Source organism: Sphingomonas sp. SP6, assembly GCF_058313435.1.
The window spans coordinates 276,576-653,988 of record NZ_JBZFLG010000003.1; the positions used below are offsets into that span (position 1 = coordinate 276,576).

The window sequence follows — 377,413 nt, forward strand, 5'->3', positions numbered from 1 at the left end:
GCCGCCGGGACCGCGGCGGCACATGCCCATGCGAAGCTTGCCGACCTGTACCGCGAGCGTGCCGAGGCGGAGGCGCGCGACCAGCAGACCGCCTGACTTTTCCACCCGCGCGCCCCACATCGGCGCGCGATGGGACGAGTCAGTCGGTTGCGCGGGCTCGCGGCGGCGGAGGCGCTGGCCGCGCGCGCGGTGGAAGCGCCGCGATGCGCGCTGTGCGGCAGACCGCTCGGCGCCAAGGTCGAGGCGCACCATGTCGTGCCGAAGAGCGAGGGCGGGCGCGAGACGCTGCCGGTCCATCCGATCTGCCACCGCGCGATCCACGCGGCGCTGCCCAATGCGGAGCTGGCGGGCCTCGCGACCTTGGACGCCGCGCGCGCCGAGCCGGCGGTCGCCCGCTTCCTCGCCTGGGTCGCGGACAAGCCGCCCGACTTCCACGCGCCCACCCGTCGGCGGCGTTAGCGCAGCCGCCACGCTCCGGCGACCGCGCGGTCGCAGCCGCCGGGTCGCCGGTAAAGGCAGATCGCGCGCGCCTGCCGATCGGCGCGCGAGGTGAAGGGCGCGGCCGGAGTGCGGCACCCGACCCGCGCATAGCCCGGCGGCATCGCGCTCGCCCCCGCCGGCGTGGTCAGGATCGCGTCGAACCCGGGCGCGATCCGCGCCAGCGTCGCCGGATCCATCGGCGGGACGCCCAGTTCGTCGCGGGCGGTGACCGGGTAGATCGGCACGTCGCGGTGGAGGAAGGTCCACCCGCCCGACTGCCAGTAGCGCATGTCGTAGGTGGCGATCCCGCACAGCTTCGGGTCGCGTCCGGCGAGCGTCGCCGCCTCGAGCGCGGGCGCGCCGTCCGACCAGCGCCAGCGCCTCTCGCCGGTGAGGGCGAGCGCGAGGCTGACCGCGGCCCACCCCGCGAACGCCGCCGCGATCCATGCGCCCCGATGCGTCCACGCCATCTCGACCAGCGTCGCCGTCCCGAGTGCGGCCAGGATCACCAGCAACGTCATCGCGAACAGGATGAAGCGCAGTTCCTTGTGCCCGATCGCCATGTGGAGCACGATCGTCAGCACCGCGGCCGCGAGGAGCTGGGGATAGCGCCGCGCCCCGAAGATCGCGAGGAACACGATCGGCATCAGCGCGATGCTCCACCAGCGGCGCAGCTCGACGAGGTAGAAGAGCGGCCCCGACACCCCGTAGGTCGCCGACGCATTGTCGACGACGTTGCGGCGGTAATTCGCCGCGATCCACGCGAAGGGCGTCGCGCCGCTCGCCAGATCGACCGCGGCGGAGATCGCCAGCACCGGCAGCGCGCCCGCGATCGCCGCGGTCCAGGCGCGGGGATCGAGACGGCAGCGCCAGGCGACCAGTAGGGCCAGCGCGGGGGCGTAGTGGAAGCGGACCAGCGCGGCGAAAGCGAGCAGCGCGCCGGCGAACATCAACGCCGTCCGTCCCGAGCGAAGTCGAGGACCGATGGCCTCGGCCTCCACGGTGCCTCGACCGCGCTCGGCACGGACGGAGGACGCGCCTACTCCTTCAAAGAGCAGCGCCACTCCCGGCACGGCCGCCGCGGTCGCGATCGTCTCGGTCAGCGTGTGGCTCGCGAAGAAGACCTGATCGAACCAGGTCGCCGTCACGAACGCCGCCAACAGCGCGTGGCGGCGCGACACCCGGTCTCCCAGCGACCATGCGCCCCACACCGTGCCCAGGGTCGCCAGCGCCACCGCCAGGCGCGGCAGCAGCACGTGAGCGCCGAGACCTTCGCCCGCCCACATCGGCGCGGCGAGCAGACCCGGCACCAGCCAGCTGCGCATCCCGTCGCGATATTCCCAGGGGACGTAGCCGTAACCGAACACCAGCCGGTGCGCCTGCTCCAGATATTGGAACACCTCGTCCGGATGGTGGACGCTCGCGCCCCAGGTCACCGCCAGCCGCAGGACGGCGGCGAGCAGCAGCAGCGCCGCGAGCGGCGATCGAGAGGCGGAGCGCATCGCCCGCTCGTGCCCGCCCCTCGTCCACGCGGCAAGCGGCGTTCGCCCGCGTCATTTGTCCCGGCGCGGCCGTCGACACCGCGGCCCGCCTCGTCCAGAACGGGCCCGACAGCCGAGGACGACGCATGCCCGCCACCGCCGCCGCCAACGACCTCTCCTCGCCCCCCGCGCCCGCGGACGAACGTCCGCCGCTCGCCGACGCGATCCTCGACACCTTGGTCCACCGGATCGGCAAGGACGCGAAGGCGGCGCGCCCGCACGACTGGCTCGCCGCGACGATCTTCACGGTGCGCGACGAGATCATCGAAACGTGGATGGACTCCACCCGCGCCGCGCACGCCGCCGGGGCGAAGCGGGTCTATTATCTCAGCCTGGAGTTCCTGATCGGACGGCTGCTGCGCGACGCGCTCGCCAACCTGGGGCGGTCCGACGAGATGAAGGCGGCGCTGGCCGCGCTTGGGGTCGACCTGGCGACGATCGAGGAGATCGAGCCCGACGCCGCGCTCGGCAACGGCGGGCTCGGGCGGCTGGCGGCGTGCTTCATGGAGAGCCTGGCGACGCTCGACCTGCCCGCCTACGGCTACGGCATCCGCTACGTGAACGGGATGTTCCGGCAGCGGATCAAGGACGGCTGGCAGATCGAGCTGCCCGAGACCTGGCTCCAGCACGGCAATCCCTGGGAGTTCGAGCGCCGCGAGAGCGCCTATTTCGTCGGCTTCGGCGGCGCGGTCGAAGGCGACGAGGCGGGCCGGGTCCACTGGGCCCCGGCCGAGGCCGTGGAGGCGATCGCGGTCGACACGCCGGTGGTCGGGCACCGGGGCAAGCGGGTCAACACGCTGAGACTCTGGACCGCGCGCGCGTTCGATCCGATCCGGCTCGATGCGTTCAACGCCGGCGACCATGCGGGTGCGCTCGCCGGCCAGGTGCGGGCCGAGACTTTGGTGCGCGTGCTCTACCCCGCGGACTCGACTCCGGCGGGGCAGGAGCTGCGGTTGCGGCAGGAGTATTTCTTCTCCTCCGCCTCGATCCAGGACATCGTCCGCCGCCACGTCCAGTATTTCGGCGATATCCGCACGCTCCCCGACAAGGCCGCGATCCAGCTCAACGACACCCATCCCGCGGTGTCGGTCGCCGAGCTGATGCGGCTGCTGGTCGACCATCACGACCTGTCGTTCGACGAGGCGTGGGACATCACCCGGGCGACCTTCGGCTACACCAACCACACGCTGTTGCCCGAGGCGCTGGAGAGTTGGCCGCTGCCCTTGTTCGAGCGGCTGCTGCCGCGGCACATGCAGCTGGTCTATGCGATCAATGCGACGCTGCTGCGCGAGGCGCGGGCGAAGGGAACCGACGACCGCGCGATCGGCGCGATCTCGCTGATCGACGAGGGCGGCGAGCGGCGGGTGCGCATGGCGAATCTCGCCTTCGCGGGTTCGCACAGCGTCAACGGCGTCGCCGCGCTCCACACCGAGCTGATGAAGCAGACGGTGTTCGCGGACCTCCACCGGCTCTACCCCGAGCGGATCAACAACAAGACCAACGGCATCACGCCGCGCCGATGGCTCCACGAGTGCAATCCGGGACTGACCGCGCTGATCCGCGACGCGATCGGCCCGGAGTTCGGCGACGATGCGGCGAAGCTCGCCGCGCTTGCCCCCTTCGCGGCGGACGCCTCGTTCCGGGAGCGATTCGCCGAGGTGAAGCGTTCGAACAAGGTGGCGCTCAGCACATACATCAAGGAGAGCATGGGGCTTCGCATCGACCCCGACGCGCTGTTCGACGTCCAGATCAAGCGCATTCACGAATACAAGCGCCAACTCCTGAACATCGTCGAGACCGTCGCACTCTACGACCAGATCAGGAGCCATCCCGAACGTGACTGGACGCCGCGGGTCAAGATCTTCGCGGGCAAGGCGGCATCGAGTTATCACAATGCCAAGCTGATCATCAAACTGGCGAACGACGTCGCCCGGCGGGTCAACGGCGATCCTGCGGTGGGCGGGCTGCTCAAGGTCGTGTTCGTCCCCAATTACAACGTCAGCCTGGCGGAGAAGATCATCCCCGCCGCCGACCTCTCCGAACAGATCAGCACGGCCGGGATGGAGGCGTCGGGCACCGGCAACATGAAGTTCGCGCTCAACGGCGCGCTGACGATCGGGACGCTCGACGGCGCGAACATCGAGATCCGCGACCGTGTGGGTGACGAGAACATCGTGATCTTCGGCATGACGACCGAGGAGGTCGCCCAGCGCCGCGCCGCGGGCTACGATCCGCGCGCGGTCATCGACGGGTCGCCGGAACTGCGTCAGGCGCTCGATGCGATCAGCAGCGGCGTCTTCTCGCCGGACGATCCCGGTCGCTACGCGGAGCTGGTCGGCGGGCTTCACGACCACGACTGGTTCATGGTCGCCGCCGATTTCGACGCTTATGCCGCCGCCCAGCGCCGCGTCGACGCCTGGTGGAACGACAAGGCGGCCTGGGGCGCGGCGGCGGTCCGCAACGTCGCCGGAGTCGGCTGGTTCTCGTCCGACCGCACCATCTCCGAATACGCCCGCGACATCTGGGGCGTGATGTGACGCCGCCGCGTGGCGCGATCGAGGCCCTGGTCGAGGGGCGCCACGACGATCCCTTCTCGCTGCTCGGCGCATTCGCCGGCCCCGGCGGCACGTTCGTCCGGACCTGGCTGCCGGGGGCGGAGGCGGCGACCGCCTATGCGCTAACCGGCGCGGCGGTGGGATCGCTCGAGCGGGTCCACGACGCCGGCGTCTTCGAAGGTTGGATCACCGGCGATCCCCAGCCCCTCGCCTACCGCGTGCAGGGCGGCCGCGCGGAGTGGTGGGTGACCGATCCCTACACCTTCGGTCCCGTGCTCGGTCCCACCGACGACCTCCTGATGGCGGAAGGGACCCACATCCGCCTCCACGACAAGCTCGGCGCGCACCGGATCGAGCATGAGGGCGCAACCGGAATCCATTTCGCGGTCTGGGCCCCCAATGCCCGGCGGGTGTCGGTGATCGGCGACTTCAACGACTGGGACGGCCGCCGCCACGTGATGAGGAAGCGCGGCGACGTCGGCGTGTGGGAGATCTTCCTGCCCGACCTCACGGAAGGGCAGGCGTACAAGTTCGAGATCGTCGGACCGGACGGTACGCTCCAGCCCGCCAAGGCCGATCCCTTCGCCTTCGCCGCCGAACTCCGCCCCGCCACCGCCTCGCTCACCACCGCCCCTGCCGCGCACGTCTGGGGAGACCGGGACCACCGCGCCTATTGGGCCGCGGTCGATCCGCGGCGCATGCCGATCAGCATCTACGAGGTCCACGCCGGATCGTGGCAGAAGGACGAGAACGGCTGGTTCCTGACGTGGGACGCGCTCGCCGACCGGCTGATCCCCTACGTCGTCGGCATGGGCTTCACCCATATCGAGTTCCTGCCGGTCAGCGAACATCCCTACGATCCGTCCTGGGGGTATCAGACGACCGGGCTCTACGCCCCCTCGGCACGGTTCGGCGACGCGGACGGGTTCGCGCGCTTCGTCGACGGCGCGCACCGCGCCGGTCTCGGCGTGCTGATCGACTGGGTGCCCGCGCATTTCCCGACCGACGCGCACGGCCTTGCACGGTTCGACGGCACCGCGCTCTACGAGCACGAGGACCCACGGCTTGGCTTCCATCCCGACTGGAACACCGCGATCTACAATTTCGGGCGGCGCGAGGTCGAGGCGTTCCTCGTCAACAACGCGCTGTTCTGGGCCGAACGCTACCATGTGGACGGCCTGCGCGTCGATGCGGTCGCATCGATGCTCTACCGAGACTACAGCCGCAAGGCGGGCGAGTGGATCGCCAACGAGCAGGGCGGGCGCGAGAATTGGGAAGCGGTCGACTTCCTCCGCCGCGTCAATCGCGAGGTCTATGCCCAGCATGGCCCGGGCAAAGCGGGCGTGTTCACGATCGCCGAGGAATCGACCGCCTGGCCCGGCGTCACCGCACCGGCGTTCGAGGGCGCGGCGCAGGAGAACCTCGGGTTCGGCTTCAAATGGAACATGGGCTGGATGCACGACACGCTCCGGTACATGGCCAAGGAGCCGGTCCACCGCGCGCACCACCACACCGACATCACCTTCGGGCTGACCTACGCCTTCACCGAGAATTTCGTCCTCCCGCTGAGCCACGACGAGGTGGTCCACGGCAAGGGGTCGCTGCTCACGAAGATGAGCGGCGACGACTGGCAGCAGTTCGCCAATCTTCGCGCCTATCTGGCGATGATGTGGGGCTATCCGGGGAAGAAGCTCCTGTTCATGGGGCAGGAGTTCGCGCAGCGCCGCGAGTGGAGCGAGGAGCGCGCCCTCGACTGGGACCTGCTCGCCAGCCACGCGCACGACGGGGTGAGGAAGCTCGTCCGCGACCTGAATCGCCTTTACCGCGAAAAGCCCGCGCTCCACGCGCGCGACTGCGAGCCCGAGGGTTTCGCATGGCTGGTGGTCGACGATGCCACCAATTCGGTCTTCGCCTGGCTGCGGACGGCTCCCGACGCGCGGCCGATGGCAGTGATCTGCAACATGACCCCGGTCGCCCGCGCGCCCTACCGGATCCCGGTGCCGCACGACGGCCGCTGGCGCGAGGTGCTGAACTCCGACGCGCACGATTATTGGGGATCGGGGCTCGGCAATCTTGGCGGCGTGGTCGCGAAAGACGGCGCGGTGCTGGTGACGCTGCCGCCGCTCGCGACGGTCATGCTCGAATGGGCGGGGTAAGAGCGTTCCGATCATCCTCAGGATGAGCGGGCTTGGAAAGGAGATGGGGATGGACCAGTTTCGACACCCGCTCGCGCGCGATGCGATGGCCTATGTGCTCGCCGGCGGCCGCGGCAGCCGGCTGTTCGAGATGACCGACGCCCGCGCCAAGCCCGCGGTCTATTTCGGCGGCAAGTCGCGGATCATCGACTTCGCGCTGTCGAACGCGGTCAACTCCGGCATCCGCCGCATCGGCGTCGCGACCCAGTACAAGGCGCACAGCCTCATCCGCCACCTCCAGCGCGGCTGGAACTTCCTGCGCCCCGAGCGCAACGAGAGCTTCGACATCCTGCCCGCCTCGCAGCGCGTCAGCGAGTTCCAATGGTATGAAGGCACCGCGGACGCCGTCTTCCAGAACATCGACATCATCGAGAGCTACGCACCGGAATATATGGTCATCCTGGCGGGCGACCACATCTACAAGATGGATTACGAACTGATCCTCCAGCAGCACGTCGACACCGGCGCCGACGTGACGGTCGCCTGCCTGGAGGTGCCGCGCGCGGAGGCGAGCGGCTTCGGGGTGATGCACGTCGACGCCGACGACCGCATCATCGCCTTCGTCGAGAAGCCTGCCGATCCTCCGGCGATGCCGGGGAAGCCCGACATGGCGCTCGCCTCGATGGGGATCTACGTCTTCCAGACGAAATTCCTGCTGGAACAGCTGCGCCGCGACGCCGAGACGCCCGGCTCGGCGCGCGACTTCGGCAAGGATTTAATTCCCCATATCGTCGAGCACGGCAAGGCGGTGGCGCACCAGTTCTCCAGGAGCTGCGTCCGCTCCACCCATGAGGCGGGGAGCTACTGGCGGGACGTCGGCACGATCGACGCTTATTGGGCGGCGAACATCGACCTGACCGACGTTATCCCCGAGCTCGACCTCTACGATCGCACCTGGCCGATCTCGACCTATTCGGAACTGACGCCACCCGCCAAGTTCGTCCACGACGTCGACGGCCGGCGCGGCTCGGCGGTGGCGTCGCTCGTCTCCGGCGACTGCATCGTCTCGGGCTCGTCGATTCACCGCTCGCTGTTGTTCACCGGCGTGCGCAGTCATTCGTTCGCAATGCTCGACGAGGCGGTGGTGCTTCCCCACGTCCACGTCGGCCGCGGCGCGCGCCTGCGCAAGGTGGTGATCGACCGCGGCGTCGTGATCCCCGACGGCCTGGTGGTGGGAGACGCACCCGAGCTCGACGCCAAGCGCTTCCGGCGGACGGAGAGCGGGGTCGTGCTCATCACCCAGCCGATGGTGGACCGGTTGTGAGGGGAGCGAACCGATGCCTCCCCTGCAAGGGGAGGTGGCAGCCCGAAGGGCTGACGGAGGGGTGTCGCCAGGTGTTGCGGAGTACGCCCTCACAGCCGGGGACTCCCCTCCGTCGCGCTGCGCGCGCCACCTCCCCTTGCAGGGGAGATAAAAGGTGAAAATCCTCTCCGTCGCCTCAGAGGCATTCCCCCTCGTCAAGACCGGCGGGCTCGCCGATGTCGTCGGCGCGCTTCCCGCCGCGCTCTCCGAACACGGCATCCAGGTGACGACGCTGATCCCCGGCTACCCCCAGGTCGCGGGCGCGGTGAAGGGGAAGGCGCTGCATCGGTGGCGCGACCTGCTCGGCGTCGAGGCGCGGCTGCTCGGCGGCGAGATTGCGGGGCACCCGCTGCTCGTCCTCGACGCGCCCGAGCTGTTCGCGCGGCGCGTCGAGGGTGGAGGGGGCGGGCTCTACGCCGATCGCGGCGGCAAGGACTGGCCCGACAATTGGCGGCGCTTCGCCGCGCTCGCCCGCGCCGCCGCCGACCTCGCCTCGGGCGTCGTCAAGGGGCAGGCCTATTGCGTCCTCCACGCGCACGACTGGCAGGCGGCGATGGCCCCCGCCTACCTCCGCTACGCCCCCGGCCCCGGCGCGCCCGCCAAGAGCGTCGTCACGATCCACAACATGGCCTTCCAGGGCCGCTTCGACGCGAGCATCTTCGACGAGATGGGGCTCCCGGCGGGCGCGTTCGCGATCGAGGGCGTCGAATATTACGGCGGGGTCGGCTTTCTCAAGGCGGGGCTGGAGGCGGCGGACGCGATCACCACCGTCAGCCCACGCTACGCCGTCGAGATCCGCGAGCCCGAGTTCGGCATGGGCCTCGAAGGCCTGATCGCCGCCCGCGCCGAGCGCGTCAGCGGCATCGTCAACGGCATCGACCCCGCCGTGTGGAGCCCCGCCGCCGACCCCGCCCTCCCCGCCCGCTACACCGCGAAGACGCTGGCGAAACGCGCCGCCAACACCCGCGCGGTGGAGAAGATGTTCGGGCTCGAAGCCGCGGACGGCCCGGTCTTCACCGTGATCAGCCGACTGACCTGGCAGAAGGGGATGGACATCCTCGCCGAATGCCTCGACGATCTCGTCGCGACGGGCGGACGCCTCGCGCTGCTCGGCTCGGGCGAGCCGGCGCTGGAGGCGGCGTTCCTCGCGGCGGCGGCGCGGCATCCCGGGCGGATCGGCGTGCGGATCGGCTATGACGAACCGCTCAGCCACCTGCTCCAGGGCGGCGCCGACGCAATCCTGATCCCCTCGCGGTTCGAGCCGTGCGGGCTGACCCAGCTCTACGCCCTCGCTTACGGCTGCGTGCCGGTGGTGGCGCGAACCGGCGGGCTCGCCGATACGGTGATCGACGCCAACGCCGCCGCGCTCGCCGCCGGGGTGGCAACGGGGATACAGTTCGCCCCCGTCACCGCCGACGGCCTGCGCCACGCGCTTCGTCGAACGATGGCGCTGTGGGCGGACCGCGAGGCGTGGGGCGCGGTGCAGAGGAACGGGATGCGCGCCGACTTCTCTTGGCGCGAGAGCGGGCGGCGCTATGCGGAATTGTATCGGAGCTTGAGAGGGGACCGATGATCCGATCCGTCGAGACCACACCGTATCCGGACCAGAAACCGGGCACTTCGGGCCTGCGCAAGAAGGTCCGTGTCTTCCAGCAGCCCAACTATGCCGAGAATTTCATCCAGTCGGTGTTCGACGTGGTGGAGGACAAGGCGGGCGCGACCCTCGTCATCGGCGGCGACGGGCGCTTCCTCAACCGCGAGGTGATCGCGATCGCGATCCGGATGGCGGCGGCGAACGGTTTCGGGCGCGTCGTCGTCGGCCAGGGCGGGATTTTCTCGACCCCCGCCGCCTCGAACCTGATCCGCATCCGCGGCGCGATCGGCGGGCTGGTGCTGTCTGCGAGCCACAATCCCGGCGGGCCGGACGAGGATTTCGGGATCAAGTACAATGTCGCGAACGGCGGCCCCGCCCCCGAGCGCGTGACCGAGGCGATCTTCGCGCGGACCAAGACGATCGACCAATATCGCATCGCCGACTTCGCGCCCGAGATCGACCATCTCGGCGAGACGGTGATCGAGGGGCTGGCGATCGAGGTGGTCGATCCCGTCGCCGACTACGCCGCGCTGATGGAGCGGCTGTTCGACTTCGACGCGATCCGCCGCGCCGGGCTGACGATGGCGTTCGACGCGATGCACGCGGTCACCGGGCCGTATGCGACCGAGATTCTCGAGCGCCGCCTCGGCTTCGCCCCGGGCACCGTCCGCAACGGCACGCCACTCGAGGATTTCGGCGGGCATCACCCGGACCCCAACCTCGTCCACGCCCGCGCGCTCCACGACACGATGATGGGTGCGAACGCCCCCGATTTCGGCGCGGCGTCGGACGGCGACGGCGACCGCAATTTGATCATCGGCCGCGGGCGCTTCGTCACGCCGTCGGACAGCCTCGCGATGCTCGCCGCCAACGCGCATCTCGCGCCGGGCTATGCCGGCGGGCTCACGGGCATCGCCCGGTCGATGCCGACCAGCGCCGCGGCGGACCGCGTAGCGGAAAGGCTCGGCATCCCCGCCTTCGAAACCCCGACCGGGTGGAAGTTCTTCGGCAATCTCCTCGACGCCGGCATGGCGACGATCTGCGGCGAGGAAAGCGCCGGCACCGGCAGCGATCACGTCCGCGAGAAGGACGGGCTGTGGGCGGTGCTGCTCTGGCTGACGATCCTGGCGAAGACCGGCAAGTCGGTCGACCGGCTCGCCCGCGATCACTGGGCGACGTACGGGCGCAACTATTATGCGCGCCACGATTACGAGGGCGTCGAGAGCGCGAAGGCCGATGCGCTGATGGCGTCGCTGCGAGCGTCGCTGGAGACGCTGCCCGGCAAGGCGTTCGGCGAACTGACGGTCGAGACCGCGGACGATTTCGCCTATACCGATCCGACCGACGGCTCGGTCAGCGCGCAGCAGGGCGTCCGCGTGCTGTTCGCGGGCGGCTCGCGCGTCGTGTTCCGGCTCTCGGGTACGGGAACGAGTGGCGCGACCTTGCGGGTGTATCTCGAACGCTACGAGCCGGTTGGCGGCGACCTCGACGCGGAGACGGGCACAATGCTGGCGGAGATCGTCGCCGCGGCGGAAGCGATCGCCGGGATCGCGCGGCATACGGGACGGACCGAGCCGGATGTCGTCACCTGAAATCCTTCCCGTTCACGGGGAGGTGGCGCGCAGCGCCGGAGGAGGGTCTCCTCCTCTAGCGGATCGAGGAGGAGACCCCCCTCCACCGCTTCGCGGTCCCCCTCCCCGTCGCGAGGAGGACTTGGGCGCGACACTCGCGCCGGACGCCACCACCTTCCGCGTCCGCGCCCCCCGCGCCACCTTGGTCTGGCTCTGCCTCTTCGACGAGGCTGACCGCGAGACCCGCCACGCGATGGCGCGCGAGGGCGACACCTGGTCCGTCACCCTCGACGGCGTCGGCGAGGGCGCCCGCTACGGCTACCGCGCCGATGGTCCCGCACCGCACGACGCAGCGAAACTGCTCGTCGACCCCTACGCCACCGAACTCGATCACGCCTTCGCCTACGATCCAAGCCTGTCGCAACCCGGCACCGACACCGCCGCGCTCGTCCCGAAGGCGGTGGTCCGCGCGCCGCTCCCTCCGATCCACCCGCCCCGCCTTTTCCGCGACGGCGGGCTGATCTACGAGCTGAACGTCCGCGGCTTCACCATGCGCAATCCCGACGTGCCGGAAGCGATCCGAGGCACCGTCGCCGCGCTCGCGCACCCGGCCATCATCGCGCACCTCCGCAAGCTCCATGTCTCGGCCATCGAACTCATGCCGATCGTCGCCTGGATCGACGAGCGCCACCTGCCCCCGCTCGGCCTCGTCAATGCCTGGGGCTACAACCCGGTCGTGCCGATGGCGCTCGAGCCGCGGCTCTGCCCCGGCGGGATGCGCGAGCTGCGCGAGACCGTCGCCGCCCTGCGCGACGCCGGGATCGGCACCATCCTCGATCTCGTCTTCAACCACACCGGCGAGAGCGACCTCGACGGCCCCACCCTCGCCTTCCGCGGCCTCGACGATGCCACCTACGCGCGCGACGCCGCGGGCAACCTCATCAACGACACCGGCACCGGCAACACGCTCGATTTCGGCCATCCCGCCGTGCGCGACCTGACGCTGGCGACGCTGCGCCACTTCGTCGCGCAGGCGGGGGTCGACGGCGTCCGCTTCGATCTCGCCCCGGTGCTCGCGCGCGCACCCGGCTTCGATCCCCAGGCGCCGATCTTTGCCGCGATCGGCGACGATCCGGTGCTCGCCGACCGCATCATGATCGCCGAGCCGTGGGACATCGGCCCCGGCGGGTACAACCTCGGCCGGTTCCCGGCGACCTGGCTCGAATGGAACGACCGCTTCCGCGACGACGTCCGCCGCTTCTGGCGGGGCGACCTGCGGGCGGGCGACCTGGCGATGCGGCTGTCGGGCTCGCCCGACATCTTCGGCGAGACGCGCACCCGCACCGTCAACTTCGTCGCCGCGCACGACGGCTTCACGCTCGCCGATACGGTCGCCTATGCGCACCGCCACAACGAGGCGAACGGCGAAGGCGGACGCGACGGCCATGCCGACGAGGTCAGCTGGAATAGCGGCATCGAAGGCGAGACGGACGATCCGGTGGTCACCGCCGGTCGCGCCCGCGATCGCCGCGCGCTGCTCGCAACGCTGTTCGCCTCGCGCGGGACGATCATGCTCACCGCCGGCGACGAGTTCGGACGGACGCACGCCGGCAACAACAACGCCTATGCGCAGGACGAACTCGGCTGGCTCGACTGGGAAGGCCGCGACCGCGAGCTTGAGGAGGATGTCGCCGACCTCGCCGCCGTCCGTGCCGCCTATCCCGCCCTCGGCGATCCCGCGATCCGCCACGATGCGGCGTGGACGCGGCTCGACGGCGCGCCGATGACCGCCGCCGACTGGAACGGCGCCGACGGCTTCGAACTGCGGCTGGCGCTCGGCGACGAAACGCTGGTCGTCCGCGTCGATCGCGCGAACGGGATCGGCGTCGCTATTCCAGGTCGTTCTCGCTGACGATCACCGGGTTGGCGTCTGGATTGCGCGCAAGCGCGGTCAGCGCCGCCTCGACGATCGTGTCGCTGAAGCGGTTGAACGTATCCTGCGCGTCGCCCTCGGGCGGATCGCCGGACAACGCCTCGAGCACGTCGTACTGGACGACGAACTCGCGTTCGTCGCCGTCGACTTCGCCGCTGAACTCCACCTGCTCGGCGTCGATGTTGTCGAACACGCTGGCGTCGTCGATTTCGAGCTGGCTGGCGGGCATGGGAATCCTCTTCGGTCTGTCGCGGCTGCTAGAAGCGCGGGAGGCGCGTCCGGTTCCCGAGAGCGGCCACTGCGCGACCGCATCGTAGCGCGCGCCCTCGCCGCCGAGCGTGCTCTCGAACAGGATCAGCCGGTCGAGCGCGAACGGCGGCGACGCGAGCGCGGCATGGTCCGCCAGCCAGCGCGCGACCCCCTCGCCGCCGGCGGACCGCGCGAAGCGGGCCAGCGTGACGTGGGGCAGATAGGCCCGGCGTTCGGGCTCCAGCCCGCAGCGGACCAGCGCGTGATCGACCTTGCGGTGGAGCGCGGCCAGCGCGTCGTGCGGCGTCACCCCGGCCCACAGCGCCTCGGTCCGCCCCCGCCGCTCGAACCGGCCGACCCCGGCGATCGCCACCTCGGGCGCGGGTGCGGCGATCCCCGACAGGGCCGCAGCGATCTCCTCCGCCATCCGGCCATCGACCGCGCCGACGAAGCGCACCGTCAGGTGGAGCTGCGCATCGTCCTGCCAGCGCGCGCCGGGCGCCCCCGCCATCGTCGCGGCGAGGCGATCGCGGACATGGGGCGGCGGGCGCAGGGCGACGAACAGGCGGTGCATGGTGTGACGAACTGTTTCCGGCGCGATCCGGCTCCTCCGACCCCGCTTGAAATACGTCGTGCCGGGGGCGATATTCGGACGCAACCGGCCTCTTCGTGGCCGGGCAGAGGAGCTTGATTTTCGATGGCCAACTGGTCTGATCCCCGGCCGAGCGCGATGCCTTTCGGCGCCGCCCGCACGCGCGACGTCGCGTACGACGCGGGGCTGCGGTCGTACATGCTCTCGGTCTACAATTACATGGCGTCGGGCGTGCTGCTGACGGGCATCGTCGCGCTGCTCTTCGCGAGCGGCGGGCGCGACAGCCTGGCGGCGCAGGTGTTCCTGGCGCCCGGCATCCTGAAGTACATCGTGATGTTCTCGCCGCTCGCGTTCGTCATGGTGCTGAGCTTCGGCATCACCCGGCTGTCGACCGGCGCGGCGCAGGCGATCTTCTGGGCGTTCGCCGCCGTCATGGGCGTCTCGATGTCGACGATCTTCCTCCGCTACACCGGGTCGTCGATCGCGATCACCTTCTTCGCCACCTCGGTCGCGTTCCTGTCGCTCAGCCTCTACGGCTATACGACGAAGCGCAATCTGCAGGCGTTCGGCACTTTCCTGATCATGGGCGTGGTCGGCATCCTCGTCGCCTCGCTGCTGAACCTGTGGTTCCAGTCGTCGGGGTTCGCGATGGTCATCAGCGCGATCGGCGTGCTGCTGTTCGCGGGCCTCACCGCCTACGACACGCAGGCGATCAAGCTGACTTACGACCGGGTCGCGGGCAGCGACATGCAGGGCAAGGCCGTGATCATGGGTGCGCTCCAGCTGTATCTGGATTTCGTCAACATGTTCCAGTTCCTGCTCTCGTTCATGGGCCAGCGCGAGTGAGCTCCAGCGAACCAACGTAATCGGGAGGCCCGGCGGGGAGACTCGCCGGGCTTTTCCTATATGGTCGATCCATGCGCCTGCGGATCGACGCCTTCCTCGACTATGCCTTTCCCGAGCCCGCCGACGTGCTCCTCCAGATCGAGGCGGCGGCGGGCGCGGACCAGCGGCTCCTCCATCAGTCGCTCGTTCTCGGCTCGGACCATGCGATCCGCGCCATCCCGGGCCACGACGGCGTCGGCCAGATCACCCTCGCGCGCGGCGACCGGCGGCTGACCGCGAGCTACGCCGCGCTGGTCGAGGTGTCGCGACAGCCGATCGCGCTGGAGGCCTTGCCCGCCACGCCGGCGCGCGCGCTTCCCGCCGAGGCGATCGGCTACCTTCTGCCTAGCCGTTACTGCGAGGTCGATCCGTTCGAGCATTTCGTCCGCCGCGAGTTTCCCGGCCTCGCCGGCGGCGCGCTCGCCGCGGCGCTGGCGGAGTGGGTTCGGACCTCGGTGGATTACGGACCGCCGGTGACGGGCCCCGGCGGCGGCGCCCTCCTCACCTTCGCCGAGCGCCGGGGCGTATGCCGCGACTTCGCCCATCTTCTCGTCTCGCTGGCGCGCGCCGCCGAGATCCCGGCGCGCTGCGTCTCCGCTTATGCGCCCGGTGTCGATCCGCCCGACTTCCACGCCGTGGCCGAACTCTGGCTGGACGGCGCCTGGCGGCTGGTCGACCCGACCGGAATGGCACGTGCCGACGAGATCGCGCGGGTGGCGGTCGGTCGCGACGCGACCGACATCGCCTTCATGACCATCTTCGGCGAGGCGCGGATGGTCGCGCAGCGGGTCTCGGTCCGCCGCGACGGATAGGAACGCGCGCCGCGACGGGTCGTTGTGGACCGGCAACACAGGAGAGCCGCTCGTGACCGCAGACACCGGAATGGACCCCGCCGCCATCGACAGCCTGGCGGTCGCCCCCGCCGAGCCGGTGGACGACAAGCTCGCCGCCGACGGCCGCCAGGAGGCAGGGCAGGACAAGTCGATCGCGCGCCGGCTCGAGAAGAATCCGGCGAGCGAGGACGCGCGGCTCGACAACGCGCTCGACGAGTCGATGGACGCCTCCGACCCGCCCGCCCAGACGCAGCCCGGCGCCGGCGCCGAGCCCCCGGCCTCCTCCGGGTATTCGGAAGAAGCCGAGCGGCAGCAGGATGCTTGATCATCGGCAGGATTGTTGCGCGAAAGTGACACCGGCCATGTCGAGCGTTGCGGCTGGACTCGGTTCGTCGCAACCGATGTTGCGCCGCGGCAAGCTTTCATGGTCCCTTGCTGAACCGGAGACGACACGCGGTTAAGGGGTGCGTTAACCATCCTGGCCGATAGTCGGCTCCGTTCAACGGCGTGGGGCGGGGTGGTCGAGATGGGTGCCAAGTCGAAGCCGGCCGAAGGCGCGATGACGCTGGCCGAAATGAAGGAGTTCGCGGGGTTTGCATCGTCGACCCAGCGCTACATCCGCCGCAGCCTGGATATCGGGCTCGACCGGGACGATGCGCTGGGCCGCTGGTCGCGCGACGTGGTGGAGGCGGCGAGCATCCGCGCGCAGGCGCGGCTCTACGATCGCCTGCCCGAGGTCCGCGCGCTCGTTCCCGACGACAGCGGGCTCGATGCGATCGAGCCGTTCATGGCGCCGCTGATCACGGTGACCGCCTTCGATCTGGGCCAGGGCCGGCTGACCACCTTTTCCGCCTATCGCTTCCTTTACGAGCGGCTGGTCGGCGCGACGGTGCGGCCGTGGCTGCCCGGTGCCTTCTGCGCGGCGGCGGCGCTGCCGCACCTTCATCCGGAACTGCGGCGCAAATTGCTCCAGTCGATCAGCGAGGCGGCGGCGACCGCCTCCGGCTGGTCGTCGCGGCAGCCGGCCTTCTTCCCTTACTGGGTGGAAAAAGTGGAAACGGGCGCGGGGGCGCATTGAGCCTTCTTGTCCTCTCCCCCCCACGCGCGAGGGGGAGTTGAAGCGATCGCTTTAGATCGCTAGCCCTGTCCTCAACCGATCAGGAGAGGGCTGCCATGAACGACCGCGTCCGCATCACCGTCGAGGGCGGCGTCGCCGACGTCCGCCTGACCCGAGCCGACAAGATGAACGCGCTCGATCCGGCAATGTTCGAAGGCATCGTCGCCGCGATCGACGAACTCGCCGGAATGAAGGATGTCCGCGTCGCGGTCCTTTCGGGCGAGGGGCGCGCGTTCTGCGCCGGGCTCGACATGGCGTCGATGGCGGGCGGCGGCTCGGGGATGGGACTGGCCGAGCGCACCCACGGTCCCGCCAACCGCGCGCAGCAGGTCGCCTGGGGCTGGCGGCAGCTTCCCATGCCGGTGATCGCCGCGATCCACGGCGTCGCGATGGGGGGCGGCTTTCAGGTCCTCTCGGGCGCGGACATCCGCATCGCCCATCCCGCGACCCGCATGTCGATCCGCGAGACCTATTGGGGGCTGGTCCCCGACATGGGCGGCTATGCTTTGTGGGGACGGCTGGCGCGTGAGGACGTCCTGCGCGAGCTGACCTACACCGCGCGCGAGTTCTCCGGCGAGGAAGCGTTCGGCTACGGACTGGTGACGCGCCTTTCGGACGATCCGCATGCGGCGGCGATGGCGCTCGCCGCCGAGATCGCCGGGCGCAACCCCGATGCGGTCAAGGCGGCCAAGCGTCTCTTCAACTTCATCGCCGACGAGGGCGCCCCCGCCGCGCTTCAGGCCGAAAGCGAAGAGCAGCTGAAGCTGATGCGCTCACCCAACCAGATCGAGGCCGTGCGCGCCAATATGGAGAAGCGCGCGGCGGTGTTCGTAGACTAAGCCCTATCCCGTGTGCGGGAGAGGGCGATGTCACCCCTTTACGGTCAGCCACTCCTCCTCCGGCGCGCGCGCACTCCGCGTCTGGTTCGCCGGATCGGTCTCGTCCTCGTAGCCGATGGCGACCCCGCAGAAGAGCATCCGCTCCGGCGGCGTTCCCAGGAAACGCTCGACCGTTTCGGGGAACACCGCCCAGCATTCCTGCGGGCAGGTCGCGAGCCCGGCTTCGACCGCGAGCAGCATCAGCGTCTGAAGGTACATCCCCAGGTCGCCCCATTGCGGTGGCCCCATGCGCCGGTCGACCGTGACGAAGTACGCCGCCGGCGCGCCGAAGAACTGGAAGTTGCGGGCGAACCAGATCGCCCGCGCCTTCTTGTCCTCGCGTGGGATGCCGAGGCGCCCGTACATCTCCTCGCCGATCGCGAAGGTGCGGGCGCGGTAATGGTCGGCCATCTCCTTGGGATAGATGTCGTAGCCGGGCGTTTCCTTCTCGCGGCGCTCGATCTTGCCCGCCATGATCGTCTTCAGCTCGCGCATCGATCCGCCGTGGACGATGTCGACGTGCCAAGGCTGGATGTTCCCACCCGTCGCCGCGCGCGCCGAGCGCACCGCCAGATCCTTGAGCAGCTCCGGCGCGACCTCCCGATCGAGGAACCCGCGCACCGACCGTCGCGCCGCCACGGCATCCTTCACGTCCATGCATCACCCTCTTGAAGCGCGCGTCGAACTGCGCAAATGAGGGCGGGATAACATCTGTTATGGAGAGTCGGAAGTGGCAGACGCCTATATCGTCGACGCGGTCCGCACCGCGGGGGGCCGCCGCGGCGGCCGGCTTGCCGGCGTGCATCCGGTCGATCTCGCCGCCAAGGTGCTCGACGCCCTCGTCGAGCGCACCGGGATCCCCGGTGAAGCGATCGAGGACGTGGTGATGGGCTGCGTCAGCCAGGGCGGCGAGCAGGCCGGGCAGGTCGGGCGCAACGCCGTGCTCGCGGCCAAGAACCTGCCGCAGTCGACCCCCGCCGTCACGATCGACCGCCAGTGCGGCTCATCGCAGCAGGCGATCCAGTTCGCCGCGCAGGCGGTGATGTCGGGCACCCAGGACGTGGTGATCGCCGCCGGTGTCGAGAGCATGACCCGCGTGCCGATGGGCTCGACCTACAAGCTGTTCTACGACGCCGGGCTCGGCAAGAACAAGTCGCCCAGGCTCGAGGAGAAGTTCCCTGGAATCAACTTCAGCCAGTTCGCGGGCGCGGAGATGATCGCCAAGAAGCACGGCTTCAACCGCGAACAGCTCGACGACTATTCGCTGGGCAGCCACCGCAAGGCCGTCGCCGCGACGCAAGGTGGCAAGTTCAAGGACGAGGTCGTCCCGGTCGAGATCGAGACCGCCGATGGCGCGGAACAGCACACCGCCGACGAGGGCATCCGCTACGACGCGAGCCCCGAGGGGATGGCGAACGTCAAGAAGCTGTCCGAGGAGGGCGTGCTCACCGCTGCCTCCTCGTCGCAGATCTGTGACGGCGCGAGTGCGGTGCTGATCGTCAGCGAGAAGGCGCTCAAGGAGTACGACCTCAAGCCGCTGGCGAAGATCGTCTCGCTCACCGTCACGGCGGGCGACCCGGTGATCATGCTCGAAGAACCGCTGTTCGCGACCGACAAGGCGCTGAAGAAGGCCGGGCTGTCGATCGACGACATCGACCTGTACGAGGTCAACGAGGCGTTCGCGAGCGTGCCGATGGCGTGGCTCAAGCACACCGGCGCGAACCCGGACAAGCTCAACGTCAACGGCGGCGCGATCGCGCTCGGCCACCCGCTCGGCGCGAGCGGCACCAAGCTCATGGCGACTTTGGTCCACGAACTGCGTCGCCGCGGCGGTCGCTACGGGCTCCAGACAATGTGCGAGGGCGGCGGCGTCGCCAACGTCACGATCATCGAGAATTGCGACTGGCAGGGCGAAGACGCCAAGGCCGCTGCGTAACGTTCCCCGCCATCCCGGCGAAAGCCGGGATGGCGGACCTTAGAGAGGGGATTTCATGAAACTCGATAATACCGTCGCCGCCGTCGTCACCGGCGGCGCCTCCGGGCTTGGTGCCGCCACCGCCAAGCTGCTCGCGTCCAAGGGCGTCAAGGTCGCCATCTTCGATCTCCAGGAGGAGAAGGGCGAGGCGATGGCCGCCGAACTCGGCGGCGTGTTCTGCAAGGTGAACGTCACCGACGAGGCCTCGGTCGACGCCGGCTTCGCCAAGGCGCGCGAGGCGCATGGGCAGGAGCGGATCCTGATCAACTGCGCCGGCACCGGCAACGCGATCAAGACCGCCAGCCGTTCGAAGGAAGACGGCTCGATCAAGCACTTTCCGCTCGATGCGTTCAACTGGATCATCCAGATCAACCTCGTCGGCACCTTCCGCTGCATCGCCAAGTCGGCGGCCGGGATGCTGACGCTCGAGCCGCAGGAAGACGGCGAGCGCGGCGCGATCGTCAACACCGCCAGCGTAGCGGCCGAGGACGGGCAGATGGGCCAGGCGGCCTATTCGGCGTCGAAGGGCGGCGTCGTCGGCATGACCCTGCCGATCGCGCGCGATCTGATGGGCGAGGGCATCCGGGTCAACACGATCCTGCCCGGCATCTTCAACACGCCCCTGCTCCAGGGCGCGCCGCAGAACGTGAAGGACGCGCTCGCCGCCTCGGTCCCCTTCCCCAAGCGGCTGGGCAACCCGGAGGAATATGCGTCGCTCGCGGTGCTGATGGTCGAGAACGGCTATTTCAATGGCGAGGACGTCCGCCTCGACGGCGCAATCCGGATGGCGCCGCGCTGAAGCACGGAGAGCGCGCACGCTGCGCGCCTCACGTGCGGAGCCGGCCGGCGCGGCGGTTCGCCGCCGCGTCCGACGACATGGGGCTTTGCCCCATGTCGGTTTCCGCTAGTCGGTGAAGCCAATGCCCCGCCCCGCTCCATGGCGCCTCGTGCGCGACGCCTATCCCGAGATCGAGACCGTCCAGACGCGGTTCCAGGACCTCGACACGATGGGCCACCTGAACAACGTCGCGTTCGCGGCGCTGTTCGAGACGGCACGGGTCCGGTTCAATTACCGGCTCGGCCGGGCGCTGCGCGGCGACGACCGGATGCGCGCGGTCGTCGCGCGCAACGAGATCAACTATCTCGCCGAGGGCAGCTTCCCGGACGATGTCGAGATCGGCCTGGGGGTCGGCGCGATCGGGCGGCGCAGCTGGGACCTGCTGGCGGTCATGATCCAGTCGGGCCGCGCGATCGCGACCTGCGACACGACGATCGTAATGAACGCGACAAGCGGCGACACGCTGCCGGAGGAGTTCCGGCAGCGCGTCGAGGCGTTACGGGTGCGGGAGGGCTGACCTCCCGCGTTCGTCAGGCCCGGCCCTTGCCGCGCAGGGTGTTCAGGATCGCAAGGCCGATGACGCCGGCGGCGGCCGCCGCCGCCCACGGGCGGTCCTTGGCGAACTGACGCGCCTTGTCGACGGTGCCGCCGACGCCGGGCGTGTTGTCGCCCGCGACCCCGCCGATGGTCTTCTGGATCGCGCCCTTGACCTGATCGACGATCCCGTTCGCCTGGAGCGACCGATCGCCGGTCACCGAGCCGGCGGTCTCCTTGACCTTGCCCGTGATGTCGTTCGCGGCGCCGGTGGCGGTGTCTTCGTTCATGGTCGGTCTCCGATGGTGACGTTTCGGCGGCCCAACGACCCACGATGCGTTTAGTGCCGTTCGTCGGCCCATTCGGCCAACAGCGTATGCGCGATGGCGTAAGGCGGGGGCGCGATGAACGGCGCGTCGCCGCCGGCGAGCGCCGCGCGGACCTCGTCGCGCCCCACCCAGATCGCATCCTCGAGCTCGTTCGTGTCGAGGGTGATCGCATCGTCCTCGGCCCGGGCGACGCAGGCGATCATCAGCTGCGACGGAAACGGCCAGGGCTGGCTGGCGACGTAGCGGACGTCCGTCACCCGAACCCCTGCCTCCTCGCCGATCTCGCGTGCGACCGCCTCCTCGATCGACTCGCCCGGCTCCAGGAAGCCGGCGAGCGCGGAGTAGCGCCCGGCCGGCCATGCCGGCTGGCGTCCGAGCAGCGCGCGGCCCTCATGCTCGGCGATCATGATCACCACCGGGTCGACCCGCGGGAAGTGCTCGGTCGCGCAGGCCGGGCATCTGCGGCCCCAGCCGGCGCGGAACGTCGCGGTCCCTGCGCCGCAATTGGCGCAGAAGCGGTGGCGGGCGTGCCAGTCGAGTACGCTGCGTGCCGCGGCATAGATCGCCGCCTCGCCCGGCTGCATCCCGCCCAGCGCCGCCATCAGCTGCGGGCTGCGGAACCCGGCCATCGGTCCGGCGTCGGGGAGCAGCGCGGCGAACCGGGGGCGGCCGTTGTCGAGCCCCAATAGCACGAACTCGGCCTCGTCCGGCGCCTCGGTCAGCATCGTCCAGGTCAGCCGACCGTCGTCGGCGATCTCGGGCTGCCCCTCATGCAGTCGGAGCAGCCGCGCCTGCCAGTTGCCCATCGCCGCGGCGACCCCGGCGGGATCGTGGCGGAGGTGATCGGCGCGGTCGAGCGTGCCGCCGGTGAAGCCGGGCGCTGTCTTCATTGCGGGCGATACCGCGCGGCGTCCTTCAGCAGCGCCGCCGGCACCGTGGCGCGCAGGTTCCACATCTTGTCGGGCACGAACTGGACCATCACCGTCCCCCTGAAATGCTTCTTCGGATCGACCCAGGCGATCGTTCCCGCCGCTCCGCCCCAGCCGTAGGTGCCCTTGGAACGCCCGTTCGGCTGATCGTCGATCGCGACCGACCCGCCCGCGCCGAAGCCCATCTTGGTCCCCGTCGTCCCGCTCGTCCCGTCGACATTGGTGAAGAAGACGCCCGGCGGCAGCAGGTTCGAAGTCGCGAGGGCAACGGTCTCGGGCTTGAGGATGCGCACCCCGTCCAGCGTGCCGCCATCCTGGATCATGTGGAGGAACCGATCGTAGTCGCGCGCCGACGACACCAGCCCGGCGCCGCCGTAGGGGAAGCTGGGCGGCTGCAGGAACACCGACGTCGCCGCCGGATCGAGCGGGGTCCGCTGCTCGCCGACGAAGACATAATTGGTCGACAGCCGCTTCACCTCGGATGCCGGCACGGTGAAGAAGGTCGAGGTCATCTTCAGCGGCGTGAAGATGCGTATCTGGAGAAAGCGGTCGAACGGCATCCCGCTCGCCTTCTCGATCACCGCGCCCATCACGTCGAGGCCGATCGAGTAGTTCCACGCCGTCCCCGGCTGCGCGATCAGCGGCGCCTGCGCGACGCGGTTCGCGAACTCCTGGAGCGACTTGGGGCGGACGAGCCGCGCCTTCGCCTCCGATCTCGCCTCAATGGCGCCGGGCAGGAGGCCGAGCCGCTCGTATTCCGCCAGCAGCGGCCCCTTGGCGAGGATGTTGTAGCTGAGGCCGGACGTGTGGGTCAGCAGCTCGCGGATCGTGATCGGCGACGTCGCGGGCACGCTGGCGAGCGAGGTGTCGGGGCTGGTCAGCACCCGCATCGTCTTGAAGGCGGGAAAGTATTTCGAGAGCGGGTCGTCGAGCCCGATCTTCCCCTCCTCGATCAGGATCATCGCCGCGAAGGCGGTGATCGGCTTGGTCATCGAATAGACACGGTAGAGCGAGTCCGGCCCCGCGGGCGCGGCACCCGGCTCGTCGCCGATCCGACCGGCGGCGGGAAAGATCGTCGGCAGGTCGCCCACCCCGAACGCGCCGACGATGCCGGGCATCTTGTTCTCGGCGACGAGAGACGTGAACAACGCCTGCGTGTTCGGCAGGAGCGCCGCCGCCTGTGCGGGCGCGACCTGCGCGGGAGCGGCCGGCGGCGGGGCCGCGGTCTGCGCACGGAGCGCCGCCCCGCCTGCGAGCAGCGCGATCAGCGCCGTGGAACCGACCAGAACCTTCATCGCGCTCTCCGTATCGCATCGGCCGCCTTGGCGAAGACGCCGGGCAGCCCGGCCTCGCTCAGGCGGTCGATCGGCCACCATTCTCCCGTCGCCGCCGTCTGCGCGTCTCGCTCCGCCACCGCAAGCGCGAGTTCTAGGCGGAAGTGGGTGAAGACGTGAGCGACGGTCGTGGGCAGGATCCGCCAGCCGCGGCCGTCCGGCCCGCCGCCCAGCCCGGGCGGCGCATCGGTCCATGGTCCGGTCGGCAACGCCCGCATCCCGCCGAGGAGCCCGCGCGGCGGACGGCGGACCAGCATCACCGCGCCCGCGCGCTCGATCCAGAACACCGTCCCATATCGCTGCGGTCGTTCGGCCTTCGCCTTCCGGGCCGGGTATGCCTCCGGGGTGCCGCCGGCGAACCCGGCGCACTCCTCACGCAGCGGGCACAGCAGGCATTTGGGCGCGCGCGGCGTACAGACGCCCGAGCCCAGATCCATCATCGCCTGCGCGAAGTCGCCCGCGCGCGCCTCCGGAGTGATCGCACCGGCAGCCTCGCGGATCGCCGGCCCCTTGGCCTCGATCGCGAACAGCCGGGCGACCACGCGCTCGACGTTGGCGTCGACCACCACCGCGCGCTCGCCGAACGCGATCGCCGCCACCGCCGCCGCGGTATAGGCGCCCAGCCCCGGCAGCATCCGCAGCCCGTTCTCGGTCCGCGGGAAGGCGCCGGCGGCCGCCACCGCCGTCGCGGTGCGCACCAGATTGCGCGCGCGGGCGTAATAGCCCAGCCCCGCCCAGGCGGCCATCACCTCCGCCTCATCCGCGGCGGCGAGCGCCGCGACGCTCGGCCAGCGCGCCACCCAGGCCGCGAACCGCGGCTTGACCGCCGCGACCGTCGTCTGCTGGAGCATGACCTCGCTCAGCCACACCCGGTACGGATCCGAGGTCTCGCCGGGCCGCGCCCGCCACGGCAGCACGCGCGCATGCACGTCGTACCAGGCGAGGAGCTTCTCGGACACATCTCGGCGCTTGGCGGGCACGGCCGGGCTATGGCATGGGCGCAGCCGTGAGCAAGCGCGGTCGCGTCCCAGAGCCCGACAAGGCCCCCCCCGTCCGCCGGAACGGCCCGCGCCAGGTGGCGGAGCTGCTGCCCGACGTCGGCCGCGCCGCGTTCAAGAAGTTCGGCTTCGTCCAATCCTCGGTCGTCAGCCGCTGGGGAGAGATCGTCGGCGGGCGCTGGGCCGCGGTCAGCGCCCCCGAATCGCTGCGCTTTCCGATCGGCAAGAAGGACGGCGGGACGCTGACGATCACCGTCCGCGGCGCGCATGCGGTGACGATCCAGCATATCCTGCCCGAGATCATCGAGCGGGTGAACCGCTTCTTCGGCTACGAAGCGGTCGCCAAGGTGACGATCCGCCACGGCGAACTCCCGGTCCGCGCCGAACGACGCGCCCCCTCGTCGCTGAAGCCCGTGCCGGTCGAACTCGGCGACAGCCTGAAGACGATCGGCGATCCCGAACTGAAGGCGGTGCTCGAAGCGCTCGCCGCGGGGGTCGCCGCGACCTCCGGCCTTCCGCAGGTGAAATGATGCGCCGCCGCCTCGCCGTCCTCGTCTCGCTGTTCCTCGCGACCGTCGCCTTCGCCGCCCCGGCGCGCGACTGGACCACCGTCGCCCGCGCGACTCCGGGCGGCTATGTGATCGGCAACCCCGCCGCCAAGGTGAAGCTGGTCGAATACGTCAGCTACACCTGCCCGCACTGCCGGCACTTCGTCGAGCAGAGTCACGACGTGCTGATGGGTCGGATGGTGCGGTCGGGCTCGACCAGCGTCGAGATCCGCAACCAGCTCCACGACAAGATCGACCTCGTCGCCGCGATCCTTGCGCACTGCATCGGGCCGCGGGACTTTCCCAGATATCACCGGGCGGTCTATGCCGCACAGGACGACTGGTACAAGCGTGCCGCCGACTACGACCAGTCGGGCGCGGTCGCCGGGCTGCCGAGCAACCAGGCCCGCGCCCGCGCCTTCGCCGACAGGTCCGGCCTGTCCGACATCGCCCGCAAGGCGGGCATGACCGCGCCTCGGCTCGACGCCTGCTTCAAGGACGACGCGAACATCCAGGCGGTCGCCAAGATGGCGTCGCAGGTGCGAGGCGACGTCGACAGCACCCCGGCGTTCGAGATCAACGGTCGCCTCGTCCTTCACGTCACCTGGGCCGAACTCGAGCCTCAGCTGCGCGCCGCCGGCGCCAAGTAACGGAGTCCCTTCCATGCGTCATCTCGCCCTCACCGCCACGCTCGCGCTGGCGCTCGCCGCCTGCGGCGGGTCCGACACGGCCGGCAACATCAGCGCCCCGGCCAATTCGGTCACCGCGGTCACCGCTCCCGCCGGGCAGGACTGGACCCAGGTCGTCTCGAAGACCGCCGAGAACGGCTATGTCATGGGCAATCCCGACGCCAAGCTGAAGCTCGTCGAATACGGCTCGCGCACCTGCCCGACCTGCGGCGCGTTCGGCCAGACCGGGATGCAGCCGCTCGAGCAGACCTACGTCAAGTCAGGCAAGGTCTCCTACGAGTTCCGCGACTTCATGGTTCACGCGCCGGACCTGGGCGTCGCCACCCTCGGTCACTGCGCCGGCGCCGCGCCGTTCTTCCCGATCCTCGAGCAGATGTACCTCGAACAGCCCGCCTTTCTCGACAAGCTCGAGAATGCGGCGCCGTTCCAGCAGAGCATCCAGGGCCGGCCTCCGCAGCAGCAGGCGGTCGCCTGGGTCGAGCACCTCGGCTACATCGACTTCCTCAAGCAGCGCGGCGTCCCCGAACAGCAGGCGCGCGCCTGCCTCGCCGATCCCAAGCTGATCAAGGAGATCACCGATCTGTCGCAAAAGGCGATGGACGAGCAGGGCGTGACGGGGACGCCCACCTTCTTCCTGAACGGCCAGCGGCTCGAGAACATCGTCAGCTGGCCGCAGGTTGAACAGGCGCTGAAGGCCGCGGGCGCGTAACCCTCGACACGGGCCACCGGCGCGATAGGCTCGCGCCGGACCCGATGCAGATCAAGCGCCTCCGCCTTGCCGGCTTCAAGAGCTTCGTCGATCCGGCCGATCTCCGGATCGAGCCGGGGCTGACCGGGGTCGTCGGACCCAACGGCTGCGGCAAGTCCAACCTGCTCGAGGCGCTGCGCTGGACGATGGGCGAGGCCAGCCCGAAGTCGCTGCGCGGCGCCGGGATGGAGGACGTGATCTTCGCCGGCACGGCAACCCGCCCGCCGCGCGACTTCGCCGAGGTCTCGATCCTCGCCGAGGTCGACGGGGACGATCGCGAGATCGTCCGCCGGATCGAGCGCGGGGCGGGCTCCGCCTACCGGATCGACGGTCGGGACGTCCGCGCGAAGGACGTCGCGCTGCTGTTCGCCGACGCGGCGACCGGTGCGCACTCGCCCGCTTTGGTCAGCCAGAATCGGATCGGCGCGGTGATCGCCGCCAGGCCCGCGGACCGGCGCGCGATGCTGGAGGAGGCGGCGGGGATCTCGGGACTTCACGTCCGCCGGCGTGACGCCGAGGCGAAGCTGCGTGCCACCGAAGCCAACCTCGAACGCATCGACGCGCTTGTCGCCGATCAGGGCGCGCGCGCCGCCGCGTTGCGACGTCAGGCACGCCAGGCCGAGCGCTACCGCATGCTCTCGGACGAGATCCGCGTGGCCGAGGCGCGGATGATCTTCGCGCGCTGGCGCGAGGCGGCGACCGCCGCCGACGTCGCCAAGGCCGAGGCGATGGAGGCCGAACGGCAGGTCGCCGCCGCCGCCGAGGCGCACCAGGCCGCCGCCGCCGAGCAGGAGGCGGCGGCTATCCGGTCCATCGACGCCCGTGCCGCCGCGCTTGCCGCGCGCGACCGGGCCGGCGAGGTCGCCCGTGCGCTCGCCGGCCTGCGAAGCGAGAAGGCCGCCGCCGAGCGCCGCCTCGCCGAACTCGCCGACACCGCGGCGCGGCTCGCCGCCGATCGCGGGCGCGAGGGCGTGCTCGCCGAAGACGCCGCTGCCGCGCTCGCCCGGCTCACCGACGAAGCGAAGGCGCTCGAATCACGGATCGCGGTCGCCTCGGCCGCGCTGCCCGCGCGCGACGCCGAGGTCGCCGCCGCCGAGCGGATCGCGCGCGATGCCGAGGTGGCGCTGGCCCAGGGTCTCGCGCGCCAGGCTGAGGAGGCGGCGGAACGACGGGTGGCGGACGCGGCGGTGGCGGCGGCGCGTACCCGGCTGGATCGCACCACCCGCGCGCTCGCCGACGCTCGCGCCGCGCTCGCCGCCCTGCCTGCCCCCGATCCGCTCGCCGCCGACCGCGACCGCGCGCTCGTTGAAGCCCGCGCAGCCGCGATCAGCGCCGAAGCCGCTCGCACCGAGATCGCGGAGGCCGAGACGACCGAGCGGGCGGCCACGGCACGGCGCGACGCCGCCCAGTCCGGCCGCGCCGCCGCTCGCGCCGACCTCGCCGCACTCGAAAGCGAGGCCGCAGCGCTCGAGCGGGCGACGAGGCGCGGCGGCCGCGACCGGCTGCTCGACCATGTCCGCGCGGCTCCGGGCTACGAACGCGCGCTCGCCGCCGCGCTCGGGGACGATCTCGACGCGCCGCTCGCGGCATGGCGCGGGGCCGAGGGCGATGAAGCGTGCGCGAAGGACGCGCTCGCCCCCAGCGTCACCGCGCCGCCTGCTCTCGCCCGGCGGCTCGCGCAGGTGATCGCGGTCGAGGCGGACGACGCCCGCACGCTCGCCCCCGGCCAACGTCTGGTCACGCGATCGGGCACCCTCCGCCGCTGGGACGGGTTCGTCGCCGAAGGCTCGGGCGCGGCCGCCGCCGAGCGGCTGGAACGGCTCAACCGCCTTTCCGCCATCGAGGCGGCGCTTCCACCGGCTCGCGCCGCCGTTGCGACCGCTGAGACGAACCTCGCTTCTGCCGAGCGCGACATCGCCGACGTCCGCGAAGCGGGGCGACTCGCCCGCACTGCGCTCGCCACCGCAGAGACCAAGGCGCGCGAGGCCGCCGCACGGGCCGACCGTGCCGCCGCAGCGCTCGATCGCCTGACCGGCCAAAGCGCCGACCTCGAGACCCGCGCCGGCCGCGCCGAGGCCGAGGCCGGCGAGGCGCAGGTCGAGCATGACGCGGCCGCCGCCGCGCGCGCGGCGCTTCCCGATGGCGGTGATGTCGCGAGCGAGGTCCAGCGACTCCATCACGGAGCGCAGGCCGCGCGCGATGCCGTTGCCCGCGCCCGCGCCGCACAGGCGGCGGCGGCGCGCGCGCTCGCCGCCGACCGCGAGCGCCGAGCCGGCGCCGACGCCGAAGCGAAAAGCTGGCGCGCCCGCGCCGGCGACGCCGCCCGCCGGATCGCCGAGATGGCCAAGCGCGCCGCCGCGCTCGCCGCCGAGCGGGAGACCATCGCGGAAAGCCCGGCGGCGCTACACGCGCAGATCGCCCATGAGAGCGACGCGCACGAGGCGGCGCGCGCCGCCGCCGAGGCCCTCGCCGTCGGCGAGCGCGCCGCCGATGTCGCCGTCCGTGCCGCCGAAGCCGCCGTCCGCGACGCGACCGAGGCGCTCGCTGCCGCCCGAGAGGCGCGCGCCGGCGCCGTCGCGCGGGTCGAGAACCACGAACTCCGCCGCCTCGAGATGGGTCGCGTCGCGGGCGAGCGGTTCGAATGCCCCGCACCGGTGCTGCCCGTGAGAGCGGGGTTCGACAGCGCGGACGTCCGTGCGCCCGCGGACGAGTCGGCATGTCACGACCGTCTGATGCGCGAGCGCGAACGGATCGGCCCGGTCAACCTCGTCGCCGAACGGGAGTTGGCCGAGCTTGAGGGTGCGGCGGCGCAGATCGCGGCCGACCGCGCCGAGTTGGGCGAAGCCGTTGCCGAACTGCGCGGCTCGATCGCACTTCTCAACCGCGAGGGCCGCCAGCGGCTCCGCGCGGCGTTCGAGGCGGTCGACGCGCATTTCCGACGCCTCTTCACCACGCTGTTCGATGGCGGGCAGGCGCATCTCGCGATGGTCGACTCGGACGATCCGCTCGACGCCGGGCTGGAGATCATGGCCCAGCCGCCGGGCAAGCGGCTCGGCTCGCTGACGCTGCTTTCGGGCGGTGAGCAGGCGCTGACCGCGACGGCGCTGATCTTCGCGGTGTTTTTGACGAACCCCGCCCCGATCTGCGTCCTCGACGAAGTCGACGCGCCCCTCGACGACGCCAACGTCGAACGCTTCTGCGACCTGCTCGACCGCATGACGGACGAGACGGCGACTCGCTACCTGATCGTCACCCACAATGCGGTGACGATGAGCCGGATGCACCGGCTGTTCGGGGTGACGATGATCGAGAAGGGCGTCAGCCGACTCGTCTCGGTCGATCTGGGCGGCGCGACCCACTTGCTCGCCGCCGAGTGAAGGCGCAGGTTCGGTCCGCGATGTTCGTCGACGACCGCTCCACCTGGCCCCGCCCCGACCCTGCGCCGAAGCCGCGCTCGGCGCGGGAGCGGGTCGTGTCGCGACTGGCCCTGGCCTATGCGCTGGTGCTGCTGCTCGCGCCGATCAGCCTCGGCTCGGCCGTGGACCTGATCCGTTACCTCGCCGGGCTGCTGACCGGCTGACCTGCCCGGCGGGCGCGCCGCTTCTCCGCCGCGATCATCGCCAGCGCGCGGGCGGTGTAGAGGAGGCAGAGCTCCTGGTGGATGCCGGCGACCTTCGGCTCGGCGGACTGGATGGCGCGGACGGCCTCGCACGAGGATCGTTCGAGAAGATAGTCGGTCTCATGGGTCACGGGGCGCTCCTTGGCGATTGCGGGTTCCCGTGTGCGGCCACCGTCTTGCACCAGTGCGTCGCGCGTGTTGCGACACGGTCGCATTCGTCCTCGCTCGATCGTCCCAGCGGCAGAACGCAGATCCCTAAGCCTTTTTTTTTGCGCGCCGGTGAACCGATCCCGTGACAATCGCCACCAAGATCACGTCCGGCCGCGAAGGCCGGGCGTGTGGGACGGGAGACATTCACATGGCGACTTCGATGCTCAGCGGCGCGCGCGCGCATGACGTGGACGATACGGTGATCTGGCTGCCGCGCGAGTTCATCACCCGCGACGGCACCGACGGCAAGGACCGACTGATCGGCGGCGACGGCGCGGATACTCTGCGCGGGCTGGGCGGCAACGACGTGATCGACGGCGACGACGGCGACGATCTGCTCGTGGGCGGCGCGGGCGACGACAAGATCATCGGCGACAACGGTGCCGACCGGATCTCGGGCGGCGCCGGCAACGACCGGATCGACGGCGGCGAGGACGACGACGTGATGTCGGGCGGCGGCGGCACCGACACCTTCATCTTCGACGATCAGTTCGCGCAGCACGACACGATCACGGACTTCTCGCGCGCCGACCGCATCGTCTTCGACGCCGATCGCGGTCAGGAGCCGCAGAACTTCGGGGACCTGACGCTGACTGACACCGCCGACGGACTGCTGATCGGCTACGGCGACTCGACGCTGATGCTGAGCGGGCTGACCAGCGTCGACATCAGCCCGTCACAGTTCCGTTTCGACTGAACGGCGCGGGGCGCGCGTCGTTCAGGCGCGCGCCTCGGCGGCAATGTGGCGGAGCGCGCGTTCGAACTTCTCCGGCGGCTGGCCGCCATTGATCACGTAACGGTCGTCGACGACGATATAGGGAACGCCGCGCACCCCCTCGGCGAGCCAGCGGCGCTCTTCGGCGCGGACCTCGTCGGCGAAACGCCCGACGTCCAGCACCTCCGACGCCGCCGCGCGATCGAGCCCCGCCTCTGCCGCCACGTCGGCGAGCACACTGCGATCGGCAAGGCTCGCCCCGCGCTCGAGATGCGCGCGGAACAGCGCATCGGCGAGGGCAAGCTGACGCTCCTTCCCCGCCCAGAACAGCAGGCGATGCGCGTCGAAGGTGTTCCAGATGCGCGCGCCCTCGCCGCCCGCAAGTTCGAGCCCGACCGCGCGCGCTTGCTCGCGCAGCGCCGTCCGACTCGCGCGCGCCGCATCGGACGACACGCCATATTTGCGCGCGACATGCTGGCGCGCGTCCTCGCCCTCCACCGGTAGGTCAGGATTGAGTTCGAACGGCCGGACACGGACCTCGGCGTCCACCATGCCGCCGACCCGTTCGAGCGCGATCTCGAGCGAGCGTAGCCCGATCGCGCACCACGGGCAGACGAGGTCGAGGACGACATCGATCTCGGGGCGGGCGGGTGTCATCCGCGCGTCGGATCGATCAGATATTTCTCTCCCGTCGCCTTGCGCTCGTACGCCCGCAGGATGTCGGGATCGAGCGCCTCGGCCAGCCCGATCGTGCGGGTGTAACGGCTGGCGAAGGTGGTGGTCAGCTCATCGACCACGCGCTGCCGCAGGCGCCCGGCGACCTCCTGACCGGCCTTCTGAAGGAACGGCGTCAGCAGCCAGCCGGACACGCTCCACTGGAATCCGAACGAAAGCCGGTTGAGGACCGTCGGTGACAGATCGAGTGCGCCGTAGATGTAGAGTTGCTTGAACGTGTTCGATCCGTAGCGGCTATATTCGGTCATCGTCCGCACCGCCGCCTGCTCCATCGCCTGGACGAGGTCGCCGCCCAACGACCCGCCGCCAATCGCGTCGAACGCGACGGTGGCCCCGGTCTCCGCGATCGCGTCGACCAGCTTCGCCCGGAACCCGGCCTCGCGGCTGTCGAGGACGTGCGTCGCCCCGATCCCGCGCAGCAACTCCGCCTGCTCGGCGGACCGGACGATGTTAACCAGCGGCACGCCGTCGGCGAGGCAAATCCGCTGGAGCATCTGCCCCAGGTTCGACGCGGCGGCGGTGTGGATGATGGCCCGGTGTCCCTCGGCGCGGGCGGTCTCGACGAACCCCAGGGCGGTGAGCGGATTGACGAACATCGACGCGCCGTCCGCCGCGGTCGCGCCGTCCGGAAGCGCGACGACGTCGCGCGCGCGCAGCTTGCGATAATCGGCGAACATCGCCCCGCCGAGCATTCCGACCCGTTTGCCGAGCAGCGCCTCCGCACCCTCGCCCGCGGCGATCACGGTGCCCGCACCCTCGTTGCCGACCGGGAGCGACTGGCCGATCCGCGCCGCGATCGATCCCAGCCGACGCTCCGGAATGGTGAAGCGCAGCGTCGGGCTCCCTGCCTCGCCGCCCGGCGTCAGCGACGCCACGTCGGCGGGGCCGAGCAGCAGACCGAGATCGCTCGGATTGATCGGCGCCGCCTCGACCCGGACGATCACCTCTCCGGCCGCCGGATCCTCGTACGCGACCGTCTCGAGGCTCAGCGTCAACGCGCCGTCCGGGCTTGCCGTCGACCTGAGTTCGCGTCCCGAAACCGCCATCACTCTCTCCCGTCGCTGGTTCGCCCGTTCGCATCGGCCTGGCCGCGCGCGCGGTCAACCGGCTGCTCCCGCGATCGCGGGAAGTTCGGCTTTGACAGACCACCATCGGGCCCGCACGTCGACGCGGCACCAGGAGGACGCGCCGCGCCATGACCGAACCCCGCGAACAAGATCTCAACGCCGCGCTCGGTCTCGCCCGCGTCGTCACCATGGATCCCGCGGGCCGGGCGTCGCTCGAATATCGGGCCGGACCGCACATGTGCCATTCGGGCGGCGTGGTTCAGGGCGGCTTCGTCACAGGCTGGCTCGACGCCGCGATGGCGCACGCGATCATCGCCGCCGCCGGCCCCGATGTGGTCCCGATGTCGCTGGAGCTGAAGGTCAGCTTCTATGCGCCCGCCCGTCCCGGACCGGTGACCGCGGAGGCCTGGATCGAGCGCCGGGGCCGCACCACCTGCTTCGCCGAGGCGCGGCTACTCGACTCGGCCGGCAAGGTCCTCGCCAAGGCGAGCTCGACGTTGATGCTGGCCGAACGGAGCCGGGTGGAGCAGGCCGCGGCGGCGGCCGCAGCGACGCGGTAGCCGCCGTTGAGGAAGCGTCGTCGGAACGGCGGCTGGGCGGCCGCGGCGCGTGCCTCGGCGTTCGAGATGCGGCTGCTGGTGGCGGGCGTCGTCGTCCTGGTGCTGGCCGTGGCGGCGCTGGCTGCCTGGCGCTTCCTCGGGGACGAGCGAACCGGCCCCGAGCCGCTGACGATGGCGCAGGCCCGCGCCTCCAACGCCGCCGTCCCGATCGAAGCCCGCTGGCGAGTGCGGGCGAAGCCGTACCGCTTCCGCGGTGGCTCGGCCGAGCGCGCGCAGGCGGTCGACTGTCTCGCGACCGCGGCGCTGTACGAGGTCGGCGAAGACCGGCGCGGGCAGAGGGCGGTCATCCAGGTGATCCTCAACCGCGCGCGGACGGCAGGGTTTCCGCGGACGATCTGCGGCGTCGTTTACGACGGCTATGCGCGGGCGACCGGGTGCCAGTTCTCGTTCACCTGCGACGGCTCGATCCAGCGGCGCCCGCGGCATGACGGCTGGGCGCAGGCGCGCGCGGCGGCACGACGCGCGCTCGCCGGCGCGGTGTTCGCCGATGTCGGCGGCGCTACTCATTACCATGCGGACTGGGTCGTCCCGTACTGGCGCGACTCGCTGACCAAGGTCGCGCGGGTCGGGACCCACTTGTTCTATGTCAGGACCCGTCGCGACCGTATGATGACGGTGGAGCGGGTGAAGGGAATCGAACCCTCGTCGTAAGCTTGGGAAGCTTCTGCTCTGCCATTGAGCTACACCCGCATGTCGAAATCGGCCGCTCACATCTCATGGCGCAGCCGCTCGCGCTGACGACGGGCGCTCGCACAAAGGCCCGCGGTCGTCAACTGCGGAGCGGTCGCGGGTCGGGCGAGCGCGCCCGCTCGCGTCAGGCGCGTTGCGGCGACATCGCGGTCGCCGTATCCGCCCACGGACGTGACCGTCAGCCAGCCCTTCAACGCCGATCCGCCGAACGGGGGCGCCTCGCCCCGCTCGCGCCGCACGCAGCGGGCACGCTGGATCGGCGTCCTCTCGCTCTGCGGCGTGACGGCGATCGCGGCCGTCTGGAGCGCGCGCACGACGCTGGGAAGCGCGGTGATCGATCGCAAGCTCGCGGCGGCGCACGTGCGCGCGCGCTATCGCATCGCCGATCTCGGCCTGGGTCGCCAACGGCTGGTCGATGTCGTCGTCGGCGATCCCGCGCGCCCCGATCTCACCGCCGACTGGATCGAGATCCGTACCCGTCTCGGCTTTGACGGCGTCGTCGTCACCACGGTGCGGGCCGCCGGATTGCGGGTGCGCGCGTCGATCGCTGGCGGCCGCCTCTCATTGGGCGAGATCGACCGCCTCCTGCCGGACTCGACGGGCGCGGGCGGTTTCCGCCTCCCCGCCGTCGACCTCCAGGTGACGGGCGCACGGGCGCAGGTCGCTTCCCCGATCGGGGTGATCGACCTCGTGCTCAGCGGACGCGGACGGCTGGACCAGGGTTTCCGCGGCCGCGGGGTGGCGACGAGCCGGCGCCTCACCGTAGCCGGCTGCACGGCGTCTCGACCCGGCCTCACGACGACGATCGCGACGCACGCCGGTGGCCTGACCCTGACCGGCCCGGTCCGTGCGGACCGCGTCGCCTGCCCGGGCGGGGCCGTCGCAGGGCCGATCGCCGAGGTGACGGCGACGCTCTCGGCGGGATTGCGCGAGTGGCGCGGCGCGGCGGCGCTGCGCATAAGCGGGATCGCAGCCTCGTCCTTCGCGGCGCGGAGCGCAGGAGGCCGCATCGTCTTCGCCGGCTCGCCGCAGGGCACCTCCGGCACCCTGGCGCTGACCGGAGGCCCCGCCCGGCTTGGAGGCCTCACCAGCCGGGCGATCGCGGTGACGGGCCGATACCGGATCGACAGCGACGCGGCCTTCCTGGGCAAGGTCAGCGCGACGGGCGTGTCCGCGCCTTCTCGGCTCGTCGCGCGGCTCCAGCGGCAGCGGGCCGCCGCGATCGGCACCCCGCTCGGTCCCCTGGTCGCCAAGGGAACGGCCGCACTTGCGCGCGCCGCCCGCGACTTCGACGCGGTCGCCGGAATTGTGCTGAGAGGCGGCGGGGCGTCGCTCGGTCGCCTGACCGTCGTCGCCCGTTCGGGCGCACGCGCCGCATTCCTGCCGTCCGCCCCGATCGCCATCGCGGGCGGCGCATCCGCGCCGATGGGCGGCGAAGCGCGGCTGAGGGGCGGCGGATTGCCGGCGGCGACGATCCGCTTCGTTCGTGCGCAGACGGCGGAGCGGATCCGCGGCGTCGCGTCTTTCGCCCCCTATGCGACGGTGGGCGCGCAACTCGTGCTCGATCCGGTCCGATTCACCTGGGGCGCGAGCGGCGCGCGGATCGCCACGACCGCGACCATGTCCGGACCGTTGCCGAACGGGCGCGTTGACCGGTTGCGACTGCCGCTCATCATCGACTGGAACGGGGCCACCGGCGTCACGGTCGACCCCGGATGCGCCGCGCTGTCCTTCGACCGGCTCGTCGCCTCCACCCTAACGCTGCGCAGCACGCACATCCCCTTCTGCGCCAGCGGGGCGGCGCTGGTCGCGATGGATGGCGGCGTGGTCACCGGCGGCGCGCGCATCGCCGGCCTTCGCCTTCAGGGATCGCTCGGCGCTTCGCCGATCACGCTGGCGGCCGCCGACGCGCGCGTCAGCATCGCGAGCCGTCAGGTCGAGGCCCGCGGGGTGGCGGTCCGCCTCGGTCCTCCGGACGCGGCAACCAGCCTCGATCTCGGCCGTCTGCGCGGCGCGCTGTCCGGGGCTGGCGCCGCCGGAGCCTTCGACGATCTCTCCGGGCACATCGGCAAGGTGCCGCTGCGGGTTTCGAACGGCACCGGCGTATTGGCAGCCGGCGGCGGCGCGGTGACGCTCGCCGCGACCGCCACCATCGCCGACGCGAATCCTGGTGCGCGTTTCAAGCCGCTCGGCGCGGATGCGATTCGCGTGCGCCTCGCGGATGGCGCGATCGCCGCGACGGCGGCGCTCGTCACGCCCGATCGCAGAACCCGCGTCGCCGACGTGACGATCGCGCACGACCTCGGACGAGGCACGGGCGAGGCGATCTTGGCGGTCCCCGGCCTCGCGTTCACCAAGGCGCTCCAACCCGAGGCGCTGACGCCGCTCACCTTCGGCGTGATCGCCGATGTCCGCGGAACCGTCACCGGCGATGCGCGAATCGCCTGGAGCCCGGCAGGGGTGACCAGCGGCGGGACGTTCCGCAGCGAAGGCCTGGATCTCGCCGCCGCGTTCGGCCCGGTACGCGGCCTCGCCGGCGCGATCCGCTTCACCGATCTGCTGAACCTGGAGAGCGCGCCAGGCCAGGTCGCGACGATCGCATCGGTCAACCCCGGCGTCCCGGTCGAAGACGGCCGCGTGGTCTATCGCCTCGTCCGCGGAGGCGGCGTGGCGGTGGCGAGCGGGCATTGGCCGTTCGCGGGCGGCGCGCTCGATCTGCGCCCCACCCTCTTGAGTTTCGGCGGTGCGAGCGAGCGTCGGCTCACCTTCGCGCTCGACGGTGTCGACGCGGGACGCTTCCTGCAGCAGTTCAACTTCGGCAATCTGAGCGCCACCGGCACCTTCGACGGAACGTTGCCGATGATCTTCGACGCGGGCGGCGGCCGGATCGAGAGCGGCGCGTTGCGGGTGCGTCGGGGCGGCGGCAACATCGCTTACCTCGGCGAACTGACGAAGGAGGACCTCGGCACCTGGGGGAACCTCGCCTTCCAGGCGCTGCGCTCGATCGACTACCGTGACCTCGCCATCGCGATGAACGGCCCCTTGGCGGGGGAGATGATCACCGAGGTGCGCTTCGCAGGCATCAGCCAGGGCAAGGGCGCACGGTCGAACATCCTGATCCGGAGACTGCAGAAGCTGCCGCTGGTGTTCAACATCCGCATCCGCGCGCCTTTCCGCGGGCTGATCGACTCCGCTCAATCCTTCTACGATCCGGCCCGGCTGATCGCGCGCAACCTGCCGGCCTTGCTGCGGCGGCAGAACGAAGCGGACCCGCCCGCGCCCGCGATTCAGGCTGGCGCAAGCGAGCCGCGGCCATGATAGGACGGTGGACGATGACGAAGCCTCTCAGGATGTGGTCCGCAGCGACGCGAGCGGGGCTGTCGGGCATCGTCCTCGCAACCGGCGGGTGCGTCAGCGTGACCGCGCCGGACAAGCCTATCGTGATCAACCTCAACATCAACGTCACCCAGCAGGTGGTGTACCGGCTGGACAATCAGGCCAAGTCGCTGATCCAGCAGAATCCGGGGATCTTCTGAAGATGACCAGCAAAGCCGTCCTCCTTGCCGTCGCCGCCGCGATCGGCCTGTCCTGCGTGCCCGCCTGGGCGCAGCGCGATCCCGCTTATGCCGCGGCGCGCGCCGCCGGACAGGTGGGCGAGCAGCCCGACGGCTATCTCGGCATTGTCGGCGCGGGTTCCGCCGAGCTTCGCGCGCTGGTGAGCAGCATCAACATCCAACGCAAGGCCAAATACACCGACAGCGCCCAGACGAGCGGCGCGACGGTCGAGGAGATGGCCTTCACCAGCGGGTGCAACCTCATTCAGCAGACCCGGCCGGGCGAGAAGTATCGCGGTCCCGACGGCGTTTGGAAGACCCGCACCGCCGCGGCACCGATCCGTGATCCGCGCTGCGGCTGACGTCTCGGCCGCGCCATGAGCGCCTGCACGCCCATGGCCGACGCCGATCCTGCCGCTCAGGGGCGAGGCGAGGCCGCAGCGGCGGCGGGCGCTTGCCCGGTCGGCGATGCCGGCGCGACTCCCGCGGGCCCGGGCGACGGTGGCGGTACCGCGCCCGGTCCGCCCGACGCGGGCGCACAACCCGGCGGCGGAGGCGGCGGACCGTCGCGGTCGGGGCCGCCGCGCGGGTCGGGGCGGCCGGGATGCGGCCCACGCGAGGCCACCGCGGCGATGCTGCCGTTCTGATCGACGAGGTAGCTCGCGCGCAACTGCCCGTCATCGAACCGGCCCTGCACCGTCAGCGGCTGGCCGACGCTGACCGCAGTCCCCGCCTCGCGGCCGGCGGCGATCATCGCCCGCCCGGTCGCGTCCTGCACCACGAAACGATCGCCATAGACCTCCGCCACGCGGCCCTTCACCGTCACCACACCGTGGGCAGCCCCGAGCCTGGCGATAGGCGTGCGCACCATCGGCGCCATCTCGATCGTGGGCCGGGTCGCCTGCACCGCGCCGGCGCCGCCCGCCGCCCCCAGCGCCACCAGCACCGCGGCGCCCGCCGCCAGCGCGCCGCGGCTCGTCTTCACCTTGCTGAACTCGATCATCGATTGGCTCCTTGCTTGTCGATGCCCGGTCCCTAGACCCGCCCTGCCCGCACCCCGCTGAACCCGGCGGTTCAGCTTCGGTTTAGGCTGGGGAGGTAGCCGGCTCCATGCGCATCCTGTTGATCGAGGACGATCCCGACCTGGGGCCCGCGATCGCGCGTGCGCTCCGCGCCGAACACTTTGCGGTCGACCTGTTCGCCGATGGCGTCGACGGCGGGCACGCGGGCGCGACCGAGGCCTATGACGCCGCCGTTCTCGATCTTGGACTTCCCGCCAAGGACGGGGTCGGCGTGCTGCGCGCGTGGCGCGCCGAGAAGCGCGCGCTCCCGGTGCTCATCCTCACCGCACGCGAGGCGTGGTCGGACAAGGTCGCCGGGTTCAAGGCCGGCGCGGACGACTATCTGGTGAAACCGTTCCGGATCGAGGAGCTGGTCATGCGGCTGCGGGCGCTGGTCCGCCGCGCCGCCGGGCACGCCGCCACGCGACTGGACTGCGGGCCGCTCGCGTTCGAGACCCAGACCGGCCAGTTCGAGCTCGACGGGCTGCCGCTCCGGCTGACCGCGCTCGAGTGGCGCGTTCTGTCCGCTCTGATGTTGCGCCGGGAGATCGTGATCGACCGGCTCGATCTGATGGAGCGCGTTTACGAGGGCGACGCCAACGTCGAGTCGAACAGTCTCGAAGTGATCGTCGGCCGATTGCGCAAGAAGATCGGAGCGGCGCTGATCGAGACGGTGCGCGGCCGCGGCTATCGCCTGACCGCGGGCACGACGGAGTGAGGCTGCTCCCCACCTCGCTGTTCGGGCGCATGTTCGCGCTGTCGCTGCTCGTCACGCTCGCCGCGCTGGTGCTGGCGGGGGTGGCGATCGGCGGCGTGCTGGAACGCTTCGTGATCGGCGGCATCGACGCCCGATTGGGCGACCGGCTGGTGGCGTTGGAGAGTGCGGTGCGGCCGGACGGGTCGCTCGACCCCGCGCAGCTCGCGCGGGTGGCGGCGCGGATCCCGCCCGACGAGCCCTGGCGAGTCCAGGGGGCGAACGCCTCGGCCGGGAGTCTGCCGTTCGCCGAGGCGCGGCGCAGGCCCGGGCCGCCGCGCCGGCCGTTGCCGGAGCCGGGACGGGTCGGAACCCCGTTCGAGGGATGGACGCGCGGCGGCAGCGCGGTCCATGGGCTCGCCGTCACGGTCCCGACCGAAGCGGGAGAGGCGCGCATCAGCGTCGCCGTACCGCGCGCACAGATCGACCGGCCGGTCCGCGCCGCGCTCGCTCCGCTCGCCGCGTCGCTCGCGATCCTTGGCCTTGCGCTCGGAGCGGCGGCGCTGCTTCAGCTCCGGCTCGGGCTGCGACCGTTGGCGACGCTGTGGGCGGCGGTTGAGGCGATGCGGCGCGGCGAGGCGGCCCGGATCCCGGCGACCGTGCCAGACGAACTGGTGCCGCTCGCGCGTGAGCTGAACGCGCTCGCCGCCGATACCGCAGCGGCGCTGGCGGGCGCGCGCGCCGCCGCCGCCAACCTCGCCCATGCATTGAAGACGCCGGTCGCCACGCTGAGCCTGCATCTCGCCGACGATGCGGCTGCCCAGGCGCAGCTCGCCCGCATCGATGCGACGCTGCGCCATCATCTGGGCCGCGCGCGCGCCGCTGCGACCAACCGCCGGGCCGTGACGGCGCTGTCGCCCGCGCTAGCCGATCTCGCGACCGCGATCGCCGCGCTTCACCGCGGCCGGGTCAGGATCCGCCTCGACGTTCCCGGTGGACTGGCGGTCGGCGTGGACGCGCAGGATTTCGACGAACTCGCCGGCAACCTCGTCGACAATGCGGCGCGCCATGCGGCGACCGCGGTCCTCGTCACGGCGACGGCGGTCGACCGCCGCGTCCTCCTGAGCGTCGCCGACGATGGTCCGGGCATCCCCGCCGCCGATCGCACCCGCGCGACCACGCCCGGCGCGAGGCTCGACGAGCGCGGGGATGGGCATGGCTTCGGCCTCGCCATCGCGCGCGATCTTGCCGAACTCTACGGCGGGGCGCTGACCCTCGACGACGCACCCGGCGGAGGGCTGCTCGCCCGCGTATCGCTGCCTCATGCCGGGTAGATCGCCGCTACGCCCTCACCGTCCCAGCCGCACCTTCGCACCGGCATAGACGAACCGGCCCAGCGGGCTGATCGGGACGTTGGTCTCGAACCCGATGTCGGGACGCTGGTCGCCCAGGTTGTTGGCCCCGGCGTAGAAGGCATAGGCCTCGCCGACGGCGATCTCCGCCTGCAGATCGTGCTGCCACAATTCCTTGAAGCGGAAGTAGCGCGGGTCGACGTAGGTCGGGTTGTCGTCGGTCGCCGCCCGGTCGAACCGCCGCACGCCGTCCTGCCAGCGCAGGTTGTACGACAGCGTCAGCGGCCCGGTCGTCCAGGTCGGCGAGAAGGTGACGGTATAGCGCGGGCGGAACGGGCGGTCGCTGTTGTCGACCACCGCCGCGCCGGGCGTCGCGATCTGGTCGAGCGTGTGGAGATAGCCGAAGACGAGCCGCAGATCGAACCGCCCTGCGCTCCCCGCATCGAAGGCGTAGGTGGCGTTGACCTCCAGACCCGAGGTGCGGAAGGCGGCGACGTTCTCGGGCTGGACGATGAAGCTGCTGATGTAGCCGGTGCCCGCCTGCCGCGTCTGCGAGGCGCAGAAGACGTTGTCGGTGGTCGGCTGGTCGACGCAGAGATTGGCGATGTCGGATGCGCTGGCGAGGCTGATCGCATTGCGGATCCGGATGTCGTACCAGTCGGCGGCGATCTGAAGTCCGCGGACGAAGCGCGGCCGCAGGACGAGGCCGGCGGTCCAGGTCAGCGCCGTCTCCTCCTTCAGGTCCGGATTGCCGCGCTGGATGCCGGGGCGATAGATGCTGGCGAACGGATCGTCCGTCGCGGTGAAGGTCGCCGGATTCCCTCCGGCCGCCGAGATCAGCGCCGCGCAATTGGCGGCACGATATTGCGAGCCGCTGTCGCGGTTCGAGAGGTAACAGGGATCGTCGATGAAATCGCCCGAGCCCGTCGCCGCCTGGAACAGCTCGCCGATGTTCGGCGCACGGACCGACTGGCCGTAGGAGCCGCGGAAGCTCAGGTCCTCGACCGGGCTCCAGATGCCGTTGAACTGATAGGCGCTGGTGCTGCCGACGGTCGAGTAGCGCGACAGGCGTCCCGCCGCGCCGATCGAGAGCAGGTGCGCGAACGGTCGGTCGGCGAGCAAGGGCGCGTTGAGCTCGCCGAACGCCTCCCAGACGTCGAACGAGCCCTGCGTCGGCGTCGGGATGATGTATTCGTCATATTCGTAGAAGATGTTGTCGAGGAGTTGCTGCGCGGGGCGGAAGCGGCTGCTCTCACGCCGATACTCGCCGCCGACCGCGAATTGAAGCGCGCCGCCCGGGAGCGAGAAGAACTGGCCGAAGTCGCCGCTCAGCGAGGCGTCGACGACGTGCTGTTCGATCCGTGCCTTGCTGACCGGATCGAACAGGAAATAGCCGAAGGCGGCAGGATCGGCGGCGTTCGCGCCGAACGGGTTGATCGGCAGGCACCCCGCGGCCCGCGCCGCCTCCGACCGGCACACCACCGTCCCGTTCGGCCCCTGGACGGCGTCGAGCGCCGCGGCGAATGGCGCGCCCAGCCGATCGTTGAGCTTGGTCGCGGTCAGGTCGGTGCGGCCGTAGGTGTAATAGATGTCGTAGCTGGCGTGGTCGGTGATCCGACCGCTGGCGTCGATCACCCCGCGCCACGTCTGCCGGCGATCGTCCTCGCCGCGGCGGGGCAGGTCGAAGTTGTTCCGGTTGAGGTCGATCGACGTCAGCCCGGCGGCGACCGCGGCGTCGCGGATCGAGGCGGGGATGAACGGATTGTCGAGGCTGAACGGCTGGTAGAACTGGCCCGACGAATAGGTGCCGCTGTACGAGCCGAAGGTGCGGGTGTCGATGTCGACGAACTTGGCCTCCAGGCTCAGCTTGAAGGCGTCGGATGCGTCGAAATGGCTGAGCAGGTTGACTGCGTGGCGGCGCGTGCGCGGCAGGATGTCGCCGATATAGCCCGCGACCGGCGTGTCGTCCCCGCCCACCGTGAAATAGGTGTTCTGGAACGGCGCCCCGCGTGTGTAGAGCGCGCCGTCGCCCCGGTACCGCACCCCGGCGATATCCACATAGCCGTACGTCGAGCTGTCGCCGTAGCGAATGTCGCGGACCGGCCCGAGCTTGTAGCTGCCCGGCCGCGTGGGATCGTAGTTGTCGAGGTCGATGAAGTTGTAGCGGTTCTCGCTGCGCAGATAATCGCGGTCGTCGTTGGCGAGGGGATCCTCGGCATTGTATTCGTAGGCGAGGGTGACGTTGGCGCGACCATCCGCGAAGTTGCGACCGGCGATGATCGAAGCGAAGCGGTTGCCGGCGTCGCCGCGGTCGCTGATGCCGGCCTGCGCCCGCGCGGCGAGCCCGTCGAAGTCGCGCTTGAGGATGAAGTTGACGACGCCCGAAACGCCGTCCGCGCCGTAGACCGCGCTCGCCGCGCCGGTCAGCACGTCGACCCGCTCGATCAGGTCGGTCGGGATCGCATTGATGTCGACCGCGGCGGTGTTGATCTGGCCCGACACGTGCCGGCGGCCGTTGACCAGCACTAGCGTCCGCTCCGGCCCCAGCCCGCGCAGGTCGAGCCGGTTGAGGCCCGCGTCGCCGATGTCGCCGTCCGCTTGCGCGTTCCCCGCGGTCCGGGTGCCGTCGAGCGAGTTGGTGAGCGCGGGGATGCGCCGCAGGAAATTGGTGACGTTGGTGTCGCCCGATCGCTGGAGCGTCGCGGCATCGACGCTGACGATCGGATTGGGCGCGGCATAATCCGGCCGCCGAATGCGCGAGCCGGTGACGACGACGTCCGCGCCGGCATCGCCCTGCGCGGTCGGAGCCGCCGCGTCCGGAGCGGGAGCGGGCGGCGCTTCCTGAGCGGCGAGCGGGGTCGCGAACGCGACTCCCGACAGAAGCAGCGCGCGAACCGCGATCGTCCCCATGTGAACCCCTTTTCCGGGCCCAGTCGCTATCTCCGCGCGACCTCTCGCCCGGAACCATTAGTGAACGCCCGCCTCGCGATGGCAAGTGCAATCTCCTGGCCGTACGGAACCGCACTCAGCGCCTGGCGCGACTTGGTGGCGGAATCGCTGCTGGCGCCTGCCCGGCGGGGCTGTCACCATGCCGGCATGGAGGGGAGCAACCTGTCCCGCCGCGCGCTGCTGGCGGGGGCGCCGGTGGCGTTGGCGACTGCTTGCGCAACACGAGCGGCACGCCCGCCGCTCCGTTTCTGGGCGATGAGCTACGAAGGCGATTATTCGCCCTATCTGATGACCGCCTTCACCGCCGCGACCGGAGTCACGGTGGAGACCCAGTCGCTGCCGTGGACTGCCGCGCACGAGAAGCTGCTGACCGCGCATGCCGGCGGCGCCTTCCCCGACGTGCTGATGCTCCCCAACGGCTGGGTCGGCGAATTCGCCATGATCGGCGCGATCGCCCCCGTCGCCGACGACACGCTGCTGGCGGATCTGGTTCCCGGCGCGCGCGCCAGCGTCCGCTATGCGGGGCGGCCCTATGCGGTGCCGTGGCTGGCTGCGCCGCATATGCAATTCTACCGCCGCGATCTCCTGTCCGCGGTCGGCTACGACGCCCCGCCGGAGAGTTGGGCGGACTGGCGAGAGATGGGTCGGCGCCTGAAAGCGCGCCGTCCGGGCGACTACCCTTTCCTCATGCTGCTCAACTGGTGGGATGCGCTGTTCACCTTCATCGGTCAGACCGGGGAGCGGCCGCTGCGCGAGCGCGACACGCGCGGCGCCTTCCGGCAACCGGCGATCCGCGCCGCGCTCGCCTTTTACGTCTCGCTGTTCCGCGAGGGGCTCGCGCCGACGGCGCTGTCGACCGAGGTGCAGGATCCGCTCGCCGCGTTCGCGCAAGGCTATTTCGCGGTCTATCCCAACGGCCCTCCGCTCCTGCTCGACCTCCACCGCCGGGCCGAGCTGATCGCGCCCGATCTCTGGGCGGTCGCGCGAATGCCGGGGCCGCGCGGACCGGGGGCGACGACCAGCCTCAGCTCGTGCCTGGCGGTGTCGCGCCGGACCCGCGATCCGGCGGCGGCGTGGGCACTGGCGCGGCACATGACCTCCGCGGCGAGCGAGCTGCAATTCCAGCGGCTGATCGGTCCGTTCCCGGCGCGGGCGAGCGCGTGGCGCGATCCGCAGCTCGCCGATGCGCGGCTCGCGCCGTTCGCGGCGCAGATCCGCGATCCGGGGACGCCGATCGGCATCGTCGAGTACGAGCGCATCCGGATCGACGTGCAGCTGATCGCCGAGCGGATCGTGCGCGGTCGGCTGGCGATCGACGAGGGCCTCGCCGAGATGGACCGGCAGGTGGATCGAATCCTCGAGAAGCGCCGGGCGCTGGTCGCGGCAGGGCGGATCGCATGACGCCGCAGGAACGCACCGCCTGGCTCTTCACCGCTCCGGTGCTCGCCGTCATCGCGTTCGTCTTCCTGCTGCCGACCCTGCTCGCGCTCGGGCTCAGCGTCACCGATTATTCGGTCTATGCGCTGGCGGACTGGCGCAACCTCGACTTCGTCGGAGGGGGCAATTTCGTCGACCTGGCGCGGACGCCGCTGTTCTGGCGAGCGCTGGGCAATACGGCGCTGTTCGCGGCGATCGGCGTACCGATGGCGATCGGCGCGTCGCTGTCTGCCGCGCTGCTGCTGAACGACGCGACGGTGCGCTGGAAGCCCGCGTGGCGCGTGCTGCTGTTCGCGCCCTATGTCACCAACGTCGTCGCGACCGCGATCGTCTGGCGCTATCTCCTCAACACGCGCTTCGGGTTGGTCAATTGGGCGCTGGGCGGCGTCGGCCTCGGCCCGGTCGACTGGCTCGGCGATCCGCGCGCGTCGATTCCCGCGATCCTGCTGTTCGTCACCTGGAAGATCTTCGGCTACAACATGATCGTCTTCACCGCCGCGCTGTCGGCGGTGTCGCACGAGCTGATGGAGGCCGCGCGGCTCGACGGCGCGTCACGCTGGGGCCGCTTCCGCCACGTCACGCTGCCGGCGATCGGGCCGACATTGCTGCTGGCGGCGGTGATGAGCGTCTCCGGCTTTCTCCAGCTGTTCGCCGAACCCTATGTGATGACGCTCGGCGGCCCGGCGCAAAGCACCGTCACGGTCCTCTACTTCATGTTCGACGAAGGCTTCAAATGGTGGAACCTGGGCGAGGCGAGTGCGGTCGCCTTCGTCCTGTTCGTGCTGATCCTGGGCCTGACGATCGTGCAGACGCGGATCGGCCGCCGGTACGAGTGGCTGTGACGCGGCGCGCGATCCTCGCCAACGCCGCCGTCGCGCTGCTGACCGGCGTCACCCTCGCGCCGATCGCCTGGATGGTGACGGTGTCGTTCATGCCGCGCGGCGATTCGAGTCGCTTCCCGCCCCCGCTGTGGCCGCGGCGCTGGAGCTGGGAGAATTACTACGAACTGCTCGTCCGGCGCGAGTTCGGGGGTGCCTGGTTCGACTATCACATCGTGCCCGCGCTGCTGAACAGCCTGTGGGTCGCCGCCGTCGCGACCTTGCTCGGGCTGCTGCTGACGGTCCCCGCCGGTTACGCCTTCGCCAAGCTCGCCTTCCGCGGCCGCGCGCGCCTGCTCCAGCTGCTGATCGCCAGCCTGGTGGTGCCGGGACAGGTCGCGATGCTGCCGCTCTTCCTGATCTTCAAGGAGCTGGGGCTGGTCAACAGCTACGCCGGGGTGATCCTGCCGAGCCTCGCCGGGATCTTCGCGGTGCTGTTCGTGCGTCAGGCGTGCCTGGCGATCCCCGACGAGCTGCTCGACGCCGCCCGGCTCGACGGCGCGGGCGAGGTGCGGATCTTCACCCGGATCGTCCTGCCGCTGCTCGCCCCGGTTACGGTGACGCTGGCGCTGTTCCTGTTCCTGGGCAGCTGGAACGATTTCCTCTGGCCGCTCATCATCCTGGTGGACCAGTATAAGTACACGCTGCCCGTGGCGGTGGCCGCGATCTCGCGCGAGCACGCCGCGGACGGCGAGCTGATGATGGCGGCGGCGGTGGTGACGACGCTGCCGATCCTGCTGCTCTTCCTGTCGCTGCAGCGTTATTATCTGAGCGGTCTGCTCGGCGGCAGCATCAAGGGCTGAGCGCGCGCCCGGCGGCGTCGAAGACGTGGCAGTCCGCAGGCGACACGGCGAACCGCAGCGTCTCCCCCAGCGTCGTCCGCCGCTCCGCCGGGAGTTGGGCAACGATCACCCCGCCCTCGCCCGCCAGATGCGCGAAGGACAGCGGGCCGAGCTGCTCGAACAGTTCGACCCGGCCGCCGAACGCACCTTCGCCGTCCGCCCGCAGATGCTCGGGCCGGATGCCGAGCGTGACCGCCGCGGTCCCATTCGGCAGCGCGGCGGCGACGGCGACCTCCTCACCCGTCGCGAGACGCGCAGCGTGCCGCCCGGTCGCGGTCGCCGCGAACAGGTTCATCCCCGGCGAGCCGATCGCGCGCGCGACCGCAAGGTTGGCCGGGGTTCGATAGAGGTCCAGCGGCGCGCCCACCTGCTCGACCCTTCCCTCACTCATCACCACGATCCGGTTCGCAAGCGTCATCGCCTCGAGCTGGTCGTGCGTCACGTAGATCATCGTCGCGCCCAGCCGCTGGTGGAGCCGGGCGAACTCGTGCCGCATCCGCACCCGCAGCTCGGCGTCGAGATTGGAGAGCGGCTCGTCGAGGAGCAGCACTCCCGGCTCGCGCACGATCGCCCGGGCGATCGACACCCGCTGCCGCTGCCCGCCCGAGAGCGCGCGCGGCCGGCGGTCGAGCAGCGCCGTCAGCTCCAGCGTCTCGGCCACCTGCGCGACGCGCTCGGCGATCTCGGTCTTGGGGCGCTTGGCGGTCGTCAGCGGAAAGGCGATGTTCTGTGCGACGGTCAGGTGCGGGTAGAGCGCGTAGGACTGGAACACCATCGCCAGCCCGCGGTCCGCGGGCGCGGCTTCGGTCACGTCGCGGCCGCCGATCTCGACGCGGCCGGTCGTGGGCGTCTCGAGCCCCGCGACCAGCCGAAGCAAGGTCGACTTGCCGCAGCCGGACGGGCCGACGATCACCACGAACTCGCCATCGGCGATCGTCAGGTCGGTCGGGTGCAGCACGGTCGTCCGGTCGAACGCCTTGCTCAACCCCGTCAGGGTCACGCCTGCCAAGGGGTTCGACCTCTCGCATCCACCACCCTCACCGGCCTCGCATGAGGCCGCCGAGCACGCCGCGCAGCACGCCGCCGAGCAGCCCGCCGCTCGATCCGCCGCGACGCCCGCGCCCGGTCCCCAGCACCTCGCGCCCGATCTCGTTGGCGACCTGCCGGCCCAGCGACGACGACACCGCCCGGCCCGCCGAAGTCGCCATCTTCGACCAGGGGGAGTCCGCCGCCGCCTTCGACGCCTCGCGCTCCTGCTGCGCCTGGAGCTTGGCCTGCGCGGCTTGGGCCTGTGCCTGGGCCTTGGCAGCGGCGGCAGCCTGTTTGGCCTGGAGTGCGGCGGCCTTCGCGGCGTCGTCCGACGCGCGCTTGGCGGCCTCGCCCGCGGCGGCTTCCTGCGTTTTGGCGGACAGGATCTCCTCGGCGGACTGGCGATCGACGAGCGTGTCGTACTTGGCCCCGATCGCGTCGGTGGAGACCAGCACCCCGCGCTCCTCGACCGTCACCGGCCCGACGCGCGACGACGGCGCCTTGATGAGCGTTCGCGCGACTGGCGAGGGCGCGCCGTCGGGCTGGAGCAGCGACACCAGAGCCTCGCCGATCTTCAATTCGGTGATCGCGGTCGCGACGTCGACCCCGGGGCTCGCGCGGAAGGTCTGCGCCGCGGCCGACACCGCTTGGCTGTCGCGCGGGGTGAAGGCGTTCAATTTGTGCTGGACGCGGTTGTTCAGCTGCGCGGCGACCGTATCGGGGATGTCGATCGGGTTCTGGGTGATGAAATAGACGCCCACCCCCTTCGAGCGGATCAGCCGCACGACCTGCTCGACCTTCTCGAGCAGCGCCTTGGGAGCCTCGTCGAACAGCAGGTGTGCCTCGTCGAAGAAGAAGCACAGCTTTGGCTTGTCGGGGTCGCCGATCTCGGGGAGGTGCTCGAACAATTCGGAGAGCAGCCACAGCAGGAATGTGGAGTAGAGCTTGGGGCTCGCCATCAATTTGTCGGCGGTGAGGATGTTGACGATGCCCTTGCCGGTGTCGTCGGTGGTGAGCAGATCGGCGATGTCGAGCGCGGGCTCGCCGAAGAAATGCTCCGCCCCCTGCGAGCGCAGCTGGAGCAGCGAGCGCTGGATCGTCCCCACGCTCTGCTTCGAGACGTTGCCGTATTTGACGGTCAGCTCGGCGGCGCGCTCGGCGACGTTCGCCAGCATCGCCTGGAGATCGTCGAGGTCGAGCAGCAGCAGCCCCTCCTCGTCGGCGACGTGGAAGGCGATCGCGAGCACCCCCTCCTGCACCTCGTTCAGATCCATCAGCCGCGCGAGGAGGAGCGGCCCCATCTCGCTGACGGTGGTGCGGATCGGATGGCCCTGTTCGCCGAACAGGTCCCAGAACTGGACCGGGCAGGCGGCGTAGCGCCAATCGGTCTGGCCGATCTCGGCGGCGCGCGCGGCGAAGATCGCATGGGTCTTGGCCTGCGCCGAGCCGGGCATGGCGAGGCCCGACAGGTCGCCCTTCACGTCGGCGACGAAGGTGGCGACGCCCGCGGCCGACATGCCTTCGACGGTGCCCTGGAGCGTCACCGTCTTGCCGGTGCCGGTCGCCCCCGCGATCAACCCGTGGCGGTTGGCGCGGTGCAGGTCGAGCGTCTGCGGGTTCCCGCCGCCCGCGCCTGCGCCGATGAAGATGCCGTCGCTCATGTCACGCCTCCTCCGCCCCGGAAGGGGTTCTTTGCGCCCGGCGGGAGGCGGAGGGCAAGAGGTCGGCGGGCGAAGTCCCGATACGGGCGGGACGTCCGCCAAGCCGGCGTCCGGGTCGTGTGCGTGTCCTCCCGCAAGGAACCTTTGCCGCGTCAGCGCCGGGTCCGGGGAGAAATCAACCTCGACCGGTGCTTATTGATGCTCGTTAACAAAATCGGCTGGTGGGTTGTTAAAGTCCGATCGTTGGTGGGTCTGAAACGTGACAGCCAGCGAGTTCATCGTGCGTGGTCGCAGAAGGGGAGGTTTCGGTGGACCAGTTCAACCATTATGAATATTATCTACTTCGCGCCAAGGCTTCCCGCGACATGGCGGCGCGAGCGCTGGACCCGAACATCGCCGCCATTCATGCCGATCTCGCGGTGCGCTACGACAGCCTGATCGTCCGGTTCGAAGAAAAGAACGGGACCGAACAGCGCTCAGCTCGGGCGACGCATGCGGCGGTGTAAGTAGTTCTCGTCGAAACCCGCGATCTGGACGAGTTTCGCCGGGCTGAGGATTGTAACGCTTCCCCGCTTCAGAGCCATCGCCCCGGTCAGTCGCAATTCCTTCAACACGCGATTGATGTGAACCGCGGTCATTCCCAGCGCGTCGGCGAGAACGAGTTGCGAAAGCGGGAGAATGAAGTCGTCGTCCTGCGTCAGGCCGATGTTGCGGGCGCGCAGGTACAGTTCGCAGATGAGATGCGCGACGCGCTCGATCGAGCTGCGCCGTCCCATCCTGACGATCCACGCCCGCATCACTCCCTCATCGACGAGCTGGGCCGTGTACATCGCGCGGGCGATATTGGGGTGCTCGTCCATCATCGACTGCATTTGCGACGGCGCGACCGTCGCGACATGCGCGGGGGTGACCGCCTGGATGCTGTGGTCCATCTCGGCGAGCAGCTTGATGTGGAGGTCGCAGGCGTCGCCCGGCATCAGGAACGCCATGATCTGGCGCGTGCCGCTGGGCAGGATCTTGTAGCGGCACAACCATCCTTCCAGCACCACGAACATCGGTCCGGGCTCGTCGCCTTCACGGATCAGGTCCTTGCGCGCGCCATAGCGGCGGGGATGCGCCGTGACCGCCTCGAGCGCTGCGACATCCCCCGGCGTCAGCTCTGCCAAACCGCTCATTTTCTGGGTGAAACGGTTTGCCATGCCCTACGGTCTACCGGTGAATGGACACAATAACATTGCCGGTCGATATTGCTCAATGTTGGTCTGGGTTGTGGAAACCGGCCTTGGAGACGTGTACCGCCAAGGCATCGTCGACAGGTTTCTCAGGCGCCGACGGCTGAGAGTTCCAACTCTCGCCTGCATCCACGAGGCGCGACCATGCCGACCAACGACAATGACTCAGAAGCGCCGATCGCGATCGTTACGCCGGACCCGCACGGCCACGCCGCCCTGCTCCTCGTCGAAAGCCTGATCCACGGTCTGATCGAACGATCGGTCATCACCGTCGCCGACGCGGTCGACATTGTCGACACCGCCGAAAGTGTGCAGGTCGAAGTCGCCGAGGCCGCAGATGGAGCGGGCGCGCCGATGTGGCGATCCCACGCACTGCTTTCCCGTATTGCGGAGTCGCTGAACCATTACGATGCCGGCGGCTCGGGCCCGCGGCGCCCGGGGCCGTGAGGCGTCGGCTGCGGCAGGTCGAGAGGACACCGTCCCGCCGATCGTGCAATGGTTCGGGCAGCTCGCGCGCACGACACCCTGGCGCGACGGACGGAGAGAACCGGCGTCTCGCCGCGCCGCTCTCGCCTGTCACAGCCGTCGCGGGGCAAATCCCGTGACGTCGGACGCAGGCCGCGCCGGCGCCGGCCGGCCTTGCCGGAGATACGGGCCGGTCTGCCCCATATCTCCAGCTACGCTTACTTGATCTTCACCGGCACATAGCCCCCGCCCTGCCGCCCGCGGGTGATGTTGAGCAGCACCTGTGGCCGGCCCGCGGCCTTCGCCGCCGCCACCGCGCGCGCCACGTCGGCGCCGGTGCGCACGGGGGTGGCGTTGACCGAAGTGATGACGTCGCCGCGCTTGACCTTCTGCGCCGCGTCGCTCGACGGGTCGACGGTCGCGATCACCACTCCCTGGACGGTCGAGTCGACCCCCACAGAACGCGCGATGCCGGGGGTGAGCGGCACGACCTGCACACCGATCGCGTTGGCGCCCTGCGCGGTCGCGGCGCCGCCGTTCTCGTCGGGAAGGCCGTCCGAATCGTCGTCGTCCCCACCGGCGAGCGACGCCAGCTGATCGTCAGAGGGGCGCGTACCCACCGCGGCGGAGAGCTGGATCGGGCGGCCGTCGCGGATCACGTCGAAGCGAGCCGTCGCCCCCGGCGCAGTGTCGGCGACGAGGCGCGACAGCGTCTGATCGGGGTTCACGTCCTTGCCGTTGACGCGCATGACGACATCGCCGGGGCGGAAGCCCGCGCGCGCGCCCGGCCCGCCCGGCTCGACCCGGCCGATGACCTCGCCGCGATCCTTGGGCAGACCCAACGCCGCGGCGATATCCTCGGTCATCGGCTGGATGCCGACGCCCAGATAGCCGCGCTTGATCGCGCCGCCCTTCATCAAGGTCTCGACGATCGGGCGCGCCTCGGTTGCGGGGATGGCGAAGCCGATGCCGATGTTGCCGCCCGACTGCGAGTAGATCTGGCTGTTGATCCCGATCACGTCGCCGTTGAGGTTGAACATCGGGCCACCCGAATTGCCCTGGTTGATCGCGGCGTCGGTCTGGATGAAGCTGTCGAACGGGCCGCCTCCGGTCGAGCGGTGGACCGCCGAGACGATGCCGGCGGTGACGGTGCCGCCTAGCCCGAACGGCTGGCCGATCGCGACCACCCAGTCGCCGACGCGCGCGCGGCCCGAATCGCCGAACTTCACGAACGGCAGCGGCGTCGGCGAGGTGATCTTGAGCACCGCGAGATCGCTGGTCGGATCGCGCCCGACGAGCTTCGCGACATATTCCTTCTTGTCCTGGAGCGTCACGGTGATCGATTCGACGCTTGCACCCTTGGTCCCGGCCGAGATCACGTGGTTGTTGGTGACGATATAGCCGTCGGGAGAGATGATGAAGCCCGAGCCGAGCGAGGCGCCCTCTCGCTTGACCGGGGCGCCGCCCTCCGCGCCGCCGCCGTTCATCTGGCCGAACAGGTCGCCGAACGGGGTGCCGGCGAACGGGTTCGCGCTCTGGCGGACGGTGATCGTCTGCTTGGTCGAGATGTTCACGACCGCCGGCTGAAGCTTCGCGACCATGTCGGCAAAGCTCATCGGCGCGCCCGCGCGCGGCGCGGCGGCGTTGATCGCGCCCGGCTCGTTCTGCGCGGTCTGCGCGGCGGCGGGGTTGTTCTGGAGCGTCAGGCTGGCGGCGGTCCCGCCGAGGAGCAGGGCGCCGGTGAGAGCATAAGCGTAGCGCACGATAGGTCCTCTCGAATGCGAAACGTGGAAGGGTCCCGGATCGGTTACAACTGTGGTCGGACTCGCCTGAACGGACGTTGAATGTTCATGCCCACGCAAGCCTCATCGCCCGCCGTTCTCGAACGCCCGAAGATAGGAGTTGTTCGGTCCCAGCACCAGGTTCGTCGATCCCTCCGGCGTGGTGCCGTCGACCCCGAAGGTATGACGATAGGACTGCATCGCGCGGTAGAAATCGTAGAAGTCGGCGTCTTTGCTGAACGCCTCGGCATAGATCCGCGCGGCGTTCGCGTCGGCCTCGGCGCGGACGATCTGCGCGTCGCGCAGGCCCTTGGCCTGGATCGTGTTCGCCTCCTGGCGCCGCGCGGTGCGCATCCGCTGGAGCGCGCTTTCGAGCGGGCTGCCGTCGGGCAGCTCGGTCTTCTTGATCCGCACGTCGGTGATCTCGGCGCCATACCGCTGCGCCTGGGCGTTGAGCGAGGTCTGGATCGCATCCATGATCCGTCCGCGCTCGGGGCTGAGCAGTTCGGCGAACTGGACCTTGCCGAGCTCGTTCCTGAGCGCGGTGCCGAGCAGCAGGCGGAGCTGGTTCCCGACCATCTCCTCGGTGTTCGACGTCGACCCGGTCGAGGTCACCGCCCGCAGCGGATCGACGATCCGGAACCGTGCGAAGGCGTCGACCTGGAGGCGGAGCTGATCGGTCGAGAGCACCGGCGTATCGTCGAGATCGACCGACAGCACCCGCTTGTCGACCCAGACAAGCTTGTCGACGAACGGCACCCGCGCGATCAGTCCCGCGCCGGAGCGGCCGAAGGTCTCCCCCGCGTGCCAGCGGTTGACGGTACCGACCGGATTCTCGAAGCGCAGGATCACCGCCTGCTGGGTCTCGGGGACGATCGCGAAGGTGGCCGCGGCGACGATCGCGGCGAAAAGCGCGGCGAAGCCGAGCGCGATCGGGTGACGCCAGAGATTGGTCATCGCGGCGCTCCCTGCGCCGGCGCCTGCGGGGTCGTCGTCACCTCGGGCTCGGCGACGCGCTTGCCGCCGGGCGGCAGCGCGAGATAGGGTGCGACCCCGTTCGGCTCGACGATCGTCTTGTCGGCCTTGGCCATCACCGCTTCCATCGTCTCGTAATACATGCGCCGGCGGGTGACCTCGGGCGAGAGCTTATACTGTTCGTACTGCTTGTCGAACGCGGTCGCTTCCCCTTGCGCCTTGGCGATCACCTGCTGGGCGTAGCTGCGCGCGTTGTTGAGGTTGCCCTGCGCCTCCTGCTGCGCGGCGGTGACGGCATTGAAGTCGTCGATCAGCGCCGCAGGCGCGGTCGCCTGCTTGATCGAGACGCCCTGGACGCGCACGCCCGACTGATAATCGTCGAGCATCTGCTGCATCACCTGCTGGACGCGCGCCTCGATGGTGGTACGCCCGGCGCCGATCGCCTGCCGGAGCGTCGTCGTCGCCAGCACCGCGCGCATCGCGCTCTCGGCGGCGTCGCGGACGGTCTGCGCCGGCTCGCGGAGCTGGAAGGCGAAGTCGCGCGGGTTCTGGATGTTCCAGCGCACCGAATAAGCGAGCGCGATGATGTTCTGGTCGCCGGTCAGCGCCAGGTTTTCGGTCCCGTCGCGCGGAAAGTCGTCGGTGCGGACCTGCTCGACGTCGACCTTTTGGACGGTGACGATCGGCGCGGGCAGCGTCATCCGGATGCCGGGCGAGAGCGTTTCCGAATAACGGCCGAAATAGCTGACGATTCCACGCTGCTGAGGACCGATCTGGTGGAAGGAGGTGAACAGCACCCAGACGAGGACCAGCACCGCGACCCCGATCGCCCACAAGGTCCGCGCATTGCCGCCGGGAAGCTGGGGCAGCCCGCCGCCGCCGCCGCCCACCTGCTTGGCGCGCGTCAGGAACTCGTCGAGCGCCGTGGGCTTGGTCGCGCCCTTGCGGGTCGAAGGCGGGACCGACCACGGATTGCGCGGACCGGGCTCGGGATCGCTCCCGCCGCCCCCCCACGGCCCTTGGGGTCCCTTCGGAGCGTCGGCGGCGAGGATCGGGGGGCGGGCGAGCCAGCCCGGCAGGCGTATCATGCGATCTTTATAGGGCGTGGTCCCGCGAAAAACAGTGGCAAGCCCTGCCCCATCTCGTAACGGCTCGTCGCCATGATCGACTTCGAGATGCTGAAGGCGGCGATGACCGCCGTCGCCCCCGGCCGCGCCACCGCCCGGATCGAGGGCGCACGGGTCGGCGTGGTGCTCGACGCGACGGGGCTCGACAACGTCGAACGCGACGCGCTGGAGGCCGAGGTCCACGCCGCCGCCGCCGCGGTCGCAGGCGTCGCCGAGGTGCGCATCGCCGTCACCGCAGAGCGCGTCCGCCGCAGGATCGTCGCGGTCGCCAGCGGCAAGGGCGGGGTCGGCAAGTCGACCGTCGCCGCCAATCTCGCGGTCGCGCTCGCCCGCGCCGGGCACCGGACGGGCCTGGTCGACGCGGACATCTACGGCCCGTCGCAACCGCGGCTGATGGCGACCGCCGAGCGTCCGCAGGCGCGTGAGAAAGTGTTGCTGCCGGTCCAAACGCCCTACGGCGTACCGATGCTGTCGATGGGGATGCTGGTCGAGGGCGGGCGGGCGCTAGCCTGGCGCGGGCCGATGGCGGCGGGCGCGCTCGGGCAATTGATCGAGGCCGACTGGGGGGCGACCGAGTTGCTGGTGGTCGACCTCCCGCCCGGCACCGGCGACGTCCAGCTGACGATGATCCAGAAGTACAAGCCCGCGGGCGCCGTGATCGTCTCGACCCCGCAGGACCTGGCGCTGATCGACGCCGCGCGCGCGGTCGACCTGTTCGACAAGGCGGGCGTGCCGATCCTGGGGCTGATCGAGAACATGGCGGGCTATGTCTGTCCGCATTGCGGCGAGATCTCCGACCCGTTCGGTCGCGGCGGCGCGGAGGCGGAGGCGGCGCGGATCGGCGCGCCGTTCCTCGGCCGCATCCCGCTCGACATCGCGATCCGCACCGCGAGCGACGCGGGCGAGCCGCCCGCCGCGCGCGAGGACGACAAGGTGTGGGCGCCGATCGCGGAGGCGGTCGCGCGGGGGCTGGCGGAGGTGTAGCCACCCTCCCCGTTCGTCCCGAGCGCAGTCGCGGGACCTTCCCCGCACGTACCTCGACTGCGCTCGGCACGAACGGAACTGTTTGGTCCCAACCGGCTTGAACCGGAGCCGACAGGAGACCCACCATGCCCCTCACCACCGACGCCGACATCAAGGCGCTGCTCGAATCCGTCCGCACGATCGCGCTTGTCGGCGCGTCCGACCGCCCCGACCGGCCGAGCTACCGCGTGATGGCGAGCCTCCAAGCACACGGCTACCGCGTGATCCCGGTCAACCCGCAGATCACCGGCGAGCACCTCCACGGCGAGTTCGTCTTCCGTGAGCTGTCGCAGATCGGCGAGCCGATCGACATGGTCGACATCTTCCGACGCTCCGCCCTGGCGGGCGAGGCGGTGGACGAAGCGATCGCGGCGGGCGCAAAGGCGGTGTGGATGCAGCTGGGCGTGGTCGATCAGCTTGCCGCCGCGCGCGCCGAGGCGGCGGGACTGGCGGTGGTGATGGATCGCTGCCCCGCGATCGACATTCCGCGGCTGGGCGTGGCTCCCGTCGCGTGACGCGACCGCGGCCGCGGTTTGCGCCTTGGATTGGCCGCGAAGCCGTGTGAGGCTGCGCGCCGTCCCGTAGCCGGAGTCGCGCCATGCTCGTCCTGCTCCTCGCCGCCGCCGAGGTCGCCGCTGCGCCCGGGGCCGTCGATCCCCTCGGACGCTACCGCGAACTGACCTCGGCCGAATCGCGCTGCCCCCGCGCGTCGAACGCGACCGACGTCACGGTCTGCGGACTGCGCGACGCGGACCGCTTCCGGGTTCCCTTCGTTGTTCCCGAGAAGGGTGATCCGCGCCACGAGGCGGTGATGGACGAGCGCAAGCGCTATCTGGCGCGCACCGACAATTGCCAGGAGAAGAACCTGTTCCTGGTCGGTTGCGGCGCCTTCGGCCTGAGCGTCACCACCGGCGGCGGGCGCGAGGGCGTCCAGGTCCGCCCGCTGGCGAAATAGCCCGCGCGGGCCTAGACTCGGGGTAAAGGAGTCTCCGGATGAACGCCCCCACCACCGATTGGACCGCCGCCGGCCTCGCCGAACTGGATGAGGTGATCGCGCTACGCCGCGCCATCCATGCCGAGCCCGAACTGGGCCTGCGCTGCGACCGTACTACCACCAAGATCAAGGCCGCGCTCGCCGGCCTGCCGCTGGAGTATCGCGAGGGCCCGTCGACCTCCGGTCTCGTCGCGATCCTGCGCGGCCAACGCGGCGATAACGGCCGCACCGTGCTGCTGCGCGGCGACATGGACGCGCTGCCGATGCAGGAGGAGACCGGCCTGCCCTTTGCGTCGACCATCCCCGGCGCGATGCACGCTTGCGGGCACGACGGGCACACCGCGATGCTGGTCGGCGCGGCCAAGGCGCTGGCGGCCCGGCGTGAGAGCCTGCCCGGCACGGTCGTCTTCATGTTCCAGCCCGGCGAGGAAGGACATCACGGCGCGCGCGAGATGCTGAAGGACGGTCTGCTCGCCGATCCCGCGCCCGACGCCGCCTTCGCGCTCCACGTCCTGCCGACCGCGCCCGCCGGGGTCGTGCTCGGCCGCGCCGGGCCGCTGCTCGCCTCGACCGACACGGTCTACGCGACGATCGTCGGCAAGGGCGGCCACGCGGCGATGCCCCACGATTGCCGCGATCCGATCCCGGTCGCCTGCGAGATCGTCGGGGCGCTCCAGACGATGATCGCGCGGCAGGTGCCGGTCACCGACCCGGCGGTGCTGACGATCACCCAAATCCACGCCGGCTCCTCGCACAACATCATCCCCGGCGAGGTCAAGCTGACCGGCACGCTGCGCACGCTGTCGGAGGCGACGCGCACTCTCACCCGCGCCGCCTTCCGCCGCACCGTCGAGGGCATCTGCGCCGCCCACGGGCTGACGGCGGAGATCGAGATCGAGGAGGGCTATCCGGTCACCTGGTGCGACCCGCGCGCCGCCGCGCTGATGGAGCGGGTCGCGGGCGAGGTCACGCCGAAGTGGGTGACGATGGACGCGCCGATCATGGGCGGCGAGGACTTCAGCTACGTCCTGCGCGAGATTCCCGGCGCGATGGCGTTCCTGGGCGCGGCGCCCGACGGTTCGGACGCGGCGACCAACCCGCCGCTCCACAACACGCGCATGACGATCGAGGAGCGGGTGTTCGCAACCGGGGTGGCGCTGCATTGCCGGGTGGCGGAGCGGTATCTGGCGAGCGGGTTCGGCGACTAACCCGCCATCGACGCCATGTGCGCGAGATAGTCGAACTTGCCGAGCGGCGCGCCCTGCGACCGCAGGATCGCGTAGGTCGTCGTCGCGTGGAAATAGAAGTTCGGAAGCGCGAACTTCGTCAGGAAGGTCTCGCCGGTCATCGGAAAGGCCATGCCGTTGGGAAACGTGAGCGCGATCGCGCGCTCGGCGCTGTCGGCGAGCGCGGCGGGGCCGAACCCGGCGAGATAGGCGATCGTCCGGTCGCAGCGATCCTTGAGCTGGGCAATCGTGGTCTCCTCGTCGGCCATCGCCGGGGCCTCCGTCCCGGTCAGCCGGGCGAGCGCGCCCTTGGCGGTGTCGCTGGCGATCTGTACCTGGCGTGGCAGCGGGTGCATGTCGGGGGCGAGCCGCGCCGCCATCAGCTCCGCCTCCGGCCTCACCGCGGCGGCCTTGTCGAGCCAGCCCTTCATGTCGGTCAGCATGTCGGTGAACGCCGCCACCGAGGCGGCGTGAACGTCGATCGCCATCGTCTCTCTCCTAAGTCTTGAGCCCGATCTCGCGCAGCCGCTCTTCGAGATAGCCATGGGCGGTGATCGGCTCCGGATAGCGGTCCGGGTTCCCAGCCGAAACGCACCCCGGCAGCGTCTCGATCAGGAAGTCGGGCGCGGGGTGGAGGAAGAAGGGCATCGAATAGCGTGAGCTTCCGCGCCGCTCGGCGGGCGGGTTGACGACGCGGTGGGTGGTCGAGGGCAGGACGTGGTTGGTCAGCCGCTGAAGCATGTCGCCGACGTTCACCACCATCGCGCCGGCGGGCGGATCGAGCGCGAGCCAGCGCCCGGTCGCGCGGTCGAGCAGTTCGAGTCCCGCTTCCTCTGCCCCGAGGAGCAGGGTGATGAGGTTGATGTCCTCGTGCGCCTCGGCGCGCACGCCTTCGGCGTCGGCGGCGATCGGAGGATAGTGCAGCAGGCGCAGCACCGAATTGCCCTCCTTGACCGCCGGATCGAACCAGTCGGGCGCAAGGCCGAGGTGGCGGGCGATCGCCGACAGGAGCCGGTCGCCGGCGCGGTCGAAGGCCGCGAAGAGCTCGACGAAGGTATCGTGGAACCCCTCCGGCCGCTCGGGCCAGACGTTGGCGGGCATCCGGTCCGCGTAGGGATGGCCGGCGGGCAGCTCGCGGCCGACATGCCAGAATTCCTTCAGGTCGACGACGCTCGCGCCCTTGGCGATCTCGGTCTTGAACGGCGTGTAGCCGCGCGCGCCGCCCTGGCCGGGGATGTGATACCGGCGCTTCTCCTCGTCCGGCAGCGCGAACAGCGCGCGCGTCTCGGCCCAGGCGCGGTCGATCAGCTCGGCGGGAACCCCGTGATCGGCGACGATCGCGAAGCCGAATCGCTCGAAGGAGTCGCCAAAGCGCTGCGCGAACGCCGCAGGGTCGCGGTCCTGATCGGTGAGGCTGAGGACGGGAACGGTGTCGGTCGGGGAGTCGAGCATGACGGCGTCCTAGTGACCCACCGCCAAAGCTCAACCGATCGTGATCGTTCCCTTGGCATGACCCGCGTCGCCCTCGCCGAGCTTCAGGACGAACGGCTTCTTGTCGTCTGTGGTGCCGAGCAGCCCGGCGCCGTCGGCGTGGACGGCATAGCCCGCCTTGGGCAGCCGGTCGGCGAACCAGCTGCGCACCCCGGCGGCGTCGGTCGGCGCGACGAACGCGACCGTCACCTTACCGTCGTCCTTGTCGCCCTTGCCGGCATCGACGTTGAAGCCCTCGATCTTCGAGCCCGGCGGCAAATGGACGCCGTTCAGATCGAAGGTGTCCGCCGTCATCTGGATCTTGGGGAGCTTGAATGATCCCTGGAAGCCGGGAACGTCGATCTTCACCTGGCCGGTCGCGCCGTTCATCGTTGCCGCACCGGCATTGCCGTCGTCGCTGTTGCCGGTGAAGCTGATCGAGGTGCCCGTCCCGCTGCTATCGCACCCGGCGAGTGCAAGCGTGGGGACGAGAAGGAGGAGAGCGGCACGCATAGGTTCGGCTCCGGTGTGTTGACCTACCAACACAGCTAGAGCGCGCTTACCGCAGCGTCAAGCCGCGCTTTCGGGGTGTTGCGGCGCAGCAATCGTCCCTAGCTGAGGCGGATGGCCCGTTCCGATCCGCACTCTGTCCAGGAGAATCTGGCTCCGATCGGCTTCGTCGAGTTCGTCGCGCTCACCGCCGCGCTGATGTCGCTGACCGCGCTCGGGATCGATTCGATGCTGCCGGCGCTCCCCGCGATCGGGAACTCGCTGGGCGTCGGGTCGGAGAATGCACGCCAGTTCGTCATCACCGCCTTCGTCGCGGGGTTCGGGGTGGCGCAGCTGGTCCACGGCCCGCTCGCCGACCGCTTCGGGCGCAATCGGCTGCTGGTGGTGATGCTGACGCTCTACGCCGTCGCCAACATCCTGTGCGCGGTCTCCGGAAGCTTCGCGCTGCTGCTCGCCGCTCGCGCGTTCGGCGGCGCGGCGGTGGCCGCGTGCCGCACCGCCGTGGTCGCGATCGTGCGCGACTGCTATTCGGGGCGCGCTATGGCGCGGGTCATGTCGATCGCGTTCATGGTGTTCATGATCGTCCCCGTGCTGGCGCCGACGTTCGGCACTCTGGTGCTTCAGTTCGGCGATTGGCGCGCGATCTTCTGGACGATCGCCGCGGTGACGCTGGCGGTGCTCGCCTGGTTCGCGATCCGTCTGCCCGAGACGCTCCGCGCTGAGGACCGCCATGCATTGTCGGTGAGAACCATCGTTGCCGGGTGGCGGCTGACCGTCGCCGACCGCGCGTCGCTTGGCTACACGCTCGCCTCGGGCGTGCTGCTCGGCGCGCTGTACGGCTACCTCAATTCGATCCAGCAGATCATGGCGGACGTGTTCCACCGACCCGCCCTGCTCGCGCTGATCTTCGCCACCACCTCGATCCTGATGGCGGCGGCGAACCTCGCCAACGCGCGGGCGGTGATGCGGTTGGGCACGCGCCTCATCAGCCACGGCGCGGTGATCGGGCTGATCGTCGCGAGCGCGCTTCACCTGAGCTTTGCGCTGGCGGGGGCGGAGACGCTGCCGCTGTTCGCGGTGCTCCAGGCGATCACGATGGCGTGCTTCGGGCTGTCGAGCTCGAACTTCTCGGCGATGGCGATGGAGAATATGGGGCATATCGCCGGGACGGCGTCGAGCGTGCAGGGCTTCCTGTCGGTCGCGATCGGCGCGGCGATCGGAGTGGTGATCGGCCAGGCGTTCGACGGCAGCGTCGCGCCGCTCCAGGCTGGGTTCGTGGGTTGCGGGCTGGTCGCGCTCGGCATCGTGCTGGTCGCCGAACGCGGGCGGCTGTTCGGCCGCTGAGGCGAACCGGGGAACCGCCGCTCCCGGCCCGCCGTTTGGCGATACGGTACCTCAGCGGGAGACGTGACATGGGCGGGAACAGGATCGATCCGTACAGCTCGGACGACAACAGCTTCGACGAGGACGGCTATGACGAGAGCCAGCGCGCCGAGATCCTCGAGGCGACCGGCGACGGCCCGACCGACGGCACGCTGATGACGGACATCCCGCTCGATCTCGGCGTCGACGAGGAAGACGAGGACGACGAGGACGATCTGCGCATGGAGGACGGCGAGGTCGGGCAGGAGTCGGTCGTCGACGCCGATGAGGAGGACCTCGACGAGGACGACCTCCAGGACGATTTCGACGAGGAGACCGACGGCGATCTCGGGCTCGACGACGACGGCGACCTCGACGACAAGGACGACGCGGCGCTGCGGCCGTGAGGATGCGCGTCGTTGCGGCGGGGGGCGTGGCGCTGCTTGCCGCCTGCTCGCCGACGGCGCGGTCGGGCAGCAATGGCTCGACGATCGTCGAGCCGGTCGGAGCGGCGTCCCCCGCGGGGGCCGAAGCCGTGCCCGCGCCGACGCCGGTCTCCAGCGCCGCGCCGAGCCCCGCGCCGACGCTCGTCCGCGACGTCGGCGAGCCGGCGGTGCCCGCACCGGGCGCGTCGCCACCGGGGACCAGCCTGTCCGAAGGTCCGTTCACTCCCGAGAGCGGACAGGCGGGCGCGGACGTGGTGCAGACCTATGTCGCGCTGCTCGAACAGGGGCGGGTCCGCGAGGCGCTCAAGCTATGGGGTGACAACCCCGATGCGCCGAGTCCCGCATCTTTCGACCGCTACCGCGAATTCCACGCCAACGTCGGCGGGCCGGGCCGCATCGAGGGTGCGGCGGGGTCGCGCTACGTCACCGTGCCGGTCCGCTTCACCGGCACGCTGAGGAGCGGTGCGCCGTTCGCCCAAGACGGAACGGTGACGCTGCGCCGCATCGGCGAGGTCGACGGCGCGACCGCCGAGCAGAAGCGCTGGCACATTTACTCGGTCGACGTGAAGCCCGCAGCCCGCCGGTAGCCAGGTAACGCCAGCCGCCACCGGATCGCCGCCGCCCGCAGCGCGAAGCCGGCGGCGGCGGCGATCAGCCCGGCGGTGAGGGACGGTAGGCCGATCGTCACCAGCGCGACGTACAGTGCCGCGGCCAGTGCGGCGGCGGTGACGTAGAGCTCGGGGCGCAGCAGAATCGACGGCTCGCCCGCCAGCACGTCGCGGACGATCCCGCCGACACTGGCGGTGACGACGCCCATCAGCACCGCCGGGACCGGCGGCACGCCGTATCTGAGCGCCTTGGCCGCGCCGAACACCGCATAAGCGGCGAGCCCGACCGCATCGAACCAGTCGAGCGCCGCGCCGCGCCACCAGCGTTCGGGCGTGACCCAGATCACGGCGGCCATGCCCAGGCACACCGCCGCCGCGCGGCTGTCGTGGACCCAGAAGACGGGGGCGTCGATCAGCAGGTCACGCGCGGTCCCGCCGCCGACGCCGGTCACGACCGCGAAGAAGGCGAAGGTCACGAAGGTCATGCCCCGCCTCGCCGCCGCCAACGCGCCCGAAGCGGCGAAGACCGCGAGCCCGGCGAGATCGAACCAGGGAGCGAAGACGGGGATGATGTGTGGCGTCACGCCGTGCGCCTAGCCTCGCCTTGCGGCGAGCGGAACCGCTCGTTGTTTCGCGTTCATGCAACCGCGTCCGGCAGGACACGTTCCGCTTCCGTTACCTTTTCGGGAGAATGTTGATGCGTAAACTGATGCTGGCCTTCGGCTGTGCGGCGATGGTGGCCCCCGCCCTCGTCGCCCCGGCGACCGCCGACGCGCAGCGCCGTTACAAATACCGCGAGTGGCGCGGCAATGACGGGCGCTACCGCTGCCGACGTCCGGACGGGACAACCGGGCTGGTCGTCGGCGGCATCGCGGGCGCGCTGGTCGGTCGTTCGATCGATACCCGCGGCGACCGCACGCTCGGCACGCTGGGCGGCGCCGCGGTGGGCGCGCTCGCCGGACGTGAGATCGATCGCGGCGGCAGCCGGCGGCAGTGCCGCTGAAGCCTGCGCTTTACCTTTGCGTACCGGGGCTCGGCGGGCGACCGCCGGGCCCCCCGTTCGTTCGGCCCTCGGCTAAAGGATGCCGCCGCCCAGCGACAGGCGGACGATCGCGACCAGGATCAGGAACAGGTTGAAGTTGCGTCCCGAATCATGGCTCGACAGCACGCCGAGACCGGCGCCCAGCACCGCGATCGGCAGCGCCAGCCAGTTGAGCGCGCCCAGGATCGGCAGCACCCCGGGAATCACGAAGATGAGGGCGACGAGGCCGATCAGGATCGAGAGGATGTTGAGCATCGTCCAGACATGGCCCGGCCCTGCCGTCTTCGCAAGAATGACGCTTCCTTAAGCGCCTTGGGGCATGGAGCGAGGATGACGGGAGCAGCGCGCGTGCAGAGCAAAGCGATGATCGGACTGGCGCTGGCGACCGCCCTCGCCGCCTGCGGCGGCGCGAAGCAGCCCGACGCCGATCTCGACCGGCTCGATCACGAGCTTGCCGAGGTCAACACCGCCAGCCCGGCGGCAGACCCGGCGCTGCGGTCGGCGCTCCAGGACCAGATCATGGTCGATCCCGCGCTGACCCGGATGGCCAATGCCGACGCGGTCCGGCCGCCGCCCCAGCCTTTGTCGGGCGCGGTCCCGCCCGACGCGCCGGCGAGCGGCAAGCCGGCCGAGACCGAAACGCTCCGCAGCGCGCCGCCAGCGGGCGAATGCCGCCAGTGCGCCACCGCGCGCCAGGCGATGACGCTCGGCGCGATGGCGGCATCGCAGAACGGTCGGGCGGGCGGCTGCGCCGGCGCGATCGCATATTCGGCCGCCTGGGCGAACAGGCTGCCGCGAAACGTCCCGCTCTATCCCGATGCTGCGGTGAGCGAGGCGGCGGGGGCGGACGGGGCGGGGTGCGCGCTGCGGGTGGTGAGCTTCAAGAGCGGCGCGCCGGTGCAGCGGCTGCTCGACTGGTATTGGACGAAGGCGACCACCGCGGGGTTCACCGCACAGCACGGCGTTGCCGGAGCGGAGCATATGCTCGCCGGGACCAAGCCGGGGGGCGCGTTCCTCGTGACCGTGACGCCGATGCCCGGCGGCGGGAGCGCGGTGGACCTGATGGCCGACGGGGGCTGACTCCGGAGACGATCAGGCGACCGCCGGCACTCTGCCTTCTCGGCGCCTCGAACCTCTTTCTGGCGCGTTCGCCCGCGCCGGCTACATCTTGCGCCGGTCCGCCGTGCGCCGCTCGCCCGCGCGGCGACGCTTCGCCGCGTACAGCGCGAGGTCGGCACGGTGGACCAGATCGCGGGCGGTGTCCGCGCCGCCCGCGAAGACCGCGGCGCCCGCGGTGCCGAGACAGGTGATCGGCCGGCCCCCGCTCGCGACCGGCCTGGCCAGTTCGCCTTCCAGCCTGTCGGTGAACGTCGCGAGATCGGCCGCCACCTCAGGGTCGGTCACCAGCAGCGCGAACTCGTCGCCGCCCAGCCGCGCCGCGAAGCTGCCGTCCACCCAGGAATGCTCCAGGCGCTTGCCGACAGCCTTCAGCACATCGTCGCCGGCGAGATGGCCCAGCGTGTCGTTGATCGCCTTGAACGAATCCAGATCAACCAGCGCCAGCACCAGCGGGAGGGCGCCGTCGTCACGCGCCGCCTCACATGCGGCGTCGAGGGCGCGGTCGAACGCCGCGCGATTGGCGATGCCGGTGAGCGGGTCGCGGTCGGCCGAGCGTCGAAGCTGCTGCTCCAGCGTCCACCGCTCCGTCACGTCCTGGAAGATGCCGACCACCGCGACCGGCAGCCCGCCCTGACATTCGAGCTCGCCGATCGCGCGGACCTTGCGCGGAAGCTGCTGGGCCGTGACGAAATCGACCGAGACATCCATCGGCGCGCCGGTCTCGATCGTGGTCGCGAGCGCCTGCGCCACCTGCGCGCGCGCCTGCGGCGGGTAGAAGTCGAGGGCGGTCTCCACCTTCGGCGGCGGGCCGATCGGCAGCCCGTGGATGCGATAGGTGTTGTCCGACCATTCGACGCTGTTGTCGGCAAGGGTAAGCCGCCACGAGCCGATCATCGCCAGTCGCTCGGCCTGGAGCATCACGCGCTCCTGACGCTGGAGGTGCGCGGCCTGACGCGCGCTTTCCGCGGCGAGCTGAATGGCCTCGCGGGTCGTGGCGCGCGCGGCGATCAGCGCGTCGACCAGCAGCGCCAGGTCGCGTAGCGTCTGCTCCGCCGCACCGTCGAAGGCGCGCGGCGTCTGGTCGGCCACGCACAGCGCGCCGATCCGCTCGCCGGTAGGGGCGTGGATCGGGACTCCGGCGTAAAAGCGGATGTCGTGCACGCCACCCAGCGCCTCGCGACGCGCAGCGAAGCGATCGTCGAGATCGGCGTCGGCGACGATGAGCGGCTCCTCGGACTCGATCGTGCGAGTGCAAAAGGTGATGCCGCGCGAGCAGTCGGGTTCACGCAGGCCGAGCGACGATTTCGCCCACTGCCGGTCGCGATCGATCAGGGTCACCGCGGCCATCGGCGCATCGAACAACGATGCCGCCAGCCCGACGATCACGTCGAACTCGCGCTCGGGCGCGCTGCCGACGAGCTCGAGCGCGGCGAGCGCGGCGACACGCGCGGCGTCTGAGTCGCCGCCGAAGGCGTGCGGGGAAGCCTGAAGGGCCATGCCCACGGACGTAGCCGCCGGAGGTTAACAATGGCTCGCCGAACCATCCCGATCCAGGCTAGACGCAGCGGATGTCGCTCGCCGACGATTACGCCGCCCACCTCGCGCGCGACCGGCGCCGCTCGCCGCACACCGTGCGTGCGTACCAGGCGACGGCGGCGCGGCTGGTCGCGTTCCTCGCCGATCATCGCGGCGGCCCCGGCCCGATCGGCCCGGTCGACACCGCCGAGCTCCGCGCCTTCCTGGCCTATCGGCGCGGCGAGGGACTCGGCAACGCCGCGGCCGCGCGCGAGCTGTCGGCGGTTCGCGGCTTCCTGGCATGGGCAGGGTGCGCCGCGCCCAGGCTCCGGGGCCCGCGGGTCCCGAAGGGCGTGCCTCGACCGATCGCCCCCGACGAGGCGGTGGCGCTGGCGGAAAGCGTGGCCGACGCCGCCCGCCTGCCCTGGACGGGTGCGCGCGACTGGGCGGTGCTGCTGCTGCTGTACGGGGCAGGCCTCCGCATCGGCGAAGCGCTGGCGCTCACCGGCGCGGCGCTGCCGCTCGGCGCGACGCTGACGGTGACGGGGAAGCGCGCGAAGACCCGGATCGTGCCGCTACTGCCGCAGGTGAGGGAGGCGATCGAGGCCTATGTGAGGCTTTGCCCTCACCCGCCGGAGCGCGACGTCCCACTGTTCCGGGGGAGCCGCGGGGGTGCGCTATCGCCGTCGATCATCCGGGCCGGGGTGCGCGCGGCGCGCGGACAGCTGGGGCTCGGCGAGCGGACGACGCCGCACGCGCTCCGCCATTCCTTCGCCACGCATCTGCTCGGGCGCGGCGCGGACCTGAGATCGCTCCAGGAGCTGCTGGGTCATGCCAGCCTGTCATCGACCCAGATCTATACCGCGGTGGACGCCGCGCACCTGCTCGACGTGTATCGCGCCGCGCACCCGCGCGCCCAGACCGGTCGCTAGCGCGGAGCGTCCCGATCGGTCGCCAGCTCCCACTTGCCGGAGATGGTGCGGATCATCGGCCTGCCGCAGCCGGCGCACGGCCCGCGGAAGTCGACGCCGTCGTGAAGCACCTGCCGGCCATCGCGATGATGCCGACCCAGCAGGCAGTTGAACCACTGCAACACTCTCACGCGGTCGGCTCCTTCTGCGAACCTTCCCGGGCACCCTCGCCGAGTCGGCTAGCATAATCCGAAGCGTTACGGGAGCGATTCGATCGCCAATTAGCGCCGTTTCCGCCGTTTCCACGTGACGACGCGGTAGAGATACGCACCCATGATCAACACCGTGATCGCGATCGCGATCGGCCCGACGTAGCGGTCCAGCGTGTCGAAGCGCGAGCCGAGGTAGAAGCCGGCGCAGGCGAGGATCGTGTTCCAGATCGCGCTGCCGGCGAAGGTGAACAGCACGAACTTCCAATGCTTCATCCGCGCCATCCCTGCCGGCAGCGAGATGAGGGTGCGGAACGTGGGCGTGAAGCGGACGACGAACACGACCCACTCGCCGCGCGTGCGGAAGAAGCGCTCGATCGCCTCCACGTCCTGCCAGTCGAGCGTCAACCAACGCCCGTGCCGCTCGACGAACGGCCGGAATCGCGCGATTCCGATCCGCCGCCCGAGCCAGTACCAGAAGTAATTGCCGGCGACCGTGCCCGCGGTGCCCACCAGCACCAGCGGCGCCATCGCCATGTCGCCGCGCGCCGCCGCCATCCCGCCGAGGCCCATGATCACCTCCGACGGGATCGGCGGAACCACGTTCTCGAGCGCCATCAGCAGGAAGATGCCGAGGTATCCGCCCCAGGCGATCCAATCGAGGATGAATCGGGTCATAGCGCAACGGGACGAACGGGCGTCAGCCGCGTTCCGCCACCCGCCGCTCGATCGCGTTCCAGATCAGCCCGGCGACGTCGGTTCCGTCGAACCGCTCGATCGCGACGATCCCGGTCGGGCTGGTCACGTTGATCTCGGTCAGCCACTCGCCGCCGATCACGTCGATGCCGACGAACAGCAGCCCGCGGCGCTTGAGCTCCGGGCCGAGCTCGGCGCAAATCTCGCGCTCGCGTGTGGTCAGCTCGGTCTTCTGCGCCGAGCCGCCGACGGCGAGGTTGCTGCGGATCTCGCCCGCGCCCGGCACGCGGTTGATCGCGCCCGCGACCTCGCCGTCGACCAGCACGATCCGCTTGTCGCCCTGCGCCACGCCGGGGAGGAACGCCTGGACCATGTGCGGCTCGCGGTAGGCGACGTTGAATACCTCGATCAGCGAGGAAAGGTTCTGCCCGTCCTCGCCGATCAGGAAGATCGCCTTGCCACCGTTGCCGTGGAGCGGCTTGACGACAACCGCGCCGTGTTCGGCCAGGAAGGCGCGTGCCTCGTCTAGGCTGCGGGTGACGAGGGTCGGCGGCATGAAATGGGCATAGTCGAGAACGAACACCTTCTCGGGCGCGTTACGGACGCTCGCGGGATCGTTGACCACCAGCGTGCGGTCGGCGACCCGTTCGAGCAGGTGGGTCGCGGTGATATAGCCGAGGTCGAACGGCGGGTCCTGGCGCATCAGCACCACGTCCGCCTCATCGCCAAGATCGAGCCGGACCGGGTCGGCGAAGGCGAAGTGATCGCCGACGACGCGCTGGACGGTGACGGGGTGCGCTTTGGTCCAGAGACGGCCGTTCGACCAGTTCAGGTCGCCGGCGAGGTAATGGTGGAGCTTGTGCCCCCGCTTCTGCCCGGCAAGCATCAGGGCGAAGGTCGAGTCGCCGGCGATGTTGATCGATTCGAGCGGATCCATCTGGACGGCGACGGTGAGGGGCTGGGTCATGGGGGGCCCTTATACAATCCTCTCCCGGTCGGGGAGGATTTCAAGGCACCCACGCATTTTCGATCACGCGCGGCAGGCAGCCTGGGGCGAGGAGCATCACGTCGACACGGATGTCCTCCCCCGCGGTCGCATAGTTCGGCATCAGCAGTTCCGCCGCCGCGGCGACGCGCGCCAGGCGATGCTCGTCGATCGCGTGGTCGAGCTCGCCCTGCGTCTTGCGCACCTTGACCTCGACGAAGACGACCAGCCCCGGGCGGCGGACGATCAGGTCGACCTCGCCGGCCTTGGTCTTCACCCGCTTCGCCAGCACCTCCCAGCCCCGGCGTTCGAGCCACTGCGCGGCATACGATTCGCCGCGGCGTCCGGCGGCGTCGGCGGCCTGACGCCTGAGTGTGGTCACCCCTTCAGCTCCAGCGCCCGCGCGTACAGTTCGCGGCGGTCGAGCCCCAGCCGCTTCGCCACCTCGCCCGCGGCCTTCGACGCAGGGAGCCGGGTCAGCGCGTCGGCGAGCGCGGCGTCGGCATCCTCCTCGCTGGCGGGAGCGGGCGCGCCAGGGGGCGCGACGACGACGACGATCTCGCCTCTGGGAGCGGCGTCGGCATAGCGGGCGGCGAGCGAGGACAGCGTGCCCGTCACCGTCTCCTCGAACTTCTTGCTGATCTCGCGCGCGACCGCAGCCTCGCGGTCGCCGAGTCCCTCTGCCAGCGCGGCGAGGCAGGTGGCGAGGCGGGGACCGCTCTCGTAGAACACCAGCGTCGCGCGCACCCGCGCCAGCTCGGCGATCTCGGTCGCGCGCGCGCCCGCCTTCGCCGGCAGGAAGCCGGCGAACAGGAAGCGGTCGGTCGGCAGCCCGGCGAGCGTCAGCGCCGCCACCGCCGCGCAGGGCCCCGGGATCGTCGTCACCGCATGGCCTGCCGCGCGCGCGTCGCGGACCAGCTTGAAGCCGGGATCGGAGATCAAGGGCGTCCCCGCGTCCGAGACCAGCGCCACCGACTCGGTCGCCATCCGCGCGATCAGATCGGGGCGGACGCGGTCGGCATTGTGATCGTGATAGGGCAGCATCGTGCGCTTGACGCCGATGTGACGCATCAGCGTCGCGGTGACGCGGGTGTCCTCCGCCGCGACGACGTCGGCGCGCGCGAGCACGTCCGCGGCGCGCGGCGACAGATCGCCGAGATTGCCGATCGGCGTCGCGACGATGTAGAGACCGGGCGATAAGCTTTCCAAGGGGATGTCATGGCAGAGGGTGAGGCGCGCGCGCAACGGGGTGGGTGGCTGCGGCTGGCGGCGATCGCCGCCGCCGGGCTGCTCGCCGCCTGCCAGACGGTTGTGCCGCGCGGGCCGGTCGCGCCGCCGCCGCCCCGCTACACGCCGCCCCCGCCCCGCCCCAACACCGATGTCGAGGCCGGGATCCCGCGCGACACCGCCCGCAACCGTGTCGCGCTGCTGGTGCCCATGTCGGGGCCGAACGCGGGCGTCGGGCGGAGCATCGCCAACGCCACCCAGCTGGCGCTGCTCGACACCAAGAACGAACAGGTCCGCATCACCACCTACGACACCGCGCCGGGCGCGGGCGCCGCGGCCAGCCGGGCGATCGCCGACGGCGCGCAGTTGATCCTCGGCCCCCTGCTCGCCGACGACGTTCGCCAGGTGTCGCCGGTCGCGCGGGGGGCCGGCGTGCCGGTGATCGCCTTTTCGAACGACACGGGCGTGGCGGGGAACGGCACCTATGTGATGGGCTATTCGCCCCAGCAATCGATCGAGCGTGTGGTCGATTACGCCAAGGGGCGCGGGCTCAGCAATTTCGGCGGGCTGGTCCCCAACGCGCTGTACGGCACGCGCGCGTCGACCGCATTCCTGCGGGCGGTGGAGAGCGCGGGCGGGCGGGTGATCTCGCTCCAGACCTATGAGCGGTCGAACGGCGGGGTCGCGGCGGCGGTCGGCCGCATGGCGAAGGACGCGCCGTTCGACGGGGTGCTGATCGCCGACGGCGCGACCACCGCCGCAGGGGCGGTGCCGCTGCTCCGCCGCGCGAGCCCCGGCGCGCATATCCTGGGAACGGAATTGTGGAACTCGGACGCGAGCGCCGCGGCCAAGCCGTCGCTGAACGGCGCCTGGTTCGCGAGCGTCTCCGACGCGCTCTACCGCCAATATGCGGCGAAATATCGGGCGCGCTTCGGCGCGGCGCCGTACCGCCTCTCGAGCCTCGGCTATGACGCGGTGCTGCTGACGGTGCGGATCGCGCGCGACTGGCCGGTCGGGACCAGGTTTCCCGAAGGGCGGCTTCGTTCGGCGGAAGGGTTCGGCGGGGTCGACGGCGCGTTCCGCTTCGGCCGCGACGGCGTGGCCGAGCGGAGCCTGGAGGTCCAGGAGCTTCGGGGCGGAACCGCGGTGACCGTATCGCCCGCCCCTTCGGGGTTCGGGCGGCGCTAGGGTCTGCGTTCGGCGAAGCGGGGAGCGCAGAACGTCGTTCTCCGCTCCCCGCCGTCTCTGAACCGCCTTCTTCCGCCACCGCGCCCAACCCGGCATAGCGCCGACGATGGCCAGCTTCTTCGACGCCCTCCCCAATCGCCGCGCGATCATCGACTGGCGGGTCGTGGCCGAGCGAGTGGCCGACCTCGACGAGCGCGGCGCGCCGCTGCGGCTGGCCGCCTGCGCGATCCTCAAGCAGGCGCTGGCCGACGGCCGCGCCGAGATCGCCCGGCGGCTGGTCGAACATCCGTCGCGCGGGCTCGAGGCGGCGGGCGCGCAGGCCTATCTGACCGACAAGCTGGTCACGATGCTGTTCGATCTCGCGACGAGCCGGCTCCAACCCAATCCCAATCCGACCGCGGGCGAGCGGATCGCGGTGCTGGCCGTCGGTGGTTACGGTCGCGCCGAGATGGCCGCCTTCTCCGACGTGGACATCGCCTTCGTCACTCCGTGGAAGCAATCCGCCTGGGCCGAGCAGGTGATCGAGCAGGTCCTGTATGCGTTATGGGACCTAGGGCTGAAGGTCGGGCATTCAAGCCGCTCGGTCGACGAGATGGTGCGACAGGCGAAGGGCGACGTGACGGTCCGCACCGCGCTTCTGGAAAGCCGCTTCGTCTGCGGCGACGACGCGCTGCACGCCGAGGCGGCGCGGCGCTTCCACGACGAGGTCCAGCGCGGCACCGAGCGCCAGTTCGTCGCCGACAAGCTGGCCGAGCGCGACGTGCGCCACGTCCGCATGGGCGACACCCGCTACGTCGTCGAGCCTAACGTCAAGGAGGGCAAGGGGGGCTTGCGCGATCTCCACGCCTTGTTCTGGATCGGCAAGTACGTCCACGACGTGACCCGCGCCGCGCAACTGGTCGACGCAGGCTTCTTCACCCGCGACGAATACCGCCTGTTCCACCGCGCCGACAATTTCCTCTGGGCGGTCCGCTGCCACCTGCACACGATCAGCGGCCGCGCCGAGGACCGGCTGACCTTCGACTATCAGCGGGAGATCGCCGTTCGGATGCGCTTCGCCGACCGGCCGGGCAAGCCGGCGGTCGAGCGGTTCATGCACTATTACTTCCTTCAGGTGCGCACCGTGGGCGTCCTGACCGGCGTGTTCCTCTCGCATCTGGAAGAGCAGTTCGCGGCGCGCGGCGCGCGGTTCGGGCTGCCGCGCATCCTCAGGCGCCCGCGTCGCCTGAAAGGTTTCATGCTCGATCGCGGGCGGCTTGCACTCCCGTCCGACGATTACTTCCAGCAGGATCCGGTACGATTGCTCGAGCTGTTCCAGCTCGCCGACCTGCACGGGCTGGAGATCCACCCCCTCGCGATGCGCGCGGCGGCGCGCGACGCCCGGCTGGTCGACAAGGTCCGCGCCGATCCCCGCGCCAACGCCCTGTTCCTCGACGTGCTGACCAGCCCGCGCGATCCGGAACTGGTGCTGCGCTGGATGAACGAGGCGGGGGTGATGGGGCGCTTCCTCCCCGACTGGGGCCGCATCGTCGCGCAGATGCAGTTCGACATGTACCATCACTACACCGTCGACGAGCATACGATCCGCGCGATCGGGCTGCTCGCGCGGATCGAATCGGGCGCGCTCAAGGACGACCATCCGCTTGCGACCGTGGTGATGACCCAAACCGTCTCGCGCCGCGCGTTGCGGGTCGCGGTGCTGCTCCATGACATCGCCAAGGGACGCGGCGGCGACCATTCGATACTGGGCGCGGAGGTCGCGACGCGGCTCTGCCCGCGATTGGGGCTGACCGCGGCCGAGACCGAGACGGTCGCCTGGCTGGTCCGCTGGCACCTGCTGATGTCCGCGACCGCGTTCAAGCGCGACCTGTCCGATTTCAAGACGATCCTCGACTTCACCACGGCCGTGCAGAGCGCCGAGCGGTTGCGGCTGCTGCTGGCGCTGACGGTCGTCGACATCCGCGCCGTCGGACCCGGCACGTGGAACGGCTGGAAGCGCCAGCTCCTGTCCGACCTGTTCGAGGCGGCCGAGGAGGTGCTGCGCCTGGGGCACAAGCAGCGCGGTCGCGGCGAACGGGTGGCGGCCAAGCAGGAGCGGCTCGTCGCGACCCTCGGCTGGACCCAGTCGGATGCAGCAGCGTATCTGCGGCGCTTGCCGGAGTCCTATTGGGTGGCGGAACCCGACGACGTCCTCGCCGCGAATGCCAGGCTGGTCGCCGCCGCGGGGGATGAGCGGCTGTGGATCGGGGCGGAGGTCTATGCCGAGCGCGGCGCGACGCTGGTCACGGTCTATGCCGCCGACCATCCCGGCATCTTCTACCGGATCGCGGGCGCGATCCACGTGGCTGGAGGGAACATCATCGACGCCCGCATCCACACCACCCGCGACGGCATGGCGCTCGACAATTTCCTGGTTCAGGATCCGTTCGGACGGCCCTTTGCGGAGTCGACCCAGCTCCAACGATTGCGCACCGCGATCGGCGATGCGCTGGCGAACCGCGGCAAGCTCGCCGACCGGCTGAGCGCCAAGCCGCTGCCCCGCGCGCGCGCCGAGGCGTTCGCGATCGAGCCGAACGTGCTGGTGGAGAACGCCGCCTCCAACCGGTTCACCGTCGTCGAGGTCAATGCGCGCGACCGGCCCGCTCTGCTCAGCCGGCTCGCTTATGCGCTGTTCCAGTCGAAGGTCACGATCCATTCGGCGCATGTCGCGACCTATGGCGAGCGGGCGGTCGATACCTTCTATCTGACCGACCTCACCGGCGATAAGATTGGCGGTGGGGCGCGGCTGAAGGCGCTCGAGAAGCGGCTGCTCGACGCGGCCGCCGGCCGCCAGCTCGATCTGGCCGCCTGAGGGAGGAACCGAAGATGCCGGTGTTGGGAATGGGCGGACTGTTTTTTCGCGCGCGGGATCCGGGGGCACTGTCGACATGGTACAAGGAGCATCTCGGAGTGGGAGGCGGCTGCGCGGCACCGGGGGCCGACGAGGTCAACGAGTGGGTCTGGTCGACGCTGGGCGGCCCGATGGTGTTCTCGCCGTTCAAGGCGGACACCGATTACTTCGCCGCCGACAAGCAGTTCATGATCAACCTGCGGGTGAGCGACCTGGCCGGGCTGCTCGAGTCGCTGCGCGGCGCGGGGATCGCGGTGGAGACTCGCGAGGACTGGAACGCGACGCCCGAGCTCGGCCGGTTCGCGCGGATCCACGATCCGGAGGGGAATGCGATCGAATTATGGGAGCCGCGGGCATGATCGCGGCCCTGCCGTTCGGCCGCTAGGTGCCGGCCCGCCTCGCAGGTCCGGATGACGAGTGACGACTGCGACGGAGAATGCGGCGGCGACCGAGCGCCGCCGCCCGCGTCATTTCGGCGCCAGCACCATCAGCATCTGCCGGCCTTCCATCCGCGGATAGGCCTCGACCTTGGCGGTCTCCGCCACCTGCTCTGCGACTCGCTGGAGCACCGCCATGCCGAGCTGGCCGTGGCTCAGCTCGCGCCCGCGGAAGCGCATGGTGACCTTTACCTTGTCGCCCTCGCCGATGAATTCCTCGACCTTCTTCATCTTAGTGTCATAGTCGTGGTCGTCGATGTTCGGACGCATCTTGATCTCCTTGATCTCCTGCGTCTTCTGCGACTTGCGCGCGAGGTTCGCCTTCTTCTGCGCCTCGTACTTGAACTTGCCGACATCGAGGAACTTGGCGACCGGCGGATCCGCGTTGGGCGAGACCTCGACCAGGTCGAGTCCCAGCTCCTGCGCCTGCGCCATCGCCTCGCGCGTGTACATCACGCCGAGATTCTCGCCCTCGTGATCGATCACGCGGACCTTCTGGCTCTGGATCCACTCGTTGAAGCGGGGGCCGTTCATCGGCGGCGCCTGGTTGGGCCGGCGCATGTTGGGAGGTGGTATCGGTACTGCTCCTGTAGTGGTTTGCCGCCTGATATAGCGATCTACCGGCCTAAGCGAAAGGTGGCGCCATCATCGTTCGTCCGGCGCCTTCGCTTCCGCGGTCAACCGATTGACCAGGTCATCAAGCGAGAGCACGATCTGCGATTGATCGGCTCCTAGCACGCGCAACGCGACCGATCTCTGTTCGGCTTCCCGTTTGCCCACGACCACAAGGTTCGCGACCTTGGCGAGAGAATGTTCGCGGACCTTGTAGTTGATCTTCTCGTTCCGGAGATCCGTCTCCACCCGCAGCCCCGCCGCGCGCAGCTCGGCCGCGACCTGCCCGGCATAGTCGTCGGCGTCCGACACGATCGTCGCCACCACCGCCTGCACCGGCGCGAGCCAGAGCGGGAAGCGGCCGGCGTGATGCTCGATCAGGATGCCGATGAACCGCTCGAACGTCCCCAGGATCGCGCGGTGAAGCATGATCGGGCGGTGGCGTTCCCCGTCGTCGCCGACGTAGCTGGCGTCGAGCCGCTCGGGGAGGACGCGGTCGGACTGGATCGTGCCCACCTGCCACGTCCGCCCGATCGCGTCGGTCAGGTGGAACTCGAGCTTGGGGGCGTAGAACGCGCCCTCGCCCGGCAGCTCCTCGAACTTCGCCTTGATCGCCTCGGGCAGGTTGCACGCCGCCACCGCGTCGCGCAGCTCCTGCTCCGACTGGTCCCACATCGCGTCCGAGCCGAACCGCTTCTCGGGGCGCAGCGCCAGCTTCACCGCATAATCGGTGAAGCCGAGATCGCGGTAGACCGTATCGAGCAGGTCGATGAACGCCGCGACTTCGGCCACCAGTTGGTCCTCGCGCACGAAGATGTGCGCGTCGTCCTGGGTGAATTGCCGGACGCGCATGATCCCGTGGAGCGCGCCGTGCGGCTCGTTCCGGTGGCAGCAGCCGAATTCGGCCATGCGGATCGGCAGGTCGCGGTACGACTTGATCCCCTGGCGGAAGATCAGGACGTGCGCGGGGCAGTTCATCGGCTTGAGCGCCATCAGGTCCGCGTCGCTCGACACGATCGCGCCCTCGTCCTCGGTGTTCGGGATCTCGTCGGGGACGACGAACATGTTCTCGCGGTACTTGCCCCAGTGCCCGGATTGCTCCCACTGCCGCGCATCCATCAGCTGCGGGGTCTTCACCTCCTGATAGCCCGCTGCGTCGAGCCGGCGGCGCATGTACGCCTCCAGCTGACGCCACAGCACGAAGCCGTTGGGGTGCCAGAAGACCGAGCCCTGCGCCTCCGACTGGAGGTGGAACAGGTCCATCTCCTGCCCGATCCGGCGATGGTCGCGCTTGGCGGCCTCCTCCAGCATCGTCAGGTGCTGGTCGAGCTGCTTCTTCGAAAGCCAGCCGGTGCCGTAGATGCGGCTGAGCATCGCATTGGCCTGGTCGCCGCGCCAATACGCCCCGGACACGCGGGTCAGCTTGAACGCCTGCGGATCGAGCCGCCCGGTCGAAGGCATGTGCGGGCCGCGGCACATGTCGAGCCATTGGCCCTGGCGATAGATCGTCAGCTCCTCGCCCTCGGGGAGTTCGGCGGCCCATTCGGCCTTGAACGTCTCCCCCTGCCGCTTCCACGTTTCGATCAACTGTTCGCGCGACCACACCTCGCGGACGAACGGCTCGTTCCGGGCGATGATGCGGCGCATCTCCGCCTCGATCGCGGGAAGGTCGTCCTCGGTGAAAGGGCGGTCCTTGGGCGCGAAATCATAGTAAAAGCCGTCGTCGGTCGCGGGACCGAAGGTGATCTGGGTGCCGGGGAACAGGTGCTGGACCGCCTCCGCCATCACATGCGCGAAATCGTGGCGGGCGAGTTCGAGCGCGTCCTTCTCGTCCTTGGCCGTCACCAGGGCGAGGCTGCTATCGCCGGTGAAGGGGCGCGAGAGATCGCGCAATTCGCCGTCGACCCGCGCGGCGATCGCGGCCTTGGCGAGGCCGGGGCCGATCGCCGCGGCGATATCCGCCGGGGTCGACCCCTCGGGCACCTCGCGCACGGAATCGTCGGGAAGTCGGATCGCGAACATCTGCGTCATCGAAAGGTCCTGCTGAACGTCGGGGCGCTTAGGCGAGCACGCGCCTGGCGGAAAGAGCGTCCGGGCCAGCGAAGCGGATGGAGGACGCCCGCCCACCCGTCGCCGGGCGGCGGCGCCTGTGGCTAGGCGCGCCGCCCGCAGCTGGTAGTCAGAGGAGCGCGCGGCGTCATCGCGGGTCGATATAGCGAAGTCGGGGGCGCGACACCACCTCTCTCCGGTCAGCGTGCCGACAGCTTGGCGGCGCTAGGATCCCACCGTGCCGCACTACACATCACATCAGATCACGCTTTTGGCCGCAATGGTCGCGGTGTTCGCCGTGCTGGGACTGGTCCGGCGGGTGCCGGTGCTGCGGACGGCGGTGACGCTCGTCACCTGGATCGCGATGGCGGGGCTGATCGTCGTGTTGGTCGGTGAGCGCGAGCGGTTCGACCCCTATGTCGCGCGGATCGCCGCCTTGCTGAACCTCGACGATGGCCAGAAGGTCGAAGGCGATGTGACCCGGCTGCGGATGGCCCGCGACGGGCATTTCTGGGTTCGCGCGAGGCTTGGCGGCGTCGAACGCCGCATGCTGGTCGATTCAGGCGCGACGGTGACCGCCCTGTCGCAGCGGACCGCCGCCGCAGCGGGCGTCCGCGTCCGGCCCGCCGCCTTCCCGATGCTGATCCGCACCGCCAACGGCACGATCCAGGCGGAGACGGGCACGGTCGCCGAGCTCCGGATGGGCAATATCGTCGCGCGCGACCTGGCGGTGGTGGTGTCGCCCGCGTTCGGCGACGCCGACGTGCTGGGCATGAACTTCCTGTCGCGGCTGAAGGGCTGGCGGGTCGAGGACGGCACGATGATCCTGGTGCCGCATCATCCGCAGCCCGGCGCATAAGGCGGGGTCGGGCAAGGACTTGATCACGCGGGGCTTCGCGCCGACAAGCCGGCGATGACCGACCCCCAGACCCGCCCTGCCCCGACCGTTCCCGAACGGCTCCGCACCGACGCGGAGATCGACGCCGCCTTCGCCGAGGCCACTCATCCGGACACGCCGGCGCGGCGCGCCGTCCCGCTGCTCTGCGCGGTGCTAGGCGTTCGCCCCGGCCGCGCCGATGCGTTCCGGCTGCTGCGCGGGCACCTTGAGGCGCTGGGCGATCCGCAGGCGGCCGCTCGCGCCGCGGAGTTCGCCGCGAAGGCCGAGACCGATCATCCCGCGCTCCGCCGGGCGCTGGCCGCGCTCGAGGCGGGACAACCCGCGATGGCGGCGGCGGCGCTCAACCCCTTCCTGGCCGAGCGGCCGGAAGACCCGGTCGCGCTCCGGCTGCTCGCCCTGTGCGCGAAGGCGGGCGGGCAGTCTGGCGAGGCGGCGGCGCTGCTGCGCCGCGCGCTCGACGCCGACCCCGACTATGCCGACGCCCGGCGCGCGCGGGTCGACGCGCTCGTCGCGGTGTCGCGCCACGCCGAGGCGCTCGAGGAGCTCGACCGGCTGATCGGGAGCGAGACCGACACCGTCGAGCTGCGCGCGGTCCGGGCCTCGGTGCTCAAGCGGCTGCGGCGCAGCGACGAGGCGCTGGCGGCGTACGAAGCGCTGCTCGCGGAACGCGCCGACGACCCCGAGCTGCTGATCGACCGAGGCAACGCGCGCCGCGACGCGGGCGACGCCGCGGGTGCGGTCGCGGACTACCGCGCGGCCGCCGCGCTCCGTCCGACCTCCGGCCGGGCCTGGCTGTCGCTCGCCGACATGAAGACCGCGCCACTGACGGATGCGGACATCGACGCGATGGAAGAGGCGCTGCTCGCCGACGAGATCGGGCCGGAGCCGCGGTCGGCGCTGCACTTCGCCGCCGGGCGAGCGCTGGAGACCGCGGGTCGGCACCGCGAGGCCTTCGCCCATTATGCGTCGGCGAACGCGCTCCACCGCCTCGCCGAACCCTATGACGGCCGCGCGCTGGAGGGACATGTCCGACGCACGATCGCGCTGGTGGAGGCGTCCGCCAACGCCCCGACGATGCAGCCGCCGCGGCGGGGCGGAACGCCGATTTTCATCGTCGGGCTGCCGCGTTCGGGCTCGACCCTGATCGAGCGGATCCTATCGGCGCATCCGGAGATCGAGGCGACCGAGGAGCTGCCGCACATCCGCGCGATCGCGAACGATCTGTCACGGGGCGGCGATTATCCGCTGGGCGTCGCTTCGCTTCCGCCGGAGGAGCTCGACCGATTGCGCGGGCGCTACCTGGATCGCGCCGCCGCGCAGCGACGCGAGGGCGCGGCGTTCTTCGTCGACAAGGCGCCGGCCAATTGGCAGCATCTGCCGCTGATCGCGGCGATGTTCCCCGATGCGCGGATCGTCGACGCGCGGCGCGATCCGCTCGACTGCGGCTTCTCCAATTATGCGCAGCGCTTCGGACGCGGCCATGACTTCGCTTATTCGCTCGCCGCGATCGGTCATTACACGCGCGAGTATCGCGCGGCGATGGCCGCGGTCGACCGCGCCTGGCCCGGACGGGTCCACCGGGTCGAGCACGAGACGTTGCTCGACACCCCCGAAACGGAGATTCGGCGCCTGCTGGCGTATATCGGCGTTGCCTGGGACCCGCGCTGCCTCGCCTTCCACGAGCAGGGCGACCGTGCCTTCAGCGCCAGCAGCGAGCAGGTCCGCCGACCGCTCAACCGCGAGGGGGTGGGCCGCGCGGCGCCGTTCCGGCCGTGGCTGGGGATCTTGGAGCGGGTGCTGGAGGCCTGACCCGTTCGCCTCCGCACGCGGGAAGGCGAAGTCAGCGCGATTTCACCTTGGTATAGGGGGTGAAGTCGGTGAACAGGCACGCCCCCGAGGGGATCGTGCTTCCCGGCTCGATCATCCGGAAGCGGTCGCCTGAGCAGATCTCGCCCCCGAACACCTCGACGACCAGCGTGTTGAACGGACGGAGCGCCGGGCAGGCTCCGCGGGGGCCGGTTCGGTAGAGGCGGGCGCCGTCGCGGTAGAGGATCGTCGTCGCATCGACGATCGTGGGGCCGTCGCTCGCCGTGCCGAGCGAAATGCAGCGCTGCGGCGTCCCGGCGATCCGCCCCTCGAGCGGGTCGTGGTCCGCCGCCACCAGCAGGAGGCCGGCAAGCGAAGCGGTGGCGACGGCGCGCCTCACCGCGGCGTGTACGGGACGAACTTGCCCAGGGCGCAGGCACCCCCTGCCGCGCCGGTAAGCGGATCGACCACCTGGACGATATCGCCTTCGCAATATTGCGACGAAGGCGAGCGGAAGACGAGGGCCTGGCGCGGCCCGCCGGCCTCGCAGCCCGGCGTCATCTGATTGACGTAGGTCAGCCGCGAACTCGGCCGGAAGATCAAGCGGCTGCCGGCCACCCGGAAATCCTCGGTGCGGCCGCGGATCAGGCACGAGATCGGCTTCCCTGCGATGCGTCCGTCGGTGGCGCGGGCGAGCGCTTCGGCGTCCTTCGTCCGATCCGCGGACGCGGCGGGAGCGGCGGCGAGGGCCGCGAGCGACAGGACAATCGGCATCCGCATCGTCACACCTTTCGAACCTCACCGACGCGAACGCTTTAGAAGGCGTCTTTCTCCGTGCGCAGCCGACCGAGTTCGGCTGCGGACCCCGCGCGCAGGAAGGGGTTGGTCGCGCGCTCCTCGCCGATCGTGGTCGGCACCGTCGCCTCGCCCGCCGCCCGCATCGCCTCAACCGCGGCCAGCCGCGCGGCGATCGCGGCGTTGCCGGGTTCGGCGTGGCGGGCGAACCGCGCATTCGAGAGCGTGTATTCGTGCCCGCAATAGACCAAGGTGCTGTCCGGGAGCGCGGCGTAACGCTCCATATTGCCCCACATGTCGTCGGCAGAGCCCTCGAACAGCCGGCCGCAGCCCATCGCGAACAGGGTGTCGCCGGTGAAGATCGCCGCGTCGTCGGCGAAGTGGAAGGCGATATGTCCCTGGGTATGGCCGGGCACCGCCATCACGGTCGCGATCGACTCGCCCAGGTGCACCGTGTCGCCCTCGCCCACGCCGTGGTCGAGCCGCCCGATCTTCGCGCGTTCGGCCTCCGGCCCCAGAACCGGGGCGCCGATCTCGGCGTTGCCGCCGACGTGATCGGGATGCCAATGGGTGTTCCAGACCGCCGTGATCGTCCAACCGCGATCCTGCGCGGCGTCGAGCAGCGGCTGCGCCTCGCCCGGGTCGAGCGCCGCGGTCTTCCCCGTCGCGGCGTCATGGAGCAGCCAGGCGTAATTGTCGCTCAGGACGGGCACGCGGACGACCTCGAGCGCCATCACCAGCTCCCGGTATTGGGCATCGACGCCCAGGGCTCCTGCGGCGGCAGCACGCCGTCCTGCAACAGCTCGATCGAGATGCCGTCGGGCGTCTTCACGAACGCCATGTGCCCGTCGCGCGGCGGGCGGTGGACGATGTGGCCGGCGTCCATGATCCGCTGGCACGTCTCGTAGATGTTCTCGACGCGGTAGGCGAGATGGCCGAAGTTGCGCCCGCCGGTGTAGGCTTCGGGCGGCTCGCCCTCCGCGGGCCAGTTATAGGTCAGCTCGACCTCGGCGTTGGCGCGCTCGCCGGGTGCGTTCATGTCCTCGGGCGTGGCGAGGAAGATCAGCGTGAAGCGCCCCGCTTCGCTCTCCATCCGCCGGACTTCCTTCAGACCGAGCAGTTCGAAGAAGGCGATGGTCGCGTCGGGATCGGCGACCCGGATCATCGTGTGAAGATACTTCATGCGCGCCTCATGCCTCGGGAGCGGGGATGGTTCCGACCACGTCCGCGACCGCACGGATCAGCAGCGCGATGTCGGCGTCGCGCGACAGGCGGTGGTCGCCGTCCTTGACCAGCCAGGTCTGGACATCGGCGGACGTGAGCAGCCCGGCGAGATGGGGCGAATGATGCCACGGCACGTCGCCGTCGCGCTGGCCGTGAAGCAGCCGGACCGGGCCGTCGAACGCGATCGGTCCGCCGAGCACCCGGTTCGCCTCGCCCGACGACCAGAAAGCGCGCGTGTAGAGCGTCGGCTCCGGGCCGTAAGGATTGGGGCGGCGGACTGCGCCTTCGCGCAGCAGATCGAGCTTCTCGTCCTGAGTGAAGCCCCAGTCGGTGAAGTCGGGCGCGGCGGCGACGCCGACCAGCCCGACCACGCGATCGGGCCGCGCCTTGGCGGCGAGCAGCATCAGCCAGCCGCCCATCGACGAGCCGACGAGCACGACGGGGCCTTCGACCAGCTCATCGAGTGCGGCGATCACATCGCCCAGCCAGTCGGCAAGCGTCTGCTGCGCGAACTCCCCCTCGCTCTCGCCGCAACCCGCGTAATCCATCCGCAGGAAGGCTTGGCCGGAATCCCGCGCCCACGCTTCGAGCGCGAGCGCCTTCGTCCCCGTCATGTCGGAGGCGTAGCCGGGCAGGAACACCACCGTCGGCGTCGCGCCGGGCGTGTGGCGGTAGGCGAGGCGGGGGCGTTCGGTCATCGCCGGTGCGATATGGCCGCCGACGGCGCCCCGGCAAGTCCCTTGCGGCGGAGCTGTCAGCACGCGCCATCGCCGCGTCGACCCGAGCGGACCTGGCGTTGACGCAACTTGGGCAATTCCCCCATGACTTCCGATGAAGCAGACTCCGGCGCACGGCCATCCGGAGGACAGCAATCGCGCCGGCCTTGCACTTCTCAGAGGATCGAGACGCCATGACCCGACTCGTGAATGACGCGGACGCGAACATCGAGCTTGCCACGAGGATCGGCAAGCTGAAGTTCGAGGATGTCGATACCGCGGACGACGGCTACGCCGAACTCGATTATATCGACTACAAGGGTTTTACTTGGTCCAACGGCGGCGTGCTCGACGCGCCACGGATCTATCAGGACGCTCTCAACTCGGGCTTCATTCTCGGCGCGATCTCGGGCGATCAGGTCCTGTTCAACCGCTTCGGCGCGTCGATGACGATGGCGTACAACGGGACGTTTGACGTGAAGTCTTTCTACGCCACTGCGGCGTGGAACATCGAGATGACGTTCGAGCTGAAGGGGTATCGCGACGGCGTCGTCGTCTATGACAAGACGTTCGCCATCGACGACCGGGAACCGTCGCTGATCAAGCCCAAGTTCGACGACGTCGACAAGATCGAGCTGATCCCGCTCACCTCGGTCCACGACGACGACCAGCGTTACTACGGCAATCAGGTCGTGATCGACAATCTGGTGATCAAGGACGTGAATGGGAGGGAAGTCGCGCCCGAGCATGCTGCCGCCTTCTCGCAAGCGGGTCATGCCTTCGCGAACGAGGATGCGGCGGGGCCACTCGATCTCGCCGCCATGTCCGCGGGTCACCACGCGATGCAGCCGATAATCGCGCTCGCCTGACGCCCCGCCGCGTTAGCCGAGCAGGTCGGCGGCGAGGAGGAGCAGCAGCTTGACGTCCATCGCCAGCCCCTCGGCGCGCTTTGCCTCGACGAAGGACGCGATCTCGGCGAGGGGGACGCGGTGGACGACGATATCCTCGCCGTCGTGACCGCCGCCCTCGCCGACCTTGGTCAGCCCCTCGGCACGGAGCAGCGTGAAACCTTCGGTCACCATCCCGGGCGAAGCGTGGAAGTGGCCGAGCGGGACCATGCGCGCGGCATGGTAGCCCGTTTCTTCCTCGAGCTCGCGCGCGGCGGCGGTCTCGACGCCCTCGCCTTCGCTCTCGTCGCCGACGAGGCCGGCGGGCAGTTCGAGGCAGCGGCGGCCGAGCGGCACGCGATATTGGTCGACGAGGATCACGTGATCCTCGTCGTCGATCGCGAGGATCACCGCCGCCTCGATGCCGCGGGTCCGGCTCGCGAACTCCCAGCGGCCGCGCCGCTGCGCCTTGACGAACTTGCCTTCCCACATCGTCTCGAGCGGGACGTCGTGGTCGGTCATAGTTCGATCAGTCGGTCGGGAAGTTCGTTGCGGTCGTCGTCGGCGCGAGGGAAATGTTCGGCGAGCACGACCCCGATCTGGCGGACCGCCTCGGCCATCCCGTCGCCGGGCCGCCCCTGCTTCACCGCCGCGACGAGCGCCGCCATCGCCTCGCCCCAGACGTCCGCGGAAACTTTGGAGTGGATCGCCGAATCGGCGATCAGCTCGGCACGACGTTCGTCGAGGCTGAGATACAGGAGTACCCCGGTCGCCCCCGTCGTGCGCTTCTCGGCCGCGGTGCGGAACAGGTCGAGGGCGCGGGCGCGGACCCGCCGCGCCTTGGTCGCGGCCGGTGTCAGCGCCAGCCGCACACCCATCGGCTGAAGCGCATAACGGCCGGCGAGGAAGGCGGCGGCGGCGAGCACCAGCGCGATCGTCAGCAGCGAGCGGGGCGAGGCGGGTTCGCCCCAGGGATCGTGGATCAGGGCGTCGATCCGCTCCGCGATCGCAGGAGCGGCGGAGAGCAGCGCCAGCACCGTCAGCATCGCCAGCACGCCCGCATGCGCCGCCACGTCGTTATATTTGTCCGATCGCCGCGCGACGACGGTCACGATCTCGCCTGCGGTGGCGAGTTCCGCCTCCGCCACCGCGGTGGTGACCGCGGCGTGATCGTCGGGCGAGAGCCGCATCACCAGCTCCCCGAGGCGCCGCCGCCCCCGAAGTCGCCGCCGCCCCCGCCGGAGAAGCCGCCGCCCCATGACCCGTCGCTGCCACCGCCGCCCCAACCGCCGCCCGAGCCACCACCCCAGCCGCTCGATCGGCCGCCACCGCGAAAGGCGCCGTTCGCCACCTCGTTGGCGATTCCCCACAGGATGACGTTGCCGAGCCCGCCGCCGCCGCCGCGGTAGCGCTGCCCGCCACCCCCACGCTTTCGCGCCATCGAGAGCACGACGAACCCGATCACGAACAGCCAGAAGATCAGCCCGAGCGGGAACCCGCCGCCACTGCGCGACGAGGTGCGACGCTGGTGCTGAGCGTTGAAGTCCTTGACCGCGGCGTCGAGCCGCGCCTGCGCTTCCTCGGGCGAGGCGCGCAGCTGCTTGACGATCGCGTCCGCGCCCGCGGTCATCGCGCCGGGCACGTCGCCGCTTTTGAGGAGCGGCATCATGTCCCGGTTGATGATCACGCTCGACAGCGCGTCGGTCAGCACCGGCTCCAGGCCGCGCCCGACCTCGATCCGCGGGCCACGCTGGCCGGGCGGGTTGTTGGGCGCGATGAACAGGATCGCGCCATTATCGACGTCCTTCAGCCCGACGCCCCAGGCGCGGCCCAGCTTGTAGCCGTATTCCTCGATCGGATAACCTTGAAGGTCGCCGATCGTCGCCACCACCAGCTGACGCTTGGTATCCTTCTGCAACGCTTCGAGCTTGGCGGTGAGATCGGCCTTCGTCGCTTCCGGGAGGACGTTCGCGTCGTCGACGACGAGCCCGCCGAACTTGGGAAAGGTCTGCGCGGCGACGGGGAAGGCGAGGAGCAGCGCCGCGAACAGCGCCACGATCCACGCCCAGCCGCCATGCCGACGCGACGTTGGGGCGTGCGCCACGCGGACCTCAGGCGCCGAAGTTCACCTTGGGCGCGGTGTCGGCCCCCGGCGTCGTCGCCTGGAACGGGACCATCGGCTTGGCGCCGTAGAAGATCTTCGCGCCGACCGCAGCCGGGAAGGTGCGGATCGTGGTGTTATACTGCTGGACCGCGGTGTTGTAGTCGTTGCGCGCGATCGTGATGCGGTTCTCGGTGCCTTCGAGCTGGCTCATCAGCGTGGTGTAGTTTCCCTGGCTCTTGAGCTCGGGATAGGCTTCCTGGAGCCGCTGGAGCGACAGCGTCACCGCATTCTGCGCGCGTTCGAAGTTCGCGACCGCGGCCGGATCGGTCAGCTGCTCGCCCGACAGCTTCACCTGGCTGGCGGCGCCCCGCGCCTGCGTCACCTGGACCAGGATGTCCTTCTCCTGCGCGCCCGCGGCCTTCACCGTCGCGACGAGATTGGGGATCAGGTCGGCGCGGCGCTGATACTGGTTCTGGACGTCGGCCCAGCGCGCCTTGGCGTTCTCCTCGGCAGTCGGAATGCTGTTGATCCCGCAGCCCGCGAGGCTGACGGCGAGCATGGAGACGGCAACGGGTCGGAACATGGGTTTCGATCCTTGATAAGGTCCTGTGTCGCTCATGTAGGACACCCACCCGGCTTGGCGAAAGAGGGCAAACGTGATTAATCTTTGCTCGCCACGAACGGAGGACATGCATGCTCAAGGAATTCAAGGCCTTCATCATGCGCGGCAACGTGCTGGATCTCGCCGTCGCGGTGATCATCGGCGCCGCATTCGGCAAGATCGTCACCTCGCTGACCGAGGACGTGCTGATGCCGCTGATCGGCAAGATCTTCGGCGGGCTCGATTTCTCCAGCTATTTTCTCGTCCTCTCCCCCGAGAAGGTGCCCGCCGCGCTCCAGGGATCGAGCGACTATGCCGCGCTCAAGAAGGCCGGCGTGCCGCTGCTCGGCTACGGCGAGTTCATCACCCAGGCGGTGAATTTCGTGATCGTCGCGTTCATCATCTTCCTGCTGGTGCGCAGCATCAACAGACTGATGGCGCTCGCGGCGCGCCAGCAGGCCGAGGCCGACGCCGTGCCCGCCGCCGATCCCGCGGACATCGTGTTGCTGCGCGAGATCCGCGACGAGCTGAAGGCGCGGCGGGCGGCCTAGCGCCACGTCGTCCGGCACGAGGAGCGCGGCGGCTACGCCGCCGCCAGCTCGCTCGCATTCGCGTCGGCGAGACTTGTCCCGTCGAGGATGCGCGCCGTTTCGTCGCGGACGCGCAGCATCGCCAGCCGGATCGCGCAGGTCGCCTCGTCCGCGCAATCCTTGCACGGGCGATAGGCGGTCCGGCTGACGCAGGGGACGAGCGCGAGCGGGCCTTCGATCACGCGAATGATCTCGCCGAGCGAGATCAGGTGTTCGGGGCGCGACAGGATATAGCCGCCCATCTTGCCGCGGTGGCTGTGGAGCAGGTTCGCGTCGCGCAGATCGGCGAGGATCAGCTCCAGGAACTTGCGCGGCACATTCGCCCCGGCGGCGATCCGATTCATCGGCGTGGGCGGGCCTCCGGCGGGCTGATCGGCGAGGAACAGCATGGCCCGGAGCGCGTAGCGGGAGCGCTGGGTCAACATTTGTCATCCCCTATGCCGAAAAAATGGGGCGAACGAAAGGCGTTTGCACCCCCGGTCCGCACATCCTATATCCGGCCCGTCGGTTTCGGCCGGCTATGGCGATAAATCGTCGCGTGAAATAGATGCATCGGACCCGGGGGCAGTACCCGGCGGCTCCACCATCTCCGGCCTTCAAGCTCCTTCCAGGGCTGTGGCGACCGGGCATGACGGGGCCGAACCAGGATCGACGTGTATTGAAAGGCGCGGCCTTCGCTCGGAATGGGACCACCGCAACGGCCCATTACACAAGTGCCAACGATAACGAAGCACTCGCGATTGCGGCGTAACTGAGGGCCTCACGGCCTAAGGTTACTCCAAGATAGCGCGGTTCGGACCCCACCGGGCAACAGAAGGGGAAACCAGCGGTTCGGGAGGCACCGGGCAACAGAAGCCTCCCACTCTCCCCCCTTTTCGCACCATGCCTTCGCCGGTTCCGGCCGCGTGTTCGTCGCTCCGTCGCGCTCGTGTGTGCGCTTCGTCGCCGCTCCGACCTTCCCGTCTCGCGACCCGCGCCGGCGCCGCCCGCCGCGGATATCCGGTCCTCACGCCGCCAATCCCGGCGAGACCCCAACGATATCGGAAGGACCGATCCCATGAACAAGCTCGCGTTCGCGCTCGCCGCCGCCGCCGTGACCACCGTCACCGTCACCGCGATCACCGCCACTCCCGCCGCCGCGCAGGACCGCGCGCCCTTCACGGGGCCGCGCGTCGAGGCGAACGTCGGCTACGACGATCTCCACTCGAAAAGCGTTCCGGCCGAGCTCGCCACGGTCGACGGCCTGCGCCTCGGCGCAGCCGCCGGCTACGACCTGGCGCTCGCCCCGCGGGTCGTCGCCGGCGTCGAGGCGGGGCTCGGCTTCACCGTCGCCGGCACGACTCGCGCGACGATCGTGGGGACGACCGCGACCGACCGCTTCCGCCTCGCCAACGGCCGCGACATCGACGTCTCGCTGCGCCTCGGCTACGTGGTCGCGCCGCGCACGCTGCTCTACGTCAAGGCCGGCTGGGCGAACAGCGAGGCGCGCGTCCGCCTCGACCACACGGTCGGGACCACCGTCACCACCACTCGTGCCAACGGCATCGACAACGGCGTCCGCCTCGGCGCGGGCGTGGAGCAGATGCTCGGCGATCACGCCTATGCCAAGGCCGAATATCGCTACACCACCTACGGTGAGGGCGTGGACCGCCATCAGGCGCTGGTCGGCGTCGGCTATCGCTTCTGATCAGCCCGGGGGCCGCGCGGCGGCCTCGCAGGCGAGCAAAGGAGCTGCTCGGGTGCAAGCGAGTGTCGCCGAAAAGCCGGCCGGGCGCTTCCCACCGGGCGCGAGAGCGCGTAAACTCCGTCGCAAACAGCAACGGAGAGCATCATGGCGACTGCGGCCCTCGATCGCATGGACACCGGCTACGCACCCGGTGAGTGGGAGGCGCGGGTCGATCTCGCCGCGGCGTACCGGCTGGTCTCGCTTTACGGGTGGGACGATCTGATCTTCACCCATCTCTCCGCCCGGGTGCCCGGGCCCGAGCACCATTTCCTGATCAATCCTTATGACATGATGTTCGAGGAGATCACCGCCTCGTCGCTGGTCAAGATCGACGTCGCGGGCAATCCGGTCGGCCCGACCACCCACCCGGTCAACCCGGCCGGATTCACGATCCACTCCGCGATCCACATGGCGCGCGAGGACGCCGCGGCGGTGATGCACCTCCACACGCCGCACGGGCAGGCGGTGTCGGCGATGGAATGGGGGCTGTTGCCGCATACCCAGACCGCGATGATCGCCGGGCACGACATCGCCTATCACGACTATGAAGGGATCGCGACCGATCTGGAGGAGCGCGAGCGCCTGGTCGCCGACATGGGCGACAAGAGCGTGATGATCCTGCGCAACCACGGCACGCTCGCGGTGGGCGATTCGGTCGGCGCGTGCTTCGTGCGGCTCTATTTCCTGGAGCGCGCGTGCGAGGCGCAGGTGCTGATGCTGTCCGCGGGGCGCGAGAACCTCAACACGCCGCCACAGGGCGTCGAGGAGAAGGTCGCCGGGCAGAGCAATCCCAAGGGGATGGGCAAGCTCGCCGAGAAGCTCGCCTGGCCTGCGCTGCTCCGCAAGCTCGACCGGATCGATCCGGGCTACCGCGACTGAGGCGTCGTCGGGCACCTGCCGTGACGGGCGCGCGATCGGGGTAGCCCTGCGCGGCGATGGTCAGGCGTCCGTGCGCCGCCAGAGCGGGGCGAGGCTCAGCAGATAGCCCACCACCGCGCTGCCCCCATAGCCGATCACGGGCGTCGGGTTGTTGGCGACGGTCGCCGCGGTCAGCGCGGCGAGCCAGAAGGCACCGAAGACCGCGACGGGCGCGCGCCCCCGCTCGGCCCGCAGCCCGACCACGGCCGGGATCAACAGCACTCCCGCACCAGCCAGCGCCGCCGCTCCGGCGAGGGTCCCGTCGAGTGCGGTGCGCAGGACATGCTCGACGAAGGGCTGCGGCGGCAGCGGATCCGCACGCGCGAGCGTCATCATCAGGCCGACAAGGCTCGCAGCAAGCGCGCCGAGCGTCAGTCGATCTCGCCGGAAGCCGGCGAGCGTAGCCAGGCTCGCGACGAGGACCGCCGCCATCCCGCGATCGGGCTGGACCGCCAGCCCGCCTGCCGCAAGCGCGAGGCCCGCCGCCCTTCCAGCGCTCGGCGCTCGTGCGAAGGCGACGACGGCGATGGGGAGCAGCACGAAGGCGGGCTCCACCAGCAGTCCGGGCAGACTGATCCAGCGTGCGACGCCGTCCAGCCTGACCCCGAACAGCCCGGTCGCCAGGAGGATCGGTCCCGCAAGGAGAGCGACCGCATCGAACCCGCGCCCTGCGCGACCCCCGAGGACCGTGACGAGCGCGATCAGCGCGAAGCCGATCGCCAGCGCGCCTGCGTTGATCGCCACGAACCGCTGGGGCGCGCCCGCAAGCGTCAAGGAGAGCAGCCCCAAGCCCGTCGCCAAGACCGCGCCGGCGATCCCGAGCAAGGGGGAGGAGGGGGCGAATCGGCGCTGCACGGCGACCTCGATGACGGTGCGGCCATCATCGCAGCCGGGGTATCGCCGGAGAAGCCGTCGATGACGAAAAAGCCGCCGCCCGATTGCGCGGACAGCGGCTCCTCGTCCGTCGCTGGCGCGTCGGATCAGTCGTTCAGATACTCGCCCGCATCGGCGTCGGTCCCGGTGCCCGACGGCACGACCTCGGCCAGCGGATCGTCGCCCGTGCCGACCTCCTCGCGCGCCGAGCGCGCGCGCTCGATCTCGCGTTCGGCGGCCGCGCTGTTGGCGGTCGCGGCCGACACCATGGCGTCCGACAGCTTCTTCTGCTGCGCACGGAGCGCGACGTCGCGGCTGGTCGCCGCCACGCGCAGGCGGTTCATCCCCGCCCCGGTGCCCGCCGGGATCAGACGCCCGACGATCACATTCTCCTTTAGCCCGTTCAGATTGTCCTGCTTGCCCTGGACCGCCGCCTCGGTGAGGACGCGGGTGGTCTCCTGGAACGACGCCGCCGAGATGAAGCTGCGGGTCTGCAGCGACGCCTTGGTGATGCCGAGCAGGACAGGCTTGCCGACCGCCGGATTCTCGTTCTTGCCGAGCTTGGCGTTGACCTCGTCCATTTCCGACCGGTCGAGCTGCTCGCCCGCCAGCAGGGTGGTGTCGCCGCCGTCGGTGATCTCGACCTTTTGCAGCATCTGGCGGACGATCACCTCGATGTGCTTGTCGTTGATCTTCACGCCCTGGAGGCGATAGACCTCCTGGATCTCCGACACGAGATATTCGGCCAACGGCTCGATCCCCATCACTTCGAGGATGTCGTGCGGGTCGGGCGAACCGCCGATCAGATTATCGCCGCGCTTGACGTAATCGCCCTCGTTGACGTCGATCACCTTGGACTTGGGGATGAGGTACTCGACCACATCGCCGCCGTCCTCGGGCTGGATGCCGATCTTGCGCTTCGCCTTATAGTCCTTGCCGAACACGACCCGGCCGGAGACCTTGGCGATGATCGCATTCTCCTTCGGCTTGCGTGCCTCGAACAGCTCCGCGACGCGCGGCAGACCGCCGGTGATGTCGCGGGTCTTGGCCGACTCGCGCGCCACGCGGGCGACGACATCGCCCGCCTGGACTACCGCATTGTCCTCGACCGAGAGCACCGCGCCCGACCCGAGCATGTAGCGCGCGGACTCGCCCGACCCTTCGTCGAGCAGGGTGATCCGCGGGCGCAGGTCCTCCTTCGACTTGGTGCCGGCGCGGAACTCGGTGACGACGCGCTGGGCGATGCCGGTGGCCTCGTCGGTGACCTCGGTCATCGTCTTGCCCTCGACGAGGTCCTGATACTTCACCGTGCCGCCGGTCTCGGTGATCACCGGCGCGGTGAACGGGTCCCATTCGGCCATTCGGTCGCCCTTGGACACGATATGGCCGTCGTCGAACATCACGTACGCGCCGTAGGGGATGCGGTCGACCGCCAGCTCGCGGCCATCCATGTCGCGGATGACCAGTTCGCCCGAGCGGCTGAGCACCACGCGCCGGCCGCGCTGATCGACGATCACGCGCAGGTCGCGGTATTCGACCGTGCCGTCGGCATGCGCCTCCAGGTTGGACTGCTCGTTGAGCTGCGCCGCGCCGCCGATGTGGAACGTCCGCATCGTCAGCTGGGTGCCCGGCTCGCCGATCGACTGCGCGGCGATGACACCCACCGCCTCGCCGATGTTGACCGGAGTGCCGCGGGCGAGATCGCGCCCGTAGCACTTGCCGCAGACGCCGATCTTGCTCTCGCAGACCAAAGGCGAGCGGATCTTCATCCCCTGGATGCCGATCTTCTCGATCTGCGCGACCATCGGCTCGTCGAGGAGCGTGCCCGAGGGGATGACGACCTCGCCGGTCTTGGCGTCGACCACGTCCTCGGCCGTGGTGCGGCCCAGGATGCGCTCGCCGAGCGAAGCGATGGTCGAACCGCCCTGGACGATCGCCTTCATCTCCAGCGCGCGCTCGGTGCCGCAATCCAGCTCGACGATCGTGCAGTCCTGCGACACGTCGACCAGACGCCGGGTGAGATAGCCGGAGTTGGCGGTCTTCAGCGCGGTGTCCGCCAGGCCCTTGCGGGCGCCGTGCGTCGAGTTGAAGTATTCGAGGACGGTCAGACCTTCCTTGAAGTTCGAGATGATCGGGGTCTCGATGATCTCGCCCGACGGCTTGGCCATGAGGCCGCGCATGCCGGCGAGCTGCTTGATCTGCGCCTGCGAGCCGCGGGCGCCCGAGTGCGCCATCATGTAGATCGAATTGATGTCCTTCTCGCGCCCGTTGTCGAGCTTCCGGACCATCTTGATCTCGTTCATCATCGAGTTGGCGACCTGGTCGCCGCACCGGCTCCAGGCGTCGATCACCTTGTTGTACTTCTCCTGCTGGGTGATCAGCCCGTCCTGATACTGCTGCTCGAAGTCCTTCACCTGATCGCGGGTCTCGTCGACCAGCTTGTCCTTGTCCGGCGCGACCAGCATGTCGTCCTTGCCGAACGAGATGCCCGCCTTGAACGCATGGCGGAAACCGAGTGCCATGATCGCGTCGGCGAACAGCACGGTCTCCTTCTGGCCGGTGTGACGATAGACCTCGTCGATCACGTCGCCCACGTCCTTCTTGGTGAGGAGGCGGTTGACGATCTCGAACGGCACCTTGTGGCTCTTCGGCAGCGTCTCGCCGAGCAGCATGCGGCCCGGCGTGGTCTCGTAGCGCTTGAGGTACTGCTTGCCGGCCTCGTCGGTCTGCGGAACGCGGCTGATGATCTTGGTGTGGAGCGTCACCGCCTCGGCGTTGAGCGCCTGGTGGACCTCGCTCATGTCGCCGAGCAGCATGCCCTCGCCGGGCTCACCCTCCTTCATCATCGAGAGGTAGTAGAGCCCCAGCACCATGTCCTGCGACGGCACGATGATCGGCTTGCCGTTGGCGGGCGAGAGGATGTTGTTGGTCGACATCATCAGCACGCGCGCTTCCAGCTGCGCCTCGAGGCTCAGCGGAACGTGGACCGCCATCTGGTCGCCGTCGAAGTCGGCGTTGAAAGCCGAGCAGACAAGCGGGTGGAGCTGGATCGCCTTGCCCTCGATCAGGACCGGCTCGAACGCCTGGATGCCCAGGCGGTGGAGCGTCGGCGCGCGGTTGAGCATGACAGGGTGCTCGCGGATCACCTCGTCCAGGATGTCCCAGACCTCCTTGCGCTCCTTCTCGACCCACTTCTTCGCCTGCTTCAGCGTCATGCTCAGGCCCTTGGCATCAAGGCGCGCGTAGATGAACGGCTTGAACAGCTCGAGCGCCATCTTCTTGGGCAGCCCGCACTGGTGCAGCTTGAGCTCCGGCCCGGTCACGATGACCGAACGGCCCGAATAGTCGACGCGCTTGCCGAGCAAGTTCTGGCGGAAGCGGCCCTGCTTGCCCTTGAGCATGTCGGACAGCGACTTGAGCGGACGCTTGTTGGCGCCGGTGATCGTGCGACCGCGGCGGCCGTTGTCGAACAGCGCGTCGACCGCCTCCTGGAGCATGCGCTTCTCGTTGCGGACGATGATGTCCGGCGCACGCAGCTCCATCAGGCGCTTCAACCGGTTGTTGCGGTTGATGACGCGGCGGTAAAGGTCGTTGAGGTCGGAGGTCGCGAAGCGGCCGCCGTCGAGCGGCACCAGCGGGCGCAGCTCGGGCGGGATCACCGGGATGACCTCGAGGATCATCCATTCGGGCCGGTTGCCGGACTCGAGGAAGCTCTCGACTACCTTCAGCCGCTTGATGATCTTCTTGGGCTTGAGCTCGGACTTGGTGACCGCGAGCTCTTCGAGCAGCGCGGTCTTCTCGCCCTCGAGGTCGAGCGATTCGAGCATGATGCGCACGGCTTCCGCGCCGATGCCGGCCGAGAAGGTGTCCTCGCCGTACTCGTCCTGCGCCTCGAGCAGTTCGTCCTCGGTGAGGAGCTGATACTTCTCGAGCGGGGTCAGGCCCGGCTCGATCACGATATACGCCTCGAAGTAGAGGACGCGCTCAAGCTGCTTGAGCTGCATGTCGAGCAGCAGGCCGATCCGGCTCGGCAGCGACTTCAGGAACCAGATGTGCGCGACCGGAGCGGCGAGCTCGATATGGCCCATCCGCTCGCGGCGGACCTTCGAGACGGTGACCTCGACGCCGCACTTCTCGCAGACGATGCCCTTGTACTTCATGCGCTTGTACTTGCCGCACAGGCACTCGTAATCCTTGATCGGACCGAAGATGCGCGCGCAGAACAGCCCGTCACGCTCGGGCTTGAACGTGCGATAGTTGATCGTCTCGGGCTTCTTGATCTCACCGAACGACCACGACCGGATCTTGTCCGGCGACGCGATCCCGATCTGGATCTGGTCGAAGGTCTCCGGCTTGGCGATCGCCGGGGCGAAGGGGGTCATCTCGTTCATGTCAGTTCCTCGTGTGCGAGGGAAAACCTAAACCCGTTCGCCCTGAGTAGGGAGTGAGCGAAGCGAAGGCCCGTATCGAAGGGCTCGCTCCGCCACTGTCCTTCGATACGCCGCTTCGCTTCGCTCAGCAGCTACTCAGGACGAACGGTGTGGAATACTATTCAGCCGCCACCGCGAGCGTTTCGTCCTCTTCCATCGTCTTCAGTTCGACGTTGAGGCCGAGCGAGCGCATTTCCTTGACGAGCACGTTGAAGCTCTCGGGGATGCCGGCCTCGAACGTATCGTCGCCCTTGACAATCGCCTCGTAGACCTTGGTGCGCCCGACGACGTCGTCGGACTTCACCGTCAGCATCTCCTGGAGCGTGTACGCCGCGCCGTAAGCCTGGAGCGCCCACACCTCCATCTCGCCGAAGCGCTGCCCGCCGAACTGCGCCTTGCCGCCCAGCGGCTGCTGGGTGACGAGGCTGTACGGCCCGATCGAACGCGCGTGGATCTTGTCGTCGACGAGGTGGTGGAGCTTGAGCATGTAGATGATGCCCACGGTCACCTTGCGGTCGAACTTGTCGCCCGTCCGCCCGTCATAGAGATCCGACTGGCCCGACGGGTCGAGACCCGCCAGCACCAGCATGTCGTACACGTCCTTCTCGACCGCGCCGTCGAACACCGGAGTGCCCATGGGCACGCCGGGCTTCAGGTTCTGCGCCAGCTCGACGATCTCGTCCGCCGAGCGCGCCTCGATGTCCGCGGCGTAATGCTCGCCGTACACCTCGAGCAGCCGCGCCTTGACCGCATCGGGCATCGCCCCGCCACGCGCGTCCGGGTTGGCCTCGCGCCACTCCTCAAGGCCCTGCGCGATCTGCTGGCCCAGCCCGCGTGCGGCCCAGCCCAGGTGCGTCTCGAAGATCTGCCCGACGTTCATGCGGCTCGGCACGCCCAGCGGGTTGAGCACGAGATCGACCGGGGTCCCGTCGGCGAGGAAGGGCATGTCCTCCTGCGGCAGGATCCGCGAGATGACGCCCTTGTTGCCGTGACGGCCGGCCATCTTGTCGCCCGGCTGGAGCTTGCGCTTCACCGCGACGAACACCTTGACCATCTTGAGCACGCCCGGGGGCAGCTCGTCGCCGCGCTCCAGCTTCTCGCGGCGGTCCTCGAACTTCGCCTTGATGACCTTGGCGGCCTCGTCATACTGGCCCTTGACGGCTTCCAGGTTCGCCTGGACCGCGTCATCCTGCACCGCGAACTTCCACCATTCGTGGCGGTCGACGCTGTCGAGCAGCTCCTGGTCGATCGCGGAGCCCTTCTTCAGGCCCTTCGGCACCGCGGTCGCGACCTGGCCGATCAGCATCTCGCGCAGGCGGCTCCAGGTCGCGCGGTTGAGGATCAGGCGCTCGTCGTCCGAGTCCTTCTTCAGCCGCTCGATCTCCTCGCGCTCGATCGCCATCGCGCGCTCGTCCTTGTCGATGCCGTGGCGGTTGAACACGCGCACGTCGACGATCGTCCCGCTGACGCCCGGCGGCAGGCGGAGCGAGGTATCGCGCACGTCGCTGGCCTTTTCGCCGAAGATCGCCCGGAGCAATTTCTCCTCCGGCGTCATCGGCGATTCGCCCTTGGGCGTGATCTTGCCGACCAGGATGTCGCCGGGCTCCACCTCGGCACCGATGTAGACGATGCCCGCCTCGTCGAGGTTGCGCAGCGCCTCCTCGCCGACGTTCGGGATGTCGCGGGTGATGTCCTCCGGCCCCAGCTTGGTGTCGCGGGCCATCACCTCGAACTCGTCGATGTGGATCGACGTGAACACGTCGTCCTTCACGATCCGCTCGCTGATGAGGATCGAATCCTCGTAGTTATACCCGTTCCACGGCATGAACGCGACGAGCGCGTTGCGGCCGAGCGCGAGCTCGCCGAACTCGGTCGACGGACCGTCGGCGATGACGTCGCCGGGCTTCACCACATCGCCCACCTTCACCAGCGGGCGCTGGTTGATGCAGGTCGACTGGTTGGAGCGCTGGAACTTCATCAGCGTGTAGATGTCGACGCCGCTCGCGGTCGCTTCGACCTCGCCGGTCGCGCGGATGACGATGCGGCTGGCGTCGACCTGGTCGACGATGCCCGCGCGCTTGGCGGAGATCGCCGCGCCCGAATCGCGCGCGACGGTCTCCTCCATGCCCGTCCCGACGAACGGCGCCTCGGCCTTGACCAGCGGCACCGCCTGGCGCTGCATGTTCGAGCCCATCAGCGCGCGGTTGGCGTCGTCGTTCTCGAGGAACGGGATCAGCGACGCCGCGACCGAAACCAGCTGCTTCGGCGACACGTCCATCAGCGTCACCGTCTCGGGCAGCGCCATCAGGAACTCGCCCGCCTGCCGCGCCGACACCAGCTCCTCGGCGAAGCTGTTGTCCGCGTTGAGCGTGGCCGACGCCTGCGCGACGGTGTGCTTCTGCTCCTCCATCGCGGAGAGATAGACGACGTCGCCGGTCACCTTGCCGTCGATGATCTTGCGGTACGGGGTCTCGATGAACCCGTACTTGTTCACGCGCGCGAAGGTCGACAGCGAGTTGATCAGGCCGATGTTCGGACCTTCGGGCGTCTCGATCGGGCAGATCCGACCGTAGTGGGTCGGGTGGACGTCGCGGACCTCGAAGCCCGCGCGCTCGCGCGTCAGACCGCCCGGCCCGAGCGCCGAGACGCGACGCTTGTGCGTCACTTCGGAGAGCGGGTTGGTCTGGTCCATGAACTGGCTGAGCTGCGACGAGCCGAAGAACTCGCGCACCGCGGCGACCGCGGGCTTGGCGTTGATCAGGTCGTTCGGCATGACGGTGGTGAGGTCGACCGAGGACATCCGCTCCTTCACCGCGCGCTCCATGCGCAGCAGCCCGACGCGGTACTGGTTCTCCAGCAGCTCGCCGACCGACCGCACGCGGCGGTTGCCGAGATTGTCGATATCGTCGATCTCGCCCTTGCCGTCCTTCAGCCCGACCAGCGTCTTGATCACCGCGAGGATGTCCTCGGTGCGCAGCGTCGTCGTCGTGTCCGGCGCGTCGAGATCGAGGCGCATGTTGAGCTTGACGCGGCCGACCGCCGACAGGTCGTAGCGGTCGGGATCGAAGAACAGCCCGGCGAACAGCGCCTCCGCGGTCTCCAGCGTCGGCGGCTCGCCGGGGCGCATGACGCGGTAGATGTCGCTCAAAGCCTGTTCGCGCTCCTCGGCCTTGTCGGCCTTGAGCGTGTTGCGGATCCACGGGCCGGTCGAGACATGGTCGATGTCGAGCAGCTCGATCCGGTCGATGCCCGCCTTGTCGAGCTTTTCCAGATTGTCGGGGCCGATCTCGTCCCCCGCCTCGACGTAGATCTCGCCGGTCGACTCGTTGATCAGGTCATAGGCCGAATAGCGGCCGTAGATCTCCTCGGTCGGGATCAGCAGATCGGTCAGGCCGTCCTTGGCCGCCTTGTTCGCGGCGCGCGGGCTGATCTTCTGGCCGGCGGGGAACACGACCTCGCCCGAATTGGCGTCGACGATGTCGAACAGAGGCTTGACGCCGCGCCAGTTCTCGGCGGCGAACGGGATGCGCCAGCCGCCCTCGCCGCGGACGTAGGTGACGCGGTTGTAGAAATAGTTGAGGATGTCCTCGCCGTTCATCCCGAGCGCGTAGAGCAGCGCGGTGACCGGCAGCTTGCGCTTACGGTCGATGCGGACGTTGACGATGTCCTTGGCGTCGAACTCGAAGTCGAGCCAGCTGCCGCGGTACGGGATCACCCGCGCGGCGAACAGGAACTTGCCCGAGGCGTGGGTCTTGCCGCGGTCGTGATCGAACAGCACGCCCGGCGAGCGGTGCATCTGGCTGACGATGACGCGCTCGGTGCCGTTGATGAAGAACGTCCCGTTCTCGGTCATGAGCGGGATGTCGCCCATGTAGACGTCCTGCTCCTTGATATCGATCAGCGAGCGGGTCTCGGTGTCGGGATCGACCTCGAACGTGGCGAGGGTCAGCGTCACCTTCATCGGCGCGGCATAGGTGATGCCGCGCTGACGGCATTCCTCGACGTCGAACTTCGGCGGCTCGAGGACGTAGCCGTCATCCTTCTTGATGTTGAGCTCGGCGGTGCCGGCGAAATCGCGGATCGGGAAGACCGACCGCAGGGTCTTCTCGAGACCCGAGACGTAGCCGGTCTTGGGATCGGAGCGCAGGAACTGTTCGTAGCTCTCGCGCTGGACCTCGATCAGGTTCGGCATCTGCACCACTTCGTGGATGTTGCCGAACACCTTGCGGATGCGCCGCTTCGCGGTGCCCGTCTCGGTCCGGGCGCTGCCCGTGTCGATCGCCTTGGTCGCCATGAAAATAAGTGCCTCGTCAGCCGGAAATCCGAGCGCAGGCCCGACGCAAAAAGGCCGCTCGTCGAACCCCTTGCGGGATGACGGCAGCCTTCGAGCGTCCGGTGCTCCACCCTCCTATCCGTACGAGGCGCTGCGCGACGGCGCCCCATGTCCCGGAGGTGCGGAGGCAGCGATATAGGCGTGGGGGTCGGGGGCGTCAACGGTCGGGGGTGAAGAAGAAGGAAGGGCGTTTCGCGCGAAGGACGCCAAGGAAAGAAGGGCGCGAAGGGGTCAGCCTCACGCGACTCCGCGAAGCGGAACAAATCTGCCAGTCGAATGCCGCTGCGCGGCGGTCCGCCGGAACACCCGTCGTTCCTTCTTCTCCTCGCGTCCTTCTTTCCTCGCGTCCTTCGCGCGAAACGCCCTTCCTTTACCGAGCCTTGAACAACGCGCTGTCCGGCGTGGCGTAGACCGCCACATGCCCCGGCCACAAGTTTCCGCGTCCGCCGGTGTTGAGCACCCACACATAGTCCCAGCGGGACACGTCCAGCTTCGCCAATCGATCATGCAGCCGCGCCAGTGAGAACCGTCCGTCGCAGTCGGTCGTCTGTACCTGCTGCGACGGGTCGTAGCCCCAGGCCGGGTCGATCGGATATTTCACCCGCAGCATCGCCGCCCCGGGCAGATACCACTGCGTGTTCACCAGCGCGTCGCGCCGCGCGATGGCGAGGCTCGGCAGGTGGAACCATGCCTGCGAGCGCCACGCCGGGCGACAGGTCGCGAGCGCCAGCGCGTGGATCCGTGCGCCCTGCGGCACCTCGCCCAGCCCGGCGAGCGCGGCGTCGTACTTCGCGTCCGCCGCCCGCCAGTCGTGCGCGATCATCGCCGTCCGCACCCCGAACAGGGCCAGCGCCAGCGCCACGACCCGCGTCGCCGCGCCCGCGCTCCCCGTCCAGGTCAGCGACAGGCACAGGAGGATCACGGCCGCGGGCACGAGCCGCTCGTCCGCGCCCCAGCTGCCCATCAAAGTCATCGGCATCACCATCGTCGCGAGCGCCAGCAGCGCCCCGCCCGCGAACACGCGCGCGTCGATCCGCTGCGCGCGCGTCAGCAGCGTCGCCAATACCGTCGCGCCCGCGAGTGCCGGGGTCAGGATGTCGATCACCTTGGATTCGCCGCGCAGCACGACGACCCAGTTCATGATCTTGCGCTTCCAGACTGCCGTCCCGTAGGCGAACAGCACCCCCTCGCTGCCGCTGCGCCACGCGACCGTCAGCACGACCGGCGGCACGAACGCCAGCATCCGCACGACGGCATCGACCAGCGCCACCCGGCCGTGCCGCTCCCGCAACCGCACCAGCTCGAACCCCGCGACCATCAGCCCCAGCGCGCCCCACGCCATCGCATGCGCGAGCCAGGTGAGGAACACGAGCGGCGTCAGCACCGCGAGGTGGACCCCCGCGCTTCGCTCCCGCAGCGCGATCCAGGCGGCGAACGCATATAGGCCGATCGCGAATCCGAGCACGTAATTGACGAAGCCGAACATTAGCGGATTGGACAGCACGAACAGTCCTGCCACCGCTGCCCCCGGCGTCACCCGCCCGTGCGCGGCACGGCTGACCGCGGCGATCCCGCCCAAGGTTAGCGGGGCGAGGCTCGCCGCCATCACCCACGCCGCGCGCTCGACCCCCATCCACGGCGCCAGCGCGCGCACCACCAGATCGCCGCCGAGATTGCCGACCAGCCGCCAGTCGAACGCATAATAGGTCGCCAGCCAGGGCGAGCGCCCCCCGTCCATCATCACGTGATAGCGCCCGATATGTCCGGGCAGATCGGTCATCGACGGCAGCCGCGCCAATGCGAACGGGAGAAGTGCGAATGCGGCCATCACCGCCAGCGCCATGCCGGCGATCGGCGGCGCGGCGATGCGCGGGCGGGGACGCGAGGCGATCGGGGCGAGCGTGGCCATGGTTCCTCGTCTGCCACGAAAATCTTCAGCGAAGGTGAAGCGGCGGCGTCATCGGCCGCACGCTTGAGCGCCGGATTGAGTTTGGACGACGGCTCGGCTAGCCCGCCGGCGTGAACAGGGAACTCTTGGTGTTGCGGCTGGTGCTGGCCGCTCTGCCGCTCGGGGCGGCCGCGCCGGCACGGGCGCAGATCGCCAACCAGACCGACGCCACCGTGCCGACGCCGCTCCCCATTCCCGCCGCTCCGGTGATCAGTCTTCCCGCGGCGCCCGCCCCCGCCGCCTCGCCGACGCCGCGCCCGACGCCGACCCGCGCCGCGGTCGTCGCCCGTCCGGCGCCCCGCGTCGCCGCGACGCCCCGCGCCACATCGACGCCGCGCGTCACGCCTCGGCCGACGCCGACGCCGACCGGGGTGCCCTCCTCTGCCCCGTCGCCGACGCCGGCCCCGACCCCCTCGGCGCTGCCGTCGCCGCTCGTCCCACCGCTCCCGACGCCGATCGCCACCAGATCGGCGATGAACGATCTCGCCCGCACCCCTGCGGAGACCCCGCGAGTCGAGCGGCAGGGCTGGTGGGCCGGGCTCGCCTTCGCAGCCTTCGCGCTCGCCGGCGCGGGGTATCTCGGTTGGCGCTGGCGTGTGGCGCAGCGATACCGCCGCCGCGAACAGGAGATCGCCCGCCGCCCGCACATCACCGTCGGGGGCGCGGTCGCGCCTTCGGTCCCGCCCGAGGGACCCGCCGCGGCCGAGTCGACGGCGGAGATCTCGACGTTCTGGACCCCCTCGCGTCCCGTGGCGTCTGCCGGCGACGGTCCAGCCGAACTCCCGGCCGAACCCGCGGCGCCGCCGTCGCGTCCGCGCGTCACGATGACGCTCCGCCCCCGGCGCGCCGGGGTCAATTTGGTGAGCGCCACCGCCGACCTCGAGGTGACGGTCCGCAACGAGGGCGACGCCGACGCCGAGCAGGTGAGCGTCGTGCTCCGCCTTCTCGCGGGACGCGCCCGGCAGGACGAGGAACTGGGCGAGTTGTTCGGGGCCGAGCCGGGCCGCCCGGTCGTCCCCCCGTTCACGCTGGCCCCCGGCGAGGAGCGGGTGTGCCGCACCACCGCCGTCCTGCCGCGCAGCGAGATCGAGCCGATACCGGTCAAGAACCGGCCGATGTTCGTCCCCCTCGTCGCCGCCGACGTCCGCTATCAGCGCCCCGACGGCGGGCGCAGCCAGACCGCCGCGGCCTTCGTCATCGGCGCGCCGCGGGCCGACAGCGAGAAGCTCTCTCCCTTCTGGCTCGATATCGGCTCGAAGATGCGCGACTCGGTCGAGGCGCGTCCGTACGGCCTCGAGATCGAGAGCTGAGGTCGGCTCACGCGCCTGCCCGCCAGCGGACGATCGCCGGAAGGACGGCCCCATGCGTCTCCTTCCGCCCCATGCTTGACGCCTCCCGTCCCCCCGCGCCACTAGCGCCCATGGCCAGCCCCGATCCCCTCGACCCGCACGGTTTCAAGCGCCGGGGGGTGCTGTTCGTTCTGTCCTCACCGTCCGGCGCGGGCAAGTCGACGATCGCGAAGCTGCTGCTCGCCGCCGAGCCCGATCTCGCGATGTCGGTGTCCGCCACCACCCGCCCGCCGCGGCCGGGCGAGGTCGACGGCCGTGACTATCACTTCGTCGATCTCGAGCGCTTCCGCGAGATGGTGGCGGACGGCGCATTCCTCGAATGGGCGCATGTCTTCGATCATCGCTACGGCACCCTGCGGGCTGCGGTCGACGAGATGCTCGCGAGCGGGCGCGACGTGCTGTTCGACATCGACTGGCAGGGCGCGCAGCAGCTTCACCAGATCGCGGGCGGCGATGTCGTCCGCGTCTTCGTCCTGCCGCCGTCGATGGAGGAACTGCGCCGCCGGCTCGAGGGCCGCGCGACCGACAGCACGGCGGTCATCGACGCCCGCATGGCCCGCGCGGCGAACGAGGTCAGCCACTGGGACGGTTACGACTATGTCCTGGTCAACGACGACGTGGAGCGTTGCTTCGAGTGCGTCCGCACCATCCTCGCCGCCGAACGCCTCAAGCGCTCGCGCCAGACCGGACTGATCGGCTTCATCCGCAAGCTGCGGCGTTGATCACCGTGCCCGGAGCGCCGCCAGGAAGCGCGCGCCCGCGTCGAAGTCCCGTCGCCGCGCCTCGCGCGCCGCGACGCCGAGCGGATCGTCGCCCCACATCTCGCGCTGCCACGCCTCGTCCAGGTCGGCGGCCGCCCAGACCGCGTCGGGCGTCATCGCGCCTTCGTCGAGCGCGAGCGCGAGCACCAGCGAGCCGGTGACCGTCACCACCGGCGACAGCCCGGCGAGCGCCCAGGCGTCGCGGCTCGCCAGCGCCTCGCCGAGCCGGGCGAGCGTCGCCGGCGGCTGCGCGACGTGGATCACCCCGGTCGCGACCGCGAAGTGGAGGTCGTAGCGTCCCTGCGCCCAGGCGAGCGGCGGGTTCCAGACGGCGCGCTGGCGCTCGACCAGCGGCTCGGGCGCCGCCGCTCGGTAGCAGAGCAGATCGCTCTCGCCATAGCGCGCGAGGGTTCCCGCGAAGGTCGCGGGATCGGGCGCGATGCGGTCGATCGCGGCGTTGGCGAGCCCGGTCAACGGCATCGCGCGCGGATCGATCGTCTCGCCGACCGCCCGCCATTCGTCGGCCACCGCCTCGCCGAGCGCCGCCGTCGGCAGCGCCAGCGGCGTGCGACCGGGCGTCCGCACCGGCCGTTCGTCCAGCCGCACGATCCCTGCGGGATCGACCCGCACCTCGGTCCAGAACCGCTTCACCGCGAGCGCCACCTCCGCGCCAGCGCCAGCGGCACGGTCGCGGTCATCCACAAGGCGGCGAGGACGATCGCGATTCCCAACGTCCGTGGAGCCCAGGCGTGGGCGCGGGCAAGCAGCACGACCCCCAGCACCGCCCCCAGTGCGCCGGCGAGTCGGACAGCCGCGAGCAGCAGCCAGCGGGAAAAGGCGGGATCGCGCATGCCGCCGCCCCTAAAGCGACGAGCCGTGCGGCGCAAACCGCCGAGCCGCCGGCTTAACCTCTTGGTCAGCGCCTGCCGCTATGGTTAAACGAATGCGCGGTCGTCGGGGGGCGGCCGGACTCTTCGAGAGCGGGTGGGACATGTTCGACGCGGTGGCGCTGACCTATGGCATGTTGATGAGCTTCGTGTTGTCGGCGGCGTCGCTGAACGTTAAGTTCCGGCGACCGCACCCGCCGACGATGATCTACCTCGGCTACCTGCTCTGCGGCGTCACCGCCGGCCTCGCGATCCTCGCCGGGATGCAGGCGGCGGAGCTGATCGACATCTTCTGAGGCGCGACGTCCGCTAGCGGGCGGCGTCGCCGCCGCGCGATCGTCGCTCGCCTTTCCTTGCCTTGCGCACCGTCTTGGCGTGCGCCTTCGCCCGCGCCTTCTCCACCTCGCGCTTCGGGGGCGGAGGCGGGTCCTCGCTCATCCGGTCGCCCAGCGGCTCCTCGAACCCCAGGCTCTTGAGGCTCTCGGCGAAATGCGTCGGCAAATCGGCCCGGACGTCGATCGCGCCGCCGTCGGGATGGTCGACCCGCAGCCGGCGCGCGTGGAGATGCATCTTGCGGCTGATCCCGCCGGTCAGGAACGCCGCCGCGCCGCCGTATTTTCCGTCGCCGACGATCGGGTGACCGATCGCCGCCATGTGGACGCGCAATTGATGGGTGCGCCCGGTGAACGGCTGGAGCTCGACCCAGCACGTCCGGTTCCCCGCCCGCTCGATCACGCGGTAGCGCGTCCGCGACGCCTGCCCGCCCTCCTCGTCGACGTGCATCTTCTCGCCGCCCGTCGCCGGCTGCTTGGCGATCGGCAGGTCGACGATCCCGTCGTCGATCGAGGGCACGCCGACCACCAGCGCCCAATAGGTCTTGCGTGCGGTCCGCGACGAGAAGGCCTTGGCGAAGAACCCCGCCGCGCGCGTCGTCCGCGCCACCAGCAGCGCACCCGACGTGTCCTTGTCCAGCCGGTGGACCAGCTTGGGCCGGCTCTCGCCGTCGAAGCGCAGCGCGTCGAGCAGCGCGTCGACATGCTCGGTGGTCTTGGTCCCCCCTTGCGTCGCCAGCCCCGGAGGCTTGTTGAGGACCAGCGCCTGCGCATCGCGGTGGATGACCAGCTCTCGCGCGAACGCCTCCTGATCGGCGGTGAGCGGCACGCGCTCCTTGTCGCGGCGCGGCGCGGTCGCCGCCGGCGGGGGCTCGTCCGGCGGTACGCGCAGCACCTGCCCCGCCGCGACGCGGTCGCCCGGCCCCACCCGCGCGCCATCGAGCCGCAGCTGCCCGGTCCGCGCCCATTTCGCGACCACCGAGAAGCTGACGTCGGGCAGGTGCCGCTTGACCCAGCGGTCGACGCGGATGCCGTCGTCGTCCGCGGCGACGGTGAACTGGCGGACCTGGGCGGGATCGGCGCTCATGCCGACGCCGCCCGCATCGCCGCCAGCCCCGCGACGAGCGCGAGGATCGATCCCGCGACCGAGAGCGCGAGATAGGCCGCAGCCCCCGCCCATGCGCCGCGCTGCGCCATGTCGACCGTCTCGAGCGTGAACGAGGAGAAGGTGGTGTAGCCGCCGAGCACCCCGACCCCGAGCAGCAGCCGCCACGGCTCGCCGGCGCTGGACCGCGCGAGCGCACCGGCCAGCAGCCCCATCAACAGCCCGCCCGCGACGTTGCACGCCAGCGTTCCCCACGGCCACCCCGGTCCGAACGCCTGGAGCGCCGCCCGGCCCGTCAGGTACCGCGCGCCCGCCCCGACGCCGCCGCCGACCATCACGAGAAGAAGGTTCATCGACGAGCCGTTAGCGCGCCGGGGACGCGGGGGATAGGGCACGAGATCTCACCGTCACGAGCCGCGCGGTCGGGCGCAAGGTGAGCTCGGCGGTGCCCCTGCCGGTCACCGACAGGTAGAGCCCCTGCCCCGTCGCCTGCAACGGATCGGTCCGGACATCGTCGACGCGCGCGCGGAGCAGGAACGGCCCGAGCGGCTTCTCCGCGAGCGCGGCGCCGATCTTCACCATCAGCTTGTCATAGTCCTTCGCGAAGTTCTGGGTCAGCGCGTCGGCGATCGTGTCGGCGAGGACGGGCGCGTTGGCGAGGCGAAGGAGCAGACTCGACCGGGTCGAATCGGTGACGCCGGCGACCGACAATCCGGTGAACCGCACGACCCGGCTGTTGGCGGCGTTGACCGGCCGCGCGGTCAGCCACACCGTGCCGTGCGACGGGGCGGCACCCGCCCGGGCGGCGCTGAACGTCACGCCCACCGCGATCCGGCCGCCCGTCGTGCCGTACATCGTCGCCGATCCGAACCGCGCCACCACCGCGCCGATCCCCGGCACCTCGAACGGACGCACTGAGCGCCTGGTCAGCGCGCGCATCAGCACCGGCTCCAGCTCGCGGTAGTCCGCCACCACGGGGATCGTGAAGCGGATCAGCCCGCCGGGCGCGGCGACGCGCCGAACGGGCGGCAGCGGCGTGGGCGGTGGGTCGGCCGGCCGCGGGCCGACGAAGGTCTCGGTCATCGCGGTCATGCCCAGATGGAGCGTCAACTGCTGGCCCGAGACGGTATAGCCGCCGTAGCGCAGCTCGCGCGGGGTGACCCGCATCCACACCGGCGGATTCGCACGGTTCAGGTCGAGCGCGGTGAACCCGGCCCGCCACGCCTCCGCGACGTGATCGCGCACGGAGAGCTTGGCCAGTTCGCGCGGCAGCGTCCGTTCGAGCTTGGCGATGACGCCAGCCAGCTTGGCATCGGCCTTGCCGGTGAACTCCACGCGCTGACCAAGGATCGTCAGATGCGGCGCGTCGGTCCAGTCGTAGCGGATCGACACCGTCCCACGCGGCGACCAATCCGGCGCGACGTCGAGACGGACGATCGCCCGGACCCGCGCGTCGGCGGTCGCGGTCTCGCGCTTGACGACGCCGCCGATGTCCTGCGCGCTGACCACCGCGTGAAGCGGCATCGCCACCTGGATGGTCCGGCCCGAACCCGACAACGCCAACGCGCCGCGCGTCACCTGCCCGACGATCGTGCAGCGGATCGTCGGCGTCTTCACCTTCGCGAACAGGATCTTGACCTTCTTGGAGGCGATGCAGGTCTGGCCGGGTCGGTCGATCGTCCACAAGGTCCGCGGCACCGCCTGATCGAGGGCGCGCGCCAGGGCGCCGAGCGGCGCGCTGATCGGGACCGCGATCTCGGACGTCTGCGGCGCGACGACCAGGCGCTCGTTCGACCGCGGGGGGGCTGTGCGCGGGACACGCGCCGCGAGCCACATCAGCCACGCCGCGATGCCGGCCGCGAGCGCGGCGAGCAGCACGGCGACGAGGAGGAAGATCCGACGGACCGACATGAGCGCCCCCCAAACGCGCGAGCGGCGCGTGCGATGCGTGCGAGACATACCGTCGCCCGCGCTCACGCTCCATCCGCACTCCACGCGGTTCGCCCGCCCCGCGGATTCCCTCCGCCGCCGCCACGCCCCATATAGCGCTTCGCATGTCCCGCGCCCGCGTCCTCGTCCTCAATGCCGCGCTCGGCCCGCTCGACTACCGCGTGCCCCACGGCATGGCGGTCGAGCCCGGCGCGATCGTCGTCGTCCCGCTCGGGCCGCGCCAGCTGCTCGGCGTCGTCTGGGAGGCGGAGCGGATGCCGTCGGATGCGGAGGTCGGCGACAACCGGCTGCGCAATCTCTTGGGCGTCGCCGACGCGCCGCCGCTGCGCGCGCCGCTGCGTCGCCTCGTCGAGTGGACCGCGGACTATTACCTCGCCCCGCCCGCGTCGGTGCTGCGGATGGCGCTCTCCTCCACCTCCGCGCTGGAGGGCGCGCGGCTGGTGGTGGAATATCGCGCCTCCGGTCGGGTGCCCGACCGGCTCACCCCGCAGCGCGCGCAGGCGCTGGCGCGGATCGGCGACCGCCAGGGGCTGATCCGCGAGCTGGCGACGATCGCCGACGTCTCCGACGCGGTGATTCGCGGGCTGGTGAAGGCGGGCGCGATCGAGGCGGTCGAGGTCGACATCGACAGCCCGTATCCGGTCCCCGGCCCCGATCACGCGCCGCCCGCGCTGTCGGCGGACCAGAAGGAGGCAGCGGACCGCCTGGTGGCCGACGTCGCGCGCGCCGAGTTCGCGCCGACCTTGCTCAACGGCGTCACCGGCTCCGGCAAGACGGAGGTCTATTTCGAGGCGGTCGCCGGGGCGATCCGCGCTGGCCGGCAGGTGCTCGTCCTCCTGCCCGAGATCGCGCTGACCGAACCCTTCCTCCGACGCTTCCACGATCGCTTCGGCTGCGAGCCCGTCGCCTGGCATTCGGGCCTGCGCTCGACCCAGCGCCGCCGCGCCTGGCGGGCGATCGCGAGCGGCGAGGCGCGGGTGACGGTCGGCGCACGGTCGGCGCTGTTCCTGCCCTACGCCGACCTTGGGCTGATCGTCGTCGACGAGGCGCACGAGACGAGCTTCAAGCAGGAGGAGGGCGTCCACTATCACGCCCGCGACGTCGCGGTGATGCGCGGCAAGTTCGAGGGCTGCCCGGTGATCCTGGCGAGCGCCACGCCGGCGATCGAGACCCGCCACCAGGTCGCGCTCGGCACCTATGCCGAGGTCAAGCTGCCCAGCCGCTTCGGCGCCGCCGAGATGCCGGCGATCGAAGCGTTGGACCTGCTGGCCCACAAGCCCGACCGCGGCCGCTGGCTGTCGCCCCCACTCGTCGCGGCGCTGGACGAGACGCTCGAACGCGGCGAGCAGTCGCTCCTGTTCCTCAACCGTCGCGGCTACGCCCCACTTACCCTCTGCCGCACCTGCGGGCACCGCTTCCAATGCCCGAACTGCACCGCCTGGATGGTCGAGCACCGCCTCACCCGCCGCCTGGCGTGCCATCACTGCGGCCACATCGAGCCGGTCCCGCGCGTCTGCCCCGAATGCCAGGAAGAGGAGACGCTCGTCGCTTGCGGTCCCGGCGTCGAGCGGATCGCCGACGAGGTCGCGGCGCTCTGGCCCGAGGCGCGCGTGGCGGTGGTCACCTCGGACACGATCTGGAGCCCCGCCAAAGCCGCCGAGTTCGTCGCGCGGATGGAGGCGGGCGAGATCGACATCGTGGTCGGCACCCAGCTCGTCACCAAGGGCTATCACTTCCCCAATCTGACGCTGGTCGGGGTGGTCGATGCCGACCTCGGGCTGGAGGGGGGCGATCTCCGCGCCGCCGAGCGGACCTTCCAGCAGATTCGCCAGGTGTCCGGCAGAGCCGGTCGCGGCGAGAAGCCCGGCCGCGTGCTGATCCAGACCCACTCGCCGAGCGCCCAGGTGATGCAGGCACTGATCACCGGCGACGCCGACGCCTTCTACGACGCCGAGACCGAGGCGCGGCGCGAGGCGGGGGCGCCGCCGTTCGGCCGCTACGCCGCGCTCATCGTGTCGAGCGAGGACCAGCCCGCCGCGCTCGAGACCGCCCGCGCGGTCGCGCGCGCCGCGCCCGAAGTGGAGGGGATGCACGTCTACGGCCCCGCCCCCGCCCCGCTGGCGATGCTGCGAGGGCGCCACCGCTACCGCCTGCTGGTTCACGCCCGCCGCGCGCTCGACGTCCAGGACGTGATCCGCGGCTGGCTGGGCGGAGTGGACTGGTCGGCGAAGGTGCGGGTGACGGTCGACGTCGATCCGTACAGCTTCCTCTAACGTCCCTCCACCGTCGCGCGCGCCGCATCCAGGCGTGCGGCATAGTCGCGCAGCACCTTCGCCGTGCGTTTTGCGTACTCCGTGGCGTCGGCGAACCGTCGCTCCTCGATCGCCTCGCGCACGCCCGGAAGCGTCTTCGCGCCGTAGCCGGTGAAGCGACCGGGGGCGTAGACGAGGTTCTGGTACCAGGGCCGGTCGGGCAGCCCCTTCGGGTCGATCAGCAGCTGGTCGATATCGCGCAGCTGCATCATCACCTTGGCCCGCCGGGTCGCATCCAGCCCCGCGCCGCGATCGGTCAGCGCCGTGTCGAAGCGGTCGGCGGCCTGCTTCAGGTCGTCGACCGCATCCTCCAGCACCGCCAGCTCGGCGTGCGGAGTCCGCGGCTCGGCCACGGGGGCTCCGACCGGCTTGCGCGGATCGCTGGCCAGGCGGAACGCGCCGTCCTCGATCAGCTTTTCGCGCTTGCGATCCTCGGTACGGCGATCGTCGGCGAGCTTGGCCACCTCCTTCAGATACTTGGCCACCGTGTCGGCGAAGTCGCCGTAGCGGGTCACCGGCAGCTCGGCGTCCGCCATGCGCATCACCACCCGCCCGACCAGCTTCGACAAGGCCGCGCCATAGTTCAGGTCCGGGTCGTCGAAGGTCGTGAAATGGTGAAAGCTGTCGTAGATCGAATGGTACACCCCATCGCTCTCGTCCTCGCCGCCGAACCCCAGGTTCAGCGCCGGCACGCCCAGGTGCTGGAGCATCGCCGAATAGTCCGATCCCGAGCCGAGCGGGCCGATCGGCAGATCGCCGTTCTTCTCCGCTGCGGCGAGCGCATCGTCGTCGACCTTGTCGGTCTTGTCATAAGCGTCGACCCGCAGCGCCGCGGCGAGCCGGGCGTGCGCGGTCGCGCCGGTCTCGGGGTCCGCCACCCCCCGTGCCGCCTCGTTGACGAGATGCTGGAACGGATGCGAGCCCTGCGCGAACAGGACACCGCGGCCGTTGCCGTCGGTGTTGACGTAGAGCACCGCCTTGGCCTTCAGCTCGGCGGCGTGCTGTTCGGTCCATTCGGTCGAGCCGAGCAGCATCGGCTCCTCGGCGTCCCAGCTCGCATAGACGATCGTCCGCTTGGGCCGCCAGCCGTTCTTGTACAGCGCGCCGAGCGCCTTCGCCTCGGATAGCATCGCGACATTGCCGGACAGCGGATCGGACGCGCCGAACACCCAGCCGTCATGGTGGTTGCCGCGTACCACCCACTGATCGGGATAGACGGCGCCCTTGAGCGTGGCGATCACGTCATAGACCGGCGTCAGCTTCCAGTCGGACTTGACCGCGAGGTGGAGCGACGCCGCGCCGGTACCGCCCATGTGATAGGTGATCGGCAGCGCCCCGCGCCACGCCGGCGGGCCGACCGGGCCTTTCAGCTTCGACAACACCTTGACCGCGTCGCCATAGGACATCGGCAGGACCGGGATCTTGAGGATCGTCCTGGCGTCCTCGCGCTTGAGCCGCTTGGCATTGGCGGTCGCGCCGATCCCTGGGGTGAGCGGGTCGCCGGGATAGACCGGCATGTCCGCGACCGAGCCGCGCTGGACCCCCGCGGACGGGCGCGCGCCGCCGAGCGGATAGGGGTCGTTCTGCGCATAACCGTCGTCCGCGGGATCGGAATAGATGATGCACCCGATCGCGCCGTGATCCTGCGCCAGCTTGGGCTTGAGCCCGCGCCAGCCGACGCCGTAGCGCGCGATGACGATCTTGCCGCGCACGTCGATCCCGCGGCGGGCGAGCGCCTTGTAATCGTCGGGCATGCCGTAGTTGACGTAGACCACGTCGCCGGTAACGTCGCCGTCGCCCTGGAAGGCGACATAGGGCGGCAGCGCGGTCGCGGTGTTGCCGGAGGTGTCGTCCTCGGCGACCTGCGGCTCCTGCCCGCCAAGCCGGATGCGTTCGGGCGTGATCAGCTCGACCGTCGTCGAGATCGGCGTCGGGTAGAGCACCTGGAAGGTCTCGAGATGCGCGTCCCAGCCGAAGCTCTTGAAGCGGGCGAGGTTCGCCTCGGCGTTCGCCTTGTCGTGGGGCGAGCCGACGTTGTTCGGCGCGGAGGACATCTCGCGCAGCCATGCGAGCTGGTCCGCCGAGCTGACCGCGGCGTCGAACGCGGCGTCGGTCGCGGTGGGCGGCGTCACCCGTCCGGGTACGGCGGTCTGGGCGGCGCCCGCGGCGGCGAGCGACAGCGCCGCGACGCCGGCAAGCAGGTGGACGGCTCTGATCATGCGTGGACCCCCTTCTTATGTCCTGCCGATCATGCGCACCGCCGCTCCGACAGTGCAAGCGGGCGCGTTGCATCCTCCGCGGCGCACGCTAACCCCACGACATGGTCCGGCTGCTCCGCATCCTCCTGAAGGCCGCTTTGTGGTTCGTTTTGGTTTCGGTCGTCTGGGTCGCGATCCTGCGCTTCGTGCCGCCGCCGTTCACGCTGACGATGGCGGGAGACCTCCTGTCGGGCCACACGGTCATCAAGGACTGGACGCCGCTCGACCGCATCGACCCCGACATGCCCCGCGCCGCGATCGCCGGCGAGGATGCGCGCTTCTGCCTTCACCACGGCTTCGATTTCCGCGCCATCGCCGGGGCGGCGGTGCGCAATGCCGAAGGGGGACGCATCCGCGGCGGATCGACCATCAGCCAGCAGACCGCCAAGAACGTCTTCCTGATCCAGGGCGGCGGTTATGTCCGCAAGGCCTTCGAGGCGTGGTTCACCGTCCTGATCGAGGCGATCTGGGGCAAGCGGCGGATCATGGAGGTCTATCTGAACGTGGCCGAGACGGGGATCGGCACGTACGGCGTCGAGGCGGCGGCGATCCGCTACTTCAATCACTCCGCGGACCATCTGACGCCGATGGAGGCGGGCCGGATCGCCGCGGTGCTGCCGCTTCCCAAGAAGCGCGCGGCGATCGCCCCCCGCGGATTCACGCGGCGGCACGGGAATACACTCGCCCGCCGGGTTGGGACGGTGGCGCAGGCCCGGCTGGACGGGTGCCTGCGTTAGTTAGTGCGTCGCCTTGTCGATCGCGTCGCCGGCCTTGTCGGCGGTGTCGCCGACACTCTTCGCCGCACTCGACACCGCATCGGTCTTGATCGCCTCGTTCTTCTGCTGGGAGATCATGTACCACGCGCCGACGGCGACCAGGATGAGCACCGCCAGCCCGATCAGCAACCCACCGCCGCCGCCGCGCCGCTCGATGATCGTCGTCGTCGGCTGCGCAGCGGGCGGGACGGTCGAGCGGGTGGTGGTCGTTTCGACGTACTCGGGATCGGCCATGACACGTTACTCCTGCCAGTGATGGGGGGTGCAACGTCCGTCCGCGCGAAGTCGTTCCTTAACCGTAACGCTTGATCAGAACGGCAGCTTGAACCCGGGCGGCAGCGGCATCGCTGCGGACATCTTCGCCATCTCGGCGTTCGACACCGCATCCGCCTTCGCCCGCGCGTCGTTGAGCGCGGCGGCGACCAGGTCCTCGACCATCTGCTTCTCGCTCGGCTGGAGCAGCGATTCGTCGATCGAGACCGCGATGATCCGCCCCTTGGCGGAGGCCTTGATCTTGACCAGCCCGCCGCCGGCCGCGCCCTCGACCTCGATCGTGTCGAGATTGGCCTGCGCCTCGGTCAGCTGGTTCTGGACGTTCTGCGCCATCGCCAGGATATCGTTCAGGTCGTTCATTTGGTGCTCCTCTTACCGGGCCAGTCGATCAGTTCGGCGTCGGGGAACGCCTCGCGCGCCGCGCGGACCGCGGGCGAGTCCCACGCCGCCAGCCGCTTCGCGTCCTCCTCCGCATCGGCGCGCTCGCGAAGCGTCGGCGCGCCGGGGGCATCGAGCATCGAGAGCTTCCACGTCGTCCCGAAGCGCGTCTTGAGCGCCGCGCCCAGATCCGAAAGCGTATCGGCGGAAAGCGGGCGTTCGCCGCTGAACACGATCTCGCTTTCGCCATAGCGGACGACGCGCGCGCCATGGTGGAGCTTGGCGGCGAGCGCGGGCTGTGTCTCGTCGAGCAGCGCGACGAGCCCGGCGAAGTCCGCGGGCGCGGCAGGCCTTGCCGGCGCCGTCGGCGGCGCGGCCGCGATCGGCGCAGCGGACTTCGCAGGCGCCGGCGCTTCCCCGTTCGTCAGCCGCCGCGCGAGCTCGCCCGGATCGGGCAGCGCGGAGGCATGGATCACGCGCAGGAGCGCCATTTCGGCCGCCTCGATCGGCAACGCGGCGCGCGCGACCTCGTCATGGCCCTTGAGCATCAATTGCCAGAGCCGGTGGAGCGCGGGAAACGACAACCGCGCGGACCAGTCCAGGTAAGCGTCGCGCTCCTCGGCGGAGTGGGCGAGGTCCGCGCTCGCGCCGACCTTGACCAAGGTCACCGCATGGACCGCCTCGAGCAAGGCGCGAAGCACGCCCTGGGGATCGACCCCGAGGTCGTATTGGCGGCGCAGCGCGCCGAGAGCGCCCGGCCCGTCCGCGGCGAGGAGCAATGCCAGCAGGTCGCGCACCGCGCCGCGATCCGACAGCCCCAGCATCTCGCGCACCGTCGCGGCGGCGACGCCGCGCCCGTCGAGATCGCCGTGCGCGATCGCCTGATCGAGGATCGACAGCCCGTCGCGCGCCGACCCTTCGGCCGCGCGCGCGATCAGCGCCAGCGCCTCGGGCTCGGCCGTCACGCCTTCCGCCTCGCAGACCTTGGCGAAATGGGCGGCGAGCAGTTCGGCCGGGATACGGCGCAGGTCGAACCGCTGGCAGCGCGAGAGGACCGTGACCGGGACCTTGTTCACCTCGGTCGTGGCGAACAGGAACTTGACGTGCGCAGGCGGCTCCTCGAGCGTCTTCAGAAAGCCGTTGAACGCCTGGTTCGACAGCATGTGGACTTCGTCGATGATGAAAATCTTGAAGCGCGCGCTGACCGCGGCGTAGCGCACCGCCTCGGTGATCTCGCGGACGTCGCCGATGCCGGTGTGGCTGGCGGCATCCATCTCGATCACGTCGATGTGGCGCCCTTCGGCGATCGCCCGGCACGGCTCGCACACCCCGCACGGGTCGATCGTCGGCCCCCCCGTCCCATCGGGGCCGATGCAGTTCAGCGCCTTCGCGATCAGTCGCGCGGTCGAGGTCTTGCCGACGCCGCGGACCCCGGTGAGCAGGAAGGCGTGCGCCAGCCGATCGCGCTTGATCGCGTTGCCCAGCGTGGTGACCATCGCGTCCTGCCCGATCAGCTGGGCGAAGGTCTGGGGGCGGTACTTGCGCGCAAGCACGCGGTACGCCTCCGCGCGTGCGGGCTGCGGGGGTTCGTCGAGGCCGAGCGAGTCGGTCATCGGGGGAGACGGATTGAGGCGGTTGAGGCGCACGCCCGGACGGAGGCGAGAGACGGATTGAGGCGGTTGAGGCGTGCGCGCGCCCTCGCGGGAGACGGGTTGAGGCGGTTTAGGACTGGGCTCACGCCGCCGACATAAGGGCTGGCACGCGGTTCGTCAGCGGGGATGTGGGCGGGCGAGGGCATGAACGCGGTATGCCACAGGTCTGGAGTGTAGGACATCGAGTGGAAAGAACGCGACGCGGCGAAGCCGCGTCGTCGGCCGAGGCTTCGCCTCGCCGGCCGCGCTTGCGGGCGTGGAGCGCGGCATGCGCTCTCTCGCCCGCTGCGCGGTGGGAGCCGGAACGACCCGTGGCGGAATCGTTGTGGCTGCTTCCTTCCGGACCTGACCAGGTTGGCGACGACCACGCCCGCCCGACTCCCACGCGCGCCTATGGCGAAGCCCAGCCCTCCGATCAAGTCAGGCGGCCCTCCTGCAGCATCCGCTGGTGCAGGACGCGAACGATGAGCAGGGTGTCTCCATCGACGCGGTAATAGACGAAGTGTCGGCGGAATGGCGCGCGCCGCGTGTCGAGTGTGGCCTCGGGGTAGATGCGGCCGATCCGCGGATCGGTCGCGATCGCATCGAAGCGCGCCCGCAAGCCTTCCAGATACCGACCGGCTTGCGCCTGGCCATACACCGTCAGCGTATAGGCGCGGATCGAGCGCAAATCCGCATTCGCGGCCGCGCTGAGTTCAATCGGCAATCGGCGAGCCCAACAGTTCGTCCATCAATTCGTCGAGCGACTGCTCGCTCCGGCCGCTCTCCTCCCCTTGCCGAAGCGCCGCCAGCACCAGTTCGTGCTCCCGCTCGTCGCGTCGGATCAGGTCGCGCACGTAATCGCTGACGTTCGCGAACTCGCCTGTTCCCACCTGAATTTCGACGAAGCGCTTCATCGCGTCGGGTAGGGAGATGTTCATCGTGGCCATTCCGGCACGCTGCGGCCGATGGCAAGGTTTGTCAATCAGCCCATCGCTGTGACGGTCAGGCCGTCCAGTCTCTCCTCCAGCACGATCTGGCACGCCAACCGGCTCGTCCGCGTTGCCGCCGGCACCAGATCGAGCAGATCCTCCTCGTCGGCGCTCGCGGGCGACAGGCGGGCGAAGTCCTCCGCCGCGACGATGACGTGACATGTCGCGCAGGCCATGTCGCCGCCGCAGGCACCTTCGAGCGGCTGGCCGGCGCGCTGGGCGACGTCGAGCAGGCGTTCGCCCGGGCTGGCCTCCACCTCCACGGCCGTTTCCTTGTCGCGGAAGCGGACCCTCACGCGGCGATCCGCTGCGCGTCGGCTGCGGCCGAGATGGTGTCGAGCGCTTCGTGCAGGTCCGCTTCGGTCGTGTACCGGCCCCAGCCGAGGCGGATCGACGTGCGCGCCTCGGCGTCGGTAAGCCCGATCGCCTTGAGCACGTGGCTGGGCCGCCCCGAGCCGCTAGCGCAGGCGGAGCCGGCGGAGAAGGCGAGGTCGCGACAGTCGCTCATGAGCCGGTTCACGTCGAGCCGCTCGCGGCGGACGTTGAGGTTGCCGCGGTAGCGATGCTCGGTCGAGCCGTTGATCGTCCAGCCGGCGAGGCGATCGACGGCGATGTCCCAGAGCCGCGCGATGTGGGCGGCGTCCTCCGCGGCGCGCTCACGCATCAGGCGGGCGGCGACGCCGAAGCCGACGCAGAGCGCGGGGGAAAGCGTCCCCGAACGCCCGCCCTCCTGGTCGCCGCCGTGCAGGAGCGGGTCTAGGGTCACGCCATCGCGGATCCAGAGCGCGCCGACGCCTTTCGGGCCGTGAATCTTGTGGGCGGAGATGGCGACGAGATCGCAGCCGTCGGGGATCGGAACGCGGCCGTAGCCCTGGACCGCGTCGCACAGCAGCAGCGCACGCACATCGTGGGCGCGGGCGGCGACGTCGGGGACAGGCTGGATCACCCCGATCTCGTTGTTGACGAGCATGGCGGCGACCAGCCCGCCCGTGAGCATGGCCGGCGTGACCAGGCCATCGCGCCCGGTCGACAGCAGCGTCGTCGCTCGTCCGCGCGCCGCCTCCGACGCGACCGTATCGAGCACGGCCGCATGCTCGGTCGCAAACGTGGTGATCGGGCCCGCCGTCCCCTTGATCGCCCAGTTGAGCGCCTCGGTCGCGCCGCTGGTGAAGACCACGCGGCCTCCGGGCGGGAGCAGCTTCGCCACCTCGGCGCGCGCGACCTCGACCGCGGCCTTGGCGGCGCGGCCGGGGCGGTGGGCGGAATGCGGGTTGGCGTGCTGGTCGCGCAGCCACGGCAGCATGGCCTCGAACGCTTGCGGCGCGAGCGGCGTCGTCGCCTGATAGTCGAGGTAGATCATGCCGCGCGCCGTCGGGCCGAGCGGGCGATCTCGACCCAGCGCGCCAGGAACGCGACCACGTCGCCCTGCGTGGTCGTCCAGCCGAGGCTGACGCGGATCGTCTCCGCCGCCGTCTCGTCGGACAGCCCGATCGCCTTGAGCGTGCGGCTCGGCTTCAGGCTGCCGCTGGCGCAGGCGCTGCCCGCCGAGACGGCGATGCCCTGGAGATCGAAGCGGATCAGCTGCGCGGCGGAGGCGACGCCGGGCATGCGATAGGAGGCGATCGTGGCGAGGCGCGGCGAGTCGCCGGCGATCGCCTCCCCACCCTCGGCAACGATCGCGGCGTCGATCATCGCCCGCCAGCGCCCGGCATCGGCGAGCCAGTCGCGCGGGGCTTCCAGCGCGGCGGCGAAGCCGAGCGCGCCGGGCAGGTTCTCGGTCCCGGGCCGGTAGCCGTATTCCTGGCCGCCGGTCGGGGTCAGCATCGCCAGGTCGCGCACCAGCAGCGCGCCGACGCCCGGCGGCCCGCCGAGCTTGTGCGCGGAGACGACCAGCAGGTCGGCGGGCGGCAACGGCAGCTTGCCCGCGGTCTGCGCGCAATCGGCGAGGAGCAGCGCATCGGCCTCCCGGACGGCGGGGGCGAGGTCGGCGAGCGGCTGGAGGACGCCGGTCTCCGAGTTCGCATGCTGGATCGCGACGACCTCGGCCCCGGCCGGAACCGAGCGCACGATCGGATCGGCGTCGATGACCTCCGCGCCCGGCGCAGCACGCCACACCGCATCATGCTCCACCGCCGACGCCAGCACGACCCGGCCGCGCAACGCGATCGCCAGCGCCTCGCTCGCGCCGCTGGTCAGGATCACGTGCCCGTCCCAGCCCAGCGCCGCCGCGATCCGCGCGCGGGCGTCCTCCAGCGCGGCGCGGGCCGCGCGACCCGCAGCATGGGGGGAGGACGGGTTCGCCCACCTCCGCATCCCTTCGACCACCGCCGCCGCCGCCTCCGGGCGGATCGGGGTGGTCGCGGCGTGATCGAAGTCGATGGGGGCCAAGAAAAGTTCCAAAATCGGGGACCGTCCCTATATAGCGCCGCATCCCGGCGGATCGACCCGCCTCACCAACTTACCAGGGTGCAGCCTTGCCCGAAGTCATCTTTCCCGGCCCCGACGGCCGTCTCGAAGGGCGGTTCGCGCCCGCCCCCCGCCCGCGCGCGCCGGTCGCGATGATCCTCCACCCGCATCCCAATGCGGGCGGGACGATGAACAACGCAATCGTCCAGGCCCTGTACAAGACCTTCCAGCGCCGCGGCTTCGCGACGCTGCGCTTCAACTTCCGCGGCGTCGGCAAGAGCCAGGGGACCTTCGACAACGGCGTCGGCGAGCTCTCGGACGCCGCCGCCGCGCTCGACTGGGTGCAGAGCTTCCACCCCGAGGCGCAGTCGACCTGGATTGCCGGGTTCAGCTTCGGCGCGTGGATCGGGATGCAGCTGCTGATGCGCCGTCCGGAAATCCGCGGCTTCATCTCGGTCGCGCCGCCGGCCAACCTCTACGACTTCACCTTCCTCGCGCCCTGCCCCTCGTCGGGGATCATCATCCAGGGCGCGGAGGACGAGGTGGCGACCCCGGGCGCGACCCAGAAGCTGGTCGACAAGCTCCGGACGCAGAAGCACATCACCATCCACCACGACACCATCAAGGGCGCGAACCATTTCTTCGAGCACGAGATGACCGAGCTAATGGGATCGGTGGACAAATATCTCGACATGCGGCTGGACCCGAACTCGCCGATCAGGTGACTCTCCTCCGCCCGTTCGCCCTGAGCGAAGTCGAAGGGCATGGTCCGCCCTCACCGAGGTGCTTCGACATCGCTCAGCATGAACGGCAAGAAATCAGTTGGTTGGCATCCGGACTGCGCGAACGTATATGGAACGTGTGGCCCAGCTCGACGTCCGCCAGAAGCTTGCGATCCTCGCCGACGCGGCCAAGTACGATGCCTCGTGCGCGTCGTCGGGAACGGCCAAGCGCAACAGCCGTGACGGCAAGGGAATCGGCTCGACCGAGGGCATGGGCATCTGCCACGCCTATGCGCCCGACGGCCGCTGCATCAGCCTGCTCAAGATCCTGCTGACCAACAGCTGCATCTTCGACTGCCATTACTGCATCAACCGCAAGAGCTCGAACGTCCGCCGCGCGCGCTTCACCGCCGAGGAGGTGGTGAACCTCACGCTGGCCTTCTACCGGCGCAATTACATCGAGGGGCTGTTCCTCTCCTCGGGCATCATCTCGTCATCCAACTACACGATGGAGCAGATCGTCGAGGTCGCGCGGAGCTTGCGCGAGGACCATCGCTTCCGCGGCTACATCCACCTGAAGACGATCCCCGACGCCGATCCCGAGCTGGTCCACCAGGCCGGGCTCTACGCCGATCGCGTCTCGATCAACGTCGAACTGCCCACCGTCTCGGGGCTCCAGCGGCTCGCGCCCGAGAAGGATGCCGGACAGATCGAGGGAGCGATGGCGGGGATGAAGTCGGCGATGACCGACCTCGCCGACGCGCGGAAGAAGTACAAGTCCGCGCCCAAGTTCGCTCCCGCCGGGCAATCGACACAGATGATCGTCGGCGCGGACGCGGCGACCGATGGCGACATCGTCACCAAGGCGTCGACGCTCTACGACCGCTTCGGCCTGCGCCGGGTCTATTATTCGGCGTTCAGCCCGATCCCCGACGCGAGCGCCGTCCTCCCGCTCCAGCGCCCGCCGCTGATGCGCGAGCATCGGCTGTACCAGTCGGACTGGCTGATGCGCTTCTACGGCTTCGCGCCCAAGGAGGTGGTCGCGGCGGCGGACGAGACGACGGGGATGCTCCCGCTCGACATCGACCCCAAGCTCGCCTGGGCGCTCAAGTTCCGCGCGACCTTCCCGGTCGACGTCAACCGCGCGCCCAAGGAGCTGCTGCTCCGCGTGCCGGGGCTGGGGACGAAGGCGGTCGCGAGCATCCTCGCCAGTCGCAAATGGCGGCGGCTGCGGCTCGACGACGTCGCGCGGCTGACGGTTTCGGTGGCGAAGGTGCGGCCGTTCATCGTCGCCGAGGACTGGCGGCCGGTGGTGCTGAGCGACCAGGCCGAGCTCAAGCCGCTGGTCGCGCCCAAAGCGAAGCAGATGGAGCTGTTTCTCTAAATCCTCCCCGGGACGGGGAGGGGGACCATCCGCTTCTTCAGCGGATGGTGGAGGGGGCTCGCCTCGTCGAGCCGCTCGGAAGGAGGAGAGCCCCCTCCGTCTCGCTTCGCTCGCCACCTCCCCGTGCCGGGGAGGATTTATCGGGCCAGCACCTCGTCCACCCACGCCGGGACCAGCGCGCTCGCCGGCCCGATCCGGCTCTCGTCGAAGTGGACGCTGCCGAGCGACGGCTCCAGGTTCAGCTCCAACGTCGCCGCGCCGTGATGGCGCGCGGTCTGGACGTAGCCCGCCGCGGGATAGACCGCCCCCGAAGTGCCGATCGAGACGAACAGGTCCGCCCGCGCCAGCGCCGCCTCGATCCGGTCCATGCCGTAGGGCATCTCTCCGAAGAAGACGATGTCGGGACGCAGCGCCGGCTCGCCGCAGTTCGGACATTCGGTTCCCGGCGGCAGCGTGTCGGGGCTCTCCGTCCGCGTGCCGCAGAGTGCGCACAAGGCGGATCGCAGCTCGCCGTGCATGTGGAGCAGCCGCGTCGCCCCGGCGCGCTCGTGCAGGTCGTCGACGTTTTGCGTGACGATCAGCAGCTCGCCCGGCCACTGCGCGTCCAGCCGCGCCAGCGCGCGGTGAGCGGCATTAGGCTCGACGCTCGCGAGCGCGGCGCGACGCAGATCGTAGAAGCGGTGGACCAGCCCCGCGTCGCGCGCGAGCGCCTCGGGCGTGCAGACGTCCTCGACGCGGTGGCCCTCCCAGAGGCCGCCGGGCCCCCGGAAGGTGGCGAGCCCGGACTCGGCAGACACGCCCGCGCCGGTCAGGACGACGATGGAATGGAGCTCGTGGGTCATGCCCGGCCGAGAACGCGCGCCAGTACCGGATCGCTCCGGGCAGCGATCGATGGGGCGGTACGCGGGACCAGCACGTCGGGGACGATCCCGGCGTCGGGCTGCGGCGTCCTCGGGAAGGTCCCGATCAGCGGCAGGTCCGCCTCCAGCCCGGTCTCGGGCAGGCGGAAGAAATAGAAGCAGCCGCCGTTGATCCCCCGCCGGTTGCCGCCGGTCGGCTCGCCGACGAGCGTCCCCAGCCGTTCGCGCCGCACGGCTTGCGCGAAGGCGAAGGTGGCGGAGCTGTTCTGCGGGCCGATCAGGACGACGAGCCGGCCGGTGAAGCGCGGTCCCTTGGGCGCGATCACCGCGCCGTCGCGCTCGGTGCCGGCGAGCGCGAAGAAACGGTCGTCGATCCGCCGCGCGCCGGCGCCGAGATGGTCGAAGCTGCGGTCCCAGGTGTCGGCATAAGGCGCGAACCGCTTCGGCAGCTCCTGATAGCGGACCAGCCGCCGCGCGGGGTCGAGCGGGATCGGCCGGTGCGCGATGCGGGCGAGGATGGCGTTGCCGCAATCCTCGCCGCCCTCGTTGCCGCGCAGGTCGACGACGAGCGACGCGGCCCGGTCGGCGACGAGACGGTCGATCTCATGGTCCAGCCAGGCCCGCCAGTCCCATTTGGAATCGTAGAGCGCCCAGCTCGGCATCGTCAGGACGGCGGCGTCGCCGCGCCGTTCGATCGTCCAGATCGGCTGGTCGCCGCGCTCGTCACCGACGATCCGCAGGCGGCGGCGCTCGGCGAGCGAGATGGCGGGGACGGTGCGCGTCGACCGCTGTCCGTCAGGCGCGCGGACCCGGAGCCGATAGCTGTCCCGCGCCCCGAACAGGAGCTGATCGAAGACGTCGAACGTCTCATAGCCGTCCTCGCCCTGGACCGAGAGCAGCCGGCGGCGCTTCGCGTCATTGTGCCCGTCGGCGCGCGCGAGCGGCAGCAGCGCAGCGAGGATCGCGCACGTGGGGCGGCCGTCGATCGTCTCGATCACACTGCCCGGTGCGATCCCGGTCGCGTACGGATCGGCGGTGACGACCATCTGGTCGCCGAGCCACAGGAACTGGAGCGGCAGCCGTCCGCCGCCGTCGAACAGCGCCTGCCGGACCGCCGTCTTCTGATTGTAGAAATTGGCGTAGCTGTGCCCGCAGCGAACCGTCGCGAGCAACCGCGACAGGTCGAGGTAGAAGTCGCCGACCGCACGGGGGGCCGCGCACCGATCCGACAGCGCCTCGAAGCGGCGCGCGACCTCGCCCGGCGTGGCATAGCGGTGGAGCCCCGGATGGAGCGTGTCATAGGCATCGCGCAGCAGGCTCAGGTCGCCGCGCATCGCGCCGGGCGAGAGCGTGGACGGCAGGGGCGTCCGCGCCGGTTCGATCGCGAGCGCGGGAGAGGCCAGCGTCGCCCCGAGCCCGGCCAGCACCTGCCGTCGTACCCACGCCATCGCCGCTCCCCCGCTTCGCTCGAACGGGGATGCCACGCGCGGCGGCCGGCGGCAATGTCAGGCGCTTCGAGGCATCGCGCTGCGGACGAGGACGGCAGTGGACAGCAGGATCGCGGACACCAGGCCGGCGACCGCGAACAGCCCCGCGGTCGTGATCTGCGCCTCGGCCTTCACCCCGACGAAGCCGCCGATCGCGATCGAGGCGCTCGCCCGGTGGAACGCAGGCTGCTCGACCGGCTGCGGGTCGCGGCGGTCGGCGCGGCGGAGCGCCTTATCCCCCATCCGCGCTCACGCTTTCTCCAGCGTGCATTGCAGCGGATGCTGATTCTGGCGGGCGAAGTCGATCACCTGCCCGACCTTGGTCTCCGCCACCTCGTAGCTGAACACCCCGCACACGCCGACGCCCTTCTGGTGGACGTGGAGCATGACGCGCGTCGCCTCCTCCATGTTCATCCGGAAGAAGCGCTGGAGGCAGAGGACGACGAACTCCATCGGCGTGTAATCGTCGTTGAGCATCAACACCCGGTAGGGCGTGGGCTGCTTAGTCTTGGCGCGGGTCCGGGTAGCGACGCCGACGCCGAGGCCGCCGTCGTCCCCGGGCCGTTCCGCCATGGTGAAAGGTTCGCGGTGCATGGTCGCCTGAAAATATGGCAGTCGGCGGGATGGAAGCAAGGGGCGGCGCTCGATCGCCGCGCATGAAAAAGGGGCGGTCGCGTCGCCGCGACCGCCCCTCCTCAAGCATCGCCGATACGCTTACGCGGCGAGCTTAACCTTCTCGGCCGCGAGGCTGACGCGGTTCGAAATCGGTTGGACGGCCTCGCCGACTAGCTTGACCATCTTCTCGGTCGACTTCGAGGTCTCGGAGACCATCGCGTCGAACGCCGAGCGGGTGAAGTCGCTGTGGAGCTTGAACAGCTCGGTCGGCGACTTGGCGGCGGTCATCGCCTTCATCGCCGCGGTCGCGTCCTCATAGGACTTCTTGACGAACGCCGCCGCGTCGTGGCCGAACGACTCGAGGCCGCGGGCGTAGATGCCGGTCGACTCGACCATCGCCTCGACATTGCCCTTGGCGAACTCGGTCATGTCACCGACCAGCGCGGTGCTCTTCTCCATCGCGCCCTTCGCACGGTCCGCGAAATCGGTCGCGGCGGCGGTGGTCTCGGTCTTCATGGTATCAGCGGTCTGCTCGAAAGTGGTCGCCATCGTCTGGTCCTTCGTTTCGGAATCCGCCGGAACCGCGGCGGTCGGGTGAACAGGATCGATCATCGGCAGGTGATCCGCACGGACCGGAGCGGCTTCCGCCGCGGACACGGCGAACGGCGGCTTCACCGCGGGACGGCGCCGTGCGGGCTTGGTCGGGAACTCGGCCATGAACACATCCGCGATCGTTTATGCTGCGATGCACAATAGTCCCGTTTGCGACTAAGTTCAAGGGCCTTGCTGCCGCGCAGCATGCGGCCGGTCGGGTCGTCAGCGCGCCTTCACGTAGCTCCCCGGCGCGGGTTCGATGGCCGGAAGCGACCCTCCGCCGGGGATGCGGGCGCCGACCGCCCCGACGCGCGCGCCGTCGTGCGCGGTCAGCCAGGCGAGCCAGTCCGGCCACCAGCTGCCCTTGGTCTCGGTCGCTTCGGCGACAAACTCGTCGAGCGAGGCGGCGCGCGAATCCCCCGTCCAATATTGGTATTTGCCCGCGGCCGGCGGATTGACCACCCCCGCGATGTGGCCGGAGCCGGCGAGCACGAACTTGAGCGGTCCGGCGAAATGGTGGGTGATCCGCCACACGCTCTCGGCCGGCGCGATATGATCCTCCCGCCCCGCCTGGACGTAGGTGGAGGTCGTCACCTTGGACAGGTCGATCGGCGTGCCGCGGATCGACAGCGCGCCCGGCTCGACCAGCTTGTTGTCGCGGTAGAGGTCCTTGAGGTAGCTCAGATGCCAGGCGGCGGGCAGGTTGGTCGTGTCGCCGTTCCAATGGAGCAGATCGAACGGCGGATAATCGTCGCCGAGCAGATAGTTGCTGGTCACGTAGTTCCAGATCAGATCGCGGCCGCGCAGCAGGTTGAACGTCGCGGCCATGTAGCGGCCGTCAAGGAAGCCGTCGGGCGAGAGCGTCTTCAGCGCGGCGATCTGCTGATCGTCGATGAAGTTGAGCAGGTCCCCGCCGCGGGCGAAATCGACCTGCGCGGTGAAGAAGGTGGCGCTGGCGACCTTCGCCGCCTCGCCTCGCGCCGCCAACAGCGCGAGCGTCGCGGCGAGCGTGGTGCCCGCGACGCAATAGCCGATCGCGTGGACCGCCTCGACCGAGAGCAGCCCGCGGATGGTGTCGACCACCTCGATCTGAGCATCGACGTAATCGTCCCAGACCACGTCCTTCATGGTGGCGTCGGCGGACTTCCACGACACCATGAAGACCGTGATCCCCTGGTCGACGCACCAGCGGATGAAGCTCTTCTCGGGCGTCAGATCGAGGATGTAGAAACGGTTGATCCAGGGCGGGAAGATGACGAGGGGGACGCCCAGCACCGTTTCGGTGGTCGGCGCATATTGGATCAGTTCGTAGAGGTCGGTGCGCTTGACCACCGCCCCCGGCGTCGTCGCCAGATTGCGCCCGACTTCGAACGCATCGGGGGCGACGTGGGTGAGCTGACCCTTCCGGAGGTCCGCCAGCATGTGCTGGAGACCCTTCAGCAGGTTCTCGCCGCGGGTCTCGACCGTGCGCTCGAGGACTTCGGGATTGGTGAGCGCGAAGTTCGACGGGCTCATCGCGTCGACGAACGCCTTGGTGGCGAAGCGAAGCTGCTCCTTCTGCCGGGCGTCCATGCCTTCGAGCGCGTCGACGCCGCCGAGCAGATGGTCGGAGATCGTCAGATAGCTGCGGCGCATCCAGTCGAACAGCGGCTGCTCGCGCCAGGCCTCCGCCTTGAAGCGCTTGTCGCGGGCGTGCGCGGCGGGCTCCTCCGGCGGCGCGCCGATCGGATCGAGCAGGCGGCCCCAGAGCTGGAGGCTGTCCTCCCAGAACGAGGTCGCCCGCTCGATCGTCGCGGGATCGGTCCAGCCAGGGATGGCGGGCCACGCGGTCTCGCCCGGCTGGGCGACGGCAAGGCCGTGTTCGAGCATCATCTGCTGCGCGCGCCCCATCACCCAGGTCCAATGCTGGAGGTCGGCGAGGGTCTGCGGCTGCGCGCCGGGCGGCGGCGCCTGTGTCCCGGACGGGTTCGGCATCGGCATCCTCTCTCCTGTCGCGACATCATGGCGAACTCCGCCCGACGCCGAAAGCGGGCATCTGGACCCGGCCGTTATTCCCCCGCTTTCGCTGGGGGAAAGCCCGGCCTATGATGCCGCGGTCCAGGGAACGCGCATGTCCGACGATTTCTACCGCATCAAACGTCTGCCGCCCTACGTCATCGCGGAGGTGAACGCGATGCGTGCGCAGGCGCGGGCGGCGGGCGAGGACATCATCGACCTGGGCATGGGCAATCCCGATCTGCCCCCGCCCGACCACGTCATCGACAAATTGGTCGAGGTCGCGAGGAAGCCCGACGCGCACGGCTATTCGCAGTCGAAGGGCATCCCCGGCCTTCGCCGCGCGCAGGCGAACTATTACGGCCGCCGCTTCGGCGTCGAGCTCGATCCCGAGCGCGAGGTGGTCGTGACGATGGGATCGAAGGAGGGGCTGGCCAGCCTCGCCACCGCGATCACCGCGCCCGGCGACGTCGTGCTCGCGCCCAACCCGTCCTATCCGATCCACACCTTCGGCTTCATCATCGCCGGCGCGACGATCCGCGCGGTGCCGACGACGCCCGACGACGCTTATTTCGAGAGCCTCGAGCGCGCGATGGAGTTCACCATCCCGCGCCCGAGCGTGCTGGTGGTCAACTATCCGTCGAACCCGACCGCGGAGACCGTCGACCTCGCGTTCTACGAGCGGCTCGTCGCCTGGGCGCGCGAGAACAAGGTCTGGATCGTCAGCGACCTCGCTTATTCCGAGCTCTACTTCGACGGCAAGCCGACGGTCTCGATCCTCCAAGCCCAGGGCGCCAAGGACGTCGCCGTCGAGTTCACGTCGCTCAGCAAGACCTATTCGATGGCCGGCTGGCGGATGGGATTCGCGGTCGGCAATCAAAAGCTGATCGCCGCAATGACGCGGGTGAAGAGCTACCTCGACTACGGCGCCTTCACCCCGATCCAGGCGGCGGCGTGCGCTGCGCTCAACGGCCCGCAGGACATCGTCGAGAAGAACCGCCTGCTCTACCACAAGCGCCGCGACGTGCTGGTCGAGAGCTTCGGCCGCGCCGGCTGGGATATCCCGCCGCCGCCCGCGTCCATGTTCGCCTGGGCACCGCTCCCTCCCGCGTTGAAGCATCTGGGCAGTCTCGAATTCTCGAAGCAGCTGCTGACCCATGCGCAGGTCGCGGTCGCGCCAGGCGTCGGCTACGGCGAGAACGGCGAGGGTTTCGTGCGGATCGCGATGGTCGAGAACGAGCAACGGCTCCGCCAGGCGGCGCGCAACGTCCGCCGCTACCTCGCCAGCATGGGGGTCAACACCCCGGCGCGGACCAGCGGCTGACCGTCGCCGCCAAGCGACAAAGACCGAAGACACGACCGGCCCCGCGCCGGCGAAGGGGGTGAGCGATGGACTTCAACTGGCATTATTCGATCGCAGGCATCCTCGTCGGCATGCTGGTCGGGCTGACCGGGGTCGGCGGCGGCTCGCTGATGACGCCGCTGCTGGTGATCGTCTTCAACTTCCACCCGGCGACCGCGGTCGGCACCGACCTGCTCTACGCCTCGGCGACCAAGACGGTCGGCACCGCGGTCCACGGCTGGCGCGGCACGGTCGACTGGAAGGTGGTGCGTCGGCTGATGCTCGGCTCGCTGCCGGCGACCATCGCGACCTTGTGGGCGCTCAACACCGCCGCGAAGAGCGCGAAGGACACCGCGCCGACCATCTCGATCGTGCTCGGCATCGTCCTGATCCTGACCGCGATCGCGATGTTCTTCCGCACGAAGATCGTGAACCATTTCGCGCCGACGATGGCGGAGGTGATCGACGAGCGGCGCGTGGCGGTGCTGACGACGGTGCTGGGCGTCGTGCTGGGCGTGATGGTGTCGCTGACCTCGGTCGGCGCGGGCGCGCTGGGGATGACCGCGCTGCTGATCCTCTACCCCCGCGCACCGATCAACCGGCTGGTCGGATCGGACATCGCCCATGCGGTGCCGCTGACGCTCATCGCGGGGCTGGGGCATTGGTGGCTAGGCTCGGTCGACTTCTCGCTCCTCGTCTCGCTGCTCGCGGGATCGATCCCGGGCATCGTCATCGGCAGCCTGATCGCGACGCGGGTGTCGGACAAGGTGCTGGTGCCGATCCTCGCCGCGGTGCTGGTGCTGGTCGGCGCGAAGCTGCTGTTCCCCGATCCCAAGGCGAACAAGGACAAGCCGCCGGTGCATCCCACGCTCGAGAACGTCGTGGCCGCGCAATGAGGCCGGGGTTCGCGTTCGCGACCCCGATCAAGGTCCGCTACGCCGAGATCGACGGGCAGAAGGTCGTCTTCAACTCGCGCTACCTCGAATATGTCGACGTGGCGGTCACCGAATGGTGGGAGTGGACCGGGATCGAGGACGCGCTGGGCGAGGCGTGGCGCGATATGGAATTCCACGTCCGCCACGTCGACCTCGACTACCTCAAGCCCTTCGTGCTGGGCGACACGATCGAGGCGAACGTGCGACTGGAGCGGATCGGCGGATCGAGCCTGACCAAGCGGTTTGAGCTGGCGCATGCCGGCACGGGCGAGCTCCACAATGTCGTGACGGTGACGAGCGTCAACGTCCACCTGCCGACCGGCCGTCCGGTGCCGATCGAGGGCGAAGTGCGGGCGTTCCTGGAGGCGGTGCTGGCGGGGCAGCCGGAGCGGGTGGCGTAACGGCGGATCGGCCGCATCCGAGTCGTTCGTAACTGGCGAACGCGGGTTGCGCGGCAGCGCGCATCGGTACAAGCAATGAGCGGTATCGGGGACGTCCAACCCCTTGGAGACGGATCATGCTTCGCAAACCGCACGGATCGTTCGACTCTCAGCCGTCCTCCTGGCATCTCCTGCACGATTTCGGCTCCGACGCGATCGCCTTTTCCGCCTTCCAAGGCACGTCGGGCGACGACATGATCAAGGGGACGGAGGGCGACGACACGATCGACGGCTTCGGCGGCGACGACATGCTGAAGGGCCAGGGCGGCGACGACGTCATCCATGGCGGCGACGGCAATGACATCGTGTTCGGGGGCGACGGCAACGACACCCTGTACGGGGACGCCGGCATCAACGAGATCCGCGGCGGCGACGGCGACGATCACATCATCGGCGGCAACTCTTACGACACGATCTATGGCGGGGTCGGTCAAAATATCATCGACTCGACCAACAAGAACTCCGTGTACACGATCGCCGGCGGGATCGATCACATCAACAGCGCCCGGAACTGGTTTGTCGATTACAGCCTTACCACCGAGGGGCTGGACATCGACAACAATGGCCTGCGTTTCTCCAATGGAACTTCGGCCAACAGCGTTAAGTATTTCAGCTTCATGCTGGGATCCGGTGATGACAGCTTCAAGACCGACGTAGAGATACCATTGGGCTCGAATGTCAATGCGGGTGGCGGGTTCGATTCGTTTGAGATGATCGAGAGCTCAAGGAGTTATGCGCCAATCACTCTGGGCAGGGGTACGGATGGACTCGTCACCCTCACCTTTTACAAGTACAATGGTCACAAGATCGACAGTCAATTCAAATCCTTTGAAAACTTTCATATTGTCAGTCAGTCCTATAACTCCAGTTTTCGGCTTGACGGCGCGCTTCTGTACCAGGGCATTCATGTGGACCTGGATATTTCGGCCCGCTTCTACATCGATTTCAAAGCATATACCGGCCAGGTCACGGCCGTGTACGATGGCGCCACGATGACGATCAACGGATCGACGATCGAGACTCCATTCGACTTCAATATCGCGCTCAACGATCAAGATGGACATGTCACCGCCGCGGGCACGATCACGGGCGGATCGGGTGACGACACGCTGACCGGGCTGACGGGGACCGATTCGATCAACGGCGGCGGGGGCACCGACATCATCGACGGCGGCGACGGAGACGACTACCTCGATGGCGGAATCGGCGACGACACGATCCACGGGTCGGGCGGCCTCGATCGGATCTATGGCCAAGCTGGCCTCGACACGATCAATGGCGGCGACGGTAACGACTACATCGATGGCGGCGATGGCAATGACACGATCGACGGCGGCGCCGGCAACGACACGATCATCGCCGGGGCAGGCGGCAACTTCGTCAACGGTGGCGACGGCGACGACACGATCACGGGCGGTGGCGACGGCGAGACGCTGAACGGCTCAGGCGGGGTCGACCAGATCAATGCGGGATTGGGCCACAACACCATGAACGGCGGCGACGGCGACGACATCCTCGTCTCGGCGGTGGGCGCGATCGACGTGGTGGATGGCGGCGCCGGGGACGACCGCTGGAGCGGGTCCGACTATGCCGCGGTCCAAAGCCTGTCGGTGAGCTGGAACGGCGGCCTTCACGTGAGCGACGGTTTCGATGTGATCAACACCGAGACAGTCGGCTTCGGCCTCGGTCAGGGCGACGATCTGGTGCGCATCTCCGCGACGGTAGTCGGCGCGTTGGCGCTCTACGACAACGGTGGCAACGACACGGTCGACTATTCGGCCCTCAAGGGCGGCGGCATCACCCTGTCGCTCGCGCTCGCGGAATCGCAGGAGACCGGTGCGGGCGGACGCGAGACGATCTCCGGCTTCGAGAACGTGATCGGCACCGCCAAGGCCGACACCCTGACGGGCACGGACGGCGCCAACCTGCTGACCGGCGGCCGAGGCGCGGACACGCTGACCGGTGGTGCCGGGGCGGATCAGTTCATCGTCACCGGGCTCGCCGACTTCGGTAAGAGCGCCAACATCGACAAGATCGACCGCATCACCGACTTCTCCCATACGGAGGGCGACAAGATCGACCTTCGCGCGATCGACGCCGATCCGATCACCGGTGACGACCAGGCGTTCAAGTTCGTGGGCACCGACGCCTTCGACGTCGGCGGGACCGGCCCCGGCGAGATCCGCTACAGTCAGTCGATCGACGGCTATCTGCTGGTCCAAGGCGACCTCGACCACGACGGCAAGGCCGACTTCTCGTTCCTGGTCCACAACACGGCGCTGGTCGCGAGCGATCTGATCCTGTGACGATCGGCCGCCGGTGCGCGACATCGCGCCGGCGGCATATGCCCCTATTCCGCCGCTTCCGCCCGCTCGCCCGCGACCTCGTCCGGGTGCGCCCAGTGCATGTCGCCCTTGCCCAGCACGCGGCCGTCGTGGCTGAGCACCGCCACCGGCTGGATCGGCAGCCCGTCGCGCGCGTCGACCAGGATCGGGAAGGCAGGGACGCCGGTCTCCCACCGCTCGCCCCATTGCCTCAGCGCCACCATCGTCGGCAGCAGCGCATGGCCCTTGTCGGTCAGCACATAGGCGATCTTGCGCCGGTCGCCGGGGAGCGGCTGACGCTCCATCAGCCCGTGGTCGACGAACCGCGCGAGCCGGTTGGCCAGGATGTTGCGGGCGATGCCGAGCTCGGACTGGAATTCCTCGAAATGCTGGAGGCCGTTGAACGCGGCGCGCAGGATCAGGAACGACCAGCGCTCCCCCATGGATTCGAGCGCGGCCGGCAGACTGCACTCCTTCAGCGGCTCGCGCAGCTTCTCCATCGGCGTGTCCCGCTCCTCTCCGGTCAAGGCCTTACGCCTAACAGACGCAGGACGCGAAAAAAAGATAAGTTTCCTGTTGCAACTCGCAAGTGCAATATCTAGGTAGCGTTCAGCAACCTACAGGGGACCTGCCATGCTTCGCTCGATCGCTTCCGCCGTCATCGCCTCCGCCGCGCTGCTCGCCGCCTCGGGCGCTCCGGCGCAGACCGTCCGCGGCTATTATGTCGCCACTCCCGTCGCCGCCTCCGCGAAGACCCAGCTGATGACCCGTGCGACGCCGTGGCGCGTCCAGGGCGGGTCGTTCGTCGCGGCGCAGGCGCCGGAGCGCGACCTGGTGCTGTGCCAGCTCGTCGCCAAGGACGTCGGCCAGCTCTCGTCCTTCTCGGCCGGCGGCAAGGCGTTCGACGCCGCCACGCTCGACAAGTGCAACGCCAAGGCGGGCGTCGCCAAGGTCAGCATGGCGAAGGCCGACGCCGCCCCTGCCGCGGCGAACAACTGATCCCTTCCAAGGGTCGCAGGATGGTCCGGGCGCGGTTTCGACCGCTCCCGGACCATTTTTGTTGCAACGCACGAGCGAAGCGCCCCATCTTGGCCCCGTGCTGAGGCAATATGAACTGGTCGACCGGGTCCTCGACTACGATCCGGACGCCGACGAGGCGCTGCTCAACCGCGCCTATGTCTTCTCGGTCAACGCGCACGGGACGCAGAAGCGCGCGAGCGGCGATCCCTATTTCTCGCACCCGATCGAGGTCGCGGGCATCCTGACCGAACTCCACCTCGACGCCGAGACGATCGCCACCGCGATCCTCCACGACACGGTCGAGGACACGGTCGCGACCTCCGAGGAGATCGAGCGGATCTTCGGCGTCAATGTCGCGCGGCTGGTCGACGGCGTGACCAAGCTCTCCAAGATCGAGGCGCAGACCGAAAGCGAGCGGGCGGCGGAGAACCTGCGCAAGTTCCTGCTGGCGATGTCGGACGACATCCGCGTGCTGCTCGTCAAGCTCGCCGACCGACTGCACAACATGCGCACGCTCCACTTCATCAAGAACCCGGACAAGCGCAAGCGCATCGCCCGCGAGACGATGGAGATCTACGCCCCGCTGGCCGAGCGGATCGGCATGTACGAGTTCATGAAGGAGATGCAGACGCTCGCCTTCGCGCAGCTCGAGCCCGAGGCGTACGAGTCGATCAACCGCCGGCTCGCGCAGCTGAAGGAGGGCGGCGGCGACCGGATCGTCAAGATCGCCTCGGGGCTGAAGCTGCTGCTGTCGCGCGGCGGCGTCCAGGCGGACGTCTCGGGGCGCGAAAAGCATCCGTACAGCATCTGGAAGAAGATGCAGGAGCGCCACATCAGCTTCGAGCAGCTCTCCGACATCATGGCGTTCCGGGTGATCGTGCCGAGCGAGGAGGATTGCTACCGCGCGCTGGGGATCGTCCACCGGCGCTGGCCGATGGTGCCGGGGCGGTTCAAGGACTATGTCTCGACGCCCAAGCGCAACGGCTATCGCTCGCTCCACACCAGCGTGATGCACGGCGACCACACGCGCGTGGAGATCCAGATCCGCACCGAGGCGATGCACGCCGAGGCCGAGTTCGGGCTGGCCGCGCATTGGGCGTACAAGCAGGCGCAAGGCCCCGCCGCCGCCGAGCAGCACAGCTGGATCAAGGATCTGGTCGAGATCCTCGACACCGCCGCCAGCCCCGAGGAGCTGCTCGAGCACACCCGGATGGCGATGTACCAGGACCGGATCTTCGCCTTCACCCCCAAGGGCGAGCTGATCCAGCTGCCCAAGGGCGCGACGCCGATCGATTTCGCCTATGCGGTCCACACCGACCTGGGCGACCAGGCGGTGGGGGCGAAGATCAACGGGCGCGTGGTGCAGCTGCGCTCGGCGATCGAGAACGGCGACCAGGTGCAGATCCTCCGGTCGAAGGCGCAGACCCCGCAACCCGCGTGGCTGACCTTCGCGATCACCGGCAAGGCGCTCGCCGCGATCCGCCGCCACCTGCGCCATGTCGAGCGCGACCAGCAGGTGAAGCTGGGGCGCAAGATCTACGACGATCTCGTCTCGCGCCTGCCCGCGCAGCTCGCCCCCGACGCGCTGGCGCAGGCGCTCAAGCGGCTCCGGCTCGCGGACGAGGCGGCGCTGATGGGGGCGATCGCGCGCCGGACGCTGTCCGACGCGCAGGTGATGGAGGCGCTGATGCCCGGATCGGCCGGCGCCGACTCGGATCACGCGCTCGCCCCGCAATCGTCGGCGATCTCGATCAAGGGCCTCGTCCCCGGGGTCGCGTACGAGCTGGGCGAGTGCTGCCATCCGGTGCCCGGCGACCGGATCGTCGGGCTGCGCCGCCCCGACGCCGGCATCGAGGTCCATGCCATCGATTGCGCGACGCTCGCCGAGCTGGCGGAACGTTCGGAATCGGAGACCGACTGGATCGACGTGCAATGGGGCGACAAGAACGAGGGCGCGACCGCGCGCATCCAGGTCGAGGTCAAGAACGAGCCCGGCGCCTTGGGGACGCTGGCGACGATCATCGGCCAGCATCATGCGAACATCATCAACCTGCGACTCGATACCCGCGACATGCAGTTCCACACCAACACGATCGACGTCGAGGTGCGCGACGCGGCGCAGCTGATGAAGCTGCTCGCGGGGCTGCGCGCGGCGGACGTGGTGAACGCCGCCGAGCGGGTATGACCGGCCAGGTGTTCTAGCCGGTTGCATCACCTCGACATCACGCTAGGGTCCGCATCGCCCGAGCCATGGAGAGAGAATGATGGACCGCCGCAGCTTTCTCGCCGGAGGGACCGCGACCGCTGCGCTGACGCTGACCGCGCTGGGCGTGCCGACCCGGCTCTCTGCGCAACTGCCGCCGCCGCCCGCCAACTCCCCGCCCGCGGACGCGCCGCTCAACGCCGCGTTCGACGCGATCCTGACCGAGACGATCGAGACCTCGCCGACCTTTGCGACCTCGCTCGGCTTCGACAAGGGGCCTTGGGCGACGCTGCGCCACCAGCTCGACGACAACAGCTATGCCGCGATCGGCGCGAATCTCGCGCGGGCGAAGTCGGCGAAGGCGCGGCTCGACCGGCTCGATGCGGCGAAGCTGTCCGCGCAGGGGCGGGTCGATCGCCGCGTCGTCCTCTACAACATCCAGCAGCAGATCGACGCACCGGAGCGGTTCGGGCTCGGCAGCCCGCAGTCGCCCTATGTGATCACCCAGCAGGACGGCGCCTATTTCGGCATCCCCGATTTCCTCGCGTCGACGCATCCCGTGAAGACGGCCGACGACGCCGAGGCCTATCTCGACCGACTCGCGCAGTTCGACCGACAGCTCGACAACGACAGCGAGCATCAGCGGATCGAGGCGGGCAAAGGCCGCGTCGCGCCCGACTTCTCGCTCGATCTCGCGCTCGGGCAATTGCGCAAGCTGCGCGCGCCGACGCCCGCCGAGAGCGGGTTGACCACGTCGCTGGCCGAGCGCGCAGGCGAGGCGAAATTGCCCGGCGACTGGACGGCCCGCGCGGCGAGGATCGTCGAGCAGAAAGTCTATCCCGCGGTCGATCGCCAGATCGCGCTGGTCGAGTCCCTCCGCAAGACAGCGCGCAAGGACGCGGGGCTGTGGGCGGTCCCCGGCGGGGATGCGATCTACGCCGCCGCGCTCGCCGAAGCGACGACGACGACGCTGACGCCGGACGAGGTCCACAGGATCGGGCTCGACCAGGTCGCCGAGCTGAGCGCACGGATCGACACCATCCTCAAGTCGCAGGGCCTCACGAGCGGCACCGTCGGCGCGCGGCTGACCGCGCTTAACCATCGGCCCGAGCAGCTCTATCCGGACACCGACGCCGGCCGGGCGGCGCTGATCGCCGGGCTCAACGCCAACGTCCGCGCGATGCAGGCGCGGCTGCCGCAGGCGTTCAACAACCCGCCCAACGCGCCGCTCGAGATCAAGCGCGTCGATCCCTCGATCCAGGACGGCGCGAGCAACGGCTATTACTATCTTGCCCCGCTCGACGGCTCGCGTCCGGCGATCTACTGGATCAACCTCAAGAGCGTCGGCGACTGGCCCAAGTACACGCTGCCGAGCCTGACCTATCACGAGGGCGTGCCGGGCCATCACCTCCAGATCAGCATCGCGCAGCGCGCGCCGGTGCATACGCTGCGCAAGTTCGCCTTCTTCAACGCCTATCTCGAAGGCTGGGCGCTCTACGCCGAGCAGCTCGCCGACGAACTCGGCGGCTATGCGACGCCGATCGAGCGCGCCGGCTATCTCCAGAGCTTCCTGTTCCGCGCGGCGCGGCTGGTCGTCGACACGGGCATCCACACCAAGCGCTGGACCCGCGAACAGGCGACCGACTATTTCGTCGAGACCGTCGGCTTCGCGCGCGGCCGGGCGCAACGCGAGATCGAGCGCTATTGCGTGCTGCCCGGGCAGGCGTGCAGCTACAAGATCGGCCACGCCGCCTGGCTGCGGGCGCGTGCCAAGGCGCAGTCGATCGCGGGCGCGAAGTTCGACCTGAAGCAGTTCCACGACATCCTCGCCTTCGGCGCGATGCCGCTGACGATGCTCGAACAGATCGTCGAGGAGCGCGCGCGGGCGATCGCGTGACAGCGCGCATCTGCCGTCTCACCAGAGACGGCGAACGCCGAAGGCGTCGAACAGCTCCTCGTTGGAGACCAGCCAAGCGTCCTCGATCTGCGCCTGCGCGATCAGGAGGCGGTCGAACGGGTCGCGATGGGGAATGGGCAGGCCGCCGCCGAGTTCTGCGTGTGCCAGCGAAAGTGGAAGGACGGAAAAACCATACTGTGCAAGCAAGGCGGAAAGGCCGTCGATCAGCTCGTCAAGGCCGTGCAGCTTCCCGATTCGACGCTTCGTCCGCATCTCGAACGCGGATACGACACTGACGAATACCTCGGCATCATCACCATTGATCCGACCCCGCACTTCGCGACCGAGCCGCGCATCGCCATCGAACCACCAGATCAGCGCGTGCGTGTCGAGAAGGAGCCTCACTGCCCCTCCCAGGCGCGAAGCTCCTCTTCCGGAAGCGGATCGAAGAAGCTGTCATCGAGCTTGATCTTGCCCTTGAGCGCTCCGAAGCCGCGTCGACGCCTTTCCGCTGGCGTTTCGGCATCGGCGACGATCCTGAAACGCCCCGCGCCGCGGGTGATCGCCACGTCCTCGCCCGCCTCGACTTGATCAAGCAGCTTCGCCAGGTTCGTCTCGGCCTCGTCCAGCTGGTACACCGTCGCCACCTTCGCCTCCTTCCGCGCGTGCGCTTAGTGCCCCTTATCAACAAATTGGTGATTCGCTCACCCCTCTCCTGTATCGCCGTCCGCCATGCATCGCCCCGCCCTGTCGATCGTCATCCCCTGCTACAACGAGGCCGCCTGCCTCGATCAGCTCCACGCGCGCGTCTCCGCGGCGGCGCGGGCGGTGGCGGGGGACGATCATGAGATCGTGCTCATCAACGATGGCTCGAAGGACGAGAGCTGGCCGGCGATGCGGCGGCTCGCGGCGCAGGACCCGCATCTCGTCTGCATCAACCTCAGCCGCAACCATGGTCACCAGCTCGCGCTCACCGCCGGGCTCGACCTATGCGCGGGCGAACAGATCCTGATCATCGACGCGGACCTCCAGGACCCGCCCGAACTGCTCGGCGAGATGCGGGCGATGATGGAGCGTGAGGGCGCCGATGTCGTCTACGCCGTCCGCCGCAAGCGCCAGGGCGAGACCTATTTCAAGAAGGTCACCGCCAAGGCCTTCTACCGGGTGCTCGACAGCGTCACCGACACGCCGATCCCGCTCGACACCGGCGACTTCCGGCTGATGACCAGGCGGGCGCTCGATGCGCTCCAGTCGATGCCCGAGCAGGCGCGCTTCATCCGCGGGATGGTCGCCTGGGTCGGGTTCCGTCAGGTCCCCTTCCCCTACGACCGCGCCGAGCGGTTCGCGGGGGAGACGCACTATCCGCTCGCCAAGATGATCCGGCTGGCGGTGGACGCGGTGACCGGCTTCTCGACCGCGCCGCTGCGCTGGGCGAGCCATCTCGGGATCGCGCTGACCTTCGTGTCGCTGCTGCTGATCGTCTATATCGCGATCGGCTTCTTCACCGGTTCGGCGGTGCAGGGCTGGACCTCGACGATGCTGGTGACGGTGGTGCTGGGGGCGGCGCAGATGTTCGTGCTCGGCATGATCGGCGAATATCTGGGGCGGCTCTATATCGAGTCGAAGAAGCGGCCCTTGTACCTGGTGGCCGACGTGGCGGGGCCCGTGCAGGGTCGCGCGCGGCTCGGCTACGCCGCGCCGGGAACGACCCCGCAGGGGTCCGTCTCGCTCGCGGAGGCTGCGGAGTGAGCGTCCCGCCCAAGACCTTCGCCGTCAAGTCGTTCGGCTGCCAGATGAACGTCTATGACGGCGAGCGGATGGCCGAGCTGATGGCCGCGCAGGGGCTGACCGCCGCCGAGGCGGCCGAGGCCGATCTCGTCGTGCTCAACACCTGCCACATCCGCGAGAAGGCGACCGAGAAGGTCTATTCGGACATCGGCCGGCTGCGCAAAGGCGCGGCCGCGCAGGGGCGCATTCCGATGATCGCGGTCGCGGGCTGCGTCGCGCAGGCAGAGGGCGAGGAGATCGTGCGCCGGGCCAAGGTGGACGTGGTGGTCGGTCCGCAGGCCTACCACAACCTTCCCGGGCTGGTCGCGGCGGCGGCGGCGGGCCGCCCCGCGCTCGATCTCGACATGCCCGCGCTCTCCAAGTTCGGCGCGCTCCCCGCGCGGCGGAAGGTCGGGCCGGCGGCGTTCCTGACGGTGCAGGAAGGGTGCGACAAGTTCTGCACCTATTGCGTCGTGCCCTATACGCGGGGCGCGGAGACGAGCAGACCCTTCGCAGCCCTGGTCGACGAGGCGAAGGCATTGGTCGACGCGGGCGCGCGCGAGATCACGCTGCTGGGGCAGAACGTCAACGCCTGGACCGACGGGGACCGAGGATTGCACGACCTGATCCGCGCGCTGGACCGAATCCCCGGGCTGGCGCGGATCCGCTACACGACGAGCCACCCCAACGACATGGCGCAGGGGCTGATCGACGCGCACCGGGACAGCCCCAAGCTGATGCCGTTCCTCCATCTGCCGGTACAGGCGGGCAGCGACCGGGTGCTCAAGGCGATGAACCGCTCGCACAGTCGTGACTCGTACCTGCGGCTGATCGAGCGGATCCGCGCGGCGCGTCCAGACATCGCGCTGTCGGGCGACTTCATCGTCGGCTTCCCCGGCGAGACCGAGGCCGAGTTCACCGAGACGCTGAGCCTGGTCGCGGAGGTCGGCTACGCGCAGGCATTCAGCTTCAAGTACAGCCCCCGCCCGGGCACGCCCGCGGCGGCGATGGCCGACCCGATCGCCGCGCCGGTGATGGAGGAGCGGCTCGCCCGGCTGCAGGCGGCGCTGAACGCCGACCAGCTCGCCTTCAATCGCGCGAGCGTGGGCAGGCGCTGCGAGATCCTGATCGAACGCGCCGGACGACGGCCCGGGCAGATGCTGGGCAAATCGCCGTGGCTCCAATCGGTCCACGTCGACTCGCCGGCTGGCGTTGGCGACCTGATCGAGGTCGAGATCACGGACGCGGGTCCCAATTCGGTCGCGGGAGCCGCGCTTGCGCGCAGCAGCATTGCCGCCTGACCATAAAGGACGTAATTTCTTACCAATCTTCGGTTGACGCCTTGCCCGCGCAAGTGGAAGGTCGGGACATGACTGGAGCGGGACGTCCGATCCCGCCCATGTCGTCCACAGGGATGAAAGACCGGGATATTCTCGACCTGCGCCACGACACCGCATGGCCCGTTCCGCCTCTCTCGAGCGGCGCTCGAACGGGGTGCGGCGCGTCCGCCGGCGGTCGCGAGGCCGGCCGACCCATCTCTCTCCCGTACGCCTGATCTTCAAACTCGGAAGGGATTCTCATGTCCACCACACCCGACGCCGGCTCGCTCGACCCGAAGGCCGGCGGCACCTACCGCGACAAGCCGATCTGGGATCTTTCGCAGATCGAAGCGAACCTGAATCGCACCGGCTACGACTGGACCCATAACAACTACGGCGTCTATGACGATGGCGTCCTGAACTATGGTTTCTGGAAGAACATCCAGGAGTTGCAGAACAGCTATTACGTCAACGAGACCGGCACGGACTCGTTCAGCGAGGCGGATGCGACCACCTTCTCGGCGTTCAATGACGACCAGATCATGATGGCCCGCAAGACCATCGGCCTGTGGGGCGAACTGACCGACATTCAGTTCAAGGAAACCAAGTCGGGCGACGCCGACATCACGTACGGCAACACCTCGACCGGTGGCGCTCAGGCCTATGCCTATCTGCCGTTCGGCGACACCGAGGATCAGTATTACAAGGACAACTTCGACTTCAACCAGGTCGGCCGACTGGGCGGCGACGTGTGGATCGACGGCTTCGTCGCGTCCAACTTCTTCCCGGTGACGAACAGCTATTACGCCACCACGACGATGATCCACGAGACCGGCCACGCGCTCGGCCTCAGCCATCCGGGCGATTACAACGCGCTCGATCCGGACGGCAATCCGGTGCCGGTCACCTACGTCGATCAGGCCGAATATGCGCAGGACTCGCTGCAATATTCGATCATGAGCTATTTCGACGGCTACGAGACCGGCGCGCAGTTCATCGATTTCCAGCTGCTCAACTTCGCCTATCCGTCCACCCCGATGATCCACGACATCGCGACGATCCAGGCGATGTACGGCGCGAACTACGAAACCCGCGCGGGCGACACCGTCTACGGCTTCAACTCGACCGAGGTCGGGACCGCCTACGACTTCACCGCCAACAACCGCCCGGTGCTCTCGATCTGGGACGGTGCGGGCAACGACACGATCGACGGCTCGGGCTTCAAGACCGATTCTGTGATCGACCTCAACGCCGGCGCGTTCAGCTCGATGGGCGGCGCGAGCAAGTTCTACACGCTCAACCAGATCAACAAGGCGCGCGCCGAGCTCGGCTTCGCGCCGCGCACCGAGGCGACCTACCAATATTACCAGGACCTCATCAAGGAACTGGGCGTCAAGGACCCGGGCTTCAAGGACAACATCTCGATCGCGTACGGCGTGACGATCGAGAACGCGGTCGGCGGCAAGGGCGACGACAAGCTGATCGCCAACGACGTCGCCAACATCCTCGACGGCGGCAAGGGCAACGACACCGTCAGCTATGAGACGGCGACCACCGGCGTCCAGTTCACCGTCGGCACCACCGTCGCACCCGATGTCCGCTTCGACGGCGGCGTCAACGGCGCGGCGGGCGATCACCTGATCAGCATCGAGAACGGGATCGGCTCGAAGTTCAACGATCGGATCGCGGGCAACAACGCCGCCAACGTCCTCGCCGGCGCCGCGGGCGACGACATCCTCACCGGGCGTGGCGGGGCCGATACCTTCGTCTTCCGTCAGGACACCCCGTTCCACGGCGGCCACGACACGATCGTAGACTTCTCGAACGAGGATTTCCTGACCACCACGACCGCGCTGCCCACCGACGGCTCGGGCAACATCGCGATCACCGGCGGCGTGCTGGTGCTCGACGCGGCGAACGACGACACAGTGACCTTTGCGAACGGCGGTCCGGCGTCGCTCCACTTCGTCGGCAAGGTCGGCGGCCGCTATTATTACGCGGCCGAGGGCAGTGACGCGAACCAGGCGACCATCGAGAAGCTGCACGCTCCGGCGGACATGCTCGACGAGGCCGCCGCCAAGAGCCAGGCGATGGCCGACGCCGCGCACAAGGCGAACCTCCAGACCGATCTCGCCAACCGCGCGGAAGGTTGGACCGGCGACTCCAACGTCGGCACGACCAACGGGATGTTCGGCGAGCACCCGAGCTCGAGCACGAACCACATCAGCGCCGCGGACGGCATGATCGGCCGGATCGGCGGCTTCGCCGGCGAGGTCGGCTCGCACTTCAACCCGGCACTGGCGCACACCGACTACGTGAACTTCTGCCTCGTCTGAACCGGCGTGGACTGATGTTCTCGTGAAGGGCGGGGCCGTGGCGACACGGTCCCGCCCTTTTCGTACCTGCGGGCGCGGCTCCCCTTCCCTTCGCTCGCCGCACGCACCACACTGACGCCTGTCGCTTTTCGGAAAGGACCGGATGTCCCGCAAACCCGTGCCCGCGCAGGCGGGCGATCGCAGCAGGGCCGAGATCACCTTCGATCGCCCGCAACTGCTGGCGCAGCTGTTCGGCCAGTACGACCGCAACCTGGTCGCGCTCGAGAATCGGCTGGGCGTCTACATCACCGCCCGGGGCAACCGCGTCGGGCTGGAGGGGACCGCCGAGCAGGTCGCGACGGCGCGCGACGTCCTTCAGGACCTCTATCACCGCGTCGCCCGCGGCGAGGAGGTGGACGCCGGGCTGGTCGACGCCTCGATCGCGATGGCGGCCGAGCCGCTGCTCGACGGGATCATCCGCACCGACCAGGGCGGCGGCGCGCCGCCCGTCATGATCCGCACGCGCAAGAAGACGATCGTCCCGCGCACCCCCGCGCAGGCCCATTACATGATGGAGCTGACGCGCAACGACATGATCTTCGCGCTCGGCCCGGCGGGCACGGGCAAGACTTATATCGCGGTCGCGCAGGCCGTTTCGCAGCTTATCTCCGGCAGCGTCCAGCGGCTGATCCTGTCGCGCCCCGCCGTCGAGGCGGGCGAGAAGCTGGGTTTCCTGCCGGGCGACATGAAGGAGAAGGTCGACCCCTATCTCCGGCCGCTCTACGATGCACTGAACGACTGTCTGCCGGCCGAGCAGGTCGAGCGGCGAATCCTGTCGGGCGAGATCGAGATCGCGCCGATCGCGTTCATGCGCGGCCGCACGCTCGCCGACGCCTTCGTCATCCTCGACGAGGCGCAGAACACGACGCCCGCGCAGATGAAGATGTTCCTCACCCGCTTCGGCCAGAACAGCCGCATGGTGATCTGCGGCGACCCCAACCAGACCGATCTGCCCGGCGGCGTCGGGGCCTCCGGGCTCGCCGACGGGACCATGCGGCTGGAAGGGATCGAGGGGATCGCGATGTGCCGCTTCGGCGCGGGCGACGTGGTGCGCCACCCGATCGTCGGTCGGATCGTCGAGGCGTACGAGGGCACGGGCTGAGCGCGGTTCGTCCCGTTTAACCGGATCGTCTTCCAGCGGACGCCGCGCCGTCATCAAATGCGGCTAGCCGCGGCGGCTCAATCCGGGAGCCGTCCATGATCAGCACCTTCTCGCGTCGCGGCAGCGACGAGTCCGTCCTCTCCTGGCGCCAGGCCGGGCTGTTCGCCGCCGCCGACAGCTGGGGCTTCGGCGCTCACGCCGACGTCGGGGTGCAGGCGACGTTCGCGCCGGGCGACATCGCGCTGATCGGCTACCAGGCCGACACGATCAACAACGCCAAGAGCTTCGCCTTCGTGCTGCTGTCGGAGGAGCTGCGGGGCCAGACGATCAGCTTCACCGACAACGGCTGGTTCGCCGCCGGCGGCTTCCGCACGGGCGAGGGTACGGTCAGTATCACGATCGCCGCCGACGCCACGGTCGGCACCGTCTTCACGCTGGCGGGCGTCAGCGGCAATTTCAACCTGTCGACCAGCGGCGACCAGATCGCCGCCTATGTCGGCAGCGCCTCCAGCCCGACGTTCCTGTTCGGACTCGACTTCGCCGACGGCAATGCGAGCTATGCGGGCGACGCGACCAGCTCGAACACCAGCGCGGTCCCGACCGGGCTGACCTTCGGCGACACCGCGCTCGCGTTCGGCGCCGACAACGCGGCCTATACCGGCCCGCTCAGCGGCTCGAAGGCCGACATCCTCGCCGCGATCGCTGACGAAACGAACTGGACTCAGGACGACGCCGCCGCGGTCGGCTACGCGCCGGGCTTCACCGTCACGAGCGACGGCGCGACCACCGTCTCCATCGGCGACGTCTCGATCGCCGAGGGCGACGCCGGCGACACGGTGCTGACCTTCACCGTCACCCGCTCGGACAACGAAGGCGCCTTCACGATCGACTATGCGACGGGCGACATCACCGCGACCGACGGGAGCGACTATGACGCGACCTCGGGTCAGTTGGTCTTCGGCGTCGGTGGCAATCTCAGCCAGACGATCTCGGTGACGATCCACGGCGACACGCTGACCGAGACCAACGAGACCTTCGCAGTCGACCTGAAGAACCTGAACCAATTGTCCGGCACGACGGTGGTCGGCGACGCGCAGGGGGTCGGCACGATCCTCAACGACGACATCTCGATCAGTTACATCCACGACATTCAGGGGTCGGCGTTCTTCTCGCCAATCCTGGCCGCGGAAGGCATCCACGCCTTCAACGTCGCCTCGTCCGCGCAGGTGACCGTGCGCGGCATCGTCACCGCGATCGACAGCTTCGCCGGTTCGGGGACGCAGGGCTTCTACATCACCGAGGAGACCAGCGACTGGGACGGCAACGTCCTGACCAGCGAGGGCATCTACGTCCGCACGAGCGGCGCGACCGCCGGGCTGACCGTCGGCGAGACGGTGACGGTCACCGCCAACGTCATGGAGTCGCAGTCATTCTCGAACCTCAACCGCACGATCCTGGTCAACCCTTCGGCGATCGTCCAGGGCAACGACGTCAACGCCCTGCCGACCTTCGTGATCGACGGGACGCCGGGCCACAAGATCCCGACGTCGATCATCAGCGACGACAGTCCCAATTTCTTCGACTCCGACGGCTCCAGCGGCACGTTCGACCCCCAGAACGACGCGCTCGATTACTACGAGACGATCGAGGGCATGCGGGTCACGATGACCAACATGATCGTCGGCGACGGCTTCGTCGGCGGCTCGAACGACAATTTCGTCTATTTCAACGCCTATAGCTACGACAACGCCGACAAGAACTTCATCAACTCGCGCGGCGGCTACACCGCCTACGGCGACGCGCAATTCTACCCCGACGAGAATACCGCCGACCCCAACGACGACGTGAAGTTCGGGGGCGAGACCTCGACGGACGGCGCGCTCCACGGCGACATCATCGAGCTCGATTTCGGCGACGTCGGTCGCGGCGGCACGTCGGGGTTCGATCAGGACCTGACCATGGGCGACCAGCTCGGCGACGTCACGGGCATCGTCGACTTCGACTTCGGCGTCGCCAAGTTCTACGTCACCGACGCGCTCGACGCGGACAAGGTCGCGGCGCTCGCCTCGACCACGCCGATCCAGGAAGTCACAGCGCTCGGCGGCGACGACCGCGCGCTGACGGTCGCGACCTTCAACGTCGAGAATCTGTCCCCCGTCGGCACCACCTTCTCGACCAACAACGGCGTCGAGATCACCACGCAGGCGAAGTACGACCAGCTGGCGCACAACGTCGCGATCAACCTTAATTCGCCCGACATCATCGTCGTCGAGGAGATTCAGGACAACAACGGCGTCGATCCCTCGGGCGGCACCGATGCGACCCAGACCTGGGAGCAGCTGGTCGCGGCGGTGAACGCCGCCACCGGCAAGACCTACCAGTGGGTCGACGAGGCGCCCGAGACCGCGAACGACGTCGGCGGCGCGCCGGGCGGCAACATCCGCGTCGGCTTCCTCTACGACACCGCGCGCGTCCAGCTCGGCGATCTCGCCGCCGACGCGACGATCGAGGAGCGCCGCCAGTACACCGACCGGATCGGCGACGGCGTCCGCGACGCGGGCGATCTGCTTGCGGTCGACGACACCGGAGCGGGGATCAATCCCGACGACTGGAGCGGCACGCGCCGCTCGATCGTCGGCGAGTTCACCTTCCACGGTCAGACCGTCAACGTCTTCGGCAACCACCTGCCGTCGAAGGGCGGCTCCGACGATCCCTATACGATCGACCAGAACAACGGGGACGGCAACCCGACCAACGGCGACTGGGACTTGCGCAACACGCTGGCCGAGCAGATCAACAACGTCTTCGAAAAGGCGTCGGCGACCGGCGGCCTGCTCGTCTCGGGCGGCGATTACAACGAGTTCTGGTACAACCGCCCGCTCGAGGTGCTGACCGGCTACGCCAATCCGGACGGGACGGCGAACACCACCGGAACCAAGTACGTCAACCTGATGGTCCAGGAGCTCGCCCCGCAGGAGCGGTTCAGCTACGACTTCGACGGGCGCAGCCAGGCGCTCGACTCGCTGCTGACCGACCAGATTCTGGCGGGAGTCGCGAGCTACGACGCGGTCCACATCAACACCGGCTACAACGACCGCGCCGGCGCGGTGAACCCCGCCTCGTCGGACCATGACCCGAGCCTCGCCAGCTTCGACTTCCGCGATCTCGCCGAGACGCTGGTTGGCACCGGCGCGGCGGACGTCATCGACGGCCGCGGCGGCGACGACGTGCTGAACGGCGGCGAGGGCGACGACACGCTGATGGGCGGGCTCGGCGACGACACGCTCGACGGCGGCGCCGGGCAGGACGCGGCGGACTACCGCGATGCGACGGCCGGCGTCAGCGTCTCGCTCGCGAACACGGGCGCGCAGGACACGCATTGGGGCGTCGACACGCTGACCGGGATCGAGCGGCTCTACGGCAGCGCCTTCGGGGACGACCTCACGGGCGACGATCGCGCCAACCGGATCAACTCGAACGGGGGCGCCGACATGATCTCCGCCGGCGGCGGCAACGACACGATCGTCGTCGCGTCGAACCCCGGTTCGATCGACGGCGGCGACGGCGTCGATCGCGTGATCGTTTCGAGCGCGCTGTTCGGCGTGACGGACGCGACCTTCACCGGAGTCGAGAAGCTGACCGTGCGGGACGGCGGGGTGGTCGACCTGTCCGGGCTGAGCCAGCTCCCCGCCTCGGTTGCGATCGAGTCGGTGGCGGGCGGCGGCGTGCTGTTCACGGGCAGCCAGGGCGCGGACACGATCGTCGGCGGTGCGGGCGGCGACATCCTCGCCGGCGGCGGCGCGGCGGATCGGGTCAGCGGCGGCGCGGGGGCGGACACCTTCGTGTTCCGCGATCTCGACGAGATCAACGTCGGCGGCAAACGCGACCTGATCGCCGATCTCAGCCATGCCGATGGTGACCGGATCGACCTCTCGGCGCTCGATGCGGACGATGATCTGGCCGGAGTCCAGCACCTGACCTTCATCGGCAGCGGGCGCTTCACCGGGTCGGCCGATTACGAACTGCGGGTGGTCGCTCCTGCGGAGGGGGCCAAAGCCTGGCGCGTGCTGCTCGACGTCAATCACGACAAGGCGGTCGACCGCGTCTTCTTCGTCGTCACCGATGCGCCGTTGACCGCCGACGATTTCCTCCTGGCGCCGGCACAGGCAAGGCCAGCGCCGGTCGACCATGCGATGGTCGCGCCGTCGCACGAGCCGACCGCCTTTCACATGGAAACGCTCGGCCTGATCCACCTCGTCTGACCGGCTTGTCGCGCCCTGGTCGTAGCGACGAACACGATCGATCCGCATCGTTCCGCCCGCGGTGGATTCCGGTCACCCATCCCGGGCCGGACAGCCGCCATGGTCGCCGCCCTCGACGCCTACGTTCGCTAGAGACCGATTGCGCGCAACGCCTCTACAAGCGCGACGATTTCTCGCATACGGACCTCGCATGATCGTCGTCGAACTCTCCGTCGAAGCGCCCTGGCCCGACGGCGATTGGGAGGCCCTCGCCAAGCGCGCGGTCGAGGCGGCGATCGCGCGGACGCCGTTCGCGGAGCTGGCGACCACCGCCGCGACGGTCGAGGTCAGCCTGCGCCTGACCTCCGACAACGAGGTTCATACGCTCAACCGTCAGTATCGCGGCAAGGACGCGCCGACCAACGTGCTGTCCTTCCCGATGGTGCAGCCGGATCTGCTGGCAACCGTGACGCAGAACAGCGACGACGGCGAGGTGTTGCTGGGGGACATCGTCCTCGCGCATGGGGTCTGCGGCCGTGAGGCGGAGGACCGCGGCGTCGCGGCGGCCGACCATGCGACGCATTTGATCGTGCATGGAACGCTTCATCTGCTAGGCTATGACCACCAATCCGATCAGGAGGGGGACGCGATGGAGGAGATCGAGGCTCAGGCGCTCGGCGCGCTCGGCCTCGCCGACCCCTATGCGATTCGTGAGGACTGAACGCTAGCATCATGGACGAGGACCGAAGTCGCGCCGGAAACGGCGACCACGAGCATTCGATCTGGCGCGGCCTGCGCAACCTGATCTTCGGCGGGTCCGAGGAGGACACGCTCCGCGACCAGCTGGAAGAGGCGATCGACCGCCACGAGGACGATCCGGCGCCCGACGCCAAGGGCGACCTGTCGCCACTCGAGCGGCAGATGGTCCGCAACCTCCTCCACTTCGGCGAGCGCGACGCGGGGGACGTCGGCGTCCCGCGCGCGGACATCGTCGCGGTCGAGGAACAGACGCCGTTCGAGCATTTGGTGCAGATCTTCGCCGAGGCGGGTCACAGCCGGCTGCCGGTCTATCGCGAGAAGCTCGACACCGTCATCGGCATGATCCACGTCAAGGACGTGTTCGCGATCCTGGCGACCGGAGCGGAGCATCCGACCACGCTCGCCGGCCTGATCCGCGAGCCGCTGTGGACGCCGATGTCGCGCGGCGCGCTCGACCTGCTCGCCGACATGCGCGCCAGGCGGGTCCACCTCGCGATCGTCGTCGACGAATATGGCGGGACCGAGGGGCTGGTCACGATCGAGGACCTGATCGAGGAGATTGTCGGCGAGATCGAGGACGAGCATGACGACGCCCCCGCGCCGATGCTGGTGCCGCTGGACGGCGGCGCCTGGGAAGCGGACGCCCGGGTCGAACTCGAAGACGTCGCGGCCGCGATCGATCCCCGCCTCGGCGAGAACGAAGCGGATGTCGACACGCTCGGGGGACTGACGGCGGTGCTGGCGGGGCATGTCCCGACCATCGGCGAATGCGTCGACCATCCGAGCGGCTGGCGAATCGAGACGATCGAGTCGGACGAGCGTCGAGTCCACCGCATCCGCCTCCACCCGCCGCGGCCCGAACCGGAAGAGTAATCGCTTCACTCGATCAGTTCGATCGCATTATCTCACCAGCTCGATCATTTGCACCGGTGCCTCGGCCGCGCGGCTCGGCTATACCGCGTCGGTATTCAGCCACGGGCGACTCACGCCGCGCCCGTGCCAGCAAGGAGACTCAGATGGACGCGATCACCGAGGGCAGCCCGCTCAGCGACCCCAAGAAGGAGCCGGTGGCGCTGCGCACCCTGCTCGGCCAGACCCATAAGCATTGGTGGCCCGAGTCGCTGTCGATCGACATCCTGACGCAGGGCGGCGTCTCGACCGACCCGCATCCGAAGGGCTTCAACTACCGCGAAGCGTTCAAGGCGCTCGACTATCGCGCGGTCAAGGCCGACCTGACCGCACTGATGACGGACAGTCAGCCGTGGTGGCCGGCGGACTACGGGCATTACGGCCCGTTCTTCATCCGCATGGCGTGGCATTCGGCCGGCACGTATCGCACCGGCGACGGCCGCGGCGGCTCGACCTCGGGCTCGCAGCGCTTCGCCCCGCTCAACTCCTGGCCGGACAACGGCAACCTCGACAAGGCCCGCCGCCTGCTGTGGCCGGTCAAGCTCAAGTACGGCCGCGCGCTCAGCTGGGCGGACCTGTTCATTCTCGCCGGCAACGTCGCGATCGAATCGATGGGCGGGCCGGTGTTCGGCTTCTCGGGTGGACGCGAGGACATCTTCGAGCCCGAGCGCGACATCTACTGGGGCACCGAGCAGGAGTGGCTGGGCCAGACCCGCATCGACGAGGAGGCGGGCCTCGCGCTCGAGGAGCCGCTCGCCGCGATCCAGCACGGGCTGATCTACGTCAATCCCGAAGGCCCCGGCGGCAAGCCCGACACCAAGGGCTCGGCGCGCGACCTGCGCGAGACGTTCAAGCGCATGGGCATGAACGACGAAGAGACCGCGGCGCTCACCGCCGGCGGCCACACCTTCGGCAAGGCGCACGGCGCCGGCGACGCCTCGAAGGTCGGGCGCGAGCCGGAGGGCTCGGACATCGCCCATATGGGCCTGGGCTGGACCAGCGAGCACGGCAGCGGGATGGGCGACGACACCATCACCTCGGGCATTGAGGGCGCCTGGACGCCGACCCCGATCAAGTGGGACATGACCTATTTCTCCAACCTGCTCGATCACGAATACGAGCTGGTTAAGAGCCCCGCGGGCGCGAACCAGTGGCAGCCGGTCGGCAATCCCGAGGAGACCCAGGCCCCGGCGGCGCATACGCCGGGCAAGAAGGTCGCCACGATGATGACCACCGCCGACAAGGCGTTCAAGGACAACGCGGCCTACCGGGCCATCCTCGAGAAGTTCCGCGCCGATCCGGCTTACTTCGCCGACGCCTTCAGCCGCGCCTGGTTCAAGCTGTGCCACCGCGACATGGGTCCGCGCACCCGCTACATCGGCCCGGAGGCCCCGACCGAGGACCTGATCTGGCAGGATCCGATCCCCGCCGGGACGCCGCTGTCCGACGCCGACGTTGCCGCGCTCAAGGCCAAGATCGCCGACAGCGGACTCACCATCACCCAGCTGGTCAAGACCGCCTGGTATTCGGCCTCGACCTATCGGCAGTCGGATCGTCGCGGCGGCGCCAACGGCGCGCGCATCCGCCTCGCCCCGCAGAAGGACTGGGAGGCGAACGAGCCCGCCGAGACCGCGACGGTGCTGGCCGTCTATGAGCGGATCAAGGCGGAGCACGGGCAGGTCAGCATCGCCGACCTGATCGTGCTGGGCGGCAACCTGGGCGTCGAGCAGGCGGCGAAGGCCGCGGGCCACGACGTGAGCGTGCCGTTCACTACCGGCCGCGGCGACGCGACGCAGGAGTGGACCGACGTCGAGAGCTTCGCGGTGCTCGAGCCCAAGGCCGACGGCTTCCGCAACTATCTGTCGACCAAATTCTCGGTCCCGACCGAGGAGCTGCTCGTCGACCGTGCGCAGCTGCTGGGCCTTTCCGCGCCCGAGATGACGGTGCTCGTCGGCGGCCTGCGGGTGCTCGGCGTCGTTCACGCCAAGGGCGGGAAGCACGGGATCCTCACCGACCGTCCCGAGACGCTGACCAACGACTGGTTCATCAACCTCCTGCAGATGGCCACCGCCTGGAAGCAGATCGACGACAGCGGCGACGAGGAGTTCCTGGGCACCGATCGCCACACCGGCGAGCAGATGTGGACGGCGACGCGCACCGACCTGGTGTTCGGCTCGAACTCGCAGCTGCGCGCGATCGCGGAATATTATGCGTGCGACGACGCCCGCGAGCAGTTCGTGGCGGATTTCGTCGCGGCCTGGGCGAAGGTGATGAACGCCGATCGGTTCGACCTGCTCGACTGATCGTCACCGACGCGGCGGATCGGGGCGGGGGCGCGACGGCGCGCCCGCCCCTTTTCGTTGGCCCGGCGGCGGCCTATTCCGGACGGCATGAAGCACGTCCTGCGCATCCTCGCCGTCGCCCTCGTCGCCGGCATCGCGATCCTCGTTTGGCTCGGCTGGCCCGACAAGGCCCGGCTGCCGATCGCCGCGGTTCAAGGCCGCCGCCCCACCATTTCCGATCCGCGCGAGCAGGTGATCCCGACGGTCGGGGTCGCCAAGGTCGTCGGCTGGCGGGGCGGCGCCGCGCCGACCCCAGCCGTCGGGCTCAGCGTCAAGCCCTTCGCCACCGGGCTCGATCACCCGCGCTGGCTCTATCGCCTCCCCAACGGCGACGTGCTGGTCGCCGAGAGCAACTCGCCGCCGCGCAAGGGCGGCGGGGTGACCGGCCTGGTGATGGGCGTCCTGATGGGCCGCGCCGGCGCGGGCGTCCGCTCGGCGAACCGGATCACGCTGCTGCGCGACAAGGACGGGGACGGGGTGGCGGAGACGAAGACGCCGTTCATGACCGGGCTCAACTCGCCCTTCGGCATGGTGCTGTTCCAGGGGCAGCTCTACGTTGCCAACACCGATGCTTTGATCCGCGTGCCCTATACCGACGGAATGACCAAGGTGACGGCCAAGCCCGAGCTCGTCGTCAAATATCCCGGCGGGGGCAACCACTGGACGCGCAACGTCATCGATGCGGGCGACGGCCGGACGCTCTACCTGTCGGTCGGCTCGTCGTCGAACATCGCCGAGAACGGGCTCGACGCCGAGAAGTACCGCGCCAACATCCTCCAGGTCTGGCCCAAGGAGAAGACCTACCGCGTCTATGCCGCGGGCACGCGCAACCCGATCGGCATGGCGCTGGAGCCGCAGTCGAAGGCTTTGTGGGCGGTGGTGCAGGAGCGCGACATGCTCGGCTCCGATCTGGTCCCCGATTATCTGACCGCGATCGAGCTGGGCGATCACTTCGGCTGGCCGTGGTATTACTGGGGCGGCTATCCCGATCCGCGGGTCGAGCCCAAGAACCCCGCGCTCCAGCAATATTCGAAGCGGCCCGACTTCGCGATGGGCCCCCACGTCGCGGTGCTCGGCCTGACCTTCGCCGACGGCGCGAAACTGGGGCCGAAGTTCGCGAACGGCGCGTTCGTCGCGGAACACGGCTCGTGGAACCGCAAGCCCTACGCTGGCTACAAGGTCGTCTACGTCCCGTTTGCAGCCAACGGTTTCCCGGTGCCGGGGACGAAGCCGGTGGATGTGCTCAGCGGGTTCCTCAGCGCCAAGGAGGAGGCGCAGGGCCGGCCGGTGGGGCTGACGATCGATCGGACCGGCGGGCTGCTGGTGGCGGACGATGTCGGCAACCGCGTGTGGCGGGTGACCGCGAAGTAGGGCGCCGCGGCAAGGCCGCGCCGTGACCTCAGACGGGGCGACCTCCAAAGAAGGCCGCCCCGCTGGCCGGGCTTGCGCGTCTCGCCGACAGCTCCGCTGCCGGCGTGCGCGCTAAGCCGCGAACTGATTCATCGTGTTGTGTGCGCCGCCGGCCTTCAGCGCCGCCTCGCCCGCGAAATACTCCTTGTGGTCGTCGCCGACGTCGGAGCCGGACATGTTCTGGTGCTTCACGCAGGCGATCCCCTGGCGGATCTCCTGGCGCTGGACGCCCTTGACGTACCCCAGCATCCCCGCCTCGCCGAAATACTCGCGGGCGAGATTGTCGGTCGAGAGCGCCGCGGTGTGATAGGTCGGCAAGGTGATGAGGTGGTGGAAGATCCCCGCCCGCGCCGAGGCGTCGCGCTGGAAGGTCCGGATCCGCGTGTCGGCTTCCGCGGCCAGCTCGGTCGCGTCATAGTCGACGCTCATCAGCCGGGCGCGGTCGTAGGCCGAGAGGTCCCTGCCCGCCTCGGCCCAGGCGTCGAACACCTGCTGGCGGAAGTTGAGTGTCCAGTTGAAGCTGGGCGAATTGTTGTAGACCAGCTTGGCGTCCGGCACCTGCTCGCGGATGCGGTCGACCATGCTCGCGATCTGCTCGATGTGCGGCTTCTCGGTCTCGATCCACAGCAGGTCTGCGCCGTTCTGGAGCGAGGTGACGCAGTCGAGGACGCAGCGGTCCGCGCCGGTGCCCTCGCGGAACTGGAACAGGTTGGACGGAAGCCGCTTGGGCCGCATCAGCTTGCCGTCGCGCTCGATCACCACGTCGCCGCGCAGCGTCGTGAGGTCGGTCACCTCCTCGCAGTCGAGGAAGGCGTTGTAGCGGTCGCCAAGGTCGCCCGGCTCCTTCGAAAAGGCGATCTGCTTCGTGAGGCCAGCACCGAGCGAATCGGTGCGCGCGACGATCACCCCGTCGTCGACGCCGAGCTCCAGGAAGGCGTAGCGACAGGCGCGGATCTTGGCGAGGAAGTCCTCGTGCGGGACGGTGACCTTGCCGTCCTGGTGGCCGCACTGCTTCTCGTCGGAAACCTGGTTCTCGATCTGGAGCGCACAGGCGCCCGCCTCGATCATCTTCTTGGCGAGCAGATACGTCGCCTCGGCGTTGCCGAAGCCCGCGTCGATGTCGGCGATGATCGGGACGACGTGGCTCTCGTAATTGTCGATCGCGTTCGTCAGCCGCTGCGCCTCGAGCTCGTTGCCCGCCTCGCGCGCCTTGTCGAGATCGCGGAACATCAGGCTCAGCTCGCGCGCGTCGGCCTGCTTGAGGAACGTGTAGATCTCCTCAATCAGCGCCGGCACGGACGTCTTCTCGTGCATCGACTGATCGGGCAGCGGGCCGAACTCGGAGCGGAGCGCCGCGACCATCCAGCCGGAGAGATAGAGGTAGCGCCCCTTGGTCGAGCCGAAATGCTTGCGGATGCTGATCACCTGCTGCTGCGCGATGAAGCCGTGCCACGCGCCGAGCGACTGGGTGTAGGCGGCCGGATCGGCGTCGTACGCGGCCATGTCGCGGCGGAGCGTCGCGGCGGTGTGGCGGGCGATGTCGAGCCCGGTGCGGAAGCGATTCTGCACGCGCATCCGCGCGACCGCTTCGGGGTCGATCCCGCTCCACGGCGCGCCGTAGCGGTCCTTGAGGCGGGCGGCGTCGGTGATCTGGTCCTGGTACATGATTGCCCTTCGCGGCATGCGGGGAGGAATGCCCGCCGGACCCGCCCCGGGGGGCGGGCCGGCGGACACCTTTCCTCCCCAGGAAAGGAGTTCAGCCGAGGCGGCCGAGCCGGTGGTAGAGATTGGAGAACTTGGCCGAGCGAGGATCGTCGGCGATCTTGCGGACGTAATCGGCGACGGCTTCCTTCATCAGCCCGAAATCTTCGGTCGAGAAGACGGCCCGGCTACGCTGGGGTTCGGTCGGCATTTGAGGTCTCCTGGGGAAGTGGGATATCAGCATATCCACACAATTCCGCGTTGTATCACTAGGAACGATGCCGTTTCGCGTGTTGCGCAGTCGGATGCGCTGGCGCAAAGACGTGTGGCGCTGTAAAGAGTTTACACGATCATGGCTCAGGAGAAGCTGCTCGCCGGGCATGCGGTCCGTCGGCTCAGGCGTGCGCAGGGGCTCACCCAGGCGGCGATGGCGGAGGCACTCGGCATCTCGCCGAGCTACCTCAACCTGATCGAGCGCAACCAGCGGCCGGTTCCCGCGACGCTGCTGGTCCGGATGGCCGACGCCTACGACTTCGACCCGCGCACGCTGGCGGCGGGCGAGCCCGGGGGCGGGACGGCGGCGGTGCGGCGCCGATTGGCCGATCCGCTGTTCGGCGATCTCGAGATCGACCGGGCCGAGTTGCAGGAATGGTTCGCCGCCGCGCCGGGCGGGGTCGAGGCGTTCGCGCGCGCGTTCGATCGTGCGGGCGGCGGCGGAAGCCAACCGGTGGCGGCGAACGATCCGGTCGCGCAGGTCGGCCGCGAGATCGCGCGCTGGGGCAACCATTTCGCCGATCTCGACGCCGCCGCCGAGGCGCTCGCCGACGAGCTCCGGCTCGCGGCCGCCGATCTGTACGGCGCACTGGTCGAGCGGCTGCGGGTCAAGCACGGGCTCTCGATCCGGGTGCTGCCGGTCGACGTCATGCCGGGGTTGCTGCGGCGGCTCGATCTGCACGCGCGCCAGCTCCAGCTGTCCGAGCTGCTGCCGCCGGCGTCGCGGACCTTCGCGCTGGCCGCGCAGGTCGCGACGATCGAGGCGCGGGCCGAGATCGACGCGCTCGCCCGCGGCGCCGGCTTTGCCGACCGCGTCGCCGAACGCCTGTTCCGTCGGCACCTGACGAACTATCACGCCGCGGCGACGGTGATGCCCTACGCCCGCTTCCTGCGCGCCTGCGAGGCGACCGGATACGATTGGGCGCTCCTCGCCCACCGCTTCGGCGCGAGCGCGGAGACGGTCGCGCACCGGCTGACGACGCTGGCGCGGGTCGGCGCGCGCGGCCTTCCCTTCTTCATGCTCCGCATCGACCGCGCCGGGCAGGTATCGAAGCGCTACGCGAACGGCGCGGCGCTCGCCGAAGCGGACGGGCGGTGCCCGCTGTGGCGCGTCCATCATGCGTTCGACCGACCGGGCGCGGTGCAGGTCCAGCTGGTCGAGATGGAGGATACCAGCCGCTGGCTGACCCAGTCGCGCGCCGAGGCCGCGGTGGGAAGCGCGGGACTGCCGGGCGGCGTCGCGGCCGAGTTCGCGATCGGGATCGGAGTCCCCGCCGCACAGGCGACGACGCTCGCGGCGGCGAGGGGGATCGACCTCGCCGGCCCCTCCACCCCGATCGGGCTCGGCTGCCGCGCCTGCACGCGCCCCGACTGCGCGCAACGCTCCGCTCCGCCGACGCACCGCGCGCTGCTGGTCAGCGATCGCGAGCGAGCGGCGTCGGCGTTCCAGTTCGCGGGGGATTGAGCATCGCCCGTTCTTCGCGACGTTGTCCTTCAGCCGTTCGTATCGAGCGACGTCGAGACACCTTGAGCGGATGCCCTACAGGTCCCTCGACTTCGCGCGGGACCGACGGGAAAGATGGGTCGCCACGGACCCTCGACAAACCTGACCCCGCCCGCCACACGCCCGCGGCGTGACCGATGCCGCCGCCTTCGCCCTTCCCGCCGCTGCCGGGCTGATCGGCGGGGCGATGAACGCGCTCGCGGGCGGAGGGACGTTCGCCACGCTGCCGTCGCTGATCGCGATCGGGCTGCCCGCCAACGCCGCCAACGCGACCTCGAACGTCGCGCTGCTGCCCGGCGCCGCGACGAGCGCCTGGGCGTTCCGCGACGAGCTCGGCCCCGTCGGCGGCGTGCCGTGGCGGACGCTGGCGGCGATCACCTTCCTCGGCGGACTGGTCGGCAGCGTCCTGCTGGTGCTGACGCCGACCCATGCGTTCGACCTGATCATCCCCTGGCTGCTACTGTTCGCGTTGGTGGTGATGCTGTTCGGCAAGACTGCCGCCGACTGGCTCCACGCGCGCGTGACGATCGGTCGGCGGACGCTGGTGGCCACCCAATCGCTGCTGGGCGTGTATGGCGGCTATTTCGGCGGCGGTGTCGGGCTGATGACGACCGCGCTCTACGGGTTGCTTGCGAACGTCGCGCCGCGCGCGCTGTTCGCGCCGCGCACGTTGATGTTGGCGGTGGCGAACGCCGCGGCGGCGATCGTCTTCGTCGCCGCCGGACTGGTGCGCTGGCAAGCGGCGCTGCCGATGCTGGTCGGCGCGGTTGTGGGTGGCTGGCTGGGCGCCGGAGTTGGCAAGCGGCTGCCCGCGGTGGCGGTGCGGGCGTGGACGATCCTGGTCACGGCGGCGACGACGGCGGTCTTCTTCTGGCGGGCCTATGGTTAACGGTAATTTCGCACTTCGGCGGGAAAGAAGAGCCGTCCCGCACCCAGCGGGCGGGGGGCGGTCGGCGTGATGAAGGCAGTGATCCTGGCCGGCGGGCTCGGCACCCGGCTCGGCGAAGAGACCGGGGTGCGGCCCAAGCCGATGGTCGAGATCGGCGGCATGCCGATCCTGTGGCACATCATGAAGATCTATTCGGCCGCCGGGATCAACGACTTCGTCGTGTGCCTCGGTTACAAGGGCTATATGATCAAGGAGTATTTCGCGAACTACTTCCTCCATTCCGCCGACGTCACTATCGATCTCGCCGCCAATGCGATGGAGTGGCACGACAAGCGCAGCGAGCCGTGGCGGATCACGCTGGTCGATACCGGTGCGGCGACCCAGACCGGCGGACGGCTGAAGGCGATCCGCAGGTATCTGCCCGATGACGAGCCGTTCTGCTTCACCTATGGCGACGGCGTCGCGGCGATCGACATCGCCCGGCTGGTCGCCTTCCACGAGGCGCACGGCAAGCTCGCCACGGTGACTGCGGTGTCGCCGCCGGGCCGGTTCGGCGCGCTGGAATTCTCCGACGAGATCGGGGGCGATCTGGTGCGATCGTTCCGCGAGAAGCCGGCTGGCGACGGCGGGCTGATCAACGGCGGCTTCTTCGTCGCCTCGCCTTCCGTGCTCGACCGCGTCGCCGGGCCGGAGACGTTGTGGGAGCAGGAGCCGCTCGAATCGCTCGCGCGCGACGGCGAGCTGGTCGCGTACCGCCACGACGGCTTCTGGCAGCCGATGGATACGCTGCGCGACCGGACCTATCTGGAGCAGCTCTGGTTGGACGGGCCGCCGTGGAAGGTCTGGTAAGCCGGACGTCCTGGGCCGGCCGCCGCGTCTTCCTGACGGGGCACACCGGTTTCAAGGGGAGCTGGCTGGCGCTGTGGCTGACGCGACTGGGAGCGGAGGTGACCGGCTTCGCGCTGCCCCCGCCGACCGTGCCGAGCCTGTTCGAACAGGCGCGCGTCGCCGAGCGGCTCACCCATGTGATCGGTGACGTTCGCGACGCCGAGGCGGTCGAGCGCGCGATTCAGGCGGCGAAGCCGGAGCTGGTGCTCCACCTCGCCGCGCAGCCGCTGGTGCGTTACTCCTACGATCATCCGATCGAGACCTACGCCACCAACGTGATGGGGACCGCGCATGTCCTCGAGGCGTGCCGCCGGGCCGACAGCGTGCGCGCCGCGGTCTGCATCACGACCGACAAATGCTACGAGAATCGCGAATGGCCCTGGCCGTACCGCGAGCAGGACCCGATGGGCGGGCACGATCCCTATTCGAGCAGCAAGGGCGCGGCCGAGCTGGTGATCGCCGCTTATCGCCGCTCGTTCTTCGACGGGCGAAAGGTTGCTTCGGTGCGCGCGGGGAACGTGATCGGCGGAGGCGACTATGCGCGCGACCGGCTGGTCCCCGATATCGTCCGCGCAGTCGAGGCGGGCGAGCGCCCGTCGATCCGCGCGCCGGGATCGGTCAGGCCGTGGCAGCATGTGCTGGAAGCGCTGGGAGGTTACCTGATCCTCGCCGAGCGATTGCTCGCGGGCGAGGACGAGTTCGCCACCCCTTGGAATTTCGGCCCATCCGAGCACGATGCCCGCCCCGTCGGCTGGGTGGTCGACCGGCTGCTCGCCGAGTTCGGCAAGGAGGGCTGGGACCGCCCCGAAGGCGCGCAGCCGCATGAGGCGACGCTGCTCCGGCTCGACTGCTCGCTGGCGCGCGCCAAGCTGGGCTGGCGGCCGGTGTTCGACCTCGCCGAGGCGCTGGAGCGCGTGGCCGAATGGCATGTCGCCGTCCGCGGCGGCGTCGCGGCGGACGAGGTATCGCTTAACCAGATCGCCGATTATGAGGCCCGGTTGCGGGCGACCCTTTCCGCACGGGAGTTCGCGTGACCCAGGACCTTCTCGCCGCCGCCGATGGGATGGACGAGCCGCAGCTGCGCGCATTGATCGGCGAGCTGACCGGCAAATACGCCCGCGCCTTCCATGCGCCCAAGCCGTTCGTGCCCGGCGCGAGCCCGGTGCCGGTCTCGGGCAAGGTCTATGGCGAGGCGGACATGCGTTCGCTGGTGGATTCGGCGCTCGACTTCTGGCTCACGACCGGGCGCTTCAACGATGCGTTCGAGGCGAAGCTCGCGGCGTTCCTGGGGGTGCCGCACGCGCTGACCACCAATTCGGGATCGTCGGCGAACCTGCTGGCGCTGTCGTCGCTGACCTCGCACTATCTGCGCGGCGACGCGCTCAAGCCGGGCGACGAGGTCATCACCGTCGCGACCGGCTTTCCGACCACGGTCAATCCGGCGCTGCAATACGGGCTCGTCCCGGTCTTCGTCGACGTCGACATCCCGACCTACAACATCAAGCCCGACATGATCGAGGCGGCGGTGACCGACCGCACCCGCGCGATCATGATCGCGCACACGCTCGGCAATCCGTTCGATCTCGGCGAGGTGATGCGGGTCGCCGAGAAGTACGACCTGTGGGTGGTCGAGGATTGCTGCGACGCGCTGGGCGCGACCTATGACGGCAGGGGTGTCGGCACGTTCGGCGATATCGGGACGCTCAGTTTCTACCCCGCGCACCACATCACGATGGGCGAGGGCGGCGCGGTGTTCACGCAGAAGCCCAGGCTGAAGCGCGTGATCGAATCGATGCGCGACTGGGGCCGCGACTGCTGGTGCGCGCCGGGGCAGGACAACACCTGCGGCAAGCGCTTCAACCGCAAGCTCGGCGACCTGCCGATGGGCTACGACCACAAATACACCTACAGCCACTGCGGCTACAATCTGAAGATCACCGACATGCAGGCGGCGGTCGGGCTGACCCAGCTCGACCGGGTCGACGAGTTCATCGCCGCGCGCCGGCGCAACTTCGATATCCTGACGGGGATGTTCCGCGAGATGGAGGACGTGTTCATCCTCCCCGAGGCGACGCCCAACAGCGATCCCTCCTGGTTCGGCTTTCCCGTGACGATCCGGCCAGGCGCGCATTTCACTCGCGACGCTTTGGTGCGCCACCTCGATGCGGCGCGGATCGGCACCCGGCTGCTGTTCGGGGGCAATCTGATCCGCCAGCCCTACATGCGCCAGCGCCAGTTCCGGGTGGTCGGCGAGCTGACCAATGCCGACCTCGTCACCGAGAACACCTTCTGGATCGGGCTCTATCCGGGGCTCGGTGAAGATCACCTCGGCTACGTTAACCAAGTGATAAGGGCGTTTGTTCATCAGTAAGCCGCGCGGGTCGCGCTATTCGCGACCGGGGACAGGGGATGGCTTGCGATGAACACGCTTGAACGCCGGATGCTCGATCTGCTGGTCGAAGGTCGCGAGCGCTACGGGATCCTGGCGGTCAAGGCCGAGTTCGAGGCGGAGGGGACGCGCACCGACGAGCTGCTGCGCCTGCTCGAGATCGCGCGGCGCGCGGGGGTGAAGGTCGGGGTCAAGATCGGCGGGTGCGAGGCGATCCGCGATCTGCTCGAATGCCGGCAGTTCGGGGTCGACTACGTGATCGCGCCGATGGTCGAGACGCCCTATGCGCTCGGCAAGTTCGTCGCCGCGCGCGACAAGGTGTTCGCCGAGGACGAGCGCGCCGACATCGGCTTCCTCTTCAACGTCGAGACGGTGACGACCTACGGCAACCTCGTCGCGATGGCGGACGTCGCCGGGCCGGCGGGCGTCGGCATGGTGTTCGGGCGGGTCGATTTCGCCGGCTCGCTCGGGTTCGAGCGCAGCTTCATCAATTCGTCCGAGATGACCAATTACGTCAGCGCGGTGGCGATGATGGCGGCGGCGCACCGCGTCGACATGGTGGTCGGCGGTGGCGTCAGCGCCGAGGCGATCCCGGCGCTCCGCGACATCCGCCGCACCAAGCTCGACCGGTTCGAGACGCGCAAGGTGATCTTCGACGGCGCGACGGTCGAGGATGGGCGGGTCGACAAGGGGCTGGCGCTGGCGATCGAGTTCGAGCTGGCGTGGCTCAAGAACAAGCGCGATTACTATCGCGCGGCGAGTGCCGAGGACGAGGTGCGGATCGCGATGATCGAGCAGCGTCGCCCCGCCCCCGCGATCCGCGCCGCGGCCTGAGCCGACCCGCGCCGTGGCCACGATGATTCGGGTCGCCGACCTGATCGCGCAGCTGCTCGTCGAGGGCGGGGTGCGCCACGTCTTCATGCTGACGGGCGGCGGCGCGATGCACCTCAACGATGCGCTCGGGCGCGAGCCGCGGCTGGGAAAGGTGTTCACCCACCACGAGCAGGCGGCGGCGATCGCGGCGGAGGCCTATGCGCGCCTCTCGAACGTCCCCGCCTGCGTCAACGTCACGACTGGGCCGGGGGGCGTCAACGCGCTCAACGGGGTGTACGGCGCCTACGTCGATTCGATCCCGATGGTGGTCGTCTCGGGGCAGGTGAAGCGGGAGACGATGATGTCGTCCTATCCGCTCCCCCTGCGGCAGCTCGGCGATCAGGAGATCGACATCGTCGCGATGGTCCGCGGCATCACCAAATACGCGGTGGTGCTGCGCGATCCGGCGGATGCGCGGCGCGTCGTCGAGAAGGCGCTGTGGCTGGCGCGGCGCGGGCGTCCGGGTCCGGTGTGGATCGACGTGCCGATCGATGTGCAGGGGGCGCTGGTCGATCCGGCGACGCTCGCAGCCTTCGATCCGCGCGACGCGGACCGCGCAGGCGAGGCGGCGAATACTGCCGGTGAGCTGGGGCTGCTCGAAGGCGCGGCGCTGGAGGCGGAGGTCTCGGCGATGCTGGGCGAGCTGCTCGCCGCCGAACGGCCGTTGGTGCTCGCGGGCTCGGGGGTGCGGCTGTCGGATACGCAAGGACAGTTCCTGGCGTTCGTCGAGCGGTTCGGCATTCCCGTCGTCACCGGCTGGAACGCGCATGACGCGATTCCTAACGATCATCCGATGTACGTCGGGCGACCGGGGACGGTCGGCGACCGCGGCGGCAATTTCGCGGTGCAGACCGCCGACTATCTGCTGGTACTCGGGTCGCGGCTGAACGTCCGGCAGGTCAGCTATAATTGGGCGTCTTTCGCGAAGGCCGCGCGCATCGCGATGGTCGATGTCGACGCCGCCGAGCTGGCCAAACCGACGCTCCATATCGACCGCCCGATCCACGCCGATCTGCGCGCCGTCTTCGCGGTCGCCGAGCGGCTGTCACCTGCGCCGGGCAACGCCTCCGCGCGCGCCGACTTCCTCGCGTTCAGCCGCGATCGTGCGGCGCGCTATCCGGTCGTCCTGCCCGAGTATCGCGACACCGACGGCGCGGTGAACCCCTACGTCTTCACCGAGGCGCTGTTCGATGCGCTCGACGAGGACGAGGTGATCGTCACCGGCGACGGTACCGCCTGCGTCACCGTCTTCCAGGCGGCGAACCTCAAGCGCGGGCAAAGGCTGTTCACCAATTCGGGCTGCGCCTCGATGGGCTACGACCTCCCCGCGGCGATCGGGGCGGCGCATGCGTCGGGCGCGAAGCGGGTGATCTGCCTCGCGGGCGACGGCAGCATCATGATGAACCTGCAGGAGCTGCAAACCATCGTCGGTACCAAGCTGCCGGTGAAGGTCTTCGTCCTCAACAACGACGGCTATCACTCGATCCGCCAGACCCAGCAGAATTACTTCGCCGACAACATCGTCGGCTGCGGTCCGGACAGCGGGCTCAGCTTCCCAGATTTCGCGCGGCTGGCGAACGGCTTCTCGCTCGCTTCGTCGCGGATCGCCGATCATGCGTCGCTCGCCGAGGGCATCCGTAACGCGCTGGCAAGCAATGGCCCGCATCTCTGCGAGGTGATGATCGACAAGGCTCAGCAATTCGCTCCCAAGCTCGCCAGTCGCCGGTTGGAGGATGGGACGATGGTGTCGCCGTCGCTCGAGGACATGGCCCCCTTTCTTCCGCGCGAGGAACTGGCCGCGGCGATGCGTCAGCCGGAGACCGTTCGATGACCGCCTGCGTCATCTTCGACCTGGACGGCACCTTGGTCGACAGCGCGGCGGTCTGCGTCGGCATCCTCAACGACATGCTGGCCGATCGCGGCAGCGTCCGGACGATCCATCCGGCGCTCGCCAAGCCGTGGCTCAGCCTGGGCGGCGCGCGGATGGTCGCGGCGCTGCTCGCCGAGGAGTGCGGCGATCCCGAACTCGAGATCGTCGAGTTCCGCCGCCGCTACGCCGAGCGCCCCACCCCCGCCGCGAGCCTGTTTCCGGGCGTCCGCGACGGGCTGCACACGCTCGCCGCCGCGGGCAAGCGCCTCGCGATCTGCTCGAACAAGCCGCAGCATCTGTGCGACAAGGTGCTCGCCGATCTGGCGCTCGCGCCGCTGTTCGAGATCGTCGTCGGCGCGCGCGCGGGATATCGCCCCAAGCCCGCCACCGACCTGATCGATCTGACCCTGCTCCAGCTGCGCCGTCCCGCCGAGGACTGCCTCTATGTCGGCGACAGCGAGGTCGATCATGCGGCGGCGGCGGCGGCGGAGATGCCGTTCCGCTTCATGACCTATGGCTATGCCGAGCCGGGCTGGCGCCCCGAGGCGCTGATCCGCCACGACGCCTTTGCCGAGCTGGTCGCCGGCATCCTGGGCGACCTGCCCGACGCGCGGCGCACCGCCGCCGCGGCGTGAGCATGTCCAGAGCTGGGCTTGATCCCGCGGCGCTTCGGGCGCTCGCGGCGACCGACGCGCGCATCGTCGTCACCGGCGCGGGCGGCTGGCTGGGGCTGGCGACGCTGGAGCTGCTGCGGGACGCGCTGGGCGAGGCGTTCGACGCGCGCGTCGTCGCGTTCGGATCGAGCGCGCGGACCTTGCGGCTGCGCGACGGTGCGGTCGAGCAGCGCCCGCTTACCGAGCTGGGGGCGCTGCCCCCTGCCCCGACCTGGGTGTTTCACTACGCCTTCCTGACCAAGGACCGCGCCGCGACGATGGACGATGAGTCCTATGTCGCCGCCTGCGTTTCGATCCGCGAGACGGTGCTGGCGGCGCTCGCTCCGATCGGCGCGGAGGCGGTGTTCGTCGCCTCTTCGGGGGCGGCCGAACGCGCCGACGATCCGACGGCGGCGCGCGAGATGCGGCTCTATGGCCGGCTCAAGCGCGACGACGAAGCGGCTTTCGCGGCTTGGGCCGAGACGACTGGCAAGCGCGCGGTGATCACGCGGATCTTCAACCTGACCGGGCCGTACATCAACAAGCATGCCGCCTATGCGGTCGCGAGCTTCATCCTCGACGCGCAGGCCGGGCGCGTGATCGCCGTCCGCGCGCCGCGCGAGGTGATCCGCGGCTATGTCGCGATCCGCGAACTGGTGTCGCTCGCGCTGGCGCTGCTCGGCGAACGCGGGGCGACGCGCTTCGCGACCGGGGGCGCGCCGCTGGAGCTGGGTGAGGCCGCCCGCGCGGTGGCGGAGGCGCTCGGCGGCGAGGTCGACCGGGCGCCCGTCACCGACGCGAATGCTGACCGCTATGTCGGCGATGCGGCGGGTTATGCAGCGCTTCTGTGCCATTACGGGATTGCGCCGGTCGCGCTGGACCGGCAGATCGCCGAGACCGCGGATTATCTGCGCGAGGTAAGGGCATGATCGACGCGCAGCGCCCCGACCTGTCGGTCGTGATCCCATGCTACAACGAGGAGGAGAATGCCGAGGCGATCGCGCATGCGGTGATCGACGAGCTGACGCCGCTCGGGCTCAGCCTCGAGCTGATCTTCATCGACAATGATTCGACCGATCGCACGGTCGCGCTGATCAAGGCGATGTGCGCGCGCGATCCCCGCATCCGGCTGATCGTCAATACCCGCAACTACGGACAGATGCGCTCGCCGACCTATGGCATCTACCAGGCCCGGGGACGGGCGATCGTCGGCATGTGCGCCGATTTCCAGGACCCGCCCGCCTTGCTCCCCGAGTTCGTCCGCCGCTGGCGCGCGGGCGCGGACATCGTGCTGGGCGTGCGCGAGGCGGAGCGGACCGGACCCGTCAAAGGGGCGATCCGGCGGGCGTCCTATTGGCTCGCGCGCAATTTCGGCGACTATCCGATCCTGCCCAACGCCACCGGCTTCGGCCTCTACACGTCGCGTGTGGTCGCCGCGACGCGGGCGCTGAAGGAGCCCGAGCCGTTCTTCCGCGGGATGCTGGTCGAGACCGGCTATCCGTTGGAGACGGTCCCCTATCCGCGCCCGCCGCGCGCCGCGGGGCGATCGAAGAACACCGTGTTCGCGTTGTTCGACTTTGCGATGTCGGCACTCGCTGGGTCGTCGAAGAGGCTGCTTAGGGTTCCGATCTACCTCGGCGCGTTCGGCGTGCTGATGACGTTGGTGATGCTCGCGGGCGGCGTGACGGCGTTCTTCTCTGGCCGTCCGATCGCCGGCTGGTTCATCGCCGCGGTGGTGCAGGCGGAACTCGCCTTGCTGTTCGGCTTCCTCGGCCTGCTCGGCGACAACGTCCGCATCATCTCCGAACGGACCCGCGGCACCCCGCTCGTGCTCGAGCGCGAACGGGTGAATTTCGCGGACGAATGATGATTCCCCGCGCGCGCCTCCTCGAGCTGTGGCGCTATTATCAGGCGGGCGCGGTCAACACCGCGTTCGGACTGGGAGTCTATGCGCTGCTCGTCTGGCTGGGCGTCAACATCTACGTGGCGCAGACGATCGCCCACGCGACGGGCGCGGCCTTCAACTATCTCACCTACTCGCGTCACGTGTTCCGCGAGGCGGGCCCGGCCAAACTGCGCTTCTCCATCTCCTATGCCGCCAACTACCTGCTGGGTCTCGGCCTGCTGGCCGCCGTGGCGAGCGTCGTGCGCTCGCCCTATCTCGCGGGGCTGATCGCCGCCATCCTCCTGTCGATCGCCAACTATTTCGTCTTGAAATACTGGATCTTCCTGCGGACTGCGGTGTGATCTTCACGGGTCGCCCCGCCTCTCGGGAATATTGGCTCTGCCTGCCGACCATGGCGGCCTTCGGCTATGCGATCTGGTTCCTTGTGACCCACCGCTACCTGCCGCAGCCGTTCTCGCCCGATCCTGCCGGGACGGCGACCGACTGGTACTCGCTGACCCGCTGGTCCCGCCAGGCCGGTGCCTTCGAGATCGAGCGGACGATCTACCCGCCGCTCTCGTTCGTGCTGATGCGGGTGTTCACCGAGCCGACGTGCTACGCTCCCGGCCTGCCGTCGGATCCGCGCGGCTGCGACGGGCTGGGCTTCGTCGCGCTGGTCGCGGTCTGGGCGATCGGTGGCGCGCTCACCTGGCTGACGTTCCGCAAGCTCGACCGGAGCACCGCCACTCCGCGCGCCGCCGCGATGACGTTCGGGTTGCCGATGCTCTATGCGCTCGAGCGCGGCAACGTCGTGATCTTCGCCTATCCCTGCCTGCTGCTGGGGTTCGGTCCGCTGCTGGCATCCGCGCGGCTCCGCTGGGTGTTCGCGGCGATCGCGGTCAACTTCAAGGTCTATCTGGTCGGCGCCGTCTTCGCACCGCTGCTCCGGCGCCGATGGGCAGCCGTCGCGGGCATGATCACCGCGACCATGCTGATCTATCTCGCGACCTGGGCGATGCTGGGGGAAGGCAGCCCAGCGCAGATCGTCCGCAACATCCTTCGATTCGCCGGCGCGTCGGGCGCGGCGGAGTCGCGCAACCTCTGGTATCCCGCAACGTATCAGCCGCTCGACAAGCTGCTGGCGATCGCATCGCCTGCGCTCGCTCCCGATCTGCCGATCCTCGCCGCGACGGTACTCACCCGGGGAGTGCAGACGATCCTCCTCGCCGCGGCGGCCGCGGCGTGGCTTCGGCCGAACGCCGTGGCGGGGCACCGCGTCGCGCTGCTCGCGGTCGCACTGGCGCTGAGCGCGTCGGAAGCCGGCGGCTACACCGAGATGTTCGTGCTGATGTTCGTGTTCATGGAGCCGATGCGCGGCCGCGCGCGGACGGCGGCGCTGCTGATCGCCTATCTGCTGTCGCTGCCGTTCGACGTCGCGCTCTGGGCGCTGCCACCGGAATCGAGGTGGAGCTGGCTTGGCGGGGTGCAGGTGACGCCGAGTTACGGCATCGGCGTGCTGACGCTGCTGCGGCCGGGGCTGACGATGGTGATGGCCGGGCTCCTCGCCGCATCGACGATTGCCGATGCCTGGCGAGCGCGGGCAGGATAGACGAACGCCCGCCGTTCCTGCTACGTTCACGCTCGCGATGACGCGCAAGATCATCCACGTCGACATGGACGCCTTCTTCGCCTCGGTCGAACAGCGCGACGATCCGACGCTGCGCGGCAGGCCGGTGGCGGTCGGTGGGTCGAGCGGGCGCGGCGTGGTGGCGGCGGCGAGCTACGAGGCACGCAAGTTCGGGGTGCGCTCGGCGATGCCGTCGGTCACCGCACTGCGGCGCTGCCCGGACCTGGTGTTCGCGCGCCCGCGGTTCGACGTCTACAAGGCGGTGTCGGCGCAGATCCGCGCGATCTTCCTCGACTATACGCCGCTCGTCGAACCGTTGTCGCTCGACGAGGCCTATCTGGACGTCACGCGGAACCTCAAAGGCCTGCCGAGCGCGGCGGCGACCGCCGAGCAGATCCGTGCGCGCATCCTCGCCGACACCGGGCTGACCGCCTCGGCGGGCGTGTCGTACAACAAGCTGCTGGCGAAGCTCGCGTCCGATCAGAACAAGCCGAACGGCCAATGCGTCATCAAACCCGGCGCAGGCGCGGCGTTCGTCGCCGCGCTGCCGATCGAGCGTTTCCACGGGATCGGGCCGCGCACCGCCGAGAAGCTGCGCGCGATGGGGATTGCGACCGGAGCCGACCTGCGCGACTTCGATCAGGCGACGCTGGAGGCCCGGTTCGGCAAAGCGGGGCGCTGGTTCGCGGCGATCGCGCGGGGCGAGGACGAGCGCGAAGTCCGCCCCAACCGCGTGCGCAAGTCTTCGGGATCCGAGACGACCTTCGCGCGCGATTCGACCGACGCCGCCGAGATCGAGGCGCGCGTCGCCGAGATGGCCGACGACGTGTGGGACTGGGCGGAGCGGACCTCGACTTCGGGCCGGACGGTGACGGTAAAGGCGAAGTACGCCGACTTTCGCATCGTCACGCGGAGCCGATCGGTCGGCGGGCTCGTGCCCGACCGCGCGACGCTCCACCGGATCGCGCGCGAGCTGATCGCGACGCTCTATCCGCTCGACAGGGGGCTGCGGCTCGTGGGCGTGACGATGTCGAACCTGGCGCCGATGACCGAGCCAGCCGAACTGCTGCTGGTGTGAGCATGTGGGCGGCGGCGACTCGGCATGCTAGGAAGACGACGTGAGCCGCACCGTCTTCCGCCACCGACTCGCCACCCGCGTCTGGCATTGGGTGAGTGCGATGTCTGTGATCATCCTGATCGGCTCGGGGCTGGGCATCTCGAACGCGCATCCGCGGCTCTATTGGGGCAAGTACGGCGCGAATTTCGACCACGCCTGGGCGCAGCTGCCGCGCTTCCCGGCGTGGCTGACGATCCCGGCGAACTACAATCTCGCGCTGTCGCGGCGCTGGCACCTCTTCTTCGCGCTGGTGCTGGCGTTCGGGCTGCTCGCGTACATGATCGCGAGCCTCGTCAACCGGCACTTCCAGCGCGACCTGCGCGTGCGCGCGGGCGAGCTGACACCGGCGCATCTGGCGGAGGACGTGGGCGACCACCTCGCCTTCCGCTTCCACGATGCGGACGATCCGGGGCGCTACAACACGCTCCAGAAGCTCTCCTACGTCGCAGTGATCTTCGTCCTGCTGCCGTTGGTGATCCTGACCGGGCTGACGCTGTCGCCGGGGGTGGACGCGGCCTGGCCGTGGCTGCTCGATCTGTTCGGGGGACGGCAGTCGGCGCGGTCGATCCATTTCATCACGATGGCGGCGCTCAGCGGGTTTACCGTCGTCCACCTGGCGCTCGTCATCCTGGCGGGGCCGATCAACGAGGTGCGCTCGATGCTGACCGGGCGCTGGCGCGTGCCCGAGGCGGAGGCGGCGGAATGATCCTCGCGCGACGGAGCGTTCTTGCGGGCGGTATTCTCGCGGGGAGCGGGCTGCTCGCTGGCTGCGACAAGATCGCCGCCGATCCGACCGCGCGCGCGATCCTGTTCAAGGGCGAGGACATCCACCGGGGCCTCCAGCGCGCGCTCCAGATGGGGGACGCGCTCGCGCCCGAGTTCCGCGCGGATCAGTGCTCGCCGATCTTCCGCTCGAACGGGACGCGCAATCCGAACACCGCGGCCTACAACACGCTCGCCGCCGGGCAGTTCGCCGACTGGCGCCTGCAGGTCGGCGGCCTGGCCCAGCGCCCCTTGTCGCTGTCGCTCTCCGACCTCGGCCAATTCCCGCAGCGCGCCCAGATCACGCGGCACGACTGCGTCGAGGGATGGAGCGCGATCGCCAAGTGGCAGGGGCCGAAGCTCGGCGACGTGCTCAAGGCGGCGGGGATGCGCGACGCGGCGCGCTACATCGTCTTCACCTGCGCCGACCTTTACGGTGGCAAGCCCTATTACGAGTCGATCGACCTCGCCGACGCCTTCCACCCGCAGACGATCCTCGCCTGGGCGCTCAACGATCGGTTCCTCCCGGTTGCCAACGGCGCGCCGTGCCGGCTGCGGGTCGAGCGCCAGCTGGGCTACAAGCAGGCGAAATACCTGATGCGCATCGACGCGGTCGACCGGCTGCCCGGGCGCGGCGGCTATTGGGAGGACAACGTCGACTACGACTGGTACGCCGGCATCTAGAAATCGCCACAAGCGCTGCGTAGCGCTCGCGCATGGCCCTCATCGACCTCTTCCTCTCGCGCGCGGTGAAGCGCGGCACGCTCACCCTGCATCGTCCGGACGTCGCGACCCGCACGTTCGGTGCGGCTGACCCCGCCTTCCCGAACGTCACGCTCCGCTTCGCCGACAAGGGGGTCGGCCGCGCGATCGTCGCCGATCCGGGGCTCGGCGCGGCCGAGGCGTTCATGGACGGGCGGCTCATCATCGAGCAGGGCGACATCCGCGCGCTGGTCGAGCTGCTCACCGCCAACGATCCGTGGGAAGCGGGGCAGTCGAAGCTCGCCGCCTCGCGCGTCCGCCGCCTGGTCGAAGGCGCCGCGCACCGCTTTGGGCGGCGCAACATGGAGCGCGCGTCGAAGCAGAACGTGGCGCACCATTACGACCTGTCCGACCGGCTGTACGACCTGTTCCTCGACGCCGACCGGCAATATTCCTGCGCCTATTTCACCGATCCGGCGAACAGCCTCGAACAGGCGCAGGCCGACAAGAAGGCGCATATCGCCGCCAAGCTGCTGCTCGAGCCGGGGATGCGCGTGCTCGACATCGGCTGCGGCTGGGGTGGGATGGCGCTGTACCTCCATGCCAAGACCGGGGCGGAGGTGCTCGGCGTCACGCTATCGGAGGAGCAGCTCAAGGTCGCGCGTCGTCGCGCCGACGAGGCGGGTGTCGCCGACAAGGTCCGGTTCGAGCTGATCGACTATCGCCATGTGACCGGCGCCTTCGACCGGATCGTCTCGGTCGGGATGTTCGAGCATGTCGGGGTGAAGCATTACGGCGAGTTCTTCGCCAAGTCCCGCGAGCTCCTGACCGACGACGGCGTGATGCTGATGCACACGATCGGCCGGATGGGCGCGCCGGGCGTCACCGACAAGTTCACGCTGAAGTACATCTTCCCCGGCGGCTATAACCCCGCGCTGTCGGAGATCGTGCGCGGCTACGAAGGGCTGCGGCTGTTCCCCGGCGACGTCGAGGTGCTGCGGCTCCACTACGGGTGGACGCTCGACCATTGGTACGACCGGACGGTCGCGGCGAAGGACGCGATCGTCGAGCTCTACGACGAGCGCTTCTTCCGGCTGTGGACCTTCTACCTCGCCGGCGCAGGCGCGGCGTTCCGCAACGGCGGGCTGTGCAACTATCAGGTGCAGCTGGCGAAAAGCCGGACCGCGATCCCCGTGACGCGCGACTATATCGGCGAGGCCGAGGCACGCTTGCGCGGATAGGCGAGCGGTGCGATCCTCCTGCCGGGGATTTGGGGAGGGCGATATGCGGAGGTGGATGCTCGCGGCGGCGCTGGCGTTCGCGGGCGCGCCGGTCGCGGCGCAGACGACGACGGCGGATGAAGCCGCGGCGGCGCGCATCCTCGAAGCGAGCGGCCACCGGCTCGGCGACGTCGAGCCAACGGCCGCCGAACTCGCGCCCATCGTCGCCAAACTCTCGGGCGCCCGCGTCATCGGTCTGGGCGAGGTCACCCACGGCACGCACGAGGATGTCACGTTCAAGGCGCTGCTCTTCCGCGAGTTGGTCAAGGCTGGCGCGATCGACACGCTCGCGATCGAGGCAAACCGCGTCGCCGGGGTCGGCTTCGATCGCTATGTGCGGCAGGGCGTCGGCGATCCGGCGGCGGCGGTGATGTCGCCCTCGGCGTTCAAGATCTACAAGAACGACGAGTTCGCCGGCGCGCTGCTGTGGCTGCGCGCATGGAACCTCGCGCATCCCGAGCGGATGGTCGGCGTCATCGCGATCGACGATCAGGACGGCGCGGTCGACGCCACCTTCGCGCTGGACGTGATCGCGCGGCACGACGCGGCGCTCGCGGCCAAGCTGCGCGCGCCGTTCGGCGACATGATCCCCCCGCCCGGCGCGCCGCGGGTGCGTCCGTCGGACTGGATCGCGCAGCATGACGCCGCGGACGCCGCGCGACTCGTCGCGGCCGCGACGGCGCTCCGCGACGCTTTCGCCGCGCACCGGGCGGTGTGGCGGACCGATCCGGACTATCTCGAGGCCGCCTATGCCGCCCGATTGGTCTGGCAGAACGTCCAGATCTTCGAACGTGACGTGAAGGGGGCGGACCTCAAGAGCCTGCCGGCCGATTACTGGTCCCGGCGCGACCGTTTCATGGCGGCCAACCTGCTCGAACGGCTGGGCTCGACCCGAAAGGCGGCGCTCTGGGCGCACGACGATCATGTCCTGCACAGCTTCCCCGACACCTGGGTTGCGGAGGGCGCGACGGCGCTTGGAGTCGAGGTGCGCAAGGCGCTGGGCGCCGGATATCGAACGATCGGCTTCACCTACACGCAGGCGACCGTCACGGCGACTCGGGGCGACGGGAGCGATCTGAAGCAGGTCACGGGCACGCAGCACGACGTGCCGCTGTCGCTCGACAATGGGCGCGCGGAGTCGACCGGGCGGGTGATGGCGCGGTTGCCCGGCGAGGCGTGGTGGTTCGACACGGCTTCGCCCGTCGCCGATCCGGCGGCGCGCCGATGGCTGTCCCAGCCCAAGTGGTCGGGAAGCACCGGATGGATCGTCGATCCCGCGAAGTTCCAGACGGGGAAGCCCGAGGAGAACGCCTCGCCGCCCTTCATGGGCTTCGACGTGCTCGTCTGGTTCCGGACGATGACGCCGCAGCATCGCTGGCCCGTTGCCGCGGAGCCGTCCAAGCCTTAACGGCCCGGCGCATGGCAGATCATGGCATCAACAAGGTCGTCCTCGCTTACTCGGGCGGGCTCGACACCAGCGTCATCCTCAAGTGGCTCCAGCAGGAATACGGCTGCGAGGTCGTCACCTTCACCGCCGACCTCGGGCAGGGCGAGGAGCTGGAGCCGGCGCGAGAGAAGGCGCTGCGAGCCGGGGTGAAGCCCGAGCACATCTTCATCGACGATCTGCGCGAGGAGTTCGTCCGCGATTACGTCTTCCCGATGATGCGCGCCAATGCGCTCTACGAGGGGCTGTACCTGCTCGGCACCTCGATCGCGCGACCGCTGATTGCCAAGCGCCAGATCGAGATCGCCAAGCAGGTGGGCGCGGACGCGGTGGCGCATGGCGCGACCGGCAAGGGCAACGACCAGGTCCGTTTCGAGCTTTCGTATTATGCGCTCGCCCCCGACATCCGCGTGATCGCGCCGTGGCGCGAGTGGGATCTGACTAGCCGGACCAAGCTGATCGAGTTCGCCGAGCAGCATCAGATCACCGTGGCCAAGGACAAGCGCGGCGAATCGCCCTTCTCGGTCGACGCGAACCTGCTCCACACCTCGAGCGAGGGGAAGGTGCTGGAGGATCCGTGGGACGAGGTGCCGGACTATGTCTATTCGCGCACCGTCAACCCGGAGGATGCGCCGGACACGCCCGAGACGATCACGATCGATTTCGAGCGCGGCGACGGCGTGGCGCTCAATGGCGAGGCGATGTCGCCCGCGACGCTGCTGGCGGCGCTCAACGAACTCGGCCGCAAGCACGGGATCGGCAGGCTCGACCTGGTCGAGAATCGCTTCGTCGGCATGAAGAGCCGCGGGATGTACGAGACTCCGGGCGGGACGATCTACCACCTCGCGCACCGCGGGATCGAGCAGCTGACGCTCGACCGGGGTGCTGCGCATCTGAAGGACGAACTCGCGCCGCGCTACGCCGAGCTGATCTACAACGGCCTGTGGTTCACGCCAGAGCGCGAGATGCTCCAGGCGGCGATCGACCACAGCCAGCAGAAGGTCGCGGGGACGGTTCGGCTCAAGCTCTACAAGGGTAACGTGTCGGTGACCGGCCGGCGTTCGCCGAACTCGCTCTATTCGGAAAAGGTCGTGACTTTCGAGGACGATCAGGGCGCCTACGACCAGCGCGACGCCGCCGGCTTCATCAAGCTCAACGCGCTGCGGCTGCGGCTGCTTGGCCGTCGCGACCGCTAGCCCCTGGTGGGAGCGCCGCGCGGTCGCGGCGCTTCTCGCGTTCGCCTTCGCGATCCCGCTCGTCTGGCCGGCGATCCCGCCGCTGGCCGACGTGCCTTCGCACCTCGCGCGCTACCATATCGCGCTCGACGGGGTGCTGCGGGGGGCGTTCGACTATCGCTGGCGGCTGATCGGGAACCTTGGGGTCGATCTGGCGGTGGTCCCGCTCGCGCCGCTGCTGGGGGTGGAGCGCGCGGGGAAGCTGGTGATCCTGCTGATCCCGGTGCTGACCGTCGGCGGGATGCTCGCGGCCGCGCGGGCGGCGCACGGGCGGGTGCCGCCGACCGCGCTGTTCGCGCTGCCGCTGGCGCTCGGCTGGCCGTTCCAGCTCGGCTTCGTCAACTTCTGCCTGGCGATGGCACTGGCCTTCTGGCTGCTGGCCGGGTGGATCGCGATGGCGGAGCGGCCAAGGCTGCGCGCGGCCTTGGCGGTCCCCGCGTCCTGGGCGATCTGGATCTCGCACAGCTTCGCCTGGGGGCTGGCGGGGCTGATGGCGTTCGGGGCGGAGGTCGCGCTCCAGCGGCGGCGCGGCGGATCGTGGCCGCGCACGCTGGCGATGGCGCCGCTCCACGCGCTGGCGCTCGCCACCCCGGTGCTGGCGATGGTCGGAACCGGCGCGACCTCGGCCGCGAGTTCGAGCGGGTTCAGCTGGGTGTCCAAGCTCGCCTCGGCGGAGACGTCGCTGCGCGACCACTGGCTGGTCCTCGACCTCGCCTCCCTGCTGTTGCTTGCGGGAGTGCTGGTGTTCGCTGGCGCCCACCGCACGCTGCGATTCGACGCGGTGCTGGGAGCCCCGGCGGTGCTGGTCGCGGCGGCGTTCCTGGCGACGCCGGGGGTGCTGTTCGGCGCCGCCTTCGCCGACACCCGGATCGCGCCGTATGCGCTGGCGCTCGCCTTGCTGGCGATCGCCCCGCCGGCGAGCACCCGGCTGGCGCAGGGGCTCGCATGGACGGGGGCGGCGTTCGTCGCGGTCCGGCTGGCCGCCGCGACCGCGAGCCTGCTGATCGCCTGGACCGCCTTCGCGCGCGAGCTCCAGGCGCTCCCCGCGATCCCGCGGGGCGCGTCGGTCTATGCCGCCGTCCGTCACGACTGTACGGGAAGCTGGGACGACCGCCGGCTGGACCATCTGCCCTCGACCGCGATCCTCCGACGCGACGCCTTCACCAACGATCAATGGGTGATGACAGGCCAGCAGCTGCTCACGCTGCGCAAGAGCGGGGCGGCGCCGTTCGACCGCGATCCGTCGCAGCTGGTGAGCGACGCCCCGTGCCCGGCAGCGGCGATTGACCTGTTCGCCGCCATCGCGCGGCTTCCGCGTGCGCGGTACGATTATGTCTGGACGATCGGCTTCCCGCCGGGCCGGGTCCGCGACCCCGGGCTGACCCAGGTCTGGGCGTCTGACGCTTCCGCGCTCTATCGGATCGAAGGCCGTTCGGCGTTAACCAAGCCTTAGCCGCGCGTCCCGCATTGCCCAGCGCGCAACAATGCGGAAGCTTCCATGCCGGGCCACAACAGCGTCGACGTCGCGATCATCGGGGCCGGTCCGGCCGGGCTGACCGCTGCCTATCTCCTGACGAAGGAAGGCTATTCGGTCGCGGTGATCGAGCGCGACCCGCGCTACGTCGGCGGGATCAGCCGCACCGTCGAGCACGAGGGGTTCCGCTTCGACATCGGCGGGCACCGATTCTTCTCGAAGTCGAAGGAGGTCGTCGACCTCTGGAACGAGATCCTGCCCGACGACTTCATCGAGCGCCCGCGGATGAGCCGCATCTATTACGAGGGCAGGTTCTACAGCTATCCGCTGCGCGCGTTCGAGGCGCTGTGGAACCTCGGCGTCTGGCGCTCGACCTTGTGCATGGCCAGCTTCGCCAAGGCGAAGCTGTTCCCCAAGCGCGACGTGAAGAGCTTCCAGGACTGGACGGTCAACGCCTTCGGGCACAAGCTGTTCTCGATCTTCTTCAAGACCTATACCGAGAAGGTGTGGGGCATGCCCTGCGACGAGATGAGCGCGGACTGGGCGGCGCAGCGCATCAAGGGGCTGTCGCTCTGGGGAGCCGTGACCGACGGGCTCAAGCGCTCGCTGGGGCTCAACAAGCGCCCCAACGACGGGATGCAGACCAAGACGCTGCTCGAGACCTTCCGCTACCCGCGGCTCGGCCCGGGCATGATGTGGGAGCGCGCGCGCGACAAGGTGATCGACCGCGGCGGACAGGTGTTCATGGGCGCCGCGCTCAAGCAGCTGCGCCACAACGATCTGACCGGGCGCTGGACCGTCGCCGCCGCGAACGGAGAGGCGACGCTGACGATCGACGCGGCGCACGTCATTTCGTCGGCGCCGATGCGCGAGCTGGCGTCGCGGCTCCATCCGGTGCCCGCGGCGCTGCCCGACGCGGCCGAGCTCAAATACCGCGACTTCCTGACGGTCGCGCTGTTCGTCCGCGCGCCGGACCTGTTCCCCGACAATTGGATCTATATCCACGATCCGCGGGTGAAGGTGGGCCGTGTGCAGAACTTCCGCAGCTGGTCGCCCGAGATGGTGCCCGACGCCGGGATCGCGTGCGTCGGCCTCGAATATTTCTGCTTCGAGGGCGACGGCCTGTGGTCGGCGGCCGACGACGAGCTGGTGGCGCTGGCGACGCGCGAGATGGCGACGCTGGGTCTGTGCGACCCGCGCCAGGTCGAGGGCGGCGTCGTCGTGCGGCAGGAGAAGGCCTATCCGGTCTATGACGAGGGGTATGCCGAGCGCGTCGCCCGTCTCGCGCAGGAGCTGGAAGCACGCTGGCCGACGCTCCACTGCGTCGGGCGCAACGGCATGCACCGGTACAACAACCAGGATCACGCGATGATGACCGCGATGCTGACGGTGAAGAACATCGTCGCGGGCAGCCGCGTCTACGACACCTGGGGCGTCAACGAGGACGCGGAGTATCACGAGAGCGGCACCGAGGGCGAGCGCGCCGCGCTGGCGAGCGTGCGCGAGGTGCCGGAGCGGCTGAAGGCGGCGTGACATCGTGAGCGTCTCGGCGGCTCACCCCCACCCTTCCCCCGACGCCGCGCGCGGTGGGCGCCATCCCCGTTCCGTTGGCAGAGGGAGGGAGGAGCGGATCGAGAGAAGGGGGCGGGTGGCGGCGCCGCTCACCCACACCATCCTCATCGGCTGGCTTCTCGCCGCCGCGGTCCTGTGCCTCGTCTCCTGGACCCGCATCGCTACCCTCGCCTTTCCCGACCCGGACGATGCCATGCGGCTGGCGCAGGTGCGCGATCTTCTCGCCGGGCAGAGCTGGTGGGACGTCGCTCAGCACCGGCTGAACGGGGGCGATTTCCAAATGCACTGGTCGCGGCTGGTCGATCTGCCGTTGGCGGCGGTGCTGATCGTCTGCGATCCCGTGTTCGGCCCTGCCGCGGCTACACGGATCGCGGTGACCTTCGTGCCGCTGCTCACCCTGCTCGCGGTGATGGCGCTCGGCGCGGTCCTCACCCGGCGGGTCGCGGGCGAGGAAGCGGCGAAACAATCGGTCCTGCTCGCCGCGCTGTCGGTGCCGCTCATCTACCAGCTCCAGCCGGTCCGGATCGATCACCACGGCTGGCAGATCGCCGCCGCGCTCGGCGCGGTGGTCGCGCTGTTCGGGAGATCCGACGCGCGATCGGGGGCGATCGCCGGCGGCTGCCTCGCCACGCTGGTGACGATCTCGCTCGAAGGGCTGCCGATCACCGCCATCGTCATCGCCGTCGCCCTGCTCGCCTGGGCCATCGATCCGACCCGGCGGGCGCAGGCGCTGGCGTTGGCGGCGGCGCTACCGACGGCCGTGACGCTGCTCCACGTCGCGACGCGAGGGCCGATGGTGTTCGCTCCCGCCTGCGACGCGATCGCGCCGGTCTGGATCGCAGGACTCGCGATCGCGTGCGGCGGCGCGGCGGCGGCGATCGCGGCCGCGCCGCGCCGCCTGGCGGTTCGCATCGGGGCGCTGGCGCTCGCGGGGGCAGCGGCGCTGGCGACCGTCAGGCTCGGCGCGCCGGTCTGCGCGAAGGGACCGTTCGCGACGCTCGATCCGCTCGTCTATCGCTTCTGGTACGTCAATGTCTCCGAAGGTTTGCCGGTGTGGGACCAGATCCCCGCCTGGGCGGCGATGACGGTCGGGCTGCCGATCTCTGGTCTGGTCGGCGCGGTACTGGCGTGGCGCGCGAGCACGGGCGAGGCGCGGACACGCTGGGCGATGCTGCTCGGCATCGCCGGCGCGGCGTTCGCGCTGTCCATCCTGGTGATGCGGACCGGCGCGACCGCCAACGCGCTGGCGCTTCCGGGCGCGGCCTGGCTGCTCCACCGTCTGCTGACCCGAGCGCGGGCGGTGGCGAGTACGGCCGGGCGCACGCTCGCGACCGCGGCCGCGTTCCTCGCGGCGACGCCCGGACTCGTCGCGGGCGCGGCGTTCGGGATGCGCGCCGCGCCGGTCGCCGCGCCGTCGGCTTGGCTCACCGGGGCCGTTCCGTGCGATCCGCCGCGCGAGATCCCGCGGCTGGCGGCGCTGCCGACCGCGACGCTGTTCGCGCCGATCGACCTCACCCCCGCGATTCTCGCGACGACGCCGCACCGCGCGATCGCGGGCGGCTACCACCGCAACGGCGCGGCGATGCACCGTGTGATCGCTGCCTATCTCGCGCCGCCGGAGGTCGCGCACGGGCTGATCGCGGCAAGCGGGGCCGATTATCTCGTCGGCTGCCCCGGCGCGAACGAGACCGAGCTGTACAAGCACGACGCGCCGAACGGGCTGTGGGCGCGGCTCGAGCGGGGGGAGCAATTCGCCTGGCTGACTCCGGTTGCGCTCCGGGGGACACACCTGCTCGTCTGGCGCATCGCCCGGCCCAAACAGCGCTTGTCCTGACGCCGCCCTGCCCTAAGAGCCTCCCGGGATGGCGCAAACGGGGCTAAGGTGGTGGCAGACGCGCCTGTTCGTCGCGGCGCTGACCCTCCTCGCCTGCGTCCCCCTGCTCTGGCCGGACATCCCCCCACTCGTCGACCTGCCCGGCCATATGGGGCGCTACCGCGTCCAGCTCGACTGGGACGCCTATCCTTGGCTGCGCCAATGGTACGAATTCCGCTGGCAGCTGATCGGCAATCTCGGGATCGACCTGCTGGTGATCCCGCTGGAGCACGTCCTTGGGCTCGAGCTCGCGGTCAAGCTGATCGTCCTGACGATCCCGGCGCTCACCGTATTCGGCCTGCTGTGGATCGCACGCGAGGTCCACGGGCGGATCCCGCCGCATGCCCTGTTCGCGCTACCCTTCGCCTACAGTTTCCCGTTCCAGTTCGGGTTCGTGAACTTCGCGCTGTCGATGGGATTGGCGCTGTGCCTGTTCGCCTGGTGGCTGCGGCTGGGACGGCAGCATCGCCTCGCTTTCCGGACGGCTGTGTTCCTGCCGCTCGCCTGCCTGCTCTGGGTCTGCCACACCTTCGGATGGGGGGTGCTGGGCGTGCTCGCCTTCTCGGCCGAGCTGATCCGGCAGCACGACAAGAAGCCCGACGGCTGGCTCGGCTGGCCGAAGGCGTGGGTGCGCGCCGGGCTCGGTTGTCTTCCGCTGGCGCTCCCGATCGCGCTGATGGTGTTCTGGCGATCGGGCGATCATGTCACCGGCGAGACCGGCGACTGGTTCAACTGGCATGCCAAGACGCAGTGGCTGACGATGGTGTTCCGCGACCGCTGGCTGGCGTTCGACATCGCCTCGACCGCGGTGATCGTGCTGGTGCTGGTCAACAGCGCGCGGGACCGGGCGACCGAATATTCGCGCAACCTGGCATTGTCGGCGGTCGCGCTGCTGGCGGTGTTCGTGCTGCTGCCCCGCGTCGTGTTCGGATCGGCCTATGCCGACATGCGCCTCGCGCCGTTCCTGGTCGCGGTGGCCGTCCTGGCGATCCGGCCCAAGGCGGCGATGAACGCCCGGCGCGCCAGCGCGATCGCCGCGATCGGCCTGGTCTTCTTCGTCGCGCGGATCGGCGCCACGACCTGGAGCTACGCGCTGTTCGACCGCAACTACGACCGCGAGCTCGCGGCGCTCGATCATGTGCCGGTCGGCGCACGGCTGGTGACCTTCTTCGGGCAGCCGTGCAGCAACCCGTGGATGATGTCGCGGATGGAGCATATGGCCGCGCTCGCGCTCGAGCGGCGCGCGGCGTATTCGAACGATCAATGGTCGATGCCGGGCGCGCAGCTGCTGACGGTGAAATACCGGGCGGCGCGCGGCTTCGCGCATGACCCGTCCGAGATCGTCACGCCTTTCCAATGCTCGCGCGAATGGTGGCGGCCGATCAACCGCGCGCTTCTCCAATTCCCCCGCGACGCCTTCGACTACGTCTGGCTGATCCGCCCGCCGTCGCACGATCCGCGGATGCTGCAAGGGCTCGTGCCGGTGTGGCGACGCGGGGCGAGCGTGCTCTACCGGGTCGATCACGCGGTCCCGCCGCCGGATTATGACCCGGCGACGATGCCCGCCCGCTTCTGGTAGCTCACCCCCGCTTGAACGGGGTCATCGTCTCCAGCACCGCCTGCTCGTGCTCGACCGCGTGGCGCTCGCGCATCAGGAAGTCCGCCACCGCTCGCCGGAACCCCGCGTCGGGAATGTAGTGCGCCGACCAGGTCGCCACCGGGGCATAGCCGCGGGCGAGCTTGTGCTCGCCCTGCGCCCCCGCCTCAACCGTGGCGAGCCCGCGCGCGATCGCGGCGTCGATCGCCTGATAATAGCACAGCTCGAAATGGAGGAACGGCACGTCCTCGGTACAGCCCCAATAGCGGCCGTAGAGCGCGTCCGCGCCGATCAGATTGAGCGCCCCCGCGATCGGCCGCCCGTCGCGCTCGGCGAGGATCAGCAGCACCCTGTCCCCCATCGTCTGCCCGAGCAACGGGAAGAACGAGCGGGTCAGATAGGGGCGGCCCCACTTCCGGCTGCCGGTGTCCTGGTAGAAGGCCCAGAAGGCATCCCACTCGCGCCGCCCGATCTGGGCGCCGGTGAGATGGCGGATCGTCAACCCCTCGACGGCAGCGGCGCGTTCCTTGCGGATCGCCTTGCGCTTGCGACTGGCGAGGGTGGCGAGGAAGTCGTCGAAGCTCGCGAAGCCGTCGTTCTTCCAGTGGAACTGCGTGCCCTCGCGGATCAGCCAACCCGCCGCCTCGAACAGCGGGACCTGCTTCGGCGCGACGAAGGTCGCGTGCGCGCTGGACAGGTTGTGCTGGTCGGTCACCGCCTCGATCGCGGCGATCAGCGCCGGCCCGGCGGTCTCGTCGCGAAGCAGGAGGCGTGGCCCCGGCACGGGCGTGAAGGGCGCGGCGACCTGGAGCTTGGGGTAGTAATTCCCTCCCGCCCGCTCCCAGGCGTCGGCCCAGGCGTGGTCGAAGACATATTCGCCCTGGCTGTGCCCCTTGGCGTAAGCGGGGGCGGCGGCGAGCGGGCGGCCGTCGTCGCCTTCGACCAGGATCGGGATCGGCTGCCAGCCGCTGCGCGCGCCGACGCTCGCGGACTCCTCCAATGCCGACAGGAAGGCGTGGCTGACGAACGGATTGGCCGCGCCCGCGCAGGCGTCCCAGTCGGCGGCGGGGATCGAAGCGACGCCGTCGGCGAGGCGGGCGGTGACGGAGGACATGCGGGGCTAACGTAGGGTCGGAGCGCCAAGGCTCAACCGTTCCCACCACCGTTCGTCCCGAGCGATGTCGAGGGACCATGTGTCTCGACTTCGCTCGGGACGAACGGAGCGGAAAGCCTCGTCACTCGACCTCGAAGATCGCGTCGACCTCCACCGCCGCGCCAAGCGGCAGGGCGGGGACGCCGACGGCCGAGCGCGCGTGCTTGCCCGCGTCGCCGAACAGCGCGACCATCAACTCGGACGCGCCGTTCGCCACCTTCGGCTGATCGGTGAAGTCGGCGGCGGAATTGACGAACACGCCGAGCTTGACGACGCGCCTGACCCGGACGAGGTCGCCGAGCGCCGCCTTGACCTGCGCGACCACCATCAGCGCGCAGCGCTGCGCGGCGTCCTGACCTTCCTCGAGCGACAGCGTTTCGCCGAGACGGCCGGTGACGACCTTGCCGTCCTTGAACGGCAGCTGCCCGGAGAGGTGGAGCAGAGTGCCGGCGAGCACGGTCGGGACGTAGGCGGCGACGGGAGCGGCGGCTTGCGGCAGCGTGAGGCCCAGCCGTTCGAGAGCGCGGTCGACGTGTTCGGTCATGCTTGAATCTCCTGTTCGTTGGTGGCGGGTTCGCCCGCGGCGAAGCGGGCGGTGATCCAGGGCAGCGCCTCGCGCCAGTCGTCGATCCGCGCGTGCGCGTCGGGCGCGGGCGGCACGCCAGGGGCGAGCGCGGGCTCGGCGACCATGTGGAGACGGTGGACCTGCGGCGCGTCCTTCGCGACCGAGCTATGGTGGTGCGGCAGGTCGTCGACGAAGACGGTGACCGGATTGCCGAACTCCTCGACGATCCGCGCGACCGGCCCGCCCTTGGGACCCTGGTTGCACTCGACCCGGTGTTCGATCCCGAACGCGGCGAGCTGCTCGATCCGCGCGGTGCGGCACTGGTCCTGGAGGTTGGTGAGGACGACGATGTCGGCCTGCTCGGCCAGCGACGCCAGCGCCTCGCGGGCATGCGGGACGAGCGTCTGGCGCCCCATCTGATCGGGGAAGAAGCCATCGAGAAAGCCGAACAGCTCGGTCGGCGCGATGGTGCGACCGTCGCGGCGGCGCATGTTCTTCATCAGCTCCCAGGACGAGGGCTGGAAATCGATCTCGTGCGCCTCGCCCAGCCAGTCGCCGAAATGGCGGACCATGTGGAGCAGCACCTCGTCGCAGTCGGTGATCAGCAGCGGCTTCACGATAACGCCTCCTGCGCCGCGACCAGCCGATCGGGCGTAGTGTCCAGCGCGTCGGCGCACGCCAGCAGATCCGGTTGATACGCCTGGAGGAAGCCCAAGACCGCGCCGAGCACCGCCGGGTCGCCCGCGCGCGTCCGCAGGTCGGCCGGGTCGAGCCCGGTCAGGTCGAGCAGCCGCCGCGCGCGGTCCGGATCGGACAGCGCCCAGGCAAGCGCCTCGAGCGCCAGCGTGTCGGCGTCTTTCGTGTCGGCGTTTGTGTCGCGGCGGAGCATCGCTTACCTTGCTGTCGGGATCGGTGGGAGTGAGTCAGCGCGTGGCGAAAAGGGTGCTCGTTGTCGAGGACAACGAACTCAACCTGAAGCTGTTCTGCGACCTGCTGCGCGCGCACGATTTCGCAGCGGAGCCCGTGCGCGACGGCCGCGAGGCGGTGGCGCGCGCCCGCGAGACGCGGCCGGACCTGATCGTCATGGACATCCAGATGCCCTACGTGACGGGCTACGAGCTGATCCTGGAGCTGAAGGCCGACGCCGAGCTGCGCGCGATCCCGGTGATGGCGGTGACCGCTTACGCCGGACGGGAGGACGAGGAGCGCATCCGTGCGGCAGGGGCGGAGGCATATGTGTCGAAGCCGATCAGCCTCGCGCGGTTCATGCAGGTGGTGAACGGGCTGGTTTAGGCCCCCAACTCCGCAAGCGCCGCCAGCAGCCGGTCGACCTCCTCGACCGTATTGTAGTGGCACAGCCCGACCCGCACCAGCCCGCCCGACTCCTCCAGCCCGAGCCGGGCGATCACCTCGACCGCGTAGAAATGGCCCGACCAGGCGAAGATGCCGCGGTCGGCGAGGTGCTGCGCCACCGCATCGGGGTGGTGCCCCGCGACGGTGAAGGCGAAGGTCGGGACGCGGGCGTTCATCGTCTCGGGTCCGTAGAGGCGGACGCTGTTGAGGCGCTTCAACCCCGCCAACAGGCGTTCGCCGAGGTCGCGCTCGTAGGCGGTGGCGGCTTCGAAGGCGGCGACGAGGCGGTCGCGGCGGGTGACGGCGCCGGGCGCGACTTCGCCGCCGAGCCAGGCGAGATAGTCGACCGTCGCGGCGAACCCCGCCTGCGCCTCGAACGAGGGGGTGCCGGTCTCGAACCGGTGCGCGCCTTCGGTCCCGGCGGGGCGGACCTTGTAGGCGCGGATGCGCTCGGCGAGGTCGGCGCGGCACCAGAGCAGGCCCAGATGCGGGCCGAACAGCTTGTAGGGCGAGCAGGCGAGCAGGTCGCAGCCGAGCGCGCGGACGTCGATCGGGAGATGCGGCGCGAGCTGGACCGCGTCGACATAGACCAAGGCGTCCGACCCGGCACGGACCGCGGCGATGATCGCGGCCAGATCGTTGACGGTGCCGAGCGCGTTGCTTGCGCCGCCGACCGCCACGAGGCGGGTGCGATCGCTCAGCAGCTCGGGCAGCCGATCGAGGCGGAGACGGCCGGTCACGGAATCGAAATCGAGCCAGCGGACCGTCATCGCGCGATCGGCGGCGACCTCCAGCCAGGGCGCGACATTGGCGTCGTGATCGAGCCGGGTCAGCACCAGCTCGTTGCCCTCGCCCCGGTCGCGGGCGAGCGCACGCGAGACGGCGAGGGTCAGCGAGGTCATGTTGGGGCCGAACGCGATCTCCTCCGCGGCCCCGCCCAGGAGGTCGGCGGCGGCGCGGTGGGCTTGGGTGGAGGCCGAGTCGGTCGCGACCGAGGTGGCGAAGGCGCCACCCGAATTGGCGGTGCCGGTGCGGAGGTGAGCGGCCATCGCGGCGATCGCGTCCTCGCACGCCTGGGTGCCGCCGGGCGCGTCGAAATAGACGCGGGGGCGGCCATCGTCGGTGACGTGGAGCGCGGGGAAGCGGGCGCGGACGGCGTCGATCGGGAAGGTCATGGGCCGGAGCCTACACCGGGTGGCGGCGCGCGGAAACGGCAAGAGCCGCGGGCGTGGGCGCCCGCGACTCCGGTTCGTTCTATGTGAGGCGGCGCGCCGCGGCGAAGCCGCCCTTCGACTGCCTGCCATGGCAGGCGCTCAGGACAGGATCGTCGGTCGTCGGCAGGCCAACGCCGGCCGCGCTTGGCGCCGCGGCGCGGATTAGCTGGCGCTAATCCGCTGCGCCAAGCTCACTTGATCTTGGCTTCCTTGAACTCGACGTGCTTGCGCACCTTGGGATCGTACTTGGTGAACGACAGCTTCTCGGTCTTGGTGCGCGGATTCTTCTTGGTGACGTAGAAGAAGCCGGTGTCGGCGGTGCTCACCAGCTTGATCTTGACGGTGGTCGGCTTGGCCATGAGCCCCAGTCCTTGCAAATCTCAAACGAAAAGAGCGGCGAACCCGTGCTCGCCGCTGTCAGACGGCGGCGCATGACGGAGGTGCCGCCCCGAGTCAAGATCGGGCGCGCGCGTTAACCGGATCGTGACCGCGATCGGCGACCATCGGCGCGACGAACGAGGGGGTGCGCGGTGATCGCAAACGGGATCGACGGCGTGAGAGCGGATCTGACGCGCCGGCTGGTCGCGCTCGACGGGCGCGGCGAAGCGCCCGGGCTCGCGGACGAGGTCGACGCGATCCGCAGCGTCGCCCGGCGGCATGGGATGATCCCCGCCGCAGTCGTGGCCGAGGCGCTGGAGGCGGCGCTGGGGCGCGGCGAGCATGGCCCGCTGATCCACGCCTGGTTGACGCTGCTTCGCGACGCGATCGCGAGCGAGCGGCAGGACCGCGCCGCCGCCGACAGCTATGCCGCTGCCTGCACGGTGCGGCTGGCGGGATAAGGCACTGAACACGAATCATATCCCGTTCGTGCCGAGCGAAGTCGAGGCGCCGCTCCAGCGGTGGAAGCCATCCCTCGCCTTCGCGCGAGACGATTGGACGTGGGAGCGGCTCGGGGGATCATGGACGCGCTGATGGCGGCGCTGGTGCTCGGCGCGCTGACCCAGATCGGTGACCGCACCCCGTGGCTCGCCGCGATCCTGGCGGACCGCTACCGTTCGCCCGGCACGCTGCTGGTCGCGGCGGCGGTGGCGCTCGCGGTCAACAACACGGTCGGCACGATCGGCGGCCTGCTCGTCGCCCGGCTGCTGACGCCGAACTCCAGCCTGCTGCTGCTGGCGCTGGCGCTGGTCCTCGCCGGGATCAGCGTCCAGGTGTCGAAGAAGAGTCCCGACCGGCTCGCCGGCTGGCGTCTCGGCGCGTTCGGGACGAGCGTGACGGGCCTCGCGATCATGGCGTTCGGCGACCGGATGCAGTTCGTCACCGCCGCGCTCGCCGCGCGGTCGACGCTCCCCTGGGCGGCCCCGATCGGGGCGACGCTGGGCGCACTGGCGGTGTGTGCGCCCGCGATCGTGCTCGGCGAGGCGAAATGGCAAGCGCTGCCGCTCAAGCCGGTACGGATCGCGAGCGGGGTGATCCTCGCCCTCGCGGGCGCGATCCTCGGCCTGTCGGCGATGCGGCTGATCGGATGAACATGGTCGGGAAAATCGCCGGATAGATTCCCGCGGGCCTTCGTTTCACACACGAAATCACCCCTCGACGGAGATCCGCCATGGCCGAAAACCCGATGCTCGACACCCCGACCGACCTGCAGCGCAACGACGTGCGTTCGGTCGCGGACGCGCTCAACGCCGCGCTCGCCAACGCCTTCGCGCTGTATCTGAAGACCAAGAACTTCCACTGGCACGTCTCGGGGCCGCACTTCCGCGACTATCATCTGCTGCTCGACGATCAGGCGGCGCAGATCCTGGGGGTGACCGACGCGATCGCGGAGCGCGTGCGCAAGATCGGCGGGACGACGCTGCGCTCGGTAGGCGACGTGTCGCGTCGGCAGACGATCGTCGACAACGACCGCGCGTTCGTCCCCGCAGACGACATGCTCGCCGAGCTGCGCGCCGACAACCAGCGGCTGGTCGAGAACTTCCGCGAGGTGAAGGCCGCCGCCGAGGAGGCGAAGGACAACGCCACCAGCGGCATCGTCGATACCTGGACCGACGAGGCCGAGCTGCGCGCCTGGTTCCTGTTCGAGGCGACGCGCAAGCAGGGCTGACGGTCGCCGGGGTCCCCGTCCGGGCGGGGACCAACGCCACCAGCGCGCCGTCAGCCGGCGGGGGGCTGCGGCCCCAAGGTCACCAGCCACAGGTCCGGTGCCGCGCCGTAGCGCAGCGGGAGCAGGCTCGTCCCCACGCCGCCGGTGACGACCAATGCCCGCGCGCCTTCGCGAATGACGCCGCAGCGATAGCGCTGACCGTAGCGCGAGGGCACGGTCGGTCCGCCGATCAGCGGCAGCACCCACTGGCCGCAGTGCGTGTGGCCGGCGAGCAGCACCGGCGTCGCGGCCCCGATCTGCGGCGCGATGTCGGGCGAGTGGGTGACGATCAGCGGCGCGCCGGCGAGCTTCAGCGTCGCGGCGACGGTCGCCGCGGTGCGGTCGTGATGGGTATAGGCGTCCGCGACCCCGCCGATCGCGAGCGGCCCGCGCACGATCGCCTCGTTTTCGAGCGGGCTGATCCCGGCGGCGGCGAGTGCGCGGACGACGGTGGCGAAGCCGGTCCAGTGATCGTGGTTGCCGAGGACCGCGACGACGCCGAGCCGCGCGCGAAGCTTCGCCAATGCGCGGGTCAGCGCCGGCGCGACGGCGGGCGCCGATCCGGGCTCGTGCCCATTCACGAAATCGCCGGCGAGCACCACCAGATCGGGATGAAGCGCGTCCGTCTGGGCGACGATCCGCGCCAGCCGGCCCTCGTCCATCGCCCAGCTGCCGAGATGGATGTCGCTGAGCAGCGCGACGGTGACCGGCGGCGCGCCCGCGGGCCAGCGCGGCAGCGAAAGCGAGACGCGGCGGACGACCGGATCGGCGCGCGCGTCGGCGAGGCCGATCGCAGCGACCGCGGCGGCGAGCAGGACCAGAGCGATGAGGCTGACGGCGATGCGGCGCATCGGCTGGTCCTAGATGCTCCCCTCGCCGAAAGGGAGAGGAGACGGAGCCGCTCTCGCGCGTTCCCGCCCCCATGCACGCCTTCGCCGCGCTCCTCGATCGGCTGATCTACACCCGCTCGCGCAACGCGAAGCTCAAGCTGATCGCCGATTACCTGCACGCGACGCCCGACCCTGACCGCGGCTGGGCGATGGCGGCGCTGACCGGGGACCTCGACCTGCCCGGGGTCAAGCCCGCGGTGATCCGCGCGATGGTCGACGAGCGGGTCGATCCGGTGCTGTTCCGGATGAGCCGCGACTTCGTCGGCGACACGGCGGAGACGGTCTCGCTGATGTGGCCTGCGCGGCCCGGTTCGCGTGTCTCGACTTCGCTCGACACGAACGGGAATCGTGCCCCCGCTTCGTCCGTCCCGAGCGAAGTCGAGGGACGTGGGACCGACGGCGCCATGTCTCTCTCCCAGGCGGTCGATCGGCTGATGCACCTGCCCAAGGCGCAGGCGGGCGAGGCGCTGGCGGCGATGCTCGACACGCTCGACGCCGACGAGCGGTTCGCGCTGATCAAGATGGCGACGGGCGAGTTGCGCGTCGGCGTGTCGGCGCGGCTCGCGAAGCAGGCGCTGGCGGACGCCTTCGGGCTCGACGTCGAGGCGGTCGAGGAGGTGTGGCACGGGATCGACCCGCCCTATCCCGCGCTGTTCGCCTGGGCGGAAGGGAACGGCGCGCAGCCGACCCCCGCCGACGTGCCGGTGTTCCGCCCCTTCATGCTCGCGCATCCGCTGGAGGACCTGCGAGTCGATCTCGCGGAGTACGCCGCCGAGTGGAAGTGGGACGGCATCCGCGTGCAATTGGTCCATGTCGCGGGGGAGACGCGGCTCTACAGCCGCACCGGCGACGACGTGACGCGCGCCTTCCCCGACGTGGCGGAGGCGTTCCAGGTCGCGGGGGCGCTCGACGGCGAGCTGCTGGTCAGAGGCGAGTTCCAGGGGGGAGAAGCCGGCAGCTTCAACGCGCTCCAGCAGCGGCTGGGGCGCAAGGTCGTCTCGGCGAAGATGCTCGCCGAGGCCCCGGCTTTCGTCCGCCTCTACGACATCCTGTTCGACGGCGCGGAGGACCTGCGGTCGCTGCCGTGGACCGAGCGGCGCGCGCGGTTGGAGGCGTTCGCCCCGCGGCTGCCGGCCGAGCGGTTCGACCTGTCCGCCGTGATCGAGGCGGCGGACTTCACCGAACTCGAAGGCATCCGCGCCGGCGCCCGCGACGCGGCGATCGAGGGGGTGATGCTGAAACGCCGCGATTCCCCCTATGTCGGCGGGCGGCGCGCGGGGCTGTGGTACAAGTGGAAGCGCGATCCGCTCACCGCCGACTGCGTGATGATGTACGCGCAGCGCGGCAGCGGGCGACGATCGTCCTACTACAGCGACTATACCTTCGGCTGCTGGACGGAAGGTGGCGAGCTGCTCCCGGTCGGCAAGGCGTATCAGGGGATCACCGACGAGGAGCTGCGCGAACTCGACCGTTTCGTGCGGCATCACACCACCGCGCGGTTCGGGCCGGTGCGCGAGGTCGAGAAGACGCTGGTGCTGGAGATCGCCTTCGATTCGATCCACGCCTCATCGCGGCACAAGTCGGGCCTCGCGATGCGCTTCCCGCGGATCGCGCGCATCCGGAGCGACAAGCCCGCGGCGGAGGCGGATACGGTGGCGCGGCTGAAGCGGCTGGTGACGTGAGCGGCTAACGCATCAGCCCCGCAGTGCGGAGCGCGTCTTCGATGATCGCGGTGACGCCGGTTCGCGCCCGCCCCGGGCTCGACGGTACGGGCTCTGCGCGGTCGGGCCGGCCGACCGGCACCGCCGGCACGGGTTCGGCGCGCGGCGACCTCTTCGTGGCGATCCCGCGCTCCAGCCCCCAGAAGCGCGCGATCTCGCGGGTCGAGGAGACGCCGGCCTCCAGCATGTACGGCCCCGCGACCCCGCCGCCGTCAGGACCGGCGGTGCTGAGCGGGGTGCCATGGCCGAGACCCGCGATCCGGTGCTCCTCGATCACCGCGCGCCCGGCCGCGTCGCGCCAGACGCGGTGGGTGTGCGTTCCGGAGACCGCGGTCGCGTCAGGCTCGGCGGCGAGGCCGTGGAGCCCGCGCCATTGTTCGACGATCAGTTCGGCGTTGGCCGGGCTGACGGTCGCGTCGGCGCCGCCGTGCCACACCGAAACGATCGGCCAGTCTCCCGCGTGATCGGACGCCGCCGTCACGATCGCGCCGAGCTCCGCCGCGCGCGGGCCGCCGTGCGCGCGCATCCGGTCGAACGCCTCGGGCATCGACGAAGCGGTGCCGAACGGCAGCCCGGCGATGATCGCGCCGCCCGCGAACACCTCGGGATAGGTGGCGAGCATCGCCGACGCCATCGCGCCGCCTGCGGACAGGCCCGTCACGAACACCCGCGCCGGATCGAGGCGGTGACGCTCGACCATCGTCGCGACCATTTGCCGGATCGACAGCGCCTCGCCCGCACCGCGCCGGATGTCGTCGCGAGCGAACCAGTTGAAGCACAGGTTCGCGTTGTTGGCGCGCTGCTGCTCGGGGAAGAGAACCGCGAAGCCGAGCTCGTCCGCGAGCGCCGACCACCCGGAGCCGCGGTCGTAGCCGGCGGCGGTCTGGGTGCAGCCGTGGAGCACGACCACCAGCGGGGCGCCGTCCGCGAGCGCGACGGGGATATGGGACAGCGCGCGGAGCGCCCCCGGATTGGTCCCGAAATCGCGCAATTCGTCCAGCCCGCCCGCGTCGCCGGACGCGGCGATCGGTCGTTGGCCGAGCGCGGTCAGGCGGGTGATCGTGTCGGTCATGCTTCGCAAGGGACGTCTCCTGGCCACGGCGCTACCGTGACCTGTTTTCAACGGCCGACCGGCCCGGTCGGTTGCTGCACCGCACCATATAGTGAGGCTCAACCGTTTCCGCTCGCTTTCGCGCCTTCCCCCGTTCGCCCGCGCTCGCTAAGGCGCTTTTCAAACTCGCAAGCTCTCGCCCGACCGGGCGCGCCCCAAGCGGTGGCCCCCTGCCCCGCCTCTCCGCCGCGCTCCACCGGGCCTTCATGGGAAGGACCCTGAATGACCGCCATCGGCCACGACACGCTGAACGCCCGCCGGACGCTGACCGTCGGCGACACCTCGTACGATTACTTCGCGCTGGCCGCCGCGGAGCAGAAGTTCGGCGACATCAGCCGCCTGCCCTTCTCGATGAAGGTCCTGCTGGAGAACATGCTCCGTTTCGAAGACGGCAAGACGGTGACCGAGGCGGACGTCCAGGCGATCGTCGACTGGCAGCAGAACCCGGTCCAGCCCAATCGCGAGATCCAGTACCGCCCCGCGCGGGTGCTGATGCAGGACTTCACCGGCGTCCCCTGCGTCGTCGATCTCGCGGCGATGCGCGACGCGATGACCGCGCTCGGCGGCGACCCGGAGAAGATCAACCCGCAGGTCCCGGTCCACCTCGTCATCGATCACAGCGTGATGGTCGACGAGTTTGGGACGCCCAAGGCGTTCGCCGACAACGTCGAGCTGGAATATCAGCGCAACGGCGAGCGCTACGAGTTCCTGAAATGGGGATCGAAGGCGCTCGACAATTTTCAGGTCGTCCCGCCGGGGACGGGCATCTGCCACCAGGTGAACCTCGAATATATCGGCCGCGCGGTGTGGTCTTCGACGGCGCCCGACGGCACCACCTTTGCCTATCCCGACACGCTGGTCGGCACCGACAGCCACACGACGATGGTCAACGGCGCGGCGATCCTGGGCTGGGGTGTCGGCGGGATCGAGGCGGAAGCGGCGATGCTCGGCCAGCCGGTCAGCATGCTGATTCCCGAGGTCGTCGGCTTCAAGCTGACCGGATCGCTGAACGAGGGCATCACCGCGACCGATCTGGTACTGACCGTCACGCAGATGCTTCGCGCCAAGGGCGTGGTGGGGCGCTTCGTCGAATTCTACGGCGACGGCCTCCAGCACATGACGCTCGCCGACCGCGCGACGATCGCCAACATGGCGCCCGAGTACGGCGCGACCTGCGGCTTCTTCCCGGTCGACGAGCGGACGATGGAGTATCTGCGGCTCACCGGCCGCCCCGACGAGACCGTCGCGCTGGTCGAGGCCTATGCCAAGGCGCAGGGGATGTGGCGCACCGCCGACGCCCCCGACCCGGTGTTCACCGACACGCTCGAGCTCGACATGTCGACGGTGGTACCGAGCCTCGCGGGGCCGAAGCGCCCGCAGGACAAGGTGTCGCTGTCCAAGGTCGACGAGGTGTTCAACGGCGACCTGTTCAAGATCTACCACAAGGAGCGTCCCGAGCGCGTCGCGGTCGAGGGTCGCGATCACGACATCGGCGACGGCGACGTCGTGATCGCGGCGATCACCAGTTGCACCAACACCTCGAACCCGTCGGTGCTGGTCGCCGCCGGGCTGGTCGCCCGCAAGGCGCGCGCCTACGGGCTCACCCCCAAGCCCTGGGTCAAGACCTCGCTCGCGCCCGGGTCGCAGGTCGTGACCGACTATCTCGACAAGGCGGGGTTGACCGAGGACCTCAACGCGATCGGGTTCAACCTCGTCGGCTACGGCTGCACCACCTGCATCGGCAATTCGGGGCCGCTCGCCGCACCCATCTCGACGGCGATCAACGAGAACGATCTCGTCGCCGCCTCGGTGCTGTCGGGCAACCGCAACTTCGAGGGGCGCGTCTCGCCCGACGTGCGCGCCAACTTCCTCGCCTCGCCCCCGCTGGTGGTCGCCTATGCGCTCAAGGGCACGGTGACCGAGGACATGGTCGAATGCCCGATCGGGCAGGGCAGCGACGGCGGCGACGTGTACCTCAAGGACATCTGGCCGAGCAACGACGAGATCGCGCAGGTCATGGCGGCGAACATCGACGACGGCATGTTCCGGGCCCGCTACGGCAACGTCTACGCGGGCGACGCCAAGTGGCGCGCGATCGAGGTCGAAGGGTCGGACACCTACACCTGGCCCGCGGGATCGACCTACATCCACAATCCGCCCTATTTCGAGGGGATGACGATGACGCCGGCGCCGGTCGCCGACATCGTCGAGGCCAAGCCGCTCGCGATCCTGGGCGATTCGATCACCACCGATCACATCTCGCCCGCCGGCTCGATCAAGGCGGATTCGCCCGCCGGCTCGTACCTTCAGGAGCGCCAGGTCGGGCGCGCCGACTTCAACAGCTATGGCGCGCGGCGCGGCAACGACGAGATCATGGTCCGCGGCACCTTCGCCAACATCCGCATCAGGAACGAGATGGTCCCGGGCGTCGAAGGCGGGATGAGCCGTTATAACGGCGAGATCATGCCGATCTACGACGCGGCGATGCGTTTCAAGGCGGACGGGGTGCCGCTGGTGGTGGTCGCGGGCAAGGAATACGGCACCGGCTCGTCGCGCGACTGGGCGGCGAAGGGGACCAACCTGCTCGGCGTCCGCGCGGTGATCGCCGAGAGCTTCGAGCGCATCCACCGCTCCAACCTGGTCGGGATGGGCGTGCTGCCGCTCCAGTTCGCGGCGGGGACCGACCGGACGACGCTGGGGCTGACGGGGGACGAGACCTTCTCGATCGCGAACGTCGCCGGGCTGCGCCCGCGCCAAGACGTCGAGGTCACGCTGAGGCGCGCCGACGGCGCGACCGAGACCTTCACCGCGCGCTGCCGGATCGATACCGTCAACGAGCTCGAATATTTCCTCAACGGCGGCATCCTCCACTACGTGCTGCGGAACCTGGCGGCATGAGGCGGCTAATGCTTGCGGCGGCGGCACTGCTGACCGTCGCCGCGGCGCCCGCGCCGATCACCGGACGCTGGATCACCTCGGACAAAGCGGCGCTGGTCGAGGTCGGGCCGTGCCACGGCAACGGCGGCGGCGTGGCGGTCTGCGGGCGGATCGCCAAGGTCTTGATCGTCGATGCGTCCAAGCCGACCCGCGACGTCGCCAACCCCGATCCGGCGCTCCGCACCCGTCCGATTCTCGGCATGGTCTTCCTCACCGGCTTCACCGCGGCGGGCGACCAGTGGAACGGGCGCATCTACGATCCGAGGAACGGTAAGACCTATCGCTCGATCGTCACCCGCGACGGCGCGACCTTGCGGGTCAAGGGCTGCATCGGCCCGTTCTGCCGGACCCAAGTCTGGACCAAGGGCGGTTGATCAGGCGATGATCGCGCGGCGACGTCCGTAGAGGAGGTACACCGCCAGCCCGATCGCGTTCCATACGACGAACGAGACCTGCGTCACGCTCTGCAAGCTGGTGAACAGGTAGCAGCAGCCCAGGATCGCCGCCGGCGCGACGATCCACGCCGCCGGCACCCGGAAGCCGCCCGCGACCGTCTCGCCGCGGCGGCGCATCACCAGCACGCAGGCGGCGACCGCGACGAAGGCGCAGAGCGTGCCGGCGTTTGCGAGGCTGGCGATCACGTCGAGCGGGGTCAGCGCGGCGATCACCGAGACGAAGGCGGCGGTCATCACCGTGATCCGGACCGGCGTCCCCCGCGCGGAAACTCGGGCGAGGCTTTGCGGCAGGAAGCCGTCGCGCGCCATCACCAGGAAAATACGGCTCTGGCCGTAGAGGAAGCCGAGGATCACCGTCGGCAGCGCGATCGCGGCGGCGGCGGCGACGATCGTCGCGACCCGCCCCTGCCCGATCTCCCGCAGGATCAGCGCCAGCGGCTCGGGCGAGTTCGAGAAGCGCGCGAAGCCAAGCGCCCCGACCGCCGCCGCCGCGACGACGAGGTAGATCGCGGTGCAGGCGATCATCGAGCCGACGATGCCGATCGCGAGATCGCGCTTCGGGTCCTTCGTCTCCTCCGCCGCTGTCGAGATCGCGTCGAAGCCGTAGAAGGCGAAGAAGATGATCGCGGCGGCGCCCATCATCCCGAACTTGACCCCGCCGTCGCCCGCGACCGAGCCGTAGCCGTAGGGTGCGAACGGGTGGAGGTTGGCGGCGTCGAAATGCGGCAGCGCGACCGCGACGAACAGCGCGAGCGTGACGATCTTGAGGATCACCAGCGCGGTGTTGATCCGCGCGCTCTCGCGGGTGCCGAGGCACAGGAGCCCGGCGACGACGGCGATGATGACGATGGCGGGCAGGTTGACGCCGGGGTGCGTCAGCGCACCGTTCGCCAGCGTGGGTCCGTGGGTCAGCGGGTCGGGCAGGACGACGCCGACGCCCTTGAGGAAGCCGGTGGCATAGCCCGACCAGCCGACCGCGACGGTCGCGACGACCAGCGAATATTCGAGGATCAGCGACCAGCCGACCACCCAGGCGATGATCTCACCGAGCACCGCATAGCTGTAGGTATAGGCGCTGCCGCTCGCGGGGATCGCGGTCGCCATCTCGGCATAGCAGAGCGCGGCGCACGCGCAGATCGCGCCGGCGACGACGAAGCTCAGCAGCACCGCCGGCCCGGCGCGGTCGGCGCCGACGCCGATCAGCGTGAGGATGCCCGTCCCGACGATCGCCCCGACGCCGAGCGCGACGAGATGCGGCCAGGAGAGGGTGCGGGCGAGCGCGTGCTCCGGGCGCTGCTCGGTGATCGTCTTTCTTCGCAGCAGCCCCGCCATCTCGCGTCCCCCGTTTCGGCAAGCCGTATCAAAGGCGGCGGGGGATAGGGAAGCGGAACCGCATTTGCCACTCGCGCGCTTTTCGGGAGCAACGGAGGTGGATCATGGCGGACGACCGCGAGAAGATCAGCGACGGGCCCAACGAGCGGCCGATCAACGAGAGCATCGCCGGTACCGCGCCCGGCTGGCCCGACGACGGCCTCGCACCTGGCGAGGACCTGCCCGAGCCGCCGAGCGACGAGGAGGTCGCGCGGATCGCAGAGAAGCTCGGCGTGCCTAGACCGTGAAACTCTCGCCGCAGCCGCAGCTGCCCTTGGCGTTGGGGTTGGCGAAGACGAATCCGGCGGTGAAATCGTCCTCGACCCAGTCCATCGTCGAGCCGATCAGATAGAGGATCGAGCCGCCATCGACGAACAATGTCCCCCCCGGCGTGTCGATCCGCTCGTCGAACGGCGTCGCCTCAGCGACGTAATCGACCGAATAGGCCAACCCAGAGCAGCCGCGGCGCGGGGTGGAGAGCTTGACCCCGATCGCGCCCGCGGGCGCCTTCGCCATCAGATCGGCGATACGGGTTTCTGCGCCCGAAGTCAGGATCAGCGCCTTGGGGCGTTCGCGGGTCATCGTCGCCATCACAGCATCCCCAGTTCGAGGCGCGCCTCGTCGGACATCTTGGCCGGATCCCAGGCGGGCTCCCACACGAGGTTGACGTCGGCATAGGCGATTCCCGGCACCGCGGCGACGCGCATCTCGACCTCGGTCGGCATCGACTCCGCGACCGGACAATGCGGGGTGGTCAGCGTCATGGTGATCGCGGCCGCGCCCGCGTCGGTGATCTCGACCCCGTAGATGAGCCCGAGCTCATAGATGTTCACCGGAATCTCGGGATCGTAGATCTCCTTGAGCGCGTCGATCACCGCCTCGTAGAGCGCGCCGCCGGGCTGGTGCGGCGCGTCACCTTGCGCCGGCTGCTGCGCCAGGAAGCCTTCGAGATAGTCGCGCTTGCGCTCGAACCCCTCTCGCGCATCCTCCACCTTCGCGCGCGGCGGGGTCGCGACGCTCTCGACTTCCCGGGTTTCGAACTCGCTCATCCGAAGATCCTCGTCACTCGTTCGATGCCGCGCACCAGCGCTTCGATATCCTGCGGGCCGTTATAGACCCCGAAACTCGCCCGCGCAGTCGCTTCCACACCCAGCACACCCATCAGCGGCTGCGCGCAGTGGTGACCCGCGCGGATCGCCACCTTCGCCTCGTCCAAGATGGTACCGACGTCGTGCGGATGCACCCCCTCGACCGCGAAGCTGACGATGCCGGCGGAGTCCTCCGGCCCGAACAGGCGGACCGAGTTGAGCGTCGAGAGCGCCTCGCGCGTCCGATAGACCAGCGCGGTCTCGTGCGCGTGGATCGCCTCCAGCCCGATCTCCTCGACGTAATCGATCGCGGCGGCGAGCCCGAGCGCGCCGACGATGTGCGGCGTGCCCGCCTCGAAGCGGGTCGGGGGGGGCGCGTAGGTGGTGCGCTCGAAGGTGACCTTGTCGATCATCGAGCCGCCGCCCTGGTACGGCGGCATCGCGTCGAGCAGGTCCGCCCAGCCCCAGAGGACGCCGATCCCGGTCGGGCCATAGAGCTTGTGGGCGGAGAAGACGTAAAAGTCGCAGCCGAGGTCGCGGACGTTCACCGGCAGGCGCGGGACCGCCTGGCAGCCGTCAATCAGGATCTTGGCACCGGCGGAGTGGGCGATCTCGCTCGCGCGGCGCACGTCGAGGACGCTGCCGAGGACGTTCGAGACATGGGCGAGCGCGACGAGCTTGTGCGCCGGCGTGATGATCCGCGCCATCGCATCGAGGTCGATGCGCTGGTCTTCGGTCAGCGGCAGCACGTCGATCGCGAGCCCGTGCGCCTGGGCGACCATCTGCCAGGGAACGATGTTCGAATGGTGCTCGAGCTGGCTGAGCAGAATGCGGTCGCCCGCCTTCAGCTGCGTCGCCGCCCAGGATTGCGCGACGAGGTTGATCGCCTCGGTCGCGCCGCGGACGAAGACGCATTCGCTCTCCGCCCCGCCGAGGAAGCGCGCGACCTTCCGCCGCGCAGCCTCGTAGGCCACGGTCATGTCGGCCGAGCGCTGATACACGCCGCGGTGGACGGTGGCGTAATCCTCGGCATAGCCGCGCGTGATCGCGTCGATCACGGGCTGCGGCTTCTGCGCGGTGGCGGCGGTGTCCAGATACGCCCAGCCGTCGGGGATGGCGGGGAAGTCCGCGACGAGATCGAGCGCGCGCGTGGCGGTGAGGACGCTCACAGCGCCGTCTCCAGCCAGGCATCCGCATCCGCCTCGAACGCCGCCTTCACCGTCTCATTGCCGATCCGCTCCAGCGCGTCGGCGACGAACGCGCGCGTCAGGATCGCGGTGGCGCGCGCGGTCGGGATGCCGCGGCTCTCCATGTAGAACAATGCCCGCGCGTCGAGTTCGCCGACGGTCGCGCCGTGCGCGCATTTCACGTCGTCGGCGAAGATCTCGAGCTCGGGCTTGAGGTTCACGGTGGCGGTGCGGTTCAGCAGCAGGCCGCGGAGCGACTGCTCGCCGTCGGTCTTCTGCGCGTGGCGCGACACCTCGACCGCGGCGGCGAGGCTGGCGGCGGACCGGTCGGCGGCGACCGCGCGCCACAGCTGGCGGCTCGATCCGTTGGGCACCGCGTGGTTCACGCGGACCGCGCATTCCTGCCGCTGCTCGCCCGCGGTGAGGAGCGCGCCGCCATATTCGACGAACGCCCCCTCGCCGCTGCCGGTCAGCTGCGCGTCGATCCGGCTGCCCTGCCCGCCCGCGCCGAGGAAGACGGCGACGAGGCTCGCCGCCTCGCCGATCTCGGCCTCCTCGCGCACGCTCACGAAGCCTGCGCGCTGGAGCAGGCGGACGCTGCGCTGAAGCCGTGCGCCCTTGCCGAGCCGGGTCCGGGTGTAGCGGTTCTGCCAGCCGGCGCCCACGAAGGTCTCGACCACGGTCGCGGCGGCACCATCGGCGAGGACGATCTCGGCCGCCAAATGATTCTCGCGGCCGGTGGCGACGTGGACGATCTGCACCGGGTCGGCGACGGCTTCGGCATCGAGGCGGAGCGACCAGCCGGCGCGGGCGCGGGCGCCGAGCGGATGGTCGCTCGCCGCGACCTCGGTCAGCGCGACGCGGCCGAGGGTGGAAGCGGCGTCATCGAGCACGCCGTCGACGAACAGCAGCCGAGCGCCGGGAAGATCGAGGAAGTCGTGGCTCTCCGCCGCGATCGGTGCGAGCGCGGCCGCGGCGGCGAGCGCACCGAGATCGGCCCAGCGCCAGCCTTCCGCGCGCGTGGAGGGGAGGGAGAGAACGGTCATGACCTACGCCGCCACCTCGGCATACCCCTGTCGCTCCAGCTCGTGCGCGAGTTCGGCACCGCCGCTGCGGGTGATCCGACCGTCGGCGAGGACGTGGACGAAGTCCGGTCGCACATAGTCGAGCAGCCGCTGATAGTGGGTGATCAGCAGCACCGCCTTGTCGGGGGCGCGCATGATGCGGTTGATGCCGTCGCCGACGATGCGCAGCGCGTCGATGTCCAACCCCGAATCGGTCTCGTCGAGGATCGCGAACTTGGGATTGACGACGCCCATCTGGACCATCTCGTTGCGCTTCTTCTCGCCGCCCGAGAAGCCGACGTTGACCGGGCGCTTGAGCATCTCGGCGTCCATGTCGAGCTTGCGCGCCTCCTCGCGGGCGAGTTTGAGGAACTCGCCCCCGGAGAGCGGCTTCTCGCCACGATGCCCGCGCTGGGCGTTGAGCGCCTCGCGCAGGAACTGAACGTTGGAGACGCCGGGGATCTCGACCGGATATTGGAAGCCGAGGAACAGGCCGGCGGCGGCGCGCTCGTGCGGCGCGAGGGCGAGGAGGTCGGTCCAATCGCCTTCGGTTGCGGGTGCACCCTCGCTCCGTTCGTCCCGAGTGAAATCGCGGGACTGATCCGAGGTGCCTCGCCCCCGCTCGGCACGAACGGGCGTAGTGGCATCCGCGCCGGCGGTACGTCGGAACATCACGCTCCCCCCGGTGACCTCATACCCCGGCCGCCCGCCCAGCACATAGCCGAGCGTCGATTTGCCCGCGCCGTTCGGTCCCATGATCGCATGGACCTCGCCCGCGTTCACGGTGAGCGAGAGGCCCTTGAGGATTTCCTTGCCGTCGATCTCGGCGTGGAGATTGTCGACCCTAAGCATCAATCGTTCTTCTTCATGTTGTCGCCGGACCACAGCGCAAGGACCATCGCCGTCGCGATGCAGATCACGAACCCCGATACGATGATCGCGCTCATCCGACCGACCCTTCCAAGCTGATCCCGAGCAGCTTCTGCGCCTCGACCGCGAACTCCATCGGGAGCTGTTGCAGCACCTCGCGCGCGAAGCCGTTGACGATCAGCGCGACCGCGGCTTCCGAGTCCAGTCCCCGCGACATCGCGTAGAACATCTGGTCCTCGGAGATCTTCGAGGTGGTCGCCTCGTGCTCGATCTGCGCGCTCGGGTTCCTCACCTCGATGTACGGGATGGTGTGCGCGCCGCACTGGTCGCCGAGCAGGAGCGAATCGCACTGGGTGAAGTTTCGCACCCCCTCCGCGGTCGGGGCGACGCGGACCAGCCCGCGGTAGGTGTTGTCCGAGCGGCCGGCACTGATCCCCTTCGACACGATCGTCGACTTCGTGTTCTTGCCGAGGTGGATCATCTTGGTGCCAGTATCGGCCTGCTGGCGGTTGTTGGTCACCGCCACCGAGTAGAACTCGCCGACCGAGCCGTCGCCCGCGAGGACGCAGCTCGGGTATTTCCAAGTGATCGCGGAGCCGGTCTCCACCTGCGTCCACGACACCTTGCTGTTCCGCCCCTGGCAGAGCGCGCGCTTGGTGACGAAATTGTAGATCCCGCCCTTGCCGTTCTCGTCGCCGGGATACCAGTTCTGGACGGTCGAATATTTGATCTCGGCGTCGTCCATCGCGACCAGCTCGACCACCGCGGCGTGGAGCTGGTTCTCGTCGCGCATCGGCGCGGTGCAGCCTTCGAGATAGCTGACATACGCGCCCTTGTCGGCGACGATCAAGGTCCGCTCGAACTGGCCGGTGTTCTCGGCGTTGATGCGGAAATAGGTCGACAGCTCCATCGGGCAGCGCACCCCTTCCGGGATGTACACGAACGTCCCGTCGCTGAAGACCGCGCTGTTGAGCGTCGCGAAGTAATTGTCGCGTTGCGGCACGACCTTGCCGAGCCACTTGCGCACCAGCTCCGGGTATTCGCGGATCGCCTCGCTGATCGAGCGGAAGATCACCCCCGCGCGCTCCAGCTCGGCGCGGAAGGTGGTCGCCACCGAAACCGAATCGAACACCGCGTCGACCGCGACGCGGCGCTTGGGCTGGCCCTCGGCGTCGAGCTCCTCGACCCCGGCGAGCATCTTCTGCTCCTGGATGGGAATGCCGAGCTTCTCGTAAACGCGCAGGATTTCGGGATCGACCTCGTCGAGCGAGCCGAGCTTGGGCTTCGCCTTGGGCTCGGCGTAGTAATAGGCATCCTGGTAATCGATCGGCGGCACGTTGAGCTTGGCCCAGTCGGGCGCCTCCATCGTCTGCCACAACGCAAACGCCTTCAGCCGCCAGTCGAGCATCCACTGGGGCTCGTTCTTCTTGGCGCTGATGTAGCGGACGGTGTCCTCGCTCAGCCCCTTGGGCGCGAAGTCCTGCTCGATGTCGGAGGAGAAGCCCCATTCGTAGGTCTTCGAGACCGCCTCATAGGCTTCGGCGTTCTTGGTGGCCATCATGCGTGAACCTTGATCGATTCGGGGATCCGCTCGGCAACGGGAGCGGCAGAATGGGACATGGCGAGATCGGCGAGGGTGACGCCCGCGAGCGCGCCGCGCACCGCACGGTTGACGACCGCCCAATGCGGCTTGACCTGGCAATGGCCGTCGAGCGCGCAGTCGGAACGGTCGTCGTCGACGCAGGTGGTGAGCGCGATCGGCCCTTCGACCGCCTCGATGATGTCGGCGAGCGTGATCGCACCGGCCGCGCGCGCCAGGCTGAAGCCGCCGCCGGTGCCCCGCGCGCTCTCGATCAGCCCGGCTCCGGCGAGACGGCTGACCAGCTTCTGCGCGGTCGGCAGCGGCACGCCGGTCTCGCCCGCGAGCCGCGTCGCGTTCAACCGCGCCACGCACGGCGAGCGCGCGGCGGCGGTCATCATGACGACCGCATAATCGGCAAGGGACGAGAGGCGCATGCTGCGAACGGTTCTCAAACCGGACCGACTTGATCCGATTGGCAGATGGTCCCCCCGACGCGCTCCGTCAACCGCTGCGATGCGGCGAATTACGTCTCGGAGATGATCGGATGAACCTGCCCCTCCAGCGCCTTGCGGGCGGCGATCGTCAGGCGCGAGAGCGGGCTTTGCTCGGTCTGGACCTGGCGGGGCGTCATGCCGGTGAACTGCTTGACCTCCCGGATCAGGTGCGACTGATCGTAGAAGCCGTCGCCCAGCAGCGCGTCCTGGGTCGTCTCGCCGCTCGCCAGCGCCACCGCCGCGCGCAGCGCCCGATATTTGCGCGCGAGCACCTTTGGGGGCGCGCCGTAGAGCGTGTTGCAGCGCCGCTCGACCTGGCGGCGCGACAGCCCGGTCGCGGCGACCAGCGCGTCGACGTCGGGGGAGAGGTGGTCGGCGTCGGCCAGCCAGGCGTCGATCGACCGGGCGAAATCGAGCGTGCGCGAGTCGCGGCCCTTCAGCGCGGCGCGGACGAAGGTCTCGGCCGCGGCGACCTTGGCGTCTGTGTCGCGTCCGACGCGGATCGCCACCAACGCCGATTCGACGTCCGCGCCGAACAGCGCACCGCCCTCGACGACCCGGTTGAGCAGCGACGATGCCTCGATCCCCAGCATCGCCGCCCAGCCCGCGGGTTGGAGCCCCATGCCGACGATCTCGAGCACCGGGCCGCTGCCGCGGCTTCGCATCGCGCCGCTGGTCGGGCCGATGACATGGATCGGGCCGCCGCTCTGCCGCGAGCCGTCGGGAAAGTCGTACGTCGAGTCGGGCCCCGCGATGCGGAACCGCAACTGGGCGTGATCGGCGCGCTCGGTGTCCTCGAACAGCGGCATCTCGGCGCGGAAATGGTAGAACAACGTCACGAACGGCTGCAGATCCGCGCTCGGCACGCGATACGCCAATGAGATGACCGACACCTTGCGCCCCCCGGGTTCAGTGCGAGGTGCGGCATAGCCGAGTTGAGGAGGCGCGAAAAGCGGCCCGGTCTCGAAAGACCGGGCCGTCGAGGATGAGAACCCCCCTGTTGAAGAGGTTCCTCGGGTCGCAAGGGGGAATTAGCTGGCGAGGCCGCCGCAAGTATTGGATGGAATCGCCATCGCCGCGCTTTTTTTTGCGATCGTCGGCCACGGCGCCATAAGGGGCGCGAGATGATGTTTTCGTTGACCCGCCCGATGCTGTTCTCGATCGAGGCGGAACGCGCGCATGACCTGACGATCCGCGCCCTGGCGGGGTGGGCGCGGGCGGGAACGCCGTTCGCCGCGCCGGTCGCCGATCCGGTGCTGCGGACGCGGGTCGCCGGGATCGATTTCGCCAACCCGTTCGGCCTCGCCGCCGGGGTCGACAAGGATGCCCGTGCGATCCCCGCCTGGCATGCGCTCGGCTTCGGCAGCGTCGAGGTGGGGACGCTGACGCCGCTGCCCCAGCCGGGCAATCCGCGCCCGCGCATCTTCCGGCTGGTCGAGGACCGGGCGGTGATCAACCGCCTCGGCTTCAACAACGGTGGGCTCGCGGCCGGGCTCGCGCGTGTGCCGAAGGCGCGAACGGGCGTGCTGGGGGTCAACGTCGGCGCGAACAAGGACACGGCCGACCGGGTGGCAGATTATGTCGCAGGCGTCCGGGCGGCCGCCCCGCTCGCCGATTACGTGACGATCAACATCAGCTCGCCCAACACGCCGGGGTTGCGCGATCTCCAGCACGGCGCGGCGCTGGCCGAACTGCTCGCCGCCTGCGCCGCGGCGCGGGGGGCGACGCCTCTGTTCCTGAAGGTGGCGCCGGACCTCGATCCGGCGACGATCGACGGGGTCGCCAAGGCGGTGATCGACGCGAAGGTCGACGCGCTGATCGTCGGCAACACCACCGTCTCGCGCCCGCCGCTCCGCTCGGCGGCGGGGGGCGAGACCGGGGGGCTGTCGGGCGCGCCGCTCGCCGCGCTGGCGATGCAGCGGCTGCGCGACGTCCGTGCGGCGACCGGCGGCACGGTGCCGCTGGTGGCGGTCGGGGGCGTCGGCTCGGCGGAGGAGGCGTATGCGCGGATCCGCGCAGGCGCGAGCCTGGTCCAGCTCTACACCGCGCTGATCTACGACGGGCCGGGCCTGCCCGCGCGGATGGCGAACGGGGTGGCGGCGCTCCTGAAGCGGGACGGCTTCGCGAGCGTGGGTGAGGCGGTGGGAAAAGTCTGACCTGCCCTCGGGCGCGATGTCGATGTCAGTCGAACGGTACGCCGTGGAGCGCGTGCTGAGGCGCGTCCTCGATCAGGACCCGGCCCTCGCGCCGCGGGTCGTAACCGCCGTCGAGCCTGCCGTCCCCGCGCAGGATCACGCCCTGCACACCCGAATCCTCCCCCTGTCCCGGTCGCAGCTCGACGCCGCGGGCGCGCAGGCCCGCGATCACGCCCGGCGCGAACTTGTCGACCTCCCCCTGGAACGCGGCCCCGCGCGCGACGAGGTTCGGCAGCGTGATCGCATCCTGCATCGGCAGCCGCCAGTCGACCGCGGCGATCAGCGACTTGGCGACGTAAGCGAGGATGGCATTGCCACCCGCCGAGCCGATCGCGCCCATGAAGCGATCCTGGCCGTCGAGCAGGATCAGCGGCGTCATGGACGAGCGCGGCCGCTTGCCGGGCGCGACCGCGTTGGCGGCGGGACGGCCCTGCGCGTCGCGCGGACTGAACGAGAAGTCGGTCATCTGGTTGTTGAGGAAGAAGCCGTCGACCATCCGGCCCGAGCCGAAGATCGATTCGACCGTGGTGGTCATCGACACGACATTGCCGTCGGCGTCGCCGAGGATGACGTGCGATGTCCCGGTCGGCTCCAGCGTCCGATCCGCGCCTGCGGCCGTCGCCCCCACGGGCACGCCGGCAACGGGCGGCGGCCCCGCGTGGTCGCCGATCGATGCGGCCCGTCTCGCCACGTAATCGGGGGCGAGCAATCCGGCGACGGGGACGTGCGCGAAGGCGGGATCGCCGACATAACGGTCGCGGTCGGCGTACATCAGCCGGCTCGCCTCGGCGAACAGGTACCAGGCCTGCGGATCTTCGGGCCCGCGCGCGGCGATGTCGGTCCGCTCGGTCAATTGGAGCAGCTCGAGCAGCCCGACCCCGCTCGCGGGCGGCGGCGGCGTGCAGACGCGGTACACGCGCCACTTCGCGCAGAGCGGCGCGCGCTCGACCGGGCGATAGGCGGCGAGGTCGGCCTCGGTCAGGCTGCCGGCGAGCGCGCCTTCGTGGACCTTGGCGACGATCCGGCGCGCGGTCTCGCCGCGGTAGAGCGCGTCCGGCCCCTGCGCCGCCAGCCGGGTCAGGAACTCGGCATAGGCCCGATTGCGCAAGCGGTCGCCGGCACGGAGCAGCCCGCCCCCCGCCCGGGCGAAATACGCCGACACGTCGGGCGCGGAGGATTCCGGGTAGGCGTCACTCGCCAGGAACCGCCCGAGCCGCGGCGAGACGGTGAAGCCGTCGCGCGCGGTCCGCTCCGCGTCGCCGAACAGCATGCGCCAGGGCAGCCGGCCGTGCGCGCGCTGGACCGTCGCCAGCATCGCCACCGCGCCCGGCACCCCGGTCGCGCGCCCGCTCAGCACCGCGGCCCCGAACGGCAGCGGCTTGCCGCCGTCGTCCAGAAACATGTCGGGAGTGGCTCCGGCGGGCGCCGTCTCGCGACCGTCGTAGACGGTGACGTCGCGGGTCCCGCCGTCGTACCAGACCAGGAACGCGCCGCCGCCCACGCCCGAGCTCTGCGGCTCGACCAGCGACAGCATCGCCTGCACCGCCACCGCCGCGTCCGCCGCCGAGCCGCCGCGCCGCAGCACCGCCATCCCCGCCTCCGCCGCGAGCGGGTTGGCCGCGATCGCGAAGATCCGGTGCGGGACGGCGACGGCGCTCGCCGGAGCGGGCGGCGGACCCGCGGGAGCGCAGGCGGCGAGCGCCCAGCCCAGGCAGGCGGCGAGCAGATGACGAAGCGACCTCATCTCCGCGGCGTTATCCGCGAGGGGAGCCCGCGTCCACGCGCGTCTGGCGCCCGCGCATCCCCCGCCCTACACGCCTGCCGCTACGGCGACGGCGATCGCCGGCCCTGGGAGAGTGGAATGAGCCGGAAGTTCGAGCGTTTCCCCAACCTCGTCACGATGTTCTTCACCCGCGCCGCCGAAAAGGGCGAGGCACCGTTCCTGTGGGCCAAGCGCGAGGGCGAATGGCGGCCGATCAGCTGGGCCGAGGCCGCGCGCCAGGTGTCGAGCCTGGCGCAGGCGCTCCGCGCGCAGGGCCTCCAGCCGGGCGACAGGGTGATGCTGGTGAGCGAGAACCGCCCCGAATGGTGCCTTGCCGATCTCGCGATCATGGCGGCGGGATGCGTCACCGTCCCGACGTACACGACCAACACCGAGCGCGATCACCAGCACGTCATCGAGAATTCGGGCGCGCGGGCGGTGATCGTCTCGTCGCAGAAGCTTGCCGACACCGTGCTGAAGGCGGTGGTGCGCACCACCCATATCGAGATCGTGATCGGCATCGACAAGCCGCGGCTCCGCCAGGCCGGGCTCAAATGCCTCGACTGGCACGATCTGCTCGCCGGCCACGCGCCCGACGTGCCCGCGACCGCCGCCGCCGCGACCTTCGCGCGCGAGGACCTCGCCTGCATCATCTACACCAGCGGCACGGGGGGCGCACCGCGCGGGGTGATGCAGCACCACGGCGCGATCCTCCACAACATTGCGGGCTGCGCCGCGGTGATCTCGGAGGATTTCGGCTGGGGCGACGAGGTGTTCCTGTCGTTCCTGCCGCTGAGCCATGCGTACGAGCACACCGGCGGGCAGTTCTTTCCGATCGGGATGGGCGGACAGATCTATTACGCGGAAGGGCTGGAGAAGCTCGCCGCGAACATGGAGGAGGTCCGCCCGACGATCATGTTCGTCGTGCCCCGCCTGTTCGAGGTGCTGCGCGCCCGGATCACCAAGGCGATCGCGAAGCAGGGCGGCCTGTCCGCGAGACTTTTGGGCTATGCGCTCGACGTCGGGGCGAAGCGCGACCGCGATGCGCTGCGGGTCGCCGACTGGCCCAAGGCGCTGCTCGTCGACTCCGTGTTCAAGCGCCGGATCGCGGCGAGGTTCGGCGGGCGGATGAAGGCGATGGTCTCCGGCGGTGCGCCGCTGACCCCCGAGATCGGGGTGTTCTTCCAGTCACTCGGCGTCACCTTCCTCCAGGGCTACGGCCAGACGGAGGCCGCGCCCGTCATCTCGTGCAACCGGCCCAAGGTGGGGGTGACCGTCGACAGCGTCGGCCCGCCGCTCGCCGATACCGAGGTCAAGATCGCCGACGACGGCGAGATCCTCGTGCGCGGCGAGCTGGTGATGCACGGCTATTGGCGCAACGAGGCGGAGACGCGGCGGACGCTCCGGGACGGCTGGCTCCACACCGGCGACATCGGCGAGATCGACGCGGCCGGCCGCATCCGGATCACCGACCGCAAGAAGGACCTGATCATCAACGACAAGGGCGACAACGTCGCGCCGCAGAAGGTCGAAGGGCTGCTCACCCTCCAGCCCGAGATCGCACAGGCGATGATCGCGGGCGACCGCAAGCCGTACATGGTCGCGGTGATCGTCCCCGATGCCGAATGGACCGCCGACTGGCGCCGCGCCCATCCGGACGCGGACGAGGCGGCCTATCGTGCCGCGCTCTCGGCGGCGGTCGATCGGACCAACAAGGACCTGTCGGTGATCGAGCGCGTCCGGCGCTTCGTCCTCGCCGACACTCCGTTCGCGATCGAGAACGAGCAGCTGACGCCGAGCCTCAAGATCCGGCGGCATGTGCTGAAGCAGGTTTACGGCGAGCGGCTCGAGGGGCTGTACAAGGGGTGACGGACTCTCCCCTCCCGCATGCGGGAGGGGACTTGGGCCTACTTCTTTCCCGCGACCGTCTTGGGCACCACCGCCATCGTCCAGTCGGTCTCGGGTTTCAGGTATTTCGCCGCCAGCGCCTGGAGGTCCGCCGGGGTCATCCGCGCGAAGTCGCTCAGCACGTTGCGCGCCGCGTCGAGCCGCTTCTCGTCATAGGCGCCGCCCGCCACCTGGATCAGCCAATATTGATTGCCCGTCGCGACGCGCAGCACCCGCTGCGCCATCGGCTGGATCGTGCGCCGCAGCTCGTCCGGCGAGAGGGGGGTCGCGACGAGTTCGGCGGCGATCTCGCGGCTGAGCCTGAAGAACAAGGGCACGTTCTCCGGCGCGACCTGGCCGACCGCGATGATCCGGCCGCCGTTCGCCAGCCCGACCGGCCACTGGCTCTGCGCATAGGGGCTGTAGCTCGCCCCCGCCGCCGAGCGCAGCCGGTCGAACAGCCGGTCGCTGAACACCGAGGCGAGGACGTCGAGCTGACGGCTCTCGGCGAGGTTGGCCGAACCGCCCCCGGTCGGCCAGGCGATCACCGCCGCCGCCTGATTGTCCGGCCCGTCGTGGGTGCGCATCACCGGGGTCGTCACGTGCGCGGGGAAGCGCACCGTCTGCGGCGGCAGCAGCGCGGTCGTGCGCGGCTTGAGCGCGCCGAAGGTCTTCGCGACCGCGGCGATCGCCTCCTCCACCTTGACGTCGCCGAACACCGACACCTCGATCGGGCCGCTCGCCAGAATGGGTTCCCAGAACTTGCGGAAGCTGGCGGGCGTCAGCGCGCGGACCTGCTTCTCGCTGGGCGTCTCCCATCGTTTGTCACCGGCGCGCAGCAGTCCTTCGAGATCGCGCCCCAGCACCCCGGTGGGTGAGGAGGCGAAGCCCGCATAGCCGGTCAGCGTCGCCGCCTTGGCACGCCCGATCGGAGTGGGGTCCCAGTTGGGAAAGGCCAGCTTCGACGCCATCAGCCGCAGCTCGTCGACGTAATCGGCCGGCGAGGTGAGCGCGGCGAACTGATAGGCGTCGTCGCCGATGTCGAAGTCGAGCCCTAGCCGGCGGCCGTTGGTCAGCGCGTCGAGATCGCCCGGCCCGAGCGAGCCGACCCCGCTCGGCACCAGCGCGACGTCGCCGGACCAGGCGGGGGTGGGCCGGTCGGCGGGAAGCGAGGCATAGCCGTTGCCGAAACGGACGCGGACATAGACCCGCCCCGATTCGCCGCTGTTGGCGTAAACCAGCAGGCGCACGCCATTGGCGTAGGTGACCTTCTCCATGTCGAGCTGCGGCAGCGGCTCGCGCGAGGCGACCGCGCCGGGCGCGCCGAGCGCCGGCAGCTTCGAGAAGTCGACGTTGGCCTGCGCCCGCCGGGTGTAGGTGAGCTTCGAGACGTCGGCCTTCAGCGCCGCATCGAGCTTGGCGACCGCGTTCGGATCGGGGGTCTTGGTGTTGACGATGGCGCGCGTCGCGTCCCCGGTGAAGATCCGCTTGGTCGAGGCGAACACCGTGTCCGGGGTGAAATACCCCTTCTCGCGCGCGGTGCGGAAGATGTCGTAGGAGGTGGTCGGCCCCGCCACCGTCTCGCGGATGTCGAGCGCGGAGACCATGTCGTCGGCCTGTTTCGACCCGGCCTCGACCCGGGCGGTGTCGACCTCGTTCTTCATCGACGCATCGAGATCGATCACCTCGCGGTCGACCTCCGCCTGCGACGGCGGGGACTTGAGCGCGTCGGCGATCACCGCGCGCACGTCCTTGAGCGCGGCGTCCCAATTGTCGCCGAGCGGCACGATGTTGACGAAGGTGCCGTTGACCGAGCGCGACACGTCGTCGAGGCTGACGCTCGCCTCGAGATACTGGCCGCCGTTGCGCGCCCGGTCGATCAGCCGCCGGGTGATGATCCGCGTCGCCAGATAGTCGGCGAGACGGCGCTGGTTGAACTCGATCGTGTCGGCGTTGAACTTCCACGGCCGCAGGATCGCGGTGCCGACCACCGCGGGCAGCGACGGCTCGGCGATGGCGCCGCTCGCGGGCTTGGCCGGATCGGGCTTGCCGAAATCGGGGTCGGCGGGGTTCGGCCCCTTGCCCGTCCACCCGCCGAAGTTCTTGACGATCAGCTTGGCCGCGGTGTCCGGATCGATATCGCCCGACAGCACCACCACCGTCCGCTCGGGCCGGTACCAGGCGTCGTGGAACGCCTGCACGCTCGCCGGCGTCGCCGCTTGAAGCGTCTTGATCGTGCCGATCGGCGAACGATTGGCGATCGGCTGACCGGCGAAGAACACGCCGCGCACCGCATCGCCGTACCGGACCTGCGGCCCCGGCGCCTCGCGCTGCTCGGCCATCACCGCGGGCCGCTCGGACGCGAGCCCGGCGTCGCTGATGACGGGATCGGTCATCATCCCGGTCAGGATCTTGAGGCTTTCGTCGAGGTTAGGCTCGGTGATCGCGGGCAGATCGAGCTTGTAGACGGTCGAGACGAACCCTGTCTGCGCGTTCGAGTCCGAGCCGAAGGTCGCGCCCAGCGCCTGCCACACCTGCTTGGTCTGATCGGCGGGGACGTATTTGGAGGCGCGGAAGGTCAGATGCTCGATCAGGTGCGCGAAGCCCTGCTGGTCGTCGGTCTCGTAGAGCGAGCCCGCGTCGATCCGCACCCGGATCGAGACCTGCCCCGGCGGCACGCCGTTGCGACGGACGGCGTAGCGCAGGCCGTTCGGGAGCTTGCCGAAATGCCACGCCGGATCGGGCGGGATGTCCGAACCCTCGAACAGCCATGGGCGGGTGTCGACCGGAACCGCGGGCGCGGCGGGCTGCGCGGCGGCGGCGGTCGGGCGCGCCGGACTCTTTCCGGCGGCGGGAACGGCGAGCGGGAGGAGAAGGGCGACGAGCGGCAGCGCCACGCGCGAGGACAGATGCATTGCGCCGCCTTAGCGGCTGGCCGTCCCCGCCGCTAGCCGCCCGCGCCGATCGGCCCGCCACGCTAACCCCACGAGATCGCCACCTTTTCGACCCGAACCGCCGCTAGCGACGCGATCGAAAGCCGTTTCGTGACCAGCCAGACCCTCGCCCGCCCGTGTCCCGCGCCTCTCGTCGCCGATCCCGCGCCGCCGGTGCCGGACGCGACGGCGCGGCGCGGACGCGGCCGATCGGCGCTGCGGTGGATCGGGCGCGCGCTCGATCCGCTGATCGCGCGCTGGTCGCTCGTCCCCGACGATGCGGTGATCGACCTTCGCCTGTTCCCCTGGACCGCCGATCTGCGGGCGCACTGGCGGACGATCCGCGACGAGGCGGTCGCGGTCGCCCCCCAGGTCGGGCGCTGGCGCGCGTTCCGGCTGTGGGACGCGGGCGAGCGGATCGACGCCAATGCGCGGCGCTGCCCGGCGACCGCGGCGCTGATCGCGCGCATCCCCGGCGTCGAGAGCGCGCAGATCTCGATCATGGCGCCGGGCGTCCACCTGCCCGATCGTCGCGGCGCGACCAAGGCACTGATCACCTGCCACCTCGGTCTCATCGTCCCACGCGACGGCGACGTCCGGATGCGCCTGGGCGCGCGCACCGTCCGCTGGGCCGAGGGCGAGACCTTGGTGTTCGACGAGACTTGCCCGCACGAGGCATGGAACGACGCCGCCGGCCTGCGCGCGATCCTGTTGGTCCGCTTCGCCCGGCCGCTGCGGCAGCCGGGTTGCTGGCTGGCGGCGCTCGTGCTCTTGGCGCTCCGGCGTTCGGCGCGCGAAAGGAAAGGTTTGCGCCCGCGCGCTTGATCGCCGGGCGCGTGCGCGCCACATCGCGCGCATGTTGATCGAGACCGAGACCACGCCCAACCCGGCGACGCTGAAGTTCCTGCCCGGCCGCGCCGTGATGGAAAGCGGCACCCGCGATTTCGCCACCCCGGAGGAGGCGGAGGCGAGTCCGCTGGCGGAGACGCTGTTCGGGCTGGGCGACGTGACCGGCGTCTTCTTCGGGCGCGACTTCGTCTCGGTGACGATCGCGCCGGGGGCCGATTGGCGCGACGTCAAGCCGGACGTGATCGCGACGTTGATGGACCATTTCACCGCGCAGATGCCGCTGTTCCGCGCCCGCGCCGACTTCGGCGTGCCGGCGGAGGAGGCGAGTTTCGCCGACGATCCGGAAGACGCCGACATCGTCGCGCAGATCAAGGACCTGATCGAGACCCGCGTCCGCCCGGCGGTCGCGAACGACGGCGGCGACATCGTCTATCGCGGGTTCGACAAGGGGAAGGTCTTCCTCAAGATGCAGGGCGCCTGTTCGGGCTGCCCGTCGTCGACGGCGACGCTCAAGAACGGCATCGAGCAGCTCCTGCGCTATTACGTCCCCGAAGTGACCGAAGTGCGCGCGATCTGATGGCCCAGCCGCTTTCCGACGCCGCGCTCGACCAGCTGTTCCGTGAAGGCCGCACCTACAACGGCTACACCGACGAGCCGGTCGGCGAGGAGGAGCTCCGCGCGATCTGGGACCTCATGAAGATGGGGCCGACCTCGGCCAACCAGCTTCCGGCGCGGCTGATCTGGTGCGTCAGCCAGGACGCGAAGCACCGGCTCGCCGAGTGTGCCACGGGCGCCAATCCGGACAAGATCCGCAAGGCTCCCGTCAGCGTGATCCTGGGCATGGACGTGAACTTCCACGAACATCTGCCCGACCTGTTCCCGCACGCGGACGCCAAGAGCTGGTTCGACGGCAATCTGGAGCTGCGCGAGGCATCGGCGTTCCGCAATTCCTCGCTCCAGGGCGGCTATTTGATTCTCGCCGCCCGAGCCTTGGGGCTCGACACCGGGCCGATGAGCGGGTTCGACGGCGGCGCCGTGGACAAGGCGTTCTTCGCCGATCAGCCGGGGGTGCGCACCAACTTCATCTCGACCCTCGGCCACGGCGACCCGGCGACGATCTTCCCGCGCTCGCCTCGACCCGAGTTCGATCGCTTCAACCGGATCGCCTGACTTTACATCCCGCTCCGCCCTGCGGAGAGGAAGCCGATGAAGACGCTCGTCATCGACGCCGCCACCGCCGCCTGCTCGGTCGCGCTGTTCGAGGACGACCGGCTGGTCGCGCGCATCCATGAGGTGGTCGGCCGCGGTCATGCCGAGCGGCTCGTGCCGATGATCGCGGAGCTGCCCGGCGGCGGGCGGAGCGACGCCATCCTGGTCGACGTCGGTCCCGGCAGCTTCACGGGCATAAGGGTCGGGCTGGCGGCGGCGCGTGCGCTGGGGCTCGGTTGGGGCGTGCCGGTGGCGGGCTATTCCGCCACCTCGGTGGTCGCCGCCGGAGCGTTCGCCAGGGGCGGATCGGACCGCCTTGCCGTCGTGCTGGAAGGTGGGCATGGCGAGGTCTTCATGCAGGGCTTCTCCGCCGATCCCTTCGCCGCCGACGATCCGCTCGCGTCATTGAAGCCGGAGGCGGCGCGCCTCGCGCTGGCGGGTCGGATGCCCGTCGGCAACGGGCTGCGCTGGCTCGACGGGGCCTCGGGACTCGACGCGCTTCCCGATGCCGCCGATGCGCTGCTCCTTCCCGCAGCCTTCCGCACGCTCGCCGCCTCGCCGCTCTACGGCCGCGCGCCCGATGCAAGGCCGGCCCCGGGCCGGGTCGAGGGGCTGCCGGGGTGAGCCAGCTGCTCCGACAGGTCGAGCTCGCGACCGGCGCCGCGGCCGATGCCGCCGCGGTCGACGCGGTGATGGCGACCGCCTTCGATCCGCGCTTCGGCGAGGCCTGGACGCGCAGCCAGGTGCTCGGCGCCATGGCGATGCCGGGGGTCGCGCTGCTGCTTGCGCGCGTCGGCGGAACGGCGGTCGGCTTCGCGCTCACCCGCCGCGTGCTGGACGAGGCCGAGCTGCTGCTGATCGCGGTCGCGCCCGAGGCTCGGCGACGCGGGATCGGCGCGGCGCTGCTGCGCAGCGTCATCGCCGAATCGCGCGGGTCCGGGATCGCCCGGCTTCATCTGGAGGTCCGCGCGGGCAACCCGGCGACCGCGCTGTACGCCGCCGCCGGATTTCGCAAGGTGGGCGAGCGCCGCGCTTATTACCGCGGCCGCGACGGTCGCGCCCACGACGCGCACAGCTACGCGCTGGCGCTGTAGCCGCATTTGCGAGTCGGTTGCGCTTTTCCGCAGGCGCGCGCGGCATTACATGGCGGATCGGCCCCGGGAGTTTCCATGCGCAAGATCGACCTCGAAGCCCTGTGCAACCAGAAGGGCCTGCGCATTACCGAGCAGCGCCGCGTGATCGCGCGGGTGCTGTCGGAGGCCGAGGACCATCCCGACGTCGAGAAGGTCTATGCCCGCGCCTCCGCGATCGACCCCGGCATCTCGATCGCGACCGTCTACCGCACGGTCCGGCTGTTCGAGGAGGCGGGCATCCTCGACCGCCACGATTTCGGCGACGGCCGCGCCCGTTACGAGCCCTCGCCCGAGGCGCACCACGACCATCTGATCGACGTCGAGACCGGCAAGGTGATCGAATTCGTCGATCCCGAGCTCGAACAGCTCCAGAAGCAGATCGCCGAGAAGCTGGGCTTCCGCCTGGTCGATCACCGGATGGAGCTTTATGGGGTCAGCCTCTCCCGCAAGGATTGACGCGGTGGCCGCAGACGGCGGGAGGCCCTGGCTCGCCGCGCGCGAGGGCCGGCCGCCGCCGGTGACGATCGTCGGCTGGTGCCGGCTGGGCCTGCGCACGCTGTGGCTGATCGGGTTGCTGCTCGTCACCGTGCCGCTCCACTTTGTGTGGCGCGCGCTTGGCATCGGCTCGCCGTGGCCGCGGCTGTTCTTGGGCTGGGGCGCACGGGCGTGCGGGGCGCGGGTGCGGCGCGTCGGCAAGCCGTTGAAGCGCGACGTCTTCTACATCGCCAATCACCTCAGCTGGATCGACATCCTCGCGATCGGCGGCGCCAGCGGCTCGGCCTTCGTCGCCAAGGCGGAGCTGCGCGACGCGCCGGTGGTCGGCTGGCTGTCGACGCTCAACAAGACGGTCTTCGTCTCGCGCGAGGACAAACTGGGCGTCGCCGAGCAGATCGCGAGCCTGCGCGAGGCGCTGGCGGAGAATTGGTCGGTCACCGTCTTCCCCGAAGGCACCACGACCGACGGCGCGTCGCTGCTGCCGTTCCGCACGTCGCTCCTCCAGGTGCTCGATCCGCCGCCGCCGGGCGTGATGGTCCAGCCGGTGCGGCTCGATTTCCATGCGGCCGGGCCGGAGATCGCCTGGCTCGGCGTCGAGGCGGGCAAGGACAATGCGGTGCGCCTGATGACGCGGCGCGGGAGCTTCCCCGTCACGATCACCTTCCTCGAACCGTTCAGCCCGGCCGACGTCACGGGGCGCAAGGGGATCGCGGCCGAAGCCAAACGCCGCATCGCGGCGGCGATGGGCTTGTGCGAGGTGCGCTCTCACGCATAACAAAGGTTATGCGACGTGTCCGGACATGCGATCCGGCGCGCGCGGGAGAGGCGAGATGATCCATCCGTTGTTCGATCTGACCGGCAAGGTCGCGCTGGTCACCGGCGGCTCGCGCGGGCTCGGCCGGGAGATGGCGCTCGCCTTCGCCGACGCCGGCGCCGACGTGATCGTCTCCAGCCGCAAGGCGGAGGCTTGCGAGGCGGTCGCGGGCGAGGTCCGCGCAAAGGGCCGCCGCGCCGCCGCGATGCCTGCCCACGCCGGGCGCTGGGGCGAGATGGACGAGCTCGCCGACCGCGCGTGGGCCGAGTTCGGCCACGTCGACGTCCTCGTCGCCAACGCGGGCATGGGGCCGCTGGTCCCGAGCCACGAGGTGACCGAGGCGCTGTTCGACAGCGTCGTGTCGCTCAACTTCAAGGGTCCGTTCCGCCTCATGGCGAACCTGGCGCATCGGATGAGCGAAGGACACGGAGGCGCGATCCTCGCCACCTCGTCGGTCGCCTCGCTCCAGCCGACGCCGCGGGTGGTGCCCTATGCCGGCGCGAAGGCGGCGCTCAACGCGACGGTCGTCAGCCTCGCGCACGAATACGGCCCGAAGGTGCGGGTCAACGCGATCGCCGCCGGCCCCTTCCTCACCGACATCGCGAAGGCGTGGACCGAAGAGGCGCGCGAGGCATCGCCCAACGCGCTCGGCCGACCTGGGCGGCCCCAGGAGATCGTCACCACCGCGCTCTGGCTCGCTTCGCCCGCGTCGGGCTTCGTGACAGGCACGGTGGTGCGGTGCGATGGCGGGATGCGGTGAGCGCCGCGCTCGAACCCGCGGCGGTCGATGCCGCCTGGCTGACGGCGCGGCTCCGCGCCGCCGGAGTGTTACGCGACGCGCGGGTGACGGAGGTGACCGAGCGCCGATCGGTCGGTGCGGGGATGCTGGGCGATTCGATCCGCTTCGCCGTCGCCTACGACCGGGACGAGGGCGCACCCGCCTCGTTCGTCGGCAAGTTCGCGAGCGCCGATCCGGTGAGCCGCGAAACGGGCAAGGCCTATGGCCTCTACGAGCGCGAGGTCGGCTTCTACCGCGAGATCGCGCACACCGTCGCGATCGCCACCCCCGCCTGCCACTTCGCCGACTACGACGCTGCCGACGGCACCTTCGCGCTGCTGATGGAGGACCTCTCGCCCGCGCGGCAGGGCAACCAGCTGACCGGCTGCGACCTCGCCGACGCGCGGCTCGCGGTCGAGCAGGCGGCGGCGCTGCACGGGCCGCGCTGGAACGACCCGACGCTGGCGGACCACGCCTCCCTGAACGTCACGGGCGCGGGCGAGGCCGTCATCGACGCCTTCCCGGCCTGTATCGCCGAGTTCCACCGCCGCTACGACGGGGTGCTCGAGCCCGAGTACATGGCGGTCTGCGATCGCTATGCCGAGCTGGTCGCCCGCCGCCTGCCGCCGCCGACGCCGCGCAACACGACGCTGACGCACGGCGACTTCCGGCTCGACAACATGCTGTTCGATGCCGGCGGCGGCGTCGTGCCGCTGGTGACGCTCGACTGGCAGTCGCCCGCGATCGGCGTCGGCGCGGTCGATGTCGCCTATTTCCTCGGCATGGCGCTGCCGATCGACCTGCGCCGTGCGCACGAGCGCGAGTTGCTGGAGCATTATCTCGAGGCGCTGCACGGCTACGGCGTGCGCGATTATTCGTACGACGAACTCTACGACGATTACCGCGCGACGCTGCTTTCGGGGGTGTCCACCGCGATCTTCGCGAGCGCCGCGACCAAGCGCACCGAGCGCGGCGACGCGATGTTCCTGGCGATGGCGCGCGGCGGCTGCGCCCAGGCGATCGACACGGACGCGCTGACGGCGGTGGGCACGTAGGACAATCCTCCCCGCGTGCGGGGAGGATCAGCTGACCCGCGGCAGCCACTCCTGCAAAATCGCGTTCACCGCTTCGGGCGCCTCCTGCTGCACCCAGTGCGACACGCCCGGCAGCCGTCGGATGGTCAGGTCCGCCACGAACCGGTCGGTCCCGTCCAGCGTCTCCAGCCCCAAGGCGGCGTCCGCCTCGCCCCAGACGATCAGCGTCGGCACGTCGACACGGCCGCCGTTCGCGAGCTTCAGGCCCTCACGGTGGCGCGCGGCGGCGCGGTACCAGTTGATCATCGCGGTCATCGCCCCGGGGCGCCGCGCGGCCCGCGCGTAGACGTCGAGCGCCTCGTCCGGGAACCGGGACTTGTCAATCGCCATGCCGCGGAACGATCGCCGGATCGCCGCGGCGTCGTTCGCCAGCATCATCCGCTCGGGCAGCCAGGGCAGCTGGAAGAACGCCATGTACCAGCTGCGCCGCTTCTGCGGCCAATGCTTGAGCGCCTCGGCGAAGCAGCGCGGGTGCGGCAGGTTCATCACCACCAGCCGTTCGATCCGCCGCAGCCGGTTGATCGCGAACAGCCAGGCGATCGCCCCGCCCCAATCGTGCGCGATCAGCGTCAGCGTCTTCGCCCCGCTCGCGTCGAACAGCGCGGCGGCGTCAGCGGCGATCTTATCGGCGGTATAATCCTCGACCGCGTCCGGCCGCGACGACGCGCCATAGCCGCGCTGATTGGGCGCCCAGACGCGGTAGCCCATGCTCGCCAGCAGCGGCATCTGATATCGCCACGAGAAATTGAGCTCGGGGAAGCCGTGGAGGCAGAGCGCGAGATGCTCCCCCTCCCCGGCTTCCGCGACCTCGAAGGTCAGCCCGTTCGCCGCCACCTCGCGCACCGCGATGCCGGGCGGCGGCGTCCAGGACGGCGTCACCCGACCTTCCGGCTGAGCTGCACGGTCGGCGTCACGCCCGCGTAATTGGGCACGTCGGCGTGGACCTCGCCGGAGCGCGGCTGCGCCATCGCCTGCTGGAACGCCTCCATCGAGGCGAAGTCGATCTGGACGATCGTCGCGAAGGCGGGATCGCCCGAAAGGCCGGCGAGCGCGTGGTGCGTCGTCATCCCGGTCACCGCGTCGCCCCAAACCTCCTTGCACAGCGGCAGATGGGTGCTGGCGAAATACTCCTCGTCGAACGGGGTTTCGGCGGAATAGGGATAGACGACCGTCATCGTGACCATGATTGTTCTCCGTTCAGGCTTGGGGAATGTAGCGGGCGACGTCGGGCTGACCGGTCCAGGCGTTCTGTCCGCCGTCGGCCACCACGATCGAACCGGTCATGTACGAGGCCGCGTCGGAGGCGAGGAAGGCGATCACCTCCGCCATCTCCTCAGGGCTCCCGGGTCGGCCCATCGGGATCGCGTCGTGCCACGTTGCTTCCAGCCCCGGCATCAGCTTGGCGGCGGCGGTCAGCGGAGTCTCGATCAGCCCAGGGCAGAGCGCGTTGACGCGGATGCCTTCGCGCGCATGATCGACCGCGAGCGCACGGGTGTAGTTGATCACCGCGCCCTTGGCCGCATTGTACGCGGTATAGCCGTAATCGCCGCCCAGCCCGGAGATCGACGCGGTGTTGACGATCGCGCCACCCGCCTTGGTCATGTGCGGGATCGCCGCGCGGCAGGCGTAGAAGACCGAGTGGAGGTCGATCGCGATCACCCGTTCCCACTCGGCCGGGTCGAGATCGGGGGTGCGTCCGAAGCAGCCGACCCCGGCGTTGTTGACCAGCACGTCCAGCCGCCCGAACCGCGCCACCGCATCGGCGACGAAGCCGTCGACCTGCTCGCGCTTCGCGACATCGGCGACGATCGCCATGCCGTCCACCTCGCGCGCGACCGCCTCCGCGGCGTCGCCGTTCATGTCGACGATCGCGACGCGCGCGCCGTCCCGCGCCATCAGCCGGGCGGTCGCCGCGCCGATGCCCGATCCGCCGCCGGTGATCAGCGCCACCCTGCCCTCGAAGCGCGCCATGCGAATCCTCCCCGCCGGCCCGGTTGATTCGCGGGTCCGACGGGTGCATCATAACTTTCGTTATGGCCGCGGCAAGCGCGGCCGGGCGGGGAGAGTGCGATGCGCGCATGCATCATCGGCGCAGGCTGTTCGGGGTTCACGACCGCCAAGCGGCTGCAGGACGAAGGCATCGCCTTCGATTGCTTCGAGATGTCCGACGAGATCGGCGGCAACTGGTATTACAAGAACCCCAACGGCAAGTCGGCCTGCTACCAGTCGCTCCACATCGACACCTCGAAATGGCGGCTCGCGTTCGAGGATTATCCGGTGCCCGAGGGCTGGCCCGACTTCCCCAGCCACGCGCAGCTGTTCCAGTATTTCAAGGATTACGTCGCCCATTTCGGCCTGCGCGAGAAGATCACCTTCGGCACCGCGGTGACCAAGGCGACGCGCCGCGCAGGCGGCGGCTGGGACGTGACGATCTCGACCGGCGAGACCCGCGCCTACGACGTGCTCTTCGTCTGCAACGGCCACCATTGGGACCCCAAGATCCCGGACTATCCGGGCACGTTCGACGGCCCGCACTTCCACGCGCACGACTACCGCGATCCCTATGATCCGGTCGATCTGCGGGGCAAGAACGTGGTCGTCGTCGGCATGGGCAACAGCGCCATGGACATCGCCAGCGAGCTGTCGCAGCGCCACCTCGCCGCCAATCTGTGGGTCGCGGCGCGGCGCGGCGTCTGGGTCCTTCCCAAGATGGCGGGCGGCAAGCCCATGGACAAATCCGCGCTGCCGACCTGGATGCCGCGCAAGCTCGGCAAGGCGCTCGCCCGCCGCATGATCAAGAAGATGGTCGGACGAATGGAGGATTACGGCCTCCCCACACCAGACCATGAGCCGCTCGACGCGCACCCGTCGGTCTCGGGCGAGTTCCTCACTCGCGCCAGCTGCGGCGACATCAAGTTCAAGCCGAACATCAAGGCGTTCGAAGGACCCAACGTCCGCTTCGAGGACGACAGCGTCGAGCACGTCGACGCGATCGTCTATGCGACGGGGTACAAGATCAGCTTCCCCTTCTTCGACGATCCCGCGCTCAAGCCCGACAAGGACAACCGCTTCCCGTTGTTCAAGCGGATGGTCATTCCCGGCATCGACGACCTGTTCTTCATGGGCCTCGCCCAGCCGCTGCCGACGCTCGTCAATTTCGCCGAGCAGCAGTCGAAACTCGCGGGCGGCTTCCTCGCCGGGCGCTACGCGCTGCCCTCGGTCGAGGACATGCGCCGGATCACCGCCGAGGACGAGGCGACCGAGCTGGGCGACTATTACCAGTCGACCCGCCACACGATCCAGGTCGACTTCAACCGTTACGTCGCCGACCTGAAGAAGGAGATCGCCAAGGGCGAGCGCCGCGCGAAGGCGGGCATCAGCCGGAAGGCGGCGTGAGGCGTCGTCGCTCCTTGGGCCTCCCCGTTCGTTACGAGCGAAGTCGAGGGACAGCGTCCACGGGCAGCCGCGGGGTGTCCCGCCTTCGCACGGCACGAACGGTGGAGAGTTGGAGGCCTGAGGCTCACGCCAATCCGTGCGGATGCGAGCCGAGCGGTGACTGACACGCTCGCACGCCCCCCGGCCACAGGCCTTGCCGCCGACGATCGCGCCGCGCTGCTCGACACGGTGCGTCGCGTGCTGGCCGATCGCTGCGCCGAGGCCGACGTCCGGCGGATCATGGCAAGCGAGTCCCGGCACGATCCCGACCTGTGGCGCGCGCTCGCCGACCTCGGGCTGACGGGCCTCGTCGCGTCCGAAGCGCACGGCGGCGCGGGCCTTTCCGCCATCGAACTGGAACTGGTGATGGAGGAAGCCGGCGCGGCGCTCCTCCCCGCCCCGCTTCTCTCCGCCACCATCGCCTCGCGGCTGCTCGAAAGCTGCGATGGACCGCTCGCGCACGACATCGCCGGCGGCGGCCGCATTGCCGCGGTCGCCTTTGCCGGATCGTACGACTGGACCGGACGCAGTACGCTCGCCGTGAGCGGCGGCCGGCTCGCCGGGACGCTCCGCTTCGTCCCCGACGCCGAAATCGCGGACACGATCCTGATCGCGCACGACGCGGGCGTGTTCGCGGTGGCGCGCGACGACATCCACATCACCACGCTCCCGACCTTCGACCGCACCCGCCGCCTGGCCGACGTCGCGATCGACCTGCCGGCACGGCAGATCGCCGACGCCGCCAACGTCGCTCCGGCGCTCGACCTCGCTTTGGTCGCGCTCGCCGGCGAGCAGGCCGGCGGCGCGCGCCGCATCTTCGACATGACGGTCGACTACGCCCGCACCCGCCATCAGTTCGGCCGCGCCATCGGCAGCTTTCAGGCGATCAAGCACATGGCCGCCGACCTGCTGCTCGAAGTCGAGAGCGCGACCAGCGCCGCGCGCGACGCCGCCCGTCAGCTCGCCCAGGACGCGCCCGGCAAGGACGCCGCGGTCGCCCTCGCCGCCTTCGCCTGCGCCGACGCTTACGTCCGAGTCGCCAAGGACGCGGTCCAGATGCACGGCGGCATCGCCTTCACCTGGGACCATCCCGCGCACCTCTACCTGCGTCGCGCGCGCTCGGCCGCGCAGCTCTACGGCGACCCGGCGCACTGGCGCGAACGCTACGTCCGGGCGCTGGAGGCAGCGGCATGACCGACGACGAGCTCCGCGCCGAAGTCGAGGCCTGGCTCGCCGCGCATTGGACCGGGCTCCCCGCACACCACGAATCGTTCGGCCGCGACCCGCGCGCCGAATGGCTCGCCAAGGTCCGCGATGCCGGCTGGGCCGTCCCGCGCTGGCCGTCCGACTGGTACGGTCGCGACCTTTCCGACGCGCAGGCGAAGATCGTCGAGCGCGCCTTCGCCGACGCCGGCGCCCCCGGCGCAGGGCAGGACCGGAGCAACCTCTGGGCCAACACCGCGCTCGCCCACGCGACCGACGGCTTCAAGCGCGAGATCGTCCTGCAGCTGCTCGCGGGCGAAGTCGGCATGTGCCTGCTCTATTCGGAGCCCGGCGCGGGTTCGGACCTCGCCGCGGTTCGCACCCGCGCCGACAAGGTGGACGGCGGCTGGCGCGTCACCGGGCAGAAGGTGTGGACCAGCGGCGCGGCGGTCGCCGATTTCGGGATGCTGATCGCGCGCACCGATTGGGATGCGCCCAAGCACCGCGGCATCAGCTTCTTCTTCCTGCCGATGGACCAGCCGGGCGTCACCGTCCGCCCGCTCCACCAGATCACCGACGAGCGGCATTTCAACGAGGTATTCCTCGACGAGGCGTTCGTGCCCGAGGCGAACCTGCTCGGCCCCCTGAACGGCGGCTGGGGCGTCCTCCAGACCGCGCTCGCCTACGAACGCTCGGTGATGGGCGACCGCGCGCGCGGCCCCCGCTCGGGCGCGGGCGGGCCGAAGGGCGACGCCTCGCTGATCGGGCTGGCGCGCGAGGCGGGGCGGCTCGGCGACCCTGTGGTGCGCCAGGACATCGCGCAGGTGATCGCGTGGCGCGCGCTCAACGCGCTCAACAACGCGCGCGCCAAGGCCGAGCTGGCGCACGGCACGTCGTCCTCGATCATGTCGCTCGGCAAATTGGCGATGAGCCGCATCCTTCACGAGGAGGCCCGCGTGCGCACGATGCTGCTCGGCCCCGAGAGCCTGCTCGAAGGTCCCGAGCATCCGCGGGGCGAGGACGCCAACTTCCTCGCGCTCAACGCCTATTTCACCTCGATCGGCGGCGGCACCGACCAGATCCAGCGCACCATCATCGGCGAGCGCGTGCTGGGATTGCCGAAGGAGCCGGAGGTGGATCGGACGATGCCGTTCCGGGAGGTCAAGGCAGGATGACGAAGCGCTGCATCTTCATCACAGGGGGCGCGTCGGGCATCGGCCTTGCCGCCGCGCGCCGCTTCGCGCGAGAGGGCTGGACCGTCGGCGTCGGCGACATCGACGCTGCCGGGATGCGCCGCGTCGCCGACGAGCTCTCGTGCTTCACCGCCCCGCTCGACGTCCGCGACCGGGTGCAGTGGCAGGCGGCACTCGCGGCCTTCGTGTCGCGGGCGGGCAAGCTGGACGTGCTCCTGAACAACGCCGGGATCGCCCGTTACGGACTGTTCGAGGAGGTCTCGCCCGAGGAAGGCGATCTCCAGATCGACATCAACATCAAGGGCGTGCTCAACGGCGTCCACGCCGCGCTCCCGCATCTGAAGGCCAATCGCGGCAGCCGGCTGATCAACATCGCCTCGGTCGCCGGCATCGTCGGCTCGCCGGGGCTGGCGGTCTATTCCGCGACCAAGTTCGCGGTGCGCGGTCTGTCCGAAGCGCTCGACGCCGAGTTCACCCGGCACGGCGTCGCCGTCGCCTGCGTCATGCCCTTCTTCGTCGAGACGCCGATCCTCGACGCCGGCTCGTCGGGCACCAACCGCACGATCCGCGACGCGATCGGCGAGTCCCCCGTCTATACCGTCGACGAGGCCGCGGAGACGATCTGGCAGGCCGCGCACGGGTCCGAGCGCGAATATATCGTCGGCAAGGCGGGCCGGCAGGCGCTGTTCGCCAAGCGCTTCCTGCCCGGGCGGCTGCGCAAGCGGCTGAAGGCGGCGTTCGCGGAGTAGCTTGCCGAACCGGGGCGGACGGAGAATGATGCGACAACGTTTCCCAGAAAGGTCGCCGATGAAGCTCGTCCTGCCGCTCCTCGCCCTCGCGCTCGCCACCCCCGCCGCATCGCAGACCCGCGCCGACGCCGAGACGATGGACATCGCCAGGCGCCTGATCGCCTTCCGCTCGGTCCAGGGCGCGGGCAACCAGACCCCGCAGGCGCAGGGGTATCTGAAGGAGGTGCTGGTCAAGGGCGGGATCACCGACGTCACCGTCACCCCGGTCGACGACACCGCCTATCTGCTCGCGCGCTGGCCGGGGAGCGACCCGAAACTGCCGCCGCTGATCTTTTCCGGCCACATCGACGTGGTCGAGGCCAAGCCCGCCGACTGGCAGCGCGATCCCTTCACCCCGGTGGTCGAGAACGGCTATCTCTACGGTCGCGGCGCGACCGACATGAAGCTCGACGCGGCGATGGTGGTGGCGACGCTCCTCGACATGAAGCGCGGCGGTTACCAGCCGAAGCGCACCATCGTCCTCGCCTTTTCCGGCGACGAGGAGACGACGATGAAGACCTCCGCCATGCTGGCGGCGCAGCTCAAGGGCGGCGAGATGGTGCTCAACATCGACGGCGGCGGCGGGCTGCTCGATGAAGGCGGCAAGCCCGCCTATTTCACCGTCGGCGCGGCGGAGAAGACCTATGCCGACTTCAAGCTGGAGGTCACGAGCCCCGGCGGCCATTCCTCCGCGCCGCGCCAGGGCGCGAACGCGATCGACACTCTCGCGGCGGCTTTGGTCAAGATCGGGCATTATCGCTTCACCCCCCAGCTCTCGCCGATCACCAAGGCCTATTTCGAGGGCGTCGCCCCGCGCCAGACGCCCGCGCTCGGCGCGGCGATGAAGGCGTTCGCGGCGAACCCCAAGGACGAGAAGGCGATTGAGACACTCGCCGCCTCGCCGGCCTATGTCGGCCAGATCGGCACGACCTGCGTCTCGACGATGATCTCGGGCGGCCACGCCCTCAACGCGCTCCCCCAACGCGCGACCGCGAACATCAACTGCCGCATCTTCCCCGGCGTGAAGCCCGCGGCGGTGATGGCCGAATTGGGGCGGGTGGCCGACAATCCGGCGGTGACGTTCACCGACGTGTCCGAGGGTTCGAACCCCACCGAAGGCTCACCGCTCCGCCCCGATCTGATGGGCGCGGTCAAGAAGGCGCTGGCCGCCGTGCGCCCCGGCGTGCCGATCTTCCCGGCGATGTCGGCGGGCGCGAGCGACTCGATGCACTTCCGCGCCGCGGGCGTGCCGAGCTACGGCGTATCGCCGACCTTCATCAAGGAATCAGACGACTTCAGCCACGGGCTCAACGAGCGCACCCCGATCGACAACGTCCCGCTGGCGGTGCGTTATTACCGCTTGCTGGTGACCGACCTGACGAAATAAGGATCAGATCATCGTCATGGCGATGGCGGCGATCAGGTGCGCGCTCATATGCGCGAGCATCGCCGCCTCGAGCCCAAAGCAAACGTAAAGCCAGCCGAAGAGCAGCCCCGGGACCATATTGCCGGCGAGCACCGCCACGACGATTCCAGGGGAAGCTCCCGGAGCAACAAGAAATAGGAGCGGCAGGTGCCCAACGGCGAAGGCCAGCGCCGCCAACACGACCGCGGCGATCAGCGCCGCCGCAGGCGGTCGCGACGGACGCCCAGCAAGCCGCCAACCGGCCCAAGCGAGCACTGACACCAGCCCCCAGCGAGCGATCAGTTCCTCTCCGAGGCCACCGTAGAGGAGCTTGGTCGCAAGCGGCAGGTCGAACGCCGCGAGCCGCCCCAGCGCCCCGGCGCTGGCCAGAAGCTGCCGCCCGATCGTACGTTCGTATCCGACAAGGATCAGCGCCACCACGAGTCCGACGACGAGAGCGACGGGCAGCTGACGACGCACGATTTCGCCGAGGCCGCCGCCACGGAGCCAGGCGTCGATCAGCGGTGCGCCGAGCCGGACCCGCCCCGCCGTCCGCTCTCCGACCAGCACCGCTGCCGCGACCAGCAGTGCCGGCTGGATGCAGGCAAGCAGGCGCAACGCCATCGGCGGGATCGGCCGGGGGATCAGCGCTTCGAACGGCACAAGCAGCAGCGACGCCACCCCGATCCCACCCGCGATGAGCAGCACTTGCCAGTGTCGCATTCGAGCCTCCGCGAAGATTCCAACGATGATATACCGCGCGGCCGGGCGCCATCAGCGCCGACCGGATCAGCAGCCCTTGTCGAAGACGCGCCCGATCTGCGCCGCCACGATCGCTTGCGCCTCCCCTGCCGTCAGCACCCCCGGCGACAGGCATAGCTCCAGCCACAGCCCGTCGACCAAAGCGGTGATGGCGATGGCGGCGCGGCGGCGCTCCGCTTGCGGCAGCCCGCAGTCGGCCAGCAGCGCCTCCAGCCGGGCGCGGAAGCGGGCGTAGCCGGCGTCGTGAAGCGCGGCGATCTCCGGCCGGGCAATGACGAGGCTCCAGAAGGCGATCCAGGTCGCGAGCAGATCGCGGCTGCCGATCGGCGGGGCGAAGCTGGCGGCGACATAGGCGGACAGCCGCGTTCGCGGATCGTCGCCGGCTTGCTCCACCGCGGCGTCGAGCGCCGCAGCGACCTCGGCGTCGACCTGGGCGTAGGTGCCGGCGATCAGCGCATCGACGCTGCCGAAGTGGTGGGTGACGAGCCCGGGGGAAACCTGCGCCTCGGCGGCGATCGCGCGGACCGAGGCGCCGCCCGCGCCGTCGCGCGCGAGGACGCGGGTGGTCGCCTCGATCAGCAGGAGGCGGCGGGTGTCGGGGTGGGTGCGGGTGAAGGCGGGCTTGTCCACGTATCCGTCACCCCGGCCTTGTGCCGGGGTCCACCGTCGTCCCAGGCCGCCGCTCAACCATTGATCCGATCACGTAGAACCGCGGTGGATGCCGGAACAAGTCCGGCATGACGGATTGTGTCGGGCGATCTCTCGTTATACATTCGTGCAACAAGCCTCTGCCGGAGCCTCCGATGGCCACCCTCGCCCAGCCGCTCGCCGACCCCGACGCCGACTGGTCGCTCCCCGGCTGGCTCTACACCGACCCGGAGTTCTACGCGGTCGAGATGGAGCGGGTGATCCGCCCGTCATGGCAGATCGTCTGCCACCAAAGCGACCTCGCCGCCCCCGGCGATTATCGCACGCTCGCGTATCTCGGCGAGAATGTCGTTGTCGTCCGCAGCGACGACGCGATCCGCGCCTTCCACAACGTCTGCCGGCACCGCGCGATGCGCATCGTCGAGGGGCCGAGCGGGTGCGCGAGAAAGCTCGTCTGCCCCTATCACGCCTGGACCTACGAGCTCGACGGCCGCCTCTCCGGCGTCCCGATGCGCCGCGACTATCCCGCGCTCCGGCTCGAGGACAACGGGCTCGTCCCCGTCGAGGTCTCGATCTGGCGCGGCTTCGTCTTCGTCCGGCTGGAGGACGACGGCGGTCCGACCCCGGCGCAGATGATGGCGCCCTACGACGCCGAGGTCGCGCCGTATCGCGTCGAGGACATGCGCTGCATCGGCGACGTCCGCCTCCGCGACCGCGCGGTCAACTGGAAGAACGTCGGCGACAATTATTCGGACAACCTCCACATCCCCGTCGCCCACGACGGGCTGACCCGGCTCTTCGGAAAAAGCTATGCGATCGAGGCGCAGCCTTACGTCGACAAGATGTCGGGCTACCTCGCCGACCGCACTTCGGCGAACCCGTGGGAGGCCTTCTACCAGCGTCACCTGCCGCGGGTCGATCACCTGCCCGACACGCACCAGCGGCTGTGGCTCTACTACAAGCTCTGGCCGAACATGGCGTTCGATCTCTACGCCGATCAGATCGACTTCATGCAGTGGCTGCCGACCGGCCCGACCAGCTGCGTGCTGCGCGAGATGGCCTTCGCGCTCCCCGACGACCGACGCGAGATGAAGCTGGTCCGCTACGCCAACTGGCGGATCAACCGCGTCGTCAACGCCGAGGACACCTGGCTGATCGAGCGCGTCCAGCAGGGCATGGCGAGCACGAGCTACACCGCCGGCCCGATCGGCGCGAGCGAGGTGTGCCTGCGTTCGTTCGCCGCCAAGATCCGCCAGCGCATCCCCGAGGCGCGACTCCACCGCGCGCCTGCGCAGGGCTGGTCGCGGCGAGTGCGGATCGTGGACTAGCATCCGTCTTCTGACTATATTGTGATCGAATTCGGTCCGGAGACTCACCATGCGCTACTCGACTCAGATCAAGCCCATCACCGACCTCAAGGCCAACGCCGCCGGGATCATCGAGGACATTGCGGAGACCCGCAACGCGGTCATCATCACCCAGAACGGCCGCGCCACCGCGGTGCTCCAAGACGTGAAGTCCTATGAGGAGCGCGAGGAGACGCTGGCGCTGTTGCAGTTGCTGGCGCTCTCCCGGCAGAGCGTCGCCACCAAGGGCACGCGGCCAGCGCGCGAGGTCTTGAACGAGCTTCGCGCGAAGATCGACAAGGCCTGACATGGCGGCCGGCTTCACCGTCGATCTGAGCCCGTTCGTCGTCGAGGATCTCCACGCGATCACGGACTATCTGATCGGCGAAGGAGCGACAGACGCCGCCCGTCGCCTTGTCGACACGTTCCAGGATCGTATCGACGCGCTCGAAACCTTCCCTCGACGCGGCAACATCCCGAAGGAGCTGGAAGGACTTCAGTTCTCCGAAGTGCGCCAACTGGCCCTGTCGCCATACCGCCTGTTCTACGAAATCGAGGGCAGCGGCGTGATCGTGCTGCTGCTGGCCGACGGTCGACGCGACATCCCGGCGCTTCTCGCGCAGCGCCTCATCGACAGCCGGAAGACCGCCGAACCATGACCCAATCCTACGACGCCATCATCATCGGCGGTGGCCACAACGGCCTCGTCTGCGCCTTCTACCTCGCCCGCGCGGGGCTGAAGGTCCGCGTGCTCGAACGCCGTCACGTCGTCGGCGGCGCGGCGGTGACGGAGGAGTTCCACCCCGGCTTCCGCAACTCGACCGCGAGCTACACCGTGTCGCTGCTGCGCCCCAAGGTGATCGCGGACATGAAGCTCCACGACCGGGGCTTCCGCATCATCGAGCGGACGATCAGCAACTTTTTCCCGTTCGAGGACACCTACCTGAAGCTCGGCGGCGGCACGGCACGCACCCAGGCGGAGTTCGCGCGCTTCTCCCAGAAGGACGCCGACGCCTACCCCGCTTATGACGCCGCACTGGAGAAGGTCGCGCAGGTCTTGCGCGACCTCGCGCTCAAAACCCCGCCCAACGTCGGCGGCGGGCTGCGCGCGATGATCGCCGCGGGGGCGCAGGGCTGGCCGATGGCGAAGCTCGGGATCGACACCCAGCGCGACCTGCTCGACGTCTTCACCAAGTCGGCGCGCGATTTCCTCGAGGCCTGGTTCGAGGACGATCACGTCCAGTCCGCCTTCGCGTTCGACGCGGTGGTCGGCAATTACGCCGGCGTCTCGACCCCGGGCAGCGCCTATGTCCTCCTCCACCACGTCTTCGGCGAGGTGAACGGGAAGTACGGCGCCTGGGGCCATTCGGTCGGCGGCATGGGGGCGATCACCCAGGCGATGGCGGCGGCGTGCCTCGACGCCGGGGTCGAGATCAGCCTCGACGCGCCGGTCGCGAAGGTGCTGGTCGACGGCGGCAAGGCCGCGGGCGTCCGCCTCGACTCGGGCGAGGAGATCGCCGCGAGGATCGTCGCCGCCAATGTCGGCCCCGCGCTCCTCTATCGCCAGATGGTCGACGCGAGCGACCTGCCCGCCGATTTCAACAAGCGGATGCAGTCGTTCAAGACCGGCTCGGGCACCTTCCGGATGAACGTGGCGCTCAGCGAGCTCCCGGACTTCACCGTGCTGCGCGGCAAGGACAAGGCCGAGCACCACACCGCCGGCATCATCATCGCGCCCGGCATGTACTATATGGACCAGGCCTTCATCGACGCGCAGCAGCACGGCTGGTCGAAGAAGCCGATTGTCGAGATGAAGCTGCCGACGACGGTCGACGATACGCTCGCCCCGCCGGGCCAGCACATCGCCAGCCTGTTCTGCCAGCAGTTCGATCCCAAGGTCGACTGGGACGCGCACCGCGACGAGGTGGCCGACCTGATCATCGACACGGTCGACGCTCACGCCCCCAACTTCAAGGCGAGCGTGATCGCGCGTCAGGTTCACTCGCCGCTCGATCTCGAACGCAAGTTCGGGCTGATCGGCGGCGACATCTTCCACGGGACGATGGGGCTCGACCAGCTCTGGGCGGCGCGCCCCGTGCTCGGTCACGGCGATTACCGCAGCCCGGTCACGGGCCTCTACATGTGCGGCTCGGGCGCGCATCCCGGCGGCGGCGTCACCGGCGCACCGGGGCACAACGCCGCGCACGAGATCCTGCGCGACCGGTCGATCGTCGGGCGGCTGTTCGGCTGACTTGCAATCCCGGGCGCGCGCGGTCAGTCGGGCACGACCACGAACCGGAGTTGACGCGATGGCGGACCCCTCGACCCTCGATCCCGATCTGGCGGCCGCGATCACTGCGCTGCTCACCGAGCAGGCGATCGCCTGGCAGAGCAACGACGCCGCCGCGTTCGCCGCGCGCGCGCTGCCGGACATCGTCTTCACCAACGTGGTCGGCATGTTCTCCGTCGGCAAGGACGAGTTCGTCGCGCAGCACGAGCGCATCTTCGCCTCGCTGTACCGCGACACGCGGCTTCGCCAGGCGATCGAACACGTCGTGACGCCGACACCCGACGTGGCGCTCGTCAACACCTACGTGAAGATCGACGGCGCCATCCAGGCGCCGCCCAGCGTCGTGCCGATCGAGGGCGTCATCCACCTGCGCCCGTCGCAGCTGATCGTGCGGCGCGACGGCGGGTGGTGGGTCGCCGCCTATACCAACGTCGCCGTGCGCCCGGGCGCGACGTTGCCGGACTAAATCCGGAGCGCGGTCAGCGCCGCCGGGCGACGAGATACACGGGTAGCCCCGCGGCGACCAGCGTCAGCCCCCACAGGTCGGCACGCGGGCCCAGGCCCCAGACCATCCATGCGACGAACGCGGCGGCGACCAGCGAGACGGCGCGGGCGATCGGCTCGCCGATCAGCAACGTCCATCCCGCCAACGCGCTTGCCAGATAGGCGATCATTCCTGCCGCGAGGCTGATCGCGGCGACGTCGGTGAAGAGCTGCGCGTTCGAGCCGGTGTAGTTGAGCGCCATCACCGCGGTCACGAGCAGCCCCGACACGATCTGCGCCCGAGCAGGCGTGCCGTGCCGCCCCTCGACCCCGAACCACGCCGGAAAGACGCCGCCGCGTGCCATCGCATAGGGCATCTCACCCTGGATCAGGATGAAGCCGTTGAGCGCGCCGAACGCGCTGACCGCCGCGAACAGCGCCACGATCTGCCCGAACCCGCCGCCGAAGGCTCGCCCCAGGAAGTCCGACAGCGGCGCCTGCGAGCTCGCGACCCGCGCCGCCGGCAGCATCGCCGCGACCGCCGCGGCGACCGCGAGGTAGATGGCGCCGGTGAGCGCCGTCCCCCCTAGCGTCGCGATCGGGATGATCCGGCGCGGATTCGTCATCCGCTCCGCCGGGACGGTCGCCGACTCGACGCCCAGGAATCCCCAGAACGTCAGTGCCGCCGCCGCCGCGATCGATCCGGGCGCGAGCGGGACCACCGGGTTGGCGACCAGCGCCCCCGCGCCGTGGCGCAGCAGCAGCCACCCCGCGAGCAGGATCACGGCGGCGAGCGGGGCCAGCTTCAACACCGTCGTCACGACCTGCACGCGCCCGGCGAGCGCGACGCCGCGGATGTTGACCCAGACCAGCAGCCAGTTGATCCCGACCGCGGCCAGGGCCGGCGCGACGCCGCGGTCGAGCCCCGGGATCACCAGGCTCAGCGCGCTCGTCACTCCCACCGCGACCGCGCCGTTCCCCGCCCAGACCAGGACCCAGTAGCTCCAGGCGACGAAGAACCCCGTCGCCGGCCCGAACGCCGCGCGCGAGAAGGCGTACGGCCCTCCCTCCCCCGGCACTCGCGCCGCGAGTCGGGCGAACACGTAGGCGAGGCACATCGCCCCGACGATCGTCACGCCCCAACCGGCAAGCGCGTTCGCCCCGAGCGGCGCGAGCGTGGCAGGCAGCAGGTAGATGCCCGAGCCGATCATGTTCCCGACGACGAGCGCAAGCGCGGACCAGAGGCCGAGGGCGCGGGCTTGGGTCGTCTTCGCCATCCGTTCCCCGGTCTTGTGCAGGGGTTCACCGTCCGGCACATCCCCCTAGCCTGAGGTTGTGCGGCACGGTGGATGCCGGGACAAGCCCGGCACGACGGGATTTCGATTGGCCAGCCGCTACCCCCCCGCCCTCCTCGACGCCGCGCTCGCGCTCCACGACAACCGCCTGCCCGAGGCAGAGCGCGGGCTGAAGGACTATCTGAAGCGCGATCCGTTCGATGCGCGCGCGATTCGGATGCTCGCGGAGCTCGCCGCCCGGATCGGCCGCATCCGCGACGCCGAGGCTTTGCTCCGCCGTGCGCTCGAGCTCGCCCCCGCCTTCACCGCGGCGCGCACCAATCTCGCGCTCGTCCTCCACCGCCAGAACCGCCCCGCCGAAGCGCTGGCCGAACTCGACATCGCGGTGGCGGAGGCGCCGGAGGAGATCGGCGCGCGCAACCTCCAGGCGGCAGCCCTGAACCGCGTCGGCGGGTTCGAGGAGGCGCTGACGATCTACCGCGACGTCCTCGCCCGCGCGCCCGAAGCGCCCAAGGTCTGGATGAGCTACGCCCACACGCTCAAGACCGTCGGCCACACGGCCGAGAGCATCGCCGCCTACCGCGCGGCGCTGGCGCGCGCGCCGGCGCTCGGCGAGGTCTGGTGGAGCCTCGCCAACCTCAAGACCTACCGCTTCGACGACGCAGACGTCGCCGCGATGGAGCGCGCGCTGACCACACCGAACCTCGCCGACGAGGATCGCTTCCATCTCGACTTCGCACTCGGCAAGGCGCGCGAGGATCGCGGCGAAGCGGCCGCGGCGTTCGCGCATTACGCCGCGGGCAATGCGCTGCGCCGCCGCTCGCTCGATTACGACGCCGACCGCACCACGCGCCAGGTCGATGCGAGCATCGCCATGTTCGGGCGGGCGTTCATGGCGGCGCGGGCGGGCTGGGGCAGCGCCGCGCCGGATCCGATCTTCGTCGTCGGGATGCCACGCGCGGGGTCGACCCTCGTCGAACAGATCCTCGCCAGCCACAGCCGGGTCGAGGGGACGTCGGAGCTCGGCGAGTGGCCGATCCTCGCCCGCCGCCACGGCCGCTACCCCGAAGCGATCGCCGATCTCTCGCCCGATCGGCTCGCCGCGCTTGGGGAGGAGTACATCCAGCGCACCCGCATCCACCGGCGGACCGACCGGCCGCGGTTCGTCGACAAGCTGCCGAACAACTGGGTGCTCGTGCCGTTGATCCTGCTGGCGCTGCCGAACGCGACGATCGTCGACGCGCGCCGCCACCCGCTCGCGTGCGGCTTCTCGAACTTCAAGCAGCATTACGCGCGCGGTCAGGGCTTCAGCTACGATCTCGGCGACATGGGGCGCTATTACCGCGACTACGTCCGGCTGATGGCGCATGTCGACCGGGTCGCCCCGGGGCGCGTCCACCGCGTGATCCACGAGGCGCTGCTCGACGACACCGAGGTGGAGGTCCGCGCGCTGCTCGCCGCCTGCGGGCTCGCGTTCGAGCCGCAATGCCTCGCCGCGCACACCACCGAGCGCGCGATCCGTACGCCGTCGAGCGAGCAGGTCCGCCAGCCGATCACCCGTGCGGGGACCCAGGCGTGGATGCCTTTTGCGGCTTGGCTGGGCCCGCTGGCGGAGGCGCTCGGCGACGTGCTCGACCGCTATCCGGAGACCCCCGTCGCTTTCGCGCACTGAGGCATGTTGTATTCGCGCCACGCTGCGCGGCTGAACTGCGGACCGCGTCGCCACGCCGCTTGACGCAGCAATGTTGCGCAAGCGAAGTCACACGAGCGAAACAATCGCGAACTCGGGGGACCTTCATGCGCCATATCGGCCGTCGCACCGCCATCGCCGTGCTTCTTGCGTCCACGGCCGCCCCGGCGTTCGCGCAGGATGTGGCGACCTCGACCGATCAGACGGCGTCGCCACAGGCGACCAGCGAGGCGAGCGGCGCGGACGCGGGCGGGATGGAGGACATCGTCGTTACCGCGCAGAAGCGCTCGGAGTCGCTCCAGAACGTTCCGATCAGCATTCAGGCGCTCGGCACCAAGCGGCTCGACGACCTCAACGTCACCAATTTCCAACAATACAGCCAGCAGCTGCCCTCGGTCGCGTTCCAGGCGCTGGGCGGAACGCCCGGCACCAACGTCGTCTACATGCGCGGCGTCGCCTCGGGCGGGGACGGCAACCATTCGGGAACGCTCCCCTCGGTCGGCGTCTATCTCGACGAACAGCCGGTCACCACGATCGGCGGCAATCTGGACGTCCACGTCTACGACATCGCCCGGATCGAAAGCCTCGCCGGGCCGCAGGGCACGCTTTACGGCGCCTCGTCGGAGGCCGGGACGATCCGCATCATCACCAACAAGCCCGACACCGCCGGCTTCTACGGCCGCGTCGACGGCGAGGTGAACACCGTTCACAAGGGCGGCGTCGGCGGCAAGCTGGAGGGGATGCTCAACATCCCCGTCTCGCCCGACGTCGCGCTGCGCCTGGTCGGCTTCTACCAGCGTGACGCGGGCTATATCGACAATGTCCCCGGCTGCCGCAGCTTCCTGCCCGAGCCGACCGCGACCGGCTGCACCGCGGTCAACGGGGGGATCGTAGTCGACAATGCGAAATACGTCGAGAAGAACTATAACGATACCGAGATCTGGGGCGGTCGCGCCGCGCTGAAGGTCGATCTCGACGCCGATTGGACGATCACGCCGAGCGTGATCTACCAGGACACGCGGAGCCATGGCGCCTACGGCTTCGATCCGAGCCTGGGCGACCTCAAGGTCCAGCACTTCTTCCCCGAATACCGCCGCGACCGCTTCATCCAGGGGGCGCTGACGATCGAGGGGAAGCTCGGCAATTGGGACGTGACCTATGCGGGCGCGTATCTCGATCGCAAGGATTTCCAATCGACCGATTACACCGATTACGCCGAAGCCTATGATCAGCTCTATTCGGGCTATGGCGGGCTCGCCGGCTATTTCTACTTCAACGACGCCGCGGGCAATCTGATCGACCCGCGCCAAAACGTGATCGGTGCCGATCACTTCAAGAAGCTGAGCCAGGAACTCCGCGTCGCCAGCCCGCAGGACGAGCGCTTCCGCGTCGTCGCCGGCGCCTTCTATCAGCGCCAGAGCAACGACATCCACCAGGACTATCAGGTCCCGAACCTCGCGGCCGATCTGTCGGTCAACGGCTTTCCCGGGACGCTCTGGCTCACCCAGCAGCACCGCGTCGACCGCGATTATGCGATGTTCGGCGAGGCGAGCTTCGATCTCACGCCGCGGCTGACCCTCACCGGCGGCGTGCGCGGCTATATCTACGACAACACCCTGATCGGTTTCTTCGGTTTCGGGCGCAACCCCGCTTATTATCAGGGCGCCGACGACAACCCCCCGCCAAACGCGGCGGGGAGCAGCCGGACCGGCGTCGCGGGCTGCTACACGACGACCGGCGAGCGACTGCGCGACGCGCAGCTCAACGGCGAGACCGACATCACCCTGCTCCCCGCGGTCGTCTCGGGGAGCCCCTGCACCAACCTCGCCAACTTCGCGAGCGGGCAGCTGAGCCCGGTGCGCGCGCAGGGCCAGGGCGTCACCAACCGCGTCAATCTGACGTGGAAGCCGGTCGACGGGCTGCTCCTCTACGGCACCTGGTCGCGCGGGTTCCGCCCCGGCGGGATCAATCGCCGCGCCGACGTGGCCCCCTATGCCGCGGACACGCTCGCGAATTACGAGCTGGGGGCGAAGGCGACGCTGATGGGTGGGCGGCTGCGCATCAACGGCGCAGTCTATCAGCAGGACTGGAAGAACTTCCAGTTCTCGTTCCTCGGCGCCAACAGCTTCACCGAGATCCACAACGGCCCCGACGCGCGGATCCGCGGCGCGGAGGCGGACGCCACCTTCGCGAGCGGCGGGCTCTCGCTCACCGCGGCGGCCGCCTATACCGATGCGGTCACGCGCAAGAACCTGTGCCTGTTCGACGACCCGACCTACACCTGCGCCGACACCGGCGACGGCAATCTGATCTCCGCGCCGAAGGGCACACGCCTGCCGATCACGCCGCGCTTCAAGATCAGCGGCACCGCGCGCTACACCGTCCCGGTCGGCGCGGCGAAGGCCTATGCGCAGTTTAACGCCGTCCACCAGAGCTCGGCCGCATCGGACATCCGCACCGCCGTCTATCAGACCGGCACTTTCGCCATCGTCAGCCCCGCGGAGATGCTCGGGCGGATCGAAGGCTATACCGCGGGCAACGTCGCGGTCGGGGCCGATCTGACCAACTATTCGCTCGAACTGTTCGTCCAGAATCTGTGGGACGAACGCGGGCAGCTGTCGCGCTTCCAGGAATGCGGAAATTGCGGGCAGCGGCCGTACATCGTGCCGATCACGCCGCGGACGATCGGCATCCGCGCGGGCGCGAAGTTCTGAGGAGACGATCCCTCCCGCGCACCCAGCGCGGGAGGGGTGCCGTCACGCGCGCACCGCCGCCTTCGACCGAGCGGCGAAGCTCTTGCGCAGCTTCTGCAACTTGGGCGGGATCACCGCGAGGCAATAGGGGTTACGCTGCCCTTCTCCGTCCCAATACTCCTGGTGGTAATCCTCGGCCGGATACCACTCGCCCATCGTCTCGATCGTGGTGACGATCGGCTTGGACGAGCCCGCCTGGGCGCGCGCGGTCGCCGCCTCGGCCGCCTCGCGCTGCGCGTCGTCGGCGGGGAAGATCGCCGACCGATACTGGGTGCCGACGTCGTTGCCCTGGCGGTTGAGCTGGGTCGGATCGTGCGTCGCGAAGAAGATGTCGAACAGGTCGGCGAGCGCCAGCGCTTCCGGATCGTAGCCGACGCGGATCGCCTCGGCATGGCCGGTGTCGCCGCCGCACACCTGGCGGTAGGTCGGGTTAGCGACATGGCCGCCGATATAGCCCGATTCGACGCTCTCGACCCCGATCACGTCCTTGAACACCGCCTCCGTGCACCAGAAGCAGCCGCCCGCAAGCGTCACATAATCGGTCATGGAAGTCTCCTTTGCCGACAAGATAGGAAGCCGCTAGGCGACGCGCAAAGGAGACGGCGATGGCGCTCGACGGCAAGGTGATGGTGACGGGCGGCGGCGGCTATATCGGCAGCCACGCGGTGCTGGCGCTGCTCGACGCGGGCTATCAGGTCGTCGTGATCGACAATCTCGTCACCGGCTTTGACTGGGCGGTCGACGGGCGCGCCGCCTTCGTCAAGATCGCGGTCGAGGACCCCGGCGTCCGCGACGTGATCCGCGAGCACGGGGTGAAGGCGATCATGCACTTCGCCGGCTCGGTCGTGGTGCCCGAGTCGGTCAGCGACCCGCTCAAATATTACCGCAACAACACCGCCGCCTCGCGCAGCCTGATCGAGAGCGCGGTGGCGGAAGGCGTCCCCCACTTCATCTTCTCCTCGACCGCCGCGACCTACGGCAACCCGGTCCGCATGCCGATCGCCGAGGGCGATCCGACCGTGCCGATCAACCCTTACGGCATGTCGAAGCTGATGACCGAGGCGATGCTGCGCGACACCGCCGCGGCGCATCCGATCAACTACGCCTGTCTGCGCTACTTCAACGTCGCCGGCGCGGACCCCGAGGGACGCTCGGGCCAGTCGACGATCGGCGCGACCCACCTCATCAAGATCGCGGTCGAGGCGGCGACCGGCAAGCGGCAGAGCGTCGCGGTGTTCGGCACCGATTTCGACACGCCCGACGGCACCGGGGTGCGCGACTACATCCACGTCAGCGACCTCGCCGACGCGCATGTCGCCGCACTCGGGCTGCTGATCGAGCGGCCGGACAAGAGCCACACGCTCAACTGCGGCTACGGCCGCGGCTTCTCGGTGCTCGAGGTCCTCGACGCGGTCGACCGCGTCACCAACATGCGCGTCGAGCGCAAGCTGGAGGGCCGCCGCGCGGGCGATCCGGCGCTGCTGGTGGCGGACAATTCGGCGATCCTCGCCGCGACCGACTGGCGTCCCGTACGCCAGGACCTCGACGGCATCGTCCGCGACGCGCTCGCCTGGGAGCGCAAACTGGCCGAGATGGGGCGGTGAGGCTTCGCTCGCTGCTGTTCGTCCCCGGCGACCGGCCGGAGCGGATGGTCAAGGCACTGGGGCTCGGCGCGGATGCGCTGATCCTCGACCTCGAGGATTCCGTCGCTCCCGAAGGCAAGCCCGAGGCACGCCGACACGTGGCGGAGTTCGCCGGCAGCCCACGTGAGGAGGACGCACCGGCGATCTTCGTCCGGATCAACCCGATCGACACCGGCGACGCCGCCGCCGATATCGCCGCACTCGCCGGCGTGGCGATCGACGGCATCGTCCTGCCCAAGGCCGAAGGGAGCGAATCGGTTGAACACCTGCTCGACCGGCTGCCCGGCGACTATCTGGTGCTGCCGATCGCCAGCGAGACGCCGCGCGCCGTCTTCGGCTTGGGCTCGTTCGCGCCGGTGTCGCCTCGGCTCGCAGGCCTGACCTGGGGCGCGGAGGACCTGCCCGCCGCGATCGGCGCCGCGACCTCGCGCGAGGCCGACGGCAGCTACACCGATCCCTACAAGGTCGTCCGCGCGCTCACCCTGTTCGGCGCCCACGCGGCGGGCGTCGCGGCGATCGAGACCGTCTATCCCGACTTCCGCGATCTCGACGGGCTCGCAGCCTATGCCGCGCGCGGGCGGCGCGACGGCTTCACCGGCATGATGGCGATCCACCCCTCGCAGATCGCCCCGATCAACGCCGCCTTCACCCCGAGCGAGGCGGAGCTGACGCACGCCCGCGCGGTGGTGGCGGCGTTCGACGCGAACCCGGGGGCAGGCGTGCTCCAGCTCAACGGCAAGATGATCGACGCGCCGCATCTGAAGGCGGCGAAGAGGATGTTGTTTGACACCGTTCGTCCTGAGTAGCCACTGAGCGACGCGAAGTGGCGTATCGAAGGACAGCACTGGTCCTTCGATACGGGCCTTCGCTCCGCTCAGTCCCTACTCAGGACGAACGGAGTAGGACTACGCAGCCTTGCGCTGCGTCCCGCCCATCTTGGCGACGCTGATGCTCGCCATCATCGTCTCATATTGATCGATCGAATAGCCGGCGCGGAGGAACGCCTGAAGTTCCGACTTGGCGACCGCATAGCCGCGGTGCCAGGCGTGGACCGCCATCCGCCGCAACGCCTCGAGCTTCCCGTCGGCGAGCCGCGGATTGTGCCGCGACCCGAACAGCCCGCCCAATGCGACCGCCATGCGGCCGGGCTGACGGAGCGATCCGAGCGAGTCGCGTCGCGCCAGCGCGACGACCGACCATTCGAGCGCGGACAGCTCGGCGACGCGCGCCGGCGCCAGGTCCGCCACGGGGATCGGGGCGCGGTCGCTGACCAGAACCGGCTCGGCGGTGAAATCCATATAGGCCATGGTGAATCTCCTTCCCTGGCAAAGCACCGATCCTCCCGCGAAGCGCCTGTCCGGCGCTCCGCGGCGGGTCCGATCCGCCATGTCTGCAATCTATACCGCTTGGTACAGAGTGGCTGCTCTCGGGTCAACCACTTTCTGTACCGCCCAGTAAATTAATTGGAGGGCCACACCATCATGCTGGTGTCGACCACGCGCTCGAGCGCCTCGACGCTCGCGCCCGAGCCCGCCTGCACCGCCAGCCCTTGGAGGAGCGCGAACAGATAGCCGGTCAGCGCCTGCGCATCGACGTGCGCCGGCAAATCGCCTTCCTCCTTGGCTCGCAGGAAGCGCTCGACCACCGCGCGCTGCGACGAGGCGCGGCGCTCGACGACGGCGGCCTTGATCGGCTCGGCCTCCGCCCCGCACGCCATCGACGAGATCACGCCCATGCAGCCGTGCGGCTCATTCGCCCCGGTCATGTTGGCGACCGCGCCGCGCAGGATCGCCTCGGCGACGCCCTTCGCGGTCGGCTTGTCGAGCGCGGTCCGCGTGTACGCGAGCTTCTCGGCCTCGTAGAGGTCGAGCGCCTTGGCGAACAACGCCTCCTTGTTGCCGAACGCGGCGTAGAGGCTGGGCTTGGTGATCCCCATCGCCTCGGTCAGGTCCGCCATCGACGCGCCCTCATAGCCCTTCGACCAGAAGACCCGCAGCGCGGCGGCGAGCGCCTTGTCCGTACAGAATTCGCGCGGACGCCCCTTGGGGGCCGAGCACATGCCGAGTTTCATAACGGCTGGTATATAAGTGAAGTCGCGGAGAAGTCGAGTCTTCTCGCTCCTCCCCGTTCACGGGGAGGTGGCGCGGAGCGCCGGAGGGGGCTCTCCTCCTCTGTGTCGCTCGAGGAGAGCCCCCTCCGTCAGCCTTCGGCTGCCACCTCCCCGCAGGCGGGGAGGATCAATCGGGCTACCGTCCGACCGCCGCTACGTCCGCCGGCGACCAGCCGCCGCCCATCGCTTGGTACAGCGCCACATACGCCGTCAGCCGGTCGCTCTCCGCGCCGATCAGCGTCAGCTCCGCGGACAGCAATCCGCGCTGGGCGTCGAGCTGCTCGAGATATGACGAATACCCCGCACGGTAGCGGTTGCGCGCATTGACGAGCGCCGCTGCGAGCGCATCGCGCTGGAGCGCAGACGCGGTCGCCTGCTCGCCCGAGCGCTGCACCCCGGCCAGCGAATCCTCGACCTCGCGAAAGGCGGTCAGCGCCGCGCGGCGATACGCGAACGCCGCCTGGTCACGGCGCGCCGTCGCCGCGTCGGTCTGCGCGCGCAGCCGGCCTGCGTCGAAGATCGGCGACAGGATGCTCGCCCCGACCGTGAACACCCCGACCGGGTTCGCCAGCGCGGTCGACAGCGCCACCCCCGCCGATCCGGTCAACGCGACGTTCGGCAGCATCGCCGCGCGCGCCGAATCGAGCGTGCGGTCGGCGGCGACCAGCGTCTGCTCGGCGACGAAGATGTCGGGCCGGCGGCGCAACAGGTCCGACGGCAGCCCGTCCGGAATCGCCGGCGCCGCGAGCCGCTCGATCGGGAGCCCCCGCGCGATCGCCTCCGGCGCGTCGCCGAGCAGCACCGAGAGCGCATTCTCCTGCCGCGTCACCGCCAGCGCGGCGGCGGCGGCGAGCGCCTCGGTGGAGCGATATTCGCCTTCGGCCTGATGCAGCTCGAGCGCCGAGGTATAGCCCGTCTCCGCCCGTCGCCGCGCGATCCGCAGCGCCTCGGCGCGCGCCGCTAGCGTCTCGCGCGCGACCTGAAGCCGCCGGTCGAGCGCTCGCAGCAGGACATAGCCGCTCGCCACCCCCGCCGCGGTCGCCAGCCGCACCGCACCCTGCGACGCCTCGCTCGCGAGCACCTGCGCCTGCGCGGCGCGCGACAGCTGGCGCAGCCGACCGAACAGGTCGAGGTCGTAGCTGATCGTCACTGCCGGCTGCGCACCGATCGCGTCGGAGGGCGTTCCGAACGGCGACAGGGTCTGCCCCGCGGTCGAACCCGCGCCGCCGCCGATCGTCGGCGACAGCTGCGCGCGCGCGAGCCGGAACTGCGCCCGCGCCTCGTCGATCCGCGCGGCGGCGACCGCGACGTCGACATTGTTCGCCAGCGCGCGCTCGACCAGAGCGGTCAGGACGGGATCGCCGAACGCGCTCCACCAGCCGGCGCGGATCGGGGCGCCGGGACCGAGCGCCGTGCGCCACGCAGGCGGTGGGGTGACGTGCGCCGCCGGGGGCGCGAGCGGGCGCGGGCCGATGCAGGCGGAAAGTGCCACCGCAACGAGGATCACGCCTAAGCTCGCCCCCTCACCCTTCCCACGCCTTCGGCGCGGGCTGACGAAGTCGGCGGAAGGGTGAGGGGAGAGTCGCCTCGCCACCCTCACCGCACCCGCGGGCCGCCGGCCGTATCCACCCGTGCCTCGACCGACATCCCCGGTCGCAGCCGCGCCGCCAGCCGCTGCCCCGGATCGACCCGGATCCTGACCGCGATCCGCTGCGGCACCTTGGTGAAATTGCCCGTCGCGTTGTCGGACTTGAGGACCGCGAACTCGCTTCCCGCGGCGGGGCTGATCCGCTCGACCCGCCCGGTCAGCCGCGCCTGCGCCAGCGCGTCGACGGTGAAGCTCGCCGGCTGGCCGACCGTCATTCGCGCGGTCTGCGCCTCCTTGAAGTTGGCGATCACCCACGTCTCCGGCGGGACCAGGAACATCAACTGCGAACCCGCGGTGACATATTGGCCGACGCGGACGCCGACTTCGCTCAGCCGCCCCGCCTCGGGCGCGCGGATCACCGTGTTGGCAAGGTCGATCTGCGCCAGCTTCAAGGCGGCCTCCGCCCCCGACACCCCGGCCTGCTGCCCGCCGCGCCCGACCTCGACGGTGCGGACGTCCTGCCGTGCGATCTCGCGCGCCGCCTCTGCCTGGCGGACCCCGGCCTGCGCCTGCCGGAGCGCGGCGAGCGTCTGATCGCGCTCGCGCAAGCTCACCGAACCGTCGGTGACGAGGTCGTTCACCCGGGCCATGTCGGCCTGCGCCCGCAGCAGCTGCGCCTGCGCGTTTTCGACCGCGGCCTCCTGCGCGCCCAGGCTGGCGGTGCGGCTGCGCGCCGCCTGAAGCGCATTGGCGAGCGTCGCGGTTTGCGCCGACACCTGCGCCTGCGCCTGATCGACCCGTTGCCGGTAGATCCGCTGGTCGATCACCGCGAGCGCCTGGCCCTGCCGGACCTGTTCGAAGTCGCGGACCAGCACCTGCGTGATATAGCCGGAGACCTGCGGCGCGATCACCGTCACGCGGCCGCGGACGTAAGCATTGTCGGTCTGCTCGTTCGCGGTCGAGAACGGCGGCAGCCGCCACGCCGCCAGCACCGCGGCGACGCCGCCGAGCACCAGGAGCGCGATCACCACCATCGCCACCGGGCCGGGCCGCTGCGGCCGCCAGCCCGAGCCGACGGGCGCGCCTTGCTCCTCGATCACGCGCTCCTCGGTCTCGGGCGTGGAGCTGACGGGGGTGCGCGTGTCGGTCATGCCGGCACCAGCCCCCGCCGCGCGCGCCAGTTCCGCCGCGCGAGCAGAAAGGCGAGGTAGCCGCTGGTCAGCGCCGCCAGCACCGCGATCAGCCGGAACACGTCGTCATAAGCGAGGACGTTCGCCTCGCGCCGCGCGGTCTGCCCCAGCAAGGCCGCGCCCTCCGCCGAACGCAGCGCCGGGTCGCCGACCACCCGGCTCACCCCCGCCGCGCCCGCCTGCAGCCGCGCCGCGACGATCGGGTCGCTCGCATCCAGACCCGCGACCACGGCGGCGCTATTCTCCTGCTCGCGCGCGACCTGATAGGTCCCGAGCAAGGCGGTCCCGGCGAGCCCGCCGATCGAATTGATGATGCCGAACAGCGCCACGAAGCTGATGATATGCCCGCTTCCCTGCTGGAGCGCACGGGTCATCCCGAACAGCAGCGACGGCCCGAGGAAGAAGGTGCCGGCGAAGGCGATCAGCATCTGGGTGCCATAGAGCTCGGGGGCGCGCGTCAGGCTGGTCGAGTGCGAATCGGCCCAGGCCGCCACTGCGACCAGCGCGATCGCCAGCATCACCGGATGTGCCAACTTCTCGACGTTCAGCACCACCGCGCTCGCCACCACGCCCGCGGCCGAGGCGAGGAACATCAGCACGAAGAAGGTGACGAGTTGATCGTTGTTCTGGCCCAGGAGCGTAAGCAGCCCGATCGCACCGTAATTCTGCTCCGACAGGACGATCCGGGCCATCACCGTCACGATCGTGAAGCGCAGGATGTCCGCGCTCGCCAGCCAGCGGGTGTTGAGCAAGGGATTGGCGCGTCCGTGCTCGATCACCAGCGCCGCCGCCAGCATCGGGATCGCCGCGATCAACGCCCAGCCGATCCACGGCGCCTCGGTCCACCACACGATCCGCCCCAGCCCCAGCACCGCCGCGATCAGCGCCATGCTGCCGCCGAACAGGGTGAAGGTGACGAAGTCGAGCGGCTCGAACGCCTTCTGCCGGACGGTCGGCGGCAGCCGCAGCCAGGCGACCGCGGCGAGGCTCAGCAGCGCCATGCCCAGCTCGAACAGGTAGAGCGTGCGCCACTGCGACATCGCCAGCAGTTCGGGCGAGAACAGCCGCGCCAGCGGCGTCGCGCATTGCGGGATGCCGATGCCCAGCACCACGCCCTTCAGCCGCCATTTCGCGGGCAGCGCCTGCATCATGTAATAGAGGCCGAGGCTCGAGACCGGCGCCGCCGCCGCCCCGCTGATCGCACGCACCGCGATCGCCGATTTGAAGTCGAGGACGAAGAGGTGGGCGAAGGTGATCGCGGCGTAGAGGCCGAGGAAGATCAGCGCGAAGGGGCGCAATCCGAACTGCTGGCGGAACTTGATCATCAGCAGGTTGATGCTGACGTTGGTCATCACATAGACGGTCGGCAGCCACGCGATCTCGGCCGGATCGAGCCCCAGCGCCCCCTGGAGCGTCGTCGTGTTCGCCGCCACCAGCGCATTGCCCAGCCCCGCGGTCAGCCCGAGCAGCACCGAGATCGCGGCATAAGCGGCACGGCGCGGCGCCGGATGCTCGGGCGATCCCGGCGATCCGGCGATGACCGGCACCTCGTGCGGGGCGAAGGCCCACTCCTCTTCGGCGAGGAACCGGCGGAACCGCGCCAGCATCGCGCCGTCAGAACACCGCTGCCACCAGCTGCCGGAACGCATCGGCCCGGTGGCTGATCTCGTTCTTCACATCGTCGCCCAGTTCGCCGAACGTCCGCGCGTGACCCTCGGGCTGGAACATCGGATCGTAGCCATGCCCGTTCTCGCCGCGCGGCGGCCACACCAGCACGCCGTCGACCCGCCCCTCGAACCATTCGACATGCCCATCGGGCCAGGCGAGCGACAGCGCGCAGACGAAATGCGCGTCGCGCGACGTCCCCTCGGGCAGCGCCGCCAGCTTCCGCTCGACCCGGTCCATCGCCAGCGCGAAGTCGCGCCCCGCAAACGCGGGCACGGGTGCGACCCCGGCGATCCCCGGATCCGCCATGCCCCAGCGCGCCGAGAAGATGCCGGGCGCTCCGCCCAGCGCATCGACGCACAGCCCGCTGTCGTCGGCGAGCGCGACCAGCCCCGACAGGTCCGCCGCCGCACGCGCCTTCAGCTCGGCATTGGCGACGAAGGTCGTCCCCGTCTCCTCGGGTTCGGGCAGGTCGAGCTCGGCCGCGGACACCACCTCCATGCCATAGGGGGCGAGCAGCGCCGCGATCTCGCGCACCTTGCCCTCGTTGTGGCTGGCGATCACCAGCCGGCCGGGCGTCAGCCGACGGATCGCCTGTGGCGTCTCGCCCTCCCCGCTCATGCGACCGCTTTCGCCTGCGCGGCGAAGATGTCGGCGCAACCGATCCGCGCCAGACGGAGCAGGCGGAGCAGCGCCTCCTCGTCGTAGGTCGCCCCTTCGGCGGTCGCCTGCACCTCGGCGATATTGCCGTTCTCGAGCAGCACGAAGTTCGCGTCGGCGTCCGCGGTCGAATCCTCGTCGTAATCGAGGTCGAGCACCGGCGTGCCCTGGTGGATGCCGCAGCTGATCGCGGCGACCTTCTGCGTCAGCGGGTCGGCGGTCAGCTTGCCGGACTGAAGCAGCCCGTCGATCGCCAGCCGCAGCGCGACCCACGCGCCCGAGATCGAGGCGGTGCGCGTGCCCCCGTCGGCCTGGATCACGTCGCAGTCGAGCACGATCTGCCGTTCGCCGAGCAGCGCCATGTCGGTCACCGCGCGCAAGCTCCGCCCGATCAGCCGCTGGATCTCCTGCGTCCGCCCCGACTGCTTGCCCTTCGCCGCCTCGCGGCTGCCGCGGGTATGCGTCGCGCGCGGCAGCATCCCGTATTCGGCGGTCACCCAGCCCTGTCCCTTGCCGCGCAGGAACGGCGGCACCTTCTCCTCGATCGAGGCGGTGACGAGCACCTTGGTGTCGCCGAACCCGATCAGCACCGATCCTTCGGCATGACGGGTGAACTTCGGCTCGATCGTGATCGCCCGCATCTGATCGGGGGCGCGGCCGCTGGGGCGCATGGCAGGTCTCCTTGGTTGGGGCGCGCGTAACCTGAAGCATCCGGGTGCGCCACCCCGTTGAGCGCCCGCGCGCCCGCGCCTACATCCCCCTCGTGTCCACCCCTCCGATCGTCGACCTTTCCGAGCGTGCGCGCGACATCTTCCGTCGCGTCGTCGACGAGTATCTGCAAAGTGGCGCGCCGGTCGGCTCGCGGACGCTGGCGCAGAGCGGCCTCAACCTCTCCCCCGCCTCGATCCGCAGCGTGCTGGCCCAGCTGGAGGACCTGGGTCTCCTCGCCGCGCCGCACACCTCGGCGGGGCGGATGCCGACCGAACTCGGGCTGCGCCTGTTCGTCGACGGGATGATGCAGGCGCTGGAACCGACACCCGAGGAACGCCGCCAGATCGCCGCCCGCGCCGAGACGCCCGGCCCGGTCGAGGAGGCGCTCGCCACCACCGCCGCCGCGCTCTCGGGCCTGTCGGCCTGCGCCGGGCTGGTGATGGTGCCTAAACGCGAGCAGCGGCTGCGCTCGATCGGATTCGTGCCCTTGAGCCACGCCCAGGCGCTCGCGGTCCTCGTCGCCGAGGACGGCGCGGTCGAGAACCGGGTGATCGACCTGCCTCCCGGGGTCGGCCCATCGGCGCTGGTCGAGGCGGGCAACTACATGTCGGCCACGCTCTCGGGCCTGACGCTGGCGGAGGCGCGGGCGCGGGTCGAGCGCGAGCTGGCGGAGGGCCGGGCCGCGGTCGACGGCGCCGCGCGCGCGTTGGTCGAGCGCGGGGTCGCGGTGTGGAGCGAGGACGCCGAGCGCCGCCCGGTGCTGATCGTCCGCGGCCAGGGCCGCCTGCTCGACGACGCCGCCGCCGATCTCGAGCGCGTCCGTTCGCTGCTCGACGATCTCGATGGCAAGGGCGAGATCGCCGCCCTGCTCGATTCGGCGCGCGCCGGCGACGCGACCCGCATCTTCATCGGCGCGGAGACCAACCTGTTCGCGCTCAGCGGCTCGTCGGTGATCGCGCGCCCGTTCCGCGGGCTCGACGGGCGCGTGGTCGGGGTGGTCGGGGTGATCGGCCCGACGCGGTTGAACTACGCGCGGGTCGTGCCCATGGTGGATTTCACGGCCGCGACGCTCGCTCGGCTGATGGGCTGAGCGTCGTTTTCAACGCGATACGGGGACCCGATGACCGACCGACCGACCGAAGACCTCCGCCCGGAAGACCTGCGCGAAGAGACCGCCGCCGACGCGCCCGAAGTCGCCGAACACGATGCGAGCGCGCAGCGGATCGCCGAACTGGAGAACCAGCTCGCCGAGGCCAAGCAGCAGACGCTCTACGCCCATGCCGACATCCAGAACGTCCGGCGCCGCGCCGAGAAGGACATCGCCGACGCGCGCGCCTATGCCGCCACGAACTTCGCGCGCGACGTGCTGAGCGTGAACGACAATCTCGAACGCGCGCTCGCCGCGATCCCGGCGGAGCTGCGCGAGGACGACAAGTTCAAGGGCCTCGTCACCGGCCTCGAGGCGACCGGCCGCGAGCTGGTCGCGGTCTTCTCGCGCAACGGAATCACCAGGACCGAGGCACTGGGCCAGCCGCTCGACCCCAACCGCCACCAGGCGATGATGGAGGTGCCCAGCGACGAGACTCCCGGCACGATCGTCACCGAGATGCAGAGCGGCTGGATGATCAAGGACCGCCTGCTCCGCCCGGCGCTCGTCGGCGTCGCGAAGAAGCCGGACTGACCCAATCCTCCCCGTTTACGGGGAGGTGGCAGCCGCAGGCTGACGGAGGGGCCTCTCCTCCCTACCGGCGTATCGAGGAGGAGAGCCCCCTCCGTCTCGCTCCGCTCGCCACCTCCCCGCAGGCGGGGAGGATCGACTTTCGCTGGAACGGTGCGCGCGGTAGGATTGGCATCCCAGCCAGGAGCCGCCCCCATGTCCCTCCGCGACCGCGCCGTCGAGCTCTACGACGCCTTCACCCACGAGCATGGCGACCGCCGCACCCTCCTGAAGCAGATGACGCTGCTCGCCGGTTCGGTCGCCGCCGCCGAGGCGCTGATCGGCACGATCGCCGCCTCCCCCGCCGCCGCCGCGCTGACCGATGCCAACGACGCGCGCGTACACGCCGCGATCGAGACGGGGACGGAAGCCGGAAAGCCGTCGCGCGCCTATGTCGTGACACCGAAGACGATCGCGAAGGCCCCTGGCGTCGTCCTCGTCATCCACGAGAACCGGGGCCTCACCCCGCACATCCAGGACGTCGCCAGGCGCGTCGCGCTCGCCGGCTTCGTCGCCGTCGCGCCCGATCTGCTCGCGCCCCAGGGCGGCACCCCCGCCGACGAGGACGCCGCGCGCAATCTGATCGGCAGCATCGACTACGACCTCGCGCTCGCCCAGGCGCGCGCCTACGCCGACCGCGCGAGGAAGCTCCCCAAGACCGACGGCCGCGTCGGCATCGTCGGCTTCTGCTGGGGCGGCGCGTTCGTCGACCGGATGGCGATCGCCGGCGGGGTCGACGCCGGCGTCGCTTATTACGGCCCCGCCCCCTCGCCCGCCGAGGCGGCGAAGGTCACCTGCCCGCTGATGCTCCATTACGCCGGCAAGGACACGCGCGTAGCCCAGACCGGCGAGCCCTGGGTCGCCGCACTCAAGGCCGCGGGCAAGCCGGTCGAGGCGTTCACCTATCCGAACGTCGACCACGCCTTCAACAACGACACCTCGGCCGAACGCTACGACAAGGCGGCGGCGGACCTCGCCTGGGGCCGCACGCTGGCCTTCCTCCACAAGCATCTTGACGCCAAGGTGTAGCGATGTTCTCTTAACGTTCTTGGTCGACTCGTCCCGCACGCCGTTCGTGCCGAGCGAAGTCGAGGCATGGACCGGCCCCCTCGACTACGCTCGGGGTGAACGGTCTTAGGATGGGAGACTTGCCGTGGCGCTGACCTTCTACACCAACCCGATGTCGCGCGGGCGGATCATCCGCTGGATGCTCGAGGAGGTCGGCGCGCCGTACGACACCGTGCTGCTCGACTATCAATCCTCGATGAAGGCGGCAGATTACCTGGCGATCAACCCGATGGGCAAGGTCCCGGCGATCGTCCATGACGGCCGCGTCGTCACCGAAGGCGCGGCGATCTGCACCTATCTCGCCGAGGCTTTCCCGCAGGCGGACCTTGCCCCCACCGCCGACGAGCGCGCGGACTATTACCGCTGGCTGTTCTTCGCCGCCGGCCCGGTCGAGGCGGCGATCACCAACCGCTCGCTCGGGGTCGAGGTCGCGCCGGACAAGCGCGCGATGGTCGGCTATGCGAACTACGACACGGCCGTCGACACGCTGGAGGCGGCGGTGTCGGCGCACCCCTATATCGCCGGCGACCGCTTCACCGCGGCCGACGTCTATGTCGGCAGCCAGGTCGGCTGGGGGCTGATGTTCGGCTCGCTGCCCAAGCGCGACGCCTTCGACGCTTATTGGGCTCGCCTCATCGAGCGGCCCGCGGCCATCCGCGCCCGTGAGATCGACGACGCGCTGATCGCAGAGGCGCAGGCGACGGAATAAGTCGCGTGACTTAGCTTCCGCCATCGCGATAACGGATCCGCGATCGCGACACGAGGAGAGAGACATGCGGACCATCCAGCTCGGGCAACCCGGCGGCCTCGACAAACTGCGCCTGACCGAAACCGCGCGGCGCGATCCCGCCGCCGGCGAGATCGAAGTTCGCATCCGCGCCTCCTCGCTCAACTTCCACGATTATGCGGTCGTCACCGGCATGATCCCTGCGCCGGAGGGACGCATCCCGATGTCGGACGGCGCGGGCGAAGTGGTCGCGACCGGCGACGGCGTCACCGAGTTCGCGGTCGGCGACCGCGTCGTCTCGACCTTCTTCCCGCTGTGGCGCGACGGCGAGCTGATGGCCGGAATGATGGGCCATGTCCCCGGCGACAGCACCGACGGCTTCGCCCGCGAATACGCGACCGCACCCACCGACGCCTTCACCCGTGCCCCCGCCGGCTATTCGGACGCCGAGGCGGCGACGCTGACCTGCGCCGGGCTCACCGCCTGGCGCGCTTTGGTCGTCAACGGCGCGATCAAAAGCGGCGACATCGTGCTGGTCCAGGGCACCGGCGGCGTCTCGATCTTCGCGCTCCAGTTCGCCAAGGCCGCAGGCGCGACCGTGATCGCCACCTCCTCCTCCGACGAGAAGCTCGAGCGGCTGAAGGCGCTCGGCGCCGACCACCTGATCAACTACAAGACGCACGAGAATTGGGGCGAGGTCGCGCGCGGGCTCACAGGCGGGCGCGGGGTCGATCACGTCGTGGAGATCGGCGGCTCCGGAACGATGCCGCAGTCGATCGCGGCGACGAAGGTCGGCGGGCATATCGCGCTGATCGGCGTCCTCGCAGGGATCTCGGGCGTCGTCCCGACCGTCTCGGTGATGCAGGGCAACCAGCGCATCGTCGGGCTCACCGTCGGCGCGCGCCGCCACCAGCAGGACATGATCCGGGCGGTCGAGGCGAACGGCCTGCGCCCGATCCTCGACCGCCACTTCGCGCTCGAGGAGATCGCCGACGCCTTCCGCCACCAGGAATCGGGCAAGCATTTCGGCAAGATCTGCCTCGACATCTGATCGCGCGCGCCGCCGATTGCCCCCGTCGGCGCGCGTCGCTACCTGCCCCGGCGTGAGCGAAGACCCCACGTCCGTCCTCCAGCGCGTCTTCGGCTTTCCCGATTTCCGCGGCGTCCAGCGCCAGGTGGTCGATCGCGTCCTCCGCGCCGAGGGGACGCTGGCGGTGATGCCGACCGGCGCGGGCAAGTCCTTGTGCTACCAGCTGCCCGCCGCGACGCTGCCGGGGACCTGCGTCGTCGTCTCGCCGCTGATCGCGCTGATGCACGACCAGCTCCGCGCCGCAGAGGCGGTGGGGCTGCGCGCCGCCACGTTGACCAGCGCCGACGACAACCGCGCGGAGACGATGCAGCGGTTCCGCGACGGCGCGCTCGACCTGCTCTACGTCGCCCCCGAGCGGGCCTCGCAGCAGTCGTTCCGCGACATGCTCGGTCAGACGACGCTCAATCTGTTCGCGATCGACGAGGCGCACTGCGTCAGCGAATGGGGCCACGATTTCCGCCCCGACTACCGCCTGCTCCGCCCGCTGCTCGACGCTTTCCCGCGCGTCCCCCGCCTGGCGCTCACCGCGACCGCGGACGCACACACCCGCGCCGACATCCTCCAGCAGCTCGGCATTCCCGAGGCGGGGATGATCGTCGCCGGGTTCGACCGGCCCAACATCCGCTACCTGATCTCCCCTCGCGACGGCACGACCAGTCAGATCGCCGACCTCGTCCGCGCCACCCCCGGCCCCGGCATCGTCTACGTCCAGAGCCGCGCCGGGACCGAGAAGCTGGCGGCCTCGCTCACCGCCGCGACCGGCCGTCCGGTCCGCGCCTATCACGCCGGGCTCGACCCCGAGGTCCGCAAGCGCAACCAGGCCGCGTTCGTCGCCAGCGAGGACATGGTGATGGTCGCGACGATCGCCTTCGGGATGGGGATCGACAAGCCCGACGTGCGCTTCGTCGCCCACGCCGGCCTGCCCAAGTCGATCGAGGCCTATTACCAGGAGACCGGCCGCGCCGGCCGCGACGGCGACCCCGCGGTCGCGCATCTGTTCTGGGGCGCGGAGGATTTCGCCAAGGCGCGTCAGCGGATTGGCGAGGTCGAGCCTACCCGCCAGCCCGGCGAGCGCCAGCGGCTCCAGTCGCTCGGCGCGCTGGTCGAGACCGCGGGCTGCCGCCGCCGCATCCTCCTGTCGCACTTCGGCGAGTCCCCGCCCGCGACCTGCGGCAATTGCGACAATTGCCTCAACCCGCCCGCGTCGGTCGACGTGACCGAGACCGCGCGCAAATACCTGTCCGCCGTGTTCCGCACCGGCCAGTCGTTCGGGTCGACCTATGTCGAGCAGGTGCTGACCGGCAAGTCGACGGAGCGCAGCCTGATGAGCGGGCACGAGACGCTGTCGGTGTGGAACATCGTCGCGGGTGAGGAGGCGGCGCTGCTCAAGCCCGTCGGTCGCACGCTGCTGCTCCGCGATGCGCTCCGCACCAACCCCCACGGCGGGCTCGAGTTCGGCCCCGGCGCGCGCGCCATCCTCAAGGGCGACGACAGTGTCGACCTCGTCGTCACCCCGAAACGCGCCAAGCGCCGTCGCGACGGGGGCGAGGCGAACCCGCAGGGCGATCCGCTGTTCGAGGCGCTGCGCGCCTGCCGCCGCGATCTTGCCAAGGACGCCAGCGTTCCGCCCTATGTGATCTTCCACGATTCGGTGCTGCGCGAGATGGCGACCGTCCGCCCGGCGACGCTCGCCGCGCTCGGCCGCATCACCGGCGTCGGTCAGCGCAAGCTCGACGCTTACGGCGCCGCCTTCCTCAAGGTGATCCGCGACAACTGATCCCGCCCAAGCTAGGGAAGCGCCATGCTCGACATCCGCCGTATCGACGCCCGCGTCGCCGTCGCCCCGCAGATCGCCCCCGAGGACGCAGCCGCGATCCGCGCGGCGGGCTTCGCGACCGTCGTCAACAACCGCCCGGACGGCGAGGAGCCGAACCAGCCGACCGCCGCGGCGGTGGCGAGGGCCTGCGCCGACGCCGGGCTCGCCTATCAGGAGATCCCGATCGGCCACGGGGGCTTTACCCACCCGCAGGTGATGGCGATGATCGACGCGCTGACCGCCACCGACGGCCCGGTGCTCGCCTTCTGCCGCTCGGGCACGCGCTCGTGCCACCTCTGGGCGCTCGCCAGCGCCGGGATGGGGGCGGACCCCGAGGAGGTCATTGCCGCCGCGGACGCCGCCGGCTACGATCTCTCGGGCGCGCGCGGGCTGCTCGAGGCGGTGTCGCCGGGCGCGTGAGCACGGCGATGTGGATCGGAGCGGGCGTGGTCGTCGCAGCCGCGCTGGCGCTCGCGGTCGTCATGGTCCTGCGAGGGCGATCGAGCGCGCCGCTGGCCGAGGACAGCGCGGCGCAGGCGGCGCAGGCCGGGATCGCGGGCTTCACCGCGCGCGCGGCGCTGATCGGCGACGATCGCCGCACCGCGCTGGTCGTGGGCGAGCATCGCCGCGTCGCGCTGGTCACGTCGCGCGCCAGCGCCGTCCGCCCGCGCGAGATCCGCTGGAGCGACATCCGCGCCACCGAGGGTGGGTTGCATGTCGCGGCGGAGCGCGGGACGGGCACGGTGTTCGTCGGCGGCATCGACGTCCTCGACGTCCGCCGTGTCGGCGAGGACGACTGGCGAAGGCGCTAGCGGGTCAGCCGGCGGTGCCCAGGCTGACACCCAGGAAGCTGGGCACCGGACCATTCCAGCCCTCGTCCGGGCCGTCCGCGGGCTCGCCGCGACGCGGCCGCTCGCGGCGGGGTTCCGGCGCGGCGCGCTCAGATCGCGGTTCGGGCGTACGCGGCGCGTCCTCCGGGCGTCGCCCAGGCTGGCGGCGGCTCGGAGCCGGCGAGGCAGGAGCCTCCTCGAGACGCGCCTCCGGTTGCCGGCGGCTCGCCGCGCGCGCGGGCGGCGGCGCGGGCTCGGCCGCGGCCTCCGCCGCCTCGGGCACTGCCTCGAGCCGCGGGATCGACATGCCCGTCAGCTTCTCGATGTTGGCGATGTTCTCGCCGTCGTCGGGGGCGGCGAAGGTATAGGCGACGCCGGTCGCCCCGGCGCGGCCGGTCCGGCCGATGCGGTGGATGTAATCGTCGGGATGCCACGGCGCGTCGAAGTTGAAGACGTGGCTGACGCCCTTGATGTCCAGCCCGCGGGCGGCGACGTCGCTGGCGACCAGGATGTTGATGTCGCCAGCCTTGAACCGGTCGAGCTCGGCGATCCGCTGCGGCTGCTCCATGTCGCCGTGGATCTCGCCCGAGCGCAGGCCGTAGCCCCTCAGGCTCTTGTTGAGCTCGCGCACCGTCGTCTTGCGGTTGCAGAAGATGATCGCGGTCGTCACGTCGTCGCGGTCGAGCAATTGACGCAGGGTCTTGCGCTTCTCGGCGGCGGTCGCCTTCACCGGCACCAGCCACTGCGTGATGTTGACGTTGGCGGTCGCGGGGCGCGCGACCTCGATCGTCTTGGGATTGGTGAGGAAACGATCCGACAGCTTTTTGATCGGCGGCGGCATCGTCGCCGAGAAGAGCAGGGTCTGCCTCTGCGCCGGCAGCTTGGTGCAGATCGTCTCGATATCGGGGATGAACCCCATGTCGAGCATCCGGTCGGCCTCGTCGATCACCAGCATCGAGCAGCCGGTCAGCAGGATCTTGCCGCGCTCGAACAGATCCATCAGCCGCCCCGGCGTCGCGATCAGCACGTCGACGCCCTTCTCCAGCGCCTTGACCTGATCGCCCATCTGCACGCCGCCGATGAGCAGCGCCATCGAGAGCTTGTGATACTTGCCGTAGATTTCGAAGTTCTCGGCGACCTGGGCGGCGAGTTCGCGCGTCGGCTCGAGGATCAGCGAGCGCGGCATGCGGGCGCGGCTGCGGCCCTGCGCCAGGATGTCGATCATCGGCAGCACGAACGACGCGGTCTTGCCGGTGCCGGTCTGGGCGATGCCGATGATGTCGCGCATCATCAGCACGCTCGGGATCGCCGACGCCTGGATCGGGGTCGGCTCGGTATAGCCGGTGTCCCCGACGGCGCGGAGGAGTTCGTCGGAAAGGCCGAGATCGGCAAAGCTCATGCAGAGGTCCGGGATAGCGCCGGCGAAGGCGCGCGGGTCGCCCGCGGCGCGCTCTCCCATAGGCGGAGGAAAGTCAAGCGCCGCAGGACCCTTGGTCCGCTCAGCGACGCAATTCGATGCGGCGGAACCTGGCGACCGGGCAGCTCGCGCCGGACCGTGCGCGCAACACGTCACGCCCACCACAGATGCGGCCGTCGACGTTGGGTTTCAAGTAGAAGCCCGCGTAGAAGTCGAGCGCGGGGCAGTCGGCCGCGAGCTTGGCGCGCAGCCGCGTGCCGTCGTTCATCATCAGATCGACGTCGCCGCCGCGCGACACCGCCGCCCCCGCCAGCTCGCGCACGGCGACGCAGCGCTGCGCCCGCCGCTCGCTCCACACCGGCTCCGGCGCGATGCGGCCCTCGCGGGTCAGCGCATAGGGGCGGCGCGGGCGGATCCGGATCATGATCCGCTCGTGGATCGTCACCTGCGCCAGCTCGACCCCGGCCAGCGGGTTGGCGAGCGGGCTGGGCTCGTCCGCGCCGACCAGCAACGGGGCGGCGGCCAGCAGCAGGGCGGGGCGAAAGCGCATGATCCGGGGCGAGCGCCTAGCCGAAAGGCTTGAACCTTCGATGAACTCCCGCCTTCGCGGCGGCGGCCGATCCGATTATGGGACGCGCATGACCCCGCCCCAGCAGCAGCTGCTCGCCGCGCTCGCCGGCCACGTCCCCGCCGATGCGATCGTCACCGACGCGGCGGCGATCGCGCCCTGGCTGGTCGACTGGCGCAAGCGGTATCGCGGCGCGGCGGCGCTGCTGCTGCAACCGCAATCGACCGAACAGGTCGCGGCGATCGTCCGCGCCGCCGCCCACGCGGGGGTGGCGTTGGTGCCGCAGGGGGGCGCGACGTCGATGGTCGGCGGCGCGACCCCGCCGGCCGACGGCAGCGCCGCGATCCTGTCGCTGCGTCGGTTGACCCGCATCCGGAGCCTCGACGCCGCCGCCGGTCTCGCGGTGGCCGAGGCCGGGGTGATCCTCGCCGATCTCCACGCCGCCGCCGCCACGGCCGGACGCCGGTTTTCGCTGACGCTCGGCGCGCGCGGTTCGGCGACGATCGGCGGGCTCGTCTCGACCAACGCCGGGGGGACGCAGGTGCTGCGCTGGGGCAACATGCGCGGGCTCGTCGCGGGCATCGAAGCGGTGCTGCCCGACGGCGAGGTGTTCGACGGTCTCGCCGCGCTCAAGAAGGACAATCGCGGTTACGACCTCACCCAGCTGCTGATCGGCGCGGAGGGGACGCTGGGTGTCGTCACCGCCGCCACGCTCCGGCTCGCTCCGGCGATCGCGGCGCGCGGGGTCGCGTGGGCCGGGGTCGCCTCCCCCGCCGACGCGCTGGCGCTGCTCCGCCGCCTCGAGCGGGCGACCAACGCCGTCGAGAGCTTCGAGCTGCTTCCCCGCGAATCGCTCGCGGCGGTGCTCGCCTACCTGCCGGATGCGCGCGCGCCAATCGCCGCCGATGCAGCCTGGCACGTGCTGATCGAAGCGGTGTCGCACGACGCCGGCGACGATCCGGCGGCGCTCCTCGCCGATCTGCTCGGCGACGCGGGTGACCTCCTTGGCGATGCGACGATCGCCGCCACCGAAACGCAGGCCGAGGCGTTCTGGCGGCTGCGGGACGCGATCTCCGACGCCGAACGCGCCACCGGCCCCGCCACCCAGCACGACCTCTCGGTTCCGGTCGCCGCGATGCCGGCGTTCATGGTCGAGGCGGCGGCGGCGTGCGAGGCGCGTTTCCCAGGCGTCCGCGCGAGCGGCTTCGGGCATCTCGGCGACGGCAACGTCCACTTCCACGTCCGCGCCCCGGCCGGGACCGACCCCGACCGGTTCTACGCCGACGACGCGCCCGTCATCACGCGCTTCGTCGACGATCTCGTCGTCGCCGCGGGCGGCTCGATCTCGGCCGAGCACGGCATCGGCCAGATGAAGATCGACGAACTCGAACGCCTCGGTCCCCCCGCCCGGCTCAGCGCCCTGCGCGCGGTCAAGCGCGGGCTCGATCCGCAGGGGCTGATGAACCCCGGCAAGCTCGTCCGGCTTGCGCCCGCGGGTGCGAACCAATAGGGCCGCGCCCATTCGCGCCCGGCCGCCGGGCGGTGTCCAGCATCCGGAGTCTTCGACGTCATGGCCAGCGCCGCGCCGCTTCCGCTGTTCTACAAGGGGCTGGAGCCCCTTTCGAGCGAGATCCACGCCGCCTACCGGCTGCGCCCGCAGGAGAAGGCTCCCTATCTCGTCGGCCAGCATGCGATCCCGCTGACCGTCGAGGAGTTCCCGCTAGTCCAGCGCTTCATGCCGATCGTCTTCACGCTCGGCGACGAGGCGATCCCGATCGGGCTGATGGGGCTGAACGAAGGCGTCAACGTCTTCGTCAGCGACGACGGCAAGCTGACCGAGGACAATTTCTACGTCCCCGCCTACGTCCGCCGCTACCCGTTCATGCTCGCCCGGCTCCGGCCCGACGCGAAGGAGCTGTCGCTCTGCTTCGACCCCACCTCCGACGTGGTCGGCGCGTTCGAGGAGGGCGAGCCGCTGTTCGCCGACGGCCAGCCGAGCGAGGCCACCCGCAACATCCTCCAGTTCAACGAGACGTTCGAGCAGGCCGGGCAGATGACCGGGCAATTCATGACCGAGCTCAAGGATCTGAACATCCTCGAGGAGGGCGAGATCTCGATCCAGCAGGAAGGCTATGAGCAGCCCTTCATCTACCGCGGGTTCCAGATGGTGAACGAGCAGAAGCTGAAGGACCTGCGCGGCGACCAGCTTCGCAAGATCTCGCAGAACGGCATGCTGCCGGTGCTCTACGCGCATCTGTTCTCGCTGACGCTGATGCGCGAGATCTTCGCGCGCCAGATCCGGCTGGGTAAGGTGCCCCCGCAGCAGCGGTTGAGCTGAGGAGGCGGCGATGGTCCGGTCGGAGAGAGGCGAGCGCTACTCGAACGTCGCGATCCTGTTCCACTGGACGATCGCGCTGCTCGTCATCGTCAATCTGGTCGTCGGGATCGGCCACGAATCGATCCCGGCCCTGCGCGCCTGGATGCCGGGCCACAAGGCGATCGGCATCACCGTCCTGGCGCTGACGCTCGCGCGGCTCGCGTGGCGGCTGGCACACCGTCCGCCGGCGCTGCCCGCCAGCGTGACCCCGGCAGAGCGCAGGATGGCACATGCCGCGCACTGGACCCTCTATGCGCTGATGCTGCTGATGCCGCTGTCGGGCTGGCTGATGGTCTCCGGCCCGGGGCCCGGCCCCAGCCGGCCGCTGACCTGGTTCGGCGTGTTCGACATCCCCTATCTGCCGGTCGGCAAGGCGGCGAGCGGGCTGGGGGCGAACGCGCACGGCGTGCTCGGCTGGGTGATGCTGGCGCTGGTGGTGCTGCACATCGCGGGCGCGCTGCGTCACCATCTGCTGCTGCGGGATGCCACGCTGACCCGGATGGCGCCCGTGCTGCGCCGGCGCTGAGCCGATCTTTTTCGGCCCTTGCGGAACGCCGACCGCCTTCCTAAGTTTGTCCTGTACGGCTCTCGTGTCCCCCCCTTTCGCGAGGCCGTATGACACGCTTTATGCGTGTCTCCTCCCTGAACCTTGGCCGCCTCGGGCATCCGCCCGGGGCGGTTTTTTTTGCGGCTATTCGGCTGCCAGCGCTGAGGGTCGCGCCAGCGCCTCGTCGGCAAGCGCCGCGATCACCCGCCGCACCAGCGCGACCACGCTCTCGCAGCGCGCCGACAGCTCTCCCCGCCGATCCAGATAGAGCGCGCGGTCGAGCTCCAGCTGGACGCCGTGGATCCCCGTCGTGGGCCGCGCATGCCGATCGAGGATATACCCCCCCGCATAGGGCGAGTTGAGCGCGACCCGCAGCCCCGCCGCCACCGTCTCGGCCTCGATCCGATGAACGAAACGCGCCGCCGCCGAACGGCCGAACCGGTCGCCCAGCACCACCTGGGGTGCCTGTGTGCCGGCGATCGAGGGCATCGAGTGGAGGTCGAGCAGCACCGCCGCGCCGAACCGCGCCCGCGCCGCCGCGAGCGCCTCGCCCAGCGCCACGTGATAGGGTCGGTGGTCGGCGACGATCCGTGCCTCGACCTCGGCCGCGCTCAGTCGCCGGGACCAGAGGTCGCCCGCATGCGTCGTCCGCCGCGGCACCAGCCCCAGCCCGCTCCTGACCTTGGCGGAGACGATCGGCTGCGCCGCGTGGGGCGCGCCCTCGTCAATGCGGGGATCGCGCTCGGTCTCGGCCCGGTTCAGGTCGATCCACGCGCGCGCGGCGCGCTGGACGACCATCGTCTCACCGCCGCGCGCCGCCGCCGCGACCGCATCGACCAGCCGGTCCTCCAGCGAAGCCAGCGCCGCCATCGACACCCGCGCCATCGCCCGGAGCGCCGGCGGGTAATCGCGCCCCGCATGAGGGACCGAGATCACGACCGGGCTGTCCGGGAATGAGGGTCCGATGATGTCGAAGCTGGCCATTCGCCTGTCACGATATGGGACGCGCAGGCGCACGACAACCGGCACATCGTCTGGAAAATGTTAAAGGGTTCGGGCATAATCGGACGTTCCGAAAAGAGGTTGTCGATGATCCGAATCCTGCTGGCCGAGGACGACCAGGTGATGCGCGAATATCTTTCGCGCGCGCTGGAGCGTTCGGGCTATGCCGTCACCGCCGTCGACCGCGGCACCGCCGCGCTGCCGCTGATCGAGGCGGAGGAGTTCGACCTCCTCCTCACCGACATCGTCATGCCCGAGATGGACGGGATCGAACTGGCGCAGAAGGCGGGCGAGCTGCGCCCGGACCTGCGCGTCATGTTCATCACCGGCTTCGCCGCCGTGACGCTCAAGGCCGGCAAGGCGGTGCCGCAGGCGCGCGTCCTGTCGAAGCCGTTCCACCTGCGCGACCTCGTGCTCGAGGTCGATCGGATGTTCGAGGTCGGCACCGCGTCGGGCCTCAACTAGCCGCTTGCACGGAGCGAACGCCGCGGCTAAGGCCCGCGCTCCCCGAGACGTGGGCGTGTAGCTCAGTGGTAGAGCACTGTGTTGACATCGCAGGGGTCGCAAGTTCAATCCTTGCCACGCCCACCATTCGAAAGCCCGCCGGCTCGCTGACGAGCAGGCGGGCTTTTCCACATCCGGAGACCCGCGATGGACGTGCGTGACAATGCCGACGCGAGCCGCTTCGAGCTGGCGCAGGACGGCGCGGTCGCCTTCGCAGCCTATGAGCGGCAGGGCGACACGATCGTCTTCACCCACACGATCGTCCCCGACGCGCTGCGCGGCGGCGGCCTCGGCTCGCGGCTGATCGCGGGCGCGCTGGCGCTCGTCCGCGCGGACGGGCTCAAGGTCGTGCCGCAATGCGCGTTCGTCGCGGCCTATCTCGCCAGGCACCCGGACGCCGCCGACATCGCCTGACCGTCGCCTGCGTACGCCCCCGAGCGCTGTTGCCCTTGCTAAATCCATCGGCTAAAGCCGATGCGTGTCTGAGGAACTCGCGCTCGCCGCGCTGGCCGCGCTCGCCCATCCCACCCGTCTGGCCGCCTTCCGGCTGCTGATCGAGCACGAGCCGGACGGTCTCGCCACCGGCCGGCTGGTCGAGATGCTCGGGCTGAGCCAGAGCACGCTCTCCACCCACCTCGCGGTCCTGGCGAAGGCGGGCCTCGTCACCGCGGAGAAGCGGGGCCGCAACCAGCTTCAGCGCGCGGGCATCGACACGCTGCGCGCGCTGATGATCTTCCTCGCGAAGGACTGCTGCCGGGGCCGCGCCGATCTGTGCGGGCCGCTGTTGGCCGACCTCGCCGGCTGCTGAAGGATCGCCTCTCGTGACCGAGATCGTGATCTACCACAATCCGGCCTGCGGCACCTCGCGCAACGTGCTGGGGCTGATCCGCAACGCGGGCATCGAACCGCACGTCGTCGAATATCTGAAGACCCCGCCCACCCGCGCTCTGCTGGTCGCGCTGATCGCTCGGGCCGGAATCACGCCGCGTGCGCTGCTTCGTGAGAAGGGGACGCCCTACGCCGAACTCGGTCTCGGCGACCCCTCGCTGACCGACGAGGCGCTGCTCGACGCGATGATCGCGCACCCGATTCTCATCGATCGACCGCTGGTCGCCTCGCCGCTCGGCGTACGGCTCTGCCGCCCGTCCGAAACCGTCCTCGATCTGCTGCCCGGACCGCAACGAGGTGCCTTCGCCAAGGAGGATGGCGAACGGGTCGTGGACGCCTCGGGCGGCCGGATCCGCTGATGCTGCTCGCGCTCGCGATCTTCGGCGTCACGATCGCGCTCGTCATCTGGCAGCCCCGCGGCCTCGGCATCGGGTGGAGCGCGCTCGGCGGCGCGGCGGTGGCGCTGCTCGCCGGGGTGGTCTCGCTCTCCGACGTGCCGCTCGTCTGGGGCATCGTCTGGAACGCGACCGCGACCTTCGTCGCCATCATCATCGTCAGCCTGTTGCTGGACGAGGCGGGCGTTTTCGAATGGGCCGCGCTCCATGTCGCCCGCTGGGGCGGCGGACGCGGGCGGCGGCTGTTCGTGCTGATCGTGCTGCTGGGCGCCGCCGTGTCGGCGCTGTTCGCCAACGACGGCGCGGCGCTGATCCTGACCCCGATCGTCGTGGCGATGCTCCGCGCGCTCGGCTTCCGCGATCGGGCGATGCTGGCGTTCGTCATGGCCGCGGGCTTCGTCGCCGACACCGCCAGCCTGCCGCTGATCGTCTCCAACCTCGTCAACATCGTCTCCGCCGACGTCTTCGGGATCGTGTTCGCCGATTACGCATCGGTGATGGTCCCGGTCGATCTGGCGTCGATCGCGGCCACGCTGGCGGTGCTGCTGTTCTTCCGCCGCGATATTCCCGGCGGCTACGACGTGGCGCGGCTCCGCGCGCCCGCCGATGCGATCCGCGATCCGGCCACGTTTACGTCGGGCTGGATCGTCCTCGCGCTGCTGCTCGCCGGCTTCTTCCTGCTCGAGCCCGTCGGCGTCCCGGTCAGCGCCGTCGCCGCGGTCGGCGCGGTGCTGCTGCTGGTCGTCGCCGCCCGGGGGCGCGTCATCGGGATCCGCAAGGTCCTCGCCGGGGCGCCGTGGCAGGTCGTGATCTTCTCGCTGGGCATGTACCTGGTCGTCTACGGCTTGCGGAACGCCGGCCTGACCGGCCAACTCGCGGCCCTGCTCGATCGCACGGCGCGAGGCGGCGTGTGGGGCGCGGCGTTCGGGACCGGGATCATCGCGGCGTTGCTGTCGTCGGTGATGAACAATATGCCGACCGTCCTCGTCGGCGCGCTGGCGATCGACGCGACCCACGCCACGGGCGCGGTCAGGCAGGCGATGATCTACGCCAACGTGATCGGGTGCGACCTCGGCCCGAAAATCACGCCGATCGGCTCGCTGGCGACCCTGCTGTGGCTGCACGTCCTCGGGCAGAAGGGCGTTCGCATCGGCTGGGGGTATTACGTCAAGGTAGGCGCGACCCTGACCGTCCCGGTGCTGCTGGCGACCCTGGCCGCGCTGGCGCTGCGGCTGACCGCCGGGTAGGGCCCTTGCGCCGACGGCGGATCACTCCGCGGCCAGCGCCTCGCCTTCCGCCGCCGCGCGCTCCTGCGCCTGGCGCGTCCACATCTCGGCATAGAGCCCGCCGCGGCGGAGCAGTTCGGTGTGGGTTCCGCTCTCGACGATCCGCCCGGCGTCGAGCACGACGATCCGGTCGGCGCCGACGACGGTGGACAGCCGGTGCGCGATCACGATGGTGGTGCGCCCGCGTCCGACCTCGTCGAGCGTCTCCATGATCTCGGCCTCCGTCCGGCTGTCGAGCGCCGAGGTCGCCTCGTCGAGGATCAGCACCGGCGGGTTCTTGAGCAGGGTCCGCGCGATCGCGACGCGCTGCTTCTCGCCTCCCGACAGCTTCAGCCCGCGCTCGCCGACCCGGGTGTCGTAGCCCAGCGGCTGGCGCGCGATGAAGCCGGCGATCGCCGCCCCTTCCGCCGCGCGCGCGATCTCGGCCTGGCTCGCACCCTCGCGACCGTAACCGATGTTGTAGCCGATCGTGTCGTTGAACAGCACCGTGTCCTGCGGGACGATCCCGATGGCGGCACGCAAGGACGCCTGCGTCACCTGCGAGATGTCCTGCCCGTCGATCGTCACCCGGCCCCCGGTCAGGTCGTAGAAGCGATAGAGCAGCCGCGCGAGCGTAGACTTTCCCGCCCCCGACGGCCCGACCACCGCCAGCGTCGTCCCGGCGGGCACGTCGAGCGTGACGCCCTTCAGGATCTCGCGACCGGGATCGTAGCCGAAATGCACGTCCTCGAACCGCAGGTGCCCCGCGCCGACCACAAGCGGCCGCGCGTCGGGGGCGTCGACTACCTCGCTCGGCGTGTCGACCAGATCGAACATCGCCGCCATGTCGATCACGCCTTGCCGGATCGTGCGATAGACCATCCCCAGCACGTCGAGCGGGCGGAACAGCTGCGCCAGCAGCGTCGACACCAGCACCACGTTGCCCGCGGTGAACCGCCCCTGGCTCCAGCCCCAGACCACCCAGGCCATGCCGCCGCCCATCATCAGGTTCGTAATCAGGCTCTGCCCGATGTTGAGCCAGGCGAGGCTGTTCTCGCTCTTCACCGCGGCCTTGGCATAGGCCGCGACCGCAGTCTCGTAGCGCCGCCCCTCGCGCTCCTCCGCGCCGAAATATTTGACCGTCTCGAAGTTCAGCAGCGAATCGACCGCATGTGCCACCGCGCCGGTGTCGAGGTCGTTCATCCGCTCGCGCAGCGACGCGCGCCAGTCGGTCACGGTCCGGGTGAACCAGATGTAGAGCGCGACCATCGCCACCGTCGCCGCGACCAGCGGCCAGCCGAACTTGGTCCAGAAGATGCCGAGCACCAGGCTGAGCTCGAGCACCGTCGGGGCGATGTTGAACAGCAGGAAATAGAGCATCGTGTCGATGCTCTTGGTCCCGCGCTCGACCACCTTGGTCACCGCGCCCGTCCGCCGCTCGAGGTGGAAGCGGAGCGACAGCTGATGAAGGTGGCGGAACACCCGCGCCGCCAACCGCCGCGTCGCTTCCTGCCCGACGCTCTCGAACACGGTGTTGCGCAGATTGTCGAACAGCGTCGAGCCGAAGCGGGCGGCGGCGTAGCCGATCACCAGCAGCACGACGAGCGTCACCGGCGTCCGCGCGCCCGCCCCCATGCCGTCGACCGCGCCCTGGAGCGCGAAGGGCGCGCCATAGACCTGGACCAGCTTGGAACACACGACCAGCGCCATCGCCCCCGCGACGCGCAGCTTCATGCCCGCTTCGTTCGCGGGCCACAGATAGGGCAGGAAGCGGCGGAGCGTCGGCCACAGGGGGCGCTCGGCGCTCCGAGGCGTCGGATCGATCGGGGGCATTGCTGTCGCATGTCGAGATGCGGAGCCGCCAGGTCAATGGCCTCGCCTTTTGCGGCCCGGCCGAAATGCGCTATGCTCGCGCTATGACCAAGTACGACCCCATCGTCTCGGAGTTCGCCTCGAGCGAGGACGAAGCCGCCTACGACGCCTGGTTCCGCGCCAAGGTCGAGCGCGCGATGGCGTCTAAGGACCCGGACAGTCCGCATGATCAGGTCATGGCGGAGGTCGACGCCATCATCGCGAAGTACGAGCCAGAATGACGCTGCCTCTCGTCTGGTCGCAGCCGGCCAGGCAGGACCTTCGCGAGCTGACCGATTACATCGCGCGTCGCGACTCCTCCGCCGCGAAGCGGATGAGAGAGCTGATCCGCCAGACGGCCGAGCAAATCCCGGCTCGTCCCTACGTGTTTCGTCCCGGGCGCGTTCCCGGCACTCGCGAGGCTGTCGTCCACCCGAACTACATCCTGATCTACGAGGTCACGGACCGTGTCAGGATCCTCGCGGTCCAGCACGCCCGGCAGCAATACCCTTAGTCGCCGCTCTTGCGATTGCCTCGCAACAGCGCTACGCCGCGGCCGGACTCGGGAAAGGGGCGGCGTGACCCAGCGGCAGATCAGGACCTGGAGCACCGTCCACACCTGGACCAGCCTCGTCTCCACGCTGTTCCTGTTGATGCTGTGCGTCACCGGGCTGCCGCTGATCTTCCACGAGGAGTTCGAGCACGCCTTCGATCCCCCCCCCGCCGCGCAGACCGGCGCGCGCGCGCCGCTCGACGCGATGGTCGCCGCCGCGAAGCGCGCCCATCCGACACGGATCGTCAGCGGGCTCTACGTCGATCCCGAGCATCCGGTCGTCACCGCCTATATGGTCCCCTCCTGGGAGGCCGCGGTCGACCACCCCTCCGATATGGTCGAGGCGGCGTTCGACGCCACCACCGGCGCCCCGCACCCCAAGGGCGCGAACCCCGCGTCGGGGTTCATGGCGTTCATGCTGGGCCTTCACGTCGACCTGTTCACCGGCCTGCCCGGCCAGCTCTTTCTGGGCGCGATGGGGCTGCTGTTCGTCGCCGCGATCGTCTCTGGCGTCGTCCTCTACGGGCCGTTCACGCGCAAGATGAAGTTCGGCGAGGTCCGGCGCGAGCGCCGCGCGAAGGTCCGCTGGCTCGATCTCCACAATCTGCTCGGCGTCGTCACCGTCGCCTGGGCCTCGGTGGTGGGCATCACCGGCGTGATGAACGAGCTGACCGCGCCACTCTACGCGCGATATTTGGCGACCGACGTCGCGAAGCTGACCGCGCCGTGGAAGGGCCAGACCCCGCCTGGCCGCGACGCCCGCCTCGCCTCGGTCGACGGCGCGGTCGCAAGCGTGGGCCGCGCCTATCCCGAATCGACCGCGACCTTCATCGCCTGGCCCGGCAATCCGTTCGGGGCCCCCCATCATTACTTCGTCTGGACCCAGGGCAAGGGGCCGATCGACAAGCATCTGTCGACCCCGGTGCTGGTCGATGCAAGGACCGGCCGCGTCACCGCCGCAGCACCGATGCCGTGGACGCTCGGGGCGATCGAACTGAGCCGCCCGTTCCACTTCGGCGATTACGGCGGGCTGCCGCTCAAGATCCTCTGGGCGCTGTTCGACCTGGTGACGATCGTCGTGCTGGCGAGCGGGGTCTATCTCTGGGCCGCCCGCCGCCGCCCGCGAGCCGGCGCGCGCCGGGCGCCCGAGCCGCAGCTGGCCGCCGCCGAATGAGCGTCTCGCGCCAGTGGCGCTGGCCGGTCCTGCTCGGCGCGCTGACCGTCGCCGGGCTCGTGGCCGCGCTGATCGGCGAGGGCGGGATCTGGTGGCCGGCGTCGTGGATTGCGCTCGGCGTCCCGCTCGCGGTCGCCGCCTGGTGCGCCTGGCGTCCGCGCTGACGGCTTGGTCGCAGCGATCGTCGGCTTCGTCGCGCCGACCTCGCCCCGCGATCCGTCCTTCCGCAGGAACCGTTCGGCGCTCTGAGTGGTTGACCGGACAAGAGAGTGGAGGCGCGTACATGACTCCGATGTTCTTCGTGCTGGCGATCATGGGCTGTGGCGACGATTCGGCGGGATGCGCCCAGGTCCGCGTCGATCCCGCGCATTACGCGACCGCCGCGCAGTGCAACGCCGCGCTCCCGGCCGCGCTCGCGCGCAACACCGACCTCGATTTTCCCGTGATCAGCGGCGCCTGCCGCGCGAACGGGCTGCAGATGGCGAGCGCCGAGGCGACCAGGCGCGGCTAACGCGGCCGGGTCCACAGCACCCGATCGCGCGGCACGTCCGCGTAGAGGTGCTGCCGTCTCCGCGCCGCCGCCCAGGACCCGGCGATGAAGCGCAGCTTGTCTGCCCCGGATGTGGTGACGCGGTGGTCCCACGCCCGCTCCCCCCGCCGCGCGACCTCGCGCCCGATCGCGCCGTAGATGTCTGCCGCCGCTAGCACCGCCCAGGCGGAGCGGAACGACAGCGCCGGCGTCCCGCCGCGCGCGCTCGCCTCGTGGAGCGCGGCGCGGTCGGTCAGTCGCTTCACCAGCACCGCCAGCCTCTGCCGGAACGGCGGTTTCATGTGCTGGCCGGGCGGGATGTCCATCTCCGCCAGCCACTCCGTCGGCAGGTAGCAGCGCCCGACCGCATCGTCCTCGCGCACGTCGCGCGCGATGTTGGCGAGCTGAAAGGCAAGTCCCAAGTCGCACGCCCGGTCGAGCGTGGCCTCGTCCGCCGGGTCGACCCCCATTACCACCGCCATCATGCACCCGACCGCGCCTGCGACATGGTAGCAATATCGGTACAGATCGTCCTCGGACCGCGGACGCCAGTCCTCGGCGTCGAGCGCGAACCCCGCCACGACGTCACGCGCGAACCGCGCCGGCATCTGCGTCTCGGCGGCGACGATCCCCAGCGCGTCGAACGCCGGATCGCCGGTGGTCCGCCCCGCGAGCGCCGCCTCGGTCCACGCTGCCAGCTCGCCGACCCGCACGCGCGCGTCGGCGACCACCGACATGCCGTGGCCGTGATCCTGCCCGTCGGCGATGTCGTCGCACCGCCGGCACCAGGCGTAGAGCAGCCACGCCCGCTCGCGCGTCGGCCGGTCGAACAGGCGGGAGGCGGCGGCGAAGCTCTTCGACCCGCGTTCGATCGATTCGCGCGCGGTGGCGACGATCGCCTCGCGGGTGGGCTCCGCCCCCGCGCTCACAGATCCGCCGCCGCCATCCGCACGATCGGCCGGGTCGGCACGTGCGCACCCATCGCATCAAGCAGCGCCGGCAAGGTGTCGGCGATCACCAGCAGATTACGGTGCTGCGGACGCACGAATCCGGTCTCGGCCATCCGCTCCCACATCGCCACCAGCGGATCGTAGAAGCCGCGCGCGTTCAAAAGCCCGACCGGATCGGCATGGTAGCCGAGCTGCGCCCAGCTCATCGCCTCCCACAATTCGTCCATCGTCCCGGTCCCGCCGGGGAGCGTCACGAAGCCGTCGGCGAGGTCGACGAAGGCGGCCTTGCGCTCGTGCATCCCGGCGACGACGTGGAGTTCGGTGAGGCCGCGATGCGCCACTTCGGCGTCGACCAGCGCCTGCGGGATCACGCCCGTAACCTCGCCGCCCGCGGCCAGCGCGGCGTCGGCGATCGCCCCCATCAGCCCGAGCCTGCCGCCGCCGTAGACGACCCCGATCCCCCGCTCGGCCAGCGTCCGCCCGACCTCGCGCGCCAGCTCGATGAAGAAGGGATCGGCCGGCGTCGCCGACCCGCAATAGACCGCCAGACGTTTCATGGCGCGGCGGTAGGGGACGTGGCCGAGGGCGGCAACCATCCCGTGACCCCGGCCTCGTCTAGCCGGCCACCACCTCCGCCAGCACCGCGTCGAGTACCGGCATCCCCGCCTCGGTCACCCGCAGCCGTGCGCCGTCCAGCGACACCAGCCCCAACGTCGCCAATCGCCCCACCGCCGCCAGATCCACCCACTCCCGCCCGATGCGCGCCAGATCGACGCCCTCGCGCAACCGCAGCCCCATCAGCAGCGCCTCGCTCGCGCGCTCCTCGGCGGTCAGCGCCACCTCCTCCTGCGCGCCGTGTCCGTTGCGCACGACCGCGCCGAGCCAGTTCTCGGGCTTCTTGTGCCGCCGCGTCGCCACGCCTTCGCGCCGCCCGTGCGCGCCGGGGCCGACCCCGACATAGTCGCCGTAGCGCCAATAGGTCAGGTTATGCCGGCTCTCCGCGCCGAGCCGCGCATGGTTCGACACCTCATATGCGGGCAATCCCGCCGCCGCCATCATCGCCCGCGTCGCGTCGAACAGGTCGGCGGCCGCGTCGCCCTCGGGCAAGACCAGCCGCCCCGCCGCCGCCTCGGTCGCGAAGCGCGTGCCGGGCTCGATCGTCAGCTGATAGAGCGACAGATGCTCGGTCCCGAACGCGAGCGCGCGGGCCAGCTCCGCTTCCCATTCCGCCAGCGACTGGCCGGGGCGCGCGGTGATGAGGTCGAAGCTCACCCGGCCGAACGTCCGCTGCGCGACATCGAGCGCCGCCAGCCCCTCGCCGACGTCATGCGCCCGCCCCAGGAACTTCAGCGCCTCGTCATCCAGCGCCTGCAAACCCAGTGACACCCGGTTGACCCCAGCCGCCGACAGATCGCCGAACCGCGCCGCCTCGACCGACGAGGGATTGGCCTCCAGCGTCACCTCGACCTCCGGCACGAATCCCCAGAGCCGCTCCGCTTCGCGCAGGATCGCCGCCACCGTTTCGGGCGGCATCAGGCTCGGCGTCCCGCCGCCGAAGAAGACCGACGACACCCGCCGCCCCGGCAGCGCCGCCGCCTCGTACGTGAGGTCGGCGATCAATGCCGCGCGCCACGCCTCCTGGTCGACGCTCGCGCGGACATGGCTGTTGAAGTCGCAATAAGGGCATTTCGAGACGCAGAACGGCCAGTGGACGTAGAGCGCCACCCCGTTCGTCGCGAGCGAAGTCGAGGGATCGATTTGGGCCAAGCCGGGCGGTGTCTCGACGTCGCTCGACACGAACGGGATTTGGGCATCGGTCACGCCCCCGCATATGGCGGTCCACATGGGCTCACGCCACGCTGTCCTACAGCCAACCAAATAGGATAGTTGGTCACCCCTCAACCGGAGGGCAGACCATGACCATCGACGATCTGATCGACACGGTGATCGACCGCGAAGGCGATTACGCGAACCATCCCGCCGACCGCGGCGGGCCGACCCGCTTCGGCATCACGCAAGCCGTCGCACGCGCCGACGGCTATACCGGCGACATGCGCGCCTTCCCGCTGGAGCACGCCCGCGCGCTCTACCGTCGCCTCTACTGGACCCGTCCCGCCTTCGACCGCGTCGCCGTGCGTGTGCCGCTGACTGCCGCCGAATTGTTCGACACCGGCGTCAACATGGGGGCGCAGGTCGCCGCGACCTTCCTCCAGCGTGCGCTCAACGCGCTCAACAGGGGCGCATCGGACTATCCCGACATCGCCGTCGACGGGGGCGTCGGCGCGGAGACGCTCGCCGCGCTCGACCGCTTCGTCGCGGTCCGTCGCGGCGGCGACGCGGTGCTCGTCAAGGCGATCGAGGCGCTCCAGGGCGAGCGCTACGTCGCGCTCGCCGAGGCGCGGCCGGCGAACGAGGCCTTCCTCTACGGCTGGCTCGCCAACCGGATCGGATGATGCGGATGCCTCAACCCCCTCAATCCGTCTCCCGGTCGCGGCGCTCGCGCGCACCTCAACCGCCTCAACCCGTCTCGGAGGACATCATGCCCGATCCGCGAACCCTGCCGAACGACGATCGCTTCACCCGCCGCGCGCGGCCGACCTTTCTCTACGTGATGTACGTCCTGCTGCTCGGCGCGCTCCCCGTGGGGGTGATCGCCGCGCTCCGCCCGGAGGCGGCGGCGGCGATCGCCCGCGGCATGGCGGCCTATCTCGCCGCCATCCCCGAGCCGCTCTACGCACTCTTCGGCACCGGCTACCTGGGCTACACCGTCGCGCGCGAATGGGGGAAGATGCGCGACCGCTAAGGCTTGTCGAAGATCGGGCCGCCACGCATATAGTCGTCGGACGGAAAGGACCACGTCATGCGAGTGAACTCCGACGAGACGCTGCGCCGCGCGGTCGCGATGCGCGAAGCCGACGGCCGGAGTTGGCTCGAGATCGTGCGCGATCCCGATCAGCAGCGCTACAGCCGTGAGTTCTTCAGCGGCGAACGCCGGCCGGAGGCGCGCGCCGCGCGCCCGTAACATCGCGCGCGGGTGCTCAGCGCCGGGATCCTCCTGCTCTTCCTGGCGCCTGGGTTCGGCGCCTATGCGGCGCTGTACGGATTGTTTCACAGCGGGAAGGCGATCGCGCCGACGCCGCCCTCGGCGAACACGGTCGAAGCGGTGGTCATCATCGTCGGCGCGTCGCTCGTCGTTCACGCGCTCACCGCGCTCGCGTTCGTCCTTGACGCCGCCGTCTGCGCCGAGATGTGCCCGATCATCGTGCCGGGCGCATGGCTCAATCCCTATGGCAGCGCCGTTCATGCGATCGAGGGCGGCGCGATCGGCGGCTCCGGCATCACCGCGGCGCTCGTCGGAACGTCCGCGCAGGGGGTGGGCGCCTACGCGTTCGCCCGTCTCATCCTCGCCCGACTGGCGCGCCGCGATCGGCTCCCGGCGTGGATTTACGGCTGGGCGGTGCCGCTCGCGAACGCGGTCGACAACGATGGCGGAGCGGTCTTCGCCTATGTGCTGACGACGGCCGAAGCGGACGGTCGGGCGGTCGGCTACGGCGGCATGGTCTACGATCTGGCGCTCAAGCCCGACGGCTGCGTGTCTCGAATCACCCTCCACAATTGCGAGCGCTATCTGGTCGATCTCGCCTCCTCGGGATCGGAAGCTTCGTTATCGGGAGCGCTCAGCCGGATGGCGTTCATGATCATCGAAGCGCCGAACATCCGCAACATCGCCTTCGAGGCGATCCGGCTGGACGACGTTGAAGCCGGCTGACCCGCGCCTACATCGCGGTTCATGAACGAGAACACGATGCCGAAATGGCACGGCACCACGATCCTCTCGGTCCGGCGGAACGGCAAGGTCGTCGTCGCCGGCGACGGGCAGGTCTCGATGGGCCAGACGGTGATGAAGCCCAATGCGAAGAAGGTCCGCCGGCTCGGCCCCGACGGCAAGGTCATCGGCGGCTTCGCCGGCGCGACGGCCGACGCCTTCACGTTGTTCGAACGGCTCGAAGCCAAGCTGGAACGACATCAAGGCCAGCTGATGCGCGCCGCGGTCGAGCTCGCCAAGGACTGGCGCACCGACAAATACCTGCGCAACCTGGAGGCGATGATGATCGTCGCCGACAAGGACGTGACGTTGATCCTCACCGGCAACGGCGACGTGCTGGAACCCGAGGCCGGGATCGCCGCGATCGGCTCGGGCGGCAATTACGCCCTCGCCGCCGCGCGCGCGCTGGTCGATTATGAGGGCGACGCCGAGACGATCGCCCGCAAGGCGATGGGCATCGCCGCCGAGGTCTGCGTCTACACCAACGACCGGCTGACCGTCGAAACGCTCGACAGCACCGCCGCCTGAAAGACCCCATGAACCAGAATTTGACTCCCAAGGCGATCGTCGCCGCATTGGACGCGCACATCATCGGCCAGGCCGACGCGAAGAAGGCCGTCGCGGTGGCGCTCCGCAACCGTTGGCGCCGCCAGCAGCTCTCGCCCGAGCTGCGCGACGAGGTGACGCCCAAGAACATCCTGATGATCGGCCCCACCGGCTGCGGCAAGACCGAGATCAGCCGACGGCTGGCCAAGCTCGCCGACGCGCCCTTCGTGAAGGTCGAGGCGACCAAGTTCACCGAGGTCGGCTACGTCGGCCGCGACGTCGAGCAGATCGCCCGCGACCTGGTCGAGGAGGCGATCCGGCTGGAGAAGGAACGCCGTCGCCTCGCGGTCAAGGACAAGGCGGAGGAGGCGGCGATGGCGCGCCTGCTCGACGCGCTCGTCGGCAAGGATTCGAGCGCCGCGACCCGCGAGAGCTTCAAGCAGCGCTTCCGCGACGGCCACCTCGACGGGACCGAGATCGAGCTGGAGCTGCAACAGGCGCCGCAGCTGCCGTTCGACATCCCCGGCGGCGGCGCGGTCGGGATGATCAACCTCGGCGACATGCTCAAGGGCATGGGCGGTGGCCAGACCAAGCGCCGCAAGCTCACCGTGCCCGCGGCCTGGGAGAAATTGGTCGAGGAGGAGGCCGACAAGCGCCTCGACCAGGACGAGGTCAGCCGCGTCGCGCTGGCGGACGCCGAGGCGAACGGGATTGTCTTTCTCGACGAGATCGACAAGATCGCGGTCTCCGACGTCCGCGGCGGTTCGGTCAGCCGCGAGGGCGTCCAGCGCGATCTGCTGCCGCTGATCGAGGGCACCACCGTCTCGACCAAGTACGGGCCGATGAAGACCGACCACATCCTCTTCATCGCGAGCGGGGCGTTCCACGTCGCGAAGCCGAGCGACCTCCTCCCCGAGCTCCAGGGCCGCCTCCCGATCCGCGTCGAGCTGAAGGGGCTGACCGAGGACGATTTCGTCGCGATCCTCTCCGACACAAAGGCGTCGCTGACCACCCAGTACAAGGCGCTGCTCGCGACCGAGGGCGTCACCGTCGAGATGACCGAGGACGGCATCCGCGCGGTCGCCAGGATCGCCGCCGAGGTCAACGGCGAGATCGAGAACATCGGCGCGCGGCGCTTGCAGACGGTGATGGAGAAGCTGCTCGAGGAGGTTAGCTTCGGCGCGGAGGATCGCAGCGGCGAGACAGTGACGGTCGACGCCGCCTATGTCGACAAGCAGCTGGCGGGTATCGCCCGGAACACGGACCTCAGTCGGTTCGTGCTCTAGGCGCGAACCGGCGAGCCGCCTCCACCAGCAGCACCGGCGACCCGTCGCGGACCGGATAGGCCAGTCCGGCTGCGTCGTTCACCAGCTCGTTCGCGTCCGGATCCAAGCGAAGCGGCGTCCGGGTCGCAGGGCAGACCAGCCGCTCCAGCAGCCAGGGGTCGATCACTGGAGGGTCACCCGCTCGTCCCCGTCGTGTCGGCCGAAGAACTGCATCAGCTGGATCAGCAACTCGGCCCGGCTCTCGATGCCGCCGGCCTCGAGCAACGCCTGCTTCGACGCGGCGTCGAACGGCGCGATCTGGGCGATGCCGTTGACCAGGCTCGCATCGTCGAGCCGCCCCACCGCCTCCCAGTCGACCGAATAGCCCTGCGCGTCGGCGAAGCGCCGCGACTCGAGTTCGAGCGACGATCGCCGGCCGAGCGACAGCGCGGGATCGTCCGCCGCCGGCAGCAACTCGGCCTCGATCTGGCGGAACGGGGTCGCGACGTCGAGTTCACGCACGACGCGGAACAGCGCCACTCCTTCCAGCACCAGATTCGCCCGGCCGTCGTCCAGCATCTCGATTTCGGCGATCCGTCCGACGCAGCCGACGTCGAACAGCGGCGGCCGGGCGCCGGACGCGGTCTTCATCGGACCCGCCGCCGCGCTCGCCGGTTCGCGCGGCTGGATCATCCCGATCCGCCGATCGCGCGCCATCGCGTCGCTGACCATCGCCCGGTAGCGTGGCTCGAAGACGTGGAGCGGCAGGTGCATGCCGGGGAACAACAGCGCGCCGGGCAAGGGGAAGATCGACAGTCGCGTCATCCGAACAGGAGCGCCGACAGCCGCCGCCGCTGCGCCGACGCCCAGGGATCCTCGAGCCCGACGACCTCCATCAGCTTGAGGAGCTGTTGGCGCGCCGCGCCCTCCCGCCACGTCTTGTCGACGCCGACGATATGAAGGAATCCGTCCGCCGCCGCGTCGCGGTCGCCCGCAGCCATCCGCGCGTTCGCGAGGTCGAACCGGGCCTGGAGGTCGTCCGGGTCGGCCGCGACCGCCGCCTCGAGCGGCGCGAGATCGTCGACCGCGGGAGCCGATTGCGCCAGCGCCAGCGCCGAGGCGGCGCGCTGGAGGTCGGGGTGCCGCGCCAACTCTTCCGGCACCGCGGCGAGCGTCGCCTCGGCCTCATCGGTCCGTCCGGCCGCGATCATTGCCCGCGTCCTGCCGGAGATCACCGCATGATGGTCCGGCGCCATCTCGGCGAGCTGGTCAAAGATCGACAGCGCGCGCTCGGCCTCGCCCCCCGCCAGCACCTCCTCGCCCATCGCGATCAGCGGCTCCAGCTCCGCATCCGCCGCGGCTTCGTCCGACTCGACCGGCAATTGGCGCAGGATCTGGTCGAGCATCGCCTTCACCTGCGACTCGGTCCGCGCGCTCGTCAGGTCGGCGATCAACTGCCCCTGGAACATCGCATAGACCGTCGGGATCGAGCGGATCTGGAATTGCTGGGCGATGAACTGGTTCTTGTCGGTATCGACCTTGGCCAGCACGACGCCCTTGTCGGCATAATCCGCGGCGACCTTCTCGAGCACGGGCGACAGCGCCTTGCACGGCCCGCACCATTCCGCCCAGAAATCGACGATCACGAGCTTGGTCATCGACGGCTCGACGACCTCCTGGCGGAACGCCTGGACGGCGTCCTTCTCCGCGGCGGTCATACCCAGGGTGGCCAAGTCGTCAGCTCCATCTCGTTCGCGTGTCGCCCTTATGTGGGCATCGCCGCGGGCGCGCCAAGCCCTCCTCTATTCGAGCAGCTTGGGCGCCTCCTCCTTCAGCTTGGCGCGGATGCGATCGTGGAACATCGCCAGGAACTGGGGCAGCTCGAAGGTGGCGTGGACGTTCGCGTCGGCGACGTCGAGCCTGACGCCCACGCGCTGGCCCATTCCCTCGACCGTGAAGTCGAGACGGTCGCCGACCCAGCGGTGCTCGGTCACCGCGCCGCCGGGGACGAACTCGGCGAGTCGGCCGAAGCTCGTTGAGATCCGCTCCTTTGCGGTCGTCCGGCCGAGCTTGTGGGGAATGTCGATCTCGATCGGCTCGGTCATGCCGCGTCCTCCGTTGCAAAGATCATCGCATCGTCCGCGAACGCCTTGAACTCCAGCGCGTTGCCGCTGGGATCGCGGAAGAACATCGTCGCCTGTTCGCCCGGCTGGCCCCGGAAGCGGATGTGCGGGGCGATGCCGAACGCGACCCCGGCGGCCTCGACCCGCGCCGCGATCGCCTGCCAGTCGGCCATCGTCAGCACCACGCCGAAGTGCGGCACCGGCACGTCGTGGCCGTCGACGGCGTTGCTCGCCGCCGCCGGACGCGCGCGCTCGTCGAGATGCGCGACGATCTGGTGCCCGCCCAGATCGAAGTCGATCCACCGCGCGCTCGACCGCCCCTCGCGGCAGCCGAGCACGCCGCCGTAGAAGGCGCGCGCGGCGGTGAGGTCGTGGACCGGGAAAGCGAGGTGGAAGGGACGCAGCGTCATGACGCGGGACTACACGCCCCTCCCGATGATGGGAAAGACCTGATAGCGCCCCGTGCGTGTCGAACCGTCCCGCCCTCGTCTGCCTGCTCCTCGGCGCGCTCGCCGCCTGCGGCTTCGCGCCGCTCGAGCTGTGGCCCCTGACCCTCGCCTGCCTCGCGGCGTGGATGCTCCTGATCCACCGTGCGCCCACGGTCCGCGCGGCGCTGTGGCGCGGCTGGGCGTTCGGGGTCGGGCATTTCACGATCAACGATAACTGGTTCCAGCACGCCTTCGACTTCCAGGATCGGATGCCGCCGGTGCTCGGCTACGCCGCGCCGCTGCTGCTCGCGCTCTATCTCGCGGTGTATCCGGCGATGGCGGCGGGCGTCGCGTGGCGCCTGCGTGGCGCGAAGCCGGACCTCGGCTACGTCCTGGCGTTCGGCGCGGCGTGGATCGCGACCGAATGGCTCCGCGCGACGATGTTCACCGGCTATGCCTGGGACCCCCTCGGGGTGATCTGGGTGCCGGTGCAGCCGATCGCGTTGCTGGCGAAACTGTTGGGCACCTACGCGCTGTCGGGGCTCAGCGTCGCGCTCGCCGGCGTGCTCCTGTTGCTGTTCCTCCGGCGCCGCTGGCTCGCCGCGCTGCCGCTCGCCGGACTGCTGGCGCTTCAGCCGCTCTCCTACCGCGCGGTCGATCCGGTCGCGCCGTCCGGGGCCCCGCGCGTCGTGGTGGTCCAACCTGGAGTCGGACTGAATGCGCAAGGGCAGCCCGACACGGGCCGGCTCTACACCGAATTGTTCGAGCGATCCGGCGTCCCCGGGTCGGTGCCGAGGCTCGTGCTCTGGCCCGAAGGGGTCGTCCGCGATCCGGTCGAGGACGGTTATCCTCCCTCGGCCTACCTCGCCGATCCGCGCCAGATCCGCGCCAGCCTCGCCAATCTGCTCGGGCCGCGCGACGTGTTGATGGCCGGCGGTGACGCGCTCTACTTCGACCCGGCCGGCAAGCTGACCGCCGCCGCCAACGCAGTCTTCGCGATCGACGCGAACGCCCGGATCAAGGGCCGCTACGACAAGGCGCACCTCGTTCCCTACGGCGAGTATCTGCCGATGCCGTGGCTGCTCCGCCCGCTCGGGCTCGACCGGCTGGTGCCGGGTGACGTGGACTTCCTGCCCGGCCCCGGGCCGCGCGCGATCACGCTGCCCGTGTTCGGCGCGGTCGGGGTGCAGGTCTGCTACGAGATCATCTTCTCGGGCGAGGTGATCGACCGCGCGCACCGCCCGCGCCTGCTGTTCAATCCCTCGACCGACGCCTGGTTCGGCACGTGGGGCCCGCCGCAGCATCTGGCGCAGGCTCGCATGCGCGCGATCGAGGAGGGGCTGCCGATCGTCCGTTCGACGCCGACCGGCATCTCGGCGGTGATCGCCGCCGATGGCCGTCTGATCGCGACCGTCCCGCACGAGGCCGCGGGCCGGATCGACGTACCGATCCCGCCGGCGGGCGGACCCACGCTGTTCTCGCGCCTGGGGAATGCGGCGGTGGCGATCGTCGCGGCCCTCCTCGCCGCCGGGGCCATTGTCTTCCGCCGACGCGCGCGATAGGGGACATATAAAGTTTCCCTTATATCCCGATTCAAACGCGGAGCTCCGATGCGTCAGTCCTTCCTGTTCACTTCCGAATCGGTTTCGGAAGGCCATCCCGACAAGGTCGCGGACCAGATTTCCGACGCGATCGTCGATCTGTTCCTCTCGAAGGATTCCCAGGCCCGCGTCGCCTGCGAGACGCTGACCACCACCAACAAGGTCGTGCTCGCCGGCGAAATCCGCGGGCGCGGCGTGTACGAGGACGGCGCCTGGGTCGAGGGAGTCCAGGCCGAGATCGAACAGGCGGTGCGCGATACGGTCAAGCGGATCGGCTACGAGCAGGACGGCTTCCACTGGAACACGTTTGACTTCTCGAACAACCTCCACGGCCAGTCCGCCGAGATCGCGATGGGCGTCGACGAGGCGGGCAACAAGGACGAGGGCGCGGGCGATCAGGGGATCATGTTCGGCTATGCGACCGACGAGACCCCGGCGCTGATGCCCGCCACGCTCTATTACAGCCACAAGATCCTCGAGCGGCTCGCCGCCGATCGTCACGCCGGGACCGCGCCCTTCCTCGAGCCCGACGCCAAGAGCCAGGTCACGCTCCAGTACGAGAACGAGCGTCCGGTCCGCGCGACCGCGCTCGTCGTCTCGACCCAGCACAAGCGCGGCTATTGCGAGAAGGGCGAGTATGCCGACGCCGCCAGATACGCCGAGCTGCGCGACTATGTGACCGGCGTGATGAAGGAGGTCCTTCCCGAGGGCTTCGTCACCGACGAGACCGCCATCTACATCAACCCGACCGGCGCGTTCGAGATCGGCGGACCGGACGGCGACGCCGGCGTGACCGGGCGCAAGATCATCGTCGACACTTATGGCGGCGCGGCCCCGCACGGCGGCGGCGCGTTCAGCGGCAAGGACCCCACCAAGGTCGATCGCTCCGCCGCCTATGTCGCGCGCTACCTCGCGAAGAACGTCGTCGCCGCGGGGCTCGCGCGCCGCGTGACGATCCAGCTCTCCTATGCGATCGGCATTGCCGAGCCGCTAAGCGTCTATGTCGACACGCACGGCACAGGCACGGTGGACGAGGCGAAGCTGGAGGCGGTGCTGCCGCAGCTCGTCCGGCTGACCCCCAAGGGTATCCGCGAGCACCTCAAGCTCAACGCGCCGATCTACTCGAAAACCGCCGCCTACGGCCACTTCGGCCGAGACGCGGACGGCACCCACTTCACCTGGGAAGCGACCGATCTGGTGGACCAGCTGAAGGCGGCGGTGGCGGACTGAGCCCGTCAGCTCGGGTGCGCTTCGGCCTCCTGCTCGGGTGATACGGTCGGAGTGCGGCGGTCCCACGCCCGCTCGGCCGCGTCGACCGCCAACCCCGCGATCCGTTCGGCGAGCCAGCCGATCGCGGCTCCCGCCGCGACGTCGCTGAGATAATGGCGGCCGCGGGGGAGCTGGATTGCCCCGACCAACCCGGCCGCGAGCCGCGCCGGAACCGCGGCGGCCGAACGCTCGTGCGCCACCGCCTGCCCGATCGCGACCGCGCCGGCGGTATGGCCCGACGGGAAGGAGTTGACGGCGGTATCCGCCCCGCCGCTGCCTTTGGCCAGCGTCGGCCCTCCGCCGGCCAGCGCGTCCGCCGGCCGGGTCCGATCGACCGAGCGCTTGATCGCGCCCTTCAATCCCGTCGCGATCGCCTCCGCCGCCAGCATCCGCGCGCCGGTCCGGACGAGATCGCGGCGTCGGGTGATCGCGCCGAGCGCGAGCGTTCCCACCGCGAGCGCGAATAAGGGAGGCTGATCGGCGAGGTCCCCGATCTTGCCGAGCGCCGCGACGGGCGCCGCGCCGCGTGTTCGAGCAACCCCGGCGGTCGCCTGATGCTCGGTCGCCGCCAATCGGCGCGCCGTCTTCTTCGCGGTCTTGTGCTTGGCCATCGCAGCTGAACCCCCCGCGCACGCCTTTGCTCCCAGGGGCGAGCGGCCTAGAGGACCCACGATGCGGACCATCGCCGACCCCGATCATGCGCTCGTCGACGGGCTTGCCGCACTCCGCGCGGAATATCAGGTCCCCGCGGGCTTCCCCGCCGATGTGCTCGCCCAGGCCGACGCGGCAGCGCGACGCCGGCCGGCGGAGCATGTCGACCGCGGCGCCATCCCCTTCGTGACGCTCGATCCGGCGGGCGCGACCGACCTCGATCAGGCGTTCGCGATCGAGACGGCGGGGAGCGAGATCCTGCTCCATTATGCCATCGCCGACGTCGCCTTCTTCGTCGACGAGAGCGGGGCGGTCGACGCCGAGGCGTGGGCGCGCGGCGAGACCCTGTACCTCCCGGACGGCAAGGCGCCCTTGTACCCGCCGGTGCTGAGCGAAGGCGCCGCGAGCCTCTTGCCCGACGGCGAACGGCCCGCGATCCTGTTCCATGTCCGGGTCGCTGCGGATGGCAAGGCGCGGCTGGACGGCGTCGAGCGCGCGCGGGTCCGCAGCCGCGCCAAGCTGGCCAATGAGACCGTCGCGTCGGGCGATCTGCCCGCCGGCCTCGACGAGCTCTCCCGCCGGATCCACGCCGCCGAGACGGCGCGCGGCGCGGCGCGGGTCGACCCGCCCGAACAAGAGGTGAAGCCTGTGGAGGGCGGGGGCTACACGCTCGGCTTCCGTCCCGTTCTCGCCGCGGAAGAGGCGAATGCGGCGTTGTCGCTGGCGACCAACCTCGCGGTCGCCGACGCCTTGCTCGCGCATCGGACGGGGCTGTTCCGGGTGATGGCGGGACCGGACGGGCGCGCGGTCGCCCGCCTGCGTCACGCCGCGCAGGCGCTGGGGCTCGTTTGGCCGGAGACGACGACGCTGGCCGACTATCAGCGCACGCTCGACGGGCGCGATCCGAAACAGGCGGCGTTCATGCTCGCGGTGCGGCGCGCGGGCGACGGCGCGTCCTATGCGCCCTATCGTTCCGGAGAGGTCCCCTGGCACGCGGCGGTGGCGGCGACCTACGCTCAGGCGACCGCGCCGCTCCGCCGGCTCGCCGACCGCTACGTCTGCCAGGCCGCGCTGGCGGTGGCGAACGGGCGGCCCGTCTCCGATGAGGTCGAGGCGGCCTTCGCTCGGCTGCCCAAGGTCATGGCGCGCGCCGACGCGCGCGCCGGACAGGTCGACCGCGCGGTGGTCGACCTCGCCGAGGCCGCGATGCTGGAGCGATGCGTCGGTCACACGTTCGCAGCGATCGTCACCGATGTCGACGATCGCGGCGCCCGGTTCCAGCTACGCGATCAGGGCGTCCTCGCCAGGCTGGCGACCGCGGGCGTGTCGCCGGGCGATGCCATCCGGGTGCGCCTCGACGCCGTCGATCTGGACCGGCGCACCATCACCTTCTCGCGGAACGACGAAGAGCATGAATGATCCCGCCACGATCCGCCGCCTGTACGGCCGCCGCCAAGGGCACAAGCTGCGCCAGGGTCAGGCAGCGCTGGTCGAGGAGCTGCTGCCGCGGCTGGAGGTTCCGGAGGGTCCGCTCGATTCGGTGCGGCTGTTCGGCGACGAGCGCCCGCTGGAGGTCGAGATCGGATTCGGCTCGGGCGAGCACCTCGCGGGTCGAGCCGTCGCGGCGCCCGGACATGGGTTCATCGGCTGTGAGCCCTTCCTCAACGGCGTCGTCGGCGCACTCGGTCACGTCCGCGAGCGGGAGCTGGACAACGTGCGGCTGCACATGGGCGACGCGCTCGACGTGCTCGAGCGGCTCCCCGACGCCAGCCTGGAGCGCGTGTACCTGCTCCACCCGGATCCCTGGCCCAAGGCGCGCCACGCGAAGCGCCGGATGGTCAACGACGGGCCGCTCGACGTGATCGCCGCGAAACTCCGGCCGGGCGGCGAGTTCCGGCTGGGGACCGACGATCCGACCTATTGCCGCTGGGCCATGATGGTGATGGACGCGCGTCGCGACTTCGTCTGGACGGCCCGCGCCCCCGCCGATTTCCTCACCCGCCCGGACGACTGGCCGGAGACCCGCTACGAGCGCAAGGCGCGCCGGCAGGGACATGAGGTCTGGTATTTCCGCTACCTGAGGGTCTGACCCACACACGAAAGTCGCGGCCCCACCGATGGGACCGCGCCTCACGTCACCCTCCCCGCGCCCTTGCGGAGAGGATCGGGTCAGCTGCCGGGAGAGAGATTGACCGCAGCGTACTTGCCGCGACGATCGACCTCGAGCTCGAACTGGAGCTTGTCGCCCTCGTTGAGGGTCGGCATGCCCGCGCGCTCGACCGCGGAGATGTGGACGAAGGCATCCGGCTGACCGTCGTCGCGCTGGATGAAGCCGAAGCCCTTCATGGCGTTGAAGAACTTGACCGTGCCGGTCGCCTTTTCGCCGGTCAGCTGGCGCTGCGGCGCGCCGCCGCGATCGCCACCGAAGCCGCCGCCGGCCGGACGCGGGCCGCGATCGCCGAAGCCACCCTCGCGCGGCTCGCGCGGAGGCGCGCGGTCGGTGACCGGCATCGGCTCGCCGTCGATCTTGAGCTCGGTCGCGGAGATGCGCCCGCCGCGGTCGACCAGGGTGAAGCCGAGCGGCTGTCCCTCGGCCAGGCCGGCCAGGCCCGCCTGCTCGACCGCGGAGATGTGGACGAACACGTCCTCCCCGCCGTCGTCGCGCACGACGAAGCCGAAGCCTTTCTGCGCGTTGAAGAACTTCACGACGCCGGTGCCCTCGCCGATGACCTGCGGGGGCATCCCGCCGCCACCGCCACGACCGCCGCCGAAGCCGCCGCCACCGCCGCCGCCGCGGAACCCGCCGCCGCCACCGCCGCCGAACCCGCCGCGATCGCCACCACCGAAGCCGCCACCGCCGCCGCTACGAAAGCCGCCGCCACCGCCGCCGAAGCCGCCGCCGCCAAAGCCGCCGCGATCACCGCCGAAGCCGCCGCCGCCGAAATCACCGCCGCCGAACTCACCGCCGCCGCCGCCGAAATCGTCTCGCTTGTCGCGCCCGCGCCCGCCACGGTTGCCGCGGCCACCCTTGTCGAAACTCATAACCTGATTCGTCTTCCCGATCCCGCCCATCCGTCTCCAAAGCCTCTCGCGCAGGACGGCGAACGAAGGGCCCCAAAGTCACCCGATCCCACGGGTGCCATAATGTCACCATAGCTCATGATCGCGCATCGTGCGAACGGATTCTGCGCAGGCGGCAAGCGTCGCCGTGCGAAGGATGCGGACGTGTCGCCGTGAAGGCACACCGCGGCCGCGGACGAGCGCCGCGATTCGAGTCGTACGGGGCGGAGCGAGCGACTAGACTCCGCGCACCACCCGTCGCCACAGCGGGTTGAAGCCGATCCGATAGACGAGCTCGGCCGGGCGTTCGACGTCCCAGATCGCAAGATCGCAGAGCCGTCCGCCCTCGAGCACGCCGACATCCGCCCGCCCCAACGCCCGCGCCGCCACCACGGTCACGGCGCGCAGGCACTCCTCCACGGTGAGTCGGAACAGCGTCGCGCCCATGTTCAGGACCAGCAGCGGCGAGGTCAGTGGCGACGTCCCCGGGTTGCAGTCGGTCGCCAGCGCGATCGGAACCCGCGCCGAACGCAGCGCCGCGACCGGCGGCAAATGGGTGTCGCGGGTGAAGTAATAGGCTCCGGGCAGCAGCGTCGCGACCGTCCCCGCCGCCGCCATCGCCGCGATTCCATCCCTGTCGAGATGTTCGAGATGATCCGCCGAGAGTGCGCCGAACCGAGCGGCCAGGGCCGCGCCGCCGAGATTCGAGAGCTGTTCGGCATGGAGCTTGACCGGCAGTCCGTGCGCCGTCGCCGCCGCGAACACGCGCGCCACCTGTTCGGGCGAGAAGGCGATGCCCTCGCAGAAAGCGTCGACCGCATCGGCGAGGCGGCCCGCGGCGACGTCGGGGATCATCGCGCGACAGACGAGGTCGATATAGCCGTCGGCGTCGCCGGCGAACTCGGGCGGGACCGCGTGCGCGCCGAGGAAGGTGGTGGTGACGCCGACGGCGCGCGCCTCGCCCAGTCGGCGGGCGGCGCGCAGCATCCGCGACTCGGTGGCGAGATCCAGCCCATAGCCCGACTTGACCTCCACGGTGGTCACCCCCTCGGCGAGGAGCGCGTCCAGCCGGGGAAGCGCGGCGGCGAGCAGCGCGTCCTCGCCCGTCGCGCGGGTCGCGCGGACGGTCGAGACGATCCCGCCGCCAGCGCGTGCGATCTCCTCGTACGACGCCCCCCCCAGCCGCCGCTCGAACTCGTCCGCGCGGTCGCCGCCGTGGATCAGATGCGTGTGGCAGTCGATCAGGCCCGGGGTGATCCAGCGTCCCTCGCAGGCGATCGTCTCGCGCGCGCTCGGCGCGTCGGCGGCCGGCCCGGCGAAGACGATCCGCCCGTCGCTCGCCGCCACTGCGCCGTCCTCGACGACACCCAGCCCCTCGCCCTTCATGGTGGCGAGTCGCGCGTCGGTCCACAGGCGGTCGGCGATCATGCGACGGAGCATTGCAGGTTCGGCCGTGAAAGGGGAGAGTCGCCGCCATGCCGACCTTCTTCTTCTCGCACGCGATGCTGCCGGGCGGCTGGGCGCGGGACGTTCGCGCCACAGCGGCGGCGGGCGTCTTCACGACGATCGGGACCGGCGCCGCGCAGCCCGGCGACGTGCGCGTCGCAGCGGCGATCCCGGGCCTCCCCAACCTACACTCCCACGCCTTCCAGCGCGGCATGGCGGGGCTGGCCGAGGTGGCGGGGCCGAGCGACGACAGCTTCTGGACCTGGCGCGAGACGATGTACCGCTTCGCCGCGGCGATCACCCCGGACGACCTCCGCGCGATTGCGGCCATGGCCTACGCCGAGATGCTCGAGACCGGCTTCACCCGCGTCGGCGAGTTCCACTATCTTCACGGGGTCGGGGCCGCCGGCCCCCTGGCGATGACCGAGGCGATCGTCGCCGCGGCGGCGCAGACGGGGATCGCGCTGACGTACCTCCCCGTCTTCTACGCGCACGGCGGGTTCGGCGGCGTCGCCGTCGCCGAGCGGCAGCAGCCGTTCGTCCTCTCGCCGGACGGCTATGCCGCGCTGGTGGACGACGCCCGGACGGCGAGCGTCGGGCTGGCCGATGCGGTGGTCGGGGTCGCCCCGCATTCGCTGCGGGCGGTGACGCCGGCGGAGCTGAGCCAGGTCGCGCGACTCGGCGACGGACCGGTCCACATCCATGTCGCCGAGCAGGTGAAGGAGGTCGCCGACTGCCTCGCCTGGAGCGGCGCGCGGCCGGTCGAATGGCTGCTTGATCACGCGCCGGTCGATGCGCGCTGGTGCCTGATCCACGCGACCCATCTCACCGACACCGAGACGCGGGCGCTGGCGGCGTCGAACGCGGTCGTCGGGCTGTGCCCGATGACGGAGGCGAACCTGGGCGACGGGCTGTTTCCCGCCGAGGCGTTCGTCACCGCGGGTGGAGCGTATGGCATCGGCTCCGATTCGAACGTCAGGATCGATGCGGCGGAGGAGCTGCGGCTGCTCGAATATGGTCAGAGGCTCGCAGCGCGGGGGCGGACGCGGCTGGTGGCGCGCGGCGGCTCGAACGGCGACGCGCTTTGGCGCGCGGCGGCCGCGGGCGGCGCGCAGGCGCTCGGGGCGCGGGCCGAGATCGCGGTTGGCGCGACGGCGGATTTCGTCGCGCTCGATCTCGACCACCCCTCGCTGGTCGGTCGGGGACAAGCGGCGTTGATCGATGCGCTCGTGTTTTCGGGCGGGCGCGAGGCGATCGCGGGCGTGTGGCGGAGGGGCGAGCGCGTCGTCGCAGCGGGCCGGCACCGCGAGCGCGAGCCCATCGTCGAGCGCTATCGCTGGACGATCAAGCGGTTGCTCGGCGCCTGACACGCGGAACGCCCCGCGGTCTCCCGCGGGGCGTCCGGTTTGCCGTTCGGCGAGCGATCAACGGTGGTGATCGGCCTCGATCACCGGCAGCGTCTCGAACTGATGGTACGGCGGCGGCGAACTGAGCGTCCACTCGAGCGTGGTCGCGCCGTCGCCCCAGGGATTGTCGCCCGCCTTCTTGCCAGCGAACAGGGAGTAGCCGATGTTGACGAAGAAGATCAGCATCCCCGCGGCCATGATCTCGTACCCGTGGGTCGCGATCTCGTTCCAGTAGCGGAACGCATCCGGATAGTCCGGATACCGGCGCGGCATCCCTTGCAGACCCAGGAAGTGCATCGGGAAGAACAGCACGTTCACGCCCGTGAAGAACACCCAGAAGTGCAGCTGCCCCAGCAGCTCGTTGTACATCCGCCCCGACATCTTCGGGAACCAGTAATAAAAGCCGGCGAACAGCGAGAACACCGCGCCGAGGCTGAGCACGTAGTGGAAGTGCGCCACCACGTAATAGGTATCCTGCATATAGTCGTCGACGCCGCCGTTGGCCAGCACCACGCCGGTCACGCCGCCGACGGTGAACATGAAGATGAAGCCGATCGCCCAGACCATCGGGGTCTTGAACGAGAGCGAGCCGCCCCACATCGTCGCGATCCAGCTGAAGATCTTGATGCCGGTCGGCACCGCGATCACCATCGTCGCGGCGGTGAAGTACATCTTCACGTTCACGCTCATGCCGGTCGTGAACATGTGGTGCGCCCACACCACGAAGCCGACGACGCCGATCGCGACCATGGCGTAGGCCATGCCGAGATAGCCGAACACCGGCTTGCGGCTGAAGGTCGAGATGATGTGGCTGATCATGCCGAAGCCCGGCAAAATCATGATGTACACCTCGGGATGGCCGAAGAACCAGAACAGGTGCTGGTACAGCACCGGATCGCCGCCGCCCGCCGGATCGAAGAAGGTCGTCCCGAAGTTCCGGTCGGTCAGCAGCATGGTGATCGCCGCCGCGAGCACCGGCAGCGCGAGCAGCAGCAGGAAGGCGGTGACGAGCACCGACCAGACGAACAGCGGCATCTTGTGCAGGGTCATGCCCGGCGCGCGCATGTTGAAGATGGTGGTGATGAAGTTGATCGCGCCGAGGATCGACGACGCGCCCGCCAAGTGGAGCGACAGGATCGCCATGTCCACCGACGGCCCCGGCTCGCCATAGGTCGACAGCGGGGCATAGACCGTCCAGCCGGTCCCCGCACCGCCGAAGAACGGCGAGGCGAGCAGCAAGGTGAAGGCGGGGACCAGCAGCCAGAAGCTGATGTTGTTCATCCGCGGGAAGGCCATGTCGGGCGCGCCGATCATCAGCGGCACGAACCAGTTGCCGAACCCGCCGATCATCGCTGGCATCACCATGAAGAACACCATGATGAGGCCGTGCGCGGTCACCATCACGTTCCACAGGTGCATCGCCTCGTCGAACGTGCCCGGACCGTGGAGCATCGCCAGCCAGGTCGGGAGATACTGGATCCCCGGCTCGCGCAGTTCGACGCGCATCAGGCCCGAGATCGCGCCGCCGATGATCCCCGCGGTGATCGCGAAGATCAGGTAAAGCGTCCCGATGTCCTTGTGGTTGGTGGACATGAACCAGCGCGCGAAGAACCCCGGCTTGTGGTCCGCGTCGTGATGGTGCGCGTGGTCGCCGTGCGCCTGGAAGGCGAGCGGGTTGAGGGCGGTGTCGGTCATCTCAGTTTCCCGCGTTGCCGGCCGCCGGATTGGCGGTGGCGCCTTGCGTCGTCGTGGGGGCTGCGGCGGCAGCGGCGTTGTCGACCGGGCCGGTCGCGGCGGCGGCGGTGTTGCCGCCCGCCTGTTCGGCCGCGGACCCGGCGGCGCCCGGCTGCGGGATCACCGCGGCGGACGGCTGGACCGAGCCCGGCATCGACCCGCCCTTGGCCTTGACCCAGGCGGCGAATACCGCCGGGGGCACCGCCTCGACCGCGATCGGCATATAGGCGTGCCGCGCGCCGCACAGCTCGGAGCATTGGCCGAAATAGAGGCCCGGCTTGTCGATCGTGAAGCTGGTCTCGTTCAGCCGGCCGGGGATCGCGTCGAGCTTGATCCAGAAGGCGGGCATCGCCCAGCTGTGGATCACGTCGTTGGCGGTGGTGATCAGCCGGATCGGCACGCCGACGGGAAGGACGACACGGTTGTCGGCGGCGAGCAGCCGCGGGCCGTCCGCATCGGTGCGCGCGCGCTCGCCCGCACCCACCTGGTTCTGCTCTTTCAGCATGTTGGCGGTGATCTCGATCCCGCCATTGTCCGGATATTGGTAGCTCCAATACCATTGGTTGCCGATCGCCTTGAGCGTCACGGCGCCGGCGGGCGCCGGCTTGAACTGCGCCGCGAGCAGCCCGATCGACGGAATCGCGATCGCCGCCAGGATCAGCACGGGCGCCGCGGTCCACACGATCTCGATCGCGGTGTTGTGGCTCGTCTTCGAGGGGACCGGGTTCTTCGCCCGGCGATAGCGATAGGCGACCCACCCGAGCAGCGCGAGCACGAACAGCGAGATCACCGTGATCAGCGGCACGAGGATCGCGTCATGGAATTGATGCGCGCGCAAGCCGTTCTTGGTGACCTGCGGCTGGATGCGGGCCAATCCGTCGTTCGGATGGCCGATCACCGGATCGACCGCCATCGCGGGCGCGCCGTCCTGCGCGAGCAGCGGCGAGGCCGGCGCGGCGGTCGCGGGTGCGGTGGTCGAGGTCGGCGCGGTCGCGGCGGCGCCGGAGGTCGAGGCGGAGCCCTGCCCGCCGGCCGCCTGCGCCGCGGTGGCGGCGGTCGCCGTCGGCTGCGCGGCCGCCGCGGTCGTGTTCTGCGCCACGCCGGCGCTGCCGAGGCCCGCGAGCGCGAGCGCCGTCACAAGCGTCAAACCTCTGAAACCCTTGGTCATCACAGCGTCGTCAACCCCTCCGCGCCATGGCGGCGGATCGGCGCAGCCACCTGCGGCCACACGCAAATCCGGTCATGTTCGCCGGCCTATAGGCGGCAGGTCCCCGCGCCTCAAGCGGTCGACTTCGTTTTTCGTGACGGCGGTTCGTTGCGCCTCCGACCCACGGCTTCTAAGCAGGCGGCGGAGGATGACGCGCATGACCGACGACGAGGTGCTGGCCGAGTTCCGCGCGGCGGATGCGCTGCTCGAGGGGCATTTCGTCCTGTCCTCGGGCTTGCGCAGCCCGCGCTACCTGCAATGCGCGCGCGTCCTCATGGACCCGCGCCGCGGTGCGCGGCTGGCCGAAGCGCTTGCGGGCCGGATCCCCGGCCATCTCCGCGGGCGGATCACCGCGGTCGTCTCCCCGGCGATGGGCGGGGTGATCGCGGGGCACGAGATGGCCCGCGCGCTCGGCGTCGAGGCCATGTTCGTCGAACGCCCGCAAGGCGCGTTCGAGTTGCGCCGCGGCTTCCGACTGGAGCCGGGACAGGAGGTGCTGATGATGGAGGACGTCGTCACCACCGGCCTTTCATCGCGCGAGGCGATCAAGGCGATCGAGGCGGCGGGCGGGCGCGTGATCGCGGGCGCGGCCCTCGTCGACCGCTCGAACGGCACGGCCGACATCGGCGTACCGTTCTTTCCCTTGATCCGCTTGGACGTACCGACCTACGCCGCCGACGCGCTGCCGCCCGAGCTAGCGGCGATCCCCGCGATCAAGCCGGGGAGCCGGGCGGCGTGAGGCGTCTCGCTGCCTGTGCCGCGGCATGGCTTGCGCTGCTTCCGGCGACCGCATCGGCCAATGCCGCGACCGATCGCGCGAAGAGGATCGACGCGGTCGTCGCCGCGAGCGGACTGAAACAGGGCGGCGAGGTGATCGTCAGCCGCTTCGACAAGGTCTATTACAAGGGCCGCTGGGGCGCGGGGATCGCCGCGGCGCGCGGCAAGTGGCGCTTCGCCTCGGTCACCAAGCAGATCGTCGCCACGCTGGTGATGCAGGAAGTCGCCGCCGGTCGGATCGACCTCGACGCCCCGGTCGCGACCTATCTGCCCGGGTTCAAAAGCCCCAATGCGGCGAAGGTGTCGGTGCGCCAACTGCTTCGTCACCAATCGGGCCTGCCCAACCCCGACGACACCGCGCAGTCGGACGCGCCCGATGCGATCCCCGCTTACGACACGCCCGGTTATACCGGCAGCCGCGATCCGCTGACCGGCTATTGCGCCGGGCCGGTCAAGCGGCCGCCGGGCGGCAATTGGGAATACAACAACTGCGACTATGTCGTCGCGGGCGCTCTGCTCGAGACGGTGACGGGGCAGAGCTGGCCGCGGCTGGTCCGCCAGCGGCTGGCCGCGCCGCTCGGGATGCTGTCGACCGGCGCGTTCCCGACGCGGCTGCCCGTCGTCGGCGGCACGATCGCGGGCCGTCCGGACAGCGACATCGACCTGACCGCCTTCGGCGCCGCCGCCGGCCTCTACGGCAGCGCGTTCGACCTGTGGCGCTTCGATCGCGCGCTGATGAAGGGCAAGCTGCTCCCCGCCGCCCGGCGCGACGAGATGTGGGACGGCCGCCCCGAACTCGGCTCGATCGCGCTTGGGCAATGGGCGTTCACCGCCAAGCTGAAGGGCTGCGAGCATCCGACCCGCGTCATCGAGCGGCGTGGCCAGATCGGCGGCGTCCAGGTCCGCAACTTCATCCTGCCCGAATGGGACGCGGTGGCGATCGTCTTCGCCAACCGTGCCGAACAGGATTTCGGCGAGGTGTGGCAGGGCAAGGGCTTGAGCTACGATCTGCTGTCCGCCGGAGTGTGCGGGTGACGCCGTTCACCGGCCGCGCGATCGGGCTGGCGTTCGCCGGGCTGTGGCTGTTCCTCGGCGCGTCGGCGCTCGGACGGCCCTGGAGCGTCGCCGTCGGCGCGGCGGGGGCGGTGACGATCGTCGCGCTGGCGTGGAACGCCTGGCGGATGGACGAGCGGCGCACCGGGCTGTTTCGCATTGGCCGATACCGGATCGCGGTGGCGGGCGAGGTCGCCGCGCTCTTCTGCGCCGGGGCGGCGCTGCACCGGCTGCGGCTCGATGGCTATCTGCTGCCGATCGTGGGAATCATCGTCGGTCTCCACTTCGTCGGGCTGTGGTGGGCCGGCGGCGGGGTCGGCTATATCGGGCTCGCGGTGGTGATGACCGTGGTCGGCGCGATCGCCCTGCTGCTTCCGCCGGGAAGCGGCGCGATGCAGGCGACGGTCGGCCTCGGCTCGGCGGCGGCGCTGGCCTGGTTCGCGGGCACGGGACCGCGGCGATGACCCTTCGTCTCGGCGTCAACATCGATCACGTCGCGACGGTCCGCAACGCGCGCGGCGGCGTGCATCCCGATCCGGTCGCGGCGGCGCTGCTCGCGGTCGAGGCAGGGGCGGACGGGATCACCGCGCATCTGCGCGAGGATCGGCGCCACATCCGCGACGATGACGTCGCGCGGCTGATGGCCGAGCTGACGGTGCCGCTCAACCTGGAGATGGCGGCGACCGAGGAGATGGTCGCGATCGCGCTGCGCCACCGACCCCGCGCCGCGTGCATCGTCCCCGAGAAGCGCGAGGAGGTGACGACCGAGGGCGGGCTCGACGCCGCCGGGCAGTTCGATCGGCTCGCCCCGCTGGTCCGTGCGCTGGGCGAGAACGGCATCCGCGTGTCGCTGTTCATCGAACCCTCCGCACAGCAGATCGACGCCGCCCGCCGCCTCGGCGCGCCGGTGGTCGAGCTGCATACCGGGCGTTACTGCGAGTTGGCTGGCGAGGCGCAGACGGAAGAATTGCGCCGCCTGTCGGACGCGGCGGCGCTGGCGGCGAAGAACGGGATCGAGGTCCACGCCGGCCACGGCCTCACCACCGCCAACGTCGCTCCCGTCGCCGCGATACCGCAGGTGGTGGAGCTCAACATCGGCCATTTCCTGATCGGCGAGGCGATCTTCGTCGGGCTGGCGGAGAGCATCCGCCGGATGCGCGACGCGATGGAGGCGGCACGTGGGTGACGGAAAGAGCGACCGGTGATCATCGGCCTCGGCTCCGACCTGTGCAACATCGAGCGGATCCAGGCGTCGCTCGACCGGTTCGGCGAGCGGTTCGAGGCGCGCGTCTTCACCGAGGTCGAGCGCGCCAAGGCGGCGCGCCGTCCGTTCACGAAAGCGGGAACGCTCGCCAAGCGCTTCGCCGCGAAGGAGGCGTTCTCCAAGGCGGTCGGAACCGGGTTCCGGCACGGCGTGTTCATGCGCGACATCGGCGTCGTCAATGCCAGATCGGGCGCCCCCACCCTCGCCCTCACCGGCGGCGCGCAGGCGAGGCTTGACGCGATGATCCCCGACGGCCACGCGGCGCGCATCCATCTGACGCTGACCGACGATCATCCCTGGGCGCAGGCCTTCGTGATCATCGAGGCGGTCCCATCCGAGTAGCGCCCCCTTGTCCGACGCCTTGTCCCAGGACCATGCCCTGACCGCCGAGCCGGGCGCGGCCGCCCCATCGGTGGACGAGGGCCGCCGCGGCGCCGACTGGTGGGCGGAGCTCAAGGGCGTGTTCTGGTTGGTCCTTGCCGTGCTCGGCTTCCACAGCTTCGTCGCCAAGCCCTTCTATATCCCGAGCGAATCGATGCTGACCGGGCTCGAGGTCGGCGACCGGCTGGTGGTGAACAAGTTCGCCTACGGCTGGTCCTACGTCTCGCCCACGCTCCCCGATCCGGTCGCGATCTTCCGCAGCCTCGTGCTGCGCCAGCCGCAGGACAGCTGGAGCGTCCAGATCCCGTTCCGGTCGGGCCGGCTGTTGGGCAAGATGCCCGAACGCGGCGATGTGGTGATCGTCACCCCGCCTGGGTCGACCAGCGATTACATCAAGCGCGTGATCGGGCTGCCCGGCGATCGACTGGAGGTGCGGGACGGCGTCGTGATCCTGAACGGCGTGCCCGTCCGCCGGGGCCCGCTCCACGACGTGTCGCTCGCCGATTACGGCGGCTCGCCGTTGCCGTCGGAGGGGAAGGAGACGTGCGACCCGTCGGAATATGGCGGCGTCGCCGCGATCGCCGATCCGGACGGCAAGCGCGGCTGTCGCCTGCCCGTGATCACGGAGACGTTACCCAACGGGCGCACCTTCGACACCGTCGAACTCGGCGCCAGCCCGACCGACGACTACGGCCCCATCACCATCGCCCCGGACCACGTTTTCCTGATGGGCGACAATCGGGATCGCTCCGCCGACAGCAGGGTCGCGCTGGTCGACCGCGGACTGGGCGGCCCCGTGCCGTGGGAGAACATCGGCGGCAGGGCGGAGTTCATCACCTTCTCGGTCGACGGCTCGGCCACCTGGAACCCGCTCACCTGGCTCGGCGCGCTCCGTTCGGGTCGGGCGGGGACGTCGCTGCATCCGGAGATCCGCAAGTGAGCGAACACCCCCCCGTCGTCGCGGGCGCGAGCCCCGGCGAGATCCGCGATCCCGCCACGCGCGAGGAGGTGAAGAAGGCGGCGGTGTGGATCGGCATGGTGGGCGCCGTGGCGCTCGTCGTGCTCCTGATCCAGCCGCTGCTGATCATCTTCGCCGGCCTCGTGTTCGCGGCGATGCTCGACGGCGGCGTCCGGCTGCTCGGCCGCGTGCTGCCGATCGGGCGCGGCTGGCGGCTGCTGATCGTCTGCCTGCTGACGATCGCCTTCCTGCTGCTGACCTTCTACTTCACCGGCGTCCAGGTGACCCAGCAGGTCACGCAGCTGCGCTCGACGCTGGAGGTCCAGGCGACCCGCGCGACCGGCTGGCTCTCGTCGCAGGGGCTGATGCCGGGCGCATCCGACATCAACGGCATCGCCAAGCAGGCGCTCGGCTCGGTCGGGCGGATCACCTCCTGGGTCGGCACCGCGATCGGCGCGCTCACCACCATGTTCATGATCCTCGTGATCGGCCTGTTCGTGGCGATGGACCCGCGGGTGTACGACCGGGGCTTGCAGTGGATGATCCCGCAGGACAGCCGGCACGAGTTCGCGATCACCGTGGAGCGCATGGGGCGGACGCTGCGGCGGCTGCTGGCCGGGCGGCTGCTCGGGATGGCGGCGGAGGGCGTGCTGACCTGGATCGCGCTGATGATCGGCGGGGTGCCGATGGCGCTGATCCTCGGTATCCTGACCGGGCTGCTGGCGTTCATCCCCAACATCGGCGCGTTCATCTCGGGCGCGCTGATGATCGCGGTCGGCTTCTCGGGCGGGATGCACACCGGCTGGGCGGCGGTGATCACCTACTTCGTCGTCCAGACCTTCGACGGCTACGTGCTGATCCCGATCGTCGCCAAGCGCACGGTCGATCTGCCCCCGGCGCTGACGCTGGGCACGCAGATCCTCGCCAGCGCGCTGTTCGGCATCCTCGGCCTCGCCCTCGCCGATCCGATGACCGCGATGATCAAGACCGCGCTCGAGCGCCGGTCGGAGAACAACGAGGAGGCGGCGTGAGGCTGGTCCTCCACGATTACTGGCGCTCCTCGGCGTCGTACCGCGTCCGCCTCTGCCTCGAGCTGAAGGGCGTCGCCTACGAGCGGGTGCCCGTGAACCTGCTGGCGGGCGAGCAGCGCGAGGAGGCGAACCGCTCGCTCAACCCGCAAGGCTTCGTGCCCACGCTGGTCGTCGACGGTCGGCCCCTTGTCCAGAGCCTCGCGATCGTCGACTTCCTCGACGCGACCTTCCCCGATCCGCCGATGGTCGACAAGGACCCGTTCGTCCGCTCCGGCCAGCTCGCCCGCGCGCTGGTGATCGCCGCCGACATCCACCCGATCGACAATCTGCGCGTGCTCAAGCGGCTCGAGACCCAGTTCGGCGCCGACCAGACCGGGCGCGACGCCTGGTACGCGCACTGGATCGCGCAAGGGCTGGCGGCGCTCGAGGCGATGGCGGCGGACGCGCCGGACGGGCCGTTCCTGGGGGGCGAGACCCCGGACATCGCCGATCTTTGCCTGGTGCCCCAGCTGGCGAATGCTCGCCGTTACTCAGTGCCGCTTGACGCCTATCCCCGGCTGGTGGCGGCCGACGCCGCGCTCTGCGCGCTCCCGGCCGCGACACGCGCGCACCCCGATGCGGTGAGGGCGTCCTAGCCCGTGTCCCCCGCCCCGTCGGGGACCCAGCAGGCGTACCGCTCTAGGCGCCGGTCCGCCCGGGGGCACGGGTGATGTCCACCAATCCATCGAACAGCGCCAGGTAGCGCGCCGCCGCATCCGCCCCGGGCGGCGTCACCGGCGCCGGCCGCACCGCCCCCGCCGCCAGCCATCGATCGAGCGCCGCGACCAGCCCCGTCGCATCCTCCCGCGCCACCACCGTCCCGATCTCCGGCCCGGTCACGATCTCGCGCACCGCCGGCGAAGAGTCGGTCGCCACCACCGGCGTCCCGACCGACAGCGCCTCGCGCAGTACGCCCGGCACCCCTTCGAAGTCGGAGGTCAGCACCACCGCTGCCGCCCGCGCCATCGCCGCCAGCGGATCGGCGGCATAGCCCGGCATGAGCAGCCGCTCCGCCACCCCCAGCGCCGCCGCCTGACCGGCCAGCTCGGCGCGGAGCGGCCCCTCGCCGAGCAGGACCAGCGGCACTTCTCCGTCCGCGAGCGCGGGCAGCGCGGCCACCGCCCGGTCCCAGCGTTTCTGCGGGGCGAGCCGCCCGACCCCGAGCAGGAACCGCGCCGGCAGGTCCGGCAGCGCCGCGCCGGGGATCGGCAGCGCGGGCGGGTTCGGGATCACCGCCACGGCATCCCGGTCCAGCCCCATCGCCCCCGCCGCCGCCGCGGCGCTCGCCGGAGTCATCGCGACCACCCGGTCGAGGAAGCGCGGATGCGCGCGCAGCCACGCGGCGTGCAGCGGCCCGGCGACCCAGCCGTGGTCGGCGCGCGCGACGGCGTTCGAGACCTTGCCGACGATCGGCGGGCAGCGCCGGCCAAGCGCCGCCCGCACCCACGCCGCCATTCCGGTATAATGCGAGCCCGCACAGAAGATCACGTCGGGCCGCCGCCGCCGCACCACCCCCGGCAGCGCCCGCGCCACCGCCGCATATCCGCCGTCGCCCAGCGCCACCACGGCCACCCCGGGCGGCACCTCGGCGACGAGCGGCCCCTCCGGCGCGCCGATCACCAACGTCACCCGCCGCCCCGCTTCGATCCAGCCGCGCGCCAGCCGCAGCAGCGCGCGCTCGACCCCGCCGCCGCGCAGCGACTGGGCGTAGCCCAGGATGTGTTCGGCGGGTCCCATCTTGCACCCCGCCTTGCCGCAGCCCAGATTTGCCGACAAGAAACCATATTCGTCCGCAAAGGGGAGCGGCCGGAGCCCGCCCAGGTTCTATCAGGACGCCGTTCTTGCGCCCAGCCGCGACCCACCCTCTGCCACCGTCCGATCCTGCGCTCGATCTCGGCGGCCTCGAGCCCGTCGAGACGATCCGCCGACGGTGGCCGACGATCCTGGGCGCGTTGCTGACGATCGCGATGGTCGTCGGGCTGGGACGCGAACTGTTCGGCTCGGGGCTCGCCGGGCTCCAGCGCGCGGTGCCGGCGAGCCCGCTGTTCTACGTCTGCTTCGCGCTGCTCTATCTCAGCGCGCCGACCGGGGATCTGCTGATCTTCCGCTATCTGTGGCGGATCCCGTGGCTGGGCGGGTTCGCGGCGCTCAACAAGAAGCGGATCGCGAACGACGTCGTGCTCGGCTATTCGGGAGAGGCCTATTTCTACGCCTGGGCCCGCGCGCGCGGGCAGATGGTGGCCGCCCCCTTCGGCGCGGTGAAGGACGTGGCGATCCTGTCGGGCATCGCCGGCAACGGCGCGACGATCCTGCTCTGCCTGATCGCGCTTCCGCTCGGCTACCAGCTGATCCCGCCGCATTATCTGCGGGCGGTGATCGGCTCGGCGACGGTCACGATCGTGATCTCGGTGACGATCCTGGCACTGTCGAAGCGGGTGTTCTCGCTGCCCCGGCACGATCTGCGGATGGTCTTCGCCATTCACTGCCTGCGGATCGGGGCGTCGACCGTGCTGCTCGCCTTGTGCTGGCATTTCGCGATGCCCAGCGTCACGGTCGGGATGTGGCTGGTCCTGTCGGCGGCGCGGCTGCTGGTGTCGCGCCTGCCGTTCCTGCCGAACAAGGACCTGCTGTTCGCGAATTTCGCGATCCTCCTGATCGGGCAGGACCGCGCGCTCTCCGAAATGATCGCGTTCACCGCAGCGCTCACTTTGCTGGTCCATGTGGTGCTGATCGGCGGGTTCGGCCTCGCCGGGCTGGTGACGAAGGCGAGGGAATGGCGAGATTGAGTCTGATGGTCGCGGCGATGCTGGTGACCGCTCCGGCCGCGGCGCAGGCGATCGGCGGCGACGCGGCCGCGTGCGCGGCGGGCGAGCCCGCGATCCGCGCCGACGTGACGGGCCTCAAGGACCGGACGGGTCGCTTGAAGCTGGAGCTCTACCCGGCGAACCCGACCGATTTCCTCCGCGACGACCGCGATCTGATCAAGGAAGGCAAGACGTTCCGCCGGATCTGGGCCAGCGTCCCCGCGAGCGGCCCGGTCGCCTTGTGCATCCGCGTGCCGCGACCGGGCGCTTATGCGCTGTTCTTCACCCACGACCGCGACGGCAAGAACAAGTTCAATTTCTGGAGCGACGGCGCGGGCACGCCGGGCAACGTCAGGATCGGCCGCGCGCGCCCGACGCTCGCCAGCGCGCTCGTCACGGTCGGCGCGCGCCCCGCGACCGTCACGATCCGGGCGCAATATCTCCACGGCTTTCCGCCGAGCTTCAGCCCCGTGAAGGACTGACGAACGTCATGCGGATCGTCGACGTCAACGAATTCTATTCGCCGACCGGTGGCGGGGTGCGGACCTACATCGACCGCAAGATGGGGCTGATGGACGAGTTGGGGCACGAGCTGATCGTGCTCGCTCCCGGCAAGGAGACGCGGATCGAGGACCGCCCAGGCGGCGGCCGCATCCATTATCTCGCCTCGCCCCCGCTCGTCTTCGACAAGAATTACGGCGTGCTGTGGGACCAGGCGGCGATGACCGAACAGCTCGACCGCTACGACCCCGACGTGGTCGAATGCTCCAGCCCGTGGCGCGCGGCGTGGATCGTCGGCGACTGGCAGGGCCGCGCGCTCAAGTCGTTCTTCATGCACAACGACAATCTGGCGGCCTATGCGCAGCGCTGGTTCGAACGGTTCGCCACCTACGACGCGATCGAGGAGGCGTTCGCCTGGTACTCGCGCTACATGGCGCGCTTCCTGGCCAAATACGATTGCGTGCTGACCAACGGCCCGGCGCTCGAGAAGCGGCTGCGCAACCGGGGCATTCACATCGACGCGGCGATGCCGCTCGGGATCGAGCGCGCGCATTTCTCGCCCGAGCTGCGCGACGAGGGGCTGCGCGCCGCGCTGCTCCAGCAATGCGGGTTGGGCCCCGACGGGTTGCTCCTCCTCGGGCTCGGGCGGCACCATCCCGAGAAGCGCTGGCCATTGATCGTCGACGCGGTGGAGCGCGCGGCGGCGCGTGCCGATGTCGGGCTGATCCTGATCGGCCAGGGGGTCGACACCGACAAGATCGAGAAGCGGATCGCCGGATCGCCGCACATCCGGCTGTTCCGCCCGGTCTACGACCGCGAGCGGCTCTCTCGGATCACCGCCAGCTGCGACGCGCTGATCCACGGATCGGAAGCCGAACCGTTCGGGCTGGTCGCGTCGGAGGCGATGGCGTCGGGGCTGCCGCTGATCGTCCCCGACACCGGCGGCTGCGCCGAGGTCGCCGATCCGCATTCGAGCGAGCTCTACGCCGCGCGCGACGCGCAGAGCTGCGCCGCCGCGATCCTGCGCCTCGCCCGCCGCGACCGCGCGCTGCTCCGCCGCGCCGCCTTGGTCGCCGCACGCGCCGTCCGCAGCGACCGCGAGCACGCCGCCGACCTCATGGCCTATTACGAAGCGGCGATCACCGCGAAGCTGGCGCGCGCGGCCTGATCCAGAGCGTCAGCGACCCCGGCAGCCGCTGCGGACGATAGCCGTTCGCCGCCGCCCAGCGGTCGAGTTCGGCGTCGAGGCCCGCGTCGCCGCTGGTCCAGCCTTCCGCACCCGTCAGCACCGCCGGCGGCGCACCGAGCGTCGTCAGCCGCGCCCGCGAGACCAGCCGCAGCTCCGTCTCCCGTGCGGGCGTGAACAGCGCCGGGCTGCGGAACGCGAACGGCCCGGCGGCGAGGCGCGGATCGGGCATGCGCGCGCCCAGCAGCTCGGGGGCGAGCGTCGCCACCCCGTCGCCGATCCCCGCTGCATCGAGCGCCACCGCGACCGCGCGCGTCGTCCGCAACGCGGTCGGCATCGCCGGCTCGCGCTGCGTCAGCGACACGATCGTCGGCGCGATCCCGGCGACCGCGAACACCCCGAAGGCGAGGCGCAGCCGCTTTCCCGGCGGACGCTCGCTCCACACCAGCGCCAGCCGCACGAACAGAACGGGCAGCAGCGGCAACAGATACTGCCGCCACGTCGGCGACGGCAGGATTGAGGCGATCACCGCGGCGACCAGCAGCCCGTCGAGCGCGCCGCACCGCCGTCCCCGCAGCGCGACGGGGATCGCGAGCAGCGCCGGCCCGAGCGCCAGGAACTTGACCGTATCGACGGCCTTCGCACCCAGCCCGAGCCGCCACGCCCGCCCCGTCGCCGAGTAATAGTCCGCCGGCCCTCGTGCCGGGAAGTCGATCACGCCGAACCAGAAGCCGGCCGGCGCCGCCCAAGCGGTCCACAGCACGCTCGCCACGATCGGCGCCGCACCGGCCGCGACCCACAAGGGGCGACACCTCCGGTCGATCAGGGCGTACACGCCGTAAGCCGCCGCCGGCACCGCATAGGACACCTTCGCCGCCGCCGCCGCCGCCAGCAGCGCCCCCGCGAGCACCGCGCCGCCGCGCCCCGCCGCGCCCGCCCTCGCGACCGGGATCAGCGCGGCGGCGAACAGCGCCGCCGGCAGCGCGTCGTTGCGCGCCGTGCCGACGCTGAACAGGAACACGTCGCAGGTCGCCATCAGCGCGCCCGCCGCCAGCGCCATCCGCGCCGACGCTCCCACGGCCCGCGCCGCCGTCGCCACCGCCGCGACGATCGCGACGCCGAGCGCGGCGTTGGCCAGCCGCAGCGCCGGCCAGGTCCACTCCCCCGCCGCCCACGCCAGCGGCGCGAAGACGAACGGCTGGAGCGGCGTCTGGAGGTACGCGAAGTCGCGGTACGGCAGCAGCCCCGCCGCGACCAGCCGCGCCGCCGCGACATATTGGCTCTCGTCGTGGTTGAGCGGCCGCGCCCAGGCGAGCGCCGAGAGGACCAGCAGCGCGAGCGGCAGGAGCAGCCACGATGGGGCTCGACGTGCGGCGGGTTCGGGTGTCATCGTCACGCCATAACCAAGGTCCAGCCTCGGCGCGAAGGGAACCGGCCATGACGCTTTCGATCGACCGTCGCTCGCTGATCCTCACCGGCACGCTGGGCCTCGGCGCGCTCGCCATCCCCGGCTTCGCGCTCGCTGCGCCGGCGACGGGCTTCACCCACCATGTCGCCTCGGGCGAGCCCGCCGCCACGTCGGTCCTCCTGTGGACCCGCTACGTCGGCGGCGACTCGGGGACGACGCTCCGGTGCGAGGTCTCGGAGACCCGCGATTTCGCCCGCGTCGCCGCCGGCGGCGAGCAGACCACCGGCCCGTGGCGCGACGGCACCGTCAAGGTGACGGTCCACGGCCTCAAGCCCGGTACCTGGTATCACTACCGCTTCATCGCCCCCGACGGCACGATCTCGCCGGTCGGCCGCACGAAGACCCTGCCGGACGCCCGCACGCGATCCTGGCGGGCGGCGATCTTCTCCTGCTCGAACCTCGGCTACGGCTGGTTCAACGCCTACGCCCACGCCGCCGCGCGGCGCGATCTCGACGCCTGGGTCCACCTCGGCGATTATTTCTACGAATACGCGCCCGATCATTATCCGCTCGCCAAGGACGCGGTGCCCGGCCGCGTCCCCGAGCCGATGGGCGAAACGATCCACCTCGCCGACTACCGCCTGCGCTACGCCAGCTACCGGAGCGATCCCGACCTCCAGCGGCTCCACGCGACACTGCCGATGATCGCGCAATGGGACGATCACGAGAGCGCCAACGATTCGTGGGAAGGCGGAGCCGAGAACCACGACCCCGCGACCGAAGGCGACTGGTCCGCCCGCCGCGACGCCGCGGTCCAGGCCTTTCGCGAATGGATGCCTGTTTCCGAGGAATCGTGGTCGACCTACCAGATCGGCGACCTCGCCACGCTGTTCCGCACCGAGACGCGCCTCCTCGCCCGTACCCGACAGAAGATCTATGGCGAGCTGCTGAAGTCCGGCGAACCCGCGAAGGTCCTCGCCGCCTTCCGCGACGGCGCGTGGCGCGATCCGGCGATGACCATGATGGGCAGCGAGCAGGAGCTCTGGCTGGACGACGCGATCCGCGCTTCGGTCGGGCGCGGGACGACATGGCAGGTCGTCGCGTTCGGCACCAACATGGGTCGCATCCGCGTGCCGCCGGCGGCGCTCGGCTGGCTTTCCCCGGACAATCCCCGCGCCCGCGGTTACGTCCAGGCGGGGATCGCCGCCGGGGCCGCGGGGCTCCCGAACAATCTCGACAATTGGGGCGGCTATCCCGCGGCGCGCGAACGCTTCCTCAAGGGGGCGATGGCGGCGGACGCGGACCTCGTCGTCATCACCGGCGACAGCCACAACGCCTGGGCGTTCGATCTCGAACAGGACGGCCGCGCCGCCGGCGTCGAGCTCGGCGGACACAGCGTCACCTCGCCCGGCTACGAGAGCGGCCTCGCCGCCGACCCGCGGGTGATCGCGCGAGCGCTCGTCGGCTTCAACCCGGAGCTGAAATGGTGCGACACCTCGCGCCGGGGCTATATGGCGATAACGGTGACTCCCGAGCGTGTCGCGAACGACTGGGTGTTCGTCGATACGATCAAGACGCGGACGCCGGCGGCAAGCGTCGGGTACACCACGATCGTCGCGAAGGGACGGCGGATGATGGGGTGAACTCCCTCTCCTTGGGAGAGGAGTATCAGGTGAACAGCGTCCCACGCTGTTCAGCATATGCCAGGGCATGTCCGACCTGATACTGGGCCCATCGCGACGCGATGGGCAGGGTGAGGATCGGAAGGAACAGCGCCGCGGCAAAGCCGCGTCGTGACGTCGGACGCCGCTTCGCGTCGCCGGCCGAGCTTGCACTTCTCGTGATGCGCACGCGCATCACGAGCGCACTGCGCTGGAGCGGGCGAAGGGATTCGAACCCTCGACCCCAACCTTGGCAAGGTTGTGCTCTACCCCTGAGCTACGCCCGCTCTGGCGCCTGTGCCCGGACGGTCCGGGCGGGTGAGGCGCGGCCCCTAGCATCGGCTCCGGAACGCCGCAAGCCGCTTTTCGGTGGAGCGCACAAGGCGGCCCGCCCGCAAGGGCTGGGGGGTGCGGACGAGCCGAAGGAGCCGGGTCAGTCGCGCCCGGTCCGCGGCGCGGCGAGCGGCGCGCGTGGGTGGCTCGCCGCGGCGGCGACATGAACGGCGTCCGCACAGCGGATCGGGGCCGGGGCGTGGACGATCTTGCCGGCGGGGACGTGGACGTTCGCGCGCACGCACCCGGCGGGAACCGGATCGCCCGCAAGGTGACCGGCGGGGGCATGCGCGAGGGCGGGGGCGGCGAGCGTCGTCACCGCGGCGGTCAGCAGCAGGCGGGAAAGCATAGGGTCGGTCCTGTCGAAGATCTCTGGAGATCGAGCATCTAGGATGTCGGTCTTGCGTCCCCGTCGCGCCGACGTGACAAAGTATTGCGCCGACCCGGGGTCTGCGTTGACCGGGTTCGGGGGTCCACCTAATTGTTTCCGCATGACCTGTTTCCGCACCGAGATCGCTTGGTGACCGCCCCGACGATCCTGCTGGTCGAGGACGATCCCGCGCTCCGCACGCTGACTGCGCGCGCGCTCCAGGAGAACGGCTTCACCGTCCGCCCCGCCTCCGCCGCGCCCGAGATGTGGCTGGCGCTCGAGAACGGGCCGGTCGATCTCGTCCTGCTCGACATCATGCTTCCCGGCACCAGCGGCATCGACCTGTGCCGCGCACTCCGCCAGAAGAGCGACGTCCCGATCATCTTCGTCTCGGCGCGGTCGAGCGAGACCGACCGCGTCGTCGGGCTCGAACTCGGCGCGGACGATTACATCGCCAAGCCGTTTGGCACGCGCGAGCTGGTTGCCCGCGTCCGCGCGGTGTTGCGCCGCCCCGCGCTCGACCGCGCCGAGGGCGACCGCGAGCAGGGCGTGATCACCTTCGACGGCTGGACCGTGAACCTGCCGCGGCGCGAGCTGCTGTCGCCGACCGGCGCGGTCGTCGACGTGACCGGGGCCGAGTTCGACCTGCTCGTCGCGCTGTGCGACCACGCTCAGCGCGTGATCGCCCGCGAGCGGCTGATCGAGCTGTCTCGCACCCGACTGGGCGACAGTTCGGACCGCTCCATCGACGTGCTCATCAGCCGGCTGCGCCGCAAGCTGTCGAGCGCAGGCGGTGATAACGCCCCGATCGTCACTGTCCGCGGCGTCGGCTACATGCTCAGCGTCCCCGTCGAGCGGCGTTGAAGCGTTTCGCCCAGCCTTCGGTCGGGCTGCTCGGCCGGGTCGTCGCGATTCTGCTGCTGACGGTGCTGGTCGAGTTCGGGGTCTCGACCCTTCTTTACGAGCGCGCGACCGAGTTCTCGGTGCGCGACGACGAGGCGCGGCGGCTGGCCGAGCATCTCGTCATCAGCCGCCGCCTGCTCGAGGAGCGTCCGGTCGGCGACCGTGCCGGGATGGCGGCCGAGCTCACCACCGACCGCTATGCGGTCCGCTGGACGCCGTCGCCCCTGCCCTCCCCGCGCGCGCCCGAGCTGACCGCGATGCGCGCGCAGATCACCGCCTGGGAGCCGTCGCTCGCCCGGACCGACCTGCGGCTGCGGCTAGTGTCGCCCGGGCGCAGCTCGGTGGTGACGGGCGAGCTGCGCCTCGACGACGGCACCCGCCTCGCCTTCCGCACGCGCGAGCCGGTGACGCGGCTCGATCTGGCGATCAATCGCGTGCTGCTCGCCCTGGTCCCCGCGCTCGGGCTGATGGCGCTGAGCGGGCTGCTGATCCGCCGGACCTTGCTGCCGCTCAGGCGGCTGTCCGAGGCGGCGGACCAGGTGGGCGCGGGCGGTCGCGCCGCCGCGCCGCCGGTTCCGGAGGACGGGCCGGGCGAGGTCCGTCGCGTGGTCGCCGCGTTCAACCGGATGCAGGCGCGGATCGCGCGGCTGATCGCCGATCGCACCCAGGCGCTCGCCGCGGTCGGCCACGACCTGCGCACCCCACTCGCCCGGCTGAAGCTGCGCACGGAGGCGATCGACGACGCCGAGGCGCGCGCCGCGGTTCAGGCCGACATTGCCGAGATGGACGCGATGGTCGCCTCGCTGCTCGCCTTCCTCGGCGGCGACAGCGACCCCGAGGCCCCGGTCCGCGTCGATCTGGCGGTCCTGTGCGCGACGATCGTCGACGACGCGGTCGATCGCGGCCACGATGTGATGTACCACGGCCCGGATCACTGCGAGAAGACGCTGCGTCCGATCGGGCTCAAGCGTGCGCTCGGCAATCTCGTCGAGAACGCCGTCCAATACGGCGAGACCGTGACCGTGACGCTGCTGGCCGACGGCCCCGGCGTCACGATCCGCGTCGAGGACGACGGTCCCGGCATCCCCGAGGCACAGCTCGAACGCGCGGTCCAGCCGTTCGTCCGGCTCGATCCGGCGCGCCACCGCGACACCAAGGGATTCGGCCTGGGCCTCGCGATCGCGGCACAGGCGACTGCGGCGGAAGGGGGCCGGCTGCTGCTCGCGAACCGCCCGGAAGGCGGGCTGCGCGCGGAGATCGTGCTGCCCGGCTGACCCGGAGCGTGTCCTGCCGGCCACACCCGGCACCGGACATGCTTCGTCACCGAGCGGCAACGTCGCGTCGTCCAGCGGCCGCTAACGCTCGATCCGTTCCGGAACGATCGCCCGCCCGCCTTGCGAGAGCGGCGACGGCCTCCGGGATGCAGGCGGGGACTCCAATCCGCAAGGGAGGTCCTCATGATCCGTTTCGCTTCGTTCGCCCTCGCCGCGACGCTCGTCGCCATGCCCGCACGCGCCCAGGACACCGATCCGCCCAAGGTGATCGCCGTGTCGGGCTCGGTCGGGCTCGTCTCCGACTATCGCTTCCGCGGCGTCAGCCAGTCGGACGAGAATGTCGCGATCCAGGGCGGTCTCACCGTCACCCACGAAAGCGGGGTCTATCTCGGCACCTGGGGATCGAACCTCGCCGGCTGGGGCACGTTCGGCGGCGCCAACATGGAGCTTGATCTGATCGCCGGCTTCAAGGTCCCGGTCGGCGGCGGCGCGCTCGACATCGGCGCGACCTGGTACATGTACCCCGGCGGCTTCGACGACACCGACTTCATCGAGCCCTACGTCAAGCTTTCGGGGACGCTCGGCCCCGCCAGCCTGCTCGCGGGCGTCGCCTATGCGCCGCCGCAGGAGGCACTCGGCGCTTGGTATCTGAACGGCGCGTCGGCGGCGGCGGGAGTGTACGACAGGCCGGGCGACAAGAACGACAATCTCTACCTCTGGGGGGACGCGGCGGTGGCGGTTCCCGGCACGCCGCTGACCGCCAAGGCGCACATCGGCTATTCGAAGGGCAACAAGGGCCTCGGCCCGTTCGCGACCAGCGTCGCGCCGACCGGCGAATATGTCGATTGGCTCCTCGGCGTCGATGTCGCCGTCGCCTCCACCCCCCTTACCATCGGCGTCGCCTACGTCGACACCGACATCTCGAACCGCAAAGCCGCATACCTCCAGCCGAGCTTCAGCGAGGGGCAGGACGGCAGCGGCTCGATCGCCAACGGCAAGGTGCTGGCGTCGCTGACCGCGACCTTCTGACGTCAGGCCTGGCACGGCCATCTTGATCACGATTGAGGCGTCCGCCTGCGCGGGGGCGTAGGCGGACGCGATGACCGAACTCCTCGATGCGGTGCCCGACGACATCGAAGCCGCCGCCCGGCGCGTCCTCGATCTCGCCTGCCGTTCCGATAAGACCATCGCCACCGCCGAAAGCTGCACCGGCGGGCTGCTCGCCTCGCTCCTGACCGACGTCGAGGGGGCGAGCCATGCGTTCGACCGCGGCTTCGTCGTCTATACCGACGACGCCAAGTGCGACCTCCTGCGCGTCCATCGCTCCACCCTCGATCGGTGCGGCGCGGTCAGCGCGGAGACCGCGCGCGCGATGGCGGAAGGAGCGCTCGATCGGTCGCGGGCGGCGGTGGCGGTGTCGATCACCGGCTTCGCGGGACCGGGCGCCGCCGGCGACGAGCCGGGGCTGGTCCATTTCGGCTGCGCGACGCGCGGCGGCGAGACGGCGCTGCGCGAGGAGCATTTCGGCGACATCGGCCGCGGCCCCGTCCGCCTCGAATGCCTGCGCGTGGCGCTGGCGATGCTGGAGCGGGCGCTGGGCCGACCCGGGGCTGATCCGCGTCAAGTCGCGAGAGAATGAGGCGGCGCGGGCAACTTGCACGGCTCTCGCCGCGTTCAGGGGCACCGGGACGCGCAAGGATCGCGCCCCGCCCCTCATTTCGACGGAGCAAGACGATGGGCCTGTTCACCAAGGATATCGCGACGCTGGACGATCTGTTCGTTCACCAGCTTCAGGACGTCTATTACGCCGAGAACCAGATTACCAAGGCGCTGCCCAAGATGATCGAGAAGGCGACCGCCCCCAAGCTCAAGGCCGGCTTCGAGAAGCACCTGCGCGAGACCGAAGGGCAGATCGTCCGGCTGGAGCGCGTGTTCGAGATGCACGGCCAGAAGCCCAAGGCCGTCACGTGCCCGGCGATCGACGGGATCATCAAGGAAGCGAACGAGGTCGCCGGCGAGATCGCCGACAAGGACGTGCTCGACGCGGCGCTGATCGCCTCCGCGCAGGCGGTCGAACATTACGAGATCACGCGCTACGGCACGCTGATCGCCTGGGCGCGTCAGCTGGGACGCGAGGATTGCGCCGCCATCCTCAAGGAGACCCTGGACGAGGAATATGCGACCGACGACTCGCTGACCGCCATGGCGGAGAGCAAGATCAACGCCAAGGCGGCGGCGGCGACCGAGGACGCCTGACGATCTTCCGGCCCGGCGTCGCGTCGCTGGGCCGGCTCTCCCGAACGAACGCGCCCGGTCGGGCGAAGGAGTCTCCGCTTGCATTACACGCTGAAGCCGCTTGCCGAGCAGGTCGTCCTCATCACCGGTGCCTCGTCGGGGATCGGCCTGGTCACCGCGAAGCTCGCCGCCGCCCAGGGCGCGAAGGTGGTGCTGGTCGCCCGCGACGCCGACGCGCTCGCGACGATCGTCCGCGAGATCGAGGAGGCGGGCGGGCAGGCGACCTTCGCCAGCGCCGACGTCTCCGATCTGCGCGACGTCCAGCGCGCCGCCGCCAAGGCGATCGAGCGGTTCGGCCGCATCGACACCTGGGTCAACGACGCGGGCGTCGCGATCTATGCCAAGCTCGTCGACACGCCGATGCTCGAGCATCAGGAGTTGTTCGGGACCAATTACTTCGGCGTGGTCAACGGCTCGCTCGTCGCGGTGGAGAACTTGCAGCTGAACGGCGGTGCGCTGATCACCGTCGCCTCGATCGCCGCCGACATCCCCAGCCCGATCATGGGCGCCTATTCCGCATCGAAGCATGCAGTGAAGGCGTTCACCGAATCGCTCCGCATCGAGCTGATCGCCGACCGGCTCCCGATCTCGGTCACGCTCATCAAGCCGTCGGGGATCGACACGCCGATCGCGCAGCATGCGGCCAATCACGTGGAGGGCGAGGCGCTGATCCCGCCCCCGGTGTACGATCCGACGCTCGTCGCCGAGGCGATCCTCGATGCCGCGGTCACACCGCGGCGCGACGTCACCGTGGGCGGGGCCGGGCGGCTCCAGGTGCTCGCGGGGCAGCATTTCCCGCGGCTCCTCGACCATCTCGGCGCGCTGATGACGCCGATCCTGTCCGACGCCGAGCGCCCGGGGACACCCGGCGACAACCTCGCCGCGCCGCGCGACAACGGTCGCGAGCGGTCCGCGAGCCAGCCGGGGCGCGACTTCAGCCTCTACGGCACGCCGCGTCGTCGCAACTGGCTGGCGCTCGTCACGCTGGGCGGCGCGGCGGTCGGACTGGTCGGGCTGTTGACCCGGATGCCTGCGGATGCGCCCAAGCCGAAGCCCAAGCGCAAGCGGTAGGACACCCGTTCCCGCCAGGGAACGGGCCGGCCGTCAGATCCGCGTCGTGCCGGTATAGGCGAACAGCAGGTCCGAATCGGCGGAGGCGTGAAGCGCCTCCGATCCCGTGACGGTGACGCACTCGCCCGCCTTCCACGCGACGCCGCCCACCACGCCCTCGCCCGCGATCGGGACGAGCCAGCCGGTCGTGCGCGCGGGCAGCGCGATGTCTCGCGCGCCGCCTGACCAGCGCTCGAGCACGAACTTCGGCCCCTCGACCAGGATCGTCCGACCGGGCTCGACCTCGCCGGGGCTGACGATCGGGACGTAGGGCGTCAGGTGCGCGACCGCGACGCCGTCGTCGAGGTGCAGTTCGCGGTCGCTGCCGTAATCGTAAAGGCGGTAGGTGGTGTCGGAGTTCTGCTGGACCTCGATGCAGGTGATCCCGCCGCCGATCGCGTGGATCGTCCCGCTCTCGCAATAGAGGAAGTCCCCCGCCTTGACCGGGCGCCAGTCGAGCTTGTCCTCCAGCGTTCCGGTCTCCGCCGCCGCGCGCAACTCCTCGCGCGTGGTCGGCGCCCTTGGGCCGACCGCGATCGTCGCGCCCGGCTCGGCGGCCAGGATCGTCCAGCATTCGTCCTTGCCGCGCGGCAACCCCCGCTTCTTCGCCTCCTCGTCGGACGGATGGTCCTGCACCGACAATTTTTCGCTGGTGAACAGATATTTGATCAGCATGTCGTCGTCGGCGGGGTGCGCCGACTGAAACCACACCTCGCCGATCTTCTCGGCGCCGGGCGCCGGGTCGGGAAAGCCGGGGAACAGATGATGCCGCCCCCAAGGCTTTTCGACGCGCTTGGTGGCGAGCAGGGTAGCGGGCATGTTCGACGGTCCTGGGTTGGCGTGGGTCGCCAGCCAACGCGCGAGCAGGCCGCCCGTTGCAGAATCCGGGCTCGCGCTGGAGTCGGAGTCACGATCGCGCTCACGGATGATCGCGCCGACCAGCAGGGCGAACAGCACGCTGACAATCGCCCACGTGACGCAGCCCGCGACCACCAGGATCGCGACTCGACCGGGCATACGCCTCTCCCCCGTGCAGTTTCTTTTTCTCGCGAAAGCCTGCGCCCGTTTCGGAACAGTGTAAACATTTGTTAACGTTGACGTGAAGCGACGACCGCCCCTGGGCTGTCTCCTTCCGTGAAGCACGGCATTGTTCGACCGGCCTTCCATACGCTAAGGCGCTCCTCGCATGCGTACCCTCCCGTCCCGCGCGCTCCTTGCCGCGATCGCCGCCGCCACCGTGCTCACCGCCTCCGGCTGTGCGCGCAACCGTGCGAAGGGCGACCTGCCCTATGTCGCACGCGATGTCGGCACCCTCTATTCGACCGCGAAGAAGCAGCTCGACAAAGGCAATTACAAGCTCGCCGCCGCGCTGTTCGACGAGGTCGAGCGCCAGCATCCCTATTCGGTGTGGGCGCGCCGGGCGCAGCTGATGGGGTCGTTCAGCTATTACCTCAACCGCGACTACACCCAGGCGATCCAGGGCGCGCAGCGCTTCCTGTCGGTCCACCCGGGCAACCGCGACGCGCCCTACGCTTATTATCTGATCGCGCTCTGCTATTACGAGCAGATCGTCGACGTGACCCGCGACCAGAAGATCACCTCGCAGGCGCAGGACGCGCTGGGCGAGCTGATCCGCCGCTACCCGAACAGCCGCTACGCCGCCGACGCGCGGCTGAAGATCGACTTGGTTCGAGATCACCTCGCGGGCAAGGAAATGGAGATCGGCCGCTTCTACGAGCGCCGTCGCCAGTGGCTCGCCGCGACGCTGCGCTTCCGCAAGGTGGTCGACGACTATCAGACGACAACCCATACGCCCGAGGCGCTGATGCGCCTGACCGAGACCTATCTGAACCTGGGTGTCCGCGGCGAGGCGGAGAAGTCGGCGGCGGTGCTCGGCGCGAACTATCCCGGCACCGACTGGTACGAACGTGCCTACAAGCTGATGGGCGAGAACCCGGTCACGCCGATCGCGCCGCTGAAGCCCGGGGAACCGGTGCTGGTCGCCGCGCCGGTCCAGTCGATCGCCGGCACCAACGGCAAGACCCCGACCGCCGACGCGCCGGGCGCGCCGACCCCCGCGAGCCCAAGCGGCGGAGCGGGGAGCACCCCCGGCGGTAACGCGCCGACCACCGACACGCCGGCCGGCGGCCAGCCGGGATCGCCCACTCCTGGGGATTAGGCGTCGCCGCCCCGGTGATCCGGAGAGGCGACGCCCGCGATCACACTAGCGGCAGGACGCTTTGAACCATCGTGTGCAGCTCCGCCGGATGCAGCGCCGCGGACGGCGCGTCATGGACGACGTCTGAGAATATCAGATCGTCGAACACCATATTGTCGCCCGACCCGATCAGGTCGTCCGGCTTGCCGTGGCTGGGATCGAACGTCACCCGGTCGACATGCTCGAAGTCGAGCTGGACGTGGGTCGCGGCCTTGTCGGTCACGTCGACGGTCTGGTGATAGACCGCCTCTCCGTCGCGATAGCCGGTGATGTCGACGGTCAGCGTCTTGTCCCAGCCCGCGGTCAGGTTGAGACTGTCCAGCGTGAAGCTGCCGTCCTTGACGAACACCGAGGCGGAGCGGTGGCCGTTGCTGACCGCCGCCAGCGTCCCCGAGGTCGTGCCGATCTCGTACCCGGAGCCGCCGAACGGGCCGTATTGCGAGTTGAAGACGTTGAAGCCCTTCCACAGAAAGCCGTCGTAGTGCTTCGGCAGACCTTGCACGGGCCGGCCGCCGGAAAGCTGGAAATCGTCGAAGCCGATCGTCGTCGAACGCGCTGTGATGTCGTGCATGATGGATGTCCCTTGCGATCCCGGTTCCCTCGCGTCCCATGCGATCCGCACGCTGTCAAACCCGGCGGAACGAAACGGGTTCGCATCCCCGGCCGCTTGGGCTAACGCTGCCGGCCGATGCTGACCGCCATCGCCATCCGCGACGTCGTGCTGATCGAGGCGCTGGACCTGCGGTTCGGCGCCGGGCTGGGCGTGCTGACCGGGGAGACGGGGGCGGGCAAGTCGATCCTGCTGGACGCGCTCGGGCTCGCGCTCGGCGCGCGCGGCGACAGCGGCCTCGTCCGCCACGGCGCGGCCCAGGCGTCGGTCACCGCGACCTTCGATCCTCCCCCAGGCGTCGCGACGCTGCTCGACGACAACGGGATCGAGGTCGATCCCGGCGAACCGCTCCTCATCCGCCGCGTCGTCAAGGCCGACGGCGGCAGCCGTGCGTTCGTCAACAACCAGCCCGCCGCCGCGAGCCTGCTCCGCGAACTCGGCGCGCGGCTGGTCGAGATCCACGGTCAGCACGACGAGCGCGGGCTGCTCGAGCCGCGCGGCCACCGCGCGCTGCTCGACCTGTTCGGGCGGACCGATCCCGCGCCGGTCGCCGCCGCCTATCGCGCCTGGGCCGAGGCGGAAACCGCGCTCGCTGCCGCCCGCGCCGAGATCGAGACCGCTGCGCGCGACCGCGACTGGCTGGACCATGCCGTTACCGAGCTGACCGCGCTCGCGCCCGAGCCCGGCGAGGAGGAGGCGCTTGCCGACCGCCGCCGGGCGATGCAGCGCGCCGAGAAGATCGCCGGCGACCTCGCCGCGGTCGAATCCTCGCTCGAGGGATCGGACGGCGCGCTGGCGAAGCTGCGCTCGGCGGCACGGGTGCTCGAACGCATCGCGCCCGATCACGCCGCACTCGCCGATGCGCTGGCCGCGGTCGATCGCGCGGTGATCGAGGGCGCGTCCGCCGAGGAGCGGCTGCGCGACGCCCATGCCGCGCTCGCCTATGACGAACGCGCGCTCGAGGACGACGAGACGCGGCTGTTCGAGCTGCGGGCGATGGCACGCAAGCACCGCGTCCAACCCGACGAGCTCGCCCCGCTGGCGGGGGAGCTGCGCGCCAGGCTCGACCGGCTCGATGCGGGCGAGGGCGGCGTCGCGCGGCTGGAGGCCGACGTCGCCGCCGCCCGCATCGCCTATGTCGCCGCCGCCGCCTCCCTGTCGGAGGCGCGCCGCGCCGCCGCCGCCCGGCTCGACGCCGCGGTGGCGGGCGAACTCGCGCCCCTGAGGCTCGACGCCGCCCGCTTCCGCACCGCGGTCGCGCCGATGCCCGAGACCGGCTGGGGCCCGGCGGGCGCGGACCGCGTCGAGTTCGAGATCGCGACCAATCCGGGCGCGCCGTTCGCGCCGCTCGCCAAGATCGCGTCCGGCGGCGAGCTGTCGCGCTTCATCCTGGCGCTGAAGGTGGCGCTGGCGGAGGAAGGCGCGGCGCCGACGATGATCTTCGACGAGATCGACCGCGGCGTCGGCGGCGCGGTCGCCTCCGCGATCGGCGAGCGCCTGGCGCGGCTGGCGGAGCGGACCCAGTTGCTCGTCGTCACGCACTCGCCCCAGGTCGCGGCGCGCGGCGCGGAGCACCTGCTGATCGCCAAGGCGTCGGACGGGACGGTCTCGCGCACCAGCGTCCGCACGCTCGATGGCGGCGAACGACGAGAGGAGATCGCCCGGATGCTGTCGGGCGCGTCGGTGACCGACGAGGCGAGGGCGCAGGCGGCGCGGCTGATCGAGACGGCGTGAGCCGGCAGCTCGCCAGGCGGCCGACGCGGTTAGTCCGCGATCCCGGCCAGCGCCTTCGTCACCTGGTACACGGTGTACGGCTTGGGCAGGAAATGCGCGCCCACGGGCAGCGCCGCTGCATCCACCTTGGTCGAGCCGGAGGTCACGACGATCTCCACCTCGGGCCGCTCCTCGTGAACGCGCCGCGCCAGTGCGAGTCCGTCGATCGCGCCCGGCATCCTGATGTCGGTGAGCAACGCACGGATGTCGCGCCGCTCGGCGAGGCGGTCGAGCGCCTCGCCGGCATCGCGCACCGGCAGCGCCTCGAAACCCGCATCCTCGAGCGCGAGGCGGGAGTGGATCAGGATCAGGGGATCGTCCTCGACGACGAGGACCAGGGGACGCGGCTCGGTCATGACGACTGAACCGGTCCAAAATGGGGGAGTTCCCCGAACCCGCCGACATTCCAGTCTGTTAACCCTGAAAATCGTGCCGCTGCCACGGCTTGGAGACAAGTGTGCGCTGGCGGACCTTACCATCCGCCGATCGCCCGGTGCCGCGGGATAGGATCACGTGAGCGCGTCGATTCCCGCCCAGCCGTGGAACCCGGCCAGGCGCCGGAACCGCCGCGCATCCATCCCGCCGAGCGCGACCAGCGGGATCCCCAGCCCCGCGCCGATCGCGCGCGCGCGCCGTGGGCCGAGCGCCGGAGCGCCCGGATGCGAGCGGGTCGGGAAGACCGGCGAGACGAACAGCGCCGCCGCTCCCGCGCGCCGTCCCGCCAACGCCTCGCCGCGGCTGTGCGCGGGCCAGGTCAGCACTCCGCTCCGTTTGCCGACGCGGCCGTGGGCCCCCATCTCCCCCGGCAGAGCGACCGCCCCCGCCCGCACCAGCACCAGCCCGCGCGCCCGCGCGATCGCGAGCAGCCGCCGCCACACTCGCCGTCGTTCGGCGGACGGCGTCGCATGATGACGGAACACCACCCCGGCGCCCGGCGGCAGCCGCCGCACGGCGGCCGCCACGTCGCCGATCCGCTCGTCGGTCATCAGCCAGATCGTCGGCAAAGGGTGGCGAGGCGGCATGGCCGTCCCTATAGGCGCTCGCGGATGCCCCCCCTAATCGACATACAGGCGCGGATCGCCAAGGCGGCCGCGCTCGCCGCGCGCGATCCGGCGGACGTGACGCTGGTCGCCGTCTCGAAGACCCACCCCGCCGAGGCGATCGTACCGCTGCTCGCCGCGGGCCAGCGCGCGTTCGGCGAGAATCGGGTGCAGGAGGCGCAGGCGAAATGGCCCGCGCTGCGCGACGCGCACCCCGACGTCGCACTCCACCTCGTCGGCCAGCTCCAGTCGAACAAGGCGGGCGACGCGGTCGCGCTGTTCGACGCGATCCACTCGGTCGACCGTCCCTCGCTCGTCGCGGCGCTGGCGAAGGCGATGGACGCGAGCGGGCGGCGGCCGGGCTGTTTCGTGCAGGTCAACATCGGCGACGAGGACCAGAAGGGCGGATGCGCGGTCGCCGACGTCCCCGCGCTGCTCGCCGCCGCGCGCGACGCCGGGCTGCCGGTCGCGGGGCTGATGTGCGTGCCGCCCGCCGGGGTCGAGGCGGCGCCGTATTTCGCGCTGCTCGCCAAGCTCGCCCGCGAGGAGGGAGTTGCCGGCCTCAGCATGGGGATGAGCGACGATTTCGAAACCGCGGTGATGCTGGGCGCGACCCATGTCCGCATCGGCTCCGCGCTGTTCGGAGTGCGCGGGTGAGATTCGCCGCGCTGCTCTTCGACTTCGACGGCGTGCTGATCGAGAGCGAGGCGTCGGGCAACCGCCAGATCGCCGAGTATCTGACCGGCATCGGCCACCCGACCACGCCCGCGGATGCGATGGCGAACTTCATGGGTCACGCCGGTGCGGAGTTCGAGGCGCGGGTGGCGGCTTGGATCGGTCGCCCACTGCCCGACGAGTATCAGGCCGTCCGCCGTGCGGAGAACGAACGGGTGCTGGCGGAGGGCGTCGACGCCGTCGAGGGCGCGGTGGAGTTCGTCCGCTCGCTCCCGCCCGGACTGCCCAAGGCGGTGGTGTCGTCGAGCCGCGTCCGCTGGATTCGCCGCCACCTCGAGCATATCGGGCTGGCGGAAGCGTTCGGCGACCATCTCTATTCGGGGCAGGAGCACGTCTCCCGCCCCAAGCCCGCGCCGGACCTGTACCTCTACGCCGCCGATCGACTCAGCGTTCGAATCGAGGATTGCGCGATCCTGGAGGATTCTCCCGTCGGCGCGACCGGTGCGGTGGCGAGCGGCGGACATGTCATCGGCGTGTGCGCGGGAAGTCACTGCGCGCCCGGCCACGATGCGCGGCTGCGAGCGATCGGCGTGCAGGCGATCGCGCACGATTTCGACGAAGTGCGGCGGTTGCTGGAGTGATGTCTTCTGTGCCTCCCCTGCAAAGGGGAGGTGGCGCGTGGCGCCGGAGGGGTGTCCTCGGTCGTAGTGAAATACTCCGTCACCAGCGGGGACACCCCTCCGTCAAACGACGACTGCGACCTCCCCTTGCAGGGAGGCCAAAAGTCTAATCATCCTCGTCCTCGAACCCCACCAGCGCCAGCGCCCGGGCCTTGATCTGGCGGGTCTCGCACCAGTGGATCAGCGCCTCCTCGCGACCGTGGGTGACCCACACCTCGCGCGGGTTGATCTCGCGGATCGTGTCGGTCAGCTCGTCCCAATCGGCATGATCGGACAGGATCAGCGGCAGCTCGACCAGTTTCTGCCGCGCACGCTGGCGAACCCGCATCCAGCCGCTGGCGAGCGCGGTGATCGGGTCGGGCAGCCGCCGCGACCAGCGGTCGGTCAGCTGCGAGGGCGGGCACAGCACGATATGCCCCGCCATGTCCGTCTTCGCCGCCCCGGTCGCGGGGACCAGTTCGCCCAGCCGCACGCCCTGCTCGGCGTAGAGGTCGCACAGCCGCTGGAGCGCGCCGTGGAGGAAGATCGGCGCCTCGTACCCCCGCTCGCGCAACTCGGCGATCACGCGCTGCGCCTTGCCCAGCGCATAGGCCCCGACCAGCACGCAGCGTGTCGGATTGGCGCGGACTGCGGCGATCAGCTTGTCGATCTCGTCGCCGGTCTCGGGATGACGGAACACCGGCAACCCGAAGGTCGCCTCGGTGACGAACACGTCGCATGCGACCGGCTCGAACGGCGCGCAGGTCGGATCGGCGCGGCGCTTGTAGTCCCCGGAGATCACGATCCGCTCGCCGCGATGCTCGAGCAGGATCTGCGCCGAGCCCAGGACGTGGCCGGCGGGGACGAAGGTCGCCTCGACCTCCCCAACCCGCACGCTCTCGCCATACGCGACCGGCACGCCCGATTGCGGCCCGTACCGCGCCGCCATGATCGCCAGCGTCTCGGGCGTCGCCCAGACGCAGGCGTGCCCGCCGCGCGCGTGGTCGGCATGGCCGTGGGTGACGAGCGCGCGTTCGCTCGGCTGCGACGGGTCAATCCACGCATCGGCGGGGCGGACGTAGATGCCGTGGGGGTGCGGTTCGAGCCAGTCGCCGAGTTTGGGCATCATGCCTATATGGTCGGGATGCCCGCCGGTTCCCACGAGTGACAGACCTTCCGGCCCCGCTCGCCGCCTGGTTCACGACCCGTGGCTGGTCCCCCCGTCGCCACCAGCTCGCGATGCTGGACGAGGCGCGGGCCGGTCGCCACGCGCTGCTCGTCGCCGCGACTGGCGCGGGGAAGACGCTCGCCGGCTTCCTGCCCACCCTCGCCGAGCTGATCGAGACCCCGCACGAGGGCCTCCACACCCTCTACGTCTCGCCGCTCAAGGCGCTCGCGGTCGACATCCAGCGCAACCTCGTCACCCCGGTCGAGGAAATGGGGGTCGATATCCGCGTCGAGACCCGAACCGGCGACACCCCTTCGGACCGCAAGGCGCGCCAGCGGGTCAGACCGCCGCAGATCCTGCTGACCACCCCCGAATCGCTGTCGCTGCTACTGAGCTATCCCGACGCCGCGACGATGTTCGCGAACTTGAAGACGATCGTCGTCGACGAGGTCCACGCCTTCGCCACCGGCAAGCGCGGCGATCTGCTGAGCCTTTGCATGGCGCGGCTCCAGACGCTCGCGCCCGGGATGCGCCGCGTCGCGCTGTCGGCGACGGTCGCCGATCCCGACGGCTACCGCGCCTGGCTCGCGCCCGACGGCGACATCGACGCGGTCAGCCTGGTCGCGGGCGATCCCGGCGCCGAGCCGAACATCGCGATCCTCCTTCCCCAGGGCCGCGTCCCTTGGGCGGGCCATTCGGGGCGCTACGCCGCCGAGCAGGTGATGGCGGAGATCGAGACCCACAAAACCACGATCGTCTTCTGCAACACCCGCAGCCTCGCCGAGCTGATCTTCCAGGATCTGTGGAAGGTCAACGCGATGACCTTGCCGATCGGCGTCCACCACGGCTCGCTCAGCCTGGAGGCGCGGCGCAAGGTCGAGGCGGCGATGGCGGGGGGACGGCTGCGCGCGCTGGTCGCGACCGCCAGCCTCGACCTGGGCGTCGACTGGGGTGACGTGGATTGCGTGATCCAGATGGGCGCGCCCAAAGGCTCGTCGCGGCTGCTCCAGCGGATCGGGCGCTCGAACCACCGGCTCGACGAGCCGTCGGAGGCGATCGTCGTCCCCGGCAACCGCTTCGAATATCTGGAAGCCCGCGCCGCCCTCGACGCGGTCGAGGCGGGCGCGCTCGACGAGGACGTGTTCCGGATGGGCGCCCTCGACGTCCTCGCCCAGCATCTGATGGCCTGCGCCTGCGCCGCGCCGTTCGATCAAGCCGAGATGCTGGCGGAGGTCCGCTCCGCCCTCCCCTATTCGGCGCTGTCGGACGATCTGTTCGCGCAAGTGCTCGGCTTCATCCGCGACGGCGGCTACAGCCTCAAGGCGTACGACAAGTTCAAGCGGCTGACGCAGGGGCCCGACGGATTGTGGCGCGTCACCCATCCCAAGTTCGTGACCCAGCACCGCCTGAACGCCGGGATCATCGTCGAGGCGACGATGCTCACCGTGCGGTTTCGGAACGGCCGCACGCTCGGCAAGGTCGAGGAGGCGTTCGCCGCGACGCTCGCGCACGGCGACACCTTCTTCTTCGCCGGGCTCAGCCTGGAGGTCGAAAAGATCGACACCGAGGACCTGATCGTCCGCGCGACCAGCCGTCCGGCGCGAATCCCGACTTATGGCGGCTCGCGGATGCCGCTGTCGACCAACCTCGCCGACCGGGTCCGCGCCTTCCTGGCGACTCCCGCCGAGTGGGACCGTTTCCCGAAGGATGTCCACGAGTGGCTGGAGGTCCAGTCGCGCCGCTCGATCCTCCCTCGCCCCGACCAGCTGCTGGTCGAGACCTTCCCGCGCGAGGGGCGGCATTATGTCGTCGCGTACAGCTTCGAGGGGTGGAACGCGCACCAGTCGCTCGGCATGTTGATCACTCGGCGGATGGAGACGCAGGGGCTGCGCCCGCTCGGTTTCGTCGCCAACGATTATGCGATTGCCGCTTACGGACTGGAGAAGGTGACGGACCCGGCCTCGCTGTTCTCGGCCGACATCCTGGAACACGAGTTCGTCGACTGGGTGCAATCCTCGCACCTCCTCAAGCGCGCGTTCCGCGAGGTGGCGGTGATCGGCGGGCTGGTCGAGCGCCAGCATCCGGGCAAGCGCAAGACCGGCAAGCAGGTCACCTTCTCGACCGACCTGATCTACGACGTGCTGAGAAAGTACGAGCCGACTCACATCCTGCTGCAAGCCGCATGGGACGACGCGCGCGCGCGGATGACCGACGTCGGGCGCCTCGCGCATCTGCTCGACCGCGCGGCCGAGACGATGCTCCACGTCGACCTGCCCCGCGTCTCGCCGCTCGCGGTGCCGGTGCTGACGCTGATCGGCCGCGAGCGGGTGGCCACCGGCACCGCCGACGACGCGCTGCTGATCGAAGCCGAAGCGCTCGCGGCAGAGGCGATGGCGGAGGACTAGAACGATCCTCCCCGTGACCGGGGAGGATCGACATCCGGCCCTATTTCTTGCGCGCGCGCTTCGGGGCCGCGGCGGCCTCGACGTCCTCTTCCTCGTCGGCATCGGGCTCGCCCGCTTCGACCAGCGCCTCGCCGAGCGCCTTGATCTTGTCGCCCTGCTTGTCGGCACGGTCCGCGATCTTGACCGTCGCCTCGCCCAGTCGGTGGAGCAGCGCGTGGATGCGGTCGGCGTCGGGCTCGCCCTTCTCCAGCTGCTTGCGGAGCGAGCCGAGATCGCGGAGGATGCCCTTGGCGCCCGCCACGTCGGTTTCGGCCAGCGCCGCTTCCCAATCCTCGATCATGTCGGCGCCCTTGGGCGCCTTGGTGCTCTCGAGCCCGCGATTGATCGCGTTCATCGTCGCGGCGAATTTGACGGCCATGCCTTGCTCCTCGGGCGAGCGCCGGAGTGGGCTGGCCGCGCCGTAGAACTAGGCGGCGCGCCCGGGTGCCGCGACTTGATCTGGCTCAGTGCGATAATGCGGCCGCGGGTCTCGCTTGCATCCTGCCAGCGCAGGCGTAGTCTCGGGACATGAGCATCGTGCTCGCCCTCCTCGCCGCCGCGCCGATGCCGCAGCCCCTCGACACGCCCGCCGCCGCCGAGCCGCCGATCCCGGTCGAGCGCACCGTGGTCGCCTTCGGGGACGAGGGGACGCGGATGACCGTGCCCGTGACGATCGCGGATGCGGGGCCCTATCGCTTCATCGTCGATACCGGCGCGGAACGGACCGTGGTGTCGCGCCAGCTCGCCCGCGTCCTCGGACTGCCGCCGGGCAAGCAGGTGCGCCTCACGTCGATGGCGGATGCGGCGACGGTCGACACCTTCCGCATCTCCTCGATCGCCGTCACCAAAGCCAAGGCGATCGGCGGCAAGGCGATCGAGGCGCCGGGACTTGAGGAGTTCAACCTCGGCGCGCCGGGGATGCTCGGGATCGACGCGCTCCAGAATCACGAGCTCACGATCGACTTCGACCGCAACGAGATGACGGTCACGCCCAGCACACGCCGCCGTCCCGCTGCCAGCACCCCCGACGAGATCGTGGTGCGCGCGAAGAGCGTGTTCGGGCAGCTCGTCGTCGCCGACGCCTCTTACGCCGGCACCCGCGTCAGGGTCATCATCGACACCGGATCGGCGGTGACGATGGGCAATCCGGCGCTGCGCGCGCGGGTCGAGCGGCGCAAGCAGCCGCTCCGCCCGATCTCGCTGATGAGCGTGACGGGGACCTATCTGGACGCCGATTACACCCAGGTCCGCCGGATGACCCTGGGCGCGATCGAGATGGCCGACATCCCGGTCGCCTTCGCCGACGCGCTGCCGTTCAAGCGCTTCGGGCTGGGCGGCAAGCCTGCGCTGATGCTGGGGATGGATACGCTCAGGCTGTTCCGCCGCGTCTCGATCGACTTCGCCAACCGCGAGGTCCGCTTCCAGATGCCGCGCGACGCCAGGCCGGACTTCGGCGACCGGCATTCCGCAGCCCGTTGACCCGGTTGCGCTGCGCGACGTTCGCCGCGATGCTGCATCTTTTCCGCGGGATAAGGGACGCAGCATGACGGTTCGGGCACTTCTCGGCATGGCGGCGGCGCTCGCTCCGATGGCGGCGACGGCGCAACAGCGTCCCGACGAGAAGGCCTTCCTGGCGCTCTACAAGGAACTGGTCGAGACCAACACGGTCGTCGGCGTCGGCAGCTGCACCCAGGCCGCGACCCAACTCGCGACCCGGCTCAAGGCGGCCGGCTATCCCGAGGGCGACGTCTCCGTCTTCACCGTGTCCGATCACCCGCAGGACGGCGGCGTCGTCGCGACGCTCAAGGGCAGCGATCCCGCCGCCGGGCCGATGCTCCTCCTCGGCCACCTCGACGTCGTCGCTGCCAAGCGCGAGGACTGGCGGCGCGATCCGTTCAAACTCGTCGAGGAGAACGGCTTCTACTACGCGCGCGGCACCGTCGACGACAAGGCGATGGCCGCGGTCTGGGCGGATGCGATGGTCCGCTTCCGCCAGCAGGGCTATCACCCCAAGCGCACGATCAAGCTGGCGCTCACCTGCGGCGAGGAGACAACCTTCGCCTTCAACGGCGCCGAATGGCTGGCGAAGAACCGGCCCGACGCGGTGGCCGCCGAGTTCGCGCTCAACGAGGGCGGCGGCGGGCGGCTGACCCCCGACGGCAAGCGCCAGGTGCTGGCGGTCCAGGTCGGCGAGAAGGCGTCGCAGAACTTCACCTTCCTAAGCGTCAACCCCGGTGGGCATTCCTCCGCACCGACGCCGGACAATGCGATCTACGACCTCGCCGACGCGGTGGAGGCGGTCCGCGGCTACGAGTTCCCGGTCAAGTTCACCGACACCACCCGCGCCTTCTTCGGCGCGACCGCCGCCGCGCCGTCCTCGCCCAAGCCGCTGTCGGATGCGATCAAGGCGCTGCTCGCCAATCCGGACGACAAGGCCGCCGACAGGATCGTCAGCAGCGACAAGACGCTGCACTCGACGCTCCGCACCACCTGCGTCGCGACGCTGCTGGCCGCGGGCCACGCCGAGAACGCGCTCCCCCAGCGCGCGACCGCGAACATCAACTGCCGCATCTTTCCCGGCGAAAGCGTCGATCAGACGCTGGCGACCTTGAAGCGCCTCGCCGGCCCCAAGGTGACCGTCACCGTCAACGCGCCGGTCCGCCCGGTCGCGGTGCCGCCGACGCTCGACCCGAAGATCATCGGGCCGATGCGGGCGGTGGCGGCGAGGCACTTCCCCGAAACCCCGCTCGTGCCGCTCATGTCGACCGGCGCGACCGACGGCATCTTCCTCGAAGCGATCGGCATCCCGACCTACGGCGCGCCGGGGATCTTTCTCGAGCCCGACCTGAACGGCATCCACGGCCTGGACGAGCGCATCCGGGTGAAGGCGCTGTACGAGGGGCGCGACTATCTGTTCGATCTGGTCAAGGCCTACGCCGGCTGAGCGCGAACGGACCCAAGCGCGACACGGCGGGTTGAGCCGCGATGGCCAAGTCCTCGCAGCGCGAATCCACGATCGTCATCCTCGCCGCGCTCGCCGCCAATCTGGGGATCGCGGTGGCGAAGTTCGTGGCGGCGGGGATCACCGGCTCGTCGGCGATGCTGACCGAGGGCGTCCATTCGGTGGTCGATTCCGGCAACCAGCTCCTGCTGCTCTGGGGCCAGCACAGCGCGAAGAAGCCGCCCGACGAGATCCACCCGTTCGGCTACGCGCGCGAGCTCTACTTCTGGAGTTTCGTGGTCGCGATCCTGATCTTCGCGGTCGGCGCGGTCGTCTCGGTGTACGAGGGCTGGCAGCATGTCGTCGATCCCGAGCCGCCGCTCGATCCGCTGATCAACTACGTCGTCCTCGGCGTCTCGTTCGCGTTGGAGGGCACGTCGTGGACGCTGGCGATGCGCGCCTTCGCGAAGAGCAAGGGCGATACTTCGTGGTGGCGTGCGATCCACCGATCCAAGGATCCGGGCACGTTCATCGTTCTGTTCGAGGATTCGGCGGCGCTGATCGGCCTCGCTGTCGCTGCGGTCGGCGTATGGGCCTCGCACCATTTCGCCGACCCCCGGCTCGACGGCGTCGCGTCGATCGTGATCGGCGCGGTCCTCGCGCTGGTGGCGGTCCTGCTCGCGCGCGAATCGAAGGGATTGCTGATCGGCGAGCGCGCGGACCCGGGCGTGATCGCGCGCATCCGCGCGACCGTGGAGCGCTCGCCCGCCGTCACCACGGTCAATCACGTCCGCACCATCCACACCGGCCCCGATGCGATCTTCGTCGCGGTCAGCGCCGACTTCGACGACGCGCTGACGATGGGCGAGGCGGAAACGGTGATCGAAGGCATCGAGACCGAGCTCAAGCGCGCCGAGCCCTCGCTCACTTCGATCTACATCCGCCCGGAGAAGCGCGAGGATGCGCAGCTCGTCGGCGCGCACCCCCGGCCGGTCTGACCGATCACATCGCCGTCCACCCTCCGTCGACCGACAAATTGGCCCCCGTGATCGCGCTCGCCTCGTCGCGGCACAGGAACACCGCCAGCGCCGCGACCTGCTCGGGCGTGACGAACCGCTTGGTCGGCTGCGCCGCCAACAGGACGTCGTTGATCACCTGCTCGCGCGTCAGCCCGCGCGACGTCATCGTGTCGGGGATCTGGTTCTCGACGAGCGGCGTCCAGACATAACCGGGCGAGATGCAGTTGACGGTCACCCCGGTCTGCGCGACCTCCAGCGCCGCCGCCTTCGACAGTCCGACGACGCCGTGCTTGGCGGCGACATAGGCCGACTTGTTGGGCGAGGCGACAAGGCTGTGCGCCGACGCGGTCGAGATGATCCGGCCCCAGCCCTTTGCGGTCATCAGCGGGATCGCGGCGTGCATCACATGGAACGCGCTCGACAGGTTGATCGCAAGGATCGCATCCCACTTCTCGGTCGGGAAGTCGGCCACGGGCGCGACGTGCTGGATCCCGGCGTTGTTCACGACGATGTCCGGCCCGCCCAGCTCCGCCGCGCAGCGCGCGACCATCGCCGCGATCTCCTCCGGCCTCGTCATGTCCGCCGCGTCGTGGAGCGCCCCCGCCCCGCTCGTCTCGGCCAGTTCGGCGCGGATGCGCGCGATCGCGTCCGCCTCGCCGAAGCCGTTGATCATCACCGCCGCGCCTTCGGCGGCGAAGGCGCGGGCGTAGGCGAGCCCGATCCCGCTGGTCGATCCGGTCACGATCGCCGTCTTGCCGTTGAGGAACATCGCACTCTCCGATTTTCACGTTTGCAACTGTGGAACGGGTCCGCGCATTCATGCCGCACCAGTAACGAACCGCGGGATATCCCATGCGCCTCGACGATTTCGATCCCAACATCAACGTCGAGGATCAGCGCGGCTCGGGCGGCGGCGGGTTCGGCTTCGGCGGCGGGGGCGGCGGCGGCGGGCTGCTCTTCGGCCTGTTGCCGCTGATCGGCAGCCGCTTCGGCTGCGGCGGGATCGTCGTCGTGCTGATCCTCATGGCGGTGTTCGGCGGCGGCCTGGGCGGGCTCGGGAGCATGTTCGGCGGCGGCGGCGGATCGGGCTACGCCCCGTCCCAGCAGACTTCGGCGCGAACGGCGGGCGGCGGCGCGGCGCAGGCCTGCGCGGTCGATCAGTCCAGCCGCGCCGCGTGCAACGCCTTCAGCTCCGCCGACAAGACGTGGGAGGCGCTGTTCGCCAAGAGCGGCAAGACGTTCCGACAGCCCAAGCTCGTCTTCTATTCGGGCAACGGCCAGTCGGGCTGCGGCGCGGCGCAATCGGCGATGGGGCCGTTCTATTGCCCGACCGACCAGGGCGTCTATCTCGACACCGAATTCTTCGGCGAGCTCCAGACCAAGTTCCACGCCAGCGGCGACTTCGCGCAGGACTATGTGATCGCGCACGAGTTCGGCCATCACATCCAGAACCTGCTCGGCACCTCGGACGACGTCCAGCGGGTCCAGCGCGGCGCGTCGGAAGCGGAAGGCAACCGCGCCTCGGTCAAGCTCGAGCTCCAGGCCGATTGCTACGCCGGGGTCTGGGCCGCGCAGAACCGTGCCCGGATCGAACCCGGCGACGTCGAGGAAGGCATGACCGCCGCCCGCGCGATCGGCGACGACACGCTCCAGAAGGAGATGCAGGGCCGCGTCGTCCCCGACAGCTTCACCCACGGCACGTCGGCGCAGCGCCAGTTCTGGCTCAACAAGGGCCTGACGACGGGCGACCCGAGCCAGTGCGATACGTTCAGCGGAGCGGTATGACGGTCGTCACCTCGGCCTTGAGCCGGTGTCCAACGCGCATCGAGCCCCTTCGCCCGGTGTAGCTTCCATCGTTGAATGCCGGGTCGAGCCCGGCATGACGGATCAGATCCTCACCAGCATCTTGCCCGTGTTGCTGCCCGAGAACAGCCCGAGGAACGCCTCGGGCGCGCGCTCGAGACCCTCGACCACCGTCTCCTCGCTCCTTAGCTTTCCCGCCGCGTACAGCGCCCCGGCGTCGGCGTAGAACTCGCCCGCCCGCGCCATGAAGTCGGAGACGAGGAAGCCCTCCATCCGCACCCGCCGGCCGATGACGTTGGCGAGATATTTGAGCTCGGTCGGCTGGCCGTCGTTATAGACGTCGATCATCCCGCAGATCGCGAACCGCGCGCCCATCCTGGCCGCGGCGAAGGCGGCGTCGAGATGGTCCGACCCGACATTGTCGAAATAGACGTCGATCCCCTCGGGCGCCGCGGCCGTCAGCGCCGGCAAGACCGGCCCGGACTTATAGTCGATCGCCTGATCCGCCCCGAGCGATCGCACCCACGCGCATTTCTCCGCCCCGCCCGCGGAGCCGATCACCGTCATGCCCTTCGCCTTGGCGAGCTGGACGACGGTCGACCCCACCGCTCCGGCCGCCGCCGAGACGAACACCGTCTCCCCCGCCTTGGCGGCGGCGACCGCCAGGAGCCCGAAGTAGGCGGTCATCCCCGGCATCCCGAGCTGCCCGAGGAACGCTTGCTCGGGCGCGTCGAGCGGCGGCAACGGCTGGGTCTGCGCCGCGGGCAGCACCGCCTCGTCGCGCCAGCCGAGGAAGTGCTGCACCTTCGCGCCGACCGGCAGGTCGGCGGCGTTCGACTCGATCACCTCGCCGATCGCGCCGCCCTGCATCGGCTCGCCGAGCTGGAACGGCGGCACATAGCTCTGCCCGTCGTTCATCCGTCCCCGCATGTACGGATCGACCGACATCCACCGGTTCGCGATCCGCACCTCGCCGTCGCCGAGCGCCGGTGCAGCCAGGTCGATCAGGTCGAAGTCGCCGGGCTTGGGCATTCCCTGGGGGCGGCTCTTGAGCGTCCATGCGCGCGGCATCTCGGGTCTCCTCTCGTGTTCGCGCCGGGTTGGCGCGCCGCGCGGGCAAAGACAAGGGCCCGGAGCATGCGCCCCGGGCCCCGCCCGCCCGTCGGCCCGAAGGCCGCGGGATCGCGTCGCCGACGTCAGTAGGTGCCCGAGAAGCTCCGGCCCAGCATCCGGCCCTGCGCGTCGCGGCCGCCGGTCTGGTTCGCCTGGCCGCGATCGGCGTCGCGGTCGCCGTCGCCGGACAGCATCGCCTGGTTGCGCTCCTCGTCGCGCCAATGCTTCTTCGCCTCGTCGGCGGTCTTGGTCAGCGTCACGCCCGTGTCGACCGACTTCAGCCACGAGGACGGGATCGAATGATGATGTCCGTTCGCGTCCTGATCGTTCTTGGTCAGCAGGATCCGGTCGCCGCGAACCTTGTCGACCGTCCCGACATGGGCGCCGTCGGAGCCGACCACGTCCATATGCTCGTCGACCTTGGTCAACAGGTCGCGCTGGCTCTGCCGGCCCGTGCGCCAGGTCGTGAACTCGGATTCGAACTTGGCGCGGTTCTCGCGGCGATATTCGTCATAGTCGCGGTCGAGCTGCGACATCTGGCCCTGCCGCCACGAATGATAGTCGCTGTCGCGCTCGGTGTTGTAGCGCTGCTCGTCGTAGCGCGCGTCCATGTCGCGGCGGCGCTCGGCGTCGTCGTCGCCGAACCACGAGCGGACCTCGTCGCCCGCCCGCTGCAGGAAGCCGCGCTCGTCATAGTCGTAGCCCTGCGGCTGGCGACCATAGTCGCGCTGGCCCTGGCCGTAGCGCTGACCGCCGCGTCCGCCCCGATCGTCGTCCCAGCCGCCGCGCGAGCCGTAGCCCTGGGCGCCGTAGGACCCGCGATCGTCGTCGCGCGACTGGCCGTAGCGTTGACCGGCCGGGCCCTGGGCGCCGCCGGTCTGGCCGCGGTTGCGGAACGCCTGCGCGTAACCGGAACTGCCGTAATCCTGCTGGCCCCAGCGATCCGCCTCGCCGCGATCCCAGTCGCGCCCGCCGGACTGGCCGCGGAACTGGCCGGAGCCGCCGCGCCCGCCGTCGTCGCGGTCGAACGCGCCGGCAGCCTGATACTCGCGCGCGCTCGACGGGCTATAGTCTCGTCCCGAACCATAATCGCGGCCATAGTCCTCGCCGCGATAATTGTACTGATCACCCGGCTGGGTGCCCCGCGAATTGCGATCATAGACCATTGGAAACACTCCTTCGGACAGGTCCTGCTGTTCGGGATGCGCGGCTCTCGGGGGTCGCGCCATCCTGATGCGCATCAAGGTCCGGAGCTCGGAATGGTTCCTGCCGTTACGCGGCCGTACCGGGCGCCCGACCGCGGCTGCCGCACCGCTCGTCGGCGCGCCATGCCCGGGACAGACACGTGTTGCATCCGCAAAAGCCCGGCGCTAAGGGCGTCGCTCCCCGGCGACAGCCGGGCGGGGCGGGGCCGTAGCTCAGATGGGAGAGCGCTGCAATCGCACTGCAGAGGTCAGGGGTTCGATTCCCCTCGGCTCCACCATCCCCGCCCCCGCCTGCCCGAAGCGTCAGCCGTTGACGTAATCCCACACCTTCGAGATCACGACCGAGCCCTCGCCCACGCCCGAAGCGACGCGCTTGACCGATCCCGCGCGCACGTCGCCCACCGCGAAGATGCCGGGATGCGAGGTGGCATAGGGCGAGGTCGCGCCGATCGCCTCCCCGGTCGTCACGAATCCCTTGTCGTCGAGCGCGACCAGCCCCGAGAGCCAGGCGGTGTTGGGGGCCGCGCCGACCATCACGAACATGGCGCAGCTTTCGACCGTCCGCTCGGTGCCGTCGCGCCCGCGGATCGTCACCGCGTCCAGCGCGTCGTCGCCGTGCAGCGCGGTCACCTGCGCGCCATACTCGATCGTCACCGCCGGGTCGGCCTCCAGCCGGCTCGACAGATAGCTCGACATCGAGGTCGCGAGCGTGTCGCCCCGCACCAGCAGCCGGACGTGGCGCGCCGCGCGGCTCAGGTACATCGCCGCCTGTCCGGCCGAATTGCCGCCGCCGATCACCACCGCTTCGGTGTCGCGGCAGAAGCGCGCCTCGGTCTCGGTCGCCGCATAATAGATGCCGGCGCCCTCGAAGTCGGCCAGCCGGTCGATGGGCAGCCGCCGGTACTGGACCCCGGTCGCGACCACCACCGCTCGCGCCCGCACGCGCTGACCGTTGTCGAAGGTCGCGCAGAAGTCGCCGCCGTCGAGCTCTTCCAGCAGCGTCACCCGCCTGGGCATCGCGAAGCGCGTGCCGAACTTCATCGCCTGCACCTCGCCGCGCCAGACGAGGTCCGCGCCCGAGATGCCGGTCGGAAAGCCCATGTAATTCTCGATCCGGCTCGACGTCCCTGCCTGCCCGCCGATCGCCACGTCCTCGACCACCAGCGCGCGCAGCCCCTCCGCGCCCGCATAGACGCCCGCCGCCACGCCCGCCGGCCCGCCGCCGACGATCAGCACGTCGAACGCCTCGTCGTCGACCAGATCGCGGTTGAGCCCGAACAGCCGCGCGACCTTGTCAGGCGTCGGCGCGTCGATCACCTGGTCGCGCCCGAAGATCACCACCGGCGCGTCGGCCGACACCGCGCAGCTCGTCGCCACCTCGGCCGCCTCGGTGCTGCCGATCGGGTAGGAACGGTAGGGCAGCCGGTTGCGGCTGGCGAACTCGGCGACGCGGCGGACGGCGCGGTCCTCGTCCTCCCCGATCAGCACCAGCGCGCCGTCGCGCGCCTCGATCTGCCGCCGCCGCCGTGCCGCCAGCACGGCGATGATGATGTCGGACATCTCCGGCACCCGCGCCATCAGCGCCAGCATGTCGGCGCGCGGCACCTCGATCACGCGGGTGTCGCGCGCGGCGCGCATCGCCATCGACCAGGCGCCGCCGCCAAGGAACGCGATCTCGGCCATGAACTGCGTCGGGCCCAGGGTGGAAGGCACCAGCCGCTCGCCGGTGAACGGGTTCACCACCTCGATCTCACCGTCCTCGACGTAGACGAAGGTTTCAATCGGCTCCCCCGGCCGCGCCAGCAGCGTGCCGGCCGGATGGTCGACCGCGCGCCCCGCGGCGCGGATCGCCGCGACATGCTCGGGCGCGAGCGGCACGCGCGTCATCTCGCGCAGGTCGCGGGCGATCGTCTCCATCGGCAGGTCTCCGGATCGGGTGGTCGCGACCATCTCTGCCGCGACGCGGTGACAGCGGCAACCGTCGCTAGCTCTCCTCGATCGTGCGGTCCTCGTCGCCGATCACGGCCAGCTGCTTCCAGTCCAGGTCCTCCTGAAGTTTGAGGTAATGCTCCGGCCCGATCTCGTGCGCGGCGCGCAGCCGCTCGAGCTCGCGCCGCTGTGCGAGCACCGCGGCGAGCGCGAGCCCGTGACGGCGGGCGATCGGCGTGTGATCGTCCTCGGCACGGAGCAGGTCGCGGTAGCCGACCGTGAGCGAGTCCGCCTCGGCGCCGTCCTCGGACGACAGTCGCGCCAGTGCCGCCTTCGCCAGCTCGTGCCGCGCGTCGGCGAGCTCCTTCGCCGCCTCCGCCTCGCGGCCGAGCCCGAACCACCGGATCATCGGCACCAAGGTCGCACCCTGGACCACCAACGTCGCCAGGACGACCGCGAAGGCGGTGAGCACCACCGTCTCGCGCTCCGGAAAGCCCTGCGGCAACGCGAAGGCGGTGGCCACCGTCAGCAGCCCGCGCATTCCCGTCCATCCGATCAGCAGCGTCTCCGCGGGGGACACGGGTTCGGCCCCGTCCCGATGGCGGAACCGCCAGACCCTGAACCCGCGGTAGAGGAACGCAACGACCAGCCGCACCACGATCACCGCCAGGATCACCGTGCCCGCGAACCACCCCGCGCGGATCAGCGCCGCCTGGTCCATGCTCCCGAAGATCGTCCGCGCCTGCATCCCCATCAGCAGGAAGGCGAGGACGTTGAGCAGGAACACCACCGTCGTCCACACCGCGAACGAATGGACCCGCATCCTCGGCGAATCCCGTCCCGGCGCGTGGCTCGCGATCGTCATCGCGCTCGCCACCACCGCCAGCACCGCCGACAGATGCAGGTGCTCGGCGATGATCCAGGTCGCGAAGGCGTGGACGAACTGCGCAAGCGTCCCGCCGACGGTATTGTCGACATAGGGCTGCAGCCGGATGACGACCCGGCCGTAGACGATCCCGAACAGGATCCCGCCCGGCACCGCCAGCGCGAGACCCGCGACCGTTCCGCCCGTAACCCCGCCCGCACCCATCGTGATCGCCACCCCGGCGCTGAACATCAGCAGCGCGGTCGCATCGTTGAACAGGCTCTCTCCCTTCAACACCGCATCGACGCGGCGCGAGACCGGCAGGTTGGTGAGCACCGCGGTCGCCGCCGCGGCGTCGGGCGGCGCGACGATCGCACCCAGCGTCAGCGCCGCCGCGATCGGCAGCTCCAACCACCAGTGCGCCAGGGCGCCGACCACCGCCGCGGTCAGCAGCACCGCCCCCACCGCATAGACCGTCAGCGGCGCCAGCAGCTTGCGCGCCGCCCCGACCGGGAAGTCGTAGGCGGCGTCGATCAGCGCGGGGGCGATGAACAGTGCCAGCGCGGTGTTCGGGGCGATCGGAATGTCGGGCGTCCCGGGGATCGCGGCCACCACCACCCCAGCGCCCGCCAACATGCTCGGATAGGGGATCGACGTCCGCCGCGCGACCTGCAGCAGCAGGATCGCGACCGCGAACAGCACCAGCAGGCTCTCGAAGAACGTCACCGGACGAACGTCACAGCGCCGCCCCGGCGGTCATGCGGCGCTGACCAGCAACTTGTCGATGCGCCGCCCGTCGAGGTCCACCACCTCGAACCGCCAGCCCTGCTCGACGAAGCTCTCTCCTTCCGCGGGAAAATGCTTCAGGACATCGAGCGCGAGTCCCGCGACCGTCGCATAGTCGCGGTCCTCGGGCAGCTCGATCTCCAGCCGCGCGGCGAGCGCGTCGGCGGGCATCGTGCCGTTGACCAGCAGCGAGCCGTCGTCGCGCTCGACGACGTTGGGCGAATCGGCCGGGTCGGCATCGCTCGCGAACTCGCCCGCGATCGCGGCCAGCAGGTCGGCGGGGGTCACGATTCCCTCGAAATGCCCGTATTCGTCGTGGATCAGCGCCATCGGCACGTCGGCTCCGCGCAGTTCGACAAGCGCGTCCATTGCGTCGATCCGGTCGATCACCACCGGCGCCTTCCTCACCAGGCGCCGGAGGTCGAGCGTCTCGCCGCGGAACAGCGCCGCCGCGATGTCGCGCGACTGGACCACGCCGATCACCTTGTCGATCGTTCCTTCGGCGACCGGCAGCCGGGTGTGCGGGGTCTCGAGCAATTTGGCGCGGATGGCGGCGTCCTCCAGGCTGACGTCCAGCCAGTCGACCTCGGTCCTGGGCGTCATCACCTCGCGCACCGGCCGGTCGGCGAGCCGCACCACGCCCGAGATGATCGAACGCTCGTGCTCCTCGATCACGCCGTGCCGCGACGCTTCCTCGACGACCATGTGCAGCTCCTCCGCCGTCACCTGATCCTTCGAGTCTCGGTCGAGCCGCAGCAGCCGGAAGATCAGCAGGCTGGTGCCGTCGAGCACCCAGACCAGCGGCTTCGTCGCGCGCGCCAGCCACACCATCGGCAGCGCCGCGATCACCGCGATCGGCTCGGGTTTCCTGAGCGCGATCTGCTTGGGGACGAGCTCGCCGACGATCAGCGAGACGAAGGTCGTGACCCCGATCACGATGACGAAGCCCAGCGTCTTCGCGGTCTCGGGCGCGACGCCGAGCACCGCCAGCCGCTCGCCCGTCGGCCCGCCCAGCGCCTCGCCCGAATAGGCGCCGGAGAGCACCGCGATCAGCGTGATCCCGATCTGGACCGTCGACAGGAACTTGCCCGGATCGGCGGCGAGGTCGATCGCCGCCCGCGCGCCGCGTCGACCCGCCCCGGCGCCCGACCTCGCGATCGCCTCCAGCCGCGCGCGACGCGCCGAGACGATCGCCAGCTCGCTCATCGCGAACAGGCCGTTCAGCGCGACCAGCGCCAGGATGATGACGACGTCGATCCAGGGATAAGGAGGCATGGGAGGCGCGCATTGTGGCGGCAAAGCGCGCCCGCGACAATCGCCCTTCTACCGGCGCCGGCCGAAGAAGTCGCGGAGCAGCGCCGCCGCCTCGGCTTCGCCGATCCCGGCGAACACCTGCGGGCGGTGGTGGCAGGTCGGTTGCGCGAACAGTCGCGGGCCGTGCTCGACCGCGCCGCCCTTGGCGTCGGCGGCGGCATAATAGACGCGCGCGATCCGGGCGTGCGCGATCGCGCCGGCGCACATCGCGCACGGTTCCAGCGTCACCCACAGGTCGCAGTCGTCGAGCCGGTCCCGGCCGAGCGCCGCGGCGGCGGCCCGGATCGCCAGCATCTCGGCATGGGCGGTCGGATCATGGAGCGTGCGCGGCGCATTGTGCGCGACGGCGACGATCCCGCCCTCGCGCACGACCACCGCGCCGACCGGCACCTCTCCCACCACCGCGGCGTCGCGCGCGGCGGCGAGCGCGCGCCGCATCGGCTCGGGAAGCGGGAACATCGGAGGAGGCGTCAGCGCCTCACTGCGGCTTCTGAACGTCGACCTTCGGCACCTCAACCGTCTTGTTGACGGTCCCGACGTCGACCTTGGCGACGCTTGCCTCGAACTTGGGCGCCTGCCCGCCTTCGAGCCGTGGCAGCTGCGCGGTCTGGGTCTGGTCGAGCTTGATGAAGCCGGTCATCATGCCCGCGAGCACCACCAATGCGGCGATGCCGACGAGGACGAGCAGGGTCCGCATATGTCTCACTCCCGTTACGTTGCCGCAACAACGCACATCCGTGAGGGAGGTTGCTCACCTTGACGCATCGCCGCCGCATCGCTAGGGCCACCGACTTTCCGCGCCACCTTCATAATCGGAACTGAATCATGTCGCGCATTTGCGAGCTGACCGGCAAGGGCCGGCAGGTGGGAAACAACGTCTCCCACGCCAACAACAAGACCAAGCGCACCTTCCTGCCCAATCTGCAGAACGTGACGCTGATCTCCGACACGCTTGATCGCTCGATTCGCCTCCGGGTCTCGACGCACGGGCTGCGCTCGGTCGAGCATAACGGCGGGCTCGACAATTGGCTGGTCAAGACCGGCGACGATCAGCTTTCGCTCAAGGCGCGCCGCCTCAAGCGCGACATCGTCAAGAAGCGCACCGCCGTCACCGCCGCCCCCGCGGCCTGACCCTCACGGTTTCTCCCGAACGGCCCGTCGGTCCCGGACCGGCGGGCCGTTTGGCGTGCCTGCGTCGTCCAGCACGAACTTGGCGACCGCCGAGTGCTGAAGCACCGCGGTGTCGCTGTCCGACACCATCCACAGCGTCGTCCGCCCGTTTTCGGTGAACGCGGTCACGCCTTCCCAATTCTCGGCATAGGCGCCCCCGCCCAGCGTCGCGATCTCGCGTCCGCGCACGATCGCTCGCGGACGCAGATCGCCCCGCCGCACTCGCACCAGCTTGGCGGTGAAGCGGAACGGCAGCTCGAACCGGCGCGTCAGCACCAGCAGGTCGCCGTCCGGCAATTCGGTCGCGTCCGAGACGTCATAGTCTGCGGGCGGCACGAACCCGAACCGCTCCGGCTCGGCCCCGTTCGTCGGATCGCCGGGAAAGATCAGCCCCTCTCGCGGTAGCCGCCGCTTCGCCCCACGTTCGCACAGCACGACGAATCGCCCGTCGCGGAGGCGCACCATCGCCTCCGCGCCGCGATTGACGCCCCATCTCGCCATCGCCGCGGGCGCGGCATGCGCCTCCGGCCGCGCGAACGTCGGGTCGTAGCGCCAGATCTGGTTGAACGTCTCGAACCCGACCCACGCCCGCCCGGTCGCCGGATCGATCGCGAGCGATTCGCTGTCGCGGTCCTCCTTCGCCCAGCCGAGCCCCGGCCCCGCCAGCAGGAAGCCGATCCTGGCATCGACCACGCGCTGGTCGCGGATCGCGAAGCTCAGCCAGTTTCCGCCGTCGCTCAGCAGCGTCAGCCGCCCCTGTCGGCTCGCGATCGCCGAAAAGCCGCCGAACCCCGGCAGGCCCGACTCGAGCCGCAGCATCCCGATCAGCCGCAGCGCCCCCATCCGCCGCGGCGCATCGACCGGCCGCGCGATCAGCTTGGCGTCGTGGTCGTACAGCGCCAGCCGCTCCTCCCCGGTCCAGGGGGGAACGCACAGCAGCACCAGCAGGATCGACCAGACGAGACGCATCGCCGCCCGCCTAACGTCCGCCGACCGAAAGAGAATGGCTGAACGGCGGATAACGGACGCATTCAGCATCACCTCACCGCGACTCGCGCAAAAGAGCCCTACCGCGGCGATGGCGTCGCGGTGAGTTTCACGGGGAGAAAGGCGATGCTGAAGTCGATCACCATGGCGGCGGCGATGCTGGCCGCCGGAACCGCCGCGACGGCGCCGACCGCGGCAACCGCGCAGGGCTATTACGGCGACGGCTATTCGGGGGGCCGCTACGAGCGTTCGTACGACGCCCGCGGCTACGACAATCGCTTTTATGACGAGTACCGCGCGAGCCCGCGCTATCGCCACGCCTACCGCGCGCGGTATCGCCGCTGCGACGCCGGCACCGGCGGCACGGTGATCGGCGCGATCGCGGGCGGGCTGCTCGGCAATGCCGTCGCGGGCCGCGGCGACAAGGGCCTCGGCACGATCCTCGGCGCGGTCGGCGGCGGCCTCGCCGGCCGCGCGATCGACCGCTCGGACAATCCGCGCGGCTGCCGCTGAACCGTTTCCCGCCGTCGGCGTACTCAGTCGGCGGGATTGTCTTCCCTCGGGTCGCGTATCGAGGGCGCGGGCCCGGTCTCCGAAAGGCGGCCGGGCCTGTTGTTTTTCCGGGCCGCCGGGCCGTACACTCCGCGCATGAGCTGGGAAGACGCCGTCGAGGACCTCCGCCGCCGCGAAACGCTGGCCGAGCGGATGGGCGGCGCCGAGAAGCTCGCCCGCCAGCACGCGCGCGGCAAGATGGACGCCCGCGCCCGCATCGCCGCCCTCGTCGATCCCGGCAGCTTCCGCGAGATCGGCAAGACCGCCGGCCGCGGGACGTATGACGACGACGGCACTCTCCTCGATCTCGCCCCTTCCAACTTCATCTTCGGCCGCGCCGACGTGGCGGGCCGCCCGGCCGTCGTCTCCGCCGACGATTTCACCGTGCGGGGCGGCGCCGCCGACGCCGCGATCCACCGCAAGTTCGTCCAATGCGAGAAGATGGCGCACGAATATGCGCTCCCGCTCGTCCGCATGATCGACGGCACCGGCGGCGGCGGCTCGGTCAAGACGCTCGAGGAGACCGGCTACACCTACGTCCCCGCCGTCCCCGGCTGGAGCGACATCGCGCTCAATCTCGAGCGCGTCCCCGTCGTCGCACTGGCGCTCGGCCCCACCGCCGGGCTCGGCGCGGCGCGCGTCGTCGCCAGCCATTATTCGGTCATGGTCAAGGGCCTGTCGCAGCTCTTCGCCGCCGGCCCCGCCGTCGTCGCCGCCATCGGCGAGGACATCGACCGCGACGAGCTCGGCGGCAGCGAGGTCCACACCCGCAACGGCGTCGTCGACGAGGAGGCCGAGAGCGAGGCCGACGCTTTCCGTCTCGCCCGCGCCTTCCTGTCCTATCTCCCCGGCGCGGTTGGCGAACCGGCCGCCCGCCTCGCCGGCACCGACCCGGTCGACCGCCGCGACGAGACCCTCCTGTCGGCGGTCCCGCGCGACGCCAAGCAGGTCTATGCGATGCGCCGCATCCTCGATTCGGTGTTCGACCGCGGCAGCGTGTTCGAGATGGGCAGGCGGTGGGGCCGCGCCGCGATCACCGCTTTCGGGCGATTGGACGGCTGGCCGGTCGCGGTCCTCGCCAGCGACCCCAGCTTTCTCGGCGGCTCGTGGGACGCCAAGACCAGCGAGAAGGTCGAGCGGTTCGTGAAGCTCGCCGACCTGTTCCGCCTGCCGATCGTCCACCTCGTCGACAATCCCGGCTTCATGATCGGCCGCGCGGCGGAAGCAACCGGCACCATCCGCTACGGCGTACAGGCGATGAACGCGGTCTACCGAGCGACCGTGCCCTTGTGCGCCGTCGTCGTCCGCCGCGCCTACGGCATCGCCGGCAGCGCGATGTCGAACGCGGAAGGCTTCCAATACCGCTTCGCCTGGCCGAGCGGCGACTGGGGAAGCCTGCCGATCGAAGGCGGGATCGAAGTCGCCTACCGCGCCGAACTCGAGGCCGCCGAGGACCCCGCCGCCGCCCTTGCCGCGATCCGCGCCCGGCTCAATGCGGTCCGCTCCCCCTTCCGCACGGCCGAGCGGTTCGGGGTGGAGGACATCATCGACCCGCGCGACACGCGGCCCAGGCTCTGCGAGTTCGCCGAGCTGGCGTGGCGCAAGCTGTTCTGACGGACAAGCTGTTCTGACGGATCTGTCCACCGCGCGACCGCCGCGACTTGCACGGGTCGACCCGGAACCATAGATCGATCCGGCCGCGTCCCCAGCCGGTGGTGTTCGGCCCCGACGAACGCTCCCGGTTTGCGGCATCCCGCATCGTCGATCCGGCGAGCGACCTCTCCCGTTTTGGGGAATCCGATCCTTGACCGACACCGTCCCGATCCCCGCCAATCTGACCGCCCAGGCGGTGACCGCGATCACCCATTGGGACGAGTTCCTGTTCTCGTTCCGGATGACCCGCCCTGCCAGCTTCCGCTTCAATGCCGGCGAGTTCGTCATGCTCGGACTGATGATCGGCGAGAAGCCGCTGTTGCGCGCCTATTCGATGGCCTCGCCGACCTGGGACGACGAGCTCGAGTTCCTGTCGATCAAGGTCCCCGACGGCCCGCTCACCTCCCGCCTGCAAAGGATCGTCCCCGGCGACACCGTCGTGCTCGGCAAGAAGCCGACCGGCACGCTGGTCGCCGACGCGCTGTTGCCGGGGAAGCGCCTGTTCATGCTGGCGACCGGGACCGGGCTCGCGCCGTTCATGAGCATCGCGCGCGAGCCCGACATCTACGATCGCTTCGATCAGCTGGTCCTGGTCCACTCGACCCGCAACGTCGTCGATCTTGCCTATCGCGAGGTGCTGGAAGCGCGGCTCGCCGACGACCCGATCGTCGGCGACCGCGCCGTCGACCAGTTCCGCTACGTCCCGACCGTGACCCGCGAGGACTTCCGCAACCGCGGGCGGATCGGCGACCTCATCGGATCGGGTGCGTTGTTCGAGCAGATCGACGGCGAGCGACGGTTCGACCCGGAGGTCGACCGGGTGATGATGTGCGGGTCGATGGCGATGATCAAGGATTTCGCCGGGCGCTTCCACGATCTCGGGTTCAGCGAGGGGGCGCACTCGCACCCCGGCCATTACGTGATCGAGCGCGCGTTCGTCGGCTGAGCGGAGGAGCGGAGCCGATGCTGGAGATGCGCCCCGACTGCGAACGCTGCGGCGTCGATCTGCCCGCCGACGAAGGCGGCGCGTTCATCTGCTCGTTCGAATGCACCTTCTGCGCGGATTGCGCCGAAGCGCTCGACGAGCGTTGCCCCAATTGCGGCGGCGAGCTGCTCGACCGCCCGGCGCGGACGGGCAAGGCGCTGAGGGATCACCCCGCCGCGCGCGAGCGCCGGTTCGGGGGCTGACCTGTCCTACACGGGCCGGATTGTGGCATGGCGGCAGCGATGACCCAGCCGCTTCGATCCCCCGCGCAGCGCGCCGCTCGGCAACGCTTCAATCGCCTCAATCCGTCTCGCGGCCGAACCCCGCCGTACGCCTCAATCGCCTCAATCTGTCTCCCCACGGCAACCCCGTCGCATGCTCCAATCCTCTCACCTTGCCCCGCCGCGCGAATCCCGCCGCACGCCTCAACCGCCTCAACCTGTCTCCGGGTCGCGGCGTGACGATCCCCCGCATCCTCATCGTCGCCGGCTCCGATTCGGGTGGCGGCGCGGGCATCCAGGCGGATGTGAAGACCGTGACGATGCTCGGCGGTCACGCGATGACCGCGATTACCGCCATCACCGCGCAGAACACGGTCGGGGTGCAGGCGGTGCATCCGGTGCCGGCGGAGATGGTCGTCGCGCAGATGCGCAGCTGCCTCGACGACATCGGCGTCGATGCGATCAAGATCGGGATGATCGGCTCGGCGGCGACGGCGCACGCGGTGGCGCAGGTCCTTGAGGCGTTCGATGGCCCCATCATCCTTGACCCCGTCATGGTCGCGACCTCCGGCTCGATCCTTGCCGACGCCGCCACGATCGCCGCGCTAACCCGGCTGATGCGCCTCGCCACGCTCGTCACGCCAAACCTCCCGGAACTGGAGGAACTCGGCGGAGAGGGGGCGGTCCTTGCAAGCGGCGCGACGCTGCTCGTCAAGGGCGGCCATGGCCAGGGCGAGATGGTGACCGATCGCCTGATCGGACCGCGGGGTGAGATCGCGCGCTGGTCCAATCCGCGGATCGACACGCCCCACACGCACGGCACCGGCTGCACCCTCGCCAGCGCGGTCGCGACCGGGCTCGGCGCCGGGATGCCGCTCGCCGCGGCGGTGGAACGCGGCATCGCCTTCGTCCGCGCGAGCCTTGAGCGCGCGCCCGGTCTGGGGCACGGCCACGGCCCGATGGGTCAGCAGTTCGCGGACGGGTTCCGATGCCCGGCCTGAAGCACGAGAAACTCCGCCTCGCCCCCGTCGCCGGGGTCGACGAGGCCGGTCGCGGGCCTCTCGCCGGTCCGGTCGTCGCGGCCGCGGTGATCCTGCCGGCCAAGGGGATCCCCCGCGGCATCGACGATTCGAAGGCGCTGCCGGCATCGGAACGCGAGCGGCTGTGCAAGCGGCTCAAGGGCTGCGCGGTCGTCGGCGTCGGCGTCGTCGAGGCGGACGAGATCGACACGCTCAACATCTACTGGGCGACGATGAAGGCGATGACGCTCGCGGTCGATCAGCTCGCCGCCACCCTCGGCTGCGCGCCCGGCCACGTCCTCGTCGACGGCAACCGCCTGCCGCGCTGGAGCTATGCCGCCACCGCGATCGTCGCGGGTGACGCGCTCAGCCTCTCGATCGCCGCCGCCTCGATCGTCGCCAAGCACACCCGCGACACGATCATGCTCGCCCACCACGAGGCATATCCGCACTATGGCTGGGCTTCGAACAAGGGCTACGGCTGTGCTTCGCACCGCCGCGCGCTTGCCGAACACGGCCCCTCGCCGCTCCACCGCCGCAGCTTCGCGCCGGTCCGCGCGGTTCTGCCCGAGGCGAGTCTTTCGAGTCACACCACCATTCCTTGAGGGTTCGTGCCTCGAAGGACTCAACATCTGGCGCAGGCCCGTTTTCGTTCCGCGTCGTTAACGAATTTGCAATCCCGCTCGTTAACCAATGTCCGCTTGACGAGGACTCCGCCTCGCCAGCACCTTCGCGCCCGAGAAGGGGGATATCGATGGGGGCCATGGCTACGATCGCGCGCCGCGGCGCCACGGCGGAGCCGTCCGCGCTCTCGCTCGACCAAATCCTGAAGGGGGACTGCATCGCGCAGATGCGCGCCTTGCCGGCGAAGTCGGTCGACATGATCTTCGCCGATCCGCCCTACAATCTCCAGCTCGGCGGCGAGCTGTTCCGGCCCGACGGCAGCCATGTCGATGCGGTCACCGACGATTGGGACAAGTTCGACAGCCTCAAGCACTACGACGCCTTCACCCGCGCCTGGCTGGCCGAGGCGCACCGCATCCTGAAGGACGACGGCACGATCTGGGTGATCGGATCGTACCACAACATCTTCCGCGTCGGCGCGGCAGTGCAGGATCTGGGCTTCTGGATCCTCAACGACATCGTCTGGCGCAAGGCCAATCCGATGCCCAATTTCCGCGGCACCCGCTTCACCAACGCGCACGAGACGCTGATCTGGGCGTCGAAGGGCGAAAAGGCGCGCTACACCTTCAATTACCGCTCGATGAAGACCTTGAACGACGAGCTCCAGATGCGCTCGGACTGGGAGTTCCCAATCTGCGGCGGGGGCGAGCGGCTCAAGAAGGACGGGGTCAAGGTCCACCCGACCCAGAAGCCCGAGGCCTTGCTCTACCGCGTGCTCCTCGCCTGCACCAAGCCGGGCGACATCGTGCTCGACCCCTTCTTCGGCACCGGCACCACCGGCGCGGTGGCGAAGCGGCTCGGCCGCCGCTGGCTCGGGATCGAGCGCGAGGACGGCTATATCGCCGCCGCCGAGGAGCGGATCGCCGCCGCGCTCCCGCTCGACGAATCGGCGCTGGCGACGATGCAGAGCCCGCGTCAGGCGGCGAAGGTCGCGTTCGGCGTGCTGGTCGAGAACAGCTACCTGCCCGCCGGGTCGCTGGTGACCGATGCGAAGCGCCGCTGGCGCGCCACCGTCCGCGCCGACGGCTCGCTCCTGTCGGACTGCGGCCACGTCGGCTCGATCCACAAGCTCGGCGCGACGCTCCAGGGCGCGCCCGCCTGCAACGGCTGGACCTTCTGGCATTACGAATCCGGCGATGGCCTCAAGCCGGTCGACGCGCTCCGCCAAACCTATCTGCTCGCGACCCGGCCCTAGATGTTCCTTCGTCCCGTCCAGTTCGTCGACACGCCGGTCACTCAGGCCGACGGCGCGGTGGCGCGGCTGGCGGGCGGAATGCAATGGTTCGCCGCCTATGAGGTGATCGAGCCCGGCCGGCGCGAGACGATCCCCGTCACCGCCGTCGCGGACCTGGGCGAGCGCGGGCTGGCGCTCCACGCCGCAATCGCCGCGCCCCGACCCCCGCTCGTCCTGGGCCACCGCACGTTGCGTTTCGACCAGCCGCTCGTTGCGGGCATCCTCAACGTCACCCCCGACAGCTTCTCCGACGGTGGCGCGCACGTCGACGATCCCGCGAGCGCCGCCGCGGCGGGGATGGCGATGACCGCAGCGGGGGCGGCGATGGTGGACGTCGGCGGTGAATCGACTCGCCCCAAGGCGGGGCTGGTCTGGGAGGAGGACGAGGCGCGGCGGATCGTTCCCGTTATTGAGCGCCTTGCCGCGGCGGGCGCGCTCGTCTCCGTCGACACCCGCAAGGCGCTGGTCATGGAGCGCGGGCTCGCGGCCGGGGCGGCGGTCGTCAACGACGTGTCGGCGCTGCTCTGGGATGAGCGCGCGCTCGACGTCGTCGTCGGGAGCGGCGCGCCGGTGGTGCTGATGCACTCGCCCGATCCGAAGGCCGGACCGCACGGCGGCGGCGGATACAGGGACGTGCTGTTCGAGGTGCTCGCCTGGCTCGAGGATCGCGTCGCCGCGGTCGCCGCGGCCGGGGTGGCGCGCAGCCGCATCCTGGTCGATCCGGGCATCGGCTTCGGCAAGTCGCTCACCGACAATCTGGCGCTTCTCAACGGCCTCGCCGCCTTCCACTCGCTCGGCTGCCCGGTGATGCTGGGGGCGAGCCGGAAGCGGCTGATCGGCGCGCTGTCGAACGAGGCGCCCGCCGGCGAGCGGCTCGGCGGATCGCTGGCGCTGGCGCTCGCGGGCGCGGACGCCGGGGTGCAGCTGCTCCGCGTCCATGATGTTCCCGAGACCATCCAGGCACTCAAGGTCTGGCGGGGACTGAGGGACCGGGCGCTGGTGGGATGATGGTGGGCGGTGACGGTCTCGAACCGCCGACCCTCTCGGTGTAAACGAGATGCTCTACCAACTGAGCTAACCGCCCGACGACGCTCGGATGGCCCATCCTCAGACGAACGGCAAGCCTTGCGCGCGGAGCATCGCGACGTAGCCGCGCATCGCCGCCAACGCCGAGGGCGACAGCGACATCAGCGCGCGCCGGCGATCGAAAGGGTCATGCTGGCGGACGAGCAGCCCGGCCGAGGTCATCCGCCCGATCCAGCGCAGCGCGGTGGTCGGCGCGACCGCGGCGGCGATGCACAGACTGGAGACCGAGACCTCGGCCCGCTCGAGATGGGCGGCGAACAGATCGAGGAGGATGTCCCAGGCCGGGTCCTCGAACAGCGCCGCGCCGAACGCCTTGTCGCGCAGCCGGCGCGCCCGGATCACCCGGCGGACCTCGGCGGGGTCGACCGCGGTCGCGGCGGCGTCGGGCGGCGGCACCTCGAAGCCCGAGCTGCGGTCGCCGATCGCGGCTCCGCGCGCGTCGGTGCGGGTCAGCCGGGCGAGCAGATCGACCAGCCGGGCCAGCTCGTCGTTGAGCCGGGACAGCTTCTCCGAGTCGGTCTCGCGAACCCCGCCGGGCGCGTCCGGATCGTCATCGCGAGATGCGAGCAGCAGCGCCGCGACGCGGTCCGCCATGTCGGGCTCGCACAGCAATTGCGCGTCGGTCAGGAGCAGCGCGCCCGCGACCAGGTCGAGCTGGGCGAGGTCGCAACAGACCACGTCCGCCCGTTCCGCCCAGCGCTCCGCGTCGTCGGGCAGGCCGTCCAACCCCTCGCCGCTTGCATCGAGGACAAGGATCGCGCCGGGCCTGGTGACGACGGGCTCGTCCCAGGCAAGTTCGGCGACGATCTCGCCCCCCGCCAGCGCGATCGCCTCGGCCATGGCGCGGTCGCGACCGCCGACCAGGATCGCGCGGAACTTCGCCTCACGCCCCCACATCGGTCAGCCGAGCGCCGTGACGAGATCGTGAAGGTCAGATGCCCCCGGCATCAGCCCAGACTCTTCACGATTTCCTCGACCATCTTCTTCGCGTCGGCGAGGAGCATCATGGTGTTGTCCTCGTAGAAGACGTCGTTGTCGACGCCCGCATAGCCTACGCCGCCCATCGAACGCTTGATGAACAGCACGGTCTTGGCCTTGCCCACGTCGAACACCGGCATGCCGTAGATCGGCGAAGACTTGTCGGTCTTGGCGGCCGGATTGACCACGTCGTTCGCGCCGATGATGAACGCCACGTCGGTCTGGGCGAACTCGGAGTTGATGTCCTCCAGCTCGAACACCTCGTCATAGGGGACGTTGGCCTCGGCCAGCAGCACGTTCATGTGGCCGGGCATCCGGCCCGCGACGGGGTGGATCGCATATTTGACCCGCACCCCCTCCTCCTTGAGCTTGTCGGCCATCTCGCGCAGCACGTGCTGCGCCTGCGCGACCGCCATGCCGTAACCGGGGACGATGATGACCTGCTCGGCCTGGCTCATCAGGAATGCCGCGTCCTCAGCGGAGCCGCGCTTCCACGGGCGCTGCTCCCTGGCCTCGCCGCCGGCCCCGGCGTCCGTCGCGCCAAAGCCGCCGGCGATGACGCTGAGGAAGCTGCGGTTCATCGCGCGGCACATGATGTAGCTGAGGATCGCGCCCGACGAGCCGACCAAGGCGCCGGTGATGATCATCGCGGTATTGTGGAGCGTGAACCCCATCGCCGCCGCCGCCCAGCCCGAATAGCTGTTGAGCATCGACACCACGACCGGCATGTCCGCGCCGCCAATCGGAACGATCAGCAGGAAGCCGATCGCGAAGGCGAGCGCGGTCAGCAGCCAGAAGGCCCAGGGCGCCTGCGTCATCGTGAAGTGCGCGACCAGCAGCAGGATCGCCGCCAGCACCGCGAGGTTGAGGATGTGACGGCCCGGCAGCAGGATCGGCTTGCCGCCCATGTTGCCGTTGAGCTTCAGGAACGCGATCACCGAGCCGGAGAAGGTGATCGCGCCGATCGCGACGCCGAGCGACATCTCGACGCGGCTCACCGGGTGTATCGACGCGAACGGCTCGCCGATCATCGGGACGACGAGGTCGGCGATCCCGAAGGCGGCGGGGTTAAGATAGGCGGCGACCCCGACCAGCACCGCCGCCAGGCCGACGAGGCTGTGGAAGGCGGCGACGAGTTGCGGCATCGCGGTCATCGCGATGCGGCGGGCGGTGACGGTGCCGATCGCGGCGCCGAGGGCGATGGCGGCAAGGATCTCGATGACCGCAAGCGTGTCGATCCGCGTCAGCTGCTCGGTCAGGTCGACGCCGAAATGGGGCACGACGACAACCGAGCGGACCACCGGCACATGCGTGACCAGCGTCGTCACCACCGCTACGCCCATGCCGATCATGCCGAAGCGGTTGCCGCGCTGGCTCGACACCGGCGACGAGAGGCCGCGCAGCGCGAGGATGAAGCACACGCCCGCGACGAGATAGGCGAGCGCCGCCCAGGGATTGATCGCGACCTGTTCCACTCTCTTCTGTCCCCCCGAATCTATCCACCGCTGGCCCGTATCCCCCGTTCGCCCTGAGCGAAGTCGAAGGGCAGTCCAGGTGCTTCGACTTCGCTCGGCACGAACGGAGGTTGGGTCCTCACTTCGCAGCCGGCGCCGGCCGCTCCTTCTTCTTGTACATCGCCAGCATCCGCGCGGTGACGGCGAAGCCGCCAAAGATGTTGACGCTCGCCAGCACCACCGCGCCCAGCCCCAGCCATTTCGAGGTCACGCCGCCCGCCCCCGCGCCGCTCGCCGCGGCGGCGATCAGCGCACCGACGATGATGACCGAAGAGATGGCGTTGGTCACCGCCATCAGCGGCGTGTGGAGCGCAGGGGTGACCGACCAGACGACGTAATAGCCGACGAAACAGGCCATGACGAAGATCGACAGGATCGCGATGAAGTCCACGGGTCAGCCCTCCAGAGCGGGAGACGGATTGAGGCGGTTGAGGCGTACGCGCATGTCGCGCGACGCCGGGTCCGCAGGAGACAGGTTGAGGCGATTGAGGCGCACACGCGCTGTCAGCGACCGCCGAGCGCTTTCCGGGTCAGGAGACGGGTTGAGGCGGTTGAGGCGTGAAAGCGCGACCGACATCCTCGTGACCCCCTCTCGTCCGACCTTCGCGCCACCTATGGCATCGTTCGACCGAGTAGGACAGCCCGCGCCCGCATCAATCCTTCGCGGCCTTCTTCACCGCGCGGTCGGCGTCGGCGATCACCCCCTTCGCGCAGGCGGCGAGGGCGTCCTGCCGGCACTTGCCCGCGAACGCGCCGACCCGCGACGGGGTGAAGCCCGGGTTCACCTTGAGCAGGTCGATCGAGAAGGCGAACTTCTTGCCGTCCGGCGCGACGTTGGCGATCACCAGCGCGAGGTCGTCGTCCTCGTCCGGCGTCTGCACCCGCACCCGCTCGCCGGCCGGGAGCGCGGCGCGGAGTGCGTCGGCGAACGCCTCGGTGGTCTTGTCGGGCGCACCGGTTCGCACGTCGACGGCGCGCTTCGCCGCCGGCTCGGCGGCGAACGCGGGGGCGGCCAGCAGGGCGAGGAGAGGGAGGGATTTCATCGGATTGCTCTAGGTATTGTCAGATGAACCGAGGATAGCTGCGGCGATGATGCCCTGAACCGCGGCGTCGAGATCGCGGAATACGAGTTGTGCCGGGATGCGCAGGACCCGGAGGCCGCGGCTCTCGAACCAACGGTCGCGGGCCGCGTCGCGTTCCGGGCGATCGCCGAAGTCGTGAGCCTGGCCGTCGACTTCGATGATCAGTCTCGCAGAATGGCAATAGAAGTCGGCGGTATACGGTCCGGAAGGATGCTGCGGGCGGAACTTCAGTCCCTCCGGACCGGTCCGAAGCGCGAGCCAGAGCCGAAGCTCGGCCGGCGACATGCTCTTGCGATCCTCCTTCGATCGACGAGGTGTGTCGCCGGTGCCCTGCAGCATTTCAATGCCTCCCCTGCAAGGGGAGGTGGCGCGCGTAGCGCGTCGGAGGGGTGTCCCCGCTAGCGAGGGAGCGCGCCGTCACAACCGGGGACACCCCTCCGTCAGCCCTTCGGGCTGCCACCTCCCCTTTCAGGGGAGGCATGATCACGAAGACAACCGCGCGTTCACCACCTTGCCGCCCTTGGTCAGCCGCACCGCGTCGCCGATCTCGGCGTCGAGCACGGGTTTGCCCGCCTCCTTGTCCCAAAAGGTCGACAGGAGATTCCACAGGTTGCGCGCGTAGAGCGCCGAGGCGTCCGCCGCGAGCCGCGAGGGCACGTTGCGCCAGCCGACGATCCTGACCCCGTGGCGCTCGACCACCTCGCCCGCGACCGCACCCTCGACGTTGCCGCCCTGCTCGACCGCGAGGTCGACGACGACGCTGCCGGGGCGCATCGTCGCGAGCTGCGCGTCCGAGACCAGCCGCGGAGCGGGGCGGCCGGGGATCAGCGCGGTGGTGATGACGATGTCCTGCTTGGCGATGTGCGAGGAGACCAGCTCGGCCTGCGCGGCCTGATATTCGGGGCTGGTCTCGCCGGCATAGCCGCCCGCGCCTTCGCCCTCGATTCCCTTGACGCCCTCGACGAACACCGCCTTCGCGCCGAGCGACTGGATCTGCTCCCTGGTCGCCGAGCGGACGTCGGTCGCCGAGACCTGCGCGCCCAGCCGCCGCGCGGTCGCGATCGCCTGGAGCCCGGCGACGCCGACCCCCATCACGAAGACGCGCGCGGCGGAGACGGTGCCGGCCGCGGTCATCATCATCGGGAAGGCGCGGCCGTATTCGCCCGCCGCATCGAGCACCGCCTTGTAGCCCGCCAGGTTCGACTGCGAGGAGAGGACGTCCATCGACTGCGCGCGGGTGATCCGCGGCATGAACTCCATCGCCAGCGCCTCGACCCCGGCGGCGGCGTAGGCGTCGACGCGCGACCGCTCTCCGAACGGATTGAGGATCGCGGCGACCCAGGCCCCGGGCGCGGCGCCCGCCAGTGCGGCGGGGTCCGGACCCTGGACGCCCAGCACGATGTCCGCACCCGCCAGTGTCGCGGCGCGGTCGCCCACGCTCGCGCCCGCCTCGGCGAAGGCTGCGTCGGCGATCGCCGCGCCCACGCCCGCGCCGCTTTCAACGGCGACGGTCGCGCCGAGACCGGCAAATTTCTTGACGGTTTCCGGCGTCGCGGCGACGCGCTTCTCGCCGTCCGCGGTCTCCTTGAGGACGGCGATCTTCATCGCGTTACGAGATCAACCAGACGACGAGCGCGGCGATCAGCGCGCAGGCGACCGCGCCCCATTTGAGCAGGCCGATCACCTTGACGTAGGTGCCGCTGTGCTGCCTGATGTCCATATCGCCGGCCATCGCATCCTCTTCGGTTGTGAACATCCCCGCGCGGGGTCCTATCCGCAAAACCCCCTCCCCCTCAAGCCGCTTAAGCCCGCCTTTACCGCCTGCCGGTAAGCGCCGGGATCGGGACCACGGGAAGACGGCATGTTGCGTAACGGCCAGCGGCTGCTGATGCTGATCGACGACGAGCCCGCGCAGCGGCGGCTGGTCGCGGCGCTGGCGGCGCGTGCGGGCTGGCGCTCGATCTTCGCGGGCGACGCGGAGACCGCGATCGCACAGCTCGGCACGCACGACGGGATGCAGCTCGACGCGGTCCTCCTCGATCACTGGTCGCCCGACGCCGATGCGACTCCGCTGATCGAGGAGCTCAGGCGGCGGCGGCCGGCGCTGCCGATCCTGATGCTCACCGCCAACGGCTCGGTCGCGCATGCGGTCGCGGCGATGCGCGCGGGCGCGACCGACTTCCTGGTCAAGCCGCTCGCCCCCGAGCGGCTGCTCGGCGCGCTCGACGCGGCGGTCGGCGACACCCAGGCGGGCGAGCTGCGCCCGCTGACCGAGAAGATCCCGGCGCTGCTCGGCTTCGAGGAGATCGTCGGCTCGACGCCCGATTTCCGCACGGCGCTGGCGATCGCGGCCAAGGCCGCGCGCGGGCGGACCCCGGTGCTGGTCGAAGGCGAGAGCGGAGTCGGCAAGGAGCTGGTGGCGGAGGCGATCCACGCCGCGTCGCAGCGCGCCAAGAAGCCGATGATCACGCTCAACTGCGCGGCGATCCCCGCCAACCTCGTCGCGAGCGATCTCGTCGGCCATGCGACGGGCGCGTTCACCGGCGCGTTCGAGCGCAAGGTCGGCAAGCTTATCCACGCCGACGGCGGCACCCTGTTCGTCGACGAGATCGACGCCATGCCGCTCGACGCGCAGGCGGCGCTGATCCGGTTCCTCAACACCGGCGAAGTCCATCCGATCGGCGGCCCCTATCTGCGCGAGGTCGACACCCGCATCCTCGCGGCGACCAATCGCAGCCTCGCCGACGAGGTGTCGGCGGGGCGGTTCCGCGAGGACCTGTTCCTGCGGCTGTCCGCGGCCCACGTGACGATCCCGCCGCTGCGCGAGCGCGCCGGCGACATCCCCGCGCTCGCCCGCCACCTGCTCGCCCGGATCGCGCGCCAGCCGGGGCTGCGCCAGCTCGGCATCACCGACGACGCGCTCGACCTGCTGGTCGGCTATCCCTGGCCCGGCAACGTCCGCCAGCTCCAGAACGCGCTCTTCCGCGCAGCGGTGCTGTGCGAGGGCGACGCGCTGACCGCGGACGACTTCCCGCAGATCGCGGCGCTGACCCGGATCGCCGCCCCGAAGCCCGCGGCGCTGCGCATGGCGACGTCGGGCGGGGTCACGCTGTTCCGGCCCGACGGCAATCTGCGCGCGCTCGAGGAGATCGAGGCGGACGTGATCCGGCTGGCGATCGGCCATTACCGCGGCCGGATGACCGAGGTCGCGCGGCGGCTGGGCATCGGGCGCTCGACGCTCTACCGCAAGCTCACCGAACTCGGGATCGACAACGCCGCCTGAGCGACGATCAGCGCGCCAGCAGCACCCGCGCCTGGCCCGCGATCTGCGCCAGCATCGCCGGATTGGGCGCGGCGGCATGACGGGCGCGGTCGACCACCGCCTTGAACTGCCCGATCCGCGCCGCGTTCGCCGCCAGCCATTCGGCCACCGCCGCGCCGGGATCGCGGCCTTTGGCGCGACCGAGGAAGTCGAGCCGGAGCTGCTGGAAGTCGCGCGCGAGGCCGGCGATCAGCAGCCGCTCCCACGGATCGCTCGTCGCCAGCCGCGCCGCGGAGGCCTGCGCCCAATCGAGCCCGAGCGCCTGACCCAGCCGCGTGAAGGCGCGGGTCAGCTCGGCCTCGTCGATCCGCGCGCGCTCGCCCAGATCGGCGAGACCGACCGCGCCGTCGAGCTCGAACAGCCGCACCACGCGCGCGACCAGTGCCGGCGGCGCCCCCGCCGCGGCGAGCGTGGCGGTGATGCGGGCGCTCTGGGCGCGCGCCTCCTCCAGCAGCAGCTCGGGGGTCTCGCGGTCGAGCCGGAGGACGCCCTTGCCGATGCGGTCGAGCACCGCCTGCGGCCCGGTGCCCGGCACGGTCACGCGGAGCAGGTCGGCGATCTGCGCGCGCGCGGCGACCGCGACTTCCTCGAACAGCGCCAGTCGTCCCGCCTCCGGCATCGCCGCGGCCTCGATCTCGCGCCACAGCGCCGGCAGGTCGAACAGCCGCTCGACCACGACGAACATCGCCGCGATGTCGCCCAGCGCCGCGCCTTCCTCTTCGGCGAGCTCGAAGGGATAGAGGATGCCGAGCCGGTTGACGATCCGGTTGGCGAGCTTGGTCGCGACGATCTCGCCGCGCAGCCGGTGGTGGTCGATCGCCTTGCCGAACCGGACCTGCATCGCGCGCGGGAAGGCGGCGTGGAGGTCCGGGAGCATCGCCTCGTCGGTCGCGAGCGGAGCGTGTTCGATCGCCTCCTGGAGCGCGAGCTTGGCGGTCGCGAGCAGCACCGACAGTTCGGGGCGGGTCAACCCCTTGCCCTCGGCCGCGCGGCGGAGCAGCTCCTCGTTCCCGGCGAGCCCCTCGACCCGGCGATCGAGCCTGCCCGCCGCCTCGAAGATCTCGATCGCGCGCACGAAGCTCGGCAGCGCCTGCGCGCCGCCTTCCTCCGCGATGGACAGCGCCAGCGTCTGGAGCCGGTTGTCTTCGAGCACGAGGTGCGCGACGTCGTCGGTCATGCTGCCGAGCAGCGCGTTGCGGTCGTCTTCCGAAAGCCGCCCGGCCATCACCTCGGCGTTCAGCGCGATCTTGATGTTGACCTCGTTGTCCGAGCAGTCGACCCCGGCCGAATTGTCGATGAAGTCGGTGTTGATCCGGCCGCCCGCCCCCGCGAACGCGATCCGCGCCGCCTGCGTCACGCCCAGGTTTGCGCCCTCGCCGATCGCAATGGCGCGCAGGTCCTCGGCGTCGACCCGGAGGCGATCGTTGGCGGGATCGCCGACGGTCGCGTTGTTTTCGGCGCGGGCCTTCACATAGGTGCCGATGCCGCCGAACCAGATCAGGTCGACGGGGGCCTTGAGGATCGCCGAGATCAGCGCGCCCGGCTCCATCTCCGCCGCGGCGATCCCCAGGGCCGTCCGCACCTGCGGCGACAGCGGGATCGACTTGGCCGAGCGCGGGAAGACGCCGCCCCCCGCCGAGATCAGCGAGCTGTCGTAATCCGCCCAGCTCGACCGCGGCAGCGCGAACATGCGCGCGCGCTCGGCCCAGCTTGCGGCGGGTTCGGGGTCGGGATCGAGGAAGACGTGGCGATGATCGAATCCGGCGAGCAGCCGGATCGACTGGGAGAGCAGCATCCCGTTGCCGAAGACGTCGCCCGACATGTCGCCGCAGCCGACCACGGTGACCGGATCGGTCTGGACGTCGACGCCGCGTTCCGCGAAATGCCGCTGGACGCTGAGCCACGCGCCCTTGGCGGTGATGCCCATCGCCTTGTGGTCGTAACCCTGCGATCCGCCGCTGGCGAAGGCGTCGCCCAGCCAGAAGCCCCGCTCGAGCGCCAGCGCGTTGGCGACGTCGCTGAACGTCGCGGTGCCCTTGTCGGCGGCGACGACGAAATACGGGTCCTCACCGTCGAGGACGCGCACGCCCTCCGGATGGACCACCTTTCCGGCCACGATATTGTCGGTGATCGACAGCAAGGCGCGGATGAAGATACGGTAGCTCTCGGTCCCCTCCGCCAGCCAGGCGTCGCGGTTCTGCGCCGGGGGGAGCTGCTTCGGGTAGAAGCCGCCCTTCGCCCCGGTCGGCACGATCACCGCGTTCTTGACCCGCTGCGCCTTCATCAGCCCCAGGATCTCGGTGCGGAAATCGTCGCGCCGGTCGGACCAGCGAAGCCCGCCGCGCGCGATCGGCCCGGCGCGCAGGTGGATGCCCTCGACACGGGGGGAATAGACCCACACCTCGCGCCACGGCAGCGGCTTGGGCAGGCCCGGGACACGCGCCGAATCGAGCTTGAACGCAAGCGCTTCCTGCCCGCCCGCGGCGAAGGCGTTGGTGCGCAGCGTCGCCGAGACCACCGCGTGATAGGCGCGCAGGATGCGGTCGTCGTCGATCGCCGACACCGCGTCGAGCCCGGCGGCGATCTCGGCGTCGGCCGCCTCGGCCTCGGACGCGCTCGGCCGCGGCCCGTGGACCGCCTCGAACCGGCGGACCAACGCTCCGGCGACCGCGGGGGCGCGGCGCAGCGCCTCGACGACGGTGGTCATCCCATAGGTCAACCCGGCCTGGCGCAGATAACGGAACCACGCGCGCAACAGCACGATCTCCGCCGGCTGCATCCCGGTCGCGAGGATTAGCGTGTTGAAGGCGTCGTTCTCCGCCGCGCCTTCGAGGACCGCGGCGATCGCGTCCTCCAGCACCTGCGCGTCGACCGCCGCGGCCGCGGCGTTGGCGGCGACCGTGAACTCCTGGATGAAGGGCCGATCCTCCCCGTCGAGCGCGGTCGGCTGCTCGCCGATCACGCGGAAGCCGAAGTTCTCGAGCACGGGCACCACGTCCGAAAGCGGCAGCGCGCCGCCCAGACGGTAGATCTTGAAGCGCAGGTCGCGCCCCGCCTCGATCGGGAACAGCCGGACCGAACGGCTGGCGTCGTCCTCCAGCGTCGCCAGCCGGCGGATGTCGGCGGCGGCCTCCTCGGGCGGATTGGCGTTGCGATAGCCGTTCGGGAACCGAGCGGCCCAGCCGAGCGCGAGCCGGGCCGCGCCGCGCGCGCCGACCGCATCGGCGAGCGCGCCCTCCACGCTCGGCGCCCAGCCGCGCACCATCCGCTCCAGGCGGCGATCGAGCGCGGCGACATCGGGAAGGCTGCCGTCGCCGCGCGTGTCGAGCATGTAGCGGATCAGCGCGACGCCGCTGTCCTCCAGCGCGATCGACCAGTTGAGGACCTCCCCCGGCTCGTCGGCGCCGCCGCCCGCGGCGGCCGCGAGCATCTCGCCGATCGCGACCCGGCGCGCCGTGGTCAGGTCGTCGCGCGGCAGCCAGACGAAGGCGAACAGATGCCGCCCGAGCGGCGAGGGAACGAGCGTCAGCTTCGGTCGGGGCCGATCGGCGAGCGACATCGCGGTCAGCACCAGCGTCTCGAGGCTCGCGGCATCGAAGGCCGTGACCAGGTCGTGCGGCAGCGAGGCGAGCGCGTGGGTCAGCGCCTTGCCGGTATGCCCGGCAGGGTCGAACCCGAACTTCTCCTGGAGCGCGGCCAGCCGCTCGCGGACGATCGGCACCTCGGCGGGAGGCGCCCCGAGCGCGGCGCTGGTCCACAGGCCGGCGTGGACCGACAGCCCCGCGATCCGGCCGCCCTCGACCAGCGGCACCGCGACGATGTCCAGCGGCGCGCGGCGGTGGACGCTCGACTGGAGGTTCGACTTCATCAGCAGCGGCGCGCGGCCGCCGTCCTCGAACCAGGCGATCGCGCGCGCCCGCGAGCCGTCCGCGAGCATCGGGACCGGATGGACGTTGCGCGCGATGCCGAGCGCGTTCTCGATCGTGCCGTCGCGCAGGCTGCGATAATGGCCGAGCAGGGTGAAGTGGCGGTCGAGGAACCAGCGCAGCAGTCGTCCGCCCTCCGACGCGCCCAGCGCCTCGGCGTCGGCGACCATCGCCTGCTCGAGGGCATGCCAATCGTCCACCGCGGCGCGGACGTCGGCGAGGGTCGCCTCGAGCGCCGTCGCCAACTCGCGCCGCTCGCGCGCATCGACACGCTCGGCCTCCAGATAGACCATCGACTCGCGCTGGCCCTCCTCGCCGACCGAGGTCAGCTCGCCGGTCACCGAGCGCAGGACGCGCATCACGGGGTGGATGATCCGGTCGATCGCGATGCCCTCGGCGGAGAAGGTCGCGGCGATCGAATCGACGAGGAACGGCATGTCGTCGTTGACGATCGCGACCCGCATCTTGCGGAACTGGTCGCCGCCGGCGATCGGCTCCACTCCGATCGCGACCGTGCCGGGCACGCGGCGTTCAGCCGCCTCCGCCAGGAACGCCGCGGCGGCGGTGCGTTCGGCCTCGCCGAACCCCTGCAACTCTCCCGGGAGCGCGCCCTTGGTCAGCCGGGCGGCGATCGCCTCCGGCAGCTTCGTCTGCTTCGCCATGCGCGGCGCCCTACGCCCGGCGCGGATGCACCTCAAGCATTGTTACAGATGAGACGACCTGTCGGCCCCGACGGTGCACCCGGGCGGCTCTGGGCCCCCCGGCGCTAAACGCCACGTGAATGCCACATTCTGGACCCGTTCAGATCGACTCGGGTAACCGTTTGAAACATGGCCGTCGGGTGTGCGTTGATGTGCCTGCGGACCGGGCGTGTGAGTATGAGGAGGTACAAGATGACCGGGATTGTGACGAAGATCGGAATGAGCGTCGCGTTGGCGGCGACCACCCTCGCGATGTCGGCCCCGGCCGAGGCGCAGCGGGGCGATCGTGGCGGCAACGGCGGCTACAACCGTGGCGGCGGCGGCTTCCACGGCGGGTACAACCGCGGCGGCGTCGTGTATCGCGGCGGTTACGGACACGGCGTGGTGTACCGCGGCGGCTATCGCGGCGGATACGGCGGCCGCGTCGCGGGCGCGGCGGTCGTCGGCGGCCTCGTCGGGCTGGGCGTCGGCGCGGCGATCGCGGGCGGCGGCCCCTACTACGGCGGCTACGGCTACGGATATCCGGGCTATTACCCGGCCTATTACGGCCCCGCTTATTATGGTCCGGCCTATTACGGCCCGCGCGTCGTTTATCGCGGCGGACGCTATTTCGCGCCGCGCGTCGCGTATCGCGGCCGCTTCGTCCGCGGTCGTCGCTGGTAAGCTCGGCCAAGGCTGACATGGGCGGCGCGGGGGCGAAGGCTCCCGCGCCGTTTTTCGTGGCGGGCGGCCGCGTCGGCGGCTAACCGAGCGTGATGACCGACACGCCTCCCGACCATCTCTCGATCGACCCGCAGAGCCCCTTCTTCGACCGCGACGCGCTGTCCCGCGGCATCGGCATCCGCTTCAAGGGCGCCGAGCGCCACGACGTCGAGGAATACAGCTTGTCCGAGGGCTGGATTCGCGTCGCGCTGGGCAAGAAGGTCGATCGCCGCGGTCGCCCGTTGACGGTCAAGCTCTCCGGCGAGGTCGAGGCATGGTTCGAGCGCGCCGCCGAGACGGCGTGCGAGGACGCCACCGAGGCCGAAGGGGGCTGACCTTCGTGAGCGCGCGCCAGCTCGCCGCGGCGCGCGCGATCGTCGCCGAGATCGCCCGGCATCTGCAGGCCGATTGTTCGGTCGAACTTTGGACCGGCGAGGTCGTGCCGCTCGGCGATGGCGCGCGCGACGATATCCGCATCCGCATCGCCTCGCCCGCCGCGATCGGCCGGCTGATCCGCTCGCCGCGGCTGACGACACTCGTCGAGGTCTATCTGGCAGGCGACCTCGACATCGTCGGGGGCAGTCCGCTCGAGGCGCTCGGGCGCTGGGACCACCTGCGGGCGGTCCACTTGAAGCGCCACGTCGACCGGCGATTGATGCTGCGGAACGCCTTCCCCTTCGTCACCGCGCGGAAGCCCGCCGACGCGGGCCTGGGCTTTGCCGCGCGGGTCCGCCGCATCGCCGGGCGCGGCCGCGACGACCAGGCCATGATCCAGTTCCACTATGACGTGTCGAACGCCTTCTACGCGCTCTTCCTGGGCGATCGAATGCAATATTCGCCCGCCGTCTTCGCCGCGTTCGACGAGGACCTCGACACGGCGCAAGCGCGCAAGCTCGACCTGATCTGCCGCAAGCTGCGGCTCGCGCCGGGGAGCCGCCTGCTCGACATCGGCTGCGGCTGGGGCGGCCTCGCCGAACACGCCGCCGAGCATTTCGGCGCGACCGTCCACGGCGTCACCCTGTCGGCGGCGCAGTTGGCGGTGGCGCGGACGCGCACCGCGCGGTTCGGCGATCGCGTCACACTCGAACTCCGCGACTATCGAACGCTCGATGCGGAGGGCACATACGACGCGATCGCGCAGATCGGGATGTTCGAGCATGTCGGGATCGACAACCACGACATCTTCTTCGCGCAGATGGCGCGGCTGCTGAAGCCGGGCGGGCTCTACCTCCACGACGCGATCACGCGGCGCGCCACGCGCGACCTGAGCAAGTTCCGCCGCCAGAGCGCATACATGAAGGTCGTCAACCGCTGGATCTTCCCCGGCGGGGAGCTCGACTATCTCGGGCTGACCGCGACCAACCTCGAACGCTGGGGCTTCGAGATCCGCGACGTCGAGACGATGCGCGAGCATTACTACCAATCGCTCAAGGTCTGGGCGGAGCGCCTCTACGCCCGCCGTGACGAGGCGATCGCGGAGGCGGGGCTGCCTCGGACGCGGTTGTGGCTGCTCTATTTCGCGCTGTCGTGCATGGGCTTCCAGCGCGGGGTGCTGTGCGACTTCCAGACGGTGGCGCAGAAGCGGCTGACCGGATTGTCGGGGCTACCGCTCGAACCGGTCGCGCGCTAGCCGTCTTCCCATGGACGCGCTTCCGAAGACCGACGCCGAGGCCTCCGCCGAACTCGCGAAGCTCGCCGCCGAGATCGCGCACCACGCCGCCGCCTATCACACCGACGACGCGCCCGAGATCAGCGATGCGGCGTACGATGCGCTGGTGAGGCGCAACGCCGCGATCGAGCGCGCCTTCCCCCACCTCGTCCGCGCCGATTCGCCGGCGCGGGCGGTCGGTGCCGCCCCGGCCGCGCATCTCGCCAAGGTCGCGCACGCGCGGCCGATGACGAGCCTCGACAACGCCTTCACCGACGAGGAGGTCGCCGAGTTCGTCGCGCGCATCCGCCGCTTCCTCCGCCTCGCCGACGACGAACAGGTGAAGCTCTCAGCCGAGCCCAAGATCGACGGCCTGTCCTGCTCGCTCCGCTACGAAGGAGGCCAGCTCGTCCGCGCGCTGACCCGCGGCGACGGGCAGGTGGGCGAGGACGTGACGGCGAACGTGCGGACGATCGGAGATATCCCGCAGGAGATCGCCGACGCGCCCGACATCTTCGAGGTCCGCGGCGAGGTCTATATGGCCAAGGCCGACTTCACGGCGCTCAACGCGCGCCTGCTCGCCGAGGCGGAGGGGACGGGCAAGGAGGCTCGCCAGTTCGCCAACCCGCGCAACGCCGCCGCCGGATCGCTCCGTCAGAAGGACGCCGCCGTCACCGCCAGCCGTCCCTTGCGCTTCCTCGCCTGGGGCTGGGGTGAGGCAAGCGCGGTGCCGGGCGAAACCCAATCTCAGGTCATCGACGCCATCCGTGAGTGGGGCTTTGCCGTCTCAGACTATTTCTGCACGACGGGCACGACCGAGATCGCGCTGATGGTCTACCGTCAGATCGAGCAGGAACGCGCCGACCTGCCGTTCGACATCGATGGCGTCGTCTACAAGGTGAACCGACTCGATTGGCAGGAGCGGCTCGGCTTCTCGGGCCGCAACCCGCGCTGGGCGATCGCGCACAAGTTCCCGGCCGAGCGCGCCGAGACGACGCTCGAGGCGATCGACATCCAGGTCGGGCGCACCGGCAAGCTCACCCCGGTCGCGCGACTGAAGCCGGTGACGGTCGGCGGGGTCGTCGTCCAGAATGCGACGCTCCACAATGCCGACGAGATCGCGCGGCTCGGCGTCCGCCCCGGCGACCGGGTGATCCTCCAGCGCGCCGGCGACGTGATCCCGCAGATCGTCGACAACCTCTCGCGCGACGACGCCCGCAAACCCTGGCCCTTTCCGACGCGCTGCCCCGAATGCGATTCGGAAGCGACGCGCGAGGAGGGCGAGGTCGATGTCCGCTGCACCGGCGGGCTGATCTGCCCAGCGCAACGGTTCGAGCGGCTGCGCCACTTCGTCAGTCGGGGCGCGCTCGACATCGAGGGATTGGGCGAGAAGACGCTCGCCGAGTTCCTCGAGCTCGGGTGGATCGCCGAGCCCGCCGACATCTTCCGCCTCGCCCACCACCGCGAGGAGTTGCTCGCGCGCGAGGGGTGGCAGGAGAAGTCGGTCGACGCGCTGATCGCCGCGATCGAGGCCAAGCGCGCGCCCGATCCGGTGCGGCTGCTGTTCGGACTCGGCATCCGCCACATCGGTGCCGTCACCGCGCGCGACCTGCTCAAACGCTACCCGACCTTCGCCGAGATCGAGGCGCTCGCCGATTCGCTGATCGCGCTCCGCACCGCGACCGAGGCGGTGGTCGGCGAGACCGACAAAAGGTTTTCGACCCGGCTCGACAAAGCGATGGCCGAGACGATCGGCGTCGAGAACGTCGGCGCGGCGGTCGGCCATGCGCTGGCCGACTTCTTTCACGAGGCGCACAACCGCAAGGTCTGGGCGGACCTGCTCGCCGAGGTGACGCCCCCACCCTTCGCCGAGGAGGTCCGCGCCTCCGAGGTAACCGGCAAGACCGTGGTGTTCACCGGCAGCCTCGAGACGATGAGCCGCGACGAGGCCAAGGCGCAAGCGACCGCGCTCGGCGCGCGGGTGGCCGGATCGGTCTCGGCGAAGACCGATCTGGTGGTCGCCGGGCCGGGCGCAGGATCGAAGGCGATCAAGGCGCAGGAGATGGGTGTGCAGGTGATCGACGAAGCCGCCTGGCAGAGGATCGTTTCAGCCGCGCAATAAACCAGTAAGCAAGACTGTCGCTTTTGTGCAACGCCGCGGAACCAAATCCCGCTGGTGGTCAGGTACAGTGGATCGTGTCTCAAAAGCGCAATAAAGTTTCGCCAGTGCCGCGGCAACGCCGATCGAACGGCGGGTGCGACAGCGCCTGACAACGGGTCACAAGAGGACAATCATGCGTAACTCCCTGTTTTGGGGCGTGGCTGCGGCTGCGCTCATCGCCCCGGCCGCCGCCTCCGCGCAGGAGACGACCTCGACGATCCGAGGAACGGTGACGGCCGCCGGCGCGGCGGTCGCCGGCGCCAGCATCGCCGTGATCGACACCTCGACCAACGCGCGCCAGACCGCGACGACCGGGGCGGACGGCGCGTTCAGCCTGGGCGGCCTGCGTCCCGGTGGCCCCTACACCCTGGAGGTGACCAGCGCTCAGGGCTCGCGCACGATCACGGACGTGTTCCTGGTGGTCGGCCAGCCGTTCGAAGTCCCGGTCGATCTGATGGCCGCCGCCGGCGAAGGCGCCGAGGCCTCGCAGGACGTCGTCGTCACCGCCTCGCGGGTCGCGGGCGCCGGCACCACCGGCGACGGCCCGCAGACCGTGCTGACCGCGCGTCAGATCGCCCGCGTCGCCTCGATCAATCGCGATATCCGCGACCTCGCCCGCCGCGATCCGTTTGCGAAGTTCGAGGACACGTCGGGATCGGGCGGTGGCCGCACGATCTCCTTCGCCGGCATCAACCCGCGCTACAACCGCTTCTCGGTCGACGGCGTCGTCGTCTCCGACAATTTCGGGCTCAATTCCGACGCGAACCCCACGCGCCGCGGCCCGGTGCCGCTCGACGCGATCGCGCAGTTCTCGACCTCGGTCGCGCCCTACGACATCCGCCAGGGCAACTTCCTGGGCGGCGCGATCGACGCGGTGCTCGCGACGGGAACGAACGAGTTCCACGGCAACGGCTTCTACAGCCAGAACACCGACGGGTTGACCGGCGATCGCAACAAGGACGACGTCAAGACCAACCTCAACTTCAAGAGCGAGACTTACGGCGCGACGCTGTCCGGTCCGATTATCAAGGACAAGCTGTTCTTCATGGTCTCGGGCGAGCGCAATACCGAGGGCAATCCGCTGTCGCCGGTGCTGGGCCAGATTCCGAACGTCTCGGCCGATCAGGTCGCCAACATCCAGGATATCGCGCAGTCGAAGTACGGCTTCGATCCGCTCGATCCGGTGACGATCTCGAACGACAAGGACGAGAAGATCGTCGGCAAGATCACCTGGAACGTCACCGACAACCAGCGCCTGTCGATCAGCTACATCAACGCCTACGACGAGACGACCTTCCTCCAGAACACCAGCGCCTCGAACACCGGCCCCTCGATCGGCCTCGGCTCGAACGCCTACCGTGCGACCGAGCTGCTGCGCGCGGGCATCGCCCAGCTCAATTCGCAGTGGACCGACGAGTTCTCGACCGAGGCGCGGTTCCTCTACAAGAGCTACGAGCGCGGCTCGTTCTCGCTGGGCGGAACCGACTTCGCGCAGTTCGGCGTCTGCCTCGACCCGACCAGCGTCGGCGCCGCCAACACCTGCACTGCGTCGGTGAACGGCGCCCCGGCACAGGGCCGCGTGTTCTTCGGGCCGGACATCTCGCGCCAGGCGAACGTGTTCAACACCGACACCTACAACGGCTCGTTCCTCGCCCGCCTGCAGCATGCGAACCACGATCTGCGCGTCTTCGCCGAATATAGCGAGACCAAGATCTTCAATCTCTTCCTGCAGAATGCGACGGGCAACTATTACTTCGACTCGGTGGCCGATTTCCAGGCGGGCAATGCCGGGTCGGTGACCTTCCAGGCCCCGGGGTCCGGCAACGTCAACGACGCCGCCGCCAGCTTCAAGTATCGCCAGTACACGTTCGGCATCCAGGACGATTGGCAGATCACGCCCCGTCTGACGCTGGCGTACGGAGCGCGCTACGACCTGTTCGACCAGAACACCGACATCCCGGTCAATCCGGGCTTCGTCGATCGCTACGGCTATTCGAACGGCAAGAACTTCAAGGGTCTGGGGCTGTTCCAGCCGCGCATCGGCCTGAACTGGCAGCCGATCGACGACGTCAAGCTGCGCGGCGGCTTCGGCATCTTCGGCGGGGGTACCCCGGACGTCTATCTGTCGAACAGCTATTCGAACGCCGGCGCGGGCCAGGGCGGCGTGGGCATCAACTCGGTGACGGTGATCCGCACCGGCCCGGATACCTACACGCTGAACGGTGCGCCGCTTGCCCCGACGATCGGCGCGGCAGTGCTCAACAACGTCTCGGGCAGCACCATCCCGGCGCAGCTCCAGGCGCTGATCCCGAATACGGGGCCGAACCCGCTGGCGAACATCAACGCGCTCTCGCGCAATTTCCAGATCCCGTCGGTCTACAAGGCGACGCTGTCGGCCGACTGGAGCCCGCGCAACCTGCTCGGCGGCGGCTGGACCTTCGGTGCGGACTATTACTTCAGCCGCACGAAGGACTCGCTGCGCTTCGTCGATTACCGTTCGGTTCCGATCGGGACGCTGCCAGACGGGCGCACCCGTTACGGCCCGCTGGTCGGCACCAACACCAACACCGACATCGTGCTGGAGAACGGCGACAAGGGCCGCAGCCACGTCGGCGTCGTCCGCGCGCACAAGCAGTTCGACTTCGGTCTTGGCCTCGACGTCTCCTATTCGCTCCAGGACGTGAAGGACGAGACCCCGGCGACCTCGTCGACCGCGAGCTCGAACTACACCAACGGTGCCTTCCTCGGAAATGCGGCGGCCTACGGCACGTCGAACGATCAGGTCGCCTGGTCGTTCAAGTACGGCGCGAACTTCGACCATGCCTTCTTCGGCGACTATCGCACGATCATCGGGCTGTTCGGAGAGACCTCGGCGGGCCGGCCCTACAGCTACACGATGGCCGACGCCGGCAGTGCCGTCCGCTCGTCGGTGTTCGGACTGGTGGGCAACGACGCCCGCTACCTGCTCTACGTGCCGAAGGCGGACGGCGACTCGATCGTCAGCTACGACACGGCGGCGACGCAGGCGGCGCTCGAGGACGTGATCAAGGGCACCAAGCTGGAGGATTACCGGGGCAAGGTCGCGCCGCGGAACATCGCCCGCGCCAACGCCTTCACCCGTCTCGATCTCCACCTGGAGCAGGAGATCCCGACCTTCGTCGGCAAGTCGCGCTTCTCGGTGTTCGCGGACATCCAGAACCTGCCGAACCTGCTCAACAAGGATTGGGGCGGCTTCCGCCAGGCGGCGTTCCCGTACCTGGAGGACGTGGTTCAGGTGCAGTGCCTGACGACCGCGGTCCCGACCGGCGTCGCCCCGACCGCCGGGCAGATCGCCACCTCGTCGGCGCAGCCCTGCGTCCAGTACCGCTACACCTCGGCGGTGAAGCCGAGCGACGCGATCGCCGAAATTCGCCCGTCACTCTACTTCATCCGCCTGGGCGCACGCTTCAAGTTCTGATCCTGCGCTCTGCCGCGACCCCGGAGGGCCGCCGTTCCGACCGGAGCGGCGGCCCTTCGCTTTTGCGCGGGGCGCACGGGCCGTGTAAGGGCCGGCGTCGATGGCGACGACCTTCAACGCCCCGGCACTCGCCGGCCCGGCCGCCTCGCCCCGGCCCGACGGCCTGTTCGCGCGGCCGTTCTTCGAGGACAAGGCGCGCGCCTTCTGGCTGCTCCAGGCGGCGGGTTGGTCGGGATACCTGCTGCTCCGCACGGTCTCGACGCTGTCGAACGGCTTCTCGCTCCAGACGGTGGTGCCGATCATCATCGAGTCGATCGTCGGCTATTGCATCACCCTGCTGCTCTCGACGCTCTACGGTCTGTACCGCACCTGGGGCCGATTCACCGGCATCCTGCTGACCGTGCTGACGCTCGGCGCGGCGACCTTCCTCTACTCGCTGCTCGACGCCTTCTCGTTCGGCTTCATCAAGAACTCCGCGCCGGGGGTCGACCTGGCGCTGCTGCTGGGCAGCGTGTTCCTCAACTTCACCGTGCTCGCCGGCTGGTCCGCGCTCTATTTCGGGATCAACTTCTACCTGATCGTCGAGGATCAGATCGATCAGATGCGCGACCTGGAGGTGCAGGCCTCCTCGGCGCAGCTGGCGATGCTGCGCTACCAGCTCAACCCGCATTTCCTGTTCAACACGCTCAATTCGATCTCGACGCTCGTCCTCCTCAAGCAGACCGAGCGCGCCAACGTCATGCTCAGCCGGCTTGCGTCGTTCCTGCGCTACACGCTGGCGAACGAGCCGACCGCGCACGTCACGATCGCGCAGGAGGTCGAGACGCTGAAGCTCTACCTCGACATCGAGAAGATGCGCTTCGAGGAGCGGCTGCGCCCGAAGTTCGACATCGATCCCGCCGCCGAGAAGGCGCGGTTGCCCTCGCTGCTGCTCCAGCCCCTGGTCGAGAATGCGATCAAATATGCGGTGACGCCCAAGGAGGACGGGGCCGAAATCTGCGTCGACGTGCGGCTCGCCGGGGATCGGGTGCAGATCGGCGTGTCGGACACCGGACCGGGATTGCAGGTGGCGAAGAACCGGCCAAGCCTTTCCACCGGCGTTGGCATCGCCAATATCAGGGAGAGGCTGGCGCAGGCCTACGGGCCCGACCACCGGTTCACGATGCAGGCGCTGCCGGCCGGCGGGTTCGGGGTCGAGATCGAGATCCCGTTCCAGACCGACGACCAGGTCAAGTAGTTGGACGAGTAGAGAGTAGAGAATGACCATCCGCACCATCCTCGTCGACGACGAGCCGCTCGCGATCCAGGGGCTCGAACTGCGCCTCCAGGCGCACGACGACGTCGAGATCGTCGCCAAATGCCAGAACGGGCGCGAGGCGATCTCGGCGATCAAGACGCACAAGCCCGATCTCGTCTTCCTCGACATCCAGATGCCCGGGTTCGACGGCTTCTCGGTGATCCAGGGGCTGATGGAGGTCGAGCCGCCGCTGTTCGTCTTCGTCACCGCTTATGGCGACCATATGCTCAAGGCGTTCGAGGCGCAGGCGGCGGACTATCTGATGAAGCCGGTCGAGGAATCGCGCCTCGCCGACACGCTCGACCGGATGCGCCAGCGGCTGACCGAGAAGCGCAGCGTCGGCGAGGTCGAGAAGCTTAAGGAGGTGCTGGCCGAGGTGGCGCCCGATGCCGCCGCCGACATCGCCGGGACCGAGCCCGGCGAGGTCTCGTCCAACCGCTTCGAGAAGCTCATCAACATCAAGGATCGCGGGCAGATCTTCCGCGTCGACGTCGACACGATCGAGCGGATCGACGCCGCGGGCGACTACATGTGCATCTACACCGGCGACAACACGCTGATCCTGCGCGAGACGATGAAGGATCTGGAGAAGCGCCTCGATCCGCGGCGCTTCCAGCGGGTCCACCGCTCGACGATCGTCAATTTGGACCTCGTCAAGCAAGTGAAGCCGCACACCAACGGCGAATGCTTCCTGGTCCTGAATTCGGGCGCGAGCGTGAAGGTGAGCCGCAGCTACCGCGACGTCGTCGCGCGGTTCGTCCACTAGCGCCCATGTCGGGGCTGCCCTCGCAGGCGCTGCGCTATTTCGCCCCCGCGCCGGCGCTTGGCCCCTATCTGACCAACCTGTTCGCCTGGACCGGCGAGCGGACCGCCTTCGAATCCTGGATGCCTGCGATCGAGAGCCAGGTGTTCGTCCGGCTCGACGGCTATGTCGCGGTGCGCTTCCGCGGCACCGCCGCCACCATCGTCGACCGGCCGATGCTGGTCGGCCCGATGGGCGGGACCATGCACATCCGCACCACCCACGATCTCACTGCGGTCGGCGCGGGGCTGACGGCGCGCGGCTACCGGCGGCTGATCGGCGCGCCGGCGGGGCTGCTCGCCGACAGCGCCACCGATCTCGCGGCGCTGATCGGGCCGCGCGCCATCGGCGGACTGGTCGCGCGGCTGGGGGACGAGCCGCGGCACGAGGCGCGGGCACGGCTGCTTGAGGGCTGGCTGGCGGCGCGGATCGACGCTACCGACCGAGAGGATCGGCGCGCCGCCGCGCTCGACGACTGGCTCGCCGCGCATGCGCCGCTGACGCTCGCCGGGCTGCACGAACGGCTGGGCGTGTCGGGCCGACAGGCGGAGCGGATCGCATCGGACCTGACGGGCATCGGCCCCAAGAGCCTGGCGATGCGCCAGCGCGCGCTCCGCGCGGCACAGCGGATCGCCGCGGAGAACGGGGCGGCGGCGGTGCTGGGGGCGGTCGGCTATGCCGACCAGTCACACATGATCCGCGACTTCGGCCGGTTCATCGGAGTGACCCCCGCACAGCTCGCGCGCACCGCGATCCAGCGCCACGTCTTTGAGGACCCCGAACGCGCGGGCGCGGCGCTGGCCCACGGCCCCCGCGGCGAGCGCCTTGGCGTCAGTTGAAAGGACACCCATGGACACGCTCGCTCTCGTCGACCCGGAGTTGCTGCCGCTGCTCGACGCCTGGCCGACGGTCGACCTGACGCCCGAGATGCTGCCGACGATGCGCAGCGCCGGGCGGGCGATGCCGCTGCCGCCGATCCCGGAGGGAGTGGCGACCCGCGAGATCGCGCGGACGGCCGGCCCCGACGGCGACGCCCTCGACCTTCACATCTGGCGTCCGGCGGCGCCCGCGCCCGCGCCGACGGCTGCGGTCCTCCACATCCACGGCGGCGGCTATGTCGGCGGGACCGCGGAGGTGATGGGGTTCGCGCTCGCGCCGATGGTGGCGGCGACGGGATGCCCGATCGTCTCGGTCGAATACCGGCTCGCGCCCGAGACGCCGTACCCGGGCGCGGTGGAGGATTGCTACGCCGCGCTCGCCTGGATGGTCGCCAACGCGGCGTCGCTCGGGGTCGACGCGGCGCGGATCGGGGTGATGGGCGAAAGCGCGGGCGGCGGGCTCGCCGCCGCGCTGGCGCTGCTCGCGCGCGACCGGGGCGAACACCCGCTCGCCTTCCAGCAGCTGATCTACCCGATGATCGACGACCGGACCTGCGTGCGCGAGCCGCATCCGGTGACGGGCCGGTTCGTCTGGACCGCGCACAACAACCGTTTCGGCTGGCGTGCGCTCCTCGGCCGCGAGCCGGGCGGGGACGACGTGCCCGCCTATGCCGCCGCCGCGCGTGCGGAGGACCTTGCCGGGCTGCCGCCGACCTACATCGCGACCGGCGCGCTCGATCTGTTCCTCGACGAAGACCTCGACTATGCGCGCCGGCTGCTCGCCGCCGGGGTGCCGACCGAGTTCCACGTCTATCCCGGCGCATTCCACGGTTTCGAGTTGCAGCGCGACGCGGCGGTCGCGCAGCAGGCGCTCGCCGATCGACTCGCCGCGCTGAAGCGCTTCACCGGCCGATAACGCAGGTCAGTCGGCGCTCTCGAAGGCCGCGAGGATCGGGCACGGCCCGGCCTGCCCGCGGCCGCACGCCTCGGCGAGCCGCGCGAGCGCGGTCCGCGCGCGCCGCAGCTCGGCGATCCGTGCGTCGAGTGCGGCGAGCCGCGCCTGCGCCAGGTCGCGCGCCCGCGCCCGGTCGTCCACCGCGTCGAGCTCGAGCAGCTCGCCAATGTCGCCGAGGTGGAATCCTGCCGCCTGCGCGTGGCGGACGAAGCGCAGCCGGCGCAGGTCGTCCTCACCGTAGCGACGAGCCTTGGCTCCGCGTTCGGGCACGGCGAGCAGCCCGCGCCGTTGGTAATAACGCACGGTCTCGACCCCGACCCCGGCTGCCGCGGCGAACTGCCCGATCGTCAACATGCGCGCTTGACTCCGTACCCTGGTACGGACGCTATAGCCGCTGGGTTCACCATCCGACGAGCCCCATGATCCTGTTCCGCCTTTTCCTCACGAGCGTCGCCCTTGCCGCCCCGATCGCCGCGCAGGCGCAATCCGGCCAGAGCGAGCCGATGCGCGCGACGGATCGTTCGACCGTGGATCATGCCGCGATGGACCATGCGGCGATGGCGGGCATGGATCACGCCGGGATGGACAGCCACGCCATGACCGGCGCGCTCGGCCCCTATCCCATGACCCGCGACGCCTCGGGCACCGCATGGCAGCCGGACAGCGCGCCGATGTGGGGGATCATGGGCGAGGCCGCCGGCTGGGCGACGATGGTCCACGGCTACGCCACGCTTGTCTACGACGATCAGGGCGGGCCGCGCGGCGACGACAAGACCTTCGTCGCCTCGATGCTGATGGGGATGGCGCAGCGGCCGTTGAAAGGCGGCACGCTGACGCTGCGCGCGATGGGCAGCCTCGATCCGCTGATGGGGAAGCGCGGCTATCCGCTGCTGCTCGCGACCGGGGAGACCGCGGACGGTCGTACCGAGCTGGTCGACCGGCAGCACCCGCATGACGCCGTCATGGAACTCGCCGCCGCCTACACGCGCCCGCTGGGAAAGGACGTCTCCGGTTTTCTGTATGTCGGCCTGCCGGGCGAGCCCGCGCTAGGCCCCGCGACCTACATGCATCGCTTCGCCGGGACGGCGAACCCCGAAGCCCCGATCACCCATCACTGGCTCGACAGCACCCACGTGACGTTCGGCGTCGCGACCGCCGGACTGGTCTATCGCGGGCTGAAGCTGGAGGGCTCGGTCTTCACCGGGCGCGAGCCCGACCAGAACCGCTGGGATATCGAGCGACCGCGGATGGACAGCTGGTCGGTCCGCGCGACGCTCAATCCGACGGCGAACCTGTCGGCGCAGGTCAGCCATGGCCTCGTCCGCAGCCCCGAGGCGCTGCACCCGAAGGAGGACGTTCGCCGCACCTCCGCCTCGGTGACCTGGAACCTGCCGCTGGGCGAACGGCGCAACTGGCAGTCGACCTTCGCCTGGGGCCGCAACGATCCCAGGGGCGGCGACCACGCCCACGTCACCGACGCCTTCCTGCTCGAAAGCGCGATCCAGCTCGGGCAATGGACCGCGTTCGGCCGCGCCGAGCGGGTCGATAAGGATGAATTGTTCGGCGAGGACGATCCGCTCTCGGGCGAGGTCTTCACGGTGGGCAAGCTCAGCCTGGGCGGCTATCACACGATCCCGCTCGGCAAGATCGCGCTCGATCTGGGCGGGCTCGTCAGCAAATACGATCTGCCCGCGGCGATCCAGCCGCGCTACGGCCGCGATCCGACCGGCGCGATGCTGTTCACCAGGCTGCGGATCACGGGCTGAAGGCGGCGGCCACCGCACACGCGGTAGCCTCGGCGTCGTGCCGCAGCGTCTCGCCAAGCGATGGGAGCGCCCCCGCGTCCGCCTCCTCGATCGCGCCGGCGATCATCGCCACCCGGCGCGCGCCGATCGTAAGCGACGCGCCTTTCAGCCGGTGGGCGGCGATCCGCACCGATGCCAGGTCGCCGCGCGCGATCAGCTCCAGGAGCTCGACCGGCCGGCTCGCCAGCTCGCGGCGGTACGCGAGAACCAATGCCGCCATCTGCTCGGGTGGGAGGATCTCGGCATAGCCGCCGAACTGAGCGGGATCGAGCAGCGGCTCGTCCGCCCCGCTCACGCCTCCGCCCGCCTGAGCATCAGGATCGCCTGCGTACGGTTGGGCACCGACAGCTTCTTGAGGATCGCCTTGACGTGCGCCTTCACCGTGATCTCCGACAGTCCCAGATCGAATGCGATCTGCTTGTTGAGCCGCCCGTCCTCCATCGCCCGAAGCACGCGCGACTGGCCGGGGGTCAGCGTCGCCAGCCGGTCGAAGTCGCCGTCGTCCGCCGCGCCGTCGGCATCGGGGCCGAACCAGCGTCCGCCCGCGAGCACCCTGCGCATGGCCTCGACCATCGTCGCGATCGGGGTCGCCTTGGAGAGATAGCCGTGCGCGCCGGTGGCGGCGACCTGGCGTTCGATCCCGGCATGCGTCGCGCCGCTGATCACCAGCAGCTTGAGCGCCGGAAATTCGGCCATCAGCGCCGGGACGCCCAGCACCGAGCGGTTGTCGGGAAGCGACAGATCGAGGGTCATGAGGACGGCCTCTCCCGCGGCGGCGCGCGCTTCGGCGATGGTCGCGGCCTCCACCACGCGCAAGGCGGGGTCGGCGACCCCCAGCGCCATCGCGGTCGCCTGGCGGCACATCGGGTGGTCGTCGACGACGATCACGGTTGCTGGCGTGGTGGCGGACATCCGGCCTCTGCATCGATTCCGCCGCGCCCCCCGGCGCGGCGGAATGCGAATGCCACCATTGTGGTTATTTTCGCGTTTACGGGATCGGTCAGTTGATGCTGGCGACCAGTGCGTCGAGCTGACGACGCCCGAGCTCGTCGACCGAGATGCGGCCATTCTTCGCCGCCGCGTTGCGGCCGACGCTCTGAAGCAGCCGCTCCTGATAGTCGGCGCAGACCTTGGTGCCGGTGCCCCGCAGGCAGCTGGCGCTATCGCCGGCGAGCGACTGGACGATGCTGCCCGCGATCACGGTCTGGGTCTGGGCGGCGGCAGGAACCGCGACGAGCCCGGCGAGGGCGGCGGTGATGATCAGGGCGATACGGCGCATGGCGGGTCTCCGAAAAGGCGTTCGCCAAGAAGAAGGGAACCCCCACCGGCGATGGGTCCTTGTCCCAGATGCCGGACGCCGGGGAAATCACCCCTTGGGGTCACGCGACCGCGAGCGCCCGCGCGCCCACCTGCGCCGCGCCGCCCGCCGTCCAGCGGTCGACCGCCTGTTCAAGGTCGGCGATGCGCAGCGGCTTGGCCAGATGCGCCTGCATCCCCGCCGCCAGGCACCGCGCGACGTCGTCGGCATAAGCGTTCGCGGTCAGCGCGACGATCGGCAGCCGCTCGGCGGCGATCCCCGCGGCGCGGATCGCGCGGGTCGCCTCGACGCCGTCCATCACCGGCATCTGCATGTCCATCAGGACGAGCGCGAAGGGCTGCCCCTCGGCCTCCGCCGTCGTCACCGCCGCCAGCGCGCCGGCGCCGTCGGCGGCCAGGGTCACCGTCGCGCCGAGCCGCTCCAGCATGGCGCGCGCGAGCATCTGATTGATCTCGTGATCCTCGGCCAGGAGCACGCGGAGATCGGTCCGAACCTGGGGCGTGGGCGATACGGTCGCGGGCGCGGACACCGGCGACGGTGCGGCGAGCGCGATCAGGGGTATCCGCAGCGCGAAGGTCGTCCCCTTGCCCGGTGCGCTGGTCACCGCGACGTCGCCGCCCATGAGCCGCGCGAGCTGCGCGCTGATCGCCAGCCCCAGTCCGGTGCCGCCATAGCGGTGCGCGGTGGTGAGATCAGACTGGACGAACTGATCGAAGATCGCACTCAGCCGATCGGTGGCGATGCCGATGCCGGTGTCGCTCACCGCAATCTCCAGGAACGCGCCCTCCGCGACCACATCGGCGCGCAGCCAGACTTCGCCGACCTCGGTGAACTTCACCGCATTGCCGAGCAGGTTGAGCAGGATCTGGCGCAGCCGCAGCCCGTCGCCCTCGATCCGCTCCGAAACCGCATCGTCGATGTCGACGCCCAGCAGCAGCCCCTTGCTCTCCGCGAGCGGGGCCATCAGCTTGGCGCAGCCGCGCAGCGCATGGCGCAGGTCGACCGGCTCCTTGGCCAGCCGCATATATCCGGCGTCGATCTTCGACAGATCGAGGATGTCGTTGAGGAGGCGCATCATCGCGCGCCCCGAATCGGCGATGACCTGCGCGCGGACGCGCTGTTCGGGGGCGAGTTCGCCGTCGAGCAACAGCTCGGTCGCGCCGATCACGCCGTTCATCGGCGTGCGGATCTCATGGCTCATGTCGGCCAGGAAGCGCGACTTGGCGCTCGCCGCGATCTCCGCCGCGTCGCGGGCGGCAGCGAGCGCAAGCTCCAGCCGCTTGCGCGCGGTGCTGTCGCGGATCGAGACGATGAGCTCCTGCGGCGCCCCCGCGGCGTCGCGGACCAGTCCGCAATTCGCCTCGAGCCAGACCCATTCGGGCCGGTCGAGCGGTTGCGAGCGGTAGCTGATCACGATCCGGTCGCGCGCGCCGCTCGAGAGCAGGCGATAGGCCTCGCGGACGGTGGCGTCGTCTTCGGGGTGGAAGCGATCGAGCATCTGCGCGCCGATCAGGTGGCGCGGCGCCACTCCGATCACCTCGGCGACCGATGGCGAGGCGTAGAGGCAGGTGCCGTCGAGCGCGAGGCGGAAGACCGCGTCGGTCGCATTACTGGCGAGCAGCCGCAACTGCGCCTCCGATTCGGCGAGCGCCCGAGTCGTGGCGATCCGCTCGGTCACGTCGAGGATCACTCCGATATAGCCCGTGGGACAGCCGAAGATGTCGCGCTCGACCGAGCCGACCGCCTCGACCCAGACCTCGGCACCGCCCGCGTGGACGAACCGGAACTCGCCGCGATACTGCGACGAGGTGGCGACCGCGTCGCCCCATCCGGCGCGCAGACGGGGCAGATCGTCGGGGTGGATGGCGTCGCCCCATCCCTGGGTCAGCGCCTGCTCCCGCGCGATCCCGGCATAGTCGCACCAGGCGCGATTGACGTAGGCGAGCTTCCCCGCGCCGTCGGTGCGGAAGATGCCGACCGGGGCGAGGTCGGCGAGCGTCTGGAAGCGCTGCTCGCTCTCGCGCAGCGCCGCCTCGAACGTGACGCGCTCGGTGACGTCGCGGATCATGCCGGTGGCGGCGATCGCCTCCCCGCTCTCGTTGCGGAGCAGTCGTGCGGTCACCTCGACATGGCGGATGCCGCCATCCTTGCGAATCAGGCGGAGCTTCGCAGGCCGGTCGAGGCTGCCGTGGCGGCGCAGGAGCCGCATCGCGTCGAGCGCGGGCAGATCCTCGGGATGGACGAGCCAAGGCAGTTCGCGGCCGAGGCTCTCCGCGACGGAATAGCCCGTCACGGTCTCCCAGGCGGGATTGAGATAGGCCCAATGGTTCGCGCCATCGGTACGGAAGACCACTTCCTCCATGTTGGCCAGCACCGCCTGGACCTCGTCGCGGCTGGCGCGCAGCCGGCGGCGAGTCTCCTCCAGGCCCTTGATGATGGCGGCGACCGGCAGCCCCATCACGCAATTGACCGCCAGGAACAGCTGGAGGATCAGCAGCTTCGCCTGCATGCCGTCATGGACCAGCGTGATCGGCCCCATGTCGAGGACGGTCGCGACCGACGCGATCACGCTGATCGCGATCACCGACACCGCCGCGCCGAGCTGGCCGAAGCGGAGCGCGGCGAACATCACCGCCGGACCGGCGAGGAACAGCAGCGGATAGCGCGACTGGCCGAACAGCACCGCGGTGATGGCGAGCGTGCCGAGCGCGATCACCGGCAGCTCCCAGCGGCGTTCGCGCGGGAGGCGCGGCGGCTCGCGCATCGCCGCGGCGAGCGAACAGACGAGCGGGGCGAGGATCAGATAGCCGAGCCCGTGCGCCATTGCCCAGGCGAACCCGGTCGCCGCGGCGAGCGGATCACCTGCAAGCGCGGCGTGGCCGCCGACCAGACACGCCGAGACTCCGGGCGCGACCACGCCGGCGAGCAGCGCGAACCGTCCGACCTCGGCCAGCGAGTCGAGGTCGACGCGGCCACGCCCGGCCCGCATCGCCACCAGGACCAGCACGATCTCGACAAGGTTGGCGGTCGAGCGGACCAGCACGTCGGGATAGGGCAGCCCGTTGCTCAGCCCGACGGCGGCACCTGCTAGGGCGCAGAGCGCGACCGACGGCCAGGCGAGCCTCGCGCGCTGGAACGCGACGCCGACGAGGAGCGCGTTGGGCAGCCACAGCGCCGCGACCGGTGACGCGCCCCGGGTGAAGGCGAGCCCCAGCCAGGCGAGCAACGCGAAGGCGGCGACGAGCGGAAGATCCGCGGACCGGAGGGGAAAGGAACGAACCATCCCACCTCGCTACGAAAGCGCGGTAAAGGCCCGATTAACTACGCTTGCCACCGGATCGGCGGCGGCGCGGTCTCACCGGGATCGTCCCCGCGCCGCGACCGGCCACAAGGCGATCAGCGTATCGCCTCGGAACACGTGATAGGTGTCGTAGAGGTTGACCGTCGGGTCGCAGTGCGGCGGGGTCAGCCGCACCATCGCGCCGAGCGCAGGCATCTCGCCCGGCCCCAGGATCAGGGCACCCTGCTCGTCTCCCATGAACAGGAAGCGCGAGCCCTCGGGCGCGCCCGCCGCGATCTGAGCGGGCTTGGCGTCGGTCGACATGGCCTTGAAGCCGGCGTCGACCGTCACCAGCCCGGGCGTGTTCGTGCTGACGACGCGCGTGTCGATGAACAAGGCGCTCGCGAACGTCTCCTCATCCGTCGCCGAGAGCGCGCAGGCGCGGTACTGATCGTCCATGAAGACGTAGCTGCCGACCTGGAGCTCGGTGAACAGATCCAGCGTCACGTCGATCCGGTGGGTGCCGGTGCCGCCGCCGGTGACGATCTGGGGTGTCCCGCCGCCCGCGTCCAATGCGGCGATGACGGTGCGCAGATACTCCGCCCGCTCGCGCATCGCCGCCTCGCGTTCGGCATAATCCTCGATATGCTGCTGGAGTCCGCAGTAGAACTGGACCCCCATGTAGCGCAGCGCGTCGGTCTCGCGGATCGCCGCGAGCAGCGCGACCGCCGCTTCGGGCGAGGCGACGCCGGTGCGGTGGATCCCGGGATCGACATCGATCACCACCGACAGCGGCGGGCCGCCCGTGGCCGACACCGCCGCCGCGATCGCCCGTGCATTTCCCGGGTGGTCGACCGCACAGATCAGCCCGTCGCTGCGCGCGTTGAGCGCGGCCAGGCGGGCGACCGCAGGGGCGGACACCACCGGCGAGGTGATGAGGAGCCCGGTCACCCCGGCGTCGGCCAGCACCTCGGCCTCGCCGATCTTGGCGCAGCACGCGCCGACCGCGCCCGCCTCGACCTGGAGCCGGGCGATGTCCGGGCTCTTGTGGGTCTTGGCGTGCGGACGAAGCGCGACGCCGTGCGCGGCCGCGAAATCGGCCATCGCGCGCACGTTGCGGTCCAGCGCGTCGGCGTCGATCACCAGGACGGGCGTGTTGAGGTCCTGGCGTGATCCCTGGCGCCCGATCAGATGGGCATGCAGCTCCTCGTCGGTCATGCGGCGAGCTCCCGCGCGGGGGGAATGTCGAACAGCCGGGCGAGATCGGCGTTGACGAACTTGGCGCCGGGATCGGCCTCGGCGCGGACGCGGAGGAAATCGGGCGTGCGCGGATAGAGCCGGTGGACGTCGGCGGCGTCGAGGGTGTGACGCTTCGCCCAATGCGGACGCCCGTTCGCTCCCGCGAGCACCGGCTCGACCTTCGCGAACAGCTCGCGCCACGGCATCGGCGCATATTGGTGGAACGAGATCGACGCGCCGGGGCCGCGGTTGAACGGGCTCAGCCACAGATCGTCGCCCGCCACCAGCCGGAACTCGATCGGGAACATGACGGGCAGGCGCCGCTTCCGGATGAAGGCGATCGTCTCGAGCAGCGTCGGGATCCCGTCCTCACGCGGCAGCTCGTACTCCATCTCCTCGAACGGGATCGTGCGGTCGGAGGGGAAGATGCGCCAGGCCGGGCCGGTCCGCACCTGGTTTCCGGCCGACATCCGCATCGCCAGCCGGTGGAGCCAAGGGATGGTCGCGGGCAGGCGCCGTCCGGCCTCGCAGAGCGTGCGGAACCTGCTCTCGTCGATGTCCTGCCCCGCATCGCCGTCCCCCGATCCTTCCACCGGGTGGAGCGTCTTGAAGATCACGTGATCCGAATAGGGAAAGAGGAAGAACTCGAAGTGGCGGGTCGCCGCCCCGAGCTCGCGCCAGCGCTCGACGATCTCGCCCAATGGACGCCGCTCGACCCGCTCCTCGAGATGATAAGCGGGCAGCACGTTGATCCGGATCCGCGTCGCGACGCCGATCAGCCCGAGCGACAGCCGCGCCGCCTCGAACAGCTCGGGGCGCTCGGTCGCGGAACATCGTGCGAGCGTTCCGTCGGCAAGCATCAGCTCGACCGCGATGATCTGGGTGGAGAGGCTGCCCAGATCGACCCCGGTGCCGTGGGTGCCGGTGGCGGTCGCGCCGGCGAGGGACTGCGGGTTCACGTCGCCCTGATTGATCAGCGACAGCCCTTCACGCCACAGCGCCTCGGTCAGCCGGCTGAGCCCCCAGCCGGCCGGCGCCCAGACCGAGCGGCGATCGGCCGCGATCTCGATCGTCGCCTGATAATCGGCCATGCTGACGAGCGTGCCGTCGGTCTCACACAGCGGCATGAACGAGTGGCCCGCGCCGGTCACGCGGAGCTTCGATGCGGCCAGCATCAGGCTCCGCAGTTCGCCCTCGTCGCGCGGCCGCGCCACCGTGCGCGGATGCGCGACGACACTTCCCGACCAATTGCGCCATTCCATGCCGGTACCCGCTCCTTCAGAAATTCGCGAAATAGTGTGCGAACATCAGGCACACCTCGTGATTGATCGCATCGGCGTCCCGGTCCGGCTCCTCGACGACCATCTCGATCGCAGCGTAGCTGAGTTCGACCATCATCCGCACCGCGATCTCGAGTCGTTGGCTGCCCACCCCCGGGTGCAGATCCCTCATCGCCCGGTGGAAATGCGCGGCGACCAGATCGCGTGACTGGAAGCGGACATCCTGGAGCGCAGGGACGGCGCGCAGCGCACGGCCGATCGCGACGCCGCCCGGGAAGTCGCGCTGGATCGCGACCATGCGTTCGTGGATCGCGACGCTGCTCGCCAGCCGTTCCTCGAAGGTGGCGCCGCGGAGGCCCCCGCCGTCGATCCAGGCGATCACCTGATCGTCCTGCGCGCGCATCAGCCGGGCGCCGAGCTCGTGCAGCACCGCATATTTGTTCGGAAAATAGCGGTAGAGCGCCGGCGGAGTGAGACCCGCATGCTCGCAGATGAGATTGGTGGTGAGCTGCTCGAAGCCGATGGTGCGCAGCAATTCGCCGGCGGTGACCAGGATCAGTTCGAACGTATCCTGCGCGCGCGCCTGGCGCGGCTGGACCTTGGTGCCGAGCGCGGGCCCGGTCCGCTGGCGCAGTTCCGCCTTCGCGCGGCGGCGGCGGCGCTGCGCCGGAGTGATCGCGGTATCGGTCATGCGGCCGGCGTGAGAGCGACGTGGCGGTGTGTCAAACGCACGATCGCGACCACTAGGATCGCCGCCAGCATCAACCCCGCGCCGAGCACCGCAGACCCGCGGACGTCCGCGTCGCTCACCAGCAGCGAGGCGAGGAACGGCCCGGCGCCGCACCCTAGGATCGCGACCCCGGACCCGTAGACCGCGGCGCGTCGGGTCGGATCGGCGTCGATCACCAGCGGGGTCATGAACGGGGCGGCGAACATCCACACAAAGCCGAACAGCGTCGACGCTGACAGGAACACCGCCGCCGAGGGAAGGCCGGCGAACACGCCCATCAACCCGGTCATCACGCCAAGGCAGCCGATCAGAACGGCCGACCAGGCCACCCGACCGGCGACCACGGTCGCGAGGAGCCCGCCCGCGACCTGCGCCGCCAGCGACAAGGAGACGGCCAGTTCGGCGGTGTGCTCCGGATGTCCGGCCTGGCGCGACAGCGGATCGACGTAGATCCAGACCGACAGGATCGCCGCGTTGAAGAAGAACGGCGCCGACAGCGCGAACACGCCGCGCGGACTCGGCAACCCGTTCGGCTCGTCCGCCGCGACCGGGAGCGGCGCGAAGCCCCGGGGCACCAGCGTCGCCGCCGCAGCGGCCGCGAGGCCGAGCGCGGCGAGGAGGCCGAACCCGACGTCGACGACGCTGGGGCCCTTCACCAGCGCCCCGAGCGCGGCGACGACGATCAGCTGCGCGAGGCCCTGGACGGTGAGATAGATCGCAGACCAGCGTGCCGGGCGCGGAGTCCGCACGATCGCGGCCGTCATCAGCCAGACGAGCGCGCCGCTCGGCACGCCGTTGGCGCCCCTTACGATCACGAGCATCCAGCCGTCGCAGCCGAGCGTCGCGAGGTTCAGCGCCGCGGTGAGGACGCCGCATGCGATCGTGAGCGAACGCAACCGCGACACTCCGACGACCGCGCCGGTGAGGCCGGCCGCCACCCCCATCGTCAGGAGCTCGAGCATCCCCGCCTGCCCCAGTTGCGCCGCGCTGAGCCGACCCTGCTGCTGGAGCGCGCCGAACAGCAGCGGCCCGACACCGGCGATCATGATCCCGACGACGCCCGCGAACAGGATCGCACCGAGCTCGCGCGCCGTCAGGCGAGGGCCGATCCAGCCGGCGTCGGGCGGAGGCGTCATCAGAGCCGCGCCTTCAGGTAGAGGCCGTAGGTTCGCGGTGGTCCGACGCTGAAGACGTCGAAGCCGAGACTCTCGATCGAGGTGATATCGGAGATGTTGGTCTCCTGCGCGATGTTCTTGCCCCACACGCCCAGTTCGAACCGGTCGCGATCGAAGCGCACCCCCAGGCGGGCGTCCAGATAGGCGCGGGCTGCATCGGTCAGCCGCGCCGTGTTGGCGGTGTCGAAGAAGACCTTGCTGCGGAACGACAGGTTCTCGGAGGCGACGACGGTCGCAAAGCCGACCGGATGCTCCCAGTTGAGCGACTGCTGGATCGAGATCCTGGGCGCCGAGGGCAGTCGATTGCCGGAATAGTCCGCGCCGGCAGAGACGAAGTTGCGATAGGTGGCGTTGAGGTAGGAGAAACCGAGTTCGGCGGTCAGCCCCCGCGACGGGCGCGCCTCGAGTTCGAGCTCGCCGCCGTAGACGCGCGCGGCGGATGCGTTGGTGAACACCTGGCGCGTGATGAGCCCGTCGATCTGGGTCGTGTAGACCTGGAGGTTCTGGTAATCGTAGAAGAAGGCCGAGACGTTGGCGCGCAGCGTGCGATCGAGCAGTTCGGTCTTGGCACCCACCTCGTAGGCGTTGACCGTCTCGTCCTTGAACGGTGAGACCAGCGCGGGATCGGCAGCCTGACCGGAGAAGAAACCGCCGCTCTTGGTGCCGCGGTTGTAGCTTGCGTAGAGATTGGCGTCCCGCGAGAACTTGTACTGGAGCCCGATCTTGCCGGAGACCGAGGCGAAGGTCTTGCTCTGGTCGAACGTGAAGATCGGTGCAGTGAGGAAATCGGCTTCGCTGACATAGTGAAAGCGCTTGCGGTCCGCGGAATAGCGCAGGCCGCCCGTGGCCGTCAGCGTGCCGGTGAGGTCGTAATCGACCTGGCCGAAGCCGGCATAGCTGTCCGTCTTCTGCGTCAGCGGCCAGGAGTATTTGCCGACCCCGAACGCCAGATTCTGTTCGGCGTCGTCGGACACGAAGTCCGGCAGGACATTGTAGAAGGAATTGTTGGCGATGAAATCGTGCGCGTAATAGGCGCCCAGGACATAGCGGAGCGGGGCTTTGTCGTTCGACTGTAGCCGCAACTCCTGGCTGAACGTGTTCTGCCTTGCCCGGTAACGCGCATCGATGATCGGCAGCGGGTTGGCGTCGGTCTCCTCGCGGTCGTCGCGGTCGGCGTGCTGATAGCCGGTCACCGACACGACCGACACTCCGCCCAGATCGACCGTCAGCGAGTTCGAGACGGTGAACAGGTTGACCTTGTCCTTGCCCTCGAACCGGTAGTCGCCTTCGTACAGATCGTTGCTGGTGTTCGCGTAGCCGAGGATGTTGGTGCATTGGCCGGAGGTGTAGAAAGCCGGCGCGCACAGCCCGTCCGCCCCGGTCGCGTCGGCGGTGGCGGGGAACAGGGTGCGGGCATAGGCCAGGATCGAACTGCCGCGCGATCGGCCGCCGCTGACGATCAGATTGTCGGTGACCGTGCTCGACGGCGTGAAGTGGACGATGCCGCGGCCGGCCCAGCGATCGGTGTTGTTGCCGCGATTGCCGGTCAGCCGGTTGACCGTATAGCCGTCGTCGCGTTGATAGACCCCGGCGACGCGGACCGAGAGCATGTCGCGGATGACCGGGACGCTGACGCCGCCCTGAAGATTGACCGAGTTGAAGTTCCCGTATTCGGCGGTGAGGTCCGCGGCGACGTCGTTGTCGGGCATCCGGCTGTTGATGTTGATCGCGCCGCCGGTCGTGTTGCGCCCATAGAGCGTCCCTTGCGGCCCACGCAGCACCTCGACCTGCTGGAGATCGAAGAAGGCGAGGCGCTGTGCCAGCGGCGAGGCGACGTAGACGCCATCCGAATAGATCCCGACCGCCGAGTTGGTGGCCGGATTGAAGTCGTTCACCCCGATGCCGCGGATGAAGATGCGCGGGTTCGCGCCATTGTCGTCGGTCTTGATCTGAAGCCCGGGCGTGACGTTCGACAAGTCGACCAGGTCGAGCACGCGACGCTTCTGGATCATGTCCGCAGTGAGCGCGGCGATCGCGATCGGCACGTCCTGGAGCTTCTCCGAACGACGCTGCGCCGTGACGATGATGTCTTCGGCACCTGCCGGCTCGGCCGCCTGCCCCTCGGTCCGGGCGCCGTCTTGAGCGAGGGGTCGGGCAGCGGCAGGCTGCGCAGCGGCCCGCTCACCAGCCTGCGCGCACACCGGGGTGGCCGCCGCGAGCGCCAGCGCGGACACATTCAAGCCGAGAACAGATTTCATCTCCACCCCTCCGACCGCATCGCGACTCGGATATGCTAGCGATCCCTATTCTTCTGGCAATGGGGTTGTGACGATGGTGGTGACGGTCCCGCTCACGGGCGCGCGATTGCGCGGCCCGTTCACGCACGACCGGGTTCGTCGATCAGGAACGATCCGACCCGGCCAATGCCCGTCGTCGGCTCCGTGCGCACGGTCGGCGACCTCGCTCCGCAAGCGGCGCCGATCGCGCTGCCGCGTCGATCGTGCGCCTTGTTGACCTGCGCTGCCCCGGGCACCGCCAAGGGCGAATGGGCGGTCCGATCGAACTGGGTGACCGCGGCAAGACGCCCCGCGAGCTCTGCCGGTCACGGTGACGATCGCGGCAGTACGGCCATCATCGCCGATCAGGTCGACAGCCCGGGCTTCGCGATTGCTCGGCGCTGGCAATCCTGACGCTTGGGACGGCCCATGGTGGACCAAGCCCGATCAGATGGCCGGGGACCGCGCCGCGGCGTGCTGGTGTTTGGGGATGTTGGGTGGTTGCGGGGACAGGATTTGAACCTGTGACCTTCAGGTTATGAGCCTGACGAGCTACCGGGCTGCTCCACCCCGCGTCAA

Annotated in this window: 367 protein-coding genes, 6 tRNA genes and 2 other RNA genes (1 of these 375 running past the window's edge); 213 read left to right on the top strand and 162 right to left on the bottom strand. The window is 70.0% G+C overall.

The window, feature by feature from the left end; all coding sequences use genetic code 11:
- Positions 1–96 carry the 3' portion of a hypothetical protein gene (locus AC4GYY_RS11520; protein ID WP_491120698.1) on the top strand. 60 nt of this gene lie to the left of the window's left edge, so only the last 96 of its 156 coding nucleotides appear in the window; its start codon lies beyond the left edge, outside the window; it ends in the stop codon at positions 94–96.
- 33 nt (positions 97–129) lie between these two features.
- On the top strand, positions 130–459 hold the full coding sequence (locus AC4GYY_RS11525; RefSeq protein WP_491120700.1) for an HNH endonuclease: 330 nt from the start codon (positions 130–132) through the stop codon (positions 457–459).
- Here AC4GYY_RS11525 and AC4GYY_RS11530 read toward each other — a convergent pair.
- On the bottom strand, positions 456–1,982 hold the full coding sequence (locus AC4GYY_RS11530; protein WP_491120702.1) for a glycosyltransferase family protein: 1,527 nt from the start codon (positions 1,980–1,982) through the stop codon (positions 456–458). The genes AC4GYY_RS11525 and AC4GYY_RS11530 overlap by 4 nt on opposite strands.
- Positions 1,983–2,107: 125 nt before the next feature.
- On the opposite strand from AC4GYY_RS11530, the gene AC4GYY_RS11535 reads away from it, so the two are divergent.
- The 6 genes from AC4GYY_RS11535 to glgX all read left to right on the top strand — a co-directional run bounded on the left by AC4GYY_RS11535 (position 2,108) and on the right by glgX (position 13,151).
- Entirely contained in the window at positions 2,108–4,558 is a 2,451-nt protein-coding gene (locus AC4GYY_RS11535; protein ID WP_491120704.1) for a glycogen/starch/alpha-glucan phosphorylase, read from the top strand.
- Positions 4,555–6,732 (top strand): 1,4-alpha-glucan branching protein GlgB, encoded by a 2,178-nt coding sequence (gene glgB, locus AC4GYY_RS11540; RefSeq protein ID WP_491120706.1) that lies wholly within the window; start codon positions 4,555–4,557, stop codon positions 6,730–6,732. Before AC4GYY_RS11535 ends, glgB begins: the two co-directional genes overlap by 4 nt.
- 49 nt (positions 6,733–6,781) lie before the next feature.
- On the top strand, positions 6,782–8,035 hold the full coding sequence (gene glgC / locus AC4GYY_RS11545; protein WP_491120707.1) for a glucose-1-phosphate adenylyltransferase: 1,254 nt from the start codon (positions 6,782–6,784) through the stop codon (positions 8,033–8,035).
- A gap of 154 nt (positions 8,036–8,189) precedes the next feature.
- Positions 8,190–9,647: a glycogen synthase GlgA gene (gene glgA / locus AC4GYY_RS11550; RefSeq protein ID WP_491120709.1), complete on the top strand. Its 1,458-nt coding sequence runs from the start codon at positions 8,190–8,192 to the stop codon at positions 9,645–9,647.
- Positions 9,644–11,260 (top strand): alpha-D-glucose phosphate-specific phosphoglucomutase, encoded by a 1,617-nt coding sequence (locus tag AC4GYY_RS11555; RefSeq protein WP_491120711.1) that lies wholly within the window; start codon positions 9,644–9,646, stop codon positions 11,258–11,260. Before glgA ends, AC4GYY_RS11555 begins: the two co-directional genes overlap by 4 nt.
- Before the next feature lie 121 nt (positions 11,261–11,381).
- Entirely contained in the window at positions 11,382–13,151 is a 1,770-nt protein-coding gene (gene glgX, locus AC4GYY_RS11560) for a glycogen debranching protein GlgX (RefSeq protein ID WP_491120712.1), read from the top strand.
- Here the strand turns inward: glgX and thpR are convergent.
- On the bottom strand, positions 13,129–13,995 hold the full coding sequence (gene thpR / locus AC4GYY_RS11565) for an RNA 2',3'-cyclic phosphodiesterase (RefSeq protein ID WP_491120713.1): 867 nt from the start codon (positions 13,993–13,995) through the stop codon (positions 13,129–13,131). The genes glgX and thpR overlap by 23 nt on opposite strands.
- 123 nt (positions 13,996–14,118) lie before the next feature.
- Here thpR and AC4GYY_RS11570 point away from each other — a divergent pair, with 123 nt between their 5' ends.
- From AC4GYY_RS11570 to AC4GYY_RS11590, 5 genes are all read left to right on the top strand, one after another.
- The gene (locus AC4GYY_RS11570; RefSeq protein ID WP_491120714.1) at positions 14,119–14,859 is read left to right on the top strand and encodes a Bax inhibitor-1/YccA family protein; all 741 of its coding nucleotides are present in this window, start codon (positions 14,119–14,121) and stop codon (positions 14,857–14,859) included.
- A gap of 71 nt (positions 14,860–14,930) precedes the next feature.
- Entirely contained in the window at positions 14,931–15,710 is a 780-nt protein-coding gene (locus AC4GYY_RS11575; protein WP_491120715.1) for a transglutaminase-like domain-containing protein, read from the top strand.
- Between the two features lie 52 nt (positions 15,711–15,762).
- Positions 15,763–16,056, top strand: a complete 294-nt coding sequence (locus tag AC4GYY_RS11580; protein WP_491120716.1) for a hypothetical protein — start codon at positions 15,763–15,765, stop codon at positions 16,054–16,056.
- A gap of 201 nt (positions 16,057–16,257) precedes the next feature.
- The gene (locus tag AC4GYY_RS11585; protein WP_491120717.1) at positions 16,258–16,809 is read left to right on the top strand and encodes a hypothetical protein; all 552 of its coding nucleotides are present in this window, start codon (positions 16,258–16,260) and stop codon (positions 16,807–16,809) included.
- A gap of 95 nt (positions 16,810–16,904) precedes the next feature.
- The gene (locus AC4GYY_RS11590) at positions 16,905–17,687 is read left to right on the top strand and encodes a crotonase/enoyl-CoA hydratase family protein (RefSeq protein WP_491120719.1); all 783 of its coding nucleotides are present in this window, start codon (positions 16,905–16,907) and stop codon (positions 17,685–17,687) included.
- 30 nt (positions 17,688–17,717) lie between these two features.
- Here AC4GYY_RS11590 and AC4GYY_RS11595 read toward each other — a convergent pair whose 3' ends face one another.
- Positions 17,718–18,383, bottom strand: a complete 666-nt coding sequence (locus tag AC4GYY_RS11595) for a nitroreductase (protein ID WP_491120720.1) — start codon at positions 18,381–18,383, stop codon at positions 17,718–17,720.
- Between the two features lie 73 nt (positions 18,384–18,456).
- Between AC4GYY_RS11595 and AC4GYY_RS11600 the strand changes: the two genes are divergently transcribed.
- The 3 genes from AC4GYY_RS11600 (at position 18,457) to AC4GYY_RS11610 (ending at position 21,056) form a co-directional block, all read left to right on the top strand.
- Positions 18,457–19,662, top strand: a complete 1,206-nt coding sequence (locus AC4GYY_RS11600) for an acetyl-CoA C-acetyltransferase (protein ID WP_491120721.1) — start codon at positions 18,457–18,459, stop codon at positions 19,660–19,662.
- 55 nt (positions 19,663–19,717) lie between these two features.
- The gene (locus tag AC4GYY_RS11605; protein WP_491120722.1) at positions 19,718–20,500 is read left to right on the top strand and encodes an SDR family NAD(P)-dependent oxidoreductase; all 783 of its coding nucleotides are present in this window, start codon (positions 19,718–19,720) and stop codon (positions 20,498–20,500) included.
- Positions 20,501–20,621: 121 nt separating this feature from the next.
- Positions 20,622–21,056, top strand: a complete 435-nt coding sequence (locus tag AC4GYY_RS11610; protein ID WP_491120724.1) for an acyl-CoA thioesterase — start codon at positions 20,622–20,624, stop codon at positions 21,054–21,056.
- A 13-nt stretch (positions 21,057–21,069) separates the two neighbouring features.
- Here the strand turns inward: AC4GYY_RS11610 and AC4GYY_RS11615 are convergent, their stop codons facing one another.
- Genes AC4GYY_RS11615 through AC4GYY_RS11630 form a run of 4 tightly spaced genes read right to left on the bottom strand, consistent with a single transcriptional unit; the run spans position 21,070 to position 24,624 of the window.
- Positions 21,070–21,363, bottom strand: a complete 294-nt coding sequence (locus AC4GYY_RS11615; protein ID WP_491120726.1) for a CsbD family protein — start codon at positions 21,361–21,363, stop codon at positions 21,070–21,072.
- 50 nt (positions 21,364–21,413) lie between these two features.
- Entirely contained in the window at positions 21,414–22,292 is an 879-nt protein-coding gene (gene nudC / locus AC4GYY_RS11620) for an NAD(+) diphosphatase (RefSeq protein WP_491120727.1), read from the bottom strand.
- Positions 22,289–23,626, bottom strand: a complete 1,338-nt coding sequence (locus AC4GYY_RS11625) for a serine hydrolase domain-containing protein (RefSeq protein WP_491120728.1) — start codon at positions 23,624–23,626, stop codon at positions 22,289–22,291. The genes nudC and AC4GYY_RS11625 overlap by 4 nt, the downstream gene beginning before the upstream one ends.
- On the bottom strand, positions 23,623–24,624 hold the full coding sequence (locus AC4GYY_RS11630) for an A/G-specific adenine glycosylase (protein WP_491120729.1): 1,002 nt from the start codon (positions 24,622–24,624) through the stop codon (positions 23,623–23,625). Before AC4GYY_RS11630 ends, AC4GYY_RS11625 begins: the two co-directional genes overlap by 4 nt.
- Before the next feature lie 35 nt (positions 24,625–24,659).
- Here AC4GYY_RS11630 and AC4GYY_RS11635 point away from each other — a divergent pair, with 35 nt between their 5' ends.
- The 4 genes from AC4GYY_RS11635 to AC4GYY_RS11650 are packed head-to-tail and all read left to right on the top strand — an operon-like array spanning position 24,660 to position 30,025.
- A complete protein-coding gene (locus tag AC4GYY_RS11635) occupies positions 24,660–25,193 on the top strand; it encodes a DUF721 domain-containing protein (protein ID WP_491120730.1) in 534 nt (177 codons plus the stop codon).
- Entirely contained in the window at positions 25,193–25,861 is a 669-nt protein-coding gene (locus AC4GYY_RS11640) for a thioredoxin domain-containing protein (protein ID WP_491120731.1), read from the top strand. Before AC4GYY_RS11635 ends, AC4GYY_RS11640 begins: the two co-directional genes overlap by 1 nt.
- Before the next feature lie 13 nt (positions 25,862–25,874).
- On the top strand, positions 25,875–26,609 hold the full coding sequence (locus AC4GYY_RS11645) for a DsbA family protein (protein ID WP_491120733.1): 735 nt from the start codon (positions 25,875–25,877) through the stop codon (positions 26,607–26,609).
- Between the two features lie 44 nt (positions 26,610–26,653).
- On the top strand, positions 26,654–30,025 hold the full coding sequence (locus tag AC4GYY_RS11650; RefSeq protein WP_491120734.1) for a chromosome segregation SMC family protein: 3,372 nt from the start codon (positions 26,654–26,656) through the stop codon (positions 30,023–30,025).
- Between the two features lie 175 nt (positions 30,026–30,200).
- Here the strand turns inward: AC4GYY_RS11650 and AC4GYY_RS11655 are convergent, their stop codons facing one another.
- Positions 30,201–30,398, bottom strand: coding sequence for a hypothetical protein (locus AC4GYY_RS11655; protein WP_491120736.1), 198 nt, complete (start codon positions 30,396–30,398; stop codon positions 30,201–30,203).
- 227 nt (positions 30,399–30,625) lie between these two features.
- On the opposite strand from AC4GYY_RS11655, the gene AC4GYY_RS11660 reads away from it, so the two are divergent.
- Positions 30,626–31,174 carry a calcium-binding protein gene (locus AC4GYY_RS11660; protein ID WP_491120737.1) on the top strand — a complete coding sequence of 183 codons (549 nt, stop codon included), beginning with the start codon at positions 30,626–30,628 and terminating at the stop codon, positions 31,172–31,174.
- Between the two features lie 21 nt (positions 31,175–31,195).
- On the opposite strand, the gene AC4GYY_RS11665 is transcribed toward AC4GYY_RS11660, so the two are convergent.
- Complete coding sequence (locus tag AC4GYY_RS11665) at positions 31,196–31,849, bottom strand: DsbA family oxidoreductase (protein WP_491120739.1); 654 nt, start codon at positions 31,847–31,849, stop codon at positions 31,196–31,198.
- On the bottom strand, positions 31,846–32,973 hold the full coding sequence (locus AC4GYY_RS11670) for a zinc-binding dehydrogenase (protein WP_491120740.1): 1,128 nt from the start codon (positions 32,971–32,973) through the stop codon (positions 31,846–31,848). The genes AC4GYY_RS11665 and AC4GYY_RS11670 overlap by 4 nt, the downstream gene beginning before the upstream one ends.
- Before the next feature lie 149 nt (positions 32,974–33,122).
- On the opposite strand from AC4GYY_RS11670, the gene AC4GYY_RS11675 reads away from it, so the two are divergent.
- Together AC4GYY_RS11675 and AC4GYY_RS11680 are read left to right on the top strand one after the other, a co-directional pair.
- Positions 33,123–33,554, top strand: a complete 432-nt coding sequence (locus tag AC4GYY_RS11675; RefSeq protein ID WP_491120741.1) for a PaaI family thioesterase — start codon at positions 33,123–33,125, stop codon at positions 33,552–33,554.
- Positions 33,555–33,560: 6 nt separating this feature from the next.
- Positions 33,561–34,265 (top strand): cell wall hydrolase, encoded by a 705-nt coding sequence (locus AC4GYY_RS11680; RefSeq protein ID WP_491120742.1) that lies wholly within the window; start codon positions 33,561–33,563, stop codon positions 34,263–34,265.
- Here the strand turns inward: AC4GYY_RS11680 and AC4GYY_RS11685 are convergent.
- Positions 34,231–34,304, bottom strand: a tRNA-Gly gene (locus AC4GYY_RS11685). The two genes, AC4GYY_RS11680 and AC4GYY_RS11685, sit on opposite strands and share 35 nt — an antisense overlap.
- A gap of 171 nt (positions 34,305–34,475) precedes the next feature.
- Here AC4GYY_RS11685 and AC4GYY_RS11690 point away from each other — a divergent pair.
- The 3 genes from AC4GYY_RS11690 to AC4GYY_RS11700 are packed head-to-tail and all read left to right on the top strand — an operon-like array spanning position 34,476 to position 38,220.
- Positions 34,476–37,622 (top strand): intermembrane phospholipid transport protein YdbH family protein, encoded by a 3,147-nt coding sequence (locus AC4GYY_RS11690; RefSeq protein WP_491120743.1) that lies wholly within the window; start codon positions 34,476–34,478, stop codon positions 37,620–37,622.
- 32 nt (positions 37,623–37,654) lie between these two features.
- On the top strand, positions 37,655–37,840 hold the full coding sequence (locus AC4GYY_RS11695) for a YnbE family lipoprotein (RefSeq protein WP_491121204.1): 186 nt from the start codon (positions 37,655–37,657) through the stop codon (positions 37,838–37,840).
- A gap of 2 nt (positions 37,841–37,842) precedes the next feature.
- The gene (locus tag AC4GYY_RS11700) at positions 37,843–38,220 is read left to right on the top strand and encodes a YdbL family probable chaperone protein (protein ID WP_491120744.1); all 378 of its coding nucleotides are present in this window, start codon (positions 37,843–37,845) and stop codon (positions 38,218–38,220) included.
- A 56-nt stretch (positions 38,221–38,276) separates the two neighbouring features.
- On the opposite strand, the gene AC4GYY_RS11705 is transcribed toward AC4GYY_RS11700, so the two are convergent.
- The gene (locus AC4GYY_RS11705) at positions 38,277–38,861 is read right to left on the bottom strand and encodes a hypothetical protein (RefSeq protein ID WP_491120745.1); all 585 of its coding nucleotides are present in this window, start codon (positions 38,859–38,861) and stop codon (positions 38,277–38,279) included.
- A 107-nt stretch (positions 38,862–38,968) separates the two neighbouring features.
- Here AC4GYY_RS11705 and AC4GYY_RS11710 point away from each other — a divergent pair, with 107 nt between their 5' ends.
- Together AC4GYY_RS11710 and AC4GYY_RS11715 are read left to right on the top strand one after the other, a co-directional pair.
- Complete coding sequence (locus tag AC4GYY_RS11710) at positions 38,969–39,637, top strand: response regulator transcription factor (RefSeq protein ID WP_491120746.1); 669 nt, start codon at positions 38,969–38,971, stop codon at positions 39,635–39,637.
- Entirely contained in the window at positions 39,634–40,947 is a 1,314-nt protein-coding gene (locus AC4GYY_RS11715; protein WP_491120747.1) for an ATP-binding protein, read from the top strand. Before AC4GYY_RS11710 ends, AC4GYY_RS11715 begins: the two co-directional genes overlap by 4 nt.
- Before the next feature lie 15 nt (positions 40,948–40,962).
- Here the strand turns inward: AC4GYY_RS11715 and AC4GYY_RS11720 are convergent, their stop codons facing one another.
- On the bottom strand, positions 40,963–43,875 hold the full coding sequence (locus AC4GYY_RS11720) for a TonB-dependent receptor plug domain-containing protein (RefSeq protein WP_491120748.1): 2,913 nt from the start codon (positions 43,873–43,875) through the stop codon (positions 40,963–40,965).
- A gap of 78 nt (positions 43,876–43,953) precedes the next feature.
- Here AC4GYY_RS11720 and AC4GYY_RS11725 point away from each other — a divergent pair, with 78 nt between their 5' ends.
- The 3 genes from AC4GYY_RS11725 to AC4GYY_RS11735 are packed head-to-tail and all read left to right on the top strand — an operon-like array spanning position 43,954 to position 47,032.
- Entirely contained in the window at positions 43,954–45,315 is a 1,362-nt protein-coding gene (locus AC4GYY_RS11725) for an extracellular solute-binding protein (RefSeq protein ID WP_491120750.1), read from the top strand.
- Positions 45,312–46,193 carry a carbohydrate ABC transporter permease gene (locus AC4GYY_RS11730; RefSeq protein ID WP_491120751.1) on the top strand — a complete coding sequence of 294 codons (882 nt, stop codon included), beginning with the start codon at positions 45,312–45,314 and terminating at the stop codon, positions 46,191–46,193. Before AC4GYY_RS11725 ends, AC4GYY_RS11730 begins: the two co-directional genes overlap by 4 nt.
- Entirely contained in the window at positions 46,190–47,032 is an 843-nt protein-coding gene (locus AC4GYY_RS11735) for a carbohydrate ABC transporter permease (RefSeq protein WP_491120752.1), read from the top strand. The genes AC4GYY_RS11730 and AC4GYY_RS11735 overlap by 4 nt, the downstream gene beginning before the upstream one ends.
- Here the strand turns inward: AC4GYY_RS11735 and AC4GYY_RS11740 are convergent.
- The gene (locus AC4GYY_RS11740) at positions 47,022–48,071 is read right to left on the bottom strand and encodes an ABC transporter ATP-binding protein (protein WP_491121206.1); all 1,050 of its coding nucleotides are present in this window, start codon (positions 48,069–48,071) and stop codon (positions 47,022–47,024) included. The genes AC4GYY_RS11735 and AC4GYY_RS11740 overlap by 11 nt on opposite strands.
- A gap of 37 nt (positions 48,072–48,108) precedes the next feature.
- The gene (locus AC4GYY_RS11745; protein ID WP_491120754.1) at positions 48,109–49,761 is read right to left on the bottom strand and encodes a helicase HerA-like domain-containing protein; all 1,653 of its coding nucleotides are present in this window, start codon (positions 49,759–49,761) and stop codon (positions 48,109–48,111) included.
- Positions 49,762–50,069: 308 nt separating this feature from the next.
- On the opposite strand from AC4GYY_RS11745, the gene AC4GYY_RS11750 reads away from it, so the two are divergent.
- Positions 50,070–50,267: a hypothetical protein gene (locus tag AC4GYY_RS11750; protein ID WP_491120756.1), complete on the top strand. Its 198-nt coding sequence runs from the start codon at positions 50,070–50,072 to the stop codon at positions 50,265–50,267.
- On the opposite strand, the gene AC4GYY_RS11755 is transcribed toward AC4GYY_RS11750, so the two are convergent.
- Complete coding sequence (locus AC4GYY_RS11755; protein ID WP_491120757.1) at positions 50,238–50,960, bottom strand: Crp/Fnr family transcriptional regulator; 723 nt, start codon at positions 50,958–50,960, stop codon at positions 50,238–50,240. The two genes, AC4GYY_RS11750 and AC4GYY_RS11755, sit on opposite strands and share 30 nt — an antisense overlap.
- Positions 50,961–51,137: 177 nt before the next feature.
- On the opposite strand from AC4GYY_RS11755, the gene AC4GYY_RS11760 reads away from it, so the two are divergent.
- Entirely contained in the window at positions 51,138–51,440 is a 303-nt protein-coding gene (locus AC4GYY_RS11760) for a hypothetical protein (protein WP_491120759.1), read from the top strand.
- 236 nt (positions 51,441–51,676) lie between these two features.
- On the opposite strand, the gene AC4GYY_RS11765 is transcribed toward AC4GYY_RS11760, so the two are convergent.
- The 3 genes from AC4GYY_RS11765 to hflK all read right to left on the bottom strand — a co-directional run bounded on the left by AC4GYY_RS11765 (position 51,677) and on the right by hflK (position 55,302).
- Positions 51,677–53,221 carry a Do family serine endopeptidase gene (locus tag AC4GYY_RS11765; RefSeq protein ID WP_491120760.1) on the bottom strand — a complete coding sequence of 515 codons (1,545 nt, stop codon included), beginning with the start codon at positions 53,219–53,221 and terminating at the stop codon, positions 51,677–51,679.
- 102 nt (positions 53,222–53,323) lie between these two features.
- Positions 53,324–54,196, bottom strand: coding sequence for a protease modulator HflC (gene hflC / locus AC4GYY_RS11770; RefSeq protein WP_491120761.1), 873 nt, complete (start codon positions 54,194–54,196; stop codon positions 53,324–53,326).
- Complete coding sequence (gene hflK, locus AC4GYY_RS11775; RefSeq protein WP_491120763.1) at positions 54,193–55,302, bottom strand: protease modulator HflK; 1,110 nt, start codon at positions 55,300–55,302, stop codon at positions 54,193–54,195. Before hflK ends, hflC begins: the two co-directional genes overlap by 4 nt.
- A 72-nt stretch (positions 55,303–55,374) precedes the next feature.
- Between hflK and AC4GYY_RS11780 the strand changes: the two genes are divergently transcribed.
- The 4 genes from AC4GYY_RS11780 to AC4GYY_RS11795 all read left to right on the top strand — a co-directional run bounded on the left by AC4GYY_RS11780 (position 55,375) and on the right by AC4GYY_RS11795 (position 58,566).
- Positions 55,375–56,325, top strand: a complete 951-nt coding sequence (locus AC4GYY_RS11780; RefSeq protein WP_491120764.1) for an Mrp/NBP35 family ATP-binding protein — start codon at positions 55,375–55,377, stop codon at positions 56,323–56,325.
- A 125-nt stretch (positions 56,326–56,450) separates the two neighbouring features.
- Positions 56,451–56,879 (top strand): CoA-binding protein, encoded by a 429-nt coding sequence (locus tag AC4GYY_RS11785; RefSeq protein WP_491120766.1) that lies wholly within the window; start codon positions 56,451–56,453, stop codon positions 56,877–56,879.
- An 83-nt stretch (positions 56,880–56,962) separates the two neighbouring features.
- Entirely contained in the window at positions 56,963–57,319 is a 357-nt protein-coding gene (locus AC4GYY_RS11790) for a hypothetical protein (protein WP_491120768.1), read from the top strand.
- 38 nt (positions 57,320–57,357) lie between these two features.
- Positions 57,358–58,566, top strand: coding sequence for a M20 metallopeptidase family protein (locus tag AC4GYY_RS11795; RefSeq protein ID WP_491120770.1), 1,209 nt, complete (start codon positions 57,358–57,360; stop codon positions 58,564–58,566).
- Here AC4GYY_RS11795 and AC4GYY_RS11800 read toward each other — a convergent pair.
- Genes AC4GYY_RS11800 through AC4GYY_RS11810 form a run of 3 tightly spaced genes read right to left on the bottom strand, consistent with a single transcriptional unit; the run spans position 58,563 to position 60,567 of the window.
- Positions 58,563–59,072: a DUF1993 domain-containing protein gene (locus AC4GYY_RS11800; RefSeq protein WP_491120771.1), complete on the bottom strand. Its 510-nt coding sequence runs from the start codon at positions 59,070–59,072 to the stop codon at positions 58,563–58,565. The two genes, AC4GYY_RS11795 and AC4GYY_RS11800, sit on opposite strands and share 4 nt — an antisense overlap.
- Positions 59,073–59,082: 10 nt before the next feature.
- On the bottom strand, positions 59,083–60,036 hold the full coding sequence (locus AC4GYY_RS11805; RefSeq protein WP_491120772.1) for an isopenicillin N synthase family dioxygenase: 954 nt from the start codon (positions 60,034–60,036) through the stop codon (positions 59,083–59,085).
- Positions 60,037–60,066: 30 nt separating this feature from the next.
- Complete coding sequence (locus tag AC4GYY_RS11810; protein ID WP_491120773.1) at positions 60,067–60,567, bottom strand: hypothetical protein; 501 nt, start codon at positions 60,565–60,567, stop codon at positions 60,067–60,069.
- Positions 60,568–60,678: 111 nt separating this feature from the next.
- Between AC4GYY_RS11810 and AC4GYY_RS11815 the strand changes: the two genes are divergently transcribed.
- The 3 genes from AC4GYY_RS11815 (at position 60,679) to AC4GYY_RS11825 (ending at position 62,959) form a co-directional block, all read left to right on the top strand.
- Entirely contained in the window at positions 60,679–61,908 is a 1,230-nt protein-coding gene (locus AC4GYY_RS11815) for a multidrug effflux MFS transporter (protein WP_491120774.1), read from the top strand.
- Positions 61,909–61,976: 68 nt separating this feature from the next.
- The gene (locus tag AC4GYY_RS11820) at positions 61,977–62,333 is read left to right on the top strand and encodes a DNA primase (RefSeq protein ID WP_491120775.1); all 357 of its coding nucleotides are present in this window, start codon (positions 61,977–61,979) and stop codon (positions 62,331–62,333) included.
- Positions 62,334–62,335: 2 nt separating this feature from the next.
- Positions 62,336–62,959: a hypothetical protein gene (locus AC4GYY_RS11825; protein WP_491121207.1), complete on the top strand. Its 624-nt coding sequence runs from the start codon at positions 62,336–62,338 to the stop codon at positions 62,957–62,959.
- On the opposite strand, the gene AC4GYY_RS11830 is transcribed toward AC4GYY_RS11825, so the two are convergent.
- The gene (locus AC4GYY_RS11830; RefSeq protein WP_491120776.1) at positions 62,923–63,564 is read right to left on the bottom strand and encodes a trimeric intracellular cation channel family protein; all 642 of its coding nucleotides are present in this window, start codon (positions 63,562–63,564) and stop codon (positions 62,923–62,925) included. The two genes, AC4GYY_RS11825 and AC4GYY_RS11830, sit on opposite strands and share 37 nt — an antisense overlap.
- A gap of 113 nt (positions 63,565–63,677) precedes the next feature.
- On the opposite strand from AC4GYY_RS11830, the gene AC4GYY_RS11835 reads away from it, so the two are divergent.
- A complete protein-coding gene (locus tag AC4GYY_RS11835) occupies positions 63,678–63,983 on the top strand; it encodes a glycine zipper 2TM domain-containing protein (RefSeq protein WP_491120778.1) in 306 nt (101 codons plus the stop codon).
- A gap of 72 nt (positions 63,984–64,055) precedes the next feature.
- Here AC4GYY_RS11835 and AC4GYY_RS11840 read toward each other — a convergent pair whose 3' ends face one another.
- Entirely contained in the window at positions 64,056–64,277 is a 222-nt protein-coding gene (locus tag AC4GYY_RS11840) for a hypothetical protein (protein WP_491120779.1), read from the bottom strand.
- A 93-nt stretch (positions 64,278–64,370) separates the two neighbouring features.
- On the opposite strand from AC4GYY_RS11840, the gene AC4GYY_RS11845 reads away from it, so the two are divergent.
- The gene (locus tag AC4GYY_RS11845; RefSeq protein WP_491120780.1) at positions 64,371–65,102 is read left to right on the top strand and encodes a hypothetical protein; all 732 of its coding nucleotides are present in this window, start codon (positions 64,371–64,373) and stop codon (positions 65,100–65,102) included.
- Positions 65,103–65,183: 81 nt separating this feature from the next.
- Here AC4GYY_RS11845 and AC4GYY_RS11850 read toward each other — a convergent pair whose 3' ends face one another.
- Positions 65,184–66,638 carry a diguanylate cyclase domain-containing protein gene (locus tag AC4GYY_RS11850; RefSeq protein ID WP_491120781.1) on the bottom strand — a complete coding sequence of 485 codons (1,455 nt, stop codon included), beginning with the start codon at positions 66,636–66,638 and terminating at the stop codon, positions 65,184–65,186.
- Between the two features lie 71 nt (positions 66,639–66,709).
- Between AC4GYY_RS11850 and AC4GYY_RS11855 the strand changes: the two genes are divergently transcribed.
- Positions 66,710–67,588 (top strand): tyrosine recombinase XerC, encoded by an 879-nt coding sequence (locus AC4GYY_RS11855; protein ID WP_491120782.1) that lies wholly within the window; start codon positions 66,710–66,712, stop codon positions 67,586–67,588.
- On the opposite strand, the gene AC4GYY_RS11860 is transcribed toward AC4GYY_RS11855, so the two are convergent.
- From AC4GYY_RS11860 to rsmI, 5 genes are all read right to left on the bottom strand, one after another.
- The gene (locus tag AC4GYY_RS11860) at positions 67,585–67,758 is read right to left on the bottom strand and encodes a hypothetical protein (protein ID WP_491120783.1); all 174 of its coding nucleotides are present in this window, start codon (positions 67,756–67,758) and stop codon (positions 67,585–67,587) included. The genes AC4GYY_RS11855 and AC4GYY_RS11860 overlap by 4 nt on opposite strands.
- Before the next feature lie 90 nt (positions 67,759–67,848).
- Positions 67,849–68,454 carry a DedA family protein gene (locus AC4GYY_RS11865; protein WP_491120784.1) on the bottom strand — a complete coding sequence of 202 codons (606 nt, stop codon included), beginning with the start codon at positions 68,452–68,454 and terminating at the stop codon, positions 67,849–67,851.
- Between the two features lie 22 nt (positions 68,455–68,476).
- Positions 68,477–69,439, bottom strand: coding sequence for a glutathione synthase (gene gshB, locus AC4GYY_RS11870; RefSeq protein WP_491120785.1), 963 nt, complete (start codon positions 69,437–69,439; stop codon positions 68,477–68,479).
- A 40-nt stretch (positions 69,440–69,479) separates the two neighbouring features.
- Positions 69,480–69,839: a YraN family protein gene (locus AC4GYY_RS11875; RefSeq protein ID WP_491120787.1), complete on the bottom strand. Its 360-nt coding sequence runs from the start codon at positions 69,837–69,839 to the stop codon at positions 69,480–69,482.
- Positions 69,836–70,666 carry a 16S rRNA (cytidine(1402)-2'-O)-methyltransferase gene (gene rsmI, locus AC4GYY_RS11880; RefSeq protein WP_491120788.1) on the bottom strand — a complete coding sequence of 277 codons (831 nt, stop codon included), beginning with the start codon at positions 70,664–70,666 and terminating at the stop codon, positions 69,836–69,838. Before rsmI ends, AC4GYY_RS11875 begins: the two co-directional genes overlap by 4 nt.
- A 9-nt stretch (positions 70,667–70,675) precedes the next feature.
- On the opposite strand from rsmI, the gene AC4GYY_RS11885 reads away from it, so the two are divergent.
- The 3 genes from AC4GYY_RS11885 (at position 70,676) to AC4GYY_RS11895 (ending at position 75,121) form a co-directional block, all read left to right on the top strand.
- Positions 70,676–71,872, top strand: a complete 1,197-nt coding sequence (locus tag AC4GYY_RS11885; protein WP_491120789.1) for a penicillin-binding protein activator — start codon at positions 70,676–70,678, stop codon at positions 71,870–71,872.
- 106 nt (positions 71,873–71,978) lie between these two features.
- Complete coding sequence (locus AC4GYY_RS11890; protein ID WP_491120791.1) at positions 71,979–74,723, top strand: [protein-PII] uridylyltransferase; 2,745 nt, start codon at positions 71,979–71,981, stop codon at positions 74,721–74,723.
- Positions 74,724–74,737: 14 nt separating this feature from the next.
- Positions 74,738–75,121: a VOC family protein gene (locus AC4GYY_RS11895; protein ID WP_491120792.1), complete on the top strand. Its 384-nt coding sequence runs from the start codon at positions 74,738–74,740 to the stop codon at positions 75,119–75,121.
- Positions 75,122–75,229: 108 nt separating this feature from the next.
- Here the strand turns inward: AC4GYY_RS11895 and infC are convergent, their stop codons facing one another.
- Both infC and thrS read right to left on the bottom strand, forming a co-directional pair.
- Positions 75,230–75,760, bottom strand: a complete 531-nt coding sequence (gene infC, locus AC4GYY_RS11900; protein ID WP_491120793.1) for a translation initiation factor IF-3 — start codon at positions 75,758–75,760, stop codon at positions 75,230–75,232.
- A gap of 84 nt (positions 75,761–75,844) precedes the next feature.
- Complete coding sequence (thrS, locus tag AC4GYY_RS11905; protein ID WP_491121208.1) at positions 75,845–77,833, bottom strand: threonine--tRNA ligase; 1,989 nt, start codon at positions 77,831–77,833, stop codon at positions 75,845–75,847.
- Between the two features lie 307 nt (positions 77,834–78,140).
- Between thrS and AC4GYY_RS11910 the strand changes: the two genes are divergently transcribed.
- On the top strand, positions 78,141–78,719 hold the full coding sequence (locus AC4GYY_RS11910) for a retropepsin-like aspartic protease family protein (protein WP_491121210.1): 579 nt from the start codon (positions 78,141–78,143) through the stop codon (positions 78,717–78,719).
- 54 nt (positions 78,720–78,773) lie between these two features.
- Positions 78,774–80,567, top strand: a complete 1,794-nt coding sequence (locus tag AC4GYY_RS11915) for a tetratricopeptide repeat-containing sulfotransferase family protein (RefSeq protein ID WP_491120794.1) — start codon at positions 78,774–78,776, stop codon at positions 80,565–80,567.
- Between the two features lie 31 nt (positions 80,568–80,598).
- Here AC4GYY_RS11915 and AC4GYY_RS11920 read toward each other — a convergent pair whose 3' ends face one another.
- Genes AC4GYY_RS11920 through AC4GYY_RS11940 form a run of 5 tightly spaced genes read right to left on the bottom strand, consistent with a single transcriptional unit; the run spans position 80,599 to position 83,281 of the window.
- Entirely contained in the window at positions 80,599–80,964 is a 366-nt protein-coding gene (locus tag AC4GYY_RS11920; protein WP_491120795.1) for a hypothetical protein, read from the bottom strand.
- Positions 80,961–81,344: a hypothetical protein gene (locus tag AC4GYY_RS11925; protein WP_491120796.1), complete on the bottom strand. Its 384-nt coding sequence runs from the start codon at positions 81,342–81,344 to the stop codon at positions 80,961–80,963. The genes AC4GYY_RS11920 and AC4GYY_RS11925 overlap by 4 nt, the downstream gene beginning before the upstream one ends.
- 35 nt (positions 81,345–81,379) lie before the next feature.
- Positions 81,380–82,093, bottom strand: a complete 714-nt coding sequence (gloB, locus tag AC4GYY_RS11930; RefSeq protein WP_491120797.1) for a hydroxyacylglutathione hydrolase — start codon at positions 82,091–82,093, stop codon at positions 81,380–81,382.
- Complete coding sequence (locus AC4GYY_RS11935) at positions 82,093–82,542, bottom strand: VOC family protein (protein ID WP_491120798.1); 450 nt, start codon at positions 82,540–82,542, stop codon at positions 82,093–82,095. Before AC4GYY_RS11935 ends, gloB begins: the two co-directional genes overlap by 1 nt.
- A 7-nt stretch (positions 82,543–82,549) precedes the next feature.
- The gene (locus tag AC4GYY_RS11940; RefSeq protein WP_491120799.1) at positions 82,550–83,281 is read right to left on the bottom strand and encodes an alpha/beta hydrolase; all 732 of its coding nucleotides are present in this window, start codon (positions 83,279–83,281) and stop codon (positions 82,550–82,552) included.
- Between the two features lie 212 nt (positions 83,282–83,493).
- Here AC4GYY_RS11940 and AC4GYY_RS11945 point away from each other — a divergent pair, with 212 nt between their 5' ends.
- Positions 83,494–84,168 (top strand): hypothetical protein, encoded by a 675-nt coding sequence (locus AC4GYY_RS11945; RefSeq protein WP_491120800.1) that lies wholly within the window; start codon positions 83,494–83,496, stop codon positions 84,166–84,168.
- Between the two features lie 12 nt (positions 84,169–84,180).
- Here the strand turns inward: AC4GYY_RS11945 and AC4GYY_RS11950 are convergent, their stop codons facing one another.
- Genes AC4GYY_RS11950 through AC4GYY_RS11965 form a run of 4 tightly spaced genes read right to left on the bottom strand, consistent with a single transcriptional unit; the run spans position 84,181 to position 86,873 of the window.
- Complete coding sequence (locus AC4GYY_RS11950; RefSeq protein ID WP_491120801.1) at positions 84,181–84,708, bottom strand: NUDIX hydrolase; 528 nt, start codon at positions 84,706–84,708, stop codon at positions 84,181–84,183.
- Positions 84,705–85,376, bottom strand: a complete 672-nt coding sequence (locus AC4GYY_RS11955) for a TPM domain-containing protein (protein ID WP_491120802.1) — start codon at positions 85,374–85,376, stop codon at positions 84,705–84,707. The genes AC4GYY_RS11950 and AC4GYY_RS11955 overlap by 4 nt, the downstream gene beginning before the upstream one ends.
- The gene (locus AC4GYY_RS11960; protein WP_491120803.1) at positions 85,376–86,290 is read right to left on the bottom strand and encodes a TPM domain-containing protein; all 915 of its coding nucleotides are present in this window, start codon (positions 86,288–86,290) and stop codon (positions 85,376–85,378) included. The genes AC4GYY_RS11955 and AC4GYY_RS11960 overlap by 1 nt, the downstream gene beginning before the upstream one ends.
- A 7-nt stretch (positions 86,291–86,297) precedes the next feature.
- The gene (locus AC4GYY_RS11965; RefSeq protein ID WP_491120804.1) at positions 86,298–86,873 is read right to left on the bottom strand and encodes a LemA family protein; all 576 of its coding nucleotides are present in this window, start codon (positions 86,871–86,873) and stop codon (positions 86,298–86,300) included.
- 110 nt (positions 86,874–86,983) lie between these two features.
- Here AC4GYY_RS11965 and mscL point away from each other — a divergent pair, with 110 nt between their 5' ends.
- The gene (gene mscL / locus AC4GYY_RS11970; RefSeq protein WP_491120805.1) at positions 86,984–87,442 is read left to right on the top strand and encodes a large conductance mechanosensitive channel protein MscL; all 459 of its coding nucleotides are present in this window, start codon (positions 86,984–86,986) and stop codon (positions 87,440–87,442) included.
- 32 nt (positions 87,443–87,474) lie between these two features.
- Here the strand turns inward: mscL and AC4GYY_RS11975 are convergent, their stop codons facing one another.
- Complete coding sequence (locus AC4GYY_RS11975) at positions 87,475–87,906, bottom strand: RrF2 family transcriptional regulator (protein ID WP_491120806.1); 432 nt, start codon at positions 87,904–87,906, stop codon at positions 87,475–87,477.
- A 39-nt stretch (positions 87,907–87,945) separates the two neighbouring features.
- Here AC4GYY_RS11975 and ssrA point away from each other — a divergent pair.
- The 3 genes from ssrA (at position 87,946) to AC4GYY_RS11990 (ending at position 90,086) form a co-directional block, all read left to right on the top strand.
- Positions 87,946–88,306, top strand: a transfer-messenger RNA (tmRNA) gene (gene ssrA / locus AC4GYY_RS11980).
- A gap of 232 nt (positions 88,307–88,538) precedes the next feature.
- Positions 88,539–89,168: an outer membrane protein gene (locus AC4GYY_RS11985; RefSeq protein WP_491120807.1), complete on the top strand. Its 630-nt coding sequence runs from the start codon at positions 88,539–88,541 to the stop codon at positions 89,166–89,168.
- Positions 89,169–89,312: 144 nt separating this feature from the next.
- Positions 89,313–90,086, top strand: a complete 774-nt coding sequence (locus AC4GYY_RS11990; RefSeq protein ID WP_491120808.1) for a class II aldolase/adducin family protein — start codon at positions 89,313–89,315, stop codon at positions 90,084–90,086.
- Positions 90,087–90,146: 60 nt separating this feature from the next.
- Here AC4GYY_RS11990 and AC4GYY_RS11995 read toward each other — a convergent pair whose 3' ends face one another.
- From AC4GYY_RS11995 to AC4GYY_RS12015, 5 genes are all read right to left on the bottom strand, one after another.
- Positions 90,147–90,980 carry a hypothetical protein gene (locus AC4GYY_RS11995; RefSeq protein WP_491120809.1) on the bottom strand — a complete coding sequence of 278 codons (834 nt, stop codon included), beginning with the start codon at positions 90,978–90,980 and terminating at the stop codon, positions 90,147–90,149.
- A 125-nt stretch (positions 90,981–91,105) separates the two neighbouring features.
- Positions 91,106–95,389 carry a DNA-directed RNA polymerase subunit beta' gene (gene rpoC / locus AC4GYY_RS12000; RefSeq protein WP_491120810.1) on the bottom strand — a complete coding sequence of 1,428 codons (4,284 nt, stop codon included), beginning with the start codon at positions 95,387–95,389 and terminating at the stop codon, positions 91,106–91,108.
- A 157-nt stretch (positions 95,390–95,546) separates the two neighbouring features.
- Complete coding sequence (rpoB, locus tag AC4GYY_RS12005; protein ID WP_491120811.1) at positions 95,547–99,722, bottom strand: DNA-directed RNA polymerase subunit beta; 4,176 nt, start codon at positions 99,720–99,722, stop codon at positions 95,547–95,549.
- Positions 99,723–100,131: 409 nt separating this feature from the next.
- Positions 100,132–101,670: a hypothetical protein gene (locus AC4GYY_RS12010; protein ID WP_491120812.1), complete on the bottom strand. Its 1,539-nt coding sequence runs from the start codon at positions 101,668–101,670 to the stop codon at positions 100,132–100,134.
- A 97-nt stretch (positions 101,671–101,767) separates the two neighbouring features.
- Positions 101,768–102,172, bottom strand: coding sequence for a hypothetical protein (locus AC4GYY_RS12015; RefSeq protein WP_491120813.1), 405 nt, complete (start codon positions 102,170–102,172; stop codon positions 101,768–101,770).
- Positions 102,173–102,182: 10 nt separating this feature from the next.
- Between AC4GYY_RS12015 and AC4GYY_RS12020 the strand changes: the two genes are divergently transcribed.
- Together AC4GYY_RS12020 and gmk are read left to right on the top strand one after the other, a co-directional pair.
- Positions 102,183–103,019, top strand: a complete 837-nt coding sequence (locus AC4GYY_RS12020) for a hypothetical protein (protein ID WP_491120814.1) — start codon at positions 102,183–102,185, stop codon at positions 103,017–103,019.
- A 110-nt stretch (positions 103,020–103,129) separates the two neighbouring features.
- Positions 103,130–103,780: a guanylate kinase gene (gene gmk / locus AC4GYY_RS12025; protein WP_491120815.1), complete on the top strand. Its 651-nt coding sequence runs from the start codon at positions 103,130–103,132 to the stop codon at positions 103,778–103,780.
- On the opposite strand, the gene AC4GYY_RS12030 is transcribed toward gmk, so the two are convergent.
- Positions 103,781–104,470, bottom strand: a complete 690-nt coding sequence (locus AC4GYY_RS12030; RefSeq protein WP_491120816.1) for an ATP12 family chaperone protein — start codon at positions 104,468–104,470, stop codon at positions 103,781–103,783. It lies immediately after the preceding gene.
- A complete protein-coding gene (locus tag AC4GYY_RS12035; protein ID WP_491120817.1) occupies positions 104,467–104,670 on the bottom strand; it encodes a hypothetical protein in 204 nt (67 codons plus the stop codon). Before AC4GYY_RS12035 ends, AC4GYY_RS12030 begins: the two co-directional genes overlap by 4 nt.
- Positions 104,671–104,762: 92 nt before the next feature.
- Here AC4GYY_RS12035 and AC4GYY_RS12040 point away from each other — a divergent pair, with 92 nt between their 5' ends.
- Positions 104,763–105,002, top strand: coding sequence for a hypothetical protein (locus tag AC4GYY_RS12040; RefSeq protein WP_491120818.1), 240 nt, complete (start codon positions 104,763–104,765; stop codon positions 105,000–105,002).
- 13 nt (positions 105,003–105,015) lie between these two features.
- Here AC4GYY_RS12040 and AC4GYY_RS12045 read toward each other — a convergent pair whose 3' ends face one another.
- The 3 genes from AC4GYY_RS12045 to AC4GYY_RS12055 are packed head-to-tail and all read right to left on the bottom strand — an operon-like array spanning position 105,016 to position 108,054.
- Positions 105,016–106,125, bottom strand: a complete 1,110-nt coding sequence (locus AC4GYY_RS12045) for an RluA family pseudouridine synthase (RefSeq protein WP_491120820.1) — start codon at positions 106,123–106,125, stop codon at positions 105,016–105,018.
- Complete coding sequence (gene crcB / locus AC4GYY_RS12050; protein ID WP_491120821.1) at positions 106,122–106,496, bottom strand: fluoride efflux transporter CrcB; 375 nt, start codon at positions 106,494–106,496, stop codon at positions 106,122–106,124. Before crcB ends, AC4GYY_RS12045 begins: the two co-directional genes overlap by 4 nt.
- Positions 106,497–106,506: 10 nt before the next feature.
- The gene (locus tag AC4GYY_RS12055) at positions 106,507–108,054 is read right to left on the bottom strand and encodes a DUF4403 family protein (RefSeq protein WP_491120822.1); all 1,548 of its coding nucleotides are present in this window, start codon (positions 108,052–108,054) and stop codon (positions 106,507–106,509) included.
- Positions 108,055–108,197: 143 nt separating this feature from the next.
- Between AC4GYY_RS12055 and AC4GYY_RS12060 the strand changes: the two genes are divergently transcribed.
- Entirely contained in the window at positions 108,198–110,366 is a 2,169-nt protein-coding gene (locus AC4GYY_RS12060) for a primosomal protein N' (protein WP_491120823.1), read from the top strand.
- On the opposite strand, the gene AC4GYY_RS12065 is transcribed toward AC4GYY_RS12060, so the two are convergent.
- Positions 110,363–112,624 carry a transferrin receptor-like dimerization domain-containing protein gene (locus AC4GYY_RS12065; protein ID WP_491120824.1) on the bottom strand — a complete coding sequence of 754 codons (2,262 nt, stop codon included), beginning with the start codon at positions 112,622–112,624 and terminating at the stop codon, positions 110,363–110,365. The genes AC4GYY_RS12060 and AC4GYY_RS12065 overlap by 4 nt on opposite strands.
- A 101-nt stretch (positions 112,625–112,725) precedes the next feature.
- Between AC4GYY_RS12065 and mtgA the strand changes: the two genes are divergently transcribed.
- Complete coding sequence (gene mtgA / locus AC4GYY_RS12070) at positions 112,726–113,400, top strand: monofunctional biosynthetic peptidoglycan transglycosylase (protein WP_491120825.1); 675 nt, start codon at positions 112,726–112,728, stop codon at positions 113,398–113,400.
- Here mtgA and AC4GYY_RS12075 read toward each other — a convergent pair whose 3' ends face one another.
- From AC4GYY_RS12075 to AC4GYY_RS12115, 9 genes are all read right to left on the bottom strand, one after another.
- The gene (locus AC4GYY_RS12075) at positions 113,401–113,673 is read right to left on the bottom strand and encodes a hypothetical protein (RefSeq protein WP_491120826.1); all 273 of its coding nucleotides are present in this window, start codon (positions 113,671–113,673) and stop codon (positions 113,401–113,403) included.
- A 75-nt stretch (positions 113,674–113,748) separates the two neighbouring features.
- Entirely contained in the window at positions 113,749–114,072 is a 324-nt protein-coding gene (locus tag AC4GYY_RS12080) for a YbaB/EbfC family nucleoid-associated protein (protein ID WP_491120827.1), read from the bottom strand.
- Complete coding sequence (locus AC4GYY_RS12085) at positions 114,069–115,703, bottom strand: DNA polymerase III subunit gamma/tau (RefSeq protein WP_491120828.1); 1,635 nt, start codon at positions 115,701–115,703, stop codon at positions 114,069–114,071. Before AC4GYY_RS12085 ends, AC4GYY_RS12080 begins: the two co-directional genes overlap by 4 nt.
- Positions 115,704–116,030: 327 nt before the next feature.
- Positions 116,031–116,128: signal recognition particle sRNA small type (gene ffs / locus AC4GYY_RS12090), an RNA gene on the bottom strand.
- A 29-nt stretch (positions 116,129–116,157) separates the two neighbouring features.
- Complete coding sequence (locus AC4GYY_RS12095; RefSeq protein ID WP_491120829.1) at positions 116,158–116,448, bottom strand: type II toxin-antitoxin system RelE/ParE family toxin; 291 nt, start codon at positions 116,446–116,448, stop codon at positions 116,158–116,160.
- Positions 116,438–116,671 (bottom strand): type II toxin-antitoxin system ParD family antitoxin, encoded by a 234-nt coding sequence (locus AC4GYY_RS12100; RefSeq protein WP_491120830.1) that lies wholly within the window; start codon positions 116,669–116,671, stop codon positions 116,438–116,440. Before AC4GYY_RS12100 ends, AC4GYY_RS12095 begins: the two co-directional genes overlap by 11 nt.
- A gap of 35 nt (positions 116,672–116,706) precedes the next feature.
- Positions 116,707–117,009, bottom strand: a complete 303-nt coding sequence (locus AC4GYY_RS12105) for a 2Fe-2S iron-sulfur cluster-binding protein (RefSeq protein WP_491120831.1) — start codon at positions 117,007–117,009, stop codon at positions 116,707–116,709.
- Positions 117,006–118,073 carry a cysteine desulfurase family protein gene (locus tag AC4GYY_RS12110; protein WP_491120832.1) on the bottom strand — a complete coding sequence of 356 codons (1,068 nt, stop codon included), beginning with the start codon at positions 118,071–118,073 and terminating at the stop codon, positions 117,006–117,008. Before AC4GYY_RS12110 ends, AC4GYY_RS12105 begins: the two co-directional genes overlap by 4 nt.
- Entirely contained in the window at positions 118,070–119,101 is a 1,032-nt protein-coding gene (locus AC4GYY_RS12115; protein WP_491120833.1) for a cysteine desulfurase family protein, read from the bottom strand. Before AC4GYY_RS12115 ends, AC4GYY_RS12110 begins: the two co-directional genes overlap by 4 nt.
- Before the next feature lie 86 nt (positions 119,102–119,187).
- Here AC4GYY_RS12115 and AC4GYY_RS12120 point away from each other — a divergent pair, with 86 nt between their 5' ends.
- Both AC4GYY_RS12120 and AC4GYY_RS12125 read left to right on the top strand, forming a co-directional pair.
- Complete coding sequence (locus AC4GYY_RS12120; protein ID WP_491120834.1) at positions 119,188–119,844, top strand: alpha/beta hydrolase; 657 nt, start codon at positions 119,188–119,190, stop codon at positions 119,842–119,844.
- Between the two features lie 136 nt (positions 119,845–119,980).
- Positions 119,981–121,225 carry a putative DNA modification/repair radical SAM protein gene (locus AC4GYY_RS12125; protein WP_491120835.1) on the top strand — a complete coding sequence of 415 codons (1,245 nt, stop codon included), beginning with the start codon at positions 119,981–119,983 and terminating at the stop codon, positions 121,223–121,225.
- 137 nt (positions 121,226–121,362) lie between these two features.
- Here the strand turns inward: AC4GYY_RS12125 and AC4GYY_RS12130 are convergent, their stop codons facing one another.
- The 6 genes from AC4GYY_RS12130 to AC4GYY_RS12155 all read right to left on the bottom strand — a co-directional run bounded on the left by AC4GYY_RS12130 (position 121,363) and on the right by AC4GYY_RS12155 (position 126,761).
- Positions 121,363–122,067 carry an NAD-dependent deacylase gene (locus tag AC4GYY_RS12130; protein ID WP_491120836.1) on the bottom strand — a complete coding sequence of 235 codons (705 nt, stop codon included), beginning with the start codon at positions 122,065–122,067 and terminating at the stop codon, positions 121,363–121,365.
- Positions 122,064–123,533: a S41 family peptidase gene (locus tag AC4GYY_RS12135; protein ID WP_491120837.1), complete on the bottom strand. Its 1,470-nt coding sequence runs from the start codon at positions 123,531–123,533 to the stop codon at positions 122,064–122,066. The genes AC4GYY_RS12130 and AC4GYY_RS12135 overlap by 4 nt, the downstream gene beginning before the upstream one ends.
- Positions 123,534–123,590: 57 nt before the next feature.
- The gene (locus AC4GYY_RS12140) at positions 123,591–123,815 is read right to left on the bottom strand and encodes a hypothetical protein (RefSeq protein ID WP_491120838.1); all 225 of its coding nucleotides are present in this window, start codon (positions 123,813–123,815) and stop codon (positions 123,591–123,593) included.
- A 6-nt stretch (positions 123,816–123,821) separates the two neighbouring features.
- A complete protein-coding gene (clpS, locus tag AC4GYY_RS12145; RefSeq protein WP_491120839.1) occupies positions 123,822–124,145 on the bottom strand; it encodes an ATP-dependent Clp protease adapter ClpS in 324 nt (107 codons plus the stop codon).
- A 141-nt stretch (positions 124,146–124,286) separates the two neighbouring features.
- Positions 124,287–124,904, bottom strand: a complete 618-nt coding sequence (locus AC4GYY_RS12150; RefSeq protein ID WP_491120840.1) for a phasin family protein — start codon at positions 124,902–124,904, stop codon at positions 124,287–124,289.
- Between the two features lie 99 nt (positions 124,905–125,003).
- Positions 125,004–126,761, bottom strand: coding sequence for a PHA/PHB synthase family protein (locus tag AC4GYY_RS12155; protein WP_491120841.1), 1,758 nt, complete (start codon positions 126,759–126,761; stop codon positions 125,004–125,006).
- Between the two features lie 130 nt (positions 126,762–126,891).
- Between AC4GYY_RS12155 and AC4GYY_RS12160 the strand changes: the two genes are divergently transcribed.
- The 4 genes from AC4GYY_RS12160 to AC4GYY_RS12175 all read left to right on the top strand — a co-directional run bounded on the left by AC4GYY_RS12160 (position 126,892) and on the right by AC4GYY_RS12175 (position 131,799).
- A complete protein-coding gene (locus AC4GYY_RS12160) occupies positions 126,892–128,100 on the top strand; it encodes an LL-diaminopimelate aminotransferase (RefSeq protein WP_491120842.1) in 1,209 nt (402 codons plus the stop codon).
- Between the two features lie 65 nt (positions 128,101–128,165).
- Positions 128,166–129,014: a sulfite exporter TauE/SafE family protein gene (locus AC4GYY_RS12165; protein WP_491120843.1), complete on the top strand. Its 849-nt coding sequence runs from the start codon at positions 128,166–128,168 to the stop codon at positions 129,012–129,014.
- Positions 129,011–129,454 (top strand): acyl-CoA thioesterase, encoded by a 444-nt coding sequence (locus AC4GYY_RS12170; RefSeq protein WP_491120844.1) that lies wholly within the window; start codon positions 129,011–129,013, stop codon positions 129,452–129,454. Before AC4GYY_RS12165 ends, AC4GYY_RS12170 begins: the two co-directional genes overlap by 4 nt.
- A gap of 116 nt (positions 129,455–129,570) precedes the next feature.
- Complete coding sequence (locus tag AC4GYY_RS12175) at positions 129,571–131,799, top strand: calcium-binding protein (protein WP_491120845.1); 2,229 nt, start codon at positions 129,571–129,573, stop codon at positions 131,797–131,799.
- A gap of 44 nt (positions 131,800–131,843) precedes the next feature.
- Here AC4GYY_RS12175 and AC4GYY_RS12180 read toward each other — a convergent pair whose 3' ends face one another.
- Complete coding sequence (locus AC4GYY_RS12180; RefSeq protein ID WP_491121212.1) at positions 131,844–132,317, bottom strand: winged helix-turn-helix transcriptional regulator; 474 nt, start codon at positions 132,315–132,317, stop codon at positions 131,844–131,846.
- Between the two features lie 133 nt (positions 132,318–132,450).
- Here AC4GYY_RS12180 and AC4GYY_RS12185 point away from each other — a divergent pair, with 133 nt between their 5' ends.
- The 3 genes from AC4GYY_RS12185 to AC4GYY_RS12195 all read left to right on the top strand — a co-directional run bounded on the left by AC4GYY_RS12185 (position 132,451) and on the right by AC4GYY_RS12195 (position 136,937).
- Positions 132,451–132,816 (top strand): CC_3452 family protein, encoded by a 366-nt coding sequence (locus tag AC4GYY_RS12185; RefSeq protein ID WP_491120846.1) that lies wholly within the window; start codon positions 132,451–132,453, stop codon positions 132,814–132,816.
- Between the two features lie 97 nt (positions 132,817–132,913).
- Positions 132,914–135,022, top strand: coding sequence for a RelA/SpoT family protein (locus tag AC4GYY_RS12190; protein ID WP_491120847.1), 2,109 nt, complete (start codon positions 132,914–132,916; stop codon positions 135,020–135,022).
- 79 nt (positions 135,023–135,101) lie between these two features.
- Positions 135,102–136,937 carry a DUF885 domain-containing protein gene (locus AC4GYY_RS12195; protein ID WP_491121214.1) on the top strand — a complete coding sequence of 612 codons (1,836 nt, stop codon included), beginning with the start codon at positions 135,102–135,104 and terminating at the stop codon, positions 136,935–136,937.
- Positions 136,938–136,955: 18 nt separating this feature from the next.
- Here AC4GYY_RS12195 and AC4GYY_RS12200 read toward each other — a convergent pair whose 3' ends face one another.
- Positions 136,956–137,342, bottom strand: a complete 387-nt coding sequence (locus AC4GYY_RS12200; protein WP_491120848.1) for a type II toxin-antitoxin system VapC family toxin — start codon at positions 137,340–137,342, stop codon at positions 136,956–136,958.
- On the bottom strand, positions 137,339–137,584 hold the full coding sequence (locus AC4GYY_RS12205; protein WP_491120849.1) for a type II toxin-antitoxin system Phd/YefM family antitoxin: 246 nt from the start codon (positions 137,582–137,584) through the stop codon (positions 137,339–137,341). The genes AC4GYY_RS12200 and AC4GYY_RS12205 overlap by 4 nt, the downstream gene beginning before the upstream one ends.
- Before the next feature lie 85 nt (positions 137,585–137,669).
- Between AC4GYY_RS12205 and AC4GYY_RS12210 the strand changes: the two genes are divergently transcribed.
- The 9 genes from AC4GYY_RS12210 to AC4GYY_RS12250 all read left to right on the top strand — a co-directional run bounded on the left by AC4GYY_RS12210 (position 137,670) and on the right by AC4GYY_RS12250 (position 153,122).
- Positions 137,670–138,686, top strand: coding sequence for a glycosyltransferase family 2 protein (locus tag AC4GYY_RS12210; RefSeq protein WP_491120850.1), 1,017 nt, complete (start codon positions 137,670–137,672; stop codon positions 138,684–138,686).
- Positions 138,683–140,005 carry a tRNA (N6-isopentenyl adenosine(37)-C2)-methylthiotransferase MiaB gene (gene miaB, locus AC4GYY_RS12215; protein ID WP_491120851.1) on the top strand — a complete coding sequence of 441 codons (1,323 nt, stop codon included), beginning with the start codon at positions 138,683–138,685 and terminating at the stop codon, positions 140,003–140,005. Before AC4GYY_RS12210 ends, miaB begins: the two co-directional genes overlap by 4 nt.
- 278 nt (positions 140,006–140,283) lie before the next feature.
- Positions 140,284–142,359, top strand: coding sequence for a M10 family metallopeptidase C-terminal domain-containing protein (locus tag AC4GYY_RS12220; protein ID WP_491120852.1), 2,076 nt, complete (start codon positions 140,284–140,286; stop codon positions 142,357–142,359).
- Between the two features lie 142 nt (positions 142,360–142,501).
- Positions 142,502–143,500: a PhoH family protein gene (locus AC4GYY_RS12225; protein ID WP_491120853.1), complete on the top strand. Its 999-nt coding sequence runs from the start codon at positions 142,502–142,504 to the stop codon at positions 143,498–143,500.
- 95 nt (positions 143,501–143,595) lie between these two features.
- On the top strand, positions 143,596–147,762 hold the full coding sequence (locus AC4GYY_RS12230; RefSeq protein ID WP_491120854.1) for a DUF8508 domain-containing protein: 4,167 nt from the start codon (positions 143,596–143,598) through the stop codon (positions 147,760–147,762).
- Between the two features lie 190 nt (positions 147,763–147,952).
- Positions 147,953–148,462, top strand: a complete 510-nt coding sequence (ybeY, locus tag AC4GYY_RS12235) for an rRNA maturation RNase YbeY (protein WP_491120856.1) — start codon at positions 147,953–147,955, stop codon at positions 148,460–148,462.
- Between the two features lie 11 nt (positions 148,463–148,473).
- The gene (locus AC4GYY_RS12240; RefSeq protein WP_491120857.1) at positions 148,474–149,373 is read left to right on the top strand and encodes a hemolysin family protein; all 900 of its coding nucleotides are present in this window, start codon (positions 148,474–148,476) and stop codon (positions 149,371–149,373) included.
- A gap of 143 nt (positions 149,374–149,516) precedes the next feature.
- Entirely contained in the window at positions 149,517–151,712 is a 2,196-nt protein-coding gene (gene katG / locus AC4GYY_RS12245; protein WP_491120858.1) for a catalase/peroxidase HPI, read from the top strand.
- Positions 151,713–151,799: 87 nt separating this feature from the next.
- Positions 151,800–153,122, top strand: coding sequence for a PQQ-dependent sugar dehydrogenase (locus AC4GYY_RS12250; protein WP_491120860.1), 1,323 nt, complete (start codon positions 151,800–151,802; stop codon positions 153,120–153,122).
- 111 nt (positions 153,123–153,233) lie between these two features.
- Here AC4GYY_RS12250 and AC4GYY_RS12255 read toward each other — a convergent pair whose 3' ends face one another.
- Together AC4GYY_RS12255 and AC4GYY_RS12260 are read right to left on the bottom strand one after the other, a co-directional pair.
- The gene (locus tag AC4GYY_RS12255) at positions 153,234–154,829 is read right to left on the bottom strand and encodes an isocitrate lyase (protein ID WP_491121216.1); all 1,596 of its coding nucleotides are present in this window, start codon (positions 154,827–154,829) and stop codon (positions 153,234–153,236) included.
- Positions 154,830–154,917: 88 nt separating this feature from the next.
- On the bottom strand, positions 154,918–155,073 hold the full coding sequence (locus AC4GYY_RS12260; RefSeq protein ID WP_491120861.1) for a hypothetical protein: 156 nt from the start codon (positions 155,071–155,073) through the stop codon (positions 154,918–154,920).
- A gap of 141 nt (positions 155,074–155,214) precedes the next feature.
- Between AC4GYY_RS12260 and AC4GYY_RS12265 the strand changes: the two genes are divergently transcribed.
- The 22 genes from AC4GYY_RS12265 (at position 155,215) to AC4GYY_RS12370 (ending at position 180,751) form a co-directional block, all read left to right on the top strand.
- Positions 155,215–156,600 carry a helix-turn-helix domain-containing protein gene (locus tag AC4GYY_RS12265; protein ID WP_491120862.1) on the top strand — a complete coding sequence of 462 codons (1,386 nt, stop codon included), beginning with the start codon at positions 155,215–155,217 and terminating at the stop codon, positions 156,598–156,600.
- A gap of 169 nt (positions 156,601–156,769) precedes the next feature.
- A complete protein-coding gene (locus AC4GYY_RS12270) occupies positions 156,770–157,528 on the top strand; it encodes a sulfite exporter TauE/SafE family protein (RefSeq protein WP_491120863.1) in 759 nt (252 codons plus the stop codon).
- A gap of 69 nt (positions 157,529–157,597) precedes the next feature.
- Positions 157,598–158,377 carry a glucose-1-phosphate cytidylyltransferase gene (rfbF, locus tag AC4GYY_RS12275; RefSeq protein WP_491120864.1) on the top strand — a complete coding sequence of 260 codons (780 nt, stop codon included), beginning with the start codon at positions 157,598–157,600 and terminating at the stop codon, positions 158,375–158,377.
- A complete protein-coding gene (gene rfbG, locus AC4GYY_RS12280; RefSeq protein WP_491120865.1) occupies positions 158,362–159,450 on the top strand; it encodes a CDP-glucose 4,6-dehydratase in 1,089 nt (362 codons plus the stop codon). The genes rfbF and rfbG overlap by 16 nt, the downstream gene beginning before the upstream one ends.
- Complete coding sequence (gene rfbH, locus AC4GYY_RS12285; protein ID WP_491120866.1) at positions 159,447–160,787, top strand: lipopolysaccharide biosynthesis protein RfbH; 1,341 nt, start codon at positions 159,447–159,449, stop codon at positions 160,785–160,787. The genes rfbG and rfbH overlap by 4 nt, the downstream gene beginning before the upstream one ends.
- A 48-nt stretch (positions 160,788–160,835) precedes the next feature.
- Entirely contained in the window at positions 160,836–161,639 is an 804-nt protein-coding gene (locus AC4GYY_RS12290) for an aldolase/citrate lyase family protein (protein ID WP_491120867.1), read from the top strand.
- Between the two features lie 22 nt (positions 161,640–161,661).
- Positions 161,662–163,509, top strand: a complete 1,848-nt coding sequence (locus tag AC4GYY_RS12295; RefSeq protein WP_491121218.1) for a thiamine pyrophosphate-binding protein — start codon at positions 161,662–161,664, stop codon at positions 163,507–163,509.
- A complete protein-coding gene (locus tag AC4GYY_RS12300; protein WP_491120868.1) occupies positions 163,506–164,183 on the top strand; it encodes an HAD family hydrolase in 678 nt (225 codons plus the stop codon). The genes AC4GYY_RS12295 and AC4GYY_RS12300 overlap by 4 nt, the downstream gene beginning before the upstream one ends.
- Positions 164,184–164,185: 2 nt before the next feature.
- Positions 164,186–165,130: an NAD-dependent epimerase/dehydratase family protein gene (locus AC4GYY_RS12305; RefSeq protein ID WP_491120869.1), complete on the top strand. Its 945-nt coding sequence runs from the start codon at positions 164,186–164,188 to the stop codon at positions 165,128–165,130.
- Positions 165,127–166,068, top strand: a complete 942-nt coding sequence (locus AC4GYY_RS12310; RefSeq protein ID WP_491120870.1) for a glycosyltransferase family 2 protein — start codon at positions 165,127–165,129, stop codon at positions 166,066–166,068. Before AC4GYY_RS12305 ends, AC4GYY_RS12310 begins: the two co-directional genes overlap by 4 nt.
- Positions 166,065–166,448: a GtrA family protein gene (locus AC4GYY_RS12315; protein WP_491120871.1), complete on the top strand. Its 384-nt coding sequence runs from the start codon at positions 166,065–166,067 to the stop codon at positions 166,446–166,448. Before AC4GYY_RS12310 ends, AC4GYY_RS12315 begins: the two co-directional genes overlap by 4 nt.
- Entirely contained in the window at positions 166,445–167,695 is a 1,251-nt protein-coding gene (locus AC4GYY_RS12320) for a hypothetical protein (RefSeq protein ID WP_491120872.1), read from the top strand. The genes AC4GYY_RS12315 and AC4GYY_RS12320 overlap by 4 nt, the downstream gene beginning before the upstream one ends.
- Before the next feature lie 37 nt (positions 167,696–167,732).
- Positions 167,733–168,791 carry a DNA polymerase IV gene (gene dinB / locus AC4GYY_RS12325; protein WP_491120873.1) on the top strand — a complete coding sequence of 353 codons (1,059 nt, stop codon included), beginning with the start codon at positions 167,733–167,735 and terminating at the stop codon, positions 168,789–168,791.
- 40 nt (positions 168,792–168,831) lie between these two features.
- On the top strand, positions 168,832–169,536 hold the full coding sequence (locus tag AC4GYY_RS12330) for a cytochrome b/b6 domain-containing protein (protein WP_491120875.1): 705 nt from the start codon (positions 168,832–168,834) through the stop codon (positions 169,534–169,536).
- A complete protein-coding gene (locus AC4GYY_RS12335) occupies positions 169,533–170,276 on the top strand; it encodes a molybdopterin-dependent oxidoreductase (RefSeq protein ID WP_491120876.1) in 744 nt (247 codons plus the stop codon). The genes AC4GYY_RS12330 and AC4GYY_RS12335 overlap by 4 nt, the downstream gene beginning before the upstream one ends.
- A 32-nt stretch (positions 170,277–170,308) precedes the next feature.
- Positions 170,309–171,535 carry a class I SAM-dependent methyltransferase gene (locus AC4GYY_RS12340; protein ID WP_491120877.1) on the top strand — a complete coding sequence of 409 codons (1,227 nt, stop codon included), beginning with the start codon at positions 170,309–170,311 and terminating at the stop codon, positions 171,533–171,535.
- Between the two features lie 43 nt (positions 171,536–171,578).
- Complete coding sequence (locus tag AC4GYY_RS12345; protein ID WP_491120878.1) at positions 171,579–172,982, top strand: erythromycin esterase family protein; 1,404 nt, start codon at positions 171,579–171,581, stop codon at positions 172,980–172,982.
- A gap of 11 nt (positions 172,983–172,993) precedes the next feature.
- Positions 172,994–174,214, top strand: coding sequence for an argininosuccinate synthase (locus AC4GYY_RS12350; RefSeq protein ID WP_491120879.1), 1,221 nt, complete (start codon positions 172,994–172,996; stop codon positions 174,212–174,214).
- Positions 174,195–175,706: a hypothetical protein gene (locus AC4GYY_RS12355; RefSeq protein WP_491120880.1), complete on the top strand. Its 1,512-nt coding sequence runs from the start codon at positions 174,195–174,197 to the stop codon at positions 175,704–175,706. Before AC4GYY_RS12350 ends, AC4GYY_RS12355 begins: the two co-directional genes overlap by 20 nt.
- A 45-nt stretch (positions 175,707–175,751) precedes the next feature.
- Positions 175,752–177,260, top strand: coding sequence for an NAD(P)/FAD-dependent oxidoreductase (locus AC4GYY_RS12360; protein WP_491120882.1), 1,509 nt, complete (start codon positions 175,752–175,754; stop codon positions 177,258–177,260).
- Between the two features lie 115 nt (positions 177,261–177,375).
- The gene (locus AC4GYY_RS12365) at positions 177,376–179,133 is read left to right on the top strand and encodes a hypothetical protein (RefSeq protein WP_491120883.1); all 1,758 of its coding nucleotides are present in this window, start codon (positions 177,376–177,378) and stop codon (positions 179,131–179,133) included.
- Positions 179,134–179,161: 28 nt separating this feature from the next.
- Positions 179,162–180,751 carry a hypothetical protein gene (locus tag AC4GYY_RS12370; RefSeq protein ID WP_491120884.1) on the top strand — a complete coding sequence of 530 codons (1,590 nt, stop codon included), beginning with the start codon at positions 179,162–179,164 and terminating at the stop codon, positions 180,749–180,751.
- Between the two features lies 1 nt (position 180,752).
- Here AC4GYY_RS12370 and AC4GYY_RS12375 read toward each other — a convergent pair whose 3' ends face one another.
- The 4 genes from AC4GYY_RS12375 to AC4GYY_RS12390 all read right to left on the bottom strand — a co-directional run bounded on the left by AC4GYY_RS12375 (position 180,753) and on the right by AC4GYY_RS12390 (position 183,376).
- Positions 180,753–181,883: a GNAT family N-acetyltransferase gene (locus AC4GYY_RS12375; protein ID WP_491120886.1), complete on the bottom strand. Its 1,131-nt coding sequence runs from the start codon at positions 181,881–181,883 to the stop codon at positions 180,753–180,755.
- Between the two features lie 121 nt (positions 181,884–182,004).
- On the bottom strand, positions 182,005–182,466 hold the full coding sequence (locus tag AC4GYY_RS12380; protein WP_491120887.1) for a RidA family protein: 462 nt from the start codon (positions 182,464–182,466) through the stop codon (positions 182,005–182,007).
- Positions 182,463–183,104 (bottom strand): HAD family hydrolase, encoded by a 642-nt coding sequence (locus AC4GYY_RS12385; RefSeq protein WP_491120888.1) that lies wholly within the window; start codon positions 183,102–183,104, stop codon positions 182,463–182,465. Before AC4GYY_RS12385 ends, AC4GYY_RS12380 begins: the two co-directional genes overlap by 4 nt.
- Positions 183,101–183,376 (bottom strand): DUF3572 family protein, encoded by a 276-nt coding sequence (locus AC4GYY_RS12390; protein WP_491120889.1) that lies wholly within the window; start codon positions 183,374–183,376, stop codon positions 183,101–183,103. The genes AC4GYY_RS12385 and AC4GYY_RS12390 overlap by 4 nt, the downstream gene beginning before the upstream one ends.
- 41 nt (positions 183,377–183,417) lie before the next feature.
- On the opposite strand from AC4GYY_RS12390, the gene AC4GYY_RS12395 reads away from it, so the two are divergent.
- Positions 183,418–183,780 (top strand): response regulator, encoded by a 363-nt coding sequence (locus AC4GYY_RS12395; RefSeq protein ID WP_491120890.1) that lies wholly within the window; start codon positions 183,418–183,420, stop codon positions 183,778–183,780.
- Here the strand turns inward: AC4GYY_RS12395 and AC4GYY_RS12400 are convergent.
- Both AC4GYY_RS12400 and rpmG read right to left on the bottom strand, forming a co-directional pair.
- Positions 183,777–185,015 (bottom strand): cysteine desulfurase-like protein, encoded by a 1,239-nt coding sequence (locus AC4GYY_RS12400; protein WP_491120891.1) that lies wholly within the window; start codon positions 185,013–185,015, stop codon positions 183,777–183,779. The genes AC4GYY_RS12395 and AC4GYY_RS12400 overlap by 4 nt on opposite strands.
- Before the next feature lie 230 nt (positions 185,016–185,245).
- Entirely contained in the window at positions 185,246–185,413 is a 168-nt protein-coding gene (rpmG, locus tag AC4GYY_RS12405) for a 50S ribosomal protein L33 (protein WP_491120892.1), read from the bottom strand.
- Positions 185,414–185,608: 195 nt separating this feature from the next.
- Between rpmG and AC4GYY_RS12410 the strand changes: the two genes are divergently transcribed.
- The 3 genes from AC4GYY_RS12410 to AC4GYY_RS12420 all read left to right on the top strand — a co-directional run bounded on the left by AC4GYY_RS12410 (position 185,609) and on the right by AC4GYY_RS12420 (position 187,161).
- Positions 185,609–185,893: a hypothetical protein gene (locus tag AC4GYY_RS12410; protein ID WP_491120893.1), complete on the top strand. Its 285-nt coding sequence runs from the start codon at positions 185,609–185,611 to the stop codon at positions 185,891–185,893.
- Between the two features lie 99 nt (positions 185,894–185,992).
- Positions 185,993–186,583, top strand: a complete 591-nt coding sequence (locus AC4GYY_RS12415) for a TMEM165/GDT1 family protein (RefSeq protein ID WP_491120894.1) — start codon at positions 185,993–185,995, stop codon at positions 186,581–186,583.
- Positions 186,584–186,663: 80 nt separating this feature from the next.
- Complete coding sequence (locus AC4GYY_RS12420) at positions 186,664–187,161, top strand: Dps family protein (RefSeq protein WP_491120895.1); 498 nt, start codon at positions 186,664–186,666, stop codon at positions 187,159–187,161.
- 50 nt (positions 187,162–187,211) lie between these two features.
- Here the strand turns inward: AC4GYY_RS12420 and AC4GYY_RS12425 are convergent, their stop codons facing one another.
- A complete protein-coding gene (locus AC4GYY_RS12425; protein ID WP_491120897.1) occupies positions 187,212–188,051 on the bottom strand; it encodes a metallophosphoesterase in 840 nt (279 codons plus the stop codon).
- Positions 188,052–188,122: 71 nt separating this feature from the next.
- Here AC4GYY_RS12425 and AC4GYY_RS12430 point away from each other — a divergent pair, with 71 nt between their 5' ends.
- Positions 188,123–189,772, top strand: a complete 1,650-nt coding sequence (locus AC4GYY_RS12430; RefSeq protein ID WP_491120898.1) for a cisplatin damage response ATP-dependent DNA ligase — start codon at positions 188,123–188,125, stop codon at positions 189,770–189,772.
- 4 nt (positions 189,773–189,776) lie between these two features.
- Here AC4GYY_RS12430 and AC4GYY_RS12435 read toward each other — a convergent pair whose 3' ends face one another.
- The gene (locus AC4GYY_RS12435) at positions 189,777–190,883 is read right to left on the bottom strand and encodes an extracellular catalytic domain type 1 short-chain-length polyhydroxyalkanoate depolymerase (RefSeq protein ID WP_491120899.1); all 1,107 of its coding nucleotides are present in this window, start codon (positions 190,881–190,883) and stop codon (positions 189,777–189,779) included.
- 261 nt (positions 190,884–191,144) lie between these two features.
- Here AC4GYY_RS12435 and acnA point away from each other — a divergent pair, with 261 nt between their 5' ends.
- Both acnA and AC4GYY_RS12445 read left to right on the top strand, forming a co-directional pair.
- Positions 191,145–193,820: an aconitate hydratase AcnA gene (gene acnA, locus AC4GYY_RS12440; protein WP_491120900.1), complete on the top strand. Its 2,676-nt coding sequence runs from the start codon at positions 191,145–191,147 to the stop codon at positions 193,818–193,820.
- On the top strand, positions 193,817–194,233 hold the full coding sequence (locus tag AC4GYY_RS12445; RefSeq protein WP_491120902.1) for a DUF2147 domain-containing protein: 417 nt from the start codon (positions 193,817–193,819) through the stop codon (positions 194,231–194,233). The genes acnA and AC4GYY_RS12445 overlap by 4 nt, the downstream gene beginning before the upstream one ends.
- On the opposite strand, the gene AC4GYY_RS12450 is transcribed toward AC4GYY_RS12445, so the two are convergent.
- Positions 194,234–195,646 (bottom strand): amino acid permease, encoded by a 1,413-nt coding sequence (locus AC4GYY_RS12450; RefSeq protein ID WP_491120903.1) that lies wholly within the window; start codon positions 195,644–195,646, stop codon positions 194,234–194,236.
- Between the two features lie 104 nt (positions 195,647–195,750).
- Here AC4GYY_RS12450 and AC4GYY_RS12455 point away from each other — a divergent pair, with 104 nt between their 5' ends.
- Positions 195,751–195,933 (top strand): hypothetical protein, encoded by a 183-nt coding sequence (locus AC4GYY_RS12455; RefSeq protein WP_491120904.1) that lies wholly within the window; start codon positions 195,751–195,753, stop codon positions 195,931–195,933.
- Here AC4GYY_RS12455 and AC4GYY_RS12460 read toward each other — a convergent pair.
- The 8 genes from AC4GYY_RS12460 to AC4GYY_RS12495 form a co-directional block, all read right to left on the bottom strand.
- On the bottom strand, positions 195,923–196,276 hold the full coding sequence (locus tag AC4GYY_RS12460) for a HesB/IscA family protein (protein ID WP_491120905.1): 354 nt from the start codon (positions 196,274–196,276) through the stop codon (positions 195,923–195,925). The two genes, AC4GYY_RS12455 and AC4GYY_RS12460, sit on opposite strands and share 11 nt — an antisense overlap.
- Complete coding sequence (locus AC4GYY_RS12465) at positions 196,276–196,734, bottom strand: SUF system Fe-S cluster assembly protein (RefSeq protein ID WP_491120906.1); 459 nt, start codon at positions 196,732–196,734, stop codon at positions 196,276–196,278. The genes AC4GYY_RS12460 and AC4GYY_RS12465 overlap by 1 nt, the downstream gene beginning before the upstream one ends.
- The gene (locus AC4GYY_RS12470; RefSeq protein WP_491120907.1) at positions 196,731–197,942 is read right to left on the bottom strand and encodes a cysteine desulfurase; all 1,212 of its coding nucleotides are present in this window, start codon (positions 197,940–197,942) and stop codon (positions 196,731–196,733) included. Before AC4GYY_RS12470 ends, AC4GYY_RS12465 begins: the two co-directional genes overlap by 4 nt.
- A complete protein-coding gene (locus tag AC4GYY_RS12475) occupies positions 197,939–199,006 on the bottom strand; it encodes a SufD family Fe-S cluster assembly protein (RefSeq protein WP_491120908.1) in 1,068 nt (355 codons plus the stop codon). The genes AC4GYY_RS12470 and AC4GYY_RS12475 overlap by 4 nt, the downstream gene beginning before the upstream one ends.
- 3 nt (positions 199,007–199,009) lie before the next feature.
- Positions 199,010–199,876, bottom strand: a complete 867-nt coding sequence (sufC, locus tag AC4GYY_RS12480; RefSeq protein ID WP_491120910.1) for a Fe-S cluster assembly ATPase SufC — start codon at positions 199,874–199,876, stop codon at positions 199,010–199,012.
- Positions 199,877–199,967: 91 nt separating this feature from the next.
- The gene (gene sufB, locus AC4GYY_RS12485) at positions 199,968–201,452 is read right to left on the bottom strand and encodes a Fe-S cluster assembly protein SufB (protein WP_491121219.1); all 1,485 of its coding nucleotides are present in this window, start codon (positions 201,450–201,452) and stop codon (positions 199,968–199,970) included.
- The gene (locus tag AC4GYY_RS12490; RefSeq protein WP_491120911.1) at positions 201,452–201,910 is read right to left on the bottom strand and encodes an SUF system Fe-S cluster assembly regulator; all 459 of its coding nucleotides are present in this window, start codon (positions 201,908–201,910) and stop codon (positions 201,452–201,454) included. The genes sufB and AC4GYY_RS12490 overlap by 1 nt, the downstream gene beginning before the upstream one ends.
- Before the next feature lie 89 nt (positions 201,911–201,999).
- A complete protein-coding gene (locus AC4GYY_RS12495; protein WP_491120912.1) occupies positions 202,000–202,863 on the bottom strand; it encodes a helix-turn-helix domain-containing protein in 864 nt (287 codons plus the stop codon).
- A 231-nt stretch (positions 202,864–203,094) separates the two neighbouring features.
- On the opposite strand from AC4GYY_RS12495, the gene AC4GYY_RS12500 reads away from it, so the two are divergent.
- Positions 203,095–204,126 carry a quinone-dependent dihydroorotate dehydrogenase gene (locus AC4GYY_RS12500; RefSeq protein WP_491120913.1) on the top strand — a complete coding sequence of 344 codons (1,032 nt, stop codon included), beginning with the start codon at positions 203,095–203,097 and terminating at the stop codon, positions 204,124–204,126.
- A gap of 25 nt (positions 204,127–204,151) precedes the next feature.
- Here AC4GYY_RS12500 and ggt read toward each other — a convergent pair whose 3' ends face one another.
- Positions 204,152–205,909 carry a gamma-glutamyltransferase gene (gene ggt / locus AC4GYY_RS12505; RefSeq protein ID WP_491120914.1) on the bottom strand — a complete coding sequence of 586 codons (1,758 nt, stop codon included), beginning with the start codon at positions 205,907–205,909 and terminating at the stop codon, positions 204,152–204,154.
- A 117-nt stretch (positions 205,910–206,026) separates the two neighbouring features.
- On the opposite strand from ggt, the gene AC4GYY_RS12510 reads away from it, so the two are divergent.
- Complete coding sequence (locus tag AC4GYY_RS12510; RefSeq protein ID WP_491120915.1) at positions 206,027–207,796, top strand: AMP-dependent synthetase/ligase; 1,770 nt, start codon at positions 206,027–206,029, stop codon at positions 207,794–207,796.
- A 38-nt stretch (positions 207,797–207,834) separates the two neighbouring features.
- Here the strand turns inward: AC4GYY_RS12510 and AC4GYY_RS12515 are convergent, their stop codons facing one another.
- A complete protein-coding gene (locus tag AC4GYY_RS12515) occupies positions 207,835–210,729 on the bottom strand; it encodes a M16 family metallopeptidase (RefSeq protein WP_491120916.1) in 2,895 nt (964 codons plus the stop codon).
- Positions 210,730–210,858: 129 nt separating this feature from the next.
- Here AC4GYY_RS12515 and AC4GYY_RS12520 point away from each other — a divergent pair, with 129 nt between their 5' ends.
- The 9 genes from AC4GYY_RS12520 (at position 210,859) to AC4GYY_RS12560 (ending at position 217,080) form a co-directional block, all read left to right on the top strand.
- Positions 210,859–211,572 carry an aspartyl/asparaginyl beta-hydroxylase domain-containing protein gene (locus AC4GYY_RS12520; RefSeq protein WP_491120918.1) on the top strand — a complete coding sequence of 238 codons (714 nt, stop codon included), beginning with the start codon at positions 210,859–210,861 and terminating at the stop codon, positions 211,570–211,572.
- Positions 211,573–211,603: 31 nt separating this feature from the next.
- Positions 211,604–212,173: a NifU family protein gene (locus AC4GYY_RS12525; RefSeq protein ID WP_491120919.1), complete on the top strand. Its 570-nt coding sequence runs from the start codon at positions 211,604–211,606 to the stop codon at positions 212,171–212,173.
- Positions 212,173–212,766: a malonic semialdehyde reductase gene (locus tag AC4GYY_RS12530; protein ID WP_491120920.1), complete on the top strand. Its 594-nt coding sequence runs from the start codon at positions 212,173–212,175 to the stop codon at positions 212,764–212,766. The genes AC4GYY_RS12525 and AC4GYY_RS12530 overlap by 1 nt, the downstream gene beginning before the upstream one ends.
- A 36-nt stretch (positions 212,767–212,802) precedes the next feature.
- Positions 212,803–213,429 carry a tRNA (adenosine(37)-N6)-threonylcarbamoyltransferase complex dimerization subunit type 1 TsaB gene (tsaB, locus tag AC4GYY_RS12535; RefSeq protein WP_491120921.1) on the top strand — a complete coding sequence of 209 codons (627 nt, stop codon included), beginning with the start codon at positions 212,803–212,805 and terminating at the stop codon, positions 213,427–213,429.
- Entirely contained in the window at positions 213,426–213,899 is a 474-nt protein-coding gene (rimI, locus tag AC4GYY_RS12540) for a ribosomal protein S18-alanine N-acetyltransferase (RefSeq protein WP_491120922.1), read from the top strand. The genes tsaB and rimI overlap by 4 nt, the downstream gene beginning before the upstream one ends.
- 75 nt (positions 213,900–213,974) lie before the next feature.
- Positions 213,975–214,394 (top strand): Fur family transcriptional regulator, encoded by a 420-nt coding sequence (locus AC4GYY_RS12545; RefSeq protein ID WP_491120923.1) that lies wholly within the window; start codon positions 213,975–213,977, stop codon positions 214,392–214,394.
- A gap of 4 nt (positions 214,395–214,398) precedes the next feature.
- Entirely contained in the window at positions 214,399–215,208 is an 810-nt protein-coding gene (locus tag AC4GYY_RS12550; RefSeq protein WP_491120924.1) for a lysophospholipid acyltransferase family protein, read from the top strand.
- A gap of 55 nt (positions 215,209–215,263) precedes the next feature.
- Complete coding sequence (locus AC4GYY_RS12555; RefSeq protein ID WP_491120925.1) at positions 215,264–216,007, top strand: SDR family NAD(P)-dependent oxidoreductase; 744 nt, start codon at positions 215,264–215,266, stop codon at positions 216,005–216,007.
- Entirely contained in the window at positions 216,004–217,080 is a 1,077-nt protein-coding gene (locus AC4GYY_RS12560; protein WP_491120926.1) for a phosphotransferase, read from the top strand. The genes AC4GYY_RS12555 and AC4GYY_RS12560 overlap by 4 nt, the downstream gene beginning before the upstream one ends.
- A gap of 27 nt (positions 217,081–217,107) precedes the next feature.
- Here AC4GYY_RS12560 and AC4GYY_RS12565 read toward each other — a convergent pair whose 3' ends face one another.
- Genes AC4GYY_RS12565 through budC form a run of 3 tightly spaced genes read right to left on the bottom strand, consistent with a single transcriptional unit; the run spans position 217,108 to position 219,090 of the window.
- Complete coding sequence (locus AC4GYY_RS12565; protein WP_491120927.1) at positions 217,108–217,998, bottom strand: alpha/beta fold hydrolase; 891 nt, start codon at positions 217,996–217,998, stop codon at positions 217,108–217,110.
- Entirely contained in the window at positions 217,995–218,303 is a 309-nt protein-coding gene (locus AC4GYY_RS12570; RefSeq protein WP_491120928.1) for an EthD family reductase, read from the bottom strand. Before AC4GYY_RS12570 ends, AC4GYY_RS12565 begins: the two co-directional genes overlap by 4 nt.
- A gap of 13 nt (positions 218,304–218,316) precedes the next feature.
- Positions 218,317–219,090, bottom strand: a complete 774-nt coding sequence (gene budC, locus AC4GYY_RS12575) for a meso-2,3-butanediol dehydrogenase (protein WP_491120929.1) — start codon at positions 219,088–219,090, stop codon at positions 218,317–218,319.
- Between the two features lie 99 nt (positions 219,091–219,189).
- Between budC and AC4GYY_RS12580 the strand changes: the two genes are divergently transcribed.
- The 5 genes from AC4GYY_RS12580 to AC4GYY_RS12600 all read left to right on the top strand — a co-directional run bounded on the left by AC4GYY_RS12580 (position 219,190) and on the right by AC4GYY_RS12600 (position 225,125).
- The gene (locus AC4GYY_RS12580; protein WP_491120930.1) at positions 219,190–220,515 is read left to right on the top strand and encodes a flavin-containing monooxygenase; all 1,326 of its coding nucleotides are present in this window, start codon (positions 219,190–219,192) and stop codon (positions 220,513–220,515) included.
- Between the two features lie 156 nt (positions 220,516–220,671).
- Positions 220,672–221,748, top strand: coding sequence for an acyl-CoA dehydrogenase family protein (locus AC4GYY_RS12585; RefSeq protein WP_491120931.1), 1,077 nt, complete (start codon positions 220,672–220,674; stop codon positions 221,746–221,748).
- Complete coding sequence (locus AC4GYY_RS12590; protein WP_491120932.1) at positions 221,745–222,932, top strand: acyl-CoA dehydrogenase family protein; 1,188 nt, start codon at positions 221,745–221,747, stop codon at positions 222,930–222,932. Before AC4GYY_RS12585 ends, AC4GYY_RS12590 begins: the two co-directional genes overlap by 4 nt.
- Positions 222,929–223,699: an SDR family oxidoreductase gene (locus AC4GYY_RS12595; RefSeq protein ID WP_491120934.1), complete on the top strand. Its 771-nt coding sequence runs from the start codon at positions 222,929–222,931 to the stop codon at positions 223,697–223,699. Before AC4GYY_RS12590 ends, AC4GYY_RS12595 begins: the two co-directional genes overlap by 4 nt.
- Before the next feature lie 58 nt (positions 223,700–223,757).
- A complete protein-coding gene (locus tag AC4GYY_RS12600; protein WP_491120935.1) occupies positions 223,758–225,125 on the top strand; it encodes a M20/M25/M40 family metallo-hydrolase in 1,368 nt (455 codons plus the stop codon).
- 3 nt (positions 225,126–225,128) lie between these two features.
- Here the strand turns inward: AC4GYY_RS12600 and AC4GYY_RS12605 are convergent, their stop codons facing one another.
- Both AC4GYY_RS12605 and AC4GYY_RS12610 read right to left on the bottom strand, forming a co-directional pair.
- The gene (locus AC4GYY_RS12605; RefSeq protein WP_491120937.1) at positions 225,129–225,866 is read right to left on the bottom strand and encodes a CPBP family glutamic-type intramembrane protease; all 738 of its coding nucleotides are present in this window, start codon (positions 225,864–225,866) and stop codon (positions 225,129–225,131) included.
- A gap of 66 nt (positions 225,867–225,932) precedes the next feature.
- Complete coding sequence (locus AC4GYY_RS12610; protein WP_491120938.1) at positions 225,933–226,535, bottom strand: TetR/AcrR family transcriptional regulator; 603 nt, start codon at positions 226,533–226,535, stop codon at positions 225,933–225,935.
- 173 nt (positions 226,536–226,708) lie between these two features.
- Between AC4GYY_RS12610 and AC4GYY_RS12615 the strand changes: the two genes are divergently transcribed.
- Genes AC4GYY_RS12615 through AC4GYY_RS12635 form a run of 5 tightly spaced genes read left to right on the top strand, consistent with a single transcriptional unit; the run spans position 226,709 to position 230,655 of the window.
- Positions 226,709–227,881 (top strand): aromatic ring-hydroxylating oxygenase subunit alpha, encoded by a 1,173-nt coding sequence (locus AC4GYY_RS12615; protein ID WP_491120939.1) that lies wholly within the window; start codon positions 226,709–226,711, stop codon positions 227,879–227,881.
- Between the two features lie 49 nt (positions 227,882–227,930).
- Positions 227,931–228,206, top strand: coding sequence for a type II toxin-antitoxin system Phd/YefM family antitoxin (locus tag AC4GYY_RS12620; RefSeq protein ID WP_491120941.1), 276 nt, complete (start codon positions 227,931–227,933; stop codon positions 228,204–228,206).
- Position 228,207: 1 nt separating this feature from the next.
- Positions 228,208–228,558, top strand: coding sequence for a type II toxin-antitoxin system RelE/ParE family toxin (locus AC4GYY_RS12625; protein ID WP_491120943.1), 351 nt, complete (start codon positions 228,208–228,210; stop codon positions 228,556–228,558).
- Positions 228,555–230,150, top strand: a complete 1,596-nt coding sequence (locus tag AC4GYY_RS12630; RefSeq protein WP_491120944.1) for a phytoene desaturase family protein — start codon at positions 228,555–228,557, stop codon at positions 230,148–230,150. Before AC4GYY_RS12625 ends, AC4GYY_RS12630 begins: the two co-directional genes overlap by 4 nt.
- Positions 230,151–230,208: 58 nt before the next feature.
- Complete coding sequence (locus tag AC4GYY_RS12635; RefSeq protein WP_491120945.1) at positions 230,209–230,655, top strand: SgcJ/EcaC family oxidoreductase; 447 nt, start codon at positions 230,209–230,211, stop codon at positions 230,653–230,655.
- Positions 230,656–230,668: 13 nt separating this feature from the next.
- On the opposite strand, the gene AC4GYY_RS12640 is transcribed toward AC4GYY_RS12635, so the two are convergent.
- Positions 230,669–231,949 carry an amino acid permease gene (locus tag AC4GYY_RS12640; RefSeq protein ID WP_491120947.1) on the bottom strand — a complete coding sequence of 427 codons (1,281 nt, stop codon included), beginning with the start codon at positions 231,947–231,949 and terminating at the stop codon, positions 230,669–230,671.
- Between the two features lie 106 nt (positions 231,950–232,055).
- On the opposite strand from AC4GYY_RS12640, the gene AC4GYY_RS12645 reads away from it, so the two are divergent.
- Together AC4GYY_RS12645 and AC4GYY_RS12650 are read left to right on the top strand one after the other, a co-directional pair.
- The gene (locus AC4GYY_RS12645) at positions 232,056–233,639 is read left to right on the top strand and encodes a tetratricopeptide repeat-containing sulfotransferase family protein (protein ID WP_491120949.1); all 1,584 of its coding nucleotides are present in this window, start codon (positions 232,056–232,058) and stop codon (positions 233,637–233,639) included.
- Positions 233,640–233,764: 125 nt separating this feature from the next.
- Positions 233,765–236,371: a TonB-dependent receptor gene (locus AC4GYY_RS12650; protein WP_491120951.1), complete on the top strand. Its 2,607-nt coding sequence runs from the start codon at positions 233,765–233,767 to the stop codon at positions 236,369–236,371.
- Between the two features lie 42 nt (positions 236,372–236,413).
- On the opposite strand, the gene msrA is transcribed toward AC4GYY_RS12650, so the two are convergent.
- Complete coding sequence (gene msrA, locus AC4GYY_RS12655; protein WP_491120953.1) at positions 236,414–236,956, bottom strand: peptide-methionine (S)-S-oxide reductase MsrA; 543 nt, start codon at positions 236,954–236,956, stop codon at positions 236,414–236,416.
- Positions 236,957–237,015: 59 nt separating this feature from the next.
- Here msrA and galE point away from each other — a divergent pair, with 59 nt between their 5' ends.
- The gene (gene galE / locus AC4GYY_RS12660) at positions 237,016–238,014 is read left to right on the top strand and encodes a UDP-glucose 4-epimerase GalE (RefSeq protein ID WP_491120955.1); all 999 of its coding nucleotides are present in this window, start codon (positions 237,016–237,018) and stop codon (positions 238,012–238,014) included.
- Positions 238,011–238,859 carry an HpcH/HpaI aldolase/citrate lyase family protein gene (locus tag AC4GYY_RS12665; protein WP_491120956.1) on the top strand — a complete coding sequence of 283 codons (849 nt, stop codon included), beginning with the start codon at positions 238,011–238,013 and terminating at the stop codon, positions 238,857–238,859. Before galE ends, AC4GYY_RS12665 begins: the two co-directional genes overlap by 4 nt.
- A 99-nt stretch (positions 238,860–238,958) precedes the next feature.
- Here the strand turns inward: AC4GYY_RS12665 and AC4GYY_RS12670 are convergent, their stop codons facing one another.
- The 7 genes from AC4GYY_RS12670 to rph all read right to left on the bottom strand — a co-directional run bounded on the left by AC4GYY_RS12670 (position 238,959) and on the right by rph (position 245,937).
- Entirely contained in the window at positions 238,959–239,360 is a 402-nt protein-coding gene (locus AC4GYY_RS12670) for a hypothetical protein (protein WP_491120958.1), read from the bottom strand.
- 152 nt (positions 239,361–239,512) lie between these two features.
- Positions 239,513–240,124 carry a TetR/AcrR family transcriptional regulator gene (locus AC4GYY_RS12675; protein WP_491120960.1) on the bottom strand — a complete coding sequence of 204 codons (612 nt, stop codon included), beginning with the start codon at positions 240,122–240,124 and terminating at the stop codon, positions 239,513–239,515.
- 175 nt (positions 240,125–240,299) lie between these two features.
- The gene (locus tag AC4GYY_RS12680) at positions 240,300–241,655 is read right to left on the bottom strand and encodes an efflux transporter outer membrane subunit (protein WP_491120962.1); all 1,356 of its coding nucleotides are present in this window, start codon (positions 241,653–241,655) and stop codon (positions 240,300–240,302) included.
- A 104-nt stretch (positions 241,656–241,759) separates the two neighbouring features.
- Positions 241,760–242,902: an HlyD family secretion protein gene (locus AC4GYY_RS12685; RefSeq protein WP_491120963.1), complete on the bottom strand. Its 1,143-nt coding sequence runs from the start codon at positions 242,900–242,902 to the stop codon at positions 241,760–241,762.
- A complete protein-coding gene (locus AC4GYY_RS12690) occupies positions 242,899–244,590 on the bottom strand; it encodes an MFS transporter (protein WP_491120965.1) in 1,692 nt (563 codons plus the stop codon). The genes AC4GYY_RS12685 and AC4GYY_RS12690 overlap by 4 nt, the downstream gene beginning before the upstream one ends.
- The gene (rdgB, locus tag AC4GYY_RS12695) at positions 244,556–245,227 is read right to left on the bottom strand and encodes an RdgB/HAM1 family non-canonical purine NTP pyrophosphatase (protein WP_491120967.1); all 672 of its coding nucleotides are present in this window, start codon (positions 245,225–245,227) and stop codon (positions 244,556–244,558) included. The genes AC4GYY_RS12690 and rdgB overlap by 35 nt, the downstream gene beginning before the upstream one ends.
- On the bottom strand, positions 245,224–245,937 hold the full coding sequence (gene rph / locus AC4GYY_RS12700; RefSeq protein ID WP_491120969.1) for a ribonuclease PH: 714 nt from the start codon (positions 245,935–245,937) through the stop codon (positions 245,224–245,226). The genes rdgB and rph overlap by 4 nt, the downstream gene beginning before the upstream one ends.
- A gap of 92 nt (positions 245,938–246,029) precedes the next feature.
- Between rph and hrcA the strand changes: the two genes are divergently transcribed.
- The 8 genes from hrcA to AC4GYY_RS12740 all read left to right on the top strand — a co-directional run bounded on the left by hrcA (position 246,030) and on the right by AC4GYY_RS12740 (position 253,207).
- Positions 246,030–247,067, top strand: a complete 1,038-nt coding sequence (gene hrcA, locus AC4GYY_RS12705; RefSeq protein WP_491120971.1) for a heat-inducible transcriptional repressor HrcA — start codon at positions 246,030–246,032, stop codon at positions 247,065–247,067.
- A gap of 30 nt (positions 247,068–247,097) precedes the next feature.
- The gene (grpE, locus tag AC4GYY_RS12710) at positions 247,098–247,658 is read left to right on the top strand and encodes a nucleotide exchange factor GrpE (RefSeq protein ID WP_491120972.1); all 561 of its coding nucleotides are present in this window, start codon (positions 247,098–247,100) and stop codon (positions 247,656–247,658) included.
- Positions 247,659–247,850: 192 nt separating this feature from the next.
- Complete coding sequence (locus tag AC4GYY_RS12715; RefSeq protein WP_491120973.1) at positions 247,851–248,723, top strand: dienelactone hydrolase family protein; 873 nt, start codon at positions 247,851–247,853, stop codon at positions 248,721–248,723.
- Between the two features lie 124 nt (positions 248,724–248,847).
- On the top strand, positions 248,848–249,471 hold the full coding sequence (locus tag AC4GYY_RS12720; protein ID WP_491120975.1) for a glutathione S-transferase family protein: 624 nt from the start codon (positions 248,848–248,850) through the stop codon (positions 249,469–249,471).
- 64 nt (positions 249,472–249,535) lie between these two features.
- The gene (locus AC4GYY_RS12725) at positions 249,536–250,540 is read left to right on the top strand and encodes a zinc-dependent alcohol dehydrogenase family protein (RefSeq protein WP_491120977.1); all 1,005 of its coding nucleotides are present in this window, start codon (positions 249,536–249,538) and stop codon (positions 250,538–250,540) included.
- A 52-nt stretch (positions 250,541–250,592) separates the two neighbouring features.
- Positions 250,593–252,356 (top strand): DNA helicase RecQ, encoded by a 1,764-nt coding sequence (gene recQ, locus AC4GYY_RS12730; protein ID WP_491120979.1) that lies wholly within the window; start codon positions 250,593–250,595, stop codon positions 252,354–252,356.
- A gap of 24 nt (positions 252,357–252,380) precedes the next feature.
- Positions 252,381–252,815, top strand: a complete 435-nt coding sequence (locus AC4GYY_RS12735; protein WP_491120981.1) for a TIGR01244 family sulfur transferase — start codon at positions 252,381–252,383, stop codon at positions 252,813–252,815.
- Complete coding sequence (locus AC4GYY_RS12740; protein WP_491120982.1) at positions 252,812–253,207, top strand: hypothetical protein; 396 nt, start codon at positions 252,812–252,814, stop codon at positions 253,205–253,207. Before AC4GYY_RS12735 ends, AC4GYY_RS12740 begins: the two co-directional genes overlap by 4 nt.
- Before the next feature lie 4 nt (positions 253,208–253,211).
- Here AC4GYY_RS12740 and AC4GYY_RS12745 read toward each other — a convergent pair whose 3' ends face one another.
- Positions 253,212–254,624 (bottom strand): DEAD/DEAH box helicase, encoded by a 1,413-nt coding sequence (locus AC4GYY_RS12745; protein WP_491120984.1) that lies wholly within the window; start codon positions 254,622–254,624, stop codon positions 253,212–253,214.
- A gap of 100 nt (positions 254,625–254,724) precedes the next feature.
- Positions 254,725–255,192 (bottom strand): hypothetical protein, encoded by a 468-nt coding sequence (locus AC4GYY_RS12750; protein ID WP_491120986.1) that lies wholly within the window; start codon positions 255,190–255,192, stop codon positions 254,725–254,727.
- An 88-nt stretch (positions 255,193–255,280) separates the two neighbouring features.
- On the opposite strand from AC4GYY_RS12750, the gene AC4GYY_RS12755 reads away from it, so the two are divergent.
- From AC4GYY_RS12755 to AC4GYY_RS12765, 3 genes are read left to right on the top strand one after another with little or no spacing between them, the layout of a single operon-like run.
- Complete coding sequence (locus AC4GYY_RS12755; protein WP_491120987.1) at positions 255,281–256,720, top strand: FAD-binding oxidoreductase; 1,440 nt, start codon at positions 255,281–255,283, stop codon at positions 256,718–256,720.
- Between the two features lie 60 nt (positions 256,721–256,780).
- Positions 256,781–257,548, top strand: coding sequence for a SapC family protein (locus AC4GYY_RS12760; protein ID WP_491120989.1), 768 nt, complete (start codon positions 256,781–256,783; stop codon positions 257,546–257,548).
- A 10-nt stretch (positions 257,549–257,558) separates the two neighbouring features.
- The gene (locus AC4GYY_RS12765; protein ID WP_491120991.1) at positions 257,559–258,113 is read left to right on the top strand and encodes a cytochrome b; all 555 of its coding nucleotides are present in this window, start codon (positions 257,559–257,561) and stop codon (positions 258,111–258,113) included.
- Positions 258,114–258,278: 165 nt separating this feature from the next.
- Here the strand turns inward: AC4GYY_RS12765 and AC4GYY_RS12770 are convergent, their stop codons facing one another.
- Positions 258,279–259,118: an N-formylglutamate amidohydrolase gene (locus AC4GYY_RS12770; protein WP_491120993.1), complete on the bottom strand. Its 840-nt coding sequence runs from the start codon at positions 259,116–259,118 to the stop codon at positions 258,279–258,281.
- A gap of 105 nt (positions 259,119–259,223) precedes the next feature.
- Here AC4GYY_RS12770 and cpdR point away from each other — a divergent pair, with 105 nt between their 5' ends.
- The 6 genes from cpdR to AC4GYY_RS12800 all read left to right on the top strand — a co-directional run bounded on the left by cpdR (position 259,224) and on the right by AC4GYY_RS12800 (position 262,170).
- Entirely contained in the window at positions 259,224–259,601 is a 378-nt protein-coding gene (cpdR, locus tag AC4GYY_RS12775) for a cell cycle two-component system response regulator CpdR (protein ID WP_491120994.1), read from the top strand.
- Positions 259,602–259,652: 51 nt separating this feature from the next.
- Positions 259,653–259,727, top strand: a tRNA-Val gene (locus tag AC4GYY_RS12780).
- Between the two features lie 60 nt (positions 259,728–259,787).
- Positions 259,788–260,054 (top strand): GNAT family N-acetyltransferase, encoded by a 267-nt coding sequence (locus AC4GYY_RS12785; protein ID WP_491120996.1) that lies wholly within the window; start codon positions 259,788–259,790, stop codon positions 260,052–260,054.
- Positions 260,055–260,118: 64 nt separating this feature from the next.
- Positions 260,119–260,448: an ArsR/SmtB family transcription factor gene (locus AC4GYY_RS12790; RefSeq protein ID WP_491120997.1), complete on the top strand. Its 330-nt coding sequence runs from the start codon at positions 260,119–260,121 to the stop codon at positions 260,446–260,448.
- A 13-nt stretch (positions 260,449–260,461) separates the two neighbouring features.
- Entirely contained in the window at positions 260,462–260,887 is a 426-nt protein-coding gene (arsC, locus tag AC4GYY_RS12795; RefSeq protein WP_491120999.1) for an arsenate reductase (glutaredoxin), read from the top strand.
- A complete protein-coding gene (locus AC4GYY_RS12800) occupies positions 260,887–262,170 on the top strand; it encodes an arsenic transporter (protein ID WP_491121001.1) in 1,284 nt (427 codons plus the stop codon). The genes arsC and AC4GYY_RS12800 overlap by 1 nt, the downstream gene beginning before the upstream one ends.
- 21 nt (positions 262,171–262,191) lie before the next feature.
- Here the strand turns inward: AC4GYY_RS12800 and AC4GYY_RS12805 are convergent, their stop codons facing one another.
- Positions 262,192–264,021 (bottom strand): ABCB family ABC transporter ATP-binding protein/permease, encoded by a 1,830-nt coding sequence (locus AC4GYY_RS12805; protein ID WP_491121003.1) that lies wholly within the window; start codon positions 264,019–264,021, stop codon positions 262,192–262,194.
- Between the two features lie 83 nt (positions 264,022–264,104).
- Here AC4GYY_RS12805 and relB point away from each other — a divergent pair, with 83 nt between their 5' ends.
- The 5 genes from relB (at position 264,105) to AC4GYY_RS12830 (ending at position 266,277) form a co-directional block, all read left to right on the top strand.
- Entirely contained in the window at positions 264,105–264,281 is a 177-nt protein-coding gene (gene relB, locus AC4GYY_RS12810; protein ID WP_491121004.1) for a type II toxin-antitoxin system RelB family antitoxin, read from the top strand.
- Positions 264,278–264,553: a type II toxin-antitoxin system RelE/ParE family toxin gene (locus AC4GYY_RS12815; RefSeq protein ID WP_491121006.1), complete on the top strand. Its 276-nt coding sequence runs from the start codon at positions 264,278–264,280 to the stop codon at positions 264,551–264,553. The genes relB and AC4GYY_RS12815 overlap by 4 nt, the downstream gene beginning before the upstream one ends.
- Positions 264,554–264,617: 64 nt before the next feature.
- A complete protein-coding gene (locus tag AC4GYY_RS12820; protein WP_491121008.1) occupies positions 264,618–265,766 on the top strand; it encodes a PepSY-associated TM helix domain-containing protein in 1,149 nt (382 codons plus the stop codon).
- The gene (locus tag AC4GYY_RS12825) at positions 265,763–265,930 is read left to right on the top strand and encodes a hypothetical protein (protein ID WP_491121010.1); all 168 of its coding nucleotides are present in this window, start codon (positions 265,763–265,765) and stop codon (positions 265,928–265,930) included. The genes AC4GYY_RS12820 and AC4GYY_RS12825 overlap by 4 nt, the downstream gene beginning before the upstream one ends.
- A 119-nt stretch (positions 265,931–266,049) precedes the next feature.
- Complete coding sequence (locus AC4GYY_RS12830) at positions 266,050–266,277, top strand: hypothetical protein (protein WP_491121012.1); 228 nt, start codon at positions 266,050–266,052, stop codon at positions 266,275–266,277.
- On the opposite strand, the gene AC4GYY_RS12835 is transcribed toward AC4GYY_RS12830, so the two are convergent.
- From AC4GYY_RS12835 to hemW, 3 genes are read right to left on the bottom strand one after another with little or no spacing between them, the layout of a single operon-like run.
- Complete coding sequence (locus AC4GYY_RS12835; RefSeq protein ID WP_491121013.1) at positions 266,274–267,224, bottom strand: phytoene/squalene synthase family protein; 951 nt, start codon at positions 267,222–267,224, stop codon at positions 266,274–266,276. The two genes, AC4GYY_RS12830 and AC4GYY_RS12835, sit on opposite strands and share 4 nt — an antisense overlap.
- Positions 267,221–267,802: an LOG family protein gene (locus AC4GYY_RS12840; protein WP_491121015.1), complete on the bottom strand. Its 582-nt coding sequence runs from the start codon at positions 267,800–267,802 to the stop codon at positions 267,221–267,223. The genes AC4GYY_RS12835 and AC4GYY_RS12840 overlap by 4 nt, the downstream gene beginning before the upstream one ends.
- Before the next feature lie 58 nt (positions 267,803–267,860).
- Positions 267,861–269,012 (bottom strand): radical SAM family heme chaperone HemW, encoded by a 1,152-nt coding sequence (gene hemW, locus AC4GYY_RS12845; RefSeq protein ID WP_491121220.1) that lies wholly within the window; start codon positions 269,010–269,012, stop codon positions 267,861–267,863.
- Positions 269,013–269,161: 149 nt separating this feature from the next.
- Between hemW and AC4GYY_RS12850 the strand changes: the two genes are divergently transcribed.
- From AC4GYY_RS12850 to hslU, 6 genes are all read left to right on the top strand, one after another.
- Positions 269,162–269,698, top strand: coding sequence for a glycoside hydrolase family 108 protein (locus tag AC4GYY_RS12850; RefSeq protein ID WP_491121017.1), 537 nt, complete (start codon positions 269,162–269,164; stop codon positions 269,696–269,698).
- A gap of 86 nt (positions 269,699–269,784) precedes the next feature.
- The gene (locus tag AC4GYY_RS12855; protein ID WP_491121019.1) at positions 269,785–270,048 is read left to right on the top strand and encodes a 3TM-type holin; all 264 of its coding nucleotides are present in this window, start codon (positions 269,785–269,787) and stop codon (positions 270,046–270,048) included.
- Positions 270,049–270,105: 57 nt separating this feature from the next.
- Complete coding sequence (locus AC4GYY_RS12860; RefSeq protein ID WP_491121020.1) at positions 270,106–270,267, top strand: hypothetical protein; 162 nt, start codon at positions 270,106–270,108, stop codon at positions 270,265–270,267.
- A gap of 12 nt (positions 270,268–270,279) precedes the next feature.
- Complete coding sequence (locus AC4GYY_RS12865; protein WP_491121022.1) at positions 270,280–271,014, top strand: hypothetical protein; 735 nt, start codon at positions 270,280–270,282, stop codon at positions 271,012–271,014.
- 36 nt (positions 271,015–271,050) lie between these two features.
- Positions 271,051–271,599, top strand: coding sequence for an ATP-dependent protease subunit HslV (gene hslV, locus AC4GYY_RS12870; protein WP_491121221.1), 549 nt, complete (start codon positions 271,051–271,053; stop codon positions 271,597–271,599).
- Between the two features lie 8 nt (positions 271,600–271,607).
- Positions 271,608–272,903 (top strand): ATP-dependent protease ATPase subunit HslU, encoded by a 1,296-nt coding sequence (gene hslU, locus AC4GYY_RS12875; protein ID WP_491121024.1) that lies wholly within the window; start codon positions 271,608–271,610, stop codon positions 272,901–272,903.
- On the opposite strand, the gene AC4GYY_RS12880 is transcribed toward hslU, so the two are convergent.
- The 5 genes from AC4GYY_RS12880 to AC4GYY_RS12900 all read right to left on the bottom strand — a co-directional run bounded on the left by AC4GYY_RS12880 (position 272,884) and on the right by AC4GYY_RS12900 (position 275,415).
- On the bottom strand, positions 272,884–273,069 hold the full coding sequence (locus AC4GYY_RS12880) for a Trm112 family protein (RefSeq protein WP_491121025.1): 186 nt from the start codon (positions 273,067–273,069) through the stop codon (positions 272,884–272,886). The genes hslU and AC4GYY_RS12880 overlap by 20 nt on opposite strands.
- Entirely contained in the window at positions 273,066–273,707 is a 642-nt protein-coding gene (locus AC4GYY_RS12885; RefSeq protein ID WP_491121027.1) for an LON peptidase substrate-binding domain-containing protein, read from the bottom strand. The genes AC4GYY_RS12880 and AC4GYY_RS12885 overlap by 4 nt, the downstream gene beginning before the upstream one ends.
- A complete protein-coding gene (locus AC4GYY_RS12890; protein WP_491121223.1) occupies positions 273,704–274,600 on the bottom strand; it encodes a tetratricopeptide repeat protein in 897 nt (298 codons plus the stop codon). Before AC4GYY_RS12890 ends, AC4GYY_RS12885 begins: the two co-directional genes overlap by 4 nt.
- Positions 274,601–274,684: 84 nt before the next feature.
- Positions 274,685–274,987: a polyhydroxyalkanoic acid system family protein gene (locus AC4GYY_RS12895; RefSeq protein WP_491121028.1), complete on the bottom strand. Its 303-nt coding sequence runs from the start codon at positions 274,985–274,987 to the stop codon at positions 274,685–274,687.
- Positions 274,984–275,415: a VOC family protein gene (locus AC4GYY_RS12900; protein WP_491121029.1), complete on the bottom strand. Its 432-nt coding sequence runs from the start codon at positions 275,413–275,415 to the stop codon at positions 274,984–274,986. Before AC4GYY_RS12900 ends, AC4GYY_RS12895 begins: the two co-directional genes overlap by 4 nt.
- Before the next feature lie 56 nt (positions 275,416–275,471).
- Between AC4GYY_RS12900 and lnt the strand changes: the two genes are divergently transcribed.
- A complete protein-coding gene (lnt, locus tag AC4GYY_RS12905) occupies positions 275,472–276,995 on the top strand; it encodes an apolipoprotein N-acyltransferase (RefSeq protein ID WP_491121030.1) in 1,524 nt (507 codons plus the stop codon).
- Between the two features lie 48 nt (positions 276,996–277,043).
- Positions 277,044–278,264 (top strand): methionine adenosyltransferase, encoded by a 1,221-nt coding sequence (metK, locus tag AC4GYY_RS12910; protein WP_491121032.1) that lies wholly within the window; start codon positions 277,044–277,046, stop codon positions 278,262–278,264.
- A 5-nt stretch (positions 278,265–278,269) separates the two neighbouring features.
- Here metK and AC4GYY_RS12915 read toward each other — a convergent pair whose 3' ends face one another.
- Positions 278,270–278,914, bottom strand: a complete 645-nt coding sequence (locus AC4GYY_RS12915) for a phosphatase PAP2 family protein (RefSeq protein WP_491121034.1) — start codon at positions 278,912–278,914, stop codon at positions 278,270–278,272.
- 61 nt (positions 278,915–278,975) lie between these two features.
- On the opposite strand from AC4GYY_RS12915, the gene AC4GYY_RS12920 reads away from it, so the two are divergent.
- Positions 278,976–280,373: an RNB domain-containing ribonuclease gene (locus AC4GYY_RS12920; protein ID WP_491121036.1), complete on the top strand. Its 1,398-nt coding sequence runs from the start codon at positions 278,976–278,978 to the stop codon at positions 280,371–280,373.
- Positions 280,366–281,043, top strand: coding sequence for a tRNA (guanine(46)-N(7))-methyltransferase TrmB (trmB, locus tag AC4GYY_RS12925; RefSeq protein ID WP_491121037.1), 678 nt, complete (start codon positions 280,366–280,368; stop codon positions 281,041–281,043). Before AC4GYY_RS12920 ends, trmB begins: the two co-directional genes overlap by 8 nt.
- Before the next feature lie 80 nt (positions 281,044–281,123).
- On the opposite strand, the gene AC4GYY_RS12930 is transcribed toward trmB, so the two are convergent.
- Positions 281,124–281,996, bottom strand: coding sequence for a cold-shock protein (locus AC4GYY_RS12930; protein WP_491121039.1), 873 nt, complete (start codon positions 281,994–281,996; stop codon positions 281,124–281,126).
- A 255-nt stretch (positions 281,997–282,251) separates the two neighbouring features.
- Positions 282,252–283,442, bottom strand: a complete 1,191-nt coding sequence (hutI, locus tag AC4GYY_RS12935; protein WP_491121040.1) for an imidazolonepropionase — start codon at positions 283,440–283,442, stop codon at positions 282,252–282,254.
- A gap of 47 nt (positions 283,443–283,489) precedes the next feature.
- Here hutI and AC4GYY_RS12940 point away from each other — a divergent pair, with 47 nt between their 5' ends.
- A complete protein-coding gene (locus tag AC4GYY_RS12940) occupies positions 283,490–284,827 on the top strand; it encodes a formimidoylglutamate deiminase (protein ID WP_491121042.1) in 1,338 nt (445 codons plus the stop codon).
- A gap of 57 nt (positions 284,828–284,884) precedes the next feature.
- Here AC4GYY_RS12940 and ctaD read toward each other — a convergent pair whose 3' ends face one another.
- Both ctaD and coxB read right to left on the bottom strand, forming a co-directional pair.
- Positions 284,885–286,561 carry a cytochrome c oxidase subunit I gene (gene ctaD, locus AC4GYY_RS12945; RefSeq protein ID WP_491121043.1) on the bottom strand — a complete coding sequence of 559 codons (1,677 nt, stop codon included), beginning with the start codon at positions 286,559–286,561 and terminating at the stop codon, positions 284,885–284,887.
- Position 286,562: 1 nt separating this feature from the next.
- On the bottom strand, positions 286,563–287,768 hold the full coding sequence (coxB, locus tag AC4GYY_RS12950; protein ID WP_491121045.1) for a cytochrome c oxidase subunit II: 1,206 nt from the start codon (positions 287,766–287,768) through the stop codon (positions 286,563–286,565).
- A 196-nt stretch (positions 287,769–287,964) separates the two neighbouring features.
- Between coxB and pyrE the strand changes: the two genes are divergently transcribed.
- The 8 genes from pyrE to maiA are packed head-to-tail and all read left to right on the top strand — an operon-like array spanning position 287,965 to position 293,906.
- Positions 287,965–288,546, top strand: coding sequence for an orotate phosphoribosyltransferase (gene pyrE / locus AC4GYY_RS12955; protein WP_491121047.1), 582 nt, complete (start codon positions 287,965–287,967; stop codon positions 288,544–288,546).
- Positions 288,543–289,619: a serine hydrolase domain-containing protein gene (locus AC4GYY_RS12960; RefSeq protein WP_491121049.1), complete on the top strand. Its 1,077-nt coding sequence runs from the start codon at positions 288,543–288,545 to the stop codon at positions 289,617–289,619. Before pyrE ends, AC4GYY_RS12960 begins: the two co-directional genes overlap by 4 nt.
- Positions 289,616–290,101: a hypothetical protein gene (locus tag AC4GYY_RS12965; protein ID WP_491121051.1), complete on the top strand. Its 486-nt coding sequence runs from the start codon at positions 289,616–289,618 to the stop codon at positions 290,099–290,101. The genes AC4GYY_RS12960 and AC4GYY_RS12965 overlap by 4 nt, the downstream gene beginning before the upstream one ends.
- The gene (locus AC4GYY_RS12970; RefSeq protein WP_491121053.1) at positions 290,098–290,823 is read left to right on the top strand and encodes a pyridoxine 5'-phosphate synthase; all 726 of its coding nucleotides are present in this window, start codon (positions 290,098–290,100) and stop codon (positions 290,821–290,823) included. The genes AC4GYY_RS12965 and AC4GYY_RS12970 overlap by 4 nt, the downstream gene beginning before the upstream one ends.
- A 15-nt stretch (positions 290,824–290,838) precedes the next feature.
- Positions 290,839–291,243 carry a holo-ACP synthase gene (gene acpS / locus AC4GYY_RS12975; protein WP_491121054.1) on the top strand — a complete coding sequence of 135 codons (405 nt, stop codon included), beginning with the start codon at positions 290,839–290,841 and terminating at the stop codon, positions 291,241–291,243.
- 37 nt (positions 291,244–291,280) lie between these two features.
- Positions 291,281–292,222: a signal peptidase I gene (lepB, locus tag AC4GYY_RS12980; protein ID WP_491121224.1), complete on the top strand. Its 942-nt coding sequence runs from the start codon at positions 291,281–291,283 to the stop codon at positions 292,220–292,222.
- Positions 292,219–293,271 (top strand): AI-2E family transporter, encoded by a 1,053-nt coding sequence (locus AC4GYY_RS12985; RefSeq protein ID WP_491121056.1) that lies wholly within the window; start codon positions 292,219–292,221, stop codon positions 293,269–293,271. The genes lepB and AC4GYY_RS12985 overlap by 4 nt, the downstream gene beginning before the upstream one ends.
- Entirely contained in the window at positions 293,268–293,906 is a 639-nt protein-coding gene (gene maiA / locus AC4GYY_RS12990) for a maleylacetoacetate isomerase (protein ID WP_491121058.1), read from the top strand. The genes AC4GYY_RS12985 and maiA overlap by 4 nt, the downstream gene beginning before the upstream one ends.
- 43 nt (positions 293,907–293,949) lie before the next feature.
- Here the strand turns inward: maiA and AC4GYY_RS12995 are convergent, their stop codons facing one another.
- Positions 293,950–295,047 (bottom strand): glycosyltransferase, encoded by a 1,098-nt coding sequence (locus AC4GYY_RS12995; protein ID WP_491121060.1) that lies wholly within the window; start codon positions 295,045–295,047, stop codon positions 293,950–293,952.
- Positions 295,048–295,151: 104 nt separating this feature from the next.
- Here AC4GYY_RS12995 and AC4GYY_RS13000 point away from each other — a divergent pair, with 104 nt between their 5' ends.
- From AC4GYY_RS13000 to AC4GYY_RS13010, 3 genes are read left to right on the top strand one after another with little or no spacing between them, the layout of a single operon-like run.
- Entirely contained in the window at positions 295,152–296,096 is a 945-nt protein-coding gene (locus AC4GYY_RS13000; protein WP_491121062.1) for a hypothetical protein, read from the top strand.
- The gene (locus AC4GYY_RS13005) at positions 296,084–296,596 is read left to right on the top strand and encodes a DUF2141 domain-containing protein (RefSeq protein ID WP_491121064.1); all 513 of its coding nucleotides are present in this window, start codon (positions 296,084–296,086) and stop codon (positions 296,594–296,596) included. The genes AC4GYY_RS13000 and AC4GYY_RS13005 overlap by 13 nt, the downstream gene beginning before the upstream one ends.
- Positions 296,597–296,604: 8 nt before the next feature.
- Positions 296,605–297,783 (top strand): glycosyltransferase, encoded by a 1,179-nt coding sequence (locus AC4GYY_RS13010; protein WP_491121065.1) that lies wholly within the window; start codon positions 296,605–296,607, stop codon positions 297,781–297,783.
- On the opposite strand, the gene AC4GYY_RS13015 is transcribed toward AC4GYY_RS13010, so the two are convergent.
- Positions 297,755–299,191: a glycosyltransferase 87 family protein gene (locus AC4GYY_RS13015; protein ID WP_491121067.1), complete on the bottom strand. Its 1,437-nt coding sequence runs from the start codon at positions 299,189–299,191 to the stop codon at positions 297,755–297,757. The two genes, AC4GYY_RS13010 and AC4GYY_RS13015, sit on opposite strands and share 29 nt — an antisense overlap.
- Positions 299,192–299,238: 47 nt before the next feature.
- On the opposite strand from AC4GYY_RS13015, the gene AC4GYY_RS13020 reads away from it, so the two are divergent.
- Positions 299,239–300,852, top strand: a complete 1,614-nt coding sequence (locus AC4GYY_RS13020; RefSeq protein ID WP_491121069.1) for an alkaline phosphatase D family protein — start codon at positions 299,239–299,241, stop codon at positions 300,850–300,852.
- A 230-nt stretch (positions 300,853–301,082) separates the two neighbouring features.
- On the opposite strand, the gene AC4GYY_RS13025 is transcribed toward AC4GYY_RS13020, so the two are convergent.
- Positions 301,083–301,157, bottom strand: a tRNA-Gly gene (locus tag AC4GYY_RS13025).
- Positions 301,158–301,303: 146 nt separating this feature from the next.
- Positions 301,304–301,552, bottom strand: coding sequence for a hypothetical protein (locus tag AC4GYY_RS13030; protein WP_491121071.1), 249 nt, complete (start codon positions 301,550–301,552; stop codon positions 301,304–301,306).
- A gap of 171 nt (positions 301,553–301,723) precedes the next feature.
- Here AC4GYY_RS13030 and AC4GYY_RS13035 point away from each other — a divergent pair, with 171 nt between their 5' ends.
- From AC4GYY_RS13035 to AC4GYY_RS13060, 6 genes are all read left to right on the top strand, one after another.
- Positions 301,724–302,437, top strand: a complete 714-nt coding sequence (locus AC4GYY_RS13035; protein WP_491121073.1) for a response regulator transcription factor — start codon at positions 301,724–301,726, stop codon at positions 302,435–302,437.
- Positions 302,434–303,750 carry an ATP-binding protein gene (locus AC4GYY_RS13040; RefSeq protein WP_491121074.1) on the top strand — a complete coding sequence of 439 codons (1,317 nt, stop codon included), beginning with the start codon at positions 302,434–302,436 and terminating at the stop codon, positions 303,748–303,750. The genes AC4GYY_RS13035 and AC4GYY_RS13040 overlap by 4 nt, the downstream gene beginning before the upstream one ends.
- Positions 303,751–303,933: 183 nt before the next feature.
- Positions 303,934–304,779 (top strand): TorF family putative porin, encoded by an 846-nt coding sequence (locus AC4GYY_RS13045; RefSeq protein ID WP_491121075.1) that lies wholly within the window; start codon positions 303,934–303,936, stop codon positions 304,777–304,779.
- Positions 304,780–304,849: 70 nt separating this feature from the next.
- A complete protein-coding gene (locus tag AC4GYY_RS13050; protein WP_491121077.1) occupies positions 304,850–305,389 on the top strand; it encodes a CinA family protein in 540 nt (179 codons plus the stop codon).
- 95 nt (positions 305,390–305,484) lie between these two features.
- Positions 305,485–306,006: a YciE/YciF ferroxidase family protein gene (locus AC4GYY_RS13055; RefSeq protein ID WP_491121079.1), complete on the top strand. Its 522-nt coding sequence runs from the start codon at positions 305,485–305,487 to the stop codon at positions 306,004–306,006.
- Positions 306,007–306,084: 78 nt separating this feature from the next.
- Positions 306,085–307,116 carry an SDR family oxidoreductase gene (locus AC4GYY_RS13060; protein WP_491121081.1) on the top strand — a complete coding sequence of 344 codons (1,032 nt, stop codon included), beginning with the start codon at positions 306,085–306,087 and terminating at the stop codon, positions 307,114–307,116.
- A 33-nt stretch (positions 307,117–307,149) separates the two neighbouring features.
- Here AC4GYY_RS13060 and AC4GYY_RS13065 read toward each other — a convergent pair whose 3' ends face one another.
- Positions 307,150–307,974, bottom strand: coding sequence for a class I mannose-6-phosphate isomerase (locus tag AC4GYY_RS13065; protein WP_491121226.1), 825 nt, complete (start codon positions 307,972–307,974; stop codon positions 307,150–307,152).
- 367 nt (positions 307,975–308,341) lie between these two features.
- Between AC4GYY_RS13065 and AC4GYY_RS13070 the strand changes: the two genes are divergently transcribed.
- Positions 308,342–309,334: an outer membrane protein assembly factor BamD gene (locus tag AC4GYY_RS13070; protein WP_491121082.1), complete on the top strand. Its 993-nt coding sequence runs from the start codon at positions 308,342–308,344 to the stop codon at positions 309,332–309,334.
- A gap of 40 nt (positions 309,335–309,374) precedes the next feature.
- Here the strand turns inward: AC4GYY_RS13070 and AC4GYY_RS13075 are convergent, their stop codons facing one another.
- A complete protein-coding gene (locus AC4GYY_RS13075; protein WP_491121083.1) occupies positions 309,375–309,944 on the bottom strand; it encodes a hypothetical protein in 570 nt (189 codons plus the stop codon).
- Between the two features lie 117 nt (positions 309,945–310,061).
- Here AC4GYY_RS13075 and recN point away from each other — a divergent pair, with 117 nt between their 5' ends.
- Positions 310,062–311,717 carry a DNA repair protein RecN gene (gene recN, locus AC4GYY_RS13080; RefSeq protein WP_491121085.1) on the top strand — a complete coding sequence of 552 codons (1,656 nt, stop codon included), beginning with the start codon at positions 310,062–310,064 and terminating at the stop codon, positions 311,715–311,717.
- 29 nt (positions 311,718–311,746) lie between these two features.
- Here the strand turns inward: recN and AC4GYY_RS13085 are convergent, their stop codons facing one another.
- Both AC4GYY_RS13085 and AC4GYY_RS13090 read right to left on the bottom strand, forming a co-directional pair.
- Entirely contained in the window at positions 311,747–312,112 is a 366-nt protein-coding gene (locus AC4GYY_RS13085) for a response regulator (protein ID WP_491121086.1), read from the bottom strand.
- A gap of 153 nt (positions 312,113–312,265) precedes the next feature.
- Complete coding sequence (locus AC4GYY_RS13090) at positions 312,266–312,778, bottom strand: thiamine phosphate synthase (protein ID WP_491121088.1); 513 nt, start codon at positions 312,776–312,778, stop codon at positions 312,266–312,268.
- Positions 312,779–312,802: 24 nt separating this feature from the next.
- Between AC4GYY_RS13090 and AC4GYY_RS13095 the strand changes: the two genes are divergently transcribed.
- On the top strand, positions 312,803–313,453 hold the full coding sequence (locus tag AC4GYY_RS13095) for a YggS family pyridoxal phosphate-dependent enzyme (protein WP_491121089.1): 651 nt from the start codon (positions 312,803–312,805) through the stop codon (positions 313,451–313,453).
- On the top strand, positions 313,450–314,112 hold the full coding sequence (locus AC4GYY_RS13100) for an HAD family hydrolase (RefSeq protein WP_491121091.1): 663 nt from the start codon (positions 313,450–313,452) through the stop codon (positions 314,110–314,112). Before AC4GYY_RS13095 ends, AC4GYY_RS13100 begins: the two co-directional genes overlap by 4 nt.
- 145 nt (positions 314,113–314,257) lie before the next feature.
- Here the strand turns inward: AC4GYY_RS13100 and AC4GYY_RS13105 are convergent, their stop codons facing one another.
- Positions 314,258–315,256: a ligase-associated DNA damage response exonuclease gene (locus tag AC4GYY_RS13105; RefSeq protein WP_491121093.1), complete on the bottom strand. Its 999-nt coding sequence runs from the start codon at positions 315,254–315,256 to the stop codon at positions 314,258–314,260.
- Positions 315,257–315,294: 38 nt separating this feature from the next.
- On the opposite strand from AC4GYY_RS13105, the gene AC4GYY_RS13110 reads away from it, so the two are divergent.
- A complete protein-coding gene (locus AC4GYY_RS13110; RefSeq protein WP_491121095.1) occupies positions 315,295–317,703 on the top strand; it encodes a ligase-associated DNA damage response DEXH box helicase in 2,409 nt (802 codons plus the stop codon).
- A 40-nt stretch (positions 317,704–317,743) separates the two neighbouring features.
- Here AC4GYY_RS13110 and AC4GYY_RS13115 read toward each other — a convergent pair whose 3' ends face one another.
- Positions 317,744–318,121 (bottom strand): hypothetical protein, encoded by a 378-nt coding sequence (locus AC4GYY_RS13115; protein WP_491121097.1) that lies wholly within the window; start codon positions 318,119–318,121, stop codon positions 317,744–317,746.
- Between the two features lie 149 nt (positions 318,122–318,270).
- Between AC4GYY_RS13115 and AC4GYY_RS13120 the strand changes: the two genes are divergently transcribed.
- From AC4GYY_RS13120 to AC4GYY_RS13130, 3 genes are all read left to right on the top strand, one after another.
- Positions 318,271–319,221, top strand: a complete 951-nt coding sequence (locus AC4GYY_RS13120) for an aspartyl protease family protein (RefSeq protein ID WP_491121098.1) — start codon at positions 318,271–318,273, stop codon at positions 319,219–319,221.
- A 64-nt stretch (positions 319,222–319,285) separates the two neighbouring features.
- On the top strand, positions 319,286–320,686 hold the full coding sequence (locus AC4GYY_RS13125; protein ID WP_491121099.1) for a M20/M25/M40 family metallo-hydrolase: 1,401 nt from the start codon (positions 319,286–319,288) through the stop codon (positions 320,684–320,686).
- A gap of 41 nt (positions 320,687–320,727) precedes the next feature.
- A complete protein-coding gene (locus AC4GYY_RS13130) occupies positions 320,728–321,681 on the top strand; it encodes a cation diffusion facilitator family transporter (RefSeq protein WP_491121101.1) in 954 nt (317 codons plus the stop codon).
- Positions 321,682–321,685: 4 nt separating this feature from the next.
- On the opposite strand, the gene AC4GYY_RS13135 is transcribed toward AC4GYY_RS13130, so the two are convergent.
- Positions 321,686–322,471 (bottom strand): 3-hydroxybutyrate dehydrogenase, encoded by a 786-nt coding sequence (locus AC4GYY_RS13135; RefSeq protein WP_491121103.1) that lies wholly within the window; start codon positions 322,469–322,471, stop codon positions 321,686–321,688.
- Between the two features lie 83 nt (positions 322,472–322,554).
- Between AC4GYY_RS13135 and ypfJ the strand changes: the two genes are divergently transcribed.
- On the top strand, positions 322,555–323,487 hold the full coding sequence (gene ypfJ / locus AC4GYY_RS13140) for a KPN_02809 family neutral zinc metallopeptidase (protein WP_491121104.1): 933 nt from the start codon (positions 322,555–322,557) through the stop codon (positions 323,485–323,487).
- Positions 323,488–323,589: 102 nt separating this feature from the next.
- On the opposite strand, the gene AC4GYY_RS13145 is transcribed toward ypfJ, so the two are convergent.
- Together AC4GYY_RS13145 and AC4GYY_RS13150 are read right to left on the bottom strand one after the other, a co-directional pair.
- A complete protein-coding gene (locus tag AC4GYY_RS13145; protein ID WP_491121106.1) occupies positions 323,590–324,576 on the bottom strand; it encodes an NADP-dependent oxidoreductase in 987 nt (328 codons plus the stop codon).
- Between the two features lie 125 nt (positions 324,577–324,701).
- Positions 324,702–325,784, bottom strand: coding sequence for a DUF2171 domain-containing protein (locus tag AC4GYY_RS13150; protein ID WP_491121108.1), 1,083 nt, complete (start codon positions 325,782–325,784; stop codon positions 324,702–324,704).
- Positions 325,785–326,025: 241 nt separating this feature from the next.
- Between AC4GYY_RS13150 and AC4GYY_RS13155 the strand changes: the two genes are divergently transcribed.
- Positions 326,026–326,101: transfer RNA gene (locus AC4GYY_RS13155), tRNA-Ala, on the top strand.
- 25 nt (positions 326,102–326,126) lie between these two features.
- Here AC4GYY_RS13155 and AC4GYY_RS13160 read toward each other — a convergent pair.
- The 5 genes from AC4GYY_RS13160 to AC4GYY_RS13180 all read right to left on the bottom strand — a co-directional run bounded on the left by AC4GYY_RS13160 (position 326,127) and on the right by AC4GYY_RS13180 (position 331,414).
- Positions 326,127–327,740 carry an FAD-dependent oxidoreductase gene (locus AC4GYY_RS13160; RefSeq protein WP_491121109.1) on the bottom strand — a complete coding sequence of 538 codons (1,614 nt, stop codon included), beginning with the start codon at positions 327,738–327,740 and terminating at the stop codon, positions 326,127–326,129.
- Between the two features lie 67 nt (positions 327,741–327,807).
- Positions 327,808–329,343, bottom strand: coding sequence for a cation:proton antiporter (locus tag AC4GYY_RS13165; RefSeq protein ID WP_491121111.1), 1,536 nt, complete (start codon positions 329,341–329,343; stop codon positions 327,808–327,810).
- Between the two features lie 30 nt (positions 329,344–329,373).
- A complete protein-coding gene (locus tag AC4GYY_RS13170; protein WP_491121113.1) occupies positions 329,374–330,678 on the bottom strand; it encodes a hemolysin family protein in 1,305 nt (434 codons plus the stop codon).
- 48 nt (positions 330,679–330,726) lie between these two features.
- Positions 330,727–331,155, bottom strand: coding sequence for a nucleoside deaminase (locus AC4GYY_RS13175; RefSeq protein ID WP_491121227.1), 429 nt, complete (start codon positions 331,153–331,155; stop codon positions 330,727–330,729).
- A 40-nt stretch (positions 331,156–331,195) separates the two neighbouring features.
- Positions 331,196–331,414, bottom strand: coding sequence for a hypothetical protein (locus AC4GYY_RS13180; RefSeq protein WP_491121115.1), 219 nt, complete (start codon positions 331,412–331,414; stop codon positions 331,196–331,198).
- Between the two features lie 128 nt (positions 331,415–331,542).
- Between AC4GYY_RS13180 and rpmB the strand changes: the two genes are divergently transcribed.
- The gene (gene rpmB / locus AC4GYY_RS13185; RefSeq protein WP_491121117.1) at positions 331,543–331,848 is read left to right on the top strand and encodes a 50S ribosomal protein L28; all 306 of its coding nucleotides are present in this window, start codon (positions 331,543–331,545) and stop codon (positions 331,846–331,848) included.
- Positions 331,849–331,851: 3 nt separating this feature from the next.
- Here the strand turns inward: rpmB and AC4GYY_RS13190 are convergent, their stop codons facing one another.
- Positions 331,852–332,856, bottom strand: a complete 1,005-nt coding sequence (locus tag AC4GYY_RS13190; protein WP_491121119.1) for an esterase-like activity of phytase family protein — start codon at positions 332,854–332,856, stop codon at positions 331,852–331,854.
- 144 nt (positions 332,857–333,000) lie between these two features.
- Between AC4GYY_RS13190 and AC4GYY_RS13195 the strand changes: the two genes are divergently transcribed.
- The 8 genes from AC4GYY_RS13195 (at position 333,001) to folP (ending at position 340,230) form a co-directional block, all read left to right on the top strand.
- On the top strand, positions 333,001–333,387 hold the full coding sequence (locus tag AC4GYY_RS13195; protein ID WP_491121121.1) for a glycine zipper 2TM domain-containing protein: 387 nt from the start codon (positions 333,001–333,003) through the stop codon (positions 333,385–333,387).
- Between the two features lie 135 nt (positions 333,388–333,522).
- Positions 333,523–335,040 carry an acyl-CoA carboxylase subunit beta gene (locus AC4GYY_RS13200; protein WP_491121123.1) on the top strand — a complete coding sequence of 506 codons (1,518 nt, stop codon included), beginning with the start codon at positions 333,523–333,525 and terminating at the stop codon, positions 335,038–335,040.
- Positions 335,041–335,230: 190 nt separating this feature from the next.
- Entirely contained in the window at positions 335,231–336,025 is a 795-nt protein-coding gene (locus tag AC4GYY_RS13205; RefSeq protein ID WP_491121124.1) for a ferredoxin--NADP reductase, read from the top strand.
- Between the two features lie 17 nt (positions 336,026–336,042).
- A complete protein-coding gene (locus AC4GYY_RS13210; protein ID WP_491121126.1) occupies positions 336,043–336,267 on the top strand; it encodes a DUF1272 domain-containing protein in 225 nt (74 codons plus the stop codon).
- A 254-nt stretch (positions 336,268–336,521) separates the two neighbouring features.
- Positions 336,522–337,286: a bifunctional hydroxymethylpyrimidine kinase/phosphomethylpyrimidine kinase gene (gene thiD / locus AC4GYY_RS13215; RefSeq protein ID WP_491121228.1), complete on the top strand. Its 765-nt coding sequence runs from the start codon at positions 336,522–336,524 to the stop codon at positions 337,284–337,286.
- Positions 337,274–337,909, top strand: coding sequence for a ribonuclease HII (rnhB, locus tag AC4GYY_RS13220; RefSeq protein WP_491121127.1), 636 nt, complete (start codon positions 337,274–337,276; stop codon positions 337,907–337,909). Before thiD ends, rnhB begins: the two co-directional genes overlap by 13 nt.
- A 149-nt stretch (positions 337,910–338,058) precedes the next feature.
- Positions 338,059–339,183: a site-specific DNA-methyltransferase gene (locus AC4GYY_RS13225; RefSeq protein ID WP_491121129.1), complete on the top strand. Its 1,125-nt coding sequence runs from the start codon at positions 338,059–338,061 to the stop codon at positions 339,181–339,183.
- A complete protein-coding gene (gene folP / locus AC4GYY_RS13230; protein ID WP_491121130.1) occupies positions 339,184–340,230 on the top strand; it encodes a dihydropteroate synthase in 1,047 nt (348 codons plus the stop codon).
- Here folP and AC4GYY_RS13235 read toward each other — a convergent pair.
- The 8 genes from AC4GYY_RS13235 to AC4GYY_RS13270 all read right to left on the bottom strand — a co-directional run bounded on the left by AC4GYY_RS13235 (position 340,231) and on the right by AC4GYY_RS13270 (position 345,638).
- Positions 340,231–340,306: transfer RNA gene (locus tag AC4GYY_RS13235), tRNA-Val, on the bottom strand.
- A 23-nt stretch (positions 340,307–340,329) separates the two neighbouring features.
- Entirely contained in the window at positions 340,330–341,205 is an 876-nt protein-coding gene (locus tag AC4GYY_RS13240; protein WP_491121132.1) for a hypothetical protein, read from the bottom strand.
- A gap of 50 nt (positions 341,206–341,255) precedes the next feature.
- Positions 341,256–342,761 carry an NAD(P)(+) transhydrogenase (Re/Si-specific) subunit beta gene (locus AC4GYY_RS13245; protein WP_491121133.1) on the bottom strand — a complete coding sequence of 502 codons (1,506 nt, stop codon included), beginning with the start codon at positions 342,759–342,761 and terminating at the stop codon, positions 341,256–341,258.
- Between the two features lie 118 nt (positions 342,762–342,879).
- Complete coding sequence (locus AC4GYY_RS13250; protein ID WP_491121135.1) at positions 342,880–343,191, bottom strand: NAD(P) transhydrogenase subunit alpha part 2; 312 nt, start codon at positions 343,189–343,191, stop codon at positions 342,880–342,882.
- 262 nt (positions 343,192–343,453) lie between these two features.
- Positions 343,454–343,843 carry a hypothetical protein gene (locus tag AC4GYY_RS13255; RefSeq protein WP_491121136.1) on the bottom strand — a complete coding sequence of 130 codons (390 nt, stop codon included), beginning with the start codon at positions 343,841–343,843 and terminating at the stop codon, positions 343,454–343,456.
- Positions 343,844–343,852: 9 nt separating this feature from the next.
- On the bottom strand, positions 343,853–344,221 hold the full coding sequence (locus tag AC4GYY_RS13260; protein WP_491121137.1) for an endonuclease domain-containing protein: 369 nt from the start codon (positions 344,219–344,221) through the stop codon (positions 343,853–343,855).
- 144 nt (positions 344,222–344,365) lie between these two features.
- Positions 344,366–345,487: an NAD(P) transhydrogenase subunit alpha gene (locus AC4GYY_RS13265; protein ID WP_491121138.1), complete on the bottom strand. Its 1,122-nt coding sequence runs from the start codon at positions 345,485–345,487 to the stop codon at positions 344,366–344,368.
- A gap of 4 nt (positions 345,488–345,491) precedes the next feature.
- The gene (locus AC4GYY_RS13270) at positions 345,492–345,638 is read right to left on the bottom strand and encodes an aa3-type cytochrome c oxidase subunit IV (RefSeq protein ID WP_491121140.1); all 147 of its coding nucleotides are present in this window, start codon (positions 345,636–345,638) and stop codon (positions 345,492–345,494) included.
- 105 nt (positions 345,639–345,743) lie between these two features.
- On the opposite strand from AC4GYY_RS13270, the gene AC4GYY_RS13275 reads away from it, so the two are divergent.
- Positions 345,744–347,165, top strand: coding sequence for a sigma-54-dependent transcriptional regulator (locus AC4GYY_RS13275; RefSeq protein WP_491121141.1), 1,422 nt, complete (start codon positions 345,744–345,746; stop codon positions 347,163–347,165).
- Positions 347,166–347,172: 7 nt separating this feature from the next.
- Here the strand turns inward: AC4GYY_RS13275 and AC4GYY_RS13280 are convergent, their stop codons facing one another.
- Positions 347,173–351,792 (bottom strand): NAD-glutamate dehydrogenase, encoded by a 4,620-nt coding sequence (locus AC4GYY_RS13280; protein WP_491121142.1) that lies wholly within the window; start codon positions 351,790–351,792, stop codon positions 347,173–347,175.
- Positions 351,793–352,023: 231 nt separating this feature from the next.
- On the opposite strand from AC4GYY_RS13280, the gene AC4GYY_RS13285 reads away from it, so the two are divergent.
- The 9 genes from AC4GYY_RS13285 to AC4GYY_RS13325 all read left to right on the top strand — a co-directional run bounded on the left by AC4GYY_RS13285 (position 352,024) and on the right by AC4GYY_RS13325 (position 363,692).
- Positions 352,024–352,494 (top strand): hypothetical protein, encoded by a 471-nt coding sequence (locus AC4GYY_RS13285; RefSeq protein WP_491121144.1) that lies wholly within the window; start codon positions 352,024–352,026, stop codon positions 352,492–352,494.
- Between the two features lie 92 nt (positions 352,495–352,586).
- Positions 352,587–352,868: a DUF3297 family protein gene (locus AC4GYY_RS13290; RefSeq protein ID WP_491121146.1), complete on the top strand. Its 282-nt coding sequence runs from the start codon at positions 352,587–352,589 to the stop codon at positions 352,866–352,868.
- 5 nt (positions 352,869–352,873) lie between these two features.
- Complete coding sequence (locus AC4GYY_RS13295; protein ID WP_491121148.1) at positions 352,874–354,163, top strand: class I SAM-dependent methyltransferase; 1,290 nt, start codon at positions 352,874–352,876, stop codon at positions 354,161–354,163.
- Between the two features lie 10 nt (positions 354,164–354,173).
- Positions 354,174–356,303, top strand: coding sequence for an NAD-dependent DNA ligase LigA (gene ligA, locus AC4GYY_RS13300; protein ID WP_491121150.1), 2,130 nt, complete (start codon positions 354,174–354,176; stop codon positions 356,301–356,303).
- A gap of 172 nt (positions 356,304–356,475) precedes the next feature.
- A complete protein-coding gene (locus AC4GYY_RS13305; RefSeq protein WP_491121152.1) occupies positions 356,476–359,799 on the top strand; it encodes a TonB-dependent receptor in 3,324 nt (1,107 codons plus the stop codon).
- Between the two features lie 100 nt (positions 359,800–359,899).
- Positions 359,900–361,036, top strand: coding sequence for a sensor histidine kinase (locus tag AC4GYY_RS13310; protein WP_491121153.1), 1,137 nt, complete (start codon positions 359,900–359,902; stop codon positions 361,034–361,036).
- A 22-nt stretch (positions 361,037–361,058) separates the two neighbouring features.
- Positions 361,059–361,862: a LytR/AlgR family response regulator transcription factor gene (locus AC4GYY_RS13315; RefSeq protein WP_491121155.1), complete on the top strand. Its 804-nt coding sequence runs from the start codon at positions 361,059–361,061 to the stop codon at positions 361,860–361,862.
- A gap of 5 nt (positions 361,863–361,867) precedes the next feature.
- On the top strand, positions 361,868–362,737 hold the full coding sequence (locus tag AC4GYY_RS13320; protein WP_491121157.1) for a helix-turn-helix transcriptional regulator: 870 nt from the start codon (positions 361,868–361,870) through the stop codon (positions 362,735–362,737).
- Positions 362,738–362,747: 10 nt separating this feature from the next.
- Positions 362,748–363,692 (top strand): alpha/beta hydrolase, encoded by a 945-nt coding sequence (locus AC4GYY_RS13325; protein WP_491121159.1) that lies wholly within the window; start codon positions 362,748–362,750, stop codon positions 363,690–363,692.
- A gap of 6 nt (positions 363,693–363,698) precedes the next feature.
- On the opposite strand, the gene AC4GYY_RS13330 is transcribed toward AC4GYY_RS13325, so the two are convergent.
- Entirely contained in the window at positions 363,699–364,085 is a 387-nt protein-coding gene (locus AC4GYY_RS13330) for a MerR family transcriptional regulator (RefSeq protein WP_491121161.1), read from the bottom strand.
- Between the two features lie 65 nt (positions 364,086–364,150).
- On the opposite strand from AC4GYY_RS13330, the gene AC4GYY_RS13335 reads away from it, so the two are divergent.
- Positions 364,151–365,497, top strand: coding sequence for a hypothetical protein (locus AC4GYY_RS13335; protein WP_491121163.1), 1,347 nt, complete (start codon positions 364,151–364,153; stop codon positions 365,495–365,497).
- On the opposite strand, the gene AC4GYY_RS13340 is transcribed toward AC4GYY_RS13335, so the two are convergent.
- From AC4GYY_RS13340 to AC4GYY_RS13380, 9 genes are all read right to left on the bottom strand, one after another.
- Positions 365,487–365,831, bottom strand: a complete 345-nt coding sequence (locus tag AC4GYY_RS13340) for an Hpt domain-containing protein (protein WP_491121165.1) — start codon at positions 365,829–365,831, stop codon at positions 365,487–365,489. The two genes, AC4GYY_RS13335 and AC4GYY_RS13340, sit on opposite strands and share 11 nt — an antisense overlap.
- Entirely contained in the window at positions 365,828–366,448 is a 621-nt protein-coding gene (locus tag AC4GYY_RS13345) for a LuxR C-terminal-related transcriptional regulator (protein WP_491121167.1), read from the bottom strand. Before AC4GYY_RS13345 ends, AC4GYY_RS13340 begins: the two co-directional genes overlap by 4 nt.
- A gap of 88 nt (positions 366,449–366,536) precedes the next feature.
- Entirely contained in the window at positions 366,537–366,815 is a 279-nt protein-coding gene (locus AC4GYY_RS13350) for a hypothetical protein (protein WP_491121169.1), read from the bottom strand.
- 100 nt (positions 366,816–366,915) lie between these two features.
- Positions 366,916–370,137: a PAS domain S-box protein gene (locus tag AC4GYY_RS13355; RefSeq protein WP_491121170.1), complete on the bottom strand. Its 3,222-nt coding sequence runs from the start codon at positions 370,135–370,137 to the stop codon at positions 366,916–366,918.
- A gap of 72 nt (positions 370,138–370,209) precedes the next feature.
- Positions 370,210–371,352 carry a DSD1 family PLP-dependent enzyme gene (locus tag AC4GYY_RS13360; protein WP_491121172.1) on the bottom strand — a complete coding sequence of 381 codons (1,143 nt, stop codon included), beginning with the start codon at positions 371,350–371,352 and terminating at the stop codon, positions 370,210–370,212.
- Complete coding sequence (locus AC4GYY_RS13365; protein WP_491121174.1) at positions 371,349–372,635, bottom strand: D-arabinono-1,4-lactone oxidase; 1,287 nt, start codon at positions 372,633–372,635, stop codon at positions 371,349–371,351. The genes AC4GYY_RS13360 and AC4GYY_RS13365 overlap by 4 nt, the downstream gene beginning before the upstream one ends.
- A 16-nt stretch (positions 372,636–372,651) precedes the next feature.
- Complete coding sequence (locus AC4GYY_RS13370) at positions 372,652–373,344, bottom strand: TetR/AcrR family transcriptional regulator (RefSeq protein WP_491121175.1); 693 nt, start codon at positions 373,342–373,344, stop codon at positions 372,652–372,654.
- Positions 373,341–374,519 carry a hypothetical protein gene (locus AC4GYY_RS13375; protein WP_491121177.1) on the bottom strand — a complete coding sequence of 393 codons (1,179 nt, stop codon included), beginning with the start codon at positions 374,517–374,519 and terminating at the stop codon, positions 373,341–373,343. The genes AC4GYY_RS13370 and AC4GYY_RS13375 overlap by 4 nt, the downstream gene beginning before the upstream one ends.
- Positions 374,519–376,816 carry a TonB-dependent receptor gene (locus AC4GYY_RS13380; RefSeq protein WP_491121179.1) on the bottom strand — a complete coding sequence of 766 codons (2,298 nt, stop codon included), beginning with the start codon at positions 376,814–376,816 and terminating at the stop codon, positions 374,519–374,521. Before AC4GYY_RS13380 ends, AC4GYY_RS13375 begins: the two co-directional genes overlap by 1 nt.
- A gap of 165 nt (positions 376,817–376,981) precedes the next feature.
- Between AC4GYY_RS13380 and AC4GYY_RS13385 the strand changes: the two genes are divergently transcribed.
- Positions 376,982–377,248 carry a hypothetical protein gene (locus AC4GYY_RS13385; protein WP_491121181.1) on the top strand — a complete coding sequence of 89 codons (267 nt, stop codon included), beginning with the start codon at positions 376,982–376,984 and terminating at the stop codon, positions 377,246–377,248.
- Between the two features lie 84 nt (positions 377,249–377,332).
- On the opposite strand, the gene AC4GYY_RS13390 is transcribed toward AC4GYY_RS13385, so the two are convergent.
- A tRNA-Met gene (locus AC4GYY_RS13390) sits at positions 377,333–377,409 on the bottom strand.
- Positions 377,410–377,413 lie beyond the last annotated feature (4 nt).

What these genes read in the sequence shown, in the direction of transcription:
- AC4GYY_RS12195 (WP_491121214.1), top strand. Translation starts at nt 135,102, where the DNA reads ATGGACCGCCGCAGCTTTCTCGCCGGAGGGACCGCGACCGCTGCGCTG.
- AC4GYY_RS12930 (WP_491121039.1), bottom strand. Translation starts at nt 281,996, where the DNA reads ATGAGTTTCGACAAGGGTGGCCGCGGCAACCGTGGCGGGCGCGGGCGC.
- AC4GYY_RS11645 (WP_491120733.1), top strand. Translation starts at nt 25,875, where the DNA reads ATGCGTCATCTCGCCCTCACCGCCACGCTCGCGCTGGCGCTCGCCGCC.
- AC4GYY_RS13170 (WP_491121113.1), bottom strand. Translation starts at nt 330,678, where the DNA reads ATGCCTCCTTATCCCTGGATCGACGTCGTCATCATCCTGGCGCTGGTC.
- AC4GYY_RS12225 (WP_491120853.1), top strand. Translation starts at nt 142,502, where the DNA reads ATGTCCCGCAAACCCGTGCCCGCGCAGGCGGGCGATCGCAGCAGGGCC.
- AC4GYY_RS12995 (WP_491121060.1), bottom strand. Translation starts at nt 295,047, where the DNA reads ATGGGACCCGCCGAACACATCCTGGGCTACGCCCAGTCGCTGCGCGGC.
- AC4GYY_RS11810 (WP_491120773.1), bottom strand. Translation starts at nt 60,567, where the DNA reads ATGCGTGCCGCTCTCCTCCTTCTCGTCCCCACGCTTGCACTCGCCGGG.
- AC4GYY_RS12110 (WP_491120832.1), bottom strand. Translation starts at nt 118,073, where the DNA reads ATGATCTACCTCGACTATCAGGCGACGACGCCGCTCGCGCCGCAAGCG.
- AC4GYY_RS13335 (WP_491121163.1), top strand. Translation starts at nt 364,151, where the DNA reads ATGATCCTGTTCCGCCTTTTCCTCACGAGCGTCGCCCTTGCCGCCCCG.
- AC4GYY_RS13150 (WP_491121108.1), bottom strand. Translation starts at nt 325,784, where the DNA reads ATGGTCTATGATCGCAATTCGCGGGGCACCCAGCCGGGTGATCAGTAC.
- AC4GYY_RS13380 (WP_491121179.1), bottom strand. Translation starts at nt 376,816, where the DNA reads ATGAAATCTGTTCTCGGCTTGAATGTGTCCGCGCTGGCGCTCGCGGCG.
- AC4GYY_RS13320 (WP_491121157.1), top strand. Translation starts at nt 361,868, where the DNA reads ATGTCGGGGCTGCCCTCGCAGGCGCTGCGCTATTTCGCCCCCGCGCCG.
- AC4GYY_RS12515 (WP_491120916.1), bottom strand. Translation starts at nt 210,729, where the DNA reads ATGCATCTGTCCTCGCGCGTGGCGCTGCCGCTCGTCGCCCTTCTCCTC.
- AC4GYY_RS12040 (WP_491120818.1), top strand. Translation starts at nt 104,763, where the DNA reads ATGCGCGGTCGTCGGGGGGCGGCCGGACTCTTCGAGAGCGGGTGGGAC.
- AC4GYY_RS11915 (WP_491120794.1), top strand. Translation starts at nt 78,774, where the DNA reads ATGACCGACCCCCAGACCCGCCCTGCCCCGACCGTTCCCGAACGGCTC.
- AC4GYY_RS13310 (WP_491121153.1), top strand. Translation starts at nt 359,900, where the DNA reads ATGGCGACGACCTTCAACGCCCCGGCACTCGCCGGCCCGGCCGCCTCG.
- AC4GYY_RS12855 (WP_491121019.1), top strand. Translation starts at nt 269,785, where the DNA reads ATGCCCGATCCGCGAACCCTGCCGAACGACGATCGCTTCACCCGCCGC.
- AC4GYY_RS12670 (WP_491120958.1), bottom strand. Translation starts at nt 239,360, where the DNA reads ATGGCCTATATGGATTTCACCGCCGAGCCGGTTCTGGTCAGCGACCGC.
- AC4GYY_RS11660 (WP_491120737.1), top strand. Translation starts at nt 30,626, where the DNA reads ATGGCGACTTCGATGCTCAGCGGCGCGCGCGCGCATGACGTGGACGAT.
- AC4GYY_RS12850 (WP_491121017.1), top strand. Translation starts at nt 269,162, where the DNA reads ATGACCATCGACGATCTGATCGACACGGTGATCGACCGCGAAGGCGAT.
- AC4GYY_RS13260 (WP_491121137.1), bottom strand. Translation starts at nt 344,221, where the DNA reads ATGCTGCAGGGCACCGGCGACACACCTCGTCGATCGAAGGAGGATCGC.
- AC4GYY_RS12620 (WP_491120941.1), top strand. Translation starts at nt 227,931, where the DNA reads ATGCGCTACTCGACTCAGATCAAGCCCATCACCGACCTCAAGGCCAAC.
- AC4GYY_RS12335 (WP_491120876.1), top strand. Translation starts at nt 169,533, where the DNA reads ATGATCCTCGCGCGACGGAGCGTTCTTGCGGGCGGTATTCTCGCGGGG.
- AC4GYY_RS11975 (WP_491120806.1), bottom strand. Translation starts at nt 87,906, where the DNA reads ATGTTGACCCAGCGCTCCCGCTACGCGCTCCGGGCCATGCTGTTCCTC.
- AC4GYY_RS12895 (WP_491121028.1), bottom strand. Translation starts at nt 274,987, where the DNA reads ATGACCGAGCCGATCGAGATCGACATTCCCCACAAGCTCGGCCGGACG.
- AC4GYY_RS11535 (WP_491120704.1), top strand. Translation starts at nt 2,108, where the DNA reads ATGCCCGCCACCGCCGCCGCCAACGACCTCTCCTCGCCCCCCGCGCCC.
- AC4GYY_RS12260 (WP_491120861.1), bottom strand. Translation starts at nt 155,073, where the DNA reads ATGCCGACCGAACCCCAGCGTAGCCGGGCCGTCTTCTCGACCGAAGAT.
- AC4GYY_RS12475 (WP_491120908.1), bottom strand. Translation starts at nt 199,006, where the DNA reads ATGACCGTTCTCTCCCTCCCCTCCACGCGCGCGGAAGGCTGGCGCTGG.
- AC4GYY_RS13135 (WP_491121103.1), bottom strand. Translation starts at nt 322,471, where the DNA reads ATGTTCCTCAACGGCAAGACGGCGATCGTGACCGGATCGACCAGCGGG.
- AC4GYY_RS13160 (WP_491121109.1), bottom strand. Translation starts at nt 327,740, where the DNA reads ATGGAGACGATCGCCCGCGACCTGCGCGAGATGACGCGCGTGCCGCTC.
- AC4GYY_RS13090 (WP_491121088.1), bottom strand. Translation starts at nt 312,778, where the DNA reads ATGCCGCCTCGCCACCCTTTGCCGACGATCTGGCTGATGACCGACGAG.
- AC4GYY_RS12220 (WP_491120852.1), top strand. Translation starts at nt 140,284, where the DNA reads ATGTCCACCACACCCGACGCCGGCTCGCTCGACCCGAAGGCCGGCGGC.
- AC4GYY_RS12020 (WP_491120814.1), top strand. Translation starts at nt 102,183, where the DNA reads ATGAACGATCTCGCCCGCACCCCTGCGGAGACCCCGCGAGTCGAGCGG.
- AC4GYY_RS11730 (WP_491120751.1), top strand. Translation starts at nt 45,312, where the DNA reads ATGACGCCGCAGGAACGCACCGCCTGGCTCTTCACCGCTCCGGTGCTC.
- AC4GYY_RS12240 (WP_491120857.1), top strand. Translation starts at nt 148,474, where the DNA reads ATGGACGAGGACCGAAGTCGCGCCGGAAACGGCGACCACGAGCATTCG.
- grpE (WP_491120972.1), top strand. Translation starts at nt 247,098, where the DNA reads ATGACCGACCGACCGACCGAAGACCTCCGCCCGGAAGACCTGCGCGAA.
- AC4GYY_RS13265 (WP_491121138.1), bottom strand. Translation starts at nt 345,487, where the DNA reads ATGAAGATCGCCGTCCTCAAGGAGACCGCGGACGGCGAGAAGCGCGTC.
- AC4GYY_RS11590 (WP_491120719.1), top strand. Translation starts at nt 16,905, where the DNA reads ATGAACGACCGCGTCCGCATCACCGTCGAGGGCGGCGTCGCCGACGTC.
- AC4GYY_RS11700 (WP_491120744.1), top strand. Translation starts at nt 37,843, where the DNA reads ATGACCAGCAAAGCCGTCCTCCTTGCCGTCGCCGCCGCGATCGGCCTG.
- AC4GYY_RS12075 (WP_491120826.1), bottom strand. Translation starts at nt 113,673, where the DNA reads ATGGCCGATCCCGAGTACGTCGAAACGACCACCACCCGCTCGACCGTC.
- AC4GYY_RS11815 (WP_491120774.1), top strand. Translation starts at nt 60,679, where the DNA reads ATGGCCCGTTCCGATCCGCACTCTGTCCAGGAGAATCTGGCTCCGATC.
- AC4GYY_RS11895 (WP_491120792.1), top strand. Translation starts at nt 74,738, where the DNA reads ATGCCGGTGTTGGGAATGGGCGGACTGTTTTTTCGCGCGCGGGATCCG.
- AC4GYY_RS13095 (WP_491121089.1), top strand. Translation starts at nt 312,803, where the DNA reads ATGCCCCCCCTAATCGACATACAGGCGCGGATCGCCAAGGCGGCCGCG.
- AC4GYY_RS11855 (WP_491120782.1), top strand. Translation starts at nt 66,710, where the DNA reads ATGTCGCTCGCCGACGATTACGCCGCCCACCTCGCGCGCGACCGGCGC.
- AC4GYY_RS12735 (WP_491120981.1), top strand. Translation starts at nt 252,381, where the DNA reads ATGCTCGACATCCGCCGTATCGACGCCCGCGTCGCCGTCGCCCCGCAG.
- AC4GYY_RS13325 (WP_491121159.1), top strand. Translation starts at nt 362,748, where the DNA reads ATGGACACGCTCGCTCTCGTCGACCCGGAGTTGCTGCCGCTGCTCGAC.
- AC4GYY_RS13280 (WP_491121142.1), bottom strand. Translation starts at nt 351,792, where the DNA reads ATGGCGAAGCAGACGAAGCTGCCGGAGGCGATCGCCGCCCGGCTGACC.
- tsaB (WP_491120921.1), top strand. Translation starts at nt 212,803, where the DNA reads ATGAAGACGCTCGTCATCGACGCCGCCACCGCCGCCTGCTCGGTCGCG.
- AC4GYY_RS13350 (WP_491121169.1), bottom strand. Translation starts at nt 366,815, where the DNA reads ATGCGCCGTATCGCCCTGATCATCACCGCCGCCCTCGCCGGGCTCGTC.
- AC4GYY_RS11610 (WP_491120724.1), top strand. Translation starts at nt 20,622, where the DNA reads ATGCCCCGCCCCGCTCCATGGCGCCTCGTGCGCGACGCCTATCCCGAG.
- rpmG (WP_491120892.1), bottom strand. Translation starts at nt 185,413, where the DNA reads ATGGCCAAGCCGACCACCGTCAAGATCAAGCTGGTGAGCACCGCCGAC.
- AC4GYY_RS11670 (WP_491120740.1), bottom strand. Translation starts at nt 32,973, where the DNA reads ATGGCGGTTTCGGGACGCGAACTCAGGTCGACGGCAAGCCCGGACGGC.
- AC4GYY_RS11675 (WP_491120741.1), top strand. Translation starts at nt 33,123, where the DNA reads ATGACCGAACCCCGCGAACAAGATCTCAACGCCGCGCTCGGTCTCGCC.
- AC4GYY_RS12150 (WP_491120840.1), bottom strand. Translation starts at nt 124,904, where the DNA reads ATGGCCGAGTTCCCGACCAAGCCCGCACGGCGCCGTCCCGCGGTGAAG.
- thpR (WP_491120713.1), bottom strand. Translation starts at nt 13,995, where the DNA reads ATGCACCGCCTGTTCGTCGCCCTGCGCCCGCCGCCCCATGTCCGCGAT.
- AC4GYY_RS12490 (WP_491120911.1), bottom strand. Translation starts at nt 201,910, where the DNA reads ATGCGCCTCTCGTCCCTTGCCGATTATGCGGTCGTCATGATGACCGCC.
- AC4GYY_RS11745 (WP_491120754.1), bottom strand. Translation starts at nt 49,761, where the DNA reads ATGAGCGACGGCATCTTCATCGGCGCAGGCGCGGGCGGCGGGAACCCG.
- sufB (WP_491121219.1), bottom strand. Translation starts at nt 201,452, where the DNA reads ATGGCCACCAAGAACGCCGAAGCCTATGAGGCGGTCTCGAAGACCTAC.
- AC4GYY_RS11615 (WP_491120726.1), bottom strand. Translation starts at nt 21,363, where the DNA reads ATGAACGAAGACACCGCCACCGGCGCCGCGAACGACATCACGGGCAAG.
- AC4GYY_RS12885 (WP_491121027.1), bottom strand. Translation starts at nt 273,707, where the DNA reads ATGACGCGACTGTCGATCTTCCCCTTGCCCGGCGCGCTGTTGTTCCCC.
- AC4GYY_RS12625 (WP_491120943.1), top strand. Translation starts at nt 228,208, where the DNA reads ATGGCGGCCGGCTTCACCGTCGATCTGAGCCCGTTCGTCGTCGAGGAT.
- coxB (WP_491121045.1), bottom strand. Translation starts at nt 287,768, where the DNA reads ATGACCAAGGGTTTCAGAGGTTTGACGCTTGTGACGGCGCTCGCGCTC.
- trmB (WP_491121037.1), top strand. Translation starts at nt 280,366, where the DNA reads ATGAATGATCCCGCCACGATCCGCCGCCTGTACGGCCGCCGCCAAGGG.
- AC4GYY_RS12085 (WP_491120828.1), bottom strand. Translation starts at nt 115,703, where the DNA reads ATGACCGACTCGCTCGGCCTCGACGAACCCCCGCAGCCCGCACGCGCG.
- AC4GYY_RS12615 (WP_491120939.1), top strand. Translation starts at nt 226,709, where the DNA reads ATGGCCACCCTCGCCCAGCCGCTCGCCGACCCCGACGCCGACTGGTCG.
- AC4GYY_RS11710 (WP_491120746.1), top strand. Translation starts at nt 38,969, where the DNA reads ATGCGCATCCTGTTGATCGAGGACGATCCCGACCTGGGGCCCGCGATC.
- AC4GYY_RS11575 (WP_491120715.1), top strand. Translation starts at nt 14,931, where the DNA reads ATGCGCCTGCGGATCGACGCCTTCCTCGACTATGCCTTTCCCGAGCCC.
- AC4GYY_RS13365 (WP_491121174.1), bottom strand. Translation starts at nt 372,635, where the DNA reads ATGGAATGGCGCAATTGGTCGGGAAGTGTCGTCGCGCATCCGCGCACG.
- AC4GYY_RS11780 (WP_491120764.1), top strand. Translation starts at nt 55,375, where the DNA reads ATGATCGACTTCGAGATGCTGAAGGCGGCGATGACCGCCGTCGCCCCC.
- rph (WP_491120969.1), bottom strand. Translation starts at nt 245,937, where the DNA reads ATGCGCCCCAGCGGCCGCGCCCCCGATCAGATGCGGGCGATCACGATC.
- AC4GYY_RS13255 (WP_491121136.1), bottom strand. Translation starts at nt 343,843, where the DNA reads ATGAAATCCCTCCCTCTCCTCGCCCTGCTGGCCGCCCCCGCGTTCGCC.
- AC4GYY_RS12445 (WP_491120902.1), top strand. Translation starts at nt 193,817, where the DNA reads ATGAGGCGGCTAATGCTTGCGGCGGCGGCACTGCTGACCGTCGCCGCG.
- folP (WP_491121130.1), top strand. Translation starts at nt 339,184, where the DNA reads ATGTTCCTTCGTCCCGTCCAGTTCGTCGACACGCCGGTCACTCAGGCC.
- AC4GYY_RS12600 (WP_491120935.1), top strand. Translation starts at nt 223,758, where the DNA reads ATGAAGCTCGTCCTGCCGCTCCTCGCCCTCGCGCTCGCCACCCCCGCC.
- AC4GYY_RS12165 (WP_491120843.1), top strand. Translation starts at nt 128,166, where the DNA reads ATGGACTTCAACTGGCATTATTCGATCGCAGGCATCCTCGTCGGCATG.
- AC4GYY_RS13050 (WP_491121077.1), top strand. Translation starts at nt 304,850, where the DNA reads ATGACCGAACTCCTCGATGCGGTGCCCGACGACATCGAAGCCGCCGCC.
- AC4GYY_RS13130 (WP_491121101.1), top strand. Translation starts at nt 320,728, where the DNA reads ATGGCCAAGTCCTCGCAGCGCGAATCCACGATCGTCATCCTCGCCGCG.
- AC4GYY_RS12130 (WP_491120836.1), bottom strand. Translation starts at nt 122,067, where the DNA reads ATGACCCACGAGCTCCATTCCATCGTCGTCCTGACCGGCGCGGGCGTG.
- AC4GYY_RS11605 (WP_491120722.1), top strand. Translation starts at nt 19,718, where the DNA reads ATGAAACTCGATAATACCGTCGCCGCCGTCGTCACCGGCGGCGCCTCC.
- AC4GYY_RS11790 (WP_491120768.1), top strand. Translation starts at nt 56,963, where the DNA reads ATGCTCGTCCTGCTCCTCGCCGCCGCCGAGGTCGCCGCTGCGCCCGGG.
- AC4GYY_RS12375 (WP_491120886.1), bottom strand. Translation starts at nt 181,883, where the DNA reads ATGTCCTCCGTCACCGCCCGCCTCGCCGACGGCGTCGCTTCGATCCCC.
- AC4GYY_RS12065 (WP_491120824.1), bottom strand. Translation starts at nt 112,624, where the DNA reads ATGATCAGAGCCGTCCACCTGCTTGCCGGCGTCGCGGCGCTGTCGCTC.
- AC4GYY_RS11955 (WP_491120802.1), bottom strand. Translation starts at nt 85,376, where the DNA reads ATGCGGCTCTCGCCCGACGATCACGCCGCGGTCACCACCGCGGTGGCG.
- AC4GYY_RS12915 (WP_491121034.1), bottom strand. Translation starts at nt 278,914, where the DNA reads ATGGCCAAGCACAAGACCGCGAAGAAGACGGCGCGCCGATTGGCGGCG.
- AC4GYY_RS13330 (WP_491121161.1), bottom strand. Translation starts at nt 364,085, where the DNA reads ATGTTGACGATCGGGCAGTTCGCCGCGGCAGCCGGGGTCGGGGTCGAG.
- AC4GYY_RS11695 (WP_491121204.1), top strand. Translation starts at nt 37,655, where the DNA reads ATGTGGTCCGCAGCGACGCGAGCGGGGCTGTCGGGCATCGTCCTCGCA.
- AC4GYY_RS11925 (WP_491120796.1), bottom strand. Translation starts at nt 81,344, where the DNA reads ATGCGGATGCCGATTGTCCTGTCGCTCGCGGCCCTCGCCGCCGCTCCC.
- AC4GYY_RS12800 (WP_491121001.1), top strand. Translation starts at nt 260,887, where the DNA reads ATGCTGCTCGCGCTCGCGATCTTCGGCGTCACGATCGCGCTCGTCATC.
- AC4GYY_RS12360 (WP_491120882.1), top strand. Translation starts at nt 175,752, where the DNA reads ATGCCGGGCCACAACAGCGTCGACGTCGCGATCATCGGGGCCGGTCCG.
- AC4GYY_RS13065 (WP_491121226.1), bottom strand. Translation starts at nt 307,974, where the DNA reads ATGCCCGCTACCCTGCTCGCCACCAAGCGCGTCGAAAAGCCTTGGGGG.
- nudC (WP_491120727.1), bottom strand. Translation starts at nt 22,292, where the DNA reads ATGAAGACAGCGCCCGGCTTCACCGGCGGCACGCTCGACCGCGCCGAT.
- AC4GYY_RS12300 (WP_491120868.1), top strand. Translation starts at nt 163,506, where the DNA reads ATGACCGCCTGCGTCATCTTCGACCTGGACGGCACCTTGGTCGACAGC.
- AC4GYY_RS13045 (WP_491121075.1), top strand. Translation starts at nt 303,934, where the DNA reads ATGATCCGTTTCGCTTCGTTCGCCCTCGCCGCGACGCTCGTCGCCATG.
- AC4GYY_RS12420 (WP_491120895.1), top strand. Translation starts at nt 186,664, where the DNA reads ATGGCCGAAAACCCGATGCTCGACACCCCGACCGACCTGCAGCGCAAC.
- rpoC (WP_491120810.1), bottom strand. Translation starts at nt 95,389, where the DNA reads ATGAACGAGATGACCCCCTTCGCCCCGGCGATCGCCAAGCCGGAGACC.
- AC4GYY_RS13020 (WP_491121069.1), top strand. Translation starts at nt 299,239, where the DNA reads ATGACGCTTTCGATCGACCGTCGCTCGCTGATCCTCACCGGCACGCTG.
- AC4GYY_RS13360 (WP_491121172.1), bottom strand. Translation starts at nt 371,352, where the DNA reads ATGACCGACGAGGAGCTGCATGCCCATCTGATCGGGCGCCAGGGATCA.
- AC4GYY_RS13285 (WP_491121144.1), top strand. Translation starts at nt 352,024, where the DNA reads ATGACCGGGATTGTGACGAAGATCGGAATGAGCGTCGCGTTGGCGGCG.
- AC4GYY_RS11990 (WP_491120808.1), top strand. Translation starts at nt 89,313, where the DNA reads ATGGCGACTGCGGCCCTCGATCGCATGGACACCGGCTACGCACCCGGT.
- AC4GYY_RS13015 (WP_491121067.1), bottom strand. Translation starts at nt 299,191, where the DNA reads ATGACACCCGAACCCGCCGCACGTCGAGCCCCATCGTGGCTGCTCCTG.
- AC4GYY_RS12155 (WP_491120841.1), bottom strand. Translation starts at nt 126,761, where the DNA reads ATGCCGATGCCGAACCCGTCCGGGACACAGGCGCCGCCGCCCGGCGCG.
- hslU (WP_491121024.1), top strand. Translation starts at nt 271,608, where the DNA reads ATGAACCAGAATTTGACTCCCAAGGCGATCGTCGCCGCATTGGACGCG.
- AC4GYY_RS12675 (WP_491120960.1), bottom strand. Translation starts at nt 240,124, where the DNA reads ATGAAACTCGGCATGTGCTCGGCCCCCAAGGGGCGTCCGCGCGAATTC.
- AC4GYY_RS12770 (WP_491120993.1), bottom strand. Translation starts at nt 259,118, where the DNA reads ATGGCCAGCTTCGACATCATCGGACCCTCATTCCCGGACAGCCCGGTC.
- AC4GYY_RS12580 (WP_491120930.1), top strand. Translation starts at nt 219,190, where the DNA reads ATGCGCGCATGCATCATCGGCGCAGGCTGTTCGGGGTTCACGACCGCC.
- AC4GYY_RS12815 (WP_491121006.1), top strand. Translation starts at nt 264,278, where the DNA reads ATGACGCTGCCTCTCGTCTGGTCGCAGCCGGCCAGGCAGGACCTTCGC.
- AC4GYY_RS12590 (WP_491120932.1), top strand. Translation starts at nt 221,745, where the DNA reads ATGACCGACGACGAGCTCCGCGCCGAAGTCGAGGCCTGGCTCGCCGCG.
- ggt (WP_491120914.1), bottom strand. Translation starts at nt 205,909, where the DNA reads ATGAGGTCGCTTCGTCATCTGCTCGCCGCCTGCCTGGGCTGGGCGCTC.
- AC4GYY_RS11825 (WP_491121207.1), top strand. Translation starts at nt 62,336, where the DNA reads ATGCGCGTCGTTGCGGCGGGGGGCGTGGCGCTGCTTGCCGCCTGCTCG.
- AC4GYY_RS11950 (WP_491120801.1), bottom strand. Translation starts at nt 84,708, where the DNA reads ATGACCGACCACGACGTCCCGCTCGAGACGATGTGGGAAGGCAAGTTC.
- AC4GYY_RS12390 (WP_491120889.1), bottom strand. Translation starts at nt 183,376, where the DNA reads ATGCTCCGCCGCGACACAAACGCCGACACGAAAGACGCCGACACGCTG.
- ybeY (WP_491120856.1), top strand. Translation starts at nt 147,953, where the DNA reads ATGATCGTCGTCGAACTCTCCGTCGAAGCGCCCTGGCCCGACGGCGAT.
- AC4GYY_RS13125 (WP_491121099.1), top strand. Translation starts at nt 319,286, where the DNA reads ATGACGGTTCGGGCACTTCTCGGCATGGCGGCGGCGCTCGCTCCGATG.
- AC4GYY_RS13145 (WP_491121106.1), bottom strand. Translation starts at nt 324,576, where the DNA reads ATGCCGCGCGCATGGACGCTCAAGAGCCGCCCCCAGGGAATGCCCAAG.
- AC4GYY_RS12765 (WP_491120991.1), top strand. Translation starts at nt 257,559, where the DNA reads ATGGTCCGGTCGGAGAGAGGCGAGCGCTACTCGAACGTCGCGATCCTG.
- AC4GYY_RS13070 (WP_491121082.1), top strand. Translation starts at nt 308,342, where the DNA reads ATGCGTACCCTCCCGTCCCGCGCGCTCCTTGCCGCGATCGCCGCCGCC.
- dinB (WP_491120873.1), top strand. Translation starts at nt 167,733, where the DNA reads ATGACGCGCAAGATCATCCACGTCGACATGGACGCCTTCTTCGCCTCG.
- AC4GYY_RS11805 (WP_491120772.1), bottom strand. Translation starts at nt 60,036, where the DNA reads ATGCTCGACTCCCCGACCGACACCGTTCCCGTCCTCAGCCTCACCGAT.
- AC4GYY_RS12860 (WP_491121020.1), top strand. Translation starts at nt 270,106, where the DNA reads ATGCGAGTGAACTCCGACGAGACGCTGCGCCGCGCGGTCGCGATGCGC.
- AC4GYY_RS12340 (WP_491120877.1), top strand. Translation starts at nt 170,309, where the DNA reads ATGGCCCTCATCGACCTCTTCCTCTCGCGCGCGGTGAAGCGCGGCACG.
- infC (WP_491120793.1), bottom strand. Translation starts at nt 75,760, where the DNA reads ATGCGCCGGCCCAACCAGGCGCCGCCGATGAACGGCCCCCGCTTCAAC.
- AC4GYY_RS12060 (WP_491120823.1), top strand. Translation starts at nt 108,198, where the DNA reads ATGTCCCGCGCCCGCGTCCTCGTCCTCAATGCCGCGCTCGGCCCGCTC.
- AC4GYY_RS11985 (WP_491120807.1), top strand. Translation starts at nt 88,539, where the DNA reads ATGAACAAGCTCGCGTTCGCGCTCGCCGCCGCCGCCGTGACCACCGTC.
- AC4GYY_RS11965 (WP_491120804.1), bottom strand. Translation starts at nt 86,873, where the DNA reads ATGTTCCGACCCGTTGCCGTCTCCATGCTCGCCGTCAGCCTCGCGGGC.
- katG (WP_491120858.1), top strand. Translation starts at nt 149,517, where the DNA reads ATGGACGCGATCACCGAGGGCAGCCCGCTCAGCGACCCCAAGAAGGAG.
- AC4GYY_RS13305 (WP_491121152.1), top strand. Translation starts at nt 356,476, where the DNA reads ATGCGTAACTCCCTGTTTTGGGGCGTGGCTGCGGCTGCGCTCATCGCC.
- AC4GYY_RS12290 (WP_491120867.1), top strand. Translation starts at nt 160,836, where the DNA reads ATGAACACGCTTGAACGCCGGATGCTCGATCTGCTGGTCGAAGGTCGC.
- AC4GYY_RS12310 (WP_491120870.1), top strand. Translation starts at nt 165,127, where the DNA reads ATGATCGACGCGCAGCGCCCCGACCTGTCGGTCGTGATCCCATGCTAC.
- AC4GYY_RS11885 (WP_491120789.1), top strand. Translation starts at nt 70,676, where the DNA reads ATGGCAGAGGGTGAGGCGCGCGCGCAACGGGGTGGGTGGCTGCGGCTG.
- AC4GYY_RS12465 (WP_491120906.1), bottom strand. Translation starts at nt 196,734, where the DNA reads ATGAGCGAGTTCGAAACCCGGGAAGTCGAGAGCGTCGCGACCCCGCCG.
- AC4GYY_RS11865 (WP_491120784.1), bottom strand. Translation starts at nt 68,454, where the DNA reads ATGACCCGATTCATCCTCGATTGGATCGCCTGGGGCGGATACCTCGGC.
- AC4GYY_RS12570 (WP_491120928.1), bottom strand. Translation starts at nt 218,303, where the DNA reads ATGGTCACGATGACGGTCGTCTATCCCTATTCCGCCGAAACCCCGTTC.
- AC4GYY_RS12545 (WP_491120923.1), top strand. Translation starts at nt 213,975, where the DNA reads ATGCGCAAGATCGACCTCGAAGCCCTGTGCAACCAGAAGGGCCTGCGC.
- AC4GYY_RS12430 (WP_491120898.1), top strand. Translation starts at nt 188,123, where the DNA reads ATGCACGCCTTCGCCGCGCTCCTCGATCGGCTGATCTACACCCGCTCG.
- AC4GYY_RS11820 (WP_491120775.1), top strand. Translation starts at nt 61,977, where the DNA reads ATGGGCGGGAACAGGATCGATCCGTACAGCTCGGACGACAACAGCTTC.
- AC4GYY_RS13275 (WP_491121141.1), top strand. Translation starts at nt 345,744, where the DNA reads ATGTTGCGTAACGGCCAGCGGCTGCTGATGCTGATCGACGACGAGCCC.
- AC4GYY_RS12210 (WP_491120850.1), top strand. Translation starts at nt 137,670, where the DNA reads ATGCATCGCCCCGCCCTGTCGATCGTCATCCCCTGCTACAACGAGGCC.
- AC4GYY_RS12755 (WP_491120987.1), top strand. Translation starts at nt 255,281, where the DNA reads ATGACCCCGCCCCAGCAGCAGCTGCTCGCCGCGCTCGCCGGCCACGTC.
- AC4GYY_RS12435 (WP_491120899.1), bottom strand. Translation starts at nt 190,883, where the DNA reads ATGACCGACACGATCACCCGCCTGACCGCGCTCGGCCAACGACCGATC.
- AC4GYY_RS11795 (WP_491120770.1), top strand. Translation starts at nt 57,358, where the DNA reads ATGAACGCCCCCACCACCGATTGGACCGCCGCCGGCCTCGCCGAACTG.
- thrS (WP_491121208.1), bottom strand. Translation starts at nt 77,833, where the DNA reads ATGTTCGCGATCCGACTTCCCGACGATTCCGTGCGCGAGGTGCCCGAG.
- AC4GYY_RS11640 (WP_491120731.1), top strand. Translation starts at nt 25,193, where the DNA reads ATGCGCCGCCGCCTCGCCGTCCTCGTCTCGCTGTTCCTCGCGACCGTC.
- recN (WP_491121085.1), top strand. Translation starts at nt 310,062, where the DNA reads ATGCTGACCGCCATCGCCATCCGCGACGTCGTGCTGATCGAGGCGCTG.
- AC4GYY_RS12230 (WP_491120854.1), top strand. Translation starts at nt 143,596, where the DNA reads ATGATCAGCACCTTCTCGCGTCGCGGCAGCGACGAGTCCGTCCTCTCC.
- AC4GYY_RS12455 (WP_491120904.1), top strand. Translation starts at nt 195,751, where the DNA reads ATGGCGGACGACCGCGAGAAGATCAGCGACGGGCCCAACGAGCGGCCG.
- AC4GYY_RS12460 (WP_491120905.1), bottom strand. Translation starts at nt 196,276, where the DNA reads ATGGCGACGATGACCCGCGAACGCCCCAAGGCGCTGATCCTGACTTCG.
- budC (WP_491120929.1), bottom strand. Translation starts at nt 219,090, where the DNA reads ATGGCGCGCTTCGAGGGCAGGGTGGCGCTGATCACCGGCGGCGGATCG.
- AC4GYY_RS11800 (WP_491120771.1), bottom strand. Translation starts at nt 59,072, where the DNA reads ATGGCGATCGACGTTCACGCCGCCTCGGTGGCGGCGTTCACCGACATG.
- AC4GYY_RS12345 (WP_491120878.1), top strand. Translation starts at nt 171,579, where the DNA reads ATGCGGAGGTGGATGCTCGCGGCGGCGCTGGCGTTCGCGGGCGCGCCG.
- metK (WP_491121032.1), top strand. Translation starts at nt 277,044, where the DNA reads ATGCGTCAGTCCTTCCTGTTCACTTCCGAATCGGTTTCGGAAGGCCAT.
- AC4GYY_RS12630 (WP_491120944.1), top strand. Translation starts at nt 228,555, where the DNA reads ATGACCCAATCCTACGACGCCATCATCATCGGCGGTGGCCACAACGGC.
- AC4GYY_RS12100 (WP_491120830.1), bottom strand. Translation starts at nt 116,671, where the DNA reads ATGGCCACGATGAACATCTCCCTACCCGACGCGATGAAGCGCTTCGTC.
- AC4GYY_RS11555 (WP_491120711.1), top strand. Translation starts at nt 9,644, where the DNA reads ATGATCCGATCCGTCGAGACCACACCGTATCCGGACCAGAAACCGGGC.
- AC4GYY_RS11595 (WP_491120720.1), bottom strand. Translation starts at nt 18,383, where the DNA reads ATGGACGTGAAGGATGCCGTGGCGGCGCGACGGTCGGTGCGCGGGTTC.
- AC4GYY_RS13195 (WP_491121121.1), top strand. Translation starts at nt 333,001, where the DNA reads ATGCTGAAGTCGATCACCATGGCGGCGGCGATGCTGGCCGCCGGAACC.
- mscL (WP_491120805.1), top strand. Translation starts at nt 86,984, where the DNA reads ATGCTCAAGGAATTCAAGGCCTTCATCATGCGCGGCAACGTGCTGGAT.
- msrA (WP_491120953.1), bottom strand. Translation starts at nt 236,956, where the DNA reads ATGACCGATTATGTGACGCTTGCGGGCGGCTGCTTCTGGTGCACGGAG.
- AC4GYY_RS11850 (WP_491120781.1), bottom strand. Translation starts at nt 66,638, where the DNA reads ATGGCCCTTCAGGCTTCCCCGCACGCCTTCGGCGGCGACTCAGACGCC.
- glgC (WP_491120707.1), top strand. Translation starts at nt 6,782, where the DNA reads ATGGACCAGTTTCGACACCCGCTCGCGCGCGATGCGATGGCCTATGTG.
- ctaD (WP_491121043.1), bottom strand. Translation starts at nt 286,561, where the DNA reads ATGACCGACACCGCCCTCAACCCGCTCGCCTTCCAGGCGCACGGCGAC.
- hflC (WP_491120761.1), bottom strand. Translation starts at nt 54,196, where the DNA reads ATGACCAATCTCTGGCGTCACCCGATCGCGCTCGGCTTCGCCGCGCTT.
- ligA (WP_491121150.1), top strand. Translation starts at nt 354,174, where the DNA reads ATGGACGCGCTTCCGAAGACCGACGCCGAGGCCTCCGCCGAACTCGCG.
- AC4GYY_RS12635 (WP_491120945.1), top strand. Translation starts at nt 230,209, where the DNA reads ATGGCGGACCCCTCGACCCTCGATCCCGATCTGGCGGCCGCGATCACT.
- acnA (WP_491120900.1), top strand. Translation starts at nt 191,145, where the DNA reads ATGACCGCCATCGGCCACGACACGCTGAACGCCCGCCGGACGCTGACC.
- rpmB (WP_491121117.1), top strand. Translation starts at nt 331,543, where the DNA reads ATGTCGCGCATTTGCGAGCTGACCGGCAAGGGCCGGCAGGTGGGAAAC.
- AC4GYY_RS13315 (WP_491121155.1), top strand. Translation starts at nt 361,059, where the DNA reads ATGACCATCCGCACCATCCTCGTCGACGACGAGCCGCTCGCGATCCAG.
- relB (WP_491121004.1), top strand. Translation starts at nt 264,105, where the DNA reads ATGACCAAGTACGACCCCATCGTCTCGGAGTTCGCCTCGAGCGAGGAC.
- AC4GYY_RS12685 (WP_491120963.1), bottom strand. Translation starts at nt 242,902, where the DNA reads ATGACCGACACGCGCACCCCCGTCAGCTCCACGCCCGAGACCGAGGAG.
- sufC (WP_491120910.1), bottom strand. Translation starts at nt 199,876, where the DNA reads ATGCTTAGGGTCGACAATCTCCACGCCGAGATCGACGGCAAGGAAATC.
- crcB (WP_491120821.1), bottom strand. Translation starts at nt 106,496, where the DNA reads ATGAACCTTCTTCTCGTGATGGTCGGCGGCGGCGTCGGGGCGGGCGCG.
- AC4GYY_RS12185 (WP_491120846.1), top strand. Translation starts at nt 132,451, where the DNA reads ATGCTTCGCTCGATCGCTTCCGCCGTCATCGCCTCCGCCGCGCTGCTC.
- AC4GYY_RS12170 (WP_491120844.1), top strand. Translation starts at nt 129,011, where the DNA reads ATGAGGCCGGGGTTCGCGTTCGCGACCCCGATCAAGGTCCGCTACGCC.
- AC4GYY_RS12500 (WP_491120913.1), top strand. Translation starts at nt 203,095, where the DNA reads ATGATGTTTTCGTTGACCCGCCCGATGCTGTTCTCGATCGAGGCGGAA.
- AC4GYY_RS12135 (WP_491120837.1), bottom strand. Translation starts at nt 123,533, where the DNA reads ATGGCGTGGGTACGACGGCAGGTGCTGGCCGGGCTCGGGGCGACGCTG.
- AC4GYY_RS13210 (WP_491121126.1), top strand. Translation starts at nt 336,043, where the DNA reads ATGCTGGAGATGCGCCCCGACTGCGAACGCTGCGGCGTCGATCTGCCC.
- AC4GYY_RS12400 (WP_491120891.1), bottom strand. Translation starts at nt 185,015, where the DNA reads ATGACCTTCCCGATCGACGCCGTCCGCGCCCGCTTCCCCGCGCTCCAC.
- AC4GYY_RS12650 (WP_491120951.1), top strand. Translation starts at nt 233,765, where the DNA reads ATGCGCCATATCGGCCGTCGCACCGCCATCGCCGTGCTTCTTGCGTCC.
- rpoB (WP_491120811.1), bottom strand. Translation starts at nt 99,722, where the DNA reads ATGGCGACCAAGGCGATCGACACGGGCAGCGCCCGGACCGAGACGGGC.
- AC4GYY_RS12295 (WP_491121218.1), top strand. Translation starts at nt 161,662, where the DNA reads ATGATTCGGGTCGCCGACCTGATCGCGCAGCTGCTCGTCGAGGGCGGG.
- AC4GYY_RS12510 (WP_491120915.1), top strand. Translation starts at nt 206,027, where the DNA reads ATGAGCCGGAAGTTCGAGCGTTTCCCCAACCTCGTCACGATGTTCTTC.
- AC4GYY_RS12265 (WP_491120862.1), top strand. Translation starts at nt 155,215, where the DNA reads ATGGCTCAGGAGAAGCTGCTCGCCGGGCATGCGGTCCGTCGGCTCAGG.
- AC4GYY_RS12350 (WP_491120879.1), top strand. Translation starts at nt 172,994, where the DNA reads ATGGCAGATCATGGCATCAACAAGGTCGTCCTCGCTTACTCGGGCGGG.
- AC4GYY_RS11635 (WP_491120730.1), top strand. Translation starts at nt 24,660, where the DNA reads ATGGGCGCAGCCGTGAGCAAGCGCGGTCGCGTCCCAGAGCCCGACAAG.
- AC4GYY_RS13290 (WP_491121146.1), top strand. Translation starts at nt 352,587, where the DNA reads ATGACCGACACGCCTCCCGACCATCTCTCGATCGACCCGCAGAGCCCC.
- AC4GYY_RS13270 (WP_491121140.1), bottom strand. Translation starts at nt 345,638, where the DNA reads ATGTTCACAACCGAAGAGGATGCGATGGCCGGCGATATGGACATCAGG.
- AC4GYY_RS11755 (WP_491120757.1), bottom strand. Translation starts at nt 50,960, where the DNA reads ATGGCAAACCGTTTCACCCAGAAAATGAGCGGTTTGGCAGAGCTGACG.
- AC4GYY_RS12830 (WP_491121012.1), top strand. Translation starts at nt 266,050, where the DNA reads ATGACTCCGATGTTCTTCGTGCTGGCGATCATGGGCTGTGGCGACGAT.
- AC4GYY_RS12690 (WP_491120965.1), bottom strand. Translation starts at nt 244,590, where the DNA reads ATGCGTTCCGGCAGCTGGTGGCAGCGGTGTTCTGACGGCGCGATGCTG.
- AC4GYY_RS13240 (WP_491121132.1), bottom strand. Translation starts at nt 341,205, where the DNA reads ATGTGGGGGCGTGAGGCGAAGTTCCGCGCGATCCTGGTCGGCGGTCGC.
- AC4GYY_RS13370 (WP_491121175.1), bottom strand. Translation starts at nt 373,344, where the DNA reads ATGACCGATACCGCGATCACTCCGGCGCAGCGCCGCCGCCGCCGCGCG.
- AC4GYY_RS12055 (WP_491120822.1), bottom strand. Translation starts at nt 108,054, where the DNA reads ATGTCGGTCCGTCGGATCTTCCTCCTCGTCGCCGTGCTGCTCGCCGCG.
- AC4GYY_RS13010 (WP_491121065.1), top strand. Translation starts at nt 296,605, where the DNA reads ATGCGGATCGTCGACGTCAACGAATTCTATTCGCCGACCGGTGGCGGG.
- AC4GYY_RS12160 (WP_491120842.1), top strand. Translation starts at nt 126,892, where the DNA reads ATGTCCGACGATTTCTACCGCATCAAACGTCTGCCGCCCTACGTCATC.
- AC4GYY_RS11945 (WP_491120800.1), top strand. Translation starts at nt 83,494, where the DNA reads ATGACCCGACTCGTGAATGACGCGGACGCGAACATCGAGCTTGCCACG.
- AC4GYY_RS12745 (WP_491120984.1), bottom strand. Translation starts at nt 254,624, where the DNA reads ATGAGCTTTGCCGATCTCGGCCTTTCCGACGAACTCCTCCGCGCCGTC.
- AC4GYY_RS12785 (WP_491120996.1), top strand. Translation starts at nt 259,788, where the DNA reads ATGGACGTGCGTGACAATGCCGACGCGAGCCGCTTCGAGCTGGCGCAG.
- AC4GYY_RS13180 (WP_491121115.1), bottom strand. Translation starts at nt 331,414, where the DNA reads ATGCGGACCCTGCTCGTCCTCGTCGGCATCGCCGCATTGGTGGTGCTC.
- pyrE (WP_491121047.1), top strand. Translation starts at nt 287,965, where the DNA reads ATGACCGACGACGAGGTGCTGGCCGAGTTCCGCGCGGCGGATGCGCTG.
- hslV (WP_491121221.1), top strand. Translation starts at nt 271,051, where the DNA reads ATGCCGAAATGGCACGGCACCACGATCCTCTCGGTCCGGCGGAACGGC.
- AC4GYY_RS13055 (WP_491121079.1), top strand. Translation starts at nt 305,485, where the DNA reads ATGGGCCTGTTCACCAAGGATATCGCGACGCTGGACGATCTGTTCGTT.
- AC4GYY_RS13345 (WP_491121167.1), bottom strand. Translation starts at nt 366,448, where the DNA reads ATGTCCGCCACCACGCCAGCAACCGTGATCGTCGTCGACGACCACCCG.
- AC4GYY_RS12715 (WP_491120973.1), top strand. Translation starts at nt 247,851, where the DNA reads ATGTCCCTCCGCGACCGCGCCGTCGAGCTCTACGACGCCTTCACCCAC.
- hflK (WP_491120763.1), bottom strand. Translation starts at nt 55,302, where the DNA reads ATGATACGCCTGCCGGGCTGGCTCGCCCGCCCCCCGATCCTCGCCGCC.
- gmk (WP_491120815.1), top strand. Translation starts at nt 103,130, where the DNA reads ATGGCCAGCCCCGATCCCCTCGACCCGCACGGTTTCAAGCGCCGGGGG.
- AC4GYY_RS12750 (WP_491120986.1), bottom strand. Translation starts at nt 255,192, where the DNA reads ATGCGCTTTCGCCCCGCCCTGCTGCTGGCCGCCGCCCCGTTGCTGGTC.
- AC4GYY_RS11785 (WP_491120766.1), top strand. Translation starts at nt 56,451, where the DNA reads ATGCCCCTCACCACCGACGCCGACATCAAGGCGCTGCTCGAATCCGTC.
- AC4GYY_RS12805 (WP_491121003.1), bottom strand. Translation starts at nt 264,021, where the DNA reads ATGCCCCCGATCGATCCGACGCCTCGGAGCGCCGAGCGCCCCCTGTGG.
- AC4GYY_RS11720 (WP_491120748.1), bottom strand. Translation starts at nt 43,875, where the DNA reads ATGGGGACGATCGCGGTTCGCGCGCTGCTTCTGTCGGGAGTCGCGTTC.
- AC4GYY_RS11725 (WP_491120750.1), top strand. Translation starts at nt 43,954, where the DNA reads ATGGCAAGTGCAATCTCCTGGCCGTACGGAACCGCACTCAGCGCCTGG.
- AC4GYY_RS13200 (WP_491121123.1), top strand. Translation starts at nt 333,523, where the DNA reads ATGAGCTGGGAAGACGCCGTCGAGGACCTCCGCCGCCGCGAAACGCTG.
- AC4GYY_RS12920 (WP_491121036.1), top strand. Translation starts at nt 278,976, where the DNA reads ATGCGGACCATCGCCGACCCCGATCATGCGCTCGTCGACGGGCTTGCC.
- AC4GYY_RS13375 (WP_491121177.1), bottom strand. Translation starts at nt 374,519, where the DNA reads ATGACGCCTCCGCCCGACGCCGGCTGGATCGGCCCTCGCCTGACGGCG.
- AC4GYY_RS13115 (WP_491121097.1), bottom strand. Translation starts at nt 318,121, where the DNA reads ATGGCCGTCAAATTCGCCGCGACGATGAACGCGATCAATCGCGGGCTC.
- gloB (WP_491120797.1), bottom strand. Translation starts at nt 82,093, where the DNA reads ATGGCGCTCGAGGTCGTCCGCGTGCCCGTCCTGAGCGACAATTACGCC.
- AC4GYY_RS11940 (WP_491120799.1), bottom strand. Translation starts at nt 83,281, where the DNA reads ATGACCGAACGCCCCCGCCTCGCCTACCGCCACACGCCCGGCGCGACG.
- AC4GYY_RS12840 (WP_491121015.1), bottom strand. Translation starts at nt 267,802, where the DNA reads ATGAAACGTCTGGCGGTCTATTGCGGGTCGGCGACGCCGGCCGATCCC.
- AC4GYY_RS11525 (WP_491120700.1), top strand. Translation starts at nt 130, where the DNA reads ATGGGACGAGTCAGTCGGTTGCGCGGGCTCGCGGCGGCGGAGGCGCTG.
- AC4GYY_RS12370 (WP_491120884.1), top strand. Translation starts at nt 179,162, where the DNA reads ATGGCGCAAACGGGGCTAAGGTGGTGGCAGACGCGCCTGTTCGTCGCG.
- AC4GYY_RS11910 (WP_491121210.1), top strand. Translation starts at nt 78,141, where the DNA reads ATGGTCGCGGTGTTCGCCGTGCTGGGACTGGTCCGGCGGGTGCCGGTG.
- AC4GYY_RS12010 (WP_491120812.1), bottom strand. Translation starts at nt 101,670, where the DNA reads ATGGCCACGCTCGCCCCGATCGCCTCGCGTCCCCGCCCGCGCATCGCC.
- AC4GYY_RS13105 (WP_491121093.1), bottom strand. Translation starts at nt 315,256, where the DNA reads ATGCCCAAACTCGGCGACTGGCTCGAACCGCACCCCCACGGCATCTAC.
- AC4GYY_RS12900 (WP_491121029.1), bottom strand. Translation starts at nt 275,415, where the DNA reads ATGACGCTGCGTCCCTTCCACCTCGCTTTCCCGGTCCACGACCTCACC.
- AC4GYY_RS11530 (WP_491120702.1), bottom strand. Translation starts at nt 1,982, where the DNA reads ATGCGCTCCGCCTCTCGATCGCCGCTCGCGGCGCTGCTGCTGCTCGCC.
- rfbF (WP_491120864.1), top strand. Translation starts at nt 157,598, where the DNA reads ATGAAGGCAGTGATCCTGGCCGGCGGGCTCGGCACCCGGCTCGGCGAA.
- AC4GYY_RS11625 (WP_491120728.1), bottom strand. Translation starts at nt 23,626, where the DNA reads ATGAAGGTTCTGGTCGGTTCCACGGCGCTGATCGCGCTGCTCGCAGGC.
- AC4GYY_RS12305 (WP_491120869.1), top strand. Translation starts at nt 164,186, where the DNA reads ATGTCCAGAGCTGGGCTTGATCCCGCGGCGCTTCGGGCGCTCGCGGCG.
- AC4GYY_RS13005 (WP_491121064.1), top strand. Translation starts at nt 296,084, where the DNA reads ATGGCGAGATTGAGTCTGATGGTCGCGGCGATGCTGGTGACCGCTCCG.
- ypfJ (WP_491121104.1), top strand. Translation starts at nt 322,555, where the DNA reads ATGCGCCTCGACGATTTCGATCCCAACATCAACGTCGAGGATCAGCGC.
- AC4GYY_RS12080 (WP_491120827.1), bottom strand. Translation starts at nt 114,072, where the DNA reads ATGAACGACCTGAACGATATCCTGGCGATGGCGCAGAACGTCCAGAAC.
- AC4GYY_RS12890 (WP_491121223.1), bottom strand. Translation starts at nt 274,600, where the DNA reads ATGACCGCCGCGGAGAAGGACGCCGTCCAGGCGTTCCGCCAGGAGGTC.
- AC4GYY_RS12425 (WP_491120897.1), bottom strand. Translation starts at nt 188,051, where the DNA reads ATGCGCCGCATCGCCGTCAGCCTCATCGCTCTGGTCCTGCTCGCCGCC.
- AC4GYY_RS12605 (WP_491120937.1), bottom strand. Translation starts at nt 225,866, where the DNA reads ATGCGACACTGGCAAGTGCTGCTCATCGCGGGTGGGATCGGGGTGGCG.
- AC4GYY_RS12530 (WP_491120920.1), top strand. Translation starts at nt 212,173, where the DNA reads ATGGCCCAGCCGCTTTCCGACGCCGCGCTCGACCAGCTGTTCCGTGAA.
- AC4GYY_RS12555 (WP_491120925.1), top strand. Translation starts at nt 215,264, where the DNA reads ATGATCCATCCGTTGTTCGATCTGACCGGCAAGGTCGCGCTGGTCACC.
- AC4GYY_RS13385 (WP_491121181.1), top strand. Translation starts at nt 376,982, where the DNA reads ATGCCCGTCGTCGGCTCCGTGCGCACGGTCGGCGACCTCGCTCCGCAA.
- AC4GYY_RS12045 (WP_491120820.1), bottom strand. Translation starts at nt 106,125, where the DNA reads ATGAGCGCCGATCCCGCCCAGGTCCGCCAGTTCACCGTCGCCGCGGAC.
- AC4GYY_RS11705 (WP_491120745.1), bottom strand. Translation starts at nt 38,861, where the DNA reads ATGATCGAGTTCAGCAAGGTGAAGACGAGCCGCGGCGCGCTGGCGGCG.
- galE (WP_491120955.1), top strand. Translation starts at nt 237,016, where the DNA reads ATGGCGCTCGACGGCAAGGTGATGGTGACGGGCGGCGGCGGCTATATC.
- AC4GYY_RS11570 (WP_491120714.1), top strand. Translation starts at nt 14,119, where the DNA reads ATGGCCAACTGGTCTGATCCCCGGCCGAGCGCGATGCCTTTCGGCGCC.
- AC4GYY_RS13030 (WP_491121071.1), bottom strand. Translation starts at nt 301,552, where the DNA reads ATGCTTTCCCGCCTGCTGCTGACCGCCGCGGTGACGACGCTCGCCGCC.
- AC4GYY_RS12595 (WP_491120934.1), top strand. Translation starts at nt 222,929, where the DNA reads ATGACGAAGCGCTGCATCTTCATCACAGGGGGCGCGTCGGGCATCGGC.
- cpdR (WP_491120994.1), top strand. Translation starts at nt 259,224, where the DNA reads ATGATCCGAATCCTGCTGGCCGAGGACGACCAGGTGATGCGCGAATAT.
- AC4GYY_RS12725 (WP_491120977.1), top strand. Translation starts at nt 249,536, where the DNA reads ATGCGGACCATCCAGCTCGGGCAACCCGGCGGCCTCGACAAACTGCGC.
- AC4GYY_RS12760 (WP_491120989.1), top strand. Translation starts at nt 256,781, where the DNA reads ATGGCCAGCGCCGCGCCGCTTCCGCTGTTCTACAAGGGGCTGGAGCCC.
- AC4GYY_RS12140 (WP_491120838.1), bottom strand. Translation starts at nt 123,815, where the DNA reads ATGGGGGATAAGGCGCTCCGCCGCGCCGACCGCCGCGACCCGCAGCCG.
- gshB (WP_491120785.1), bottom strand. Translation starts at nt 69,439, where the DNA reads ATGACCCAGCCCCTCACCGTCGCCGTCCAGATGGATCCGCTCGAATCG.
- AC4GYY_RS11890 (WP_491120791.1), top strand. Translation starts at nt 71,979, where the DNA reads ATGGCCAGCTTCTTCGACGCCCTCCCCAATCGCCGCGCGATCATCGAC.
- AC4GYY_RS12450 (WP_491120903.1), bottom strand. Translation starts at nt 195,646, where the DNA reads ATGGCGGGGCTGCTGCGAAGAAAGACGATCACCGAGCAGCGCCCGGAG.
- AC4GYY_RS13175 (WP_491121227.1), bottom strand. Translation starts at nt 331,155, where the DNA reads ATGCGGCGCGCGCTCGCCGCCGCGCGCGACGCCGCGGTGGTGGGAGAG.
- AC4GYY_RS11585 (WP_491120717.1), top strand. Translation starts at nt 16,258, where the DNA reads ATGGGTGCCAAGTCGAAGCCGGCCGAAGGCGCGATGACGCTGGCCGAA.
- AC4GYY_RS12035 (WP_491120817.1), bottom strand. Translation starts at nt 104,670, where the DNA reads ATGCGCGATCCCGCCTTTTCCCGCTGGCTGCTGCTCGCGGCTGTCCGA.
- AC4GYY_RS11760 (WP_491120759.1), top strand. Translation starts at nt 51,138, where the DNA reads ATGCCGACCAACGACAATGACTCAGAAGCGCCGATCGCGATCGTTACG.
- AC4GYY_RS12970 (WP_491121053.1), top strand. Translation starts at nt 290,098, where the DNA reads ATGACCCTTCGTCTCGGCGTCAACATCGATCACGTCGCGACGGTCCGC.
- AC4GYY_RS13225 (WP_491121129.1), top strand. Translation starts at nt 338,059, where the DNA reads ATGGGGGCCATGGCTACGATCGCGCGCCGCGGCGCCACGGCGGAGCCG.
- rdgB (WP_491120967.1), bottom strand. Translation starts at nt 245,227, where the DNA reads ATGAGCGGGGAGGGCGAGACGCCACAGGCGATCCGTCGGCTGACGCCC.
- hutI (WP_491121040.1), bottom strand. Translation starts at nt 283,442, where the DNA reads ATGATCGCCGACCGCCTGTGGACCGACGCGCGACTCGCCACCATGAAG.
- AC4GYY_RS13075 (WP_491121083.1), bottom strand. Translation starts at nt 309,944, where the DNA reads ATGCACGACATCACAGCGCGTTCGACGACGATCGGCTTCGACGATTTC.
- AC4GYY_RS12175 (WP_491120845.1), top strand. Translation starts at nt 129,571, where the DNA reads ATGCTTCGCAAACCGCACGGATCGTTCGACTCTCAGCCGTCCTCCTGG.
- rnhB (WP_491121127.1), top strand. Translation starts at nt 337,274, where the DNA reads ATGCCCGGCCTGAAGCACGAGAAACTCCGCCTCGCCCCCGTCGCCGGG.
- AC4GYY_RS12315 (WP_491120871.1), top strand. Translation starts at nt 166,065, where the DNA reads ATGATGATTCCCCGCGCGCGCCTCCTCGAGCTGTGGCGCTATTATCAG.
- AC4GYY_RS12640 (WP_491120947.1), bottom strand. Translation starts at nt 231,949, where the DNA reads ATGGCGAAGACGACCCAAGCCCGCGCCCTCGGCCTCTGGTCCGCGCTT.
- AC4GYY_RS11650 (WP_491120734.1), top strand. Translation starts at nt 26,654, where the DNA reads ATGCAGATCAAGCGCCTCCGCCTTGCCGGCTTCAAGAGCTTCGTCGAT.
- AC4GYY_RS13355 (WP_491121170.1), bottom strand. Translation starts at nt 370,137, where the DNA reads ATGGTTCGTTCCTTTCCCCTCCGGTCCGCGGATCTTCCGCTCGTCGCC.
- AC4GYY_RS12940 (WP_491121042.1), top strand. Translation starts at nt 283,490, where the DNA reads ATGCCGACCTTCTTCTTCTCGCACGCGATGCTGCCGGGCGGCTGGGCG.
- AC4GYY_RS13190 (WP_491121119.1), bottom strand. Translation starts at nt 332,856, where the DNA reads ATGCGTCTCGTCTGGTCGATCCTGCTGGTGCTGCTGTGCGTTCCCCCC.
- AC4GYY_RS13085 (WP_491121086.1), bottom strand. Translation starts at nt 312,112, where the DNA reads ATGACCGAGCCGCGTCCCCTGGTCCTCGTCGTCGAGGACGATCCCCTG.
- AC4GYY_RS11835 (WP_491120778.1), top strand. Translation starts at nt 63,678, where the DNA reads ATGCGTAAACTGATGCTGGCCTTCGGCTGTGCGGCGATGGTGGCCCCC.
- AC4GYY_RS12380 (WP_491120887.1), bottom strand. Translation starts at nt 182,466, where the DNA reads ATGACCGAACACGTCGACCGCGCTCTCGAACGGCTGGGCCTCACGCTG.
- AC4GYY_RS12525 (WP_491120919.1), top strand. Translation starts at nt 211,604, where the DNA reads ATGTTGATCGAGACCGAGACCACGCCCAACCCGGCGACGCTGAAGTTC.
- mtgA (WP_491120825.1), top strand. Translation starts at nt 112,726, where the DNA reads ATGGTCCGGCTGCTCCGCATCCTCCTGAAGGCCGCTTTGTGGTTCGTT.
- AC4GYY_RS12825 (WP_491121010.1), top strand. Translation starts at nt 265,763, where the DNA reads ATGAGCGTCTCGCGCCAGTGGCGCTGGCCGGTCCTGCTCGGCGCGCTG.
- AC4GYY_RS11665 (WP_491120739.1), bottom strand. Translation starts at nt 31,849, where the DNA reads ATGACACCCGCCCGCCCCGAGATCGATGTCGTCCTCGACCTCGTCTGC.
- clpS (WP_491120839.1), bottom strand. Translation starts at nt 124,145, where the DNA reads ATGGCGGAACGGCCCGGGGACGACGGCGGCCTCGGCGTCGGCGTCGCT.
- AC4GYY_RS12250 (WP_491120860.1), top strand. Translation starts at nt 151,800, where the DNA reads ATGAAGCACGTCCTGCGCATCCTCGCCGTCGCCCTCGTCGCCGGCATC.
- AC4GYY_RS12180 (WP_491121212.1), bottom strand. Translation starts at nt 132,317, where the DNA reads ATGGAGAAGCTGCGCGAGCCGCTGAAGGAGTGCAGTCTGCCGGCCGCG.
- AC4GYY_RS11840 (WP_491120779.1), bottom strand. Translation starts at nt 64,277, where the DNA reads ATGCTCAACATCCTCTCGATCCTGATCGGCCTCGTCGCCCTCATCTTC.
- AC4GYY_RS11935 (WP_491120798.1), bottom strand. Translation starts at nt 82,542, where the DNA reads ATGAAGTATCTTCACACGATGATCCGGGTCGCCGATCCCGACGCGACC.
- AC4GYY_RS13120 (WP_491121098.1), top strand. Translation starts at nt 318,271, where the DNA reads ATGAGCATCGTGCTCGCCCTCCTCGCCGCCGCGCCGATGCCGCAGCCC.